Source organism: Variovorax sp. V15, from assembly GCF_041154425.1.
Lineage (GTDB): Bacteria > Pseudomonadota > Gammaproteobacteria > Burkholderiales > Burkholderiaceae_C > Variovorax > Variovorax guangxiensis.
In genome coordinates this window covers 5,474,466-5,927,068 of the sequence record NZ_AP028659.1, presented here as the reverse complement: position 1 = coordinate 5,927,068, position 452,603 = coordinate 5,474,466, and the positions used below count along the sequence as shown (strand labels likewise).

Genomic DNA, 452,603 nt, shown 5'->3' with positions numbered 1-452,603 from the left:
CAGCAGCGGCCAGGCGTACTGCGGCGTGGGCGGCATGGCCGCGCGCACGGTGCGCCGCGCGGCTTCGATCTCTTCTCGGGTGAATCTCATCGGGTCTCCTGGCTCTTTCTCTATTTCCTACTTGCGTTCGGTCAGCGCCACGCGCACGGCCAGCGCGGCGAGCACGCTGCCCATGATGTAGCGCTGCGCGCGCAGCCAGCCGGCGCTCTGCGACAGCACGGCGGTGATGCCCGCGGCGCCGACGATCATCACGGTGTTGACCGCCGCGCTGGCCGTCATCTGCGCGATGCCCAGCTGCATGCTCTGCAGCAGCACCGAGCCGCGCTCGGGGTGGATGAACTGCGGGAAGAACGAGAGATAGAACATCGCCACCTTCGGGTTCAGCAGGTTCGTGAGAAAGCCCATGCGAAACAGCTTGCCCGGTGGATCGGCCGGCAGCGCGCGTGCCTCGAAGGGCGCGCTGCCGCCCGGCTTCACCGCTTGCCATGCGAGCCACAGCAGGTAGGCCGCGCCCGCGATGCGGATCGCATCGAACGCGAGCGGCACCGCCAGCAGCAGCGCGGTGAGCCCGAGCGCCGCCGCGAACAGGTGCACCAGGAAGGCCAGCAGCACGCCGCCCAGCGAGATCAGCCCCGCGCGCCGGCCCTGCACCAGCGTGCGCGAGACGCAATAGATCATGTTCGGCCCCGGCGTGAGCGCCAGCAGCAGCGAGGCGAAGGCGAAGAGGGCGATCTCGGCGAGGCTCAGCATGTCAGAGTCCTTGTGATTCGAGGGTGACGCTGCCGCGCGGCGTGTCGAGCACGGCAACCAGGTTGGGCGCGCCGGCATCGATGTCGATGCCCGTCATGCCGATGGCCGCGAGCGCCGCGGCCAGCGCGGGGGCGCGCGGATGCTTGGCGCGCAGCGAGCGCAGCACGAGGCCCGACGCCGGCATGGCGTCGGTGGGATGCACGGCGCCCCACTGGATCAGCGTGGGCAGCGCGCCGTAGAACAGCCGCTGGCCGTCGTCGCGCACGGTGATCTGCCATTCGAGCCGGCCGGCGGGCGTATCGCGCGAGGCTTCGAGAAGCTGGCCGCGGTCGATGTGCGCGTGCTCCTCGCGCGCCAGCGCGCGTGTCGCCGCATGCGCGTCGGGCACGCGCGCGACGAAGTGGATCAGCCGCGGGCCATGCCGCGCGATGCTCGCCTGCAGCGTGGCATCGTCCATGTCGAACCAGCGGCGCGTCCTGGGCCGCGAGGGATGCTTGCCGGGCTCGATCGCGATGATCTCCGCATACGCCGCCGGAAAGGCATCGCCCGAGACGTTCAGCAGCCGGTTGTGCGTGCCCATCAGCGGATGCGAGCCGCCGGGCGCCGGCGTGACGCCGAGCGTGGCCTCGCACCACGCCACGCCCTCGGCGAGCGAGGCTGCGGCGATCACCAGGTGGTCGAGTTGCGCGTGCATGGCGGGCGGCCCGTTCAGAGCGTGACGCTGCCGTCCACGCAGGTCACGGCGTCGCCGCCGACCCAGATCCGGCCTTCGGCGTCGCGCTCGATGTGGACGCGGCCCGCGCGCCCCAGGCACTGGCCTTGGGCGGCAAGGTAGCGCTCGGGCATGTGGCCGTCGGCGATCAGCCATTCGGCCAGGCTCGCGTTGAGGCTGCCGGTGACCGGGTCTTCCTGCACGCCGATGGGCTCGGCGAAGGCGCGCACCTCGAGGTCGATCTTCGCGCCGTCCGCGTTCGGCACCGCAGGCCGGTTGCCGAAGGCACGCGCCTCGCGGTTGGAGCGGCCGATGAGCAGCGAGGTGTCGTGCGCCGCGGGCACGCCCGCCACGCCGGCCTTCACGCCCAGCTCCTTCAGCGCGCGGTGGTCGGGCTGCAGCGCCAGCACCGCGTCGGCGTCGTTGACCAGCAGGCCGAACCAGACGGGGCCGTTGTCCAGCACCTGCGCCGCCACCACCTGCTGCGCCTTCAGGCCCAGCGCGCCCGCCACCTTGGCCAGCAGCGCGGGGCTGGGCGCGCTGCGCCTGAGCGGCGGCGCGGCGAAGGCCAGGCGGCTGCCGTCGCGGCGCAGCGGCACCAGGCCGGCGCCGCACTGCTGCACCACCATGCCCGCCGCCTTGGGCTTGCCGCCGGCCTCCAGCCACGCATGGCAGCTGCCGATGGTCGGGTGGCCGGCGAAGGGCAGCTCGCCGCCGGGGGTGAAGATGCGCACGCGGTAATCGGCCGCCGGGTCGGTGGGCGGCAGCAGGAAGGTGGTTTCGGACAGGTTCGTCCACTGCGCGAAGCGCTGCATGGCGGTGTCGTCGAGGTCCTGGCCGTCGATCACCACCGCGAGCGGGTTGCCGTAGTAGGCGGTGGCGGTGAAGACGTCGACTTGCTTGAAGGGACGGGATTTCATCGGGTTCATTCGAGGGATAAATCGAGCACGCCGCGCGTGCCCGGGCGGGAAAGCAGTTCGGAGTACCAGCGCTCCACGTTCGGCCAGCTCGGCCGGCGGTATTCGGCGGCGGGCAGGCCGAACCAGCGGTGCGCCTCGCAGCCCACCGGGATGTCGGCCATGGTGAAGCGCTCGCCAGCCATGTAGGGCTGGCGCGCGAGATGCGCGTCGAGCATCGCGAAGAGCGCTTCGCTCGCGCGCACCGAGGCCTCGATGAGCGCCGGCTGGCGCTCCGAGGGCGGCGTGCGCACCCACTGGACGAAGGCGTCGCGGCTCGCGCGGTTGAGCGTGGTCTGCTGCCAGTCCATCCAGCGCTCGGCGTCGAAGCGCGCGGGCAACTCGGCCGGATAGAGGTTGCCGTGCGAGTGCTTCGCGCAGAGGTAGCGCACGATCACGTTCGATTCCCACAGCGTCACGCGCTCGGCGCCCTCGCCGTCGTCGATGGTGGGCACCATCGCGTTCGGATTGAGCGCGAGGTACTCGGGCGTCTGCACCACGCCGAACCTGCCGCCGGCCTCTGTGCGCTGGAAGTCGAGCCCGAGCTCCTGCGCGCACCACACCACCTTGCGGACATTGATCGAGCTGATGCGGCCCCAGATGTTGAGCATGTCTTTTCTTTCCTGGTTGTCGTTGCTTTACCCGCCGGTCAGCGCGGCGAAGGACGATCGAGAAAAAGCAGCCGCACCGCCAGCCCCAGCATCACGGCCGCCAGCAGGCTGTTCTGGATGCGCGCCGCGCCGGGGCGCTTTTGCAGCCAGCGTCCGATCTGGCCGCTGCACGCGCCCAGCAGCGTGTTGAAGGCCAGCGCCGCCGCCGACAGCAGCACGCCGAGCTGCAGCAGCTGCAGCGTCACGCTGCCGCGCGCCGGGTCGACGAACTGCGGCAGGAACACCATGAAGAACAGCAGCGCCTTCGGATTGACGAGGTTGTTCAGCAGCGCCATGCGCACGATGCGGCCGAAGCTGGCGGGCCTGGCCCGGGCGCCCATGCGAAGCCCGATGCCGCCGCTGCGCAGCGCCTGCACCGCGAGCCACACCAGGTAGAGCGCGCCCGCGTAGCGCAGCAGGTCGAACGAAGGCGGCCATGCCGCCACCAGCGCGGTGACGCCGGTGGCCGCCGAGAGCGTGTGCACCAGGTCGGCCGCCGAGATGCCCAGCGCCGCGGCGAAGCCGCCGCGGGGGCCGTGGGCCACGCCGTGCGAAAGCACGAAGGCCATGTTCGGGCCCGGCGACAGGAACAGCGCCAGCACCGCGAGCATGAAGAGCGAAAGTGTCGCGAGGCCGATCAACGCGGGCTCCTTCGGGCTCGGGTGCTGGCGCGGCCGGCCTCAGGCCGGCGTGGCGGCCAGCTTCCTGTCGCCCAGCAGCACCAGTTCCTCGCGCAGCGTCTGCGCGAGCGCGGCGATGGCGGTGTCGATCTCTTCCACGCTGGCCGTCACGAACGACAGGCGCAGCGTGCGCGGATCGCCTTCGCCGGCGTAGAAGGGCGCGCCGGGCACGAAGGCCACGTTGCGCTCCACCGCCTTGGGCAGCAGCTTCACGGTGTCCACGCCCTCGGGCAGGCGCGCCCACAGGAACATGCCGCCTTTGGGCGCGTTGAACTTCACGTCCAGGCCGGCCATCTCGCGCGTGAGCGCGGCCATCATCGCGTCGCGCTGGCGCTTGTAGAGGGCGCGGATGGTGGGCACGTGGGTGTCGAGGAACTTATCCTTCATCACCGCCGAGACCATGCGCTGCGTGAAGATGGGTGTGTGCAGGTCGACGGCCTGCTTGGCCTGCAGCAGCTTCGGGTAGATGGACTTGGGCGCCACCAGGAAGCCCAGGCGCAGGCCTGGGGCCAGCACCTTCGAGAACGAGCCCAGGTAGATCACGCCCTCTGGGTTGCGCGCGGCCAGCGGCAGCGGCGGGGCTTCGTCGAACCAGAGTTCGCCGTAGGGGTTGTCCTCCACGATGGGCAGGCCGGCGGCGGCAGCGGCTGCCGACACGGCGGCGCGGCGCTCCTCGGTCATGGTGCGGCCGGTGGGGTTCTGGAAGTTGGGCAGCAGGTAGATGAAGCGCGCGTCCTTGGCCTTGGCCACGAGGTCGTCGACGATCACGCCGTCGTCGTCGCTGGCCACGCCCACGGGGTGCGGCTCCATCGGGCCGAAGGCCTGCAGCGCGCCGAGGTAGGTGGGCGTTTCCACCAGCACCTTGCTGCCCGGATCGATCAGCACCTTGGCCACGAGGTCGAGGCCCTGCTGCGAGCCGGTGGTGATGAGCACCTGCGAGGCATCGACGTCCCACGGCAGCATGTCGGCCACCGCCTGGCGCAGCGGCGCGTAGCCTTCGCTCGCGGCGTACTGCAGCGCGGCCTGGCCGTCGTTGTGCAGCACCTCGGCGCAGGCGTCGGCAAAGGCCTGGATCGGGAAGGTCTTGGGCGAGGGCAGGCCGCCGGCCAGGCTGATGATGCCGGGGCGCTCGGTGACCTTGAGGATTTCACGCAGCACCGAGGGATTCATCTTGGCGGCGCGGGCGGCGAGTTTCCAGTTCATGGCTTTCTTCTTTCAGGCGGTGAGGTGAGATTCGGATGTTCGGGAGGGCGCAACGGCGCGGATCAGTCACGGTACACGACATGGGCCCGCTTGTCGTCCAGGCCGCGTGTGGGCGCCGGGGCAGGCGCCGCCGGCTGCGACAGCCGCTTGCCGATGACCACCGTGGCAACCACGGCGACCGCGAAGGCCAGCGTGACCACGTCCAGCGGCTCGCCCAGGATCGGGATCGACGCGAGGATCGACAGGAAAGGCTGCAGCAGCTGCGTCTGGCTCACGCGCAGCGCGCCGCCAAGGGCCAGGCCGCGGTACCAGGCGAAGAAGCCGATCCACATCGAGAAAGTGCCGACATAGACGAAGCCCAGCCAGGAGGCGGTGGCGATCGGCTGCGTGGGCCACAGCACCAGCGTGGCCGGCAGCGTGACGGGCAGCGCCATCACGCAGACCCAGCAGATCACCCGCTCGGCGCCCAGCGAGGGTGTGACCTGCGCGCCGTAGATGTAGCCCAGCGACGCAGCGATGACCGCGCCCACCAGCAGCAGGTCGGCCCATTCGAAGCCGAAGCCGTGTCCGCCCTGGCTCGCGCGCAGCACCGAGAACACCACCACCAGCAGGCTGCCCGCGATAGCGCAGAGCCAGAAGCCCAGCCGAGCGCGCTGATGCAGTACCCAGGCCGCGACGGCGGCCGTGACCAGCGGCAGCAGCGCCGTCACCACCGCCGCATGGCTGGCCGTGACCACGCGCAGCGCATAAGCCAGAAGCAGCGGGAACCCGATGGCGTTACCCAGCACCGCCATGCCCAGAGGCTTCCACTGATGCGGGGCCGGGCGCGGCGAGCGCGTCACCAGCAGGAAGACGGCCGACAGCACGCCCGCCAGCGCCGCGCGCCCGAGGGTGACGAACCACGGCGAGAGCTGCGGCGCCTCCTGCGGGCCGGTGGCCAGGCGCGTCATCGGCAGCGTGACGGCGAACATCGCAACGCCCAGCACGCCCAGCCACATGCCGAGCGTCTCGTCCTTGATGCTCCTCATACGCCCACCATCCACCAGGCGGTGAGCACCAGTACCAGGCCCATTGCACGGTTGAACCACAGCAGGCGCGAGCCCTTGGCCAGCCAGTCGCGCAGCATGGCGCCGACCAGCGCATACGCGAAGTTGCTGACGAAGGCATAGGCCAGCATCACTGGCGCCACGATCGCGAAGCGGTGCAGCGCGTCGGGCTGCCCGGCGATCCAGCCGGCCACCAGCGTGAGCGCCAGCAGCCAGGCCTTGATGTTCACGAACTGCAGCATCACGCCCTGGCCGAAGCCCACCGAGAGGCTCTTGCCATCGGCCTTGCCGAGCGTGGCGCTGCCGCTGAGCTTCCAAGCCAGCCACAGCAGGTAGCCGATGCCCAGCGCCTTGATGGCCAGCCGCAGCGAGGGCATTGCCACCACCAGCGCACCGATGCCGGCGGCGCACAGCGCCAGCAGCAGGGTCCAGCCGACCGGCACTGCGACCACGAAGCGCATGGCGCGCGGCAGGCCGCCATTGGCCGCCAGGGCGGTGGAAAGCGTGGTGTTGGGACCGGGCGAGAAGCTCATCGCCGTGGCCAGCACCAGCAGCGCGGTGAATTCTTGCCAGTTCATGACACACACTCTAAACTTGCGACCATTACAGTTACAGTACAGATGATCGAACAATCAGGCAATCTGTATTGGTCATCCCTTCGACACAGAAGCCAGGGAAACCGGCACAGCCCGGACGACGCATGCTCACACGCACCTCCACACAGTCGCTGACGGGGCAACTCGCCGACCGCCTGGCCGAGCGCATCCGCACGCGGCTGCTGCCGCCGGGCGCGCGGCTGCCCTCGGTGCGCGAGTGCGCGCGGCAGCAGGGCGTGAGCCCCTACACCGTGGTCGCGGCCTACGACCAGTTGCTGGCGCAGGGGTTGGTCGAGGCCCGGCGCCAGCGCGGCTTCTACGTTCGCGACTCGGCCCCGGCGCAGGACGCCCGCTCGGCCGACGCCAGCGGCGCGATGGGCGTGCCCGCGGCGATCGCGGTGCAGATGATGGCCTCGCGCGTGCCGGCCGACGCCAGTTCGCTGATCCGCAGCATGTTCCACCGCCCGAGCGACAAGCCGCAGCCGGGCATGGGCGTGTTTCCGCCCGACTGGATGGCCTCCACCTTCATGCCCACGGCCGTGCGGCGCATGACCAATACAGCCGCGCTGCAGGAGCTGTCGCTCCAGTACGGCGAGCCCGCCGGCGACATGAGCCTGCGGCGCAGCCTCTCGCAGAAGCTGGTGGGCATCAACGTGCCGGCCTCGCCCGACCAGATCGTGACCACCGTCGGCGCCACCCACGCGCTGGACATCGTGAGCCGCACCCTGCTGCGCCCGGGCGATCCGGTGATGGTCGAGGAGCCCGGCTGGGCGCTGGAGTTCGCGCGGCTGGAGGCGCTGGGCATGCGCATCCTGCCGGTGCCGCGCCGCGCCGACGGGCCCGACCTGGAAGTGATGGCGCAGTACTGCAAGCTGCACAGCCCCAAGCTCTTCGTCAGCGTGAGCGTGCTGCACAACCCCACCGGCTACAGCCTCACGCCGGGCAGCGCGCACCGCGTGCTCAAGCTGGCCAACGAGCACGGCTTCCACATCGTCGAGGACGACACCTACAGCCACCTCGCGCCAGAGCACGCCACGCGGCTGAGCGCGCTCGACGGGCTGCAGCGCACCATCTACGTCAGCGGCTTCGCGAAGATCCTGGCGCCCAACTGGCGCATCGGCTTCCTGGCCGCGCCGCCCGACCTGAAGGAGCGGCTGCTCGAGACCAAGCTGCTGGCCACGCTGACCTCGCCGACGCTCTTCGAGCGGGCCTTGTCGTGGTGCATCGACCAGGGGCAGCTGCGCCGGCACTCCGAGCGCGTGCGCATCCGGCTCGACGGGGCGCGGGGGAGGGCGGTGAAGCTGGCGATGGCGCACGGCTGCACCTTCGCCTCGGAGCCCGCGGGGCTCTTCGGCTGGGTCGACACCGGCGTGGACACCGACGCGCTCACGCAGCGCATGCTCGACCAGGGCTACCTGCTGGCGCCGGGGTCGCTCTTCCACGCGCGCCGGCCGCCGAGCACCATGATGCGGATCAACTTCGCGACCTCGCAGGACGCCGCCTTCTGGAAAGTCTTCAGCAAGGTCAGAAGCGAGCTCTGACGGACGCTAAAAGCCCGGAGGCTTGGAGTAAGCTGGCAGCACAAGAAAACCCATACCCGGCACCCCAGGAGACCTCCCGCATGAGCAACGCCAGCAAGCCCTTCGACTTCAGCCAGTTCGTTCCCGGATTCGATTTCCTGAAAAACCTCGCCGGCGGCGCGGCCTCGGGCAGCGGTTCGGTGCCGGGCATCCCGAGCCTGGCGAGCTGGGTGGCGCCCACGCTGAGCGTGGAGGAGGTCGACAAGCGCATCCAGGAGCTCAAGACGGTGCAGTACTGGCTGGAGCAGAACGGCCACGCGCTGAAGGCCACCATCCAGGCGCTGGAAGTGCAGAAGATGACGCTGTCGACCTTGCGCGGCATGAATGTGCGCATGGAAGACATCGCCAGCGCCTTCACCCGGCAGGCGACCGCGGCCGCGGCTGCCGTAACGCCCGCTCCCGCCAAGGCCGCGCCGGAGCCCGAACCCGAGGACATCGAGGACATCGAGGACGAGGAGGCGCCCGAGGAGGAAGTCGAAGAAGCGGCTCCCCCGCCCAAGAAGGCCAGCCGCAAGCCGGCCGCCTCCAGGGCGAAAGCCGCGGCCGCCGAGGGCGCTGGCGTGGTCGACCCGATGCAGTGGTGGGGCTCGCTCACCGAACAGTTCCAGCAGATCGCCAGCACGGCGCTGCAGGACGCGGCCCAGCTGAAGGTGCCGGCCATGGCCCAGCCGCTGGCCGACGCGGTCGGCTCGGTCATCGGCAAGCCGGCGGCGTCTCGCAAGACAGCCGCAGCTGCAAAGAAGACGATGGCCCCGGCCGCGAAGAAAAAGACGTCCACCGCCGCCCGGAAGCGAACCTCCAGTCGGCGCTGACGTCATACGACGTACACATTCCATTTGTTGAACAGAACGGGTTGGCACGCATCATGAAATTGTTTCCCTCCGGCCATGCCACCCATCCGCAATGGCGAATGGCGGCGGGCCTCGTGCTCGCCCAGCTGCGGGCGCAGATGGCGCTGCCCGACTACGCCTCCGCGCCCACGCTCGGGCTGCTCTACATCACCGACCACTACGCGAACGACGCGCAGGACATCCTCGATCACCTGAGCGCCGAACTGCCCGAGGTGACCGACTGGTCCGGCACGGTCGGCATCGGCGTGTCGGCCAACAACGCCGAGTACTTCGACGAACCCGGCATGACCCTGATGCTCTGCGCCCTGCCGAGCGACCAGTACCGCGTGTTCTCCGGCGTCGCGCCGCTGGGCAACTCGGAAATGAGCGGCTTCGAGGCGCACACGGCCCTGGTGCACGCCGACCCCGCCACGCCCGACCTCGCCGAGTTGATCGGGGAAATGGCCGGGCGCACCGACACCGGCTACCTGTTCGGTGGCCTTTCTTCGGGGCGCGGCGGCGCGCTGCAGTTCGCCATTGGCGGCAACGGCAACATCCGCGGGCATGGCGCCGCGGGCGGCGTGTTCTCGGGCGGGCTCTCGGGCGTGGTCTTCGGCGAGGGCGTGCGGCTGGTGTCGCGCGTCACCCAGGGCTGCCAGCCGCTGCGCTCGGGCGCGGTGCGCGAACGCGAGATCACCGAGGCCGACGGTAACCTGCTTCTGAAGCTCGACGGCGAACCCGCCCTCGACGTGCTGCTGGCCGACCTGCAGGTGTCGCTCGAACGCCCGCAGGAGGCCATCGACGCGGTGCGCAACACGCTGGTCGGCCTGGCCGACGCCGGAAGCGACGGCATCCGCCGCACCGGCGACCTGGGCGCCGACGTTCTGGTGCGCCACATCATCGGACTCGACCCCACGCGGCGCGGCATCGCCATCGCCGACACCGCGGAGGCCGGCATGCGCCTGACCTTCTGCCGACGCAACGCCCAGGCCGCGCGCGCCGACCTGATGCGCATCTGCGCGGAAATCCGCGAGGAACTGGAACCTGAAGAGCAGACGCTGGCCACTGCGCGCGCGGTAGCGGCAGGAGAGGCCGAAGCCGCGCCGCATCCGGCGCGCCGCATCGCCGGGGCCGTCTACGTGAGCTGCTCCGGCCGCGGCGGCCCGCACTTCGGTGCGCCAGGGGCGGAGCTGCAGATCGTGCGCCACGCGCTGGGCGATGTGCCGCTGGTGGGCTTCTTCGCCGCGGGGGAGATCGCGCGGCACCATCTGTATGGGTATACGGGGGTGTTGACGGTGTTCACTGCGCCCGACTGACCCGGCGCCCGACGCGAAAAAGCGACGGGCGAGTTTTCGGCGGGAGGATGCGTCGCTAGAATCCGCCCGCTTTCTTGAATCTCTGCTGCTGCAAGAAAGAGCCAGCTGCGCATCGCGTCTCCCGCGAGCGCGGCCGATCTTTTTCGCCTCGCCACGCAAAGTGCGACGAGGCAGGAAACCGACATGGTTTCCCGAATGGAACAGCAGCCATGAGCGATCCTCGTTTCTCGAGACTCCAGCGTGCCTTCTCGCGCGCCGGCATTGCCGTCGACTACCGCGACGGCGTCTATCACCTGCACCATGAGGCCTCGCAGGCCACGGTGCTCCTGCCGCCCAGCCTTCCGCTGGAAGAGAAGGCGGTGAACCAGTTGCTGGCATTCGCCAGCGTGCGCTCGCCCAACGGTGGGAAGGGCGTGTGCAAGGCCTGCGCGACGCCCGACTTCCACCCGGGCTCCGTCGCGCCCGTCGGCAGCGTCGTCGCGACCGATCCCGACTTCGTCATTCCGGCGGCGGTGGGCACAGACATCAACTGCGGCATGCGGCTGCTGACCACCGGGCTCACGCTCGACCAGGTGGCTCCGCACAAGACGCGGCTGGTCGAGCGGCTCACGCGCAGCCTGCTCGACAACGGCCGCGACGTGCCGGTGCACACGGCGGCGTTCAGGGCGCTGTTCGACGTGGGCCCCTCGGCCTTCCTGGAGGCGGTGCGCAGCGGCGGGCTGTGGTCGTCGTGCGACCGCGACCGGATGCAGGCCGAGCTCGATGCCTGCATCGGCCTCGCAAGCTTCGGCGGCAGTGCGCGGCACGCACCCGAGGCCTACACCGGCGGCCGCCACGAGGTGTTCCGCGACCCCTGCCTCGGCACACCGGGCAGCGGCAACCATTTCGTGGAGCTGCAGGTGGTCGACCATGTCCTGGACCGCCACGAGGCCTACCGTGCGGGCCTGAAGACGGGAGATGTGGTCGTGATGATCCACAGCGGCTCGCGCGACATCGGGTTCCATGTGGGTGGCCGCTGGATGGACCGTGCCCGCGACGAATGGCCCAAGGGCCTGCGCCATCCGAAGAGCGGTCTCTATGGCCTGGCGGGGCCGCTGGCCGACGAATACCTGGAGGCCATGGGCGTGGCGGCGCGCTACGCGTGGGCCAACCGGGTCGTGCTGGCCGAGCTGGTGCGGAAGGATTTCGCCGAACTGCTCGGCGCCGCGTCGTCGAAGCTGGTGGTGGACGTGCCGCACAACGTCGTGCTGCGGGAACACGGCATGAACATCCACCGCAAGGGAGCGACGCCGGCGAACGCGGGCGACTTGGCGCTCATTCCGGGCTCGATGGGCGACTACTCTTATCTGGCTTCCGGGCTCGGGCACGAGGACTGGCTCTGGTCGTGCAGCCACGGTGCCGGCCGACGGATGCGCCGGCAACAGGTGCGCGCGATGCGGCCAGCGCCCGCCGACCCCCAGGCCAGCTGGCAATGCGTGACCTTGCGCGAGGAGCGCCGGATCGAGGAGGCTCCGCAGGCCTACAAGCCGATCGGCGAGGTGATCGACGCACAGGAGCGCGCCGGGCTGATTCGATGCGCGGTGCGGCTCAGGCCCTGGATCACCTTCAAGGCGTGATCCGGGGCCTGCCGGCTCGTCAGCCCAGGGCGGGCTGCGGAACGCGCAGCTTGGGCGCAGGCATCCCCGTGAACGCGAAATCCACCTCCGGCTCCAGCCCGCTCACGATCCGCGCGATCGACTTGCCCGAGCCGCAGGCGTGCGTCCAGCCCAGGGTGCCGTGGCCGGTGTTCAGGAACAGGTTCGGCAGCTTCGTCTTGCCGATCAGCGGGACATTGCTCGGCGTGGCGGGGCGCAGGCCGGTCCAGAACTGGGCCTGGGTGGTGTCGCCGGCGCCGGGGAACAGTTCTTCGACGCGGCGCACGATGGCCTCGCAGCGCACGCGGTTCAGGTCGCGGTCGTAGCCGTTGAGCTCGGCGGTGCCGGCGATGCGCAAGCGGTCGCCCGAAGCCGAGGTGTAGCGTGAGAAGACGAGCTTGAATTCGTCATCCGTCAGCGAGACCTGATGGGCCTTGGAGGCGTCTTTGACGGGCAGCGTCACCGAGTAGCCCTTGGCCGGGTAGATCGGCAGCCGGATGCCGAGGGGCGCGGCGTAGAGCGGGCTCAGCGAGCCCATCGCCAGCACGAAGGCGTCGCCGCGGATGCGCTGGAAGCGGCCTTCGCTGTCGGTGGCCTCGACGTGGTCGATGCTGCCGCCGGCCTCGCGCAGCGCGGTGACGGTGTGGCTCATCAGGAACTTCACGCCCGCGGCGGCGGCCAGCCCCACGAGTTCGCGCGCGAAGCGGTTGGCGTCGCCGGATTCGTCCTCGGCCGTGTAGGTGGCGCCGGCCAGCTTGGGGCGGATGTGGGCGAGGGCAGGCTCGATCTTCACGGCCTCGTCGGCCGAGATGACGCGGCGCTCGCAGCCCAGGGTGCGCATCTGCTCGGCGGGCTCGAGAGCACCGTCGAACTCCTTCTGCGTCGTATAGAAGTGCAGGATGCCCTGGGTGCGCTGGTCGTAGCTGAGGCCGGTGTCGCGGCGCAACTGTTGCAACATCGAACGGCTGTATGTGCCCAGACGAACGATCTGTTCGATGTTGTGGCGGGTGCGCGCCGGCGTGCATTCGCGCAGGAACTGCAGGCCCCACAGCCACTGGCGCATGTCGGCGCGCATGCGAAAGAGCAGCGGGGCGTCTTCCTTGCCCAGCCATTGCAGCACCTTCAGCGGGGCGCTGGGGTTGGCCCAGGGCTCGGCATGGCTGACGGAGATCTGCCCGCCGTTGGCGAAGCTGGTTTCGGCGGCCGGGGTGGCCTGCCGGTCGATCACGGTCACTTCGTGGCCGAGTTGCTGGAGGTAGTAAGCCGAAGTCACGCCGAGCAGGCCGGCGCCGAGGACGATCACGCGCATTTCAAGTACCTTGAGGTCGCAGCGCTTGAATGGCGGGGGTGTGTACTATTTCATTAAATAGTAAGCAACTGGACGCCCGCCGTCCAAGTTGCCGCTCCCCCTGTCCTCGGTACCTGAGAGATTCATCCGTTGCGCCCTTGCAACGAATTTGCTCCTTCGGTGCGCCACGCATGGTGACGACTCTCCAGACGGCGTTTCGATGTGATGCAGTACTGAGCCCTTGCAGAAATCTTCAGGATTCCGCTGGGCTGACCTGAGCGTTTATGGGAGTTTGCGCCTTCGGTAAGGGCACCCTGACGAGTGACCCACTCTCCTGCAATCGGGTGCAATTGTAAACACGATGCACGAAAGCGTGACCATGCCCTTTGTTTCAGCGTTTTGACCCGATGGGATAATCCCTAGTTAACGTCGATCGCGTCAGGCGATCACCTTCAACACTCAGGGGACCCCATGATCTTGGTTACCGGCGGCGCTGGCTTCATTGGCGCCAACTTCGTACTCGACTGGATCGCGAACAGCGACGAGCCCGTCGTCAATCTCGACAAGCTCACCTACGCCGGCAACCTCGAGACCCTCGCGTCGCTCAAGGGCAACCCCAAGCACATCTTCGTGCAGGGCGACATCGGCGACAGCGCCCTGATCGACCGCCTGCTCGCCGAGCACAAGCCCCGCGCCGTGGTCAACTTCGCCGCCGAGTCGCACGTGGACCGCTCGATCCACGGCCCCGAGGACTTCGTGCAGACCAACGTGCTCGGCACCTTCCGGCTGCTCGAATCGGTGCGCGGTTTCTGGGGCGCGCTGCCGGCCGAGCAGAAGTCGGCCTTCCGCTTCCTGCACGTCTCGACCGACGAGGTCTACGGTTCGCTCTCCAAGACCGACCCGGCCTTCACCGAAGAAAACAAGTACGAACCCAACAGCCCCTATTCGGCCAGCAAGGCTGCCAGCGACCACCTCGTGCGCGCCTGGCACCACACCTACGGCCTGCCGGTGCTCACCACCAACTGCTCGAACAACTACGGCCCGTTCCACTTCCCCGAGAAGCTGATCCCGCTGATGATCGTCAACGCGCTGGCCGGCAAGAACCTGCCCGTGTACGGCGACGGCATGCAGGTGCGCGACTGGCTCTACGTGAAGGACCACTGCAGCGCCATCCGCCGCGTGCTCGAAGCCGGCAAGCTCGGCGAGACCTACAACGTGGGCGGCTGGAACGAGAAGCCCAACATCGAGATCGTCAACACAGTCTGCGCCCTGCTCGACGAACTGCGCCCCCGCGCCGACGGCAAACCGTACAAGGAACAGATCACCTACGTCACCGACCGCCCCGGTCACGACCGCCGCTACGCCATCGACGCGCGCAAGCTCGAGCGCGAACTCGGCTGGAAGCCTGCCGAAACCTTCGACACCGGCATCCGCAAGACCGTCGAGTGGTATCTCGCGAACAGCGAATGGGTGCGCAACGTGCAAAGCGGCGCGTACCGCGAATGGGTCGAGAAGCAGTACGACAACAACGCGAAGGCCGCGGCATGAAGCTGCTGCTGCTGGGCAAGGGCGGACAGGTCGGCTGGGAACTGCAGCGCAGCCTGGCGCCGCTCGGTGAACTGGTCGCGCTCGACTTCGACAGCACCGATTTCCACGCCGACTTCAGCCGGCCCGAGGAGCTCGCCGACACGGTGCTCAAGGTGCGCCCCGACGTGATCGTCAATGCCGCGGCGCATACCGCTGTCGACAAGGCCGAGAGCGAACCCGAGTTCGCGCGCAAGCTCAACGCCACGTCGCCCGGCATCGTGGCCGAGGCAGCGCAGAAGATCGGCGCGCTGATGGTCCACTACTCGACCGACTACGTCTTCGACGGCAGCGGCACCACGCCGTGGAAGGAAGGCGATGCGACCGGCCCGCTCAGCGTCTACGGCAGTACCAAGCTCGAAGGCGAACAACTGGTGGCCCGGCACTGTGCCAGGCACCTGATCTTCCGCACCAGCTGGGTGTACGCCGCGCGCGGCGGCAACTTCGCCAAGACCATGCTGCGCTTGGCGAAGGAGCGCGAGAAGCTGACTGTCATCGACGACCAGTTCGGTGCGCCCACCGGCGCGGAGCTATTGGCCGACGTCACGGCGCACGCCATCCGCGCGACGCTGCAGGATCCCTCCAAGGTCGGCCTCTATCACGCGATCGCCGGCGGCGAAACGACGTGGTACGGCTACGCGCGCTTCGTGCTCGAAATGGCGCAGCAGGCCGGCGTCGAACTCAAGGCCGGGCCCGACGCCGTCGAGCCCGTGCCGACCAGCGCATTCCCGACGCCCGCGAAGCGCCCGCACAACTCGCGCCTCGACACCAGCAAGCTGCAGACCACGTTCGGCCTGCGCCTGCCCCCATGGCAGGAAGGCGTCGCGCGCATGCTGCGCGAGATCCTTTGAAGAACCCCACGAGAAGAAAGAGCATGACCAAGACGACGCAACGCAAGGGCATCATCCTGGCCGGTGGTTCGGGCACGCGCCTGCATCCCGCGACCCTGGCGATCAGCAAGCAGCTGCTGCCGGTGTACGACAAGCCGATGATCTACTACCCGCTCAGCACGCTCATGCTCGGCGGCATGCGTGACATCCTGATCATCAGCACGCCGCAGGACACACCGCGTTTCCAGCAACTGCTGGGTGATGGCAGCCAGTGGGGCATCAACTTGCAGTATGCGGTGCAGCCCAGTCCGGACGGGCTGGCGCAGGCCTTCATCATCGGGGACAAATTCGTAGGAAATTCGTCGAGTGCGCTGGTGCTGGGCGACAACATCTTCTACGGCCACGACTTCGTGCACCTGCTGGCCGATGCGGATGCTAAGGCTTCCGGGGCTACCGTGTTCGCCTACCACGTGCAGGATCCAGAGCGCTACGGCGTCGTGGCGTTCGATGGCAATGGCAAGGCGAGCAGCATCGAAGAGAAGCCGCTGAAGCCGAAAAGCAGCTATGCGGTGACTGGGCTCTACTTCTATGACAACCAGGTGGTTGACATCGCCAAGTCCGTGAAGCCCAGCGCACGTGGCGAATTGGAGATTACGGCGGTGAATCAGTCGTACCTGGATCGCGATCAGCTCAATGTGCAAATCATGCAGCGGGGCTATGCGTGGCTGGACACGGGTACGCACGAGAGCTTGTTGGAAGCCGGGCAGTTCATCGCCACGCTAGAACATCGCCAAGGACTGAAGATCGCCTGCCCCGAAGAGATTGCATGGCGCCATGGCTTCATCGACAAGGAGCAGCTTGCGCGCTTGGCAGCGCCCCTGCAGAAGAACGCCTACGGCAAATATCTCAATCGGTTGCTCGTTGAAGACCGTTCATCCTGAGCCTCCGACTTCTAAACTTTCTATAAAACACGACATGCACTCTCCCACCCAAGACCTCACTGGACAAAAGTATCTTGTAACCGGCGCCGGCGGATTCATCGGAAGCCATCTCGTGGAGGCGCTGGTCCGAGCTGGTGCTGACGTAACTGCGATGGTTCGTTATGGGTCCGCCTCAAGCTGGGGCAATCTTGAATTTGTTTCGGACGATGTGAAGGGTGAATTTCGCGTTGTAGCGGGCAACATTGACGACGGTGACTTCGTGATGCATGCGATGCAGGGTATCGACGTCGTGTGCCATCTGGCAGCCCTCATTGCTATTCCGTACTCCTACGTAGCGCCACGCAGCTACGTGCGGACCAACGTCGAAGGTACGCTGAATGTCGTGGAGGCTGCGCGCCGGCTGTCGGTGCGCCGCGTGGTCCATACCAGCACCTCCGAGGTGTACGGTACGGCGATTCGTGTGCCGATCGACGAAGAACATCCACTGCAGGGCCAGTCGCCTTACTCGGCCTCCAAGATCGGTGCAGACAAGATCGCCGAGAGCTACTACCGCTCGTTCGATACCGGCGTAGTGACCTTGCGTCCGTTCAACACGTTCGGTCCGCGGCAGTCCGCACGAGCGTTCATTCCAACCATCATTTCCCAGGCTTTGACGCAGGATGTGATCAAGCTTGGCTCGCTGACACCCGAACGCGACATGACTTTCGTGACGGACACTGTCGCTGGTTTCGTCGCTGCCTCGGTGACACCTGGAATCGAAGGGCGGACGATCAACCTCGGTACGGGCTCGACCTTCACCATCGGCCATTTTGCCGAGCGCATCCTGAAGCTGATGGGCGTGGAGAAAGAGATCGTTGCCGACTCTGCGCGCATGCGTCCTGACAAGAGCGAGGTTCTCAAGCTCGTGTCCGATAACTCGCTGGCCGCCAAATTGATGGGATGGTCACCGCAGGTCGATCTGGACGAAGGATTGCGCCAGAGCATCGACTTCATTCGTCGCAACATTCACCTGTACCGTCCCACGGTCTACACCGTCTAAGGGAGCATTCATCATGAAAGCAGTCGTCATGGCCGGCGGCAAGGGCACTCGCCTTCAGCCGTTCACCGCCTCGTTTCCCAAGCCTCTCATGCCGCTGGGAGATATGCCGGTACTGGAGCTTTTGCTGAGACAGCTTCGCGGTGCAGGTGTCGAAGAGGTCATTCTCGCCGTCAACCACTTGCATCACTTAATCCGCGCATTTTGTGGTGACGGTTCCCGGTTCGGGCTGAAGATTGATTACAGCTTGGAAGATAGCCCGCTAGGTACGGCCGGGCCACTAGGGGCGCTGATTGACAAGGTCGGCGAAAACTTCATTGTCACTAATGGTGATCTGCTGACGACGTTCGACGTTAAGCAATTGATCGGCACTCATGCCGATCGCCAATCTGACGCGACCATCTGTGTATACGAGCGGGAGGTCAAAATCGACTTCGGGCTCATCCAGGTTGACGGGGAGATGAATCTCCAAGGCTACCTTGAAAAACCGATGAGCAAGCACTTGGTCAGCATGGGGCTATATATGCTGAATCGTGATGCCGTGAAACCATTCGTGAGCGAAGGCGTGCATCTCGACATGCCGGAACTGTTGCTCAAGTTGAATGGGGCTGGCAAGAAAGTGCGCTGCCATTTGCAGCCCGAAAGCTTTTGGCTAGACATTGGTCGTCCAGACGACTATTCGACGGCGCAGAAGCTTTTTGAGGAGCGTCGTGAGCTTTTCCTCCCAGACTGAGCAATGCGCGTACTTGTCACTGGAGCCAGTGGATTTGTAGGGCGGGCGGTAACAGATGTCCTGAACTCTCGTGGGTTCGATGCGATCGGAGTCAGCAGAATCGAGAGATCGGATCCTGGCAGGGCGGCGATGCGAGTGTTGTCGGATCCAGGCAATGTGGCAGAGGTTCGTGAACTGCTCTCGCATGCCCAGCCGCAGATCATCATGCATCTTGCCGGCGTTACTTCGGCGTCGTCGAATCGGGCGCTTTACGACGCCAACGTTGTTTTTGCTGCGAATCTGATGGATGCAGCGTTGACCATGACTCATCGGCCGCGCGTGCTTCTTGCAGGGAGTGCTGCCGAGTATGGCCCTGTTCCTACCGAGTTGCTTCCTGTTCGCGAGGACTTCGCCTGTCGCCCAAATACGCCATACGGCGCGAGCAAATTAGCGCAGACGAACCATGCTTTCATGGTCGCTGAGCGTGGGCTGTCGCTAGTTGTTGCGCGACTTTTCAACCCGATCGGGCCTGGCATGCCCAAGTCACTGGCGCTTGGGAGCTTCGCACAACAAATTGCACAAATGGATGCTCGCGGGGCTGTGCTCACCACCGGTGATCTTGACGTGGTGAGGGACTTTATGGATGTGCGGATTGCAGCTGAATTGCTCGTTGAACTCGCGCTGAACAGCACGTCGCACGCCGAAGTGGTGAATGTATGCACTGGCCATGGTCGGCGCCTGCTCGAGTTGACGCATAAGCTGATCGAGATATCGGGCGTACCCGTCAGGCTGCAGAGGGACGATGCTCGGCGCGGCAACAGCGATGTGCGTGCTTTTGTGGGCGACCCTTCTAAATTGAAATCGATGGGCTTAAATCCCGATGGTTCTGATATGGACGCTGTTCTAAAAGCGATCCTGCAGGACGCGCGCGATGAAATTCGCGCGACTTGAAATACTATTTTCGGCGCTCGACCTTTACTGCGACGGGGCTGCCTCCCTACGTTGTCCCAGGGACAAATATAAACATGATCTGCAACGCGTGTTCTGGTAAAGAGTTCAAACATTTCGCCATCCGAGGCGATGGCATGGAGATTCAGCAATGCGCCTTCTGTGGATTGGGAGTGGTTGCGCAATTGCCTGAGAGCACAGAAGAGTACTACGACGACAACTACTACATCGACGGTGGAAACAGCGGGTATGAGGACTACAGCTTCATGGCCGAGCATGGACTGGGTTGGGCGGCAGCGCTAGTGAAACTGTTGTGCTCGCGGGGCAAGATTCTGGATATTGGGTGCGCAGACGGATACCTACTCAATAAGTTCGATGCTGGAATTGAAAAATTCGGCATCGAAGTGAATGCCAAGGCGGCCAAGCAGGCTCAAGAGAAGGGCGTCAAGCTGTTGGGCAACAATTTGCTCGATCCACAACTAGTTGAAGGACATCGATTCGAGTTCGATGCAATTACCTCTATCGCAGTGTTTGAGCATTTGCTTGATTTTCGAGGAGGGATTCAAGCATCGATTGATATGCTGAAAGACGACGGATTCTTGCTTTTCGAAGTTCCGGTGATGTCGCCCGAGGGGAACAACGTCGCATGGATGCAGAGCTCGTTTGAGCATATCTACTACCCGACCGAGGATTCGATTCGTTTTATCGTTGAGACCCGACTCGGCTGCCACTTGGCTGGAGCGGAAGTTCCAATTAAAGACTACGCGTCGACTTATGTTGGCATTGTCACCAAGACCAAGCAGCAAGCAGCAAGGGTCAGCGCGATCTTCAATCGGATCATGGAGGCGGATTTCACAACCCCGGCGGTGGATCAACTGAGGGCTTCGGCGCATCTTCACGTATTGCACGCGGGTCAGGCGACCGAGGAATCAGTGCGTGCACTCGCGCGCCTCGACGCAAAAGATCTAACACCACCGCTGTTCGCGCGTGTCGCTCAACTCTGGTCGTTCGACCTTAGAAGAATCCAATCGGGCAATTGGCAGCCCGTTAGCTTTGGAGCTGCAACTCGCGAGGCTGCGAGGCTGAAAGCCGAGATGGAGCTCATTCTTTCGGATGCACGCCTCAATGCTGCTCAGGCTACTGAAGCAGTGAATTTCGAAATCCGACGAAATGCAACTCTTGTGAGTGAAGTCGGAGCGTTGCGCAGAAATTTATCTACGGAGGAAGCGAAGACCGCAGCGATGGAAACCCGTGCGTTGGCGATTGCGCAGCAGCTCGATGCTATCCAGCGTTCAACTGCGTGGCGTGTGACTGGGCCGCTGCGCCGTTGGGCGGGCCGGAATCCAAAGGCGGCGAGACGTGTTAAGCAACTAGCGAAGCTGCTGTGGTGGACCTTGCAAGGGACTATCTTTAGCCATGTTCGGGAGTTCAGGCGTCGCCGCGCCTTGTCAAATGGGAGGGTTGAGCTTGTCAAGAATCTTGACATCTCCAATCAAGCCGCGTCGGCAGTTCGTCTAAATCCAGTGGCGGGCGTGGTCGTCGGCGCAATGGAGCCGCCCGGCGGTTTGGCTTGGCCAGAGGATCGACCTCTCGTCACAATCGTGATTCCTTGCTTCAATTATGGTCATCTTGCAGGCGATGCTATACGGTCGGCCGAGGCACAGACTTTTACGTCGATCGAAATCATCGTCGTTGAAGGGGGCTCAAGTTCTGCCGAGTCCCGGCAACAGTTGTTGGAAGCGGTTAAAAAGGCTTCTTCCAAGGTGCGACTACTGTTCCAGGATCAGCCATACAGGGCGGGAGCTAATCGGAATTTTGGAATCAGTCATGCAAGGGGAAAGTACATCTGCTGCTTAGATGCAGACGACCGCATCGCTCCAACATACATCGAAAAAGCCGTCTTTATGCTGGAGCACTCGGGCTACGACGTAGTCTCGCCAGGGCTTCAATTTTTCGGTAACAAGTCAGAGGTTTGGACACCTCACGAACGACCAACGTTGGACATGCTCCTCGAAGGCAACAACGTGCTCACTTGCGCCGTGTATAGCAAGGATATGTGGAGCAAGGCGGGAGGCTATCGTGATTCAGACCCGGCAACCGGGCATATCCACGAAGATTGGCTTTTTTGGGTTCGACTCGCCGCGCTGGGAGCTCGCTTTGTAAGCATTCGCGAACCTCTTTTCTTGTATCGAAGCCACGGAAGCACCCTGAGTAATAGCCGTGAGGTGCTAGAGAACGAGGTTCAGAGAATATTGGTTCGCCGATTCAACGAAGATGTTCTGACAGAAGACGCCATTAATGCAGCACGTTTAAAAGGTGCATCCCCTCCAGTTCGATCACCGCAGTCATTTATTTATCGGCGCAATTTTCATATACAACGCACTGGTAGGCCAGCTCTCTTAATCGCAATGCCATTTATGGTTCTTGGCGGCGCAGAGCGTCTGCTGAGCGCTATAGTTTCGCATCTGGTTAAAAGTGGTTGGCGCGTAATTATCGTCACAACCGTTCCTGTCGGACAAACGCATGGCGACACAACGTCTTGGTTTGAGTCCGCAACTGCAGAAATATTTCACTTGCCGCGGTTTCTTGATCAAGAATACTGGAGAGATTTCCTTGATTATCTTCTGCAGTCAAGAAATATGGAGCTGCTATGGGTAGTCGGCAGTTCTTTCGCCTATGAATGCCTGCCCGCTCTAAGACTTCGGTATCCTCATCTTGCGATTGCTGATCTGCTTTTTAATACGGTAGGGCACACAGCGAATAATCGTCGATATTCCGACTGCATTGATCAAATTTTCGTCGAAAATGAGGAGGTCCGCGAATGGCTCATCGCGGCTGGTGAATCTCCGCAGCGCGTCGGCTTGGTGGAGAGCGGTGTTGATCTAAATCAATATGCTCCAAGCTCCAAGGATCAATCAATTCTGATTGACGATGAAATTTTGGCAGGAGTTGTGGTGGTTGGATTCTTTGGGCGTTGGTCTGAGGAAAAAGATCCTCTCGGATTTATTGAGATTGCCAAACGCCTTCCCAAGGAAGTGAACGTGATCTTTGTAATGACTGGCGCCGGCCATCTTGAATCTGAAATCAAAGCGGCTATAGCGTCAGCAAATTTCCCGCCAGGACGTTTTCTCTTAAAAGGAGCCGTCCCCGATATTAAGCCTTATCTGCAGGTGTGCGATATACTCTGTCTCCCATCAAGGCTTGATGGTCGCCCAAACATTATCATGGAAGCGCTGGCTAGTGGGACGGCGGTAATTGCCTCAAGGGTTGGTGCACTTCCAGAAATGATGGAGGAAGGCAAGCAAGGTTACCTATGCACGCCCGGTGCTTATGACGAATTTGCTCGAAGGATTGAGGAGTTTGCTTTAGATAGGGATGGGCTCAATCGATTTAAGCTGAATGCCAGGGAATTCGCTGAGCGTCGCTTCGATATTAATAAAATGCTTCTTCACTACGAAGAAAAACTCCGGGAAATGATTAAATTTCGCGTTCCGATGAAACTGCAGCGTGAAATCGATTAAATGACTTGTGTTTGATTTGAGTTTTCTGCGAAATCGAGGATTGCCTTATAAAAATGGAAGGGCTTGAATCCGCTTGAGGGCTTATGCTGGCATGACAGAGGAGCTTGGCAGTCCCATGCCGGAAAGATCTCAATATTATCGACAGCAAGGTGAATAGTCGGTCATAGGGCGTACAGGCTCAATCATCTCTAGGGCGTTTCGCGCCTGCGCTGATAGTTCCATTCTCAATGTAATGGTCGACTGTTGCGCATGAGGTCTGCATCCTCTGAATTAATGCTTTGCGGAATTAATAATGAATAAACGGTTTTTTTCTATAGAGGAAAATGGCGACGGGCATAATTTTCGCCTCATTTTAATAGTCCTCGCCGCGGCCTTTCTTTCTAAAGGCGTTGTTTTATTTCGAGGGTTTTCGATCGACGACTACGCTTTCGCGAATGGCGTGGGCGAGAAAGAGGTGAGTCTCTTTTTTTCCCAGGGGCGTTATTTAATGGCGTTGATATTTTGGGTGCTTGAGTCGCTTGGAGTTAACTCGAGCGATTTGTATTTTCCCTTGGGAATTCTGGTCCTAATTCTGCAATCCACTTTTGTGGTGTCGATTTTTAGATTTGTAGGGGTTGAACGTTTGCCTGCCGCAGGCTTAGTTGGCGCTCTTGTGGTGGCGCATCCATATTTGACTGAGATAATTACATTTCGCTTGGTATTGGCAAGTTATTGCGTTGCGTTAATTTTTTCTATATTGGCGCTAGAGGCTTTAATCCGCTGGCCATCTACTTGGAAGGGGTGGGCGGTTGCACTAGTGGCAACGTTAGGCATGGTATTTACTTATCAGGTGTTTCTCAATTATTTTGCTGTAGCCATCGTATTCGCGTTGCTTTTGTCTTTGATTTCTAATCAAGACGACGGTCATACTGTGAGCATTTCGAGAAGTGCTTCCCGAAGGGCTGTGGATCTAATTATTGTCGGCGTGGTTGCTGGAATTATTTTTCTCGCAACCACAGGTTTGGCGAGATATTATGGGGTAAATGGAGACGTCGATAGGGCGAAAATTATCGCGCTGACTGATGTTCCTGAAAGAGTGGGGCAGGTATATTCATCGCTGGCTAATATTTATTGGCTAAATGAGCCTGTGTACTCGGGTTGGTTAAAAATTCTAGTCGCAGCGATTGTTGTGTATTCGATTTTGACAATCCTTTGGAAGGTATTTTTGACCCGGAAAAATGGTAAGAGTTGGCTTTTTTCTATATCGATTTTAATTCTGCTCGCGCCTGTTTCGATTGGATTGATTGTCGCGTTTAAAAGTTGGTGGCCAGTGCCTCGAGTAGTTGCTCATGTTTCTGTGTTGTGTGGCTTGATTTTGCTTACTGCTGATTTTTGTTTTCAGAATCCTGGCCGCAAAGGCCTGAGAACCCTATCTGGCGTAGCCCGGTGCATCATCCTTGTTGGCTTTGTTTTTCTGAGTAACCAGATTTTGGTTGATCAACAACGACTCAATGACTGGGATAGATTGATGGCAAATCGAATCGTTTCTCGACTTGAAATGATTCCGAATTTTGGAGAGGTCAAGTACGTAAGTATTAGCGGCGGCTCGTGGGCTTTTCCAGAAAAATTGAGAACTATTCAGGGGGATCTGAATGTCTCTTCCTTTTTTCCGGAGCACTCGAAAGTGTCGTTGCTTTCAGAGATTTCAGGATATAAGTTTGAACACGCAGATGCTCGCGGCGCCGCTAAAGGTGCGGAATACTGTCGAGATAGGCGGCCTTGGCCGCACGCCGAGTCGCTGGCTGTTTTTGGTGATTTGGCTATCGTTTGCTTGAAAAAGATTTCTTGACGTGTAGGTTTCGCAGTTCGTGGCCAATCTGGCTGGAGTTTGAGTGCTAAATATATTTTCTAAGTTCTCGTAATTTTATACTGGCATCGGGTTTTGTCGTTGGATGCTTCTAAATAAAGCTTCGCGTGCTGCAGTGCATTGTGTGCTTTTTCGCAGCGTCAAGTGCTTGGCGTCCAAACCATAATATTGAAGGTGATCATGAAGGCTGTGATACTGGCTGGGGGTCTTGGAACCCGAATTTCTGAAGAAACAGGGCTAAAGCCAAAGCCGATGATCGAGATAGGCGGTAAACCTATTCTGTGGCATATCATGAAAATTTACGCTGCTCACGGCGTGAATGATTTTGTGATCTGCTGTGGCTATAAGGGTTACGTGATCAAGGAGTACTTTGCCAACTACTTCCTCCACATGTCCGACGTAACCTTCGATATGGTGGGCAACACTATGGAAGTTCATCAGCGTAAGGCGGAGCCTTGGCGCGTGACACTCATTGATACGGGCGAAGACACCATGACGGGCGGTCGACTCAGGCGCGTGGCGCCCTACGTGAAAGATGAAGAGTTGTTCTGCTTCACCTACGGTGATGGAGTGGCCGATCTGAACATCACCGAACTGATCGCGTTTCACAAAGCGCAGAAGGTCATGGCCACGCTCACAGCAACCTTCCCGCCTGGGCGCTTCGGCGCGCTAGACATGCAGGGCGACAAGGTGCGCAGCTTCCAGGAAAAGCCCAAGGGCGATGGCGCGATGATTAATGGCGGCTTCTTCGTGCTGTCGCCATCCGTCATTGACTACGTTACGGACGACACCTCCGTATGGGAGCGCGAACCACTTGAACGCTTGGCCTGTGAGGGTCAACTGGCCGCCTTCAAGCATGGCGGTTTTTGGCAGCCCATGGATACCTTGCGCGACAAGACCCATCTCGAAGAACTGTGGGCCGGCGGTCGAGCGCCCTGGAAGATCTGGGAATGACGCCATCTTTCTGGCGCGGCAAACGCGTTTTCCTTACGGGACATACTGGCTTCAAAGGCAGCTGGCTTGCGCTGTGGCTAAGGAAGCACGGCGCGATCGTTCGAGGCTACGCATTGGCTCCATCCACGGAGCCTAGCCTGCATTTGCTAGCAGCGGGGCACTCAGTAGCGGATTCGGTGATCGGTGATGTTCGCGACCTCGGTGTGTTGCGCGCCTCTATGCACGACTTTGCGCCCGAACTGGTATTCCACCTAGCGGCCCAGCCACTGGTGAGGCGCTCTTACGTTGACCCAGTGGAAACCTATTCCACCAATGTAATGGGCACGGTCCATCTGCTTGAAGCAGCACGCACCTGCGGAAGCGTCCGCGCGATTCTGGTCGTGACCAGCGACAAGTGCTACGAGAACCGCGAATGGCAATGGGGCTATCGCGAGAACGAGCCGATGGGAGGCTACGATCCCTACAGCAACAGCAAGGGGTGCTCCGAGCTTGTGACGGCCTCGTACCGTTCTTCGTTCTTCAACGAAAACAGCCACGCGGAGCACGGCGTGGCATTGGCCACTGCGCGCGCGGGCAACGTGATCGGCGGGGGGGACTGGTCGGAAGACCGGCTGGTGCCGGATCTGTTGCGCGCCTTTGCCGAAGGCCGCACCGCGGACATCCGCAACCCCCATGCTATCCGTCCATGGCAGCACGTGCTGGAGCCGCTTCAGGGCTACATGATGCTGGCCGAACGCTTGTTCATCGACGGGCCCGCATGGGCCGAGCCTTGGAACTTCGGCCCAGCGGACTCGGACGCACGTCCGGTCTCCTGGATTGCGGACCGGCTTGTCGACCTCTGGGGCGGCGACGCGCAATGGCGCAACGGTGCACAGGCGAGTCAGCCGCACGAAGCGAGTTGGCTGAAGCTCGACTGCTCCAAGGCTCGGCAGACGCTAGGCTGGATCCCGCGTTGGGACTTGCGCACGAGCCTCGGTGCTATCGTCGAATGGCAGCGGGCCTGGCTCGACGGCCGCGACATGGTGGACGTCACCCTTGAACAAATCGAAAAATACGAAAGCACCCCTACCCATGACTGAAATCTCCTTCAAAAAAAACGAGCTGCGCAAGAAAATCCTGGCGTTAGTCGGTGAGTACGGCGAGCTGGCCAGCGTGTCCACGCCCTTCGTGCCCGGTGAGACCATGATCCCGCCTTCGGGCAAGGTCGTCGGCGCGCCCGAAATGCAGCTGATGGTCGATGCATCCCTCGACGCATGGCTCACCACGGGCCGTTTCAACACGCTGTTCGAAAGCCGGTTGGCCGCCTTTCTCGGCGTAAAGCACCTGATGACGGTGAATTCCGGCTCCTCTGCCAACCTGGTCGCATTCTCGACGCTGACCTCCCCCAAACTCGGCGACCGTGCAATCAAGCCGGGCGACGAGGTGATCGGCGTGGCCGCGGGGTTCCCGACCACTGTGAACCCGATCCTGCAGTGCGGCGCGGTGCCGGTATTCGTCGACGTGCACATTCCCACCTACAACATCGATGCCGATCTGCTGGAGGCCGCGATCGGCCCGCGCACCAAGGCCATCATGCTGGCGCACACGCTGGGCAATCCGTACAACCTAAAGGTCGTGAAGGCTGCATGCGAGAGGCATGGTCTGTGGCTGGTCGAGGACTGTTGCGATGCGCTAGGTGCGCGCTACGAAGGCCAGCTTGTGGGCACATTCGGCGACATCGGCACGCTAAGCTTCTATCCGGCGCACCACATCACGATGGGCGAGGGCGGTGCGGTGTTTACCAACAACGACGAATTGCGCCTGATCGCCGAGTCGATCCGCGACTGGGGCCGAGACTGCTACTGCGCCCCAGGCAAAGACAACACCTGCAACAAGCGCTTCTGTTGGAAGCTTGGTGACCTCCCCGAGGGCTACGACCACAAGTACACGTACTCCCACCTGGGCTACAACCTCAAGATCACGGACATGCAGGCTGCGTGTGCTCTGGCGCAACTCGACCGGCTGGACGGCTTCGTGGCCGCACGCAAGAAGAACTTTGAGTATCTGACCGGGCGACTGCGCAGTTGCGAGGAGTTCCTCGAGTTGCCCGAAGCCACGCCGGGCTCTGAGCCGTCGTGGTTCGGTTTCCCAATAACCCTGCGCGAAGCTGCCAACACGCGGCGCGTGGACCTGTTGACCTATCTCGATCAGCAGAAGGTCGGCACGCGGCTACTGTTTGCTGGCAACCTGCTACGCCAGCCCTACATGATCGGCCGCAACTATCGGGTGGTGGGCGAGCTCAAGAATACCGATCGGATCATGAACGACACGTTCTGGATCGGTGTGTACCCTGGCCTGAACGAGCCCATGCTCGACCACGTCGTCGAGAGCATTGAGACCTATCTCGGTTTGCGTTTTGACTGACCTAGCCCGCCCCGTACCGGCAGCGGAACTCGATGAGGTTCTTCGGCTGACCGCACCTGCGGTATGGGAGGCCCTTCGCTGTCAGGCGGTGTTTCTAACAGGCGGCACCGGCTTCGTTGGCAAGTGGCTGCTCGAATGCCTCCTGCACGCCGACAAAGCGCTGAGCCTGGGTCTAGCGCTGACCGTGCTGACGCGTGAACCGGACAAATTCATTCGGACCAGCCCGCACCTGGCGAAAGCCGAATCGGTGACGCTACTGAAGGGCGACGTGGCCGATTTCGAGTTCCCTCGTGCGGCTTTCTCGTCGGTTATCCATGCGGCCTTGCCCGTCGCGTCGCCAGCCGCAGGGCGCGGCAACCTTGAACTGTTGTCCGAGACTGGAACGCGCCGAACCTGTGAGTTTGCGGTTGCATGCGGGGCTCGCCGTTTTTTGCATGTCAGTTCGGGGGCTGTATATGGTCAGCAGCTTGGCGTTCAGGCGTTAACGGAATCGCTGTCGTGGCAGGAGTTCGATGGCGCCAACGACTACACGCGGGCGAAGCGCCGGGCGGAAGCTGTCGTGGGGCAATCTTGGCCTTTCGATGCGGTCATCGCGCGCTGCTTCGCGTTCATTGGTCCATACCTGCACGCCTCGAGCGGCGTCGCGGCGGCGCAGTTCATCGCGCAGGCCGCGGACGGAAAGGGCGTCGTCGTACAAGGCACCGGCGAGGCGATCCGCACCTACCAATACGCAGGCGACATGGCGCGCTGGCTTCTGAGCTGTTTGGCGCTGGGTGCGTCCGGCCGTACCTACAACGTCGGCGGCGAGACCGAGGTGAGCATCGCCCAACTCGCGGCAGAAGTAACGCGGATCGCTCGCACGGGCATTCCCGTTGAAGTGGCGGGCCGGTCGACACCGGGCCTCGCTGGCCATCGCTATGTGCCCAGCCTGCGGCGAGCGGCTGAAGAACTTGGGCTGGCGAACGCCGTCAGCCTTGAGGAAGGTATTCGCCGAACCCTTGCCTGGCTGACAACGCCTAATACAACCCGATCCTTTCCAGCATGAGACATTCATTCGATCCTGCTTCCCTGCGCAAAACAGTGGTGGAGATGGCGTATGCGGGCAACGCCGTCCACCTAGGCTGCGCGTTTTCCATCATCGAGCTGCTGTCATGCCTGTACAGACGCCACTTGCGCTACGACGAGGCCGATGCCACAGACCCGATGCGCGACTACTTAGTGCTCAGTAAGGGGCATGGCGTCATGGCGCAGTACGCCTGTCTGCATGAGCTCGGCTGGATAGATCGTACGGATATTGATCAGTACTTCCATGACGGCTCGCGGTTGAAAGGCTTGTCCGATGCGCATGTGCCCGGTTGTGAGGTGACTTCTGGCACGCTCGGCCACGGTCTCTCGGTTGGCGTGGGGCTGGCGTTGGCTGCACAACGCCGCAAGACTGAGCAGAAGTGCTACGCCGTTATAGGCGATGGCGAAATCAACGAAGGACCGATCTGGGAGGCCATGCTATTCGCGGCGCACGCGAAGCTGGACAACCTCATGGTCATCGTTGACGCGAATGGTTTCCAAGCCATGGGTACCACTGACGAAGTGATGAAGCTCGGCGACCTGGGCGCCAAGTTAGCGGCTTTCGATTTCGACGTGCTCACCATTGATGGGCACGATATGGACGCTATCTCGGCTGCTATCGAGAACCTGGAAGGGCGCAAGAACGGACGGCCCAAGGCGTTGGTCGCCAAGACGGTCAAGGGCAAGGGCGTGTCTTACATGGAGAACGTCAATGCATGGCACTATTCCCGCCTAAACGCCGACCTGTATGCGCAGGCCCTGCGCGAACTCGAAGGTGCATCGGCATGAGGGCTGCTTTTTCCGCCGCCTTGGTCGAGGCCGCCACCAGGGACGAGCGCGTGGTGCTCTTGACTGGCGACCACGGTTACGCCCTGTTCGACGAATTCCGCAAGAGGTGCCCCGACCAGTACATCAATGCCGGCATCGCCGAGCAGAACATGGTCGGTGTGGCCGCCGGGCTGGCCAAGGCGGGCTTCCGGCCCATCGTCTATGGCTTGAGCGCGTTCGTGCCCGTGCGGGTTGTGGAACAGATCAAGATCGACGTTTGCTACGAGAAGCTACCGGTCATCTTCACAGGCGACGGCGCCGGGCTCGTGTACAGCACGCTGGGCACCAGCCACCAGAGCTTCGAGGACATCGCATGCCTGCGATCGGTCCCGTACATTGACATCATGTCGCCCTGCGACGCGCATGAACTCACGGCCTGCATGTCGACAGCGCTGACGCTTCAGAGCCCGGTCTACATGCGCATGGGCAAGGCTGACCTGGGTTCGGTGCACGCTAAGGCGCCTTCGCTGGCGCGCGGTGAACTGGCCTGCGTGCAAAGAGGCCAATCCCGGGTGCAGTTCATCGCGACCGGCTCTATGGTCAAGACCGCATGCACGTTGGGCGCCGAACTCGATGTGTCCGTGTGGAGCGCACCCTGGATCAAGCCGCTCGATGCCGGGCAACTCGGCGCCCTGGCCGCAAGTAGCAGTGCCTTTGTAACGCTGGAAGAGCATTCGGCGGCCGGCGGGCTCGGTGCTGCGGTGCTCGAGGCAATCTCGGAGGCCAATCCCGTTCCGGTGTTACGCATCGGCGTGGGCGAGCGCTTCTCGGAGACCTGTGGTTCACACGCCCACGCCATGCGCGAGCACGGGCTCGACCTAGCCTCGGTGCGCGCGCGCGTGGAGCCTTTCGTCGACAAGTGGACAATGTCCGACGCATGCTGAATTCGCAACTCCTGCGCTTCCTGCTCGTGGGCGGATTGAATACCGGCGTCGGCTATGCGCTGTTTGCGGTTTTCGTATGGATCGGGCTGCCGTATCCGGTGGCGATTGGGCTAGCGACCGTACTGGGCGTCGCCTTCAATTTCCAGAGCACTGGACGCCTAGTGTTCGGAGGCGCGCGTTTGTCGCAGCTCGGTCGCTTCGTCGGGGTCTACAGCTTTGTCTACCTGCTCAATGTGGGCTCAGTGGCGCTGCTATTGCGTGCCGGGCTCAATGTGTACATCGCGAATGCAGTAGTCCTCCTTCCCCTGGCGCTCATGGCCTTTGTGCTGCAGCGCCGCTTTGTCTTCGCAGCTTCATGAAACACATCACCGTCGTCACCCCCTGCTACAACGAAGAGGACAACGTCGAAGAGGTGTACCGGCAGGTGCGTGCCGTTTTCGAGACTATTGAGGGTATGACGTATGAGCATTTGTTCATCGACAACTTCTCGTCTGATCGGACGCCTGAGTTGCTGCGTTCAATGGCCGCGGCCGATCGCAACGTCAAGGTGATCTTGAATGCGCGAAACTTCGGGCACATCCGGTCGCCCTTCTATGGGCTGCTGCAAGCGCGTGGGGACGCTGCGATCCTGCTGGTTGCCGACCTGCAGGACCCTCCCGAACTCATGAAAGATCTAGTTGAGCATTGGCGCAATGGGGCCAAGCTTGTTGTAGGTGTCAAGCCGACCGCGGACGAATCGGGTCTGATGTTCGCTATCCGACGCGCCTACTATCGGACGGTGACGCGCATCGCCGATGTGAAGCTGATTCAGAACTTCACGGGGTTCGGTTTATACGACAGGATGGTGCTGGAGCAACTGCGTCGCATCGATGATCCTTATCCGTATCTACGTGGTTTGGTGTCGGAGGTAGGTTTCGAAGCCGTGCAGGTTCCTTACAACCAACCGCGCCGCAAGCGAGGTATCACCAAGAACAACTTTTATACGCTCTACGACATCGCGATGCTTGGGGTCACGTCGCATTCGCGAGTCCCGTTGCGCATCGCCACAATGGCCGGCTTCATACTGTCAGGTGTAAGCCTCTGTGTTTCCTTGTTGTATCTCTTGCTCAAGGTGCTGTTCTGGGCTGAGTTCTCTGCCGGCACAGCGCCAATCTTGATCGGCATGTTCTTCTTCGCTTCGGTGCAACTGTTTTTTATTGGGTTGCTTGGCGAGTATGTAGGGGCAATTCTCACGCACGTCATGAAGCGCCCGTTGGTGGTCGAGCGAGAACGCCTAAACTTTGATTGCTAGTGCAAAACGATAGTACGGATCGCACAGAGCTCTGTCCGGAGGCCCTCGTGTGCCATGCATAGCGGATGTGAGAAAATTCTCTAATGGCTACGCCCAGAGTAAAACGCCCTCAGGCTCCTTGGTCCATCGTGTTTGTGCTCCCAGAGATCAACTGCCATGAAAACATTCCCCACGCTCATCCCAGACGTCTTCGTCATCGAGCCAAAAGTGTTTGGTGATGCAAGAGGCTTTTTTTTAGAGAGTTTCAACCAAGAGGCGTTCTCCCAAGCTCTCGGTCTCTCTGTGGAATTTAAGCAAGACAATCATTCGCGCTCAACAAGGGGAGTCCTTCGTGGTCTTCATTACCAAGTCAAGCAGCCGCAGGGCAAGCTAGTCCGCGTGGTGCGCGGAGCCGTATTCGATGTCGCAGTCGATATTCGGCCGACATCGGCGACTTTTGGGAAATGGGTCGGGGTGGAATTGAGCGAAGACAATCATCGGCAACTCTGGGTTCCACCCGGCCTGGCGCACGGCTTCCTAGTGTTGAGCGAAACTGCAGACTTCCTCTATAAGACTACCGACTATTACGCACCCGCATACGAGCGAAGCATAGCGTGGGACGATCCAGCGATCGGGATTAAGTGGCCGCTCGTTGGCGTCTCTCCGGTCCTGTCCGCGAAGGATGCTGCAGCTCCATCACTTGCTGACAGCATAGCTGGGGTAATGCGTTGATTTTGGTCACTGGCGGGGCCGGATACATCGGCTCTCACACGTGCATCGAACTGGCTCGGGCCAACCATGAATTTATTGTGCTCGACAACTTCTCTAACAGCACTCCTGCCGTTATCGACCGGTTGGCGCAGATTATCGGACGGCCTGTGCGCTGGCACGAGGGGGACATTCGGGATGCGGCGGCGCTGGACAAGATCTTTGCGGAACTGTCGGTGTCCGCGGTGTTGCATTTCGCTGGTCTGAAGGCCGTAACTGAATCGATCGATCGTCCGATCGACTATTTCGATGTCAATGTTCATGGCTCTATTGCGCTCATGAAGGCAATGCAGCGTGCAGGTTGCAAGACGCTGGTTTTCTCTTCATCCGCAACGGTCTACGGGCCCGAGCAACCTATGCCGGTCGGTGAAGGCGCGCCGTGCTCGGTGAGTAATCCCTACGGACGTACCAAACTGGTCGTGGAGGATTTGCTATACGAGCTTGGCCGCGCAGACCCTGAGTGGCGAATTGCGACGTTGAGATACTTCAATCCGACGGGGGCGCATCCCAGTGGGCTGATCGGCGAAAGCCCCATCGGCACCCCAAGCAATCTGATGCCGCTCGTGTGCCAGGTCGCCGCGGGTTTGCGGCCATGTGTTCAGATCTTCGGTGACGACTATCCCAGCCCGGACGGCACGGGCGTGCGCGACTTCGTTCATGTCATGGACTTGGCCGAGGGGCACGTTGCGGCACTCGACTACCTCACAAGGAATCAGGCCAACATTCTTGTGAATCTCGGCACAGGTCAAGGGACGTCGGTGCTGGAGGTCATTCGCACATTCGAGCGCGTCAATGGCCAGCGGGTTCCGTTTGAAGTCGTAGCGCGCCGAGCAGCTGACATCGGCATCAGTTATGCCGACGCCAGCCTTGCGCGGGAATTGTTGGGTTGGGCGGCTAAGCGTGGTATCGATGACATGTGCCGCGACGCATGGCGATGGCAATGTGCAAATCGCGCGTGAACTGTGCGCTTTCGCCCGTGCAAACGTCGCGTCCGCATAGTTCGATTAATAGCAATCTCGGGATGGATGGATGGGAGGGTGGGTGGCTAATTCAAAACTCCAAGTAGCCAAATCCGCTGCGGAATGCGGCGTGACTTCAATAGCGGTGCTTAGGGGCTGAGGGTGAGTCGACTCGTTTTCGTCTCAAAAGAGCTGTCTCCGTTTACGTCGGGTACGGCCGGTTTGACACTAAGCGTTCTGCTTCGAGCGCTGAATCAAGCTGACAGCATGCGGGCAACGGTCATGATCGTCGATAAGACCATAGACGCGGGCTTGTTCCGGGAACAGTTCCCATACATCGAACTGGTCGAAGTTGACACCCGTCTTGATCAGAACCGCTTCGTCGACGCTCGCCAGCACCCCCCCGCCTCGGCGTACTCGAATACAGTTGCGCATTGGCGTTCAGCCTGCGTTTTCAGAGCGCTCGCGGAACTCAGCAAGATGGAATCTATTTCCTATATCGAGTTCCCCGATGCGGATGGCCTTGCTTTTTGCACGCTGCAGGAATGCAGACTTCAGGGCTTTCTGGCCGAAGCTACGGTGGCTGTGCGGCTTTATGGATCACATACAGCTCTCTTGCATGCGGAGCCTCGGCCGCTGTCAATTTCGGATCTGCACCTGAGCGACCTCGAGCGCAAGTGCCTGAGAGATTGTGATTGCATCATTGCTTCGTCGGCGGCGCTGAGTGAGGCCACCCGTGCGGCGTTCGATTTTCCGGAGCATGAATGGAGCCCGCGCGTTGTTTGTCATCAGCCGTTGGCGGCGCTCCTTCATGGCTCGTCAATACGCACAACAAGCGCGCACTCCGAGCAACGCCTGGTTTTCGGCTCCGAGTTCCAGCGATGTGGGCGTCCCGACCTTTTTGTGCGCGGTGCTATTGGCTTCTTGCAAAAAAGCCCGACTCACCTTGGCCCCTTGACGCTTGATGTTCGCGGTGTTGACATCGCATATCGCGAGCAGATCGAACGTCTGATCCCACGACGTTTCATGGAGCACTGTGAGTTTATCTATGATGCGGAATGGCCTGAACTCGACGCGCGTGTAGACGACGCCACAGTCGTATTCGCGGGGGCGTTCGAGTCTGCGGAGGGGCGCGCAGTGGTTGCGTCTTCGCGAGGAGCGCGGGTCATTTTGAATCGGGCGAACCCCGCGTTCGGCGAAGGCACATGCTGGATCGACGGTATCAACTGCCTGAAGTTCGACGGGACTGCTGGTGGTTTGGTCGAGGCGCTGGAGCGCAACTTCGATCTCGACCAAACTCTACGGCCTGTGGAGCTGTCGGAGGGCGCCTTGCCTTGGCTCTCGGCACCAAGGCACCGGGCACCATGGCTCCCGCTCGAGAAAGCGCCTCTGGTGTCGGTGGTGGTACCTCACTACAACCTCGGCGGCCACCTGCCGGCGACACTCGACAACTTGACGAAGCAAAACTATCGCAACATCGAAATCGTCGTGGTGGACGATGCCTCGACAGATGCGCAGAGCGAACTCGTCATTGAAGAACTGGCGCGCAATTCTGATCCTCGTATAAAGGTGGTTCGGTTGGCAGCCAATGTAGGGTTGGCTGCTGCGCGCAATGTAGGCGTGCGCCATTCAAGTGGCCGGTATGTGCTGACGCTGGATGCTGACGATCTCATTCATCCGCGCTTTCTCGAAGTTGGCGTGGCAGCACTTGAGAACAGCTCAGAGTTCGATATCGTCGTCACTCCAGCAGGGTACTTCTTGGACGATGAAGGTCCCCCTTCCCCTGGTGCGACCGCAAACTTCTGCGACTACGCCATGTTCTCCGGCGAAGCAGTCGTTGCTGGCTTGTTGGAAAACCGGTTCTCTACTGCGACGGCTCTTTTCAGAAGATCGACGATGGTTCGCTTCCCATACATAGAGAGCTTGAACTGCTATGAGGACTGGTCCGTCTTCATGAGGATGTGCGATGCCGGCTGTCGATTCATCGTCACTACAGATGTTTTCTTTTTTTACAGACGACGCCCGAACTCGATGGTTCACGCTCCACGTGATCTCGCTCGCCAGCGCATCGAATACAGTGATCTGCTGCGAACAAGCAGCTCCCGCGAGCTAAGGCAGAAGTCGCGATATCTCATGGTGGGTCTTGGTGCTGCTGTCGCCGGCAATCGGGCGGAAGTCGCTCCAGCAGTTGTGGAGGAGACGCCAAAGCCCGTGCCTACGGCTAGGGATGTCATTGGTGGACTTTTCGGGCCCGGAGGGCCATACGACGAAGAGGTGGTCTTTGCGAGCCTCAAAGCGTCCCGATGGCTTGAGCGAAGAGCGCCTTGGGTGATTCAGGGGGCAATGGCTGGTGCAAGATGGACCTGGCGCGTCTATCGAGCGGTGCGCAGTCTCGGTAAGTGAGAGTTGCAAGCGCCCAACGCCTCGGCAGGATAATGAACGATGGCGCTGCAAGTCCAACGGACGCTGCTATTGAAAACTACCCTACGAGATTGATGAAAAATGAGTGAGCGTGCACGCCGATTCTTTGCATTCTGGCGGGCGAACGGGACAGCTGCGATAGTTCGCCTGGTTCGCACTAAGCTGGCTGCAATGGTCGCAGGGGAGCCGGTGCTCAATGAGATCCGCCCACAGTCCAAACTGTCGGTAGACGTAACTGAACTTGTGCTGCGCAAGTTCCCCAACATTCAGCCACTACCAACTTACTTGACACCTCGCCCGAAGCTCGGCCGGGTGAGCTTGATCACCGATAGCATTGGCAAGGGCAGTCTCTTCGGAGGCGTAGGGACGGCCTTGATTTTTGCCGCTCAAGTAGCTAATCGAACAAGTTCGACGTTGCGAATTGTCGTTCGCACAGAAGCGCCCGTGCCGAAAAACGTCGCACAGGTACTCGATGCTTATGGCATCAAGCTCGACCACGAAGTTCAATTTTCTTTTGTTCCGGTTAGAAAATCCGATGGGCCCAGCGCCTCGGAGGCCCTTGCGAGCTTGGATATTTTCCCGGGCGAGTTGTTCATCACCACTTCGTGGTGGACTACCGCAGCGGCATTGCCAAGCGTTCCACGCGCCTCTATTTTTTACCTCCTCCAAGAGGACGAACGCATGTTTTATCCCTTTGGGGAAGAGCGAGCGCAATGCGAGCGTGTGTTGCGTACGCAAGACATACGATTCATCGTCAATACGCGCCTGCTATACGAGCATCTGATTGACTCGGGTCTGGATCATCTCCGCAAAAAAGGGCGATGGTTTGAACCGGCATTTCCGAGGTCGTTGTTTCACGAGCGAACACGTGAGCTGGCAGGGAAGAAGCGGTTCTTCTTCTATGCCCGGCCTAATAATCCGCGCAACCTTTTTCTTCTTGGGCTCGCGGTCATCGACCGTGCTGTCAATGAGGGAGTCCTTGATCTAGATCAATGGGAGGTGTTGCTTGTTGGCAAAGACATTCCCGGCGTAACGTTGGGCAACGGCAATAACCCGCAGCGCTGCGAAGAGCTGGACTGGCAAGCCTATGCGGACCTCGTCGGCACTATCGATCTTGGACTCTCCTTGATGTACACACCGCACCCAAGCTATCCCCCCTTGGACCTGGCTGCAAGTGGAGCGGTAGTCGTGACTAATAAGTTTGGCAACAAGAAAGAGCTATTCGACTACTCGCGAAACATCATCTGCGCGGATCTTGATGTTGAGTCGCTCGTTCAAGCTCTGCGCGAAGGCGTCGCCCTGGCAAATGACATGGAAACGCGTAGACGAAACTACTCGGCCAATACATTGGGTACCGATTGGTCCCGCGCTTTCAATGAGACGTTCGATCTTTTCACCTCCAACGTCTAATGTTAGCGCTTCAAGATATTCTTTCCTTCCCTTACGCGGATCCATGGCTCCAGCCTGTCTCTGCGCGGCTGTCGATGCTGTATCGGTGTGAATTGCGTATCGCATATTTCTACGAGGCGCCGAACAACAGCAGCTTTCGATACCGTGCTTACAACATGGCGCAAGTGTTGAATGAATCGATTGAGAGCAACGTATCGGCCAGCTACTTCTTTCTGTCTGACTCTGCGCGCTTTGACGAAATAGCCGATGCCGCGGATATTCTTGTTATATGCCGGTCCCGGTATTGCCATCAGGTTAGTGGCCTTATTACGAAGTTTCGCGCAAGGCGAAAGAGGGTGATGTTCGACATCGATGATTTGGTCTTCGATACGGACTACGCACATATGGTCGTGACAACCTTGGGTCTTGATGTCACGCAAAGTGGGTTGTGGGACGACTGGTTCGCAATGATCTCCCGCATGGGTCAGAACGGGCAGATCACGCTTGGGTATTTCAGCGGCACCCCTTCCCACCGTCTTGACTACGCCATCGTGGAGTCGGCCTTGGCCGATGTCCTCGCCGAGAGGTCGAACGTCGAAGTGATGGTTGTCGGCTACATCGATCACGGGCCCGCGATGCGCAAGTTCGGTCATCGAGTCACTCGCAAGCCATTCCATGACTACGTCAACCTGCAGCGTCTGCTCGGCACGGTGGAGTTCAACCTGATGCCGCTCCAATCCAATGCCTTCACAGACTGCAAGTCGGAGTTGAAATACTTCGAAGCAGCAAGCGTTGGAACCTTGAGCATCGCTTCACCCAGCTTCACCTACAGCCGGGCAATCAGCGATGGAGAAACTGGCTACCTGTCGAAGGCCCATGAATGGACTGAATCGATTCTTCGAGCGATCGACCAGAGTACCGAGGTCTACGCATCGATGGCCACGCGCGCTCGTGAGGATGCGTTGCGCAAGTTCGGCTGGCAGCACCAGCGCGACGCCATCCTCAACGCACTGCAGCTGACCTGAGCTTCTTCGGTCAGCGCTCCACGATGCGCCCGTGCTCCAGGTGAATCACCCGGTTGCATTCCTTGGCAATCAGCTCGGGCGAGTGAGATGCCAGCACCAGAATGCCGGACTTCGATACCACGTCCCGCATGCGCTGCTCGGCCTTTTCCGTGAAGGCCGCGTCGCCGACGGAGAGCCATTCGTCCATCAGCAGGATGTCGGCTTCGACGCTGGTCGAGATCGAGAATGCCAAGCGCATCATCATGCCGGTAGAGTAGGTGCGAACGGGCATGTTGACGTATTCGCCCAGGCCACTGAACTCGCAGATGTCGGGTGTGAGCCGATCGATCTCTTTCTTGCTCATGCCCATCACGAGTCCGCGAAGCATGATGTTCTCGACGCCGGTCGCGTCCATTTCGATGCCTAGCGCGGGGTCGATCAGGCTGGCCACCGTGCCCTGGCGGGTCAGCTCGCCCGAAGACGGTTCATAGACGCCCGCCAGCGTACGCAGCAGCGTGGACTTGCCTGCACCGTTGTGGCCGATCAGGCCGAGCCGGTCGCCGCTTTTCAATTCGATGTTCAGGCCGCTGAGCGCCTGCACCACGGTGACCCCGGTTTCCTTGCCGAAGCGTCCGCCGGTGACCGAAGCCGCGATGGTCTTCTTGAGGGACGCCGAGCCCGCGCCGTAGATCGGAAAGCTGACCGAAACGTTCTTGAGTGAAATGAATGCCATGGATCAGAGCCAGTAGACGACGCGGCGGCGGTATTTGACGAACAGCATGCTCGCCACGGAGAGGCACAGCACGGTCCAGAAGCCGATGCCGATCCAGCTGTGGAGATGGGCTTCGCCACCCATCAGTGGAGTGCGCAACAGGTCGAGCATCTGTGCGAAAGGATTCCACAGGACGTATTTGGCGCGACCAGGAAGGTTCTCGGGCAGCCAGAACACGGGGGTCAGGAACATCAGCATCTGCATGACGCTGGTGACGATCTGGGTCACGTCGCGATAGCGCGTGCAAATGAGGCCCAGCAGCAGGCCGAGTGCATGTGCGTTGACGACCAGGATCAGGAAGGCGGGGATGAACAGCAGGACCGACCACGACAGCGAGATGCCCGCCCAGAGCGCCACGGGTATGTAGAGCACGATCTGGTGGGCGAACTGGATCAGGTTGCGCGCCAGAGCCCGCCACACGAACAGGCTGATCGGAAAGTAGCCTTGCTTCAGGTAGTTGGACGACCCCACGAAGGCATTGCAGGCATCGGTGACTATGGTGGAGAACAGGCCCCAGAAGATCACGCCGAGCGCGAGGTGGGGAAAGAACCTGTCCAGCTGCGTGCCGAAGAGCGATGCGTACAGCGGCCCCATGCCGCCGATCATGACGCCCATGCTCAGCGTGAGCCAGATCGGGCCGAGCATGGAGCGCCTGTAGCGCAAGACGATGTCGAACCAGGCGAGGGTCCACCAGATGTCCGTGCGGCGTGTGCCTTCCCACCAGTCGGCCCACGCGCTGCGGTGAAGGTTGGAGTGAACTTGGCTCATGTGAATCGATGCGAGACTGCGGCGGAAGTGCGCTCAGTGGCGTCTTCGTCCGAACGACTCCGGGCTGCCACCGGCCAAGCGCGAGTGTCTTGCAGGGGCGCCCGGGGCGGCCTCATTTCTTGTCCTTTGTGTGATCCGTGAGATTTTACCGGGCGAGGTGAACGGGCTATGTCTCTGACGACGCGGAGACGCCGCCCCGGGTGGCAGAAGGGAAGCGAAGATAATTGCCCGCTGGCGCACTCCGGGCCTTGCTCCTCCTTCGAGCCGGCTGTACGGCTCCCATCCCGCAAAAAGGTTCCCTCCTTGCCGCCCTGCCGGCAAGTCGTCTATGAAATCTGTATCTCGGCTCCTCGACTTCTTCCTTACCGTGCTCTGGAGAACCCCCGGTGTGGGCGGGCGGCTCCAGCGTGCTTGGCGGATGTTCCGGAAGGCGGGCTGGCGGGGCATCAAGTGGGAGCTCGGGCGGCGCGTCACGGGGTTCAACGACTATCCGCGCTGGGTTCGTGAGCATGACACGCTGACCGCGGCGGAGAGTGCCCGGCTGGCTGAGCGTGTGGCCTCCATGGCCGACAAGCCGTTGATTTCCGTGCTCATGCCCTCGTACAACCCCAACCCGGCGTGGTTGCGGGAGGCGATCGAGTCGGTGCGGGCGCAGATCTATCCGAACTGGGAGCTGTGCATCGCAGACGATGCATCGCCCTCGCAGGAGGTGCGGGCCATCCTGAAGTCCTACGCGGACAGCGACCCACGCATCAAGGTCGTGTTCCGGCCCAAGAACGGGCATATCTCCGCCTCTTCGAACAGCGCGCTCGAACTGGTCTCGGGCACGTGGATCGCCCTGATGGACCATGACGACCTGCTGCCGGCGGATGCCCTGTTCTGGGTGGCCGACTGCATCGCCGGGCATCCCGATGTGCAGTTGATCTACTCCGACGAGGACAAGATCGACGAGTCCCTGACCCGCTCGGGCCCGTACTTCAAGTGCGACTGGAACCCCGATCTTTTCCGCTCGCAGAACATGTTCAGCCACCTGGGCGTGCTTTCGACGGATCTCGTTCGCGCCGTGGGCGGCTTCCGGCTGGGGCTGGAAGGTTCGCAGGACTGGGACCTTGTCATTCGATGCATGGAACGCATCGAGCCCAGGCAGGTGCGCCACATCCCGAGGGTGCTCTACCACTGGCGCGTGCATGCAGAGAGCACCGCGAAGTCGATGGACGCCAAGCCCTATGCCGTGGTGGCCGGCGAGCGCGCGCTCAACGAGCATTTCGAGCGTACGCAGACCCGCGCGCGGGCGGAGCACATCGGCTTCGGCTACCGGGTGCACTATGCGTTGCCGGATGCGCCGCCGTTGGTGTCGCTGGTCATCTCCACGCGAAATGCCGCGGCGTCCTTGCGCAGGTGCGTGGACTCGATCCTCGCGAAGACCTCCTACCCCCACTACGAGATCGTCGTGGCAGACAACGCCTCGGACGATACCGCAGCCCAGGCCTGCCTCGATACGCTGGCCAAGATGAAGAACGTGCGCGTGCTCAGGCATGCCCAGCGGCAAGGCGCGGCCGCGTTGTGCAATGCGGCGGTCGAGGGTGCAATGGGAGAGGTGGTCGCACTGATCGATGACCGCCTCGAAGTCCTGTCGCCCGAGTGGCTGGTCGAAATGGCCAGCCTGGCGTTGCAGCCCGGCGTCGGAGCGGTCGGTGCGCGCCTCATGGACCGCCGCCGGATACTGACTCACGCCGGCATCATCCTGGGCCTGGGGGTGGACGGCATAGCCGGGTGCTCGCATCGCGGAATGCCCGCGGGGCGTGAAGGCTATGGAGGCCGCGCCGCGCTGATTCAGTCGCTCTCGGCTGTCAGCTCGGCCTGCCTGGTTATCCGCAAGGATCGTTATCTTGCGGTGGGCGGCCTCGATGGAAACCATCTGAAAGAGGCGTTTGCCGATGTTGATTTCTGCCTGCGCCTGGCAGAGGCCGGCCTGCGCACCCTTTGGACGCCTTATGCAGAGCTGCTCGACCACAGGGACGCAGCCGCGCGTGCAAGAAAGGCTGGCGAACCAGCCAGTGCCCCCTATCTGGAGGACGTGGACTACATGAAGCGCCGATGGGGGGCTGTGCTGGAGAACGACCCGGCCTACAGCCCCAACCTCATGCTCGAGCGCGAGGACTTCAGCTACGCCTGGCCCCCTCGGCTGGCTCCGGTCTGATGCCCCTGCAAGTCTCCGTCGCCCTCTGCACCCGCAACGGCGCACGCTATCTCCCCGAGCAGCTGCGCAGCATCTGCGCTCAGGAGCCGCTGCCGCAAGAGATCGTCGTGTCCGACGACGGCTCCACCGACGACACGCTGGCGGTGGTGCGCGACATCCTCGCCCAGTGCGGCGTTGCCGACCGCATCGTGCTTCGCGTGTTCAGCAACTCCCCGCCGCTGGGCGTCACGCGCAATTTCGAGCAGGCGGTGCGCGCCTGCAGCCACGACCTCATCGCGCTGTGCGACCAGGACGACGTCTGGCACCCCGGGCGGCTGGCGCGCATGGTGGCGCAGTTCGAGGCGCGGCCCGATCTGCTGCTGCTGCATACCGACGCGCGCCTGGTCGACGGCGATCTGAAGCCGCTGGGCTCCACGCTCTTCCATGCGCTCGAGGTGCAGCCGGCCGAGTTGCAGGCCATTGCGGGCGGCGAGGCCTTTGGCGTGCTGCTGCGCCGCAATCTGGTGACCGGCGCGACGACGATGTTCCGCAGGAGCCTGCTCGATGCGGCGCTGCCGTTCTCGCCCGAGTGGGTGCACGACGAGTGGCTCGCCGCTATTGCCGCTGCCACGGGCCGCATGGACGTGCTGCCCGAGCCGACCATCGACTACCGTCAGCACGGCAACAACCAGATCGGCGCGCGTCGGCTGACGCTGTCCGAGAAGGTGGCGAAGGCTTTCGTGGAGCGGGGCGACAAGCATGTGGCGCGGCTGCGCCGGGCCGAGGCGCTGTTGCAGCGGCTGCAGCAGCTTGGTGACCGGGTACGGCCGGGCTGCCTGGATGCGCAGCGCGCCAAGGTTGCGCACCAGCGGTTCAGGGCCGAGTTGCCGGCGGCGCGTCCGCTGCGCGTGCTCCCGATCCTTCTGGAGGCCGCGCGCGGCCGCTATGAACGCTTCGGCCGTGGCAAGCAGGCCATCGTGCAGGACGTTTTCGAGCGCGGCTGACCGTCCCGGCTGAAGGGCCGGCTAGCGGCCCTGCAGTCGCAGGTATCGCCAGAACGAGGCCGACAGCCACACCTTCAGCAGGCTGGTCACGTGCCAGTACAGGTACTTCCTGCTGCGGTGGCTCTCGCGCTGCGCATCGTGCCGGGCGAGCAGGTTCTCGCCCACCTGCAGCTTCCAGCCCACCAGGCGGGTGCGGGCGCAGATGTCGAAGTCCTCGCCGTACATGAAGAACTTCTCGTCGAAGCCGCCGACCTGCCGGTAGGCCTTGCTGCGAAAGAGCATGAACAGGCCTGGAATCCATGCCGGCACCGTCGGTCCCACGTAGCCGGGCTTCTTTCTTCCGACGATTTCCAGCGGCGTAAGCAGCGCCCGGTGTGGTTCGGGCTCCGTCTTGCCGGGTTCCAGGATGCGCGGCGTCAGCAGGCCGGCGTCCGTCGCGGCCTGCGCGAGCAGTGGCGACAGCACGTCGTTGTCGAAGCGGATGTCGGGGTTCAGCACCAGGAACCACTCGGTGCCGCAGCGTTCGAAGGCCTGGTTGTGATTGGCCCCGAAGCCCTTGGGGCTCGCGTTCTCGATCCGCTCCACCGCGAAGCCCCAGGTTCGGCCCGCAAGCAGGTCGGCTTCGGGGATGTTCAATGTAAGCAAAACCTTGTCGATGACGGCGCGGCTGTGCCTGTCCAACTGCTCCAGCAGCGGCAGCACCAGCGCGAGCTGGCCGTGGCTCACGATCGAAATGGTGATGGGAGGGCGGGAGGAGGGGGGCGTGGACATGGTCTAATTTCGCCCGGGAATTCTAGGGTTCCCCAAACCCCACACATGATTGCTCTGATCGTCATCAGTTTCTTCGTCGCCGCCTTCTCGGTCCAGGTGTTCATGCGACGTGCGCGGCGGCATGCCCGCATCTACGGCGCCGACATGCCCCAGCGCTTCCACAAGGGCCACGTGCCGCGCCTGGGCGGCGCGGGCATCCTGATGGGTATGGGCGTGGCCTGGCTGGCCGCCGGCATCACCGGCACCGACCCGTTCAACGTCTCCTGGCCGGTCACGACCTCGATGCTCACGCTGGTGTGCATCCTGCCCGCGGTGCTCGGCGGCATCGTCGAGGACGTCACCCAGCGCGTGAAGGTGCGCTACCGGCTGGGGCTGACCATCGGCTCGGCGCTGCTGGTGTGCTGGCTGCTGGGGCTGGGCGTGGCGCGCACCGGCTTCGAGACGGTCGACGGCTGGCTGGCGATGGTTCCCTATGCCACCGTGCTCTTCGCGGCCCTGGCCATCGGCGGCCTGCCGCATGCCTTCAACATCATCGACGGCTACAACGGGCTCGCGGGCACGGTCGCCGTGCTGGTCTGTCTGGCAATCTCGCACGTGGCGCTGCAGGTCGGCGACCGGCAGCTGGCGGCCATGGTGGTCTGCCTGGTCGGCGCCACCTTCGGCTTCCTGGTGTGGAACTACCCGCGCGGCAAGATCTTCGCCGGCGACGGCGGTGCCTACGTCTGGGGCATGGTGATCGCCGTGGCCTGCGTGACGCTGGTGCAGCGCCATCGCGTGGTGTCGCCGTGGTTCCCGATGCTGTTGCTGATCTACCCGGTGTGGGAGACGCTGTTCTCCATCTACCGCAAGCTGGCGCGCGGGCAGTCGCCGGGCACGGCCGACGCGCTGCACTTCCACCAGCTGATCTTCCGCCGCATCGTGCGCGTGGCCTTCGCGGACGACGAGGCCCGCCAGCTGCTGGCGCGCAACAACCGCACCTCGCCCTACCTGTGGATGTTCGCGGCCCTGTCGGTGGTGCCGGCGGTGCTGTTCTGGAACAACACGATCGTGCTGATGTTCTTCTGCCTGCTGTTCGTGACGACCTATGTCGGGGCGTACCTGATGATCGTGCGCTTCAAGGTCCCGCGCTGGCTGCGGCCATGAACAGGCACACCCCCAGGCTTCGCGCACTTCGTGTCGCTGCGCCACCCCCCTTGCAGGGGGCAACACCGGTGGCCCGGCAAAGCCGGTTCCACGGTGTTTCCCGCGAAGCCAGTCAGTCGGCTGTCACCGGGATTGCGCGAGAATTTGAGCCTCACCTGATCGTCCACCGCTTCGGAGCCTGACCGCCCATGACCGACCCCGTCCTCAACATCCCCCCGCGCGACAAGGCCGAGATCCTGGCCCAGGCGCTGCCGTACATCCGCAAGTTCCACGGCAAGACCATCGTCATCAAGTACGGCGGCAACGCCATGACCGACCCGGCGCTGCAGGCCGACTTCGCTGAAGACGTGGTGCTGCTCAAGCTGGTGGGCATGAACCCGGTGGTGGTGCACGGCGGCGGCCCGCAGATCGAGGCGGCGCTCAACCGTCTGGGCAAGAAGGGCAGCTTCATCCAGGGCATGCGCGTGACCGACGCCGAGACCATGGAAGTCGTCGAGTGGGTGCTGGCCGGCGAGGTGCAGCAGGACATCGTCGGCCTGATCAACCAGGCCGGCGGCAAGGCCGTGGGCCTGACCGGCCGCGACGGCGGCCTGATCCGCGCGCAGAAGCTCAAGATGGCCGACCGCAACGATCCCAACCTGCACCACGACGTGGGCCAGGTCGGCGACATCGTCTCCATCGACCCCAGCGTGGTCAAGGCGCTGCAGGACGACGCCTTCATCCCGGTGGTCAGCCCCATCGGCTTCGGCGAGGAGAACGAGAGCTACAACATCAACGCCGACGTCGTCGCCGGCAAGCTCGCCACCGTGCTCAAGGCCGAGAAGCTCATGCTGCTGACCAACACGCCCGGCGTGCTCGACAAGGACGGCAAGCTGCTCACCAACCTGAGCGCCCGCGAGATCGACGACCTGTTCGCCGACGGCACCATCTCTGGCGGCATGCTGCCCAAGATCGAAGGCGCGCTCGACGCGGCCAAGAGCGGCGTGAACGCGGTGCACATCATCGACGGCCGCGTGCCGCACGCGATGCTGCTGGAGATCCTGACCGACCAGGCCTACGGGACGATGATCCGCGCCCGTTGAGCCCGGCGTGGGCGCGTGCTCACTGCGCTGTGCGAGAATCAATTGATTACATCTTTGCACGCGCTCCCATGCAGAACGAAGAGACGACCAGTGCTTCCGGCGTAGAGACTCCTGCGGAAACGACCACTCCCCCGGCGCGCAAGCGCCCCAAGCCGGGCGAGCGGCGCGTGCAGATCCTGCAGGCGCTCGCCTCCATGCTGGAGCAGCCGGGCGCAGAGCGGGTCACCACCGCCGCGCTGGCCGCACGGCTCGAAGTGAGCGAAGCTGCGCTCTATCGCCATTTCGCGAGCAAGGCCCAGATGTTCGAGGGCCTGATCGACTTCATCGAGCAGAGCGTCTTCACGCTCGTCAATCAGATCCTCGAGCGCGAGGGCGCCACCGGCGCCCAGCAGGCCGCGCGCATCCTCACGCTGCTCGTGCAGTTCGCCGAACGCAACCCCGGCATGACCCGCGTCATGGTGGGCGACGCGCTGGTCTACGAGAACGAGCGCCTGCAGCAGCGCATGAACCAGTTCTTCGACAAGATCGAATCCACGCTGCGCCAGGTGCTGCGCGGCGCCGCCGCGGCCGACGGCTCGGCCACGCCCAGCGTCGACGCCCAGGTGCGCGCCGCGGCGCTCACGGCCTTCGTGGTGGGGCAGCTGCAGCGCTTCGCGCGCTCGGGCTTCCGCCGCGCGCCGTCCGAGCACCTGGAAGCGACGATCGCGCTGATCGTCTGACGGGGTACCCTGCAGGGGCCCTGGCCGGCTCGCCTCGAGCTCTCGGGCGGAGTAGCATCGTCCAGCCCCTCGCCGCCAGCCCAGGTGGCGAGCCGATGGTTGCCCCGATTGCCTCGACGGAGGGCGCATGAGCCATGGCACGGTCGGTCCGATGGAGCCCCGCCTGTGGCGGGTGTGCGAGCATGCCTGACGCGGCGCGTGGCCCCCAAGGTCTGCGGACCATCCTCCTCACGACGGTGGCCATGCTCGCATTCGCGGCCAACTCCCTGCTGTGCAGGCTCGCGTTGCAACACAAGGGCATCGACCCCGCGAGCTTCGGCAGCGTCAGGCTCGTGGCGGGAGCGCTCATGCTGGGGCTCATCGTGCGCTTCAGGGCACAGCCGCAGGCCTCGCCGGCTCGCGTGGACTGGCTGGCGGCCGTCATGCTGTTCGGCTACGTCGCCTTCTTCTCCTTCGCCTACCTCAGCCTGCCGGCGGGCACGGGTGCGCTGATCCTGTTCGGCGCGGTCCAGCTGACGATGTTCGGCGTGGGCCTGCGTTCCGGCACCGAGCGCTTCGGGGTGCTCGCATGGCTCGGCTTCGCGATGGCGGCGGGCGGGCTCGTCTACCTGGTGCTGCCGGGCATTGCCGCGCCGCCGCTACTGGGCGCCGCGCTGATGGCGGTCGCTGGCGTGGCCTGGGGCGTGTATTCGCTGCGCGGCCGTGGGGTGGCCGATCCGCTGGCTGCCACCGCGCGCAACTTCACGCGTGCGGTGCCGCTCGCACTGGCGCTGAGCCTCGTGTTCGCGGCCAGCGCCCGCGCGGACGCGACCGGCCTCGTGCTCGCTGTCGCCTCCGGTGCGCTGACCTCAGGGCTCGGCTACGTGGTCTGGTACGCGGCCCTGAGCCGCCTCGGCGCCATGCGCGCGGCCACCGTGCAGCTGTCGGTGCCGCTGCTGGCGGCGTTCGGCGGCGTGCTGTTCCTGTCGGAGGCGATCACGCCGCGGCTGGCGGCGGCCTCCGTGGCAATCCTGGGCGGCATCGCGCTCGTGCTCGGCCAGAAGGCGCGAAGCGCCCGTCCTTAGGCTGGATGGCCGGCCAGGGGCTACGAGACCTGCACGCCCACCTTCGCGCCCGCCGCGACGATCTCCCCCCAGGTCGCATCGTCCACCCAGATCCCGTCCGTGCGCCGCGCCGATCGCGCCTTGCGCTCCGGCTCGCCCGCGATCTGCACTTCCTCGAAGCCCTGCCCGGGCGGGCTCTGCCGCAGCCAGGCGACGAACTCGCGGGCTTCCTCGTCGAAGGATTTCTGCGTGCCCAGCTTCGCCGGGTCGATCAGCACCGTGAGCATGCCGTTGAGCACCGTGCGTGCCGTGTCCGCCTGCCGATGCCAGGTGCCGCCGCCGGTGAGCGCGCCGCCGAGCAGCTCGCAGGCCACGGCCATGCCGTAGCCCTTGTGCTCGCCGAAGGTCATGAGCGCGCCGAAGAGGCCGTTGCCCTGCGGCACCACCACCACGCCGGGGTCGTTGGTGGGCGCGCCTTTCTCGTCGATGAGGTAGCCGTCGGGCACGCCCTCGCCCTTGTTGTGCGCCACGCGCATCTTGCCCTGCGCCACGCGGCTGGTCGCGTAGTCGAGCACGAAGGGCTCCGCGCCTGCGAGCGGAATGCCGATGCAGCACGGGTTGGTGCCGAAGCGCCCGTCGCCGCCGCCCCAGGGCGCGACCACCGGCCGCGAGAGCACGTTGACGAAGTGCATCGACACCAGCCCCTGCGCCGTCGCCATCTCCGCGAAGTGTCCGATGCGCCCCAGATGGTGCGCATGCGCCAGCGTGAAGATGCAGCTGCCGTGCTGCTTCGCCCGCGCGATGCCCAGTTCCATCGCCTGCACGCCGACGATCTGGCCGTAGCCGTGCTGGCCGTCCAGGCCCATCAGCGTGCCGATGTCGAGGTTCACGCGCACCGCGGCGTTCGGCTTCAGGCCGCCCTCGGCCACTGCGTCGACATATCGAGGCAGCATGCCCACGCCATGCGAGTCGTGCCCGCTTAGGTTGGCCAGCACCAGGTTGGCCGCCACCTGCCGGGCCTCGGCGGGCGAGCTGCCCGCGGCTTCGAGGATGCGGGCGACGGTGGCCTGCAGGTGGTCGGCCTTGAGCGTATGGGACATGGATCAGGCTCCTTTCGCGTTCAGCGTGATGGCGTAGAGCGACGTGGTCGCGCAGATGAAGAGGCGGTTGCGCTTCGGGCCGCCGAAGCAGACGTTGGCCACGCGCTCGGGCAGCAGGATCTTGCCCAGCAGCGTGCCGTCGGGGTGGTAGGCGTGCACGCCGTCGAGCGCGCTGGTCCAGATGCGGCCTTCGGTGTCGAGGCGGAAGCCGTCGAAGAGGCCGCTGGTGCACTCGGCAAAGACCTCGCCGCCGCTCAAGGCGCGGCCATCGGCTCCGAGCTTGAATTTTCGGATGTGCCGGGGACCGTCCGCCGCATGGCTGGCTCCCGTGTCGGCGATGTACAGCAGCGATTCGTCCGGCGAGAACGCCAGCCCGTTGGGCTTCACGAAGTCGTCGGCCATGAGTTCCACTTCGCCGCTTCGCGGATCGATGCGGTAGACATGGCAGGCGCCGATCTCGCTCTCGGCCTTCAGGCCTTCGTAGTCGGAGAGGATGCCGTAGCTCGGGTCGGTGAACCACACGGCGCCGTCCGAGTGCACCACCACGTCGTTGGGCGAATTGAGCCGCTTGCCCTTCCAGTGCGAGGCCAGCACGGTGACTGTGCCGTCGTGCTCGGTGCGCGTCACGCGCCGCGTGAGGTGCTCGCAGCTCACCAGCCGGCCCTGGCGGTCGACCGTGTTGCCGTTGGTGTTGTCCGATGGCTCGCGAAAGGTGCCCGCCGTGCCGTTGACTTCGTCGAAGCGCAGCATGCGGTTGTTCGGGATGTCCGACCACACCAGCGTGCGGTGCGCGGCGAACCACGCGGGGCCCTCGCACCAGCGCGCGCCGGTCCATAGGCGCTGCACGCGCTCCGGGCCCGGAATGCAGCCCTTGAAGCGCGGGTCCAATTGTTCGAAGCCGGTGCCTTCCAGGAAGCCGAAGGGGAGAGTCGCCATGCCGTTCCTCGTCGATGGGTTCAATTCACATCACCGCGCCGACCTGCCACGGCACGAACTCGTTCTGGCCGTAGCCGTGCTGCTCGCTCTTCGAGTGCGCGCCCGATGCGGTTGCCAGCACCAGCTCGAAGATGCGCTGGCCCATCTCCTGAATCGACGCGGTGCCGTCCACGATCTCGCCGCAGTTGATGTCCATGTCTTCCTCCTGGCGCTGCCACAGCGCCGAGTTGGTCGCGAGCTTGAGCGAAGGCGAGGGCGCGCAGCCGTAGGCCGAGCCGCGCCCGGTGGTGAAGCAGATCAGGTTGGCGCCGCCGGCGACCTGGCCGGTGGCGCTCACCGGGTCGTAGCCCGGCGTGTCCATGTAGACGAAGCCGTGTGCGGTGACGGGCTCGGCGTATTCGTACACCGCCTCGAGGTTGCTGGTGCCGCCCTTGGCGACCGCGCCCAGCGACTTCTCGAGGATGGTGGTGAGCCCGCCGGCCTTGTTGCCCGGCGAGGGGTTGTTGTTCATCTCGCCTTCGTTGATGGCGGTGTAGTGCTCCCACCACTTGATGCGGTCCACCAGCTTCTGGCCGACTTCGCGCTTCACCGCGCGGCGCGTGAGCAGATGCTCGGCGCCGTACACCTCGGGCGTTTCGCTGAGGATGGCCGTGCCGCCGTGCGCCACCAGCAGGTCGACCGCCGCGCCGAGCGCCGGGTTGGCGCTGATGCCCGAGTAGCCGTCGGAGCCGCCGCACTGCAGCCCGATCGTGATGTGCGCCGCGCTGCAGGGCTCGCGCTTCACCGCGTTGGCGCGCGGCAGCATTTCGTTGATGAGCGCCACGCCCTTCTCGACCGTCTTGCGCGTGCCGCCCGTGTCCTGGATGTTGAAGGTGCGGAAGTTCTCGCCCTCGGCCAGGTGGCCGGTCGCGAGCCAGGCGTTGATCTGGTTGGCCTCGCAGCCGAGGCCGACCACCAGCACGCCCGCGAAGTTCGGGTGCGTGGCATAGCCCGTGAGCGTGCGCTCCAGGATCTGCATGCCCATGCCCTGCGTGTCCATGCCGCAGCCGGTGCCGTGCGTGAGCGCGATCACGCCGTCCACGTTCGGAAAGGCCGCCAGCGCCTGCGGATTGGTCTTGCGAGAGAAGTGGTCGGCGATGGCGCGCGCGGCCGTGGCCGAGCAGTTCACGCTGGTCAGCACGCCGATGTAGTTGCGCGTGGCCACGCGGCCGTCGGCGCGCCTGATGCCCATGAAGGTGGCTTCGCGCTTGGTGGGGGCGGGCTTCACGTCGGCGCCGAAGGCGTAGTCGCGTTCGAAGTCGCCCTTGTCGGGGCCCATGTCGAGGTTCTGCGTGTGCACGTGCTCGCCGGCGGCGATGGGGCGGCTCGCGAAGCCGATGATCTGGTTGTAGCGGCGCACGGGCTCGCCCTGCGCGATGTCGCGCATCGCGATCTTGTGGCCCGGCGGAATCAGCCCGCGCACGGCCACGCCTTCGACGGCGGTGCCGCCGAGCAGCTGGGAGCGCGCGATGACGACGTCGTCGGCGGGATGGAGTCGGATGTAGGGAGTCATCGTGGTGTTCTTCCTCGGGTCCTCGGGGTTCAGGAAGCCTTGGTGCGGCGCCAGCTCGCGCTGAACCGCTGGTGGAACTTGTCCATGTGTTCGTGCATGGCGCTTCGAGCGGCGGCCGGGTCGCGCGCGGCGATGGCCTCGAGGATCAGCTCGTGCTCGCCGATGGCGACCTGCCACGACTCCATGGTCTCGAAGTAATCGATCATCCGGGCGAAGATCGGCCCGTGCCGCGACTCCCAGAAGCCTTGTACCGTCTCGGTCAGCACCACGTTGTCGCAGGCGTTGACGATGGCCAGGTGGAAGGCGCGGTCGCCCTCGTGCGGCACTTCGTTGCGCGCGGCCAGCTCGCGCATCATCCGGATCGCGCGGCGCATGGCGTCCACGTCCTTGCGCTTGCCTTGCAGGGCCGCGGTGGCGGCGGTCTCGCCCTCCACCATGCGGCGCGCGCGGATGATTTCGAGCGGTCCCCATTCGATGCCCGCAGCGCCATTGGGCGGCGCGGGCGTGCGGCTCGAGCGGTCGAGCACGTACACGCCCGAGCCGGTGCGCACCTCGACCCAGCCTTCCACCTCCAGCGCGATCAGCGCCTCGCGCACCGACGGCCGGCTCACGCCCAGCTGCCGGGCAAGGTCGCGCTCGGCGGGAATGCGCGCGCCCACCCCGAATTCGCCCTTGCCGATGAGCTCGCGCAACTGTTCGGCAATCTGGCGATAGAGGCGCTGGGGTTCGAGGGTCTGAAGCGGCACGGAGGAGGGCGGAAGGACGCGAAGGGCGAGGAAAAAAGCGGTTAAGGGTTGTCCTGAATTGGCCAAGTGGTCAGGCCAATTCAGAATACGCCAGATCGCCCGCACCATCATCGGGCCAAACCCGAGGACATGGCCGAGGAGACGACCCCATTGAACCAGCTCGACTTCAACGGCCGCCACGCGGTCGTCACCGGCGGCGCCACGGGCCTGGGCTTCGGCATCGCGCAGCGGCTGGTCGCCTCGGGCGGCAGCGTCACGTTGTGGGACCGCGATGAAGCCGCCGCTGCAAAGGCTGCCGAATCGCTCGGCGACAGGGCCTTCGCGCTGAAGGTCGACGTTTCGCAGCAGTCCTCGGTCGCCAGGGCGGTAGCCGACACGATGGCGCACGCGCCGCGCATCGACGCGCTGGTCAACAGCGCCGGCATCACCGGCCCCAACACCAAGCTGTGGGACTACCCGGTGGACGACTGGCGCCAGGTGATGGAAGTCAACATCAACGGCGTGTTCCTGTGCTGCCGCGAGGTGGTGGCGCAGATGCGCAGGCAGGGCGACCGGGGCCATGGCCGCATCGTCAACATCGCCTCGGTGGCCGGCAAGGACGGCAACCCCAACGCCAGCGCCTACAGCGCGAGCAAGGCGGCCGTCATCGGCCTGACCAAGTCGCTCGGCAAGGAACTGGCCGACACCGGCATCCGAGTGAACTGCGTGACGCCCGCGGCGGTGAAGACGGCCATCTTCGACCAGATGACGCCGGAGCACATCGCCTTCATGCTCTCGAAGATTCCCATGGGCCGCTTCGGCACCGTGGAAGAGGTGGCCGCGATGGTCGGCTGGCTCTGCACGGAAGATTGCTCGTTCTCCACCGGCGCGGTCTTCGACCTCTCCGGTGGCCGCTCCACCTACTGATCAATCAATGCACTGAAAGGAAAGCATGAAACTCGTCCGCTACGGCAACCCCGGCAAGGAAAAGCCCGGCCTCATCGATGACAACGGCCAGCTGCGCGACCTCAGCGCCGTCGTCAAGGACATCGGCCCCGACCAGCTCGGCGACGCCGCCCTCGCCAGGCTGCGCAAGCAGAAGGTCGACAAGCTGCCGCTGGTCAAGGGCAAGCCGCGCTTCGGCTGCCCGGTGGCGAACGTGGGCAAGTTCATCGCCATCGGCCTGAACTACGCGGACCACGCGGCCGAATCCGGCCTGCCGGTGCCCAAGGAGCCGGTGGTGTTCACCAAGGCCAACAGCTGCGTGCAGGGCCCGAACGACCCGGTGATGCTGCCCAAGGGCTCGGTCAAGACCGACTGGGAAGTCGAGCTCGGCGTAGTCATCGGCACCCGCGCGCGCTACGTGCCGCAGAAGAGCGCGCTCGACTACGTGGCCGGCTACTGCACCATCAACGACATCAGCGAGCGCGAATACCAGATCGAGCGCGGCGGCACCTGGGACAAGGGCAAGGGCTGCGACACCTTCGGGCCCATCGGCCCCTGGCTGGTGACGCGCGACGACGTGCCCAACCCGCAGAAACTGGCAATGTGGCTCGACCTGAACGGCAAGCGCGTGCAGACCGGCAACACGAAGACCATGATCTTCACCGTGGCGAAGATCGTGAGCTACGTGAGCCAGTTCATGACGCTGATGCCGGGCGACATCATCACCACCGGCACGCCCCCGGGCGTGGGCATGGGCATGAAGCCGCCGCTCTACCTGAAGAAGGGCGACGTGATGACGCTGGGCATCGAGGGCCTGGGCGACCAGCGCCAGGAAGTGGTTCCCTTCAAGCTCTGAGCCTGAAGCTTCTTTTTCCGGAAGGCGCCGCTGGCGCCTTTTTTTGTGGCTTCAAATGTCCCATTGACAGAACATTGAAACTGCAAAACCATCAACGGCATGTCGCAGATGCCTTTGCCGAAATACCACCAGATCTATCTGGTGCTGCGCGAGCAGCTGCACGAAGGCCGCTTTGCGGATGGCCTTCCCGGCGAACTGGCGCTGATGGGGCAGTTCAACGTAGCGCGCGTCACCGTGCGCCGCGCACTGGAACAATTGGCTTCCGAAGGGCTCATCGAACGCAATCCCGGGCGCCGCACGCGCGCGGTGCCGCCGGCCGGCGGCGAAGGCCCGGGCACCCGAAGCATGGAGCGCGCCAACCTGCGCGGCCTGCTCGAGAACCTCGTCACCATGGGCCTGCACACCTCGGTCAAGGTGATCGAGGTGGCCACCATCACGGCATCCACGCAGGTGGCCGAGGCGCTGGAGCTTCAGCTCGGCGATGCGGTGCAGAAGGCGGTGCGCGTGCGCTCCACCAAGGAGGGGCCGCTCTCGCACATCACGACCTACGTGCCCGACACCATCGCGCGCCGCTTCGGTCGGCGCGAGCTGTCGAAGAAGCCCATCCTGGTGCTGCTGGAGGAGTCGGGCGTGAAGGTGGGGCGCGCCCACCAGACCATCTCCGCCCGGCTGGCCGACAACGTGCTCGCCCAGCACCTCGACGTCTCCGTCGGCTCGGCCCTGCTCGCGGTGCGCCGCCTGATCTACGACGAGGACGAGCGGCCCGTGCAGTGGCTGCACGGCTTCTACCGCCCCGACCGCTACACCTACGAGATGCAGCTTTCCCGCGTGGGCAGCATCGACGCGAAGGTGTGGGTCAGCAAGGACGTGTCAGCCCAGTTCAACTGAAGAGAAAAAGGAAAGCCCCATGCAGAACCGCCGCAGTTTCGTGTCCCGCTCGGCCGCGCTGGCCACCGCCGTCGCCTTCCCGCTCGTGGCTGGCGCACAGCCCAAGACCGTCAAGGTGGGCGTGCTGCACCCGGTCACCGGGGCGCTGGCCTATTCGGGCCAGCAGTGCCGCCTGGGCGCGCTCATGGCCATCGAGGACATCAACGCCGGAGGCGGCATCAAGTCGCTCGGCGGCGCGAAGCTCGAGGCCCTGCTGGGCGACGCGCAGTCGCAGCCGCAGGCCGGCGCCGCCGAGGTCGAGAAGATGAACGAGGCCGGCGTGTCGGCCATCGTGGGCGCCTTCGCTTCCGCCATCTGCCTGGCCACCACGCAGGCCGCGGCCAAGTACAACCTGCCGCACGTGGTCGACGTGGGCGTGGCCGACCAGATCGTCGAGCGCGGGCTGAAGAACACCTTCCGCTTCGGGCCCGGGTACAAGAAGTCGACCGAGGTGGCCATGGCCAACCTGCTGGTGCTCAACAAGGCCGCCGGCAGCCCCGCCAAGACGGTGATGATCATCCACGAGGAGTCGCTGTTCGGCGCCGGCACCGCGCAGTTGCTCTCGCGCGAGCTGCCGGGCTACGGCTTCGAGGTGAAGGAGGTGGTGAAGCACGCCAACCCCACGCGCGACTTCAACAACATCGTGCTGCGCATGAAGTCGGTCAACCCCGACATCGTGATTCCCGCCAACTACTACAACGAATACGCGCTGCTGGTGCGCACCATGCAGCAGCAGAAGGTGGTGCCCAAGGCGATCTTCTCGGTGCTGGGCGGCGCCGCGTCGAGCTACAAGTTCGTGAAGGAGTTTCCGGACGCTGCCAACGGCATCATCGACTGCAACCACTGGTTCAATCCGAAGGACAAGCGCTCGCAGGAGCTGCGCAAGCGCGTGGAGGCCAAGGGCCAGTTCTTCAGCTACGAGGTGTTCATGACCTACACCGCGATGTGGCTGCTGGCCGATGCCATCGAGCGCGCGAAGTCCGCCGAGCGCGCGGCCATCATCGACGCGCTGGAGAAGAGCACCTTCTCCAACCACATCATGCCGTACGGCCCCACGCGGTTCGTCAACGGCCAGAACGAAGGCGCGCAGCCGCTCATGACGCAGGTGGTGAAGAACGACATCAAGGTCATCATCCCGCGCGACTACCGCGAGGTCGAGCCGGTCTTCCCGCTGAAGGCCTGAAGCCGGGCCGAGAAGAGGCACCACCCATGAAGCGCTTCGACGGATTCCGGGCATGCACGGAGTCCGGTGAAGCGGCACGCCCACGCAAGACGCACAGCCAGGAAAGCGGCCCAGCCCCCGACAGCCAATGCCAGACATCACCATCCTCTTCCCGTCGGTCCTGAACGGACTCACGACCGGCGCCGTGTACGCGCTGATCGCGGTGGGGCTCACGCTGATCTACGGCGTGCTGCACATCATCAACTTCGCCCACGGCGCGAGCCTGATGCTGGCGCTCTACGCGGTGTACTTCCTCAAGGAGCGCTGGGGCATCGACCCTTACCTGGCGCTGCCCATCGCCGTTGCTGGCATGTTCGCGCTCGGCTATGCGCTGCAGCGCGTGGTCATCAACCGTGCGGGCCATGGCAAGGACGAGAACATCCTGCTGGCCACGCTCGGCATCGCCATCGTGATGGAGAACCTGGCGCTGCTGTTCTTCAAGTCGGACACGCGCAGCATCGACACCGCCTACTCGCTGAGCACCGTGGCCATCGGGCCCGCGATGATCGCCGTGCCCAAGCTGGTCGCCTTCGCCGGTGCTCTGGCGGTGTCGGGCATCCTGTTCTGGATCATGGGCCGCACCGATCTGGGCCGCGCCATCCGCGCGGTGGCCAAGGAGGAGGAGGGCGCCAAGCTCATGGGGATCGACGTCGACCACGTCTACGCGATGAGCTTCGGCATCGGCCTCGCATGCCTGGGTGCCGCGGCCTGCTTCCTGCTGCCTGCGTACTACGTCAACCCGCAGGTGGGCAGCGGCTTCGTGCTCGTGGCCTTCACCATCGTGGTGCTGGGCGGCATGGGCAGCTTTGTGGGCGCGCTCGTCGGCGGCTTCCTGATCGGCGTGGTCGAGTCGCTCGGCGGGCTCTACCTGGGCGAATCGCTCGGGCAGATCGGGATCTTCGCGATCTTCATCGGCGTCGTGCTGTTCCGCCCGCAGGGCATGTTCGGAGCCAAGGCATGAGCGCGGGCGTGAAGCAACTTGCGGGCATCGCGCTCTTCGCGGCCGTCGTCGGCTGCGTGCCGTTCTTCACCCAGTCTGGCGTGATGCTCAACTTCGTGATGATGGCGCTGTACGCCACGCTGATCGCGCAGGCCTGGAACATTCTCGGCGGCTTCGGCGGGCAGTTCTCGTTCGGGCATGCGCTGTTCTTCGGTACGGGCGCGTACATCCAGGCCATCGCGCAGCTGCAGGGCGGCATCAACGCGTGGGTCGCGCTGCCGCTGGCCATCGCGGGCAGCGCGCTGGTGGGCCTGTTCGTCGGCGCGCTGACCTTCCGCTACGGCCTGAAGGGCTCGTACTTCGCGCTCGTCACGCTGGCCTTCGCGGAGGTGTTCCGCATCCTCGCGACCTCGGTCTCGTTCACCGGCGGCGGCGTGGGCCTGATGGTGCCGCTGCGCGAATCGGTGGCGAACATGCAGTTCGCCTCGCGTGCCGGCTACATGTGGGTGGTGCTGGCGATGGTGGTCGTGGCGCTGCTGGTGACCTGGTGGCTGCGCAACGGCCGCTTCGGCGCCTACCTGCAGGCCGTGCGCGACAACGAGGACGCCGCACGCGCCGTGGGCGTGAACCCGTTCCGCGTCAAGCTCGCGGCCATCGGCCTGTCGGCAGCCTTCATGGGCGCGGCCGGCGCCTTCTACGTGCAGGTGTTCCAGTACATCGACGCGGGCATCGCCTACGGCTCGGTCACCTCGGTGGAGGCGCTGGTCGCCGCCATCGTGGGCGGCATGGGCACGCTGTGGGGGCCGGTGCTGGGCGCGGTGGTGCTGCACCTGCTGTCGGACTTCACGCGCAACCTGTTCGGCGAGCTGCCGGGCATCAATATGGTCATCTACGGCACGGTGCTGGTGCTCATCGTGATCTTCCTGCCGCGCGGCGTGGCGGGCCTGGGGCTGTCGGTGCGGCAGCTGTGGAAGGCGAAGGGAGGCCGCGATGAATGAGCCCCTGTTGAAACTCGACAACATCTCGCGCTCCTTCGGCGGCCTGAAGGCCGTGCAGGGCGTGAGCCTGGCGGTGAAGGAAGGCAGCCTCACGGCGCTGATCGGCCCCAACGGCGCGGGCAAGACGACGCTGTTCGCGCTGATGTCGGGCTTCCTCAAGCCCGATACCGGCACCGTGCGCTTCGCGGGCCACGACATCACCGGCCGCGAGCCGCACCGCAACGCCGTGCTCGGCATGACGCGCACCTTCCAGATCGTGAAGCCCTTCGCCGCGCAGACCGTGCGCGAGAACATCGCCGTGGGCGCGCACCTGCACGAGCGCAGCCGCGCCCAGGCGCTGGCCAGCGCCGAGGCGGTGGCGCTGCGCGTGGGCCTGGCGCCGCAGCTCGACAAGCCGGCCTCCGACCTCACCGTGGCCGGCCGCAAGCGGCTCGAACTCGCCCGCGCGCTCGCCACGCGGCCCCGCCTGTTGCTGCTCGACGAAGTGCTCGCAGGCCTCAACCCCCAGGAGATCGCCGAGATGATGCCGGTGGTTCGCGGCATCGCCGACAGCGGCGTGACCGTGCTGATGATCGAACACGTCATGCAGGCCGTGATGAACCTGGCCGAGCACGTGTGGGTGCTGGCGCAGGGCCGGCTGATCGCCGAGGGCAACCCGGCGCAGGTGACCTCCGACGAGCGCGTGGTCGAGGCCTACCTGGGCCACGGCACGGCGGCGCGCCTGCGCAAGGCGGCCGCGGGAGCTGCCGCATGAACCCGCTGCTTGAAATCCGCGGATTGCGCGGCGGCTACGGCCGCGTCGAAGTGCTGCGCGGCGTCGACCTGCAGATGAATGCCGGCGAGATGGTCGCGCTGCTCGGCAGCAACGGCGCGGGCAAGTCCACGCTCAACAAGATGGTCTGCGGCCTCGTGCCCACGTGGAGCGGCAGCGTGCGCTTCGACGGGCGCGACCTCACGGGCGCGCACTACCGCGAGGTGGTGAAGGCCGGCCTCATCCAGGTGCCCGAGGGACGCAAGGTGTTCCCCAACCTCAGCGTGCTCGAGAACCTCGAACTCGGCTCCTTCACCCGCGCCCGCGAGCGGCGTGCGGCCAACCTCGAGAAGATGTTCCACATCTTCCCGCGCCTGCGCGAGCGCATCGACCAGCACGCCGGCACCATGAGCGGCGGCGAGCAGCAGATGCTGGCCATCGCGCGCGGGCTCATGGCCGAGCCGGTGCTGCTGATCCTCGACGAGCCTTCGCTCGGCCTCTCGCCGCTGCTGGTGGAGGAGATGTTCACGCTGATCCGCGAGTTGCGCGACGGCGGCCTCGCAGTGCTGCTGGTCGAGCAGAACGTGGGCCAGTCGCTGGAGATCGCAGACCGCGCCTACGTGCTGGAGAACGGCAGCGTGCGCTTCTCGGGCAAGCCCGACGAGCTGCTGCAAAGCGACGAACTGCGGCGCGCCTACCTGGGCCTGTGAAGCGCCGAAGAACAACGAGACAACAAGGAAACCCCATGATCCATCGCCGCGACATCCTCATCGCACCCGCCGCGCTGGCCTTCGCCGCCGCTGCCCGGGCGCAGCTCGGCAATGCGCCGGTGCGCATCCTCGTCGGCGCGCCGGCGGGCGGCTCGACCGATACGCTGGCCCGCTCGCTCGCCGTCAGCATGGGCCCTGCGCTGGGCCGCACCGTGATCGTCGAGAACAAGCCCGGCGCCGGCGGCAACATCGCCGCCGACGCCGTCGCCAAGGCCGCACCCGATGGCAACACGCTGCTGATGAGCTTCACCAGCCATGCCATCAACGCCACGCTGTATCCGTCGCTGCCCTTCGATCCGGTGAAGGACTTCACCGCGCTCACCTGCGTCGCGACCTCGCCGTCGATCCTGGTGGCCAACCCTTCGCTGCCGGCGAAGGACGTGAAGGAACTCGTCGCGCTCGCCAAGGCCAGGCCGGGCCAGCTCAACTTCGCGATCGGCGCGGTGGGCTCGTCGCTGCACATGGCGGGCGAGGCCTTCAAGATGCAGTCGGGCGTGGACATCGTGAACATCCCGTACAAGGGAACCGCGCCCGCGGTGCAGGACCTGCTGGCCGGCCAGGTGCAGCTGATGTTCGCGGCCGTGGGCAATGTCAAGGCGCACATCCAGGCCGGCAAGCTCAAGGCGCTGGGCGTCACCACGGCCAAACGACTGCCCGCGTTCCCCGACGTGCCGGCCATCGCCGAGGCCCTGCCGGGCTACGAATCGAGCGCATGGTTCGGCCTGTTCGGACCGGCGCGCCTGCCGGCGGACGTGGCGCGCAAGCTCAGCGATGCGGCTCGCCATGCGCTGCAGCAGCCCGACATGCTCAAGCGCCTGGACACCGAGGGCGCCATACCGGTCGGCAACTCGCCCGAGCAGTTCACGGCCTTCGTGCAGAGCGAGATCCCGCGCTGGGCCAAGGTGGTGAAGTTCTCCGGAGCCAAGCCCGAATGAGCACGCCCGCAGCAACCCGCGCACAGGTGGCCGCAACCCGGGCCGGGCAAGCCCGGCCGCAGACGCTCGCGCAGAAGCTCATCGCGCGCGCCAGCGGCCGCGAGCACGTGGCGGTGGGCGAGATCGTGACCTGCGGCGTCGACCTGGCCATGTTCCACGACTCCTCGGGTCCGCGCCGGCTCAAGCCCATGCTCGAGGAGCTGGGCGCGCGCATCTGGGACCCCTCGCGCATCGTGCTGGTGATGGACCACTACGTGCCCGAGCGCGACGACGACTCGCGCCGCATCGTGCGCATCGCACGCGAATGGGCGCGCGACCAGGCGCTGCCGCACGTGTACGACAGCCAGGGCATCTGCCACGTGGTGGTGCCGCAGCACGGGCACATCCGCCCCGGCATGCTGTGCGTGGGGGGCGACTCGCACTCGCCCACGGGCGGTGCCTTCGGCGCCTACATGTTCGGCGTGGGCAGCACCGAGATGCTGGGCGTGGTGGTCACCGGCGAGATCTGGCTGCGTGTGCCCGAGACCCTCCAGATGTGGTGGGACGGCGCGCTGCCCGCAGGCGTCACCGCCAAGGACATGATGCTGCACATGATCGGCCGCTTCGGCATGAACGGCGGGCGCTACCAGGCGGTGGAGTTCGCCGGGCCCGCGGTGGCTGCGCTGTCGATGCAGGAGCGCATGACGCTGTCGAACATGAGCGCGGAGCTCGGCGCGCAGGCCGGCCTGATCGCGCCGGACGACACCACCGCCGCCTTCCTCGCCGAGGCCGGCGCGCCGCCGGCCGACATGTTGGCGTGGTTCACCGACGACGGCGCCGAACTCACGCGCTACCGCTTCGACGCGGCTGCGCTCGAACCGCACGTGGCCGCGCCGCACAGCCCCGCCAACTCGCGCGGGGTGAGCCACTACGCCGGCACGCCGGTCGACGTGGCCTACATCGGCGCATGCACCGGCGCCAAGCTCGACGACCTGCGGGCGGCGGCGCAGGTGCTGCGCGGGCACAAGGTGGCGGCAGGCATCCGGCTGATCGTCGCGCCTGCGAGCATCCAGGACCAGGAGCGCGCGCGCGACGAGGGCGTGCTGCAGGTGCTGACGGATGCAGGCGCTGAACTCTTCCCGACCGCCTGTGGAGCCTGCTCGGGCTACGGCGACCCGATGGGCGACGACATCACCGTCATCTCGACCACGGCGCGCAACTTCAAGGGCCGCATGGGCTCGCCCACCGCGCAGGTGTACCTGGGCTCGCCCTACACCGTGGCGGCAGCTGCGCTGCGCGGCCGCGTGACCGATCCGCGGGAGGTGCTGGCATGAACGCCGCGAACACCACGGACGCCACGCACGCCACCCACCGCGTCTGGCGGCTCGGTGCCGACATCGACACTGACCTGCTCGCGCCGGGCCACGCCATGAAGCACGGCATCGACATCATCGCCAGGCACTGCCTCGAGGCCGTGCGCCCCGATTTCGCCGCCGGCGTGCAGCGCGGCGACGTGATCGTGGCCGGCCCCAACTTCGGCATCGGCTCCTCGCGGGAGCAGGCCGCCGCGGTGCTCGTCCACCTGGGCGTGAGGGCGGTGATCGCGCCGTCGTACAGCGGCCTGTACTTCCGCAACGCCTTCAACGTGGGCCTGCTGCTGCTGACCTGCGCGCAGGCCGAGACCCTGGCCGAGGGCGACCGTATAGCGCTCGACGCCACGCTGCCCGGAGTCATCGGACCGGACGGCAGGCCGCTGGCCTGCGAACCGGTGCCCGGGTTCCTCATGGACATGGTCCGCGCCGGCGGACTGCTGAACCAGCTGCGCCAGCGTACTGGCCGCCCCGCCTCGAAGAAAGCCACCGATGCCTGAGACTTCCTCCACCACAACCATCGACCCCGTCACGCTCGCCGTGCTGCGCGGCCGCCTCGAACAGGTGGCCGACGAGATGGACGCCACGCTCTACCGCAGCGCGTTCAATCCCATCATTGCCGAGGCGCACGACGCCTGCCACGGCCTGTACGACGCCGCCACCGGCGACACGCTGGTGCAGGGCAAGTCGGGCCTGCCGGTCTTCGTGGGCGCCATGGCCTTCGCCGTGCGCGCCACGGTCAAGGCGGCCGAGCCGCGCGGCGGCATGAAGGACGGCGACATCTGGATCAGCAACGACGCCTACGACGGCGGCACGCACGCCAACGACTTCAAGCTGGTGAAGCCCTTCTTCCGCAACGGCAGGCTCTACTGCCACATGGCCTCCGCCGCGCACTGGCACGATGTGGGCGGCGCGGTGCCGGGCAACTACAACCCCGCGGCCACCGAGTGCTGGCAGGAGGCGGTGCAGATACCGCCGGTGCGCATCGTGCGCAACGGCGTGCTCGACGCCGACGTGCTGGCCATCCTGCAGGCCAACACGCGCCTGCCCGACAGCCTGTGGGGCGACCTGAACGGCCAGCTCGCGGCGCTGGAGCTGGGCGCGAAGCGCCTGGACGGCCTGCTCGACGAGTACGGCGACGAGCTGGTGCTCGACGCGCTGGGCGAGCTGCGCGGCCGCGCGCTGCGCCTGATGCGCTCGCACATCGCCTCGCTGCCCGACGGCCGCTACAGCGTCGAGGACGTGCTGGACAACGACGGCATCGTCAACGAGCCGCTGACCATCGCGCTCGACATGACGGTGGCTGGCGACCGGCTCACGCTGGACTTCTCCCGCACCTCGGCGCAGTGCGCGGGCCCGGTGAACATCTCGCGCGCCACCGCGGTGGCCGCGTGCTACGTGGCGCTCAAGCACCTGTTTCCCGACGTGCCGGCCAATGCCGGCGTGCTCGACGCGGTGGATTTCGTCATTCCCGCGCGGCTGGTGATCAGCGCCGAGCGCCCGCGCCCGGTGGGTGGCTACACCGAGACCATCCTGCGCATGATCGACGTGATCTTCAGCGCCGCCGCGCAGGCCGACCCCGCGCGCGCCGTGGCCCAGGCCTACGGCACCATCAACGCGCTGTCGATCGCGGGCCACCGCAGCGACAAGGGCCGCGAAGGCCAGCGCTGGGTGATGTTCAGCTTCTTCGGCGGCGGGCACGGCGGCCATTCCGACGGCGACGGCCTCGCGCACGGCAACGCGCCCATCTCGACCGCGACGATCCCGCCGCTGGAGATCCTCGAGGCCGCGTACCCGGTGCGCTTCACCGAATGGTCGCTTCGCCCCGACTCCGGCGGCGACGGCCGGCATCGCGGCGGACTGGGCGCCGCGTACGAGATCGAGCTGCTCGAGAAGGACGCCGAGGTGTTCGTCTTCGGCGAGCGCGGCACCTCGCCGCCCAAGGGCATCGCGGGCGGAGGGGCGGGCGCGCTCAACGTGTTCCGCTACGAGAACGCCGGCCAATGGCACACGCCCCCCATGGTGTCGAAGATGCGCGGCATCGCGCTGGCGCGCGGCGAGCGCGTGCGCCTCGAAACCCCCGGCGGCGGCGGCTGGGGCCCTGCGGCCGAGCGCACCCCTGCGCAGCGCGAGGCCGACGTGGCCATGGGCTATGTGAGCGGCGACAACACGAAGAAAGCATCCGAATGACTTCTCCTGGCAATTCCCTCGTCGTCGGCGTCGACGTCGGCGGCACCTTCACCGACCTCTTCGTGCTCGACGAGGCCAACGGCAGCGCGCGCATCGTCAAGGTGCCTTCCACGCGCGGCGAGGAGGCGCGCGGCTTCATGAATGGTGTCGCGCGCGTGGCGGACTCGGCCGGCGCCATCGCCACCATCGTGCACGGCACCACGGTGGGCACCAATGCGCTGCTGGAGCGCAAGGTGGCGCGCACCGGCATCATCACCACGCGGGGCTTCCGCGACGTGCTCGAGATGCGCCGGCGCGATCGCCCGCAGACCTGGGGCCTGCGCGGCAGCTTCCTGCCGGTCGTGCCACGCGACCTGCGCCGCGAGGTGGACGAGCGCGTGCTGGCCGACAGCACGCTGCACACGGCGGTCGACCTGGAGCAGGTGCGCGCCGAGGCGCGCTCGCTGCTGGAGGCGGGCTGCGAGGCGGTGTGCGTGTTCTTCATCAACACCTATGCCAACCCCGAGAACGAGCGCCTCGCGGTGGCGGCGGTGCGCGAGCTGTGGCCCAACCCGCACGTCACTTCGGCCAGCGAGGTGCTGCCCGAGATCCGCGAGTTCGAGCGCTGCTCCACCGCCACGCTCAATGCGGCGCTGCAGCCGGTGGTGGGCAGCTACCTCGGCCGGCTGGAGAGCGACCTGCGCGCGCAGGGCTTCGGCGGCGAGCTGCTGGTGGTGCAGAGCAACGGCGGCGTGATGTCCCGCCAGACCGCGAGCGACCTGCCGGTGCGCACCGCGCTGTCGGGGCCGGCGGCCGGCGTCATCGCCTGCGCGGCCATCGCGCGCGCTGCCGGTTTCCCGAATGCGATCACCGGGGATATGGGGGGCACGTCCTTCGACGTCTCTCTGGTGGCCAACGGCGAGGCCGCGCTGGCCGCGCAGACCGCCATCGAGTTCGGCATGGTGATCCGCTCGCCGATGATCCAGATCGAGACCATCGGCGCCGGCGGCGGCTCCATCGCGTCGGTGGACGCGAGCGGCATGCTGCAGGTCGGCCCCGAGTCGGCGGGCAGCGTGCCGGGGCCCGCCTGCTACGGGCGCGGCAACACGCGGCCCACGGTGACCGATGCGAACGTGCTGCTCGGGCGCATCGCGGCGGACCGTCCGCTGGGCGGCGGCCTGCTGGCGGCGCTGGACGCGCAGAAGTCGCACCAGGCCATCGAGGAACACGTCGCGCGTCCGCTGGGGCTCGACGTGCATGCGGCCGCCGAAGCCATCCTCACCGTGACCAATGCGCGCATGGCCGGCGCGATCCGCCTGGTGTCGATCGAGCGCGGGCACGATCCGCGCCGCTTCGCGTACATGCCCTTCGGCGGCGGCGGCGCCCTGCACGTGTGCGCGATGATGCGCGAGGTGGGCGTGGCCACCGGCATCGTGCCGCGCTACCCCGGCGTGACCTCGGCGCTGGGCTGCGTGATCGCCGACATGCGCCACGACGCGGTGCAGACCATCAACAAGGCGCTGGCCGATCTGGACGTGGCCGACCTTCGCCAGCGCATCGACGAACTGGCCGCCAGCTGCCAGCAGCGGCTCGATTCGTCGGGCGTGCGCTTCGACGAGGTGCGCGAGGTGGTCGCGCTCGACATGCTCTACGCCGGCCAGACGCACACGCTGCCGGTGGTGCTGCCCGATGCCGGCCAGGCGCCGCTCACGGCCGGGTCGATCCGCTCGGCGTTCGAGGCCGCCTACACCGCAGCCTTCGGCCGCGTGCTCGACGGCATCGCGATCCGCGTGATGAACCTGCGCTATGCGCGCATCGGCGTGCGCCCCAAGTTCGACCTGAAGGTGCTGGCGCCCGAAGGCGAGGGCAGCACCGCGCCGGTGGGCACGCAGCGCGTTTTCCACCAGGGGCAGTGGCACGACGCGCTGCGCTACGCGCGGCTCGAACTGCCGGTGGCCGCACGCATCGACGGGCCGGCCATCCTCGAGCAGGCCGACACCACCGTGTGGCTGGAGCCCGGCTTCCATGCCGAGGTCGATGCATACGGCAACCTGCTGGTGAGGCCGTCATGAGCGTCGGCGCGAAGATCCTTCCGGCGAAGACGGCGCTGGTCGTCATCGACCTGCAGAACGACTTCCTCGACCCCAAGGGTGCCTACGCGCGCGGCGGCGACGCCAACCCGCCCGCGCTGCTGCTGCCGGAACGCGTGGCCGGCGTCGCGCGCGCGCTGAAGGCGGGCGGCGGACTGGTCGTGGCGAGCCAGTTCACGCTGTGGCCCGACGCGAAGGGCGAGCCGATGATCTCGCCGCACCTGAAGGCGCTGCGCCCGTACCTGGCCAGGGGCGACTTCGCGCCCGGCAGCTGGGGCCAGGCCAACGTCGATGCACTGGCGGGCCTTGTCGACGTCAACGTGAGCAAGGTGGCGTACTCGGCCTTCTTCAACACCCAGCTCGACTGGGTGCTGCGCCGCGCGGGCATCGACACCGTGGCGGTGTGCGGCATCGTCACCAACGGCGGCGTGGCCAGCACGGTGCGCGATGCGCACATGCGCGACTACCGCACCCTGGTGCTCGGCGACGGCTGCGCGGCCTTCGGCCAGGAGCGCCACGACACCTCGCTGGCCGACATGCGCAACGTGGCCGAAGTGACGGACTGCGTGCGTTTCATCGAGTCGCTGGCATGAACGAGCCTCGAAGAACGCTCCGGCGTGCCGCGAAGGTGGAAGCCGACGCGCACGTGCCGGTGGCCATCGTCGGCGGCGGAGCCTGCGGGCTCACCGCGGCGCTGATGCTGGCCGACGCGGGGGTGGACTGCGTGGTGCTCGAGCGCGACGCGCTGCCGAGCGGTTCGACCGCGCTCTCGTCGGGCTTCATTCCCGCGCCGGGCACGCGCACGCAGCGCGAGCACGGCGTGGCCGGCGACAGCGCCGAGCGCTTCGCGGCCGACATCCAGGCCAAGGCGCACGGCCGCGCTGCGCCTGCGCTGGTCGAGGCGTATGCCAGCGCCATCGGCCCCGCGCTCGATGCGCTTCAGGCGCGCCACGGCCTCGAGTGGATGCTGCTCGACGGCTTTCTCTATCCCGGGCACAGCGTGCACCGCATGCATTCGCTGCCGCAGAAGACCGGCGCCGCGCTCATGGCGGCGCTGCTGGCGGCAGTGGAGGCGGCGGGCATCCCCGTGCTGACGCAGGCCGTGGTCGACACGCTGGTGCTCGACGATCAAGACCGCGTGATCGGCATCGACTACCTGCGTCCCGACGGCCGGCGCGAAACGCTGGGCTGCGACGCGCTGCTGCTGGCATGCAATGGCTTCGGCGGCAACCCGCAGATGGTTCGCACGCTGCTGCCCGAGATGGGCGAGGCCGCCTTCGGCGGGCACGTGGGCAACGACGGCAGCGCGATCCTCTGGGGAACTGCGCTGGGCGCACGGCTGCGCGACCTGGGCGGCTACCAGGGCCACGGCTCGTGGGTCACGCCGCAGGGTGCGCTGATGTCTTGGGCCGTGATGATGGAAGGCGGCGTGCAGCTCAACTGCGAAGGCCGCCGCTTCCACGACGAGACCCAGGGCTACTCCGAGGCCGCGGTGCACGTGCTCGCGCAGTCGGGCGGCATCGCCTGGAACGTGTTCGACACGCCGCTGCTCGCGCTGGCGCGCGGCTTCCCCGATTTCTGCGAGGCCGAGGCCGCCGGCGCGCTGCGCCGCTGCGACTCGGTGGCCGCGCTGGCCGAATGCATCGGCTGCGAGGCCCCTGTGCTGCAGGCCACTCTCGACGCGATGCGCGACGCAGCCGCGCCCGATGGCCGCGTGTTCGCGCGCGGGCTCGAAGCGCCGTACTTCGCCGTCAAGGTGACCGGCGCGCTCTTCCACACCCAGGGCGGCCTCGACACCGCGCCCGACATGCGCGTGCTGCGCCAGGACGGCACGCCGCTGCCCAACCTGCTGGCCGCAGGTGGTGCGGCCGGCGGCGTGTCGGGGGACGCGGTGTGGGGCTATCTCTCCGGCAACGGCCTGCTGAGCGCCGTCGCCGGCGGCTACATCGCGGCGCGCACCGCCGCCGCACTCGTTGGACACAAGGAGGCGTCCGCATGACGACCCATGACTTCAAGACCCGGCTCGCGCGCAACGACATCGTGCTGGCGCCCGGCGTGTACGACGCGCTGAGCGCGCTGGTGGCCGAGCAGGCCGGCTTCGAGGCGCTCTACCTGTCGGGCGCCTCCATCGCCTACACCCGGCTGGGCCGCTCCGACATCGGCCTAACCACCTTCACCGAAGTGGCCGACACGCTGGCACACATCACCGAGCGGGTGGACCTGCCGGTGATCGTCGATGCCGACACCGGCTTCGGCAACGCGCTGAACACGCAGCGCACCGTGCGCGGCTTCGAGCGCGCAGGCGCGGCGATGGTGCAGATTGAGGACCAGACCTTTCCCAAGCGCTGCGGGCATTTCGACGGCAAGGCCGTGGTGCCCGAGCGCGAGATGGTCGGCAAGCTCAAGGCCGCGCTGGACGCGCGCGCTTCCAGCGACACGCTGATCCTCGCGCGCACCGACGCGGTGGCAGTCGAGGGGCTGGAGGCTGCGCTCGACCGCGCCGATGCGTACCTCGAATGCGGTGTGGACGCCCTGTTCATCGAGGCGCTGCGCTCACCCGAGCAGATGGACGCCGCCTGCAGCCGCTTCGCGCATCGCGTGCCGCTCTTGGCCAACATGGTCGAAGGCGGCAAGACGCCCATCCAGGACGCCGATGCGCTGCAGCGCCACGGCTTTCGCATCGCCATCTTCCCCGGCGGCACGGCGCGCGCGGTGGTGCACACGCTGCAGGGCTACTACGCGAGCCTGCACCGGCACCGCACCACGCAGCCATGGCGGGCGCAGATGCTGGACTTCGATGCGCTCAACGAAGTGATCGGCACGCCCGAGCTGATGCGCGAAGGCCGCAAGTACGAGTAGCCGGTAGCCGCCTCAGCGCAGCACGCGGATCAGCTCGTCGTACACCAGCCGCACGCGCGCCGGCACCGGTGCGCGCTGCGAGCGGTAGACGTGGATCGGCCAGGGCCCGGGTGCCTCGGCCTCCAGCACCTCCACGAGTTCGCCCGATTGCAGCAGGGGCTCGGCCAGCGGGGCCACGAGCTGGCCGAAGCCCAAGCCTGCGCGCACGGCCGCGCACTCGGCATCGACGTCGTCGGTGACGAAGGCCGGCGCCGCGACCGGCACCTGCCGCCCCTTGCTGAAGAACCACGACCACGGGCGGCCCGAGCTGCGGTCCATCAGCGCGGTGAGCGGAAAGCCGGGCAGCGCATCGAGGTTCTGCGGAATGCCGGTGCGCTCGATGAGCGCGGGCGCCGCCACCACGTAGAGACGCATCCTGCCGACCGTGCGGGCGACGAAGCGCGCATCGCGGATGGGGCCCGCGCGCACGCCGACGTCGATCTGCTCGTCGACCACGTCGGCATGGCTCTCCGACAGCCGCAGATCGAGCACCAGGCCGGGATGCGCGGCCAGCATCGGCGCGAGCGCCTGCGGGATCAGCCGGCGGCCGAAAACGTTGGGCGCGGTCACGCGCACCGTGCCCGCGTGCTGCGATAGCGCGCGCCGGTCGGTGCGGTGGAACAGCGCATCGACGCCGCCCACCGCGGCACGCGCACGCTGCGCGAGCTGCCGGCCGAAATCGGTGAGCTGCACGCCGCGCGTGCTGCGGTGGAAGAGCGGCTCGCCCAGTTCCTCCTCGAGCTCGCGCACCGCGCGCGTCACCACCTGCGGCGACACCGAAAGGCGCACGGCTGCCTCGCGGAAGTTGGAGGCGTCGGCAGCGGTGAAGAAGACGCGCAGCGCCTCGAGGCGATTGGACATGGAGTGTTCCTCGAATGGGAATTCTGAAGTCGCCAGAGTTTCATTTACTGGAATGCGTGGATTTTCCACACTGCATGCACTTCTTCAACGCTTCTTCAACACCTCCCGAAAGGAACTTCTCCATGACATCCGTTCAAGACAACATCAAGGGCAAGGTCGCCATCGTCACCGGCGCGAGCAGCGGGCTCGGCGAATCGACCGCGCGCCACCTGGCCGCGCGCGGCGCCAAGGTGGTGCTGGCGGCGCGCCGCACCGACCGGCTCGACAAGCTCGTCGCCGAAATCCGCGAAGCCGGCGGCGAGGCCATCGCAGTGGCCACCGACGTGGCCAAGCGCGCCGACCTCGAGAAGCTCGCTGAAGCCACCGTCGAGGCCTTCGGCCGCATCGACGTGCTGGTCAACAACGCGGGCGTGATGCCGCTGTCGCCCATCCACAAGCTCAAGGTCGACGAGTGGGACCGCACCATCGACGTCAACATCAAGGGCGTGCTCTACGGCATCGCCGCTGTGCTGCCGCGCATGCAGGCGCAGGGCAGCGGGCACATCGTCAACGTGGCGTCCATCGCGGGGCTGAAGGTGTTCACGCCCATCGGCACCGTCTACAGCGCCACCAAGCACGCGGTGCGCGCCATTTCCGAGGGCCTGCGCGTCGAAGTGGGCAACAGCGGCGTGCGCGTGACCATCGTGTCGCCCGGCGCGGTGGAGTCGGAGCTCAAGCACGGCAGCACCGACGCCGAGAGCGCCGCCGGCGTGAAGGCCTTTTACGAGGCCAACCAGATCCCGGCCGATTCGGTGGCGCGCGCCGTGGTCTACGCGGTGGAGCAGCCGGCCGACGTGGACATCAACGAGGTCGTGCTGCGACCCGTGTCGCAGGAGTTCTGAGCCGGCCTGAAAGCATGAGAGAGATGCGGGACGGACCCGATGGCGGTCCGATCCGCCTCGATTAACCTTCAACAACTGAAGGTCAATTCGCGGCCTCGGGTGGAAAGGCCTGCAAAATAGAACGACCGTTCGTTTTTTGCATGGAAATTCCACGATGACCGCAACAGCCGTTCCCGCCAAGCCCGCGCGCGCCGCCCAGAAAGGGCAGCAGACCAAGGCCGTCATCGTCGACGCGGCGCTGGCGCTGGCCGCGCAGATCGGCCTCGAAGGGCTGTCGATCGGCGCCGTGGCCGAAATCACCAAGATGAGCAAGTCGGGCGTCTTCGCCCACTTCGGCTCGCGCGAGGAGCTCCAGATCTCGGTGGTGCGCGAATACCACGCGCGCTTCGAGCAGGAAGTGTTCTTCCCCGCACTGAAGGCGCCGCGCGGCCTGCCGCGCCTGCGCGCCATGTTCGCCAACTGGATGAAGCGCACCTCGACCGAGATCGACTCGGGCTGCATCTACATCAGCGGCGCCTCCGAATTCGACGACCGCCCGGGCCCGGTGCGCGATGCGCTGGTCGAGTCGGTCAGCATCTGGCAGGCGGCCGTGCTGCGCGCCATCGTGCAGTCGCAGAGCGAAGGCCACCTGCGCGCCGACGCCGACGAGCGCCAGCTGGCGTTCGAGATCCACGGCCTGATCCTCGCGCTGCACTACGAGGCCCGCTTCCTGCAGGTGCCCGGCTCCATCGGCCGCGCCAACGTCGGCTTCGACAACATCCTCGCGCGCGCCGCCACGCCCGACGCGCCCAAGCCCGAAGCGGCCGCCGCACCCGCAGCCGCATCGCGCCGCCTCAAGACCGTGCGCTGACCCGCGCGCGCGGCCCGTTCCGTTTTCCCTTTTCTTTTTTCTATCTAGCTTCGACCAGGAGAGTTCCGGATGCCTACCTACAACCCCCCCGTACGCGACATGCAGTTCGTGCTGCACGAAGTGCTCAACGTCGCCGAGGAGCTCAAGGCGCTTCCGGCCCATGCCGAGACCGACGCCGACACCATCAACGCGGTGATCGAGGAAGCCGGCAAGTTCGCCGCCGAAGTGACCTTCCCGCTCAACATCAGCGGCGACGAGGAAGGCTGCACGCTCGACAAGACCACGCATGAAGTGAAGACCCCCAAGGGCTTCAAGGACGCCTACGCCAAGTACGTCGAAGGCGGCTGGCCCGCCCTGTCGTGCGACCCGGCCTTCGGCGGCCAGGGCCTGCCCTTCGTGGTGAACCAGTGCCTGTTCGAGATGCTCAACAGCGCCAACCAGGCCTGGACCATGTACCCCGGCCTCTCGCACGGCGCCTACGAGGCGCTCGCCGCCCACGGCACCGACGAGCAGAAGAAGACCTACCTGCCCAAGCTCACCAGCGGCGAATGGACCGGCACCATGTGCCTGACCGAGCCGCACTGCGGCACCGACCTGGGCCTGCTGCGCACCAAGGCCGAGCCGCAGCCCGACGGCACCTACCGCATCACCGGCAACAAGATCTTCATCTCGGCCGGCGAGCACGACATGACCAGCAACATCATCCACCTGGTGCTGGCACGCCTTCCCGACGCGCCCAAGGGCAGCAAGGGCATCAGCCTGTTCGTGGTGCCGAAGTTCAAGGTCAAGGCCGACGGCTCGCTGGGCGAGCGCAACCCGATCTTCTGCGCCGGCCTGGAGCACAAGATGGGCATCCACGGCAACGCCACCGCGCAGATCGTGATCGAAGGCGCCACCGGCACCCTGGTGGGCGAGCCCAACAAGGGCCTGGCCGCGATGTTCGTGATGATGAACGCCGCCCGTCTGGGCGTGGGCAACCAGTCGCTGGGCCTGACCGAAGTGGCCTACCAGAACGCGCTGGCCTACGCCAAGGACCGCATCCAGATGCGTTCGCTCTCGGGCGTGAAGGCCAAGGACAAGGAAGCCGACCCCATCATCGTGCACCCCGACGTGCGCAAGATGCTGCTCACGGCCAAGGCCTATGCCGAAGGCGGCCGCGCGCTGCAGATCTTCTGCACGCTGCTGCTCGACAAGGAACACAACCATCCCGACGAGAAGGTGCGCAAGGACTCCGGCGAGCTGGTCGCGCTGCTGACCCCCATCGTCAAGGCCTTCATCACCGACAACGGCCACATCTCCACCAACGCCTGCATGCAGGTGTTCGGCGGCCATGGCTTCATCAAGGAATGGGGCATGGAGCAGTTCGTGCGGGACAACCGCATCAACATGATCTACGAAGGCACCAACACCATCCAGTCGCTGGACCTGCTGGGCCGCAAGGTGCTGGGCAACAACGGCGCGTCGCTCAAGAAGTTCGGCAAGCTCGTCGCGAAGCTGGTGGAGGAAGAAGGCGTGAACGAGAAGATGGCCGAGTTCATCAACCCGATCGCCGGCCTGGGCGACCAGCTCACCAAGTTCACGACCGAGATCGGCTTCAAGGGTTTCCAGAACCCCGACGAAGTGGGCGCCGCCGCCGTCGACTACCTGCGCGTGGCCGGCCACTTCGTGTTCGGCTACCTGTTCGCCCGCATGGCGCAGGTCGCGCTGCGCGAGATCGCCGCCGGCAACACCGACCCCTTCTACGTCGGCAAGCTGCAGACCGCGCGTTTCTACTTCGCCAAGCTGTTCCCCGAGACCGCGACGCTGATGCGCACCGCGCGCGCCGGCAGCAAGGTGCTGATGGACACCGAAGCCGCACTGGCCTGAAGCCGAGAGTCCTTCCTCAACCGACACCCAACCTGGAGCCGCTCATGAAAGCAACGCTTGCAGCCGTCCTGTTCACCGTCACCGCCGCCTCCGCCATGGCGCAAGGCGCGGGCGTCACGCCGGTGGGCCTGTGGCGCAACGTCGACGACAAGACCGGCGAGGTCAAGGCCGAGATCCGCATCGCAGAAGCCAACGGTGCCCTGCTCGGGCGCATCGAGAAGTCGCTGAAGAAGGACGCCAAGCCCGACGCGGTCTGCGAGGAATGCAGCGACGACCGCAAGGGCAAGCCCATCGCGGGCCTGGAGATCATCCGCGGCGGCAAGAAGGCCGAGGGCAAGGACGTCTGGGAAGGCGGAAAGATCCTCGACCCCGAGAACGGCAAGGAATACCGCGCGAGCTTCACGCCTGTAGACGGCGGCAAGAAGCTGGAAGTGCGCGGCTATCTCGGCCCCTTCTGGCGCACCCAAACCTGGAACCGCGTGCAGTAAGCGGCGCACGGTTTCCCACAACACACACCAATCAACATGTCCCGATTTCAAGTGAAGAAGGTCGCCGTGCTCGGCGCCGGCGTGATGGGCGCGCAGATCGCGGCCCACCTCGTCAACGTGCGCGTGCCTGTCGTGCTGTTCGACCTGGCGGCCAAGGAAGGCCCGAAGAACGGCATCGTCACGCGCGCCGTCGACAACCTCAAGAAGCTCAAGCCCGCGCCGCTCGGCGACGTGGCCGACGCCGGCCTGATCGAGCAGGCCAACTACGACGACAACCTCGACAAGCTCGCCGAGTGCGACCTCGTCATCGAGGCCATCGCCGAGCGCATGGACTGGAAGCTCGATCTGTACAAGAAGATCGCGCCGCACGTCGCCAGGCACGCGATCCTGGCCTCCAACACCTCGGGCCTGTCGATCACCAGGCTCAGCGAGGCGCTGCCCGAGGCGCTGAAGCCGCGCTTCTGCGGCATCCACTTCTTCAACCCGCCGCGCTACATGTTCCTGGTGGAGCTGATCAACACGCCCACCACCGAGCCGCAGGTGCTCGACGACCTCGAAGCCTTCGTCACCAGCACGCTGGGCAAGGGCGTGGTGCGCGCGCACGACACGCCCAACTTCATCGCCAACCGCGTCGGCATCGCCGGCATGCTGGCAACGCTGAAGGAAGTCGAGAAGTTCGGCCTCACGCCCGACGTGGTGGACGACCTGACCGGCAAGAAGCTGGGCCGCGCGAGCTCGGGCACCTTCCGCACCGCCGACGTGGTGGGGCTGGACACCATGGCCCACGTCGTGAAGACGCTGCAGGACAACCTCAACGCCGAGACCGACCCGTTCTACGCCAACTTCGCGACGCCGCCCGTGCTCGCCAAGCTGCTCGAGCTGGGCAACCTGGGCCAGAAGACCAAGGCCGGCTTCTTCAAGAAGGCCGGCCGCGACATCCTGCGGTTCGACCTGAAGAGCGGCGAATACGTGCCCGCCGGCGCCAAGGCCGACGAGGTGTACGGCCGCATGCTCAAGAAGCCCGCGGGCGAGCGCCTGAAGCTGCTGCGCGAGAGCGAAGGACCGCAGGGCCAGTTCCTCTGGGCCATCCTGCGCGATGGCTTCCATTACGCGGCCGTGCACCTGGGCGACATCGCCGAGAGCGCGCGCGACATCGACTTCGCCATGCGCTGGGGCTTCGGCATGAAGCAGGGCCCCTTCGAGCTCTGGCAGGAGGCCGGCTGGGCGCAGGTCGCCAAGTGGGTGCAGGAAGACATCGACGCCGGCAAGGCGCTGAGCAGCGCACCGCTGCCCAGGTGGGTGTTCGAAGGCCCGGTGGCCGAGGCCGGCGGCGTGCACACGCCAGAGGGCTCGTGGAGCGCCTCGCAGAACAAGTTCGTGCCGCAGCGCCGCCTGCCGGTGCATGAGCGCCAGCTGTTCCCCGAGAGCGTGCTCGGCGCCAACGCGGCCGATGCCAGCACGGCGGGCACCACCATCAGCGACGAAGGCGACGTGCGCGTGTGGACGCTCGATGGCGAAGTGCTCATCGCCAGCATCCATTCGAAGATGCACGCCATCAGCCCCGACGTGGCCGAGGCGCTCGGCGCCGCGGTCGACCTGGCCGAGGCCGAGTACAAGGGCCTGGTGATCTGGTCGCCCGACGAGGTGTTCTCGGTCGGCGCCGACCTGCAGGCGATGCTGCCGGCCTTCGTGGTCGCGGGCATCGGCGCGGTCGAGGGCGCGGAAGAAGAGCTGCAGAACGTGATGCTCAAGATCCGCTACGCCAACGTGCCGGTGATCTCGGCCGTGCGCGGCATGGCGCTGGGCGGCGGCTGCGAGCTGGCCATCCACTCGGCCAAACGCGTTGCCGCGATGGAAAGCTACATCGGCCTCGTAGAAGTGGGCGTGGGCCTGATTCCCGGCGCGGGCGGCCTGACCTACATCGCCCGCCGCGCGGCCGAGAACGCCTCGGCCTCCACCGGCACCGACCTGCTGCCCTTCCTCACCGAAGGCTTCACCGCCGCCGCGATGGCGAAGGTGGGCACCGGCGCGCTCGACTCGAAGAAGCTGGGCTACCTGCTCGATAGCGACGTGATCGTGCCGAACAAGGACGAGTTGCTGTATGTGGCCCTGCAGCAGGCCAAGGCCATGGCCGACGCCGGCTACCGCCCGCCGCTGCGCCGCACCTTCCGCGTGGCCGGCCGCAGCGGCGCCGCCACCATCAAGGGCCAGCTCGTGAACATGCGCGACGGCGGCTTCATCAGCGCGCACGACTTCCACATCGCCAGCCTGATCGCCAACGTGGTCACCGGTGGAGACGTGGACGCGGGCTCGCTCGTGACCGAGGAATACCTGATGACGCTGGAGCGCAAGGCGTTCTGCTCGCTCATCGTGCATCCCAAGACGCAGGAGCGGATCATGGGGATGCTCAGCACCGGCAAGCCAGTGCGCAACTGACGCGAGCGATGCCCCTCTTTCTCCTTCCCCCTCTGGGGGAAGGCCGGGATGGGGGCAAGCAGCCTATGCAAAACCAAGCCACTCCCAACGCGCAACAGAACGCCCGCACCCTGCGGCGCGAGATGACCGACTCCGAACGCAAGCTCTGGAGCGGGCTGCGTGGCGAGCAACTGGGAGTGAAGTTCCGCAGGCAGCATCCGCTTGGCAACTACATCGCCGACTTCGCATGCCTCGGCCCTAAGCTGATCGTCGAACTCGACGGATCGCAACACCAGGCGCAGGCCGGCCATGACGCCCGACGTGACGCTTTCCTGCGTGCGCAGGGATTCGACGTGCTGCGTTTCGGATCGAACGATCCGTTTGTCAACTTTGAAGGGGTGCTGCAGGCGATTGCCAATCGACTTGGCGAATTGACGGCCGTCTGCCCCCATCCCAACCTTCCCCCAGAGGGGGAAGGAGCCAAATCCAGGAGCCTTCCATGAAGCAAGTACAAGACGCCTACATCGTCTCCGCCACCCGCACCCCCATCGGCAAGTCGCACCGGGGCTACTTCCGCAACTACCGCCCCGACGACCTGCTGGCCACCACGCTGCGCGCCGCCCTCGCGGCGGTGCCGAGCCTCGACCCGAAGGCCATCGAGGACATCATCTGCGGCTGCGCGATTCCCGAATCGCAGCAGGGCCTGAACGTCGCGCGCATCGGCGCGGTGCTGGCCGGCCTGCCGACCAGCGTGGGCGGCATCACCGTCAACCGCTTCTGCGCATCGGGCCTGTCGGCCGTGCAGATGGCCGCCGACCGCATCCGCGTGGGCGAGGCCGACGTGATGATCGCGGCCGGTGTCGAGAGCATGAGCATGGTGCCGATGATGGGCAACTCGCCCTCGCTGTCGCCTGCCATCTTCGAACGCGAAGGCGACGTGGGCATCGCCTACGGCATGGGCCTCACGGCCGAGAAGGTGGCGCAGCAGTGGAAGGTGAGCCGCGAGGCGCAGGACGAGTTCGCGCTCGCCTCGCACCAGAAGGCGCTGGCCGCGCAGCAGGCCGGCAAGTTCGCCGACGAGATCACGCCCATCGAGGTGACCGATCGCACGCCGAACCTGGAGACCGGCGAGTCCATCGCCAGGACCCGCACGGTCAATCTCGACGAAGGCGCGCGCCCCGACACCAGCCTCGAAGGCCTGGCCAAGCTGCGCACCGTGTTCGCCGCGCGCGGCACCGTGACGGCGGGCAACAGCTCGCAGACCTCGGACGGCGCCGGTGCGCTCATCCTGGCCAGCGAGAAGGCGGTGAAGCAGTTCGGCCTGACGCCGCTCGCGCGCTTCGTGAGCTTCGCCAGCAAGGGCGTGCCGCCGCACATCATGGGCATCGGCCCGATCGAGGCCATTCCCGCCGCGCTGCGCTATGCCGGCCTGAAGCACGAGGACATCGACTGGTTCGAGCTCAACGAAGCCTTCGCGGCGCAGTCGCTGGCGGTCATCAACACGCTGGGGCTCGATGCGTCGAAGGTCAATCCGATGGGCGGCGCGATCGCGCTGGGCCATCCGCTGGGCGCCACCGGTGCCATCCGCTCGGCCACCGTGGTGCACGCGCTGCGCCGCGAGAACCTGAAGTACGGCATGGTCACGATGTGCGTGGGTATGGGGCAGGGCGCAGCCGGCATCTTTGAGCGGGTCTGACCCGCAGCGCGCAAGGCACCGACACGAGTGCCGGTTCAACGAAGGAGACAGCTTCATGCAGACGCAGCAGCAGCTTCCGGTCGACGGCGGCGCCCAGCAACTGGCGGTGCGCCGCTACGAACCCGCCGGCACGCCGCGCGCGAGCGTGGTGATCGGCGGCGCGATGGGCGTGCGCCAGTCCTTCTACGAGCCCTTCGCGCAATGGCTCTCGCAGCAGGGCCTGCGCGTCTGGACCTTCGACTACCGGGGCTCGGGCGACTCGCGCGGCAACCTGCCGCTGCGCGAGGTCGATGCCGACCTGTTCGACTGGGCGCGCGACTACGAAGCGGTGATCGATGCCGCCAAGGCCGCGGCGCCCGGTGCGCCGCTCTACCTGCTGGGACACAGCCTCGGCGCGCAGCTGCCGGGCTTCCTGCAGCGGCCGGAGCAGGTCGATGGCCTCGTGAGCATCGCGGCCGGGAGCGGCTACTGGCGCGAGAACGCGCCGAAGCTCAAGCGCACCATCCTCTACTTCTGGTTCGTGCTGGTGCCGCTGGTCACGCGGCTGTTCGGCTATTTCCCGGGCCGCAAGCTCAGGAAGGTGGGCGATCTGCCGCGCGGCGTGATCCTGCAGTGGCGGCGTTGGTGCCTCAATCCGCGCTACAGCGTCGGCGCCGAGGGCGAACTCGCCGCGCGCAGCTACAACCGCGTGCGCTTTCCGGTGCTCGCGCTGTCGATGACCGACGACGAGCTCATGACGCTCGCTGGCACCAACAGCCTGTTGAGCTTCTATGCCGGCGCGCCGAGCGCCATCGAGCGCATCGCGCCGGCCGACGTGCAGGCGCGCCGCATCGGCCACTTCGGCTTCTTCCGCGAGCAGTTCAGCCAGAGCCTCTGGCCGAGCACGGTGGACAAGCTGCACAGGCTCGCTTCGCTTACTGCGGTGCAGCACGCCGACGTCCCGCACACGACTGCGTGACGCCGGCCACCGGAGGCACACTGCCGCCATGACGACGAGCACGCACCCCTTCGACAAGGCCCTGAAGATCCACCACAGCGACATCCGCGTGGGACACTTCACCGGCATGACCAGCCCCGACTACTGGAACATGGTCGGGCCCTTCGGCGGCACCACCGCGGCGCTCGCGCTGCAGTCTGTGATGCAGCATCCCGACGTGCTGGGCACGCCCATCGCGATCACGGTCAACTACGCGGCGGCGCTCGAAGCCGGCGCCTTCGACATCCAGGCCACGGCCGTGCGCACCAACCGCTCCACGCAGCACTGGACGGTGCAGATCACGCAGGCCGGCGCCAGCGGGGCGCCCAACATGACGACCACCGCCACGGTGGTGACCGCCGCGCGCCGCGAGACCTGGGGCGAGAGCGACATGCCCATGCCCGCGTCGCCCAGGCCCGAGACGGTCGAGCGCATGAGCATCGGCCCCTCGGGCGTGGCGTGGATCAAGCAGTACGAGATGCGCCCCTTCAGCGGCGGCATTCCCGCGAAGTGGGACGAGAGCCTGAGCCACAGCGAAACCCGCATCTGGCTGCGCGACGCCGAGCCCAGGCCGCTGGACTTCGCATCGCTGGCCGCGATGAGCGACATGTTCTATCCGCGCGTGTGGCTGCGCCGCGCGAAGCACGTGCCGGCGGGCACGGTGTCGATCACCACCTACTTCCATGCCGGGCCGCAGCAGCTCGCGGAAGTCGGCACCGGCTACCTGCTAGGCCGCGCCGCGGGCCAGCAGTTCTTCAACGGCTTCTTCGACCAGACGGCGCATCTGTGGAGCGAGAAGGGCGTGCTGCTCGCCACCTCGAACCAGATCGTCTACTACAAGGAATAGCGACATGGCCGCCCTGCAGAAAGCCGCACTCATCGTCGGCGCCGGCGACGCCACCGGCGGCGCCATCGCCCGCCGCTTCGCGCGCGAAGGTTTCGCCACCTGCGTCACGCGGCGCAGCCTCGACAAGCTGCAGCCGCTGGTCGCGCAGATCGAGGCCGACGGCGGCCGCGCGCACGCCTTCGCATGCGACGCGCGCAAGGAAGAGGAAGTGGTCGCGCTCGTCGAGCAGATCGAATCGACCATCGGGCCCATCGAGGTGATGGTGTTCAACATCGGCGCCAACGTGCCCGAGAGCATCCTCACCGAGACCGCGCGCAAGTACTTCAAGGTGTGGGAGATGGCCTGCTTCTCGGGCTTCCTCAACGGGCGCGAGGTGGCCAAACGCATGGTGGCGCGCGAGATGCCCAGGAGCGGCCATCGCGGCACGATCATCTTCACCGGCGCCACGGCCTCGCTGCGCGGCGGCGCCAACTTCGGCGCCTTCTCCGGCGCCAAGATGGCGCTGCGCGCGTTGGCCCAATCGATGGCGCGCGAGCTCGGGCCGCAGGGCATCCACGTGGCGCACGTGGTGGTCGACGGGGCCATCGACACCGAATTCATCCGCAGCAACTTCCCCGAGCGCTACGCGCTGAAGGAAAGCGACGGCATCCTGAACCCCGACCACATCGCCGACAGCTACTGGATGCTGCATTCGCAGCCGCGCGACGCCTGGACGCACGAGCTCGACCTGCGCCCGTGGTCCGAGAAGTTCTGAAGAATTCCAGGAAGGAGACAAGAGCAATGACGAAATCCGTCGACTTCTATTTCGACTTCGGCAGCCCTGCCGCCTACCTGGCCGCGACGCAGCTCCCACACGTGTGCGCCGACACCGGCGCGCAGCTGGTGTGGAAGCCCATGCTGCTCGGCGGCGTGTTCCTGGCCACCGGCAACCACTCGCCGGCCGAGATCAAGCCCAAGGGCCCGTACATGACGACGGACCTGAAGCGCTTCGCGAAGCGCTACGGCGTGCCCTTCGCGCACAACCCGCACTTCCCGATCAACACGCTGCTGCTGATGCGCGGCGCCACCGGCATCCAGATGAAGGAGCCCGAGCGCTTCGGCGCGTATGTGGACGCGGTCTACCACGCGATGTGGGTGGAGCCCCGGAACATGAACGACCCGGCGATCGTCGGCGCCGTCTTGCAGAATGCGGGCTTCGACGCGCCCGCGCTGCTCGCGCTGGCCGGTGCGCAGGAAACCAAGGACCGGCTCAAGGCCGTCACCCAGGAAGCCGTGGAGCGAGGCGTGTTCGGCGCGCCCACCATGTTCGTCGGCGACGAAATGTTCTGGGGCCAGGACCGGCTGGATTTCGTACGCGAAGCACTCGACGCCGCCTGAGGGCGGCACCACCCGTTTCATCCAAGGATCTTTCTATGAGCGACATCCTCGTCCACACCGAAGCCGGTGTGATGACCATCACCTTCAACCGCGTCGACAAGAAGAACTCGATCACCAGCGGCATGTACGCCGAACTGGCCGACGCGCTAGCCACGGCGGAAACCGATGCGGCCGTGCGCTGCGTGCTGATCCAGGGCGACCCGACGATCTTCAGCGCGGGCAACGACATCGGCGACTTCCTCAATGCACCGCCGGCCACGCAGGAATCGCCGGTGTTCCGCTTCCTTCGGGGCATCGCGACCTTTCCCAAGCCGCTCGTCGCTTCGGTGTGCGGTCCGGCCGTCGGCATCGGCACCACGATGCTGTTCCACTGCGACCTCGTCTACGCGGGCGACAACGCCGCCTTCTCGATGCCCTTCGTGAACCTCGGCCTGTGCCCCGAGGCGGCTTCGAGCCTGCTGGTGCCGCAGATGCTGGGCTACCACCGCGCCGCCGAGGCGCTGCTGCTGGGCGAACCCTTCATGGCCGAGGCTGCGCTCGAAGTGGGCCTGGTCAACCGCGTGGTGCCGCCGACCGAGGCGAACGCCATCGCCCAGGCGCAGGCCCGCAAGCTGGCGGCCAAGCCACTGAGCGCGCTGGTGGAAACCAAGCGCCTGCTGAAGAAGGGCCAGATGCCCGCCGTGCTGGAGCGCATGGGCGAGGAGGGCGCGAGCTTCGGGCGCATGCTGCGCGAACCGGCTGCGCGGGAGGCGTTCAGCGCCTTCATGGAAAAGCGCAAGCCGGATTTCAGCAAGTGCTGAAATCCGACGCCTCGCCAGAGGCGTAGCCACGCAAGTGGCGTGAGCAAGCTTTCGTCAAAAGCGCAAGCCGGATTTCTCCAAGGTCTGACAAGGGTCGGAAGCGCCTTCCGGGGCTTGCACGCTTACACTGTCCTGCGTGCAAGCCTCGGAGACAAGAACGCTCAAGACGCCCGTCCACCGGGCGAATGATGCTACTGAAAAAGTAGCATCCGGCATCTCGCGCAGGCGTACTTTAGGTTTGCTGGCCGGCACCCTGGCCGCCCCCTCGCTGGCCTTGGCGCGCATCCGGCCGCTGCGCATCGGCGTCATCGGTTCATGGTCCGGCCCCTACGCGGGCGGCGGCCGGCAGTTCGATGCCGGCATGTCCGTGTGGCTCGCGGCGCACAACCAGCACATCGCCGGAAGGCCGGTCGAACTGCTGCGGCGCGACGTGCCGGGCAGCGCCCCCGACCAAGCCCGCCGCCAGGCGCTCGACCTTGTGGAAAGCGAGCGCGTCGAGTTGCTCGCGGGCCTGGACTTCAGTTCCAACGCCTATGCCGTCGGCAACGTTGCCACGCAGGCCAGACTGCCGCTGATCGTGATGAACGCGGCGTCCTCGGGCATCACGGTGCGCTGCCCGTATGCGGTGCGCGTGTCATTCACCATCGGGCAGGTCACGATGCCTTTGGCCCGATGGGCGCTGCAGCAGGGGCTGCGCGACGTCTGCACCGTGGTGGCCGACTACGCCTCGGGCGTCGATGCCGAGAGCGCCTTCGTCTCGGGCTTCACCGCGGGCGGCGGCCGCATCGGCGCGATGCTGCGGGTGCCGCTGGCCACGCTGGACTACTCGGCCTACATGCTGCGGCTGCGCGAACTGAAGCCGCAGGCGGTGTTCTTCTTCCTGCCTTCGGGGCAGATGCCGGCCACCTTTCTCAAGTTCTGGCGCGACCGGGGCATGGCCGACACCGGCATCCGCCTGCTGGCCACGGGCGACGCCACCGACGACCACTACCTGGAAGGCATCGGCGAGCTGGCCGACGGCCTCGTCACCAGCCACCACTATTCCTTCGCCCACGACTCGCCGGCCAACCGGCGCTTCACCGGCGTCTTCGAGACCGAATACGGCAGCCATCTGCGGCCCGGCTATTTCGCGGTCGCGGCGCACGACGCGCTGGAGGCCATCGACGCCGCGATGGCCTCGCCGGCCGCACGCGGCAACGCGGGCGGAGAGCGGCTGGTGGATGCGTTCCGCGGGCTGAAGCTCGAAAGCCCGCGCGGGCCTGTCGAGATCGATGCCCACACCCGCGACATCGTGCAGACGGTGTACATCCGCCGTGTGGAGCGGCGCGACGGGCGGTGGGTCAACCGCGAGTTCGAACGTTTCGAGCGGGTGCGCGACCCTGGGGTTTGAGGTTTCGGGGGAGCGGACAGCCGAACGCAGAGGGCGCGAAGGTTCCGCAGAGATCGCAGAAGAAATCCAAAGAAATCTGGTTTTTCTTTCGCGTCCTTCGCGAAACCTTCGCGCCCTCTGCGTTCGGCTGTCCGGCTCCTTCAGCCGCGAATCAGGCGTCCGGTTTCTCGATCGGCCTCGGACGGCCGTTGTCGTCGATGGCCACGTAGGTGAAGGTGGCCTGCGTCACCTTGATGTACTCGCCCTGCGCGCGGAAGCGCTCGGCGAAGACTTCGACCATGACCGTGACCGACGTGCGCCCGATGCGCACCAGCTTCGAATAGAACGACAGGATGTCGCCCAGGCGCACCGGCTGCTTGAAGATGAACTCGTTGACCGCCACCGTGGCCTGCCGGCCCTTGGCGTAGCGCGCGGGGATGACGGAGCCGGCCAGGTCGCACTGGGCCATGACCCAGCCGCCGAAGATGTCGCCGTTGGCGTTGCAGTCCGCCGGCATCGGAATGACCTTGAGCACCAGCTCCATGTCCGTGGGCAGGCTCTTGAGGGTGGCGGCGGCCGTGGAGGCGGCACTGGAAGTATCTGACATGGGCACAATCTGGAACAAACAAGCAACCACGATTGTCCCCCATGCGCCGCAGCGGCGAAGCCCTTCCTTCCTCCCACGCCGCCGGCGGCCAGGCGCCGGCACCCGCAGGCGATCGCTCCGACTGGGCGACCCTGCGCCGGCTGTTCCCCTATCTCTGGCAGTACAAGTGGCGCGTGCTCGCCGCGCTGGCCTTCATGGTCGGCGCCAAGGTGGCCAACGTCGGCGTGCCGGTGCTGCTGAAGAACCTGGTCGACACGATGACGCCCAAGCCCGGTGCTCCGGACTTGGCCCAGGCGCTGCTCATCGTGCCCATCGGGCTGCTGCTGGCCTACGGGCTGCTGCGCTTCTCGACCTCGCTGTTCAGCGAACTGCGCGAGCTGATCTTCGCCAAGGCCACCGAGGGCACGGCCCGGCAGATCGCGCTGGAGGTGTTCCGCCACCTGCATTCGCTGAGCCTGCGCTTTCACCTGGAGCGCCAGACCGGCGGCATGACGCGCGACATCGAGCGCGGCACGCGCGGCGTGCATTCGCTGATCTCGATGTCGCTCTACAGCATCGTGCCCACCATCATCGAGCTGGTGCTGGTGCTCACCATCCTGGGCGTGAAGTTCGATGCCTTCTTCGTGTGGATCACGGTGGCGGCGCTGGTGCTGTACATCGTCTTCACCGTTACCGTGACCGAGTGGCGCACGAAGTTCCGCAAGACCATGAACGAGCTCGACTCGGTGGCGCAGAGCCGCGCGGTCGATTCGCTGCTGAACTACGAGACCGTCAAGTACTTCAACAACGAGGACTTCGAGGCCGGCCGCTACGACGCCAGCCTCGACCGCTACCGCAAGGCCGCCATCAAGAGCCAGCGCACGCTGAGCATGCTCAACACCGGCCAGCAGGCGCTCATCGCGATCAGCCTGGTGCTGATGCTGTGGCGCGCGACCTCGGGCGTGGTCGACGGGCGCATGACGCTGGGCGACCTGGTGATGGTCAACGCCTTCATGATCCAGCTCTACATTCCGCTCAATTTCCTGGGCGTGATCTATCGCGAGATCAAGCAGAGCCTGACCGACCTCGACAAGATGTTCGTGCTGATGGAAAAGGAGCGCGAGGTGCGCGACGCGCCCGGCGCGCAGCCGCTGGCCGGCGTGGATGCCACGGTGCGCTTCGAGGACGTGAGCTTCGCCTACGAGCCCGCGCGGCCCATCCTCAAGCACGTGAGCTTCGAGATCCCGGCCGGCAAGACGGTGGCTGTGGTCGGCCCCTCGGGCTCGGGGAAGTCGACGCTGGCGCGGCTGCTGTACCGCTTCTATGACGTGCAGCAAGGCCGCATCACCATCGGCGGCGAGGACATCCGCGAGGTCACGCAGTCGAGCGTGCGCAAGGCCATAGGCATCGTTCCGCAGGACACGGTGCTCTTCAACGACACCGTCGAATACAACATCGCGTACGGCCGCCCGGGCGCCACGCGTGAAGAGGTGGAAGCCGCCGCCCGCGCCGCGCGCATCCACGACTTCATCGTCGCCACGCCCAAGGGCTACGAAACGACGGTGGGCGAGCGCGGCCTGAAGCTCTCGGGCGGCGAGAAGCAGCGCGTGGCCATCGCCCGCACGCTGCTGAAGAACCCGCCGATCATGATCTTCGACGAGGCCACCTCGGCGCTCGACTCGGCCAACGAGCGCGCCATCCAGTCTGAACTCAAGAATGCCGCGCAGGGCAAGACCACACTGGTCATTGCGCACCGGCTGTCGACGGTGGTCGATGCGCACGAGATCCTGGTGCTCGAAAGCGGCGTGATCGTCGAGCGCGGCACGCATGCGCAGCTGCTCGCGAAGCAGGGGCGCTACGCGCAGATGTGGGCTTTGCAGAAGAGCGAAGCAGCACCGCTGATGTAGCGCGATCATCCGTTCCTTCTTTTTTATCGATTCCAGGAGTTCAGACGTGCCGAACAAGATCCCCCTGCTGGTGCTCAACAGCCTCTCGAGCGCCCACCAGGCCCAGATCGCCGAGGTCTACGACATGACCTACGCCTTCGACCCCGGGCAGCGCGCGGCTGCCATTGCCCAGCACGGCAGGAAGTTCCGTGCGGTGCTGACCATCGGCGTAATCGGCATCACGCCCGAGGAGATCGACGCGATGCCCGCGCTGGAGCTGGTCTGCTGCATGGGCGCGGGCTACGAAGGCGTGCCGCTCGAGGTGACGCGCGCCCGCGGCATCGCGACCGCCAACGGTGCCGGCACCAACGACGACTGCGTGGCCGACCATGCCTTCGGCCTCCTGATCGGCATCGTGCGTGAGTTCCGCAAGCTCGACCGGCTGTGCCGCGAAGGCGTGTGGCGCGAAGCGATCCCGCAGCCGCCGAACGTGTCGGGCAAGAAGCTGGGCATCCTGGGCATGGGCACCATCGGCCAGAAGATCGCCAAGCGCGCCGCGGCCTTCGACATGGAAGTGGGCTATCACAACCGCAAGCCGAAGGAGGGCGCGGCGCAGCGCTACTTCGACGACCTGAAGTCGCTCGCCGCATGGGCCGACTTCCTCGTGCTGGCCGCGCCGGGCGGCCCGGCGACGAAGCACCTGGTCAATGCCGAAGTGCTCGATGCGCTGGGGCCGCAGGGCTACCTGGTGAGCATCGGCCGCGGCAGCGTGGTCGACACCGAGGCGCTGGCCGCGGCGCTGCGCGAGAACCGCATCGCCGGTGCAGGCCTCGACGTGTACGAGAGCGAGCCGAAGCGGCCCGAGCCGCTGATCGGGCTGGACAACGTGCTGCTCACGCCGCACATGGCGGGCTGGTCGCCCGAGGCGACGCAGAAGTCGGTGGACCACTTCCTCGCGAATGCCGAAGGGCACTTCGCGGGGCGCGGCGTCGTCACGCCGATCTGATGCATCTGCTCCTTCCCCCGCCGGGGGAGGGAGTCAAGCCAATACCGAGGGGCGGCGCGCCGCCCAGCCGCATGCCTGGTCATACGCATGCCCGAGCCGCAGCACCTCGAGATCCGAATGGATCGGCCCCGCCAGCTGCAGTCCCATCGGCAGCCCGCCTTCGCCGAAACCCGCGCGCACGTTGAGCGTCGGAAGCCCTGCCAGCGTGAAGGGCGTGACGATTTCCATCCAGCGGTGATAGGTGTCGCTCTTCACGCCGGCCACTTCGGAAGGCCAGTGCAGCTCGGCGTCGAAGGGAAAGACCTGCGCCGTCGGCGCCAGCACGAAGTCGAAGCGCTCGAAGAGCTTGAGGAAGGCACGGTACACGTTCGAGCGGTACACCGAAGCCTGGTAGAGCGAGGCCGCGTCGAGGTGCCGGCTCTGCTCGATCTCCCATTGGGCCTCGGGCTTGAGCTGCGCGAACAGCTTCGGATCGCTCAGGTAGGCGCCCAGCTTGCCGCCCACCAGCAGCTGCCGCAGTCGCAGCCAGGCGCTCCAGTTGTGCTCGCGAGGCACGTCGAGCGTGCAGGGCTCGACCTCGCAGCCGATGTCGCGGAAGGTGCCGAGTGCCTTCTCGCCGAGCTCGCGGATGCCGGGCTCCAGCGGCAGTTCGGGCCAGATGCTGCCGAGCCAGCCGATGCGCAGGCCCTTGGCGTCGCCCTCCAGCCGCAGTTCGTCAGGCGAGGGCAGGGCGTGCGGCGACGACAGCGGCACGCGCGCGTCGAAGCCCGCCTGCACGGCCAGCAGCCGCGCCGCGTCTTCCACCGTGCGCGCCATCGGGCCTTCGCAGCCCAGCTGCTGGAAGAAGAGTTCCTCGTCGGGGTTGCCCGGCACGCGTCCGCGCGAGGGGCGCATGCCGATCACGTTGTTGAAGGCCGCCGGGTTGCGAAGCGACCCCATCATGTCGCTGCCGTCCGCCACGGGCAGGATGCCCAGGGCCAGCGCCACCGCGGCGCCGCCGCTGCTGCCGCCCGCGCTGCGCTCGGGCGCATAGGCGTTGCGTGTGATGCCGAACACCGGGTTGTAGGTGTGCGAGCCGAGCCCGAACTCGGGCGTGTTGGTCTTGCCGATGACGATGGCGCCGGCGGCCCTGGCGCGCGCCACGTGCAGGCTGTCTGCGCGGGCAGCGGAGCGCGGCGACAGCGGGGAGCCCATCGAAGTCGGCAGGCCGGCCGCATGGCTCAGGTCCTTCACCGCCAGCGGAAAGCCGTGCATCCAGCCGCGCCGTTCGCCACGTGCCAGCTCGGCGTCGCGCTCGTCCGCCTCGGCCAGCGACTGCTGCGGATCGCGCAGCGACACGATGGCGTTGAAGCGCGGGTTCAGCGCCTCGATGCGGGCCAGCGAGGCCTGCATCAGTTCCCGGCAGGACACCTCGCGCGCAGCGATGCGGCGGGAGAGTTCGGTGGCGCTGAGGTCGAGCAGGTCGGCTTGAGGCATGGCGGATGAGGGAAAAGGAGGGGGCGCCCAGTATGGCGCGGCGCTCGCATAATCGCCGCGTATGGAAACAAAGTGGCTCGAAGACTTCATCAGCCTTGCGGAAACCCGCAGCTTCAGCCGCTCGGCCCAGTTGAGGCACGTGACGCAGCCGGCGTTCTCCCGCCGCATCCAGGCGCTCGAAGGCTGGGCCGGCACCGACCTGGTGGACCGAAGCTCGTACCCGACCCGGCTCACGCCCGCGGGCCAGACGCTCTACAGCCAGGCCATCGAGATGCTGCAGTCGCTGCAGAGCACCCGCGCCATGCTGCGCGGCCACTCGGCCGCCGGGCAGGACGTGATCGAGATCGCGGTGCCGCACACGCTGGCCTTCACCTTCTTTCCCTCTTGGGTGACCAGCCTCAGGGAGCATTTCGGTCCCATCAAGAGCCGGCTGATCGCGCTCAACGTGCATGACGCGGTGCTGCGGCTCGTCGAAGGCAGCTGCGACCTGCTGATCGCCTACCACCACCCCTCGCAGCCGCTGCAGCTCGACGCCAACAAGTACGAGATGGTCAGCCTCGGCCAGGAAACCGTGGCTCCCTGGGTCAAGGCCGACGCCGAGGGCGCGCCGCGCTACCGCCTGCCGGGCCGCCCGGGCCAGCCGCTCCCGTACCTGGGCTATGCGCCCGGCGCCTACCTGGGCCGCGTGGTCGACCAGCTGCTGAAGGAATCGGGCACCGCCATCCACCTCGACCGGGTCTACGAGACCGACATGGCCGAGGGCCTGAAGGTGATGGCGCTCGAAGGACACGGCATCGCCTTCCTGCCGCAGAGCGCGGTGCGCAAGGAGATCAAGGCGCGCAAGCTGGTGAGCGCGCTGCCGCCGGAGATCGACAGTCTGGAGGCGACCATGGAGATCCGCGCGTATCGGGAACGCCCCGGCACGCCGGCTCCGCTCAAGGCCGGCGCCGGCCGCGCCGCGCTGAAGGCGGCCGACACCCTGCAGCCCAAGCGCACGGCCGATGCGCTGTGGTCCTATCTCGTCGGCACCCAGCCGCAGCGCTGACGGCAGGGCGGCTTCACCGGAATTTGTGCATCGCACAATCTATAAATGCCGCGCATAGGCCCTCCCGCAAAAGGCATTGGCGCACCGAATCCGGCGCCACTACAGTCGCGGCTGCTTTTCGCTGTCACGATCCCAACCCACGGCACGCGCCCTGCGCGTGCTTTTTTTTAAGCCGAGGAATCTCCCATGAGCTCCAATTTCAGGACGGAACACGATTTCCTCGGCGAGAAGCAGATCCCCGCCATCGCCTACTGGGGCGTGCATACGGCGCGAGCGGTCGAGAACTTCCCCATCTCCGGCACCCGCATCTCGGCCATGCCCGACCTGGTGCGCGCGCTGGCCTACGTGAAGAAGGCCGCCACCCGGGCCAACGCCGACCTCGGCGCCATCGACCGCGACCGCGCCGCGGCCATCATCCTGGCCTGCGACGACATCGTCGACGGCAAGCTGCTCGACGAGTTCGTGGTCGACGTGATCCAGGGCGGCGCCGGCACCTCGACCAACATGAACGCCAACGAGGTCATCTGCAACCTCGCGCTGGAGAAGCTGGGCCACGAGAAGGCGCGCTACGACGTGCTGCACCCCAACGACCACGTCAACGCCTCGCAGAGCACCAACGACGTGTACCCCACCGCGGTGCGCCTGGCGCTGTGGTTCGCCATCGGCCGGCTGCTCGAGTCGATGGCTTCGCTGCGCCGCGCCTTCGAGGCCAAGGCGCTGGAGTTCAAGGACATCCTCAAGATCGGCCGCACCCAGCTGCAAGACGCCGTGCCGATGACGCTGGGCCAGGAGTTCCTGACCTACGCCGTCATGATCGAGGAGGACGAGGCCCGCCTGCGCGAGGCGCGCGCCCTCATCGAGGAAATCAACCTCGGCGCCACCGCCATCGGCACCGGCATCAACGCGCCGCACGGCTACGCGAACCTGGCCTGCCAGTACCTCGCCGAGCAGACCGGCGTGCCGCTGAAGCAGGCCGCCAACCTGGTCGAGGCCACGCAGGACACGGGCGCGTTCGTGCAGCTGTCGGGCGTGCTCAAGCGCGTGGCGACCAAGCTCAGCAAGACCTGCAACGACCTGCGGCTGCTCTCCAGCGGCCCCCAGGCCGGCTTCGGCGAGATCCGGCTGCCGGCGCGGCAGGCGGGCTCCTCGATCATGCCGGGCAAGGTCAACCCGGTGATCCCGGAAGTCATGAACCAGGTGGCGTTCGAGGTCATCGGCAACGACATCACCGTGACGCTGGCATCCGAAGCCGGCCAACTGCAGCTCAACGCCTTCGAGCCGATCATGGGCTGGAGCCTCTTCAAGAGCATCCAGCACCTGGGCCGCGCGTGCACCACGCTGCAGCACAACTGCGTGGAAGGCATCGAGGCCAACCGCGAGTTCCTTGCGAAGCGGGTGCGCGAGTCGGTCACGCTGGTCACGGCGCTGAACCCGCTCATCGGCTACGAGAAGGCCGCGCTGATCGCCAAGACCGCCCTGGCCACGGGCGGTCCGATCGACCTGGTGGCCGAGTCGCTGGGCATCATGACCCGTGCCGAGATGGACGCGCTGCTGGTGCCGGAGAACCTGACGCAACCTGTAAGATTGGCCGCACCCGTTCCCCCCGCGGCCGTGCCGACAGGCACGGAGGCTGCTAATCCTCCCCCATCGGCGTCATGACGGGACACATGCACCAGACAAGCGCCCACCCCTGCACGGAACTGCACAGTTCGGTATGCCGTGCACCGGGGTGGTTACCGATGCGCCCAAGAACAGTGTGTGTCTAGAATTTCGCTGTGTTTCTTTCTGTCTAATTCCCAAGGAGTCTTCTGATGAAAAAGCAATTGCTCGCGCTGGCCGTGACGGCGTTCGTGGCAACCGGCGCGTTCGCGCAGGCCACCGATACCCTCGCCAAGATCAAGGAGCGCGGCGCGGTGAACCTGGGCGTGCGTGACTCTTCCGGCCTGGCCTACACCCTGGGCGGCGGCAAGTACGTCGGCTTCCACACCGAAATGGCCGAGAACATCATCAAGGACCTGAGCAAGGACCTCGGCAAGCCCCTGACCATCAACTACCAGGTGATCACGTCGCAGAACCGCGTGCCCCTGGTCCAGAACGGCACCATCGACTTCGAGTGCGGTTCCACCACCAACAACGCGTCCCGCCAGAAGGACGTCGATTTCGCCTACACCACCTACGTGGAAGAAATCCGTATCCTCACCAAGGCCAATTCCGGCATCAACGGCATCGCCGACCTGAAGGGCAAGGTCGTGGCCACCACCACCGGCACCACCTCGGTCCAGACGCTGCGCAAGAACAAGCGCGCCGAAGGCGTCGACTTCAAGGAAGTCATGGGCAAGGACCACGCCGACAGCTTCCTGCTGCTCGAATCGGGCCGCGCCGATGCCTTCGTGATGGACGGCTCCATCCTGGCCGCCAACGCCGCCAAGTCGAAGAACCCCAAGGACTTCAAGATCGTCGGCGAAGTGCTGTCGGTCGAACCCATCGCCTGCATGCTGCCCAAGGGCGACGCCAAGCTGAAGAAGGCCGTCGACGACAGCATCGTGCGCCAGATCAAGGACGGCTCGCTGGCCAAGCTGTACGACAAGTGGTTCATGCAGCCGATCCCCCCGAACAACGTCAACCTGAACATGCCGGCTTCGGAAGGCACCAAGGCCGCATGGGCCAACCCGAACGACAAGCCCATGGAAGCCTACGCCCCCAAGTAAGGCGTCGCGAGACCTGAAAAGCCAAGCCCGCGCGGCACCCTGCCGACGCGGGCTTTTCGATGCAATGGGCGCGGGCCCTGACCCGCGAAGGAGGATGGATGCTGAACCTGGACATGTCGGTCTTTTGCCAGGACACGCTCACCAATGAAGTGGTCGCAAGCTGCTTCGCACGCGGATCGGACCAGACCTATCTGCAATGGATGTTGACTGCATGGGGCTGGACCGTGAGCGTGGCGCTCACGGCCCTGTTCCTGGCGCTGGTCGTGGGCTCGATCATCGGCACGTTGCGCACGCTGCCCGACAGCCCCTGGCTGGTCCGGTTCGGCAACGCGTGGGTGGAGCTGTTCCGCAACGTCCCCCTGCTGGTCCAGGTGTTCATCTGGTACTTCGTGCTGCCCAAGATGATCCCGCCGATGCGCGACCTGCCGCCTTTCGTGCTGGTGGTCTGCGCGCTGGGCTTCTTCACCTCGGCGCGTATCGCCGAGCAATTGCGCTCGGGCATCCAGGCGCTGCCGCGCGGCCAGCGCTACGCGGGCATGGCCGTGGGCTTCACGACGCCGCAGTACTACCGCTTCGTGCTGCTGCCCATGGCGTACCGGATCATCATGCCGCCGCTGACCAGCGAATCAATGAACATCTTCAAGAATTCGTCGGTGGCCTTCGCGGTGTCGATTCCCGAGCTCACGCAGTTCTACCTGCAGGCCGGTGAAGAGACCTCGGCCCAGATCCCGATCTACATCGGCGTGATCGCTCTCTACGTCATCAGCGCCATGCTGATCAACCGCATCATGACCTTCATCGAGCGCAAGGTGCGCGTGCCGGGCTTCGTCGCCGCCGGCGGCACGGGGGGCCACTGACATGATGAATCTCGACTTTTCCTTCTACAACTGGAACCTCATCAGCACCTATGTGCTGAAAGGCTTCTACTTCAGCGTCGTCCTGACGGCCGTGGCCACGCTGGGCGGCATCTTCTTCGGCACCCTGCTGGCGCTCATGCGCCTGTCGGGCAAGAAGTGGCTGGACTTTCCCGCCGCGGCCTACGTCAACGGCATGCGCTCCGTGCCGCTGGTGATGGTGATCCTGGGCTTCTTCCTGCTGGTGCCCTTCGTGATCGGCCGCCCCATCGGGGCCGAAACCTCGGCCGTCATCACCTTCATCTGCTTCGAGGCGGCCTACTTCTCCGAGATCATGCGCGCCGGCATCCAGTCGATCCCGCGCGGGCAGGTCTTCGCCGGCATGGCCGTGGGCATGACCTACAGCCAGAACATGAAGCTGGTCATCTTGCCCCAGGCCTTCCGGAACATGCTGCCGGTGCTGCTCACGCAGACCATCATCCTGTTCCAGGACACCTCGCTGGTCTACGCCATCGGCGCCTACGACCTGCTCAAGGGCTTCGAGACCGCCGGCAAGAACTTCGGCCGTCCTGAAGAGGCCTACCTGCTGGCCGCCGTCGTTTACTTCGTCATGTGCTACGCCCTTTCCTGGCTGGTGAAACGCCTGCACAAGAAAATCGCCATCATCCGCTGACAGTTTGAGTGGCTAACCGGAGAAAGAAATGTCCGAAAAAATGATCGAAATCAAGAACGTATCGAAGTGGTACGGCCCGGTGCAGGTGCTCAACGACTGCTCCGTCAGCATCGCCAAGGGCGACGTGGTGGTGGTGTGCGGCCCGTCGGGTTCCGGCAAGTCCACGCTCATCAAGACCGTGAACGCGCTCGAGCCCTTCCAGAAGGGCGAGATCACCGTCAACGGCATCCCGCTGCACGACCCCAAGACCAACCTGCCCAAGCTGCGCTCCAAGGTCGGCATGGTGTTCCAGCACTTCGAGCTGTTCCCGCACCTGTCGGTGACCGAGAACCTCACCATCGCCCAGATCAAGGTGCTCGGCCGCTCGGCCGACGAGGCCAAGACCCGCGGCCTGAAGATGCTCGACCGCGTGGGCCTGATGGCGCACAAGGACAAGTTCCCGGGCCAGCTCTCCGGCGGCCAGCAGCAGCGCGTGGCCATCGCCCGTGCGCTGTCGATGGACCCCATCGTCATGCTGTTCGACGAGCCCACCTCGGCGCTCGACCCCGAGATGGTCGGCGAAGTGCTCGACGTGATGGTGAACCTCGCCAAGGAAGGCATGACCATGATGGTGGTCACGCACGAAATGGGCTTCGCCCGCAAGGTCGCCAGCCGCGTGATCTTCATCGACGTGGGCGGCCGCATCCTGGAAGACTGCTCGAAGGACGAGTTCTTCGGCCACCCGGAAAACCGCCAGCCGCGCACCAAGGACTTCCTCAACAAGATCCTGCAGCACTGATCGGCTGCCGCAAGGCCAGGAAGCAAAAGCCGCGCTGTCCTCGGGCAGCGCGGCTTTCTTGCTTTCGGCCAGGCTATGTCTTGTGGCTACGGGTTTTCCCTGATCTCGGCGCCTGTCGATTTTCATCAGGCTCATCCGACGTGCTATCGAGGGTCGTCCTCGATTTTCTTCAGGAGCAATCAATCATGGCTACCAACACCGTCCGTCTGCATCGCGTCCTTCGTACCTCGCCGGACAAGGTCTACCGCGCATTCGTCCAGCCCGGCGCCTTCGAGCGCTGGCTGCCGCCTTTCGGCTTCGTCGGCAAGGTCCACGCGATGGAGCCGGTGGTAGGCGGCGCCTGGCGCATGTCATTCATCAACTTCGGTACCGGCAACAGCCATTCGTTCGGCGGCAAGTACCTCGAACTCGTTCCGGGCAAGCGCATCGCCTACGACGCGGCCTTCGACGATCCGAACCTTCCGGGCACGATGAAGACCACCGTGGTCCTGACCGAGGTGTCCTGCGGCACCGACGTCTCGATCGTGCAGGAAGGCATTCCCGAAATGATCCCGACGGAGATGTGCTACCTGGGGTGGCAGGAGTCGCTGGTTTCGCTGGCTCAACTGGTGGAGCCGAACATTCCGGGCTGAAGGCTTCGCGCGAAGGCGAAGCGGTGATCTGAAGCAGGGGCCGTCAAGGCAACCGCGAAATCCTCTGCGTCAGCAGATCGAAGAACCCCTGGGCATCGCCTTCCGCGATCCAGTTCACATTGGCCGGCTTCTTCAGCCCGCCGTACCAGTCGACCACCGTCTGCCCGAAGCCCAGCCCCTCGCGGCTGTCGACTTCCACGTTCACCTTGCGGCCCCTGAAGAGCGAGGGCTGCAGCAGGTAGGCGACCACTGTCGCATCGTGCACCGGGCCGCCGGGCAGGCCGTAGTACTGCATGTCGTGCTGCACGTAGGCGTCGAGGATGTCGGCGACGGTCTTGCCGGCCTGGTTGCCCAGGCCGCGCAGCCTGGCGATGCGCTCGGGGCTCGTGAGCACCTTGTGCGTGAGGTCCAGCGGCAGCATGGTGATCGGCACGCCGCTCTTGAGCACGATCTCGGCCGCGTGCGGATCGGCGAACACGTTGAACTCCGCCGTGGGCGTGATGTTGCCGCCGTTGAAGTGCGCGCCGCCCATGAGCACCAGTTCGCGCAGGCCGCGCGTGATGTCGGGTGCCTGCGTGAGCGCCAGCGCGAGGTTGGTCTCGGGGCCGAGCATCGCGAGGGTCACGCTCTTCTCGGGCGCGGCGCGCAGCGTGCGGATCAGGTAGTCGACCGCGTTGCCCTCGGCCAGCGGCTGGCTGGGCTCGTGCACCTTCACGCCGGTGATGCCCTCGCTGCCGTGGATGTCGGCCGCGTAGATCGGCGTACGCAGCAGCGGGCGCGGCGCGCCGGCGTAGATGGCGATGTCGGGGCGCTTCGCCCACTCGCGCGCCAGGCGGGCGTTGCGCGAGGTCTTGGCAAGCGGCACGTTGCCGGCCACGGTGGTGAGCGCCTGGATCTTCAGCTGCTCGGGCGACGCCATGGCGAAGAGCAGCGCAATCACATCGTCGGCGCCGGGGTCGGTGTCGATGATGAGCGTGTGAGTAGTTGCCGGCGTGGCGTCTGTGGCGTGGGCCTTCGGGGCGATGAGGCTGGTGGTCAAGAGGGCGGCGAGTCCGAGAAGAAGAATCGGGAAGATCGTCGCCGCGAGGCGCGATGGCAATGACGACGGCGTTGCCGCTGCAGCAGCCCTGGAATGCATGAAGGAACCTCCTTGCAGGCGCTGAAGAAGAGTGCGCCTTTCAAGTCAGTCTGCCAGAGCAACACGCGCCGCGGACACCTGATCGCGCAAGCATTTTCGGCTGCTGCGCGAGCACCCGCAACGTTGCGTAGACCAAGGCTTTAGAGCCCGCGCGCAACCGAATCGGAAAGTGCGCAAAGCACGCGCAGAGGTTTCATCCGCGGCGGCCCGAAGCCGCGCACCGCCTGTTGCGAAAACGCCGCTTGTTCAGCCCTTGTTCGAACCAGGCCGCAGCCGCCGCGCGAAGAAAGCCAGTATCTCGTCGCGCGCAGCCAGCGTCGGCTGCCCGGCCTCGTCGATCAAGTGCGCCGTCACCACGCTGTGCGGGCTCGCCACCACCTGTGCGAAGAAGGGCGGCGTCCGGGTGTTGGCCGCGCTGTCGGGCAGCACGCGCGCGACGAAGCGTTCGCCCAGCGCTTGAGAGAAGGCCGCAAAGCGCTGCGCCCTGCAGTGCCTGTCGCCCTCGAAGCGGTAGGCCATCACGGTCAGGTCTTCGCGCTCCAGCCGTGCGCGCACTGCAACTAGCTCCTCGGGCGCCACATTCATCGCGCCGGGGTTGTCCATCGGCAGCGAGGGCTGGCACATCACCGGCGCGAGCATCGCGGGCTCCAGCATCATCGAGAGCGCGAAGTTGCCGGTGAAGCACATGCCGATCGCGCCGACACCGGGCCCGCCGCACTCGGCGTGCGCGAGCCGCGCTAGCGCGCGCAGCCACTGCGTGACCGGGCTCGACTCGTTGGCCGCGAAGGCGCGGAACTCGGCGCTCACGCAGGCGCGCTTGAACACCGCGATGCCTTCTTCCGCACCGGGCACGGCGCCGTCGCGGCCGAAGAGCGACGGCATGTAGACGCTGAACCCCGCATCGCGCACCCACCGCGCGAAGCGCGCCACGTGAGGGCTGATGCCGGGCATCTCGGTCATCACGATCACGGCCGGGCCCTGGCCCATGACGTAGACCTTCTTCTCGACGCCGTCGAGCGTGATCTGGCGCGCGGTGAAGTCGTCGAGCGGGTCGTCTTCGGTCAGGGGGCGTTGCTGTGACATGGAGTTCCTTTGCCGTTCAGGTCTTGCGAAAGCCGCGAAGCTTGTATTGGACGTTCGGCTTCACCAGAATGGCAGTGTCCAATTCGACTCCTTTGAGGCTTTATCGGCCAACCTCCAGATGCATGACTTCACCGTGCTGGTGCTTCCAGGCGCCTTCAACTCCAGCGTTGCGGCCACGATGGACATCCTCGGCGCGGCCGAAGCGATGGCCCCGCGCGCAGGCGTCGCGCCGCCTCGCTGGCGGCTGTGCTCGGTGCATGGCGGCCCAGTACAACTGCGCGCCGGCATGAGCCTCGACACCACGCGCCTGCCCGTGCGCCCGCGCGACGATCGCTCCACCTGGGTGGTGCCGGGGCTCGGCCTCAACACACCGGGCGAGATCCGCCGTTGCCTCGAAAGCGACGAAGCCGCCAAGGCCATCGCCGCCCTCGCGCGCCACGCCAAGTCGGGCGGCCAGGTCGCGGCCTCGTGCTCGGCCGTGTTCCTGCTCAATGCCGCAGGCCTGCTTCAGGGCCGGCGCGCAACCGTCTCATGGTGGTACGCCCCGCTGCTCGCACGCATGGCGCCCGGCTGCACCGTCGATGCCGACCGCATGGTCTGCTCCGACGGCCCCGTGGTCACCGCAGGCGCCGCCTTCGCGCAGACCGACCTGATGCTGCACCTGCTGCGCGAGCGCTGCGGCAGCGCGCTCACCGATCTGGTCTCGCGCATGCTGCTGATCGACGGCCGCCAGGCGCAGGCGCCGTTCATCGCGGCGGAGGTGCTGGCCAGCGGCAACGACCTGGTGGCGCGGCTTGCGGCGCGCGTCGAATCGGCATTGCCCGAGGCGCCTGCGGTGAGCGAACTGGCGCGCGAGTTCTGCATGTCGGAGCGCACGCTCTCGCGCCACATCCACAAGGCCACCGGCAAGAGCACCCAGGCGCTGGTGCAGAGCGTGAGGCTGCAGCGCGCCCGCGCGCTGCTCGAATCCAGCCGCATGACGGTCGAGCAGGTGGCGGGCGCGGTGGGCTATCAGGACGCCACGGCACTGCGGCGCCTGATGAAGAAGGTGGCCGGAGCGAACCCCAGCCGCTACCGCGCCTGAGCAGGCGCGGCGGCTATCGCTGCTCCCCGGATTACTTCTTGCGCGCAGCGATGGCCTGCTCGGCCTTCGCCACCAGGTCCGCGCCGATGGTCGACTTCCACTTGTCGTACACCGGCCGCGTCGCCTTCACGAACTCGGCGCGCTCGGCGGGCGTGAGGCTGGTCACGGTCACGCCCATGCCGGCGATGTCTTTCAGCACGGGCTTGTCGGCCTCCACCAGGCCCTTGCGCGCGATGGCGATCTCTTCCTTGCCCGCGTCGATGGCGGCCTGGCGCACGATGGCCTGGTCGGCCGGCGTCCACGAGGCCCAGATTTCCTTGTTGACCACGAACACCAGCGGGTCGGCCACATAGCCCCAGGTGGTCACGAACTTCTGGCCCACCGTCTGCATCTTGAGCACCGTGAACAGGAAGAGCGGGTTCTCCTGGCCGTCGACCGCGCCGCTGGCCAGCGCGGGCTGCGCGTCGGCCCAGCTCATCTGCGTGGGGTTGGCGCCCAGCGCGGTGAACATGTCGGAGTAGATGGGCGAGCCCACCACGCGGATCTTCATGCCCTTGATGTCGGCCGGCGACTTGATCGGCTTCTTCGAGTTGGTGATCTCGCGGAAGCCGTTCTCGCCCCAGGCCAGCGGCACCACACCGGCCTTGTCGAGCGTCTTGAACATCTCCTTGCCGACTTCGCCCTGCGTGAGCGCGTCGATGGCCGCGTAGTCGGGCATCAGGAAGGGCATGGAGAACAGGTTGAGCTGCTTGACCTGCGGCGACCAGTTGATGGTCGAGCCCACGGCCATGTCGATCACGCCCTGGCGCAGCGCGCTGAACTCGCGCGTCTGGTCGCCCTGGATGAGCGACACGCCCGGGTACAGCTTGATGTTGATGCGCCCCTGCGTGCGCTCCTTCACCAGGTCGGCCCAGATCTTGCCGGCCTGGCCCCACGGCGTGGGCGGGCCCAGCACCAGCGACATCTTGTACTCGGGCTTGTAGGCGGCCTGCGCCATGGCGCCGGACGAGAACATGCCGAGGGCGGTGGCTGCGGCTGCGAGGCCGAGCAGGGTGCGGCGGAATTTCATCTGATCTATCTCCTCGTTGTCAAAAAACGGACAGCGGAACAGCCGAACGCAGAAGTCGCAAAGGTCTCGCAGAAGTCGCAGAAGTTCTGAAAAATTTTGGTCTTCCTTCTGCGACCTTCGCGAAACTTTTGCGACTTCTGCGTTCGGCTGCCCGCATTTCAATACCCCAGCTTGCGCGGCAGCCACAAAGCGAGTTCGGGGAAGACGATGACCAGCACCATCACCACGAACATCGAGAACAGCATCCAGCCCACCCAGCGCACGGTTTCTTCCATGCGCACCTTCGCGATGCGGCACGACACCATGAGGTTGACCGCCAGCGGCGGCGTGAACTGGCCCAGCGCCACCTTCAGCGTGAGGATCACGCCGAACCACACCGGGTCCCACTTGTAGTACTGCACGATGGGCAGCAGCAGCGGCACGAAGATCAGGAAGATCGACACGCCGTCGAGGAACATGCCCACGGTGATGAGCAGCAATATCAGCAGCGCCAGGATGCCGTACTCGCCCAGCCCCGAGTTCACGATGGCGCGCGTCACCGGATCGATCACGCCCAGCGTCGAGAGCGAGTACGCGAAGATGCCCGCCAGCGACACCACCAGCAAGATCACCGCCGAGAGCTCGCCCGACTCGCGCAAGATGACGAACAGGTCGCGCACCTTGATCGTCCGGTGGATGCACATGCCCACGAAGAGGCCGTAGAACACCGCCACCACAGCCGCTTCGGTGGGCGTGAACCAGCCCGCGCGCATGCCGCCCAAGATGAGCACCGGCGCGGCCAGCCCCCAGGTCGCTTCGCGAAAGCTCTTCCAGAAGGGCGGGCGCGGCAGCGTGGCCTCGAGCGCGCCCATCTTGTGCTTGCGGGCGAGCCACACGGCCGGAATCATCAGCGCCAGGCCCGCCATCACGCCGGGCACCATGCCCGCCGCGAACAGCGCCGGCACCGAGGCGCCGGGCACCAGCACCGAGTAGACGATGAAGGCGACCGAAGGCGGAATCAGGATGTCGGTGGCCGCCGCAGCACCCACCACGCTGGCCGAGTAGGGCGCGGGGTAGCCCGCGCGCGACATGGCCGCGATCATCACCGCGCCCACCGCTGCCGCATTGGCCGGGCCCGAGCCCGAGATGCCGCCGAGGAACATCGCCACCGCAATCGCCACCAGCGGCAGCATGCCCGGGCCGCGCCCCACGATGGCAATCGCAAAGTTCACGAGGCGCAGCGCCACGCCCGAGCGGTCGAAGATGGAGCCGACCAGAACGAACATCGGAATGGCCAGCAGCGGATATTTGCCCAGGCCCGCATAGAAGTTCTGCGGCACGGCCAGCAGGCCGAACCACTGGGCGTCGCTGTTGGCCAGCGCGATGCAGGCGGCGCCCGCCAGGCCCAGCGCGGCGCCGATGGGCACGCCCACCAGCATCATCACGACGAAGGCGACGAAGAGCAGGGTGGCGATCACGATGCGTCGCCCTTGCTGTTGTTGTTGTCGTCGTCAGCGTCGCCGTGCGCCGTCTCGCGTCCACGCCGGATCATGAGGCCTATGGCCCGCAGCGCGATGGCGAAAGACACGATGGGCAGCCACATCGAATACCACCAGGCGGGCAGGCCGATGCCGGGCGTCGTCTCTTCGAAGCGGTAGTCGTCCCACACCATGCGGATGCTCAGCGCGCCGATGAGCGTGAAGAGCACCGCGATCATCAGCGCGCCGAACTGCGCGAGCCGCTTGCGCCGCGCCATCGAGCCGCTTTCGGAGAAGTACTCGATGCGGATATGCCGGTCGCGCGCCACGGCGGCCGAGCCGGCCACCAGCGCCAGCATGATCATCAGGAACACCGAGAACTCTTCCGTCCAGGCGAAGGAAGAATCGGTGAAGTAGCGAACGATGACGTTGGCAAAGGTGATGAGCGCCAGCGCGCCCATGATGATGACCGTGAGCCAGTCCTCGATGGCAAGGGGAACCTTGGTCGGTTCGTCTGCGGCTTCGATGTCGGGGAGAATGGGGCTGGCGGCGTCCAGCGTGGGGCCGGACTCGGTTGGAGTTGTCATCGCAGGATGGTCAGTGAGGCACGCACGAACGCCATGTCACCGGGCGGACGCCGGGACGCGTTCCGTACACCTCGACAGGGAAACTGTTACCGATGCTAGGGGGTCCATGACCATTCATGTATCGGGGGTTTCCTTAGCCGGTGGGCCTGCGGCTGGCTCTTGGAGCTGCTTCCGGGGCGTGTGCACAGGGCGCCGGGTACTCCCCTCCGCGAATGTCCCCCGGCCTTCGGCCTCCTCCTTTATTTCGCGGAGGGGAGTACCCGGCGCCTGTGCACGATGAGTGCGGCTGTGAGGTTGGTGGCTCGGCCGCTGTGGCGGATTGCAGATGGGTGTGCGGGGGGCGTACCGCTGAGCTTTCGTGAGAGACGGGGGCTGGATAAGCAGAAGTTCGAATGGCTGGTGTCGGTCGTGGTCGACTTTGATATGCCTGCGTTCGATGTTCGCCTCAGACCGTCAACGGTAGTTCACTAAAGGCCACCTTACACCCCGTGTCCGAGAGTGAGTTCAACGGGAGATCTTCAAAGAGCGCGTTGTTGGCGGTCGCAACAGCCCGCGCAGAGATTCAACACACCATGAAGCGCTCAGCCCGGCTCTGAGCCCTTGCCCCGGCTATCCGTAGTCTCATGCTTCGGTTATCGTTGCAAAAAGTAAACGCAACTGGGGGTGGAGAAATGCACATCGAGTTCGTCGAGATCGCGAATTTCAGGAAGCTATTGTCCGCGCGTGTGGACCTGTCGCCGAAGACGACGCTGTTTGTCGGCGCGAACAACAGCGGCAAGACTTCAGCCATGTTGGCTCTGCGGCGCTTCCTGACACCACGCCGTTGCCCGTTTGAGATACACGACTTCACGTTGTGTCACTTGCGGGCGCTAGTAGACATTGGCGAAGCATGGGTGCAGACGCACCAAGCGGGTGCCGTCGCAGACCTCTCCCTGGACCCTTGGGTGCACGCGCTTCCCGCTCTGGATCTATGGCTGCAGGTCAAGGAAGATGAGGTACACCGGGTCCGAGATTTGGTCCCATTCATGGAGTGGACTGGCGGACTGCTTGGAGTCCGGCTGCGCTACGAGCCGAAAGACGTCGATGCACTCTTTAAAGAGTTCATCATCAGTGTTATCGAAGCCAACGCCATGCGAGCAGAAGCTGCGGCGGCGGCAGCTGCAAAGGGCGCGGCCACCAAGCTGACCGTATGGCCGGAAACCCTGGTCGATTTCCTAACGAGGCGGCTAAGTTCGATGTTCGCGATTCGGGCGTATCCGCTGGATCCAGCGCTGCTGGCATCCCCTGAGAAGCTACGAGCCTTGCCACAGGTGCTCCCTGCATCGGCACAGCCAATCGACGGTGATCCTCTCAGCGGCCTCATCAAGGTGCATGACATTCCCGCTCAGCGCGGATTTGGTGAGATCCCGACTAGCGTCGAAGACGATGAATTACAGACCTCCGCCGGGGGAACGCGGCTATCGGAACAGCTCAGAAGCTACTACGCCAAGCATCTGGATCCCTCCAAGGGACCGGATCCCATGGACCTTGAGGCTCTTCAGGCTATGGAGGCGGCCGAGGATGCATTCGACTTGAAACTTGCGGAGAGCTTCAGTGAATGCTTCAACGAAGTAGCCAGCCTCGGTTACCCGGGGATTAGCGACCCGCGGCCGCGCGTATCCACGCGCTTGCGTGCGATCGATGGGCTGAACCACAGCGCGGCGGTCAATTTCGAGGTCGATGTGGTTTCGGATGCGGGCGCGGTCACACCCCTCTTGTTGTTACCGGAGGGGAGCAACGGACTGGGCTATCAGAACCTCATCTCGATGATCTTTCGGCTGATGAGCTTCCGCGATGCTTGGATGCGTGTCGGCAAAGCGTCCAAGGGTGTAGAGGCCGCGAGCATTGAACCGCTTCATCTGGTGCTTGTGGAGGAGCCCGAAGCGCACTTGCATGCGCAGGTGCAGCAGGTTTTTATTAAGAAGGCGTACGAGGTGCTGCGCAGGCGCCCAGAGCTGGGAGAAAACGATGCATTGCGCACGCAGTTGATCGTCAGCACGCACTCGAGTCACGTTGCGCACGAGACGCCCTTCGCGAGTCTGCGGTATTTCCGGAGGTTGCCGGCCGGCATGGTGGCCAAGGTGCCGGTATCAACCGTGGTCAACCTGTCGCAGGTTTTCGGGGAGGGTACGGAGACCGAACGCTTCGTCACCCGCTACTTGCGCGCGCAGCACGCCGACCTATTCTTCGCCGACGCAGCGATCCTCGTCGAGGGGCCGGCTGAGCGCATGCTCATACCCAACTTCATTCGAGCTCGCTTTAAGTTGCTGCATCAGAGCTATGTCACCTTGCTGGAGATTGGCGGTAGCCATGCCCATCGTCTGCGCCCGTTAATCGATCATCTTGGCCTGTTGACGCTGATCGTCACCGACCTAGATAGCCTGACCGGGACCGGTGGCTCGTCGGTTCAACCCGCTTTGGGTGCGGGCCAGAAAACCAACAACGCCACACTCAAAGGCTGGGTGCCAGTCCTGGACGATGTAGACGACCTCATGGGCGCGACGCCTGCAGTCAAAACGTTAACGGATGTTGGCGACACACTATTCGCCGTGCGCGCGGCGTACCAGACTCCCGTTGAGGTCACGATGCCGGGCGCTACCGCAAAGGAGATCGCCTATCCCTACACGTTTGAGGACGCGCTCGTGTTCGAAAACCTGGATTTTTTTGCGGCGTTTGCAGGACCAGGATTGAACGCCAAGTTTCGGAATGCCATAGCTACGGGTGGCGGTGCGACCGCGGTTGGTGCCAGCATGTACGCCGCGCTCAAAGACGGCAAGAAGGCGGAGTTCGCGCTCGATGTCTTGATGGCGGACAACTTCAACGATCTGAAGGTGCCGCGGTACATCGCAGAGGGTCTCGAATGGCTGCTGGAACAAATGAAGAAGAAGCAGGTGGAAATCTTGACGACAGTGCCGGCCACGACCGTGATAGCGCCAGCCGCGGCCGTTTCAGTAGCCGTGGCTGCAGTCGCAGGGGCGGGGGCGGGGGGCGTGCCATGACGACCGTTGACGATAAATTCGATGCTGAGGCCGACGCAACGATCATCGAGTGTCTCAATTTGGCTAAGCCTAGAAGCTTTTTCCTGTATGCAGGTGCTGGCTCGGGAAAGACTCGATCGTTAGTCAACGCCGTCCGGAAGACGATTGATGGCGAGCACGGCCGGCAGTTGACTTTGACCGGCAAAAAGATTGGCGTCATCACCTATACCAACGCAGCCTGCGACGAAATCAAGCAACGTCTCGAGTTCGATCCTCGGGTCGAGGTCATGACGATCCACGCCTTCTCATGGTCGCTTATCGAGGGCTTCAACGCAGATATCCGCCAGTGGGTCGCCAAGAACCTTGAAGAGGAGATTGCTGAGCTCGAGGAACAGCACAAGAAGGGGCGCCCCAATACAAAAGCGAGCGTCGAAAGGCTTCGATCCATGGAGAGCAAACGTCGCCGCCTAGCGCGTTTGGACTCCATCGTGAAGTTCATTTACAGCCCGACCAGCGACAACCGCACGCGTGACTCGTTAAATCATTCGGAGGTCATCGGCATGACGGCGGCCTTCCTGACAAACAAACCGGGGCTGCGGCGTATGTTGGTCAGTCGGTGTCCAGTCTTGCTCATCGACGAAAGCCAAGACACGAACAAGGCGCTCATGGATGCCTTTTTGCATCTGGAGGAAGAGTTCTATGGTCGCTTCAGCCTGGGACTGTTCGGCGACATGATGCAACGTATCTACACCGACGGAAAAGACCGGTTGGACAAGGCAATCCCGGCTAGGTGGGCTACGCCTCGAAAGCGGATGAACCACCGGTGCCCATCTCGCGTCATCGAGGTCATTAATAGCATCCGTCACGATGTAGATGGCGAGGAACAAGTACCCCGAAGCGATGCTGAGAAAGGGGTGGTTCGAGTCTTCATCGCGGCCCAGGGGGGCGTTGATCCCTTCACCGTCGAGACGACCGTGCGCCAGCGGATGGCCACGATTGCCGGTGATCCGGCCTGGCAGAGTTCTGACACGGTGAAGACGCTTGCTCTTGAGCATCTGATGTCTGCGCGGCGATTCGGGTTCGTGCAGTTCTTCGAACCGCTTTGGGGTATCGACAATCTAAGGACGAGTCTGCTCCAAGGCACTGGCGCTGGTCTTGGATTCTTCATTCGGGACGTGTTGCCATTAGTCAAGGCACTTCGCGCCAACGATCGCTTTGGAGCTACGGCGATCATCAAGGCTTCATCGCCGCTTCTAGATCGCGCAGCGCTTCAAGAGGCTGGATCGAATCAGCTTGCGCAGCTCGGCAAGGCCAAGGCGGCATGCGATGGGCTTCTCGCGCTGATCACAGAACAGCCAGAGGTCAACGCTCAGACGGTGCTCGAGCTTGTTGCACAAACGGGTCTGTTTGCCATTCCGGACACGCTGGCTCCGTTCGTTCCTGGTGACGCGGAAGCGATGGCTCAGGGCAACGCAGGGCAGAGCGATCAGGCGGATGACACCGAAGACCAAGAAGCTGAAGACACTAGCCCTGAGTTGAGCGCATGGAGCAAAGCGCTTGAAGCCCCACTCAGCCAGATCGAGCGATACGACTTGTACGTGCGAGGGCAGTCGCAGTTCGGGACGCACCAGGGTGTCAAGGGTCTGGAGTTCCCTCGCGTGTTGGTTGTGATCAACGATGATGAGGCGCGAGGCTTTCTTTTCGCATATGACAAGTTCTTCGGTGCCAAGGAAAAGTCAAAAACGGATCATGAAAACGAGGCCACTGGTCGAGAGACCAGTTCGGACCGTACCCGCCGCTTGTTCTACGTGACCTGCAGCCGAGCGGAGAAGAGCTTGGCTATCGTCTATTACTCGCCGGATCCGGGGCTGGCTCGCAACGCCATCCTTCAGTACGGATGGTTCGAACAAGATGAGGTTGAGCTGATCAACTAGATCGACGCAGCCGTCGCACAATTGATTTAGCGCTCGGTCAGTTCTTCTACTACGCCCAAGTCGGCGGCGTGAATCTCAGTGCAGATAGGCAGAGCGGTACGCCCGAGCGTGGTTGACTCATGTGACCTTGACGACTGAACCTAATCCTCTCCATCACGGAGGCTTCAGCCGTTGTACCCCAAAGAGCGCGCTCGCCAGGCGGGCCGCGAAACACGCAGCCCGCAGCCCAGCCCCTACCCGCCAGCCTCAGGCTCTCTACGCCGCGCCTTCTCACTCATCTGAAACAACTCTCCGGCCTTGCGAGCCATCTCCGCCGCAAGCCAAAGCAGATTGTTCAATTGCCGAGGCCCATCCCCGCTGCACCAATCGATCTCTTCCCCGTGGCAAACCCACAGTAGAGCTTCGAGTTGAGTAAGGGTGTTTTCAAGAAGATCCGCCGGGTCTTGTTGGGCGGTTTCTGCGGAAGCTACCGGCGTAGTTGGCCGGGCTATAGTCTTGGTAGCCATTTTTGTGCTGTCCTTTAGAGGGTAGTGCACGAACTTGGTTAGACGGCCGGGGTGTTACGAGCACCCTGGCCGTCGCCTTTTGATACCTCGCATCCGCATCGGCGCTTTCGCACCGACAACCTGCCGCGAGGCAAGCAGCCTTCAAACATCTGGGTGGTGGATTGGTGTGCGGGCCTTTCTGCTCCCCTTGGCGGGGCATCGAGTGACAGGGGCATTCACTCTAGAGAAGAAGCCGGCAAAGAAGCCGCTGCCACAGCACGAAGTCGCGCAGACTGCCAACTAATGCAACTTCCGCAACGCGCCGTGCGAAGACCCCATGAGGCCCCGCTGTGCCAGTCAACAACGGCAAAAGCGGCGCTAAACGCTCAGGCCGATGGGGTGCCTTGCGCAGTGAAATAAGGAGGAGGCCGAAGGCCGGGGGACATTCGCGGAGCAAGGTACCCCGTCGGCCTGAGCACCCCCGGATGCGAATGAGCGGAGGGCTTCAGTCCATCCAGCCCCGAGCCCGGTCCAGATGCTCGCGGCACTCGCGCACCATGCGTTCCAGCAGTTCCGCGCAAGTCGGAATGTCGTCGATCAGCCCGATGCACTGCCCGGCCGAGACCACGCCGCCGTGCACCTCGCCAGACTCCAGCGCCGCACGTCCGCGCGCGCCGGCCACCAGCGGGCGCACGTCCTCGAACTCGCAGCCGCCCGGCCGGTTCTCGGTGGCCACCACTTCTTCGGAAATGGCGTTGCGGAACACGCGCGCCGTGTTGTGCAGGGTGCGGAACATCAGCTTGGTGTCGCGCTCGGTCGCCTGCACCAGCGCCTGCTTGATGTTGTCGTGGATCGGCGCTTCCTTGGTCACGCAGAAGCGCGTGCCCATGTTGATGCCCTCGGCGCCCAGTGCCAGCGCTGCCGCCATGCCGCGCCCGTCGGCGATGCCGCCCGACGCGATGATCGGAATGCGCAGCTTGCGCGCCGCCACCGGCAGCAGCACCAGGCCGGGCACGTCGTCCTCGCCCGGATGGCCCGCGCACTCGAAGCCGTCCACCGACACCGCATCGACGCCGTTGCGCTCGGCCGAGAGCGCATGGCGCACCGAGGTGCACTTGTGGATGATCTTCACGTCGTGCTGCTTCAGCGCCGCGATGAAGTCCTTCGGGCTGTTGCCCGCGGTCTCGACGATCTTCACGCCGCTGTCGATGATGGCCTGCACGTACTCCGCATAGGGCGGCGGCTTCACGGCGGGCAGGATCGTGAGGTTCACGCCGAAGGGCTTGTCGGTCATCGTGCGCGTGCGCTCGATCTCGCGGCGCAGGTCGTCGGGCGTGGGCTGCGTGAGCGCGGTGACGATGCCGAGGCCCCCGGCGTTCGACACGGCCGACGCCAGCTCGGCGCGGCCCACCCATTGCATGCCGCCCTGGATGATCGGGTAACGGATGCCCAGCAGTTCGGTGATGCGGGTCTTCATCGTCGCGGCCTCTTACACGGCCTTCACCAGTTCCGGCACGGCCGTGAACAGGTCGGCCACCAGGCCGTAGTCGGCCACCGAGAAGATCGGTGCCTCTTCGTCCTTGTTGATCGCCACGATCACCTTGGAGTCCTTCATGCCGGCCAGATGCTGGATCGCGCCCGAGATGCCCGCTGCGATGTACAGCTGCGGCGCGACGATCTTGCCCGTCTGGCCCACCTGCCAGTCGTTCGGGGCGTAGCCCGCGTCGACGGCTGCGCGGCTGGCGCCCAAGCCGGCGTTGAGCTTGTCGGCCAGGGGTGCCATCACCTCGGTGAACTTCTCTGCGCTGCCCAGGGCACGGCCGCCGGAGACGATGATCTTGGCCGCCGTCAGTTCAGGGCGCTCGCTCTTCGTGACTTCACGGCCCACGAAGCTGCTCTTGCCGCTGTCGGCCACGCCTGCTGCCGATTCGACGGCTGCGCTGCCACCGGTAGCTGCTGCGGCGTCGAAGCCGGTCGTGCGAACGGTGATCACCTTGGTCGCGTCACTGCTCTGCACGGTGGCAATGGCGTTGCCCGCATAGATCGGACGCTCGAAGGTGTCGGCGCTCACCACGGCGGTGATGTCGCTGATCTGGGCCACGTCGAGCTTGGCGGCCACGCGCGGCGCGACGTTCTTGCCGTTGGCGGTCGAGGGGAAGAGGATGTGGCTGTAGCTGCCGGCAATGGCCAGCACTTGGGCTGCGACGTTCTCGGCGAGGTTTTCAGCAAGGCTCGGGCTGTCGGCCGCGATGACCTTCGAAACGCCTGCGATCTGTGCCGCTGCCTTGGCCGCTTCGGCTGCATTGGCGCCGGCCACGAGCACGTGGACGTCGCCGCCGCAGGCCAGTGCTGCGGTCACGGTGTTGAGGGTGGCCGGCTTGATGCTGGCGTGGTCGTGTTCGGCAATAACAAGTGCGGTCATGTTCAGATCACCTTCGCTTCGTTCTTCAGTTTGTCCACCAGCGTTGCAACATCAGGCACCTTGATGCCAGCGCCACGCTTCGGCGGCTCGGCGACCTTCAGGGTCTTCAGGCGCGGCTTCACGTCCACGCCCAGTTCTTCGGGCTTGACCGTGTCGAGCTGTTTCTTCTTGGCCTTCATGATGTTCGGCAGCGTCACGTAGCGCGGCTCGTTCAGGCGCAGGTCGGTGGTGATGACCGCAGGCAGCGTGAGCGCCACGGTCTCCAGGCCGCCGTCGACTTCGCGGGTCACGGTAGCCTTGTCACCTGCGACCTCGACCTTCGAGGCGAAAGTAGCCTGGGGAAGATCGGCCAGTGCAGCCAGCATCTGGCCCGTCTGGTTGGCGTCGTCGTCGATGGCCTGCTTGCCGAGGATGATCAGTTGGGGCTGTTCCTTGTCGACCAGCGCCTTCAGCAGCTTGGCCACGGCCAGGGGCTGCAGTTCTTCAGCGGTTTCCACCAGGATGCCGCGGTCGGCGCCGATGGCCATGGCAGTGCGCAGGGTCTCCTGGCTCTTGGCGTCGCCGCAGGAGACGGCGATGACTTCGGTGACCACGCCCTTTTCCTTCAGCCGCACGGCTTCTTCAACGGCGATCTCGTCGAAGGGGTTCATGCTCATCTTGACGTTGGCAATATCCACTCCGGTGCCGTCGCTCTTCACGCGCACCTTCACGTTGTAATCGACGACCCGTTTGACGGGCACCAGAACCTTCATGGCTGTTCCTTTGAATGACGAAGAAGAGAAGAGAAGAAGAAATGAATGGATGAGCGCAGGGCTTACTCGAGCTTGGCGCCCGACTGCTTGATCAGGCGCTCCCACACCGGGCGCTCTGCCTTCCATGCGGTGGCGAAGAGCTCGGGCGAGCTCTCCTTGATCTCGAAGCCCATGGCCGCGATGCGCTCGCGCACGTCGGGCTGCTGCGTGGCCTTGCGCACTTCGTCGGCGATGCGGTCGACGATGGGCTTGGGCGTCTTGGCGGGCGCGGCGATGGCGAGCCAGCCGGTCACGCGGTAGGCCTCGTCCTTCAGGCCCTGCTCGGCCAGCGTGGGCACGTTGGGCAGGGTGCTCATGCGGCGCTCGCCGCTCACGCCGATGGCGCGGACTTTGCCGGAATCGATGTGCGGCTTGGCCACCAGCGCGCTGGCGTAGGCCATCTGGATCTGGCCACCGATCAGGTCCTGCATCATCGGCGCCTCGCCCTTGTAGGCGACGTGGCTCATGTCCGACTGCGTGGCCAGGCTCATGTGCGCGCCGGCCAGATGCGGGTACGCGCCGATGCCGTAGGAGCCGTAGGCCACCTTGCCCTTGTTGGCGACGACGTACTTCAGAAGCTCCGGCCCGGTCTTGGCCGACACGCTCGGGTGCACCACCAGCACCAGCGGCGCCGCGGCGATCTGGTAGACCAGCGTGAGGTCGCGCGCGGTGTCGTAGGGCAGCTTCTCGTAGAGGAACTCGTTGGTCATGAGCGAATTGCTCAGGCCCAGCACGATGGTGTAGCCGTCTGGCGCAGACTTGGCGACCGCGTCGGTGCCGATGATGCCCGCCGCGCCGGGCTTGTTGTCGATGATTACGGGCTGGCCCATGCCGGCCGACATCTTCTGGCCGATCACGCGCGCGAGCACGTCGGTGGCGCCGCCCGCTGCGAAGGGCACGACCATGCGGATGGGCTTGCTGGGGTAGGGGGCCTGTGCCTGCGCGGCGGGCAGCGCGCACAGCGTGGCGGCGGAAGCGGCGGCGCACAGCAGGGCGCGGCGGTTCGGAAAGTGGAAGGTCGTCATGGCTTGTCTCTGTCTATCGTTTCTGAAAAAGATCACTGCGTTGCGATGCGCGTCTTGAAGGGCAGGGGCTCCAACGCCTTGTGCAGCCGCTCCTGCAGTGGCGCGGCCAGCGCGCCCGCCGCGGCGCCGTCGATCTGCACGCGCACGAGGCTCTCGCCCTCGGTCTTCACCACGGGCCGTGCGGCCTCGGGCACGCCCAGCTCGGCGCAGGCTTCGGCGACGGCGGCGTTCACCACCTGCAGCGCGGCCATCGCGCGCAGCTCGGGCTTGTAGATCTTCCCGACGTTGGTCATCGGCATGGTCGCGATCACCGACACCCACTTGGGCCGCGCCGGGGCCTCGTCCACGCGCGCGGAGGTGAAGGCCAGCAGCTCTTCTTCGGTCGCCGAGGCGCCGGGCACCAGCGTCGCGAAGATCACGGGCAGCTCGCCCGCGTAGGCATCGGGCGCGCCCACTGCGGCGCACAGCTGCACGGCGGGGTGGGCGCCCAGCGCGTCTTCAATCGTCTTGGGGTCGATGTTGTGGCCGCTGCGGATGATGAGGTCCTTCGAGCGGCCGGTGAGGTTGAGCCGCTCCTCGTCGTCGATCCAGCCCAGGTCGCCGGTGGCGAGCCAGCCGTCGGCGGTGAAGGCCTTGGCGTTGTCGGCCGGGTCCACGAAGCCCGAGAACACGTTGGGCGACTTGAAGAGCACCATGCCCTGCTGGCCGCGCGGCATCTCGCGGTCGGTCGCGTTGCCGTTCTCGTCGAGCGCCACCACGCGCATCTGCATGTACGGCAGCCGAAAGCCCACGCAGCCCGCGGGCCCGTTCACGCCGGGCGGCGTGATGGTCGAGATGCCGGCCATCTCCGTCATGCCCAGGCTCTCGTGCACGTGCAGGCCGAACAGGCGCTCGAAGCGCGCGGCCAGCTCGGGCGCGAGCACGGCGGCGCCGGTGCGGCAGTAGGTGATGGAGGAGATGTCCGCGCCGTCCAGCGGCACATTCGCCAGCGCCGCGAGCACGGTGGGCACGGCCGACAGCGAGGTCGGGCGGTACTTCGCCACCAGCTTCCAGTAGTTGGCCAGCACCTCCTTGTTGCGCAGCAGCGAGGGCGTGGGAATGATCACCTCCACGCCCGCCGACAGCGACGAGAGCGAGGCCGGCAGCACCCCCGCCACGTGGAAGAGCGGATAGCCGTTGATGGAGATGCCGTTCTCGTTCATGCCCGCGACCTGCACGCTGGCCCATGCGGTGAACACCTGCGCGCCGTGGCTGTGGCGCGCAAGCTTGGGTGCGCCGGTGGTGCCGCCGGTGTGGAAGTAGGCGGCGATGTCCGAAGGCGCGATGTCGCGGCCGCTCACGAGGCGGTCGTCGGGTTGCGCGGTGCGCAGCAGGTCGAACTCGGCCACGCCCTCGGGCAGTGTTCCGGCGGCTCCCGGCGCCTCGTCGTGCGGCGCCACGCGCAGCACGGTGGTGAGCGTGGGCACCTGGCCGCGCAGGCGCATCGCCTTCGACCACATGCCCGATTCGGCATCCGAGCCGTAGGCGATCAGCACCTTGGCGCGGCCGGCGGTCATCAGCGCGACCAGCTTCTCGTCGGTGAGCAGCGGATTCAGCGGCTGCACGATGCCGGCGGCCTCGCCGCCCCACAGCGCCAGGTGGTACTCCAGGCAGCCCGGCAGCAGCACGGCCACGGCGTGGTCCGGACCCACGCCCAGCGTGTGCAGCATGTTCGCGGTCTGGTGGATGCGCGCGAGCAGTTCGGCATACGACCAGCGGATCGGCTCGTCGGCCGGGTTGCCGGTGCGCAGGAAGGTCAGCGCGGTCTTCTCGCCGAAGGCATGGCCCGCGTTGCGGAAGATCTCGTAGGTGCTGCGCACCGTGAGCGCCTGCTCCAGCGGCGTTTCCTCGAGCTTGCGGATGTCGGCGAGGCTGCGAACGGGAAGGGCGGGGCGAAATGGCGCGCCGACCGGGGTGCTGTAGTTGTTCTCGTACTTCTGCGTCATGTCTTTGTCTCCTTGATGTCGTCGCCCTGCCGGCCCGGTTGTTCTACTGGTTCGTGATGTGGTTGTCGCGAATGACCTTGCCCCAGCGCTCGAAATCCTCGCGCATGCGCACGCCCGTCTGCTCCGGCGTGCGGTAGGCCGCGAAGGTGCCGACGCTCTGCAGCTTCTCCTGCACTTCCTTGTCGGCCAGTGCCTTCTTCAGCTCGGCGCTCATGCGCTCGACGATGTCCTTGGGCGTGCCGGCCGGTGCCAGCAGGCCGCCCCACGAGGTGGCGTCGAAGCCGGGGAAGCCCTGCTCGGCCACCGTCTTCACGTCGGGCAACAGGCTCACGCGCTGGCCCGAGCCGACCGCGATGGCGCGCAGCTTGCCGGCCTTGACGTGCGGCAGCACGCCCACGAGGTCAGAGAACATCGCGGGCACCTGGCCGCCGATGAGGTCGGTCACGGCCGGCGCGCTGCCGCGGTAGGGCACGTGCTGCATGTCGAACTTGCCGATGGTCTTGAGCTGCTCGGTCGTCAGGTGGCCGAAGCTGCCGGCGCCCGCGCTGGTGTAGTTGAGCTTGCCACCCTCGGCCTTGGCCTTGGCGATCAGGCCCTGCACGCCGGTCACGTCGGGCAGCGACTTCGGATTGACCACCAGCACGATCGGCAGGTCGTAAATGCTGCCCACGGGCGTGAAGTTCTTGAAGATGTCGTAGCCGGTGGGGCCGTAGAGGTGCGAGGCCAGAAGCGTGGGCGTGGCCAGCGTCACGAAGGTGTAGCCGTCGGCCGGCGCGCGCGCCGCGGTGGCCGCGCCCACGGTGCCCGAGGCGCCGCTGCGGTTGTCGATGACGATGCTCTGGCCGAGCGAGGCCGACATCTTCTGCGCCACGATGCGCGAGGCCACGTCGGTGGGGCCGCCGGGCGGGAAGGGCACGATCAGCGTGATCGGCTTGGCGGGCCAAGCCTGGGCGAAGGCTGCGCCGGAGACGAGGGGCAGGGCGAGTGCGAGGAGCGCGCGGCGCAGGGGACGGAAAGCGGGGGAGGCCATGGATTTCATTTCTTCAGGATTCGGTTCGTTCATTCATGCGTGTGTTCAGACGACGCCGCCGGCCTTCAGTGCGGCCAGCTTCTCGTCCGACAGCCCCAGCAGCGACTGCAGCACGTCGTGCGTGCCTTCGCCCAGCGTGGGCGGCGCGCTGCGCACCGGCAGGCGCTCGCCGTCGAAGCGGTAGGGCGGCGCGAGCACGTTGACCGTGCCGGCCACCGGATGCGGCTGCGTGGTCACGAGGCCGGCTTCGGTGGCGCGCTTGGAGTTCAGCGCTTCGAGCAGGCCCAGCACCTCGCCGCAGGGAATGCCGGCGGCGGTGAGCTTCGCGAGCAAGTCGGCGCGCTGGCGCTTCGCCAGCTCGGCATGCAGCTCGGGCAGCAGTACCGCGCGGTTGGCCGAGCGCAGGATGTTGGTCTTGAAGCGCTCGTCGGCCGCAAGGTCGGGCCGCTCGATCACCTCGGTGCAGAAGCGCGCGAACTGCGCGTTGTTGCCCACGGTGATGACCAGCGGCCCGTCTGCTGCGTCGAACACGCCGTACGGCACGATCGACGGATGCGAGTTGCCGTAGCGCGGCGGGTCTTCGCCCATGAGCAGCGCTTCGAGGCCGTAGTAGGCGGTGATCATCAGGCCGCAGTCGAAGAGCGCGATCTCCACGTGCCGGCCCTTGCCGGTCTTCTCGCGCTGGTAGAGCGCGGCAAGAATGGCCTGCGCCGAGTACATGCCGGTGAACAGGTCGACGGCGGCCACGCCGAACTTCAGCGGCGGCTGGTTCGCCTCGCCGTTCAGCGCCATCAGGCCGGCCTCGCCCTGCACCACGAGGTCGTAGCCGGGGCGTGCGGCCTCGGGGCCGGTGCGGTCGTAGCCCGAGATCGAGCAGTAGACGAGGCGCGGGTTCTCCTTGCTGAGCTGCTCGTAGCCCAGGCCCAGCTTGTCGATGCCGCCGAACTTGAAGTTCTGGATCACCACGTCGCACTGCTTCGCGAGATCGCGCGCGAGCTGCTGGCCCTCGGGCGTCTGCAGGTCGAGCGTGACGGAGCGCTTGTTGCGGTTCACGCTGTTGAAGTAGGCGGTCTCGGTCTTGCCTACGCGCAGGCCCCAGTCGCGCGTGTCGTCGCCGCGGCCCGGGTGCTCCACCTTGATGACTTCGGCGCCCATGTCGGCCAGCACCATGCCGCACCAGGGGCCCGCGAGGATGCGGGACAGATCGAGAACGCGCACGCCGGCAAGCGGCAGCGACGAGGAATTCGGCAGAGGCATGAGTTCAACTCCCTGGAAACGAGAAAGCCCCGCACCGCGTGCGAGGCAGGAAGGCGGAGTTCGCAGCCCGCGTCAGGACGCGCCCGGCTTCTGGCGGCGCAGCGCGGCGAAGTCGGCCTTGCGCTTGCCCAGGAAGGCGCCGATGCCTTCGGCCGCCTCGGCATCCGCCTGCGACTCGACCATGAACACGGCCTCGGCGTCGAGCTGCTGTTCCAGCGTGACGCGGTGCGCCTGACGGCACAGCGACTTGATGCGGGCGCTGGCGCGCTCGGGCCCGTTCGCCACCTTGGCCGCGAGCGCGATGGCCTCAGCCAGCGCGGCGCCCTTGTCGGTGAGGCGGTTGACCGCGCCCAGGGCGTGCAGGCGCTCAGCCGGCATGCGGTCGCCGGTGAGGCACATCTCGGTGAGCACCTGGCGCGAGACGAACTCCGAGAGGAAGGCCGTGGCGCCGCCGTCGGGCGTGAGGCCGACCTTGACGTAGGCGACGGTGAAGAAGGCGTCGCGCGCCGACACCAGCATGTCGCAGGCCAGCGCCATCGACAGGCCCGCGCCCGCGGCACCGCCCTCGACGGCTGCGATCACCGGCTTGCTGCAGTCGCGCAGCGCGCGGATCAGGTTGTTGAGGCCTTCGAGGATCTGGCGGCGCTCCGACGCCGGCAGCTCGCGCCGCTTGGCCAGCAGGTTGAGGTCGCCGCCGGAGCAGAAGAAGTCGCCCGCGCCGGTGAAGACGATGGCGCCCACCTCGGGGTCGTTCTGCGCGTCGGCCAGCGCGGCCGACAGCTCGGCGTACAGCGTCGGCGTGATCGCGTTGCGCGAGGCGGGGTTGCTGTTGGTGAGGATGCGCACCGCACCCTCCTGCGAGATCAGCACCGTCTTGTTGTCGCTCATGCTGCGACCTCCTTGCCGGATTCCTTGCCCAGGGCGATGTAGCGCTGCAGGTGATGGTCTTCGTCGCCGAGCTGGTGGTCGATCATCACCAGGCGCTTGGCGTAGTGGGGCAGCGGCAGCTCCCAGGTCATGCCGATGCCGCCGTGCATCTGGATGCTCTCTTGCGCCACCAGCGCGCCGATGCGGCCGATGCTGAACTTGGCAGCCGACAGCGCGCGCTCGCGCGTCAGGCGGTCGCCGGTGTCGATGGCTGCTGCCGCATTGATGACGGCGGAGCGGGCCTGTTCGATCTCCAGCAGCAGGTCGGCCATGCGGTGCTGCAGCGCCTGGAAGCTGCCGATCAGCGTGCCGAACTGCTTGCGCGTGCGCAGGTACTCTAGCGTGGCGGTCTTGGCGGCTTCCATCGCACCCAGCGCTTCTGCGCACAGCGCGAGCACGCCGCGGCCGATGGCGCGTTCCAGCGTGGCATGGCCCTGGCCTTCGGCGCCCAGCAGCGCGTCGGCGCCCAGCTTCACGCCGTCGAAGGAGAGTTCGGCGACCCGGCCGCCGTCGATGGCGGGGCAGCCGCGCACCGTGAGGCCGGCCGTCTTCGCGGGCACGAGGAAGAGCGAGATGCCCGCTTCGTCGTCCACGTTGCCCGAGGTGCGGGCCGAGACCAGGAACAGGTCCGCCTGCTCGCCCTGCGGCACCACGGCCTTGGCGCCGTGCAGCACCCAGCCGTCGCCAGCGCGCTCGGCCTTGGTCTGCACGCGCGTGCGTTCGTAGTGCGTGTCGGCTTCGTCGTGCGCGAAGGCCGCGACGACTGCGCCGTTGATGATCTCGCCGAGCTTTTCCTTCTGCGTGTCGCTGCCGGCGGCGCTGATCGCCTCGCCGACCATCACCGCGCCCAGCAGCGGCTCGACCACCAGGCCCCGGCCCAGTGCCTCGAAGACCACGGCGATGTCGAAGCCGCCACCGCCGAAGCCGCCATCGGCTTCGCTGAAGAGCGCGCCGATCACGCCCAGTTCGGCGAACTGCTGGAAGATTTCCTTGCTGAAGCCGTGCTCCGACTTCGCGATGCGGTCGCACGCGTCGAAGGCGTACTGCTCGCTGATGAAGCGGTTCAGGCTGTCGGCGAGCATGCGCCGGTCTTCGGTGTGTTCGAAGTTCATTGCATGTCTCCTTACAGGCCCAGGATCATCTTGCTGATGATGTTCTTCTGGATTTCGTTCGAGCCGCCGAAGATGGACAGCTTGCGGTTGTTGAAGTAGCGCGAGGCCGCGGCCGATGCGTAAGGTGGCCCGAAGGTCTCGCCGGTGTAGCCGTCCTTCAGCGCCTCGGCGATGAAGGGGCGGCCGTAGACGCCCATCGCGCGGCGTGCGAGCGACGAGATTTCCTGGCGGATCTCGGTGCCGCGGATCTTCAGCATCGAGCTTTCAGCGCCGGGCACGCCGCCGCCAGCCACCGCTGCGATCACGCGCAGGTTGGTGGTCTTCATGTTTTCCAGGTCGATCTCCACCCGTGCCATGCGCGCGGCGAAGGCAGGGTCTTCCGCCAGCGGCTTGCCGTTCTTGGTCTGCGTGGCGGCGATGCCCTTCAACTGTTCGAGCGCGGCCACCGAGAAGCCCACGCCCGCGATGTTGGTGCGCTCGTAGGTCAGCAGGTACTTGGCGCAGGTCCAGCCCTTGTTCTCCTCGCCCACGAGGTTCTCGGCGGGCACGCGCACGTCGGAGAAGAACACCTCGTTGACCTCGTGCTCGCCGTCGAGCGTGATGATGGGGCGCACTTCCACGCCGGGCGAGGTCATGTCGATCAGCAGGAAGCTGATGCCTTCCTGCTTCTTCGCCTCGCGGTTGGTGCGCACCAGGCAGAAGATCATGTTGGCGTGCTGGCCCAGCGTGGTCCAGGTCTTCTGGCCGTTCACGATGAAGTGGTCGCCCTGCGCGTCGATGCCGCGCACGGCCGAGGTCTTCACTGCAGCGAGGTCGGAGCCCGCGCCGGGTTCCGAATAGCCCTGGCACCACCAGTCGGCGCCATTGAGGATGCGTGGCAGCCAGTGCTTCTTCTGCGCCTCGTTGCCGTACTTGATGAGCACCGGGCCGAGCATGTTCACGCCGAAGGGCACGATGCGCGGCGCGAAGGCCAGCGCGCATTCGTTCTCGAAGATGAACTTCTCCACCGCCGTCCATCCCGGGCCGCCGTACTGCTCGGGCCAGTGGTTGGCGAGCCAGCCGCGCTCGTTGAGGATGGCGTGCCATTCCTGCATGTCGGCCTTCTCGAGGATCTTGCCGCTGCGCACTTTCTCGGACAGCCGCACCGGCAGCTTCGCGGCCAGGAAGGCGCGCACCTCGCTGCGGAAGGCTTCTTCTTCGGGGGTGAAGTTCAGGTCCATCGCTGGCTCCTCTTCAGTAGATTTCAAAGAGACCGGCCGCGCCCATGCCGCCGGCGATGCACATCGTGACTACGGCGTACTTCGCGCCGCGGCGCTTGCCTTCGATGAGCACGTGGCCCGCGAGGCGCGCGCCGGTCATGCCGAAGGGGTGGCCAATGGAGATCGCGCCGCCGTTCACGTTGAGCAGTTCCGAGGGAATGCCCAGCTTGTCCTGGCAGTAGATCGACTGCGAGGCGAAGGCTTCGTTGAGCTCCCACAGGCCGATGTCCTGCACCTTGAGGCCATGGCGCGCGAGCAGCTTGGGCACCGCGAACACCGGGCCGATGCCCATCTCGTCGGGCTCGCAGCCGGCCACCGCGAGGCCGCGGAAGGCGCCCAGCGGCTTGATGTTGGCGCGCTCGGCATCCTTGGCTTCCATCAGCACGCAGGCCGATGCGCCGTCCGACAGCTGCGAGGCGTTGCCGGCGGTGATGAACTTGTCCTCGCCCATCACGGGCTTGAGCTTGGCGAGCGCCTCGTAGGTGGTGCCGCGGCGGTTGCAGTTGTCTTCCGTCGCGGTCACTTCGCGGTAGCTGACTTCCTTCGTCTCCTTGTCGGTGACGGCCATGGTGGTGGTGCAGGCGACGATCTCGTCCTTGTAGCGGCCGGCGATCTGCGCTTCTTCGGTGCGGCGCTGGCTCTCGGCCGAGAAGCGGTCCTGCGCCTCGCGGCTGATGTTGTAGCGCTTGGCGACGATGTCGGCGGTCTCGATCATCGCCATGTACAGCTCGGGCTTGTGCTCGACGATCCATGGGTCCATGCCGCTGTCGCCGGCATCGGTGGCGCTGCGGGTGCGGATCTGCGAGATGCTTTCGACGCCGCCCGCGATCATGGCCGGCGCGCCGTCCACCACGATGCGGCCCGCGGCCATGGCGATGGCCTGCAGGCCCGAGGCGCAGAAGCGGTTGACGGTGGTGCCGGCGATGGAGATCGGCAGGCCCGCGCGGATGATGGCCTGGCGCGCGATGTTGCGGCCGGTGGTGCCTTCGGGGTAGCCGCAGCCGAGGATGGCGTCCTCGATCAGCGCGGGGTCGAGGCCCGAGCGCTCCACCGCCGCCTTCACGGCGAAGGCCGCCAGCGTGGGGCCGGGGGTGATGTTGAATTCGCCGCGGTGCGCCTTGGTCAGCGGGGTGCGGGCGGTGGAAACGATGACGGCTTCACGCATGGGGGTGTCTCCTTGGACGGCTGGCTCTGTCTGTGCCTGTGATTACTCGGATTGGTTGAGGCTTGCGAAGTCGGCGCCGCGCTCCACCAGCTGCACCAGCAGCGGCGAGGGCTTCCAGAAGACCGGGTCTTCCTTCGCGAACTCCTGGATGTCGGCCAGCACCTTGGGCAGGCCCACGGTGTCGGCGTACTTCATCGGGCCGCCGCGGTGGCGCGGGAAGCCGTAGCCGTAGAGGAAGGTCACGTCCACGTCGAGCGGGCGCAGCGCGATGCGCTGCAGCACGACGTTGGCGCCCTCGTTGATCATCGCGGCCATGTAGCGGCGCATGATTTCTTCCTCGGTGAAGGCGCACGGCTTGATGCCGGCGCGCTCGCGCTCGGCGTCGATGATGGCCAGCACCTCGGGGTCGGGCTGGCCGGTGCGGGCGCCCTCGGGGTAGAGGTAGTAGCCGCGCTGCGTCTTCTGGCCGAACCAGCCGCGCTCGCAGATGCGGTCGGCGATCTGCACGTAGCGCGCCTTCGGGTCGCGCGTGGCGGCCTTGCGCTTGCGCGTGGCCCAGCCGATGTCGCCGCCCGCGAGGTCCGACACCTGGAAGGGGCCCATCGGGTAGCCGAAGTTGCGCACCGCCTCGTCGATCTGGTAGGGCGATGCGCCGTCTTCCATCATGTGGTCGGCGGCCTGGCGGTACACGGCCAGGATGCGGTTGCCGATGAAGCCGTCGCACACGCCGGCGCGCACCGGCACCTTCTTGAGCTTCTTGGCGAGCTCGAAGCCGGTGGCGACCACGTCGGCGCTCACCTTGGCGGGCACCACGATCTCCAGCAGCTTCATGATGTTGGCGGGCGAGAAGAAGTGCAGGCCCACCACGTCCTGCGGGCGCGAGATGCTGGCGGCGATCTCGTCGATGTCGAGGTACGAGGTGTTGGTGGCCAGCACCGCGCCGCGCTTGCACACGCGGTCGAGTTCGGCGAACACCGCCTTCTTCACGGCCATGTCCTCGAACACGGCTTCCACCACGATGTCGACGTTGGCGAGCGCGTCGTAGCTGGTGGAGCCCGAGAAGCGCGCCATGACGTTGCCCTTGGCCTCGGGCGTCATGCGGCCCTTGGCGATGAGGCCGTCGTACACCTTCTCGACATTGGCGCGGCCGCGCGCGAGCTGCGTGTCGTCGCGCTCGATCATGGTCACGGGCATGCCCGCGTCGAGCATCGCCACCGCGATGCCTGCGCCCATGGTGCCGCCGCCGACGATGCCGGCCGACGCCAGCGCGCGCGGGCTGGCCGACTTGGTCTCGGGCGCCTTCAGCACTTCGCGTTCGGCGAAGAAGGCGTGGATCAGGCCGGCGCGCTGCGGGCTGTCGATGCACTGCAGGAACAGCTTGCGCTCCAGCGCCATGCCTTCGTCGAAGGGCAGCGTGAGCGCGGCCTCGACGGCTTCGACGATCTTCATCGGCGAGAACAGGCCGCGGCTCTTCTTGGCGGTGTCGGCGCGCGCGGCTTCGAGGGCGGCGCGGGCGGCTTCCTTGTCGGCCAGCGCGCCGGCGTCGCGGGTGCGGCGCACGGGGGCGTTGGCGGCGATCAGTTCATTCGCGTAGGCGAGGCCTTCGGCGCGCGCGTCGGCTTCGGTGGCGAGGCGGTCGACGAGGCCGAGCGACAGCGCTTCCTTCGCGCCCGCGTGGCGGCCGCTGAGCATGAGTTCGATGGCGGGCTTCACGCCGATGAGGCGCGGCGCGCGTTGCGTGCCGCCCGAGCCGGGCAGCAGGCCCAGCGCCACTTCGGGCAGGCCCAGCTTCGCGGTGGGCGAGGCGATGCGGTAGTGCGCCGACAGCGCCACTTCCAGCCCGCCGCCGAGCGCGGCGCCGTGGATCGCGGCGACCACCGGCTTCGTGCAGTTCTCGATCTTCAGGCAGGCCTCGGGCAGCGAGGGCGGCTGCGGCGTCTTGCCGAACTCGCGGATGTCGGCACCCGCGATGAAGTTGCGGCCCGCGCCGACGATCAGCACCGCCTTGGCCCCGCCGTCGGCCTCGGCCGCGTCGATGGCGGCCACGAGGCCGCGGCGCACGTCCACGCCCAGGGCGTTGACGGGCGGGTTGTCGATGGTCACCACGAACACGTCGCCTTGACGCTCGAAGGTGACGGGACCGGTGGACGTGGAGGGGCTGGGGGTGCTGTCGGTGGCCATGTGCTTGCTTGTCTCTCGCGTTGCGGACCAGGTGGGTCCGAGGCTCTGGGGTGAACCCGGCATTCTTGGCCTGAGCTGGCGCTTTGACAATTGCATAGCCGGTTGACAGACTGTCAAAGCATTTTTGACACAATCGGCCCATGGACCTCCAGTCGCTCACCCTGTTGGTGGAAATCCTCGACGCCGGCAACCTGAGCGCGGCCGCGCGGCGGCTCAAGATGACCCGCGCCAACGTCAGCTACCACCTGAACCAGCTCGAACGCTCGGTCGGTGCGCAGCTCGTGCGGCGCACCACCCGGCGCGCCGAGCCGACCGAGATCGGCCTGCGCCTGTACCAGCACGGCATCGCCATCCAGGCCGAGCTGCTGGCGGCGCGCGAATCCGTCACCACGCTGGGGCAGGGCCTGCAGGGCCGCGTGCGCCTGAGCGTGCCCAGCGGATACGGGCAGCTGGTCATGGCCGACTGGCTGATCGACTTCAAGCGCCAGTACCCCGGCATCGTGCTCGACGTGGTGTTCGAGAACCGCATCGAGGACCTGCTGCGCGACGAGGTCGACATCGCCATCCGCGTGATTCCCGAGCCCCCGCAGAACCTGGTGGCGCGCGCGATGGGGCCGGTGCGCTACGTGGCCTGCGCCTCGAGCGACTACGCGGTGAAGAACCCGCTGCCGGTGCAGCTCGACGCGCTGCAGGGCGCGCCGGTGGTCACGGCCGCCGTCATCGGCCGGCAGCTGCGCGTGTCGGCCTACCAGGGAGAGACACGCAGGGAGGTGATCCTGGAGCCCACGCTCATTTCAGAGAACTTCCTGTTCCTGCGCCAGGCCATCCTCGCCGGCCTGGGCATCGGCCTCGTGCCCGACTACGTGGTGCAGGAAGACGTGCGCCGCGGCGACGTGGTGACCACGCTCGACGACTGGCGCCTGTCCATCTTCGGCACCCAGATGTTCATGCTCTATATGCCGAACCGCCAGCACACGCGGGCGATCCGGACCTTCATCGATTTCGTGCTGGAGCGGGTGCGGGGGCCGGGCGATGGCGACCCGCCTGCCGCTTAGCCGGCGGCCGCCCTACCTGCTTACCTGCGGCGGTCGGCTTCCGTGCTCTCGTAGTACCGCGACTTGTCCTCGTACATCGCCCGGTCGGCCCGCTGCAACGCGGCTTCCAGCGGCTCGTCGCCGTGGCAGGTGGCCAGGCCGATGGCCAGGCTCAGCGCGTGGCCGCTCTGGCCGGCGTGGAACTGGTTGTTCATTTCCAGCAGCGTGAGGATGCGCTCGCGCATCGCCTCGGCGCCGCGCTCGTCGGTCATGGGCAGCAGCACCGCGAACTCGTCGCCGCCGATGCGCGCGGGCCAGGCGGGCAGGTCGACGGCCTTGTCGAGCACCTCGCCCATGCGGCGCAGCAGCGAGTCGCCGGCGGCGTGGCCCTCCTGGTCGTTGACCTGCTTGAGGCCGTTGAGGTCGATGGCCACGATCGACACCGGCCACGGGCCCTTGCGCGAGAGGCGGTTGAGCTCCTCGGTGTAGTAGGTGCGGTTGCACAGCTGCGTGAGCACGTCGTGCTTGCCGAGGTATTCGAGATACGCCTCGGCCTTCTTGCGCGCGGTGATGTCGACCAGCGAGACCAGCACCAGGTCCCAGGTGTCGAGCCGGTCGTCCTGCACCGCGAACTGCATGTGGATGTTGAGCACCTCGCCCGACAGCGAGTAGTTGAGCACTTCGCGGTGCTGCACGGTCTTGCCGTTCCACAGGTCCTGCAGCTGCTCGGCGAACGACTCGCGCATCTCGTCGCGGAAGATGCGCGGCAGGTTGCCCAGCAGCGTCTGCAGGTCGGGCGCGCCGAACATGCGCAGCGTCTCGTGGTTCACGTCGATGACGCGGATCTCCTGCATGCAGCGCGTGACGAAGTCGGGGTGCACCTTGATGAAGGTGGCGAAGTCGGTGATGCCGCGCGCGCGCAGCGTCTCCATGAGCGAGCGCACCGCGCTGAAGTCCTCCACCCACAGCGACACCGGCGAGCGGTCGAACAGGCTGCGCGCGTAGATGGCGCTCTCGTCGCGCAGGCGCTGCGCGGCCACGCGCTCGGTGACGTCGTCCAGCGCCACCAGCACGCGGCTCCAGCTGTCTTCGTAGCCGGGCAGCACGCGGGCGCGCACGCGCACGTCGAGCCGGCGTCCGTCGAGTGCGTAGTTGACGGTCTCGCTCTCGAAGCTGAGCTGGCCGCGCCAGAGCTGGTCGAGCTCGTGCACCACGGTGGACGACATGTCGCCGCGGAACACGCGGTCGAGCGCGCCCAGCAGGGTCTGCTCGCTGTCGGCGCCGAAGAGCTTCAGCGTGTGCTGGTTGACCCGCAGCACCTTCAGCAGCGCCATGCAGTCGCTGATCCGCTGCGGTTCGGCCTGCAGGTGCGCCACCAGGTCGGTGATGCCCTCGGCGCGCCAGCCGTCGAGCTTGCGCTTGAGGTCGCCGTAGTCCTCGATCCAGAGGGAGACCGGCGCCAGGTCGAACATGGCGTCGAGGTCGCCGGCGGCGGAAGGCGAAACCGGCGTGGAGCCGGAGGTGGCGGCGGGCAGGGCCATCGATGAAGCTTTCGTGGAAGCGGCTGCAGCCAATGCTGGCGGGCTGGCGCGAGGAGGTCTTAATTATTAACTGCGGCCAACCCGGCTCAGCGGCTGTAGAGGCCCACCACGCTCTGGCCGCCCAGCGCACGGCCCTTGAGCGCGGCCAGCAGCGCGTCGCGGCCCAGGCCGGCGGGCAGGCTGCCCGGCGCGAGCTCGGTGGCGATCACTGTCATGACGTAGTGGTGCGGCCGGTCGCCCGCCGGCGGGCACATGCCGCGGTAGGAGGGCGTGCCGGCCACGTTCGGGCCCATGGTGAAGTCGAAGTTCGAACCCGCGGCCCCTTCGCCCGCCTTGAGCTCGCCGCGCTCGGCCGCGATGTTGTAGGCCACCCAGTGCGACACGCCCAGGCCGGCCGCCCCGTCCGGGTCGAACACCAGCACCGCGACCGACTTGGTCTTGGCCGGCAGGTTGCTCCAGGCCACCGGCGGCGAGATGTTCTTGCCGCCGCAGTCGCCAACGCCCGCGTGCTCGGCCGGAATCGTGCCGCCGTCCGCGAAGGCGCTGGAGCTGACCTTCATGCCCGTGGAGCCCTTGCCCACCGGCGAGGACATGCCCGCGCAGCCCGCCAGCAGGCCGGCCAGCGCGAGCGCCGCGGCCGGCAGGGCCGCATGCGGGAGAGTGCGAAATCGGGTGTTGCAGTTGCGCATGTCGTTGCTCCTGGATGGTTGTTGTCTTGTCCTGGCTTGCTTTCAGCCGGCCGCGCCGGGCCAAACGCTGCCGTCGGCCTTCTCGTGCACGGCCACCGGCGTGAGCCGCGCGCCCCGGCACGGGCCGCCGACGCACTTGCCGGTGTCGGGCTCGAAGATGGCGCCGTGCCGCGCGCACATCAGGAAGCGGCCTGAACTCTCCAGCACCTGGCCCTCGAAGTCGAGCGGCCCGCCGGCATGCGGGCACTGGTTGAGGTAGGCGTGCACCGCGCCCTGCCAGCGCACCGCGAAGGCCGGTACGCCCTCGGGGGTGTTGAACCTGGCGGCCAGGCCGCGTTCGGCAAGGCTCGTGGCCAGCGGCAGGGCCGATGCGGCGGATGGATCAGGCTGTGGGGCGGTCGTGGCGGCTTCGGTCATCTGACCGCGAGCCTAGCCAAGGTTCAGGCGCTGCGCAACGCGCGGCGTGGCATTGTCTCGTCGGACGGGGCCGCGTCCAGCGGGCCGAGCCGGCGCATCTTGTCGTACAGCGTCTTGCGCGGCACGCCCAGGCGTTCGGCCGCGGCGGCGGCGCTGCCGTTGCAGGCCTCCAGCGCCTCGCGGATCAGGTAGCGCTCGAACTGCGCCATCTGCTCGTCGAGCGAGCGCGGCTCCTGCGCGAGGCTGCGGAAGCCCTCTTCGCCGTCCCACAGCCCGAGCACGAAGCGGTCGGCGATGTTGCGCAGCTCGCGCACGTTGCCGGGCCAGGCATGCGCCATCAGCGCCTGCAGGTGGCGCGGCGCGACGGCGGGCTGCTCGCGTCCGTGGCGCAGCGCCGCCTGCATCGCGAAGTGGGTGAACAGCAGCGGGATGTCCTCGCGCCGTTCGCGCAGCGGCGGCAGGTGCAGCACCACCACGCTGAGGCGGTAGTAGAGGTCGTCGCGGAACTTCTGCGCCTGCGCGGCCTGCAGCAGGTCGGCCTTGGTGGCGGCGACCACGCGGCTGTCCATCGGGCGCAGCTCGTTGGAGCCCAGCCGCTCGAACTGCCGCTCCTGCAGGGCGCGCAGCATCTTGACCTGCAGGTTCATCGGCATGGTCTCGATCTCGTCGAGGAACAGCGTGCCGCCGCGCGCATGCTCGATCTTGCCGATGCGCCTGCGCGCCGCGCCGGTGAAGGCGCCGGCCTCGTGGCCGAACATCTCGCTCTCGAACAGCGCCTCGGGCATGCCGCCGCAGTTGATGGCCGCGAAGTTGCCCTCGCGCCGGCGCCCGCAGTCGTGCAGGCAGCGCGCCACCAGCTCCTTGCCGGTGCCGGTCTCGCCGAGGATCAGCACGTCGGCGTCGGAGCTGGCCACGTCCAGCACCAGCCGGCGCAGCCGCTGCATGGCCGAGGAGCGCCCGATCAGCCGCGCCTCGATCGATTCGTAGCCGGCGAGCTTGCGGCGCAGCTGGTCGACCTCGAGACTCAGCGCGCGCTTCTCCAGCGCCCGCTGGACCACCTCGGTGAGCTGGTCGGGCGAGAAGGGTTTCTCCAGGAAGTCGTAGGCGCCCAGGCGCATGGCCTGCACCGCCATGGTGATGTCGCCGTGGCCGGTGACGAGGATGACGGGCAGCGTCGGGTCGATCTGCAGCGCGCGCGACAGCAGCGCCAGCCCGTCCATGCCGGGCAGCCTCACGTCGGTGACCAGCACGCCGGCAAAGCCCGGCACCACGCGCGGCAGCACCTGCTCGGCCGAGCCGAAGCCCGTCACGCGCAACCCCGCCAGCTGCAGCGCCTGCGTGCTGCCCAGCCGCACGGCCGGGTCGTCCTCGACGAAAAGAACCTCGAGTTCGTGTTCAGTCATGAAATGTTCCCTGCGTTGGGCGTGCCGCCATCGCGCAGCGTGACGACGAAGGCCGCGCCGCCGAGTTCGCTCTCGCCGGCGCGCAGCAGCCCGCCGAAGTCGCGCACGATGCCGGCCGAGATGGCCAGCCCCAGTCCCAGGCCCAGGCCCTGTTCCTTGGTGGTGAAGAAGGGCTCGAAGAGGCGCGGCATCACCTCGGGCGCGATGCCGGTGCCGTTGTCGTGCACCTCCAGCGCCACGCCCTCGGCGCTGCGGCGCGCCGCGATGCGCACGCGGCGCGGGCTGGCACCGGCGGCGGCTACCGCGTCGAAGGCGTTGACCAGCAGGTTCACCAGCACCTGCTCGAGCCGGTTGCCCTCGCAGCGCGCGAAGAGCCCGGGCTCGATGAACTGTTCGAGCTCGATGCGCTCCTGGCGGATGCGCTGGCCCAGCAGGAAGAGCGCATCGGCGATCACGTCGGCCAGCGCCACCGACTGCAGTTCCACCGCCGAGCGGCGCGCGAATTTCTTCAGCTGCGCGGTGATCTGGCCCATGCGGTCGGTCAGCTCGCAGATGGTGCGCAGGTTCAGGTCGACCTGCTCGGACTGCCCGCGCTCCAGGAACACCACCGCGTTGGCCGACAGCGTGCGCAGCGCGGCCAGCGGCTGGTTGAGTTCGTGCGTGATGCCGGCCGACATCTGGCCCAGCACGGCCATCTTGCCGGTCTGCACCAGGTCGTCGAGCGTGTTCTTCAGCATCTCCTCGGCGCGCTTGCGCTCGGCGATCTCGGTCTGCAGGTGCTGGTTGGCCTCGCTCAGCGCCTCGGTGCGCAGCTCGACCTTGTGCTCCAGCTCGTCGTAGGCGCCCTGCAGCGCCTCCCGCGCTGCCAGCCGCTGGTGCACGATGCGCCGGCGCTGCTGCAGGTACATCACCAGCAGCGTGAAAAACACCAGCGCGAACATCGTGGCCAGCGCGCTGGTGCGTGCGAGCGCGTGCGCCGGCTTCATGTCCGACAGCATGATGAGCTTCCAGTCGGTGCCGTCGACCGGGCGGCTGTCGAGCAGGTAGTCGGGGCCGAAGGGCGTGGCGCCGGGGCGCTGCGGCGCCTCCTCGTTCGCGCGCAGCTGCACCACGGTGCCTTCGCCGCCCGACAGCGGCCGGTGCTCGCGCATGTCGATGGGCGTGAGCGCGCCGGCCTCGGTGTACTGGCGCGTCTGCGCGAGCTGCCGGAGCGTCTCGCTCGACAGCGGGCGCAGCGCGCGGAATTTCCAGCCGGGGTTGGACGAGAGGAACACCACGCCGTTGCCGTCGATGGCGAACACGCGGTCGGCCGAATGCGACCAGGCCGCATCCAGCTTGTCGAGGTTGACCTTCACCGTCGCCACGCCCAGCCGGCGCGCGCCGTCGATGATGCCGAAGGAGAAGTAGTAGCCCGGCTCGCGGCTGACCGTGCCGATGCCGTAGAAGCGCCCCGGCACGCCGCGCAGCGCGTCCTGGAAGTAGGGGCGGTAGGAGAAGTTCATGTCCACGAAGCTGCCCGGCTGGTTCCAGTTGCTGGCGGCCAGCGTGAGGCCGGTCTCGTCCATCACGTAGATGGCCGAAGCCTGGGCGTGCGCGTTGACGGTCTCGAGGTAGACGTTGGCGTCCAGCTGCTGGCCGGCGTCGCGCGGCTTGCGCAGCAGGTCGAGCACGTCGGGGCTCAGCGACACCACCTGCGGCAGGTATTCGTAGCGGCTGAGCTCGCTGCGCAGGCTGGTGGCGTAGATGTCGAGCCGGTGCAGCGTGCCCTGCTGCAGCGAGCGGATGCCCGCGCGCTCGCCCAGCAGGTAGGCCAGCGCGCCGCCGGCCGCGATGAGGCACAGCCACACGCAGACGGCGGCCCACAGGCGCCAGCGCGCAAGGGCCGGCGCCCCGGCCGCGAGGGCGGGGGCGTCGCCGTGGAAGCGCGCCAGCACGGCCTTGTCGCGCAGGTCGTCGGGCGATCCGGCAAAGCCGGCCCGGTAAGGCGCGGAAAGCTTCAGCACGGCGCGGCCGGCCGATAGGAGCAGTGACGACACGGGAGCGGGAAGCGGGAGTCCGCCGTCGGGCAGCAAAGGGCCCTGATGGTATGCAGCACTCCCTGCCGCGCCGAGGCGGAATTACCCTCGCTGTCGCCCATGCGTCGCACCATGCGCGTGCCTCAGTCGGCGTACACGCCGGCAGCCTTGATGACCGGGCCGAAGCGCGCCACCTCCTGCTGCACGAACTTCCTGTGCTCGGCCGGCTCGACGCGCCGGTCGGCCACCACCACCGCGCCCAGGCCTTCCTCCTTCCTGATGAAGTCGGGGTCCTTCAGCGCGACCTTGAGCGCGTCGTTGAGCTTCTTGAGCACCGGCGCGGGCGTGCCCTTGGGCGCGTACAGGCCGTGCCAGATGGTCACCTGGAAGTTCTTCAACCCCGACTCGTCCAACGTGGGCAGGTCCTTCAGCGCGGGCGTGCCCAGCCGCTTGAGCGTGGTCACGCCGTAGGCCTTGACCTTCTTCGCCTCGATCTGCGAAGTGGTGTTGGTGGTCTGGTCGCACAGCAGGTCGATCTGCCCGCCGAGCAGGTCGGCGATGGCGGGGGCGGTGCCCTTGTAGGGCACGGTGGTCATCTCGGCCTTGAGCTCGCTTTGCAGCAGCAGCCCGCACAGGTGCGAGGCCGAGCCGATGCCCGCGTTGCCGAGGTTGGTCTTGCCCGGGTTCTTCGCGATCCATTCGCGCAGTTCCTTGAAGTTGCCGGCCTCCAGCTGGGGCTTGCCGATGACGGTCATGGGCACGTCGTTGATCATGCCCAGGTACTCGAAGTCGGTCTCGTAGTCGTAGGGCAGCTTGCGGTAGAGCACCGGCGTGGTGGCCATGCCCACGTGGGTGAGCAGCAGCGTGTAGCCGTCGGGCCGGGCGCGCGCCACCTTGGCGTTGCCGATGGTGCTGCCGGCACCGGCGGCGTTGTCGATCACGATGCTGGTGCCGTCCAGCGGCTTGCGCATGGCCTCGGCCAGGTCGCGCGCCACCCGGTCGGTGGGGCCGCCGGCCGCGAAGGGCACGACGATGGTGATGGGCTTGCCCGCGGGAAAGTCCTGCGCGTGCGCGCCGGTGGCTGCAGCGAGGCCGAGGGCCAGGCCCAGTGCGAGGTGGACGGCGGACACAGGGGTCTTCTTCATGGATGCTTTCAAGGTTCACTCCAGGGGAAAAGGCGGGCGGGCCTGCATGTGCGGTCGCGCGTGCAGGCCGCCCGCGGCTTGGCTTACAGGAAGCTCGACATCAGCTTCTTCGTGATGTCGAACAGCAGGTTCACGGGCGACGGCCCGAACGACAGCCAGGTGCCGGCGAGCGGCTGCTGGCCGACGCCGGGCTTGGTCCAGTCGCACACGCCGTCGGGGAAGGCGGCGCTCAGGCGCGCCCATTGCGTGGGGTTGAAGCTCACGCTGTAGTCCGACGGGTTCAGCGGCTTCAGCTGGCACTTGGCGATGTCGTCGGTGAGCGGGCCGCCCGCTGCCATGCGCGGCGTGGTGCCGGCTGGGTAGAAGGTGTTGCACGCGCCGGTGCCGAAGGCGGTCTGCTCCTCGGTGTACTTCAGGCCCGCGTTCCAGCAGGCGTCCTGCAGGTCGGCCGGGCGGTTGGCGGCGATCTTCTGTGCCTTGGTGCGCTCGGAGGTGTCGGCCTTCACCGCGGTGAGCCACTTCACCATCTCGTCGAAGGCGGCCGCGCTGCCGCCGCCCATGGTCCACATCACGTGGTTGTCGATGTTGCCGTTGGCGCGGCGCAGGCGCTCGCGCATCGAGAACGAGTGGATCTTGGTGTGGATGTCGCCGCCGGTGGCGCCGTCGTTGTAGTCGCGCAGGTCGATGATGGCGGTGGAGGCCAGCCCGCCCGCGCCGTTGACGATGCGGCCCGACTGGTAGGCCCGGCGCAGCGCGTCGATGTCGCCCACGGTGCGCGCGGCGGTGCGCTTCATGTCGCGGTCGACGCCGCCCACGCGCTCGTTCAGGTCGAGGAACTTCTCGATGCCGAGCTTGCCCTCGTTGAGCGCGTTCAGGCCGTACTGGATGCCCACGTTGTCGATAGGGCGCAGCGCGAAGCCCTCGGCCTCGGTCTTGCCGTAGACGTTCACCGTGTGGTCGAACACCGTCGCGCGCGCGCCCGTGGGGTTGGTCAGCGCGTTGTAGCGCTGCTCGGCGGGCACGCCCGCGGGGAACGAAACAGTGGGGTCCAGGCGACCCGCGCTGTTGCTCATGTTGGGGATGTTGCCGATCTGCAGGTAGCCCGAGATCGCCTGCTTCTCGGCCGTGGTGTAGGCCAGCGCGGCGGTGGCAGGGTCGTTGAAGTAGTTGTTGAGCACGCGCGAGTCGTGCAGCTTGAAGATGGTGGAGGAGGTGACGTCGGCGAACACCTGGCTCACCACCACGCCGTCGAAGAGGCCGGGGTAGTTGTCGCTGGTCTGGTGGCTCTGGTAGGAGCCGCCCGAGCCGCCGGTGCCGATGGTGTGGGCGGGTACGCCGAAGTTCTCGATGAAGCGCTCCTTCACCATCGCGATGGTTTCCGAGGAAAGCTGGTCGTTGCAGTTGGTGCCGAAGACGTTGAGCGTGGAGGTGGTCACGGCGAAGCCGCGGCTCTGGTAGGTCGGGTTGATGAGCGTGGCGAAGTCGTTGCCCTGCTGGAACCATCCGCCCTGGCAGCCGCCACCCAGCGGGTAGAGCAGCGTGCCGTTCCAGCCGGCCGGGCGCGAGGTGGGCGAGGGCGCGGGCTCGTTGAGCACGTCGTGCAGGATCGCCGACTGGTACAGCCCGCGGTTGATCGTGCCGCTTTCGAGCCGCACCACGTAGGGCACCTGCTTGCCGTTGACGGTGAGCCAGGCCATGTTGGCCGGGTAGGCGGTGATAGATTCCGGCACGAAGCGCACGTTGCTGCCGGCGGTGGTGCGGTAGTAGTAGTCGACGCGCGTCTCCACCGAGCACTTGCCGTCGTCCAGCGGCTTGAGCACCTGGCCGCCCATGCGGGTGAAGGTGGCGTAGCCGCACACGAAGGGCTCCTCATGCGGGCCGGAGATCACCGGGCCGGTGATCGGGTAGGCCGTCAGCTGCAGCTTCGCGCTGTAGCCGCCGTAGCTCGCGACCAGCTCGTTGGAGCCCAGCTTGAGCCCCGTGACCTTGCCCACCAGGCGGCCGCTGGCGGGGTCGCGCGAGAACGCCGCCGTCACGTCCCGCCCGTCGACCGACACCGCGAGGCCGCCGTCGGCCTTCTCGCGCAGCAGCTCCAGCTCGACCAGCGCGTCGTCGCCGGTCACCAGCTGCGGCGACGAGGACAACACGCCGATGCGCACCGTGGCATCGACCGGCGGCGGGTTGCCGGGGCCGGACGGGTCGGTGGGCGTGGCGCCGCCACCGCCTCCTCCGCCTCCGCCTCCGCCGGCCGCGGGTGGGATGAAGCTGAAGCCGCCTCCACCTCCGCCGCCGCCGCCGCCGCAGGCGGTGAGCGCCAGCACGGCCAGCAGCGTGCCGATACGCACGGGGGTCGGGCGAAGGCGGGTGCTCTTCTTCTGGGTTCTGATCATCTTCTCTGTCTCCGTTGTGGTTCTGGTTGAACAAGCGATGGGGGAAAAGCGGCTCCCCCCGGCCGGCACGGCCATGCGGCGGCGCGACCCGGCGCGGGCCGGATCGAAGCGCGACGCGCGGCGCGTCAGTGCGAGGTGGTGAGTGGGAGGCCGGCCGGCGGTGGCGGCGCGGCGGCGAGTGCGGGCAGGTCGGTCATTGGCGTGTCTCCATCCTCTGTCGGGTGTGCCGCATGGATAGCAACGCATGTGCCACGCAGGCCGTCAAACCCAAGTGACTGATTCCATTGGAGTTTTTTCGGAAGACCTGCGGTTTTCCCGCAAATCGGCGGCTGAAAAACCAGCCATCGCCGGCGCCGCGCGGCCGGAAAACCGCACGCCAGGGGCAGGACACAATCAGCTTAAAACTGTATATTCATACAGTATTCGACAGATCCCATGGACATCCAGCGCAAACTCGCCATCCTGGCCGACGCCGCCAAGTACGACGCCTCCTGCGCGTCGAGCGGCTCCCAGCCGCGCGACTCGCTCGGCGGGCGCGGCATCGGCTCCACCGAGGGCGCCGGCATCTGCCACAGCTATGCGCCCGACGGCCGCTGCATCTCGCTGCTGAAGGTGCTGCTGACCAACCACTGCCAGTACGACTGCCTCTATTGCGTGAATCGCGCATCGAGCAACGTGCCGCGGGCGCGCTTCCGCGTCGAGGAAGTGGTGCAGCTCACGCTCGACTTCTACCGGCGCAACTGCATCGAGGGCCTGTTCCTCTCCAGCGGCATCGTCAAGTCGCCCGACCACACGATGGAGCAGGTGGTCGAGGTCGCGCGCCAGCTGCGCGAGGAGCACGACTTCCGCGGCTACATCCACCTCAAGACCATTCCCGACGCCAGCGACGAACTGCTGGCGCGCGCCGGCCGCTATGCCGACCGGCTCAGCATCAACGTCGAGCTGCCCACCGCCGAGGGCCTGCGCGCGCTGGCGCCCGAGAAGGACGAGAGCGCCATCCGCCGCTCGATGGCGCGGCTGCGGCTTCGCATCGACGACACCCGCGAGGAGGCGCGCCGCGTGTTGCCGATCCGCGCGCTGCCCGGCGCCGCGCCGGCCGCCGCCAAGCCGCCGCCCTTCGCGCCCGCCGGCCAGAGCACGCAGATGATCGTGGGCGCCGATGCCACCGACGACCGGCACATCCTGGCCTCCAGCGCCACGCTCTACGGCGCCTACAAGCTGCGGCGCGTGTACTACTCGGCCTTCAGCCCCATTCCCGACGCGGCCCGCGCGCTGCCGCTGGCCGCGCCGCCGCTGATGCGCGAGCACCGGCTCTACCAGGCCGACTGGCTCATGCGCTTCTACGGCTTCGAGCACCAGGAGATCGTGGCCTCGCCCGACGGCCTGCTGCGGCTGGACGTCGACCCCAAGCTGGCCTGGGCGCTGGCGCATGCGGAGCGCTTCCCGGTCGACCTGAACCACGCCCCGCGCGAGATGCTGCTGCGCGTGCCCGGCCTCGGGGTGAAGGCCGTGGAGCGGCTGCTGCAGGCGCGGCGCGTTCGACGGGTGCGTGCCGACGACCTGCGGCGCCTGCACGTGCCGGCGCGCAAGGTGCTGCCCTTCGTGGTGGCGGACGGGCACCGGCCGGCGGCCAACGCGATGGCGATGTCCGGCTCTGCTGCCGCGGCGGCAGAGCCGGCGCAGGCGGCGCTGTTCTGAGGGCGGCAAGCCTGGCATCGGCATGCGCGTGTGTCTCGAAGACCCGGTCGATCTCGATGCCTTCCGCGGCCATGCGCGGCGGCTGCTGGCTGCCGGCGTGCCGCCGGAACAGGTCGAATGGAGCGAAGGTGGCAACGATCTGTTCGGCGAAGCGCCGGACCTGCCGCCCGCGCGGGTGCAACCAGCGGTAGCCCGGCAGGCCGTGCCCGCATCCTTCGTCGAACTGTGCGCCGACGTGATCCTGCACCGCGACGCGCAGCGCCTGGCCTTGCTCTACCGCCTGCTGTGGCGCCTGGTGCACGAGCCGGCGCTGCGCCACGACCCGCTGGACGCCGACATGATGCAGGCACAGCTCATGGCCCGCTCGGTGCGCCGCGACATCCACAAGATGCGCGCCTTCGTGCGCTTCACCCGCGTCGTGGACGCGCAGGGCGCCGAGCGCCACGTCGCGTGGTTCGAGCCCGAGCACCGCATCGTCGAGGCCAACGCGCCTTTCTTCGCGCGCCGCTTCGCGCAGATGCGCTGGGCCATCCTCACGCCGCGGCGGTGCGTGGAATGGGACGGGCAGGCGCTGTCGTTCCGCGAGGGCGCGGAACGCCGCCAGAAGCCCGCGCCCGACGAGGGCGAGCAGCTCTGGCTCACCTACTACGAGAACATCTTCAACCCCGCGCGGCTCAAGCTCGCGACGATGCGGCGCGAGATGCCGCGCCGCTACTGGCACAACCTGCCCGAGGCCGCGCTGATCCAGCCGCTGGCCGATGCGGCCGAGGCGCGCAGCCAGTCGATGATCGAAGCGCCGGCCACGCCCGCGCGCCGCATCCGCCCGCCGCTGCTGATGCATCCGCGCCCGGCCGAAGGCGCGGCGCCCGCCGACCTGGACGCGCTGCGCGCCGCGGCGCATGCCTGCCGCGCCTGCCCGATCGGCGCGCTCGCCACCCAGGCCGTGTGCGGCGAGGGCCCGGCCGGCGCGCATCACATGCTCGTCGGCGAACAGCCCGGCGACCAGGAGGACCTGGCGGGCCGGCCCTTCGTCGGGCCGGCGGGCCAGCTGCTCGACCGCGCGATGGCGCAGCTGGGCTGGGCGCGGGAGAGCGTCTACCTGGCCAACGCCGTCAAGCACTTCAAGTACGAGCTGCGCGGCAAGCGCCGCATCCACAAGACCGCCGGCCAGCGCGAAGCCGAGGCCTGCGCCCACTGGCTGGACAGCGAGATCGCACTCGTGCAGCCCAAGGCGCTGGTGGCCCTGGGCGCCACCGCCGCGCGCGCCCTGCTCGGGCGGCCGGTGGCGGTGCAGGCCGAGCGCGGCGCCTGGCTGCGCGAGCGCGGGGACGGCCGGCCCGTGCTCGTCACGCTGCATCCTTCGGCGCTGCTGCGGCTGCCGCCCGAGGAGCGTGCCGAGGCACAGGCGCGCTGGCTGGACGACCTCGCGCTGGCGATGGCGGCGCCCGCGTAGAAGAAAAGAAAAAAAGAAAATCCGCGCATCCCGCGAACCGTTTCGCGGGCTCGGCGCCTCTTCGTGTCCGAGGGTCTTCCTCAGCACTCAAGAAGGATCGAAGGAATCGCCATGCTCTACGCCAAGAACCTACCCGGCTGGGAACGCGCGCTGCGCATCGCTATGGGCCTCGCCGGCCTCGCTTTCGCCGCCATCGGCTGGAGTACCGCCGGCTTCGGGCTTGCCGTGGCCGTCGCCCTCATGGGCGCCATCCTGGCGCTGACGGGCCTGTTCGGCTTCTGCCCGATGTGCGCGATGGTCGGGCGCAAGCTCGACGGAAAAGGGCGCTGAACCGTGGCCTCCGGCACCGACCGCACCGGCCTGATCCACGCCGCGCAGACCGGCGACCCGGCCGCCATCGCCAGCCTGCTCGCGGTCTGCCAGGCCGACGCGCGCCGCTACGCCTGGCGGCACTGCCAGGCCAGCGACGTGGACGACGCTGTGCAGGAATCGCTGCTGGTCATCGCGCGCAAGGTCCGGGGGCTGAAGGCCGCGGCGGCGTTCTCGTCGTGGCTTTTCACCGTCATCCGGCGCGAATGCCTGAGGCTGCAGCGCGCGATGTTCCGCCACGACCCGCTGGACGACGATGGCGATGAGGTGGCCGAGCGGCAGCTGGCCAGTCGGGGCGACGCCGCGCTGCGGCTGGACCTGACCCATGCGCTCGAATCGCTGCCCGCGCACTATCTCGAAGTGGTGCTGCTGCGCGACTTCGAGGAGCTGACCATCGCGGAGATCGCCGAGCGCCTCGGCGAGCCGGCGGGCGCCGTCAAGAGCCGGCTGCACCGTGCCCGCTCGCTGGTGCGCGAGTACCTGCTGGCGTGATCGCGGCCCGGGAGGGCGCACACGAGCCTGACGGTGCCGAAAGGGCCGGTGCGACAATCCCCGGGCCATGACAGACACCCTCACGATCACCCGCCCCGACGACTGGCACCTGCACGTGCGCGACGGCGCCGCACTCGAAGCCGTCGTTCCCCACAGCGCCCGCCAGTTCGGCCGCGCGCTGATCATGCCGAACCTCCGCCCCCCAGTGACCACCGCCGCGCAGGCCGTGGCGTACCGCGACCGCATTCGCGCCGCAGTGCCCGAAGGCACGGGCTTCGAGCCGGTGATGTCGCTCTATCTCACCGACAAGCTGCCGCCCGAGGAGATCGCGCTGGCAGCCGAAGCCGGCGTGCGTGCGCTCAAGCTCTACCCGGCCGGCGCCACCACCAACAGCGATGCCGGCGTGACCGACATCCGCAAGACCTACAAGACGCTCGAAGCCATGCAGAAGCACGGCCTGCTGCTGCTGGTACACGGCGAGGTGACCGACCCGGCCATCGACCTGTTCGACCGCGAGGCCGTGTTCGTCGACCGCGTGATGATCCCGCTGCGCCGCGACTTCCCCGAACTCAAGGTGGTGTTCGAGCACCTCACCACCAAGGAAGGCGCCCACTACGTGCGCGACGCCGGCCGTTTCACGGCCGCCACCATCACGGCGCATCACCTGCTCTACAACCGCAACGCCATCTTCACCGGCGGCATCCGCCCGCACTACTACTGCCTGCCGGTGCTCAAGCGCGAGACGCACCGCGTGGCGCTGGTCGAGGCGGCCACCAGCGGCAGCGACCGTTTCTTCCTGGGCACCGACAGCGCGCCGCACCCGGCGCACCTGAAGGAGCACGCGCTGGGCTGCGCCGGCTGCTACACGGCGCTCACCGCCATCGAGCTCTACGCCGAGGCCTTCGACAACGCGGGCGCGCTCGACAAGCTCGAGGGCTTCGCGAGCTTCCACGGCCCCGACTTCTACGGCCTGCCGCGCCACACCGACACCATCACTCTCAAGCGCGAGAGCTGGACCGTGCCCGAGACCGTGCCCTACGGCGACGCCACGCTCAAGCCGCTGCGCGGCGGCGAGACCGTCGACTGGAAGCTCGCATGACGGTTCCCTCGCTGCGCGTGATGCTGCTGATCGACGCCGACAACGTGTCGGCCGAAGTCATCGAGCAGGCGGTGCAGCGCACCATGGACGAATACGGCGCCATCCACGTGCGCCGCGCCTACTGCAACGCCGAGATGGCGGTGAACCGTCAGGCGCTCTTCAAGCGCCTTTCGGTGCGGCCGATGGTGAATCTGTCGACCGGCAAGAACAGCACCGACATCGCGCTCGCGGTCGATGCCATCGACCTCGCCATCGCCGAGCGCCCCGATGTGGCGGTGCTGGTGTCTTCCGACTCTGACTTCGCGCCACTGGTGATCCGCCTGCGCGAGAAGGGCTGCCGCGTCTGCGGCATCGGGCAGCAGGGCAAGACCGGCGAGGAAACCATCGGCATCTACGACGCCTTCACCGACATCGCGCACAACGCCGTCGCCAAGCCGGCCGCGCGCACGGTGCCCGCGAAGAAGGCTGCAGCCGCTAAGACCACGCGCGCCAAGGCCGCGCCCGCCGCAAAGAAGACCGCGGCGAAGACGGCAGCGCGCAAGACGGCGAGGAGCACCAGCAAGCCCGAGCCCGAGCCGCCGCAGCAGCAGCCCCAACCCTCGGAGGCTGCCGAATTCATCCTGCAGGCCGCCCCGGCCCTGCGCAGCGGCAAGGACGTGCCGCTCAACGACGTCGCCAAGGCCCTGCGCACCGCGGGCCTGCTCGGCAAGAACAGCAGCTCGCTCAAGCTCTTCGAGAAGCTCACGGCCGAGTTCGCGCTGATGCAGCACCCGGACCGCATCCGCTGGACCGGCGCCCCCGCGCCTTGACCCTGCCGGCGATCGACTGGGCGCAGCCATGGCTCGCGCCCTATCGCGCCGATGGCGAGGCGGCAGCGCAGGCTGTCGCGCGCAACGACGGCTGCGTGGCGGCCGGCCTGCAGGACATCGGATCCACATCAGCGCCCGATTTCGTGAGGCAGTACGAGCTTCCCGCCGGGCAAGCGTACGAGGCCCACATCTTCCGGACCCGAACGGTGCCGACCCGCGACGACCTGCACGACTTTTTCAACGGCCTGGTCTGGCTCGCCTTTCCACGGACCAAGCGCCGCCTCAATGAACTGCAGGCCGGCGAGATCGCGCGCGACGGCGTCGGTGCCACGCGCGGTGCGCTGCGCGACGCGCTGACGCTGTTCGACGAGAACGGCGCGCTGCTGGATGCGCCGCCCGCGCTGTGGCGGGCGCTGGTCGCGCGTGATTGGCACACACTCTTCGTCAGCGGGCGCGGGCTGTGGAGCGAGGCACGGCTGGTGCTCTTCGGCCATGCGCTGCTCGAGAAGTTGGTGACGCCGCGAAAGCCCATCACCGCGCACGTCCTCCTGCCGGCGGATGGAGAAAACGGCCCGGCGGCGTTCGACGACGTCTCGGTGGCGGGCATGCTCGATGCGCAACGGCTCGGGCGCAAGCCCTTCGTGCCGCTGCCGGTGCTCGGCGTGCCCGGCTGGTGCGCCGGCAACGAGGCCGCACAGTTCTATGACGATCCGAAGGTGTTCAGGCCCTTGGCCGGTCGGGGAATACCGGGGGCCTAGAACTTTTGCTCCTATCATGGCTCCACCCGGCTGCCGCCGACCGGAGCTCCAAGAACACACACAACACCCAGGGCTTCCATGCCGCGAACCGCTTGAATGCGGCTTGAAGAGAGCCCCGGGGCCCTCATCTGGATGGCAGATTTCCCCACGGAGAATTCAACTTGAAACGTATCCTTCTGTTCGTCCTGACCAACGTGATGGTCGTCGCGGTGCTCGGCGTGGTCGCCAGCCTGCTCGGCGTCAATCGCTTCCTCACGGCCAACGGGCTCAACCTCACGGCGCTGCTCGGCTTCGCGCTGGTGATGGGTTTCGGCGGCGCGATCATCTCGCTGCTCATCAGCAAGCCCATGGCCAAGTGGACCACCGGGCTGCACATGATCGACAACCCCCAGACGCCGGACGAGGCCTGGATCGTCGGCACGGTGCGCAAGTTCGCCGACAAGGCCGGCATCGGCATGCCCGAGGTCGGCATCTTCGAAGGCGAGCCCAACGCCTTCGCGACGGGCGCGTTCAAGAACTCGTCGCTGGTGGCGGTGTCCACCGGCCTGCTGCAGAACATGACGCGCGAAGAGGTCGAGGCCGTCATCGGCCACGAGGTGGCGCACATCGCCAACGGCGACATGGTCACCATGACGCTGATCCAGGGCGTGATGAACACCTTCGTCGTGTTCCTGTCGCGCGTGATCGGCTATGCCGTCGACAGCTTCCTGCGCCGCGGCGACGACCGCTCCTCGGGCCCCGGCATCGGCTACTACGTGAGCACCATCGTGCTCGACATCGTGCTCGGCTTCGCCGCCGCGATGGTGGTGGCCTGGTTCTCGCGCCAGCGCGAGTTCCGCGCCGACGCCGGCGCCGCCGCGCTGATGGGCCAGAAGCAGCCGATGATCAACGCGCTCGCCCGACTGGGCGGCCTGCCGGCCGGTGAACTGCCGAAGGCGGTTGAAGCGATGGGCATCACGGGCAGCATCGGCAAGCTGTTTGCCACGCACCCGCCGATCGAGGAGCGCATTGCGGCGCTGCAGAACGCGCAGCGCTGAGCGGGACAGACGGGCCATCCGGCCCGCGGTTCGACAAGGAAAAAGCCGCCGGGCGGCTTTCTACGTCTTGTGCAGAAGTCCATCGGGCAGAGCCAGATCCCATTTCTCGCAGTGCAGGTTGCGGATCGGCCAGAAGCAGGTCCAGCGTCTGAGACTCTTTCACTGCCGCATCGATGAGGGCGCCCCTATACCCGACTCTGCTTCGATGACTTCGATGCCTGCGCCAGCAGCATTGGCCGAAAAGCCTCGGCGGCGAAGCAGGCGGGCATAACTAGGCGCTGCAGCGCCGCACGTTGCTGGCGACCGCGTCTGCGATGACGGCCACTGTCTCGCGTCGCACCGGGGCATCGCGCAAGGCGCTTTCCAGGTCTGCCGCCATCGAGCAGGTTTGGTTGATGACTTGCTGCACGTCGCGGGCGCGCAGGCCCAGCTTGGCCGCCAGGGCCAGCAGGTGGGGTCGGCCGGGCGCGAGCGCCTCGCCCATTACCGAGGTCTGGTGGTATCCGCCCGGGCCGGGGTTGAAGGTGAGGTCGTAGCCAGGCGCGAAGTCCCAGCGGTGTGCCTCGTTCATGCGCAGCGAGAAATTCTTCGCGTGGTCGTCCCGGTTGTTGAACACCACGTTGAACACGCACAGCCGGAAGGCGGCCATGACCTCGTGCGCGTTCTGGGTGAAGAAGCCGGTGGCGCGCAGCACGGTTTCGTAGTCCAGGCAGGGCACCCGGAAGTCGGCATGCAGGGCGCCGGCCAGGGAGTGGACGGGTACGCGCACGTGTCCCACGCGGTCGAACCGCTGGGTGCCGAAGGCGGCGAGGTTCGCGCCCAGGTCGAAATATTCGGTCGGCCCCATGACGATGCCGCATGCGCGCGCCATCTGCGCATAGACGTGCTCGATGGCGCAGACCTCGGGGTGTTCCGATTGGGCCGGGAACTTGACGAGCCAGGGCTCGCCTGCGGCATCGTCGGCGGTGCTCACGGCGCGCGTCGCGGCGTCGAACCGGACCAATGCCTTGGGACGGGCCCCGTGCGGTGAACCGCCGGCCTGGGCCAGCATGCGCAGCGCCGTCACGTCGTCGTCGGACACGTTCCGTGCCGCCTGCGCCAATTGCAGCAGGCTCCAGTCGGCCGTTGGCATGCCATCGTCCTGCGGCGGGATGAAGGAGAGCGCACCCATGGCGCGTGCGCCGATGAAGGCCAGCCGGTCGAGGGGCGAGACGCGCGCGGGGTCCCGCCCCGCCTTGCGAAACAGCCGGTCCATCAGCAGCATCCCCCAGCCGTCGGGCAGGCTGTCGTAGATGAGGCCCGGCAGGTAGCCCATCTCTTTTGGGAACGGGCCGTAGGCCGCGGGCCGCAGCTTCAGGTGGCGCGGCGACAGCTCGATGCCGTTGGCAAGCGCGTCGGCCGAATACTCGAAGATGATCTGGCGCCCGTCGTCGGCCAGGGTGCCCAGGGGCCAGTGCTGGCCCCAGCCTTCGTAGAGGACGGTGAGCTTCTTCATTGGCGGTCTTGTCGGCGGCCCTGCGGCAGGGGCTTGCGCGGATGGCGAACGCGCTGACGCTGCGCGGCCTGCGCCTGTTCCATGGCGGCGATGCTGGTGGTCGGCCGCAGGGTCAGCAGGTCGGCGAGTTCATCGACCAGGCCCAGCGCCTGTATGACGCGCACGAAGGTTTCCAGCGTCGTCATGCCGGTGGACTCCAGCGTCTTGATGGCGCTGCCCGAGACGCCGGCACGCTGGGCCAGCTCGGCCTGGGTCAGCGACTGCGCGATGCGTTGCGCGCGCAAGCGCTGTCCGAGGGTCTCCACGAGTTCCGGGACGGTGGCGAACGCGACATCGAGCATGAGGATGTCTTGCTATTTAAAGGATTGAATTGTAGCTCAAATGCTAAATTTATCCATTTAAAGGTCTGAAAAACATCCATTATGATTTGATGCGATGCCGGTGACTGCGCCTGTTCGACGCCAGCACCTGTTGTCGTTCACGGCCGTCCCAGATGATCCAGATGCCATGGCGCAAAAAACGCCGAATGACACGCTCAGGCTGGCTGCTGACTGCAGTGGGAAGACTCCCGGCCCACGGCCGATCCAGCGCTTGGACCGGCTCAGTCGGCCGCCGGGGTTTCGGGAGCCGCCGTGGGTTCCGCTGCTTCGAGCGCAGCCGCGGCCTGCGGCGCTTCCGGTACTTCCGGTGTTTGCGGCGCGGCGGCAGCCGCCGTCCGGTCGGCCCGCGCACGTTGCAGCGTGCGCGTGACCTCGCCCTGCGTCATGCCGTACATCTCCGCAAACTCCTTCTCGCTGCGCCCGCTGGCCTCGAAGGCGCGCAGCAGCGCCTCGCGCTTGGCGGCCTGTTCCGCGAGCAGGGCCAGGGCTTCGTCGAGCACGGCGTTGTTGTTCGCGTCGCGCGAGCGCACCAGCACGGCGTAGGCCTCGCGGTCGAGGCCCGAGGCTTCGACGGCGCGAGCCAGGCGCGCTACCAGTTGGGGGCGCAGGTCTTCGCCGGTGCGCTGCGAGCGTCGGCGGTGCAGCTCGAGGATCGCGTGGTGCACATGCTCGGGCGCGACCGGCTCGGCGACGTTGCCGTCGAGGTCATGGCGCGGATGGCCGGCTGCCACGCTTTCGAGATAGCGGGTGGAGCGCGCGTGCAGGCCCATCGCCACCTTCAGGTCTTCGGCCTTGAAGTCGTCGGGGTGGCGGGCGATCAGCTCTTCGTACACGCCGAGCTTCAGCGGCAGGAAGCGCGCGCCGAAGAGGTTCGGGTACAGCTCGAACAGGCGCTCGAGCGCCGGGTGCACCTTGCGCTGCGGGCGCGCGGGCTGCTGAGGCTGTTGTTGCTGCTTCTGTTGCGAAGGCTGCTGGCGGCCCTGCGCCTTCTGCGGCTTCTTGCGCTGCTGCTGATGCTGCGGGCGCTGCCTGCCGGCCTGCGTGGGGGCTCGATCGGCTTCGGGCGCAGTCGCCGCGCCGTCCGTGCCGGCGCGCAGGGCCTGCAGCTGCTGCGCCATGTCCATGCGTTCGCCACGGGGGCGGCGCGACTTGTTGTTCGGGTTGGCGGTGGTTGCTTCGGTCATTCTGGAAATCCGGCGCAAAGGCGCGAAGAAAGCAGGAAGGAATTCAGTGGTGGAATGCGATCGCGCATGCAGCGCGGCGCAGGGAATGGAGTGCTCGGTACATTGTCGTTTGCGTGGCCGTCGTCAGCCCATGGCGGCCGAGGCGCGCGCGGCCTGGCGGCCGATCAGCAGCCTGAAGGGCAGCAGCATCAGCACGCCGACGGCCAGCTTCACCGCGAGGTCGCCGAGCGCCCAGGTGAGCCATGGGCCCTCGGTGCCCGCGAAGGCGATGCCCCAGAACACGATGCTGTCGAGCACCGCCGCGATCACCGTGGCCACCAGCGGCGCGCGCCACCAGAGGCCGCGGCGCAGGCGGTCGAAGACGCCGATGTCGAGCAGCTGCGAAGCGATGAAGGCCAGCCCCGAGGCCGCCGCGATGCGCACCGGCGCCAGCAGCAGCGACACGCCCACCGCCACGGCGAAGCCCACCCACGCCACGCGCCGCGCCATGCCGGGGCCGAAGCGCCGGTTGACGAGGTCGCTCACGAGGTAGGCCACCGGGTAGGTGAATGCGCCCCAGGTCAGCCAGTCGTTGATGGCGAACTGCACGAGGATGTTGGAGGCGAGCACCACCGCCGCCATCGCCAGCGTGGCGACGATCAGGTGGCCCAGGGTGGGGCGTTCGAAGCGGATGGAAGACTGCTGCCGCATCAGACGCTCGCGGCGCGTTCGCGCTCCGACTCGGCCAGCAAGCTGCGCGCCACGGCCTCGGCCACCTTGATGCCGTCCACGCCGGCCGACAGGATGCCGCCCGCGTAGCTCGCGCCTTCGCCCGCGGGGTACAGGCCGCGCACGTTGAGGCTCTGGAAGTCGTCGCCGCGCGTGATCTTGATCGGCGACGAAGTGCGCGTCTCGACGCCGGTGAGTACCGCGTCGTGCGTGTCGAAGCCCTTGATCTTGCGGCCGAAGGCGGGGAAGGCCTCGCGCATCGCCTCGATGGCGTAGGCGGGCAGGGCCTTGTGCAGGTCGGTCGGCGTCACGCCCGGCTTGTACGAGGGGATCACGCTGCCGAGCGCGGTGGAAGGCTTGCCGGCGATGAAGTCGCCCACCAGCTGGCCGGGCGCGCGGTAGTCGCCGCCGCCGAGCACGAAGGCGTTGCTTTCCAGCTCGCGCTGCAGCGCGATGCCTGCGAGCGCATCGCCCGGGGAATTCAATTCCCATCCTGGGAAATCGCGCGGGTCGATGCCCACCACGATGCCCGCGTTGGCGTTGCGCTCGTTGCGCGAGTACTGGCTCATGCCGTTGGTGACCACGCGGCCCGGCTCGCTGGTGGCCGCAACCACGGTGCCGCCCGGGCACATGCAGAAGCTGTAGACCGAGCGGCCGTTGCTCGCGTGGTGCACCAGCTTGTAGTCGGCCGCGCCCAGCAGCGGATGGCCCGCGTGGCGGCCCCAGCGCGCGCGGTCGATGAGGCCCTGCGGGTGCTCCACGCGGAAGCCGATGGAAAAGGGCTTGGCCTCGATGTGCACGCCGCGCGCATGCAGCATCGCGAAGGTGTCGCGCGAGCTGTGGCCCAGCGCCATCACGACGTGGTCGGCGCGAAGCTCGCTGCTCTGGCCGGTGGCCTGGTCGAGCACGGTGAGGCCGCGAAGGTGGCCGCTTTCGATGCGCACGTCGGTCACGCGCCGCTCGAAGCGGATCTCGCCACCCAGCGCCACGATCTGCTCGCGGATGTTCTCGACCACCTTCACCAGCTTGAAGGTGCCGATGTGCGGGTGCGCGACGTAGAGGATCTCGGGCGGCGCGCCGGCCTTCACGAACTCTTCCATCACCTTGCGGCCGAGGAAGCGCGGGTCCTTGATCTGGCTGTAGAGCTTGCCGTCGGAGAAAGTGCCGGCGCCGCCTTCGCCGAACTGCACGTTCGACTCGGGGTTGAGCTCGCTCCTGCGCCACAGGCCCCATGTGTCGCGGGTGCGCTGGCGCACGGTCTTGCCGCGTTCGAGCACGATGGGGCGGAAGCCCATCTTCGCGAGCATCAGCGCCGCGAAGATGCCGCAGGGGCCGAAGCCGATCACCACGGGCCGCGTCGACAGGCCCGCGGGCGCGCTGGCCGGGGGCGTGTAGCGCATGTCGGGCGCCGGCTGGATGTGCGGATGGCCCGCGTGCCTGGCGAGCAGGGCGGCTTCGAGCTTCGCGTCCGACAGCTGCACGTCGCAGATGTAGACGGTGAGCAGCTCGGCCTTGCGGGCGTCGAAGCTGCGCTTGTAGACGGTGTGGGAAGCGATCGCTTCGAGTGGGACGCCGAGCGTCCTGGCGATCAGTTCGGCCAGCGCCTCGGGCGCGTGATCGAGCGGGAGTTTGAGTTCGGAGATTCTCAGCATGGCGTGGGGCTTGTGACTATCAAGCAGCCAGCAATTTTACTCGCCCCCAGGCTGCGCGACACTGCGTGTCGCTACGCCAACCCCCTACCGGGGGCAACACCGACGGCCCGGCAAAGCCGGTTCCGTGGTGTTTCGCGACAAGAACCTTCAGGCCGGCAGAAAGCCCTCTACGGACAGATAGCGCTCGCCCGTGTCGTAGTTGAAGCCCAGCACCACCGCGTCGGGCGCGAGCGACGGCAGCTTCTGCGCGATGGCCGCGAGCGTGGCGCCCGAGGAGATGCCCACCAGGATGCCTTCCTCGCGCGCGCAGCGGCGGGCCATTTCGCGCGCGGGCTCCGCGTCGACCTGCAGCACGCCGTCGAGCAGCGAGGTGTCGAGGTTCTTCGGGATGAAGCCCGCGCCGATGCCCTGGATGGGGTGCGGCGAAGGCTGGCCGCCCGAGATGACCGGCGATGCCACCGGCTCCACCGCGAACACCTGCAGCTTGGGCCACTTCTTCTTGAGCACCTTCGCCACGCCGGTGATGTGGCCGCCCGTGCCCACGCCGGTGATCAGCACGTCGATGCCGTCGGGAAAGTCGGCCGCGATTTCCTCGGCCGTGGTGCGCACGTGCACGTCGATGTTGGCGGGGTTGTTGAACTGCTGCGGCATCCATGCGCCGGGCGTGCCGGCCACGATCTCCTCCGCGCGGGCGATGGAGCCCTTCATGCCGTTGGCGCGCGGCGTGAGGTCGAAGGTGGCGCCGTAGGCCAGCATCAGGCGGCGGCGCTCCACCGACATGCTGTCTGGCATCACCAGGATCAGCTTGTAGCCCTTGACGGCCGCCACCATCGCCAGGCCGATGCCGGTGTTGCCCGAGGTCGGCTCGACGATGGTGCCGCCGGGCTTGAGCGCGCCGCTCTTCTCGGCGTCTTCCACCATCGCGAGCGCGATGCGGTCCTTGATCGAGCCGCCGGGGTTGGCGCGCTCGGACTTGATCCACACCTGCTGCTTCGCATTGCCGAACAGGCGGTTGATGCGGATGTGCGGCGTGTTGCCGATGGTCTGGAGGATGTTCTGGGCCTTCATGGATGCAATCTCCTTGGATCGATGCGTTTGTCGGACGGACAACGCGCATTGTGAGACCAGCCCGTGTGCCTTCGGCCCCGATCTCCCTGATCGGCCGCGGAGTGCCTTGGCAGAATGGCCGGATGAAACTGGTGTTCATCCATGGGCCGGTCGCTTCCGGCAAGCTGACGATCGCGCGGGCGCTGGGGCAGCTCAGCGGCTTCGCGGTCTTCCACAACCACCTGGTCGTCGACGCCGTCGCGGCGGTGTTTCCCTTCGGCTGCGAGAGCTTCGTGAAGCTGCGCGAGCAGATGTGGCTCGCCACCATGCGCGAGGCCGCGCGAACCGGGCGCTCGCTGATCTTCACCTTTGCGCCGGAGCCTTCGGTGGCTGCCGATTTTCCGCAGCGCGTGGTCGAGACCGTGGCGGCCGAGGGTGGCAGCACGATGTTCGTCCAGTTGAAGCTCTCGCGCGACGAGCAGGAGAAGCGCATCGATGCCGCGAGCCGGGCCGAATTCGGGAAGCTGCGCTCCCTCGAACTGCTGCGGCAGCTGCGCGACCAGTTCGAGGCCTGCGAGCGTGCGATGCCGCCCGGCGAGGTGGTCATCGACACCGCCGTGACGCAGCCGCAGGATGCGGCGCGCGAGATCGCCCGCGTGCTGGCGCTGTAGGCCCGGCGGCGCGCCGGGCGATAATCCACCCCGTGAAGCACGCCAGACCGCCGCTGGTGCAAGTGCCGAAAGGCCGCACTGGAGGAACGTCCGGACTGCACAGGACAGCGCAGGAGTTAACGACTCTCCACCGTGAGGTGAGGATCAGAGCAACAGAGACGAGCCGATTCAGTTCGGGTGAAACGGGCAATCTCTGCGCGCAGCAACACCAAGTAGGCCAGTATCGAGGTGGTTCCGCTGAGCTGGCGGGTAGGTGGCATCGAGCCGTCTGGTGACAGGCGGCCCAGAGTAATGGCGGTCACGCCGCGGGTTCCGCAAGGGGCTCGCGGTGCACAGAATCCGGCTTATCGGCGGGCTTCACACTTTTCTTTCCCCTCCCTTTCCGTTTTTTCACGTCCTTCGGCCCTGAAGGCGGGCGCGAGCCTTGCCGCCTGCAAGGATCGGTAGTTACCCGTATAATCGATAGCATGCTAATTAATAGGCGGCTATCGTGAACGACCAAGCCAACATCCAACCGACGCGCGAACAGGCACTGATGCGCCTCGGCACGTCGCTGGCGGTGCTGCAGCGCGGCTACCGCGCCGCGGCGGACAAGGCGGTGGCACATGTGGGCGTGTCGCAGACGCTGGCCTATCCGATCGTGATGCTCGGGCGCATGAACGGCGATGTGCGCCAGGGCGTGCTGGCCGAGGCGCTGGGCATCGAGGGCCCGTCGCTGGTGCGCTCGGTCGACCAACTGGTGGAAGCCGGCCTCGTCGAGCGCCGCGAAGACCCGGCCGACCGCCGCGCCAAGACCCTGCACCTCACCGAGGCCGGCAAGGCCGTCTGCGAACCCATCGAGGCGGCGCTGACGCTGATGCGGGTGTCGCTGTTCGACGGCGTGTCCGACGAGGACGTCGCCGCCTGCCTGCGCGTGTTCAGCGTGCTGGAGGAGCGCATGGGCGTGCGTGCCGTGCAGAGCCTGCCGCCGCTCGCGCCGACGCAGGAAGGGCGCAGGTAGCAGCAGATGGCCGCGTTCAGCCTGCCGCGCTTCAGCCGCGCGGAGATTCTCTTTTCCGGCAAGAGCTTCGCCGCGGCCATGCTGGCGATGTACCTCGCCAGCCGCGCTGGCCTGCCGCGTCCGTTCTGGGCGCTCATGACCACCTACGTCGTCGCTCATCCGCTGGCCGGCGCGGTGCGCTCCAAGGCGGTCTACCGTTTCCTCGGCACGCTCATCGGCAGCACCGCCACCGTGCTGCTGGTGCCGGCGCTGTCCAACGCGCCCGAGCTGCTCACGCTGGTGCTCGCGCTGTGGGTGGGGCTGTGCCTGTGCATTTCGCTCTTCGACCGCACGCCGCGCTCCTATGTGTTCATGCTCGCGGGCTACACGGCGGCGCTGATCGGCTTTCCGTCGGTGCAGACGCCGCTTGCGCTGTTCGACACCGCCGTGGCCCGCGTGGAGGAAATCGGCCTGGGCATCTTCTGCGCCACGCTCATCCACAGCCTCGTGCTGCCCGCGGGGCTCGCGCCGACCGTGCTGGGCCTGCTCGACCGCACGCTGCAGGACGCGCGCAAGTGGCTGGGCGACCTCTTCCAGCCCGCCGGCCGAAGCAGTGCCGAGCCACGGCGCCTCGACGACGACCGACGCCGCCTCGCCGGCGACATCACGCAGCTGCGCCTTCTCTCCACCCACGTTCCCTTCGACACCACTCACCTGCGCTGGACCGCCGGCGCCATCCGCGCGATGCAGGACCGCGTCGCCGCGCTCACGCCCGCGCTCTCCGCCGTCGAAGACCGCCTGCTGGCGCTGGAGCAGGCCGAAGGCGTCATCGCCCCCGACGTGGCCGCCGTGCTCGCGAAGGCCGCTCAGTGGTTGCGTGAAGAGGCCGACGCCCCTGGCGACGCCGCTGCCCGTGCCGCGCGCCTGCAGGAGTTGCGCCGCGCCATCGACGCCCTGGGCGCCACGCCGCCCGACGCCGATCCGCAGGCCCGCTGGGGCAGCGCGCTGCGCATCGGCCTCGCGGGCCGCCTCGAAGAGCTCGTCGACGGCTGGAACGCCTGCGCCCAGTTGCGCCAGGACATCGACGAGGGTCTGAAGGGCGCCGCGCCGCTGCGCCGCACGGCCGCGCTCGGCAGCCGCGTGCTGCACCGCGACTACGGCATGGCGCTGCTGTCGGCCCTGGCGGCAGTCATCGCCATCTGCCTGTGCGGCGCGTTCTGGATCGTCACCGGCTGGCCCATGGGCTCGGCCGCGACCATGATGGCCGCCGTCTTCTGCTGCTTCTTCGCGACGATGGACGACCCGGTGCCGGCGATCCACGGCTTCCTGAAGTGGACGCTGTGGTCCATTCCGATCTCGGCCGTCTATGTGCTGGTGCTCATGCCCACGGTGCAGGACTTCGGCATGCTGGTGGTCATCTGTGCGCCGCTCTTCCTGCTGCTGGGTTTCTATCTGCCGCGCCCCACGCACTTCATGCCCGCGATGGCGCTGATCTTCGGCGTGTGCGGCACGCTGGCGATGCACGACACCGCCAGCTCCGACCTGGTGAGCTTCATCAACAGCATGATCGGCCAGATCGTCGGCGTGGTCGTCGCCGCGCGCGTGACGCGTCTCGTGCGCTCGGTGGGCGCCGACTGGAGCGCGCGGCGCATCCAGCGCGCCACCTGGCGCGAGCTGGGCGACATGGCCGCCTCGTCGCATCCGCAGTACGCGCAGAGCGACGCCTACGCCGTGCGCATGCTCGACCGCATCGGCCTGCTCGCACCGCGCATCGCGCAGGCCGGCGGCACCGTTGAGGGCGTGGCCGCCAACGACGCGCTGCGCGACCTGCGCATGGGTGCCGACATCGCGGTGCTGCAGCGTGTGCGCGGCCAGCTGCCGCTGGCCACTTCGGCCGCGCTGCTGGGCGGCATCTCGCGCTTCTTCCGACAGCGCGCGGAGGGCCGCATGAATCCGCGACCACCGGGCCTGCTGCCGCAGATCGACGAGGCGCTCGGCGCCGTGCTCGATGCGCGCGACACCGCGTCGTCGTCTTCTTCAGCCTCGCGCTCGGCCGTCACCGCACTGGTGGGCCTGCGCCGCAATCTCTTTCCCGACGCGCCGCCCTCGCTCGCGGGCACGTCCCTCACTTCGCAAGGAGCTTCCGCATGATCGGCGAAGCCAGCTTCTACGGCCTGTACCTGCCCTGGATCATGGTGCTCGCGCTCGCGGCGCTGCTCGTGCTGTGGGGCGTGCGCCGCCTGCTCGCGGCCACCGGCGCCTATCGCTGGGTGTGGCACCCGGCCCTCTTCGACATGGCGCTCTACCTGCTGCTGCTCTACGCGCTCAGCCGCGCCAGCGCCTACCTCCAATGACAACAACGAGATTCCAATGAAAGCCGCCCGAACTTCCGACGACAGCAATCCGTGGGCCCAGCGCCTGGGCCGCGTTCTCTTCACCCTGGCCGTGGTCGCCGCCGCCGTGTGGGCCGGCCTGCGCCTGTGGGATCACTACGAACTCGCGCCGTGGACGCGCGACGGCCGCGTGCGCGCCAACGTCGTGCAGATTGCGCCCGACGTCTCGGGCCTGGTCACGGCAGTGCCCATCCACGACAACCAGCCGGTGGCCGCCGGCACGCTGCTCTTCGAGGTGGACCGTGCGCGCTACGACCTCGCCGTGCGCCAGGCGCAGGCCGCGCTCGCCGCGCAGCGCGCCGTGAGCGCGCAGGCCCAGCGCGAGAACGCGCGCAATGCCGGCCTCGACGAACTGGTGTCGAAGGAATCGCGCGAGCAGACTCGCTCGCGCGTCGAGCAGATGCAGGCCGCGGTCGCGCAGGCCGAAGTGGCACTCGACTCGGCACGCCTCAACCTGCAGCGCGCCCAGGTGCGCGCGCCGGCCGACGGCCTGGTCACCAACCTCGACCTGCGCCAGGGCAGCTATGCCGCGGCGGGCCGGCCGGTGCTCGCGCTGGTCGATGCGCAGTCGTTCTACGTCGAAGGCTATTTCGAAGAGACCAAGCTGCCGCGCATCCACCTCGGCGACCGCGTGCGCGTCACGCCCATGGGCGGCGGCGCGGTGCTCGAAGGCTCCGTCGAGAGCGTGGCCGCCGGCATTGCCGACCACGACCGCTCCACCAGCGCCAACCTGCTGCCCAGCGTGAATCCCACCTTCAACTGGGTGCGGCTCGCGCAGCGCATTCCGGTGCGCGTCAAGCTCGATCCGCTGCCGCAGGGCGCGCGCCTCGTCGCGGGCCAGACGGTCACGGTGCAGGTGCTGGAGAACAAGCCGGCGCAGAAGACGGCGGCAACGGCTTCCACGCCACAGAAGGGATGAACGACATGACCAGCTTCGCATTCCGCATCGCATCGCTGGCCGCCGCCGCCGCGCTCGCGGCCTGCGCGGCGGTCGGCCCCGACTACAGGCAGCCGCCCGAGGCGCTGGCCAGCCAGCCTGCCGCGGGCAAGCCCTTCGCCGAGGCGCCCGCCAACGCGGCGCCGCTGCCCGCCCACTGGTGGCGCCTGTACCACGACCCGCTGCTCGACAAGCTGGTCGAGCAGGCCCTCGCGCACAACACCGACCTGCGCCAGGCCGTGGCGAACCTCGAGCGTGAACGCGCCATCGAGGACGAGACCGCCGGCGCCAGGTACCCCACCATCGGCGTCAACGGCGGCCCCTCGTTCGGCCACGTCTCGGGCCTGTCGCTGCTGCAGAAGGGCTACGAGCCGCCGAGCACCTTCAACTACAGCGCGGGCGCGTCGCTCTCCTACCAGGTCGACCTGTTCGGCCAGATCCGCCGCGCCATCGAAGCGTCGCAAGCCAGCACGCAGGCCGCCGAAGCCGCGCTCGACCTGGTGCGCGTGACCGTGGCGGCCGGCACCGCGCGCGCGTACGCCGAAGCCTGCTCGACCGGCCTGCGGCTGCAGATCGCGCAGAAGTCCGTTTCGCTGCAGCAGGACGCCGTCAACGTCACCGACCGCCTGCAGCGCGCGGGCCGTGCCGGCGCCATCGACGCGAACCGCGCACGCGCGCAGCTGCAGCAGCTCAATGCCGCGCTGCCGCCGCTGAAGGCCGAGCGCCAGGGCGCGCTCTACCGTCTCGCCACGCTCACCGGCGCGCTGCCGCAGGACTTTCCGCGCGAGGTGGCCGACTGCACCGTGCCGCCGCGCGTGGCCGGCGTGCTGCCGGTGGGCGACGGCGCCGCGCTGCTGCGCCGCCGCCCCGACATCCGCCAGGCCGAACGCAGCTTGGCCGCATCGACCGCGCGCATCGGCGTGGCGACTGCGGAGCTCTATCCGAAGGTCACGCTGGGGCTCTCGGGCTCTTCCGCGGGCCATGCCGACGGTTTCGGGCGCAAGGACACCTTCGCATGGAGCCTCGGTCCGCTGATCTCGTGGACCATTCCGAACACCGGCGTCGCGCAGGCGCGCATCGCGCAGGCAGAAGCCGGCACGCGCGCCGCGCTCGCCAAGTTCGACGGCACCGTGCTCACCGCGCTGCGCGAGACCGAGACCGCGCTCGCCACCTACGCACGCGAGCTCGATCGCCGCGCCGCATTGCAGGCCTCGCGCGACGAGAGCGCCAAGGTCGCGGCGCAGGCGCGACAGCTCTACCAGAACGGCCGCACCGGCTACCTCGATTCGCTCGACGCCGAACGCTCGCTGGCCGCCAGCGAAGCCGCGCTCGCGGCCAGCGAGGCGCAACTGGCCGACGACCAGGTGGTGCTGTTCATGGCGCTGGGCGGCGGCTGGGAGCCTGACGAAGCCCATCTTGCGCAGGGCTCGACGCCGGCCAGCATCAAGCAATGACGCCGACATCCGCTCAGCCGCCGCGCCGCCCGCACGCGCCGCTGTGGCTGCTCGCTCTGGTCACCTTCAGCGGCACGCTGGCCATGCACATCTTCGTGCCCGCGCTGCCCATCGCCGCGAAGGGCCTGGGCGCCGGCATCGGGCAGATGCAGATGACGGTGAGCCTCTACATCCTCGGTCTCGCGCTGGGCCAGCTGGTGTACGGCCCGCTGGCCGACCGCTTCGGGCGGCGTCCGGTGCTGCTGGGCGGGCTGGGCATCTACTGCGTGGCGGGCCTTGCCGCGGCGCTCGCGCCCGAGGTGCATTCGCTCATTGCGGCGCGGCTCTTCCAGGCGGTGGGCGGCTGCTCGGGGCTCGTGCTGGGCCGCAGCATCGTGCGTGATACGGCCGAGCCGCAGGAGGCCACGCGCCGCCTCGCGCTGATGAACCTGATGGTCACCGTCGGACCCAGCCTCGCGCCGCTGATCGGCGGGGCGCTCGCCACCACGCTGGGCTGGCGCTCGATCTTCTATGCGCTCTTCGGCCTGGGCGTGGTCGGTTTTCTCTTCACCTGGCGCATGCTGCCCGAGACCGGCGCGCCCGGCGCCGCCGTGAACGCCCGCGAGCTCGGGCGCAACTACCGCAAGCTGCTGGCCTCGCCGGCCTTCCTGGGCTTCTCCATCGGCGGCGGCTGCGCCACCACGTCGATGTACGCCTTCATTGCATCGGCGCCCTTCATCTTCGTCGACCAGCTGCACCGGCCCGCGCACGAGGCGGGCATCTACCTCGCGATCCTGGTGTCGGGCGTGTGGCTCGGCAGCTTTCTCACCAGCCACCTGATCTCGCGGGTGCGCGTCGACCGCCTGATGACGCGCTCCAACGCGCTGAGCGTGGTGGCGGCCTTCGTGCTGCTCGGCGCGGCGCTCAGCGGCCATCTCTCGGTGCCACTGATCGTCGCGTGCATGTTCCTCTTCACCGTCGGCGTGGGCATGGCCTCGCCGCCGGCACTCACGCAGGCGATCAGCGTCAACCCGCAGGTCATCGGCTCGGCCTCGGGCCTCTACGGCTTCACGCAGATGGCCGTGGGCGCGCTGTGCACCGCGCTCGCGGGCATGGGGCACGCGAACCCGGCGCTGGCTTCGGCCATCGTGCTCGCGGGGGCGGGCATCGTGGCGCAGCTGTCGTTCGCGGTTGCGCTGCGCACGCAGAAGCGCGCGGCAGCAGCAGCGGCAACAAGCCTCAGCGCGTGAACAGCCACCCGCCCTTGGGCTGGCGCACCAGTTCGTGGCGCTTGACGGCGCGCTCTTCGCCGTCGTCACCCACGTAGACCACCTCGAAGCGCAGCAGCTTGGGCGAGACCATCTTCCAGTTCTGGATGCGCTTCACCGTCACGCAGGCGGTCTTGTCGTGGTACTGCATCTCGGCCATCGGGCCGCCCTGGAAGCCGGTGCCGTCGAACAGGCGCCCGGGCGCGGCGAAGGGGTTGAGCACCGCGCCGTTGCGCGCCGTGATGCAGCCCTCGGTGCGAACGAAGGACTCGATGGTCGGCGAGGCGCTGCGCACCACCTTGCCCACGGCCGGGCTCGGCGGCTTGCTGGCGATGGCCTCGCGTATACGCTCGACCTGCTGCTCGGTGATGGGCGCGAGGCCGTCCTTCGACACCACGGGCGGCGGCGGTGCCGGCGGCGAGGGCGGCGGCGCGGGCGTGAGGTAGGAGCACCCCGCCACGAGTGCCAGCGGCACGGTGCAGGCGAGGGCGGCGCCCGGTGTAGCGAACTTCATGACTCAGTCTCTCCCTGAGGGCGGCCTCTGGAGGCCGCGGGCTGAAAATTGCGGGCCGCGCGAATGCGGTGCATCGTCGTTGTCGTCCTCTGTCTTCTCTTCTCGACGGTTTTTCTTCTTTTTTTGTTCTTGCTGTTGTTGTCAGAAGCGTTCGTGGGGTGCAAGGTAGCGCCACTGGCCTGGCTGCAGCCCCGCCAGCGGCACGCGGCCGATGCGGATGCGCCGCATCGCCAGTATCCGCAGGTTCACCCCGTCGCAGATGTGGGCGATCTGCCCCGGCCGCGCGCCCTTGAGCGCGAAGCGCAGGCCTGTCTGCTCCTCGGCCTGCCGGCCGATGCTCACTCGCGCCGGCGAGCGTTCGAGCCGCGCGAGCACCTCGGGGCTCACCGGGCCGGCCACGTCCACCATCACTTCGTGTTCGAGGAAGGCGGCATCCTCGTGCAGCTTGCGCTCCACGCGCCATTCCTGCGTGAACGCCACCAGCCCGCTCGCGCCGGTCTCCAGCGGCGTCATGCAGCGCTGCGCCCTTGCATGCGCCGGCAGGAAGCGCAGGCCGGCGCGCTCAGGCTCGTGGTGGTTGGCGGCAACAAGCAGCTGGTGCGCGGCGTCGGTGGGCATGCCGGCAGGCTTGTACAGCAGCAATGTGACGGGCTCCACGGGCTGCGGCTTCACGCCGGCCTCGATCTCCACCCGCTGGTGCGGCAGCACGCGCGACTGCGGCAGCGTCTGCTGCACGCCGTCGACGCGCACCGCGCCGTTCTCTATCAGCAGTTCCGCCTCGCGGCGCGACACGCCCGCCTGCGCGGCCACGCGCTTGGCAAGGCGGATGCCTTCGCTGTCGACGGGCGAGGTAGTCGCCATGCCGCTCATCGATGCGCGGCCAGTTGCCGGATGTGCGCCACATGCGCAGCCAGCGAGCGCGCGGCCACCGGCCACATGCGTTCGGGCACGTCGTCGTAAGCCAGCGGCAGCCAGTCGTCGGGCGTGCCCTCGGGCAGCTTCTGCATGGCCGCCGCGATCTTGGCTTCGCGCTTGAGCCGGTGCGCCTTCAGCATGCCGATGGCGGTGCGGGCGAAGCCGATCACGTAGCCGTGCGCGGGCAGGATGAAGTCGATGCCGCCCGCCTCGCAGGTCTTGTCGAGCGTGTCCAGCGAATCGAGGTACGCGCCCATGTCTCCGTCGGGCGGATCGATCACCGTGGTGCTGCCATTGAGGATGTGGTCGCCCGAGAACAGCAGGCCGTCTTCCTCCAGCACCAGGCACAGGTGGTTGGCCGCGTGGCCGGGCGTGTGGATCACGCGCAGCGTGTGCGAGACGGCCTCGCCCGCTTCGGTGGTGCCCGAGAGCACCAGGCGCTCGCCGTCGGCCAGTTCGCGCTCGGGCGTGAAGCGCGCGGTGGAGCGTGCCGTCGGCTTCGAGGCCAGCCCGAGGATCGGCGGCTTGCTTGCGTTCTTGCACAGCGCCTGCAGCGGCGCCGCGCCCGGCGAGTGGTCGGCATGCGAGTGCGTGCAGACGATCATGCGGATGTCGCCATGCGTGGCGCGCCACAGGCGGCCGATGTGGTCGAAGTCGTTCGGGCCCGGGTCGATCACGATGTAGCCGGTGGCCGCGTCGCCCACGATGTAGCTGTTGGTGCCGGGGCCGGTCATGATGCTGGCGTTGGGCGCGGTCAGGCGCGTCACGTTCTTCAGCAGCGGCACCGGGGTTTCGCTTTGCCAGTCGAGCGCATGCGCGATCTGGCCGTCTGGGCACACCATCGCGAGTTCGCCGTAGGGCGATTCGTGCTCCATGTAGCGCGCGTCCTCGCCCTTGAGCAGGCCGGCGCGCGGGCAGCTGGTCCACAGCGGCACCTCGCCGGCGCAGGCGGCGAGCAGGCCGTCGACCGTGGCGTAGGTGGCCATGCGCTGCAGCGTGCGCACGGTCGGGAAGATCATGAAGAAGCTGCCGGCCTCGTGGCGCGCGAGCGCGTCGGCGGGGCGCACCCAGCAGGGCTCGAACTGCTCGCTCTCGTCGGCGGTGGGCACCTGGCCCTCGGGCATGCGCGCCACCAGGAAGGGCACGTCGAAGCGGCGCGGCAGGTCGCGGTCGGTCATCCAGTGCGCGAAGGTGAAGACGCGGTCGGAATCGAGCACCAGGCCGCGCGCGGCGCACTGGTCTGCGAAGGCTGTGCCGGCCGTGTTGCCGCGGTCCATCGAGGCGACCTCGTCTGCGCTCACCGGCTGGCCGTCGGCCTGGCGGTGCGCGAGCAGGATGCCCAGCTCCTCGAAGGCCTCGCGGATGGCCGCGATGGCCTGCGTGCGCTGTACACGGCTTTGCGTGGGGCGGCGCGTGGCGATGCGCTTGGCGGCTTCGTCGGCCTCGTCGATGTGGCCGCCGGGAAACACGTAGGCTCCGGGCGCGAAGCTGGCGGTGGCGGAACGGCGGGTCATGAGCACTTCGATGCCGGCGGCGCTGTCGCGCAGCAGCAGCACCGTGGCGGCCGGGCGCAGGGGCGCGGGCTCGCGGGGGGCGTGTAGTTGTTGGGTGGAGCGGACCATGGGTCGATTATCGGGAGCAGGCGCGATACCTGCATGTCGCGCATAAGCTCATATGGAATCGGGCATCAGCCGCGCGCCACAATGCGCGTGCACCGTCTGTATTGAAGACAAAAGACTGAACGACCGAAAGACTGCCATGGCTCATTCTCCATTCACCCGTCTTGCCAGATTCGCCCGACCCGCCCGTCGCACCGTGCTGCTGGCCGCCGCCTCGCTGGCGACAACCGCCGCCTTCGCCCAGCACGCGGCGCACGACTGGCCGCAGCAACCCGTCACGCTGATCATGGGATTCCCGGCCGGCTCGGGCGTGGACGTGGTGGCCCGCACCATCCAGGAGCCGCTGGCGAAGCAGTTGGGCAAGCCGGTCATCATCGACTACAAGTCGGGCGCCGCGGGCAACATTGCCAGCGACTACGTGGCGCATTCGAAGCCCGACGGCTACACGCTCTCCTTCGGCACCGCCGCCACGCACGGCAGCAACGCCGCGCTATACAAGAAGCTGCCCTTCGACGTGGAGGCCGACTTCGTGCCGGTGGCGCCGGTGCTCGACGTGTCGAACGTGCTCACCATCAATCCCGACGTGATCAACGTCAAGACCTTGAAGGAATTCGTCGAGCTGGTCAAGGCCAACCCCGGCAAGTACAACTATGCGTCTACAGGCAACGGCGCCGGCACGCACATGGCCTTTGCCGAGTTCAACTCGCGCCTGGGCCTGAACATGGTGCACGTGCCCTACAAGGGCGGCCCCGAGGCCATCACCTCGGTGGTGCGCGGCGAGACCTGCTGCATCATGAACCAGGTGCAGACCGTGCTGCCGCACTACAAGGCCGGCAAGGTGCGCCTGCTGGGCGTGACCACCGCGGCGGCCGTGCCCGCGGTGAAGGAGGTGCCCACCATCGCATCGAGCGGCCTGCCCGGCACCAAGGGCTTCGACAGCTCGATCTGGTTCGGCATCTTCGCGCCCAAGGGCACCGACCCGCAGATCGTCGACAAGCTCAACGCCGCGGTGAAGGCGGTGCTCGAGACCCCCGAGATCCGCGAGCGCTTCGAGAGCCAGGGCAACACCGTGCGCATCGAGTCGCCGGCACAGTTCAAGAAGACCGTGCACGACAACCGGGTGAAGTGGGCCGAGGTCGCGAAGGCGGCGAACATCAGCATCGACTGATGCTGGTGCTCAGAGCGTCTTCATCAGCGTGAGGATGAAGCGGGCCTTGTTCGGCGAGTAGGTCTGTCTGCCCAATGGACCGAAGCCCAGGTCGATGCCCGGATTGCTCACTGACAGATACGCGCTCTGCTTGTTGGCTCCCTGCACCGAGCCAGCGAGCGAGAGCCCATTGCCGAAGTCGTAGCTCGCGCCCAAGTTGTAGTCGACGTAGCTCTTGTAGCCCAGGCTGCGGATGTCGCTCGACATGTTCGTGTAGCCCACGGCCGCCTTCAGCGTGAGCTTGGGCGCGATCTCCTTGCTGTAGGCCAGGTTCAGGTAGCCGGTGTTGGTGCCCTTGAGGCCCGAGCCGGCCTTGTTGCCCGCATAGCCGAAGTAGTCCTTCGACACCGTGTGCGAGTACTTCAGCGTGAACGAGCCGATGGTCTCGTCGGTGTAGCCCGCGCTGCCATAGAGCTCGGTGGTGTTGCCCGAGGAGTTGCCCGGGTAGATGTACGTGAGCGCGCCCACGTCCATGTCGAAGGGGCCGGCCTTGAACTTGTAGCCGCCGTAGATGTCGCTTTCGATGCTGTTGCCCTTGAGCCAGTTGACGCTCGAATTCCAGTTGCCCAGGTAGAAGCCGCTGTCGCCGAAGGCGTAGTCGAAGCCGCCCTGGATGGCGGGCTTGAAGGCGCTGGTCTTGGCGTAGTCGTTCTTGCCGAGCATGTCCTGGTCCTGGCCGCGGAACTTGTAGTCGGTGGTGAGCGACACATTGCCGCTGAGCTGTGCGCTCGCGAGCACCGGCAGGGCGCCGAGGGTGGGAAGAACGAGCATCGGCAGTGCGATGCGCAGAAGGTTTTTCATCGAAGAAATCGCTGACGAATGGAGGAGCCGGCAGCGTAGGGGCGGCCATCTAAACGCCGCGTAAAAACTGCGCTCAGCGGCGCAAAAGTTTCGTCTCGGGCATCGTCATCGCGACCACGCCGGTCACCACGCAGGCCAGTCCTATCCATGCTGTGGGCGCCAGCGTCTCGCCGAGCAACACCACACCGATCGTCACGCCGATGGGTACGCGCAGGTAGGCCTGGGCGGCGGTGGACATCGGCCCCAGCGTCTTGATGAGCCGGAAGTAGATCGTGAAGGCCAGCGCCGTGGAAAGCAGTGCGAGCGCGAGCACTGCCCACATCGAAGCGGCCGACGGCGAGAGCGTCCAGGGCCGGTCGATGAGGATGCTCGCGGGCAGCAGCATTGCCGCGCCGCTCACGAGCGATCCAGCCGCCGGCACCATCGGGTCCAGCCCCTTGAACACGCGGCCGAACATCGCGGCGCAGCCGTAGCAGACGGCGGCGGCCACCAGGGCGAGCTGCGCGAGCAGCGAATGCCCGAGCCCGCCCAGCGCCTCGAAGCCCACGATGAGGCAGATGCCCGCCAAGCCCGCGCCCACGCCGAACAGGCGGCGCAGCGTGGGCCTGTCGGCGCCGCCAAGGCCCAGCCCCAGCAGGAAGATGAAGATCGGCGAGGTCGAGTTGAGGATGGTCGCCAGCCCCGCGTCGACGCTGCGTTCCGCCCATGCGATGAGCGTGAAGGGCAGCACGCTGTTCAGGCAGGCCTGCAGCACGAAGCGGCCCCACGTCGCGGGCTCCGTCGGCAGCCTCACGCCGCGCATGTGAAGCACCGCAAGCAGCAGCAGGCCGGCGACGAGCGTGCGCGCCGCGATCAGCGTGACCGGCGGGATCGTCGCCACGCCGATCTTGATGAAGGTGTACGAGGCGCCCCAGCAGGTGGCGAGCACCGCGAGCAGCACCCATTCGAAGGCGAGGTTGGCGCGGGGCGTGTCGATGGAGGAGGGTATGGATGCGTGCATGGTGCGCCGATCATTCCCTCACCGGCGCGGCCACACTTCGGCCGCGAGCGAAGCGTGGATGCCTCAGTGCTCGTGTGCGTGCGGTTTGCTGCCGCCGGTGTCGCCGCCATTCAGCAGCGTCGCCAGGTCGACTTCCTGCTCCGCTGCCGCCCCCGCGATCACCCGCTGTTCCAGCTCGTCGAGGTGCTCCAGCGCCACGGCCAGCGCCTTGTCGAGCGACTTGCCCGTGGCCAGCGCATCGATGATCTGCTCATGCTCGCGCGGCGCGCAGCTCGCGGCCTCTGCCGAGTCGTAGAGCGCCTTGTAGAGCTCGGTGTTCGAGATGAGCCGCTTGATGTACGACAGCAGCTCTTCGCTCTGCGCCATCTCCGCAAGCAGCAGGTGGAAGTCGCCGGCCAGCCTGACCGCGTCTTCGCGCCGGCCTTCCTTGAAGGCCTTCTGCTCCGCCTGCACGTGCTTGCGCAGCGCGGCCACCTGGTCGCGCGAAAGGTTGCCGAACAGCGTGGTCACCAGCCCCGCTTCCACGATGCGGCGTGCACGATAGATGCCGCGCATGTCGTCGATCGAGGGGTTGGGCACGAAGGCGCCGCGGTTGTGCTCCAGCACCAGCCGCTTTTCGGAGCCCAGCCGCGCCAGCGCCTTGCGCACCGCGCCGCGCGTGCAGCCCAGCGCTTCGGCCAGCGCGCGCTCGCGCAGCGGCGTGCCGGGGCGCAGCTTGCCGCTCAGCAAGGCCTTGGAGACGGCGCCGTAGACGCGTTCGTCCACGTTCGCGTCGTCGGCTTCCGTGAGTTCGGGGGAGGGGGCGGTCGCTGGGGATTTGCGGGCGGCGGAGGGCATAGGCAGCCGGATTATTGCCTGCGTCCGGCAGCCTCAGGGAAAGCCCCCGGATTGACTCGGCACCCCGCGCTCCGTACCATCCGCCTCCGTTTGGTTAACCAAATAAAACTGTATGGTTAACCAAAATTCGAGAAAATCCCAACCCGAGACAAGAATCGAGGCCTCCATGAAATCCGCCAAATGGCTTGCCGCACTGCCGGTCGCCGCCTTCTTCAGCGGGGGATGGCTGTCCTCCGTCGCCCCCACCTTCGTGCTCGGCATGCCCTTCCTGATGGTGTGGAACGTCAGCTGGCTGGTGCTGACCTCGCTGATCATGGTGGTCATCGACCGTGCCGAAGGCGACATCGACGCGCCTTCTTCCTCCACCGGAGGCGCGCGATGAACGCGGCACTCGGCGTCATCGCCCTGTTCGTCGTCGGCGCGCTGGCCCTCGCCGTGCTCGCGCGGCGCGGCCGCACCATGAGCCTGGAGCAATGGGCGCTCGGCGGGCGCGGGCTGGGCGCCATCATGGTGTTCCTGCTGATGGCGGGCGAATCGTTCTCCACCTTCACCTTCCTGGGCGCGAGCGGCTGGTCTTACAGCAAGGGAACGCCGGCCTTCTACATCCTGGCCTACGGCGGGCTGGCCTACCTGATGGCCTTCTGGATGCTGCCGGCCATCTGGCGCTACGCCACGGCGAACAAGCTGGTGTCGTTCTCGGACTTCTTCGCCCACAAGTACGACAGCCGCGCGCTGGGCGTGCTGGTGTCCATCGTGGCGCTCATGGGCATGGTCGCGCTGCTCACCATCCAGCTGCGCGGGCTCGGCATCATCGTGTCGGAGGCCTCGTACGGCTCCATCGCGCCGCAGGTGGCGATCTGGATCGGCACACTGGTCATGGTCAGCTACATCCTGTTCTCGGGCATCCACGGCTCGGCCAGCATCGCCATCGTGAAGGACATCCTCATCCTCGCGCTCGCCGTGTTCCTCGGCATCTACCTGCCGTGGCACTACTACGGCGGCGTCACGCCGATGTTCACCGCCATCCATGCGGCGAACCCCAGCTTCTTCGAATTCCCCAAAGAGGGCCTGAACCTCACCTGGTACAACTCGACCATCCTGCTGACCGCGCTGGGCTACTACCTGTACCCGTTCAACCTCACCTCGGTGTACGCCGCCAAGAGCGCGAGCGCGGTGCGCCGCAACACCATCCTGATGCCGCTGTACCAGGTGGTCATCGCCTTCCTGTTCCTGGTCGGCTTCGCGGCCATCCTGCAGGTGCCGGGGCTCAAGGGCTCCGACGTCGACCTGGCCCTTTTCGGCCTCGTGAAGCACACCTTCGACCCGTGGTTCGTCGGCGTGATCGGCGGCACCGGCGTGCTCACGGCTCTGGTGCCGGGCTCGATGATCTTGCTGACCGCCTCCACCGTGATCGGCAAGAACGTCTACAAGGAAGGCTTCGCGCCCCACGCCACCGACAGGCAGGTCTCGCGCGTCGCCCGCTGGGTGCTGCCGCTCTTCGCGCTGGTGGCGGTGTACTTCGTGCTGCGCGGCGGCACCACCATCGTGTCGGTGGCCATCTTCGCCTCGAGCCTGCTCACGCAGCTGCTGCCCTCGCTGCTCTTCAGCCTCATGAAGAAGCCCTTCGGCAACAGGCACGCGGCCTTCGCCGGCATCCTGGCCGGCGGCGCGGTGCTGGGCTTCATGATGACCACCGGCTCCAACCTGGGTACGCTGTTCCCGGCAGCGCCGGTCGTGTTCAAGTCGCTCAACACTGGGCTCGTGGCGCTGGCGACGAATGCGCTGGTGTTCGTCGTGGTGGCGCTGCTCACCCCGAACACGACCCGCCGCGCCATCGCCGCCCAGCCTGCCTGACAGCCATGGATAGAGAAACGGACCGCCCCACATGCCATCGCTCCTGATCCGCAACGTGCGCCCCATGGGCGCCTCCTCCGTCGACGTGCTGGTGCAGGACGACCGCATTGCCGCTATCGGCCCGGCGCTTGCCGCGCCGGCCGGCACTACCGTCGAGGAAGGCCACGGCGCCTTGCTGCTGCCCGGCCTCGTCGAAGGCCACACGCACCTCGACAAGACGATGTGGGGCATGGACTGGTACCGCAACGAAGTCGGCACGAACCTCATCGACAAGATCGAGAACGAGCGTGCCTTCCGCCACGCCAGTGGGCACGACGCAGCCGCTCAGTCTCTGGTGCTGGCCAAGGCATTCCTCGCGCTCGGCACCACGCGGCTGCGCACGCACGTCGACGTCGACACCCAGGCCGGCCTGCGCCACCTCGAAGGAACCATCCGCACGCGCGAGGCGCTGAGCAAGCAGCAGCAGATCCAGATCGTCGCCTTCCCGCAGTCGGGCCTGCTGGGCCGTCCGGGCACGGCCGAGTTGCTCGACCAGTCGCTGGCGATGGGCGCCGACGTGCTCGGCGGCCTCGACCCCTGCGCCATCGACGGCGATCCGGTGAAATCGCTCGACGTGCTCTTCGGCATCGCCCACAAGCACCAGCGCCCGGTCGACATCCACCTGCACGAGCCCGGCGCCATGGGGGCTTTCTCGCTCGACCTGATCCTGCAGCGCACCGAGGCGCTGGGCATGCAGGGCAAGGTCGCGATCAGCCATGGCTTCTGCCTTGGCGACGTGAGCGAGCGCGAGCGCGAGGCGCTGCTCGCGCGCATGGCCAAGCTCGGCGTGGTGCTCGTCACCAGCGCGCCGCCTTCGCGCACCGTGCCGCCGCTCATGGCCTGCAGGCAGGCCGGCGTGACCGTGCTCGGCGGCAACGACGGCATCCGCGACACCTGGTCGCCCTACGGCAACCCCGACATGCTCGAGCGCGCCATGATCATCGGCCTGCGCTACAACCTGCGCCGCGACGACGAGATCGAAGTGGCGCTCGACACCGTCACCCACTCGGGTGCACGCGGCTGCGGCTTCGAAGCCTATGGCCTTGAAGCGGGCTGCCGCGCCGACCTGGTGCTGGTCGATGCGCAGACCGTCGCGCACGCCGTCGTCTCGCGCCCCGTGCGCAAGCTGGTGGTGGCGGGTGGCTGCGTCGTGGCGCGCAACGGCGTGCTGCAGGCGGATGTGGCGTCTCTGTGAGGGCAGGGCGCAGTCGTGACGGAGGCATCGCCTTCGCGATCGTCATCGTGCTGGTCGCGCTGAACCTGCGCGCCTTTCTCACCTCGAGCAGCCCGCTGCTCGAACCCATCCGTATCGCGACCGGCATCGGCTTCCATGCGGTGGCGCTGCTCACTGTGCTGCCGATGTTCGCGATGGGCGGCACTTCGCTCTTCGGCGCGGCTGTCGGCCAGCGCATCGGCGCGCGCGGCGGCGTCGGGCTCGGGCTGGCGGCCATCGCCCTGGCTTGCGCGAGCCGGTACGTGACTGGCGGCGCGGCGGCACTGCTGTGGAGCGCCGCACTCGCCGGCGCAGGCGTGGGCCTGGTGCAGGCGCTGATGCCCGGCGTGGTGAAGCAGGCCTACCCGGCGCGCATTGGCGTGATGACGGGGCTGTACTCCGCCGCCATCATGGGTGGCGGCGGCCTCGGCGCCATGGCCAGCCCGTGGGTGGCGCACGCATTCGGCGGCGCCCAGCCCGACTGGCACGCGGGCCTGTCGATCTGGTCGCTGCTCGCCGTCTTCGCTCTGCTGTACTGGCTCAACATGCGGCGCATGGAATTCACAGCCGATGCGCCAAGGCAAGGCCTTTCGTGGTTGCGCTGCTTCGCGAGTCGTCGCGCATGGCTGCTGGCCGGGTGCTTCGGCCTCATCAACGGTGGCTATACCAGCCTCGTCGCATGGCTGCCGCACTTCTATGCACAGCAGGGCTGGACCGCGCAGCAGGGCGGCTCGGTGCTCGCGTTGATGACGGCCGCGCAGGTGGTTTCAGCACTCGCCATGCCAGCCATCGCACGAAGCCGCGGCCGTGACCTGCGGCCCTGGCTGGTGCTCACGCTCGCCGCGCAGCTCGCCGGCTTTTGCGCGCTGACCTTCGACGCACCCGCGCCGGCAGTCGCCATCGCCGTCGTGCTGGGCTTCGGCCTCGGCGGGGCGTTCTCGCTGTGCATAGTGCTCGCCCTCGACCACCTGCCCGACCCCGCACAGGCCGGCGCCCTCGCGGGCTTCATGCAGGGCGTGGGCTTCATGATCGCCGCGCTCGCGCCCTTCGTCGCCGGCTGGGTGCGCGAGCACACCGGCGGCTTCACGCTCGCGTGGGCCTACCTCGCAGCGGTGGCGGTGGCGCTGCTGCCGCTCATGCTGCGCTTCGATCCGCGCCGCTATGCCGCCTCCACGGCCGGTCTGTTCGATGTGCGCGGCGCGCTGCCCGGTGCTCCATCTCTTGCCGCGCTCGACGGCGCGGCCACCAGAAAGGTCTGAACACCATGTACCAGGAACAATTCATGCAACGGGCGATCGCCCTTTCTGCACAAGCGCTGAGCGAGCCTGGCACCGAGCCCTTCGGCGCGGTCGTCGTGAAGGACGGCGTGATAGTCGGCGAAGGCTTCAACCACTCCGTCGCGCATCACGACCCGACATCGCACGGCGAGGTCGAAGCGATCCGCGATGCTTGCCGCAAGCTCGGCACCGTCGACCTGCGCGGCTGCGAGCTCTACACCTCGTGCGAGCCCTGCGCGATGTGTGTGGCGGCGATGCACATCGCGGGTATCGCGAAGCTCTACTACGCGGCCTCGCTGGCACAGTCGGGCGAGGCCTTCGAGGGTGTGACGGTGGCGGCGCGGCATCCCATCGATGTGGATGCGCTGCGCGCCGAGGCTGGTGCGACGCTGGCGCAGCGAAGCCTGCCTGCGGAGCAGAAGATGGATCATGAGGCGGTGCGGATTCTTTCGGACTGGGCTGCGACGCGCAGGGCTTCCTGAGCCTCTTGGACCGATCGCTGCGCGGTCAGCGAGGAGTCTGCTGCGTATGGAGCGGATCGCCCAACTGGCAGGTGCATTCATGCGGCCAAGCCGGCAGGAAGTCGAGCTGCACCCCAAGAACTCGTGAGTCTTCGGTGGGGCCGTTCGAAAGAGACGCAGGGTCGGCAACGTAGCCGCTCTTGGGAAGGGTGATCCTGGCGCTGAAGCGCAGTTCTTCTCGAAGAACGCGAGCCACGTTGCGTGCCCGCTCCAAGCTCAGGCCCTTGGGGTCGTGGTCTCGCTCTTCCGGGTTTACAGACGCTCCGATATAGATCGCTTCGTGGTTGACGTACCGAGTTCGAAGCTCCTGCATCCAGGCGTCGAGCTTCAGGATCTGATCGGGGGATACCGTCGCCGAGTCGCGCTCGAAGTACACATAGAAAACCTTGATAGGGCTGCATGCGAGCGCGGCGACCGGGCTGAGCATTGCGAGGGCGAGAGTCAAAGCACCCAGAAATCGAAGATGCTTGTTCAAGATGTGCCTCAAGCGTCAATACGCTCCCATTGAATGACGAGGAGTTGTATGAGCTCGGGCGCGCTAACACAGTTGTCTATCGTCAATCGCTCAGAAATTTCTCACGAAAGGCTGGAATTACGACTTGGCGCGATCCTTGGCGGCCTTGGAGTTCGCCTTCCGGATTCACGACGATGTTGTTACTCACCACTTCGCCAGCCGCTCAATAGAGTGACCTCACGGCGCCATTCGAAGCGCGCCAAGAGGAGCTCGCAATGTTCATCACCAGAAGCAGCAGCGGCAGCAGTACGACGAAGCCGCCTTCCAACCGCGTCGCGCGTGCACTCGAAATCCATCGAAGCGTGATGGCGTGCAACGCGCACGTCGCACTCGCCCGCAACAGCACTCACGCACTCACAGCAGCCCTGATGCTGCCCTGCTACAAGGCCGAATTCCGCACCCTCGTGCTCCCAATGACCGCGAACGAAGAGCGCGAACTTAGGTACGCGCTCGACGCGCTTTGCGATCGCGCCGCATGAAGAAGAGAACCTTCGCGGCAATTTCAGCCGCTCCAGGTTTCATTCCGAAAGCTTGCGCGGCTTGCGGAATTACAGAGTTGGATTGAACGGGATTCCACTCGTAGCGGCAAACATCGCGAACGCCCAGACTCCGCTTCCCCGGCCGGGAAGTCATTTCATGGAAGTCATTTCTCTTGAAAGGAGTTGGCTATGGCGGAAACGCAGAAATTCACCATCCTCTCGTTCGTAGGCGGCGGCATACGAGGGCTGATGCCTGTATCGGTGCTCAATAAGCTGTACGCGAAGTACCCCCAGATCATCGACAACACCGACCTCATCGCGGGTTGTTCGACGGGTTCGATCATCACGAGCGAGCTGTTGGCGGGCAAGTCGCCTCAGGACATCATCGATCTCTTCACCTCCCAGAACGGGGAGATCGGGTTCTACCAAAAGATGAACACTGATCCGAAGCAGCCCGCGTATTCGATCGACGAGGTCTACGCCTCGCAGTTCGCGCTGCATGGCACCACGAAGGTCCAGGACATCGTCACGAAGAAGGTGCTCTTCGTCACCTTCAACGTCGGCGGGCTCGAGGTGCAGAACTCGGTGCAGACGGCCATACCGTGGCAGCCGGTCATGTACACGAACATGATCCCCGACCACGGCGACGTGGAGATCGCGAAGGCGGCCACTTCGAGCGGCGCGATGCCCGGGCAGCTGGGCTCGTTCGAAGGCAACGTCGACGGCTGCTTCTTCAACCACGACCCGACAGTCGCGGCGATCGCGCTCGCGGTGAAGGCGGGCCATGCGCTGGAAGACATCACGGCCATCACCTTCGGCACCGGCTACATGCCCGACTGGATCGCCAGCGACACCCACAACTGGGGCGCCGACCAGTGGATGAACGGCACTGCGAACCCCTTCAACAATTCGCCGCCGTTCCTCATGAACCAGGTGAAGTCGTCGCCGGTGCTCGACATGAGCCTGAACGGCACTTCGACCGAGCTCATGCCGATGCTCGCCAAGATGCTGCTGGGCGACCGCTACACCAACATCAACCCGACGCTGCCCTTCTTCGTTCCGGAGAACACGGTCTACCCGCAGGCCCTGCAGCTGCTGCAGGACAAGGGCGCCAACGCGGACACCGCGTATGCCGAAGCCCTGGTGCAGAAGTACTGGGTCGAACACGCGCTCGGCTGAGCACCATCTGCAAGCGGGCAAGAAAGCAAACGCATTCCAGGAAAGGAGAAACGACGATGTCGATCACCGCAAAAGGTGCTGCAGCGCCAGCATCCTCACCCGCGATTCCCATCGAGAAGCTGGACCTAGGTCCGTACAACATCCAGTACCTGCCCGACGGCCACTATGTGCTGGACGTGAGCGGCAACAACCCCGCCAAGGGCGCTGGCGTCATCGGCTACACGCTCAAGGTGCCGCAGGCCGGCAACCAGCAATGGCTGTTCGTTCCCTCGCCCGATGCGCCGGGCTGGTGGTACCTGCAGACGCTGATGGACACCAGGTTCGTCCTGACGCTGCAGCCCGGCTCCACGGTAGTCCCCACGCCCGTCGTGATGACGTCCGTCGACCTGGCCAATGCCGACAGGCAACTCTGGAGCCTGCTGTCCACCGAAGAGCCCGGCTACTGGTACATCCAGAGCAAGTTCGGTGCGAACAACTCGAACGCGCCGCTGGTCATCGGGCTCACCGACAACAAGGTGGAAGCCGGCGCCGTGGCCGGGCCCATCAGCTTCACCGGGTTCCGGGCACAGGCCTGGGGGTTCAGGCCCGTGGGCAACGCGGGCTGAAAGCAAGCAAGCGTGAAGGGAGCTCAGTCCCAGGCCGGCGACAGACCGGCCGGGTCCGTGAGGCGCTCATTGCGGTCGAGCGCCGCGATCTGCGCCATCTCGGCGTCAGTCAGCGTCAATTGCAACGCCTTCAGGTTGCCCTCGAGGTTCGCGCGCCTGGTGGACGACGGAATCACCGCATAGCCCAGCTGCATCGCCCACGCCAGCACCACCTGTGCGGCGGTGGCGTTGCGCGCCTTGGCAATCGCCTCGACCACCGGATCGCCCAGCACCTTGCCGTAGGCCAGCGTCATGTAAGACGTGATGTGGATGCCCGCGCTCTTCGCGAACTCCGCCACTTTGCGGTTCTGCAGGTAGGGGTGCAGCTCGATCTGGTTGGTGGCGATGTTCTGCGCGCCCACGGCCGCGATGGCTTCCTTCATCAAAGCGATGTTGAAGTTCGACACGCCGATGTGCCTGGTGAGCCCCTGCGCCTTGGCCTCGGCGAGCGCGCCCATGAACTCGGCCACCGGCACCGCGTTGCCGGGCGAGGGCCAGTGGATGAGCGTCAGGTCGACTTGGGTTGTGCGCAGCTTCGCGAGGCTTTCCTTCAGGCTGGGCACCAGCTTGTCTTTGGCGTAGTTGTCGGTCCAGATCTTGGTGGTGATGAAGAGGCTCTCGCGCGCCACGCCGCTTTCAGCGATCGCCTGGCCCACCTCGGCCTCGTTGCCGTAGATCTGCGCCGTGTCGATGGCGCGGTAGCCCACGTCGAGGCCGTTCTTCACCGAGTCGATGACCACCTGGCCCTTCAGGCGGAAGGTGCCGAGGCCGAAGGCGGGAATGGGGTTGTTGATGACGTTCGTGTTCATGGTTTTTCCTTGCGTGTTCGAAGAAAGAAAGAGGAAAGAAAGAAGTTCAGTGCCCGACCGGCACCGGCCCCGAGGCGCGCACCGGAATGCCTGCGCGGTGGTCGAGCGTTCCGCTCCATTGCGTGAGCGCCAGCGACACCAGCACCACCAGCGCGCCGATCCACGGCGTATGCATCAGCCCCAGGTGCGTCACGATCAGCCCACCGGCCCAGGCCGCGCCGGCAATGCCCAGGTTGAACGCCGCGATGTTCAGGCCCGAGGCCACGTCCACCGCCTGCGGCGTGAAGCGCTCGGCCTGCTTCACCACGTACACCTGCAGCCCCGGCACGTTGCCGAAAGCCACCGCACCCCACATCAGCACCGCCAGCAGGGCCAGCCACTTGTGCGGCGCCGCGAAGTTGAAGAGCAGCAGCACCGCGGCTAGCAGCGCGAAGATGATCTTCAGCGCCGGAATCGGGCCCTTGCGGTCGGCCAGCTTGCCGCCCCAGATGTTGCCCACCGCCACCGACACGCCGTACACCAGCATCACCCAGCCCACGGCACCGGCGCTGAAGCCAGACACTTCGGTGAGGATCGGCGCGAGGAACGTGAACGGAATGAACGAGCCGCCATAGCCGATGGCCGTCTTCGCATACACCAGCAGCAGGCGCGGCTCGGCCAGCACCTTGGCCTGCTGCGCCAGCGAGGCCGGCGGCGTGTGGCGGATGTTGCCGGGCACGAAGACCCAGCTGCCGATGAAGGCGATAACGCCCAGGGCAGACACCGCCAGGAAAGTCTCGCGCCAGCCGAAGTGCTGCCCGATGAACGTACCCAGCGGCACGCCCGTGACCAGCGCTACCGTGAGGCCCGTGAACATGATCGCGATGGCACTCGCCGCCTTTTCCTTCGGCACCAGGCCGGTGGCGATCGTCGAGCCGATGGAGAAGAACACCCCGTGCGCCAGCCCCGTGAGCACGCGGGCGGCAATCAGCGATTCATAGCTCGGCGCCTGCCACGCCAGCAGATTGCCGAGCGTGAACAGCGCCATCAGCCCGAGCAGCAGCGCCTTGCGCGGCAGCTTGCCCGTGAGCGCGGTGAGCACCGGCGCGCCGATGGCGACGCCCAGTGCATAGAGGCTGACCAGCAGGCCGGCGGAGGGGAGGCCGATGTGGAGGTCGGCAGCGACTGTGGGGATGAGGCCAACGATGACGAACTCGGTCGTTCCGATGGCGAAGGCGCTGAGGGTTAGCGCCAGTAGGGCGATGGGCATGAGGGCACTCCTGAGGGGATGTGGAGGAGTGTCTTGCGGTTACCTTTGCGGATAAATGGGGTTCTGGGAAGAAGATATTTGACGTCGAGTCAATGAGGGAGCGTCGGCTTTGCTGGCGCTCACCCGGATCGGGAGTGGCAAGGCACCGTCGGTCGGCTTGGAGTGCGTCGATATACTGCCTCGTCGCGCAAAAAAAGCGCGATCGGGTTTGGAAGCCCGTCGAAACTCTGCGACGAAAGCCGCAGGCATGAACTGCACCGCACAGGTCTGCGGCTTTTTCGTTCGCATGCCACCTTTTGGCGGCTCGAACGGGAGGGCGCGAGCCCTGCCGGTTTCTTGCAAGAGTTTCCCGGTCTTCCAACCCGTTCGAGCTGCCGCCCTCGTTTGGAAGCGGGTGCGGCGGTTGTAGCAAACCGAAATTCTTGGAGGCCTCTCATGGCTCAAGCTGCTCCCGCATCAGCGCAATCCTGCGCTTGTCCCGCATCCCCCAACCTCGACGACCTCGCCCTGCAAGCCTGCGACGACGCCGACAACCTCAACGACGTGATGCGCGCCTACGCCGCGCTCAGGAAGCTCGTCGACACGAGCGCCCTGAACGACAGCGAGGAGCTCACCCCCAGCCGCACCGAACTGAGCGCCTTGCTCGGTGTGCTCAACGACGCGCTGACGGCGCGCATCGACGCCATCAACCTCGCGGCCGGCGCGGTGCGCGAAGCACTGCAAGGGCGCAAGCCGGGCCTCGCGTGAGGTAGTCGGCAGCGAAGAGTCCGTTGTTCATTCGTGCAGCCGGTCTGGCCGGCTGATCGTCTCCGCTCGGACTGGGCGGTGAAGCTTGGACGTGCAAGGGCTCTTCGAAGTTGTTCCTCAGTGCTGCGCCGGCGGCCGCGGCCGCTAAGCGCCGTGGATCATCAGCATGACCCAGAAGGTCACCCACAGTGCGCCGGCTCCAATCAGATACATCCCCAGCAGAAAAGCAGCCAGATAGCCAATGCGTCGCCAGATTCGAGGGGTGCTCGGAACGAAGTGCCAATAGATCCAGGCCGCCCATACAAAAAGGATAGCGGCGGTGACCGGAACGATGTTCTCGAAGAGTGGCTGGAATTTGCGCTCGTCCAGCGCCCCAACAGCCACGAACATTGCCGGCATCGCGAGGAACCACGCCAGCACGTTGAAAAGAAGACGTGCCCAGACCTTGATCATCGAATTGCTTCTCCCTTTAAGAAATGCTCCGGCACTGGTGTGTCCCGGCTCGGAGCTTGATGCGGAGGCGTTGAGATCGAGAGCGCGCAGCCTGTGCTGCTTCAAATACGCAACGCTCACTGCTGCTGGGGCGATGCTGCGGGGCCTTCAATCCACTTGCAGCATGAGCGTGTCTTGGCGCAAGCTGGTTGAACCGTGGCTTGCAGCCTGTCCAGGCGCTCCAGCCGTCTTGTCGGCGGGCTTTCGAGTTCATCGACATGGGTTTCCACTTCGAAAGAAGTCCCGTCGCTGAGCGTCTTCAGAAGGCCGGCGATTTCGGCAAGGCGGAGATGTGCCTTTCTCGACGAATCGGCATCGCCCTTGATCGCGAACGCAAGGATGTCGGCGCGGTATATACCGTGTGTCGCTCGGCGTGTGTCCTTCTGCTCGATGAGCCAGTTTGTCAGAGAGATGACCTGTTCCGACCCGAGGCGCGTGCTGGTCGGCGGGAACTGCACTTCGCGTTCGAGCCCACCAAAAGAACATGCGATGGCCCCATTGAAGGCGACAGTGCAGACGAGGGCGACGCCCGCACACAACCATCTTCCGCGAGGCAGCGTGGACTCGAATTGCTCTTTCATCTTTGCGAGGCCGGTGGTTTGTAGAGAGGGTCCCCCTCTTGGCACGGGCATTCGTGCGGGCAGGCCGGAAGGAAATCGATATCGACGCGCTTCACCAGGTCGCTTCCCTCTGGGGCCGGGATAGCGGCGACATACCCTTTGGTGGGCAAGTCGACTTCGCGCACGTCGAATTGCAAGCCTTCCCTGAGGACTCTTGCGACGTTCCTGGCGCGTTTCACCCCTAGATTGCTCGCGTCGTGCTCGCCGAATGCCGCTTGCGTTGAAAGAAAAAGCGACTCGCGATTCGGATACTGCAATCGGAGCATCGCCGTCCAATTGGCGAGCTTGAGAACCTCCTTGGCCGGAACGGTCGCTGAGTTCCGCTCGAACACGACGCCGATGCTTCTGCTCGGGCTGCAAGCCCATGCGGCTGGCGCGAGCAGAAGAGCAAGAGATGCAAGAAGGTATCTCGGAAAAGTTGGCCAGCAGCCTTTCATTTCAACGCCTCGGCTCGACGCCGTGCTCGATGTGTCGGCAGGTCGGCCTGCACTCGCATCAACGCTCCAAACCATCGGGTTGGCCGGGATTGCAGCCCGGCAGTTTCGAGGTCTTCAGGTTCGGATATAGCTGTATGGCAGCGAAGTCGTTGACCACAAGGCCTGCATCTTTTCTCTCTCGGTAGCTATGCGCAAACTGCTCGACTTCGATGGGCACGGGAAAGAGACCTTTCAACGCCTGTGTCGTGTTGTCGGCTCGCATTCTTGCGAGGCGCATTGCATCCTCCGAGGTTCTGCTTGGCACCTTGACCGTCGCACCTGCTTCTACGCCGGCGCTCTCGTAGATTCCGTACATCGCGTCGGCACGACCGACCCACTCCGCCAACCGCTTGAGTTGGGCGCGATCGAGCTCAGCAGAGCCATCGGCAAAGGCCAAGGTGATCTGAATGATTCGCTGGCATGCAGCGACGTGGCTGCTGGCCGCGAGCAGAGTCAGTGTCAGCAGCCACCTAGCTCGCATAGAAAACCTCACTCCACACAACATAGCCGGCAATGCTGTCCGCGTTTGTCTTCATTCCTGCTGGGTCCGTTCTTGCTGCCGCACGTGATTGACTCAGGTGATAAAGCTTGTCGAAGCTGCTGAAAGTGTCGTCGAAGTGGGTTACTTCATGGATGAGCGTCGAGAGCTGCGAATCATGGGTCGCGGAAAGGTCTCGCAGATCGCAAAACGGGACATTGATTGCGATCGTCCGCGTTGCGAGGTCCGGCTTGCAGACCATCGCGACCGTCTCATTGTCGTAGGGGGGAACGATACAGCGGAGCCCTTTCCCTTCAGGTGTAAGGCGAATGAAGTTCTTGCAGTTCATCCCCCTCAGGACGGATTCGCACGAGGCCAAGCCTTTCTGCAGGTATTCGCGCATCGATTGGTCCGAAATACCAAACCACTCTTCCACCCTCGACATATCGTTCGCATTCCAGCGCGCCAACTCGGGAAGACGCTTCTCCGCAATGAGAAGAATGGCCTTGTCTCGCAATTCCAGCATCTTTTCGCAGAACTGCTTGTTGGTCATGTTCGGGCAGATGTTCTCAGTCTGTTCGGCTTCGCGCGGATGCTTCACGGCAGAGTCGACCACCTTTTTGCTAGCTGCGACGGTCTCGCGGTCCCCGGAAAACCATCCGCAAGAAGTAGTCAGGTTGGCGCTGAAAACTCTGTGCGCCATGCTCGAGCCGTCGTCGTAATCCACTGAATGTTGCAGCGAAGCCAGGAGTGGCTGCGGTACCGGGCAGTGGCACACCACCACATCCCCCTCCAGCGCTATCTCCGATATGAAATGCGGCCGCCGCGGCCCTCCCGCCTTGGCGATGATGCCCACACTGTTGCATCCTTCGCAGTAGGCCCTGCCACCGATCAGCGCGGGCCGATGCCCGAAGAAATCGACCATCGGGCCGTCGTAGGGCAGCACCCTCCCGCCTGCGGCCGGCGGATCGCCGGCCAATACAACTTTGCGCATCATCCTGAAACCTCCCTTGTCGAGTCGGGGAGTTGTAGAGCGATGCGCGTGTTGACACTGTGGACCAACGTCAACCGGCTACAAGTTCTTCACGCTGGCTGGAGTTTTCGGTTCTTTTGAAGAGAAACGCGGCACGCGTTGCGGGCGATCCGGGCCTTGTCTCAGCGCGCGGGTGTCTGGGTTTCCACTGGAGAGGTGTCAATCGCCTCCACGGGCAGCGGCCCGGTGAAGATCCGCTGGAGGCGCTGGCCCGTCCACAGGTAGTAGAACTTGCCCTGCAGGGGCTTCTCGTTGAAGCTGCCGGAGATGATCAGCAGCCGGCTGTCGAGCCGGAAATCCACGCGCTCATCGTCGTTGCCCATGGCGCCCGCGATCGCATCGACGCCGGGAAGGGTGTAGGCCTGGCCCGTGTTCTGATCGAGCACCGCGAAGTTGCGGCAATCGGTGCCGCATCCCCAGCTCGCCACCCGCAGATGGCCGGCGAAGTTTGGCGGCTCCTTGTAGGCGTTGTGGATCACGGTGGTGTAGCGCCGGGCCGTTCGGGTTGTCAGCCGCAGCGGCGGGTGCGGGCCTGCGCGGGGCTGATCTCGCGCGGTGATCGGGTAGTCGGTGAATTTCGGCGGGGCCTTGGGCGTGGCAGCCGTGGCGGCCGGGCACAGCAGTGCCAATGAGAGCGCGAAGGCAACCGCCAGTGCTTGTGGAAGCGCGAGCCGGCTGGCGCGCCGGGTTTCTCGAATCGTCGGGGTCATGGGGGCCTTTGCGAAATGCCGGCACGCAAGGAATGCGGCCCGAAAGAACCGCGTGCGGAGGCGTTCGATTCTCCACTTTGGGCGGCTGTCCCGAGCAAGCCACGTTCATGAGGTGGCCGACTTGCCTGGCTGCCCGATATCGCGATCTTTCATCTCCCCCAGCATCCATTCCCGAAACGCCACCACCCGCGCGTCCTCGCCGCTCTCCTGCGGATATACCAGGTAGTACGCATAAGGCTGCTCCATGCGCACGCCGATGTCGAACAGCCGCACGAGCCGCCCCTGCGCCAGGTCGCCCGCGATCAGGTCCAGGTCTGCCAGCCCCACGGCGCCGCCTTCGAGCACGGCCTGCACCACGAAGCTCGAATCGGTGAAGCCCACGAAGCGGCTGTCGTCGATGTCCTTGTCGTCCACGCCGGCCGCGGCCATCCACATGCGCCAGTCGGGCCAGGTCATGGTGTCGGTCTTCCAGTCGACATGGCAGAGCGTGAGGTCGTGGCGCAGCAGGTCGCGCGGCTCGTTCAAAGGCGGACCGTTCTCGATGAGCCTGGGGCTGCACACGGGCACGATGAGGGTATCGAAGAGCCGGTCGGCGTGCGCGCCTTCATAGCTGCCGGTGCCGAAGCGGATGGCAATGTCGATGTCGTCGGCCTCGAAGTCGCGCAGTTCGTCGGTGATGTCGAAGCTCAGCTCCAGCCCCGGGTTCGTGGCCCTGAACTTCGGCAGCCTCGGCAGCAGCCAGTTGGTGGCGAAGCGCGCGCTCAGCGACACGCGCAGTTGCGCCGCGCTGCGCGTGAGCTTGCGCGCGCGGCCCGCGGCGCGGTGCAGGTTGTCGAGCGCGTCGGCAGTCGCCTCGAACATCACGGCGCCAGCGGGCGTGAGCTGGATGCTGCGGCTGGTTCGCGTGAAGAGCACCACGCCGATCTGGTCTTCGATTTCCTTGATCTGGTAGCTCACGGCCGCGGGCGTGAGGCCCAGTTCGTCGGCCGCGCGCGTGAAGTTGCGGTGCCGCGCGGCCGCCTCGAAGGTGCGCAGGGCGCGCGTGCCGGGGAGCATGCGGTTCGTGCTGGTGGCGCTGTTGCTGGTCATGGTGATGGTGGTTTCGTGCCGATCGGCCGGTCGATCGATCTTCAAGCCTTGTTTGATGCTTCGTTGAGAACTACTCGTTTCCCAAGCCGCGAGCGGCACGGGAGGATCAGGCGAATCAACCGAATGAAGAAGCGAGTGAATGAACGATGTCTGCCAGCCTGAACAACCCAAGTGGCGCGAGCACTGCTGAAGGCGCTGCTGCCACCGCCGACAACCACGACCCCTTGCATTGGCCCGCGCGCATGTGGATCGCGCTGCTCATCTTCAGCGGCGTGATTCTGCTCGACGGGCTCGATATCTCGATGATCGCGGTGGCAATCCCCGAGATCCAGCAGGCCTTCGGCATCGGCGCTGCCACGGCGCAGTGGCTGGTCAGCGCGTACATCCTGGCCTTCGGCGGCTTTCTGCTGCTGGGCGGGCGCTGCGCCGACCTGTTCGGCCGCAGGCGCGTACTGGTGGCTGGGCTGGCGGTGTTCGCGCTGGTGTCGGTGGGCGGCGCCTTCGCCACCGACGCGGGGCTGCTGATCGTCTCGCGCTTTGTCAAAGGCATGGCCGCGGGCTTCACCGGGCCGGCTGCGATGTCTCTGCTGGCCACCACCTTTGCCGAAGGGCCGGCGCGCAACAAGGCATTCGGCATCTTCAACCTGTTCGAGGCCTCGGGCTACTCGTCGGGCCTGCTCATCGGCGGGCTGCTGGCTGCGCTGAACTGGCGCTACATCTTCGTGCTGCCCATTCCCGTCGCGCTGCTGCTGATGATCGCCGCGCTGCGCTGCCTGCCGCCCGACGCGCCGAGCGCCGGCAACAAGAGCCGGCCGAAGCTCGACATCGGCGGCGCCGTCACGCTGGTGGCGGGCATGCTGCTGCTGGTGTTCACCGTGGTGTCGGCGGAAGAGGCGGGCTGGGCTTCGGCGCGCACCATCGGCGGCTTCGTGGTGGCGCTGGCGTTGCTGGCTGCGTTCATCGTCATCGAGCGCATGGTGAAGGAGCCGCTGGTGCGGCTGGGCATCTTCCGCAACCGCGAACTGGTGGCGGCCAACATCAGCGCCGCGCTGCTTTACGGCGGCGCCATGGGCTTCCAGTTTCTCGTCGCGCTTTACTTGCAGAACATCCAGGGCTGGAAGCCATGGCAGATGGCACTCGTACTGCTGCCGGCCGGCCTGATGGTGGTGCTCGTCGGCCCGAAGATCGGCGCGCTCATCAGCCGCTTCGGCGTCAGGCGCGTGCTGCTGGTGGGGCTCTCGGCTTTCGTGCCGTGTTACTTGCTGATGCTGCGCATCGGCCCCGAGCCCGACCTGTGGGGCGTGCTGCTGCCCGCATCGGTGCTGTGGGGCGTGGGTTTCGCGCTGAGCATCTCGGCGCTGATGGTGGCGGGGACGAACGGCGTGGCCGATGAGGAGCAGGGACTGGCCGCGGGGCTGCTGAACAGTTCGCTGCAGATGGGTGGGGCTTGCGGGTTGGCGGTGCTGACTGCGGCGATTGCGCCTGGGACGGAGTTGGGAATGCTCTATTCGGGTGTGTGGGTGATTCTTGGATTTGCTGTGTTGACCTTGGTGGCGCAGGGGGTGAGGGCAGGTCGGCGGTAGCGGGTTGCTCGGCGCCGCAGCGCAGGCTCTGCGGCGCCTCTTATCGGCGTCACAGCCCGTAGACGGCGACGATGGTCAGGAAAGTCAGCCAAAGGCCTGCGGCACCCAGCAGAGTCATCATGGCGAAGAAAGCCACGAGGTATCCGATGCGGTGGGATAGGCCGGACGCAGATGGAACGAACTTCACATAGATGAAGACGGCCCACAGCAGCAGCGCAGAAACTCCCATCGCCACGACCGACTCCGACATCGCCAGGATTCGCTGCTCGTCCAGGTAGCGCATGCCGAGGCTGAGCAGGGGCATCGCCACGGTCCACGCCAGCATGTTCAGTGGTATCCACCAGCGTGCGCTCATCGGATCGCCTCGCCCTTGTAATAGTGGCCAGGCATGGGGTTCTCCCAACCTGGGGTCTGATATCCAGGCGCCGACACCATGGGCACTTGACCCATCACGCTCCGCAGCAGGCCTGCAACATAGGAGCTGCTGTTGTATTCGCCGGGACGCATGACGGAACCTCGAACGTTCTTTGGAATGGAGTATGGAGACACGTAGCTCCCTGTGATTGACCAGCGCTCCAACGACGCTGCTGCATGAACAGATGTTTCGACGCAACTTCGTTCTCGGCGGTCCGGCCACCGAAGAGTCGCGCTCGGCCCAAGAGGTGTACCCGCCAGCGATCGAAACCACTGTTGTCTATCGTCAATCGACCGTTCGTATTTCACGGCCCGGCTCGTATTCGATCCGGGCGCCTTACCCCCATGAAGAAAAGGTGAAATCCGGCGCGCTGCATCCGATCCGCCGCGCGGTACGTACAGCCTCCAGCAGCGAGGAGCTGCTGCTGTCCGCCCATCTACCGACAACCAGGAGAACCTTCATGCACACCACCCGTCTCGTCGCCGCGCTCGGCGTCGCCCCGGCCATTGCCTTGCTCGCCGCATGCGGCTCGATGCCCTCGGGCTCGATGGCCCCCGCCTTCAACCAGTCCACGCTCCCGCCGACCATCCAGGTCCCCGCCGGCAACAAGGTCGCCATGGAAACCGTGGGCAAGGGCGACATCACCTACGAGTGCCGCGACAAGGCGAACGCGCCCGGGCAGACCGAGTGGGTGTTCGTCGGTCCCGACGCCAAGCTGTGGGATCGCGGCGGCAAGCAGGTCGGCAAGTACTACGGCCCGCCGGCCACGTGGGAGTCGAACGACGGCTCCAAGCTCACGGCAACGCAGCTGGCGGTGGCGCCCTCGGGGCCGACGAGCCTGCCGTTCCAGCTGGTCAAGGCCAATCCGGCGGTCGGCAGCGGTGCGATGACGGGCGTGACCTACATCCAGCGCGTGGCGTTGCAAGGCGGCGTGGCACCGGCGGCGGTGCCTTGTACGCCGGCCACCAAGGGACAGAAGCAGGTCGTGAAGTACCAGGCGGACTACATCTTCTGGAAGGCGTCTTGAGGAGCCGAAGCGCGAAACCTGCCTTCCAGATTTCGCGTCGAAGAACTCGCTCATCGGCAAGGAAGGCGTTGACACTGTGGACCAGTGTCAATTGGTCAGAAATTTTTCACGTCAACTGCGGTTTTGCTCTTGGCGTAGCAAAGCGCATGCGATTGAGCAGTGCTTTCGGCAGGTGACGCACGCACGTCTCGCCTACAGTGCTGCCGATGAATCGCCGCACCGAGATTTCGACCGACTACGTCACATTCATCAGTGAGTTGAAAGCGCGCGTAGCCGCCGCGCGCCTGTCGGCTGCGCGTGCGGTGAACCGGGAGCTGATCGCGCTGTATTGGGATATCGGCAAGGCCATCGTCGAGCAGCAACGGACTCGGGGCTGGGGGCAGTCGGTGGTGGAGCAGATTGCCCGGGACTTGCGTGCATCGTTCCCGGGCTCCCAAGGCTTTTCCGCGCGGAACGTCTGGGACATGCGGCGGTTGTACGAGGAATACACGAGCCCGGAAATTCTGCGACAGCTTGTCGCAGAAAGCGGCAAGCGCCCGCCGAGACAGTCTGCTGCGGCGCAGTTTCCAGATTGGGCTGAAGAGCTTCTGCGACGGCTTGTCGCAGAAATTCCATGGGGCCATCACTTGCTGTTGCTGAGCAAGCTGGGAGTTGCGGCGCAGCGACTCTTCTACTTGCGGGCGATCGCCGCGTTGGGCTGGAGTCGCAACGTGCTGCTCAACCAGATCAAGGCTCAGGCGTACGAACGCTCGCTCGCCGACCGGAAGAGCCACAACTTCTCGCTTTCGCTGCCGGGCCACTTGGCGGAGCAGGCCGAAGAAGCATTGAAGAGCAGCTACAACCTCGAATTCCTGGGCATCAGGCGAGCTGTTAAAGAGCGCGAACTCGAGAGTCAACTGATCGACAAGTTGCGCGATTTCATTCTCGAATTGGGCTATGGCTTCTGCTTCATCGGACGCCAGCATCGACTGACCCTCGGACGCAACGAGTACTTCATCGACCTGCTTTTCTATCACCGCTTCCTGAAATCGCTCGTTGCCGTCGAACTGAAGATGGGCAGGTTCGAACCGGAATACGCAGGCAAGATGGACTTCTATCTGAACCTGCTCAATGAGAAGGAGCGTGCGCCGGACGATGCTCCTTCCATCGGGATCATCCTGTGTGCAGAAAAGGATGGCCTGGAGGTGGAGTTCGCGCTCAAGAGCAAGTCGAACCCGATCGGGGTGGCCGAATACCAATTGCAGGGCAAGTTGCCGACGGAGATGAAAGGCAAACTCCCCTCGCCACGGCAATTGCAGGACGTCGTCCGCGCCGTCAAGATCCGCTAGCAGCAGTCTTCCGCCTGTTTGCGACGGCGGCGGCAAGGCCGATGCCTCCCACCACCAAGCACAGCGCAAGGATCACCCCACGCGCGTGCACCGAATCCGCAAACGCCCCCACCACCAGCCCCGCCAGCGGCTGCGTCAGGTTGTTCAGCAGCACGATCACCCCGGTGGTCTTGCCGTAGTCGTGCGCCGGGATGATCCGCTGCCTGTGGATGCGGATGTAGATGCTGAACATCTTGTCGAACCCGACCACGAGTAAAAAGCCGGCCGCATAGCCCCAGTGGCTGGTGCTCGCGGCGGTGAGCAGGCCGCCGCCGAAGATCAGCGCATACGCGGTTACGCCCATGCGCTTGAGCGGAATCGATCCGCGGATGATCGCCAGCAGGATCGCGATGCTGGCCACGGCCCCCAGGGTCTGCAGCGTCGCGTAGTAGGTCGCCGAGCGCTGGTGCAGCCCGGTGACCATCGCGGCGGACGAGGCGAGGGTGGTGCCGAGCATCAGGTTCACGCCCGAGGTGAGCATGGTCAGCCGCAACAAACCCGGCAGCCGCAGCACGTGGCCGAGCGCGGTCGCGATGGGGCGCATGATGTGGCCCGGCTCGCCCTGCGGTTCGTGCAGCTGCATGGGGTTGCCGCGGCGCCAGTACGAAGTCGCGACGTCGGCCAGCAGGAAGAAGCCAGCCGCCGCGCCGACCACCGCCTGCCACGGCCACAGCGCGAACAGCGCCGCGGCCACCAGCGGGCCGAGCACGGTGCCGGTCTGCTCGGCGGTCTGGGCATACGCCAGCACCTTGTCGAAGCGGTTGCCGTTGGCGATCTGCGGCAGGATCACTTCGCGCGCCATCACGCCCTGGGTGGTGAGCACGCCGCACACCGCCGAGAGGCCCACCAGCCAGCCGATGCCGCCCATGGCCTCGTTGGCCAGCACGCCGAGCACGCAGACCAGCGCGCGAAGAATCTGGCTGCCGCGCAGCAGCTTGAGCGGCGACACCCTGTCGCACAGCGCGCCGCAGATCGGGAACGACAGGAACCGCGGCAGCGTCTCCGCCGCGAAGGCATAGCCCGACCACGCCACGTCCTGCGTCACCTGGAACACGACCAGCGGCACGAGGAACAGCAGGATCTGGTCGGCGAGCCTGGAGAGGAACAGCGAGAAGAGAAAGGCCGGGAACTTCATCGCTTCGCCGCTGCCTGTGCCGACCCCAAAGGGAGAAGGGGGAGAGTTGCAGCATCGGCGGGCATGCGCTGAAGATAATCGAAGCCATGATCGCGCTCGACTGCTACTACAGCCTCTCCTCCCCCTGGGCCTACCTCGGCGGCCCGCAACTCCAGGACATCGTGCGCCGCCACCACGTGCGGCTCGCGCTCAAGCCCTACGACTTCCAGGCCGTGGTGCCGCAGACCGGCGGCATCCCGCTGAAGACCCGGCCCGAACCGCGCCGCACGTACCACGCGCTCGAACTCGCGCGCTGGAGCGACTACCTCGGCATGCCGATGAACCTCGAGCCCGCGCACTACCCGAAGGGCGCGCCCACCGACCCGAACTGGAACAAGTACCCCGGCTGGATGGTGATCGCCGCCCAGCTGCAGGGCCTCGATGCCCAGCCGCTGTCGCACGCGCTGCTGCGCGCCCTGTGGGCCGAGGAGCGCGACACCTCCAGGGCCGAGGTGCGCATCTGCGTGGCCGAGGAGAACGGCTACGACGGCGCCTCGCTGCAGGCGATGGAGCAGTCGGCCGAAGTGCTGGCGGTTTACCGCGCCAACAGCGTCGAGGCGGTGGAGGCCGGCGTGTTCGGCGCGCCGACCTTCATCCTGAACGGCGAGCGCTTCTGGGGACAGGACCGGCTCGCGTTCCTCGACCGGGCACTGGACAAGCTGCGCGCTGCGGGCTGAGCGCACCCGCCTTCAGGCGCTGCCCTGATCGGCAAGGCACTGCCGGGCGGCTTCGCGCACGCGCTCGTCGGCGTCGTGCAGGCCGGCGTGCCGCACCTGCGCCTGCCACGGAAGTGCCGCACGTTTCCACGCCATGAGGCCGCGAACGGCTTGCCAGCGCACGTCGGCATCTTCGTCGTGTGCGAGGCGATCGGCCAGCGCCGGCAGGATGCGCTCGCCGGCTTCGGCGCCCAGTCCCCGTTCGTCCAGCAGGCTGGCCGCATGCCGGCGGACGAAGGCGTGCGGGGAAGCCAGGCCGCGCAGAGCCTCGTCGAGTTCCCCGGCGCGCAGCGTGCAGTAGCTGCTGCCGGGCTTGAGCTTGTCGTGCACGACGGCTACTTCGGCCGCGGAGCCCGAGAGCAAGGTTTCCAGTTGCCGGTAGTCGAGGGCCGCGGGCGTCGGGTCACGAAAGGACGAATACGGGGCGCAGAGCCCGCGGATGGCGACTGCCGCCCGCTCGGGCTCGCCGCGCCACTCGGCGAGCCGCCCGAAGAGCCATTCGCTGTCGCCCAGGTACGCCAGCGTCGCGGCGCACCAGGCGTGCGTGGGCTTGTCGCCGCGCGCGAGCAGCCTCTTGCGCAGCGCGTCCAGCACCTCGGGCGTTGCCAGCCCGATGCGCCCGAGCATCCTGGCAGCTTCGCTGCCGAACCTGCCGCGCGGCCGGGCCAGTTGCTCGACGAGTGCCGGCACGGCGGGTGCGCCGATGTCGATCAGCCATTGCTCCGCGTCCTCGGCATCGACCGGCTTGCCATCGAAGCGGCCGAGACGTCCGACAAGCCAGGCCACCCGCTCTTCGACAGGCAGGGACGCGACGCGCATGCGCTCCCGCTGCGCCACCGCTTCCTTCGGAAAAAGGGCCTGGAACTCGGCATCGCCGATGCAGCGGCGCGCCAGGTCGAGGCCGTTCTCGTCGTCGTGCAGGAAGAGCACGAAGTCCGGCGTGAGCTGGGGCGCATCGCCCAGCGCGGCCCGGACTTTCCGCGCGGCCGAGACGAGCATGTCGATGCATTCCCGCTCGGCGAGCAGCCAGCCTTCGCGGGTTTCGTTGCGGGTGAACTCGCAGGCAGCGTCGGCGGCCGCATCCAGGGCCGGGCTGGAGAACTGGATCTCGTCCCAGCGCCAGTCGGCCGGGTTCCACTCGGCCGACCAGAAGTCGCCGCTGCCCTCGTCCTCGCGGGCGCTCACGCTGTTGGCGGAGAGTGCAGGCAGATAGATCGGGCCGTCGAGTTCACGGTACATGCCGCTGAAGGCGACGGCATACAACCGCTCGCCGGGGTTCTGGTTCAGCAGTTCGCGCAGTGCACGCGTGGCGTCTTCGACGATCAGCGGCTCCAGCGCTTTCCAGTGGCTCATGCGGGCGTCTTTTCTTCCTTGAATCGCGCAATCCTAAGGTCGACCAAGTCTCAGCTCGACCGCGGCAGCAGCGCCGGTATCAGCTTGCGGTTCATCCGCTCGCGCCACCAGCGCAGCGCCTGCCCCTGCGCGCCGGTCTTCCAGGCCAGCCAGAAGGCCTCGGGCGCGCGCGGCTCCTCGGTGGGCAGTTCGACCAGCGTACCGCGCCTGAGCTCGTCGACGATGCACGCGCGCGGCAGGAAGCCGTGGCCGAGTCCTGCCACCTGGCAGGCGATCTTCGCGGGCATCGAGGGCACGGTGATGCGCGGCTGGCCGGCCAGCAGGCCGACGGTGCGCTCCGAGAGCGTGCGCGCGCTGTCGCCCACCACGATGGCGTTGCATTCCAGCAGGTCGCCGCGCTGCAGCGGCCGGCCCAGGCGGGTGAGCGGGTGCGAGGGCGCGACGCAGAAGGCGAAGTCGAGGCTGCCCACGGTCACGGCCTGGTAGCCGCCGCCGGCCGGGCCGTCGCCGGCGGCGATGACGATGTCGGCGCGGCCTTCGCGCAGTGCCTCCCAGCTGCCGGTGAGCGCCTCGCAGCCGATGCGCAGCCGCGTGCCGCAGCGCAGGTCTTCGAAGGCGCGGATGTCGTCGATGAGGGCCTGCGTGGGAATGAGCGAGTCGTGCACCAGGCGGATTTCCGACTCGTAGCCGGTGGCGATCTGGCGCATGCGCGATTCGAGGTCGCTCGCGGCGCCGAGCAGCCAGCGGCCTTCCTTGAGCATTTCCTCGCCGGCGGCGGTGAGGCTCACGCGCGGGCCGTTGCGCTCGAAGAGGAGCATGCCGAGCTGTTCCTCCAGCTTGCCCACGGCGTAGGAGATGGTGGAGGGCACCTTGTTGAGATGCGAGGCGGCCGCGGCGAAGGAGCCGTGGCGCGCGATGGCGTCGACGATCTCGATGGCTTCCAGGCTGAGTTTGAGCATGCGGTGGCCTGCGAGGGTGAAGAAAGGGTGGAAAAGCAATGTTCGAAAAATTCGATCATTGAAGATGAAAAGTTTCGTCGATGACGACCGCAATGGCCTCGATGATTCGTTCCATGCCAAGGAGATTTCTCTCCGGAAGCAATTGTGAATCAGATCGAATATTCAACCAACCCGCAGGAGTTTTTCACATGTCCATCAAAGCCACCCCCACCGCCGGTTCCAAGCTGCTGACCCCCAACGACCACACGCTGGTGATGATCGACTTCCAGTCGCAGATGGCCTTCGCCACGCACTCGATCGACGCCGTGAACCTGCGCAACAACGCCGCGCTGGTGGCGCAGGCGGCGGCCGGCTTCGGCGTGTCGACCATCCTCACGACGGTGGCCGAGAAGAGCTTCTCGGGCCCGATGTTCAGCGAGATCACCGATGCCTTCCCGGGCCAGAAGATGCTGGACCGCACCTCGATGAACACCTGGGAAGACGCCGCCGTGATCGAGCGCGTGAACCAGATCGGCAAGCCGCGCATCGTGCTGGCGGGCCTGTGGACCAGCGTGTGCATCGTCGGCCCGGCGCTGTCGGCACTCGACCAGGGCTTCGAGGTGTACGTGATCGCCGACGCCTGCGGCGACGTCTCCACCGAGGCGCACAACCGCGCGATGGAGCGCATGGTGCAGGCCGGCGCGCAGCCGATGACCTCGCTGCAATATCTGCTCGAGCTGCAGCGCGACTGGGCCCGTGGCGAGACCTACGAGCTGACCACCGGCATCGCGAAGAAGGTGGGCGGCGCCTACGGTATCGGCATCAACTACGCCAAGACCATGTTCGGCGCCCACGAGGGCTGATCGAGGCACGAATAAACCTACTGCGCGCCCCGATCTCGCACCTGCGGTCCTCGCCGTACCTGGGTACGGCTGCGGTCCTCGGCGCGACCTCGGAGCGCTCGCTACGGTTTCTTCGCGCCTCGTGCCGTGCTCTCGACAACCTTCCTCAAAGACAAGCTGATCATGAAGCCCTATGTCCTCTCGCTCGCGCTCGGCCTCCTGGTCGGCGTGATCTACGCCCTGTTCCAGGTGCGCTCGCCGGCGCCGCCGGTCATCGCCCTGGTGGGGCTTCTGGGAATCCTGCTCGGCGAGCAGATCCCGCCGCTCATCAAGAGCGTGATCAAGCCCGAGGCGGCGGCCACCTCGTGGCTGCATCACCAGGTCAAGCCGCATGTGTTCGGCGAACTGCCGAAGTGCGCCCAGCCCGCGGCGGCGAACACCGCCGAGGCCCCATCCTCCGGAAGGCGCGACGCATGAAGCCGTCCGCAGACCCCAGCCGACGGCGCCTCCTCGGAGCGCTCGGCGCCACCCTCGCAGCCCCCGGCCTCGCGGTCGCCTCTCTTTCCAGCAACATGACCAACACCGAAACCCCCGACCTGATCCTGCACAACGGCCGCTTCACCACGCTGGACCGCGCCAACCCGGTGGCCGAGGCCGTGGCCATCAAGGACGGCCGCTTCACCCGCGTCGGCCGCGCCGAAGAGGTGCTGCCGCTGGCCGGCGGCGCCACCCGCGTGATCGACCTGCAGGGCAGGCGCGTGCTGCCGGGGCTCATCGACAACCACCTGCACATCATCCGCGGCGGCCTGAACTACAACATGGAGCTGCGCTGGGACGGCGTGAGGAGCCTGGCCGACGCCATGAACATGCTCAAGCGCCAGGTGGCGATCACCCCCGCGCCGCAGTGGGTGCGCGTGGTGGGCGGCTTCACCGAGCACCAGTTCGCCGAGAAGCGCCTGCCGACCATCGAGGAGCTGAACGCCGTGGCGCCCGACACGCCGGTCTTCATCCTGCACCTGTACGACCGCGCGCTGCTCAACGGCGCCGCGCTGCGCGCCGTGGGCTACACGAAAGATACGCCCGCGCCGCCCGGCGGCGAGATCGTGCGCGACAGCGCCGGCAACCCCACCGGCCTGCTGCTGGCCAAGCCCAACGCCGCCATCCTCTACGCCACGCTGGCCAAGGGTCCGAAGCTGCCTTTCGACTACCAGCTCAACTCCACGCGCCACTTCATGCGCGAGCTCAACCGCCTGGGCGTGACCGGCGCCATCGACGCGGGCGGCGGCAACCAGAACTACCCCGACGACTACGAAGTCATCCGCAAGCTGGCCGACGACGGCCAGCTCACCATCCGCCTGGCCTACAACCTGTTCACGCAGAAGCCCAAGCAGGAGAAGGAAGACTTCCTGAACTGGACCGCCAACTCCAGATACAAGCAGGGCGACGACTACTTCCGCCACAACGGCGCGGGCGAGATGCTGGTGTTCTCGGCCGCCGACTTCGAGGACTTCCGCCAGCCGCGTCCCGAGATGGCGCCCGAGATGGAAGGCGACCTCGAAGGCGTGGTGCGCATCCTGGCGCAGAACCGCTGGCCCTGGCGCATGCATGCCACCTACGACGAAACCATCAGCCGCTCGCTCGACGTGTTCGAGAAGGTCAACAAGGACACCCCGCTGGCCGGCCTGAACTGGTTCTTCGACCATGCCGAGACCATTTCCGAGAAGTCGATGGACCGCATTGCCGCGCTGGGCGGCGGTGTGGCGGTGCAGCACCGCATGGCCTACCAGGGCGAGTATTTCGTGGAGCGCTACGGCGCCGCCGCTGCAGAAGCGACGCCGCCGGTCAAGCGCATGCTGGAGCGCGGCCTGAAGGTCTCGGCCGGCACCGACGCGACCCGCGTGGCCTCGTACAACCCGTGGGTGTCGCTGTCCTGGCTGGTCACGGGCAAGACGGTGGGCGGCCTGCAGATCACGCCGCAGCGCAACCTGCTCGACCGCGAACAGGCGCTGCGCATGTGGACCGAGAACGTAACCTGGTTCTCGAACGAGGAGGGCAGGAAGGGCCGCATCCAGGCCGGCCAGCTCGCCGACCTGGTGGTGCCTGACCGCGACTTCTTCGCCTGCCCCGAATCGGACATCGCCGACACCACCGCGCTGCTGACCATGGTGGGCGGCAAGGTGGTCTGGGGCGCCGGTCCCTTCGCCTCGCACGACGAGGGCTCGGTGCCACCCGCCATGCCCGACTGGTCGCCCGCGCGCACCTTCGGCGGCTATGCCGGCTGGGCCGACCAGAAGGAGGGCGCGCCGCTGCAGAAAGCGATGCGCAACGCCGCGATGTCCTGCGCCTGCGCCAACAACTGCAACGTGCACGGCCACAGCCACGCCACGGCCTGGAGCAGCAAGCTGCCCGTTGGTGACCTGAAGAGCTTCTGGGGCGCGCTCGGCTGCGCCTGCTGGGCGGTATGAGGAAGATGACGATGCGCTGGACAACCGCACCCCTGCTGCGCTGGATCGCCTTGCTGCTGCTGTGCGCCGCCTACCTGCAGGGCGGCCTGAACAAGGCGATGGACTTCGACGCGGCCCTTGCCGAAATGAACCACTTCGGCCTGTCGCCCGCGGGGCCGCTGGCCCTGGCGGTGATCGTGCTGGAGCTGGGCGCCTCGGCGCTCATCCTCACCGGCCGGCTGCGCTGGCTCGGCGCGCTGGCGCTCGGCGGATTCACGCTGATGGCGACCTTCGTGGCGCTGCGCTTCTGGCAGATGCCGGTGGGGCAGGAGCGCTTCATGGCGGCAAACTCCTTCTTCGAACACCTGGGCCTGGTCGGCGGCTTCCTGCTCGTCGCCTGGCACGACCTGAAGGAGCGTGCACATGTCTGAAACCTCGCAAGGCACGACAGCGCCCGCGGCGCAATCCGGCGCCTTCGCGCCGCTGCGCCAGCCGGTCTTCGCGGTGCTGTGGGCCGCCACGGTGCTCGGCAACATCGGCAGCTTCATGCGCGACGTGGCCAGCTCGTGGCTGGTGACCGACCTGTCGGCCAGCCCGACGGCGGTGGCGCTGATCCAGACGGCGGCGACGCTACCGGTCTTCCTGCTGGCGATTCCAGCGGGGGTGCTGTCGGACATCCTCGACCGGCGACGCTTCCTGATCTTCGTGCAACTGGTGCTCGCCGCGGTCAGCGGCACGCTGCTGGTGCTCTCGCACACCGGCGCGCTCACGGTGCAATACCTGATCGCGCTGACCTTCGTGGGCGGCATCGGCGCGGCGCTGATGGGGCCGACCTGGCAGTCGATCGTGCCGGAGCTGGTGCCGCGTTCCGACCTGAAGGGCGCCGTGGCGCTGAACTCGCTGGGCATCAACATCGCGCGTTCCATCGGGCCGGCGGCGGGCGGGCTCATCCTCGCGAGCTTCGGTGCGGCCGCCACCTACGGCGTGGACGTGCTGAGCTACGTCTTCGTGATCGCGGCGCTGCTGTGGTGGAAGCGCCCGCCGGCGGAAGACACGGCGCTGTCGGAGAACTTCCTCGGTGCCTTCCGCGCCGGCCTGCGCTACACCCGCGCCAGCAAGGAGCTGCACGTGGTGCTGCTGCGCGCGGCGGTGTTCTTCCTGTTCGCGAGCTCGGTGTGGGCGCTGCTGCCGCTGGTGGCGCGGCAGATGCTGGGCGGCTCGGCCGGCTTCTACGGCGTGCTGCTCGGCTCGGTGGGGGCCGGCGCCATCGGCGGCGCGCTGGTGATGCCCCGGCTGCGCGCCCGGCTCGACGCCGACGGAATGATGCTGCTGGCCTCGCTGCTCACCGCCGCGGTGATGGGCGCCCTGGTCTTCGCGCCGCCCAAGTGGCTGGCGGTGGCGCTGCTGCTGGTGCTGGGCCTGGGCTGGATCGTGGCGCTGACCACGCTCAACAGCGTGGCCCAGTCGATCCTGCCGAACTGGGTGCGCGGTCGCGGCCTGGCCGTGTACCTGACGGTGTTCAACGGCGCGATGGCCGCCGGCAGCCTTGGCTGGGGCCTGGTGGCGCAGCAGATCGGCGTGCCGATGACGCTGGTGGCCGGCGCCGTCGGGCTGGTGGTGGCGGGCCTCGTCTTCCATCGCGTGCGGCTGCCGGCCGGCGAGGCCGACCTGCAGGCCTCGCACCACTGGCCGGAACCCCTGCTGGCCGAGCCGGTGGCGCACGACCGCGGGCCGGTGATGATCCAGGTCGAGTACCGCATCCGCAAGGAGGACCGCGAGCCCTTCCTGCAGGCGATGAAGCGCCTGTCGCTCGAACGCCGCCGCGACGGCGCCTATGCCTGGGGCGTGCACGAGCACACGGCCGACCCGGAGCGGGTGATGGAGTGGTTCCTGGTCGAGTCCTGGGCGGAGCATCTGCGCCAGCATCACCGCGTGTCGCATGCCGACGCGGACCTGCAGAGCGAGGCGCTGCGCTTCCACATCGGGCCCGGCAAGCCGGAGGTGCACCACTTCCTGGCGCTGTAGGGCTGGAAGCGGCCGGGGCGGGGGCTTGGGCCCTCGGTCGCCAGGGGCGATGCCCGTGGCGATAATCCCGGGATGCGAATCCGCTTTACCAAGATGCAGGGAGCCGGCAACGATTTCGTCGTGCTGGACGAAACGCGCGGCACGCTGGGCCTCAGCGCCGCGCAATACCGCTTTCTGGCCGACCGCCATTTCGGCGTCGGCGCCGACCAGATCCTCACCGTGCGGCCCTCGCCGGGCGAAGGCATCGACTTCCAGTACGTGATCCACAACTCCGACGGCGGCGAGGTGGAGCAGTGCGGCAACGGTGCGCGCTGCTTCATGCGCTTCGTCAGCGAACACCACCTGACCGAGAAGAAGCAGGTGCGCGTTCAGACCCTCTCCGGCGTGATCGAACCCCGCATGGGCGCCGACGGCCGCGTCACGGTCGACATGGGCGCCCCCATCTTCGAACCCGCCCGCGTGCCCTTCGACCCCGCCGGGCTCGACCCGCAGGTCGAGGGCGGGTGGCACAAGTGGCATCTGGCCCTGGGCACCCACGCCGGCAGCGCTATCGTTTCCGTAGCCGTGCTCTCGATGGGCAACCCGCACGCGGTGCAGGTGGTCGACAACGTCGACATCGCCCCGGTGGCGGAGCAGGGCCCGCAGATCGAGCACCACCCGCGCTTTCCGCAACGGGTGAATGCCGGGTTCATGCAGGTGGTCGACCGATCCAGCATCAGGCTGCGGGTGTTCGAGCGCGGCGCCGGCGAAACGCTGGCCTGCGGCACCGGCGCCTGCGCGGCGGTGGTGGCGGGCATCCGCCTCGGGCTGCTGGATCGCCGCGTGGACGTGCAGACCCACGGCGGCGTTCTCACGATCGAGTGGCAGGGGGAGGGCCAGCCGGTGCTGATGACCGGACCAGCCGTCACGGTCTTCGAGGGAGACATCGAGGTGCCGGAGCTGCCATGACCCACTTCACGAGCAACAACAACGACGCCAACGCCATGAACCCGATCACCGAAGACGACATCGCCAACTACCTGGCGAACACGCCCGACTTCTTCGAGCGCCATGCCCAGCTGCTGGCGCAGGTGCAGCTCACCAGCCCGCACGGCAACCGCGCCGTGAGCCTGCAGGAGCGCCAGGCCGAGATGCTGCGCGAGAAGATCAAGGCGCTGGAGCATCGCCTGATGGACATGATGCGCCACGGCACCGAGAACGTCGTGATCGCCGACCGCCTGCAGCGCTGGACCACGGGCCTGCTGACCACGCGCGACCCGCGCAGCCTGCCGTACCGCATCGCGGTCGACCTGCAGTCGCTCTTCCTGGTGCCGCAGACGGCCATCAAGGTGTGGGATTGCGGCAGCGAATACCTCAACGAGGCCTACGCCCAGTGGGTGAGCGACGACGTGAAGGCGCTGGCCACCTCGCTGACCTCGCCCTACTGCGGGCTCAATTCGGGCTTCGAGGCCTCCAGCTGGCTGCCCGAGCCGCAGGCCGCGATGTCGATCGCGCTGATTCCGCTGCGCCCCGGCCCCGAGTCGCCGGCCTTCGGCCTGCTGGTGCTGGCCTCGCCCGACGCGCAGCGCTTCAACGCCGAGATGGGCACCGACTTCCTGGAGCGCATCGCTGAGCTGGCCTCGGGCGCGCTCTCGCGGCTGCGTCCTTGAAACGTCCGCGCTGGTTGCGGCGGCCCTGGCAGGTCGTGCTGGCCGGTGGGCTGGCGGCTATGGCCCTCGTGTACGCGGCCATCGGTGCATTCATCTGGCGGCATTCCGAGGACTTGCTCGCGAATCCGCCCCGGCGGCAGGCCGATGCAGCGCTGGTGCTCGGCAGCCGGGCGTACCTCGACGGCAAGCCGCACCCGTGCCTGACCGGCCGGGTCGACACGGCCCTGGCGCTGGCGAAGGCCGGGCTGGTCAGGCAACTGGCTTTCTCGGGCGGCGTGGATTCCGAGGACAGCCGCATCGAGGCCATCACGATGGGCGAACATGCGATCGCCTCGGGTTTCACCGGGCCGATGGTGCTGGAGCCCGCATCGACCTCCACGCGGCTGAACCTGTCGCTGTCGCGCCCGCTGCTGCTGGCGGCGGGGGTGCGCAGCGTGGTCATCGTGTCGGAGCCCTTTCATCTGTGGCGCGTCGAGCGTCTCGTGAACATGAGCGGCTTCGACAGAAGCTTCGACGTGCAGTACGCCGCGGCGCCCACTTCCTGCTGGCAGGCGCTCGGGCCCTTCTCCAAGGGCGCGTTGCGCGAGCCGGCGGCCATCATCAACAATGCCGCCCATGGCTACCTCTTCTGAGCCGGTCGCATCCGTTCCGCCAACTCCCACGGACTGGATCGAGAGATACCTGGAGCACGTGCGCGTCGAACGCCAGCTCGCGGCGCGCACGGTCGAGCTCTACGCCTTCCACCTGCAGTCCCTGCGCGAGCACGCCGCCGAGGCCAAGCTGCCGCTGGACCGGGTGCAGACCGCCCACATCCGCCGCTGGATGGCGCAGCTGCACAGCGCCGGGCGCGAGCCGCGCGGCATCGCGCTGGTGCTGTCGTGCTGGCGCAGCTTCTATCGCTGGCTGGGGCATGAGGGGCTGATCGGCTTCAACCCGGTGCAGGACGTGCACGCGCCCAAGGCCGGCCGGCCGCTGCCCAAGGCGCTGGGCGTGGACGACGCGGTGCGGCTCGCCGAGCTGTACGACCCCGAGGCCGACCCATGGACCGAGGCGCGCGACGGCGCCATCGTCGAAGTGCTCTATGGCTGCGGCCTGCGCGTGAGCGAGCTCACGGGGCTCGATGCGCAGGCCAGCGGCACGGCGCGCGGCTGGGTCGACCTGGACGCGATGGAGGCCAGCGTGCTCGGCAAGGGCAGCAAGCGCCGCATCGTGCCCATGGGCAGCAAGGCGGCCGAGGCGCTGCGCGACTGGCTCGCGGTGCGCGGCGATTGCCCCGGGCTGACCACGGCCCGGCTGCGCGATCCGCAGGCGGCGGCCGCGCTCTTCATCAGCGCCAAGGGCATGCGGATGTCGTCGCAGGCGGTGTGGAAGCTGCTGCGCGAGCGCAGCCTCAAGGCCGGCCTCGCGGCGCCGGTGCATCCGCACATGCTGCGCCACTCCTTCGCGAGCCACGTGCTGCAGTCCAGCAGCGACCTGCGCGCGGTGCAGGAGCTGCTGGGCCACGCCAACATCGCGACCACGCAGGTCTACACGCGGCTGGATTTCCAGCACCTGGCCAAGGTGTACGACGCGGCGCATCCGCGGGCGAAGGCCAAGCCCGAGAACAACAAGTAAGCAAACGGAAAAAATGAAAACCCTTCGCCTCAAACCCGGCAAGGAGCGCTCGCTGCAGCGTCGTCATCCCTGGGTGTTCGAATCCGCCATCGCGCGCGGCGGCGCCGATTCCGGCGAGACGGTGCGCGTCGAGTCGCACGACGGCGCTTTTCTCGCGTGGGCTGCGTTCAGCCCCGCTTCCAAGATCCGCGCGCGGGCCTGGAGCTTCACCGAGACGCAGCGCATCGACGCCGCCTTCCTCGCCTCGCTGTGCGCACGAGCCGTGGCCGCGCGGGGCCTGTTCGATCTGCAGAGCGACGGCGTGCGGCTGGTGCATGGCGAGGCCGACGGCCTGCCGGGGCTGATCGTCGACCGCTACGGCGACACGCTGGTGGCGCAGTTCCTTTCGGCCGGCGTGGAGCGCTGGAAGGGCGTGCTGGCCGATGCGCTGCTGAAGGCCACGGGCCTTTCGAAGCTCTACGAACGCTCCGACGCCAGCGGCCGCGAGCGCGAGGGGCTGAAGCCGGTCACGGGCTGGCTGCGCGGCGAAGGGCCAACCGAGAGGCCGACCGAGATCGTCATTCGCGAGCACGGCTGGAAGCTCTCCCTGGACATCGCCACCGGCCACAAGACCGGCTTCTACCTCGACCAGCGCGACAGCCGCCAGCGTTTTGCCGAGCTGGCGCAGCACCGTCGATTCAGGCGCGTGCTGAACTGCTTCTGCTACACGGGCGGGTTCACCGTCGCGGCGCTGGCGGGGCTCAAGGCCGCGGGCGCGCTCGAGGGCGCGCAGCTGGTGTCGGTCGATTCCTCGCTGCCGGCGCTGGAGCGCGCGCGGGGCCATCTGGCGCTCAACGGCTTCGATGCCGCCGGAGGGCAGGGCATCGAGGCCGAGTTCCTCGACGCCAACGTCAACACCGTGCTGCGCGAGTTCATCGACCAGGGCCGCACCTTCGACGCCATCGTGCTCGATCCGCCCAAGTTCGCGCCCACGGTGGCGCATGCCGAGCGGGCCTCGCGTGCCTACAAGGACATCAACCGGCTGGCGCTCAAGATCCTGGAGCCGGGCGGGGTGCTGCTGACCTTCTCGTGCTCGGGCGGCATCAGCGCCGACCTGTTCCACAAGATCGTGGCCTCGGCGGGGCTCGACGCGGGCGTGGACGGCTACATCGCCGAGCGGCTGGGCGCGGCGCCGGACCACCCGATGACCATCGAATTCCCTGAAGGCGAGTACCTGAAGGGGCTGGTGGTGGTCAGGAAGCCCGCCTGAAGCAGGCTTGACCCTGCCGCCAACGCAACTCAGTGGCATTGGCTAAACTGCCGGGCCGCGCCTTCCACGGCCCCCATTTCCCGTTTTCCGCATCCGGAGCACTTTCCCCATGGCCCTCATTCCAGCGACCATCCTCACCGGCTTTCTCGGCTCGGGCAAGACCACGCTGCTCAAACGCATCCTGACCGAGGCCCATGGCCAGAAGATCGCGGTCATCGAGAACGAGTTCGGCGAGGAGAACATCGACAGCGACATCCTCGTGACCGAGTCGAAGGAGCAGATCGTGCAGATGAGCAACGGCTGCGTGTGCTGCACCATCCGCGAAGACCTGCGCGAGGCGCTGCAGCTGCTGGCCGCCAAGAAGCGCCAGGGCCTGCTCGACTTCGACCGCGTGGTGATCGAGACCACCGGCCTGGCCGACCCCGGCCCCGTGGCCCAGACCTTCTTCATGGACGACGAGATCGCGGAGAGCTACCTGCTCGACTCGATCCTCACGCTGGTCGACGCCAAGCACGCGCCGCAGCAGCTCAACGACCGCCAGGAAGCGCGCCGGCAGGTGGGCTTCGCCGACCAGATCTTCATCAGCAAGAGCGACCTGGTCTCCGCCGAGGAGACCGACGCGCTGATCCACCGCCTGAAGCACATGAATCCGCGCGCGCCGCAGCAGAAGGCGCATTTCGGCGAGGTGCCGCTCAAGGACATCTTCGACCTGCGCGGCTTCAACCTGAACGCCAAGCTCGACATCGACCCCGACTTCCTCAAGGAAGACGACCACGACCATCACGACCATGACCACGCGCATGGCGAGCACTGCGACCATCCCTCGCACAAGCATGAAGGCCATGGCCACCATCACCACGTGGACGACGACGTCAAGAGCTTCGTCTACAAGGCCGATCGTCCGTTCGATCCGGCCAAGCTGGAAGACTTCCTGGGCGCGATCGTCAACATCTACGGCCCGCGCATGCTGCGCTACAAGGGCGTGCTGAACATGAAGGGCACCGAGCGCAAGGTGATCTTCCAGGGCGTGCACCAGCTGATGGGCAGCGACCTGGGCCCGGAATGGGGCAAGGACGAGGCGCGCCAGAGCCGCATGGTGTTCATCGGCATCGAGCTGCCGCGCGAGATCCTGGAACAGGGCCTGGAGCAATGCCTGGTCTGACCTGAAGAGCCGCCGAAGGCTTCCTGAAGCAAACAAAAACGGCGCTGGCCCGCGAGGCCAGCGCCGTTTTCCGTTGGGGCAGGGCGGCTTACTTGCCTGAGCCGTTCATGCCGGGCGCTCCGCCCAGCGGCTGGCCGTTGACCTTCAGGTTGCCCTCGCTGAACTCGACCTGGGTGGTGACGTCGTCACCGTCGCGCTTCACGAAGCCGCTCTGCTCGCCCTGTTCGACCAGGCCGGCCACCATTTCGGGCGGCGGCGTCTGGCCGCTCTCGGCACCAGTCTCGGCCAGCTTCTCCAGCCACTTCATGGGCAGCCGCGCGTGGGCCTTGAGCACGCCGCGCTTCATCATCAGCGCCGTGCCCGGCAGTTGCAGGTCTTCGTCGGTCACGCCGGCCATGCCGGCCGAGTAGCCGAGTTCGGCGCGCTTGCCGTCGATTTCGACCACGAGCTTGTCGATGCCGGCCTCGGGCGCGTACTTGGCCATGGCCTTGAGGTCGGGCGTGAGCTGCTCGGCCAGCGCCTGCATGGCCGCCTGGGACGCCTTGCTGCCGCCCTTGCCGCAGCCGCTGGCGGCGCTGGACTGCATCCAGGCATCGGCCAGCTTCCTGTAGCCGGCGCCGTGGATGCGGCGGGCGCCGCTGGTCAGCTCGAACTTGTCGATCTTCGTCTCGCCGATCTTGCCGGTGCCCTTGAGGGTGCCGGTGGAGGCGTAGAGGCCGTCCTTCATGGTCGCGTCGCCCACGAGGTCGATGTTCTGCAGCACGACTGCCGGCAGCGCCTTCGGCGGCTCCGAGCCGTCCTCTGCCGCTTTCTTCCTGACGGCGAACTCCAGCGTGTCGAGCCGGCCCTCGGTCTTGCCGGTGGCCAGGAACCAGCCGGCGCTGCTGTCCATGTCGGCCTTGGCGGTGAGCTTGCCCATCTTCATGGTCACGCCGCGGCGCAATTCGTTGAAGTCCAGGCCGGGCATGCTCAGGTCGTAGTGCGCCTGGGTGCGTGCGGCGTTCACCTGCACGCGGGCCTGCAGGCCCTGCCAGTCGAGGCGGCCCTTGCCGTCCTCGGCCAGCTTGACGGGCGCGACCGTCAGGTCGCTCGTGAAGCCGCCATCGAAGCCGACCTTGGTGCGGGCCGACACGGGCTTGGCCTCTCCGAAGAATTTCTTCGCCTCGGCCTGCGCCTTGTCGTCGAGCACCAGTTCGCTGTCGATGACGGCGGCCGCCAGCGTGCCGCCGGCCAGCGGGCCGTGGTGGATGGTGTCGCGGATGGTCAGGCGCAGCTGCTTCGGCGGCTTGATGGCGGGGGTATCGTCTTCCTCGCCGTCTTCCTTTTCCTCTTCGTCCTGGCCAGCGGTGGGCTGGCTGGCGGCCGGCGCGGCCGCGTCGGCCGCGCAGCCGATTTCCAGCGTGACGGTGCTGACGGCGCCCAGGAAGCCGCGTTCGTACTTGCGCTCGGTCACGCGCACCAGCGCGGTCTGCTTGGGCAGCTCGTCCAGCGCGGTGTCGTAGCGCGACTTGATCTGCGACCCGGCCCACCAGGTGCTGCCGCCGTAGGCGGCGGCGATGGCCGCGGCCAGGACTCCCAAAACTGCTTTCTTGTTCAAGGCTTGTTGCTTTCTTGTGTCTGTCTTGCGATTGATCGGAATGATCGGATAGGCCCCCTGCGCCATATGGACAAGGGCCGGGGCCCGCGCGCCGCCCCCTCCGGCGGCGCCGGGCGATGCTAACGGAGTCGGACGACGCGCCGGAACATGTCCCGCGGCTTCGAGTTCTCTATACAATCGCGCGCCTGTTTCGCAAGCCACGTCCTGCTCCCAAGGACAAGATGTGACTTCCGGCACGGGGCGCCGTACGTTTCTGGCGGGCTTTCGGGGGTATAACCCCGGGGTTCGCCACTTGGCGGGCACCCCGACAACGGGAGCCTGCGCGGCCTGGAGGCTGCAGGAGGCTCCCATGGGAGGAGACACCCAGTGAAAGCGCGTTCCAGTTCGTCAAAGGAGCCAGTCACCGTGAAGAAACCCGCCGCCAAGGCCACGCCAGCAACCAAGCCCGCCGCCAAGAAGGCGCCGGCTGCGAAGCAGGCTGTACCCGCGGCCAGGAAGGTTTCCGGTCCCGCGACCAAGGAGAAGAGCGCACCGTCCAAGAAGCCCGCAGCACCACCGGCCAAGGCCGCGAGCGCTGCGACCAAGAAGTCCGCCAAGCCTGCAACTGCCGCCACGAAGACCGCGGACGCCGGCTCATCGTCATCCAAACCCGTCGGCCGTCCTGCGGCTGTTTCCTCTGTCCCCCCGATCCCCATGAAAAAAACGGCTGCCGCCTCCACTTCCGCCCCGGCGACACCCTCGATGCCCGCTCAAACAGCCACGCCCGCTCCCGCCGCGCGTGGTGGCCGCGTGTCCCGGCTGTCGCAACTGACCGTCCCCTCGATGCCGCAATCGGTGGCGTCGACGGCCGCCAAGTCCACCTTCTCCCAAAGCCATTCCAACGCGCTGGTGCCTCCGCCGCCCCTCGCCATCAAGAAAGACCCGAAACTGGCCAACAACTGGAAAACCAAGTCGCCCGCGGAACTGAGCGATGCCGAAGTCATCGCCATGCCCGACGACGAGTACATGAACGAGAAGCAGATGGCGTTCTTCCGCCTGAAGCTCGAAGAACTCAAGCGCGGCATCCTCGAGAACGCCGGCGAGACCACCGAGCACCTGCGTGAAGACACGGTAGTCGTGCCCGACCCGGCCGACCGCGCCACCATCGAGGAAGAACATGCCCTCGAGCTGCGCACCCGCGACCGTGAGCGCAAGCTGCTCAAGAAGATCGAGCAGTCGATCCAGCGCATCGACGCCGGCGACTATGGCTACTGCGACGAGACCGGCGAGCCCATCGGCGTCGGCCGCCTGCTGGCCCGCCCGACCGCGACGCTTTCGCTCGAGGCGCAGCAGCGCCGCGAACTCAAGCAGAAGATGTTCGGGGACTGAAGCCAGCACAAGGTAGATAAAAGCCAGCGTCTTCGATAGCCTCCGCCGAATGCCAAAGGAAGATTCGGGCCGCCTTCTTTCAAAGGTGGCCAAGTTTGTCCGCAATCCCCTGAAGGATTGGTCGGAGCTGGACGCGCCTTCCTCCGCCAGTTCGGCCTCCGATTCCTCGCTGCCCGCGCAGACCTACAGCCGGGAGATGCTCAAGGAGATGATCGAGCGGCGCCAGCGCAACGATTTCGTTCGCCGGCGCGAGTTCGACATGCTGCGCAAGCTGCGCCAGCGCGAGGCCGCGGCGCACGCCTTCGAGGCGACGGTCACGCCGTCTTCGTTCAACGTCAACAGTTCCTCCGAGAGATCGGAGGGCCGCGCGCTCACGCTCAAGAAGATCGACGAGATCGAGCAGCAGATGTCGCAGCAGTGGTGGAAGGGGCGCGGGCCGAACGGCGAGGTGCTGGTCAATCCGCCGCCCGAAGCCGGCGCCGAGACCCTGCCGCCGGTGGACACCGACGAACTGCTGTCGGAGCCGGCTCCGCCGTCCCTGGCGGTGGAGGCGGCACAGGTCGCCGGCGAGGCCGGCGCAGCGCCGGCCGTCGCGGCCAGCGTGCCGCTGCTGTCGTCGCGCCTGGCGCACGACGGCGCGCTCGAGGAAGCGGTAATCCGTTTCGCCCACGGCGACGACACCGGCGCCGAAGCGATCCTGCTGCAGGCGCTGGCTTCGCCCCCCGACAGCGTGTCGCCGGTCGAAAGCGCGACCGACGCAGCCTCCGAGCGCGACGACAACCGCTGGCGGGCTCTCTTCGACCTGTACCGCGCGACCGGCGACGCCGCCAAGTTCGCTGCCGCCCGCATGCGCTATGCGCAGCGCATGCGGCGCATGGGACCCGACTGGGTCTCGCTGGAAGAGCTGGCGCGCAGCGTCAAGGCCGTCACGGCGAGCGAAGAGGCTGCCGGCATCGCCGAAAGCGGCGCTCCCGCCGACTGGACCTGCCCCACGCGCCTCGCGCGCGAAGGCCTCATGGACCTCACCCGCGCGCTGTCGAAGGCGGGCTCGGTGTGGACGCTTGACTGGCGTGGCCTGCATGCCATCGAACCCGAGGCCGCCGCGCCGCTGCGCGTGCTCTTCACCCACTGGGCCGATTCGCCGGTGCAACTGCGTTTCATGGGCTCGTCGCAGCTGCTGGCCGTGCTGTCCGAGGCCGCGCCCAACAACGAGCGCGGCACCGACGACGTCTGGTGGCAACTGCACCTCGCGGCGCTGCGCATGATGCACCTGCCCGATGACTTCGAGCTGGTGGCGCTCAACTACTGCATCACCTACGAGGTGTCGCCGCCCGCCTGGGCAGACCCGAAGGGCGAGTGCACCACGCTGGCCGCGCCGCCTGCCAGCCGGCCCAGCTCGGTGTGGTCGCTGCTGTCGGTCGGCGGCGATTCGGAGAGTTTTCCTTCCACCGACAGCGGTTTTGCCGCGCTGGCGGGCGACCTGCGGGGCGAGTCGCTGTCGAACTGGCAGCGGCTGGACCACGACCTGCGCCACACCACGGCGCCGGTCATCTCGTGCGCGGCGCTGCTGCGCATGGACCTCGCCGCCGCAGGCACGCTGCTGAGCTGGGTGCGCACGCGCGACGCCAACGGCGAGCGCGTGCAGTTCGTCGACGTGCACCGGCTGGTTGCCGCGCTGTTCAATCTGGTAGGCATCGCCGATCACGCCACGGTGGCCGTTAGGAAAAACTGAAACCCGCACCGCCTTGCGGCGGTTGCATTGCCGCCGCGCACCCCCAGATGGCTGCGATGGAACAGTTTCACGGCACCACCATCGTGAGCGTGCGCCGCAAGACCCCCCAGGGCGACCAGGTCGCCATCGGCGGGGACGGGCAGGTCACTCTCGGCAACATCGTCATCAAGGGCTCGGCGCGCAAGGTGCGCCGGCTGTATCACGGCAAGGTGCTTGCCGGCTTCGCGGGCGCCACGGCGGACGCCTTCACGCTCTTCGAGCGTTTCGAGGCCAAGCTCGAGAAGCATCAGGGGCACCTGACCCGCGCCGCGGTCGAGCTCACCAAGGACTGGCGCACCGACCGCGTGCTGCGCAAGCTCGAAGCCATGCTCGCGGTGGCCGACGCCACCACCTCCCTCATCATCACCGGCAATGGCGACGTGCTGGAGCCCGAGGACGGCGTTATCGCCATCGGCTCGGGCGGCGCGTACGCCCAGTCGGCGGCCAAGGCGCTGATCGAGAACACCGAGCTTTCGGCCGAGCAGATCGTGCGCAAATCGCTGGCGATCGCCGGAGAAATCTGCATTTACACGAACATGAACCATACGGTGGAAGCGCTCTGACCATGTCCATGACCCCCCAGGAGATCGTCTCCGAGCTCGACAACCACATCGTCGGCCAGCCGGCAGCCAAGCGCGCCGTGGCCATCGCCCTGCGCAACCGCTGGCGCCGCCAGCAGGTCGACGACAAGCTGCGCCACGAGATCACGCCGAAGAACATCCTCATGATCGGCCCCACGGGCGTGGGCAAGACCGAGATCGCCCGCCGCCTCGCGCGACTGGCCGACGCGCCCTTCATCAAGGTCGAGGCCACCAAGTTCACCGAGGTGGGCTACGTGGGCAAGGACGTCGATTCGATCATCCGCGACCTCGCCGAGATCGCCGTCAAGCAGACGCGCGAGGCGGAGAGCGTGAAGGTTCGCGCGCGCGCCGAGGACGCAGCCGAAGAGCGCATCCTCGACGTGCTGCTGCCGCAAGCGCGCAGCGCCGACGGCACCTCCACCGCGACCGACACCAGCAACGCCACCCGGCAGGCCTTCCGCAAGAAGCTGCGCGAGCACCAGCTCGACGACAAGGAGATCGAACTCGACCTCGCCGAAACCCGCGCGCCGCTGGAGATCATGGGCCCGGCCGGCATGGAGGAAATGACCGAGCAGCTGCGCGGCATGTTCGGCCAGATCGGCGGCGGCAAGCGCAAGATGCGCAAGCTCAAGATCGCCGAGGCGCTGCGCCTGCTCACCGACGAGGAGGCCGCCAAGCTGGTCAACGAGGACGAGATCCGCACGCAGGCGATCGCCAACGCAGAGCAGAACGGCATCGTCTTCATCGACGAGATCGACAAGGTCGCCACCCGCAGCGAAGCCCAGGGCTCCGACGTGTCGCGCCAGGGCGTGCAGCGCGACCTGCTGCCGCTGGTGGAGGGCACGGCCGTCAGCACCAAGTACGGCGTGGTGCGCACCGACCACATGCTGTTCATCGCGAGCGGCGCCTTCCACCTGAGCAAGCCCAGCGACCTCATTCCCGAGCTGCAGGGGCGCTTTCCGATCCGCGTGGAGCTGCAGTCGCTCTCGGTGGCGGACTTCGAGAGCATCCTCACGCAGACGCGCGCCTCGCTGGTGAAGCAGTACCAGGCGCTGCTCGCCACCGAGGGCGTGACGCTCGAATTCACGCCCGAGGGCGTGAACCGGCTGGCCACCATCGCCTTCGAGGTGAACGAGCGCACGGAGAACATCGGCGCGCGCCGTCTGTCGACCGTGATGGAGCGCCTGCTGGATGAGGTAAGCTTCGACGCGACCCGCCTCGAAGGGCAATCGATCCGCATCGATGCCGCCTATGTCGACCAGCGCCTTGCGGCACTAAGTCACGACGAAGACCTTTCGCGCTTCATCCTCTGAAGCCGCTTCCCTCTCCCCCTGTAACGGGGGAATCCTTCACGCATCACTTTCACTGCGTGAGCTAAGTACTTCATTTTCAACGAAATTCGCCGATTCCAAGGATTTGGAATCGGCGCTAAGTCGTTGATTCCATTACAAAAAATAGCCCAAACGGCCAGTTGCTTCCGAAGTGTTTCCTGCTACAGTGCAAAAAAGTGCAGTTAAGTGGGAAAAAGTGCGGGTAGTGCCCCTTTCGGGTGCCGCAGCACTCCCAACACAGGGGTTTCGTGGTCGTGTTTCAAGGCGCTTCATCGCTCAGTCTGGATGCCAAGGGGCGGCTCTCCGTGCCGACCCGGCATCGTGACGTCCTGAGCGCGACGGCAGGCGGCCAGCTCACGATCACCAAGCATCCGCACGGATGCCTGATGGTGTTCCCCCGTCCCGAATGGGAAAAATTCCGCGAGCGCATCGCCGCGCTGCCGATGTCGGCGCAGTGGTGGAAGCGCGTCTTCCTGGGCAACGCCATGGACGTCGAGATGGACGGCACCGGCCGCATCCTCGTGTCGCCCGAGCTGCGCGCGGCGACCGGCATCACGCGCGAGACGCTGCTGCTGGGCATGGGCAACCACTTCGAACTCTGGGACAAGGCCACCTACGAGGCCAAGGAGGCCGAGGCTACCCAGGGCGAGATGCCGGACGTATTCCAGGACTTCGCGTTCTGAGGGGCCCCGTGAACACGCCCTGGACCCACACGACCGTCTTGCTCGGCGAGGCGGTGGAAGCTCTTCTATCCGGCAGCGCCGCAGCTGCCGGCACCTACGTGGACGCCACCTTCGGAAGAGGAGGGCACGCGCGCGCGATCCTCGCGCGGCTGGCGCCGGAGGGCAGGCTCATCGCATTCGACAAGGATGCGGAAGCAGTGGCCGAAGCAGCGCGCATCTCGGATGCGCGTTTTTCCATCCGCCACCAGGGATTCCGCTCGATCGGCGAGCTACCCGACGCGAGCGTCGCCGGCCTGCTCATGGACCTGGGCGTGAGCTCGCCGCAGATCGACAACCCGGTGCGCGGTTTCAGTTTCCGTTTCGATGGCCCGCTCGACATGCGCATGGACACCACGCGCGGCGAGAGCGTGGCCGAGTGGCTGGCAACGGCCGAACTACAGCAGATTGCAGAGGTGATCCGTGACTATGGCGAAGAACGGTTTGCTGTTCAGATTGCAAAGGCGATTGTTGCTCGCCGACAAGAACGGGGCCCAGTTTCAACCACCACCGAACTGGCCGAGCTCGTGGCTGGCACGGTCAAAACCCGCGAGCCGGGCCAGAACCCTGCAACGCGCACATTTCAGGCTTTTCGGATTTTCATCAACGCCGAGCTTGAAGAGCTGCAACAGGCGCTAGAAGCCAGCCTGTCCATCCTGAAGCCCGGGGGGCGGCTGGCGGTCATCAGCTTCCACTCGCTGGAAGACCGCATCGTCAAGCAGTTCATAGCGAAGCACTCCAAGGAGGTCTACGACCGCCGCGCGCCGTTTGCCGCGCCCAAGGTCATGAAGCTGCGCGCGCTGGAGCGCATCAAGCCCTCGGAGGCCGAGGTGAGCGGGAACCCGCGGGCGCGCAGTGCCATTCTTCGCGTGGCAGAACGCACGGAGGCCGCATGAGCGCCGCCCGGCTGTCCGAAGGCGCTCGCCCCCTCGCTCGCGAGGGAGTTGGCGGAGCCACGCAGTGGTGCAGCCTGGGGGAGGTTCACTAGCCATGGCCCGGATCAACCTTCTCCTGCTGATGGCCGTCATTGCGACGGCTTTGTACCTTGTGCACACCCAGTATCTGTCGCGCCAGCTCTATACCGAGCTCGACCGCGTGCAGCAGGATGCCCGCCGCCTCGAGACCGAGCGCGACCGCCTGCAGGTCGAGAAGCGCGCGCAGGCCACGCCGCTGCGCGTGGAGAAGCTCGCCAAGGAGCAGCTGCAGATGCGCACCACCTCCCCGGCGATCACGCAGTACGTGCGCCCTGACGGCTCCGTGATTCCCGCCGTCGCACCGGTGGCGCCGACGCCCCCCACCACAGGCAAGCCGGCCGCCAAACCTGCGGCCAGGCCGGCCGCAACCGCAGCGAGGGCCGCGCGATGACCCGGGGCAACCGCAGCGTCCGCTACACCACCAGCCCCCTGCTTGCGAGCAAGACGCCGGTGTGGCGCAGCAAGCTCATCGTCGCCGGCATCGCCTTCGGCTTCCTGGTGCTGGCCGGCCGGGCTGCCTACGTGCAGGTCATCGGCAACAGCTTCTTCCAGCGGCAGGGCGAGGTGCGCTTCGCGCGCACGCTGGAGCTGCCGGCCAACCGCGGCCGCATCCTCGACCGCAACGGGCTCATCCTCGCATCGAGCGTGGTCGCGCCCAGCATCTGGGCCATCCCGGAGGACATCGAGCGCGACGACCCCGAGGTGCGCGCCAAGCTCAAGCAGGTGGCCAAGCTGCTGGAGATGCCGCAGAAGGACTTCGACAAGAAGCTGGAAGACGAGGACAAGACCTTCGTCTGGATCAAGCGCCAGGTCGACGAGCCCATCGCCAAGCAGATCGCCGCGATGAACCTCAAGGGCATCTACCAGCGCAAGGAATACAAGCGCCAGTACCCCGAGGGCGAGGCCGCCGCGCACGTGGTGGGCTTCACCAACGTGGAAGACAACGGCCAGGAAGGCATCGAGCTGGCCTTCAACAAGGACCTGGCCGGCAAGGCCGGGTCGCGCCGCGTCATCAAGGACCGCCTGGGCCGCGTGGTCGAGGGCGTGGGCGAGACCGTGCCGCCGCTGGACGGCAAGGACATCCAGCTCAGCGTCGACAGCAAGGTGCAGTTCTTCGCCTACCAGAAGCTGCGCGACGCCGTGACCGCGCGCAAGGCCAAGGCCGGCAGCGTGGTGGTGCTCGATTCCGTCACCGGCGAGGTGCTGGCGCTGGCCAACTACCCGAGCTACGTGCCCGACAAGCGCCAGAACCTCACCGGCGAGCAGCTGCGCAACCGCGCGATCACCGACACCTTCGAGCCCGGCTCGACCATGAAGCCGATCACCGTGGGCATGGCGCTGGAAGCCGGCCGCGTGAAGCCCTCGACCTTGATCGAAACCGGCCCCGGCCGCTACCAGATCGGCGGCTTCACCATCAGCGACACGCACAACTACGGCACGCTGACAGTCGAGGGCGTGATCCAGAAGTCGAGCAACGTCGGTGCGCTCAAGATCGCCCAGAAGATGACCCCGCACGAGATGTGGGACACCTACACGGCGCTGGGCTACGGCCAGAAGCCGCAGATCCAGTTCCCCGGCGCCGTCACCGGCCGGCTGCGGCCCTGGAAGACCTGGAAGCCGGTCGAGCAGGCCACCATGGCCTATGGCTACGGCCTGTCGGCGTCGCTGTTCCAGATGGCGCATTCGTACACCGCGTTCGCACACGACGGCTCGCTCATTCCGGTGACCATTCTGAAGAACTCCGAGCCGCCGGCCGGCGTGCGGGTGTTCTCGCCGTCCAACGCACTGGCGGTTCGCAAGATGCTGCAGATGGCTGCCGGCCCCGGCGGCACGGGCACGCGCGCGCAGACGGTGGGCTATTCGGTCGGCGGCAAGTCGGGCACGGCCCACAAGCAGGTCGGCAAGGGCTACGCCAGCAACAAGTACCGCGCATGGTTCACCGGCATGGCGCCCATCGAGAAGCCGCGCATCATCGTCGCGGTGATGATCGACGAGCCGAGCGACGGCCAGTATTTCGGCGGCCTCGCGGCCGCTCCCGTGTTCAGCGAGGTCGTGCAGCAGACGCTGCGCATGATGAACGTACCGCCCGACCTGGCGGTCAAACCGCTTGTGATGACGCAGGGCGTCGACGAGAGCTTCTGAACATGCTGACCTTCACTTCCCCCCAACTGGTCGCCGCATGGCTGAAGGAGCGCGCGCCGAACGCCGCGCTGCACGCCGACAGCCGCGCCGTGGGCGCGGGCGACGTCTTCATCGCCTGGCCGGGCGCCGCCACCGACGGCCGCAAGCACGTGGCGGCCGCGCTGGCGCAGGGCGCCGCCGTCTGCCTGGTGGAGCACGAGGGCGTCGAGCCCTTCGGCTTCGACCAGGACGAATACCGCGAGCGCATCGTGAGCTACCCCGGCCTGAAGGCCGCCACCGGCCCGATCGCCTCGGCCTTCTACGACAACCCCTCGGCCCTGCTCGAAGTGCTGGCCGTGACGGGCACCAACGGCAAGACCTCCACCGCATGGTGGCTGGCCGAGTCGCTCTCCACGCTGCGCGCGGCGGGCGGAGTGCGAGTGATGAAGCCCGACGGCACCATGCAGCGCGACGCGCCGTCGCCCTGCGCCGTGATGGGCACGCTGGGCATCGGCGTGCCGCCCGAGCTGACCTACACCGGCCTGACCACGCCCGACCCGGTGATGATGCAGCGCGAGCTGCGCGCGCTGGTCACGAACGGCTTCGGCGCCTGCGCCATCGAGGCCTCGTCCATCGGCATCGCCGAGCGCCGCCTCGACGGCGCGCAGATCGCCGTGGCCGTGTTCACCAACTTCACGCAGGACCACCTCGACTACCACGGCAGCATGGACGCCTACTGGCAGGCCAAGGCCGAGCTGTTCCGCTGGCCCGGCCTGCGCGCCGCGGTGATCAACATCGACGACACGCACGGCGCCAGCCTGTGCGCGAACCTGATCGACGCCGGCATCGGTGCGCTCGACGTCTGGACCGTCTCGGCCGCCGGCAAGCCGGCCCGCCTCATGGCGCGCGACATCGGCTACGACGCGCAGGGCCTGCAGTTCTCGGTGGCCGAGCACGGCACGGCTGCCGTGGAGCGCCTGTCGACGGGGCTCATCGGCCAGTACAACGTGTCCAACTTGCTGGGCGTGCTCGGCACGCTGCGCGCGCTGGGCCTCACGCTCGCCCAGGCCGTGGCCGCATGCGCCAACCTCACCAGCGTGCCCGGACGCATGGACCGCGCCGGCACCGGCGAAGGCGCCCCGCTGGCCGTGGTCGACTACGCCCACACGCCCGATGCGCTCGACAAGGCGCTGATCGGCCTGCGCCCGCTCGCAAAGCAGCGCGGCGGCGCACTGTGGTGCCTGTTCGGCTGCGGCGGCGACCGCGACCCGATCAAGCGCCCGATGATGGCCGCCGTCGCCGAGCGCCAGGCCGACCGCGTGATCGTCACCAGCGACAACCCCCGCAGCGAAAAGCCCGACGCGATCATCAGCCAGGTGCTGCGCGGCTTCTCGCGCCCCGACGCGGCGCAGGTGCAGCCCGACCGGGCGGCAGCCATCGCCGACGCCATCGCGCAGGCTGCGTCGCAAGATGTGGTGCTGATCGCCGGCAAGGGCCACGAGGCCTGGCAGGAAATCGCCGGCCAGCGCATCGAGTTCTCGGACAAGGCCCATGCGCTGCAGGCGCTGGCGAAGAGGGGTGCCTCGGCATGAGCGGCATCACGACACCCCTGGACATCACCCTGGCCCGGATCCAGCAATGGATTCCGGGTGCTCGCCTCGTGGGCGACGGCTCCATCGTCATCGCCCGCGTGCACACCGACACGCGCACGCTCGCGCCCGGCGACCTGTTCGTCGCGCTCAAGGGCGAGCGCTTCGACGCCAACGATTTCCTGGCCGATGCGAAGAAGCAGGGCGCCGTGGCCGCCATCGCGCACCACGGGCTGGAGGCCGCGGGTCTCGCCGGCCTCGAGGTGCCCGACTCGCTGGTCGGGCTGGGCGCGCTCGGAGCGGGCTGGCGCGCGCAGTTCGACCTGCCGCTGATCGCGGTGACGGGCAGCAACGGCAAGACCACGGTCACGCAGATGATCGCGGCCGTGCTCTTCGCCTTCCGGGCCGAGCGCTCGCTCGCCACGGCCGGCAACTTCAACAACGAGATCGGCGTGCCGCTCACGCTGCTGCGCCTGCGCGCGCAGCACCAGCGCGCGGTGCTCGAGCTGGGCATGAACCACCCAGGCGAGATCGCGCGGCTGGCGGCCATCTCGCGCCCGACCATCGCGCTGGTCAACAACGCGCAGCGCGAACACCAGGAATTCATGGCCACCGTCGAGGCGGTGGCCATCGAGAACGCCGCCGTGTTCGCCGTGCTTCCGGAAGACGGCACGGCCGTCTTTCCCTACGGCGACGAGTTCACCTCGCTGTGGACCGACATGGCGCACGACGGCGGTTCGCGCCGCTGCCTGACCTTCGGCGAGCACGAGGATGCCGACATCTCGCTGCAGCACGCCGAATGGAAGCAGGGCGCCTGGGCCGTGAGCATCCGCACGCCGGTGGGCGCCTTCGACGCGCGGCTGCACATCGCGGGCCGGCACAACGTCGTCAACGCGCTCGCCGCCACGGCCTGCGCGCTCGCGGCGGGTGTGTCGCTGGAAATCATCGGCGCCGGCCTCTCGGCCTTCGAGCCGGTCAAGGGCCGCTCGCGCGCCAGCGAAGTCGCGCTGCCCGGTGGCCATGCGATCACGCTGGTCGACGACAGCTACAACGCCAACCCCGATTCGGTGATCGCCGCCATCGACGTGCTCGCCGCCCTTCCGGGCCCGCGCTTGCTCGTGCTGGGCGACATGGGCGAGGTGGGCGACCGCTCGCCCGAGTTCCACGCCGAGGTCGGCGAGCATGCCCGCGAGCGCGGCATCGAGTCCGTCTACACGCTGGGCGACGCGACGTCGCACACCGTCGCGGCCTTCGCCGGTGCCGACGGACACCATTTCAAGGAGTTCGACGCGCTGAGCGCGGCCGTGCTCGCACGCCTGCCGCAGGTCGGCAGCGTGCTCGTGAAAGGATCGCGCTTCATGAAGATGGAGCGCGTGGTGCAGGTCGTCGAGGCGCAGGCACAACTACAACAACCACAACAACAAAAGGAGGCCGGTCATGACGCATGAGCCGCGCGAAACCACATGCTGCTGACCCTCGCTCAATGGCTGCAGACGCTGTCGCCCGAGTTCGGGTTCCTGCGCATCTTCCAGTACCTCACCTTCCGCGCGCTGATGGCCGCGCTGACGGCGCTCGTGGTCGGCCTGGTGGCCGGGCCCTACGTGATCCGCCGCCTCACGGCGCTCAAGATCGGCCAGCCGGTGCGCGGCTACGGCATGGAAACGCACCTCACCAAGAGCGGCACGCCCACCATGGGCGGCGTGCTGGTGCTGTTCGCCATCGCCTTCGCCACGCTGCTGTGGTTCGACATCTCCAACAGGTTCGTGTGGATCGTGTTGTGGGTCACCATGGGCTTCGGCGCCATCGGCTGGGTGGACGACTGGCGCAAGGTGGTGCGCAAGGACCCGGAGGGCATGCGTTCGCGCGAGAAGTATTTCTGGCAGTCGGTGGTGGGGCTGATCGCGGCCTTCTATCTGCTCTTCAGCATCTCGGAAAGCTCCAACTGGCGCGTGGTGCAGCTGTTCTTCGCATGGGTGCAGTCGGGCTTCGACCTCGACTTCCCGCCCAAGATCAACCTGCTGGTGCCCTTCTTCAAGGAAGTGAGCTATCCGCTGGGCGGCATCGGCTTCGTGATCCTCACCTACCTGGTGATCGTGGGCGCGAGCAATGCCGTGAACCTGACCGATGGCCTGGACGGCCTGGCGATCATGCCGGTGGTGATGGTGGGCTCGGCGCTGGGCGTTTTCGCCTACGTCACGGGCAGCGCGGTGTATTCCAAGTACCTGCTCTTCCCCAACATTCCCGGTTCGGGCGAGCTGCTGGTGTTCTGCTCGGCCATGGCCGGCGCGGGGCTCGCGTTCCTGTGGTTCAACACGCACCCGGCGCAGGTGTTCATGGGCGACGTGGGCGCGCTGGCGCTGGGCGGCGCGCTGGGCACCATCGCGGTCATCGTGCGCCAGGAGATCGTGTTCTTCATCATGGGCGGCATCTTCGTGGTCGAGGCGATCTCGGTGATGGCGCAAGTCACCTACTTCAAGTACACGAAGAAGCGCTTCGGCGAAGGCCGCCGCGTGCTCAAGATGGCGCCGCTGCACCACCACTTCGAGAAGAGCGGCTGGCGCGAGACGCAGGTCGTCGTGCGCTTCTGGATCATCACGATGCTGCTGTGCCTCGTGGGCCTTTCGACGCTGAAGCTGCGCTGAGAGAGAAAAGAAGAAGACAACCATGCGGCACCTGAAAGACCTCCCCGTCCTCATCCTCGGCCTCGGCGCGTCCGGGCTGGCGATGGCGCGCTGGTGCGCGCGCCACGGCGCGGTCGTGACCGTGGCCGACACGCGCGAGGCGCCGGCATTGCTTCCGACGCTGCGCGAGGAGTTGCCAGGCGTGAACTTCGTCGGCGGGCCGTTTTCGGCCGCGCTGGTCGAAGGCACGCCGATCCGCGCCGTGTACCGTTCGCCGGGCCTTTCGCCGGCGACCATCGCGCCGGTGGCCGATGCGGCGCGTGCCGTGGGCCTGCCGGTCGGTGGCGAGCTGGATCTGTTCGCGCGTGCGCTGCAGGACCTGCGGACGGTGGAAGTGCCGGTGGTCGAGGCCGAACCGGAGGCGGAAGTCACCGCCGCAACGGAAGCCGAGCCGGTTGTCGAAGCTCCCGCCGAGCCTGAAGCACAGGCCGAGCTGGCGCTGGAAGAGCCTGCGCCCGCCGAGGCCGCAGCTCCGGTCGAGTCTGCAGAAGCACCCGCGCCAGTAGAAACATCGGAAACCGCTGAAGCCCAGCCCGAGCCGGCCGCCCCCGCGATGGCCGAAGCGATGCCGCGCGATCCGTCGATCAGCGTTGCCGTGCCGCCGCCGCAGGAAGGCGAAGTGGCCGTGCCGGCCGAAACCGTTGCGGAGCAAGCATCCGAAGCCGCGCCTGAAACGGCGCCGGAATCCACCGAAGCAACCAGCGCTGAAGCAGCGCCGGAAGCCCCGGCTGCCGAAGCAGCTCCCGAATCACCCGAAGGCCCGGCAGCGGAGCCTGCTCCCGCACCCGCGCCCGCGCCCGCCACCGTTTCTCGCCTGCCCACCACCGGCAAGCCCTACGTCCCGACCGCCGCCAAGGAAGCCGCGGAGTTCGTCGCGCGCATCGCCGAGCTCTCCGCCACCAACCCGGCGTCGGCCGCGGTAGAAGAAGAGCCGTCGCCTCAGCTCGAACTGGCGCCGCCCGTCGAGCCTGAAGCGCCCAAGGGCTACACGCCCGCGGTGCTCGCCATCACCGGCACCAACGGCAAGACGACCGTCACCTCGCTCACCGGCCAACTGGTCGAGCGCGCGGGCAAGACGGTGGCCGTGGCCGGCAACATCGGCCCGACGCTGCTCGACACGCTCTCGGCGCACATGGACGCCGAGACGCTGCCCGACGTGTGGGTGCTGGAGTTGTCCAGCTTCCAGCTCGACGGCGTGCAGGGCTTCGAGCCCACCGCCGCGACGGTGCTCAACCTCACGCAGGACCATCTGGACTGGCACGGCGACATGGCCGCGTACGGCGCGGCCAAGGCGCGCATCTTCGGCGCGCACGGGCTCATGATCCTCAACCGCGACGATGCCGGCGTGATGGCGATGCTGCCCGCGCCCGTCAAGGTCAAGCTGCAGCGTCCGCAGATCCGCACGCATGTCACCTTCGGCTCCGCGATGCCGCAGCGCCCGGGCGACTACGGCATCGAGCGCGTGAACGGCATGGCTTGGCTGGTGCGCGCGCTGGAAGCCGACGAAACGCAGAAGCGCAAGCGTGGTGCCGTGGTCGAGGAAGAGATCTTCCTGCAGCGGCTGATGCCCGCCGACGCGCTGCGCATCCGCGGCCGCCACAACGCCATGAACGCGCTCGCGGCCCTGGCGCTGGCCAGTGCCGCCGGCTGCCCGCTGAACGCCATGCTCTACGGCCTGCGCGAATACCAGGGCGAGCCGCATCGCGTCGAGCCCATCACCGTCATCGACGAGGTCGAGTACTTCGACGACAGCAAGGGCACCAACGTGGGTGCCACCGCCGCCGCGCTGACCGGCCTGGGCGAGGAGCGCCGCGTGGTCGTCATTCTTGGTGGCGAAGGCAAGGGGCAGGACTTCGAGCCGCTGGCCGCGCCCGTTCGCCAGTACGCGCGCGCCGTGGTGCTCATCGGCCGCGACGCGCCGCTGATCGAAGCCGCGCTGGCATCGACCGGCGTCTCGCTGCTGCACGCCGCCTCGATGGACGAGGCGGTGAAGCTCGCGTCCGCGCGCGCCAACCCCGGCGACGCCGTGCTGCTGTCACCTGCCTGTGCGAGCTTCGACATGTTCAAGGACTACGCGCACCGCGCCGAGGTGTTCCGCGAGGCCGTGCAGGCCTACGAGGACAGTCCGCGCGGCCTGGGCGACTCGACGACGGAGGAACAGGTTTGAACTCTGCCGCATCAGGCGCCACGCCCAACGCACGCACCAGCCGCTTCGGCGGCTGGTTCAGGCGCGCGCGCAGCGGGATCGACTCGCTGCCTGTGCACCTGCCCGTGCGGCTGGGCGGCGCCGGCATCGCGCAGACCAAGGCCACGCCGATGCGCGTGCTGGGCTTCGACCAGGCGCTGGTCTGGGTCACGGTGGCGCTGCTGACCTGGGGCCTGATCATGGTGTATTCGGCCTCCATCGCGCTGCCCGACAACCCGCGCTTCGCGCGCGCGGGCTACAGCGCCTCGTATTTCCTCACGCGGCACGCGGCCTCGGTGGTGTTCGCCTTCATCGCCGCGCTGCTGACCTTCCAGATCCCGATGAAGACCTGGGAGCGCGCCGCGCCCTGGCTCTTCGTGGCCTCGCTGCTGCTGCTGGTGGCTGTGCTCATTCCGCACATCGGCATCAACGTGAACGGCGCGCGCCGCTGGCTGCCGATGGGCTTCATGCGCTTCCAGCCGTCGGAACTGGCCAAGCTCGCGATGGTGCTCTACGCCGCCAGCTACATGGTGCGCAAGATGGAGATCAAGGAGCGCTTCTTCCGCGCCGTGCTGCCCATGGGCGTGGCGGTGGTGGTGGTCGGCATGCTGGTGATGGCCGAGCCCGACATGGGCGCCTTCATGGTGATCGCCGTGATCGCCATGGGCATCCTGTTCCTGGGCGGCGTGAACGCGCGCATGTTCTTCCTGATCGCCGCGCTGGTGGTGGTGGCCTTCGGCACCATCGTCGCGAGCAGCCCGTGGCGCCGCGAGCGCATCTTCGCGTACCTCGATCCGTGGAGCGAGGAGCACGCGCTGGGCAAGGGCTACCAGCTGTCGCACTCGCTGATCGCCATCGGGCGCGGCGAGATCTTCGGCGTCGGCCTCGGCGGCAGCGTCGAGAAGCTGCACTGGCTGCCCGAGGCGCACACCGACTTCCTGCTGGCCGTGATCGGCGAGGAGTTCGGCCTCGTCGGCGTGCTGCTGATCATCGGCCTGTTCCTCTGGCTCACCCGCCGCATCATGCACATCGGCCGCCAGGCCATCGCACTCGACCGCGTGTTCTCGGGCCTCGTGGCCCAGGGCGTGGGCGTGTGGCTGGGCTTCCAGACCTTCATCAACATGGGCGTGAACCTCGGCGCGCTGCCGACCAAGGGCCTGACGCTGCCGCTGATGAGCTTCGGCGGCTCGGCCATTCTGATGAACCTGGTGGCGCTGGCGATCGTTCTGCGCATCGATTACGAAAACCGTGTCCTCATGCGCGGAGGCCGCGTATGAGGACATGGTTTCACCAGAATCGGGTCAGCGCGCAGCGCTGCGGCGCGCATGCGCCGCTGATGCGCGGAGGTCGCGTATGACCGGCCGCACCGCGCTCGTCATGGCCGGCGGCACCGGCGGCCACATCTTCCCCGGCCTCGCGGTGGCCGAGGCCCTGCGCGAGCGCGGCTGGAAGGTGCACTGGCTGGGCGCCCCCGGCAGCATGGAAGAAAAGCTGGTGCCGCCGCGCGGCTTCGCCTTCGAACCCGTGCAGTTCGGCGGCGTGCGCGGCAAGGGCCCGCTCACGCTGTTCCTGCTGCCGCTGAAGCTGCTGCGCGCCTTCTGGCAGAGCCTGGGCGTAGTGCGCCGCGTGAAGCCCGACGTGCTGGTGGGCTTGGGCGGCTACATCACCTTCCCTGGCGGGATGATGGGCGTGCTGGTCGGCAAGCCGCTGGTGCTGCACGAGCAGAACTCGGTCGCGGGCCTCGCCAACAAGGTGCTGGCGGGCGTGGCAGACCGCGTGTTCACCGCCTTTCCCAACGTGCTGAAGAAGGCGCAGTGGGTGGGCAACCCGCTGCGCTCGGCCTTCACCTCCAAGCCCGAACCGGCCGAGCGCTTCGTGGGCCGCACCGGGCCGCTCAAGCTGCTGGTGGTGGGCGGAAGCCTCGGCGCGCGCGGCCTCAATACCGTGGTGCCGCAGGCACTCGCGCGCATCGCGCCGGCCGAGCGCCCGCAGGTGCTGCACCAGAGCGGCGCCAAGCAGATCGACGAGCTGCGCGCCAACTACGAGGCCGCGGGCGTCGAAGGAGAGCTGACGCCCTTCATCGAAGACACGGCGCAGGCCTATGCGGACGCCGACATGATCGTCGCGCGCGCCGGTGCCAGCACCGTCACAGAAATCGCGGCCGTCGGCGCAGCAGCGCTGTTCGTGCCTTTCCCCTCGGCGGTCGACGACCACCAGACCACCAACGCGCGCTTCCTCGTGGACGCGGGCGGCGGCTGGCTGGTGCAGCAGGCCGACCTCACTCCTGAATTGCTGGCTGACTTGCTACAGAAAACCGGGCGCGATGCGCTGATAGAGAAGGCCGAGAAGGCCAAGACCATGCAGAAGACCGAAGCCGTCGAGGCGGTCGTCCGCGCCTGCGAGGAGCTTGCCAAATGAAGCACGCGATTCGTCACATCCATTTCGTGGGCATCGGCGGCTCCGGCATGAGCGGCATCGCCGAAGTGCTGCTGAACCTGGGCTACAGGATCACCGGCTCCGATCTGGCCGACAGCGCCACGCTGCGCCGGCTCGCGGGCCTGGGCATCGGCACCTTCGTGGGCCACGCGGCCGCGCACATCGAGGGTGCGGATGCGGTCGTCACGTCGACGGCGGTGCAGCCGGACAACCCCGAGGTGCTGGCTGCGCGCGAGAAGCGCATTCCGGTGGTGCCGCGCGCGCTGATGCTGGCCGAGCTGATGCGCCTGAAGCAGGGCATCGCCATTGCCGGCACGCACGGCAAGACCACCACCACCAGCCTGGTGGCGAGCGTGCTCGCGGCCGCCGGGCTCGACCCGACCTTCGTGATCGGCGGGCGCCTCAACAGCGCCGGCGCCAACGCGCAGCTCGGCTCCGGCGACTACATCGTGGTGGAGGCCGACGAGTCGGATGCCTCGTTCCTGAACCTGCTGCCGGTGATGGCGGTGGTCACGAACATCGACGCCGACCACATGGAGACCTACGGGCACGACTTCGCGAAGCTCAAGAAGGCTTTCGTCGACTTCCTGCACCGCATGCCGTTCTATGGCGTGGCCATTCTGTGCACCGACGATCCGGCGGTGCGCGAGATTGTGGCCGACGTGACCTGCCCGGTCACCAGCTACGGCTTCGGCGAGGACGCCCAGGTGCGCGCCATCGACGTGCGCGCCGTTGGCGGCCAGATGCATTTCACCGCGCAGCGCCGCAACGGAGTGACGCTGCCCGACCTGCCCATCGTGCTGAACCTGCCGGGCGAGCACAACGTGCGCAATGCGCTGTCGGTGATCGCGGTGGCGGTGGAACTCGGTATTCCCGACGAAGCCGTGCAGCGCGGGCTTGCAGGCTTCAAGGGCGTGGGCCGCCGTTTCCAGAGCTACGGCGACGTGGCTGTGCAGGGCGGGGATGCTGCCGGCACCTTCACGGTGATCGACGACTACGGCCATCACCCCGTGGAGATGGCCGCCACCATCGCGGCCGCGCGCGGCGCATTCCCGGGCCGCCGGCTGGTGCTGGCCTTCCAGCCGCACCGCTACACCCGCACGCGCGACTGCTTCGAGGACTTCGTGAAGGTCATTGGCACGGCCGACGCGGTGCTGCTCGGCGAGGTCTATGCCGCCGGCGAGGCGCCCATCGTGGCGGCCGACGGCCGCACGCTGGCGCGCGCGCTGCGCGTGGCGGGCAAGGTCGAGCCGGTCTTCGTCGACGACATCGCCGCGATGCCGCGCGCCATTCTCGACAACGCCCGCCCGGGCGACGTGGTGCTCTCGATGGGCGCGGGCTCCATCGGCGCGGTGCCGGCCAAGGTGGTCGAGCTCGGCGCGGCCGGTGCCGCGACCGGCGCCTCTGCCCCTTCAACATCCGAGCGCGGTTCGCGCAAAGGGAGGGCCTCATGAGCCTCCAGGACCCCAAACTCTTCGGCAAGGTCGCCGTGCTCTTCGGCGGCAGTTCCGCCGAGCGCGAGATCTCCCTGATGTCGGGCACCGGCGTGCTCGAGGCGCTGCGCTCGCGCGGCGTGGACGCGCATGCCTTCGACCCGTCGCAGCGCGACCTGTCGGAGCTCAGGAGCGAAGGCTTCGCGCGCTGCTTCGTCGCGCTGCACGGCCGCCACGGCGAGGACGGCACCGTGCAGGGCGCGCTCGAGCTGCTCGGCATTCCCTATACCGGCTCTGGCGTGATGGCCTCCAGCGTGGCGATGGACAAGGTCATGACCAAGCGCATCTGGCAGGCCGACGGCCTGCCTACGCCCAAGTACGTGCGCCTGGCCTTCGACCAGCAAAGCCGCGAGCAGGTCAGGGCGGTGCCCGACGTGCTCGGCCTGCCGCTGATCGTGAAGCCGCCGCGCGAAGGCTCGTCCATCGGCGTGACCAAGGTGCAAGGTTATTCAGAGATGCAGGACGCGGTGGCGCTGTCGGCCAGGTACGACGCCGACGTGCTGTGCGAGGAATTCATCGAGGGCGAGGAAGTGACCTGCGCCGTGCTCGGCCACGGTCTCGACGCGCGCGCGCTGCCGGTGGTGCGCATCGCCGCGCCCGAGGGTGCCTATGACTACCAGAACAAGTACTTCACCGACGATGTGAAGTACCAGTGCCCGAGCGGCCTGCCCGAGGCCGAGGAGCACGAGATCCAGCGCATCACGCTGGCCGCCTACCGCACGCTCGGCTGCCGCGGCTGGGGCCGCGCCGACGTGATGATCCGCGCGAGCGACCGCAAGCCCTTCCTGCTGGAGATGAACACCTCGCCCGGCATGACCAGCCATTCGCTGGTGCCGATGTCCGCGCGCGCCGCGGGCATCGCGTACGAGGAGCTGTGCCTGCGGGTGCTGGCTTCCGCGACGCTGGACGCGACGGGAGGCTCGCTATAGCCATGGCCGACAGCATTCCAGCGCCCTTCGACGTCAAGCTCATGAACATCGTCGCCAACCTTGCGTTCGCGGCGGTGGCGCTCATGCTGCTTGCCGCGGGCGCGTGGTGGGTGCTGCGCCAGCCTTTCTTCCCGATCGCCGGCATCAAGGTGGACGGCGAGGTCACGCACAACAACGCGGTCACGCTGCGCGCCAACGTGGCGCCGCAGCTGTCGGGCAACTTCTTCACCATCGACCTGGCCCGCGCGCGCGCGGCCTTCGAGTCGGTGCCGTGGGTGCGCAGCGCGGTGGTGCGCCGCGAGTTCCCGAACAAGCTGCGCGTGACGCTGACCGAGCAGGTGCCGGTGGCCAACTGGGGCGACGAGGCGGGCTCGAAACTGATCAACGGCTTCGGCGACGTGTTCGAGGCCAACGTGGCCGAGGTGGACGACAACCTGCCGCGCCTGGACGGCCCGATCGAGCAGGCCGGCCAGGTGCTGGGCATGTACCGCGTGCTGCAGCCGCAGTTCCAGCCGTACGACCTGGGGATCGACGAGCTCACGCTGTCGAGCCGCGGCAGCTGGAAGGTGGTGCTCGACAGCGGCGCCGAGATCGAGCTCGGCCGCGGCCAGAGCGAAGAGGTGACGGCCCGCCTGCAGCGCTTCCTGAAGACCGTGACCCAGGTCGCGGGCCAGTACCGCCGCACCATGGCCGACGTCGAAGGCGCGGACCTGCGCCACAACGACGCGTATGCCCTGCGGCTGCGCGGCGTCACCACGGTCTCGCCCGAGGCCCCAAGAAAAATCAAGTAGCGAATACCGAGGAATCGAGGACATATCCCAATGCCCAAAGAATACAAAGACCTGGTCGTAGGACTCGACATCGGCACCGCCAAGGTGATGGTGGTCGTGGCCGAGGTGCTGCCCGGCGGCGAGCTCAAGCTGGCCGGCCTGGGCATCGCGCCGAGCAATGGCCTCAAGCGCGGCGTGGTGGTGAACATCGACGCCACCGTGCAGAGCATCCAGCAGGCGCTGAAAGAGGCCGAGCTGATGGCCGACTGCAAGATCAGCCGCGTCTACACCGGCATCACCGGCAGCCACATCCGCGGCATCAACTCCAGCGGCATGGTGGCGGTGAAGGACAAGGAAGTGACGCCCGCCGACGTGGCCCGCGTGGTGGAGACGGCACGCGCCATCAACATCTCCAGCGACCAGCGCCTGCTGCTTGTGGAACCGCAGGAGTTCGTGATCGACGGCCAAGACGTGAAGGAGCCGATCGGCATGAGCGGCATGCGCCTGGAGGCCAAGGTGCACATCGTGACCGGCGCGCAGAGCGCGGCCGAGAACATCATCAAGTGCGTGCGCCGCTGCGGCCTGGAAGTCGACCAGCTGATGCTGAACCCGCTGGCCTCCAGCCAGGCGGTGCTGACGGAAGACGAGCGCGAGCTGGGCGTGGTGCTGGTGGACATCGGCGCGGGCACGACGGACGTGGCGATCTTCACCAACGGTGCGATCCGCCACACGGCGGTGATCCCGATCGCGGGCGACCTCATCACCAGCGACATCGCGATGGCGCTGCGCACTCCGACGAAGGACGCGGAAGACATCAAGGTCGAGAACGGCTTCGCCAAGCAATTGCTGGCCGACCCCGAGACGCAGGTGGAAGTGCCGGGCCTGGGCGACCGCGGCCCGCGCATGCTGAGCAAGCAGGCGCTGGCCGGGGTGATCGAGCCGCGCATCGAGGAGATCTTCTCGCTGGTGCAGCAGGTGGTGCGCGAGTCGGGCTACGAAGAGGTGCTCTCGTCGGGCGTGGTGCTCACGGGCGGCAGCGCGGTGATGCCGGGCATGGTGGAGCTCGGCGAGGACATCTTTCTCAAGCCCGTGCGCCGCGGCATCCCGAAGTACTCGAGCGCGCTGTCGGACATGGTCGCGCAGCCCCGCGCCGCGACGGTGATGGGCCTGCTGGAGGAAGCACGCTTCGCGCGCATGCGCGGCTTCAAGGTCGCGCAGAAGAATGGGTCGGTAAAGACTGCATTCGGACGTTTCAAGGACTTCATCGTGGGGAATTTCTAGCCATGATCAAGTCTCCACTCTGGCTCGCGCGTGGCAGCCCTCCCATGCATTTCAACGAGCGATGGCGACGAACAGGTCCACCATCGCGACGGTCTCATCGTTGATCCCGTCAGTACACAAGAAATATTCACAGACACATAACGGCAACTGCAAGATTCAAGGAGTTAAAAATGACCATCGAAATGATCGAAGTCGAAGAGTTCAACCAGGGCACGCAGATCAAGGTGATCGGTGTCGGCGGTGGCGGCGGCAATGCGGTCGCCCACATGATGGAGCGTGGCGTGCAGGGCGTTCAGTTCGTCTGCGCGAACACCGACGCGCAGGCCCTGCAGCGCAGCAACGCACACAAGATCATCCAGCTGGGCACCAGCGGCCTGGGCGCCGGCAGCAAGCCCGAGAAGGGCCGTGACGCGGCCGAGGCAGCGGTGGACGACATCCGCGCCGCCATCGACGGCGCGCACATGCTGTTCATCACGGCCGGCATGGGCGGCGGCACCGGCACCGGCGCCGCTCCCGTGATCGCGCGCGTGGCGAAGGAAATGGGCATCCTCACCGTGGGCGTGGTGACCAAGCCCTTCGACTGGGAAGGCGGGCGCCGCATGACCAATGCCGACGCCGGCCTGGCCGAGCTCGAGGCCAACGTCGACTCGCTGATCGTCGTGCTCAACGAGAAGCTGCTCGACGTGCTGGGCGAGGACGTCACGCAGGACGAAGCCTTCGCTCAGGCCAACGACGTGCTGAAGAACGCCGTGGGCGGCATCTCGGAAATCATCAACGAGTACGGCGGCGTGAACGTCGACTTCGAAGACGTGCGCACCGTGATGGGCGAGCCCGGCAAGGCCATGATGGGCACCGCTGCCGCAGCCGGTCCCGACCGCGCGCGCATCGCAGCCGAGCAGGCCGTGGCCTGCCCGCTGCTCGAAGGCATCGACCTCTCGGGCGCAAAGGGCGTGCTGGTGCTGGTGACGGCATCGAAGAGCTCGCTGAAGCTGAACGAGTCGAAGCTGGCGATGAACACCATCCGCGCCTACGCCTCGCCGGACGCGCACGTGATCTACGGCGCTGCCTACGACGACAGCCTGGGCGACGAGATGCGCGTGACCGTGGTGGCCACCGGCCTGTCGCGTCCCGACGCTCGCCGTCAGCAGCCGACGCTGGAAGTCATCCGCACCGGCACCGACAACATCCCGTTCACCGTGCCGACGCTCGGTGGCGTGGGTCACGCCGGCGGCACGGGCGGCAGCCAGCCCAACTACGACGGCATGGCCGTTCCCAGCGTGTGGCGCACCAACCGCACGATGGCCGCCGCGAAGGTGGACGCGCTGTCCTCGGGCGGCATGGACGACTTCGAGATTCCCGCGTTCCTGCGCCGCCAAGCTGACTGAACCTGGCTCGTCCCCCAGGCTGCGGGCACTTCGTGTCGCTTCGCCAACCCCCTACCGGGGGGCAACACCTGAGGACCGGCAGAGCCGGTTCCTCTGTGTTTTGCGAAGGGACCAGCTCGACGCAGAGGGCACGAGAGGGCGTAAGGGGCACGGGGACGACCCGAAAGGGACGTCCGCTGGCTCTAGGCGCTGCGCTCGCCTCGTGCCCTTTGCGTCCATTTCGGGCCAATTCGAAGGAATTGCATAGAACCCATGTCTATCGGTGCCATAGCGAGGGGCATAGGCCGCCACGCCCGTCGCGCGCCTAAAATCCCGGCCGTGCTGCAACAACGAACCCTCAAGTCCATCAGCCGCGCCGTGGGCGTGGGGCTTCACAGCGGCCAGCGCGTGGAGCTGACGCTGCGGCCGGCACCGGCCGACACGGGCATCGTGTTCCGCCGCGTCGACCTGCCCGAGCCGGCCGAGATCCGCATGACGGCCGAGTCGGTCACCGACACGCGCCTGGCGTCCACGGTCTCCACCGGCGGCGCGAAAGTGCAGACCGTCGAGCACATCATGTCGGCCTGCGCGGGCCTGGGCATCGACAACCTCTACATCGACATCACGGCCGACGAAGTGCCGATCCTCGACGGATCGGCTTCCTCGTTCGTGTTCCTGCTGCAAAGCGCGGGCATCGCGCTGCAGAAGGCGCCGCGCCGCTTCATCCGGGTGACCCGCAAGGTCGAGGTGCGCGAAGGCGAGGGCGCCAACGAGAAGTGGGCGAGCCTGGAGCCCTATCACGGCTACAAGCTGAGCTTCGAGATCGACTTCGACCACCGCGTCGTCAATTCCACCGGCCAGCGCGTGGAGTTCGACCTGGGCACCGGCTCCTACAGCCGCGACATCGCGCGCGCCCGCACCTTCGGCTTCACGAAGGAAGTCGAGTACATGCGCAGCAAGGGCCTCGCGCTCGGCGGCGGCCTCGACAACGCCATCGTGATGGACGACACCAAGGTGCTGAACGAAGGCGGACTGCGCTACGACGACGAGTTCGTGAAGCACAAGATCCTCGACGCGATGGGCGACCTGTACATCATCGGCAAGCCGCTCCTGGCCGCGTATACCGCCTTCCGCTCGGGCCATGCGCTCAACAACAAGCTGCTGCGCGAGCTGCTCTCGCACAGCGACGCCTACGAGGTCGTGACCTTCGAGGACGAGAAGCGCGCCCCGCGCGGTTTCGGCGAAGTCGCGCGGGCCTGGTAGGCCGCTCGTTCCTCTCACATGCTTCTGTTCCGCTGGGCCATCCTGCTGCTTCTGCTGGTGGCTGGCGTGTGCTTCGCGTTCTACGCGGGTACGGGGCAGGTCAAGTACCGGCGCATCGGCTGGATCGTGCTGAAGTGGACGTTGCTGGCGGCATTCGGCTTCTTCGCCGTGCTGATCGCGGAGCGGGTGGCGTAGAGCCGGCTATCCCGATAGCAGGCTTTCAGCCCGCTGCCAGCGCCTGCAATGCCTGCACCTGCCGCGCGAGCAGCGGCCCCTTGCGGTGCGCAGGCACCAGCAGCATCACCGTATCCCCCAGCGCTTTCGGCCGCCCCCAGGGCGCATGCAGCTTGCCTTGAGCCAGCAGCGGTGCGACGAGTCGCTCGCGGCCCATCAGCACGCCTTCGCCGTCCAGAGCTGCCTGCAGCGCGAGGCTGTAGAGCGAGAAATCCGGCCCTGCAGCCAGCGCCTCGGCTTCGGCAGCCTTGATGCCGGGCCGCACGGCCTGCAGCCAGCGCTGCCAGTCGTCGCGCCAGACGGTGTCGTGCAGTCCGCCGCTGCGCTGCAGCAGCTCTGTCAGATCTTCGAGTGCGCGTGGACGGCCGCTGGGCAGGGGCTCGCGCAGGCGCGGACTGCACACGGGCAGCAGTCGGTCGCGCACCAGTGGGATCGCCTGCGCGCCTGCCGCAATCTCGATACGTTCGCCGGCGCGCGCATAGAACAGCCCCAGATCGAAGGGTTCGCGGCGGAAGTTCGGTGGCTGCTCGAGTGCCGTCACCGAAACCTGCACGCCGGGCAGCTCCGCCTTCAGCCGCGACAGGCGCGGTGATAGCCACAGCTGCGCAACTGCCGGCAGCGCAGCCACCTGCAGCGTGCTGCGGCGCGCGGCGGTCTGGGTTTCGTGGCGCAGTGCCTGCACGGCCAGGCCGAGCTGGTCGACGGCCGCGCTGAGGGCCGGCAGGGCGCGCCGCCCGTGCGCGCTGAGGCGGATGCCCTGGCTGTGCCGCTCGAAGAGCGCGCCGCCGGCCCATGTCTCCAGCGCCTTGATCTGCTGCGCGATGGCCGCCGGCGTGACGAAGAGTTCTTCTGCCGCGCGCGCGAAGCTGCTGTGGCGCGCCGCCGACTCGAAGGCGCGCACCGCGGTGTGCGGCGGCAGGCGTGGGCGGGGTGGTGCGAGCGGCATGGGCAGATCCTTCAGGCCAAGTTTTTCTACGGCTCGGGGCCAGATTATCCGGTTTGCCCCGTCGGCGAGGGCAGGCGACGATGCGGCCATCCCCCTTTCATAGCGAGATCCGCCACATGCCTGCCGCCGCCCTGCAACGCCGCCCCTGGGTTCCCGCCGCCAGCGAGGACCACGTGCTTTCCATCGCCGCGGACGCCGCCTCGCGCGATGCCGCAGGCGTGGCCGCCGAGATCGAACGGCTGGTGGCCGACAACCACCGCATCCACGACGTGGATGGCCTGAACCTCAACCCCGCCACCAACGTGATGAACCCGGCCGCCGAGGCGCTTCTGTCGCGCGGACTGGGCTCGCGCCCCTCGCTCGGCTATCCGGGCGACAAGTACGAGATGGGCCTGGAGGCCATCGAGCGCATCGAGGTGGTCGCCGCCGAGCTGGCGGCCGAGGTGTTCGGTGCGAAGTTCGCAGAGGTGCGCGTGAGCTCGGGCGCCCTGTCGAATCTCTACGTGTTCATGGCGACCTGCCAGCCCGGCGACACCATCGTCGTGCCCCCGCCCAGCATCGGCGGGCACGTCACGCACCATGCGGCAGGCGCCGCAGGGCTCTATGGCCTGAAGCCGGTTTCCGCGCCGGTGGATGCCGACGGCTACACGGTCGACCTCGCCGCGCTCGCGAAGCTGGTGGGCGAGACAAAGCCCAAGCTCGTCACCATCGGCGGCAGCCTCAACCTGTTTCCGCATCCGGTGCCCGCGATCCGCGAGATCGTCGACAGCGTGGGCGCGAAGCTGCTCTTCGACGCGGCGCATCTCTCGGGCATGGTGGCCGGCAAGGCGTGGCCGCAGCCGCTGGAGCAGGGTGCGCATGCGATCACCATGAGCACCTACAAGAGCCTGGGCGGACCGGCGGGCGGGCTGATCGTGTCGAACGACGCGGCGCTGATGGAGCGAATCGACGCCATCGCCTATCCCGGCCTCACGGCCAATTCGGATGCGGGCCGCACGGCGGCATTGGCCCGTGGCCTGCTCGACTGGAAGGTGCACGGCATCGCCTATGCGGCTGCGATGCGGGAGACCGCGCAGGCACTGGCGCGCGAACTCGATGTGCGGGGGCTGCCGGTGTTCGCGAAGGCGCGCGGCTTCACGCAGTCGCACCAGTTCGCGCTGGAGGCCGCGCGATGGGGCGGCGGCCAGCGAGCGGCGAAGAAGCTCGCGAAGGGCGGCCTGCTGGCCTGCGGCATCGGCCTGCCGATCGCACCCGTGGAAGGCGACATCAACGGCCTGCGCCTCGGCGTGCCCGAGATCGTGCGGCTGGGCTTCACGCCCGGCGATATGCCCCAGCTCGCTGACTGGATCGCACGAGCCCTCGATGGCGATGCAGCATCGGTTGCAGCCGAAGTGCGCGAGCGCCGCAAGCGCCTCGGCGAGCTGCGCTACATCGTGCGCTGACGCAGGCAGCCGCTTCGGCTCAGCGCGAACGCCCCTGCCGGTAGGTGCCGGCAGGCAGCGCCGCGGAACTCTTCGATGCCTCGGCCGCTTCGGCCAGCCGTGCCATCGAACGTCCCACCTGCGCATGCGTGATGGCGATGCCCAGCGCGTCCGCCGCGTCGGCGCCCGGCAGGCCCGGCAGGTCGAGCAGGCGACGCACCATCTCCTGCACCTGCGCCTTGGCGGCCTGGCCGTGGCCGGCCACCGCCTTCTTCATCTGCAGCGCGGTGTACTCGGCCACCGAGAGATTGTTGGTGACCAGCGCGGTCACGCAGGCGCCGCGCGCCTGCCCCAGCAGCAGCGTGGACTGCGGGTTGACGTTGACGAAGATGATTTCCACCGCCGACGCGTCGGGCTGGTAGCGCGCGGTGATCTCCGCGATGCCGTCGAACAGCACCTTCAGGCGCGCCGGCAGGTTGTTGCCGGTGCCCAGGTGCCGGGTGCTGATGGTGCCGCTGGCCACGTAGCGCAGCGCATGGCCGTCCGCGTCGACCACGCCGAAGCCGGTGGTCTGCAATCCGGGGTCGATGCCGAGAATGCGCATGAAAGGAAACGTAAAGGCCTAAGCCTGGGAAAAGATTGTCAAAAGAGTTGCGAGGAGGGGGCCGAAAGCCGGCTGATCGTGGGCAGAATGCGCCCCGGTCCGTACCGTCCGCCCCGCCCCGCGCGGGGCGCGCCATTCAAGGAAGCGAATGTGAATGTAGTCGAGTCCTCCGCGCAGCAGCAACTGGACGAGGTGCAAGCCTTGATCGCGCGCCTGCAGATGCACCCCGCCGAACGCGCGGCCGCCAGCTTCCGGCGCATCGAGCTGCTGGACGACCTGGGCCGCCGCAAGGAAGCGGTGGCCGCCAGCGTCAGGCTGCTCGACGAGTTCGCGGCGAAGCCCGAGGTCGGCGTGGTCGTGCCCTGCTGCCAGGCCTTGCGCCTGCTGGCCCACATGCTGCGCCAGCTGCACCGCCCCGCCGATGCGCTCGCCACGCTCGACCGATTGATTGCGGCGCACGGCCAGCGCCCCGAACCCGAGATTCGCGAGCACATCGCCCACGCGCTCTACCAGCGCACCTGGTGGATCGACGAGCCCGCCGCGCGCTGCGAAGCCTGCGATGCCATGAGCGAGCTGCTCGACAGCCAGCCCGACGCCGCCTTCGACACCTGGCGCGTGGAGGCCCGGCTGCTCAAGGCCGAGGTCGAGCATCACCGCGGCCTGCCGCAGGATGCACTGGCCACGCTGGAGGCCGTCATCGAACGCTTCGACGGCAGCACCGACCCCGGCGTGGTGCTGCGCGTGGCGCGTGCGCGCCTGGCCTCGGTGCTGAACCTGCGCGAGCTGGGGCAGCACGCACAGGCGCAGGTCATGTGCCTCGCGGTGGCCGACCAGATCGAGGCCGGCCTGGCCCATGCGGCGCCCGAGCTGCGCATCGAGGGCGTGCGCGCGCTGACGCTCTTCTTCGACGGCTTCGGCATCGACGAGCATGCGAACCGCGCCGAACTGGTCGGCTGGCTGCTCGAGCGCTACGGCCACGATGCCTCGCCGCAGGTGCGGCGCATGGCGGTGCGCCGTGCCTACGACTGGTCGGTGGGCCTGCGCGAGTCGGACGACGGCGAGGCCGCGCTGGCCGCCTGCGAGCGGCTGCTTGCCACCTTCGGCGCGGACACCGATCCGGTGGTGCATCGCACCGTGGCGAGCGCGCAGCTCAACAAGGGATTCGTGCTGCTCGAACGGCTGGGCCGGGCCGATGAAGCGCTCGCCGCATACCAGCAGCTCGCGAGGCAACTGCAAGGTACGCCCGCGTCCGAGCTGCAGGACACGCTGGCCAAAGCCCTCGCCGGCCGGGAAGCCTGCCTCAAGCGGCTGCGCAAGGCCGAGGCCGGAGCTCATTTGCCGGAACTGCCGGCGGAGCTGCGCGACGAAGTGCGCGACAAGGTCCGGCAGGGCCGCAAGCACGGTGATGCCGGCGAATTGCAGGAGGCCGTTGCGCTGTTCGACCAGGTGCTGTCCGCGCACACCGCGTCGCCGCATCCGGAGCTGCGGCGGCAGTGCGCGCGGGCGCTGGTGCACAAGGCCTTCTGCCTGATCGCCCTCGAACGCTTCCACGAAGTGGTCGCGGCCGCCGATGCGATCGACGTGTACTACGGCGCCGACCCTTCGACCGAGATGCAGGAGACCGTTGCGCAGGGTCTGCAATACAAGAGCACCGCGCTGGACCGGCTCGGCCTGCACGACGACGAGATGCGCGTGCACGACGAGATCGTCGCGCGCTGGGGCAACTCCGAGCTGCCCGACCTGCGCGGGCGCGTGGTGGGCGCGCTGTTCCGCAAGGGCGCGACGCTGCGCCAGGCCCGCCAGCTCGAGGCCGCGGTGGCCTGCTACGACGAGGCCATCGCGCGTACCAGCAGCGCGAGGGAGGGCACGCTGCAGCTCTGGGCCGCCAAGTCGATGATCAACAAGGCCAAGGCGCTCGACAAGCTGGGCGACCCTGCCGGGCAGATCAAGGCCTATCGCACTCTCATAGCCCGCTTCGGCGATTCGGGCGACGCCGCGCTGCGCGAGCGTGTCGTCAATGCCTGCGAATGGCTCGCCGAGGCCGAAGGCCGCCAGGGGCGCGTGGAGGCGCAGCGCGCGGCCCTAGAAGCCGCGCTGGGGCGCTTCGGCACCGCACTATCGGCCGAGCAGCGCACGCGTCTCACGCGCGAGCTGCAGGCGCTGAAGGCGAAGGCACTGGGCCGCAAGGCGAAGGAAGTTTTCGGCCGCGTGGTGCGGCGCAGGGCCTGAGGCCGCCACCCAACCCGATCCGTCTCAGGCTTTTTTCCAGGAATACCGCGGAACCGGCTTTGCCGGGCCGCAGGTATTGCCCCCTGCAAGGGGGTTGGCGAAGCGACACGAAGTGCGCGCAGCCTGGGGGTTAGCCAAGTTCATGCGTTGAAGTACCAGCGGATGGAGTGGAAGAAGATGGGGGCGGCGAAGCACAGCGCGTCGACACGATCCAGCAGCCCGTTGGCGCCCGTCACGCCCGCATCCTTGCGGCCCCAGTTGGGGATGCCCCGGTCGCGCTTGAGCGCCTTCATCACCAGGTGCCCCATCGAGCCCGAGATGCAGGCGATGACCGACACCGCCAGCGCCTGCCCGAACCTGAAGGGCGTGATGAACGAGAACAGCGCGCCCACCAGGCTCGCCACCGCGATGCCGATGGCCCAGCTGGTCCAGTTGAAGCTGCGGCTCACGTTCGGCGCGAAGGGCGCGCGCTGCATGCGCCGCGAGATCAGGTGCTGCACCAGCACCGAGGTCTGCACCACGAACACCAGGAAGAACACGAGGAACGCGCTCTTGCCCTCGTAGCCCGGAAAGCTCAGCAGCAGCAGCGCCGGCACGTGGCTCATGCCGTAGACGCAGACCATGATGCCCCACTGCAGCTTGGCGTTGCGCTCCAGGAACTGGCTCGGGTCGTTGGCCAGCGCGCTGGTCACCGGGATCGCGAGGAACACGTACACCGGGATGAACACGGTGAAGAGGTCGAAGCGCGCGGTGGCCACCAGCCAGAACTGGATCGGCAGCACCACGAAGAAGGCGAGGATCAGGCTGCGGTGGTCGCCGCGCCGCGTGGGCGAGAGCGTGATGAACTCGCGCAGCGCGAAGAAGGAGATGAGCGCGAACAGCACCGTGGCCACCGTCTCGCCGAGCGCCCAGCCGATCCAGAAGACCAGCACCATGAACCAGGTGGTGCCCAGCAGCTTGCGGAAGTGCGCCAGCTCGGCCTGCCAGGCGGCGTCGTGCACGGGGTTGCGCTTTTCCCTGAAGCTCAGGAAGAAGGCGGTGGCGCTCACGACCGCGAGCACGCCGAAGATGATGAGAAAGAGCGCCGCGACCTGCTGGGTCGGGCTGAGGCTGCGCAGGAACTGGTTCATGTCGTCGTCGTCAGACGTCGCGCAGGGCGATCACGGCGGCGCGCGCCCGGTCGAGGAAAGGGCGGCGCTCCTCGCCTTCCTCCACGCGCACCGGCGCGCCGAAGGTGACAGAGCACAGGATGGGCACCGGCACGATCTCGCCCTTGGGCATGACGCGCTGCACGTTGTCGATCCATGCGGGCACCAGTACCACTTCGGGGAACATGGTGGCCAGCGTGTAGAGCCCCGACTTGAACTTCTGCGGTTCGCCGGTGTGGCCGCGCGTGCCCTCGGGGAAGATGATGATCGAGTCGCCGCTGCGAAGGGCTTCGACCAGCGGGGCCAGCGGATCGGAGGCAGGGGCCGCCGGCGTGGGCGCGGGTTCGGGCGCCGCGGGCGGGGGTGGTTCGGGAGACGGCGCAGGCGGCGGGGCAGGGGGCACGGGCAGGTCCAGCTGGCCTTGTGCGCCGGATGCTGCTTCGACGGGCGGTGCCGGCGGGGTCAGGGGCAGCAGCGGCTCCATCGAGGGCTCGATGCGATCTTCCAGTGGCCGGGCGGCAGGCGCCGGCGGCGCAACCTCGGGAGCGGCAGGAGTCGCCGGCGCTGCAGGAACTGCCGCAGGCGCTGCCGCGGCCTGCCGCTCCACGTACACCGCGTTGAACACTTCAGTCGTGATCCAGCGCTTGACCGGTGTGTTGGCCCAATAGTCGCGCGCCGCGATGGGCCGCGTGATGCTGCGCAATTCTTCCGGCAGCGCCGCCCAGATCATCACCAGGTCGGCATGGCTCTGGTGGTTGGCGAAATAGATGCGCTGCTCGGCCTTGGGCGGACAGCCGTACCAGCGCGCCTGCGCGCCCGTGAGCAAGCGGACGATCCCAAGAAGCAGCCAACCCGTGAGCTTTGCCAGCATATGGGCGCGATGATACGGGCCATGCGATGGCGTTTCGATCCTCTTTCCCTGGCGTGGGCGGTGGCCCTGTTTCTTGTGTTGCTGCTGCTGGCCACCGTGGGTGCGCGCTGGGGCTGGCTGCGCAGCTTCTTCGGCGACGTGCTTGCCGTGGCGTGGGTGTATTTCGTGTTCAAGACCGCGATCGGCGCGCGCGTGCTGCCGCTGGCGCTGGCCGCGCTGGGCGTGGGCCTCGCGGTCGAACTCGGGCAGTACCTCGCGGCGACGTGGCACCTGCACATTCCGAACCGCGCGCTGCGCATCGTGCTCGGCAGCACGGCGGACTGGTGGGACGTGCTGGCCTACACCATCGGCTTCGCCGGCGTGCTGGCCATCGAGGGCCTGCGCGGCGGGTTCCTCAGGGCAGCTCGGCCGCGGGCATCCGCGCCATGACGGTGGAGGCGCGCCCGCTCAGGTAGGGCGAGCCCGGGCGCCGTTCGAAGAACTTGGGGCTGGGCAGCATCACCGCGAGGCGCGCGGCCTCGTTGGCACTCAGGCGCGAGGCCGGCTTGCGGAAGTAGTACTGCGACGCCGCCTCGGCGCCGAATACGCCTTCGCCCCACTCGACGTTGTTGAGGTAGATCTCCAGGATGCGCCGCTTGTCCAGCAGCACCTCGAGCAGCGTGGCCAGCACCAGCTCCTGGCCCTTGCGCAGCATGGTGCGCTCGCCCGACAGCAGCAGGTTCTTCGCGAGCTGCTGCGTGATGGTCGAACCGCCGCGCAGCTGCACCGGCCGCACCGGCTTGCCGCGCGCTGCCGCACGGGCTGCGCGCTTGGCGGCCAGCTCTTCCGCCTTGGCGTTGCGCTGGCGCGCGCGCTCGATGGCTTCCCATTCCACGCCGTTGTGGTCGACGAAGCCGGCGTCTTCGCTGGCGATGACCGCGCGCTTGAGCGTGTCGTTGATCTGCCAGTAGGGCACCCACTCCTGCCGCCAGCCGCCGCCGCGGCCTTCATGAACGGCGATCTGGAAAGCTTCGGAGCGCTGGAACGCAGTGCTCTGCGGATCGATCACTGCCATCGCCGCGATGCGCGCCACGAAGAAGAGCTGCAGGGCCAGGCCCGCCACCGCGAGGCAGGCGATCAGTCGCAGCACGGCCTTCATTTATTTCAGCTCGGCCCGGATCTCGGCCAGCACCTGTGCCGAAGGCGGCCGGACGCCGCGCCAGATCTCGAAGGACTCGGCCGCCTGCTCGACCAGCATGCCGAGCCCGTCGCGCGCCACTGCGCCGTGCGCCTCGGCCCAGGCCATGAAGCCTGCTGCGGCCGGGCCGTACATCATGTCGACCGCGAGCCCGCCTTCGCGCAGCACGCTGGCCTTCACCGGCACCGCGTCGCCCGCGAGGCTGGAGGCGGTGGCGTTGACCACCACGTCGAAGGCGCCCGGCACTTCGTCGAGCGCCCAGGCTTCGAGCGATGCGCCGTGGCGCAGCGCGATGGCCGCATGGCGGCGCACCAACTCGACGGCCTTGTCCACGGTGCGGTTCGCGACCACGACGCGCGACGCGCCCGCATCGAGCAGCGGCCCCAGCACGCCGGCAGCGGCGCCGCCCGCGCCGATCAGCAGCAGCGCCTTGCCCTGCAGCGGCACGCCCGCGTTGCGCACGATGTCGTTGACCAGGCCGATGCCGTCGGTGTTGTCCGCACGAATGCCGCCATCGGCCTCGAAGCACAGCGTGTTGACCGCCTGCGCGAGAAGGGCGCGCTCGCTGGTGTGCTGCGCGAGCGCCGCGGCCTCGAACTTGAATGGCACGGTGATGTTGCAGCCGAGCGCGGCGTCGCCGCGCTCGGCGGCTTCGCGGCGGAAGGCTGCGATGCCTTCGGCGAAGGCACCGAGCGGAATGAGCCGCCGGCCGTATTCCAGCTGCTGGCCGCACAGCTGCGCAAAGCGCGCGTGGATGCGGGGCGAGCGGCTGTGCTCGACGGGGTTGCCCATGACGCAGTACAGGTCCATGGTGTCTGCCTTTTCTGGTTGCGCCTGCCGTTGCGGTGCGGCTGTTTTCCGGATTCCGGTTACTGCGAGGAGAGTTCGACCGAGCCGTCGTGCGAGAAGCGGAAGTGCGGGCGGATCACGATCTGGTCCGCGTGCTCCTTGCGCATCGCGTCGGTGAAGGTGCCGAAGTTGCCCACGCTCGCGACGATGGCCTGGGCCCGCTTGTCGAGCACGGCCTGGCCCGAGCTTTCGTCGATCACGGTCGAGAGCAGCCGGCCGTCGAAGTTGACGGTGATGGTCATGGTGAGCTCGCCGTAGAGCTTCTTGCCGGCCAGCGTCGGGAAGTTGGCCGTTCCCTGCGCTTCCACCCGGCGGCGCAGCGAATCGACGTAGGTGGCGAAGGCGGCCTCGCGCGTGAAGGGGCTGAGGTAGCGCTTCTTGGGACGCGCGTTCTCCTCGTTCACGCGGCGCTCGATCTCGGCCAGCAGGTTGATCATCTGGCGGCGCTTTTCCTCCTGCGCCTTGGCCTCGGCCGGATCGCCGGCATTGCGCGGATCGGGCGCGGGCATCGCGGCCAGGTCGCGCTTGAGCTGGGTGAGCATCTGCATCTGCTCGGCCTGCATGGCGTCTACCTTGCGCTGCGCGTCCTCGAACGAGTCGCCCACGGTGGTGAAGCTCGACGGCGGCAGCGGGCTGGTGGCGCGGCCCTTGTCGAGGTCGCCGCCGCCCGCGAGCGAGGTCTGCGCGCGCAGCCGCGCGGCGGGGTCGGGCCGGTCGTTGGTCTTGGTGTTGACCAGGATCACCTCCAGCGGCGTGTCGCTGAAGACCTTGTTGAAGGATTCGGGATCGACGAATCGCACCGTGAGCAGCGCGGCGTGCACAACGACCGACACGCCCAGTGCGATCTGCAGCGTGCTGAGGTCCTTGAAGTTCATTCTCTAGACTCCTCCAGGGGCCGCATTTCTCCGGACGATCCGCCGGGGTTCATGCAGGCGTGTTTTCTTCGGGTCCTGCCTCGCTGTCGTTCAGGTCGACGGCGATGGCGATCGGGCCCGCAACCACTTCTTCTTCGCCGTCGTCGCCTTCCTCCTCGGCGGATGCGCCGGCCTTCGGCGCGTCGAGGCGCTCGAGCACCGTGCCGCTCACGTCGAGGGCGATCTCGTCGATCTCGCCGAGCTTCACGCGCAGGCGCGCGCCGCGCTCCTGCTGCCCGGCCACGGGGAACACCAGCGGCAGGGTGTCGGCACGCACGAGCGCGCCGTTGGGCATGTCCTTGATGACGGTGGCCTCCAGCTCGGTGATGCCCTGCTGCTGCAGGTACTTCAGCGTCCAGAAGCGCTCCATGCCGCCCTGGTAGGCGTTGTACGCGGTGTAGGCCGCGTCGAAGCCCGAGAGAATCGAGAACAGGTCTGCGTCCTTCGGCTTGAAGGGCGCGGCCAGCGCGGCGGTCTTGCCGTGGCGTGCGGCGGCGATGATCTGCCACTGGTTCACCAGGTCGGTGTAGCGGCGCAGCGGCGAGGTGCTCCAGGCGTAGCTCTTCACGCCCAGGCCTGCGTGCGGCAGCGCGCGCGTGCCCATGCGCACCTTGATGCCGGGCGCGAGGCTGGCCTGGCTGCGGTAGAGACCCGGCACGCCGAGCTCGCCGAGCCAGCCGCCCCAGCTGCTGTTGGCCAGGATCATGGCTTCGGACACGATCAGGTCGAGCGGTGCGCCGCGCTGGCGCGTGCTGATCTGTACCTGCTCGCCGCCGGTGGGCTCGGCGCCGTCGTTGCCGACGAGGCGGAAGTTGTAGTCGGGCCGGTTGAAGCTCTCGGGCTTGCCGCGCACCACCTCGCGCTGCGCCTTCAGCTGCTTCGCCAGGCGGAACAGGAACGACAGGGGCGCGCGCATGCGGGCCGCGGCGTCGGGTGTGCTGTCGGCATTGAAGGCGGCGTCTTCCAGCCACTGCTGCGTGACGACGGTGTCGAGCTGGTCGTGGCGCAGGTTGGCCACGATCGGCACGCGCTCCAGTTTCGTCTCGGTGCCCTGCAGCTCCAGCGTGGCTTCGTCGAAGCGCGCGTAGAGCGACACGGCCGGGCGGTCGCCGCCTTCGAGCAGCGTGTAGGTGTCGACCACCTCGTCGGGCAGCATCGTGATCTTGTAGCCCGGCATGTAGACCGTGGACATGCGCGCACGCGCCACGTTGTCGATCGGGCTGCCGGGCGTCAGCGCGAGCGCCGGCGCGGCGATGTGGATGCCGACCGTGACGGTGCCGCTGCCCAGGCCCTGCACGGAGAGCGCGTCGTCGATTTCGGTGGTCTGCGAATCGTCGATGGAGAAGGCCTGCACGCCCTCTGCCAGCGGCAGGTCGTCGGCGATGGCGGGCGCCGCGAGCGCGGGGAAGCCGGTGCCCTTGGGGAAGTTCTCGAACAGGAAGCGGCGCCAGTGGAACTGGTAGGGCGAGTCGATGGCGCCGGCGCGTTCAAGCAGGTCGAGCGGCGGACGCTGCGTGGCGCGCGCGGCCTCGACCACGGCCTTGTATTCGGGGGCGTTCTTGTCGGGGCGGAAAAGGATCTTGTAGAGCTGTTCGCGCACGGGAGCCGGGCACACGCCCTCGGCGAGCTGCGCCGCCCACTCGGCGATCTGCGCCTGGATGGCCTTCTTCTTCTCGATGGCGGCCAGCGCCTGCTGCACGATCTCGGCCGGCGCCTTCTTGAAGCGGCCCTTGCCGGCGCGGCGGAAGTAATGCGGCGCCTCGAAGAGCGCGAACAGGGCGGCGGCCTGCTGGGCGAGCGAGGGCTTCTCGCTGAAATACTCGGCGGCCAGCTCGGCGAAGCCGAATTCGCCCTCGGGCGCGAACTCCCAGGCGAGGTCGAGGTCCATGCCGGCGGCGAGCGCGCGCCCTTCGGCGATCAGGTCGGCGGGCGACGGCTTCTCGAAACGAAGGACGATGTTGGCGCCCTTGACCTTGACGCGCTTGCCGGTGTCGAGCTCGACCTGCGCCGATGCTTCGGCCTCCGACAGCACGCGGCCGCCGAGGTACTTGCCGGCTTCTTCAAACAATACAAACATCCGTCGATTGTCCCACGCGGAGTCAGGCTCACCCCCAGGCTTGCCCACTTCGTGTGGCCTCCCGCCCCTTCCGGGGGCGACACCTGCAGCCCGGCGAAGCCGGTTCTGCGGTGTCCCGGAAATTCAAACGGGGTTGATGAAGGCCATCACGTCGTCCAGGTGGGCCTTTTCGAAGTCGGACAGGGCATGGTCGCCGCCTTCGAGCAGCTTGATGTTGCTGTCGGGGTAGCGCGCCGACATCTCGTGCCAGTCGAGCGCCTCGTCGCCCTTGGCGATGATGGCGAACACGCGCTCGGGCCGGGTGAGCGGGCCGACCTCCATGGCGCGCAGCTCGTGGATGTATTCGGGACGGAAATAGAAATGCTCGGCCGGGTCGTGCCAGGCGGTCTGGTCGCCGATGTAGAGCATGAGGTCGCGCGCGGGGTGCACGGCCGGGTTCAGCAGCACCGCGCGGCAGCGCGTCATGCCGGCCACATAGGTGGCGTAGTAGCCGCCCAGCGACGAGCCCACCACGGCCATCGACTTGCGCGGCCAGTGCGCGATGCCCTTCATCACCATGTCGATGGCATCGTGCGGCGACGGCGGCAGCTGCGGACACCACCATTGCAGGTTCGGATGCCGCCGCGCGACGCGATCCGCGACGATCCGGGCCTTGGTCGAACGAGGCGAAGAGCGGAAGCCGTGCAGGTAGAGCAGGTGGGTTGTTTGCGGATCCATGCGAGGAAAGGAAGGGCGGTGCGGCGGTGGTGCCTCGCTTGCCGGGAACGGGTAATTCTGCATGAGGTCTGTTCTCGCGAGGCCGCTTCCGACATACAAAAACCGGCTGGTTGGGTTCGTCGGCAAGGCCGCAGCCTGCCGGGGCCCGGGGCGCACCGGCGTTCCGCATGCTCCTGCGCCTGGGGGCATGCCGCGCATCTGGAATTCGAAAGTACTCAGGCTGAGTTCGCTGCGGTGCAAATCGCCTACATTCCGGTTACTTCGCTCGCCCGGGCTGCAGGAATGTGCCCGGAAAAAAGCGGCCAGAGTTTCAAGCAAAGCCTGTTGGCGCACATATCCCATGAACGAGGGATGTGCGCATGGATGCCCCATGCTCGCCGAGGCTTATGCTCGGAGGAATGAACATTGAGGCTCAGGACGACGCGTCGCTACGCCGCTGGGGCGTGCTCGTGGTCGAGGACGACAGTCGCGCGCGCGCCTTTTTCGAGGCGAGCGTGCAGCGCAGCCCGCGCCTTTTCTGGCTCGGCAGCGCGGGTACCGTGCAGGAGGCGCTGGGCTGGCTCTCGCGCACGACCACCATTCCCGACGTGTTGCTGGTCGACCTCGGCATGCCCGACGGCACCGGGCTCGACGTGATCCGCGAGGCGGTCTCGCGTTTTCCGGGCTGCGAACCGCTGGTGGTGTCCGTCTTCGGCGACGAGGAAAACGTTCTCGCGAGCATCGAGGCCGGCGCCGTGGGCTACATCCACAAGGACGCCGCGCCCGAGGACATCGCCCAGACCATCGTGGAGATGAAGGCCGGCGCCTCGCCGATCTCGCCCATGATTGCGCGGCGCGTGCTCGCCAAGTACCGCAGCCTGCAGACTGCGGCGCCTTCCGGCACCACGCCGGGCTCGGCGCCCGAGGCCGCCGCCGAGGAAGCCGACCGCGGCCTGCTCTCGGCGCGCGAGCACGAGGTGCTGACGCTGATCGCTCGCGGTTTCTCCTATGCCGAGATCGCCCGGCTCAAGGGCCTGAGCGTGCACACGGTGCAGACCCACATCAAGAACCTCTACGGAAAGCTCGCGGTGCATTCCAAGAGCGAGGCCGTCTTCGAAGCGACGCGTCTCGGCCTGTTGTCTCATCCGGGCTGAGCGCAGATGCGGCCGAACCGGGTGTCGCTGGTGATGTCGTGGCTGGCGATGCTCCTGATGGGCCTCGCCGGCCTTTTCGGCGCCTGCGGCGTTTCCGCCGCGTCCGCCGCCGAGGCGCCGATCGAACTGCGCCAGGGTACCGTGACGACCACGGTCGACGGCGTCACGCGCACCGAGCCGGTCGAGCTTTCCTACCACTGGGACCGGCAGCACAACGGACGCCCCGGCACGGCCAGCTTCGACCTGCCGTTCACGCTCGAGGCCGAGCCCGAGACGCCGTGGGGCATCTTCATTCCGCGCGTGGGCAACGTCTTCGAGGTGCAGCTCAACGACGCGCTGCTGCAGACCTACGGCGACATGAAGCGCAACAACGACGCCGACTACGCCAAGGCGCCCATCTACGTGCCCGTGCCCGGCAAGCTGCTGCGCAAGGGCGACAACCTGCTGCAGATCCGGCTGCATGCCGACACCGCCCGCCTCGCGGGGCTGTCGCAGGTGGTCGTCGGGCCGGCCGCGTCGGTTCGCAACGAACTCTTCGAGAGCGCCAACGCTTGGCGCTTCACCGGCTCGGTGCTGCTGATGGCCTTCAGCCTGATCGTGGGCGGCATCGCGCTGGCGCTGTGGCTGACGCAGCTCGACGTCGATGCAAACGGCATGCCGCGACGCGTGGCCATCTATTTCTGGGCCGCGCTGGCGGAGTTCTTCTGGGCGGTGCGCATGGCCGACGGGCTGGTCGCCGAGCCGCCGCTGTCCTGGGGGCCGTGGGGCGTGCTGATGGCGGCCTGCTACGCCGGCTGGGCGGCCGCCTCCATGATGTTCGTCTACCACCTCGCGGGCTGGGCGAACGAGCGGCGCCACCGCTGGGTGCGCTGGCCGGTGGCCGGCGTGGTGGTCGGCACGGTGCTGTTCAGCGCGCTCTCGCTGCAGCGGGACGAGCCGGCCTGGTTCACCGCCTGGCTCGCCGTGGAGCTCGTGTTCGTCGCCGCCTTCGTCGGCGCCTTCGCCCTCGCCACGCTGCGCCACCCGAACGACGACCGCCTGCTGATGGCCGGCGCCGCGCTGGTCACGGTGGCATTCGCCGCGCGCGACTGGCTGGTGGTCCGCCTGAGCGACGCCTACGGCGAGACCACCTGGGTGCGCTATTCGTCGGTGTTCTTCGGCGCGGTGCTGCTCCTGATCGTGCTGCGGCGCTTCCGTGCGGCGGCCGTGCAGGCGCGCGGCTCGGTCGCGGCCCTGGCCGAGCGGGTGGCGCAGCGCGAGCGCGAACTGGCGGCCACCTATGCCGAGCTCGAGGCCGCGGCGCAGGTGCAGGCGCGCACCCACGAGCGCGAGCGCATCCTGCGCGAGATGCACGACGGCGTGGGCTCGCACATCAGCTCGGCCATCCGCCAGCTGCAGTCGGGCCAGAGCAGCTCGGGCGACCTGCTGCGCACCCTGCGCGACTCGCTGGACCAGCTCAAGCTGCAGATCGATTCCATCCACCTGCCGCCGGGCGACGTGGGCGCGCTGCTCGCGGCGGCACGCTACCGGCTGGAGCCCAGGCTGGCGTCCTCGGGCATCGAGTTCGAGTGGGCGGTGGACGAGGTGGAGCCGGTGGAGGGGCTGGACGCGCACGGCATGCGGCAGTTGCAGTTCCTGCTGTTCGAGTCGATCTCCAACGTGCTGCGCCACGCCGAGGCCACCGTGCTGCGCTTCGAGGCCGGCATGAAGGACAAGACGGTGCAGCTGCGGGTGATCGACAACGGCAAGGGCTTCGACACCACCAGGGTCATGCCGCGTTCGCTGGCGGAGCGCTCCGGGGCCATCGGGGCCCGGCTGACGGTCGAAAGCCGACCGGGGCGCACGGTCGTTCAGCTCGAATTCGATTGAGGGGGCCGGTGGGGCTGGGATAATCCGCCCTCATGTCCGCCGTGTTCAATCAGCCCTCCCTGGCGCGTCGAATTGCGCCCATCTTCCAGGGCTTCGACGGCTTTCTGGCCTTCGCCGTGCTGCTGCTCGCCTTCGCCGGGCTGCTCACCATGTATTCATCGGGCTACGACCACGGAACCCGTTTCGTCGACCATGGCCGCAACATGCTGCTGGCCGGCTTCATCATGTTCGTGGTGGCGCAGGTGCCGCCGCAGCGGCTGATGCTGGCGGCCGTGCCGCTCTACACGATGGGCGTGGCGCTGCTGGTGGCGGTGGCGCTCTTCGGCATCACCAAGAAGGGCGCCCAGCGCTGGATCAACGTGGGCGTGGTGATCCAGCCCAGCGAAATCCTGAAGATCGCCATGCCGCTGATGCTGGCCTGGTGGTTCCAGCGGCGCGAGGGCCAGCTCAGGCCGCTCGACTTCGTGGTGGCGACGATGCTGCTGGCGGTGCCGGTGGGGCTCATCATGAAACAGCCCGACCTGGGCACCTCGCTGCTGGTGCTGGCGGCGGGGCTGTCGGTGATCTTCTTCGCGGGGCTGCCCTGGAAGCTGATCGTGCCGCCGGTGGTGATCGGCGCGGTGGCCATCACGCTGATCGTGGGCTTCGAGTCGCGGCTGTGCGCCGACGGCGTCGACTGGCGCGTGCTGCACGACTACCAGAAGCAGCGCGTGTGCACGCTGCTCGACCCCAGCAAGGACCCGCTGGGCAAGGGCTTCCACATCATCCAGGGCATGATCGCCATCGGCTCGGGCGGCGTGGGCGGCAAGGGCTTCATGCAGGGCACGCAGACGCACCTCGAATTCATTCCCGAGCGCACCACCGACTTCATCTTCGCCGCCTATTCCGAGGAATTCGGGCTCATGGGCAACCTGGCGCTGATCTCGGCCTTCATCCTGCTGATCTTCCGGGGGCTGGTGATCGCGGCCAACGCGGGGACGCTGTTCTCGCGCCTGCTGGCCGGGGCGGTGACGATGATCTTCTTCACCTACGCCTTCGTGAACATGGGCATGGTCAGCGGCATCCTGCCGGTCGTGGGCGTGCCGCTGCCCTTCATCAGCTATGGCGGCACCGCGATGGTGACGCTGGGGCTGGGGCTGGGCATCCTGATGTCCATCGCCCGGGCGAGGAGGCTCGCCCAGAACTGAGCGCGGACGGGGGGCGAGCCATAGAATCCTGAAATGATCTCTCGCGAACCCACCATCGAGCGCCTTGCCACGGCGCAACAGCTCCTTCTCACGCCGTTCGGCCTCGACGAATCGCACCTGAGCAAGGCCCTGGCCGAGATCACCGCGCACCGGGTGGACGACGCCGACCTGTACTTCCAGTACACCCGCAGCGAGGGCTGGAGCCTCGAGGAAGGCATCGTCAAGACCGGCAGCTTCAGCATCGACCAGGGCGTCGGCGTGCGAGCGGTCAGCGGCGAGAAGACCGCCTTCGCCTACTCCGACGACATTTCCGAGGCCTCCCTGCTCGATGCTGCGCGCACGGTGCGCTCCATCTCTTCCGCGGGCCGCGCCGGCAAGGTGAAGACGGCGCCCCGCAAGATCGCCTCCAGCCGCTCGCTCTACCAGGGCATCGACCCCATCGCCACGCTCGACAGCACAGCCAAGGTGAAGCTGCTCGAGAAGGTCGAGAAGCTCGCCCGCTCGCGCGACCCGCGCGTGGCGCAGGTGATGGCGGGGCTGGCCAGCGAGTACGACGTGGTGCTCGTTGCCCGCGCCGACGGCACGCTGGCCGCCGACGTGCGGCCGCTGGTGCGCCTGTCGGTCACCGTGATCGCCGAGCAGAACGGCCGCCGCGAGATCGGCTCCGGCGGCGGTGGCGGGCGCTTCGGCCTGGCGTATTTCTCCGACGAGCAGATCGCCGAGTACGTCGACCATGCCGTGAAGGCGGCGCTGACCAACCTCGACGCGCGCCCGGCCCCGGCCGGCGAAATGACGGTGGTGCTGGGCTCCGGCTGGCCCGGCATCCTGCTGCACGAAGCCATCGGCCACGGGCTGGAGGGCGACTTCAACCGCAAGGGATCGAGCGCGTTCTCGGGCCGCATCGGCCAGCGCGTGGCGGCCAAGGGCGTGACGGTGCTCGACGACGGCACCATCGCCGACCGCCGCGGCTCGCTCAACGTCGACGACGAGGGCAACGCCAGCCAGCGCAACGTGCTGATCGAGGACGGCATCCTCAAGGGCTACATCCAGGACGCGCTCAACGCGCGCCTCATGAAGGTCAAGCCCACCGGCAACGGCCGCCGCGAAAGCTATGCCCACGTGCCGATGCCGCGCATGACCAACACCTACATGCTCGGCGGCGACAAGGAACCCGACGAAATCGTCGCGAGCATCAAGAAGGGCCTGTACGCCACCAATTTCGGCGGCGGGCAGGTCGACATCACCAGCGGCAAGTTCGTGTTCTCGGCCAGCGAGGCCTACTGGGTCGAGAACGGCAAGATCCAGTACCCGGTGAAGGGCGCGACCATCGTGGGCAACGGCCCCGATGCGCTCACCCGCGTGACCATGATCGGCAACGACATGGCGCTCGACTCCGGCGTGGGCACCTGCGGCAAGGAAGGCCAGAGTGTGCCCGTGGGCGTCGGCCAGCCCACCCTGCGCATCGACGGCCTGACTGTAGGTGGAACGGCTTAGGACTTTCGGCACTTGTGGACTGTTTCCTCCCGTTGCTAAGCTGCGCTCCTTTTTTTGCGAAGAACGCATTCAAGGAGCATTTCGATGGGGAACAGGATCAATTCGCCCGCCGTTCTGTGGGCCGTGACCGCCGTGGTGGCGGTGGCCTCCGCCGGTTGCGCATCCCGCGGCAGTTCTGGTAGCCAGCCCGCGGCGGCGCCCGCACCCGCGGCTGCGGCTGCGGCACCTGCCGCGCGCGGCGGAGCCAAGGCCGGCATGGACGCCCAGGGCAACGTGATCGACTCCTCCAAGGTCGAGGCCGGCAGCGGCCGCACCGTCAAGGGCCTGAACGGCTACGAAGGCGAGATCACCGGCAACCCGGCGCGTAACAGCAAGTTCGCGCGCCTGCAGATCGGCATGAGCGCGCGGCAGGTCACCGACATCGCCGGCCAGCCCACCGATCAGGGCGCATATGTAACCGGCAAGGCCTTCATTCCCTTCTATTTCGGCAGCGACCGCCATCGTTTCGAGATGACCTACAAGGGCCAGGGCCGCCTGATCTTCGCGGGCGGCGGCATGGGTGACTATTCCTCCGGCAACCTGATCTGGATCATCCACAACCCCAACGAATCGGGCTACCGGTAAACAACAGCGAGCCCGGTCCCTTGACCGGGTTTCGCTTTTCCGTGCTACATTGCCACCCCATGTCCGCTGTCCGCGCTTACTTTTTTGCCTACTTTTGGTTCCCGGTTTCCGGCGGACGAGAGGCGAGCGCGTAAAAAGCACACACGAATACCCTCCCAGAACCGCCGGTGGCCTCAAGCCCCGGCGGTTTTTTCTTGTCCCCTCGATTCCAACTCCAGCAGCACACAAGGAAGAAGCACCATGAGCACGAACAACTCCCCCGCCAGCGACAGCTGGTATGCGCGCGTCGAAAAAACCAGCAAGACCGACGACGAACGCATCAAGGACATCAACGTGCTCCCCCCTCCAGAACACCTCATCCGCTTCTTCCCCATCCGCGGCACCGCGGTCGAGACGCTGATCGAGGACACCCGCGGACGCATCCACAACATCATGGCCGGCAAGGACGACCGGCTGCTGGTGATCATGGGCCCGTGCTCGATCCACGACCCGGCCGCCGCGCTCGAATACGCCCGCCGCCTGAAGGCCGAGCGTGAGAAATACGCCGGCACGCTGGAGATCGTGATGCGCGTGTACTTCGAGAAGCCGCGCACCACGGTCGGCTGGAAGGGACTGATCAACGACCCGTACCTGGACGAGAGCTTCCGCATCGACGAAGGCCTGCGCATCGCCCGCCAGCTGCTGATCGACATCAACCGCATGGGCCTGCCGGCGGGCAGCGAGTTCCTCGACGTGATCTCGCCGCAGTACATCGGCGACCTGATTTCCTGGGGCGCCATCGGCGCGCGCACCACCGAAAGCCAGGTGCACCGCGAACTCGCCTCGGGCCTGTCGGCGCCCATCGGCTTCAAGAACGGCACGGACGGCAACATCCGCATCGCCACCGACGCCATCCAGGCGGCGGCGCGCGGCCATCACTTCCTGTCGGTGCACAAGAACGGCCAGGTCGCGATCGTGCAGACCAACGGCAACCGCGACTGCCACGTGATCCTTCGCGGCGGCAAGGCGCCCAACTACGACGCCGCCAGCGTCGAGGCCGCCTGCAAGGACCTGGAAGCCGCCAAGCTGCCGCCCACGCTGATGGTCGACTGCAGCCACGCCAACAGCTCCAAGCAGCACCAGAAGCAGATCGACGTGGCCAAGGACATCGCCGCTCAGATCGCTGACGGCTCCAAGCGCGTCTTCGGCGTGATGGTCGAAAGCCACCTGCAGCCGGGCGCCCAGAAGTTCACGCCGGGCAAGGACCAGCTCTCGGGCCTCGAATACGGCAAGAGCATCACCGACGCCTGCCTGGGCTGGGAAGACTCGGTGCAGGTGCTGGACACGCTCTCGCAAGCGGTCAAGCGCCGCCGGGGGTGAGCGGGCCCTAGAGCAATCCGGCCAGGTCGGGCCAGTGGTGCCGCATCGACGCAGCCTCGTCGCTGTCGGACGGCACCAGGGAGAAATCGGCGAAGTCGAAGCCTGGCCCGACCATGCAGGCGACCAGCGTGTAGTCGCCCGAGCTGTGGCTCTGGATCGGCTGCGCCGCCTGCCACTGGCCGGCGGGCACCACGTGCTGGGGGCGAGTGCCATGGATGTCGACCGGGCCCAGCCGCGTGTGCGCCGGCGCGGTCCGCATCGCGGCGTCGCAGGTCCACAGCGCGAGCGGCACGCCTTCGAGGTGCACCCAGACTTCGTCGGACAGCACCCGGTGCCAGCGCGAATGCTGGCCCGCCTCGAGCAGGTAATAGATGCTGGTCAGCGCGCTGCGCGGCGGGCGGCCATCGGCCGGCGTGACGCTCGATGTGGAGCGGAACACCTCGGCGTACCAGCCCCCTTCGGGGTGCGACTGCAGCTTCAGCGTCTCGATCAATTCGCGGGCACGGGCGGCGGGCATGGCGGTCATGATGCGGCCGCCGCGCGCAGGGCGGCAAGCAGTTTGTCGTGCACGCCGCCGAAGCCGCCGTTGCTCATGCAGACGATGTGATCGCCCGGCCGGGCCGCGGCGACGATCTGCTTCACCAGCGGCTCGATGGCCCCCGCGACCTGCGCGCGATCGCCCATCGGCGCGAGCGCGGCGGCCACGTCCCAGTCGAGGCCGGCCGTGTGGCAGAACGACAGGTCGGCCGATTCCAGGCTCCACGGCAACTGCGCCGCCATGACGCCCAGCTTCATCGTGTTGCTGCGTGGTTCGAAGGCAGCGAGGATGCGCTCACTTTTGCGGCCAGCGTCGTCCAACTTCTTGCGCAGGCCGTCGAGCGTGGTGCGGATCGCGGTGGGGTGGTGGGCGAAGTCGTCGTAGACCGTGATCGCGCCGCCGTTGCCTTCGACCGTGCCGCGCAGTTCCATGCGCCGGCGCACGTTGCGGAAGCTGCCGAGCGCCCGGGCCGCGTCGGCCGGCGCCACGCCCACATGCTCGGCCGCGGCAATGGCGGCCAGCGCATTCATCTGGTTGTGCAGTCCGGAAAGCTCCCATTCGACCCGGCCGACCGCCTCGCCGCGCAGCAGCACCTCGAAGGCGTCGTGGGTGCCGCGTGCCTGCCACTCGCCGCCCGCGCCGAAGCGCGCGAGTTCGCTCCAGCAGCCCTGGGCCAGCACGCGCTGCAGGCTTTCCTCGGTGGCGTTCACCACCAGCCGGCCGGTGCCGGGCACGGTGCGCACGAGGTGGTGGAACTGGCGTTCGATGGCGGCAAGGTCGTCGAAGATGTCCGCGTGGTCGAACTCCAGGTTGTTCAGCACCGCGGTGCGCGGCCGGTAGTGCACGAACTTGCTGCGTTTGTCGAAGAAGGCCGTGTCGTACTCGTCGGCCTCGATGACGAAGGCAGGGCCGTCGCCCAGCCGGGCCGAGACGCCGAAGTCCAGCGGCACGCCGCCCACCAGGAAGCCGGGGGACTTGCCGCCCTTTTCAAGGATCCAGGCAAGCATCGAGGTGGTGGTTGTCTTGCCGTGGGTGCCAGCCACCGCCAGCACATGGCGGCCCAGCAGAACGTGTTCGGCCAGCCACTGCGGGCCGCTGGTGTAGGGCTTGCCGGCGTCGAGGATGGCTTCCATCAGCGGGAACTTGGGGCTCCCGTCGGCCAGCCGCGCGCGGGAGACCACGTTGCCGACCACGAACATGTCAGGGGCCAGCGAGAGCTGGTCGGCACCGAAGCCCTCGATCAGGTCGATGCCTAGGGCGCGCAACTGGTCGCTCATCGGGGGGTACACGCCGGCGTCACAGCCCGTGACCCGGTGGCCGGCTTCGCGGGCGAGGGCGGCCACTCCGCCCATGAAGGTGCCGCAGATACCCAGGATATGAATGTGCATCGGTCGATTCTAGGTAAGCGGTGTGCAGGCCCTTCGGCGGGGGCGCCCGTTTGTCCCGTGCCGCGTACTGATGTTCATGTGAGGGGCGCCTACTGCGGGCAAAATGCCCCGATGGACACGTCCAAGCGTGAAATCGCCGCCGCAGCAGCCCGCCTCGTCGTGGAGGAGGGGCTCGAATACGGCCCGGCCAAGCGGCGGGCCTTGCGCGACCTAGGGCTTTCGACGCGCACCGCGCTGCCGAACAACGACGAGGTCGAAGCCGAGGTGCGCGAGTACATCGAGCTCTTCTGCGCCGACACGCAGCCACAGGAATTGCACGCATTGCGCCTGCTCGCGCTCGAATGGATGGAGCGCATGGCTGTCTTCCGCCCTCATGTGGGCGGCGCCGTCTGGCACGGAACGGCCACGCGGCTGTCAGACATTTATATTCAGTTGTTCTGCGATGATCCCAAATCGGCGGAGATAGCCCTGATCGATCACCACGTGGACTACGAACCGCGCATGGTGACCGGCTTCCACGGCGAGCAGGTCGAGGCCCTGAGCGTGCATGCGCCGAGCCGCACGCTCGGCGAGGAAATCGGCGTGCACCTGCTGGTGTACGACCTCGACGACCTGCGCGGCGCCCTGAAGCCCGATGCCCAGGGGCGCGTGCCGCGCGGCGACCTGCCCGCATTGCGCCGACTGATTGAACGAGAAAAGGACAAGTGAATGACTTCTTCGCCCACCCGACGCGGCATGCTCTATGCCGGCGTGGCGGCCGCGGCCGCGGCGGCCGGGTTCGGTGGCGCCTGGTGGAAGGAGCGCAGTGCAGGGGGCGGTGCGGGCGGCAAGGAGATGCTCGACGCAGCCTTCTGGGCCCAGAGCTTCGAGCGTCCGGAGGGCGGTGACCTCGTCCTGTCGAGCCTGCGGGGCAAGCCGCTGCTGCTGAACTTCTGGGCGACATGGTGCCCGCCCTGCGTCGAGGAAATGCCGATGATCGACGCCTTCTTTCGTCAAAATGGCGCGAATGGATGGCAAGTGATCGGATTGGCCATCGATCAGCCGAGCGCCGTGCGCAAGTTCCTGCAGCGCACGCCGGTCACCTATCCCACGGGCCTGGCCGGCCTGCAGGGCACCGAACTGGTCAAGAACCTGGGCAACACGGGCGGCGGACTGCCTTTCACGCTGGTCCTGAACGCGAACGGCTCCGTGGCCGCCCGTAAAATGGGCAAGCTCGAAGCGACCGACCTGGAGACTTGGCGGCGTGAACTGGTTCATGGTTAGAATCAGTTCCTTACGCTGGCGTTAGACGCCGAACGCCGAAAATCACCGATTTTCGAACAAGTTATATCCTGAAGACCGGCACAGCCGGCACTGGAGTCCCATGGATCTGCGCAAACTCAAGACACTGATCGATCTGGTGTCCGAATCGAATATTTCCGAACTGGAAATCACGGAAACCGAAGGCAAGGTTCGCATCGTCAAGGGCGGCGGCGCCGCTCCGGTGCAGTATGTGCAAACCCTGGCCGCGCCTCAGGCCGCTGCGGCCGCGCCGGCCGCGGCCGTCAGCGCCCCGGCGGCTCCCGCCGCGGCCGCTGCGCCCACCACCGAGGCCGCGCCGTCCGGCCATGCGGTGAAATCGCCGATGGTCGGCACTTTCTACCGTTCGTCGAGCCCGGGCGCCCCGGCATTCGTCGAGGTCGGCAGCAAGGTCAACGAGGGCGACACCCTCTGCATCATCGAGGCGATGAAGATCCTCAACGAAATCGAGGCCGACAAGTCCGGCACCATCACCCAGATCCTCGGCGAAAACGGCCAGGCGGTCGAATACGGACAGCCGCTGTTCATCATCGAGTAAGCATGTTCAAGAAGATTCTGGTTGCGAACCGGGGGGCTCGCGCCTCGGCGCGGACGGGCGAAGGCCGTCAAATTGCCATGGCACGCGCAGCGTGCGGGCGATGCAGCCGCGGGGGTGCACATGTTTAAGAAGATCCTGGTTGCGAATCGCGGCGAAATCGCCCTCCGGATCCAGCGCGCCTGCAGCGAGCTCGGCATCAAGGCCGTGATGGTCTATTCCGAGGCCGACCGCGACGCCAAGTACATCAAGCTCGCCGAAGAGGCTGTCTGCATCGGGCCGGCTCCCTCGGCGCAGAGCTACCTCAACATGCCGGCGATCATCTCGGCGGCCGAGGTGACCGACGCCGAGGCGATCCACCCCGGCTACGGCTTCCTGAGCGAGAACGCGAACTTCGCCGAGCGCGTGGAGCAAAGCGGCTTCCAGTTCATCGGCCCCACGCCCGACAACATCCGCACCATGGGCGACAAGGTGTCGGCCAAGCAGGCGATGATCAAGGCCGGCGTGCCCTGCGTGCCCGGCTCCGAAGGCGAGCTCTCGGACGACGCTGCCACCAACAAGCGCATCGCGCGAGCCATCGGCTACCCGGTCATCATCAAGGCCGCCGGCGGCGGCGGTGGCCGCGGCATGCGCGTGGTGCACACCGAGGCGGCGCTGGTCAACGCGATCCAGATGACGAAGGCGGAAGCCCAGGCGGCCTTCAACAATCCGGCCGTGTACATGGAGAAGTTTCTCCAGAACCCGCGCCACATCGAGATCCAGGTGCTGGCCGACAAGCACAAGAACGCCGTCTACCTCGGCGAGCGCGACTGCTCCATGCAGCGCCGCCACCAGAAGGTGATCGAGGAGTCGCCCGCGCCCGGCATCCCGCGCAAGCTGATCGAGAAGATCGGAGAGCGCTGCGCCGCGGCCTGCAAGAAGATCGGCTACCGCGGCGCCGGCACCTTTGAGTTCCTCTATGAGAACGGCGAGTTCTACTTCATCGAGATGAACACGCGCGTGCAGGTGGAGCACCCGGTGACCGAGTTCACCACCGGCATCGACATCGTCAAGACGCAGATCATGGTCGCGGCGGGTGAGCGCCTGCCGTTCACGCAGCGCCAGATCCAGATGAACGGCCACGCCATCGAGTGCCGCATCAACGCGGAAGACGCCTGGAAGTTCATTCCCTCGCCGGGCCGCATCACCATGTGGCACCCGCCGGGCGGCCCGGGCGTGCGCGTCGACTCGCATGCGTACACCAACTACTTCGTGCCGCCGAACTACGACTCGATGATCGGCAAGATCATCGTCTACGGCGACACGCGCGAGCAGGCGATGGCGCGCATGCGCACGGCGCTGAACGAGACGGTGATCGAAGGCATCCAGACCAACATCCCGCTGCACCGCGAGCTGATGGTCGACGCCAAGTTCATGAGCGGCGGTACCAACATCCACTATTTGGAAGAGTGGCTGGCCGCACACAAGCGCTGAGCCTGGAACATCGCGATGTTTGAACTTCGCCTCATGGCGCCGGAAGACCGGGTCGAGACGCTGTGCGAAGCGCTCGATGCGCTCGACGCATTGAGCGTGTCGGTGGAAGACGCCGACGCGCAGACCGATGCGGAGCAGGCGCTGTTCGGCGAGCCTGGCATGCCGCCGCCCAAGGAGGGCTGGCAGCGTTCGCGCGTGATCGCGCTCTTTCCCGACGAGGCGCAGGCCAAGGACGCCGCTTCGGTGCTCGCGCTGCAGGACTTCTTTGACGAAGGCTGCGAGGTGCTCGGCATCGCGACGGTGCCCGAGCAGGACTGGGTGCGCCTGACGCAATCGCAGTTCGCGCCCGTCGAAGTCACGCCCGAGTTCTGGATCGTGCCGACCTGGCATGAGCCGCCCGAGCAGGCGAAGCAGGTGATCAGGCTCGATCCGGGCCTGGCCTTCGGCACCGGTACGCATCCCACCACCCGCATGTGCCTGCGCTGGATCGCGACGCGAGGCGAGGGGGCCCTGGCCGGCAGGCGCGTGCTCGACTACGGCTGCGGGTCCGGCATCCTGGCGATCGGCGCCGCGAAGTTCGGCTCCACCGACATCGATGCCGTCGACATCGACGAAGCAGCGGTCTCCTCGACCGTGCTCAACGCCGAAGCCAACGGCGTGAAGCTCAAGGCCGGCCTGCCCGACGCCGCCAAGGGCGAATACGACATCGTGCTGGCCAACATCCTGGCCACGCCGCTCAAGCTGCTCGCGCCGCTGCTGCGCGGCCATGTGAAGTCGGGCGGCTCGCTCGTCATGGCCGGCATCCTCGAACGCCAGGCCGACGAACTGAAGGAAGCCTACGCACCGTACGCGGTGCTCGAAGTCAGCGACAGCGAGGACGGCTGGATCCTCATGACGGCCCGCTGCTGAGTTGCTGCGGCGCACGCGGCCGGTTTCTTGCGTGGCCTTGAGCCCCTCGCGCGGCGAGGGCCCAACCCTACAATCGCCCGGTCATGAGTCTCGTCACGCGCTGCCCTGCCTGCACCACCACCTTCAAGGTGGTGCGCGACCAGCTTCGCATCTCGGATGGCTGGGTGCGCTGCGGCCGTTGCAGCAACGTGTTCGACGCGACGCTCGACCTGCACGAGACATCCGAAGGGACCGGCGGGACAGCGGTCGCGCCTGGTGGGTCGCCGGCGGTGCAGGGCAGTGGCTTCATGCCGGGGCTGGTCGAGCAGCCTGCTGCGGAGCCGGCGCCTTCGCCCGAGCCTCCCGCGCCTTCGCCTGCACCGGAACCCTTGCCCCCGGCCGAGCCCGGACTCGAGGAGCCGGAGCAACCCCTGTCGTCATCCGCCGAGGATGCGGACTTCTTTGACGACGAGCCCGAGCATCAGCGCCAGCGCAAGGATTGGCTCACGGACGAGGAGCACCTGCTTCCGCCGGATGCCCTGGTGCTCGACCCCACGCCGAAGACCGTGTCGCCGCTGGTGCAGTCGCCGCCTCCTGCCCCGGCGTCGCCGCTGCCCGCGTTCTCGCTGACCCTGCCCGAGCACGGCCTCGCCGCCGACGAGCCGTGGTCCGACCTCGACGCCACGCAGCCCGCCTGGAAGCCACCGCCGAGCACGCTGCCGCCGTTTCCGAACATCGACCTGAATCTCGCGTCTCCGCCGCCCGCGCCGCCACCACCGGCGCCGCCGCTGCCGGTTACGCCGCGCATCGTCAAGACGCGCACGCTCATCCAGCGTGCGAGCGATGACGACGCCGCCGACGACGGTGGTGCCGCGGACGAACGCGAGCAACTGGAGAAGGAACACGACCAGGTCCAGATGCAGAAGGCGCTGCGCCGGGCTCGTGCAAAGTCGGCCAAGATCGCAAGCGCCAAGGCGCGCGAGGAGCGTGCGGCCGCGAAGGCATCGCCGGCCCTGGTGGTGCGGGAAGAGACCGAAAGCGGAGCCGACGAGCCCGATCCGGTGCTCTCGCCGATCTTCGAGCCGCCGCCGGGGCATCCCTTCGCGGAGGACGACGAGCCGCTGGAAAAGGCACCGGGCTTCTGGCAGCGCAGGGGTGTGCGGGTGCTGCTGGTCCTGCTGGCGGTTCTTGCGGCGCTGTTGCTGGTTCTGCAGATCGTTCGCCATGAACGGGACGGCATCGTCGCGCGCCAGCCCAACCTGCGGCCCGCGCTTGCGGCGCTGTGCCAGTACACCGGCTGCGAGCTCGGCGCGCTGCGCCAGATCGGCGACATCGTGATCGAAGGCGCGGCCTTCGCGCGCGAGAAGAGCGGCGGCAACGACTACCGCCTGAGCTTCACCCTGCGCAACGGCGCCACGGTGCCGCTCGCGATGCCGGCCGTCGAGCTCTCGCTGCTCGACACGCAGGAGCGCGCCGTGGTGCGCCGCGTGCTGATGCCGGCGGACTACGGCGCTCCGGCCGTGTTGCAGGCGCGCGCGGATCGCGCGGCCTCGCTGCCCCTGACCTTGTCCGCTTCGGAAGCGGCGGCGCTGCCGCCCGTCGCGGGCTATCGCGTCGAGGCTTTCTATCCCTGAGCGGGGCGCGTGCGCGCGTGTGTCCTTCTCGCTTTCATCCATCACTCAACACACCAACGGCTAACCATGGCAGCAGTGATTTGCGGTTCCCTCGCATTCGACACCATCATGACTTTCGAGGGCCGGTTCGCCGACCAGATCCTTCCTGATCAGTTGCACATCCTCAATGTGTCGTTCCTGGTGCCGACGCTACGCCGCGACTTCGGCGGCTGCGCGGGCAACATCGCCTACAGCCTCAATGCGCTGGGCGGCACGGCGCTGCCTATGGCCACGCTGGGCAGCGACGGCGCCACGTACCTCGAGCGCATGCGCTCGCTGGGCATCAGCACGGAGTTCGTGCGCCAGCTCGATGACACCTTCACCGCGCAGGCGATGATCATGAGCGACGTCGACAACAACCAGATCACCGCCTTCCACCCCGGCGCGATGCAGCAGGCGCACGTCACCAAGGTGGCTGCGCGCGAGGACATCAAGCTCGGCATCATCGCCCCCGATGGCCGCGACGCGATGCTGCAGCACGCTGAGCAGTTCGCCGCAGCGGGCATCCCGTTCGTGTTCGATCCGGGCCAGGGCCTGCCGATGTTCGACGGCGAGGCGCTGCGCCATTTCGTCGATCTGGCGAGCTGGGTGGTGGTGAACGATTACGAAGGAAAGATGCTGTCGCAGCGCACCGGCTGGAGCCTTGCGGAGATCTCCAGGCGCGTGCGCGGCCTCGTGGTCACGCTGGCGGCCGAGGGCTGCGAGATCTGGACCGATGGCGAGCGCGAGCACGTGCCGGGCGTGGTGGCCACCGAGGTGGTCGAGCCCACGGGTTGCGGCGACGCATGGCGTGGCGCGCTGCTCTTCGGTCTGGAAAAGGGCTGGCCGCTCGCACAGTGCGCGGCGCTGGGCAACAAGGTCGGCGCGATCAAGATTGCGCAGCGTGGCCCGCAGAACTACGAGATCGATCGCAAGGCGCTGGGCGTCTGATCTTCTCTTTGAGAGAGCGCCTGGAAGGGCGATAGGGGCGATAAAAAAAGCCCGGCACCGTGAGGTGCCGGGCTTTTTGCCTTCAAGGCCGCTGAGAAACTCAGGGCTTGCTGGCCGTGGGGAACGGCCAGGCTGCCTGGGGGTTCAGCGTCGTTTGCGCCGCAGGGGCAGGCGCTACGGCGGCAGCCTTGGCAGGAGCAGCGGCCTTGGGAGCCTTCTTCGCAGCAGGCTTCTTGGCAGCAGGCTTTTTCGCGGCTTTCTTGGCCGCAGCCTTTTTGGCAGGGGCCTTCTTGGCAGCAGCCTTCTTCGCAGGCGCCTTCTTGGCAGCGGCCTTCTTCGCAGGCGCCTTCTTCGCTACGGCCTTCTTGGCAGGAGCCTTCTTCGCTACGGCCTTCTTGGCAGGAGCCTTCTTGGCAGCGGCCTTCTTCGCCGGTGCTGCCTTCTTCGCTGCTACCTTCTTTGCCGGAGCCTTCTTGGCCGCGACCTTCTTGGCCGGTGCCTTCTTGGCGGCTACCTTTTTGGCAGGAGCCTTCTTGGCGGCGACGGCCTTCTTAGCCGGAGCCTTCTTTGCAGCGGCTTTCTTAGCCGGAGCTTTCTTTGCAGTTGCCATTTCTATTTCTCCTTGATCAAGTTGAAAAAATCAACCTATTGAAGCACTCCACGCACGTTGGGTAACGTGAAGCGATTCATGGTGTTGGAATCTTTGCTCCAGCACCATGAACACCTGAGCCCTCGTCCATGCCGCGCTCTTCGGCGCGATCGGTGGCAAGGGCAATTCTTGAATTCATTAATTCTTTTCGAAAGATTCAATCCCAGGAGAGCGCACCACCCGACTGGTATTCGATCACGCGGGTTTCGAAGAAATTGCGCTCTTTCTTCAGGTCAATCATTTCGCTCATCCACGGGAACGGATTTTCTTCGTTCGGGAAGAGCGTTTCGAGGCCGATCTGCTGTGCACGCCGGTTGGCGATGTAGCGCAGGTAGCCCTTGAACATGGAGGCGTTCATGCCGAGCACGCCACGGGGCATGGTGTCTTCGGCGTATCTGTATTCGAGCTCGACGGCGCGCAGGAAGAGCGCCTTGATCTCCGCCTTGAACTCCGCCGTCCAGAGGCCGGGGTTCTCGAGCTTGAGCTGGTTGATCAGGTCGATGCCGAAATTGCAGTGCATCGACTCGTCGCGCAGGATGTACTGGTACTGCTCGGCGGCGCCGGTCATCTTGTTCTGGCGGCCCAGCGCGAGGATCTGCGTGAAGCCGACGTAGAAGAAGAGGCCTTCCATCAGGCAGGCGAACACGATGAGCGACTTCAGCAGCTTCTGGTCGGCCTCGGGCGTGCCGGTGTGGAAGTTGGGGTCGCTGATGGCGTCGATGAACGGGATCAGGAACTGGTCCTTCTCGCGGATCGACGGCACTTCGTTGTAGGCGTTGAAGATCTCGCTCTCGTCCAGGCCGAGCGACTCTACGATGTACTGGTACGCGTGCGTGTGGATCGCTTCCTCGAAAGCCTGGCGCAGCAGGAACTGGCGGCATTCGGGCGCCGTGATGTGGCGGTAGGTGCCCAGCACGATGTTGTTGGCGGCCAGCGAGTCGGCGGTCACGAAGAAGCCGAGGTTGCGCTTGACGATGCGGCGCTCGTCCTCGCTCAGGCCGTTCGGATCTTTCCAGAGCGCGATGTCGCGCGTCATGTTCACTTCCTGCGGCATCCAGTGGTTGGCGCAGGTGGCGAGGTACTTCTCCCACGCCCACTTGTACTTGAACGGCACCAGCTGGTTGACGTCGGTCTGGCCGTTGATGATGCGCTTGTCCGAAGCCTTGACGCGCTGGGTGGATTGGGCGGCGATTGCGGGCGTTGCTGCTGCAGGAGCGGCGGTGGCAACCGGGCGCACCTGCGCGCCGTCATCGAGCGTGCTGAAGGTGCGGAGGGCGGGTTGCGCAATCGAAGACGAAGCCGGAGCGTCCACCGAACGGCCTGCGGGCAATCCGCCGGTCGATGCGTTGTGGTGCTGCAAACCTTGTTGCATATCCTTTGGTAAGGAGGGCTTGACTTCTTCGTCCCAGGTCAACATAGAAAAATCCAATGCTCAAATTATCGGAGTAACGATGTGAGTTGCAAAGTGCTCGTTCACATCGCACGCCATTTATGTGGTTGTTATGTTGCTCGCATGCATCGCGCGATGTCAGTCAATGCCTTGATTGATTGAACGTCGCGCGATTTCGCGAGCACCTCACTGAGTTGTTGTCGCGAGCACCGAAGCGTTTATTGGCACGCTTCGCAGGTCGGATCGTCCACGCCGCAGAACGCGATGTCGGTGGCGGGAATCGCGCTCATCTGCGCCTTTGCCGCAGCAGCAGCGGCTTCGAGCGCGCTCATGCCGGAGGAAGAAGTCGCTTCGCCGTTGCCCGACGACACCGCGTTGAGGCGGCCCGACTGCACCGTCGACTTCTCTGCGTGCGTCGCGCTCTGCGTGCGCAGGTAGTACGTGGTCTTCAGGCCGCGCAGCCATGCGAGCTTGTAGGTGTCGTCGAGCTTCTTGCCCGATGCGCCGGCCATGTAGATGTTCAGCGACTGCGCCTGGTCGATCCACTTCTGGCGACGCGCGGCGGCTTCCACCAGCCACGTGGTCTCGATCTCGAACGCGGTGGCGTAGAGCGCCTTCACGTCCTGCGGCACGCGGTCGATGGGGCGCAGCGAACCGTCGAAGTGCTTCAGGTCCATCACCATCACGTCGTCCCACAGGCCCAGGCGCTTGAGGTCGCGCACCAGGTAGTGGTTGATCACGGTGAATTCGCCCGACAGGTTCGACTTGACCGAGAGGTTGCCGAAGCAGGGCTCGATCGAGGCGTCCACGCCGATGATGTTCGAGATGGTCGCGGTCGGAGCAATCGCCACGCAGTTCGAGTTGCGCATGCCGTCGGCCTTGATCTTCGAGCGCAGCGCGTCCCAGTCGAGGGTGGCCGAGCGGTCGACCTCGACGTAGCCGCCGCGCTGCTTCTCGAGCAGGTCGAGCGAGTCGATCGGCAGCACGCCCTTGTCCCACAGCGAGCCCTTGTAGCTCGAGTACTTGCCGCGTTCCTTGGCCAGCTCGGTCGAGGCCCAGTAGGCGTGGTAGCAGATGGCTTCCATCGACTCGTCGGCGAACTGCACGGCTTCCTGCGAAGCGTAGGGAATGCGCAGTTCGTACAGCGCGTCCTGGAAGCCCATCAGGCCCAGGCCGACCGGACGGTGGCGCAGGTTCGAGTCGCGCGCCTTCTTCACGGCGTAGTAGTTGATGTCGATCACGTTGTCGAGCATGCGCATCGCGGTCGACACGGTCTTCTTCAGCTTCTCCTGGTCGACCTTGCCGTCCTTCAGGTGCTGCAGCAGGTTCACCGAACCCAGGTTGCACACGGCGGTTTCGGTGTCGCTGGTGTTCAGCGTGATCTCGGTGCACAGGTTGGACGAGTGCACGACGCCGGCGTGCTGCTGCGGCGAGCGCACGTTGCAGGCATCCTTGAACGTGATCCAGGGGTGGCCGGTCTCGAACAGCATCGTGAGCATCTTGCGCCACAGATCGGTGGCCTGGATGGTGCGGCTCGGCTTGATCTCGCCGCGGGCAGCCTTCTCTTCGTAGGCGACGTAGGCCTTCTCGAACTCGGCGCCGAACAGGTCGTGCAGGTCGGGCACGTTGGAGGGCGAGAACAGCGTCCAGGTGCCCTTTTCCATCACGCGGCGCATGAACAGGTCAGGGATCCAGTTGGCTGTGTTCATGTCGTGCGTGCGGCGGCGGTCGTCGCCGGTGTTCTTGCGCAGCTCCAGGAACTCCTCGATGTCGAGGTGCCAGGTTTCGAGGTAGGTGCAGACGGCGCCCTTGCGCTTGCCGCCCTGGTTCACGGCCACGGCCGTGTCGTTCACCACCTTCAGGAAGGGCACCACGCCCTGCGATTCGCCGTTCGTGCCCTTGATGTGGCTGCCGAGCGCGCGAACGCGGGTCCAGTCGTTGCCCAGGCCGCCGGCGAACTTCGACAGCAGCGCGTTTTCCTTGATCGACTCATAGATGCCGTCCAGGTCGTCGGGCACCGTGGTCAGGTAGCAGCTCGACAGCTGCGAGCGCAGCGTGCCGGCGTTGAACAGCGTGGGCGTGCTCGACATGAAGTCGAACGAAGACAGCACCTCGTAGAACTCGATGGCGCGCGCTTCGCGGTCGATCTCGTTGAGCGACAGGCCCATGGCCACGCGCATGAAGAAGGCCTGCGGCAGCTCGATGCGGGTCTTGCGCACGTGCAGGAAGTAGCGGTCGTACAGGGTCTGCAGGCCGAGGTAGTCGAACTGGTTGTCGCGCTCGGGTTTCAGGGCCGCGCCCAGGCGGGGCAGGTCGTACTGCAGCAGCTTCTCGTCGAGCAGGTCGTTGTCCACGCCCTTCTTGATGAACTGCGGGAAGTAGTCGGCGTAGGCGGATGCGCGTTCGGCGGGCAGCACTTCGCGGCCGATGATCTCCTTGAAGATCGTGTGCAGCAGCAGGCGTGCGGTGGCGAAGGTGTAGTCGGGGTCTTTTTCGATCAGCGTACGGGCCGCCAGGATCGAGGCCTTGTAGACCTCGTCGAGCGGCACGCCGTCGTACAGGTTGCGCATCGTCTCGGCGACGATGGGAGCGGCCGTGATGCTGTCGCCCAGGCCTTCGCAGGCCGACTCGATCAGGCTCTTGAGCTCGTTCAGGTCGAGCGCGACCAGCTCGCCCTTGTCCAGCACGTGCAGCGCGGGAGCGGCCGGCACTTCCTGCTCGCCCTGCTTCGAGCGCTCCTGCGTGCGGCGCTCGCGGTACAGCACGTAGGCGCGGGCGATCTCATGGTGGCCGCCGCGCATCAGGCCGAGCTCGACCTGGTCCTGCACGTCCTCGATGTGGAAGGTGCCGCCGCCCGGACGGGAACGCACCAGCGCGCGGATCACGCCCTGCGTGAGCGTGTCGACCGTCTCGCGCACGCTGGCCGATGCCGCGCCCTGCGTGCCGTGCACGGCCAGGAAGGCCTTCATCATCGCGATGGCGATCTTGTTCGGCTCGAAGGGAACGACGGCGCCGTTGCGGCGGATGATCTGGTAGTGGGCCAGGTTCTGGCCGGCGGGGGAGCCAGCAGTGTCTCGCTGCTGCTGCGACGGCGTGGAGGGGATGGCACGCGGGGTCGATTGGGGGTTCAGGGCTGTTTGCATTCGCTTCCTCTCAGTTGGCAATTCTTGTTGGATGGCGGCACCTGGCCCGGCGCCGCACCGGTGTACGGTACCGGACGGGGGACACTATATCTAGGGTGCACGGGGCGTACAACCCACTAGATGTAGCGTTTTCCAATGGATACAAGGATTGCCGGTATTACTTCCGCAATAGAACACCTGCAAAGATGCCCCATGAATACTGGCCTATGGTCCTGCAACCCGCATGGGCCGTGGCTTGCAGGCCGATTTGGGCCTGCAGGGCGCATGGTTGCTGCATCGCGCGTTTGAAAGATTCTCTTTGCTGCGGCGCATGAGCGTCGCATCGCAAGCCGCCGCGCGATTGAAAAAATTAGCGCCGGATCACCTGCTCGGGAAACATCTGTGGATTCCAGCCGAGCTGTTCGCGCAGCAGGCGCCAGTCGAAGCCGGCGCCCGGGTCCTGCTTGCGCCCCGGCGCGACGTGCTCGTGGCCGGCGATGTGCCCGACCGGAAAATGCTGCGCGATGGCGGCGCACAGGCTCGCGAGCGTCTCGTATTGAGGCTCCTCGAAGGGCTGGCCTTCCAGGCCCTCCAGCTCGATGCCGATGGAGTAGTCGTTGCAGTTTTCGCGGCCGCGCCAGGACGACACGCCCGCATGCCAGGCGCGGTCGTCGCAGCTCACGAACTGCCAGAGTTCGCCGTTGCGCCGCACGTAGAAATGCGACGAAACCTCCAGCCCGCGTAGGGCCTGGAAGTAGGGGTGCGCGTTCCAGTCGAGCCGGTTGGTGAAAAGCCTCTGCACCTCGTCGCCGCCGTACTCGCCGGGCGGCAGGCTGATCGAGTGCAGCACGATGAGGTCGATCTGCGCGCCCCGCGGCCGGGGCCCGAAGTTGGGAGAGGGCAGGGCTTTCGCGAAGCGGTACCAGCCGGCCCGCCAGAGTGCGTCGCCAGACGCCGGGGGGGCTTCTTCAGTCGTCGGCATGGCTGCTGTTCGCACCATCGTCGCCGTTGGGCGTGGTGATGCCCAGTCGCGCGATGCGGTAGCGGATCTGGCGCAGGCTCATGCCCAGCCGGGCGGCGGCGGCAGTGCGGTTGAAGCCGCTCTCGTGCAGCGCGCGCACGAGAATCTCGCGCTCCTGCTGGTCGAGGTAGGCCTGCAGGTCGGAGGGCAGCGGCGGCGGCGCGGCCCTGGGCGGTGCCACCACGGGCGCACTCGGCGCCGGTGCCGGCACGGCAAGCGCATCGGCACCGACGGGCGACAGCGGGGCTGGCGCGGAGGACGCGGCAGCTTCGGCCGCGGCCGTGAAGCCGCCCATCAGATCCAGATGCAGCTCGTCGCCGTCGTTCAGCGCCACCGCGCGGTGCAGCAGGTTCTCGAGCTCGCGCACGTTGCCGTTCAGCGGATGCTGCGCGAGGCGGCGCAGCAGTTCGTCAGACAGGTGCGGCACCGGCAGCCCGCCGTCTTGTGCGATGCGCGAAAGCAGCGCGTTGCACAGCGCGGGCAGGTCCTCGCGGCGGTCGCGCAATGCGGGCACCGCGATCTCGATCACGTTGAGGCGGTAGAAGAGGTCTTGCCGGAAGCGGCCTGCCTGCACTTCGGAGTGCAGGTCCTTGTGGGTGGCGCTGACGATGCGCACGTCGACGGCTTCTTCCTGCGTCGAGCCGATCGAGCGCACGCTGCGCTCCTGGATCGCGCGCAACAGCTTCGACTGCATCGCCAGCGGCAGGTCGCCGATTTCGTCGAGGAACAGCGTGCCGCCGCGCGCGGCCTGGAAGTAGCCGTCGCGATCCTGCGAGGATCCGGTGTACGAGCCCTTCTTCGCCCCGAAGAACTCGGCCTCGAGCAGGTTCTCGGGAATCGCGCCGCAGTTCACCGCGACGAAGGGCCCTTCGCTGCGCTGGCTGCAGGCATGCACCGCGCGCGCGACCAGTTCCTTGCCGGTGCCCGATTCGCCGCGCACCAGCACCGGCGCCATGCCCCGCGCCACCTTGGCGATGCGTGACTTGACCAGCCGCATCGGCTCCGATTCGCCCACCAGCCGGTCGAGCGCGGCGATGCCGGTGCCGGACGTGGGCGCCGCCTCTGCTTCGGCCCTGTTGCTTCCAGCGGGCGTCGCCTGCACAGGCTTGGCCAGCGGCTGCGGCGTCGTCCGCGCCTGCACGGCGGAAGCCACCACCGCGCGGAACTGCTTGAGGTCGACCGGCTTCGTGAGGTAGTCGAAGGCGCCGGCCTTCAGCGCCTCCACCGCGTTCTCGGCGGAGCCGTAGGCGGTCATCACCACGCAGCGCTCGCTGCGCTGATTCTTCTGGATGCGGTGGATGATTTCCATGCCCTGCCCGTCGGGCAGCCGCATGTCGGTGATCACCGCGTCGAAGCGCGCGGCCTCCAGGTGCTGCCAGGCTTCCGACACGCTGCCCGCCGCCTCGACGCGATAGCCCTCGCGCAGCAGCGTCAGCTCGTACAGCGTGCGCAGATCGGGCTCGTCGTCGATGACCAGGATCTGCGCCGGCCGCTGGGTGGAAGAAGAGGGGGAGTTGCTCACGGGCGCTATTGTGTCAGCCGGTTTTCGCTGGGGGCGAAGCTGACGAAGAATTCGTTGCCCTCGGGCCCGCCCGGCACCAGCGCGCGGCGCTCGTAGCCGATGGTGGCGCCGTGCCGCCGGCACAGTTCGCGGCACAGGAAAAGGCCCAGTCCGCTGGAGCGGCTTTCCGAAGAGAAGAACGGCTCGAACAGGTGCCGCTGCACCGCCGGTTCGAGCGGTGCGCCGTCGCTCCACACCATCAGGCTCGGGCGGCTGGTGCCGCTGCGCTGCAGCGCGGTCAGCACCTGGATCGAGCCCTCGCGCGTGCCGGCGTAGCGCGAGGCGTTGTCCAGCAGGTTCACGATCAGCCGGCGCAGGTGCTCGGCATCGAAGCGCACCTCGCTGGCGGGCGCGTCGAACGACATGAGCACGCCCTTGCGCTGCGTCTGGCGCACCCATTCCTCGGCCAGCACCTGCACCGCAGGGTCGAGCACCAGCTGCTCGCCGAGCGAGAGCACGCGCTGCTGGCGCGCGCGGGAAACGTCGAGCACGTCGTCCACGATGCGCGCCAGGCGCTGCGCGTTGTGCTGCACCATGCTCGTCAGCTTGCGGTGCGCGGGGTCGGTCAGGTCTTCGTTGAGCAGCGCGCTGGCCTGCGTGATGGCGGCCAGCGGGTTGCGGATCTCGTGCGCCACGGCGGCCGACATGCGGCCCATGGCCGCCAGCTTCTCGGTGCGGATGCGGGCCTCGAGCTCGCGCAGGTCCTGCAGGAACATCACGCACAGGCTGTCGGCGCGCTTCTCGCTCGCGGGCGTGAGGCGAGTGCGCACGCGCACCTCGCGCGCCGCGCCGCGCGCCTGCGCCACCGGAATTTCCTCCGTCTGCGGCGCCCGGCGCGCGAAGGTCTGGCGGGCCAGCGCGGCGAGTGCGTGCCAGGCCGGCTGCGCATGCAGCGGGAAGGGCAGCGTCAGCCTGGCCAGGCCCTGGCCGAGGATGGCGTCGGCCGCGGGGTTGGCCGCATGCACCAGGCCCTCGGCGTCGATCACCAGCACGCCTTCGCTCAGCGTCTCGATCACCAGGTCGTTGACCTGCGCCTGCATCTGCGCGCTGCTGCGGTTGCGCTGCGCCACCGCTTCCTCGCGCGCCAGCCGGCGGGCCATCTCGTGCGCGAGCAGCGCCACCACGAAGAATCCGGTGCCGGTGAGCGCCGCCTGCACGAAGCGCGGCGACGAATCGGCTGACTGCTGCAGCCAGTGCCAGCCCGCGTCGGCCAGCAGCAGCAGCGTGACGGTGGCAGTGGTGCCCAGGCTCACGATCATGGTGCCCAGCACCGCGCTCATGAGCACCGGCAGCGCGAACAGCGGCGTGTAGTTGACGTTGCCGCCCTGCAGCACCTGCAAGGCGGCGAAGGCCGCCAGGTCGATGCCGATGGTCATCAGCCACGACGCGGCGAAGCCCCGGATCGGCGGCTGGAAGCGCGAGTAGCGCATGCCCAGCCATGTCGCGGCCAGGTACAGCGCCGAGACGGCGATGGCCGCCGTCTGCATGGTCTGGCCGATCGCGAACGCCACGCCCTGCAGCAGCACCAGCACCAGCGCGACGAAGCAGCGCGCGCCCATGAAGCCGCGCCAGAGGCGGCCCAGCGCCGAGCTCTCGGCCGGGCCCTGGTCGAGCACGTCCCAGTCGGTGACCGGCTCGCCGCGCGACCACAGGGGCGTGCTCATTGCTGCGTGGCGGCTTCGCGGTGCGCGGTGCTGCAGTAGACCGCGCCGCCGGGGCCGGCGATGGCATCGGTCTCCGGCAGGTGCAGGCCGCAATGGGCGCAGCGCACCATGGCCTGCGGCTGGCTGGCGGCCGTGCGCTGCTGTTGCCGTGCCTTGGCCGCGCGCTCGCGCATGGCGTCGTGCATTTCTTCGCGCCGGTTCTTGCGCCAGAGCCAGATCGCGACCCAGAGCACCGCGAGGACGAGGAGGTATTTCATTTCAGGCGGGGGGGCGCGCGAGAACCACTTCGAGCACGAAGCGCGAGCCGACGTAGGCCAGCAGCAGCAGCGCCGAGCCGGCATAGAGCACGCGGCGCGCGGTCCGTCCGCGCCAGCCGAAGCGGGCGCGGCCGATCAGCAGGATCGCGAAGCTGATCCAGGCGAGCACCGAGAAGATGGTCTTGTGGTCCCATTTCCAGGCACGGCCGGCGGCGCCGTACAGCTGCTCGCTGAACAGCAGGCCCGCCAGCAGCGTGGCCGACAGCAGCACGAAGCCGGCGGTGACGAAGCGGAAGGTGAGCCGCTCGAGCGTGAGCAGCGGCACGCCGCCTTGCGGCTCCACGGCCGCGGCCAGGCGGATCTGCTTCTCTGCGCGGGTGATGAGCCAGGCGTGCACCACGGCGGCGCCGAAAAGGCCGTACGAGGCGATGCCCAGCGCCAGGTGCAGCGGCAGCCATGGCGAGGCCGTCACGTGCAGCGGCGTGCCGGGAAACAGGATGGCCAGCAGCACCGCGGCCGCGCCCAGCCAGGCGAGCGCGCGACGCACCTTCAGTTGCGGATACATGCGGCTTTCGACCGCGTAGACAGTGAGCACCAGCCAGGCCGTGACCGACAGCGCGGGCGCGAAACCGAAGCGCGGTTCGCTGCCGACGAGACCATGGGCGAGAGCGGCGGCGTGCAGCAGCCATGCGATCCCGAGCGTCCATTGGGTCGATTGGCGGCTGAATCTGGCGCCGGCGGCGGCGACAAAACCGTAGGCAACCGCGGTGGCGATGCCCAGAGCCACGCCGAGCGGGGAGGGGATCGCTAAAATCATCGGCCGGAGTTTAGCGTCTCGCTATTGCGTTCCCGGCGCCCGGCTTCAAGTTCTTTCCCGTCTCCCAGGCTTCTCATCCGGCCCGCGCCGCAGCGGGCAGCAAGGCATCTCCCTCATGGCCACCGCCCTCACAGAAAAGTTCTCCCGCCTCGTCAAGACGATGAGCGGCCAGGCCCGCATCACCGAAAGCAACGTGCAGGACATGCTGCGCGAGGTGCGCATGGCGCTGCTGGAAGCCGACGTGGCCCTGCCCGTCGTGCGCGATTTCGTCGCCCGCGTGAAGGAGAAGGCGCTCGGCCAGGAAGTGCTGGGCTCGCTCAAGCCGGGCCAGGCGCTGGTGGGCATCGTCAACCGCGAGCTCGCCGCCACCATGGGCGAGGGCGTTTCCGACATCAACCTCGCGGCCCAGCCGCCGGCGGTGATCCTGATGGCCGGCCTGCAGGGCGCCGGCAAGACCACCACCACCGCCAAGCTGGCCAAGCACCTGATCGAGAAGCGCAAGAAGAAGGTGCTCACCGTGTCGGGCGACGTGTATCGCCCCGCCGCCATCGAGCAGCTCAAGACCGTCACCAGGCAGGCCGGCGCCGAGTGGTTCCCGAGCACGCCCGACCAGAAGCCGCTGGACATCGCGCGCGCCGCGCTCGACCACGCCAGGCGCCACTATTTCGACGTACTGCTGGTCGACACGGCCGGCCGCCTGGCCATCGACGAAGTGCTGATGGCCGAAATCAAGCAGCTGCACGCGGCGCTCGACCCGGTCGAAACCCTATTCGTGGTCGACGCCATGCAGGGCCAGGACGCGGTCAACACCGCCAAGGCCTTCAAGGAAGCGCTGCCGCTCACCGGCATCATCCTGACCAAGACCGACGGCGATTCACGCGGCGGCGCGGCGCTGTCGGTGCGGCAGGTGACGGGCGTGCCGATCAAGTTCGCGGGCGTGAGCGAGAAGATCGACGGCCTGGAGGTGTTCGACGCCGAACGCCACGCGGGCCGCATCCTGGGCATGGGCGACATCGTGGCGCTGGTCGAGCAGGTCACGGCCGGTGTAGACGTGGCGGCGGCGCAGAAGCTCGCCGCCAAGGTCAAGAGCGGCGCGGGCTTCGACCTCAACGACTTCCTCGGCCAGCTGCAGCAGATGAAGCAGATGGGCGGCCTCTCCAGCCTGATGGACAAGCTGCCCACGCAGATGGCCGCCAAGGCCAGCGAGGCCGACCTGAGCCGCGCCGAGCGCGACATCCGCCGCAAGGAAGGCATCATCAACAGCATGACTCCGCTGGAGCGGCGCAAGCCCGAGCTGCTGAAGGCCACGCGCAAGCGCCGCATCGCGGCCGGTGCCGGCGTGCAGGTCCAGGAAGTGAACCGCCTGCTCAACGAGTTCGAGCAGATGCAGGGAATGATGAAGAAGATGAAGGGCGGCGGCCTCATGAAGATGATGAAGCGCATGGGCGGCATGAAGGGCCTGGGCGGAATGGGCGGCCCCGGCGGGCCGAAGCTGCCGTTCTGAGCGGACGCCGCACGCACACATATATATAAGAAGGCCCGCCGGGGTGACCGGCGGGCCTTCTGCTTTTCAGGTCCGCGCTTGCTTCAGGCCTGCACTTCGTAGACCGTTTCGTGCGCCTCCACCGGCGCCGGCAGCTCCCAGCGGTGCAGCATGCGCTCGATGCCCGCGTTCGACAGCGTGGTGTCGCGCTCGCGGTTGCGGCGCATCAGCTCCGCGTGCGGCGCTTCCAGGTACACCAGCTCGATGTGCGCGTGGTAGGCCCACAGCAGGTCGAGCGTCTTGGTGCGCATCTGCTGGCTCAGGTGCGTGGCGTTCCAGACGAAGCGTTCCTGCCTGCGCAGCAGCGCCTTCGCCTGGTCGACCGCGTGGTGCGCGGCGAGGCCGTCGTTCTCGCCGTGCTTCAGGCCGAGTTCGGCGCGGGCATCGTCGAAGGACACCACCGGCCAGCCCTTTCGATGCAGCGCGACCCAGTGGTTCTTGCCGCTGGCGGGCAGTCCGCACATCACCGTCACCTGCGATCCGGCGTTCTGGAACAGCGGGTAGTCGGGGCTGGTGTCGGCGCCGCGGAAGTAGGCCAGGCGCGTGTGGGCGTCGGCCATCTTCCGAGGGCCTTCCCAGCAGCCTTCCTCCTGCGCCAGCTGCTCGAAGAGCGCGATGTCGGCCATGCTGTCCGCGCGCTTCTCGTAGTGGCGCCCGAGCATGTCGCAGCGCGCCACGCAGCACAGGTCGGGCAGGCTCAGCTCCCACGAGAGCTTGTGCACCAGCCACTCCGGCCGCACGCCCTTGCGCGAGGCGAAGGCGTGGAACGGCACCTGGTGCACCGCGATGATCCGGCACACCGCCTCGCGCAGCGCGAAGGGCACGCGGGCCTTCCACATCAGCACGCGCACGTCGACCGAGCCCCGGCGCGAGTGGCCCGGCTGGCCGATGCGGCCGCTGGCCTCGTCGATCACCGTGGTGTCGGGCTTGGCGATGTCGTGCAGCATGCAGGCCATGAACAGCACGAAGCGGCGGTCGGCATCGGCGCGGCGGTAGTGCCCGTCCTGCATCAGGGCGTCGAGCACCATGCGCGTGTGGATGCCGACGTTGCCTTCGGCGTGGTAGTACGGGTCCTGCGGCGTCTCCTCGAGGCGCAGCAGCGCCGGCAGCAGGTCGCAGCATTGCGCCCAGTCGGTGTCCTTGCCGGGCTCGGGCACCAGGGCGCGCAAGTCGTCGAAGTTCATCGCTTTCTCCCCGTGGTCGTCAGTTCGGCCGGATCGCGCAAGGTGCGCAGGCCCAGGTCCTGCCAGGTCAGCTGCGGCGTCGGCTCGTAGAGGTCCACGCCCGGCGCGAGCTGGTTGGGCAGTACCGGCCGTCGGCTGTGGTGCGAGCCCGAGTCGAGGATGGTCTGGACGAAATCCGGGCGCACCCACTTGTAGCGGCCCGTCACCTGGTCGTTGGACTCGGTCTTGAGGTACAGGCCCTCGGCGAGATCGGACAGGTCGGTCTGCTGCCGAACCAGATCGAGCGGCTGGCCTTCCTGTGCCACCGCAGCTTCGAAGGCGGGCCTCCAGCTTGCGCTGCGTGCCAGCGAGGGCCGCACGAGCGCCTGCAATGCCTTCGCGCTGCGTGGCATTTCGCCTTCGTAGAGCACGGGCACCGGCAGCACCGGGCTGCCTTCGAGCAGCGCATGCCGCGCCGGCGTCGACAGGAAGCACTGCGACTGCCGGTCGTAGATGTCGAACTCCAGGAAGAAGGCCGGCAGCCGGTCGTACCAGCAACTGTGCTTGGCGAAGCACCATTCGCCGTACATCACATGGCGGTCTTCGAGCCGCTCCAGCAGCGCCGCTTCATGCGCGGCGGCCCAGTGCTTGAACAGGTTGAACTGCCGTTCGCCGGCGCCGCCCGCGAGGTAGTGGCCGCGCGACTGCAGAAGCAGTTCGCCTGCGGAAGTGAACGACACGGCGGCATTGGCGCCATCGAGCTTTTCCTCGATGACGACATGCATGCCTTGCAGTTCCGACAGCGGCGCCTGGCCGTCGTCGCTGTCGCCGGCCTGCAGCCGGGAGCCTTCCAGGTGCGCAGTACGCGGGTACTTGAGCAGCGGGATCGATGAAAGAGAAGAAGAGAGGGGAAACACGTTTGTTCTCCGGTTGGAACCAGGAAGAACCGACAACGTGCGGGAGCGAAGCTGGAAAGCTGGAAGAAGCGGATTGCGGTCAGCGGAAAGCGCAGCTTGGCGCCCGACATGACCGGCAATGAAGCGGCGTTGTCGGCGTCAGAGGGTGATGACGGCGAGACGGGGCACTTGGCGCTCCTGTGGATCGAAGGGATCCGTGGGTGGATGAAAAAAGAGTCGGCGATTCTAGCGATATGCGCGCCATGAAAAAAGCCGGCGCAGTGGCCGGCTTCCTTCGGGGGCGATTGCTTCAGCGCATCAGGCCGTCGCGAGAGCTGCCGGACGCGCCAGGCGCAGCGCGTGCATCCATGCACGGCGCAGCACGGCCGGCGAGCGCGATTCCTCGGGAATCAGCAGGTAGCCGCGGTCGCGCAGCGTGGTGCCCAGGGCGATCTGGCTGGTCAGCACGGTCAGCGGGATCGCCAGCAGCAGCGGCAGGCCGACGGGCATGAGCCAGACCAGAGCGCTCGGGTCGATCATGGCGACGCCTGCGGCCAGCATTGCGATCACCAGCGTCATGGGCGCCAGCTGCGAGGCGGCGACCTTCCACGGCACGGCGGCGGCTTCACGCGGGGGCGACTTCCAGTCGAGCTTGATGCCGGTGAGGGCGACCAGCACGAAGAGCGAATGAGCCAGCATGCGCACCGGTGCCTGCACGATCGCCAGGCCGGCTTCCATCACCGAGCTCTTCACCAGGCCCCACAGGCCACCGTACTGGCGCTGCTCGCCGCGCATCAGCACGGCGGCGATGCCCAGCACGCGCGGCAGGAACAGCAGGCACAGGGTCCAGACCCACAGGCCGGCCAGTTCGGCGGGCAGCACGCTCCAGCTGGAGACCAGGCTCGAGCCGCTCAGCCACAGGGCCGTGCCCAGCGTCAGGAACGCGAGCCACAGCGGGGCCGAGACGTAAGCCATGGTGCCGGTCACGAACATCGCGCGGTGCACGGAGTGGATGCCGGGTTCGGCCATCAGGCGGGCGTTCTGCAGGTTGCCCTGGCACCAGCGGCGGTCGCGCTGGAGTTCGGCCAGCAGGTCCGGCGGTTGCTGTTCGTAGCTGCCGACCAGGTCGGACACCAGCCACACGTGGTAGCCGGCGCGGCGCATCAGGGCGGCTTCGACGAAGTCGTGCGACATGATGCCGCCCGACATGCCGCCGGTGCCCTTGATCGGGGCCAGCGCGCAGTGCTTCATGAAGGGCTCGACGCGGATGATCGCGTTGTGGCCCCAGTAGTGCGACTCGCCCAGCTGCCAGAACTGCATGCCCAGCGTGAACAGGCGGCCGGTGACGCGCGAAGCGAACTGCTGAGCGCGGGCGTGCAGCGTGACGTGGCCGATGGCCTGCGTCGCGGTCTGGATGATGCCGGCGGTGGGGTTGGCTTCCATCAGCTTGACCATCGAGGTCAGGCAGTCGCCGCTCATCACCGAGTCGGCGTCGAGCACGACCATGTAGCGGTAGTCCTTGCCCCAGCGGCGGCAGAAGTCGGCCACGTTGCCGGCCTTGCGGTGCGTGCGGCGGGTGCGCAGGCGGTAGTAGACCTCGACCTGCGGCTGGTTGGGGCTCTCGGCCAGTGCGGCGCGCAAGTCTTCCCAGGCGGCGCGCTCGGCGGCGGCGGTCTCGGGGTTGTAGCTGTCGGACAGCACGAACACGTCGAACTGCTTGGCGTGGCCGGTGGCCGCGACCGATTCGCAGGTGGCGCGCAGGCCGGCGAACACGGTGGCCACGTCCTCGTTGCAGATCGGCATGATGATCGCGGTGCGCGCCTCGGGGTTCATCGGGTGGTGGGCCACCTGCTTCGCCGAGAGGGAGTGCTTGTCGCCGCGCACGGAGACGTAGAAGCCCATGAGGGCCGTCACGAAGCCGGTCACGACCCAGCCCGAGAGCAGGCCGTACAGGCCGATCTGGCCGTATTCGAGCCAGAGGTTGTCGTAGTCGGGCTGCACGCTGGCGAACAGCGAGGACGCAATCACGGTGCTCAGCAGCGTGAGCATCATGAAGGCGAGGCGGCGGCGGGCGGCTGCGCGCTGCCAGGGCTGCTTCGTTTCGTTGGCGGGGTGAGCGCCGGCTTCGGCGTCACGGCCCGCGCCGAGCTTGACCAGCGCTGCCGTGCCGAGGCTGTTCCAGAAACCGCGCCAGGGGCGCGGCGTCATCGAGCCGCGGTTGATCGGAGGTGCTGTGACCGAGTTGGGGTGGCGTTCCTCGCGGACCGGGCTGCGGCGCGAGAAATCGGTGTCGGCCAGCACGTTCAGTTGGGAGAAGTCGTTCGGCTTCATGTGATTTACCAACGTTGCTTGTCGATGGAGGAAGGGGTGTCGCCAATGGCCGGAAGGCGCTTGAAGACACAGTCGGAAGAGGCGCCGCCGGCGCTTGCGAGCGCGGCCAGCGAATGCCCCGCGGCGCGGGGCCGCGAGGAGGAAAACTGCTTTTGACGCAGGCCGTCGCGCTGCTGGCGCAGTGCGAAAGATGGGCTGGTAAGTGCTGTCATGCCGGTACAGGGGCAAACCCTGTGCCAGCCTGGAAAAACGCTTTCAGATCAATGACTTAGCAGAGATTCAATACGTTTTCCGTGCTGGAATGCCTCCGAAGGGCCTCCAAACCCCCGATTTTGTCGCTGAATCCCGACAAGCCTGGGTTGCCGGTGGGCATTGCCCAATGAAATCAACGACTTAGCGGCGTCGCTACTCGGCGACAGGGTCCCCGCCGCCAGCGACAGCGTCCGCCTTGAAGTGGCCCGGGGTGAGCTCGTGCTTCTGCAGCAGCCGGTAGAACTCTGTGCGATTCCGGTCGGCCAGGCGGGCCGCGTCGGCCACGTTGCCGTCCGTCAGTTTCAGCAGGCCGACGAGGTAGTCGCGCTCGAAACGCTGCTTGGCCTCGGCGTAGGTCTGCACTTCGACCGTCGGCACGCGCAGCGCCCGCTGCACCAGCGCCAGCGGAATGAGCGGCGAGCTCGACAGCGCGCAGACCTGCTCCACCACGTTGTAGAGCTGTCGCACGTTGCCCGGCCAGGCGGCCATGGTCAGCGCCTTCAGCGCCTCGGGCGCGAAGCCCGAGAGCCGCTTGCCGTACTTGGTCGACAGTCGCTGCAGGAAGTGGTTGGCCAAGAGCGGGATGTCTTCGCGGCGCGCCGACAGCGGCGGCAGTGTCAGCGTAACCACGTTCAGGCGGTAATAGAGGTCTTCGCGGAACTGCCCGGCCTCCATCGCGGCGTCGAGGTCGCGGTGGGTGGCAGAGACGATGCGCACGTCGACCTGGATCGACTGGCTCGCGCCCAGCGGCCGAACAGCGCGCTCCTGCAGCACGCGCAGCAGCTTGACCTGCAGCGCGGGCGGCATGTCCCCGATTTCGTCCAGCAGCAGCGTGCCGCCGTCGGCCTGCTGGAACAGGCCCTTGTGATTGGCGTGGGCGTCGGTGAAGGCGCCCTTCATGTGGCCGAAGAGCTCCGATTCGAGCAGCGCCTCGGGAATGGCGCCGCAGTTGACCGCCACGAAAGGCTTGTCGGCGCGCGCGCTGGCCTTGTGGATGGCGCGCGCCAGCATTTCCTTGCCGGCGCCGGAGTCGCCGCGCAGCAGCACCGAGGCGTCGGACTTGGCGACCATGCGCGCCTCGGCCAGCAGTTCGGCCATGCGGTTGCTGCGGCTCACGATCTCGGAGCGCCAGCTGTCGTCGCCGGCCTTGCTCGGCGTGGCGGCGGGGGCGCCGAGCGCCAGCGCCTGCGCGATCTTCTCGAGCAGCTCGCGCCCGTCGTAGGGCTTGGTCAGGTAGGTGAAGACGCCGCGCGCCGTGGCTTCCACGGCGTCGGGAATGGTGCCGTGCGCGGTCAGCAGAATCACCGGCAGCGAGGGATGGCGCTTGCGGATCTCGTCGAAGAGCTGCAGGCCGTCGCGCCCGGGCAGGCGCACGTCGCTCAGCACCAGCTGCGGGTGCTCGATCTCGAGCTGCGTGAGCGCAGTCTCGGCCGAAGTGACGGCCGTGACCTGGTAGCCCGCCGAGCTCAGCCGCATCGAGAGCAGCCGCAGCATGTCCGGGTCGTCATCGACCACGAGGAGGCGGGCGCCGGTGGTACTCATTGATTGGGTTTGCCTGCGTTGGGCGGCGCGGCGGGCACGGCCGACGCCGGGTTGCTGTTGGGCCGCGCGAAGCTGCGCTCGATGGCGCGCAGGGCTTCGATGCGGTCGTTGAGCTGGTCGATGCGGCGCTGGCTGTCGCGCAGCTGCTGCACCTGCTTGTCGCGGTCGTCCTCCACGCGGCGCTGCTCGACATAGCGGGCAGCGAGTGCGCGCGCCAGCGGCTGCAGCGCCTGCGCTTCGGGCGCGGGGTTGGAGATCACCCGCTGCAGCAGGCCCAGCGCGCGCGCCAGGTCGGCCGGCACGCGGGTCTGCGAGAGCAGCAGCGCCACCTGCATCTGCGCGGTGGGCGAGTCGCCGGGGTCGCCCACGCGGGCGATCTCGGCGCTCAGGTCGGCGCCGTTGAGCGGGCGAACCTTGTCGGCGTACGACAGCATCGAGGACACCGGACCCTGCAGCATCGTCGTGAAGAGCGAGGCGGCGGGCTGCGTGGCCGGCGCCTTGGGTTCGGCCTCCACCGGCATCACGCGCGGCACGACCGGCGGCGGCGGCAGCGCATCGGCCTCCGCGGGCGGCTTGGGCTGCGAGGCGCAGGCGGCCAGCAGCAGGACGAAAGGCACGGTCATCGCCCCGGCGAAGGAGGAACGGCGGACGAACGGAAAAGACATGGGTCGAAGAAGGACGCGAGGCGTTCGGACGGTTTTTCTGGAAAGGGGATGCCGGGGTGGTCAGGCCGTGCGCGGCAGCTCGATGCGGAAGTGGGCACCGGGACCGCCGGGCTGCAGTGTGATGCGGCCCCCGTGGGCTGCAATGTACTCCTGCACGATGGAAAGTCCGATGCCCGTGCCCTTCACCGTGTGCTCGGGCTGGCGCTCGCCGCGGAAGAAGGGTTCGAAGATCCGGTCGCGGTCGCCCTCGGCGATGCCCGGCCCGGCGTCGTTCACGTCGATGTGCACCGCTTCCGGTGTCTGCGACACGGTCAGCGTGATGACACCTCCCGTTACCGAAAAGCGGATGGCGTTGCTCAACAGGTTGGCGATGGCGGTGCCCAGCTTGGCGCGGTCGACCGTGACGGTGACCGCTTCACCCTCGGCGCGCACCCGCAGGCCGTGCGACTGCCACTGCAGGCGCTGGCCCTCGATCTGCTCCTCGATCAGCGGCAGCAGCTCGGTGCGTTCGCGGCGCAGTTCGCGTGCCTCGAAGGCGGCGGCGTTGAAGCGCAGCAGCGCCTCGATCTGGCCCTGCAGCGCCACGGTGTTCTGGTTGAGGATCTGCGCCACCTCCAGCTGCGCCGGGTTCAGCGGGCCGGTCACGCCGTCTTCCAGCAGCGACACGCCCTCGCGCAGCGCGGCCAGCGGCGTCTTCAGCTCGTGCGACACGTGGCGCAGGAAGCGGGCCTTGTCGGCGTCGAGCTCGGTCAGGCGCAGGCGCAGCCATTCGAGCTGCTGCGACACGCGACGCACGTCGGCCGGGCCGCGGATGTCGATCGGCTCGTCGAGCCGGTTCTGGCCGAGTCCGACGATGGCGTGCTCCAGCCGCTTGAACGGCCGCGCCAGCCAGATGCCGAATGCCAGCGCCAGCGAGACCGCGAGCACGCTCGCGGCCACCACCTCGCGCATCAGCCGGCGGCGCGCGTTCTCGATGCGCCTGGCCAGTGCGTCGTTCTGCGTCTCGATGAGGAACTGCGCCTGCTGGGCGATGTTGGTGTTGAGCGCGTCGAGCTCGCGGAACTGCATCGCCATCGTGCTCTCGCGGGCCAGGGCGCTGTCGGCGCTGCCGCTCATCAGGCCCTCGATCACGCCCAGCTGGGTGCGCCACATCTCGATGCCGGCGGGCGGCAGGCCGTTCTTCTCCAGGCGCTCGAGCACCTGGTGCGCCTCGCGCGCGGCGTCGTCGAAGCGGCGGCGCAGCACCGCGTCGTTCAGCACCAGCGACTGGCGCCCGGCGCGCTCCATCGCCGCGCTGCGCTCGGCCAGCGACTGCGAGGCGCCCGACAGGCGCAGCGCGCGCGCGGCCGCGTCGCGGCTCTGGGTCATGAGCGCGTCGTACTGCAGCACCGAGCGAATCGCCACGCCCACCAGCAGGGCGGTGATCAGCAGGAAGGCGAAGAGCAGGAGCTGCTGGAACGAGCCCCGCATGGATGGACGCTTCGCCATCAGTGCTGGGCGAGCGCCATCGGCGATTCGTTGGTGACGACCTCGCCGCGCAGCGTGTAGGCCAGCGAGCGGGTGATGCGCAGGTCGGCCATCTGGCCCACCAGCCGCGCATCGCCCTCGAAGTTGACGACGCGGTTGCAGGCGGTGCGGCCCATGAGCTCGGTTGCGTCCTTGCGCGAGGCGCCTTCCACCAGCACGCGCTGCGTGGTGCCGACAAGCGCCTGGCCGAAGCGCTTCACGTTGGCGTCGATCACGCCCTGCAGCTTCTGCAGGCGCGCGAGCTTCACCTCGTGCGGCGTGTCGTCGCGCAGCGCGGCCGCCGGCGTGCCGGGGCGCGGGCTGAAGATGAAGCTGAAGCTGGCGTCGAACTGGCAGTCGTCGATCAGCTTCATCATCTTGTTGAAGTCGTCCTCGGTCTCGCCGGGGAAGCCGACGATGAAGTCGCTGCTGAGCGCGAGCTCCGGGCGGATGGCGCGCAGCTTGCGCACCGTGCTCTTGTATTCCATGGCGGTGTAGCCGCGCTTCATCGCCATCAGGATGCGGTCGCTGCCGTGCTGCACCGGCAGGTGCAGGTGGCTCACGAGCTGCGGCACCTTCGCGTAGGCCTCGATGAGGCGCGGCGTGAACTCGTTCGGATGGCTGGTGGTGTAGCGGATGCGCTCGATGCCGGGGATCTCGGCCACGTACTCGATGAGCAGCGCGAAGTCGGCGATCTCGGCCGTATCGCCCATCTTCCCGCGGTAGGCATTCACGTTCTGGCCCAGCAGCGTGATCTCGCGCACGCCCTGGTCGGCCAGGCCGGCGATCTCGACCAGCACGTCGTCGAGCGGGCGGTTCACTTCCTCGCCGCGGGTGTAGGGCACCACGCAGTAGCTGCAGTACTTGGAGCAGCCTTCCATGATCGACACGAAGGCGGTCGCGCCCTCGACGCGCGCGGGCGGCAGGTGGTCGAACTTCTCGATCTCGGGGAAGCTGATGTCCACCTGCGGGCGGTCCAGGCGCTCGCGGTCGCTCAGCATCTCGGGCAGGCGGTGCAGGGTCTGCGGGCCGAACACGATGTCGACGTAAGGGGCGCGCGCGATGATGGCCTCGCCCTCCTGGCTGGCCACGCAGCCGCCAACGCCGATCTTCACGCCCTTGGCCTTCAGGTGCTTCACGCGGCCGAGGTCGGAGAACACCTTCTCCTGCGCCTTCTCGCGCACCGAGCAGGTGTTGAACAGGATGAGGTCGGCCTCGTCCACGTTCTGGGTGGGCTCGTAGCCCTGCGCGGCGTTGAGCACGTCGGCCATCTTGTCCGAGTCGTACTCGTTCATCTGGCAGCCGAAGGTCTTGATGAATACTTTTTTCATGGGGAGCTCTCTCTCGTGGCCTCCCTGCTTGAAGGGGAAGGCACGGCGGCCGGCGCGCGGGACCCGCCGCGCCGGCCGTCTTCTTGCTTGCTTACTGCGTGTTGAGGGTGTCGTTCGAGGTGAACGGCCAGATGTTCAGGAACGGCTTGTCCAGCGATTCACGGCTGGCGGTGGCTTCGTCGGGCGTGAGGATCCACACCTCGCGCAGCAGCCCGGCGGCGTCGCGCGTGTAGTTGACGAGGTACTTCTGGCCGACGATGGCGCCGGGCATCACCAGCATGTTCTGGCCACTGCGGATGCGCGCGCCGGCGCCCAGGCGGTCGGGCCTGCCGTCGAGCTCGACGTCGGGCGCGTTGGTCACCATGAACTTGCCGCGCAGGGTGCCGATGGGGAAGGTGCGGCCGCCCACGAGCGACTCGTTCTGGGTCTGTGGGCGGTGGACTTCGTCCTGTGCGCTGGCGGCGATCGGGAAAAGGCCTGCAGCCGCAATGGCTGCTGTGCAAAGCGCTATGGAAGTGAGAGCATTCGTGGATTGTTTCTTGCAGCGGTTCATGGGGTTTATCCAGAGGCTGTGGACCGGCGATTTTAGCGATGGGCCCCTGTCGGCCCGGGCCGGCCGCAGCGAGTAGTGCGACTTTCGGTTGACCTGCTTTACATTTCTTTACGGGACCCATGATCACCAGGAGTCGGCCGCTGATCCAATAGCCGTGTCAGCCCAAAGTGCACAAGAACCCATGAAGAAAAATGTCGCCGTCGCCCTTGCGGGCGTGTTGATCGTAGCCGTCGCGGGTGGGTGGTGGAGCATGTCCGCAGACAAGTCCGCTGCGAAGAACGCCAAGGCCCCGGCCGCTGGCGGCGCACCGGCGGGCGGTGGCGCTGCGGCGCTCGTGACGCTGGCCACGGCGAAGAAGCAGGACGTGCCCGTGACCGTGCAGGTCAACGGCAGCGTGGTGTCCCTCAACAGCGTCGACCTGCGCCCGCAGGTGACCAACACGGTGAGCGCGGTGCATGTGAAGGAAGGCCAGTTCGTCAAGGCCGGCCAGCTGCTCTTCTCGCTCGACGACCGCAACGACCAGGCCAACCTCGCGCGCGCGAAGGCGCAGCAGAAGAAGGACGAGGCCACGCTGGCCGACCTGGAGCGGCAGTACAAACGCAGCCAGGAACTGGTGGCGCAGAACTTCATCGCCAAGAGCGCGGCCGACGCCACGCTCTCGCAGCTCGAGGCGCAGCGCGCCGCCGTGGCCGCCGACCGCGCGGCCGTGCAGTCGGCGCAGGTGGCGCTGGGCTATGCCACGCTGCGCGCGCCCATCGCGGGGCGCATCGGCGCGGTCAACATCTACCCGGGCACGCTGGTGCAGCCGACGCTGTCGCTGGTCACGGTCACCCAGCTCGACCCGATCGCCGTGAGCTTCCCCGTGCCCGAAGGCAACCTGCAGGACCTGCTGGAGGCCGCGCGCTCGCGCTCCAAGGTCGAGGCCGTCGTCACCGGCCGCAGGGAGCCGCTGACCGGCACGCTCGATTTCGTCGACAACACCGTCGATCCGCAGATCGGCACCGTGCGCGCCAAGGCCGTGTTCGCCAATGCCGACCAGAGCCTGTGGCCGGGGCAGTTCGTGGGCACGCGCATCACGGTGCGCACGCTCAACGGCGTCACCGTGGTGCCGGCCGCGGCGCTGATGATGCTGTCCGACGGTGCATCGCTGTACGTGGTCGACCAGGCCAAGACCGCCACGCGCCGCAAGGTGAAGGCGCTGCACACCTTCGGCACGCAGGTGGCGGTGAGCGGCATCGAGCCCGGCGAGCAGGTGGTGATCGAGGGCAGCCAGAACGTGCGCCCGGGTGGCAAGGTGCGCGTGGATGCGAAGGCGCCAGGCACGGCCCCAGGTGCTCCGGTGAACGGCACCACGGGCGTCACGCCCGGCAGCGCCGCATCTACCGACGGCACCGACATCAAGCCGCCGCGCCAGGAACGCGCATGAACATCTCGGAGCTCTGCATCCGCCGTCCGGCGATGACGGTGCTGCTGTCCGCCGCCGTGGTCGTCATCGGCATCTTCGCGTACTTCAGCATCCCCGTTGCCGCGCTGCCCAGCTACAACACGCCGGTCATCAACGTCAACGCGCAGTTGCCCGGGGCCAGTCCGGACACCATGGCCTCATCGGTCGCGCTGCCGCTCGAAAAGCAGTTCTCGACCATCCCCGGCCTGCAGACCATCAGCTCGGTGAACACGCAGGGCGTGACCTCGCTCACGCTCGAATTCGTCAGCAGCCGCGACATCGACGCCGCCGCCGTCGACGTGCAGGCCGCGCTGCTGCGCGCCCAGCGCCAGCTGCCGCAGGAGCTGACGCAGCTGCCCTCCTACCGCAAGGTGAACCCGGCCGACGCGCCGGTGCTCTTCATCGCGCTGATCTCGCCGTCGATGAATCCGTCGGAGCTCAACGACTACGCCGAAAACCTGATCTCGCCCACGCTCTCGACCATCGACGGCGTGGCGCAGGTGGGCGTGTACGGCCGCAAGGCCTTCGCGGTGCGCATCAAGGCCAACGCCGACCTGCTCAACGCGCGCAACATCACGCTCGACGAGCTCGCGAAGGCGGTGAACTCGGCCAACGCCAACACGCCGGTGGGCGTGCTCGACGGCCCGCGCCAGACGCTCACCATCCAGGCCAACCGCCAGCTCATGAAGGCGGCCGACTTCGCCAAGCTCATCGTCGGCCAGCGCAACGGCTCTCCGGTGCGGCTGGACGAGGTGGCCACCATCGAGGACAGCTTCGAGTCGGTGAAGACCGCCAGCAGCTTCAACGGGCAGGACTCCATCTCGCTGGCCGTGCAGCGCCAGCCAAACGCCAACACCGTGCAGGTGGTGGATGCGGTGCGCGCGCTCATCCCGCGCTTCAAGGCGGAGCTGCCGCAGTCGGTCGAGATCCAGATGGTGAACGACCGCTCCATCTCCATCCGCGAGGCGGTGCACGACGTGCAGCTCACGCTGCTGGGCACCATCGCGCTGGTGGTGCTGGTGATCTTCCTGTTCCTGCACCGGCTGGTGGCCACGCTGATCCCGGCCGCGACCATCCCCATTTCGCTGATCGGCGCGGTGGCGCTGCTCTATGCCTTCGGCTACAGCCTGGACAACATCTCGCTGCTGGGCATCACGCTTGCGGTGGGCCTGGTGGTGGACGACGCCATCGTGGTGCTCGAGAACATCATGCGCTACGTCGAAAAGGGCATGGATCCGTTCGCGGCGGCGCTGCGCGGCGCGCGCGAGGTGGGCTTCACCATCGTGTCCATCTCCATCTCGCTGGTGGCCGTGTTCATCCCGATCTTCTTCATGCCGGGCGTGATCGGCCTGCTGTTCCATGAATTCGCCGTGGTGGTGGCGCTGGCGGTGCTGGTGTCGGCGGTGGTGTCGCTCACGCTGGTGCCGATGCTCGCGAGCCGCCTGCTCAGGCAGGTCCCGCGCAAGGAAGGCGCGATGGACCACGAGGAAGAACACCCCGAGCCCGGCACCGCCATCGGCCGTGCCTTCGAGCGCGGCTACCGCAAGGTGCACGCGACCTACATGAGCACGCTGGACTGGACGCTGGGTCACCGCAAGGTGATGCTGCTGATGGCGGCGCTGACCTTCGTCGTCACCGGCTGGCTGTTCGCGACCATCCCGAAGGGCTTCTTCCCCGAGGAGGACATCGGCCAGATCCAGATCACCACCGAGGCGGCCGAAGACATCTCCTTCACCGCCATGAAGGCGCTGCAGGACCGCGTGGCCGCCGCGCTCAAGGACGACCCCAGCGTCGACTACGTGAGCTCCTTCGTCGGCGTGGGCGGGCCCACCGCCACGCAGAACTCCGGCCGCCTGTTCGCCGTGCTCAAGCCGCGCGGCGAGCGTCCGCAGATGTCGAAGGTGCTCGAGTCGCTGCGCCAGCGCTTCCGCGAAATCCCGGGCATCGCCGTCTACATGCAGCCGGTGCAGAACCTGCGCCTGGGCGGACGGCAGAGCAAGGCGCGCTTCCAGTACACGCTGCAGAGCGTCAATGCGGGCGAGATGGTGCCGTGGGCCACGCGGCTCATGGAACGCATGCGCGCCGATGCCGCCTTCCGCGACGTCACCAGCGACTCGCAGAACCGCGGCCTGCAGGCCACCCTCGACATCGACCGCGACAAGGCCGGCGTGCTCGGCGTGGCCGTGGGCGACCTGCGCACCGCGCTCTACAACGCGTACGGCGACCGCCAGATCGGCAGCATCTACGGTGCGAGCAACACCTACCAGGTGATCCTCTCGGCCGCCGACGACGACCGCCAGTTCGAGGAAGACGTCTCGCGCCTGTCGGTGCGCAGCACCACCGGCAAGCTGGTGCCGCTGTCGGCCTTCTCGACCGTCAAGCGCACCGTGGGGCCGACCGCGGTCAACCACCAGGGCCAGCTGCAGGCGGTCACGGTGTCGTTCAACCTCGCGCCCGACGTGCCGCTGGGCAACGCGACCGCGAAGATCGACCAGTTCAAGAGCGAGCTGAAGATGCCGCAGTCGATCATCACCACCTACGGCGGCGACGCGGCGGTGTTCCAGAGTTCGCAGTCGAGCCAGGCCGTGCTGCTGGTGCTGGCGGTGCTGGTTATCTACGTGCTGCTGGGCGTGCTCTACGAGAGCTACATCCACCCGATCACCATCCTCGCGGGCCTGCCTTCGGCCGCGGTGGGCGCGCTGATCTCGCTGAAGATCTTCGGCTTCGACCTCACGCTGATCGCCACCATCGGCATCCTGCTCTTGATCGGCATCGTGAAGAAGAACGCGATCATGATGATCGACTTCGCCCTGGAGGCCCAGCGCACCGAGGGCATGAAGCCGGTGGACGCGATCCGCGAGGCCTGCCGCCTGCGCTTTCGCCCGATCCTGATGACCACGCTGGCCGCGCTCATGGGCGCGCTGCCGCTCGCACTGGGCCTGGGCGCCGGCGCCGAACTGCGCCAGCCGCTGGGCGTGGCGGTGGTGGGCGGCCTGATCTTCTCGCAGGTGATCACGCTGTACATCACGCCCGCGATCTACCTCGCGCTGGACCGCTACAGCGGCACCGGGCCGATGGTGGACCTGCCGGGTGAAGCGCAGGCGGAGGCAGCCCACGCACAGCACTCGCACGCCTGAAAGCGGGAACGCGGGAGCGGGCAGCCGATCGCAGAAGGAAGACAAAAGCTACGCAAAAGTCGCAAAGGAAACCAGGAAACCTTTCAGGTTTTCTTTCGCGCCCTTCGCGAAACCTTCGCGTCCTCTGCGTCCTCCGCGTTCGGCAGTCCGATCCCGCTCCCGCCCTCAGGTAGTCGTTTCGTCCAGAGCACCGTCCGTGAGGTGCGTCGTATCGCTCCACCCCACGAGGCTGAACCCCTCGCTCGTCCACAGCATGCGGTTGATGGCCGCGTTGCCGAGCAGCCATGTGCGCGGCGCCTGCAGTTCCTGGCGGGTGGCTGCGCGGTAGAGCACGTCCATCACGCCGCCGTGCGCGACCAGCACCACCAATTCGCCCGGATGGCGCGCCGCCAGTTCGGCGGCCACGCCGGTCACGCGGTCACGGAAGGTGAGCAGGCTCTCGCCGCCCTCGGGTTCGAATTCGGGATCGCGCTCGCGCCAGAGCTTTGCTTCCACGGGCAGCGTGGCTTCGATCTCGGCGAAGCTCATGCCCTCGAATTTTCCGAAGGCGCGCTCGCGCAGCCGGGGCTCGGGCTGCACGGCCAGGCCATGAGGTTCGGCGATGGCCTGGGCGGTCTGCCAGGCGCGCGAGAGGTCGCTGGCATAGACGACGCCGATGGGCTCGTCGGCCAGCGCCGCGCCCGCGCGCCGTGCCTGCCACACGCCGGTGGCGTTGAGCCCGATGTCGAGCTGGCCCTGGATACGGGTGTCGACGTTCCAGGCGGTCTCGCCATGGCGAACTGCGATCAGGCGGGTGGGTTCTTCCATCCGGGGAATTCTAGAAGGCGCTACTTTTTGGCCTGCTGCCCGGTCTGCAGCTCGATGTTGACCCGGCGCTCGCCCTGCGGCGGATTCGGGAAGCCCTGAAGCGCCGCCTGGAACATCACCGGCAGGATCGCCGCGCTCGACGTGTAGGGGCCATCGTTGCGGGCGCGGGTCTCGTAGACCACGCGGTTGGTGGCCGCCTCGCGCAGCACGATGCTCACCTCGCGCTCGTACCAGGGGTTGGCCGGCGGCGCGAACACCGGGCCGCCATACCAGCCGCCGCCGTACCAGCGACGGCCGTAGTAGCCATAGCCGCCGTAACCGTAGCCCCAGGGGCCGTTGTAGAGCCACGGGTCGGCCCAGGGCGAGAGTCCGGCCGTCACCCGCGCGCCGATCTGCGCGGTGTACCGGGCCTTGGCGTCGTCGCGGCGCAGGCCGACCTGGTCGAGCGCCGCGCCGGCCATGGCTTCGAGCGATTCCTGCCGCGCGCCGTCGGCCTGCTGCGAAGGCAGGCGGTCGAAGCGGTAGGTGGCGCCGGGCGCCACGGCGCCGATGGAGGAGAAGCTCTTCACGTCGCTGTCGACCACCCAGGAGGTGGCGCAGCCCGTCAGGCTGGCGGCGAGAAGAAGAGCCGGGATCGCGGATTTCATGAGGGTCTCCGGGCACTGGTGCCCCAAATTCCCCTGGGTTGCCCGTTCAGCCCTGGGCAATGCGCAGGGCGGCAGGTGCCTGGGAGAGCAAGTCGAAGGAAGGCGGGTCGAAGGCCTTGTCGCCCTCGTCGTCCGCCACGCCGGTCGCCTTCAGACCCTTGAAGTCGTGCCGCGTTCCGTCGAGCAGGTGCGAAGGCACCACGTTCTGCAGCGCGGTGAACATGTTCTCCACGCGGCCGGGATACTTCCTGTCCCACTCGCGCAGCATTTCTCCCACCTGCTTGCGCTGCAGGTTCTCCTGGCTGCCGCACAGCGTGCACGGAATGATCGGGAACTCGCGGTGCTGGGCCCAGCGGATGGTGTCCTTCTCGGACACATACGCCAGCGGGCGGATCACGACATGTTTGCCGTCGTCGCTCACCAGCTTCGGCGGCATGCTCTTCAACTTGCCGGCGAAGAACATGTTGAGGAAGAAAGTCTGCAGCATGTCGTCGCGGTGGTGGCCCAGCGCGACCTTGGTGGCGCCCAGCTCGTCGGCCACGCGGTAAAGAATGCCGCGGCGCAGCCGGCTGCACAGGCCGCAGGTGGTCTTGCCCTCGGGAATCACGCGCTTGACGATGCTGTAGGTGTCCTGGTTCTCGATATGGAAGTCCACGCCCAGATCGCTCAGGTACCTGGGCAGCACCTCCTCGGGAAAGCCGGGCTGCTTCTGGTCGAGGTTGACCGCGACGATGTCGAAGTGGATGGGCGCGCGCGCCTTCAGCTTGAGCAGGATGTCGAGCAGCGCGTAGCTGTCCTTGCCCCCCGAGACGCACACCATGACCTTGTCGCCCTCCTCGATCATGTTGTAGTCGACGATCGCCTGCCCGACCTGGCGGCACAGGCGCTTCTCGAGCTTGTGCGTCTCGCGCTCGATCTTCATGGAGTTGGCGGGAGAGGGAGCGGTGGCGTCGGCGGTGGCGGGCGCCTCGTCGATCCAGACGGCGTTCATGGGCAGGCTGCTTCGGGGAGTCGGGGGAAGGGGGTGATTGTCCCCGATCCCCATTTCACCCGCCATCCGGCCCGTTTCCGGCCTTCCCGGCTTTTCCGGTTCCAGGCAGCGGCGACTCCGGAAAGGCCTGCCGCATCGCCTCCACGAAGAGCCGCAGCCTCGCCGGATAGAAGCGCGCGTACGGGTACACGATGTAGACCGGCGCCGACACCCCGTGCCATCGGGGCGCCAGGTGCACCAGCCGGCCCGCTTCCAGCTCCTCGGCCAGCATCCAGGCCGACGACACGCCGACGCCCGCGCCCAGCACGGCCGCGCTGCGCAGGGCGTAGAGGCTGTCGGTGATCATGCGCGGGCGTATGGGCACGCGGTACACCTCGCCCGTGCCTTCGTGCGTGAACACGACTTCGGTCCGGTAGAAATTGCGCGCCGCCAGCCAGGGCAGGGCCTCGAGCTCGGCGGGATGCGCCGGCACCGGCGTGCCGCCCCCGAAGAGCGACGGCGCTCCGACCGCGATGCGCGGCACGTCGAAGAGGCGGATCGCCACGGCGTTGGGGTCCGTCACCTCGCCGACGCGGATCGCGCAGTCCACGCCCTCGGCGATGAAGTCGGGCGTTTCGTCATGCGGGCTGTCGTGCAGCAGCCATTCGACCGTCACCTGCGGATGGCGCTTCAGGTAGGCGGCCAGCGGCCCGACCAGCAGTTGCTGCCCGAAGGCATGCGGCGCCACCACGCGCAGCCGGCCCTCGGGCTGGTCGCCGACGCCCCGCAGCTCGGCCTCGAAGGCGCCCCAGCTCAGGATCAGTTCCTTGGCGCGGTCGAAGCAGCGCTCGCCGTCTTCCGTGAGCTTCATCGCATGGGTGGATCGCTGCAGCAGCCGCACGCCCAGCGAGCGTTCGAGGGCCTGCAGGCGGCGGCTCACTGTGGGCTGGGTGGTGCCCATCTGGGCCGCGGCGGCTGACAGGCTGCCGGCCTCGACGATGCGAACGAAGGTCTGCATCAGCTCGATGCGGTCGGCCGGGGGAGGGGGCGGGAGAAGTTTGGCCATGCGTTGAGCGTATATCAATTGTTCGGCCCGCAGGGCTACCTTCATAGGAGGATGGCCCGCAAACTCCAGCCCTTGCTTCTCGAAACCAAGGGTTTACACCATGTCTTCCATTCAGAATGCGCATGAAAAGCTGCCGGGATCGCTGATCCTGCTGCTGGCTGCCAGCGCCGGCTTCGGCGTCGCGGCGCTCTACTACAGCCAGCCCATGCTCGGCATACTCGGCCCCGACATCGGCGCCTCCGCCCGCTCCGTGGGCTTCGTGCCCACGCTCACGCAGCTCGGCTATGCGCTGGGCATCCTGCTGCTTGCGCCCCTGGGCGATCGCTTCGACCGGCGCCGCATCATCCTCGCCAAGGCTTCGGTGCTGGTGCTCGCGCTGCTGGGCGCGGCGTTCTCGCCCTCGGTCGCGCCGCTGCTGGTGGCGAGCCTGGTCATCGGCCTGGCGGCAACGCTGGCGCAGGACGTTGTGCCGGCCGCTGCCACGCTGGCGCCCGAGGCGCATCGCGGCCGGATCGTCGGCACGGTGATGACCGGGCTGCTGCTGGGCATCCTGCTGTCGCGCGTGCTCGCCGGCTTCGTGGCCGAGCACTTCGGCTGGCGCGCCATGTTCGTCGTGGCGGCCGTGAGCATCGCGCTGATCGGCGCTGCCGCCGCACGCGGGCTGCCGCGCCTGCGCCCGACCACTCACCTGGGCTACGGCGCGCTGCTGGGTTCGCTGGCCGGTCTGTGGAAGCGCCATGGCGCGCTGCGCCGCGCGACTTTCGCGCAGGCCCTGCTGTCGGTGGGCTTCAGCGCCTTCTGGTCGACGCTGGCCGTGATGCTGCATGGCGCGCCGTTCCACCTGGGCAGTGCGGCCGCCGGTGCCTTCGGCCTGGCCGGTGCTGCGGGTGCGTTGGCCGCGCCGATCGCGGGGCGCCTTGCCGACCGCCGCGGTCCCGAGCTGGTGATCCGCATGGGCGCCGCGCTGGTCGCCGTGTCGTTCGCCGCGATGCTGTTCGCACCGCTGCTGGCGACGCCCGCCGCGCGGCTGGGGCTGATCGTGGTCGCCGCCATCGGCTTCGACTTCGGGCTGCAGGCCGCGCTGATCGCGCACCAGACGGTGGTCTACGGCATCGACCCCGGCGCGCGCAGCCGGCTCAATGCGGTGTTCTTCACGGGTGTGTTCGTCGGCATGGCCACGGGCTCCGCGCTGGGTGCCCTGGTGCTTGCGCAGTGGGGATGGCCGGGCGTGGCGGCGATGGCCTCGGTGTCGGCGCTCGGGGCGCTGGGGGTGCGCATGTGGCCTGTCGCCTCGAAGAAGACAGCCGTTGCCTGCGGCTCGGCCGCCTGAAAGAAATGCAGGAGGTCCGGCTAGCTCACCACTCGCCGGCTTCCATGCGGATCGCCACCTCGCAGTCGTCGAAGATCTCCAGCTTGGCGATCTTCACGCGCACGCCCAGCACTCCGGGCAGCTGCAGCAGCCGTTGCGCCAGCTTGCCGATCAGGCTCTCCAGCAGGTTGACGTGCTCGGCGGTGCACTCGTCGATGATGATGCGGCGCACCTTGCGGTAGTCGAGCACGTGGAAGATGTCGTCGTCCTGCGGCAGCAGCGGCTGGGGGCCGAGATTGAGTTCGGCGTCGACCAGGATCGGCTGGGGCGCCGTTTTTTCCTGCTCGAGGATGCCCAGGTTGGCGTCGAAGCGCAGGCCCTGGAGGGTGAGTGTCTGGTGGCCGTGCGAGGGAGTGGACATGGTGGATGGGCTCACATGAGCGAGAAATCGCGCTCGAATTTCATCAGATGCTGGCCACCGTCCACCAGCAGCGTGGTGCCGGTGATCGAGCGGTTCTCCAGCGCGAACTTCACCGTGGCGGCAACGTCCTCGGGCGTGGACGAGCGGCCCAGCGGCGACAGCTTGTGCAGCTGGGCGAACTTGTCGTCGTCCAGCATGTGGCTCGCCAGCGTGAGGCCGGGCGCCACGCCCACCACGCGCACGCGCGGCGCCAGGGCCAGCGCCAGCATCGGCGTCGCGGCCTCGAGCGCAGCCTTGGACAGCGTGTAGCTCAGGAAGTCGGGGTTCGGGTTCCAGAGCTTCTGGTCGAGCAAGTGGACCACCGCGCCTTGCGCGTTGCGCGCCGCCACATGCTCGTGCAGCGCCTGCGCCAGCAGGATGGCCGCGCCGGTGTTGCTGCGCGCATGGCGCTCCATGAGCGCGTAGCCGAAGGTGGCGGCCTCGTCGTGCTCGAAGAGGGCCGCGCTGTGCACGACGGCATCGACGCTGCGAAAGCGCGCCACCACGCGGGGCAGCAGCGCGCGCGTGGCCTGCTCGTCGTCCAGGTCGGCCGAGAACAGGGCCGAGTCGCCCGAGAGCGCGGCGCAGTCGGCGACGGTCTGCTCGGCCTCGGCGCGCGAGTTCCGGTAGTGCACCGCCACCTGCCAGCCGCCCGCGGCCAGTGCGAGCGCGATCTCGCGGCCGAGCCGGCGGCCCGCGCCCGTGACGAGGACCGTGCGGGGGGAGTTGGATGCGGGGGAGGCGGGGCTCATGCGGGGAGAGGGAGAATGGCGCTGTGACGACAAAGACGACCCCCAGCAGTTTACCTACCGCCCTCGACCATCTCATCGCGCGCTCCGTCGAGCGCGCGGGGGGGTGGATAGGCTTCGACCGCTTCATGGCCCTCGCGCTTTATGCGCCCGGCCTCGGCTACTACGCCAACACACTGGCCAAGTTCGGGCACATGCCTTCTTCGGGTAGCGACTTCGTGACTGCGCCCGAGCTCACGCCCATGTTCGGCCAGGCCCTGGCCGCGCAGGTGGCCGAGGCGCTGGAGAAGACCGGGACCGATACGGTCTGGGAATTCGGTGCGGGCTCCGGGGCGTTGGCTGTGCAGCTGTTGCATGCGCTCGATGGGATGGGGCGTGGTGATGTGCGCTATCGGATCGTCGATCTGTCGGGGACCTTGAGGGAGCGGCAGCAGCAGGCGCTGGCGGGGCATGCGGGGCGTGTGGAGTGGCTCAACGAACTGCCTGAATCGATGCAGGGGGTTGTCGTTGGCAATGAGGTGCTCGATGCGATGCCGGTGCAGTTGCTGGCGCGTGCCGGCGGGCAATGGTTCGAGCGGGGCGTTGTGCGGAACGCTTCGGACGATGGATGGGCGTGGGCCGACCGTGCGACTGAACTGCGGCCGCCGGTGGAGGTGCCTGGAGAGCATGACTACCTCACGGAGATTCATCCGCAGGCCAAGGCGTTTGTTGCGACGCTGGCGGATCGGTTGAAGAAGGGGGCGGCTTTTCTTATCGACTATGGGTTTCCCGAGGCGGAGTACTACCACCCGCAGAGGCATATGGGGACTGTGATGTGTCATCGGGGGCACAAGGCTGATGGGGATCCGCTGTCTGATGTTGGCTACAAGGACATCACTGCACACGTCGACTTCACTGGGGTTGCTCTTGCTGGACAGGATGCTGGGCTTGCTGTGCTTGGCTATACGAGTCAGGCGCGGTTTCTTTTGAATTGCGGGTTGCTTGGGGTGATGGAGCAAGGGACTGTTGCTGAGCGGGGGATGGCGGCTCGGCTCATCCATGAGCATGAGATGGGGGAGTTGTTCAAGGTTGTGGCGTTTGCTGTTGGGGAAGCTTGGGACGCGATGGGGTTCAGGGAGGGGGATCGCAGTCATACGCTTTGAGTGACTGCGTTTGCTTTGCTTCCCGAGGCCGGGACTCGCCCCGGCCCCGGGAAGCAACCCCTCACCACGCCAAAAACAAAGTCATAAGCTAGCAACAAAGAGTTCGTTGCCGATCCAAACCCCGCCCCCTACATTCCCGGCATGACTGCCGCCCCTGCCAGCGAGGTAAGCCCCCCTTCGCAGCACTTCGAAGTGCGCCCTTTCAATGCCCCGGTCGGCGCCGAGGTAGTAGGCCTCGACATCTCGAAGCCCATCAACACCGAAGACTTCACCCGCCTCCACAAGGCCCACCTCGACCACCACGTCCTGGTCTTCCGCAACCAGCAGATCACCCCGCAAGAGCACATCGATTTCAGCCACCGCTTCGGCCCGCTCGAAATCCACGTCCTCCACCAGTTCCAGCTCAAGAACCACCCCGAGATCCTCATCGTCTCCAACATCAAGGAGAACGGCGAGCCCATCGGCCTCGGCGACGCGGGCGTCTACTGGCACTCCGACATCTCGTACAAGCCCAAGCCCAGCCTCGGCTCGCTGCTGCACGCCCAGGAACTGCCGAGCGAAGGCGGCGACACGCTCTTCGCCGACCAGCATCTCGCATGGGAGTCGCTGAGCTCCGAGCTCCAGCAGCGCATCCTGCCGCTGAAGGCCGAGCACAGCTACCTCGCCAAGTACGAGGAGCTGCGCGCGAAGAACCCATGGCGGCCGAAGCTCTCGCAGGCGCAGATCGACCAGGTCGCGCCCGCGGTGCAGCCGGTGGTTCGTACTCACCCGGAGACGGGCCGCAAGGCGCTCTTCGTCAGCGAGCATTTCACGACGCGCATCGTCGGGCTGCCCCAGGAAGAGAGCGACGCGCTGCTGGCCGAGCTGTTCGCACACAGCGTGAAGCCCGAGTTCGTGTATCGCCACCAGTGGGCGCCGCATGACCTGGTGTTCTGGGACAACCGCTCGCTGATGCACCTGGCAGCGGGCACGCCCGACCACCTGCGCCGGCGTCTGAACCGCACCACGATCATCGGCGACACGCCTTTCTGATTTTTCTTTCCTAGCCACCGCTTCCAATGAACCGTTTCACCCGCAAAGCCGCGGCGCTCGTCGCCGGCCTCGGCCTTCTCGCCGGCAGCCTTGCCGCGCATGCGGAAGGCCAGATCCGCATCGCCGAGCAGTTCGGCATCGTCTACCTGCTGCTCAACGTGGCGCAGGAGCAGAAGCTCATCGAGAAACATGCGAAGGCCGCGGGCATCGACGCCAAGGTCGAGTGGGTCAAGCTCTCGGGCGGCTCGGCGGTGAACGACGCGCTGCTGTCGGGCAACATCGAGATCGCGGGTGCCGGCGTGGGGCCGCTGCTCACGCTGTGGGACCGCACCAAGGGCAAGCAGAATGTGAAGGGCGTGGCCTCGCTGGGCAACTTCCCGTACTACCTGGTGAGCAACAACCCGAACGTGAAGTCGATTGCCGACTTCACCGACAAGGACCGCATCGCACTGCCCGCGGTGGGCGTCTCGGTGCAGTCGCGCGTGCTGCAGTTCGCCTCGGCCAAGCTCTGGGGCGACAAGGAGTTCAACAGGCTCGACAGGATCAGCGTGGCGGTGCCGCATCCCGATGCGGCGGCGGCGATCATCAAGGGCGGCACGGAGATCACGGCGCACTTCGGCAATCCGCCGTTCCAGGAGCAGGAGCTCGCGGGCAACCCGAATGCGCGCATCGTGCTCAACTCGTACCAGGTGCTGGGCGGGCCATCGTCGGCGACGGTGCTGTACGCGACGGAGAAGTTCCGCAGCGAGAACCCGAAGACCTACAAGGCCTTCGTCGACGCGCTCGACGAGGCGGCGAAGTTCGTCACGGCCAACCCCGAGAAGGCCGCCGACATCTACCTGAAGGTGAGCAACGCGAAGCTCGACCGCGAACTGCTGCTGAAGATCATCAGGAACCCCGAGGTGCAGTTCAAGACCACGCCGCAGAACACCTACCCGCTGGCGGAGTTCATGCACCGCGTGGGCGCGATCAGGAACAAGCCGGCTTCGGTGAAGGACTACTTCTTCGACGACGCGCAGAACGTGTCGGGTAACTGAGTGAATACAGCGGCTGTTCTGGATTCGCGGATCGACTCCCTCTCCCATCGGGAGAGGGCGGGGGTGAGGGGGGAGCCTGTGGCATCGTCGCCAGCCCTCACCCCGACCTTCTCCCGCGAGCGGGAGAGGGAGCAAGACAGCGCGCCGCTGCTGCAGGTCGAGAACGTGAGCCTCGAATACCGCACCCCCGAGCGCGTCGTGCGTGCCACGCACCGCGTGAGCTTCGACGTCCATGCCGCCGACCGCTTCGTGCTGCTCGGCCCCTCGGGCTGCGGCAAGTCCACGCTGCTGAAGGCGGTGGCCGGGTTCATTCCGCCGGTCGAGGGCGAGATCCGCCTCGACGGAAGGCGCGTGGCGCAACCAGGCCCCGACCGCATCGTCGTGTTCCAGGAGTTCGACCAGCTGCCGCCGTGGAAGACGGTGAAGCAGAACGTGATGTTCCCGCTGCTGGCCTCGCGCACGCTCGGCAGAAAGGAGGCGGCCGAACGCGCGCTGCACTACCTCGACAAGGTCGGCCTCTCGAAGTTCGCCGATGTGCATCCGCACCAGCTCTCCGGCGGCATGAAGCAGCGCGTGGCGATCGCCCGCGCGCTGGCGATGCAGCCGCGCGTGCTGCTGATGGACGAGCCTTTCGCTGCGCTCGACGCGCTCACCCGCCGCAGGATGCAGCAGGAGCTGCTCGAGCTGTGGGAGGAGGTGCGTTTCACGCTGCTGTTCGTCACCCACTCGATCGAGGAGGCGCTGGTGGTGGGCAATCGCATCGCGCTGCTGTCGCCGCATCCGGGGCGCATGCGCGCCGAGATCAACAGCCACGCCTTCACGCTCGACAGCCTGGGCGGCGCCGAATTCCAGGGCACGGCGCAGCGCATCCACGACATGCTGTTCGAAGAGGAGGCTGCCGTATGAGCGCCGTCGTCCCGCCGGTCCGCCCCGAGTACGAGCGCACGCTGGAGCCCTTCACCGATGTGCCGGTGGAGCGTTCGCTGCCGCTGGGTGAGCGCATCTGGTCACAGGCCTGGCTGCGCAAGGGGCTGATCCTCGCCGTCATTGCCGTGCTGTGGGAGCTGGCGGCGCGGTGGCAGAACAACGACCTGCTGCTGCCCACCTTCACTGCCACCGCGGCGGCGCTGTTCGACGGCCTCGCCAGCGGCGAGCTGATCGAGAAGGTGCGCATCTCGCTGGCCGTGCTGCTGCAGGGCTACGTCGCCGGCGTGCTGCTAGCCTTCGCACTCACCACGCTGGCGGTGTCGACGCGCCTCGGCCGCGACCTGCTGGACACTCTCACCTCCATGTTCAACCCGCTGCCCGCCATCGCGCTGCTGCCGCTGGCGCTGCTGTGGTTCGGGCTCGGGCGCGGCAGCCTCGTGTTCGTGCTGATCCATTCGGTGCTGTGGCCGCTGGCGCTCAACACCTACGCGGGCTTCCAGGGCGTGCCCGACACGCTGCGCATGGCCGGGCGCAACTACGGTCTCAGGGGGCTGCGCTACGTGCTGCAGATCCTGGTGCCGGCGGCGCTGCCGTCGATCCTGTCGGGGCTGAAGATCGGCTGGGCCTTCGCCTGGCGCACGCTGATCGCGGCGGAGTTGGTGTTCGGGGCTTCTTCGGGCAAGGGCGGGCTGGGGTGGTACATCTTCCAGAACCGCAACGAGCTCTACACCGACCGCGTGTTCGCGGGGCTCGCGCTGGTGGTGCTGATCGGCCTGCTGGTCGAGAGCCTGGGCTTCAGGACGCTGGAGCGGCTGACGGTGCGCCGCTGGGGGCAGCAGCGCTAGGGTGCCCGGCTAGCCGCCGGGCTTCTTCGCGCCTGTCGCCTGCCGCAGCGCGCGCAGTTCGCTGTTGAGGAACTCGTTGGCGTCGCGCACCGTGCCGTTGGTGAGCTTCACCCTGTAGGCCTGTCCGGTCATCTCCGAGCGCGAGGCGCAGCGCTCGATGAAGTCTTCGGCCGTGACCAGCTCCTTTTTGAAGTAGTCGTACTTCGCCTGCATGTGCTTGGCGGCGTCGGAGGCGTTGTACTCGCTGCCGTTGCGCAGGAAGATCATCGAGCTCATCTTCGAGACCCGCTGTATCAGCGTGTCGATCAGCTTGTCTTCGGTGTCGGAGGGGGTGGCGTGGGCCAGAAAGGCCGAGGCGCCGAGCACGAGGGCGAGCAGGGCCGGGCGCAGGTGGGTGAAAGAAGCCATTTGTCGTAGTTCGTGGCAATTTCCGGGCCATGCTAGGGCTGGCGGGCCCGCTGTGTCAAACAGGGGCCGGCTCGGGTCTAATTGCAGGTTTTGGCAAGCGTTTCCAACTCTTTCATGAGCTCCTCCTCTTCCGACCTCTCGCCGATCGCCGAAGCGCTGGCCGATGCCGCCGCCGCCAAGTCGATGCACTACTTCCGCACGCCGCTGGACATCATCACCAAGGCGGACGAAAGCCCCGTCACGCTGGCCGACCGCGCCGCCGAGACGGCCATGCGCGAGATCCTCGCCGCGCGCGCCCCGGCGGACGGCATCTACGGCGAAGAGCACGGCCCCGAGCGGCTCGATGCCGGGCGCATCTGGGTGCTCGACCCCATCGACGGCACGCGCAGCTTCATCACCGGCTCGCCGCTGTGGGGCACGCTGATCGGCGTGCTGCAGGGCGGGCGCGTGGCGCTGGGCATGATCGACATGCCGGTGCTCAAGGAGCGCTGGATCGGCGTGGCGGGCCAGGGCGCGACGCGCGACGGCCAGCCGGTGCGCGTGAGCGGCTGCACCGAAGTGGCCAAGGCCCGCATCGTCACCACCTCGCCCGACATCTTCGCGCCGGCCGACTGGAGCGCCTTCGATCGCCTGAGCCGCCAGTGCGCGATGCGCCGCTTCGGCGGCGACTGCTACGGCTACGCCCAGCTGGCGGGCGGCACCATCGACCTCGTGGTCGAGACCGGCCTGCAGCCCTACGACTACCTCGGCCCGGCCGGGCTGATCGAGGCGGCCGGCGGCGTGGTCACCGACTGGCTGGGGCAGCCACTGGGCCTGAAGTCCGACGGACGGGTGATCGCGGCCGCAACGCCCGAACTCCACCGGCAAGCGATGGCCATTCTCTCGGCCTAGACTGTTGCCCATGCTTCGCTGGCTGATCGTCGTCGTCCTCGCGCTGGTGCTCATGAGCGGCCTGACCGCCTGGCTGCGCCGCTTCGGCTTCGGACGGCTGCCGGGCGACTTCGAGTTCCGCGCCTTCGGCCGCGAGTGGCAGCTGCCCATCGCCAGCACCATCGTGCTCAGCATGATCGCGGCGCTGGTGGCGCGCTTTCTGTAGACAGAGCACAGAACCAGACAAGGAAAAGACGAACCGCAATGAGAGCCTGCGTAGACATCGGCGGCACCAAGGTAGCCGTGAGCCTTTCCGCCTCGAGCGACGCGCCGCTGATCGGCCGCCGCAGCGAGCCTACGGCCAAGACCGGCGACAACGACGCGGTGGCGGTGCAGATCATGCGGATGATCGACGAGGTCTGCGCGCAGCAGGGTGTCGATCCGGCTTCCATCGACCGGGTGGGCGTGTCGTCGACGGGGCCCTTCGAGTTGCGCGACGGGCTGGTCGAACTCGCCACGCCCAATATCTGCGGCGGCATCGCGGGGCCATCGCGCGGCCTGCCCAATTCATGGATGACCGCGATCATCGAAGCCCCGCTGGTTCAGCGCTTCGGCAGCGTTCGTGTCGAGAACGACGCCGTGGCCGCCCTTGAGGCCGAACGCCATTGGGGCGCGCTCCAGGGCCTGGACAACTGCGCCTATGCCACCTGGAGCACCGGCGTGGGCGTGGGCCTGTGCGTCGACGGCAAGGCCTTGCGTGGCAAGAACGGCAATGCCGGGCACGCGGGACACAGTTTCGTGGTCGACGATGCCACCGGGGCGCTGTGCGGTTGCGGCAACTACGGCGACGTCGAGGCGCTGGTTGGCGGAAATTCGATCGGCCACCGTTTCGGACAGTCCGCCGCCGACCTGTTTTCCGCCGCATCCGCCGGCGAACCCAAGGCGCTGGAGACGGCGGAGGCGTTGTGCCGTGTGTTCGGCCGGATGCTCTACAACATGGTCATCATCCTCGACCTGCAGCGCATCAGCCTGGGTGGAAGCGTGTTCTGGCATCACCGCGACTTCGTGCTGCCGAGGCTGCAGGCGCAGATCGACGGCAGGCTGCTCCCTCTCACGCGCGGGGTGATGCTTGTACCCGCCGGCCTGGGCGACAAGGTCGGCGACTACGCGGCGCTCGCGCTGCTCGACTGACCCGGGCACCCGGCGAACCATGACCCCCTTGCCTCGCCGCCGCTCGTTCGCCTACCTGCTGTGGCTGGTGGGCGGCTTCATCGGCGCGCACCGCTTCTATCTGGGCAGCTACCTGGGCGGGGCGGGGCAGTTGGCGTTTCTGGTGTACGGAATCGCCGGCCTGCCGGGCGGCCGCTTCTGCCTGATGGTGCTGCTGCCGTGGATGCTGTTCGACCTGTGGTGGATCCATCGGCGCATGAGTCAGCTGCAGGCGCAGCGCCCGGCCGAGGAGGAAGAAGAGGAAACCCCGCCCGCCGCCGCGCGCCACGCCTCCCGCCGCCCCGCGCCGAGGGACCCCGCCAAGGATTACGACCTTGCCGCCCTCGCCGAAGCCAACAAGCTGCAGGAGCGCTTCGTGGCCGCCGCCGAGGCCGGCGACTGGACGCAGGCCGTCGCCATCGGCGAGCAGATCGTCGCCGCCACGCGCCGCGTGTTCAAGGGCCCGCACCAGAACCTCGCCATGACCCTGTGCATGCTTGGCCAGGCCTGCTACCAGATCGACGCCTTCGACAAGGCGCGCGCCAGCCTCGAGGAAAGCCTGTCCATCGGACGCAAGCTCGGCATGCCCGCGGAGGACATGGACGTCGCCCGCAAGGCGCTGGACCTGACGCTGGTCGGCATCGAGCAGCGCAAGGCGCGCGGCGCGACCACCGACGAGCAGGGCGCACTGCTGAACCTGTTGGACGACCGCGAGGCCCGCTACCGCGACGCGCTCGCGCAGGGCGACCTGAAGAGCGCCGAAAGGCTCTGCGCGGAGGCCATCGCCACCAGCCGCCGCCTGCACGGCGGCGCGCACCGCAGCGTGGTGCTGCATCTGTCCAGCCATGCCGAGCTGTGCCGGCGGCTGCGCTGGAACGAGAAGGCCCAGGCCTCGGCCGACGAGGCCCTCGCCGTGGCCGCGCAGCTCGGGCTGGACGACAGCTGGCGGCGCGGTCCGACCAACACGCTGGCGCTGCTGCATGCCGCGGCCGGACGTGCCGACGAGGCCGAGGCGCTCTACAAGAAGACTATCGCCATGGCGGTGGCCGAGGCCGGAGGCGGCTCCAGCGACGGCGTGGTACGCGCCTTCAACAACCTCGCGTTCCTCTATGCCGAGTCGGGCCAGGACGCGAAGGCCGAGCTCTGCTACGCACGCGCCCTGGTGCACCTCGACAAGCTCCCGCCGGGCGAGGGCGACGCCGAGCTGCATTCGGACATGCTCAACAACTTCGCGAGCCTCTTCATGGCGCGCCGCGACTTCGTGCGCGCGCGGGAGCTGTTCGAGCGCTCGCTCGACATCCAGCAGCGCAGCTGCCGCGGCATCTCGTCGTCGGCCGCCAATGCGCACAACGACCTGGGCCTGATCGCGCAGGAAGAGGGCGAGCTGCGCCAGGCGCTTGCGCACTTCAAGCGCACGCTGCTGCTCAACCAGATCTGCGCGCCCGACCATTTCAGGAACATCGACAACGCGCAGCGCAACATCGACAGCGTGAGCATCGCGCTCGCGGCGGTGGCGCGCGCCGCCCGCATGGAGCCCAGCACTTGAGCATCGGCGCCGCCTTCTATGCCCTCGACCGCTACCGGCTGCGCGCGCTGGTGATCGATCCGTCCACCGTCTCCGCCTTCCTGAATTCGCCCGCGGCGAAGGGCGGCCCGCGCGACAGCCAGACGGTGGAGCAGGCCTGGGACGTGGTGCGCACGCTGATGCCCGAGGCGGTCGACGGCGAGGAGCTCGACGGCACCGACGGCCTGGGCTGCATCTACCTCACGGCCGCCCACGTGGAGCGCGCGGCGGCACGGCTCGCGCAGTGCGACGTGGCGGCGCTGGTGGGCCGATTCACTGCCGAGCCGGCGAAGTTCGGCGAGCTGTACTGGGCCAAGGCCTGGCAGGAAGGCGCTCAGGATCTCGCGGGCTTCATGGACGGCGTGAAGCGCTTCTTCGCCGAAGCGGCCGCAAGGCGCGACGCCGTCGTTTTCTATATCGTCTGAATCGCGCCGAAGCGCCGGCGGCTAGCGTGGCGGAGGCACCGCCGAGACGATCTCGCCCAGCCGCCGCAGCCCCGCGTCCACCGCCTTCGAAAACGGCCAGCCGCAGTTGATGCGCAGGTAGTTGTCGAAGCGCCCGGAGTTCGAGAACTGCGCGCCCGGCGCCACCAGCATCTGTTCGCGCAGCGCGGCGTCGAACACGTTCACCGACGAGCGCTGCTGCGGCAGCTCCACCCACAGCTGCAGCCCGCCGCGCGGCAGGTTCAGCCGCGTGCCGGCCGGGAAATAGCGGGCGATGGCGTCGGCCGTCTGGTCGCGCTGCATGTGCAGCCGCTCGCGCAGGCGGCGCAGGTGGCGGTCGTAGCGCCCGCCCGCGATGAACTCGCCGGCGGCGATCTGCGCCAGCGCCTCGTTGTTGCGGGTCTGCGCGTACTTGAGCATCTCCACCTGCGCATGCCAGCGCCCGGCGGTGATCCAGCCCAGCCGCAGCCCCGGCGCCAGCACCTTGTGCAGCGAGGCGCAATAGATCACGTTGCCGGTGCGGTCCCACGACTTCAGCGCCCGCAGCGGCGCGTCGGTCTCCACCAGGTCGCTGTAGGTGTCGTCCTCGACCAGCGCGATGCCGTGGCTCTCGCACAGGTGCGCGAGCCGCTGCTTGTGGCCGTCGGGCATCACGCTGCCGATGGGGTTCTGCAGGTGCGGCACCACCACCACGGCCTTGATGTCGTCGTAGGTGTGGATGGCCAGGTCCAGCGCTTCCAGCGAGATGCCGGTCTGCGGGCTGGTCGGGATCTCCAGCGCGCGCAGGCCCAGGCTCTCGAGCACCTGCAGCAGGCCGTAGAAGGTGGGCGACTCCACCGCCACCGTGTCGCCGGGCTTCGCGACGGCGCGCAGCGCGAGGTTCAGCGCCTCGATGCAGCCGTTGGTGACCAGCACCTCGTCGGGCGCCACCGTCATGCCTATGCGCAGGCTGCGCTGCGCCACGGCCTCGCGGAACTGCTCGTGGCCCTTCTGCGACGAGGCGGTGGTCAGCAGTTCGGGCCGCTGGCGCAGGGCGCGCGTCATCGAGTTGCGCAGGGCCTCCGCGGGATACAGCTCGGGCGCTGCGCGGGCGATCGCGAAGTTGAGCTTCACGCCCGTATGCCGCCCGCGCGCCATGAAGTTGGCCATGCGCGCGCGCATGCTCACGAACTGCGCCGGGTCGGGCGGCACGTCGGCCACCGGTTCTTCCATCGGCGCGATGGCCAGCCGCTGCGGCCGGCGCACGAAATACCCGGAGCGGTCGCGCGCCTCGACCCAGCCGTCGCTTTCCATGGCGCGGCAGACCTGCAGCGCAGTGGACAGGCTGATGTCGTGCAGCCGCATCAGGCTGCGCAGCGATGGCAGCTTGTCGCCCTGCTTGAGCGAGCCGGTGTGGATCGCATCCACGTAGTGCGCGGAAAGCTGGCGGTAGAGCGGTAGCGAGTCCATGGATCGATGTTCCCCGCATCGGGCATCCGAAAACAGATGCAGTTGCCTGGGAAAACGACCATAACAGATGCGTTTCCAGCCATGCTGTTCCGGTCGCAATAGCCATGGCGTGTGCCTGTTTTCCGGGCAGCAGGATTCCTACGATGAAGCCTCGTCCAACCCACCTATGCCGACGTAGCCGCCATGATCACCACACTCTCCCAAGCGCCCGATTCCATCGTCCTCGAACCCGGACAGTCCCTGCGCACCTCGGTCGAGGCCGGCGCCTGGCTCCAGCTGGCCGAAGGCAGCGCGCGCGTGGTGTCGCCGCCGGGCTGGTTCGGCGAGACCGTGTTCATGACCGAGACGCTGCTCGAGGAAGGCGACATGCACCGCCTGCCGCACGGCGGGTGGATCGAGGTGTCGGCGCTGACGCCGGTGCACCTGCGGGTGCATGCGCCCATGGCCGCGAGGGCGGGCGCCCCTGCCCAGCCGCGGCCGGTGATGCGCCTGGTGCGGCTGCTGACCGGCTGGTGAGCGACCGGCCAGGGAGTCAGCGCTCGCTGGCCGCCTCGCGCAGCGCATCCAGGAAGCTGCGCCGCCACCAGTGGATGTCCTGCTCGCGGATGCGCGACAGCAGCTTCTGGTGCCGTTCGCGCCGCTCCTCCAGCGGCATCTGCAGCGCCTGCTGCACCGTCTCGGCGGTGCCGTGGGTGTCGTAGGGATTCACCAGCAGCGCTTCCTTCAGCTGCTCGGCGGCGCCGGCGAAGCGCGATAGCACCAGCACGCCCGGGTCGGCCGGGTCCTGCGCGGCGATGTATTCCTTGGCGACGAGGTTCATGCCGTCGCGCAGCGGCGTCACCAGCCCCACGGCCGCAGCGCGGCACAGCCCCGGCACGCGCTTGCGCGCCACCATGCGGTGGATGTAGCGCACCGGCATCCAGTCGAGTTCGCCGTAGTCGCCGTTGATGGCGCCGCACAGCGATTCGAGCTCGCGCCGGATGTCGGCGTACGCGTCGACCGTCTCGCGCGTGGGCGAGGCGATCTGGATCAGCGTGGCGCTGCGCCGGTTCTCGGGGTAGTTCGCCAGCAGTTCGCGGAACGCGCGCACCCGCTGCGGGATGCCCTTCGAGTAGTCGAGCCGGTCGATGCCCATGAGCAGCCGGCGCTGCGAGTATTCGCGCTTCATGGTCTCGTACATGTCGCGCGACTCCTTCGCATGCGTGAGCGCCGCGAACTCGTCCACGTCGATGCCGATGGGAAAGGCGGCACTGCGCACCGTCTGCCCGTAGGCGCGGTACATGTCGTTGCCCAGGTACTCGCCGGCGGCCTCGTTGCGCACGTAGTGCTCGAAGTGCTGCACGTCCTGCTGCGCCTGGAAGCCGATCAGGTCGTACGAGAACAGCGAGCGCATCAGCCACGCATGCTGCGGAATGGCCGCGATGATGATCTGCGGCGGCAGCGGAATGTGCAGGAAGAAGCCGATGCGCTGCTTGCAGCCCATGGCGCGCAGCTCTGCCGCCAACGGTATCAGGTGGTAGTCGTGCACCCAGATGATGTCGTCGTCTTTCAGCAGCGGCAGCAGCTTGCGCGCGAAGAGCTGGTTCACCCGCCGGTAGCCGGCGACGAAGCCGGCGTCGAAGTGGGCCAGGTCGAGCCGGTTGTGGAACACCGGCCAGAGCACGTCGTTGCTGTAGCCGAGGTAGTAGCTGTCGTGGTCCTCGCGGCTCAGGTCGAGGGTGGCCAGCGTGACCTTGCCGGCCTGCTGGCGGTGCAGCTCGCCCTCGCCGGTCGGGCCGCCTTCGATGATCTGGCCGCTCCAGCCGAACCACAGGCCGCCGCTTTGCTGCAGGCTCTCGCCCAGCGCCACGGCGAGGCCGCCGGCGGCGGGCTTGCGCGGGTCGGCCACGCGGTTGGAGATGACGACGAGGCGGCTCATATTGCGGAGTCCCAGGGGGCGGACAGCCGAACCGCTGCGTTGATGATGCCGACCATCGAGTAGGTCTGCGGAAAATTGCCCCACATCTCGCCCGTGACCGGGTGCGTGTCTTCCGACAGCAGCCCCAGCGGGTTTCGCGCCGCGAGCATGGTCTCGAAGATCTGGCGGGCCTCGGCCTTGCGGCCGATCTTGGCAAGCGCGTCGATGCGCCAGAAGGTGCAGATGTTGAAGGCGGTCTCGGGCTTGCCGAAGTCGTCGGCGGCCTCGTAGCGGCGCATGTAGGGACCGTCGCACAGCGTCTTCTCCATGGCGTCGACGGTGGAGATGAAGCGCGGATCGCGCGCGTCGATCAGGCCCACTTCCACCATCAGAAGGATGCTCGCGTCGAGTTCGTGCCCGCCGAAGCTCTCGGCGAAGGCCTGGCGCTCCTCGCACCACGACTTGGCAAGGATCTCCTCCTTCATGCGCGCGGCATGGCCGTGCCAGTAGGCGGCGCGCTCGGCCAGCCCCAGCGTGCGTGCGATCTTGGAGAGCCGGTCGCAGGCGGCCCAGCTCATCAGCGCCGAGCTGGTGTGCACGCGCGCGCGGGTGCGCAGCTCCCACATGCCGGCGTCGGGCGTGCCGTAGACGGCCACCGCGCGCTCGCCCACCGCCTCGAGGTGCGGAAACTCCGCCAGCCCCGCGCGGCTGAGCAGCCGGTGGTCGTGGAAGGCCTGCGCCGCGCCGAGCACGATGTTGCCGTACACGTCGTGCTGGAAGTGCTCCTGCGCCTGGTTGCCCACGCGCACCGGGCCCATGCCGCGGTAGCCCGGCAGCTGGTCGACAAAGGATTCGGGCAGCTCGCGCTCCAGCCCGATGCCGTACAGCGGCTGGATGTGCTCGCCGTGCGAGCCGATCACCACGTTGCCGAGCCAGCGAAGGTAGTCCTCCATGGTGCCGACTTCGCTCAGCGAATTGAGCGCGCGCACCACGAAGAAGGCATCGCGCAGCCAGCAGTAGCGGTAGTCCCAGTTGCGCTGGCTGCCCGGCGCCTCGGGAATGCTGGTGGTCATGGCCGCGACGATGGCGCCCGTGTCCTCGTACAGCGAGAGCTTCAGCGTGATGGCCGCGCGGATCACCGCGTCCTGGTATTCGAAAGGAATGGCCAGGCGCTTGCTCCAGACGCGCCAGTACGAAATGGTCTCCTGCTCGAAGCGGCGCGCGGTGTCGGCGATGCCGTCCATCAGCGTCTCATCCACGCCGAACATGAAGTTGTATTCGCGCGAGATCACGAAGGGCTGGCGCGAGAGGATGTGCGAGATCGACGCGTCGGTGTTCAGCCGCAGCGTCACGTCGGGCCCGACGTAGCGGATGTGGTTGCTGCCGCGCGTGACCTCCACCGGCGCCGAGGCGCCCCATTGGAACCTCGGATCGAGCGAGACCCGGATGCGCGGCGCGCCGGCAATGGGCCGCACGCGGCGCACGAGCATGAGCGGGCGGAAGTAGCGCGAGCGGCTGTAGAAGCGCGGCGCGAAGTCGGTGATCTCGATACCCTGGCCGGCGCTGTCGAAGAGCTGCGTGCGCAGCACGGCCGTGTTCGGCTCGTACCACTGCTTCGATTCCGCGAAGTCCTCGATGTCGATGCTCCATGCGCCCGCATCCTCGCCGGGGTGCAGCAGGGCGTTGAACACCGGGTCGCCGTCGAAGCGCGGCAGGCAGCACCACACGGCGCGGCCGCGCGAGTCGATGAGCGCGCTGTAGGCGCAGTTGCCGATGACGCCCACGTTGAGCGAAGGTTCGGCCGGTGGAGCGAAGCCGCGCTTGCCCGGGGCGGCGGCCGCCCTCGCGTCGACCGGCGCGCGGTCGTCGGGGCCGGCCGCGCCCGCCAGCGCCTGGCCGGCGCGTTCCTCGGGCGCCGCCGGCAGTTGTTGTTCGCTCATCGGGGGCTCCTCGGTGATTCTTCGGGTTGGCTAGCGGTTTCTTTCGGTGGCCGTGCGGCGAGCAGGTCGCGTGCCTGCACCAGCCATTCATACACGGCCAGCGGCGATTCCAGGCGGTGCTGCGCCAGGCTCGGGCCGGAGCCGACCTTCACGGCCACGCCGCCGCGCGGCTGCACCACGGCGAAGCCGCTCTCGTCGGTGGTGTCGTCGCCGAGGAAGACGGGCACGCGGCCGGCGAAGGGCGCCTCGGCCATGAAGGCGTCGATGGCGATGCCCTTGTTGACGCCCGCGGGCTTCACCTCGAACACGAACTTGCCGTGCATCAGCTCCAGCATCGGATCGTGCGCGATGGCGCGCGACATCGCGTCGCGGCACACGGCCTCCAGCTGCGGCGCGAGCCGGTAGTGCAGGGCGATGGCGGCGTGCTTGCGCTCCACCAGCAGGCCTTCGTGCACGCGCGCGAGCTCGTTGGCGATGTCGAGGATGGGTACAAGGTCGGGCGCGCGCTGCTCCTGCATGCGGCCCTGGGCATCGCGGCGCTGCACGCCGTGCTCGCCGGCCGCGGGCAGCCGCAGCGGGGCGAGGAAGCGGTCGATGGAGTCGATCTGGCGGCCCGACACCACGGCGAGCGCGCCGCCGAGCTGGTCGCGCAGGTCGTCCAGCAGGGGCACGAGGGCCGGTGGAATCTCGATGGCTTCAGGCGTGGGCGCAAGCCCGACCAGCGTACCGTCGAAGTCGAGAAAGAGGGCTGCGTCCCGGCCCAACGGAGGAGGCAACTGCGTGTTGCTGGAGGACTTTGGCATCGGGAAAAACCTTAACACGCGTCGCGCGCCGCGCATGTCGGCCAAAGCCCAATGTGCCTGGATCCGCCCCGGCGCGGGGGCCGGTCAGTGCGCGAGAGGCCCCGGCGCCAGTTCGGCCAGCGCGCGCAGCAGCGTCGCCGGGTTCACCGGCTTGAACAGCACCGGGATGCCCGAGGCGCGCACGCGCTGAAGCCGGTCGGGCGAGGTCTCGCCCGTCACCAGCAGCAGCGGCGCCTGCAGCCCGAAGCGGCGCTGCAGGCGCATGCCCGCGTCGAGGCCGTTCTCGCCGTCGCAGAGGCGGTAGTCGCACATGAGAAGAGAGAAGGGCCGCTCGTGCGCGTCGGGCCGGCCCAGCAATTCGGCGGCCTCGGCCTCGCTGGAGACGGCGTCGAGCGCGAGGCCGTGGGCCCGGAAGAGGCCGGTCATGGCTTCGCGGATCTCGGCCTCGTCGTCGATCAGCAGGATGCGGCCGTGCACCGCCGGCGCCGCGTGATCGCCTCGCACCCCCGTGGTGCGCACGGGCGCGGCCAGCCCGGCGTCGGGCATCGCCACCGCCTCGGCGGCCGGGAGCTCCAGCCGGAAGCGGCTGCCGCGGCCCGTCTGCGACTTCAGCCGCACCGGGTGCTGCAGCAGCCGCGAGAGGCGCTGCACGATCGACAGGCCGATGCCCAGCCCCTGCGCGCGGTCGCGGCCCGGGTTGTGCACCTGGTAGTACTCCTCGAACACGCGCTCCTGCTGCTCGGGAGCGATGCCGATGCCGGTGTCGAACACCTCGATCCACACCACGCCGCCGCGCGCGCGGGCCCGCACGGCGACGCCGCCGCGCGTCGTGTACTTCAGCGCGTTGTCGACGAGGTTGGAGAGCATTCGGTAGAGCAACTGAGCATCGCTGTGTACCCAAAGGCCGCTGGCGCGCACGCGCAGCTGCAGCTGGCGCTGCTCGGCCCGCGCCGCGAACATGTGGTTGAGCGAGCGGAAGAGCGCATCGAGCGAGACGGGCGCGATGGCTGGCGTGACCACGCCCGCGTCGAGCCGCGACACGTCAAGCATGGTGTCCAGCGAACTGCCCAGCGCATTCACCGCGCGCATCAGCTGCTGCGCGTTGCGCCCGCCGTGGTGCTCGCGCAGCTCGTTCTCCAGCGCGGCGCCGAAGAGGGCGATGGCATGCAGCGGCTGGCGCAGGTCGTGGCTCGCGGTGGCCAGGAAGCGCGTCTTCTCGGCGCTCGCGCGCTCGGCCGCGGCGATCTGGGTGCCGAGCTGGCCGGCCAGCGCCTCGTTCTCGAAGCGCAGCACCAGCGAGTCGGTCAGCAGCTTGTGCTGCTGCCCGCCCACGCGCAGCGTGAAGAGCAGGTAGCCCAGGCTGAAGAGCGCGAGGAAGAAATGCATCGCGTCGCCCTGCCAGGCCAGCGCGACGATCAGGCTCAGCATCATCGGCAGCGTGTAGCCGTACAGCGCGGGCTTGAGCGGCCACAGCAGCTGCATGGCCCGCGCGCAGCTGCCGATGATGACCACCGTGATGACCGAGGTCACCGGCAGGTCGCCGGGCGAGATGAAGAGCAGCGGCGCGCTGGCCATGGCCGCGCCCACCACGGTGACGGTGCGCGAATGCCGGCGCGCCCAGCGCCTGGTGTCGGCCAGCGGCACATCGGGGTGCCAGCGCGGCATCAGGAAGAGGAAGACGCCCAGCGAGAGATGCACCGCCATCCACACCAGGACCCAGGCGCGCGGCTGGTGCAGGTACATGGCCGCGCCCAGCGCCGCGCCCAGGCCGAAGTGCACGAACACCGACGCGTTGTAGGCCGCGTAAACCGAGGCCACGTGCTCGCGCAGCACGCGCAGGCCCAGTTCGTCCGGCTCGGGCGGGCGCGGGAAATCGGCGGATTCATGTGACGGCTTCGGCGCGGTGGCATTCACACGGCCGATGCTATCGGCCGGGTTCGCGCACGGAAGTGTCGTAAGTCATGCCCCGGAGGGCCGGCTCCGGTCGACCTCAGGCCTGGCCCGGCGACGCCGCGACGGCTTCGACGCGGGCCCGGTGGATGGCCTCGCCGATCTTCGGCCCCGTGGCGCCGGACTGCTGGGCGGCTCTGGCCACCACGTCGGTGACCACGGCCGACGCCGTCGCCAGCACTGCGAGCAGCCGCTGGCGCTGCGGCCAGGGCGTATCGCTTTCGTCGACGCCACTGCCCGCACGGCTGCGCGCCGCGCACTCGCAGGCCAGCAGGGCCTCGGCGAAGCGCGCGGGCTTGCGGAAGGCGTCGCAGCGCTCCAGCAGGCGGACCAGCCCGGCGGCGTCGAGCGCGCCGCTCTTGTCGATGTGCGAATGCTCGCGTGCCACCACCTCCGCCAGCTCGCGGAATTCCACCGGCACGCGCCAGCGCTCGCACACCGCCTGCAGCGAGGCCACGCTGTCCTCGCCGCCGCCGAAGCCACCGGCCAGGCAGGCGAAGCGCACGGCCAGCGATGTCTTCAGCCGGGCGGCGGTGTCCACCATCCGCATCGGCAGCGGGTCGCTGGCGTCGACCTCGGGCAGCAGCAGGGCCAGCGCGCCGCATTCGCGCAGCACCTCGAACATGCGCGAGGGGCGCGTTTCCATGAGGCCGCGCGAGAGCTCCTGCCACACGCGCTCGGCCACCAGCGCATCGGCCTCGCCGGCCGCGACCATCTCTCGCATCAGCGCCATGGTTTCGGGGGCGACGCCGAAGTCGTCGAAGCGGGCGGCGAAGCGCGCCACGCGCAGGATGCGCACCGGATCTTCGCGGAAGGCGTCGGTCACGTGGCGCAGCACCTTGTCGCGCAGGTCGCGCTGGCCATGGAAGGGGTCGGCCAGCGTTTCCGGCGTGGGGTCGAAGCGGCCATCGGCGCTCACCAGTTCGGCGGGCAGCGCGATGGCGTTGACGGTCAGGTCGCGGCGGGCCAGGTCCTGCTCGAGCGTGACGTCGGGCGCGGCATGCACGGTGAAGCCGCGGTAGCCCGGCGCACTCTTGCGCTCGGTGCGGGCGAGCGCGTATTCCTCGCGCGTGTCGGGGTGCAGGAACACCGGGAAGTCGCGCCCCACGGGCAGGTAGCCGCGCTTGACCATCTCCTGCGGCGTAGCGCCCACCACCAGCCAGTCGTGGTCGGACACCGGGCGCTGCAGCAGGCGGTCGCGCAGTGCGCCACCGACGAGAAAGATTTTCATGGCCGCAGTTTAGGGATACTCCCCTCTGTCAGAAATAGAACGGTCGTTCGATAATTCGCGATGCAGACCGGGCAATCGTTCGTCATTCGGGCGATCTTCAGCGGCGGTCACAGCCGACGCCCGCATCCGCAGAGGGATATTCAACCAAAAGGATTCACATCATGAAGAAAAGAATGATTGCACTGGCAGCTCTGGGCGCCCTGGCGTCCGGCGGCGCCATGGCGCAACAGGCCGGCGACTGGGTCGTCGGCGCAGGGTGGTTCCATCTGTCACCGCAGGATTCGAGCAAGCCGCTGACCGTGACCTCGCCCGTGCAGAGCGTCCTGGCCGGTTCCGGCGCCAGCGTGAGCGATTCCGACACCCTGGGCCTCAACGCCACCTACTTCATCGACAGCCACTGGGCGGTGGAAGGCGTGTTCGGCGTGCCGCCCAAGTTCAAGCTCAACGGCACCGGCACCCTCGGGCGCGTGGGCCAGCTCGGCGAGGCCCGCCAGTGGAGCCCGACGATCCTGGGCAAGTATTTCTTCAACGAAGGCAACGACGCCTTCCGTCCGTTCGTGGGCCTGGGCGCCACCTATGTCTGGTACAGCGACGTCAAGCTGACCCCGAACCTGCAGAGCGCGCTGGCCTCGCAGTTCCACCAGTCGCCCTTCGCGGTCAACACCACGGCCAAGCTGGACAGCAAGTTCGCACCGGTGATCAACGTGGGCGCCGCCTACCAGTTCGACAAGCACTGGGGCATCTCCTTCTCGGTCTCCTACATCCCGCTGAAGACCAAGGCCAAGCTGACGACGACCTCGATCTACGGCCTGCCGGTTGCCACCAGCGAAGCCAGCCTGAAGCTGAACCCGATCGTCACCTACGTGGCGGCAACCTACAGGTTCTGATCCGGGCTCGCCCTTGCAGCGTTTGAAGCCCTATCGCCCCGTGCGGTAGGGCTCTTCGAACTGCAGGAAATCCTTCTCCGCCAGGCCTGCGTCGATCCAGGCCTTCACGCCCGGCAACGCCTGCACGCGCTCGATGTAGGCCGTGATGTGCGTCGGCACCGGCAGGCCATAGGTCCTGATGCGCGTGCCCACCGGCGCGAAGTAGGCGTCGGCGATGCCGAACTCGCGGCCGAACAGCATCGGGCCGCCGTGGGTGTCGAGCAGGCCGCTCCACATCTGCACGATGCGCGCGAGGTCGCTGGCGACTTCGGGCACTTCCTTCATCAGCCGCGCGCCCACTTCGGGCAGCGAGGCTTCGAGGTTCATGCCGCAATGGTTGCGCAGTCCGCCGAAGCCGGAATGCATCTCGGCGCAGACGCTGCGCGCGCGTGCGCGGTCGGCCTTGGCCTGGGGCCAGAGATGCTTCTCGGGAAAGGTCTCGGCGAGGTATTCGGCGATGGCGAGCGTGTCCCAGATGACGAGGCCGCCGTCTTCCACCAGCACCGGCACCTTGGCGACCGGGTTCAGCGCGCCGATGGTGTGCTTGAACTGCGAATCGGCCTCGAAGGAGTCGAAGCGCACCGCGACTTCCTCGAATTCGATGCCGGCCTGCTTCATCAGTACCCAGGGCCGCATGGACCACGACGAGTAATTCTTGTTGCCGACATAGAGCTTGCGCATGAGGGATCTCCGGTCCGTTGCGGGGGTGAAACAAAGCCTTCGATGCTAGCCGCGCGCCCGACTGCGATTGATGCCGAACGCGGCGCGAATTGATGCAGCTGCGCGCGTTCAGTGCCGGCCGCCGTCCTTGCCGCTCTCGTCCTGCTTCCTGGGCCCCGACACGCGCTCGATCAGGTCCACCAGGCGAGGCACCAGAGCCAGCACAGCGAGCGCCAGCAGCGCGCTGAGCACGGCCGTCAGCTCGCGGCCGAGCCCGCAGGCCATGCCGATGGCGGCCGTCATCCACAGGCCCGCGGCGGTGGTCAGGCCCTGCACGTGGCTCTCGTCCTTGCCCTGCTTGAGGATGGTGCCGGCGCACAGGAAGCCCACGCCCGCCACCAGCCCCTGGATCACGCGGCTCATGTCGGCCGGCACGATGCCGGTCTGCTGCGGCACGAGCACGAACATCGCCGAGCCGATCGCCACCAGCATGTGGGTGCGCACGCCGGCCGCCTTGCCCTGCTGCTCGCGCTCGAAGCCGAGCACGAAGCCCAGCGCGCCCGCCAGCGTCAGGCGCAGCACGATGCGCGTGAGCTGCGCGACGTCGCCCACGTCCGAGAACTCGGACGCGAGGGTATCGAGGACCTCGTCGCGCCAGCTCATTTCAGGCCGCCGGGCTCAGGGCAGGTCCTTGTTCGGCTCGGGCTCGGAGGCATCGCGCGGGCCGACGCGGCCCAGGCGCTCCTTCAGCGACTGCGGCCGGCCGCTGATGATGGCGGCGTAGTTGGTGGTGTTGGCCAGCACCTTCTTCACGTAGTCGCGCGTCTCGTTGAAGGGCACGTTCTCGGCCCAGATGGCGGCGTCGAGTACCGGCCCGTTGCGCCAGCTGCGCGGTCGGCCGGGGCCGGCGTTGTAGGCGGCCGCCGCCAGCGCCATGGAACCGTCGAAGTCGTCGAGCGCAAGCTTCAGGTAGTTGGTGCCGATGGTGATGTTGGTCTCGCGGTCGTTGATCTGGCCGGGCGAGAAGTCGGTCATGCCGATCTTGCGGGCCGTCCAGCGCGCGGTGGCGGGCATGACCTGCATCAGGCCCGAGGCGCCGACGCCGGAGCGCGCGTCCATGATGAAGCGGCTTTCCTGGCGGATCAGGCCGTAGACGTAGGCCGGATCGAGGCCGATGTCCTGGCTCTTGCGCAGCACCGTGTCGTGGAAGGGCATCGGGAAGCGCTGTTCTACGTCGACCACGCCCTTGGTGCGCTCGCTGGTGTTGATGCAGCGGTCCCACACCTCGCGCTGGCAGGCGAAATCGGCCGCGGCCAGCAGCGCGCGGTCGTCCATGCCGCCCTTGTCGTGCAGGTTGGTGGCGTAGTTCCACTCGCGCGTGCCCTCGGGGCGCAGGCCGATGGCGATGGCGTAGAGGCCGCGCGCCAGCGCGGGGTTGCTGCGCGCGGCGGCTTTCTCTTCGGGGGTGAGCGGGGCGGGGCGCGTGGGCACCACGGTGCGCTGGCCCAGTTCCTCCAGCGCCAGCATCTCGTAGAAGCCGCGCGAGCCGGCGATGCTCTGGTAGAGCTCGCGGGCCTGGGCGCGGCGTTCGTCGCCGCCGGCACTGGCCAGGCCGCGCGCCTTCCAGTAGACCCAGGTGGGGTCGAGCTGGGCGGTCTCGCTCATCGCGTTGATGGCGGGCACCACCTCCTTCCACTGGCCGGCGCGCAGCGCGGCGCGCACGCGCCAGCCGAGCATGTCGTCGGAGAGGTCGCCGTTCTTGGTGACGTTGGCGAAATAGCTGCCGGCCTGCGGCCACAGCTTGATGGCGGCGGCGCGGCCGATGGTGCCCCAGAGCCAGTTGCGCTCCTCGGCCGAGAGCATCGGGCCCCACTTGCTGTCGAGTTGCGAGGCGGCCAGCTCGGGGTCGGCCATGGCGACCTTGATGAGCGCGAGCACCACCAGCTCCTTGCGCGACTTGGCGGCCACGAAGGCGCGGCCGGTCAGGAACTTGGCCGAGCTCGCGTTGAGCTCCTCGAAGAGCGGCAGCGCGTCGGGCGCGGCGATGGCGACGGCGGCGCGCGCGGCCTGCGGGCGGTTGGCCTCCATGGCCAGGCGGGCCTTCTTCCAGACGTCGTTGGTCGACAGCAGCCGGGCGGCGGTCATGCGGTCGGCGGCGGTGAGGCAGCCGTCGTCCAGGTCTTTCTGGGCGAACCAGTTGCGGCGCACCTCGTCGGCCTGCGCCTGCGTGGCAGTGCCGCTGCGCAGCGTGTCGACGAGGATCGCGTAGCAGCGCACCTGCGCGTCGTCGCCCATGCGGAAGCCGTCGAGCGAGGCGGAGAAGTTGTCCCAGTCGCGGCGCTGGCCGGTCAGCAGCAGCCAGTCGTTGCGCAGGCGGTCTTCCTGGTAGGTGCCGGGGTAGCGGGCGTAGAAGTCCTGCACTTCGTTGGGTGCGGCTTCCTGTAGACGGGCCTTCAGTTCCCAGTAGGCGGCCCAGGGTTCGAGCGCATGGCCGCGGGCCTGCGGCAGCAGGGCAGTCAGCCGGGCCTTGTCGCCGCGCTGGAAGGCCTGCTTCATCTGGATCAGGACGTCGTCATTGGTGTTGCTCTGGGCCGCGGCGGGCTGCTGCGAGAGCAGTGCGGCGAAGGCGATGACCGCGGAAAAAACCAGCGCGGGAGCCGCATTGCGCGGATGGCTGCGCTTGGATGCCAAAATGCTTGGGAACTGCATCGGGGGATTATGGACAAGTCAAAGGGTGCCGACACCTCGGCAACGGCGAGTTTTCTTAAGGAACAGTTGAGAAAGGTACTCATCGAGCAACGCCTTGCGATGCCCGACCGGTTGACGCGCGCCGACCTGCTGCAGCGCGTGATGCGGATCTGGCTCGTGGGCCGGCCCGACACAGTGATCGGTGCCTACTGGCCGATCAAGGGCGAGTTCGATCCGCTGCCCGCACTGCACCGCTGGAAGGAAGACGGCGAGCTGATGGAAGAGCCGCAGCGCCGCCGCATCGGACTGCCGGTGATCGACAAAGTTCACAAGACCCTGACCTTCCACGCCTGGTACCCGGGCTGCCAGATGGAAGAGGACGCCTACGGCATCCCCAAGCCCAAGGACACCGAGCTGATCGTGCCCACGCTGCTGTTCGTGCCCTGCGTGGGCTACAGCGCCGGCGGCTACCGGCTGGGCTACGGCGGCGGCTTCTACGACCGCACGCTGGCCGCGCTGGAACCCCGGCCCTTCACGGTGGGGCTGGGCTTCACCAACGGCTTCGTCCCGGACTTCGAGCCCGAGGCGCACGACCTGCCTTTGGATGCCATCCTCAACGACAACGGCGTCGTCTGGCCGGTGGCCTGACTCTCCCCCAGGCTTCGCGCACTTCGTGTCGCTTCGCCAACCCCCTCGCCGGGGGCAACACCTGCGGCCCGGCAAAGCCGGTTCCGCGGTGTTCCTGGAAAAGGCCGCCGGGCCGCTCTTCCTCTTCTTCTTGAATCTCAGTTGAGGTCGTCTACGGTATCCGGGTCGGGCACTTCGCCGATGGTTTCGCGCGTGGTCACGGCCTGCAGCTGCAGCCAGTCGCAGAAGGCCTTGATCTCGGGGCGCTGCATGCTGCGCGGGCCGGCGATCATCCAGTAGGACATCGGCGAATCCATGCGGTGCTGCGGCAGCACCTCGACCAAGTCGCCGTTGGCCAGGCTTTCGGCGATCAGCGAGCTGCGCGCCAGCGTCACGCCCTGGCCGGTGAGGGCGGCCTGCACCATCTGGTAGGCGTAGTTGAAGTAGAGCCAGCGCTTGGGCTGGGCGCGCTCCAGCCCGTTCACCTCGAACCAGCGGCGCCAGGTCAGCCATTCCAGGTGCGTGCGGTGGGCGTCGCCGGCCTCGATGAGCGTGAACCGGGTCATGTCTTCCGGCGTCTTGATGGGCGGGCTGCTCTTGAGCAGCCAGGGGCTGGCCACGGGCGTGAGCGTTTCGCCGAACAGGCGCACGGCGCCGGAGGGCATGGAATCGCGCGGGCCGTAGCGCAGGGCGATGTCCACGTCGGCCACGTCGAGGTCGACCGCCACGTCGCTGGCGTCGATGCGGATGTCGATCTCGGGGTTGTCGCGCTGGAAGGCCTCCAGCCGCGGGATCAGCCACATCGAGGCGAACGAGGCGAAGGTGGTCAGCGACACGCTCTGGCGCCCCGCGCTCTGGCGGATCTGGCGCACGGCCGTGTCGATGCGCGGCAGCGACTGCTGCACCGCCAGCAGCAGCAGGGCGCCGGCGCTGGTGAGCTCCACCGCGCGCGTGTGGCGCAGGAACAGCGCCACGCCCACTTCCTCTTCCAGCGACTGGATCTGGCGGCTCACGGCCGACTGGGTCAGCGCCATTTCCTCGGCGGCCGCCCGGAAGTTCAGGTGGCGGGCCACCGCCTCGAAGGCGCGCAGATGCCCGGCGGAGATCGGGCGGGAGCGCAGATGGGTCTGGGAATGTTGCATGGGTGTGAATCCGGGTCGTCTCGCGGCCAGTCAATTGATGCGAAACCAGCATCAGTAGGCTAACTCGTTTTCATTGGACCGCCAACGCCGCACAAACGATCATTCATTCCCGAACTGCGCAATTGCCTCTTTCTGTCAAGCGCCTCGGCAAAGCCCCAAGGAGTTACACCATGTCCACCGCCGTCTGCACCACCGAATCGCTCTCGTCCCTCTCCGTCCCGGCTCGCGCCGCCACCGTCCCGCCGGCAGTGCGCCGCGGCGCATGGCAGATCGCTCCCGGCGAGGCGATGAGCCTGAAGGCGCGGGCGGCGAGCGTCCTGCGCGTGAAGCAGGGCCGCGTGTGGATCACGCCCGACGCCACGCTCGCCAACCCCAGCGAAGACCTGGTGCTCGCCCCCGGCGAGTCGCTGATGGTGGCCGCGGGCCAGCGCATCGTGATGGAGGCGTGGGATGGCTATGGCGCCACCTACAGCTGGGACAACGCCTGATCGTTCCAGTCCTCCAGGTGCTTGAAAAGGCGGCTTCGGCCGCCTTTTCCTTTTTTGGCGGCCGCTCAGCCGTTGATGTCGAAGCTGGGCACCAGCGCCAGGAAGTGCCTCAGCGCCGCTTCCCCGGTCAGCGCATGCACGCCCGCCATCAGGTCGGGGCCCTCGCATTCCGCCAGCCCCATGCCGAAGCCGCTGTAGCGGCGAACCTCCAGCGGGGCCCGGTGGACCACCCTGACGTCCACGTGGCGCGGATCCTTCTCGATCCGTTGCATCAGCGCGCTGACGGCATCGGCCGGGCCCTCCAGGTGCTGGCAGAAGCGCATTCCGTCGAACACCAGGAGGCCCGTGATGCCGTGCAGCGCGTTCTGGGTGCGGGCCCGGGAAACGATCTGGCCCACGGTCTGCGGGGGCAGGCTATGCGTGAGCATGCTGCAGTAGAAGATTTCGTGAAGTGGGAGCGTTGCTTCGTCGGTCATGCGTTCGGAGTCGGAGGGGCGCGCAGAGTGTAGGTGGCCGGGGGAAGCCCTGGGCATGTCAAAAGACACAGGCCGGGCGCCTATAGTGCGGTGTGAAATTCGAGGACTACCCAGCTGCCGCCGCCCCGCCCGTCGGCGCGAATTCGTGCGACCGATGCGCGTTGCGCCGCCTGGACGCCTTCCTGCCGTGCTCGCAGGAGGAATTGAAGACCATCCAGTCCTTCCGCGTGGGCGCCCGCCGCGTGGAGGCCGGCGGCGCGATCATCGAGGAGCACCGGCGCAGCGCGCAGCTGTTCACCCTCTATGCGGGGTGGGCTTTCCGCTACAAGACGCTGAGCGACGGCCGGCGGCAGATCCTGAGCTTTCTGCTTCCCGGCGATTTCCTGGGCCTGCAGGACGAGTTCGCCGACGGCCAGACCCATGGTGTCGAGGCGGTCTCCGACGTCACGCTGTGCGCCTTCTCGCGCGACCGGCTGTGGGAGCTGTTCCATGCCCAGCCCAAGCTTGGCTACGACATCACCTGGCTGGCCGCGCGCGAAGAGAAGATGGTCGACGACAACCTCGTCACCGCCGGCCGGCGCAATGCCGGCGAACGGGTGGCGATGCTGCTGATGCACCTGTACCGCCGGGCGCAGCGCGTAGGCATGGAGCGCGACGGCTGGGTCGAGTTTCCGTTCAACCAGCAGCACATCGCCGACGCGCTGGGGCTTTCGCTGGTGCACACCAACAAGACGCTGCGGCGGCTGCAGCGCCTGGGGCTGTACAAGATCGACGCCGGCTGGCTGCGCATCATGGAGCCGCATGCGCTCGAAGCGCTGGGCGACTATTTCGAGCGGCCGATACGGCCGACACCGCTGTTGTGAGCTCCGCCCTCCGGAGCCAGCGTCTTCAGCGCGCCGCCACCAGCTGGCGCAGATCGTCCTGGTAGGCCTGCAGCCGGCGCACCGCCTGCGCGCGCTGGCTGGCGCTGGTGCCGTTGTGCATGGCCGCGGTGTTGCGGCAGCCCTCTTGCAGCAGGGCCCGCTGCTGGTCGCGCCAGGGGCCGGGCGGCGGCTCGGCGATGCGCTGGATGTAGTCGTGCAACGCGGCCTGCGCCTCGGCCGGCGGGGTCTTGTTGGCGAGGAAGCCGCGCAGCAGCCTCAGCGCCTCCTGCTGTCGCTTGCGGCGCTCGGCGTCCGCCGGCTTCGGATCGAACACCGACTGCGCGACCTGCTGCTTCAGCAGGTCGCGCTGCTCGTTCGTGAGCCGGCCGTAGAAATCCTCGGTGCGCTCCAGGAACTGGTCGTAGCGCTTCTCGTGCACCTGCGCGGGCGTGCGGTCGAGCCAGTCCTTGCGGTATTCGGCGTTGTTCTTGGCGTACTTGCGCTCCAGCTGCTGCAGCTGGGCCTCGCTCAGGCTCAGAGCCAGCTCGGTGCCGGCGGGTTCGGCGCGCTCGGTCACGGCCAGCAGGCGTTCGCGGATGCGGTCGGACATGGCACAGACCTGTTCGGGCGTCACCTCGCCCGGGGCCATCGTCTCGGCCTCCTTGAGCAGCGATGCGATGCGCGGCAGCTCGTTCTGCCGGTGCCAGGCCAGCAGCCGGGCGAGCTCGTCGCGCACCTTCGGGGTCTGGGCACCGTCGAAATCGAGGTAGCCGTCGAGCCACCAATAGCTCACCGTGGGCAGGTTGTTGTAGGCCAGCTGGATGGCGCTGCAGGCGCCCAGGGCGGTGGCCACGAGCAGCGCGCCGATAATTCGGCTCATTGCCGAGCAAGTCGCGCAACGAATCCTGGAAAAGAAACGCATGAATCAGCCTCCGCAACAGAACAACGACCACGGACCGATCGACGTCGTCATCATGGCCGCCGGCAAGGGTACCCGCATGAAGAGCAGGCTGCCCAAGGTCCTGCACCGGCTGGGCGGCCGCGCCCTGCTGGCGCACGTGGCGGGCACCGCCGCGCGCATCGGGGCGCGCGACGTGGTGGTGGTCACCGGCCACGGCGCCGACCAGGTCGAGGCCTCGATGGCCGGCGGCATCGGCGATGCCAGCCTGCGCTTCGCGCGCCAGGAGCCGCAGCTGGGCACCGGCCACGCGGTGCAGCAGGCCGCGCCGCTGCTGGCGGACGACGGCACGGTGGTGGTGCTCTCGGGCGACGTGCCGCTCATCGGCGAAGAAACCCTGCGTGCCCTCGTCGCGGCCAGTGCCGGCGGCAAGCTGGCGCTGCTGACCATCGAGTTCGACGACCCCGCGGGCTATGGCCGGGTCATCCGCGCGGCCGGCAGCGGCGGGCTTCAGGGCGAGGTGCAGGCCGTGGTCGAGCACAAGGACGCCACCGAGGCCCAGCGCGCGGTGCGCGAAATCTACAGCGGCGTGATGGCCGTGCCCGCGCGCCTGCTCAAGGGCTGGCTCGGCCGGCTGGACAACCGCAATGCCCAGGGCGAGTACTACCTGACCGACGTGGTGAAGCTGGCGGCTGCCGACGGCGTGCCCGTGGTCGCGCACATCACCACCGACGCGCTGCAGGTCGCCGGCATCAACAGCCCCGCCCAGCTCGCCGCACTGGAGCGCGCATGGCAACTGCGCCAGGCGAACGCGCTGATGGAGCAGGGCGTGCGCCTGGCAGACCCCGCGCGCTTCGACCTGCGCGGCACGCTCGAATGCGCGGGCGACGTGGAGATCGACGTCAACTGCGTCTTCGAGGGCGCGGTGACGCTGGGCGAGGGCGTGCGCATCGGTGCGAACTGCGTGATCGCCAATGCGCGCATCGAGGCCGGCGCGGTGATCCATCCCTTCACCCACATCGAGGGCGAGAAGGCCGGCGTCACCGTCGGCGCGGGCGCGCTCGTCGGCCCCTTCGCGCGGCTGCGGCCCGGCGCGCAGCTGGGCGCCGAGGTGCACATCGGCAACTTCGTCGAAGTGAAGAACTCCACGCTGGCCGCCGGCGCCAAGGCCAACCACCTGGCCTACCTGGGCGACGCCACCGTGGGCGAGCGCGTGAACTACGGCGCGGGCAGCATCACCGCCAACTACGACGGCGCCAACAAGCACCGCACCGTGATCGGCGACGACGTGCACGTGGGCAGCAACTGCGTGCTGGTGGCGCCCATCACCATCGGCGCGGGCGGCACCATCGGCGGCGGCTCGACCATCAACAAGTCGACCGAGCCGGGCGCGCTGACCGTGGCGCGCAGCAAGGCGGTGAGCTTCCCGAACTGGAAGCGTCCCCAGAAGAAGCCGAAGGCCTGACGACGGCCTTCAGGCCCCCGATGCCAGCGGCATCCGGGGCTCGAACTTCGCGCGCTTCAGGCCGAAGAAGGCCTTGACGTTGCGCACGTTCGCATCGGCCGTGAACAGGCGCTGCGTGAGCGCGCCGTAGTCCGGCATGTCGCGCGCCGCCACCACCAGGATGAAGTCCGGACCGGGCGATACGCGCCAGCACTGCTGGACCGCGTCGTCGGCGATCACGCGCGTCTCGAAGGCGTCGAGCGAGGCGGCATCCTGCCGGTCGAGCGAGATCTCGATCACCGCCTGCAGGCCGTGGCCCAGCACCGCGGCGAGCCGGTCGGGCGACAGCAGCGCCACCTGGCGCTCGATGAGGCCGACGTCGCGCAGCCGCTGCACGCGGCGCAGGCAGGTGGGCGGGGAGATGCCCACGTCGGCGGCCAGGCGCTGGTTGGTCCGGGAGGCGTCGCGCTGCAGGGCGTCGAGCAGGCGGAGGTCGGTTGAATCGAGGGAAATTGATTCCATATTCAATGAAATTATGGAATAAAACTCCAATCATCCGAAATGGAGAAATAAAAGTGCGAAATCAATCGAATTTCGAATGCATATTTCTTCCATGCCTTCCTACCATCGAGCCTCTTCTCCATTCAAAGGCAGCTCACCATGTGCGGCATCGTCGGGGCAGCGTCCCATCGCAACATCGTTCCGGTCCTCGTGCAGGGCCTCCAGCGGCTCGAGTACCGCGGCTATGACTCCTGCGGCGTCGCGGTGCATGCCGGCGGCCTGACGCGGGCGCGCACCACCTCGCGCGTGGCCGACCTCGTGGCGCAGGTGCGCGACGACAAGGTCGAGGGCCTCACCGGCATCGCCCACACGCGCTGGGCCACGCACGGCGCGCCGGCGGTGCACAACGCGCATCCGCACTTCAGCCACGGCCCGGGCGCCGACGCGCAGGCCGCGCGGCCGGGCCGCATCGCGCTGGTGCACAACGGCATCATCGAAAACCATGAGAGCCTGCGCGCCGCGCTCGAGGCCAAGGGCTACGCCTTCGAGAGCCAGACCGACACCGAGGTCATCGCCCACCTGGTCGACAGCCTCTACGACGGCGACCTGTTCGAGGCCGTGAAGGCCGCCGTGCTGCAGCTGCACGGCGCCTACGCCATCGCCGTGATCTGCCGCGACGAGCCGCAGCGCGTGGTCGGCGCGCGCGCGGGTTCGCCGCTGATCCTGGGCGCGGGCAAGGACGGCGCCGAGAACTTCCTGGCCAGCGACGCAATGGCCCTTGCCGGCGTGACCGACCAGATCGTCTACCTGGAAGAGGGCGACGTGGTCGACCTGCAGCCCGGCAAGTACTGGATCGTCGACAGGAACCACAAGCCCGTCACTCGCCAGGTGCGCACCGTGCTCGCCCACAGCGGCGCGGCCGAACTGGGCCCGTACCGCCACTACATGCAGAAGGAAATCTTCGAGCAGCCGCGCGCCATCGGCGACACGCTCGAAGGCGTGGAAGGCATCGTGCCCGAGCTGTTCGACGGCATCGGCCAAGACGGTGCGACCGGAGCGAGCGCGCACCGCGTGTTCCAGGACATCGACAAGATCCTCATCCTCGCCTGCGGCACCAGCTACTACAGCGGCTGCACCACCAAGTACTGGCTCGAAGGCATCGCGAAGATCTCCACGCAGGTCGAGATCGCGAGCGAATACCGCTACCGCGAATCGGTGCCCGACCCGAAGACGCTGGTCGTCACCATCAGCCAGTCGGGCGAAACGGCCGATACGCTGGCAGCGCTCAAGCACGCACGCTCGCTGGGCATGGAGCAGACGCTGACCATCTGCAACGTCGCCACCAGCGCGATGGTGCGCGAGTGCAAGCTGGCGTACATCACGCGCGCCGGCGTGGAGATCGGCGTGGCCTCGACCAAGGCCTTCACCACGCAACTGGCGGGGCTCTTCCTGCTCACGCTGGCCATCGCGCAGGCCAAGGGCCGGCTGAGCGATGCCGAGGAGGCGCGCTACCTGAAGGAAATGCGCCACCTGCCCGTCGCGCTGCAGTCGGTGCTCGCGCTGGAGCCGCAGATCATCGGCTGGGCCGAAGACTTCGCGCGCAAGGACAACGCGCTCTTCCTCGGCCGCGGACTGCACTACCCGATCGCGCTGGAAGGCGCGCTCAAGCTCAAGGAAGTGACCTACATCCACGCCGAGGCCTACGCCGCCGGCGAACTCAAGCACGGCCCGCTCGCGCTGGTGACCAGCGAGATGCCCGTGGTGGCCGTGGCCCCCAACGACGCGCTGCTCGAGAAGCTCAAGAGCAACCTGCAGGAAGTGCGCGCCCGCGGCGGCGTGCTCTATGTGCTGGCCGACGGCGACACGAAGATCAGGAGCGGCGAAGGCCTGCACGTGATCCGCATGCCCGAGCACTACGGCGCGCTCTCGCCGATCCTGCACGTGGTGCCGCTGCAGCTGCTGGCGTATCACACGGCCTGCGCGCGGGGGACCGACGTGGACAAGCCGCGCAATCTTGCGAAGAGTGTGACGGTGGAGTGAGGCTGGGGGGCTGGTGGAAGGGCGTTGAACGCAGCTGGCGCTGACCGCTCCTCGAGAAATGACGCGGTCTGCGTAGTCACTCGGTGAAAACGACCGGCGCCGCACCGATGGCGCCAAAGCGCGGGCCCGAAGCCGTTCGAACGCCCCTCAGCCCAGCCAGCCGCGGATGCGCCGCCCCAGCACTTCCCGGCTGATGCCGTAGCGATCGTGCAGGGTTGGCAACGCACCCGCATCGAGGAAGGCGTCGGGCAGGCCGGCGAGTTCGAAGCGGGCGGGCTGCACACGATGCCGCAGCAGCGCCGACGCCACAGCCTCGCCGAGGCCACCGACCACCGAATGGTTCTCGGCGACGACCACGAGACGCGGCGCCGCGCCGACGGCGGCGACGATGGCGGCTTCATCGAGGGGCTTGATGGTCGGGCAGTGCAGCACGGCCACACCGACGCGGTCGGCGGCCAGGTCCTGCGCCACTTCCAGCGCACGCATGGTGAGGATGCCGCTGGAGATGACCAGCACGTCTGCGCCCTCGCGCAGCATCCTGGCCTTGCCGAGCTCGAAGCGATAGCCCTCGATCTCGTCCAGAACCAGCGGCACCTGGCCGCGCAGCAGGCGCATGTAGACCGGCCCGGGGTGCTGTGCGATCTGCGGCACGGCCTGCTCGATGTCCAGGGCGTCGCACGGGTCCACGATGGTCAGGCCGGGCACGCCGCGCATCATGGCGATGTCTTCGGTGGCCTGGTGGCTGGGCCCGTAGCCGGTGGTGAGGCCCGGCAGCGCGCAGCAGATCTTGACGTTGAGGTTTTCCTCGGCGATCACCTGGTGGATGAAGTCGTAGGCGCGCCGGGTGCCGAAGACGGCATAGGTGGTCGCGAAGGGCACGAGCCCCTCCTTGGCCAGCCCGCCGGCGGCTCCCATGAGCAGCTGCTCGGCCATGCCCATCTGGAAGAAGCGCTCGGGATAGGCCTGGGCGAAAAGATGCAGGTCCGTGTATTTGGCGAGGTCGGCCGTCAGGCCCACGACCTCGGGCCGATCGGCGGCGTAATCCACCAGGGCCTTGCCGAAGGGGGCCGCCTTGACACGCTGGCCTTCGGAGGCGATGGAGGCGATCATGGCCGACGTCGTCAGCCGGGGCTTTGCTTTCTCTGCGATGGCTTGGCTCATGCCAGGGCTCCTTCGGTGGATGGTTCGGGGCGGCTCGCGTCGAGGATGGCCAGCGCCTGCTGCCATTCGGGCGGGTCGACGCGGATGAAGTGGTTCTTTTCGCGCTGCTCCAGAAAAGGCACGCCCTTGCCCATCAGCGTGTCGAACAGGATCACGCGCGGCTTGGCATCGCGCAGGCCGCGGGCTGCGTCGAAGGCGCTCAGCACGGCCGGCAGGTCGTTGCCGTCCACACGCTGGACGTGCCAGCCGAACGCCGCCCATTTGTCGGCCAGGGGTTCGAAGCCCAGTACCTTGCTCGAAGGGCCGTCGGCCTGCTGATTGTTGATGTCGACCAGGCAGACCAGGTTGTCCAGCCGGTGATGAGCGGCGGCCATGGCGGCCTCCCAGGTCGACCCTTCGTCGAGCTCGCCGTCGGACATCGAGTTGTAGACGAAGGCCGGGTTCTTCTTCTGCTTGAGGCCCAGCGCCATGCCGACGGCAATGACCAGTCCCTGGCCCAGCGAGCCGCCGGAGATCTCCATGCCGGGCGTGTACGCGGCCATGCCGGACATGGGCAGGCGGCTGTCGTCGCCACCGTAGGTCTCGAGTTCGCTCTCGTCGATCACGCCGGCCTCGATGAGCGCCGCATAGTGGGCAATCGCGTAGTGACCATGCGAGAGCAGGAAGCGGTCGCGGCCTTCCCATTCGGGCTCGCGGGGACGCAGGGTGAGGGCGTGGCGGTAAGCCACGGCCAGCACGTCGGCCCAGCCCAGGGCCTGGCCGATGTAGCCCTGTCCCTGCACTTCGCCCATGCGCAGGGCGTAACGGCGGATGCGCCAGGCAGCCTGTGCCAGCGCTTGCGTGGCCGTTGAAGGCAACGCCGCGGAATCGGTCATGAATTTCTCCTAGAAGACACGGGGGATGGGGGATCTGGGTCACTTCAGGATGAAGGCCGGGAAATACGAGACGAGGGCCAGGACGCCAAAGGCGACGAGGTAGAACGGGCCCAGTTCGCGCACGGTCTGCCCGACCTTGACCTTGGCCAGCGCGCTGGTGATGAACAGCGTGGTGCCCACCGGCGGCGTGTACAGGCCGATGGCGAGGTTGACGACCATCATGATCCCGAGCTGGGTCATGTCCATGCCGATGGAATTCGCCAGCGGAACGAACACCGGCGTCAGCAGCAGGATGGCCGCAGGCAGGTCGATGAACATGCCGAGGAAGAGCATGAGCAGGTTCATCAGCAGGATCACGAGCACCTTCGCATGCACGTTCTGCTGCACCCACTGCGCGATGCCCTGGGGCATCTGGTCGAAGGTGAGCAGCCAGCCGATGGCGGCGGAGGCCATGATCACCAGCAGCACCACGCCGGTTGCCAAGCCTGCGTGCACCACCGCGTCGTTCAGGCGCTTCCAGCCCAGGTCGCGATAGATCACCGCCGACACGACGCCCGCATACAGGGTCGACAGAACGGCCACCTCGGTCGGCGTCGCGATGCCGAAGCGCAGGAAGATGATGATGAGCACGGGCAACAGCACCGCGGGCGAGGCGTAAGCCAGATGCCTGCGGAATGCGATGCCGTCGAAGGGTGCGGTCTCGCGCGGGAAGTTGCGGCGCCGGCCCACCCACCAGCACATGAACATGAAGCCGCCGCACATCAGCAGGCCGGGCAGCACGCCGGCGACGAACAGGTCGGCGATCGACGCGTTGGCGGTCAACGCGAAGAGGATCATCGGGATCGACGGCGGGATCAGGATGTCGATGGTGGCGGCCGCCGCCAGCGTGGCCGCCGAGAAGGCCGCAGGGTACCCCAGGCGCTTGTGCCAGGGGATCATGAGCGAGCCGATGGCCGAGGCATCCGCCACCGCCGAGCCCGACACGCCGCCGAACAGCGTGGAGGACAAAACGCCGACCTGGGCGGGGCCGCCGTGGAAGCGCCCCAGCAGCGTGGACAGCACGCCGACCAGCGCTTCGCCCAGCTTGCCGCCCATCATGAGGCTGCCGGTGAGCATGAAGAAGGGGATGGCGATCAGCGGGAAGCTCTGCACCTGCGCGACCATCTGCTGCACCAGCAGGTCGAGAGGCACCTTGTCCGAACTGGCCGCCGCGGCCATGGCTGCCACGAGCAGCGCATGAGCGATGGGCATGGCCGCCACGGCGGCCACCATGAACACGAGAAGAATCAGGGCACTCATGTCGGGTCCTTGTCGTGTTGCGCTCTACCAGTGGGCGGCCGGGACGACCGGCTCCGCGTCGGCTGAAGGCGGCAGCGGCGTGCTGCGCCACGTCTTGACGCCCGATTGCAGGGCCAGCGCCGCGAGCAGGGCCATGCCCCCCATCACGCAGCCATAGGTGACCGAGCCCGGCACTTGCAGGATCGGCGACTTCTCGTCGTGCACGATTTCCAGCATGCGGAAGGTGGCGACCGACAGCGTGCCGTACATCGCCGCCACGACGAGCCAGGCGAACGTGGCAACCACACGGCGTGCGCCAGCAGGCAGCGCGTCCATCAAGAACGTGGTGGCGATGTGCGCGCCCTGCTGCGCGGCGATGACGACGCCGGCCATGACGAGCCAGGGAAACAGCAGCTCGGGCACCTCGTTGGCCCACTCCAGGCTGGAGCCGGTGGCATAGCGCAGCACCGTGTTGACCACGAGGATCAGGAAGATGACGGAGGTCGACAGCCAGAGCACCGCGCGGCAGATGCCGGCGATGACGCCATCGATCCAGCCGTTAGGGGCGTGAACCATGGGGATCTCCTTGGCGTGGCTATCGGTCAGAGCGCCTGGGCGGCCGCAACGACCTTCTTGACGTAGGCACCGATGGGGCCGCTTGCCCACTTGGTGACGACTTCCGCCGTGGCCTTGGCAAAGGGTGCCGGCGCAGGGGTGGTCACCTGTACGCCCTTGGCCTTGAGGTCGGCCAGCAGCTTCTCGTCGGCGTCCTGCGACAGCTTGCGCTGCAGCGCGGTGGCTTCGGTCGAGGCCTCCTGCACGATCCTGCGGTCTGCTTCCGACAGCTTGTCCCAACTGCGCTTGCTCATCAGGAATGGCGTCATCTGGAACTGGTGATTCGTCATGGCCAGGTGCTTCTGCACTTCGTAGAGCTTGCTGGCGTGGAAATTCACGAGCGGGTTCTCCTGCCCATCGACCACTCCCTGCTGCAGGGCCACGTACAGCTCGGCGAACTTGATCTGCTGAGCCTCGGCGCCGAGCGCCTTCATGATGTCGACCAGGGTCGCATCCGGCGGCACGCGCATCTTCAGGCCCTTGAGGTCCTCGGGGCCGTTGATCGGGCGCTTGCTGTTGGTCATCTGCCGGATGCCGTTGTCCCAGGTACCCAGCAGCACCATGCCTTTTTCGGCCGAACGGTCGGCCAGTTCCTTGCCGAGCGGGCCGTCGAGCACCTTGAAGGCAGCCGCCGGGCTGGCGAACAGGAAGGGCATGCCGTAAGCGGCATACTCGGGCACCGCATTGGCCACCGCACCCTGCGAGTTCGCGCTGATGTCGAGAGCACCGGTGCGCAGTGCGGTGACCATGGCAGCGTCGTCGCCCAACTGGCCGGAAGGCGCGACCTGCACCTCGATGCGGCCGCCCGACCTGGCCTTGACGACCTCGGCGAACTTCACGGCCGCTTCATGCCGCGGATTGCCGATCGCGGCGCCGTGGCCGAGCGTGAGCTTGACTGTCTGTGCGGCGGCGCCCGCAGCGCAGAGCAGGCCGAGGGAGGTGGCAAGCACGCTGCGGATGAAATGTTGGCGGTTCATGCGATGTCTCCTGGATTTTGTTGATGGAGTGAGGTGTCGGTCAGTGAATCAGCATGCCGCCGTTCACATCGAGGGTGATGCCCGTGCAGTAGGCGGCCAGGTCGCTGGCCAGGAAGACGCAGGCTCCGGCTACGTCCTTGGCCTGGCCCAGACGGGCCAAGGGAATGGTGTCCTCGATTTCCTTCTTGCGGTCCGGGCTCAGCTTGCCCTGCGTGATGTCGGTCTCGATCAAGCCGGGGGTGATGCAGTTGACGCGGATGCCTTCGATGCCGAACTCACGCGCCATCGCACGCGCCAGGCCGAGCACGCCCGCCTTGGCGGCCGAGTAGTGCGGCCCCCCGAAGATGCCGCCGCCGCGCTGCGCCGACACGGACGAGATGCAGACGATCGAACCGCCCTGTGCGCCGCGCATGGCGGGCAGCACTGCTTGCGACATGTAGAGCGTGCCGCGCAGGCTGACGTCCAGGATCCGGTCATAGTCGGCCCCCGTGATGTCCAGGGTCTTCACCGGCTGGGTGATACCGGCATTGTTGATGAGGACATCGATGCGCCCGAAGGCCGCGACCGTTGCGGCTGCCGCTGCGATGCAGGCGTTCTTGTCGGTCACGTCGCCGACCACACCGAGGTGGCCTTCGCCCAGGCGAGCCGCAGCCGCCTGCGGTTCCGCCCGTTCGAGGTCCATGATGACCACGCGCGCGCCCTGCGCGGCCATCTCTCGCGCAGTGGCGAAGCCCAGTCCGTTGATGCCGGCACCGCCGGTGATCAGCGCGACCTTGTCCTTGAGCAGCATGTCTTCGATCTCCTGAGTTCTGAGTAAGGGGTCCGCAGCGGCCATAGCTGGCGCGCCTCTAGGGACGGAGCGAATGGTCGATCGGGCTGAAGATGAAGACAAGCGATATCTCGTCAGGCTAGGATGAAGGATGTTCATCTGAGCGCGGGGGAAACCCGATGTCGTCGATCCCAGCCATTGCCAACCTCCTCGCATTCGAGAGCGTCGCGCGACGACGCAGCTTTGCGCTCGCCGCCGCGGAACTGCACCTGACGCCTTCTGCGGTCAGCCACCAGATCGCACGCCTCGAGTCGGACCTTGGCGTGCGCCTGTTTGAGCGCAGCGCGCATGGGGTGCGCCTGAGCTATGCGGGGACTCGCTACCTCGATCGCGTAGGCGGCGCGTTGTCGGCCATCTCCACGGCCACCGAAGACCTGCGCGAAGGAGTCGGCAACAGCCTGTACGTCCATTGCGCGCCCAGCATCGCTAGCCTGTGGCTCATGCCGCGCCTGCGCCGCTTCGCACAGGCGCACCCCGACATCTCGCTGAACCTGTCGGCCGCCCACACGCAGAGCGACTTCGCGCTGGGCCAGGCCGACATCGACATCCGCTATGGCGTGCCGCAATGGGGCAACCTGGTGGTCGAGCCGCTGTTCGAGGAACGCATCGTGCCGCTCGCGAGCCCGGCATTCGTCCGCGAGCGTCGCCTGTCCAGGATCGATCAACTCCTGGACATGCCCTTGATCCAAAGCAACGTCAGCATCGTCCAATGGTCGGACTGGCTGCAGGCGTTTTCAGACAAGCGCGCCCCGGAGCGCTACGCCTTGCGTTTCGACCGCGCCCAAATGTCGCTGGACGCGGCAACGCAAGGGCTGGGTATCGCGCTGGAGAGCGACGTCAATGCCGCAGGTCACCTCGCCGAGCGCAAGCTCAAGCCGGTGTTCGGCCTGGACAAGGCGATCAGGGTCAAGGCACATTTTCTGGTCTATCCCCAGCGCCATGCCGGGCGTCCGGCGGTGGAGGCGTTTCTGGCGTGGGTGCATTCCGAAGCCGCGAGGCAGCGGGTGCGGCGCGCCTGAGTGGCGAGGCCGCGCCCGCAGCAACGCTCGCCTCCGCCTGCAAGGCCTCGAGGCCGCCGGCGACCGGTCCGAGATGCGCAACCTGTGATGCGATTGACAGGAGGCGCCTCGGAAGCCAGCTGCAGGTTGGTGCGCTTCAGCTACATCGTCATCAAGTCGCAGTTCATCAAGACGCACTGTCCGATCGATCGGCTTTTCCCCCACGAGCGGTGACCGGCGCTCTTCGGCGTCTTCGACCTTCCATGCCTGGGGAACGTCTGATCAGGTCGTAAATTGGTCATCATTGGCAATGAACGGCACTACCGCAGCAGTCGCGCCGGCACCAGTCCCAGCGCGCGCAGCTTCGGTTCCTCATAGACCGAGTCCTCGGCCGGATAGCGCAGACCTGGAACCTGCGCCGCCTTGGCGCTGGCCCAGACGACGCTTTCGCCCGCAGGCAGGGTGTCGATCCGAACGGAGTAGACCGGGTCGTCGAAGGCCGTCCTGGCGGCGGTGAAAGTCCACCCTCGCGCCCGGAACGCCGCAATCAATTCGCCGAGAGCGGCGGCGTTGATCCTGCTCGTGTGCAGCAGCATCACATGGGCAGGGCTGCGGCCGAGGACCTGCCGGGCCAGGGCGTCGTAGTAGGCCGCGCGGTCCAGCAGGTGCTCGATGTACGCGGCCTTCACTCGATCGGCCTTGCCGGCATTTCCTTCGTCCAGCCAGGCCGCATAGACCTGGTTGTAGTACCAGTCGCTCGCGTCGATCGAAACCGGTGCCGCCCTGTAGCCTGCGGCCTGCATCCAGAGGCGCATGCCGTCCCGCTTGGCAAGCGTGTCGCCTTCCTTGAGATACGGAAAGCGCAGCATCTTCGTCCAGCCAGGAAGCCGGCTCAGCACGGCTTCGGCCTCCTTGACATCGCCGATGAAGTCCGCAAGCGGCACTTGAGGCGATCCAAGGCTGCGGTGCCGGGAGGTGTGGTTGCCTACCGCGTGGCCCGCGCGCGCCCAGTCCCGGATGAGGTCCAGTCCTTGGGCCAGGCCGGTGCGCACGAGTGCTGGAAACACCATGGACGTGATGCCCGCATCGCGGAGCGTTTCCAGGATCTGCCGGTTCCACGACGCGGCCGCGGGCTCTTTCGAAGGGTCGAGGCCGTCGTCGAACGTCAGCGCCAAGGTCTGGGCAATGACGCAGGACGAACCGAGAAGGAGGAGAAGCGCGGCAAGCGCGCGGCGCAATGCGGTCATGTCGATGCCCGCCTCAATGGTCGACGGTTGGCAGAAGCCGAAGCAGTTCGTCGCGCGCACGCAGGCCCGCGTTGGGCCTGAGCGCCTGCTCATCCTGGATCAGGCGTGCGAACACCACCCTTCGCCCGCCCTTGGTGGCCCAGCCCACGTACCAGCCATAAGCGCGGCTCGCGTCATAGCGGTTGTCGGCGCCTGGCGACCCGGTGCCCGTCTTGCCATGCACGGCCCAGCCGTCGACCGTGGCGCCGTAGCTTGCGATGAGTGCGGTCATGTCGAAGGCATGCGCACTCACCGGCAGCTGGCGGCGCACGATCTTGCGCATGAACGCAAGCTGTTCCTCGGGGGAGATGCGCAGGGAACTCATCACCCAGACGCCGTTCTGCCCAGGGTCATCGACCGGCACGGCAGAGACATCTGCATTGCCATACCGAAAAGCCTTCACATATTGCGCGAAGCGCTCCTGCCCGACCCGCTTCACAACCTGCTGCGAGTACCAGAAGACGGAGTCCCTGATCCATGTGGCCGGCGTGATGTCGCGCCGCCAGGCATCGCCGCCCAATCCGGATACCCCGCCTGATAAGGCAAGGCCGGCTGTGCAGCGTCCTTCAGCACAACCGCGTCGTAGCCCATGAGGCTGATGGCGAGCTTGAAAGTCGAGGCGGGCGTCACGCGCTCGGAACAGGCGGGGCCGCGCTGCAGAAGCACCTTGCCGGAATCGGCATCGGCATCGGCATCGGCATCGGCGATCAGCGTGCACAGCTCGTGCGCGGTCGCGAAGGGCGCCGAAAAAAGAACGGCCGCTGCTGTCGCGGCGACCTGGAGGACGCGGTTGCGCATGTTGTCTGTTTTTTCTGCGGGGAAGAATGGGAGCCCGGTGCCGGGGGCGTGCTTCTGGAGCATCCCGCGGTACCCGGGGATCGAAGATGCCGGCGTGGTATTCGCGCGTGGTGCAGGGCCCTCGGCCAGCGCGCCGAGTTTATCGTTCCGTGCCATGAAGGCTTGTCGCCGGAGTGCGAAAAGGTGCATCACCAATTCGAGGGATGTCTCCTCTCATGCGCCGTCGCAAGATGAGGCGTGCCTGGAGAATCCGCCGCCGCGGTACTTCATGAAAAAAAGAGCAGGGCGGCGCTGTCCTGGCGCTGCCAATGTCCGATGAAACAGGTCGAAGACTTCCGGAGGGATCCATGGCTGCAAGCCTTCTCATGCGTCTGACGCGGTGCGCTCGCCTCGTCGGATTGCTTGGCGCCCAGGTTCTCGTGGCGCTTGCACTGGGGGCCTGTGCGACAGCGCCAGCCCCGCTGGGCATTCCGACGGCTGTCCCTCGGATCGAGGACGCAAAGAAAGGACATCCGGTAAAGGTAGCGGTGTTCTACGGGACGAATCGCGTCCCGGTTGCAAGGCCGGTCTACTTCGACGACAACGAGGCGGCGGAAGTCCAGTATGGGTATGCCCTGGTCAGCCTGCCATGGATCCATGAAAAAGGTGAGGTCGAGACGCCGACAGTCTTCGACTGGGACCGGAGCAACCCGGACAGGTTCATGCTTCTCCTCGACGCGGTGCCCCTGAGGCCCGATGAGTTCATCGCTCAGGTGAATCGATCATTTGCCGCCGATCCGCGAAGGAACATCGGCTTCGTGTTCGTGCACGGCTTCAACGTTCCCTTCCGCGATGCCGCGCTGAGGACGGCGCAACTCGCCGTGGACATGCAGCTGCCCGCGGTGCCGGCCTTTTTCAGCTGGCCGTCGAATGGCGAGTCGCCCGTCGAGGGAACCGCCAACTACCTGCGGGACTTCACCAAGGCCATCAGCTCCATTCCCGCGCTCGAGGAGTTCCTCGTCCAGTTCGGGGAGAAGACCCGCGCCGAGGAGATCTACGTTCTTGCGCACAGCATGGGTTCCTGGACGACGACCCATGCGCTGATGTCGCTCGCCCTGAATCGCCCGAAGCTGGCCGCCAAGGTGAAGCTGGTCACGCTGGCGGCTCCCGACATCGACGCCAGGGTCTTCACGGTGCAGATCGCGCCGGCGATGGTCAAGGCCGGCTACGCCGTGAACCTCTATGCATCGGACAACGACAAGGCGCTGAACGCTTCCAGGGTCGTCTGGGGAAGGCCTCGCGCGGGCATCGCGGGCGCAGCGCTGACGCTCTCGCCTGGCGTCGAGACCATCGATGCGAGCGACATCGACACCGACGTTCTCGGGCATTCGAAATATGGAGACTCGCCGGCCCTTCTGGAGGACATGGCTCTTTTCTACGGCGGTGCGCGTGCCGGTCAACGGCCCGGATTGATTCCGAGAAAACGAGGCGCCGAAACGTACTGGCAGATCCAGGCTCCGCCGCATTGAGGGCCCTTGCCTAGGTGGCGCGCTCCACGATGAACTCCACGAACGCCCGCACCCGAGAGGGCAGCAGCCGCGCATGCGGATAGATCAGGCTCACCGGCCGTGAGCGCCCGGCGTAGGGCTGCAGCACCTCGACCAGCTCGCCGCGCGCCAGGTCTTTCTCGACGACGAAGCCGTAGGTCTGGAACAGCCCCGCGCCGGCCCGGGCCAGCGTGACGCCCGCAAGCACGTCTTCGGCGCAGCTGTAGTTGCCGGTGGAGAGGATTTCCTTCTCGCGCCCGTTGTCCGTGAACAGCCACGGAATCTGCCGCCCGCTGCTGGGCAGGTCGAACTGGATGCACTCGTGCCGCGCGAGGTCGTCCAGCGTCAGCGGCTGCCCCGCGCGGCGCAGGTAGGCCGGGCTCGCAACCACCACGAGCTTCGCGTCTTCCAGGTGGCGCGCCACCATCGTCGAATCGGGCTGGGCGCGAAAGCGGATCGCGACGTCGAAGTTCTCCTCGTGCAGGTCGATGTTGCGGTTGCTGATGTGCGCCTCGACCTTGATCAGCGGATAGCGCGCGCGGAACTCGGGCAACAGCGGCAGCAGGCGGTGGTGCCCATAGGTGGTGGGCGCGCTGATGCGCAGCGTGCCCGAAGGCTGCACCTGCTCGCCGGTGAGCTTGTGCTCGGCCTCCGCCAGCTGGTGCAGGGCGGCGCGGCACTGCTCGAAGTACTCCCGCCCGCCTTCGGTGAGCCGGATGCTGCGCGTGGAGCGCACGAAGAGGCGCACGCCCAGGCGCTTCTCCAGCCGCGCGATGGAGCGGCTCACCGCCGCCGGCGTAACGCCCGCCGCGTTGGCGGCCGCGGTGAAGCTGCCGGCCTCGGCCGCCAGGCAGAACAGCTCGATGCTGCCCAGGAGCACGTCGTCGAATTGGCGCTGCATATTGATTACATGGAGTATCAAGACAAGTGTAGTCGCGTGTGTTTATTGCTCTTCGAGTCATCAATAAAGTTCAGTCCAACCGGTGGCGAAACCTGAAATCCGCACCGGCCCTTCCGAACTTTTTTCTGAAACCGAACCTGATCGAGGACCACCATGGGCAAGTCTGAAAACACCGTCGTCATCACCGGCGCCACCAGCGGCATCGGCCTGGGCCTGGCCGAGGCCTTCCTGCGCGAGGGCTACAACGTCGTGGGCACCGGCCGCACCGAGCAGCGCCTGCAGGCCGCGGCCGAAGGCCTGAACGCAGGCGGCCGTTTCCTGGGCGTCGCGGGCGACGTCGGCCCGCCGGAGTCGGCGCGCGAGCTGTTCGCACAGGCCATCGCGCGCTACGGCCACGTCGACGTGCTGGTGAACAACGCGGGCATCTTCACCGCCAAGCCCTTCGTACAGTTCACGCCGCAGGAGATCGAGGAGAACATCGCGACCAACCTGAAGGGCGTGCTCTACGCCTCGCAGGAGGCGGCGAAGCACATGAGCGAACGGCGCAGCGGCAGGATCATCAACATCACCGCCGCGATCGCGATGCAGCCGCACAGCGGCGTGCCCGCGCTGCTGGCGGTTGCGCTCAAGGGCGGCGTCAACGAGGCCACGCGCGCGCTGGCGCTCGAACTCGCGCCCTACGGCGTGACGGTCAATGCGGTGGCGCCGGGCGTGGTCGACACGCCCATGCACAGCGCCGACAACCACGCGGCGCTCGCCGGACTGCACCCGCTGGGCCGCATCGGCACCACGCGCGACATCGACGAAGCCGTGCTCTACCTCGCCCGCGCCGGCTTCGTGACCGGCACCGTGCTGCCGGTGGACGGCGGCTTCAGCGCCGGGCGCTGAGCGCGGCCAGGAAAAAGGAGATACGGCCATGCCATTCGTCAGCATCCGCATCACCCGCGAGGGCAACACCGCCGAGCAGAAGGCGCAGGTCATCCGCGAGGTCACCGAGACGCTCGAGCGCGTGCTGCACAAGCCGCCGGAGTGGACGCACATCGTCATCGAGGAGGTCGACACCGACAACTGGGGCTTCGGCGGTCACACGACCACCGCCGTTCGCCAGGGGCTGGTTCCGATGCCAGGCTCGCAGCCGAAGAACAGCGGCTAGAGCCTCCACCGGACAAGGCGAAATTCATAGGTCTTGGCTATGAATTCAATGCACTCAATTTGGTTGATGGATCGGTCACCCGAACCTAGACTGGCCCGGCTCCACACCTCCGAGCCACCCCGCAACCAAAGGAGAACCCCTTGTCCGATGAAGCCAAATGCCCGTTCCCGGGTCATGCAACCACCGGCACCGCACGCCGCGCCGCGACGAACACAGACTGGTGGCCCAACCAGCTCAACCTGAAGCTGCTGCACCAGCACTCCGCCAAGGCCAACCCCATGGGCGAGGCCTTCGACTACGCGAAGGAGTTCAAGACCCTCGACCTCGACGCCGTCGTCAAGGACCTCCACGCACTGATGACCGACTCGCAGGACTGGTGGCCCGCCGACTACGGCCACTACGGGCCGCTGTTCATCCGCATGGCCTGGCACTCGGCCGGCACGTACCGCACCTTCGACGGCCGCGGCGGCGGCGGCGCGGGCGCGCAGCGCTTCGCGCCGCTGAACAGCTGGCCCGACAACGGCAACCTCGACAAGGCGCGCCGCCTGCTGTGGCCGATCAAGCAGAAGTACGGCCGCAAGCTCTCGTGGGCCGACCTGATGATCCTCACCGGCAACGTCGCGCTGGAGTCCATGGGCTTCAAGACCTTCGGCTTCGCCGGCGGCCGCCCCGACATCTGGGAGCCGGAAGACGACGTCAACTGGGGCGCCGAGAACAAGTGGCTGGGCGACGAGCGCTACAGCGGCGAGCGCGATCTCGCCAACCCGCTGGCCGCCGTGCAGATGGGCCTGATCTACGTCAACCCCGAAGGCCCCAACGGCAACCCCGATCCGCTGAAGTCGGCCCGCGACATCCGCGAGACCTTCGCGCGCATGGCGATGAACGACGAGGAAACCGTGGCGCTCACCGCCGGCGGCCACACCTTCGGCAAGGCCCACGGCGCCGGCGACCCTGCCAAAGTGGGCGCCGAGCCGGAAGGCGCAGACATCGAGGAACTGGGCCTGGGCTGGAAGAACAGCTTCGAGAGCGGCATCGGCGTGCACGCCACCACCAGCGGCATCGAAGGCGCCTGGACCCCCACGCCCACCAAGTGGGACAACAGCTACTTCGAGACGCTGTTCGGCTACGAATGGGAGCTCACCAGGAGCCCGGCCGGCGCGCACCAGTGGAAGCCCAAGGGCGACACCGGCAACGGCACCGTGCCCGACGCGCACGACCCGTCGCGCCGCCACGCCCCGATGATGACCACGGCCGACATGGCCATGCGCATGGACCCGGCCTACGAGAAGATCTCGCGCCGCTACATGGCCAATCCGCAGGAGTTCGCCGACGCCTTCGCCCGCGCCTGGTTCAAGCTCACGCACCGCGACATGGGCCCGCGCGCCCGCTACCTCGGCAAGCTGGTGCCGAAGGAAGAGCTGATCTGGCAGGACCCGATCCCCGCCGTCGACCACCAGCTGGTCGACGACAAGGACGTCGCCGCGCTCAAGGCCAAGGTGCTGGCCTCGGGCCTGGGCATCGGCCAGTTGGTGCGCACCGCCTGGGCGTCGGCCTCGACCTTCCGCGGCAGCGACAAGCGCGGCGGCGCCAACGGCGCACGCATCCGCCTCGCGCCGCAGAAGGACTGGGAAGTGAACCAGCCGGCCGAGCTGTCGAAGGTGCTGTCGGTGCTCGAAGGCATCCAGAAGGAGTTCAACGGCGCGCAGGCCGGCGGCAAGAAGAAGATCTCGCTGGCCGACCTGATCGTGCTGGCCGGCAACGCGGCGGTCGAGGCCGCCGCGAAGAAGGCCGGCCAGGACGTGACCGTGCCCTTCTCGCCAGGCCGCATGGACGCTTCGCAGGAGCAGACCGACGTCGAATCCTTCGCTCCGCTGGAGCCGCTGGCCGACGGCTTCCGCAACTACCTGCGCAAGGGCGCCAACCCCGCGGCCACCGCCGACCTGCTGCTCGACAAGGCGCAGCTGCTGCGCCTGAGCGCGCCCGAGATGACGGTGCTCGTCGGCGGCCTGCGCGTGCTGAACGCCAACTACGGGCAGTCGCCAAACGGCGTCTTCACCAAGCGGCCGGAGACGCTGAGCAACGACTTCTTCGTGAACCTGCTCGACATGCGCACCGGCTGGAAGAAGTCGGCCGCCGACGCCAACGTGCTCGAAGGACGCGACCGCACCAGCGGCGAGGCGAAGTGGACCGCCACCACCGCCGACCTGGTGTTCGGCTCGAACTCGCAGCTTCGCGCCCTCTCGGAGGTCTACGGCTCCAGCGACGCGCAGCAGGTGTTCGTGCGCGACTTCGTGGCCGCATGGGCGAAGGTGATGGACCTCGATCGCTTCGACCTCCGGTGATCGTTCGCGGACGGCGGCCGGCTCCGGCCGCCGCCGAGTACGGCAGCGCCTGAACCCCCGGCCCGAAGCAGGCCGGGGCTCATCGGCAGAAAAAGAATGACAGCAGGAGACAACCATGCTCGTCGTGAAGAGGAAAGAAGAGAAGGCGCCCGCTGCATCGATGGAGTACTTCCAGCCCGAGCAGTGGCTGCATCTGCTCGAGCAGATGGACATCATCCTGGCGACCGTGCAGGGCGACGACTCCAACCCTATCCTGCGCCGTTTCGGCCCGCGCAGGCGCAACGCCATCGTGCGCCGCCTGATGCTGGAGCGCAGCCGCCTCGTCAAGGAGATGGAAGCCTTCGGCCAGGAAGCGCTGCTGAACTTCGCGCGGAACAACTCGCTGGCCGGCGCGCCGCCATCGCGCCGCCACCTGGACGTCGAGTTCAGGCTGCTCGGCGAGGCCTTCGACCAATGCTCGAAGGACCTCTCGCCCGACAAGCAGGCCGCGCTGAGAAAGTGGCTGCTCGCGCGCTCGCACATGCACCAGGAGCATGCCCGGTTCCTGCAGACTTACTGACGGGCAGGGCGCGGTGAAGGCTGGTACCGTTGCCGGCAACGCATCCACCATCAGGAGCCTTGCATGAAACCCCAGCCCATCGAGTACGCGGGCGCTTCGGAGGAAGTGCGCGCCGTCTTCGACGACATCAAGACCACGCGCAACGTGCCCGACGTCAACAACTTCTGGAAGTACCTCGCCAACGACCCTGCCACGCTCCGGCGCACCTGGAGCAGCCTGAAGGAGGTGATGGCGCCCGGCGCGCTCGACCCGGTGGTGAAGGAGATGGTCTACCTCGCCGTGAGCGTCACCAACGGCTGCGGCTACTGCACCGCGAGCCACCACGCCGGCGCGGAGAAGGCCGGCATGACGCCCGCGATGTTCGCTGAGCTCATGGCCGTGGTCGGCATGGCCAACGAGACCAACCGGCTCGTCAACGGCTACCGCGTGCCGATCGACCCCGCGTTCGACAAATAGCTGGCCGGCCGGGAGCGCTCAGCCGATCGTCATCAGGCTCGCGTTGCCGCCCGCCGCCGCGGTGTTGGTGCTGATCGCGCGCTCCACCACCAGGCTTTCGAGCGGAATGCGCGCCTCGCCCGGCGCGAAGCCGCGCACGCCGACGATGGGGCCCGGCCGCGCGGCGATGCGCCGCATCACTTCCGAGAGCCCCTGCGCATCGCCTTGATGCAGCGCGGCGTCGAACGCCACCGTGTCCGACGACCAGTCGCTCGCGATGGCCACGTTCTGCTGCACCTCGGCCGGCAGCGATGCGCGCAGGCTTTGCGCCGCCGCATCTGCGGGCCAGATCGCGCCACTGCCCACCGCGAGCACGGCGGCGAGCTGCGTCAGCCGGTCTTCTTCCGCATCGGCCAGGCACAGCACCGCCTCGCGCGGCTCCAGCCTGTAGACGTTGCGCTCGCCGGTAGGCCCGGCCAGCGTGCGCGAGCTGCCCGAGCGCGACTGCGCCGCGAAGAGCGCGCACTGCGCCGACAGCGCGGGCCGGCCGGTCGCATCGGCCCAGCGGGCCAGCGCCGACAGCGCCGGATGCGAAGCCGGCGCGGCGCCTGCCACCGCGCGCGCCATCGCGTCGTCAGGCCGCGCCGACAGCATGCGCAGCATGTACAGCGGCCCGCCCGCCTTCGGCCCCGTGCCCGACAGGCCCTCGCCGCCGAAGGGCTGCACGCCCACCACCGCGCCCACGATGTTGCGGTTCACGTAGACGTTGCCTGCCTTCGCGTTCTCCACGACCTGCGCGATGGTCTCGTCGATGCGCGTGTGCACGCCCAGCGTCAGTCCGTAGCCGGTGCCGTTGATCTGCCCGACCAGCGCGCCGAGGTCGCGGCGGCGAAAGCGCACGAGGTGCAGCACCGGGCCGAACACTTCGCGCTGCAGCTCGGAGATGCCGTCGAGCTCGATCAGCGTGGGTGTCACGTAGGTGCCGTGGCGGGTGTCGTCGCCATGCTCGCGGGCCTGGCGGAACACGGCATGGCCGCGCGCGCGCATCGCCTCGACGTGGCGTTCGATGCCGTCGCGCGCCTCGGCGTCGATCACCGGACCCACGTCCACCGAGAGGCGGGCCGGGTTGCCGATGGCGGCCTCGGCCATCGCGCCCTTGAGCATCGCGACCACGCGGTCAGCCGTTTCTTCCTGCACGCAGAGCACGCGCAGCGCGGAGCAGCGCTGGCCGGCGCTGTCGAAGGCGGATGACATCACGTCGGCCACCACCTGCTCCACCAGCGCGGAGGAGTCGACGATCATCGCGTTCTGCCCGCCGGTCTCGGCAATGAGCGGTACCGGCGCGCCGTGCGCGCCCAGGCGCTGCGACAGCGTCTTCTGCAGGATGCGAGCGACCTCGGTGGAGCCGGTGAACATCACGCCCTGCACGCGCGCATCGGCCACCAGCGCGGCGCCGACCGTCTCGCCACGGCCGGGCAGCAGCTGCACCGCCGCGCGGGGAATGCCGGCTTCCCACAGCACGCGCACCGCCTCTGCCGCGACCAGCGGCGTCTGCTCGGCCGGCTTGGCCAGCACCGGGTTGCCGGCCGCGAGCGCGGCCGCCACCTGGCCGGTGAAGATCGCCAGCGGAAAGTTCCACGGGCTGATGCAGGCCATGGGACCTAGCGCGCGGTGCGTGTCGTTGGAGAAATCGCTGCGCGCCTGCGCCGCGTAGTAGCGCAGGAAGTCCACCGCCTCGCGCACCTCCGCGATGGCGTTGGCGTACGTCTTTCCGGCCTCGCGCGTCAGCAGGCCGAGCAGGCGCGGCATGCCCTGTTCGAGGCTCTCGGCCGCACGTTCGAGCAGCGCTGCGCGATCGGCGGGTGGCATGGCGGCCCATGCCGGCGCGAGGGCATGGGCCTGCGCGATGGCCGATTCGACATCGGCGAGCGTGGCTTCCTGGACCTGCCCGACGATGTCGCGATGGTCGGCGGGGTTCAGCACGTTCGCCGTCTCGCCGTTGGGCGCGGCCTCGGCCAGCATCGGCGCCGCACGCCAGTGGTCGGACGCGCTTTCGCCCAGCACTTTGCCCAGCACGCGCAGGCTGTCGTCGCTCGCGAGATCGAGGCCGCGCGAGTTGGCGCGCTGCGTTCCGTACAAGGCCGCCGGCAGCGGGATGGCCGGATGCGGCAGGCCCGTCATGCCTTCCTGCACCGCCATGTGCTCCACCGTCGCGACCGGGTCTTCCACCAGCACGTCGAGCGGAATCGTCGGGTCCGCGATGCGGTTCACGAAGGAGGTGTTCGCGCCGTTCTCCAGCAGCCGGCGCACCAGGTACGCCAGCAGTGTCTCGTGCGTGCCCACCGGCGCGTAGATGCGGCAGGGCCGCGCGAGCGGTCCCACCACCTGCTCGTACAGCGGCTCGCCCATGCCGTGCAGGCACTGGAACTCGTACTGCCCCGGCTCGTAGCGCGACGGATCCGCCATCGTGTAGATGGCCGCCAGCGTGTGCGCGTTGTGCGTGGCGAACTGCGGGTACACCGCCTCGGGCGCGTCGAGCAGCTTGCGCGCGCAGGCGAGGTACGACACGTCTGTGTAGGCCTTGCGCGTGTAGACCGGGTAGCCGTCGAGGCCGTCGAGCTGCGCGCGCTTGATCTCGCTGTCCCAGTAGGCGCCCTTCACCAGCCGCACCATCAGCCGGTGGCCGCTGCGCCGCGCGAGGTCGATCACGAAGTCGATCACGAAGGGGCAGCGCTTCTGGTAGGCCTGCACCACGAAGCCGATGCCGTTCCAGCCTGCGAGCCGGGGCTCGAAGCACAGGCGCTCCAGCAGGTCGAGCGAGAGCTCCAGCCGGTCGGCTTCCTCCGCGTCGATGTTCAGGCCGATGTCGTGCTGCCGCGCCAGCAGCGCGAGTTCGCGCAGCACCGGGTACAGCTCGGCCATCACGCGCGAATGCTGCGCGCGGCTGTAGCGCGGGTGCAGCGCCGAGAGCTTGATGGAAATGCCCGGCCCCTCGTACACGCCGCGCCGCGCCGACGCCTTGCCGATGGCGTGGATGGCCTCTTCGTACGCGGTGCGGTAGCGCTTCGCGTCCTCCATGGTCAGTGCCGCCTCGCCGAGCATGTCGTACGAATAGCGAAAGCCCTGCGCCTCCAGCTCGCGCGCATTGCCGAGCGCCTGCGCGATGGTCTCCCCGGTGACGAACTGCTCGCCCATCATCCGCATCGCCATGTCCACGCCCTTGCGGATCAGCGGCTCGCCGCCCTTGCCGATGAGGCGCGTGAGCACCGTCGACAGGCTGCTCTCGCTGTGCGTGGCCACCAGCTTGCCGGTGAGCAGCAGGCCCCAGGTCGCGGCGTTGACGAACACCGAGGGGCTGCGGCCCGCGTGCGACTGCCACTGGCCGTGCGCGATCTTGTCGCGTATGAGCGCGTCGCGCGTGCCCGCATCGGGAATGCGCAGCAGCGCCTCGGCCAGGCACATCAGCGCCACGCCTTCCTGCGACGACAGCGCGTATTCCTGCAGCAGGCCCTGCACGAGGCCGGCGCGGCCGCTCGCGCTCCTGCGGTCGCGCAGCTGCCGGGCGATGCGCATGGCGAGCGCCTGTGCCTCCTCCGCCTGATCGTCTGGCAACCGGGCCTGCGCGAGCAACGGCGGCAGTGCCTGCGGCTCGGGGCGGCGGCAGGCCGTGGTGATGCGGGCGCGCAGCGGCGAAGGCGCGGATGGCAGTCCGTCGGCGAACGCCTGGAAAGAGGAGGGCAGGGGGTCTGGGTTCATGGCGGTCCGTGGTGGGATTTGTTGGATGATCCGCGCCCCGTTGCCGAATTTGTGTTCGAAGAGCGGCGCTTCGGTAGAGCAAATCGCTATGTAAAGCAGCGGGCAAGTCAGCTTCGCCGGATGTGGCGGGCAGAGAATCCGCTTCCATTCCGTTCCGTCCCGGGAGTCGCACGAACATGCCCAGCTACAGATGGTTCCTTTCCTTGGCCCTCGCCGCCGCGTACATCGCGTCATGGCCGGCTCATGCGGCAACGGCCGATGCCTCTGCCTGCATGAACTCGGCGGCCGCGGACTGCTTGCGCAGCTTCACGCCGCCAGGGGCCGGCGGCGCGCTTCACTTCTACTCGTCGCTCGACCCCGACGCAGCGGCGACCGCCGGGCCGACCAGAGCGCTGATCGCCATGCACGGCCATTCGCGCGACGCCAACAAGACATTCGAGGCCGCGCTGCGCACCCTGCGCAACGCCGATGCGCTCGGCGACACGCTGGTGATCGCGCCGCTCTTCCAGGTCGCGGCCGACAAGGCGGTGGCCGGCCGCTGCAACACCGTGGGCGTGCCGGTCGCACAGCCCGGCGACCTGCTGTGGACCTGCGGCTCCTGGCTCGAAGGCGCGCGCTCGGCATCGGGCAATCGCGTCGGGTCCTTCGCGGTGATGGATGCGCTGGTCGCCGACATCGCGCGGCGCTGGCCCAGCCTGCGCACCATCACCGTCGCGGGCTTCTCGGCCGGCGGGCAGTTCGTGCAGCGCTACATCGCCTTCACACAGCACGACGGCAAACCGGCGATGCGCTACGTGGTCGCCGACCCGAGCACCTGGCTCTACTTCGACCCGGTGCGCCCGCAGTTCTCGGCCGACGGTGCTTCCGTGACCGGCTTCTCCGTGCCCGACGCAGTCGCATGCCCGCAGATGAACCGCTGGAAGTACGGCACCGACGACCTGCCCACATGGCTGGGCCGCACCGCCGCGCAGGCGCGCCAGCAGTACGCGCAGGCCGATATCAGCTACCTGGAAGGCGCGCTCGACAGCAACGACGCCAAGGGCACCGCCTACCGCGTGCTCGACAAGTCCTGTGCGGCGCTCGCCCAAGGCTCGTTCCGCATGCAGCGCGGCCTGGCCTATGCGGAGTACGACCGCAAGCTGCTCGCGCCCGACAAGCGCCGCGAGGTCGTGGTGGTGCCGGGATGCGCCCACGACGTGGCCTGCGAGTTTCCCTCCGAGGCCGCGCGCGCCGCGCTGGTCGGGCCGTCGCGCTGACCGGAGGAATCTGCTGGCTGGCTTGACGCGATTTCCTTTATGGTGGATATTTCATCCAATATGAAGGAAGAAAATGAATCGGCCGAGACGGAAATCCACTCCGGCCTCAACGACCGCATCGCCCAGCGCGTGCGCGACCTGCGCGCGGCGCGTGGCTTCTCGCTCGACGCGCTCGCCACGCACTGCGGCGTGAGCCGCTCGATGATCTCGCTCATCGAACGCGGCGAGAGCAGCCCCACCGCGGTGGTCCTGGAAAAACTTGCGACCGGCCTCGGCGTATCGCTGGCCTCGCTGTTCGAGGCGCCGGCCCCGGCTGCCGATCCGGTCTCGCGGCTGGCCGACCAGATGCAGTGGCGCGATCCGCACTCCGGCTACCTGCGCAGGAACGTGTCGCCCGGCGGCGTCGCGTCGCCGATCCAGATCGTCGAGGTGGAGTTTCCGCCCGGCGCCCGCGTGGCTTACGAAACCTCGGCGCGCGAGCCGCTCATCCACCAGCAGGTGTGGGTGCTCGACGGCGTCATCGAACTCACCGTGGGCGACGAGCTGCACCGGCTCGCCACCGGCGACTGCCTGGCGATGGTGCTCGACCGCCCCACCAGCTTTCACAACCCCTCGCGCAAGAACACGCGCTATGCCGTCGTGATCGCGACCGCCCCTTCTTCCTGGAGATGAACATGACGACCGTTTCCGCCGGGAGCACCCCGGCCGTCCGCCTGCTGGACACCGTTTCCGAAGCGCAGCTGCGCGGCCTTGCCGCCGTGCTGGCCGATTGCGTCGAGGGCGGCGCATCGGTGAGCTTCATGCAGCCGCTGACCGCGCAGCGCGCGCAGGCCTTCTGGCGTCGGGTGGCCGATGGCGTGGCGAGTGGCGAACGCGCGCTGCTGGTGGCGGAGGACGAGGAGGGCATCCTCGGCACGGTGCAGGTGGTGCTGGCGCAGCCCGAGAACCAGCCGCACCGCGGCGAGGTGGCGAAGATGCTCGTGCATCGGCGCGCTCGCCGCCGGGGCATCGGCGCGCTGCTGATGAAGGCGGCCGAACGGGTGGCACGCGAACGCGGCAAGACGCTCCTGGTGCTCGACACATCGAGTGCCGACGCCGAGCGGCTCTACGAGCGCTCGGGCTGGGTGCGTGTCGGGTCGATTCCGGGCTTCGCGCTGCTGCCGCAGGGCGAACCTTGCGACACCACCTTCTTCTATCGCGAGCTGAAGTGAAGGTCGGCGCGACGAGGGGCCGCTTCGCAACCGTCGCGGTCTAACGCGCGCCGAAGGCCGCGTTCTCGAACAGATCCTTGAACTCGCGCGGCTGCGAGCGCCAGTACTGGTGAGGCGCCTTCACCCGCGCGCCCAGCTCGGCAGCCGCATGCCAGGGCCAGCGCGGGTCGTAGAGGATCGCGCGCGCCAGCGACACCGCATCGGCCTGGCCGTTGGCGATGATGGCCTCCGCATGCGCGGGTTCGGTGATGAGCCCCACCGCGATGGTCGGCAGCCCGACCTCGGCCTTGATGCGTTCGGCGAACGGCACCTGGTAGCCCGCGCCCAGCGTGATCGCCTGCTGCGGCGACACACCGCCGCTGGACACGTGGATGGCCGCGCAGCCGCGCTCCTGCAGCGCACGCGAGAAGGCGACGGTGCTGTCGAGGTCCCATCCGCCGGGCACCCAGTCGCTGGCCGACACGCGCACCCACACCGGCCGGTCGGCGGGGAACACCTCGCGCACTGCATCGAAGACTTCGAGCGGGAAGCGCAGGCGGTTCTCCAGGCTGCCGCCGTATTCGTCCTCGCGATGATTGGAGATGGGCGAGAGGAACTGGTGCAGCAGGTAGCCATGTGCCGCATGCAGCTCGATGCCGTCGATGCCAAGCCGCGTGGCGCGGCGCGCGGCGGCCACGAAGGCGTCGCGCACGCGCGCCAGCCCGGCCGCGTCGAGCGCGATCGGCGTGTCTTCGCCGGGTGCATGCGGCACGGCCGAAGGAGCCCAGGCCTTCCAGCCGCCGGGTTCGCCGGGGCGGATCTGCTTGCCGCCCTCCCACGGTGCGCGGCTCGAAGCCTTGCGCCCCGCGTGGCCGAGCTGGATGGCGATCTTGATCGGCGAGTGCGCGCGCACCGCATGGAGCACCTTCGCCAGGCCTTCCTCGTTGGCATCGGAGTAGAGCCCGAGGTCGCCGGGCGAAATGCGGCCGTCGGCCTCCACCGCCGTCGCTTCGATGATGAGCAGCCCCGCGCCGGAGAGCGCCAGGTGGCCCAGATGGATCAGGTGCCAGTCGCCCGGCGTGCCTTCGGTGGCGGAGTACTGGCACATCGGCGCGATGACGATGCGGTTGTCGATCCGCAGGGGGCCGAGCTGAAGGGGCTCGAAGAGATGGCTTCGGGGGCTGTCGCTGTCGCTGGTGCTCATGAGGGTGTGGCTCCACAGGTCCGGTAATTCTGCTGTGGAGGCGCGATCGTTGCAGCCGCCGTGGCGGAAGCCTTGCGGCTCGATGCGGTATGGATCAGGAGCGCCGCGATCACCATCGCCATGCCGGCGACCTCGCTCGTGGTGGGCAGCCGGCCCATGCCCGCGCTCATCAGCAGCGCGGAAACCGGAACGAAGTTGAGGAACGCCGTGCCCGTGACGGCGCCGAGCGCGCGCACGCCGTAGTTGAAAGCCAGCACCGAGATGGCCGAAGGCACCACGCCCACGAAGAGCAGCGCATGCCACGACAGGCGCAGCCCTTCCACGCTCGGCACCGCGGACCAGCCCAGCACCGAGGCGCCGACCGCCGCCGCCAGCAGCACGGGCCACGAGGCCAGCACCGTGAGCGCGGTGTACTCGATCACGTCGAGTTCCGGAAGGCGCGCAGCCCCGCGCGTGTACCAGACCCAGCCCAGCGTGCCGACGAAGGCGATCGCGTCGCCCATCAGCGTGCTCGCCCCGCCAGGGGAGCCCGCGCCGCCGGCCAGCAGCCCCGAGACGGTCGCCACGCCCAGCAGCGCCAGTGCGCTGGTCAGCAGGGTGGTGCGCGTGGGGCGCACGCCGTCGAGCAGCCAGCGCACGATCTGCGTGGTCATGGGTGTGGTGGCGATGATGACCGCGCCGTGCGAGGGCACCGAATGCGCCAGCCCCACCAGCAGCATGACGCTGAACACGCCGAAGCCCGCCGCGCCGCGAAGCGCCAGCGGCCCCGCATGCCGGCGCAGCTTGCGCCACGGGGCGGCGCCGCGCGGCAGTATCAGCAGCACGAAGAGCAGCGCCGACAGCGTGTAGCGGATCAGCGTGAACCACACCGGTTCGACATGGTGGAGCACGCCCTTGCTCACGAGGAACAGGGAGCCCCACCCGGAGGTGGCGAGCAGCAGCGCGGCGGTGCCGGCGATGCGTTGGCGACGGGACATGGGAAACCAGCCTTTTCTTTGCGATGGATCGATGCCCCAAGAATCGGGGCTGCGGTCCGCCATTGCCATTCGCATCTTTGGACAGGGGGCTCCAAAAAAGCGAACGGACGCATCGGGCGCCGGCGCTCACAATCGGCGGCCATGGAGCTCTACCAACTGAAGACCTTCGTCGCCATCGCCCGCGAGGGCAGCCTGACCCGTGCCGCCGAACGCGTGTTCACCAGCGCGCCGGCAGTCAGCGCCCAGCTCAGGGCGCTGGAAGACGAGCTCGGCGTGAAGCTGTTCGAGCGCACGCCGCGCGGCATGTCGCTCACCGAGGCCGGCGTGCGCCTGCTCGACGAGGCCGAGCGCACGCTGGCATCGGCCATGCGCATGCGCTCGGCGGCCGACCAGCTGCGCGGGGCGGCGCAGGGCGTGGTTCGCTTCGGCACGGTGGTCGATCCGGTCGCGCTGCGGCTGGGCGAGGTGCTGGTGACGCTGGCGCAGCGGCATCCGCAGGTGGCGCTGCAGCTGAGGCAGGGGTTGTCGTACCAGACGCTCTCGGCCGTGCAGCGCGGCGATCTCGACTGCGCCTACGTGCTCAGCGACGCGGAGCACATCGAGGGACTGGAGTTGCACCGCCTCGGCGCGGTCGACCTGGTCGTGGTGCTGCCGGCGTCGGTGGCCGAGGCGCATCCCGGCCTGTCGCTCGACGAGCTCACGAACCTGCCGTGGGTCGGCACGCCACCCTCGTGCGTCCTGCGCGTGCATCTCGAGAAGCTCTTCGCTGGCGCAGGCCGCGAATACCGCCAGGGCCGCACGGCCGATGACGAAAGCGCCATCCGCAGCATGGTCGCAAGCGGCATGGGCGCGGGGCTGATCCGGCTCGACCAGGCGCAGCAGGGCGAGCGCAACGGCGAGCTCGCGATCTGGAGCGGGTGGCGCTCGCACACCTGGCTGTGCTGGGTGGCGCCGGGCGGTGACCGGCGGGCAGTCGCGGTCGAGGCGGTGAAGGAGGCCGTGATGGAGGCCTGGGCCTGAGGCTGCGCCTCGTGCGGGGGCCGGCACGAGTGGGCATTGCCGCGGAGTTGCTGAGACAGTTGCTGAGACTCCAGGCGGCAGCGCATGGTCAGCCAGCGGTCAGGCCGCGCGCAAATTCCATGGATTGACGGGATGGCGGCCAGTGTCGCGGCCTGTCATGATTCGCGGCTGCATGAATCACGAGCCGAAGAATCCACTCGCAGATCTGTTGAACCGTGCCAGGCAGGCCCTGGCGGACCCGGCGGGCATGCTGCCTCCGGCGGCGCCGGTCACCGCCGAGGCGGGTTGCGTGGTCTTCTTCGCCATCGGCGAGGCCAGCAGCCGGGCCCGCGTGGCCTCGGGCCGGGGCTCGGACATCGAGGCCGCCTGGCGCGCCGCCGCCGATGCCGTCGCCGCGCAAGCCAGGCGCGGCGCGCAGCCTCCGCAGCGCCTTCGCGCGGAGATCGTCGACAAGGTCGTGCCGATGAGCTGGGGCGAGCTGAAGGCCAGGCTCGCGAAGACCAAGCGCAACTACTTCAACGAGGGAATCGCCTTCGACGCGCGCTTCGAGTTCGCCCTGCTCGCGCAGGAGATGCACGGCAGCGCCGTGCTCTACAACGGCGACGTGGACCATGCCGAGCCCAACACCGGCAACCTGCGGCTGCACACCAAGCGGCGCTTCGGCCGCGAGCTCGACTTTCCTTCCGACGACGCCGCGCCGGTGTGGTGCTTCACCACGCGGGCCGTGTACGTCGATGCCAAGGGCGCGTGGCCCGTCACCGCCGAGGGGCAGGCCGCGGGCTTTCGCGAACTGAGCGACTGGAACGCGCAGCAGGTTCATGCGCTGATCGATGACGCGGGCAACTACCTCGCCGCGCAGGTCAAGCCCACGGGCGAGTTCCACTACGGCTGGTTCCCCTGCTTCGACCGCACCATCCCCACCTACAACACGCTGCGCCATGCGAGCTCGACCTACGCGATGCTGGAGGCCTGGGAGCTCACGCGCAACGACACGCTGAAGGCGGCCATCGACCGCTCGCTGGCCTTCCTCGCCGGCACGCTGATCCGTCCGGCCAACCTGCCCGACGGCACGCGCGCGGCCTACCTGCTGGACATTGGCAGCGAGATCAAGCTTGGCGGCAATGCCGTGTGCCTGCTCGCGCTGGTCAAGTACACCGAGCTCACCGGCGACGAGCAATACCTGCCGCTGCTGGAGCAGCTCGCGCTGGGCATCCGCCACATGCAGGACCCGGAGACCGGCAGCTTCGTGCACGTGCTCAATGCTCCCGCGCTCGACGTGAAGGACAAGTTCCGCGTCATCTACTACGACGGAGAGGCCGCCTTCGGGCTGATGCGCCTGTACGGCCTCACACGCGACGCGCGCTGGCTCGCGGTGGTGGAGAAGGCCTTCGAGCACTTCATCGCCGCCGAGCACTGGCGCGCGCACGACCACTGGCTGAGCTACTGCGTCAACGAGCTCACGCGCTACAGGCCCGAACTGCGCTACTACCGCTTCGGCCTGCAGAACGTGGCCGGGTACCTCGACTTCGTGCTGGAGCGCATCACCACCTTCCCAACGCTGCTCGAACTGATGATGGCCGCGCGCGACATGGTGCTGCGGCTGGAGGCCGACCCCGAGCTGCGCCCACTGCTGGCCGGGCTCGACCGCGACAGGTTCGACCGTGCGCTCGAATACCGCGCGCGCTACCTCGCCAACGGCCATTTCTGGCCCGAGCTGGCGATGTTCTTCCGCAACCCGGCGCGCATCGCGGGCTCGTTCTTCATCAAGCACCACAGCTTCCGCGTGCGCATCGACGACGTGGAGCACTATCTCTCGGGCTACGTGGCCTACCACCGCATGCTGAAGGCTGGCGAGGCCGCGGCAGCGGCCGACGCTGGAGACAACAACGCCACCGGCACTGTCGCATGGGGCGGCGACGTGAACCTCTCGCGCCGCCAGCACTACCGGCTGAAGGATCTCGGCGGCGCGCACAGGATGCTCGGCGACATCGCCGCGCTGCGCGAAGCCGACCTGGGCATCGTGAACCTCGAATGCGTGGTCGCCACCGTCGGCGAGCAGGGCGTGGACAAGGGCGAGGCCGGCCCGTACTACTACCGCGCCCGCCCCGAGATGCTCGCGGTGCTGACCGAGGCCGGCATCGGCATGGTCGCCACCGCCAACAACCACAGCGGCGACTACGGCCCCGAGGCGCTGATGGAACAGCAGGCCCTGCTGCAGGCCGCGGGCATCGCCCACGCCGGCACCGGCCGCACGCTGGAGGCCGCGTTGCGCCCGGCCTTTCGCCGCGCGGGCGGCGTGCGCGTGGCGCTGTTCTCGCTCGACGCCACGCAGCCGAGCTTCGCCGCCACAGCCGCCAGTGCGGGCGCCGCCTGGCTGCCGCTCGAAGACCCCGCCGCATGGACCGCCACGCTCGCGCCGCGCATCGAGGCCGCGCGCCGCGAGGCCGACGTGGTGCTGGTTGCGGTGCACTGGGGCGCCAACCTCGAGACCGAGCCCACGCAGGCCGAGATCGCCGTCGGCCATGCCATCGTCGATGCGGGCGCGGACGCGGTGCTGGGCACTTCGGCGCACGTGCTGCAGGGCATCGAGACGTACAAGGGCAGGCCCATCCTGCACGACGCCGGCGACCTGCTGTTCGACTCGGTGCGCAACGACCTCGGGGATTCCGGCGTCTTCACGCTGAAGCTGAGCCCGCGCGGCGTGGAGGAGGTGGTGTTCACGCCCGTGGGCGTGGGCTTCGGCTTCTCGCGCCAGCTCGAAGGCGATGAAGCGCGGGCATCGAGCGAACGCTTCACCGCGCAATGCAGCGCGCTCGGCACGCGGATGAGCCCGCTGCCGGGAGGCCGCTGCGCGGTGCGCCTGTCGCCGCCCGCGCGGCCCGCGTTCCATGCGGACCCGTCCGGCGCCGGCGTCCAGGACTTCCGGCCCGCTCGCGCCATTGCGGCCCTGCCGGCGCCGCGGCCTGAGTGGCTGGTGGACGAGGTGCCCAGGGAGGCGCGCATCGCGCCGCTGCAATTCGGCCCGCTGCGCCTCGTGGGGCTGCGCTGCGTGCCCAGGCAGATCGTCGGCCGGCGCATGCTGTGGATCGAGTCTTTCTGGAGCATCGACGCTCCCGTCGCCGCCGACCTGCGCCTGCACTTCCGCGCCTTGCCGATGCGCAGCAAGCGCATGCCGCCATGGGGCGAGGGCATGGACCACGACCCCTGCGACTGGATGTGGCCCACCAGCCGCTGGGAGCCCGGGCGCATATACCGCGACCGCTACGGACTGCGTCCGCCGCGCGCCGGCCTGCTCGAAAGCGACGTGCTGCAGATCGAGGTGGCCGTGCGCGGCGAGTGGCCCGAGCTGCCGCCCGCGCGGCGCCTCACGCTGTGGTGCGGCCTGCGCGTGCCGGATCTGCCCGTGCCGCTGCCTCAGCGCCCCGCGCCCGTGCTCTGGGCCGACCGGCCCGGCGCCGGCCCGAGCCCCGCGCCCGTGTGGACCGCCGACGAACTGCAGCGCGCCACCGGCGGGCGCTGGCTGGTCGAGCCGCCACCGGGCTGGTACGCCAACTCGGTGGTGCGAGGACCGGTGCACATGGGCGTGCTACCGCAGCCCTCGCTCTTCGTCGCTTCCGACTACCGCACGCTGGCTGTGCACGAGAGCTACAGCAAGCCCAGCTCCGACAACTGGGACCGCCACCTGGAGCTGCCCCGCCTGCAGATGGCGTTGGCCGGGGCCGTGGTCGCGCACACGGTGGAAGGGCTCGATGCGGCCTTCCCGCTGCTGCAGGCCGACGACCCCATCCGCGCGATGCTCGCCATGGGCGAGGCTGCGCGGGAGCGTTTCAAGGGCCTGGTGGTGGGCGTGACCGGCACCGTGGGCAAGTCGTCCACCATCGCGATGCTGCGCGACCTGCTGCCCGAGCGAGCGCGCGTGCACACCACCGTCTACAACTACAACTCGCGCGTCGGCGTGCCCGCCACGCTCGCGAACCTCGGGCCGGACACCGACGTGTGCATCCTCGAGATGGCGCAGAGCGGCCTGTGGATGGACCGGGGCCCCATCTCGCTGATGGCCCGGCCGCACGTGGCCATCCTCACCGAGGTAGGGCTGTCGCAGACCCGGCAGGCTCCGACGCTGGAGCTCACGGCCGCCTACAAGTCGCGCATCTTCCTCGGGCTGGAGCCGGGCGGCGTGGCGATCGTGCCCGACCACATTCCCTGCCTGCGCCAGGTGGTGGACATGGCCGCGCTCACGGCCGGTGCGATCTGGGTGGTGGGCAGCGGGCCCGACGCCAATGTGCGGCTGATCGAGACCCGCCCCGAACCCGGCGGCGGCTGCCGCGTGCGCGTCGCCGCGCCGGGAGGCACCTTCGAATACCTCTTTCCGGTCGAGAGCGCGGGGCTGGTGCGCAATTCGCTGCTCGCGTTCGCGGCGCTGCTGGCCATGGGCTTCGACGGCGAGGCCGCCTGCGCGCGCATGCCGCAGGTGCGGCTGCCGGCATCGGTGATGCAGGTGCGTGCACTGCGTACGCAGGCCGGCGTGCAGGCCACGCTGATCGACGACAGCTGGAACGCCGAGGTCATGTCGATGCGCAACGCCATGGAGTTCGTGCGCAACTGGCAGCGCGCCGACAGCGGCCCGGGCGTGCTGCGCAAGATCGGCGTGCTGGGGCGCATCGTCAACCTCGACAAGGACGCCGAGGCCATGCACCGCAGCCTGGCCGCGCCGCTGCTGGCCTCGGGCATCGAGCACCTGGTGACGCACGGCAACGAGATGCGCTGGCTGCGCGAGGAAGTGCCCCCCGAGCTGCTCGGGCCGCACTTCGACGACGCCGCGCAGCTCGCGGGCTACCTCGGCGGCTTCCTGCGAGACGGCGACCTCGTGCTGGTGAAGGGCGACCGCGACCGGTCGGATTTCGGCAGCATCCCGGGGCTGCTGCAACGGCTATGAAGCTGCTGCACACGCTTCGAAGACTGCGCTTCGTGCTGCTGCTCGTGGCGCTGGCGCAGACCGCCTGCGCGCAGCGCACCGGGCCCGACGTGCCCAGAGTCTTCGCCGCCGGCGCCGACGAGGTGCTGTACTGGAACCAGCCCGCCGACCGCGCCCGCTGCCCCGACCGCAACGGCTTCCTGTGGGTGCAGGCGGCCGAGGGGCCGTCGTGCATCCGCTACTTCGCGAGCGACGACATCGACGGCGCGCGCATCGCCATCGTGCAGTTCTCTGGCGACCGCGACGGCGTGATGGACCAGGCGCCCACGCGCATCCCCGGGAACACCGAGGAGCTGCGCACGCTCGACGCGCAGCGCAGCCGCGACCGCGCGGGCGTGCCGTGGATCTTCGTGGCGCGGCCCGGCACGTACGGCTCCTCGGGCGACCACCGCAAGCGCCGCCAACTCGTGGAGTTCCACGCGCTCGATGCCGCGCTAGACGCGCTCATGCAGCGCCACCGGCTGCAGCGCATCGTGATCGTCGGCCACAGCGGCGGCGCCACGGCCGGCGCCGCGCTGCTCACGCTGGGGCGCACGCGCGTCGCCTGCGCGGTGCTCACATCCGGTGCCTACGACCTGCTGGAGCGCGCGCGCATGCTGGGCCGCTCGAAGGACGGCCGCACCGACACCACCGGCAGCACGCAGTTCTACGACCCGCTCGACCACGTGAACGGCATCGTGCGCGACCCGGCGCGGCGCATCGTGCTCATCGGCAATCGCGAGGACAGGAACACGCCCTATGCGCTGCAGGAGCGCTTCGCCGATGCGGTAGCCAAGGCTGGCCACCGCATCGAGCTGCGCACCCACGCGGCCGAGCCGCCCGACTTTCACGACCTCAAGGACCGCATCGCGCTGCACACCGCGTCGCAGTGCGCACGCGAGGCACTCTTTCCCTGATCACCACACACATGAGCAATCGAGAACAGAAAAGCAGCGTCGCATCGCGCGAGTACGGGCGCATGCCCGACGGCCGCGTGGTCACCGAGTACACCCTCGACAACGGACTCGGGCTGAGCCTGAGTGCCATCAACGTCGGGGGCATCGTCACCGCGCTGCGCGTGCCCGACCGGCACGGGCGCAGCGGCAACGTGGTGCTGGGCCTGCCCTCGCTGGCCGACTACCTGGGGCCGCATCCGCACCTCGGAACCATCGTCGGGCGCTACGCGAACCGCATCGCGGGCGGGCGTTTCACGCTCGATGGCAAGGCGTACCAGCTGGGCCTGAACAACGGCCCCAATTCATTGCACGGCGGCGCGACGGGCTTCGGCAAGCGCTACTGGGAGATCGTGCCGGTTCCGGCGGAGCAGGCGGGAAGCGACGCCATCGCCATCGAGCTGAGCTACACCAGCGCCGACGGCGAAGAGGGCTACCCCGGCGAAGTGCGGCTCACGCTGCGCTACACGCTGAGCACCAGCGCGAACACCTGGCGCATCGACTACAGCGCCATCGCCGACAAGCCCACCGTGCTCAACCTGAGCCACCACGATTACTTCAACCTCGCGGGTAGCGGCTCGGTGATGGACCACCGGCTGATGCTCGCCGCGAGCCGCTACTGCCCGGTCGACGCGACGCTGATTCCGCTGGGCACAGCCGACGTGACGGGAACTCCCTTCGACTTCCGCACCGCGACCCCCATTGGCGAGCGCATCCGCGAAGGCCACGAGCAGCTGATGAGGGCCCATGGCTATGACCACAACTGGGTGCTCGACCGCGCCAATGCCGGGCAAGGCCTCGCGCTCGCGGCCCGGCTGGAGCACGAGGCTTCCGGCCGCGTGATGGAAGTGCACACCAGCGAGCCCGGCGTGCAGTTCTATTCGGGCAACTTCCTCGACGGCAGCCTCTTCGGCAGCGCGGGCGCCAGCCTGCGACAGGGAGACGGTCTGTGCCTGGAGACGCAGCATTTCCCCGATTCGCCGAACCGGCCGGAATTTCCGTCGACGGTACTGCGGCCCGGGGAGCGCTTCCACAGCGCGACGGAGCATCGGTTCTCACTGATGGGTTGATGCCGCTCCCGCGATCGCACATGCAATCGCAGGTCAATAGAGGCTGTAGTGGTAGTCGTAGCTGCGAAACCGCAGCTGCGGCTTTCGAGGCTCGTCGAAATGGAGCTGCAGCAGATTGCGCGGGTGGGCCGTGTCGACCAGCAGCTGTTCTTCGCTTTCGGGCGACGCGGCCTGCGAAAGAGCGAGGCGCTTGAACACGTGGGTCAAGGCCGCTTCGGCCGTCTGGGGCTGGTAGTCGTCGTCCAGCAGCAGCGCGGGCTCGGCGATGTGCTCCTGGTGCAGCCAGTACCAGACACCTTCGTTCGGCGTCGCGGGCTGCGCGCCGGGGTTGCCCTGGTCTCCGGCGCTGTTGGGCGGCTCGCCGGCGACCACGCCTTGCGGGTCCCAAGCGAGGGTACCCAGGCCGTCGCCGATCTCCGCGAATACGGCCACGCTGCGGCGGTAGCGCGCCAGGACCGAAGGCGGCAGCAGCGCGCCGAGGCCGCCGTTGCCGTCGCCGTATCCGCCAAGCCCGAGCAGCAGGCCCTCGGCCGTCTGCAGGCGATGGGGCTGCAGGAAGTACGAGTTGTCGATCCGGATGTCGGCTTCGGCAAGCAGCACGCGCAGCGGGGAAGGCAGTGTGGTGCCGAGGCGGGCTTCGGCTTCGATCAGCGCGGCCTCGGCCTCGGCGTTAGTGCCGGCGGGCGGACGGGCGTTGCCGACCTCTACCAGCCCGGAGAGTTCGGCGAAGGCGCGGATGCGCTCGACCAGCGGCCTGGCGGTGTCGTAGAGAGGGTGGGAGATGCGGGCCATGTCGAGCACCGACCAGCGCCGCCTGAACGACGTGGCCTTGCCCTGGGCATCGACGTGCGATCCGCGCAGCTCGAGCCGACTCAAGTTCTCCGGCAGATCGAACACCACCGAAGGCCGTTTCTTCAGCCCTGGCAGCGTGGCCGTGTGCTCCAGCCTCGCGATGGCCTTGCCATCCGCCAGCACGTCGGCATTCACCTGCTCGCCGACCTGGAGCCATGGATGGATGCCTGCACGCCCCTTCGCCGCGTGCAGAAGCGGTGCGTCTCTCGCGAAGACTTTGGAAAGGAGATTGCCGATGTAAGAAGAAAGAAGCGCTGCCATGTTCGATGTGTGGATATCGCCGCCCGGGAGTCGATGCGCGGGTGCCGCGCAGCAGGACGCCGAGTATCGTTTCACGAAACTCCCGCACGCACTTCACCTCGACTTCACCGCGCGTGGGCACACTGCGTCCCGACAGCGGTTCGGCGCTGGTAGAGGCAAAAAAAGAGGGGGAGGGAAACCGCTCAGGGACCGCCTCGATGCCAGCCGCTGTCGCCATTCAACCGGCGTGTTCAAGGCCCTGCGGCCTTGAACACCGCCACCACCCCAAGCTCCAAAGCTCCCGCCGTCAGGCCTTCGACGACAGGCGCCGCCGCGCCTTGACCGCGGACGCCAGCCCTTCGAGCACCGGCACCGTCTGCGCGAAGCCGATGCAGGCATCGGTGATCGACACGCCGTGCTTGAGCGGCACGCCGGGCTTCAGGTCCTGCCGTCCCTCTTCCAGGTGGCTTTCGATCATGATGCCCGTGATGCGCCGTTCGCCGCCCGCGATCTGCGCCGCCACGTCTTCGGCCACCACGATCTGGCGCTGGTGCTGCTTGCTGCTGTTGCCGTGCGAGACGTCGATCATCACCTGCGGGCGCAGGCCGTTGGCCAGCAGCGCCTCGCAGCTGGCGGCGACGTCGGCGGCCGAGTAGTTGGGCGCCTTGCCGCCGCGCAGGATCACGTGGCAGTCGTCGTTGCCGCGGGTCTCGAAGATCGCGGACATGCCCATCTTGGTCATGCCCATGAAAGCGTGCGGGGCGCGCGCGGCGAGGATGGCGTCGGCCGCGACCTTCACGCTGCCGTCGGTGCCGTTCTTGAAGCCCACGGGGCAGCTCAGGCCCGAGGCCAGCTGACGGTGGCTCTGGCTTTCGGTGGTGCGCGCGCCGATGGCGCCCCAGGCGATCAGGTCGGCGATGAACTGCGGGCTCAGCAGGTCGAGGAACTCGGTGCCGGTCGGCAGGCCCAGCGTGGTCAGCTCCAGCAGCAGGCGGCGCGCGCGCTCCAGCCCTTCGTTGATCGCGAAGCTGCCGTCCAGGTGCGGGTCGTTGATGTAGCCCTTCCAGCCGACGGTGGTGCGCGGCTTCTCGAAGTAGGCGCGCATCACGATGATCAGGTCGTCCTGCAGCGAGTCTGCGACCTTCTTCAGGCGCTGCGCGTACTCGATGGCCTGGTCGTGGTCATGGATGGAGCAGGGGCCGACCACCACCACCAGCCGGTCGTCGCGATCGTGCAGCACGTCGGCGATCTCCGTACGGCTGCGCTCGACCAGCGCCAGCGTGTTGTCGCGCACCGGCACGCGCTCCTGCAGCAGCGCGGGCGTGATGAGCGGACGGACCGCGCCGATGCGCACGTCGTCGATGCGGGTGGTGTCGAGCGTGCTGTCGCGGGAGCCGATTTCGGCGTCGTGGAGGGGGTCGTCGAGGCGGGGCATGGTCGTTGATGCAGTTTCCGGTGGATGCCTCGATTGTCCCCTCGTCGCGACGCCGGCCTTGCGGGGGGCTGCTCAGCCCGCGAACAGGGCGGCCGGCACGCCCGGGCTGTCGATGCGGGCCCTGAAGAGCCCGCCTGCCAGCGGCTCGGCCGCCTCCTGCTCGGGCGTGAGGCCGTTGCGGGCGGTCGTGATGTAGAGCGTGCGCATGTCGGCGTCGCCGAAGGCGCAGTCGGTGACGTGGCTCGCGGGTATGGCGATGCGGCACAGCTCGGCCGCGCTCACCGGATCGTGGCAGGTGACGCAGGAGCCGCCCCAGTGCGCGATCCACAGGCGCCCGGCCGCGTCGGTGGTCATGCCGTCGGGCAGTCCGTCGGGTTTGGGAAAGCGATGCCACACGCGGCGGTTCGACACGGTGCCCGCTTCCATGTCGAAGTCGTAGGCGTACAGGTTGTTCAGCACCGTGTTGTTGAAGTACATGGTGCGGCCGTCGCCCGACCAGGTCGGGCCGTTGGTCACCTCGAAGCCGTCGTCGTGCTTGGTGCAGCGGCCGCCGGCGTCGTAGCGGTAGAGCGCGCCGGTGGGCGCCTTGCAGTCGAAGTCCATGCTGCCGGCCCAGAATCGGCCGCGCGCGTCGCACTTGCCGTCGTTGAAGCGGTTGCCGGTGCGTTCGGGCTCGGGCTGGTGCAGGTACTGCGGTTTGGCTTCGTCGCCGGGCGCGGTGGTGTCGAAGAGCGCGAAGCCGCGGCGCAGCGTGATGAAGAGGCCGGGTGCCGATGCGCGCTCGGCGATGGCGGTGATCTCCTCGTCGAAGTTCCAGGTGCGCTGCGCGCCGGTGGCCGGGTCGTAGCGGAAGAGGCGCGGCGTGAGGATGTCGATCCAGTACAGCGCCTGCTCGCGCTGCGACCACATGGTGCCTTCGCCGAGGTTGGCGCCTGCCGGCCAGATGCACTCGGCCTGGCCGATGACGGAAGGAGAGGGAACGGGGCTGCTTGTCTCTTTGCTCATTGGTCTTTCTTCTTTCCTGTTCGTGTCTGTCTTCTTGACGCGGCGGATCGTATCAAGGCATATTGATAACCGAAATCGAAAATCACGACATCAATTGATATTCATATTGCAATGTCATGAGATGCCCACCCCGGAGACTTTTCTTGAATTCCCCCCAGTTTTCCATTCATCCCAGCCTCAAGGGCCGCACCGTGTTCGTCACCGGCGGCGGCAGCGGCATCGGCGCGGCCATCGTCGCCGCGTTCGCCGAACAGGGCGCGCGCGTGGCCTTCGTCGACATCGCCGAAAGTGCCAGCGCGGCGCTCGCGCGGCAGATCGAAGAGGCGGGCCATGCCGCGCCGTGGTGGCGCGCCTGCGACGTGCGCGACATCGCCGCGCTGCAGAAAGCCATTGCCGATGCGGCGGCCGAGCTCGGCGACTTCGCGGTGCTGGTCAACAACGTGGCGAGCGACGACCGCCACACGCTCGAATCGGTCACGCCCGACTACTACGACAACCGCATGGCCATCAACGAGCGGCCCGCGCTCTTCGCGATCCAGTCGGTCGTTCCGGGCATGAAGCGCCTGGGCTTCGGCTCGGTGGTCAACCTCGGCTCCACCGGCTGGCAGACCAAGGGCTCGGGCTATCCCTGCTACGCGATCGCGAAGTCGTCGGTGAACGGTCTCACGCGCGGCCTGGCGGTGGATCTGGGCCGCGACCGCATCCGCATCAACACCGTCTCGCCCGGCTGGGTGATGACCGAGCGGCAAGTGAAGCTGTGGCTCGACGAGGAGGGCGAGCAGTCGCTCAAGCGCAACCAGTGCCTGCCCGACAAGCTGATGCCGGAAGACATCGCGCGCATGGTGCTGTTCCTGGCATCGGACGACGCGAAGATGTGCACGGCCCAGGAGTTCACGGTCGACGCCGGTTGGACCTGAATCCAACAGCCGAACGCAGAAGAAATACAAAAACTACGCAGAAGTCGCAGAAGAGACCGAAACCATTTTTTGGGTTTCCTTCTGCGACCTCTGCGAAACCTTCGCGCCCTCTGCGTCCGGCTGCCCGATCCCGTATTTCCTCAGTCGATCTCCATCTCCAGCTTGCGCCCGTAGACGCTGACGCTCGCCGTTTTCAGCGCCTTCATCATCACCTTCGCCGCCGGTGACGGCAGCCGGTCGGTGCGCGTGATGATGCCGAAGGCGTCCATGTGGCAGGGCATGTCCAGCGGCAGCAGCGACACGATGCCGTGCGAGGCGTAGTAACGCGCCACGTCGGTCGCGAGCACCGCCACCATGTCGCTCTGCTGCAGCATGCGCGTGATGAAGAGCAGGGCCGAGCTCTCGATGGTGTTGGTCGGCGGCGCAAGGCCTTCCTCCTGGAACATCAGCTCGAAGCGGTGGCGCAGCACGCTGCCTGCGGGCGGCACGATCCAGCCGGCGCCCACCACGTCGCGCAGCGTGAGGCCGCTCACGCCCAGCAGCGGATGGCCGGGTCGTACCAGCGCGCACACGGGTTCCTCGCTCAGCGCCTCGTAGCGCAGCTGCGACTTGTCGTGCTCGGCGAAAAGGCGCGCCACCAGCATGTCGAGCTTGCCTTGCTCCAGCCGCTCGATCAGCACCGGGCTGGTCTCGATCTCCAGCGACACGCGCAGGTCGGGGTGTTCGCGCTTCACCATCGCCACCGCAGGCGGCATCAGCGTGAGGCCGGGCGCGGTGATGGCGCCCACGCTCACCTGGCCGAAGCGGCCGGCCTTCAGCGCGGTGAGCTCGTCGTGCGCCTGGTTCAGGCTCGCGAGCGCGACGCGGGCGTGGCGGATCATGGTCTCGCCGTACCAGGTCGGGCGCATGCCGCGCGGCAGGCGCTCGAACAGCGGCACCTCCAGCACGTCTTCCAGGTCCTTCAGCAGCTTGGAGGCGGCCGGCTGCGTCATGTTGAGCACCTGCGCCGCGCGGTGGATGTTGCCCTCCTCGGACAGCGCCACGAGCAGCAGCAGCTGCCGGGTCTTGAGGCGGGCGCGGATGAACCAGTGGTTGTAGTTGGTCATGTCTCCGGGCTTTAAACAAAGGACTGATCGGGTTTTCCAGAATCCGGCGATCGATATCCATTTTGCTTAAAAAACGATTGGATTGATATCAAATCTGTTTCTAGACTCCGGGCATTCCAAGAACAACAGAGACAAGGTCCAGGCCCCGGTGATCCACGGCGAGCTCCATCAGAACGTGCGGCAGTACATCAACGGCCGCTGGGAAACCAGCGCGACCACCGGTGTGAGCGCCAATCCTTCGGACACCAGCGAAGTGGTGGCCGAGTACGCACGTGCCGATCGCCGCCAGGCCGAGGCGGCCATCCGCGCCGCCACGGAAGCCTTTCCGCACTGGAGCCACAGCACGCCGCAGCGGCGCGCAGACGTGCTCGACCGCATCGGCACCGAGCTGCTCGCGCGCAAGGACGACCTGGGCATGCTGCTGGCGCGCGAGGAGGGCAAGACCCTGGTCGAGGCGGTGGCCGAAGTGGCTCGGGCCGGCCAGATATTCAAGTTCTTCGCGGGCGAGGCACTGCGCGGCGGTGGCGGCGAGAACGTGGCCTCGGTGCGCGCGGGCGTGCAGGTCGACGTCACGCGCGAGCCGGTGGGCGTGGTGGGGCTCATCACGCCGTGGAACTCGCCCTTCGTGGTGCCTGCATGGAAGATCGCGCCCGCGCTGGCCCATGGCAACAGCGTGGTGTTCAAGCCGGCCGAGCTGGTGTCGGGCTGCGGCTGGGCGCTGGCGGAGATCATCAGCCGCGCCGCATTGCCGGCGGGTGCCTTCAACCTCGTGATGGGCAGCGGCCGCGAAGCGGGGCAGGCGCTGGTCGACAGCCCGCTGGTCGATGCGCTGAGCTTCACGGGTTCGATGGCCAACGGCGAGCGCATCCTGCAGGCGGCCGCCACGCGGCGTGCCAAGGTGCAGCTGGAGACCGGCGGCAAGAACGCGCTGGTGGTGCTGGCCGATGCCGACCTCGACCGCGCGGTCGATTGCGCGGTGCAGGGCGCGTATTTCTCCGCCGGGCAGCGCTGCACCGCGTCGAGCCGGCTCATCGTCGAGTCGGCGGTGCACGACGCCTTCGTGGCGAAGCTGCGCCAGCGCCTGAAGACGCTGAAGATCGGCCACGCGCTGGAGCGCGGCGTGGACATCGGCCCGGTGGCCGACGAAGACCGCCTCGCGCAGGACCTCGCCTGGGTCGACACCGCACGCGAGGAGGGCGCCGAGCACGTCTGGGGCGGCGAGGCGCTGGAGCGCGCCACCGCCGGCCACTACATGAGCCCCGCGCTCTTCCTGGCGAAGCCCTCGCACCGCATCGCGCGCGAGGAGATCTTCGGCCCGCTGGCCTGCGTGCTGCGCGCCGACGACTACGACGAGGCGCTCGCGCTGTGCAACGACACGCCCTTCGGCCTGTGCGCGGGCATCTGCACCAATTCGCTGAAGCACGCGATGCATTTCAGGCGCCATGCCGTGGTCGGCATGACGATGGTCAATCTGCCGACCGCGGGGGTGGACTTTCACGTGCCCTTCGGCGGCCGCAAGGGGTCGGGCTACGGGCCGCGCGAACAAGGGCGCCACGCCGCGGAGTTCTACACGACGGTGAAGACCGGCTACATGCTGGCCTGAGCCGGACGGGGTTCTTTTCAGTTTCGTTTTTCATCACCCACGCCAACCGGCATTCCTCGAATCATCAAGAAGGAGACATCCCATGACCATGAATCGCCGCACCCTCAATACCGCCCTGGCCGCCGCCGCGCTCGGCGGGCTTCTGCCCGCTTCCGTGCTCGCGCAGAAGAAGCTCGTGCTCGGCTTCGCACAGGTGGGTGCCGAGAGCGAATGGCGTACCGCCAACACCGAGTCGATCAAGTCCTCGGCCAAGGAGGCGGGCATCGAGCTCAAGTTCTCCGACGCGCAGCAGAAGCAGGAAAACCAGATCAAGGCCATCCGCTCGTACATCGCGCAGAAGGTGGACGTGATCGCCTTCTCGCCGGTGGTCGAGTCGGGCTGGGAGACCGTTCTGCGCGAAGCCAAGGCCGCGAAGATCCCGGTGGTGCTGACCGACCGTTCCGTCAACACCAAGGACGACTCGCTCTACGTGACCTTCATGGGCTCCGACTTCACCGAGGAAGGCCGCAAGGCCGGCCGCTGGCTGGTGGAGAAGATGAAGGACCAGAAGGGCGACGTGAACATCGTCGAGCTGCAGGGCACCGTGGGCTCGGCACCGGCCATCGACCGCAAGAAGGGCTTCGAGGAAATCATCAAGGCCGACCCGAAGTTCAAGATCATCCGCTCGCAGACCGGCGATTTCACGCGCGCCAAGGGCAAGGAAGTGATGGAAGCCTTCCTGAAGGCCGAGGGCAAGAAGATCAATGTGCTGTACGCGCACAACGACGACATGGCCATCGGCGCGATCCAGGCCATCGAGGAAGCCGGCCTGAAGCCCGCGAAGGACATCGTGATCATCTCCATCGACGGCGTGAAGGGCGCGTTCGAAGCCATGATCGCCGGCAAGCTCAACGTGTCGGTCGAGTGCAGCCCGCTGCTCGGGCCCCAGCTCATGCAGGCCGTGAAGGACATCAAGGACGGCAAGACGCTGCCCAAGCGCATCGTGACCGTCGAGAGCATCTTCCCGATGGAAGTCGCGGCAAAAGAGTTCCCCAATCGGAAATATTGAGTACTCCCCAGGCTTCGCGCACTTCGTGTCGCTTCGCCAACCCCCTCGACGGGGGCAACACCTGCGGCCGGGCAAAGCCGGTTCCGCGGTGTTCCCCCAAAGGCCATTCCCATTGAAAGACGGATTTACTAGCACCATGAAACGCAACTTCCTCAAGGCATCGCTGGCCGGCATCGCACTGGCCATCGTCGGCTTCGCTCCGCTGGCCAACGCGCAGGACAAGGGCCTGATCGCCATTTCCATGCCCACCAAGTCGTCGGCGCGCTGGATCGCCGACGGCGCCAACATGGTCAAGTACTTCAAGGACAAGGGCTACAAGACCGACCTGCAGTACGCCGAAGACGACATCCCCAACCAGCTCGCGCAGATCGAGAACATGGTGACCAAGGGCTCGAAGGTGCTGGTCATCGCGGCCATCGACGGCACCACGCTGTCGGACGTGCTGCAGAAGGCGGCCGACAAGGGCGTGAAGGTCATCGCCTACGACCGGCTCATCAAGGGCTCGAAGAACGTCGACTACTACGCCACCTTCGACAACTTCCAGGTCGGCGTGCTGCAGGCGCAGTCGATCGAGGCGGCGCTGGGCCTGAAGAGCGGCAAGGGCCCGTTCAACATCGAGCTCTTCGGCGGCTCGCCCGACGACAACAACGCCTTCTTCTTCTACAACGGCGCGATGTCGGTGCTCGACCCCTACATCAAGAGCGGCAAGCTGGTGGTGCGCAGCAAGCAGATGGGCATGGACAAGGTCGGCACGCTGCGCTGGGACGGCGCGGTGGCGCAGGCGCGCATGGACAACCTGCTGTCGGCCTTCTACACCAAGGACCGCGTCGATGCGGTGCTGTCGCCGTACGACGGCCTTTCCATCGGCATCCTCTCGTCGCTCAAGGGCGTGGGCTACGGCTCGGCCTCGCAGCCGATGCCGGTGGTGTCGGGGCAGGACGCGGAAATCCCCTCGGTGAAGTCGATCCTGCGCAAGGAGCAGACCTCGACCGTGTTCAAGGACACGCGCGAGCTGGCCAAGGTGACGGTCGCCATGGTGGACGCGATGCTTTCGGGCAAGACGCCCGAGGTGAACGACACCAAGACCTACAACAACGGCATCAAGGTCGTGCCTTCGTACCTGCTCAAGCCCGTGAGCGTGGATGCGTCGAACTGGAAGCAGGTGCTGGTGGACAGCGGCTACTACAAGGAAAGCCAGATCAAGTGAGCATGCAGGGCAGCAGCGACGGTGCCGGCGCCATCCTCGAGATGCGCGGCATCACCAAGACGTTCCCCGGCGTGAAGGCGCTGAGCAACGTCAACCTCAGCGTGCGCGCCGGGGAGATCCACGCGGTGGTCGGCGAGAACGGCGCGGGCAAGTCGACGCTCATGAAGGTGCTGAGCGGCGTCTACCCGTGCGACTCGTACACCGGCGAGATCTTCTTCGAGGGCGAGGAGCGCCGCTTCAGGGGCATCGCCGACAGCGAGAAGCTCGGCATCATCATCATCCACCAGGAGCTGGCGCTGGTGCCGCTGCTGTCCATCGCCGAGAACATCTTCCTCGGCAACGAGATCGCCAGCGGCGCGGGCGTGATCGACTGGTTCGCCGCCTATGCGAAGACGCGCGAGCTGCTTGCCAAGGTAGGCCTGAAGGAGCCGCCCACCACGCTGGTGACCGACCTGGGCGTGGGCAAGCAGCAGCTCGTCGAGATCGCCAAGGCGCTGGCCAAGGAGGTGAAGCTGCTGATCCTCGACGAGCCCACCGCCAGCCTCAACGAGAACGACAGCGACGCGCTGCTGATGCTGCTGCTGGAGCTCAAGCGCCAGGGCATCGCGTCGATCCTCATCTCGCACAAGCTCAACGAGATCGCCAAGGTGGCCGACTCGATCACCGTGCTGCGCGACGGTGCCACCGTGGAGACCATGGACTGCCGCGGCCAGCCCATCAGCGAGGACCGCATCATCCGCGGCATGGTCGGGCGCGACATGGCGCACCGCTATCCGCAGCGCGACCCGAAGATCGGCAGCACCGTGTTCGAGGTGCGCGACTGGCGCGTGCACCACGCGCTGCACGCCGACCGCGAGCAGATCAAGGGCGTGAGCCTGAACGTGCGCCAGGGCGAGATCGTCGGCATCGCGGGCCTCATGGGCGCGGGCCGCACCGAGCTGGCCATGAGCATCTTCGGCCGCTCCTACGGCCAGCGCACCAGCGGCTCGGTGTTCATGCACGGCAAGCCGGTGGACGTGAGCACGGTGCGCAAGGCCATCGACCAGGGCATCGCCTACGTCACCGAAGACCGCAAGGGGCTCGGGCTGGTGCTTGAGGAAGACATCCGCAAGAACATCAGCCTCGCGAACCTGGATGCGATTGCCGACAAGTCGGTGATCGACCATGGGCGCGAGTTCAAGGTGGCCAACGAGTACCGCAAGGCGCTCAACATCCGCTGCTCGGGCATCGAGCAGCTGGTGGTCAACCTTTCAGGCGGCAACCAGCAGAAGGTGGTGTTGAGCAAATGGCTCTTCACGAAGCCCGAGCTGCTGATCCTCGACGAGCCCACGCGCGGCATCGACGTGGGTGCCAAGTACGAGATCTACACCATCATCGACAGGCTTGCCAGCGAGGGCAAGGGCATTCTCATGATTTCTTCCGAACTGCCGGAGCTGCTCGGCATGTGCGACCGCATCTACGTGATGAACGAGGGGCGATTCGTCGCCGAGTTTCCGGCTTCAGAAGCCTCTCAGGAGCGCATCATGCATGCCATCGTGAGTTCGGGGAGTTCCGTCCATGTCGCATCCTGAAGTCAACGTGGCGAAGCCGGCGGTGCCGGTACAGGAGGGCGCGGCCGCGAAGCTGCACGCCGGCTTCCTGAAGAACAACCTGCGCGAATACGGCATGCTGATCTCGCTGGTCGCGATCATGGTGCTGTTCCAGGTGCTGACCGACGGCACGCTGCTGCGGCCGCTGAACCTGACGAACCTGCTGCTGCAGAACAGCTACGTGGTCATCATGGCGCTGGGCATGCTGCTGGTGATCGTGGCGGGGCACATCGACCTGTCGGTGGGCTCGGTGTGCGGCTTCATCGGCGCGCTGGCGGCGGTGCTGATGGTGGAGTACGACTGGCACTTCGTGCCGACGGCGCTGGTGAGCATCCTCGCGGGCGCGGTCATCGGCGCTGCGCAGGGCTGGTTCGTGGCCTTCCGCAAGATCCCGTCCTTCATCGTCACGCTCGCGGGCATGCTGGTGTTCAAGGGGCTGACGCTGGCGCTGCTGGCGGGGCAGTCGGTGGGGCCGTTTCCTGTGGAGTTCCAGCGGCTGAGCTCGGGCTTCATTCCCGATCCGCTGGGCGGCGACGCCTTCCGCACCACCTCGCTGATCGTGGGTGCGCTGGCCGCCGTGGCGCTGGTGTTCTTCAAGATGCGCGGGCGCGCCAAGCTGGCGGCGCACGGCATGGAGCAGGAGCCCTACGCCTTCTTCCTGGTGAAGAACCTGTTCTTCGCGGCCATCATCCTGTTCTTCAGCTACCTGCTGTCGACCTACAAGGGCCTGCCCAACGTGCTGATCGTGATGGCGGTGCTGATCGTGGTGTACGACTTCGTCACCAACCGCACCACCGTCGGCCGGCGCATCTACGCGCTGGGCGGCAACGAGAAGGCGGCTCGGCTGTCGGGCGTGAAGACTCAGCGGCTGGCCTTCCTCACCTTCGTGAACATGGGCGCGCTGGCGGCGCTGGCCGGCCTCGTGTTCGCGGCGCGGCTCAACACGGCCACGCCCAAGGCCGGCCTGGGCTTCGAGCTCGACGTGATCGCGGCCTGCTTCATCGGCGGCGCTTCGGCCTCGGGCGGCGTGGGCAAGGTGATGGGCGCGGTGATCGGCGCCTTCATCATGGGCGTGATGAACAACGGCATGTCGATCCTCGGCATCGGCATCGACTACCAGCAGGTCATCAAGGGACTGGTGCTGCTGGCGGCGGTGTTCATCGACGTCTACAACAAGAACAAGTGACGGGCAGCACATGGCAGACGCAAGCGCCACCAGCCCCGTTCTCCAGCTCCGGGGCATCCACAAGCAATTCGGTGGCATCCCGGTGCTGCGCGACGTGCGGCTCGACCTGTATCCGGGCGAGATCCACGCGCTCATGGGGCAGAACGGCGCTGGCAAGTCGACGCTGATCAAGGTGCTCACGGGCGTGCTGCCGTCCAGCGGCGGCGAGATGCTGCTCGAGGGCAAACCGATCCGTGCGCATTCGCCGCTGGAGGCGCAGAAGCTCGGCATCAGCACCGTCTACCAGGAAGTGAACCTGTGCCCGAACCTCTCGGTGGCTGAGAACGTGTTCGCCGGGCGCTATCCGCGCAAGGGCGCGGCGCAGGGCTTTCGCATCGACTGGGCCGCGGTGAACCGGCGCGCCGAGGAACTGCTGGCGCGCATCGGGCTCGACATCGACGTGACCCGGCTGCTGTCGAGCTACTCGGTGGCTGTGCAGCAGATGGTGGCCATCGCACGGGCACTGGGCGTGTCGTCGAAGGTGCTGATCCTCGACGAGCCCACCTCCAGCCTCGACGACGACGAGGTCGAGAAGCTCTTCGACGTGCTGCGGCGGCTGCGCGCCGAGGGGCTCGCCATCGTCTTCGTGACGCACTTCCTCAACCAGATGTACGCGGTGTCGGACCGCATCACGGTGCTGCGCAACGGCGCATGGATCGGCGAGTGGAAGGCGGCCGACCTCGGGCCGCAGGCGCTGATCGCGGCGATGCTCGGACGTGAGCTCGCGGCGCAGTCGGCACGGCCGGCCGCGCTGCCTTCGTTCGACGAGGCCGCGCCTGCGCTGCTGCAGATCGAGGGGCTCGGGCAGGCGGGCCAGCTGCAGGCGACCGACCTGCGCGTGCGCGCGGGCGAGGTCGTCGGCATCGCGGGCCTGCTCGGCGCCGGCCGCACCGAACTCGCGCGGCTGCTGTTCGGGCTGGAGACGCCGGACCGCGGCGTGCTCAAGGTCGACGGCCGCAGCGTGAGCTTCTCGAATCCGGCCGACGCGATCCGCGAAGGGCTGGCGCTGTGCCCGGAGGAGCGCAAGACCGACGGTATCGTCGCCGAGCTGTCGGTGCGCGAGAACATTGCGCTGGCGCTGCAGGCCAGGCTGGGCACGAGGCGCTTTCTCTCGCATGCCGAGCAGACGGCGATGGCGGAGAAGTTCGTCGCGTCGCTCGGCATCAAGACGGCGAGCGTCGAGACGCCGATCGGGCTGCTTTCGGGCGGCAACCAGCAGAAGGCCGTGATCGCGCGCTGGCTCGCGACCGAACCGCGCCTGCTGATCCTCGACGAGCCCACGCGCGGCATCGACGTGGCGGCCAAGCAGGAGATCATGGAAGAGATCCTGCGGCTCGCGAAGGCGGGCATGGCGGTGATCTTCATCTCCTCGGAGATGAGCGAGGTGGTGCGCGTGGCGCATCGCATCGTGGTGCTGCGCGACAGGAAGAAGGTGGGCGAGTTGCCGGGCGGCTCGACCGAGGACGAGGTGTACGAAATGATTGCGGCGACGTGATGGCGACCCTGTTTTCGTGTTGTCCCCTCTCCCGCTTGCGGGAGAGGGCTAGGGTGAGGGCATCGGCTTTCGAAAAGCAAGGTGCTCCGGTTCAGGCCACACCCTCACCCCAACCCTCTCCCGCAAGCGGGAGAGGGGGCAAGACCGCCTCGGTGGAGCAACTGTCATGACCAACGCCGAAAACAATCGCTTGGCGGCTGCGATGCGCCATCGCCTCGCCTGGCCCATCGTCACGCTGCTGCTCCTGCTCGCAGTGAACACCGCCTTCAACGCCAGCTTCCTGCACCTCGAATGGCGCGACGGCCATCTCTACGGCAGCCTCGTCGACATTCTCAACCGCGCGGCGCCGCTGGTGCTGGTGTCGCTCGGCATGACGCTGGTGATCGCCACCCGTGGCATCGACATCTCGGTGGGCGCCGTGGTGGCCATCGCAGCTGCGCTCGCGGCCTGGATGATCGGCGGCTCGGTGTCCAGCGACACGAGCCGCTTTCCGATGCCGCTCGCGATCCTCGCGGCCATCGGCATCGCGCTGGTGTGCGGGCTGTGGAACGGCCTGCTGGTAGCCAAGGTGGGCATGCAGCCGATCATCGCGACGCTGATCCTGATGGTGGCGGGGCGCGGCATCGCGCAGCTGATCGCCGACGGGCAGATCATCACCATCTACTACAAGCCCTTCTTCTTCCTCGGCAGCGGCTACCTGCTGGGGCTGCCGTTCTCGCTGTTCATCGTGGCGGCGGTGTTCGCGCTGCTGTACCTGGCGATCACGCGCACGGCGCTGGGGCTCTTCATCCAGGCGGTGGGCATCAACCCGACGGCGGCACGCGTGGCGGGCGTGCAGGCGCGGCGGCTGATCGTGGGCGCGTATGCGTTCTGCGGCGCCTGCGCGGGCGTGGCGGGGCTTCTCATCAGCTCCAACGTGAAGAGCGCGGACGGCAACAACGCGGGCCAGCTCATCGAGCTCGACGCGATCCTCGCGGTGACGCTGGGCGGCACCGCGCTCACGGGTGGGCGCTTCAGCCTCGTGGGCAGCGTGATCGGCGCGCTCATCATCCAGACGCTTACCTACGCGATCTACTCACTGGGCGTGCCGCCCGAGATCAACCTCGTGGTGAAGGCGGGCGTGGTGTTCGTGGTGATGCTGCTGCAGTCGCCGGAGTTCAGGTCGCAGGTGCGCACGCTGGTGCAGCGGCCGGTGCATGAAGGAGGACGGGCATGAGCGCGGTGATCGAGGCTGCACCCTCACCTCAACCCTCTCCCGCGCGCGGGAGAGGGGGCAAGAGGGGGCTCAATCCCAAGTACCTGCCATTGGCGGCGACCGTCTCGCTGTTCGTGCTGGTGGCGACGCTGGGCTCGGTCTTCTACGACGGCTTCTTCTCGGCCCAGGTTTTCCTCAACCTGCTGATCGACAACGCCTTCCTCATCGTCGTGGCGGTGGGCATGACCTTCGTGATCCTCTCGGGCGGCATCGACCTGTCGGTGGGCTCGGTGATCGCGCTCACCACCATGGTGTCGGCCTCGCTGGTGGAGAAGCACGGCTGGAGCCCCGGCATCGTGATTCCGCTGGTGCTCGCGATGGGCACGGCGTTCGGCGCCTTCATGGGGGTGCTCATCGAGCGCTTCAGGCTGCAGCCCTTCATCGTCACGCTCGCGGGCATGTTCCTGGCGCGCGGGCTTTGCTACCTCATCAGCATCGATTCGATCAGCATCACCAACGAGTTCTACTCCGAGGTCTCGCAGATCCGCATTCCAGTGTGGGGCGAGGCCTCGGTGTCGATCAGCGCGGTGATCGCCATCGCGGTGCTGCTGGCGGCGATCTTTCTCGCGCACTGCACTCCGTTCGGGCGCGCGGTGTACGCCATCGGCGGCAGCGAGCAGTCGGCGGTGCTCATGGGCCTGCCGGTGCGCCGCACGCTCATCGGCGTGTACACGCTCTCGGGCTTCTGCTCGGCGCTGGCGGGCGTGATCTTCACCTTCTACATGCTCTCGGGCTACGGCCTGCATGCGGTCGGGCTGGAGCTCGACGCCATCGCGGCGGTGGTGATCGGCGGCACGCTGCTCACCGGCGGCGTGGGCTACGTGGCGGGCACGCTCTTCGGCGTGCTGATGCTGGGCATCATCCAGACGCTCATTTCCTTCGACGGCACGCTGAGCTCGTGGTGGACGCGCATCGTCGTCGGAGCGCTGCTGTTCGTGTTCTGCCTGCTGCAGCGCTTCTTCACGTCGCGCACGCCACGGCGCTGACCTTCTTTTTTTCTCCCTTTTCTCTCCCTCAGGACAACTCGCATGCCGGACACCCCTCCGAAGAAACTGCGCTCGACCGAATGGTTCGGCTCGGCCGACAAGAACGGCTTCATGTATCGAAGCTGGATGAAGAACCAGGGCATTCCGGACCACGAATTCGACGGCCGGCCGATCATCGGCATCTGCAACACATGGTCGGAGCTCACGCCCTGCAACGCGCACTTCCGCAAGATCGCCGAGCACGTGAAGCGCGGCATCTCGGAGGCGGGCGGCTTTCCGGTGGAGTTCCCGGTGTTCTCCAACGGCGAATCGAACCTGCGGCCCACCGCGATGCTCACGCGCAACCTCGCGAGCATGGACGTGGAAGAAGCCATCCGCGGCAACCCGGTCGATGCGGTGGTGCTGCTCACGGGCTGCGACAAGACCACGCCCGCGCTGCTGATGGGCGCCGCGAGTTGCGACATTCCCGCCATCGTGGTCACGGGCGGGCCGATGCTCAACGGCAAGCTCGAGGGAAAGAACATCGGCTCCGGCACGGCCGTGTGGCAGCTGCACGAATCGCTGAAGGCGGGCGAGATCAACCTGCACCAGTTCCTCTCGGCCGAAGGCGGCATGTCGCGCTCGGCCGGCACCTGCAACACCATGGGCACGGCCTCGACCATGGCCTGCATGGCCGAGGCGCTGGGCACTTCGCTGCCGCACAACGCGGCGATTCCGGCGGTGGATGCGCGCCGCTACGTGCTCGCGCAGATGTCGGGCATGCGCGTGGTCGAAATGGCGAAGGAGGGGCTCACGCTGTCGAAGATCCTCACGCGCGAGGCTTTCGAGAACGCGATCCGCGTGAACGCGGCTATCGGCGGGTCGACCAACGCGGTGATCCACCTGAAGGCCATTGCCGGGCGCATGGGCGTCGAGCTGGAGCTGGAAGACTGGACGCGCATCGGAAGCAACACGCCGACCATCGTCGACCTGATGCCCTCGGGGCGCTTCCTGATGGAGGAGTTCTATTACGCGGGCGGCCTGCCCGCGGTGCTGCGCCGGCTCGGCGAAGCCAACCTTCTGCCGCACCCCGGTGCACTGACGGTGAACGGCCAGTCGCTCTGGGACAACGTGCGCGACGCGCCCAGCCTCGACGACGAGGTGATCCGCCCGATCGACAAGCCGCTGATCGCCGATGGCGGTATCCGCATCCTGCGCGGCAATCTCTCGCCGCGCGGCGCGGTGCTCAAGCCCTCGGCCGCGTCGCCGGAGCTGCTGAAGCACCGCGGCCGTGCCGTGGTGTTCGAGAACCTGGAGCACTACAAGGAGCGCATCGTCGACGAAGACCTGGACATCGACGCGAGCTGCGTGATGGTTCTGAAGAACTGCGGTCCCAAGGGCTACCCGGGCATGGCCGAGGTCGGCAACATGGGGCTGCCGCCGAAGCTGCTGCGCCAGGGGGTGAAGGACATGGTGCGCATCTCGGACGCGCGCATGAGCGGCACGGCCTACGGCACCGTGGTGCTGCACGTCGCGCCCGAGGCGGCCGACGGCGGGCCGCTGGCTGCCGTGCGCGATGGCGACTGGATCGAGCTCGACTGCGATGCAGGGCGCCTGCACCTGGACATCAGCGACGAGGAGCTGGCCGCGCGGCTGGCTTCGCTGTCGGCTTCGGACGCGCAGCCGATGAGCACGCGCGGCGGCGGTTACCAGAAGCTCTACGTCAACCATGTGCTGCAGGCCGACGAGGGCTGCGACTTCGATTTTCTCGTCGGCTGCAGAGGCGCCGCCGTTCCCCGCCACTCACACTGATCCATCACCATGACCCCCAGATACCGCGGCATCTTCCCGGTGGTGCCCACCACCTTCACCGAACAGGGCGCACTCGACATCGAAAGCCAGAAGCGCTGCGTCGACTTCATGATCGACGCGGGCTCGGACGGGCTCTGCATCCTCGCGAACTTCTCGGAGCAGTTCGTGCTGTCCGACGAGGAGCGCGAGGTGCTGACCCGAACCATCCTCGAACACGTGAAGGGCCGCGTGCCCGTGATCGTGACCACCACGCATTACAGCACCAAGGTCTGCGCCGAGCGCAGCCGCCGTGCGCAGGACATGGGCGCCGCGATGCTGATGGTGATGCCGCCGTATCACGGCGCGACCTTCCGCGTGCCCGAGCCGCAGATCTACGAGTTCTACGCGCGGCTGTCGGACGCGGTGGGCATCCCGATCATGATCCAGGACGCGCCGGCCAGCGGCACGGTGCTGTCGGCGCCGTTCCTCGCGCGCATGGCGAAGGAGATCGAGCAGGTGGCGTACTTCAAGATCGAGACGCCCGGCGCCGCATCGAAGCTGCGGGAGCTGATCCGCCTGGGCGGCGACGCCATCGAGGGACCGTGGGATGGCGAGGAGGCCATCACGCTGATGCCTGACCTCGATGCCGGTGCGACCGGATCGATGACGGGGGGCGGCTATCCGGACGGCATCCGCCCGATCATCGAGGCGCACCGCTCGGGCGACCGCGACAAGGCCTTCGCGCTCTACCAGCAGTGGCTGCCGCTCATCAACTACGAGAACCGCCAGGCAGGGCTGCTGGCCTGCAAGTCATTGATGAAGGAGGGCGGTGTGATCGCCTGCGAGGCGCCCCGCCACCCCCTGCCGGCCATGCACCCCGACACGCGTGCCGGCCTGATCGAGACCGCAAGGCGACTCGATCCGATGGTGCTGCGTTGGGGGAAGTGAAGAGAAAAGAGAAGAGGGGTGGGAAGGAAGCCGGGGCCGCTCAGGCCTTGGCTTCGGGTGCGTTCTTCCTGGGTTCGCTGCTCTTTTCGAGTTCGCTGACCTGCAGCGACAGATCGAACAGCTTGGACTTGCTGGCGTAGTAGCGGTCGAGGCGCCACTCCTTCAGGATGTCCATGGCGAGCTGGAAGCTCTTGTAGTCGAGTTCGTAGAGGGTGATGAGTTCGAAGCTTCGTTCGGACTCCAGAGCCAGCACGAGCTGGGCCAGGATCTTGGCCGAATCGTTGGCCGGGTCCGTTTCGATGAATCGGCGAGCGACCTTGATGGCATTCATGAAAAAGAGTTCCTCGGTAGGCAGGGACCGGGAACTATAGCTAGCACGCCGCGGCGTTTTGTGACAGAAATATGACATTAGGGGCATCGCCTTCCCGGGGGAAATGGCGATGCCCCTGTGTGGAAAGACTGCTAGATCAACGGATGGGCGCCGGCATGGGCCGGGGCATCGGCATCGGTTGCGGCATGGGCTGCGGCATCGGCTGGGGTGCCATGGCCGGCGGGGGCACCGGAACCATGGTGGTGGTGACCGACTCGCGGATCACGCCGCCGCCCATCACGCTGCCGTCGACGTTGGCCGTGGTGTTGCCGCTGCTGCCGAGCACGCGGGCTTCACAGGCCGGGCGGTCGGCAGGCTGCTGCAGGCCGCAGCGGGCGAGCGCATTGGCGCGGTAGTCGGGGGCGCTGGTCAGGCCGCCGCGTGCCGCGGCCTGGCGCGCGGCGCCGGCTTCGCGGATGCAGGCGGCACGATCCTGCTGGTTGTGGCCGCAGACGGCCAGTTCCTGCTGGTAGGTGCTGGACGATTCACCGCGCTGCGGCGGTGCGGCCGAAGCGGCTGCGGAAACCGTGAGTGCCCCGGCGGCGAACATGGCGAAGAGCATCGAACGCGGGTTGCTTTTCATGGATGACTCCTTGAGGTGAGCTGGATAACCAGGAGAGATTGGACCGCCCGTATCTGGGCGGGTTCATTCGATTCAGCGCGCCGGCACTGTCTGCGGCGGCAGGGGCGTCACGGTCTCGCGGATCACGCCGCCGCCCATCACGCTGCCTTCGGTGGTGGTGCGCGGACCGCCCTTGATGCGCGCCTCGCAGGCCGGTTGCTCGGCCGCAGGCAGTTCGCTGCAGCGGGCCAGCGAATTGACCTGCTCCCGCGCGGGGCTGGGACTGGTCAGGCCGCCGCGGGCCGCTTCCTGGCGCGCGGCTCCGGCTTCGCGCAGGCAGGCGGCACGGTCTTGCTGGACGCCGTCACAGGTGGCGCGCTCCTTCTGCAGGCGGGCGTCGCTGCCCGGCGCCTGCGCGCTGGCCGTCTGCGCGCCGAAGACGATGAAGCCACCGGCGGCGAAGGCGGCCGTGGCGGAAAGAACGGAACGAAGGGTTTTTCTCATGCGGGCTCCTCTGTGAAGGCACGCCCTCCAGGAGGTGCGTGACTGGAGCCCCAGTGTGCTGTGGGAGGCAGTCGGCAGTCTGTGGGACAGCCGCACGCCGCCAACCGGGCCGGACGCGCCCCAGCGTGTGGGACATGTCCGGCAAGCGCGGCTTCAGCCTGCTGCGATCCGTTGGGCCAGGTGAGCGAGCGCTTCCTCGACCTGGTCGACCAGGATCAGCGAGAGATCGCCCGGCTGCAGGCGCGCCAGCGCGGCGTCGATGGCCACGAACTCGCCGCGGATCTCGTCGATGTAGCGCGTGCGGGCCGCGCCCTGCAAGCCCTGGCGCAGCAGCGCCATGACTTCGCCGTCGGCACGGCCGCGCTGCGCCGCGTCCTGGTAGAGGATCACGTCGTCGAAGGCCTGGCCGAGGATGGCCGTCTGGTCGCGGATGTCGGAGTCGCGCCGGTCGCCCGCGCCGCTGATGACCACCGAGCGCTTCTTCGCCGGCATGGTGTCCACGGCCGACACCAGCGCGCGCATGGCGTCGGTGTTGTGGCCGTAGTCGGCGATCACGGTCGCGCCGCGGTAGTCCATGACGTTGAAGCGCCCGGGCACGCCGGCCGCATCGTTCATGAAGCTCGCGAGGCCGCTGCGGATGGTGTCCCAGTCGAGGCCCACGCCCCAGGCCGCGGCCACGGCGGCCATCACGTTGTCGACCTGGAAGCCGATGCTGCCGCCGCGCGTGATGGGTACGTCGCGCAGCGGAATGCGTTCGCGCCACGAGCCTTCGGCGGCCACCAGCGTGTCCTGGTCGACGTACACCGTGCGCTTGCCCTGCGCGCGGTGCGTGGCCATCACAGGATGCATGCGGTCGGCGGTGAAGAAGATCACGTTGCCGGGGCAGCCTGCCGCCATGGCGGCGACGTTGACGTCGGCCGCGTTGAGCACCGCGTAGCCGTCGGGCGCCACGTTGCGCACGATCACGCGCTTGAGCACCGCCAGGTCTTCCACGGTGGTGATGTAGTTCAGGCCCAGATGGTCGCCGCTGCCGATGTTGGTGACCACCGCCACCTGGCAGCGGTCGAAGCCGAGGCCCTCGCGCAGGATGCCGCCGCGCGCCACTTCGAACACTGCCGCGTCGACGTCGGGGTGCATCAGCACGTTGCGCGCGCTCTTGGGGCCGCTGCAGTCGCCGCTGTCGGTCTGGCGGCCGTCGACGTACACGCCGTCGGTGTTGGTCATGCCGGTGCGCAGGCCGCTCGATGCGAGCAGGTGGTTGATCAGGCGCGCGGTGGTGGTCTTGCCGTTGGTGCCCGTGACGGCCACCACGGGAACGCGGCCGTCGTCGCCGTGGGCGAAGAGGGTGTCCATGACCGCCTCGCCGACCGCGCGGCCGCGGCCGAACGACGGCGAGATGTGCATGCGCAGTCCGGGCGCGGCATTTACCTCCACCACGCCGCCGTGCTGCTCCTCGAGCGGGCGCAGCACGTTCTCGCAGACCATGTCGACGCCGCAGATGTGCAGGCCGACCATCTGCGCCGCGTCGATGGCGCGCGCCGCGACTTCGGGGTGCACGGTGTCGGTCACGTCGGTGGCGGTGCCGCCGGTGGACAGGTTGGCGTTGTTGCGCAGCACCACGCGCTGGCCGCGCGCGGGCACGCTGTCGGGCGTGAGGCCCTGCGATTCGAGCCGGCCGATGGCGATGTCGTCCAGGCGGATCTTGGTGAGCGAGGTGGCGTGGCCCTCGCCGCGGCGCGGGTCGAGGTTCACGGTGTCGACCAGTTGGCGCACGGTGGAGCTGCCGTCGCCGATGACCTGCGGCGGATCGCGGCGCGCGGCGGCCACGAGGCGGTCGCCCACCACCAGCAGGCGGAAGTCGAAGCCGGGCAGGAACTTCTCGACCATCACCTCGCCGTAGACGGCGGCCGACTCGTAGGCCGCGAACAGTTCCTCGCGCGAGTTGATGTTGACCGTGACGCCCTTGCCCTGGTTGCCGTCCTGCGGCTTCACCACGACCGGCAGGCCGATCTCGTTGGCGGCGGCCCAGCCGTCTTCCGCGCTGCTCACGGGGCGGCCCAGCGGCACCGGCACGCCGGCGGCGTTGAGCAGCTGCTTCGTCAGTTCCTTGTCCTGCGCGATCGACTCGGCCACGCCGCTGGTGCTGTCGACTTCGGCGGCCTGGATGCGGCGCTGCTTGGAACCCCAGCCGAACTGCACCAGGCTGCCGCGCGTGAGGCGGCGGTACGGAATGCCGCGCGCCACGGCCGCATCGACGATGGAGCCGGTGCTCGGGCCCAGGCGCTCAGACTCGTCGAGGTCGCGCAGTTCGGCGATGGCGGCTTCGGCGTCGAAGGGCGTGTCGTTCTGGGCGGCGACGATCAGCTCCTCGGCCAGCTCGGCGGCGCGGCGGCCCACGGCCTCCTCGCTGTACTGGAACACGACCTGGTAGACGCCTTCTTCCACGGTGGGGGAGGTGTGGCCGAAGTTGACCGCGCAGCCGGCCTGCGCCTGCAGCGCGACCGCGGCGTTCTCCAGCACGTGGGCCAGCGCCAGCGGCTGGCCCAGCACCATCGGGTGCAGCTCGCCGATGGTCGGGAAGCGCGCGCGCAGGCGGTCTTCGAAACCGCTCAGCTTGCTGATGGCGTTCTCGTCGCCCTGGCAGGCCACGACCGCCTCGATGGCGGTATGGCGGCTCCAGAGATTGGGCCCGCGAAGGGCTCGGGTGCGGGTGACTTTCATGGGGCTGCGGGAGCTACGGTACTGTCTGCCGGGGCCGGGGGCCTCAGGCAAATTGGGGTTGGAGAGGCTGGGTCTGCGAGAGCTGCAGCGAGGCCAGCGCGGCCTGCAGGTCGGCCTCGAAGGCTTCGACCCCGGCGCCGATCAGGTTCAGCGGAATGCCCATGGCCCAGGCCGCGGCCACGGCGGCCAGCAGGCTTTCGAGGCTCACGCCGGCATGCGTGGCGCGCCACACGGTCAGGCGGCCGAGGCCCGGCAGGAACGATTCGCTGCTGCCGTTGGCCAGCACCACGCGGTCCTGCCGCACGAGCACGGCCTTGCCGCCGGCGGTCTGGTGCGCCGTGAGCGCGGGAGCCTGCGCGTCGGCCGAATAGAGGATGACGGCGCCGTCGCACAGCGGCGCGAGACCGGCGACGCGCGGGTCGGCGGCGTTCAGCACGGCCGTGCCTTCGGGCAGCACCACGTCGACCTGCGTGCGCAGCACCTTGACCATCTGGTCGCTCTCGGTGATGTCGTAGTCGGCCAGCGCTTCGCAGCCTTCGAGGTCGGTGACGATGCCGACTTCGCAGCGGTCGTACGGGAGACCGTCGCGCAGGATGGTCTCGGCGCCGTTCTCGATCACCACGGCCTGCACGGCGCGGTTCACCAGCAGGCGGTGGCCCGCTTCCCAGTTGGCGCTGTCGCGTGCGTCGACGCGGCGGCGCTCGAGGAACAGCCCGTCGCGGCAGGCCAGGCCGGTGTGGCGGCCGCCCAGGTTGATGAGCCATGCCACCAGGCGTGCCAGCACGGCGGTGTCGCGCGAGCCGGCCACGCCGACCACGGGAATGCGCCCGGGCGCGTCGTTGGGAAACAGGTGGTCGCAGATCGCGCGGCCCACCGGGCGCGGCGAGCCGACGGCCGGCTTCAGGTGCATCAGCAGGCCGGGGCCGGCGTTGACTTCGACGATCGCGCCACCCTGCGGGCCGAGCGGCCTGGAAATGTCCTGCGCCACGAGGTCGATGCCGGCGATGTCCAGGCCCACCACGCGGGCGGCCAGCACGGCGGCGTGGGCCACCTCGGGATGCACCAGGTCGGTGCAATCGTTGGCCATGTTGCCGTTGCGCTGGATCGTGACCACGCGGCCGGCGGCGGGCACGGCGTCGGCGCTCAGGTCCTGGCGCTTGAGCTCGAGCTGCAGCTTGGCATCGGTGTCGATCAGGATCACGTCGAGCGGGAACTCTTCCTCGGCGCCGCGGCGCGGGTCGCTGTTGAGCTGCTTTTCGATGAGCTCGCGCACGCTGGCCTGGCCGTCGCCGGTCACGGTGATGATCTCGCCGCGCGCGGCCGCCACCACCTCGCCGCCCACCACCAGCAGGCGGTGCTCGTGGCCGCGGATGAAGCGCTCGACCATCACGTCGCTGCCTTCGGGCTCGGCGACCGCGAAGGCAGCCATGACTTCCTCGCGGGTCGTCAGCTCGAGCGACACGCCGCGGCCGTGGTTGGCATCCGATGGCTTCACGACGACGGGCAGGCCGATGTCCTCGGCGGCTTCCCAGGCTTCCTCGGCGTCGGCGACCACCTGGCCTTCGGGCACCGGCACGCCGCAGCTCGCGAGCAGGGACTTGGTCAGTTCCTTGTCGCTGGCGATGGATTCGCCGATGGCGCTGGTGTAGTCGGTTTCGGCGGTCCAGATGCGCTGCTGGTTGGCGCCGTAGCCCAGCTGCACCAGGTTGCCACTGTTCAGCCGCATGTGCGGAATGCCGCGGTCGGTGGCGGCAGCCACGATGGCGGCGGTGCTGGGGCCGAGGTAGCAGTCTTCCACCTTGGCCTTGACCGCGTCGACGGCCTTCTGCACGTCGGCGGCGGTGAACGGGTCGTTGTTGATGGCCGCCATCAGCAGGCGGTGGCCCTCGGCCAGCGCCACGCGGGCGACCTGCTCGTCACGGGCGCGGAACACCATGCGGTAGACGCCATGCTCCGAGGTGCTGCGGGTCTGGCCGAAGCCGGTCGGCATGCCGGCCAGGTTCAGCAGCTCGATGACGACGTGCTCCAGCACATGGCCCGACCAGGTGCCTTCGGTCAGGCGCTGGATGAAGCCGCCGCGCTCGCCGACGCCGCAGTGGTGCTCGATGAGCGCCGGCAGCAGGGTGGTCAGGCGGTCGGTGAAACCGTCGATCTTGTTGGAGGGGAAATCTTCGAGCTGGCCCAGGTCGAGCCAGACTTCGAGTACGGGACGGTAGGTCCAGAGATTGGGGCCGCGCAAATAATTGATGCGCAGCAGTTGGATGTCGTCGAAACGGGTCATGCAAACGTTCGATGTGCTTTGGCCGAGCACCACGGCGCCTTCAAGCGCACCCATGGCTATCGGTCAGAATCGGCGCCCGACCTGGGGCGCCATGACGCGGTCCAAGAGGCCCGCGACGGGCAAGAGTCAAAGAAACACAATGCAACATCACGATCCAGTCGGCACCCGGGAGGGCGAAACAGAAGCGGCATCAGCGCAAGCACTGAAAAACCGCCTCGCAGTCGCGGAAAACGTTCTGGTAACACTGACGGTTGACCTCGACGACCAACTTCGCTTCGCTTCCGGCCTAGTCGCCCTGACTGACCGGAAGCTGATTTCGCTCGATCCCGATGGGACTTGGCGTGAGTGGCCGCTAACCGATGCGGCCTTGGAAATGCGCGTTTCCGACCACGCAGGCGTCGGCACCCTCGACCTGGCGGGTCCCGCCGGACGGCTCGCACGGTGGCGCTACACCCTGGCCGGACAGGTCGCCGCACTGCGGCTGATGAAGCTGTTCGGCCAGCGCATGGCGGGCGGTGTCGCCAAGGAGACACCCGAGGCCGTGGAGACTGCCGACGGCGAGGATTCCGCCGACGCCGAACTCCAGACCCCGCCCTCCACCTGGGTGCTGCTGCGCCTCGGCCGCTTCGCCAAGCCCTACCGCAAGCAGCTGATCGCGGGGTTCTTCCTGACCCTGTTCTCCACCGCCGCGACGCTGGTGCCGCCCTACCTGACCATTCCGCTGATGGACGACATCCTGATTCCGTTCCAGAACGGGCAGAAGATCGATTCCATGCGCGTGGGCCTGTACCTGGGCGGCCTGCTGATCGCGGCGCTGGTCGGCTGGGGGCTGGGCTGGGCGCGCACCTACCTGCTGGCGCTGGTGTCCGAGCGCATCGGCGCCGACCTGCGCACCACCACCTACGAGCACCTGCTGACCCTGCCGCTGGACTATTTCGGCGGCAAGCGCACCGGCGACCTGATGGCGCGCATCGGCTCCGAAACCGACCGCATCAACGTCTTCCTGTCGCTGCACGCGCTCGATTTCGCCAACGACGTGCTGATGATCGTGATGACCGCGGTCATCCTGATCTCCATCAACCCGCTGCTGGCGGTGGTCACGCTGGTGCCGCTGCCCTTCATCGCCTGGATGATCCACGTCGTGCGCGACCGCCTGCGCACCGGCTTCGAGAAGATCGACCGCGTCTGGTCCGAAGTGACCAACGTGCTGGCCGACACCATTCCCGGCATCCGCGTGGTGAAGGCCTTCGCGCAGGAGCGCCGCGAGGCCGAGCGCTTCCGCGTCGCCAACGCCTACAACCTGCAGGTCAACGACAAGCTCAACCGCACCTGGTCGCTGTTCACGCCGACCGTGTCGCTGCTCACCGAAATCGGCCTGCTCGTGGTCTGGGCCTTCGGCATCTGGCAGGTGGCGCGCGGAAGCATCACGGTGGGTGTGCTCACCGCCTTCATCGCGTACATCGGGCGCTTCTATACCCGGCTCGACTCCATGAGCCGCATCGTCTCGGTCACGCAGAAGGCCGCGGCGGGCGCCAAGCGCATCTTCGACATCCTCGACCACGTGAGCAACGTGCCCGAGCCGGCCAATCCGGTGAAGGTGGAGCGGGTGCAGGGCCGCATCGACATGAGTGGACTGGGCTTCCGCTACGGCTCGCGCGCGGTCATCCACGACCTCGACCTGACCATCGAGCCCGGCGAGATGATCGGCCTCGTGGGCCACAGCGGCTCGGGCAAGAGCACGCTGGTCAACCTGATCTGCCGCTTCTACGACGTGACCGACGGCGCCATCAAGGTCGACGGCACCGACATCCGCCGCTTCGCCGTGGCCGACTACCGCCGGCACGTGGGGCTGGTGCTGCAGGAGCCGTTCCTGTTCTTCGGCACCATCGCGCAGAACATCGCCTACGGCAAGCCCGACGCCACGCGCGAGGAAATCGTGGCCGCCGCGCGGGCCGCGCATGCGCACGACTTCATCCTGCGCCTGCCGCACGGCTACGACTCGCTGGTGGGCGAGCGCGGGCAGGGCCTGTCGGGCGGCGAGCGCCAGCGCATCAGCATCGCGCGCGCGCTGCTGATCGACCCGCGCATCCTGATCCTCGACGAGGCCACCTCGGCCGTGGACACCGAGACCGAGAAGGAAATCCAGAAGGCGCTCGACAACCTCGTGCAGGGCCGCACCACCATCGCCATCGCGCACCGCCTGTCGACGCTGCGCAAGGCAGACCGCCTCGTGGTCATGGACCGCGGCGAGGTCGTCGAAGTCGGCCCGCACGACGCCCTGATGGCGAAGCAGGGCGCCTACTGGCGGCTCTACCAGGCGCAGCTGCGCCAGGGCGATGACGACGCGAGCGAAGGCGCTGCCGACGAGCGCGCCAGCGCGCAGGCGCCGCTGGCTATCAGCCACGCGGCTCATCCGGCGGGGGACGCATGACCGACCACAACACGCCATCTTTCGAACTCGAACGCGATGCCTTCGGCCGCCTCGTGCTGACCGATGCCCAGGGCGAGCGCCACGTCGGCATCGTGCCCGTGCGGGCCTTTCCGCTGAGCGCGCCCGGCCACGGCATCTCGCTGGTCGGCAGCGAAGGGCGCGAGCTGGTCTGGATCGACAGCGTCGAGCAGCTGCCGGCGCAGGCCAAGGCGCTGCTCGAGGAAGACCTCGCGGTGCGCGACTTCGCGCCCACGCTGCTGAAGCTGCACGGCGTGTCGAGCTTCGGCGTTCCCAGCACCTGGACCATCAGCACCGACCGCGGCGAGACCAGCTTCGTGCTCAAGGCCGAGGAAGACATCCGCCGGCTCGAAGGCGGCGCGCTGCTGATCGCGAGCGCGCACGGCGTGCAGTTCCGCATTCCGGATGTGAAGACGCTGGACCGGGCCTCGCGCAAGCTGCTGGAGCGCTTCCTCTAGCCCAAAAGAAAAGAGGCCCGTAGGCCTCTTTGCGTGGAGCAGTGGGGAAGCCGGTCAATCCAGCAGGTCGGAATATTCGCCGCGCTCGTAGGAGTCGGCGGTCTTCCACGGCAGCGTCTTCGGCGCCGGGATGGACGAGGCCGTCATCACGTTGAGCGAGGTGCCGTGCTCGTTGCGCTGCTCGATCCTGCGCGCGTAGCGGCCGACTGTGTCCCACTCGATGCGCAGCGTGCTCTCGCCCTGCTGCAGCTCGTAGCGCTGCACGCCCTTGCCAGCGGTGCCCAGCGACTTCATGCGCGGCAGGCTGGCGGGGTCGACGAGCCAGTAGGCGTTCGCCCACGAGCCGCCGTAGCCCACGTTGCCGTAGTTGGCCTTGTCGACCTCGATCAGCTTGCGCTGCTGGCGCAGCACCATGTTCACCAGCACCTTGCCGGCCGGATCGCGGCTCAGCCACAGCGGCGCGGCCGTGTTGTCGGCGTGCGAGTGGCCGATGTGCACCTTGGCTTCGCTGGCCTCGTGGTCGTGGTCGGCGCGAAGCGCGGGCGGCAGCTCGCGCTCGATCCACACCGTGCCGGCGCGGCGGAACATCAGGTCGGCGTAGCGGCTCTCGCGCTGCACGCCGTCCTTGCCGATCGTCATCACATGGTGCTGGATGCGCAGGTTCTGATCGGGCGCCTCGGCATCGCCGGCGGCGCTGGCCGCCAGTGGAAGTGCCGCGAGGGCCGCTGCCGCCAGCAGCGTTTTCAGTGCCACGGATGCGCTCACAGGCCCGCCGCTTCCTTGACCTTGTTGAACACCTTGATGTTCTCCACGGTGCCCTTGAAGATCTTCGAGCCCGCACCGCCCGCGAACAGCATCACGTCGCCGCCGCCGTGGGTTTCGGCGCCGGGCGTGCCGAGGTTGATGCCGACTTCCTGCAGGAAGTTGTCGTCCGTCGTGTCCATCGCGGTCTGGTCGTCGCGCGAGGCCGCACGCACCGGAGCGATCCACGGCTTGTTGCCGTCTTCGGGGTTGACCTGGCTGGAGCCCGTCGCGTTGGGCCGGCCGCCGTTGCCGAACACCAGCGTGGTGTACGGGTTGCCGTCGGCGGCCTTCGCGAGCTTGCCATCGGCGTAGCTGTTGACCTTTCCCAGGATCGGGTTGCCGATCTTCGGATAGCCGTTGAAGGCGATCGCGTGGTCATGGTCGGCCGTGACCACCACCAGCGTGTTCTTCAGGCCGGGGTCCTTCTTGTTCATGAAGTCGAGCGCGGTCTGGATGGCGGTGTCGAAGGCCAGCGTGTCTTCGAGCGCGCGCTTGGCGTTGGTGCCGTGCAGCGCATGGTCGATGCGGCCGCCTTCCACCATCAGGAAGAAGCCCTTGTCGTTCTTGCTGAGCACGCCGAGCGCCTTCTCGGTCATCTCCGACAGGCTGGGCTGGTCGAGGCTCTGCTTCACGCGGTCGAGCTCGTAGGCCATCTCGCTCTGGGAGAACAGGCCCAGCAGCTTGCCGGTGGCGGCCGTGTCGACGGCCTTGAGCTTGGTGCCGGTGTCGACGTAGGTGTATCCCTTGGCCTTCATCGCGGCCACCAGGTCGACGCCGTCGGTGCGCTTGCTGCTGGGGTTGGTCGCCACCGGCAGGTAGTTGCGCTGGCCGCCACCCATCAGCACATCGACGCCGTCGAGCAGCTTGGGGTTGTAGTTGGCGTGGCCCGGAACGCTCTGCTCGGCGATGCTGTTGTAGCCGTTGCGGTTGCAGATGTGCGAGTAGGTGGTGGCCGGCGTGGCGTGGCCCACGCGCGTGGTCGACACCGCGCCCACCGAGCGGCCTTTGGCCTTGGCGAGTTCGAGCAGCGTGTCCACGGCCTTGCCGTTGGTGGGCGGGCAGGTGGTGTCCTCGCCGCTGATGTACTGCTTGCCGATGCCGTCGACGGCGGTGGTGTCGCTGGACATCGAGATGACTTCGTTGCGCATCTTCACGCCGGTCATGTAGGCGGCCATCGAGGGCGCGCTGTCGGTGGTCTGGCCGTCGAGCGAGAAGGTCTTCACGCGCGCGGCGTAGGGCAGCGACTGCATGACGAGGTTGGCGCGCTCGGGACTCACCAGCGAGCCGGGCTGGGCGGCCAGCTGCTTCTCGCCCTTGTAGATGCGCGCGGCGGTCACGGTGACGGGGCCCATGCCGTCGCCGAGGAAGAAGATGACGTTCCTGGCTTCGCCGGCGGCGTGCGCGGTGCCGGCCAGGGTGCCGGCGGCGGCGCAGACGAGGGCGGCGGCCAGGCGGGTGTTGCGGGTGATGCGGTTCATGGTCGTCGTGTTCATGGTTGTGTTCGTCGATGAGCGCTCGCTGCCCTTCACAGGCCGACCGCCTTCTTGATGAGGCCGAACACGTCGGTGTTGGTGATCACGCCGGCGAAGTTGTCGGCGCCCAGGCCCTGCGCGCCGAGGAACACGTCGGCGCCGCCATGGGTTTCGGAATCGCTGGCCGCATCCATCGGCACCACGGCTTCCTGCCTGTAGTCCTTGCTTTCCAGCTCGGCGTCGGAGATCGGGCCGCGGGTGGCGAGGCGGCGCGGGCCGTTGCCGAAGCCGATGATGGTGTAGGGGTTGCCGTCGACGTCCTTGCTGGTCTTGCTGGTGTCGACGTAGTCCTTCACGAGGCCCAGCACGCCAGGCTTGCCTGCCTCGGTCTTGCCGGTGCGCGCGGCGTAGCCGTTGAGCTGCAGCGTGTGGTCGTGGTCGGCCGTGACCACCACCAGCGTGTTCTTCAGGCCGGGGTCGACGGCCTGCATTTTGTCGAGCGCGAGCTTGATGGCGTCGTCGAAGGCACCCGTGTCCTGCAGGGCGCGACGTGCGTTGGTGGCGTGCAGCGCATGGTCGATGCGTCCGCCTTCCACCATCAGGAAGAAACCCTTCTTGCGCGCGGCCAGCGCGTCGATGGCCTTGCCGGTCATCTCGGCCAGGCTCGGCTCCTTGGTGGCGTCGCGGTCGAGGTCGTACGCCATGTGGCTCTTGGTGAAGAGGCCGGCGATCTTGGTGGCGCCGTCGGCCGGCAGCTTGTCGAACTCGCTCTTGTTCGCGGCGAAGCTGTACTTCGCGGCCTTCAGTTCGGCGATGAGGTTGCGCTTGTCGTTGCGCTTGCCGCCGTCTTCCTTGGCGGTGAAGTAGTCGGTGCCGCCGCCGAAGAACACGTCGACGCCGTCGCCCAGCTTGCCGTTGTAGCCGGCGCCGCCCGGCACCAGCGCGGCGGCGATGGTGTTCTCGGCGTCGCGGTGGCACACGTGCGAGTACGTGGCGGCGGGCGTGGCGTGCGTGATGCGGGTGGTCGTGACCACGCCGGTGGCGTAGCCCTTGGCCTTGCTCTGCTCGAGCAGCGTTTCGACGGCCTGGCCGTTGCCCGAGGGGCAGGTGCTGTCGAAGTTGACGTGATAGGCCTTGCCCGAGGCGTCGGTGGCCTTGGTCTCGGCGCTCATCGAGATGACTTCGTTGTTCATCTTCACGCCGGTCATGTAGGCCGACATCGAAGGAGCGCTGTCGGTGACCTGGGCGTCGTTCGAATAGGTGTGGACGAAGGCCGTCTCGGGCAGCGTGTCCATCGTGAGGTCGCCGTCTTCGCCGACCTTGTAGATGCGCGCGGCGGTCATGGTGGTGATGCCCATGCCGTCGCCCAGGAAGAACAGGACGTTCTTCGGTGCCTGCGCCGCGGGCGGAGGCGGCGTGGTGTTCGACGGTGGGATGAACGGCAGCACGATGCCGTTGTTGTTGCTGCTGCCGCCGCAGGCGGACAGCAGGAGAGAGACGCCCAGCAGTGCTGGGGCGATGAGGCGTTGGGTCATGATTCCCTCGGTTGGTTGTTGGACCGGCGCACCGGGCGTGCGCCATTTCTGGCGATGAAATCTAAAGACGTCAGATGACCCGGCCGTGACGAGTTGAAAGCCGAATGAAAGTTCGCCGATCGCTCGGAAATAAATGCCGAGGCTGTCTTCGGCGTTTCATGCGCATCGTCTGGCCGATGCGGTGAATTCCGGCAGCTGCGCGAAGCTGACGGAAAATCGCGTCTTTGGATTGCGGCGGCACGTACCGCCGCCGACGGATATGCCCCTGCACACCACCGCCCTCGTCCTGTTCTCCGGCGGCCAGGATTCGACCACCTGCCTCGCCGATGCGCTCTCGAAGTACGAGCGCGTCGAAACCCTGGGCTTCGACTACGGGCAGCGCCACCGCGTCGAGCTCGACGTGCGCGGCACCATCCTCGCGAAGATGCGCGAGCGCTTTCCCGACTGGGCGCCGCGCCTGGGCGAAGACCATGTGCTCACCCTCGCGGCCCTGGCGCAATTGGGCGGCTCCTCGCTCACGGAAGAAGTCGCCTTCGCCATGCAGGCCGACGGTCTGCCCAACACCTTCGTGCCCGGGCGCAACCTGCTGTTTCTCACGCTCGCCGGCGCGCTGGCCTACCGGCGCGGGCTGCAGGTGATCGTCACCGGCGTCTGCGAGACCGACTTCTCGGGCTACCCCGACTGCCGCGACGACACCATGAAGGCGATGCAGCTCGCGCTCTCGCTCGGGCTGGAGCGCCGCCTGGTCATCGAGACGCCGCTCATGTGGATCGACAAGGCCGAGACCTGGCAACTGGCGCACCGCCTGGGCGGCAGGCCGCTGGTCGACCTGATCGTCGAGGAGACGCACACCTGCTACCTGGGCGATCGCGTGCACCGCCAGGACTGGGGCTACGGCTGCGGCGAATGCCCCGCCTGCGAGCTGCGCAGGAAGGGCTGGGAGCGCTACGTGGCCGCCGCCGTGCCGGCCGACGAGGGCACGACCTCCACGCGATAGCGGGCGGCCGCTCCGTCTGCCTCGGGTACCAGCGTCCAACGCTGGCTGTGGAACTCGCCCACGGCAGCACGATGGGCCACGGACACCATCGCGCCACCGCTCGCGCGCACCATCTCGGACAGCCGTTGGTAGAGCGTGCGCTCCGCCGGCGCGTCGAGCGCGCTGCTGATCTCGTCGGCGAAGACCCAGCGTGGCTTCTTCAGCAGCACGCGCGCGATGGCCAGCCGCTGCTGTTCGCCGCCGGAGAGCTTCTGGCTCCAGGCGTCGCTGTCGTCCAGTCGATCTGCGAATTGGGGCAGCAGCGCATCGCGCAGCGCCTCGCGCAGTTGCGCGTCGCTGTACCTGGCTGCGTCGTCCGGATAGGCCAGCGCAACGCGCAGGGGCCCGTCGGGCATGTAGGGGCGCTGGGGCACGAACATCGCATCGGACGGCACCTGCACGCGTCCCCGCGCGAACGGCCAGATGCCGGCGAAAGCGCGGAACAGGGTCGACTTGCCGCTGCCGGACGGCCCTTGCACGAGGACGCTGTCGCCGGCCTTCGCCGAGAGCGCCGCGTTCACGAGCAGCGGCGTGCCGTTCGGCAGGCTGAGCGAGAGTCCGTCGGTTTGAAGTTCGGGCGCTTCGCTGCGCTCCAGGGGGTGTTCCTGCGCGGCGCGTGCCCGGATCGCATCGTCGAAGCTCGTGAGACGGTCGGTGGTTGCGCGCCATACGGCCACGCTGTCGTAGTTGTCGACGAACCAGCTCAGCGAATCCTGCACCTTGCCGAAGGCGGACGAAATCTGCATCAGCTGGCCGAGTTGGATCGCGCCGCTGAAGAAGCGCGGCGCCGCGACCACGAAGGGAAAGATCACCGCAGCCTGGCCGAAGAAGGCGGTGAAGGTCACGAGATTCTTCTGCTGCTTGATGAGCTGCAGGTAGTTGCGAAGCACGGCGCCGAAGCGCAGGTCAAGCTGGCCGTGCTCCACCTTCTCGCCGCGGTCGAGAGCAATGGCCTCGCTGTACTCGCGCACGCGCACGAGGTGGTGGCGGAAGTCGGCCTCGAAGCGCTGCTGGCGGAAGTTCAGCCCGATCAGTGGCCGACCGATGTAGTGGGTGATGATGGTGCCGACCACGCAGTAGGCCAGCGCAAGCCAGACCATCGCGCCCGCGACCTGGTAGGTGGTGCCGCTGAGCGAGAACTCGGTGGTTCCCGAGAGGCCCCAGAGAATGCCGACGAAGCTCACCAGCGTGACCACGGCGTTCAGCAGGCCCATCGACAGGGTCATGGTGGCGCTGGTGAACAGCTGCATGTCCTCCTGGATGCGCTGGTCGGGGTTGTCGGGCGTCGTGCCTTCCTTGCCGGCGTAGCGTGCCAGTTCCATCTCGTAGAAGGTGCGGTTCGCCATCCAGCGACCGAGATAGTTGCGCGTGATCCATGCGCGCCAGCGCAGCTGCAGCAGCTGCGTCACGTAGAACTTGAGCACCTGCAGCGCGATGTTGAAGAAGGCCAGCACGAGGAACACCCGGATCTCGCGCCAGAACACCGTCACATCCTTGTTCTGGAGGCCGTCGTAGAAGCGGCCATACCACTGATTGAAAAGCACCAGCGCATACACATAGGCCAGGTTGAGTGCCACGATGGCGGCGAACATGCTTCGCGCCCGCCATTTCTCCTCCGACTGGAAATAAGGCGCCGCAAGCCTGAAAACACGGCGCAGCACCTGGATGAACGAGCCAGCGCGAGCTGTGACTGATAGAGACATTCGGTTTCCTCGCAGGCGCTCGCGCGCCGGTCATGGTGAGGAGACCATCGTAGACAAATGTTTCTTAAACCGGCCTGAAACCGGCGTCGGCCCTCGAAAAGAGTTCGTCAGCGCAAAAGCACGCGTGCGGCCGTCGTCAGGAAATGGGCCAGCGGTGGTGTCTGCAGGCCCTTGACCTTCGCTTCCTCGTCCCATTGCCGCAGCCGAACCGCGTCACCGGCCCACTGATGGGTGGCGAAGCGCTGAGCGGCTTCGGCGTCCATCACGCCGCCCTGCAGGGCAAGGCTGCGCACGGAATCGGGAGAAAGCCTGGAGAAATAGTCGGGTTGGGTGGCGCAGAGGTAGCGCTTGGCGTCCACGTGCAGCCGGATCGGCTCGCGCACCTCGGCGTCGAAGGCGCCGCGAAGCAGGGGCAGGGCGATGTACTGGTGCCGGTCGTCGATGCCCAGCTGGGTGGGAGAGTGCGAAAGCGTCTGGTGCTCGGCGATCAGCAGGTGGCCCAGGTCGTGAAGCAGCGCGGCCGTGACCAGCGAATCGCTCGCGCCGGCCTGCTCGGCGAGCCAGGCGCATTGCAGCGCATGCTCCAGCTGCGACACAGGCTCGCCCGCGTACGCGATTCCGCCGCGTTCGGCGAACAGGCGGGCGATCTCGGCGAGGTCGAGTGTCATGGGAGTGGAGCGCAGCTGGCGACGCGAAAACACAGGGCAATAAGTCCGCGAGTCTGCCGCGCCACGGTGACATGCGGATGACGAAGCTGTTGCAGGGCCGCCCGGAGTCGCCAATTTAGCGTGATTTTGGGGATTTGGGTTTTTTTGAGGCATCTGACAAATCACTGTCACATGCCGCTGCCAGCATCGCCCCCATTCGTCGCCCGGTGGAATTTGCGTACTTTCGCTTGCCCGTTCGCGGTTCCGCCCGGCCTCCCTTCTTGTCTCCAACTTCTCCACTTCTCCACTTCTTTCTCCCGAGGAACCACCCCATGCTGCATCGTTCCATCCGCTGGGCTGCCCTGCCGGCCGCTCTGCTCTCGCTGGCCTTCGCCGCCTCGGCCCAGGGCCGTACCGAGCTGCTGGTCTACACCGCGCTCGAGGCCGACCAGGTCCAGGCCTACAAGGCCGCCTTCGAAAAGGAGAACCCGAGCATCGAGCTGAAGTTCGTGCGCGACTCCACCGGCATCGTCACCGCCAAGCTGCTCGCCGAAGAGGCCAACCCGCAGGCCGACGTGGTCTGGGGCCTTGCCGCCACCTCGCTGATGCTGCTCGACAAGGAAGGCATGCTCCAGCCCTACGCGCCCAAGGGCCTGGACGCCGTCAAGTCCAACATGCGCGATCCGGCCAACCCGCCCAAGTGGGTCGGCATGGACGTGTGGTCCTCGGCCATCTGCTTCAACACCGCCGAAGCGCAGAAGAAGAACCTGCCCAAGCCCACCAGCTGGGCCGACCTGACCAACCCGGTCTACAAGGGCCAGATCACCATGCCCAACCCGGCCGCCTCTGGCACGGGCTACCTGATGGTGTCGGGCTGGATCCAGATGATGGGTGAAGAAAAAGCGTGGAAGTACATGGACGCGCTGCACCGGAACATCGGCATCTACAGCCAGTCGGGCAGCAAGCCCTGCCGCCAGGCCGGTGCCGGCGAGTTCGCGCTGGGCATGTCCTTCGAATACCGCGCCAACAAGACCAAGCGCGACGGCGCACCCATCGACATCGTGCTGCCCAAGGAAGGCCTGGGCTGGGACATGGAAGCCACCGGCATCATCAAGACCAGCAAGAAGCAGGAAGCCGCCAAGGCGCTGGCCGACTGGGCCGTGACGAAGCAGGCCAACGAGCTCTACGCCAAGAACTTCGCCGTGCTCGCGCTGCCGGGCATCCAGGAGAAGCTCGAATTCGTGCCGGGCGACGTCGAGAAGCTGCTGGCCAAGAACGACTTCAACTGGGCCGCCGCCAACCGCGAGCGCATCCTGACGGAGTGGTCGAAGCGCTACGAATCGAAGTCGGAAAAGAAGCCGATGTGACTTGAATACGGACAGCCGAACGCAGAAGGAAGACAAAAGAGCGCAAAGGTCGCAGAAGGAAGCCCATTGGCTGGCTATTCCCTTTTGAAGACTTCTGCGACCTTCGCGAAACCTTCGCGTCCTCTGCGTTCTGTACCCGCATTCCACCCCGTTCGACATTGATATGAGCTTCCTTTCCCTGCGCGGCATCCAGAAATCCTTCGGCGCGACCCGCGTGCTCGACGGCATCGACCTCGACATCGAGCCCGGCGAGTTCGTGTGCCTGCTCGGCCCTTCGGGTTGCGGCAAGACCACGCTGCTGCGCATCGTCTGCGGCATCGAGCGTGCCGACAGCGGCCAGATCCTGCTCGGCGGCCAGGACATCGCGGGCCTGCCGCCCGCGGCGCGCGGCTTCGGCGTGGTGTTCCAGTCGTACGCGCTGTTTCCCAACCTGACGGCCGCGCAGAACATCGCCTACGGCCTGCATCCCACGGGCGCGCTGGCCCGCGAGATGGCCAAGCGCTCGCGCGAGATGCTCGACCTGGTCGGGCTGGCCGCGCATGCCGACAGGTACCCGGTGCAGCTCTCCGGCGGCCAGCAGCAGCGCATCGCGCTGGCGCGCGCGCTCGCGCCCAACCCGCGCCTGCTGCTGCTCGACGAGCCGCTCTCCGCGCTCGACGCGCAGGTGCGCGCCACGCTGCGCAGCGAAATCCGCGCGCTGCAGAAGCGCCTGGGCATCGTGACCATCATGGTCACGCACGACCAGGAAGAAGCCCTCTCGATGGCCGACCGGGTGGTGCTCATGCACAACGGCCGCATCGAGCAGGCCGGCACGCCCGACGAGCTCTATCGCCAACCGCGCACCCGCTTCGTGGCCGGCTTCGTGGGCCGCATGAACATGCTGCCCGCCACCGTGCTGGCCGACGGCAAGGTGCGTGTGCGCGACAGCGAACTGCTGTGCGCGCCCGGCAACCTCAGCATCGGTTCGCAGGCGACCGTGGGCATCCGTCCCGAACACGTGGTGGTCAAGCGCTTCGGCACCGAGCTCGGCGCCAACAGCTTCGCTGCGCGCCTGCTCGACACCGAGTTCTTCGGCAACCGCACCTCCGCCCGCCTGGCCTGCGAGCCGCTGGGCATCGAGATCGAGGCCGAACTGCCCGCCGACGCCCGCAGCGGCGGCGACGAGCCGCTGGTGCCCAGCAGCATGGTGCACATCCAGCTGCCATTGAACGCGCTGTCCGTCCTGGCGCATTGAGCATGAGCAGTTCTCCCGACGCCATCGCCGTCGCGCCGGTGATGGCGACGCGCCGCAGCGCGTTCGACCGCGAGCGCTGGCTGGCCGGTGCTGCCGTGCTGCTGGTCGTGCTGCTGCTGGTGGTGATCGTCGCGCTGCCGGTCGGTGCGCTGGTCGGCCAGAGCTTCTTCGACCGCGAGGGCGCCTTCGTCGGCCTCGCCAATTTCGCGCGCTACTTCGAGAACCCGGCGCTGGTGCAGTCGGCATTCAACAGCGTGGGGCTCGCGGCGATCAGCGCGGTGATCTGCACCGGCATCGCCTACGTCTATGCCTACGGGCTGACGCTGTCGTGCATGCCGGCCAAGGGCGTGCTGCGCGCCGTGGCGCTGATGCCGCTGCTCGCGCCTTCGCTGCTGCCCGCGATCAGCCTCGTCTACCTGTTCGGCAACCAGGGCCTGTTCAAGGGGCTGCTGGGCGACCTCTCCATCTACGGCCCGCTGGGCATCGTGCTCGGCTCGGTGTTCTGGACGCTCCCGCACGCGCTGCTGATCCTCACCACCGCCATGGCCACCTCCGACGGCCGGCTCTACGAGGCCGCGCAGACGCTGGGCGCCTCGCGCTGGCGAATCTTCCGCACGGTGACGCTGCCTTCGTCGCGCTACGGCCTGATCGTGGCCGCGATGGTGGTGTTCGTATTGGTCGTCACCGACTTCGGCGTGCCGAAGGTGGTGGGCGGCCAGACGGGCGTGCTCGCCACCGACATCTACAAGCAGGTGGTCGGCCAGCAGAACTTCCAGATGGGCGCGGTGGTCGGCCTGGTGCTGCTGATTCCCGCGGTGCTGTCCTTCCTCGTCGAGCGGCATGTGCGCGGCAAGCAGGCCGCGGCGCTGTCGGCGCGCGCCACGCCCTACCAGCCGGAGCCCGTGAAGTCGCGCGACCGTGCGTTGCTGGCCTTCTGCGTGCTCACGGCACTCGCCATCCTCGTGATGATCGGCATGGCGGTGTTCGCGTCGCTCGCCACCTACTGGCCGTACAACCTCGTGCCGTCGTTCAGGAACTACGACTTCAGCAACATGGACGGCGGCGGCTGGGGCAGCTACTTCAACTCGCTGCGCATGGCCGTCTGCGCGGCGGTGGCGGGCGCGCTCATCACCTTCGTGTCGGCCTACTTCGTCGAGAAGCCGCGCCACTTCGGCCTGCTGCGCGAGCTGCTCAACCTGCTGGCCAACCTTCCGCTCGCGGTGCCGGGGCTGGTGCTGGGCGTGGGCTACATCTTCTTCTTCATCTCGCCGTCGAACCCGCTGCGTGCCATCTACGGCAGCATGACCATCCTCGTGGTCTGCACGGTGGCGCATTTCTTCTCGGTGGCGCACCTCACCTCGCTCACCGCGCTGCGCCAGCTCGACCGCGAATACGAGCTGGTGTCGGAGTCGATGGGCGTGCCGTTCTGGCGCACGCTGTGGCGCGTGCACCTGCCGGTGGCGCTGCCCACCGTGCTCAACGTGGGCGGCTATTTCTTCGTGAACGCGATGACCACCGTTTCGGCCGTCGTGTTCCTCTATTCGCCGCAAACCACGCTCGCCGCCATCGCCGTGCTCAACATGGACGACGCCGGCGACGTGGCGCCTGCCGCCGCCATGGCCTCGCTGATCATGCTCACCGCCGCCATCGGCCGGGGCCTGTTCGCGCTGGCGGGGCAATGGGCACTCAAGCGCACCCAGACCTGGAGACATCGTTGACAAGCGCAACCCCGCAAGCAAAGAACCCCGGCAGCTTCGACCTCATCGTGGTCGGCGCCGGCATCGTCGGACTGGCCCATGCCTACACCGCCGTGCAGCGCGGCCTCAAGGTCTGCGTGATCGAGCGCGACGCGGCCGCCATCGGCGCGTCGATCCGCAACTTCGGCTTCATCACCATCACCGGCCAGGCGCCGGGCGACATGTGGCGCCGCGCCATGCATGCGCGAGGCGTGTGGAACGAGGTCGCACCGCAGGCCGGCATCGATGTCGTGCACCGCAACCTCTGGCTCGCGGCCTATCGCCCCGAGGCGCACGACGTGCTCGAAGCCTTCATGCGCACCCCGATGGGCAAGGGCTGCGAACTGCTCGAAGCCGCCGACGCGCAGGCCAGGGCGCCTGCGCTGAGTCTTGCCGATGCGCGCTCGGTGCTCTTCAGCCCGCACGAGCTGCGCGTTGAGTCGCGCACCGCCATCGGCCTGCTCACGAAGTGGCTGGCCGAGGCGCACGGCGTGACCTTCCGCTTCGGCGAAGCCGTGCACGAGGTGGAAACCCCGCGCGTGCGCACCTCGCGCGGCACGCTGCACGCCGAGCGCGTGGTGGTCTGCACCAACACCGACCTGCACGGCCTCTTCGCCGAACGCATCGCCGAGCAGAAGCTCACGCTGTGCCGGCTGCAGATGCTGCGCGTGAAGCCGGAGGCGGGTTTCCGCCTGCCGGGTTCGGTGATGATGGACCTCAGCCTCGTGCGCTACGAGGGCTACAGCACGCTGTCCGAAGCCGCCGCGCTGCGCGAGCGCCTGCAGCAGGAAGAGGCCGCGTCGCTCGCGCACGGCATCCACCTGATCGTGGTGCAGAGCGCCGACGGCTCGCTGGTGGTCGGCGACTCGCACCACTACGCCGACGCGCCGGAGCCCTTTGCGATGGAAGAGGTCGACCAGCTCATCCTGCGCCACCTGCGCAGCACGCTGAACCTCGAGGCCGCGCAGATCACCGAGCGCTGGACCGGCGTGTACCCGTCGTCGAAGACCACGCCCTGCGTGATCGACGCGCCCGACGACGCCACGCGGCTGGTGCTGGTCACCAGTGGCAGCGGCGCGAGCACGGGCTTCGGCATCGCGCACGACGTCTTCAACGCCTGGTGAGACCGGCAAAAAGGCCATCACCGTTCGCTATCCTTCTTCCAGAGACACACACACCCGCCGCCATGAACGCCCACAACCACTCCCAACTCAAGGCCGTCGTCTTCGACTGGGCCGGCACCATCCTCGACTTCGGCTCCTGCGCGCCCATGGGCGCCTTCGTGAAGCTGTTCGAGCAGTTCGGCGTCGACATCACCATCGCCGAGGCGCGCGGCCCGATGGGCATGGCCAAGTGGGACCACATCAAGGCGCTGGGCACGCTGCCGCGCATCGCCGCGCAATGGGAAGCGAAGCACGGCCACGCCTTCAGCGACGCAGATGTCGACAGGCTCTATGAAGTGTTCACGCCGATGAACGCGGCCAGCGCACGCGACCATGCCGATTTCATTCCCGGCGCGCTCGAAGCCGTGAAGGCGGCGCGCGACCGGGGCCTGAAGATCGGCTCCACCACGGGCTACAACCGCCCGATCATGGAGGTGGTCGTGCCCATCGCCGCGGCCGGCGGCTACTCGCCCGACAACCTCGTATGCGCCGGCGACCTCGCAGAGGGCCGCCCGTCGCCGCTCATGATGTACCGCTGCTTCGCCGACCTCGGCGTGTGGCCGCCGCACACCGTGGTGAAGGTCGACGACACCGGCGTCGGCTTGCAGGAAGGCCTCAACGCCGGCACCTGGGCCGTGGGCCTCGCGGTCAGCGGCAACGCCAACGGCCTCACGCTGGCCGAATGGCAGGCGCTCGACGAAGCGCAGCAGCAGGAGCGCCGCGCCCGCGCCACTGCCGACCTCGAAGCTGCCGGCGCGCACTACGTGATCGACAGCGTGGCCGACCTGCCGCAGGTACTGGAAGACATCGAGCGCCGCCTGCAGCGCGGCGAGCGGCCAGCAGCCGCCGCGGCCACTGCCGCCTGAGCGCTGGAGAGAAAGCGGCAGCGTCCGACTTGACGCGCCGCGGCGCGGGCCTAGCATGGCCCGCATGCGAAGCACAGCCTTTGTCCTTCTCTTCTGCCTCGGCCTGCTGACGGCCGCGTGCGACGAAAAGCCGACGAAGCCGGGCGTGCCCACGCCGAAGGCTTTGGCGAGCCTTGTCGCTCCGGCGGCCGACGCGCACTGAGGCAAAGCCGCGTCCGAGGTGGCTCACTGCGCCACTTGGTTCCGCGCGTGTCTCGGGTTTTCGCACCGCGGGGTATCCTCGCCGCGGAGAGAAAAATGAAGACAAGCGAGACAACCATCCATCAGCCCGACTCCCGCTACGCCATGGTCCGCCTGGGCCTCACGCTGCTGATCATGACCGTCGGCAGCAGCGGCATGTACGTGGTGTCGGTGATGCTGCCTGCCGTGCAGGCCGAGTTCGGCATCGCGCGCGCCGACGCCTCTCTGCCCTACACGCTGCTGATGCTGGGCTTCGGCTTCGGCGGCGTGCTGATGGGCAAGCTGGCCGACCGCATCGGCGTGATGAAGCCGCTGCTGATCGGCGCGGTCTTCCTGGGGGCGGGCTACGTCGCCACGGGCTTCTCCGGTGGCATCGTCAGCTTCACGATAGCGCAGGCGCTGCTGGTCGGCCTGCTCGGCAGCTCGGTGGCCTTCGCGCCGCTGGTGGCCGACACCTCGCTGTGGTTCGTCAAGCGGCGCGGCATCGCGGTGGCGGTGTGCGCCAGCGGCAATTACCTGGCGGGCGCGGTGTGGCCGCCGATCGCGCAGCACTTCGTGGAAACCGTGGGCTGGCGCCAGACCTACATCGGCATGGGCATCTTCTGCGGCGTGACGATGGCGCTGCTGGCGCTGTTCTTCCGCGCGCGGCCGCCCGCGCTGGCCGAGGTGGCTCCGGCAGGCGCCGCTTCGGGTGCGGCAGCGCCCGTGCGCGACATGACCCGCCCCTTCGGCCTGAGCATGGGCGCGGCGCAGAGCCTGCTGTGCATTGCCGGCGTGGCCTGCTGCGTGGCGATGGCGATGCCGCAGGTGCACATCGTGGCCTACTGCGGCGACCTGGGCTACGGCCCGGCGCAGGGCGCGATCATGCTGTCGCTGATGCTGGGCTTCGGCATCGTGAGCCGGCTGGTGTCGGGCGCCATCTGCGACCGCATCGGCGGGCTGCGCACGCTGCTGCTGGGCGGCGTGCTGCAGTGCGTGGCGCTGCTGCTGTTCCTGCCGTTCGACGGGCTGGTGCCGCTCTACGTGATCTCGGCGCTCTTCGGCCTCTTCCAGGGAGGCATCGTGCCGTCGTACGCGATCATCGTGCGCGAGCACTTTCCGCCGAAGGAAGCGGGTGGGCGTGTGGGCACGGTGCTGATGTTCACGCTCTTCGGCATGGCGCTGGGCGGATGGATGTCGGGCAAGGTGTTCGACCTCACCGGCAGCTACCACGCGGCCTTCATCAACGGCATCGGCTGGAACCTGGTGAACGTGAGCATCGCGAGCTTCCTGCTGTTCAGGACGCTTCGGCGATCAGGCGGCCGAGTGTTCGCATTGCCTGCTCGCTGACCGTGTCCCACGGGTGGCCGTAGTTGAGCCGCAGGCAGTTGGCGAAGGCGCGCGTGGCCGAGAAGATCGGCCCCGGCGCGACGCTGATGCCGAGTTCCAGCGCCTTGCGGTGTATTTCCAGCGCGTTCGCACCCGCCGGTAGTTCTACCCAGAGGAAGTACCCGCCCAGCGGCCGCGTCGCGCGCGTGCCTTCCGGAAAGTAGTGCCCCACGGCCTGCGCGAAGGTGGCCTGCTGCATCGCCAGCGTCTGGCGCAGCTTGCGCAGGTGCCTGTCGAGCCCGCCTTTCTCCAGGTAGCCCGCGAGCGCCAGTTGCGCCGGTGCCGAGGTGCTCAGCGTGCTCGAAAGCTTCTGCCGTGCGACCTTGCGTGCGAAGCGTCCGGCCGAGGTCCAGCCGATGCGATAGCCAGGCGCCAGGCATTTCGAGAACGAAGAGCAGTGCAGCACCAGCCCCTGCGTGTCGAAGGCCTTGGCCGGCGGTGGGCGGCGTTCGCCGAAGTACAGCTCGGCGTACACATCGTCCTCGATCAGGGGCAGCCCGTGCCGCGTGAGCAGTTCCACCAGCGCCTTCTTCTTCGCATCGGGCATCAGGCTGCCCAGCGGGTTCTGGAAGGTGGTCATGAGCCAGCAGGCGGCCGGCTTGTGTGCCGCGATGGCCTGCTCCAGCGCCTCCAGGTCGATGCCGTCGCCCGGATGCGTCGGCACCTCGACGGCGCGCAGGCCCATGCGTTCCAGCGCCTGCAATGCCGCGTAGAAGGTGGGCGATTCGACGATCACCGCATCGCCCGGCCGCGTCACCGCCGAGAGGCAGAGGTTGAGCGCCTCGAGCGCGCCGTTGGTGATGACGATCTCGTCGGCCGGCACCTGCATGCCGTCGGCCAGGTAGCGCAGCGCGATCTGCCGGCGCAGCGCCGCGCTGCCGGGCGTGAGGTCATCCACCGTGCTCCACGGGTCGAGCGACCTGGCACTGGCGGCCATGAACTGCCCCAGCCGCGCCAGCGGAAACAGCAGCGGGCTCGGAAAGGCCGAGCCGAAGGGCACGACCTTGCGCGACATGCTGGCCTCGAGGATGTCGAACACCTGGTCGCTCACGTCCAGCGACTTCGGCCCGCCGGCGGGGCGCGAGGTGAGGGTGGATTCGGGCGGTGCGTCTCGCAGCCCGCCGCCGGCGACGTAGTAGCCCGAGCGGTCGCGCGCCCGCACCAGGCCGCGCGCTTCCAGCAGGTAGTAGGCCTGGAACACGGTGGAGGCGCTCACGCCGCGGCTGGCGCCGGTGTGGCGCACCGAGGGCAGGCGGTCGCCGGTCTTCAGGGTGCCGCTGCGGATCGAGGCCTCGATGTCGGCGGCCAAGGCTTCATATCGCTTCATCGCTGGGTGTGATTCGTTCGGATGCACTTTATCTGCACCGGTCAATTGGTGCGGATCTGCATCTGTTTTTTTCGGCCGGTCTGGTCCACACTCGACCTCATGTCGAATCTCTTGCGCGCATTGCGCGCCGTTCTCTGGAGCTTCATCGGGCTGGGCGGCCGCCGTGCCGACGCCGAGCGGCGCACCTCGCAGGTCGGCATCCTGCCGTTGATCGGCGTCGCGGTGGTGATGGTGCTGCTGCTGATCGCGGGGCTCATCACGCTGGCGCATTTCGCCGCCGGCACATGAGGCGAGCGCTCAAGCTCCTCGGGCTCGGCCTGCTTCTTGCCGTGCAGGCCATGGCGAACGCCGCCACGCCGGCCACCGTGCCCGACACCATCGAGCAGCGCGTGGCCGCCTGCATCGCCTGCCACGGCCGCGAGGGCGCGACCACCAACGCCGGCTACTTTCCGCGCCTGGCGGGCAAGCCGGCCGGTTACCTGTTCAACCAGCTCGTGAGTTTTCGCGATGGGCGCCGCTTCAACACCGACATGGCGTACATGGTGCAGCACCTGTCGGACGCCTACCTGCGCGAGATGGCCGAATACTTCGCCGGGCTGCAGCTGCCTTACCCGCCCGTTTCCCCCGTGAGCGATGCGACGCCCGAGCAGTTGCAGCGCGGCCGCCAACTCGTGCGCGAGGGCGATGCGGCGCGCGGCATTCCGGCCTGCGTGCAGTGCCACGGCGCGGCGCTCACGGGCGTGCAGCCGGCCATTCCGGGGCTGCTGGGGCTCCCGCGGCTGTACGTGTCGTCGCAGCTCGGCGCCTGGCTCACCAACGAGCGGCATGCGATGGCGCCCGACTGCATGGCCGATATCGGCCGGCGCATGAGCACCGCCGACATCAACGCCGTCGCGAGCTGGCTCGCCGTGCAGCCGATGCCCGTCGACACGAAGCCCGCCGCCTCGCTGCCCGCACCGCTGCCGGTGAAGTGCGGCGGCATGCCCGCGAAGTGAGGGAGCAGCGCCCATGAAACTGCGACACCTCGCCTGGCTGCTGCTTGCGCTCGTCGTGCTCGGCGCCGTGGCCGCCGGCACCATCGTGGCGATGAACTTGCGCGGCGAAGACCCGCTGCCCACGCAGGCCGAAGCCTTCCAGTCCACGCCGCAACTCGTCGAGCGCGGGCGCTACCTCGCGCTGGCCGGCAACTGCGCCGGCTGCCACACCACGCGCGGCGGCGAGCCCTATGCGGGCGGGATGCCCATCGAGACACCCTTCGGCACCGTCTATTCGAGCAACCTCACGCCCGACGACAAGGCCGGTATCGGCAGCTGGAGCAGCGCGCACTTCTGGCGCGCGATGCACAACGGCCGCAGCAAGGACGGCAGGCTGCTGTACCCCGCGTTCCCGTACCCGAGCTTCACGCAGGTGACGCGCGAGGATTCGGACGCCATCTACGCCTACCTGCGCAGCGTGCCGCCCTCGGCGGTACCCAACCGCGAGCACCGGCTGCGCTTTCCGTACGACACGCAGGCGGCGCTCGCCGTGTGGCGCGCGCTCTCGTTCAAGCCCGAGCCCTTCGTTGCCAATGCAGGCAAGCCCGCTGAATGGAACCGGGGCGCCTACCTCGTCAACGGCCTGGGCCATTGCATCGCCTGCCATGGCAGCCGCAATTCGCTGGGCGCAACGGAGACGAAGCTGGGGCTCTCGGGCGGCCTGATCGCCGTCGAGAACTGGTACGCGCCTTCGCTCACCGATCCGCACGAGGCGGGCGTGGCCGACTGGTCCGCAGCCGACGTGGTGGCACTGCTCAAGAACGGCGTGGCGCCGCGCGGCTCGGTGATGGGGCCGATGGCCGACGTGGTGTTCCGCAGCACGCAGTACCTGAGCGACGCCGACCTCACCGCCATGGCCAGCTACCTCAAGGACCTGCCCGATGCGCCCAAGGCCGAAGCCCCGGCCGCCGCCACGGCCAAGGCCCCGATCCGCCGCGACGCCGGCACCATGGCGCGCGGCGCGAAGATCTACGACCAGCGCTGCGCCTACTGCCACGGCGACCAGGGCCAGGGTGCGGCGGGCGCCTATCCGCCGCTGGCGGGCAACCGCGCAGTGAACATGGCGCGGCCCACCAACCTGATCCAGGTGATCGCGCACGGTGGCTTCCTGCCCTCGACGGCCGGCAACCCGCGCCCGTACGGCATGCCGCCCTTCGGCCAGACGCTGGATGCGGCCGAGGTCGCGGCGGTGCTCACCTACGTGCGCGGCTCGTGGGGCAACGACAGCCCACCGGTCACGCAGCTCGACACCATGCGGCGCTGATCGATCGACCGATCGATCAGATGTTCGTGCTGGAGGGAATCCGGCTCGGCAGCAGATATTCGTAAGGCCGCGCGCGCGTCGTGTTGCGCTGGCCGATGGTCGCTTCGATGCCCGCAAGCGCATTGCGGAAGCGCTCCAGCGGCCCGCCTTGCCCGACGATGGCCGGGTCCAGAAGCACCGGCAGGTGCGGAAAGACGTTGTCCTTGTATTCGCCCAGCGGCCGGTAGTACACGCCGCCGAGGATGTGGAACAGCAGGATCTGCTCCTGCGCCGCCAGCCGCGAGGGCAGCATCTGCGACCAGCTCGCCTCGTTCTGGCCAGCGCCGCTCGTCGGCGCCGGCATCCCTTCGGCTCCCGCGCTGAAGGGCGCATAGGTCATCACCGAATACTGCGGGAAGTTCACCGCCGCATGCTGCGCGCTGGCGTTGAAGATGATGGCGGTGAGCACGTCGATCAGCTGCGCGCGCGTGGTGATCGCGCGGAAGCCGTGCACCTTGCCGCTTGTCGCCAGCTCGGAGGCCCAGGCCTTGAGCTCGTAGTCGCCGGTCACGTCGGCGTCGCTCAGGTAGTAGGTGGCCACGTAGTCGCCCACCCACTGCGCGATCGCGTTCCACACCAGCAGCGCGTCGTCGCGGTAGGGGTAGTCGGGCAGTGCCGCTGCGTCGTCCACGCCGCGCGTGCGCAGGTCGTTGGGCAGCATCATGCGGTCGTAGAAGTCGTAGGCCAGCCGGTCGCGTCCGCACTGCTGCTGCAGCGTCTCGATGGGTGCGGCGAGGATCACGTCGCCCGTGGTCAGCGGCGCCATGATGATCAGCGTCGCCGCCTCGTTGATGAACATCGCGCCTTCCAGGTGTGGCGACAGCAGCCGGCTCAGCGGATGCGCTGTCGCGAGCTGGCGCTGCGTGGCCATCGCGAAGGCTTCCGACATCAGGTGCGTGCGGCCCAGGTGCACGAACATCTCGTGGTAGTTGAAGTCGGCCACCTGCACCACGGTCTTGGCCGACTGCCAGGCCCAGTAGGCCTCGGCGTTGGCGGTGTCGTCCACGCGCAGGAAGATGGCGCTCGCGGCCGGGTCCTGCCCGCACTGGATGGCGACCGGCACCAGCGAACGGCCGGTCTTCGGCCGCGCGAACAGTGCGATGGGCGCCTGGATGTAGCCGGTGCCCGTGAGCGGCTTGACCTGCGCTCCGGCCGGCGCCATGTCTGCGAGGCCTTCGTAATCGAGGATATAGAGCCGACTCGACGAGGCAGCCTCGGCAAGGCTGTCGCCCGCGCCCATCACCTGCTGATACTGCGCATTGCCGAGCGGGAACTTGGCCGGCAGCGCGGTCGCGCGCTGGATCAGCATCGGGTTGGGCCCGGCTACGCGCATGGCGGCGAACAGGTCGTTGTCGTGCAGCAGCTGCGCGATGGCGGGCTTCTCGATGGTGACGAACAGCGCGTCGTACTGCGCCACAGTCTTCGGTCCGTTCAGCGCGCCCAGCGGGCCTTGCGAGAGCAGGTCCTGGTGGATCTGCTTGAGCTGCGTGGCGATGTCGCCCGCCGTGCCGGTGAGCGTGCCGAGCAGCGTCAGCACCGCGGCCGGCAAGGTGGCCAGTCCGCTGTTGGCGGCCAGCAGCTGGTCGAAGCTGGCCTGCAGGCTCGCAAGCCGCGTGCGCAGGTTGTCCAGCGACTGCAGGCTGCCCGAGGCCAGCGCGCTGGTGGCGAACGAGGCCGCGAAGTTGGTGACGGCCTCCAGCGCCTTTGCAATCGTCTTGAGCTGGTGTTCGAGTGCCGGCAGTTCGGTGGCCGGCACCACCGCGCCCATCGGCACGCCAGCCAGGTTGATGTGCGATTCGGTCCAGAGATAGGTCGCCTGCCGACCCACCAGCTCCAGCCGCCGCAGCGTGGCGCTGATCGGGTCGATCTTCTGCGGCAGCGTGGGCTTCGGCACCGGCAGGGCCGCCGATGCCGTGGATGTCTTGCCGGCCAGCAGGCCCAGGCCGCCCGCCGAGGCGGACCATTTGAGGATGTCTCTGCGCTTCATCGGGGAGTCCCTGTTGTTGTTAATCTCGGGAGGCCGACGGAAGGCTCGGCCACCAAATCGAACGCTCGTTCTATTTGGTGGGCGGATTCTGCGGAGGGGCTTGGGCGTTGGCAATCAGGGTTGCTGCCTACTCCGAGGTGCGTTCCCTGCAACGCGTGGTCAGGGCGTCGTCAGGCCGTGTGCGGGTGCCGTGCGGCTTCATACAGCGTGCGCGCCAGGTCGCGATGTCTGGCCAGCAGCGGCGCCAGTTCGAGCCCGGTGAATGCACCGCCGCGGATCCGCACCGCGCCGCCGATCACGCTCAGCGACACCGATGCCGGCGTGCAGAACACGAGCGCTGCCACCGGGTCGTGCCCCGCGCCAGCATGCGCGACGCCGCGCATGTCGAAGGCCACGATGTCGGCCGACATGCCGGGCGCGATGGCGCCGATGTCGTCGCGGCCCAGCACCTGGGCGCCGCCGAGCGTGGCGATCTCGAGCGCCTCGCGCGCCGTCATCGCCGCCGGGCCGTAGCCCACGCGCTGCAGCAGCATCGCCTGGCGCGCCTCGCCCAGCATGTGCGCGCCGTCGTTCGACGCGCTGCCGTCCACGCCCAGCCCCACCGGCACCCCAGCGCGGCGCATCGCACCGATGGGCGCGATGCCCGAGGCCAGGCGCATGTTGGAGCACGGGCAGTGCGCCACGCCCGTGCCGGTGCGGCCGAAGAGCGCGATGCCGGCCTCGTCGAGCTTCACGCAGTGCGCGTGCCACACGTCGCGGCCGACCCAGCCCAGGTCTTCGGCGTACTCGGCCGGCGTCATGCCGAACTTCTCGCGCGAGTACGCGACGTCGTTGTCGTTCTCGGCCAGGTGCGTGTGCAGCGATACGCCGCGCTCGCGCGCCAGTTCGGCCGACAGGCGCATCAGGTCGCGCGACACCGAGAAAGGTGAGCAGGGCGCGAGCACGATGCGGCGCATCGAGTGGCGCGAGGCATCGTGCCAGCGGCCGATGAGCCGCTCGCTGTCGCGCAGGATCGCTTCCTCGGTCTCGACCACCTCGTCTGGCGGCAGTCCGCCGGCGCTGCGGCCCACGCTCATGCTGCCGCGCGCCGCGTGGAAGCGCATGCCCATCGCGTCGGCCGCCTCGATCGAATCGTCGAGCCGCGAGCCGTTGGGGAACAGGTAGAGATGGTCGCTGGTGGTGGTGCAGCCCGAGAGCATCAGCTCGGCCATCGCCGTCTGCGTGGACACCCGGATCATCTCGGGCGTGATGCGCGCCCACAGCAGGTACAGGCTGGTGAGCCAGCCGAAGAGCTCGGCGTCCTGCGCCTCGGGCACCGCGCGCGTGAGGCTCTGGTACATGTGGTGGTGCGTGTTGACCAGGCCGGGCATCACCACGTGGCCACGCATGTCGATGGCCTCGGCCTTGCCGTCGCGCAGGGCTTCAAGGTAGGCGATGGGCAGCTCGGCCGTGGGGCCGGCCCAGGCTATCGCGGGGCCGTCGCACACCACGGCGCCATCGGCGATCTCGCGCCGGGTGGCGTCCATGGTGACGAGAGTGTCGGCATGTCGGAGGATCAGCATGCCGGCATTCTTGCCCTCGGGCCGGGCGCGAGGCAAGCGCGCCGCGAGGCCGCCCCTCAGGACTCGTTGCTGATCCCGCTGCTCACATGCCCCGCCGGCACGTGCCGCGAGGCCGCATCCACATGCCCCGTCTGGTCGTCGAAGAAGAAGTCGGGCTCGAACTCGCGCAGGAATTCGCCCTTGGGCAGGCCGCCGAGGAACATGGCTTCGTCGACGCGGATGTTCCACTTCATCAGCGTGCGGATTGCGCGCTCGTGCGCCGGGGCGCTGCGCGCGGTGACCAGCGCGGTGCGGATGCGCATCTGCGCATTGCCGGCCATCTGCAGGCGGTGCAGCGCGCTCAGCAGCGGCTTGAAGGGCCCTTCGGGCAGGGGCAGGTCGGCCTTGCTGAGTTCGTGGGCCTGGAAGGCGTCGAGGCCTTCCTTCTGGTACACGCGCTCGGCCTCGTCGGAGAACAGCACGGCGTCGCCATCGAAGGCGATGCGCACTTCGTTCGGCCAGGCGTCGCTCGCCTTTACCGATTCGACCAGCACGCGCGCGGCCGGAAAGCCGGCATTGAGTGCCTCGCGCACGTCCTGCTCGTTGACCGAGAGGAACAGGTGCGCGCGCAGCGGGCGCAGGTAGCCGAAGGGCGGGCGGCCCTGGGTGAAAACGCCGCGCTGCAGCTTGATGTCGGCCGCCGCGCTCGACCTGAAGATGCGCATGCCCGAGACCGGATCGTTGCGCGAGAGGATCACCACCTCCACGCGCTGCACGCCGTCGTCGTTGAAGCGCAGCAGCTTGCGGATGAGCGAATAGGCAATGCCGGGCGCGGCCGGCACGTCGATGCGGTCGAGCTGCAGCTTCATGTAGCCCTCGTTGTCGCCGGCCTCGAAGACCTTGTTTTCTTCTTCGAGGTTGAACAGGGCGCGCGAGGAGATCGCGACCACGAGCTTGTCTTCGAGGGTTACGGGCATGTTGCGTGCGTCCTGCGCTGCGGGCCGGCCGTCGTCACTTGACGAATTGATTCAGCTGGATGATCGGCAGCATCACAGCCAGCACGATCAGCATCACCACCCCGCCCATCGCCACGATCAGCAGCGGCTCCAGGATGGTGGCGAGGTGCATCGCGCGGCGCTGCACTTCGGCGCCGAGCTGGTTGGCGGCGCGCTGCAGCATCAGCGGCAGGGTGCCGGTCTGTTCGCCGAGGCGGGCGAACATCGACACCAGGCCCGGAAAGCGTTTCTTCTGCGCCAGCGCGGAGGCCAGCGGCGCGCCTTCGCGCACCAGCACCAGCGCGTCGAGCGCGTCGGCGCGCATCGCCCGGTTGCTCAAAGTCTCGGAAGCTGCCTGCAGCGCGCGCAGGATCGGCACGCCGGCCGTGGCCAGCATGGCGAGCGTGCTCGCGAAGCGCGCCGCGTTGTAGCCGCGCGCGAGCTTGCCCACCAGCGGCAGCTTCAGCCAGGCCGAATCGAACTTCAGGCGCAGCGCTTCCTGCGCCAGCGCGAGCCGCGTGCCGATGGCGGCGAGCACCACGCCCGCCAGCATCCACCAGCCGTAGTTGCGCACGCCGGAGCTCAGCGAGAGCATCACCGTGGTGAGGAACGGCAGCGAGCGCTTGGTGCCCGCGAACACCTGGGCCACCTGCGGCACCACGTAGCTCACGAGGAAGATCACGATCACGATCGCCACCAGCGTGACGATGGCCGGGTACAGCGCCGCGCCGATCAGCTTCTGCTGCAGCGCCTGGCGCTCCTCGAGGTCGTCGGCGAGGCGGTCGAGCACGAGGCCGAGGTTGCCGCTCTGCTCGCCGGCGCCGATCACGGCCGTGTAGATGGGCGAGAACTCGCGCGGATGCGCCGACAGCGCCCGCGCGAACGGCGAGCCCGCGTTGACCTCGGCGCGCAGCGACGCGACAAGATTGCGCTGCTGGTCGGACTCGGCCTCGTCGGTCAGCGCCGTGAGCGCGCGTTCCAGCGGCAGGCCCGACGAGACGAGGCCGGCGAGCTGCCGCGTCCACACGGCGAGCCCGGTGGAGTTGAACACGCGCTTGCCGCCGCCCAGCCAGCGCCCGAGTCCGCTGCGCTGGCCACCACCGCCGGCATGCTCGCTGCCAACCGGCTTGACCGATAGCGGAATGAGCGCCTGAGCCCGCAGCAGGCTGCGCGCGCTGCGGGCGGTGTCGGCCTCGAGAACGCCTTCGCGCGACTGGCCGCTGGCGTCGATGGCTTCGAATGCGTAGGCGGGCATCTCTTCTCTTCTTGCTCGCTACTCGCGCGTGACGCGCAGCAACTCGGCGCGCGAGGTGATGCCGGCCTGCACCAGCCGCTCGCCGTCCTCGCGCATCGAGCGCAGGCCGCCGCGTTCGCCGGCCTCGAAGAGCTGGCTCTCGGCCGCCTTGCCGTGGATGAGCGCCTGCACTTCGTCGTCCGCCACCAGCAGCTCGAAGATGCCGGTACGGCCCTGGTAGCCGGTCTGGCCGCAGGCTTCGCAGCCCGCGCCGCCGCACGAGGTACAGACCTTGCGCACGAGGCGCTGGGCGAGCACGCCCAGCAGCGACGAGCTCAGCAGGAAGGGCTCCACGCCCATGTCGGTGAGGCGCGTGACGGCGCTGACCGAGTCGTTGGTGTGCAGCGTGGCCAGCACGAGGTGGCCGGTCAGCGAGGCCTGGATGGCGATCTGCGCGGTTTCGAAGTCGCGGATTTCGCCGATCATGATCACGTCCGGGTCCTGCCGAAGGATGGCGCGCAGGGCCTTGGCGAAGGTGAGTTCGATCTTCGCGTTGATCTGCGTCTGGCCCACGCCCGGCAGCTCGTACTCGATGGGGTCTTCCACCGTCATGATGTTGCTGCGGGTGGCGTCGAGCCGGGCCAGCGCTGCGTACAGCGTGGTGGTCTTGCCCGAGCCCGTGGGGCCGGTCACGAGGATGATGCCGTGCGGCTGCGCGATGAGCTTCTCGAAGCGCTCCAGCGTGTCGCCCTGCATGCCCACCGATTCGAGCGTGAGCTTCGATTCGCTCTTGTCCAGCAGGCGCAGCACCGCGCGCTCGCCGTGCGCGCTGGGCAGCGTCGACACCCGCACGTCGACCGCGCGCGTGCCGATGCGCAGCGAGATGCGCCCGTCCTGCGGCAGCCGCTTCTCGGAGATGTCGAGGTCGGCCATGATCTTCAGGCGCGAGATCAGCGCCGCGTGCAGCGCGCGGTTGGGCTGCACCACCTCGCGCAGCGTGCCGTCGATACGAAAGCGCACGGAAGACGTGCGCTCGTAGGGCTCGATGTGGATGTCGCTGGCGCCGTCGCGCGCGGCCTGCGTGAGCAGGGCGTTCAGCATGCGGATGATGGGCGCGTCGCCGGCGCTTTCCAGCAGGTCTTCCACCGCCGGCAGCTCCTGCATCATGCGCGAGAGGTCGGCGTCGCTCTGCACCTCGCTGACCACCGCGGCGGCGCTCGATTCGCCCTGCGCATAGGCCGCGCTGATGCGCTGCGCCAGCGGACCGTCGGCCAGCACCTCGAATGCCTGCACGCCGTATTTGCGCGAGACCTCGCCGACCGCGCTGCGCGCCGGGGTGCTCGACATCCACAGCGTGTAGCGGCCGTCGTCGGTCTCCTCCAGCAGCAATTGCTGGCTGCGTGCGAAGGCGTAGGGCAGGGGATAGCGGTTGGACATCGGAAACAGTATCAGGGCAGTTCCCGCGCGCTCACCGGGTCGCCGGTGGGGGGCAGTGCGCCACGCAGGGGGCTGGGCGCCAGTTTGCGGCTGTCCGCGGCAGGTTGCGATGGCGGGATCAGCTGGGTGCCTTCGAGGCGCGAGCCGCCGCGCGCGGCGGTGGAGGCCGAGGGCGCCGGAGCCGCCGAAGTCGGGGCCAGAGCACGCGAGGGGGGCGCCAGTTCGGGCAGGATGTTCGAGCCGCTCACGCCGCGCAGCATCACGTTGGAAGTGTCGGGCTGCGTGCGCTGCTGCATGCCGCGGATCTCGTCGTAGCGGTCGTACGCGAAGGCTTCGGTGGCGCTGGCATCGCGCATCACCGCCGGGCGCAGGAACATCATGAGGTTGATCTTCTCGCGCGTGCGGGCCTGGCTCTTGAACAGGTTGCCGAGCACGGGAATGTCGCCTGCGAGCGGCACCTTCTCGACCGTGTTGCCGTAGCTGTCGGACAACAGGCCGCCGAGCATCACGAGGCCGCCGTCTTCCACCAGCACGCTCGATTCGATGGAGCGCTTGTTGGTGGTGGGGCCATTCTGGTTGTTGACGGTGTTTCCGTCGACCGTGGAGGTCTCCTGGAAGATCGTCAGTTTCACCGTGCCGTTCTCGTTGATGGTCGGGCGCACGCGCAGCGTGAGGCCCACGTCCTTGCGCTCGACGGTGGTGAACGGGTTGACGCCGACCGAGCCCGAGGTGCTGGCGTACTGGCCGGTCACGAAGGGCACGTTCTGGCCGATGACGATCTTGGCTTCCTCGTTGTCCAGCGTCAGCAGGTTGGGCTTGGACAGCACGTTGGCGTCCTTGTCGCTGTCGAAGAAGCTGGCGATCGCGCCCAGGATGTACTGGCCGCCGACCTTGCCGGCGATGCCGAGGTTCGCGCCCGGCGTGATCGCGCCGGCCAGGCCTGCGGCGTTGCGCGTGGCCAGGGCCTGGGTCAGCGTCAGCAGGTTGGCTCCGGCCACCGAGGAGTTGGTGCCGATCACCGCGTTGTTGCCCAGCGCGCTCTGCCACTGCACGCCGAACTTCGCGGCGGCCGTGTCGCTCACCTCGACGATCAGCGCCTCGATCATGACCTGTGCTCGCCGTCCGTCCAGCCTGTCGATCACCGCGCGCATCTGCCTGTACTGAGGCTCGGGCGCGGTGATGATCAGCGAGTTGGTCGACGGGTCGGCCTGGATCTGGCCGCCGGTGGACGGCTGGTTGGCGTTGTTGAGCGGCGCGCTGGCGGCCGCAGATGCCCCCGACTGGCTGCTGTTGTTCAGGTTGACCTGCATGGCCTGCGGCGCGCTCTGCTGCGGCACGGCGCTGGCCGTGGCGCCCGGCGTGCCCGGCGTGGTGTTCAACTGGTTGGCGGCCATCGCCGCGCGCAGCGTGGCCGCGAGGCGCACCGCGTCGGCGTTCTTCAGGTACACCACGTAGATGTTGCCGGCCGCGCCGTTGCTGCCCTCGACGGCGGGGCGGTCGAGCTTGTCCACCAGCGTGCGGATCAGCGCCACGCGGGCCGGGTTGGCCGCGCGGATGATCAGCGAGTTGCTGCGCGGATCGGCCATGAGCGTGGTGCGGAACGACGCGTCGGCCGCGCCGGGAGCCGCCGGCGCACCCGGTGCGCCCGAGCCGCCGCCGTCCACCAGCCGCTGCACCAGCGGCACCATGTCGGTGGCCACCGAGTGCTTGAGCTGGATGATCTCGATGTCGGAGGCGTTCGGCACGTCCAGCGACGCGATGATGCGCGCCAGGCGGCGCATGTTGTCGGCGTAGTCGGTGATCACGAGCGAGTTGTTGCCCGGGTTCACGTTGATGGTGTTGTTCGGCGGAATCAGCGGGCGCAGCACCGGCAGCAGGTTGTTCGGCGACTCGTAGTTGAGCCTGAAGATCTGCGTGACGATCTGGTTGCTGCCGCTGGACGCCGTGGCGCTGATGGAGGTGTTGACGGTGCTGCTCTGCAGCTTGGCGTCGGCCTCGGGCACCACCTTGTAGAGGCCGTCGGCTTCCACCACCGCGAAGCCCTGCAGGCGCAGCGCCGAGGCGAACTGGTTGAAGGCCGCGGCCGGCTGGATCGCGCGGTCGGTGACCAGGTTCATCGTGCCCTTCACGCGCGGGTCGACCACCACGTCGCGGCCGGTGACCACGGCCATGGTGCGGGCCACGGCCTCGATGTCGGCGTTGGAGAAGTTCAGCGTGATCGGCTCGCCGCGGCGCGGCGCGTCGCCGGTCTGCGCGAACGCGGCGGGCGCGGCCTGCAGGAACGTGGCGGCGATCAGCACGCGCACGGCGAGCGCGACGGTGCCGGTCGAAAACAGTGGCTTCATCATGAGGATCAACCCAGGGTGATGATCGAACGCGCGTTGTCGCGCCGTCCGATGATGTTCAACAAATTGGAAAGAGCGTCTTCGCGGCCGGGCGCGGCACTGGCTTCGCCGTTGAAGCGAAAGGAAGTGCCGGTCCAGCTGCCGCTGCCGTTGAGCTCGAGGCTGCCCTCGCGCGTGCTCAGCAGCAGCGTGGGGCGGCTGCCGCCTTCGAGCGTGAGCCGGTAGCTGCCCATCGGCCGCAGCGTCGACAGGCTGGAGGAAACATCGGTGGCGTCGAGCGTCGCCTGGCCGGCGATGCGCAGCGCGGGGCCGTCCCACTGCATCGAGAAGGCCTTGGTGTTCAGGTCGAGCGCGCCTTCGAGCTTGAGCGTGTTCCACGGCGCGCCCAGCCCCATGAGCAGGGTGGCGGGCCAGCGCGAGCGGCTGTCCTGCCAGGCGAGCTGCATGCCGCCGGCGCGCGGACTGGCCTTGAGTTCGATCGGCTGCGCGGCGCAGCACGGCAGATCGAGGCTGGCGGCGATGCCGTTCCAGCTCGGGCGCATGCGCCAGTGCAGCAGGCCAGGCAGCGACACCGCCTGCATGCCGCCCGCGCCGCTGGCGAGGACCACGGCGGCCGTGCCGTTCCATACGGTGCCACGCGGGTTGGTCAGCACGAGGCGGCCCTGGCTCCAGCTCGACAGCGCCGCCGACAGCCAGCGGGCCGGCGCGAACAGCACCACCGCCAGCAGCACGCCGGTGACGGCGCCGAGCAGGGCCCAGCGCCAGCCGCGGCGGGGTCGGGGTTCGGGGATCGGAGGGCGGCTCAGCATGCGGGTCGTCTGCCGTTCTTTCTCAGCGCGCCGCGGGCAGCGCCATGACGACAGTGCCGTCCCAGCGGACCTGCGGTGTCCTGGGCGCGTCCTTGGCGGCGGGCGAAGATGGCGGCGGCGTCGAGGCCGGCGCGCGGGTCAGGTGGACTTCGCGCGGCACCGCATGCGCATTGCCGCGGGCCTGGCCGAGCCACTGGGCGACGGTGGCGGCGGGCGCCGCGCGCAGCGAGACGGTGGCGGCGCCGTCACCTCCCGATGCCATGAGCTGCGCGTTGCTCGTGCCCAGGCTCTCGCGCACGGAGGTTTCGAGCGCGCGCATCGCGTCGTCGCGGTTCAGGCGGGGCTGCGACTGCAGGGCCTTGGCGCGGGCCTGCAGGGTGGCCATCTGCTGCAGCTGCGCATCGAGCTGAGCGTGTTCGGCCGGCGCCGCGGACAGTGTGCGCAGCGCGGGAGCGAGCGCGATCCACCAGAGCAGGGCCAGCGCCACGAGGGCCGCGGCGGCATAGACCATGCGGCGCTCGCGCACTTCCAGGGTGGCCCAGCGGGCCTTGAGCTGTTCGCTGAAGTTCATCGGTTGGCCTCGGCCTGTACCAGCAGGAGGTCGCCTTCGGTGCGCACGTTGTAGCCGCGTGGCGCCATCGCATTGGTGATCTGCGAGACCTCCGACGGCTGCAGCCCGAGGCCGCGCAGGCGCAGCTGGCCGGCGCTGTAATCGACGGCGCTCGGTACCTTGCCGGGCGGCAGGACGCCGGCAAGAGCACCGACCATGGGTTCGAAGTCGCTGTTCGCCACGTCGCCCACGGCCTGCTGCAGCGATGCGACCTCGCGTTGCATCTGCACCGGCGCGTCGACCACGATCTTCACGGAGGGAAAGGTCTGCGTCAGCATCGCCTTGGCGGCCTGGCGCTTCGATTCGAGCGCGTTGCGCTCCTTCCAGGCCCAGGCGTTCAGGCCGATCAGCTGGGTCAGCAGCAGCGCGACCACGCCCCAGCGCGCGGCGCGCCATTCGGGCGCATAGCGCAATGTTTGAATCACCGAGGCGAACTTCTTGCCGGCACGCGCGCGGCCGGTGACCGCGAGGTCGAACTGAGCGAGCTCCCAGGGCGTGCGCGCGGCCTGCAGCCAGCGCTGCGGCGACTGCACGATGGGCACGCGGCGCTGCAGCAGCGATTCGGCGGCCTCGGCCACGGCGGGTTCGGTGGAGATGACGGCGGTGTCCAGCGGCAGGCCGTCCGACAGCGCCAGCCCCGCGCCGGCCAGCGGCAGCGAGACCACGCCGTCGGCGTCGCACACCGTGAGCCGCGGCGCCTCGGGTTCGCCGGTGACCAGCAGCAGCGGCGGACCGTCGGCCGGCTGCGGCGTGAATTCGGGAACGATGCGCACCACGCGCCGGCCGGCCGCTTCGAGCCCGTGCACGATGCTGCGCAGCCAGATGCGGTTGCAGGCCGCGACCCAAACGGGCGCGCCGGCCTTGGCGTCGGGCTCGAGCGCGAAGTGCAGGGCCTCGGGCTCGTCGAGCAGGTGTTCTTCGAGAAGGCCGTCGAGCACGGCGCGCAGCTTCGAGGCGCTGCCCATGCTGCCCTTGGGCAGCGTGATGCGGTGCCAGGAGAGCGCGGCGGAAGGAATGCCGAGCATGACCTCCGGGCTCGAGGGCAGCAGCGCCAGCAACGCCCGGCCCTGGTTGCGCAATGCAATGCCGTCGTCGCCTGCCTGGGCCCAGTCGTACTCGCCCGCGGCATCGGCCGGAGGGAGGGGGGCAATGAGCAGCAGGGGAGTCATGTGGATCTTGGAAAAGCCGGTGATTGTAGGTGCGCGTCCGACACGATGGCGCTCTGTTTTTCATAGCGTATCACGCTGATGTGACGCGCTCTGGAAGGCTTTTTGGCTACAAATAATGCATCGAAATCAGGGTTTGACCGGAGTGAGCGTTGCGCCGGCGCCGCGCGTGCGCCAGATCGTCGTCACCGTGACACCGCTTCGCTGTAGCAACGAGCGTTCCTCCACGTAGGTGCGATCGAGCCGCAGCTTGCCGTAGACCTCGAAGAACTGTGTGCCCACGCCGTGCTGGGCCGCGTTGAAGGGCGCGCTGCCGCTGGGCAGGGCGGCGTTGGCGGCGGCGATGTCCTTGAAGAAGGCGCGCGAGCGGCGGTCCACCAGCTGGCGCGCGCTGGCGATGTTGAGCGACTCCATGCTGGCGCTGATCGCCTCGGCGCTCGCGGTATTGAGGTTGAGCGTGGTCTTCACCGGCAGGATCGTCACGTAGGGCTCGAGCGCCGCGGCCGTCGAGGCCGACAGACCCAGCCACACCAGCTGCGAGACCTGCTGCGGCATGAGCGGCGCGGCGCTGGAATCGACACCGCTGCTGCTGCCGTCGGTCGCAGTGCCCGTGGCAAGCGCGGCAGCGAGGCCAGTGGTCATCAGGCTGAGCTCCGACACGGGCAGGCCCAGCAGGTTGAACAGCCGCGTGAAGGTGGCGACGGCCGCCGGCACCGGCTTGCCGTTGTCGACCAGCGAAAGCACATTGAGCTTGGACTGCGCATCGACGATGCGGCCCGAGAGAAAGGCGTCGGGCAGTCCTTCGAGGTTGTCGCTCGCCACGTTCTTCTCGGCCGAGAGGAAACTGGTGAGCCGCGCCTCTTCCAGCGGCACGGCCCAGGGCTCGCCCAGGTGGTCGGGGCCGCCGGCGCGGCCGTCTTCGCCGAGGATGAGGCGCGACCAGTCGAGCGCGCCGATCAGCACCCAGGCCGCCTGCACGCGCGCCCGCTCGGCGCCTTCGACCTCGGCCGAGCGCCATTGCTGCCACAGCGCCGCGGCGGCGAAGGTCGCCACCAGCATCACGGTCAGCATCGCGGCGAGCAGGGCGGCGCCGCGCTGGCGCGATCGCTTGCTGCCGTCGTTGGTCCTTGCGGGCGTCTGCGTCATGAGGTTTTCGGCGCTCCGACGGTCGGCTTGACCCAGTCGCGCGTGAGCGTGCCCGAGAGGCCTTCGCCGGGCGGCAGCGTGATGACGAGGCGTACGCCGTCCGGCATGGCGACGACGGGGCCCGAGGGGTTGTTGGGGTTGGGCTGGGTGACGGGCAGCTGGCTGGCCGGCACCCAGCTGTTGTCGCGGAAGAAGAAGATCTGCCAGCTGTTGGCCGGCACCAGCGCCACGTCGCTGTAGCCGCCGTTCGAGCCGGCGCCGCCGTCCTGCGCCCAGGCGGCCGCCAGGTTCCAGGCCTGCTGCCATTCGCCGCGCGTGGTGAAGGGCAGCGATTGCCAGCGCCGCCAGCGCACGCCGTCGGGGCCGGACTTCAGCGTCCACGCCACCACCTGCACCGACAGCGCGGTGTCGTTGCTGCCGCGGCGCGTGAGCCGCAGCACCCGGCCGTCCCAGTCGATGGGGCGGGTCTGGGCGAGCGTGGTCACGGCGTCGAGGTCGGCTCCCCATTGCGCCAGCGTGGCCTGCAGCGTGAGCACGGCGTCGGCGCGCTGCTGGTTCTGGGTGGTGGCGCGCGACATGCTGTCGAGCCCGCGCCAGCTCACCAGCGAGAGCAGTGCCATCACCGCGATGGCGACAAGCAGCTCGATCAGCGTGAAGCCGCGCGCGGTGCGAGCGCCAGGGTGTCGCTGCATCGCTCAGTACCTCCCCACCACGGTGGAGATGCGCAGGATGGGCGAGTCGGCCTGGTCGCGCACCTGCACGTCGACGCGCCGGAAGTTCGGGTTCAGCGTAGGGATGGTCGAGGTGGTCACGTTGAACGAGATGCCGGCCTGCAGGCAGATCGACCCCGAGTCGCCCACCGCCGGCATCTGGCGCGAGAGGCGGGCCTTGGCCAGCTCGTTCTCGGCGCACAGGTCGGCCAGCACGAGGTCGGACTGGCGCTGCGCATTGCGTGTGAGCGACATGGTGGCCTGCGAGCCCGCGGCCAGCGCGATCGCGACGATGCCGAGTGCGATCAGCACCTCGATCAGCGTGAAGCCGCCGATGCGGGAGCGCGAAGCAAGCGGGCGCCGCGTATTTCTCATTGAACCGCCGAGACGGTGAAGGGGCGCACCCCGTCGGTTGACACGCGCAGCGCGCGCGCGGGCGGGCCGGCGGAATAGAGCATGACCTGCTGCGCCGCGATGATCGGGTCGGGCCCGAGCTGCAGTGCCGGAATCAGCGTGCCGTTGGCGAGCGACACCTGGGCGGTGATGCCGTCGGCGGCCCAGCCGTCGGGCAGCGAGCCAGGCAGCAGGCCGTCGAACCTGAAACTGCCTTCCACCGGCCGCCAACGCACCACGATGCCGCTGGCGCGCGACTGGGCGCGAGCCGATTCGAGCAGGGCGGCCAGGCGGTCGGCTTCTCGGTCGAGGTTGGCGGCGTTGGTGTCGCGGATGGCGAAGCTCACGGCGGCGGTGGCGATCGCGATGATGGCGATCACCACGATCAGCTCCAGCAGCGTGAAGCCGCCTGGCCGTTGGAGGCGGCGTGAATGGGGAGTGCGGAGCGGCGCGTCCGAGCCGCCGCTGCTACTGCCAGCTGCCGATGTCGGCATTCTTGCCCTCGCCGCCGCTCTGGCCGTCGGCGCCGAACGAGAGCACGTCGATCTCGCCCTTGATGCCCGGGTTCAGGTACTGGTAGGGGTGGCCCCAGGGATCGTTGGGCAGCTTCTCGACGTAGGGCTTCCAGTTGGGGGCGGCCGGACCGGTGGTCGGGCGGGTGAGCAGCGCCTGCAGGCCCTGCTCGGCGGTGGGATAGCGCTGGTTGTCCAGGCGGTAGAGCTTGAGCGCCTGCATCAGGTTGTTGATGTCGGTCCGGGCGGCAGTCACGCGGGCGTCGTCGGCGCGCTCGATCACGTTCGGGACGATGAGTGCCGCCAGCACGCCGATGATGACCAGCACGACCATCAGTTCGATCAGCGTGAAGCCGCGTTGGGCGGTACGGGTGGCGGCACGAAGGAATTTGTTCATAGCTTGGGCAGACATGATTCGGAAGGCGCGCTGCATGATAATCCGCGGCCATGACAAGTCCTTACTCCGCCGCCCGCTGGCATGCCCCACTTGCAACGACGGGGCTTTGGGCGCTGGCGGCCGGTGCCGCGGTGTTCTGGGCGCTGCGGCTGGCGTCGCCGACCGATGCCGTCGCCGCTGCCGCGACCATGCCCCGGCCCTCGGTGGCGGCGGACTCCGACTCGGTGGCGCGTCTGCTGGGCGTGCTGCCCGAGTCCCGCACGGCGCCTGTGGCCCCGGAAGCCGCCAGCCGCTTCGCGTTGTCCGGTGTGGTGGCCGATCCTTCTAGGCAGGGAGCGGCGCTGATTTCCATCGATGGCAAGCCGCCGCGGCCGTTCCGCGTCGGCTCGACGGTCGGCGAGAGCTACGTGCTGCAGTCGGTCGGTCTGCGCTCGGCGACGATCGGATTGCGTGCCGATGGCCCGGCGGCATTCACGCTGCAGCTGCCGGTGCGTGCGCCGATCAGCGTTTCCACTCCCGCGCTGGCGGCGGCACCGATGGTGGCTGTGCCGCCCCCGGCCATGCCCGCCGTGGCGGCTCCGCCGCAGATGCATCAGCAGCAGATGCAGCCTCCTCCGCCGCCGCCGGGAGGCTCGCTGCTTCAGCAACAGCAGCAACCGGCCGCCATGGCAGCGCCACCGCAGCAGCAACAGGCGGCTGCCCAGTAACTTTTTTCAGAATTTCGGTTCGATGAAGCGAAGCCGGCCTTGCGCCGACTTCTGCTTTTTCAGGCCTGGAGGAAGAGCCGGTAGGCCGGATTGGCGGTTTCCTCGACGTAGGGATAGCCCAGGGTCTTGAGAAAGGCGTCGAACTCGGCGGATTCGCCGGCCGGCACCTGCAGGCCGACGAGGATGCGGCCGTAGTCCGCGCCCTGGTTGCGGTAGTGGAACAGGCTGATGTTCCAGCTCGGCTGCATCAGGCTCAGGAACTTGAGCAGAGCGCCCGGCCGCTCGGGGAACACGAAGCGCAGCAGGCGCTCGTCGTGCGCAAGGCCGGTGCGTCCACCCACCAGATGCCGCAGATGCTCCTTGGCGAGTTCGTCGTGCGTGAGGTCGAGCGCGTCGAATCCGTGCGCGGCGAAGGTCCGTGCGATGACGGCCGATTCGCCCCGCGTCGAGGTCGTGAGGCCGACGAACACATGCGCCTTGGCTGCATCGCTTATGCGGTAGTTGAACTCCGTCACGTTGCGCAGCGCGCCGCCGCCGGTGCCCGGAGCTTCCGAATCGCTGGCGGGCATCTCGCCGATCAGTTCGCAGAAGCGGCGGAAGCTGCCGCGCTCTTCGGGCATGGTGACGGCAAACAGGGCTTCACGTTCTTCGCCGACCTCGGCGCGTTCGGCTACGAAACGCAGCCGGTCGAAGTTCATGTTCGCGCCGCACAGGATCGCCGCATAGGTTTCGCCATGGCGGCCATGCTGCGCGACGTATTCCTTGATGGCAGCGACCGCCAGCGCACCCGCGGGCTCGACGATGCTGCGCGTGTCCACGAAGATGTCCTTGATGGCGGCGCACACGGCATCGGTGTCGACGGCGATGTAGTCGTCGACCAGGTCGCTGGCGATGCGGAAGGTTTCCTCGCCGACGAGCTTGACGGCCGTGCCGTCCGAGAACAGGCCGACATCGGGAAGGTTCACGCGCTGGTGGGCCGCGACCGATTGCATCATCGCGTCGGAGTCGTTCATCTGCACGCCGATCACCTTGACCTCGGGGCGCACCGCCTTGATGTAGTTGGCCACGCCGGAGATCAGGCCGCCGCCGCCGATCGCAACGAACACCGCATCCAGCGGGCCCTGGTGCTGCCGCAGTATTTCCATGGCGATGGTGCCCTGGCCCGCGATGACGTCCGGGTCGTCGAAGGGATGCACGAAGGTCAGGTTTTGCTTTGTCTGCAAATCGAGTGCGTGCAGATAAGCATCCGAATAGCTGTCGCCATGCAGCACGATTTCTCCGCCGAAACCGCGCACCGCATCGATTTTGAGTTTCGGAGTGGTCACCGGCATCACGATCACCGCTCGCGTGCCGAGCTTGCGGGCACCCAATGCAACGCCTTGTGCGTGATTGCCGGCCGATGCGCAAATCACGCCGCTTGCCAATTGGGCTGCGCTCAGATGAGCCATCTTGTTATAGGCGCCGCGCAGCTTGAAGCTGAAAACCGGTTGCTGGTCTTCGCGCTTCAATAGAACTGTGTTGCCGAGTCGCTCGCTCAGCGCGCGCGCTTTCTCCAGCGCGGACTCGACAGCAACGTCGTAGACCCGGGCATTGAGAATTTTTCTGAGATAGTCGGCGGGCGTCAGCGTTGTTTTAAGAGGTGCGTCTTGCACGATTTTTTTCCAAGGGAGTTTTCATTTGCTAACTGCCGATGATAAGAGGCATCGAGATTGCATGCGAGATATGGCATGGACACAAATGTCATAAACCTCCTCCACAAGGCGCCAGCTGCAAATGATTCGGGATTTTTTGGACGCACCTATCCCGCGATCCATATGGCCGCCGATCAAATTACAAATGAGCAAAATCTGTTATCAATTTCTGTCAGCGACCTTTCGAAGAGGCTGATGCAGGCGGAAGCCGCGCGCGTTCAGAGAAAGGAAATCGGGCGTGCCACGTGGCAAGTGATGGGCAACAGATTGCGTGCGCACATCGTTCCGTTGCTGGGTGATGTGCCGGCGCAGTCGTTTGCAACGGCTGACGCGCAACGCCTGATCGATCACCTCGGCGAACAGGGTTTCACCAGCACGACCATTGCCCAGTACCTGGTGCTGCTGCGCAAGGTCGTGATGCATGGCGTCCACATCGGCGCGCTTCGCGATGCGCCTGCATTCCCGAAGGTCAAGGTGCGCAGCCAGCCGCGTGGCAGCTTCAGCGTTGCGGAGTACCGCGCGATCATCAGGACTGCGCGCAGCTTGCGCGGGCACTCGCACCCGGTGCTCGATCAACTGGCGGCGGGAGAGCGTTTCTGGATAGCGCGCGAACTGCTCGTGATGCCGGACGAACTGCCTTGGCTGGTCCGCTGGATGGTGAACACCTTCGTGCGTCCGAGCGACATCAAGTTCATGAAGCACAAGCACATCGAAGTCGTGCGCGGCAAGCACGTCTATCTGCGGATGAACCTGCCGGAGACCAAGCGGCACAGCCAGCCCATCGTGAGCCTGTGCCCTGCCGTGCGGGTTTACGAATGCCTGCTCGGCTATCGAGCGGAGCGTGGATATGGTGGCGCGGAAGACTACGTCTTCATGCCGCAACTGAAGAACCGCGAGCACGCCCTGGCGGTGCTCAACTTCTTCTTCCACTGGGTGCTCGAAAAGGCGGGGCTCGAGAAGGGGCCACTGGGCCAGTCGAGGACCTTGTACTGCCTGCGCCATACCGCCATCACGTTGCGGCTTCTGTACGGGCAAGGAATCGACATGCTGACATTGGCGCGCAATGCGCGCACGAGCGTCAATATGGTCGAGCGTTTCTACGCGTCGGTGCTGAGCGGAGAAATGAATGTGGGGTTGCTGCAGAGCCGGCGTAGCCGGGCAACCTGAAACGGGACGGGGGAAACGACAAAAAGCCGCCCGGCGCGAGCCGGGCGACTTGAGGCTTGGTTGCCGCTTCGAACTGGCAGGAGCCAGCATCGGGGTCAGGCAAAGAACTTGAAAGTTCGACGGTCAGAACGCGTGGCGAATGCCGAAGTCGTAGCCCGTCGACGTCTTCGGCTTGAACACGTTTTCGGAGGCCTGGTAGAAGCCAGGGCCGCCTACCGTCAGCGATGCGCCGTTCTTGTTGCTGACACGAGCGATGGTCGCGTACAGAGCCGTTCGCTTCGACAGGTTGTGCACGTAGCCCAGCGCGAGCTTGTTCGCCTTCGGATCGCGATTGTTCAAGCCGAACGGATTGAACGGCTGGTTGTAGTCGTACTTGACGGCCGAATAAGACGCACGGATGAGTCCTGCGCCGACGGGGACGGTCACACCGAGCAGGTAGCCGTTCAGATCCACGTCGGGGCGGGCTCCGATGATGGGCGTGATTGCATAGTCGCGCGAATTCTTGGCACGCGACAGTTCGCCGAACAGCTTGACAGGACCGAAGTCGTAGGAAGCACCCAGGTTGAACGTCTTCACGTAGTCCGTGGTACCTGCGTAGTACTGATCGGCGACCGTGCTGCTGCCGTATGCCACTGCGACGTCCAGCGGGCCATTCGCATAGCCGAAGCGACCACCGACGTAGCGCCCGGCGCGGCTCTTGGAGGTGCTGCTGTCCTTGGGTGTGAACCCGCCGTTGCTGTACTTGTCGTTCTCGTGGAAAGCGTACATCACCTGGCCATAGAAGCCGCCCAGGTTGGGCGGCAGGAAGTAGCCGATGGAGTTGCTGGCACGGGCATAGTTCTGGTTGCCCCCGAAGCCGCCGGTGTCCTTGGCGCCATAGGTCTCGGCGTTGTAGCCGTTGGCCGTGAATATCAGGTTGGCGCCCACACCGTTGGTGCCGAAGGGGTCGAAGACGGTGTCGTTCCAGAACGTCGGGGTGTAGTCTCGACCGATGCGCAGTTCACCAAACCCGCCCGACAGGCTCACGGTCGAGCGACGAGCAAACGTCGAAATGCCGGTAGCGCCGTCGTCAGCAGTGATGGGAGCTTCGAGCCAGAAGCTGGCGGCCAGACCGCCGCCCAGATCTTCAGTGCCGCGGAAGCCAAGGCGGCTCGAGTTGTACCCAGAATTGAACACCCCCGTACGGCTGACCTTGACGCTGCCCCGGTTCGTGTAAGTGGCTGCCCCGAAGCTGTTGGGCAGAACGGTAGGCTTCAGATCACGCGAACTCGACGAGTAGCCGCTGATCGACGCGTCGACCACACCAAACAGCGTGACGGACGACTGAGCCGAGGCAACACCGGCAACAGCCAGGGCAGCCAGAGCAACTGCCCTTTTCGAGTGAAAGCTAGAGTGGTGACAGGGCGGACAAGGCCGTTCGGGCAAGAAAAAAGCCCCGAGCTTTGCAGCTCGGGGCTAAATCCACCAATTGGAAGGGTGGAGGAGACAACTGGGTGCGCATACGTTTGCGCAATGAAATAAAGTATATCGACTGTTTGTTGCGTTGCAACAAGCGAGTGATGCTTTTCCCACACACAAATGGATGTTGGCGTGCATTTTGCCCTGCATCCCAGACCTGGAAACCCGAAAACCATGGAATGCACAGTAAGTTGGACCGGCGATGCCGGCACGCGATCGGCCATGGGCTTCGTTGCCGAGACGGGCAGCGGCCACATCCTGATGATGGACGGCGCCCCCGATGCCGCGAAGCCCGAGAATGGCGGCCAGAACCTGGCGGCGCGGCCGATGGAGACCGTTCTGGCCGGTACCGGTGGGTGCACCGCCTATGACGTGGTGCTGATCCTGAAGCGCGGACGGCACCGTGTAGAACGCTGCAGCGTCAAGCTGACCAGCGAGCGCGCCGAGAAAGATCCCAAGGTCTTCACCAAGATCCATATGCATTTCACCGTGGCGGGCAAGGGAATCCCGGCCTCCGCCGTGGAACGCGCGATTGCCCTGAGCCACGACACCTATTGCTCCGCCAGCATCATGCTGGCGAAGACGGCCGAGATCACCACCAGTTTCGACCTGATCGAAACCTGAGCCGCTCAGCCTAGATGCGGTGTGCCAGCGTGGTCATCACGCGGGAGGCGGCACGCATCATCGCCTTGGCTGGCGCCGGCAACTCCGCCGCGCCGGCGTCGACGGCCTGCGACGCATGGCGGGCTTCGTCGACTTTCATCTGCTCGACCACTGCCCTCGAGGCGCTGTCTCCAGATGGCAGGCGGTCGAGGTGGCTGTCCAGGTGGGCCTCCACCTGGCGTTCGGTTTCCGCGACGAATCCCAGGCTCAGCGGATCTCCCAGTCGGCCCGCGACCAGGCCGAGGCCGAAAGCACCCGCATACCAGAGCGGATTCAGGATCGATGGGCGGGCGCCCAGTTCATCCAGCCGTTGCCGGGTCCATGCTAGGTGGTCGGTTTCTTCGTGCGCCGCCTCGATGAAGCGAGCGCGCAGCGCCGGATCGCGTGCCACAGCCGCCTGGGCCGTGTAAAGCGCCTGGGCGCAGACTTCGCCGACGTGGTTCACGCGCATCAGGGCCCCGGCTTCCCGACGCTCTGCTTCGCTCAATTCGCCCGTCGCCTGGGAGGGTGCTGGAATCGCCCGGGTAGCGTGGGGGCGGGCAAAAAGCGTGCGCAACGCCGAATCTGCCGCGGTCAGAACTGAGTCGATCATGAGCGTCATGGGGCTATTTGAACCCACATGGGAAATGCCCCGCCACCGGTGCACGATTTTTCACAATATGGTGTATCTCAGGGCATAAGTCCTTTGTTGCAGGCGTGCAACGAAACGCGCGGGCCATCCAAGATTTCGGGCGATTTGTTTTGCCCTGCCGCAGCGGCTCTGGTGCAATAGCATCAACTTCCCAAAAGGAGGTTGGCCCGGGGTCCGGTGGGAGCACAAAAGTGCCAGTCACGGTGAGCCCTTCGCACCGGAGCCCTATGTTTAACCTTGGAGAAACTTGCAATGAAAAAATCTCTAGTTGCTCTGGCTGCCCTGGCTGTTGCCGGTGTTGCCTCGGCTCAGTCGTCCGTCACGCTGTTTGGTGTGGTCGACGCGTCGATCAGCGGCTACTCGAACACCGCGCGCGACGAACGCGCGACCGTTTTCCCCAACGCTTTCGGCATTCCCGTCTACCTGAACCAAGGTTCGGTCAAGACCAGCCGTCGCGTGCTGGCTAACTCGGGTTACAACTCGAGCCGCATCGGCTTCCGTGGTACGGAAGACCTGGGTGGTGGCCTGGCAGCCAGCTTCTGGCTCGAAGCTCCGATCTCCAATGACGACGGCCAACAAGGTATCGCGACGTTCGCTCGTCGCTCGACCGTGAGCCTGTCGGGCGGTTTCGGTGAAATCCGTCTGGGCCGTGACTACACCCCGACGTTCTGGAACGACACCGTGTTCGACCCGTTCGGCACCAACGGCGTTGGTACCAACCTGATCTCGACGGCTAACGATCAGTTCGGCGGCTTCGGCACCCCCGCAGCTTCGACCGCTCCGTTCACCAACGTCGGCTCGAGCAACTACGTCCGCGCCAGCAACACGATCGGCTACTTCCTGCCGCCGAACCTGGGTGGCTTCTATGGCCAAGTCCAGTACGGCTTTGCCGAGAAGACCAAGTACAGCTCGGGCATCTTCACGCCTGACGTTGCTAACAGCCAGCGCCAAGGCCGTTACATCGGCGGCCGCTTCGGCTACGCAAACGGTCCTCTGGACGTTGCACTGGCTTACGGCAGCAGCACGGTTGGCGACCAGTACTACGTTGGCACGACCACCAAGGTCAACACCCTGAACCTGGGCGCTTCGTATGACTTCGGTCCCGTGAAGCTGTTCGGTGAACTGTCGAAGGCCAAGAACAAGATCGACTACGAAGTGACGCCTCTCCTGGGCGGCCGTCCCGACATCGATCTGACCGGCTACCTGCTCGGCGTGACCGTGCCGGTCGGCGCTGGCCTGATCCGCGCTTCGTGGTCGCACGTCAAGTACGACACGAACCAGCCGTTCAACCCGTTCGTGGTCAACAATGCCGATCCGAAGGCTAACAAGATCGCTCTGGGCTACGTGCACAACCTGTCGAAGCGCACGGCTCTGTACGCAACGATCGCTCGCGTCAGCAACAAGAACGGTGCTGGCCTGACGGTTGGCGGCCCTGGCTTCTACAACAACGCAGCTGGCGCCTTCACCCCGAAGAGCTCCACCGGCTACGACTTCGGTATCCGTCACGCTTTCTAATCTGACGCTGGCGCAAGCCAGCTTCGGTTAAAAAGTCAGAAGCCACTCGGCGCAAGCCGAGTGGCTTTTTTTCGTCTGCCCCCGGCGTGAAGCCCCGGGGAAATCACGATGCGCACCCCCGGGGAACCACCGTGCGGGCACGCACCTTGCACTGCTAGCATGCCCGTTCACTTTGCTTGCTGAATGATCGCCTTTGTACTGCGCCGCCTGATCCAGGCCGTGATCGTGATGATCGCGGTCGCGTTCATCGCCTTCCTTCTTTTTCAATACGTCGGCGACCCTGTCGTGTTCCTTCTGGGCCAGGACGCCAAGCCCGAGCAGATCCGCGAGCTGCGCGCCGCATTGGGGCTAGACCAACCCTTCTTCGTGCAGTTCTGGCACTTTCTCGTGAACGCGGCGCAGGGCGAGTTCGGCCTGAGCCTGCGCCAGGGCGCGAAGGTGTCGCGCCTGATCGGCGAGCGCTTCCCGGCCACGCTCGAGCTTGCGCTCGTGGCGGCGGTGCTGGCGCTCTTCATCGGCATCCCGATGGGCGTGTACACCGCGCTGCGCCGCGGCACCTTCATGAGCCAGGTGTTCATGACCGTCTCGCTGCTAGGCGTGTCGCTGCCCACCTTCCTCATCGGCATCCTGCTGATCCTGGTCTTCGCTGTCACGCTGGGCTGGTTCCCGAGCTTCGGCCGCGGCGAGACAGTGAAGTTCGGCTGGTGGACCAGCGGGCTCTTCAGCGCCGATGGCTGGCAGCACATCGTGCTGCCGGCGGTGACGCTGGCGATCTTCCAGCTGACGCTGATCATGCGGCTGGTGCGCGCCGAGATGCTGGAGGTGCTGCGCACCGACTACATCAAGTTCGCGCGCGCACGGGGCCTTTCGAACCGCGCCATCCATTTCGGCCATGCGCTCAAGAACACGCTGGTGCCGGTGATGACCATCACCGGCCTGCAGCTCGGCGGCCTCATCGCCTTCGCGATCATCACCGAGTCGGTGTTCCAGTGGCCCGGCATGGGCCTGCTCTTCATCCAGGCCGTGACCTTCGCCGACATCCCGGTGATGGCCGCCTACCTGTGCCTCATCGCACTGATCTTCGTGGTGATCAACCTCGTGGTCGACATGCTGTATTTCGTGGTCGATCCGCGCCTGCGCGTGGGCAAGGCGGGAGGACACTGACATGGCCGCAGCAGCCACGCCCATGGTCCCGCGCCTGAAGGCCTCCGGCCGTGCCTTCGCGCACATCGCGAACTTCTACCCCGAGATCGAGGCTTTCCGCCGCGACCTCCATGCCCACCCCGAACTCGGTTTCGAGGAGGTCTACACCTCCGGGCGCGTGCGCGAAGCGCTACGCGCCTGCGGCGTCGACGAGATCCACGAGGGCATCGGCAAGACCGGCGTGGTCGGCGTGATCCGCGGCCGCTCGACGGCCAGCGGCCGCATGATCGGCCTGCGCGCCGACATGGACGCGCTGCCGATGCGCGAGGACAACGACTTCGGCTGGCGCTCCGCCTGCGAAGGCCTGATGCACGGCTGCGGCCACGACGGCCACACCGCAATGCTGGTCGGCGCCGCGCGCTACCTCGCCGAGACGCGCGACTTCGACGGCACCGCGGTGCTGATCTTCCAGCCCGGCGAGGAAGGCTTCGCCGGCGCGCGCGTGATGATCGAGGACGGCCTCTTCGACCGCTTCCCGGTCGACGCCGTCTACGCCATGCACAACTGGCCCGCGATGCCGGCCGGCACCGTCGGCATCAACCGCGGCGCGATGATGGCCGCGGCCGACCGCATCACCATCGAGATCAAGGGCAAGGGCGGCCACGGCGCGCACGCCTACCAGACCATCGACCCGGTGATCGTCGCGGCGCACATCATCACGGCGGCGCAAACGATCGTGTCGCGCAACGTGCGCCCGATCGACGCGGCCGTCATCAGCATCTGCGCGATGCAGGCCGGCGACCTCGGCGCGATGAGCGTGGTGCCCGGCGAGGCCACGCTGGTGGGCACCGTGCGCACCTTCAGCTCGCGCGTGCAGGCGCAGGTCGAGCAGCGCCTGAACGAGCTGTGCGCTGCCATCGCCTCCGGCTTCGGCGCCACCGCCAGCGTCAGGTACGAGCGCATCTACCCGGCCACCATCAACACCTCGCCGGAGGCGATGTTCGCCGCCGACGTGGCCGAGTCGCTGGTCGGCGCGCGCAACGTCGAGCGCAGCATGGAGCCCAGCATGGGCGCGGAAGATTTCTCCTTCATGCTGCAGAAGAAGGCCGGCGCCTACCTGCGCATCGGCCAGGACGTGCGCGACGGCGCCTACCTGCACAACAGCCGCTACGACTTCAATGACGAGATCCTGCCGCTCGGCGCCGCGCTGCATGCCGGCCTGATCGAGCAGGGCATGCCGCTCGCCGCTACCCGCGGCGCGCAGCCAGGGAAAGCAGCCGCCACCGCGGCGACGTGATTTGTTCGATTCCAACCCGAGGAGTGTTCCCATGAGTTTCATCAAGAAGAATGTGGCCGCGGCCGCCGTTTTGTGCGCCTTGAGCGCCGTCAGCATGGTCGCCGGCGCGCAGACCATCCGCATCGCGAACCAGGGGGATGCGCTATCGCTGGACCCGCACTCGCTGAACGAATCGCTGCAGCTGAGCGTCACCGCCAACGTCTATGAAACCCTCGTGGGTCGCAACAAGGACCTGACCCTCGCCCCGCTGCTGGCCACCAGCTGGAAGCAGACCTCGCCCAACGTCTGGCGCTTCGAACTGCGCAAGGGCGTTGTCTTCCACGACGGCACGCCGTTCACCGCCGATGACGTGGTCTTCAGCTTCGCGCGCGCCCAGGGCGACGGCTCCGACATGCGCGCCACGCTCAGCGACATCAAGGCGGTGCGCAAGGTCGGCGACCTCGCCGTCGAGATCGAGACCAACGGTCCCTTCCCCATCCTGCCCGACGTGATCTCGTTGACGATGATCATGAGCAAGAAATGGTGCGAGGAGAACCAGGCCACCAAGCCGGTCGACCGCCGCAAGGGCATCGAGAACACGGCTTCGTTCAAGGCCAACGGCACCGGGCCGTTCCGCGTGCGCGAGCGCCAGCCGAACGTGCGCACCGTGTTCACGCGCAACGGCACCTACTGGGGCAAGATCGAAGGCAACGCGCAGGAGATCGTCTTCACGCCCATCGCCAACCCCGCCACCCGCGTGGCCGCGCTGGTCTCCGGTGAAGTCGACGTGATGGAGCCGGTGCCGGTGCAGGACATCGCCCGCATCAACGCCGCGCCCAACGCCCGCGTGATCACCGGCCCCGAGCTGCGCACCATCTTCCTGGGCATGGACCAGAAGCGCGACGAGCTGCAGTACTCGAACATCAAGGGCAAGAACCCGTTCAAGGACAAGCGCGTCCGCCAGGCCTTCTACCAGGCCATCGACATCGCCGGCATCCAGCGCACCGTGATGCGCGGCGCCTCGCGCCCGACCGCGCTGCTGGTGGGCCCCGGCATCAACGGCTGGAGCGCCGAGCAGGACAAGCGCCTGCCCTACGACGTCGATGCCGCCAAGAAGCTGCTGACCGAAGCCGGCTACCCCAACGGCTTCGAGGTGTCGCTGAACTGCCCGAACGACCGCTACGTCAACGACGGCCAAGTCTGCCAGAGCGTGGCCTCCAACCTGGCGAAGATCGGCGTCAAGGTCAACCTCGTGGCCGAAACCAAGGGCACCTACTTCCCGAAGGTGCTGCGCCGCGACACCAGCTTCTACATGCTGGGCTGGACCCCGACCACCTATGACGCGCACAACGCGCTGAGCTCGCTCACCGCCTGCCCCGACGACAAGGGCACGGGCCAGTTCAACCTGGGCGCGTACTGCAACCCCAAGCTCGACGAGCTGACCAAGAAGATCCAGTCGGAAACCGACAAGACCAAGCGCAACGAGATGATCAAGGAGGCGTTCAAGATCCACGCCGACGACGTCGGCCACCTGCCGCTGCATCAGCAGTCGCTGGCCTGGGGCGTGAGCAAGAAGGTCGAGCTGGTGCAGCTGGCTGACAACTTCATGTACTTCAAGTGGATGAGCATCAAGCCCTGATGCCGCCGGCCGCCGGCTGATCGATCGGACAAGGCGGCCTGTCCATGGGCCCGCTTCTTGCGGGCCCATTCCTTTTTGCTTCACGATGAAAATTAACCCCCACGCTTCCCTTGCTGCGCAAGGTCCGCTGCCCCCCGAGGGGGCCGCTTTTCATCTTGGGGCGGCCCGGCGATGAAGAAGACACTCGCTCGTTGGCTCGACAGCGATGTCGGCTACAGCTTCCGCACATCGCCCGTGGCCATGGCCGCGGCGCTGATCGCGCTGGTCTGCGTGTTCTGCGCGGTGTTCGCCGGCTGGGTCTCGCCTCACAACCCCTTCGACCTCGCCACCCTCGAGCTGGGCGACGCGCGGCTACCGCCCGCATGGAGCGCCGAAGGCTCTTCCAAATACCTGCTTGGCACCGACGATCAGGGCCGGGACATCCTCTCGGCCGTGATCTACGGCGCGCGCATCTCGCTGATCGTCGGCCTCGTGTCGGTGGTGCTGTCGGTGGCCGTCGGCGTGGTGCTGGGCCTGCTCGCCGGCTTCTTCGGCGGCTGGCTCGACTCCTTCCTCATGCGCGTGTGCGACGTGATGCTGTCGTTCCCGCCGATCCTGGTCGCGCTGCTGATCGCTGGCGTCGGGCGCGCGCTCTTTCCGGGGGCGCACGAGTCGCTGGCCTTCGGGGTGCTGATCATCTCCATCTCGCTGACCGGCTGGGTGCAATACGCGCGCACGGTGCGCGGCTCCACGCTGGTGGAGCGCAACAAGGAATACGTGCAGGCGGCGCGCGTGACCGGCGTGGCGCCGCTGCGCATCATGTTGCGCCATGTGCTGCCCAACGTGCTGGGGCCGGTGACGGTGCTCGCCACGATCCAGGTGGCGACGGCGATCATCACCGAGGCCACGCTGTCCTTCCTGGGCGTGGGCGTGCCGCCGACCTCGCCCTCGCTGGGCACGCTCATCAGCATCGGCAACCAGTACCTGTTCTCGGGCGAGTGGTGGATCACGGTGTTTCCGGGCCTGATGCTGGTGCTGATCGCGCTCAGCGTGAACCTGCTGGGCGACTGGCTGCGCGACGCGCTCAATCCCAGGCTCAGATGATCACCCCCAGTCTTCGCGCACTTCGTGTCGCTTCGCCAACCCCCTTGCAGGGGGCAACACCTGCGGCCCGGCAAAGCCGGTTCCGCGGTGTTCCTGATATGTCACCCCGTGGAGTTCGGTGGAAGGTAGCGTCATGAGCCTGTTGCAAGTCAAAGACCTCGTCGTCGAATTCCCCCATCGCCGCGGCACGCTGCGCGCGCTGGACCGCATTTCCTTCGACATCGCGCCCGGTGAAATCCTCGGCGTGGTGGGCGAATCGGGCGCCGGCAAGTCGCTCACGGGCGCGGCCATCATCGGCCTGCTGGAGCCGCCGGGGCGCGTGGCCGGCGGCGAGATCGTGCTGGAGGGCCAGCGCATCGACAACCTCGGCTTCGAGGCGATGCGGCCCATTCGCGGCCGAAAGATCGGCGCGATCTTCCAGGACCCGCTGACCTCGCTGAACCCGCTCTACACCGTGGGCCGCCAGCTGGTGGAAACCATCCGCGCGCACTTGCCGGTGACCGAGGCCGAGGCACGCAAGCGCGCCATCGGCCTGCTGCAGGACACCGGCATCCCGGCGGCCGAGCAGCGCATCGACCACTTCCCGCACCAGTTCTCCGGCGGCATGCGCCAGCGCGTGGTGATCGCGCTCGCGCTCGCGGCCGAGCCCAAGCTCATCGTGGCCGACGAGCCGACCACCGCGCTCGACGTGTCGATCCAGGCGCAGATCATCCAACTGCTCAAGCAGGTCTGCAAGGAACGTGGCGCGGCGGTGATGCTGATCACGCACGACATGGGCGTGATCGCCGAGACCTGCGATCGCGTGGCCGTGATGTATGCCGGGCGGATCGCCGAGATCGGTCCGGTGCACGAAGTCATCCACCAGCCCGCGCACCCCTACACCTCGGGCCTGATGGGCTCGATTCCCGACATGACCAGCGACCGCGAGCGCCTCAACCAGATCGACGGCGCGATGCCGCGGCTCAATGCCATCCCGGCCGGCTGCGCCTACAACCCGCGCTGCCCGCGCACCTTCGCGCGCTGCCTGGTGGAGCGGCCCGAGCTCATGCATGCCGGCGCCACTCGCGCCGCCTGCTGGCTGCACGACGCCGCCGATCCGCATGCAGGCCAGGCCGAGATCGCCGCGAGGCACCACGACGCGATGGCGGCGGGCGAACGCGCCACGCCCGAAGCGGCCGAGACCATCGTGGAGGTAACCAGATGAGCGCTGCCGTGAACGAGCCGCTCGTCGTCGCCCACGACCTCGCGCGCACCTTCGACGTCTCGCCGCCCTGGCTCAACCGCGTGCTCGAACGCAAGCCGCGCGTGCTGCTGCACGCGGTGGACGGCGTGAGCTTTTCCATCGAGCGCGGCAAGACGCTGGCGCTGGTGGGCGAGTCAGGCTGCGGCAAGAGCACCGTGGCGCGCCTGCTGGTGGGGCTTTATGCGCCCACGCGCGGCGGGCTGAAGTTCGACGGGCAGGACGCGCACGCCGCCTTCAAGACCGCCGAAGGCCGCAAGCTGCGCCGGCGCATCCAGATGATCTTCCAGGACCCGTATGCGAGCCTCAACCCGCGCTGGATCGTGGAAGACATCATCGGCGAGCCGCTGCGCGAGCACGACATCCTCAGCGACAAGGCCGCGCTGCGCGAGCGCGTGGGCGAGCTGCTGAAGTCGGTCGGCCTCTCGCCGCTGGACATGAGCAAGTACCCGCACCAGTTCTCCGGCGGCCAGCGCCAGCGCATCTCCATCGCGCGCGCGCTCGCCACGCAGCCCGAGTTCCTGGTGTGCGACGAGCCCACTTCCGCGCTCGACGTGAGCGTGCAGGCGCAGGTGCTCAACATCATGAAGGACCTGCAGCGCGAGCAGGGCCTGACCTACCTCTTCATCTCGCACAACCTCGCCGTGGTGCGCCACGTGGCCGACCAGGTCGGCGTGATGTACCTGGGCCGGCTGGTCGAGGTGGCGGACAAGCAGGACCTGTTCTCGGCACCGCGCCATCCGTACACGCGCATGCTGCTGGACGCCATCCCGCAGATGAAGCAGACCGGCCGCGCCCGCACCCCGGTGCAGGGCGAGGTCCCGAACCCGCTGAACCCGCCCGCGGGCTGTGCCTTTCATCCGCGCTGCCCGCATGCGAATGCGCGCTGCTCGGCGGAGCGGCCGAAGCTCTCGAGCATCGGGGGCGTGCAGGTGGCCTGCCACGCGGTGGAAGAAGGGCGGCTGTGAGCGGGGCCGCCGTGATCGGCTGGCCTGAACACTTTCCGTATCGCCCGCACCTGCGTTTCTGCTCGCTGGGCAACGAGAACGTCGCGGAGGTCATGCAGAGCTTCCGCCTCGCCTGCGAGCGGCTCGGCTACACCACCAGCGTCGAGACAACGCCTAGCGTCGACAACGCCGACATCAACCTGTTCTTCTTCGCGATGGGGCTTTCGCTGCCATCCGACGAGGAACTGCCGCCCAACGCCATCGTCGTCAACTTCGAGCCTGCGCTGCCCCAGTTGCTGGAGCGCATGCCCGGCTACCGGCGCCTGCTCGAGCGCGCCTACGTGTGGGAATACAGCCTGGAGAACATGGCGCATCACCAGGCGCTGGGTATCCTCAGGTCCGACTACGTGCCGCTGAGCTTCGAGCCCCTGGCGACGCCGCTGGTGCCGGAGGCCCAAGTGCTGGACGACGCGCAGCAGGACATCGACGTCATCTTCTTCGGCGAAACCACGCCCCGGCGCCTGCAGGTGCTGGAAGCGCTGAAGTCCGCCGGGCTGCGCGTGGCCCATCCCTTCGGCACGCCATGGACGCCCGCGCAGCGCGATGCCCTGCTGCCGCGCGCCAAGGTCGGCCTGAACATGCGCAAGGACGACAGCACGGCCACAGCCGAGCTGCCGCGCCTGTCGATCCTGCTTCGCCATCGCAAGGCGGTGGTGTCCGAGCTGTATCCGCATTCGGAGATTCCTGCCGTGCTCAGGAGTGCGGTCGAAGGATGTGCGAAGGAAGAACTCGTCGTTCGGGTGCGCGCGCTGGTGGCCGATGCCCCGCGGCGGCGCGAGCTGGAAAGGGCTGGTCCGCGGGCGCTGGAAAGCCTGCCACCGCAGCACACGATTCTGGCTGGCACGATGCGCCGTTACCTCGCTGCCACGTCACAGCGGCTGGCGAGCCGCCGGGCGGTGGCGGCGACCGACCACGTCTCTAGGGGTTCCGTCCTGATGGTCACCCGCGACGATGCGGCCCATGTGGCGGACGCGCTCGATTCGATCGCAGCACAGACACTGGCTCCTCATCGCATCGTCGTGGTCGACGATGCTTCGTCTGACGGCACGGTGGCCGTGATTCGCGAGCGGATGAACTCCGATCCGCGCCTCGCAGGGCTTCGGCTGCTGCAGGCCCCCGAGCCGATGGGCCGGGCGGCGGCCGCGCAATGGGGCCTGTCGCAGGCAGAGGGCGACTGGCTCGCCCTCTGGTCTCCCGACGTGCGCGCGGAAGCGAACCGGTTGCAGGTGCAAGCCGCGTTCCTTCAGGGCTCGCCGGCCGTTGGCGCAATGGGGGCCTGGCAATCCTCCGGGGATGCCGGAATCCGGCGCCTGCCGGAGATGCACGGGCATATCCTGGCTGGCCTGCTGGCGCATATGCCATGCGAGCAGCCCTTGCAGATGGGCAGCCTGATGTTCTCGCTGCTCCGCATCAGGCAGCTTGGCCTGGGCTTCGATGCCACCTTCGGCCGCTTCGCATGGATGGGCCTGCTGATTGCGCTCGTCGCCGACGATGCCCTGCTGGCCAACCTGGACGTCGTGCTGGGGCGGGAACGGGGCATCGCGCCGGAAGCCCCGACCGAAGCCGACGTCGTCGCGCTCTTCCACGTCCGTGAACGGCTGCTGCCGCTGATCTTTCCGGGCCTCCCATCGGCCGATGCCCGCAGGCTCGCACGCCTCTACGGCCAGCATTGGGCGCCCGACGCATCCGACGCCACGGCCCTGCTGCGTGAGATGGCGTCGGCCTGCGAGCGGCATGAGGACGTCCACGTCGTGACCGCGCTGCGCCGCGAATGCCTGCGAGTGCTCGATGTGTACGCCGCGAACGGGCGCCTCCCGCCGGGCTATGTCGACGAACTGATGCGCGAACCGCTGCTGCGCGATTTCCTGGCGCCGCTGGGAGAGCGGCTGCTGTCGTTCGCGCCCGCGGAGAGCCTTTTGGTTTCATGAATAAAAGTGTGCGCAAAGGCACTGCCTCGCGCGCGAAACGGTTGCAGAGTCCGGCCATGCCACTGACGACGACGCTTTCAACTTCCGGATCGGGCCGCCGCGGCTTCCTGATGGGCACCGCGCTCGGTGCGACCGCGGTGCTGGCTTCGCTGGCCTGCAGCGTGCAGGCCGCGGGCACGGCCGGGCGCCGCATGCCGGTGATTTTCATAGGCCACGGCTCGCCGATGAACGCCATCACCGACAACGCCTTCACGCGCCGGCTGGCGGCGTGGGGCAGGGAGCTGCCGCGGCCGTCGGCGATCCTCAGCGTGTCGGCGCACTGGCTCAGCCGGGGCGCCACCGGGGTCGGCGTGCAGGAGCGGCCGAAGACGATCCACGACTTCGGTGGTTTTCCCCAGGCACTGTTCGACATCGAGTACCCCGCACCAGGTCATCCAGGGCTCGCCCGCGAGACCGTCGGGGTGGTGAAGCAGGCGCCGGTCATCGCCACCGACCAGTGGGGCCTGGACCACGGCACGTGGACGGTGCTGAACTACCTCTACCCCAAGGCCGACATTCCGGTGTTCCAGCTGAGCATCGACTACGACAAGCCTGCCGCCTTCCACTACGCAGTGGGGCGCGACCTGGCCGCGTTGCGCAACAAGGGCGTGCTGGTGATGGGCAGCGGCAACGTGGTTCACAACCTGCGCGCCACCGACCGTGGCACGCCGGACGGCCTGCGCGCGAGCCGGCCGTGGGCGCAGTCTTTCGACGATGCGGTGAAGTCGGCGCTCGCGGGCCGGGACGATCGGGCGCTGGTCGACTACGCGAAGCTGGAAGGCGCATCGACCGCGGTGGCGACGCCCGATCACTACTACCCGTTCCTCTACGCGCTGGGCGCCGCCGGAAGCAGCGAGCGCGCGAAGACGGTCTACGAGGGGTTCCAGTCGGGCACGCTCAGCATGCGTTGCCTGCAGTTCGGCTGAGCTTTGGCCCGGCTGGGGGCAGCGCTTACTGCTCCTCGCCCCACGAGAAGCCGTCGCGCGCGATCATCGCGCTCGATGCGCTCGGCCCCCAGGTGCCGGCCGCATAGGGACGCGGGCCGCCGTCCGACTCCCAGCTGTCGAGCAGCGGCTCGACCCAGCGCCATGCTTCTTCCTGCTCGTCGCTGCGCACGAACAGGTTCAGCCGGCCGTCGATCACGTCCAGCAGCAGGCGCTCGTAGGCGCCCACGCGCTCGGAGCCGAAGCGCTTGTCGAAGTCGAGGTCGAGCTGCACGGGCGCCAACTGCGCGGCCGTGCTCTGGTTGCCGTTGGTGCGCTGGCGGTTGTCCTGGGCCTGCGCGAGCATGTGCAGCTCCAGCCCGTCCTTGGGCTGCAGGTTGATCACCAGCTTGTTGACGTTGCCGGCCGGCGCGCGGTAGATGGCGTGCGGCGTGGGCCTGAAGTTGACCTCGATGCGCGCGTCGCGCGAGGCCAGGCGCTTGCCGGTGCGGATGTAGAAGGGCACGCCGGCCCAGCGCCAGTTGGCGATCTCGGTGCGCAGCGCCACGAAGGTCTCGGTGCGGCTGTCGGGGCTCACGCCCGGCTCGTCGCGGTAGCCCTGCACCCGCTCGCCGTAGGCCGTGCCGGCCGTGTACTGGCCGCGCACCGTGTGCAGGCCCAGGGTTTCGGGTGTCCAGGGCTTGAGTGCGCGCAGAACCTTGAGTTTTTCGTCGCGGATGGCGTCGGCGTGCGAGTTGATCGGCGGCTCCATGCCGATCGCGCACAGCAGCTGCAGCGCGTGGTTCTGCACCATGTCGCGCAGCGCGCCGGTCTGGTCGTAGAAGGCGCCGCGCTTTTCCACGCCCAGGTCTTCGGCGATGGTGATCTGGATGTTGGCGATGTGCTCGCGGCGCCAGATGGGCTCGAACAGCGCATTGCCGAAGCGCATCGCGAACAGGTTCTGCACCGAGGGCTTGCCGAGGTAGTGGTCGATGCGAAAGACCTGCTTCTCCTCGAGCACCTTGCCCACGGCGGAGTTGATGGCGCGGTTGGAGGCCAGGTCGTGGCCCAGCGGCTTCTCGAGCACGATGCGGGTGCGCGGGCCGTTCAGGCCGGCCGCGGCGATCTGCTCGACCACCTGGGTGAAGAGCGCCGGGGCGGTGGCCACGTACATCACGACCGTCTTGGCGTCGCGCTGCTTGAGCAGGTCGGCCAGGCGGGCGTAGTCGTCGGGCTTGGAGAGGTCCATGCGCAGGTAGTGCAGCATGGAGGCGAACTTCTTGAACTCCTCGGGCGAGGGCCGCTTGGCGCCTTCGACGGCGCTGAAGCGCGACTGGATCAGCTCCCGGTACTGGTCGTCCGACAGGTCGTCCCGCGCCACGCCGACGATGCGCCCGTCGGGTGGCAGGCTGCCGTGGCGGAATGCCTGGAACAGCGCGGGCATGAGCTTGCGCCACGCGAGATCGCCAGTACCGCCGAACAGAACGAGATCGAAGCTCATGAGAAAACTTTCCTTCCTTGTCTGAATGCCTGGCCAGGCCGCCCCGGTCGCGACTCCTCGTCGCAAAGGCGACTGCGCCACCCGCGATGGTACTTGTACGGATTCGCGAAGCCTGTACTAAAGCTACGCTGCCCGATGGCCGCGAGGCCTTTTTTTATTGCTCAGAGGAAGAGAGACCAGATGAACAAGAACAAGTTTCTTGCCGCGGCAGCGCTGCTGGGCCTGTCGGCCACGGCTTCGGCCCAGACCGTCAACGTGATCTGCTCGGTCCAGGCCGAATGGTGCAGCGTGATCTCGACGGTCTACGCCCGCACCACCGGCGTGCGCATCAACATGGCGCTCAAGGGCTCGGGCGAGGCCCTGGCCCAGCTGATCGCCGAGAAGGACAACCCCAAGACCGACGTCTGGTTCGGCGGCACTGGCGACCCGCACCTGCAGGCGGCCGAGCAGGGGCTCACCCTCGAATACAAGTCGCCCACGCTGCCGCAGCTGCACCCGTGGGCGCAGCAGCAGGCCAAGCAGTCGGGCTACAAGACGGTGGGCATCTACTCGGGCCCCCTGGGCTTCGGCTACAACCCCGAGCTGCTGGCCAAGAAGAAGCTGCCCGTGCCCAAGACCTGGGCCGACCTGCTCAAGCCCGAGTACAAGGGCGACATCCAGGTGGCCAACCCGGCTTCCAGCGGCACGGCCTACACCATGATCGCCACGCTGGTGCAACTCATGGGCGAGGACAAGGCCTTCGACTACCTGAAGGCCCTGCACAAGAACGTCGGCCAGTACACCCGCTCGGGCACCGGCCCGATCAAGGCGGTGGCGCGCGGCGAGACGGCCGTGTCGATCAGCTTCGTGCACGACGGCCCGGGCGAGAAGATGCAGGGTTTCCCGGTCGAGACCATCACGCCCAGCGACGGCACCGGCGCCGAGATCGGCTCCATGAGCATCGTCAAGGGCGCGCGCAACCTCGACGCCGCCAAGAAGTTCTACGAATGGGCGCTCACGCCCGCCGCGCAGGAACTGGGCGCCGCCAACAAGCAGTTCCAGCTGCCGAGCAACGTGAACGCCAAGCTCGATCCGCGCATTCCCGACTTCAAGAAGATCAAGTTCATCAACTACGACTACGCCAAGTACGGCGCCAGCGCCGAGCGCCGCCGCCTGATCGCGCGCTGGGAGAAGGAAGTCAACTCGCTGCCGCGCTAAGTGAAAGCGGGTGCTATCGACGCGGGCGCGCCGGCCAATCCGGCATCGCTCGCCGCGGCCCGGCGCTCGCAGCGCTGGGTTCGGGCGTGGATCGCTCTGGGCTTCGCGGCCTACCTGCTGCTGCCCTGGTATGCGATCCAGGATTCGACCTGGTACGAGGCCGTTCCGCAGGTCTTCGGCCAGGGGGAGGGCGCCAACGGGCTGATGCAGGCCGCCACGCAGGGCCGCGTCTGGCTCTTCGTGGGCCTGGCCGGCCTGCTGCTGTGCGCCGTGGGCGCGTGGCTTCCGGCCGGCAGGACGCAGGGGCGCTGGCTGCTGGCCGGCGGCCTGATCGGCGCGCTGGGGCTCGCCGCTACCGGCTTCACCATCGGCGCGCGCGGCTGGAGCGTGGCCGTGCTCAACGCGCAGTTCGGCGAGCTGGCGGTCAGCCAGTTCGGCATCGGCGCGGGCGGCTTCGTGGCGCTCACGGCGCTGGTGCTGCTGGCGGCCTTCGGCATCGCGCGGCTGGGGCTCTTCAAGGGCGACCTGTTCGTGTCCGCCGCGGTGGTCGGCTGCGGCGTGCTGATGGCGCTGTTCATCGCATACCCGGTGAGCAAGGCGCTGTCGGGCGCTTTCTTCGATGAAGACGGGCAGTGGTCGGCCGCCGCCTTCTTCGCTCGCGTGTTCACCGAGCGCATCTGGGGGCTGGGCTGCCTTGCGGGCGGCGTGCGTTGTGGCGTGGCCTGGAACACGCTGGTGCTTGCGCTGCTCACGGCCGCCGGAACCACCTTCCTCGGCACGCTGATGGCGCTGATGGCCGAGCGCGGCAGCAAGCGCGGGCAGGGCGCGCTGCGGGTGCTGGCGCTGCTGCCGATCATCACGCCGCCCTTCGTTGTGGGGCTGGGTTTGATCCTGCTCTTCGGCCGCGCGGGCATCGTCAACCAGGTGCTGGAGAGCGCCTTCGGCATCGAGCCCACGCGCTGGTTCTACGGCATGCCGGGCGTGCTGGTGGCGCAGCTCTTCGCCTTCACGCCCATCGCCTTCATGATCATGCGCGGCGTGGTGCAGGGCATCGCGCCCAGCCTGGAGGAGGCCGCGCAGATGCTGCGCGCCGACCGCCGCCGGGCCTTCTTCACCATCACGCTGCCGCTGCTGAAGCCCGGGCTGGCCAACGCCTTCCTGGTGGGCTTCATCGAGAGCATCGCCGACTTCGGCAACCCGGTGGTGGTGGGCGGGCAGTTCTCGGTGCTGTCGACCGACATCTTCTTCGCCATCGTCGGCGCGCAGTACGACCAGGGCCGCGCGGCCTCGCTGGCCTGGGTGCTCACGCTCTTCGCGCTCGGCGTTTTCGCGCTGCAGCGCGGCCTTCTGGGCAAGCAGAACTACACCACCGTCAGCGGCAAGGGCGATGCCGGCATTCCGATGGCGCTGCCCGACGGCGTGCGCCGCACCATCCTTTGCATCGCCGGACCGTGGATCGCGTTCACCGCCGTGGTCTACCTGTTCGCCTTCGCCGGCGGCTTCGTGCAGACCTGGGGGCGCGACTACACCTTCACGCTGAACCACTTCAAGACGGCGTTCTCGCTCGAATGGGGGCAGTTCGGGCTGGTGTGGGCGGGTACCGCATGGAACTCGCTGCTCACCACGCTCAAGCTGGCGGGCATCTCGGCGCCCATCACCGCGGCGCTGGGCCTGCTCATCGCCTGGCTGCTGGCGCGCAACGAGTTCAGGGGGCAGGGCCTCTTCGAGTTCGGCGCGCTGCTGGCCTTCGCGATTCCGGGCACGGTGCTGGGCGTGAGCTACATCCTGGCCTTCAATGTGCCGCCCTTCGAGCTCACCGGCACCGGGCTGATCATCGTGCTGTGCTTCATGTTCCGGAACCTGCCGGTGGGCGTGCGCGCCGGTACGGCGGCCTTCAAGCAGCTCGACCGCTCGCTGGACGAGGCCTCGCTGATGCTGCGCGCATCGACCTCGCAGACGCTCTTCCGGGTGGTGCTGCCGCTGCTGAAGCCGGCGCTGGTGGCCGCGCTGGTCTACAGCTTCGTGCGCGCGATGACGACGGTGAGTGCCGTGATCTTCCTGGTCACGGCCGAGAACGAGCTCGCCACCACCTACATCATCGGCCGCGTGGGCAACGGCGACTACGGCATCGCGCTGGCGTACTGCACGGTGCTGATGATCCTGATGTCGCTGGCCATCGCGCTGGTGCAGTGGGTGGTCGGCGAGCGCAGGCTGGGACGGCGCGGCACCGCGCCGGTGTTGACCCAGTGAATACGGGCAGCCGAACGCAGAGGTCGCAGAAGTTGCGCAGAAGTCGCGAAAGGAACATCCAGAAATTTCCTTTGGTTTTCTTTTGCGACTTCTGCGCAATCTTCGCGACTTCTGCGTTCTGAAATTTGGGGTTCTGACTTCATGAGCAACGGCATCGAATTCCGCAACGTCACCAAGCGCTACGGCGCAGACAAGAACGCGCCGCTGGCCGTCAAGGGCATCAGCTTCGAGGTGCCCGAGGGCACGCTCACCACCATCCTCGGCCCCTCGGGCTGCGGCAAGACGACCACGCTGCGCATGATCGCGGGGCTCGAGTCGCCCACCTCGGGGTCGATCCTGATGGGCGGGCGCGACGTCACCACGCTGGGGCCGGCCGAGCGCAACGTGAGCATGATGTTCCAGAGCTACGCGCTCTTCCCGCACATGAACGTGATCGAGAACGTGGCCTACGGGCTGCGCATGAGCGGCGTGAAGAAGGAGGAGGCCGCGGCGCGGGCGCGCGAAGCGCTGCGCGGCGTGGGGCTGGTCGGCTTCGACGAGCGGCTGCCCAGCGAGCTTTCGGGCGGCCAGCAGCAGCGGGTGGCGCTGGCGCGCGCGCTGGTGCTGGAGCCGGCGGTGCTGCTGTTCGACGAGCCGCTGTCGAACCTCGACGCCCGGCTGCGCCGCGAGATGCGCGAGGAGATCCGCGCGCTGCAGCAGCGGCTGAAGCTGACTGTGGCCTACGTCACGCACGACCAGAGCGAGGCGCTGGCGGTGAGCGACCAGATCATCGTGATGGACCACGGCGTGATCGCCCAGCGCGGTACGCCCGAGCAGCTCTACGGCCGGCCCGAGAGCGAGTTCGTCGCCGGTTTCATGGGCGAGGCGATGGTGTTCCCGGCGGTGGCCGAGGCCGACGGCAGCGTGGCGCTAGGCCCCCTGCGCCTGCAGCCGCGCTATGCGGTGGCGCCCGGCACGGTGAAGGTGGCGGTGCGGCCGGAGGCGTGGCAGATCGGTGCTCCGGGTGGCTTGCCGGCCACGCTTCGCAAGGCCGCCTACCTCGGCAGTTTCTACGAATACGGCTTCGACACCACCCTGGGGCCGGTCTTCGTGGTGTCGACCGACCTGTCCAGCCCGCTGGCGGCCGGCGCGCAGACCACCCTGTCCCTGGGAGCCCATGGCGTGAGCGTGGTGCCCGGCGCATGAAACAATGGGGCCATGAACGTGGTTTTCGACCTGGGCGCCGTGCTGTTCGCATGGGAGCCCACCCGGCTGGTACAGGCCCATCTCGCTCCACACGCACCCACTGAAGCCGCCGCGGCGGCCATGGGCCGCGCGCTCTTCCATCACGACGATTGGACCAGCTTCGACTGCGGCACCCGCACGCTGGCCGATTCCATCGCCCGCATGTCGGCCCGGCTGGCGCTGCCGCCGGAACCGCTTTTCGCCATGCTCGACGGGCTGGGCGAGCGGCTGGAGCCGATCGGCGTCACCGTCGAGATGCTCGAACAGCTGATCGCCCACCGCGACGCCGGTCAGCCGCTGCGGCTGTACTACCTGTCGAACATGCCCTCGCCTTATGCCCGTGCCATCGAGCGCCGGCATGCCTTCATGGGGCGCTTCGACGGCGGCGTGTTCTCGGGGGACGTGAAATTCCTCAAGCCAGAGCGCGAGATCTACGAGGTTCTGGCGACGCGCCATGCGCTCGATCCGGCGCAGACCGTGTTCATCGACGACTCGGCCGCCAACGTCGAGGCGGCGCGCGCCTTCGGCTGGCACGCCATCCACTGCACCTCGCCGGCCATGCTGCCCTCGCAGCTGCAGCGCTACCTGCCGGTCAGCGTCACATTGCCGGTGTCGAACCCCAGGCTGCGGGCGTAGTCCAGCTCGGCCTGCAGCACCGCGTCTTCCAGGCGCGGTGCGCGCGAGAGCACCCAGAGGTACTTGCGGTCGGGCGTGCCGACCAGAGACACCTGGTAGTCGCGGTCCAGCTTCAGGATCCAGTAGTCGCCCCAGACCATCGGCAGCCATCCCAGCCAGGCCGGGGCGAAGCGCACTTCGAGGCGGCCCGCGCCGGGCTGTCCTGCCACCGGCACCACGCGGGCCGTGCCGACGGCCTCGTCGAAATTCCCGTCGTCCCGCAGGCAGCGGTTGCGCACCTGCACCGTGCCATCGGGCTGGGGCGTGTATTCGGCGCTCACCGGGCCCGCGCATTGCTTCTGGAAGCGGTTCGGCAGGCGGGCCTGTTCGTGCCAGATGCCGGCATAGCGCTGCAGGTCGACGGGTGCCACCACCTGCAGCGGCGCGCGCATCAGCGGGGCGCCGTCCGCGGGGCCCGCGGGCTGGGCACGCGCCGTGCGTGCGGCACTCAGCGCGAACCACGTTGCCACCCCGCCCACGACGAAGGCCGTGGCCATCGCGCCGATCGCATGGCTGGTGCGGCGGTCGTCGAAGGGCCTGACGTTGGCGGGAGGTCGGCGAGTGGTCATGAGGGCTCCTGAAGGGAAAGACTTTGCGTCTGCTGAAACGAAACTGCTGAAGACATTCGCAGTACGGCAAAGCCTAGCCGCGCGGCGGGCGCCGGGCCGTCAGCCACGGACCACAGGCGCTGTAGGGCGCCAAGGGGAGAGCCAGGGGACACCAGCGGGGGCGGAAACCGCAGAAGAAACCGACAACCCCACTCGGCTCAGGCCGATGGAGCCGCGCGGAAACCCGTGCTACGGTGCGCATGAAAACATCGGCCGACGCGCAACTGCGTGCAGGTCTTGTCACAACCGGCACAGGATAATGATTTCATGAACCAACTCGATGCACTCCGCCAGTGGACCACCGTTGTCGCCGACACCGGTGACTTCAAACAGCTCAGCATTTCCAAGCCGCAGGACGCGACCACCAATCCGTCGCTGATCCTCAAGGCCGTGCAGAAGCCCGAGTACCGGCCTCTGCTCGACGAGACCGTGAAGAAGCACGCAGGCAAGCCGCTCGACGAAGTCATCGACCGCTTGCTGGTGCGCTTCGGCACCGAGATCCTCTCCATCATCCCGGGCCGCGTCTCCACCGAGGTCGATGCCCGCCTGTCCTTCGACACGGCCGCGACCGTCGCGCGCGGCGAGCGCATCGTGGCGCTGTACAAGGCCGAAGGCATCGACACCGAAAAGCGCCTGCTCATCAAGGTGGCCTCCACCTGGGAAGGCATCGAGGCCGCGCGCCAGCTTGAGCGCAAGGGCATCCGCACCAACCTGACGCTGCTGTTCTCCTTCGCGCAGGCCGTGGCCTGCGGCGCGGCGGGCGTGCAACTGATCTCGCCCTTCGTGGGCCGCATCTACGACTGGTACAAGAAGTCGGCCGGCGCCAACTGGAACGAGGCGGAGAGCGCCGGTGCCAACGACCCCGGCGTGAAGTCGGTGCGCCAGATCTATGCCTACTACAAGCAGCACGGCATCAAGACCGAAGTGATGGGCGCGAGCTTCCGCAACGTGGGGCAGATCAAGGCCCTGGCCGGCTGCGACCTGCTGACCATCAGCCCCGAGCTGCTGGCGGAGCTGGCCGCGAGCAACGAGCCGCTGCAGCATGCGCTCGACCCCAAGGCCACCGGCGCCGACATCGCCAAGGTCAGCTACGACGAGGCGAGCTTCCGCTTCGCGCTCAATGAAGACGCCATGGCCACCGAGAAGCTGGCCGAAGGCATCCGCGCCTTCGCGGCCGACGCCGTGAAGCTCGAGAAGCTCATGCAGGAAAGCGGCAAGTAAAGATGGCCATGACCCTTCGCTGCGACCGCGCGCCGTCCTGGACGCAACTGCAGGCCGGCTTCGACACCGCGGGTCGCCAGTTCGACCTGCGTCATGCCTTCGTGGAAGACGCCGGCCGCTTCGAGCGCTTCAGCCAGGAGGCACCCTTCGTGTTCGCCGACCTGTCGAAGAACCTGATCGACGCGCGCACCGAGGAACTGCTCTTCAAGCTGGCGCGCGAATGCGGCCTGGAAGCGCATCGCGACGCCATGTTCGCCGGCGAGCACATCAATAACACCGAAGACCGCGCCGTGCTGCACACGCTGCTGCGCGCGCCGGCCGACGCGCCCACGGGTCCGAAGACGGCCAGCGAGCTGCGCGAAGTGCATGCCACGCTCGACGCGATGCTGGCTTATGCAGAGAAGGTGCGCGCCGACCACACGATCACCGACGTGGTCAACATCGGCATCGGGGGCTCCGATCTCGGCCCGCAGATGGCGGTGCTGGCGCTGGCCGAATTCGCCGCGCCGGGCAAGCGCTTCCACTTCGTCTCGAACGTCGATGGCCACGAACTGGCCGGCGTGCTGCAGGGCCTGGCGCCCGAGCACACGCTGTTCCTCATCGCCTCGAAGACCTTCACCACCGCCGAGACGATGACCAACGCGCAATCGGCCAGGCGCTGGTACGAGCAGTCGGGCGGCACCGACATCGCAGGCCACTTCGCCGCGCTCACCACCAACGTGGAAGCGGCGAAGAAGTTCGGCATCGACACCACCTTCGGCTTCTGGGACTGGGTCGGCGGGCGCTATTCGCTGTGGTCGGCCATCGGCCTGCCGATCGCGCTGGCGATCGGTGCCGAGGGCTTCCGCCGGCTGCTGGCAGGCGCGCATGCGATGGACGAGCACTTCCGCACCGCGCCGCTGGAGCGCAACCTGCCGGTGCGCCTCGGGCTGCTCGATGTCTGGTATCGCAACTTCCACAAGTTCACGAGCCGCAGCATCGCGCCGTACCACAGCGCGTTGAAGCGCGTGCCGGCCTACCTGCAGCAGCTCGAGATGGAAAGCAACGGCAAGCAGGTCGACGCAGGCGGCAAGCCGCTGGCCTTCGGCACCTCGCCGGTGCTGTGGGGCGAGCCCGGCACCAACGGCCAGCACGCCTATTTCCAGATGCTGCACCAGGGCACCGACGTGACGCCGCTCGAGTTCGTGGCGGTGCGCGATGCCTCCCACGACCTCGAAGGCCATCACCCCAAGCTGCTGGCCAATGCGCTCGCGCAGGCGCAGGCGCTGATGGTGGGCAAGCTCGACGAGGGCGGCCACAGGAACTTCCCCGGCAACCGGCCGAGCAGCTTCTTCGTGTTCGAGAAGCTCACGCCCGAGGCGCTGGGTGCGTTCCTCGCGATGTACGAGCACCGCGTGTTCACCAGCGGCGCGCTGTGGGGCATCAACAGCTTCGACCAGTGGGGCGTGGAGCTCGGCAAGGTGCTCGCCAAGGACATCGAGCCGCGCCTCGCATCGGGCGACATCACGGGGCTCGATGCCTCCACCGCGGGGCTGCTGAAGCGGCTCGGAAGCTGATCGAGGGCCGCGGGAAAAGCGATTTCGGAGCCTTTTGTTTTAAGCCAGGCTATGGCTTCCGGCTGTATTTGCCGTTGAAAGACGCATCGATATGATGGCCCCGGGAAATTTCCCTGGGACCAATCACAAAAGAGGAGTCGAACAATGGATTTTCAAACAGCGGTCAAGACCTGCTTCAACAAGTACGCCGATTTCAACGGCCGTGCATCGCGTTCCGAGTACTGGTGGTTCGTGCTGGCCGAGGTGATCGTTCTGATCGTCGCCAGCCTCATCCACCAGTACGTCTACGGCATCGCGGCCCTGGCCTTCCTGCTGCCCGCGCTGGCAGTGGGCGCCCGCCGCCTGCATGACATCGGCAAGAGCGGCTGGCTCCAGCTCCTGATGATCATCCCGATCGTCAACCTCGTGCTGATCTACTTCTACGTCCAGCCTTCGCAGCCCGCGTCCAACAACTACGGCGAAGCGCCGGTTGTCTCTGCCTGAGTCTTCCGGGTTTTCAATGCAAGAGGGCCGCGCAAGCGGCCCTTTTCTTTTTGCCTCGCTTCGTGCGATGCGTCAGGCCGCCACCGCCTGTGCCTGCTCGCGCACGGGCGCGCCGCTGGCCATGCGCACGCACAGGTCGAATGCCTGCTGCAGCCCCTCGATCTTCGCGATGCCCTTGCCCGCGATGTCGAATGCGCTGCCGCTGGCCGAGGTGGCCACCGGCACCGGCAGGCCACCGTGCAGCGTCACGCCCTGCTCGAATCCCATGAGCTTCATCGCGATCTGGCCCTGGTCGTGGTACATCGACACCACAGCATCCACGTCGCCGCGCCGCGCACCGATGAACACCGTGTCGGGCGAGAAGGGGCCGCGCGCATCGAGGCCCTCGGCGCGCAGCCGCTCGATGGCGGGCGCGATGATCTCGATCTCCTCCACGCCGATGGAGCCGCCGTCGCCCGCGTGCGGGTTGAGCCCGGTCACCGCGATGCGCGGATGCGCCACGCCCGCGCGCCGCAAGGCGCTGGCGATGATCTTCACCGCGTCGCTCACGCCCTGCATCGTGATGTGGCTGGCCACGTCCTTCAGCGGAATGTGCGAGGTCACGCGCGATGTCCACAGCGAGCCGGTGAGGTTGAACTCGCAGACGAAGCCTTCCACCGCGAAGCGCTCCTGCATGTAGCGCAGCTCGTCCTCGTGCACCAGGCCGCCCAGGCGCAGCGAATGCTTGTTGAGCGGCGCGAAGAGGATGCCTTCGGCCTGCTCGCGCCGAACCGCCAGCGTGGCCAGCTCCAGCGCCTCGAACGAGGCCAGGCCCGAGCGTTCGTTCGATTCGCCGAGCACCGGCTCGTGGCCCTCCATCCAGTCCATGGCGAGGAGCGTGGGGCGCCCGTCCTCGAAGCGCACGGCATCGAGGCTGTCGACCCGCAGCGGGTTCAGCTTTTCGCCCGCGATGCGCTCGCCGGACGCGAGCACGACCGGGTCGGCGATCAGCAGCACGCGCGCGGCGTCGAGATTGCGCTGCCGCGCGAGCAGCTTCACCGCCATCTCGGGGCCGATGCCGCTTGGGTCGCCGAGCAGCACGGCGATGCGCGGCTTGGCGGAACTCGTGCCTGAAGTCTTGGGGGAGGGGAGGGACATGGTGTCGGTCGGATACGGTTGAAGGGCAGGGAGAAAAGAGAAGGAATCAAGAGAAGGAACCGGCCGCCTCATTCGGCCTTGATGTTGGCGTCGCGCACGAGCTGGCCGTAGTGGTCGAACTCCTGCCGGTTCATCGCCGCGAAGGGTTCGCCGGTCAGGCCACCGGGCTCGCCGCCCAGCGCCTTGATGCGCGTCTGCACGTCGGCCAGCTTCAAGGTGCGCGAGAGCTCGGCGCTCAGCCGCTCCACCGCGGGGCGCGGCGTGCCGGCCGTGACGTAGAGGCCATACCAGGTGGACACGTCGGCGCCCTTGATGCCCTGTTCGGCCAGCGTGGGCACGTCGGGCAGCTCGGGCGAGCGCTGCGGCGCGCTCACCGCCAGCGCGCGGAACTTGCCGGCCTTGATCTGGCCCATGGCCGAGGAGGTGCTGTCGAACATCATGTCGACCTCGCCCGCGATGATGTCGACGTGCGCCTGCGAGCTGCCCTTGTAGGGCACGTGGATCGACTTCATGCCCGTGGCCAGGTTGAAGGCCTCGCCGCCCACGTGCTGCGTGCTGCCGATGCCGGAAGAGGCGTACTTGAAGCCGCCGGGCTTCGCGGCCATGGCCGCCACCAGGTCCTTCACCGACCTGTAGGGTGAATTGGCGGACACGACCAGCACGTTGGGCATCACGGCCACCAGGCCCACAGGCTGCAGGTCTTTCAGCGGGTCGTACTTGAGCTTGAGGATGTGCGGTGCCACCGCCTGTGCCGTGTTGGTGGCCAGCAGCAGCGTGGCGCCATCTGCCGGCGCTCGGGCCGTGAGCTCGCCCGCGATGGTGTTGGAGGCGCCCGGCCGGTTCTCGACCACCACGGGCTGCTTCAGCGCGGGCGAGAACTTGTCGGCCAGCACGCGCGCCAGGATGTCGGTGCCGCCGCCGGGGGAGGCGCCGACCATGATGCGCATCGGCTTGTCGGGATAGGCCGGCTGCTGTGCGCCGGCTGGCGCCGCCGTGAGCAGCATGGTGGCCGCCAACCCTGCCGCGCGAGCGAGAAAAGAGGGCTTCATCGGGTCTGTCTCCTGCTTGTAGTGGGGCTAGCGTACGGAGCATCGTCCGCGCGATCCAATCGAAAAAGCCTGCGGATCCATATACTTTTGTGCATGACCCAAGGCCCCTCCGACGCCTCGCTGATGCTCCTCGTGCGGCCGCGCCAGCTGCTGCTGCTGGCCCGGCTCGACACCCATCGCCACCTCGGCCGGGCGGCCGAAGCCATGAACATCAGCCAGCCGGCGGCCACCAAGCTGCTGCAGCAGCTGGAGGATTCGCTCGGCGAAAAGCTCTTCGAGCGCCTGGCGCGCGGCATGGAGCCCACGCCCTACGGCGAGATCCTGATCCGCTACGCCCGCCGCGTGCTCAGCGACTTCGGCACCGCCCGCGAGGAGATGCTGGCCCTGCGCTCGGGCCTCAGCGGCGCACTGCGCGTGGGCAGCGTGCCGGGCGCGGTGCCGCAGCTGCTGGCGCCGGCGCTGGTGGAATACCACCGCCGGCACCCGCAGGTGGCGGTGTCGGTGGTGGTCGAGACCAGCGACGTGATCCAGGCGCAGTTGGAGCAGGGTGATGTCGATTTCGTGCTGGGCCGCCTCACCGACGGCCACGACGAGGCGAAGTACGCGAGCGTGCCGCTCCTGGGCGAGTCGCAGGTGGTGGTGGTGCGCGCGGCCCACCCGGTGTTCGAGCGCGGCACCGTCACGCTGGCCGAGATGGCGGGCTGGTCGTGGGTGCTGCAGCCGCCGGGCTCGCCGCAGCGCGGGCGCTTCGAGGCGGCGATGCGCGAGGCGGGCATACGGGAGCGGCTGGACATCATCGAAACGGCATCGCCCATTGCCATCACCGCCTTGCTGGAGAACTCCGACATGGCGGCCGTGATGCCCGCCTCGCAGGCCGGCCACTACGCCCGTCTCGGCGTGCTGCGCGTGGTGCCGGTGGAACTGCCGGTGCGTGTGCCGCCGATCTGCCTGATCACCCGCACCGACCGGGCGCTGTCGCCCGCGGCGGCGCAGCTGCGGCGCCAGCTGCTGGGCGGCGCCTGAAGCCTTTGTGCTGCTGTTTTCCATGCTGTATTGCGTTAACTAGGGAATTCACTAGCCAACTGGTGCATGAAAGTACTGGTGATGGCGGCGGCAGTACCAAAACCGAAGGCGTGCTTCTCCAGAATTCGCGGCACGGCGACCCGACAGGAACAGGGCGTCGCTCACCTCTAGGAGACAAACATGAAGCGTTTTCTGAAAGCGGGCCTCGTCCTCGCACTGATCGGTACGGGCGTCGTCTCGCAGGCCGCCACCGAGCTCGTGATCGCGACCGTGAACAACGGCCACATGATCGAGATGCAGAAGCTCACCCCCTTCTTCGAGAAGGCCAACCCCGACATCAAGCTCAAGTGGGTGACGCTGGAGGAAGGCACGCTGCGCCAGCGCGTGACCACCGACATCGCCACCAAGGGCGGCCAGTTCGACGTGATGACCATCGGCCTGTACGAGACGCCGATCTGGTCGAAGAAGGGCTGGCTCAAGCCCATCGCCACCGACGCCGCCTACGACGTGGACGACTTGCTGCCCGCCATCCGCGACGGCCTGTCGAACGAGGGCAAGCTCTATGCAGCGCCCTTCTACGGCGAGAGCTCCATGCTCATGTACCGCAAGGACCTGGCCGACAAGGTGGGCGTGAAGTTCCCCGAGCAGCCCACCTGGGCGCAGGTGAAGGAGTTCGCCGACAAGGCCAACGACCCGAAGGCGGGCGTCTACGGCATGTGCCTGCGCGGCAAGCCGGGCTGGGGCGACAACATGGCCTTCCTGACCACGCTGGTCAACACCAACGGCGGCCAGTGGTTCGACATGCAGTGGAAGCCGCAGATCGACACCAAGCCCTGGAAGGACGCGATCACCTTCTACGTCGACCTGATGAAGAAGGACGGCCCTCCGGGCGCCTCGGCCAACAGTTTCAACGAGAACCTCGCGCTCTTCAACGAAGGCAAGTGCGCGGCCTGGGTGGACGCGACCATCGCGGCCTCTTTCATCAGCGACCCGAAGCAGTCGAAGGTGGCCGACAAGGTGGCCTTCGCGCAGGCGCCCACCGCCGCCACGCCCAAGGGCGCCAACTGGCTGTGGTCGTGGAACCTCGCCATCCCGGCCAGCTCGACCAAGGACGAGGCGGCACAGAAGTTCATCAAGTGGGCCACGTCGAAGGACTACATCGCCCTCGTGGCCAAGGAAACCGGCTGGGCCTCGGTGCCGACCGGCACGCGCAAGTCGACGTATGCGAACCCCGAGTTCCAGAAGGTCGCCAAGTTCGCGGCGGCCGAGAAGAAGGCGATCGACAGCGCGAACCTGACGGACAGCACGCTGCCGAAGTCGCCATACGTGGGCGTGCAGTACGCGGCCATTCCCGAGTTCCAGGCGATCGGCGTGGCGGTGGGGCAGCAGATGAGTGCGGCGCTGTCGGGCAAGGTCACTGTGGACCAGGCGCTGAAGACTTCGCAGACGGCGGCGGAACGTGAGATGAAGAAAGCGGGCTACTACAAGTAAGCCGCTTTCTTACCCTCTCCCCTCGGGGAGAGGGCAGGGTGAGGGGGGCGGCGTGCCCACCGCATGTGTCGCATGCCCTCACCCCAACCCTCTCCCGCAAGCGGGAGAGGGGGCAACAGCCCCCAGAGAGGAACACACAATGAAAAGACTCCTGCCACGCGCCCTCATGGCGCCCGCCGTGCTCACGCTCTTCCTCTGGATGATCGTGCCGCTGGTGATGACGTTGTACTTCTCGTTCGTGAACTACAACCTCATGCAGCCCGGCGAGCGCACCTTCGCGGGCATCGAGAACTTTCACTACTTCATCACCGACCCCGACTTCTGGCCGGCCACGTGGAACACGCTGCTGCTGATCGGCAGCGTGATCGTCATCACGGTGGTGCTGGGCGTGCTGCTCGCGCTGCTGGTGAACGAGCCCTTCCCGGGGCGCGGCATCGTGCGGGTGCTGCTGATCTCGCCCTTCTTCGTCATGCCCGCTGTCAACGCGCTGCTGTGGAAGCACATGATGATGAACCCCATCTACGGCATCCTGGCCGACGTGTGGCGCGCCTTCGGCGCCGAGCCTGTCGACTGGCTCACCGACGTGCCGCTGCTGTCGGTGATCATCATGGTGGCCTGGCAGTGGCTGCCCTTTGCCTGCCTGATCTTCATCACCTCGCTGCAGTCGCTCGACCGCGAGCAGATGGAGGCCGCGCGCATGGACGGCGCGAGCGCCATCCAGCGCTTCTTCTATCTCACCATTCCCCACCTCGCGCGTCCGATGGCGGTGGTGATCATGATCGAGATGATCTTCCTGCTCAGCGTGTTCGCCGAGATCGCCATCACCACCAACGGCGGCCCGGGCAACGAGAGCACGAACATGACCTACATGATCTTCAAGCAGTCGCTCATGAACTTCGACGTGGGCGTGGCCTCGGCGGGCGCGCTGTTCGCGGTGGTGCTGGCCAACATCGTGGCCGTGTTCCTCATCCGCATCATCGGCAAGAACCTCGATTGAGGGAGCGCACACCATGCAACAGACACAAGCTCCCAGCAACTTCCTGCCGCAACTGCTGCGCACCGTCGGTGCGTGGGCCGTCGCGCTGCTGCTGTTCTTCCCGCTCGGCTGGCTTTTCCTCACGGCCTTCAAGACGGAGCTGCAGGCGATCCATGTACCGCCGCTCTTCATCTTCGAGCCCACGCTCGACAACTTCGGCGAGGTGCAGCGCCGCAGCGACTACCTGCTGTATGCGCGCAACTCGCTCATCACGAGTCTCGGCTCGACCATCCTGGGCCTGCTGATCGCGGCGCCAGCCGCGTACTCGATGGCCTTCTTCCGCACGAAGAAGACGCGCGACATCCTGATGTGGATGCTCTCCACCAAGATGATGCCGGCCGTGGGCGCGCTGGTGCCGATCTACGTGATCGCGCAGACCGCGGGCCTCTTGGATTCGCTCACCGCGCTGACCATCGTGTTCACGCTGTCGAACCTGCCGATCATGGTGTGGATGCTCTACAGCGCCTTCAAGGACATCCCGCCCGAGATCCTGGAGGCCGCGCGCATGGACGGCGCCAGCCTCTGGACCGAGTTCCGCCACGTGGTGATGCCGCTGTCGGTGGGCGGGCTCGCATCCACCGGCCTGCTGTGCCTGGTGCTGAGCTGGAACGAGGCCTTCTGGGCGCTCAACCTCAGCTCGGCCAAGGCCGGCACGCTGGCCACGCTCATCGCCTCCTACTCCAGCCCCGAGGGCCTGTTCTGGGCCAAGCTGTCGGCCGCCTCGCTGATGGCCATCGCGCCCATCGTGGTGTTCGGCTGGTTCAGCCAGAAGCAACTGGTGCAAGGCCTCACCTTCGGCGCCGTGAAATGAACACCCCCAGTCTTCGCGCACTGCGTGCCGCTTCGCCAACCCCCTCGAGGGGGCGCCGCGCGCTTTCGAACAACGTCGGCGCATCGCTCGCCTGCTGGCAAAACATCAAGGAGTCGTGAATGGCCTACCTCGAACTCAAGAACATCAAGAAGAGCTTTGGTGAAGTCAACATCATCAAGGGCGTCGACCTGCAGATCCAGAAGGGCGAGTTCATCGTCTTCGTCGGGCCCTCGGGCTGCGGCAAGTCGACGCTGCTGCGGCTGATCGCGGGGCTGGAGCCGATCACCAGCGGCAACCTGCTGCTGGACGGCAAGGACATCACCTGGGCACCCTCGGGCAAGCGCGACCTCGCGATGGTGTTCCAGAGCTACGCGCTCTATCCGCACATGAGCGTGTACGACAACATGTCCTTCGCGCTCAAGCTGGCGGGCGTCTCCAAGAGCGAGATCAAGACCAAGGTGGAGTACGCGGCGAAGACGCTGAACCTCACGCAGTACCTCGACCGCACGCCCAAGGACCTCTCCGGCGGGCAGCGCCAGCGCGTGGCCATCGGCCGCGCCATCGTGCGGGCGCCGAAGGTGTTTCTGTTCGACGAGCCGCTGTCGAACCTCGACGCCGCACTGCGCGGCAACACGCGCGTGGAGATCCACAAGCTGCACCGCGCGCTGGGCGCGACCACCATCTACGTGACGCACGACCAGGTCGAGGCCATGACGCTGGCCGACCGCGTGGTGGTGCTGAAGGACGGGCTCATCGAGCAGGTCGGCACGCCGCTGGAGCTGTACGACCGCCCGGCCAACCAGTTCGTGGCGCAGTTCATCGGCATGCCGTCGATGAACATGGTGGCGGCGAACGCCATTCCTTCCTTTTCCGCCGCGACCGGCGGCAGGCTGCCCGCCGACGGCTTCCTGGGCGTGCGCCCCGAGGGGCTGCGCGTGCATCCGAAGCAGGGCGCGCCGGTGACCGACGTGCTCGGCCGCGTCGAGCTGGTCGAGGCGCTGGGTGCCGACACGCTGATCCACGTCGACGTGGCCGGCGTGCCGCTGATCGCGCGGCAGAACGACCGCACGCCGCTGCAGGCCGGCGACGACGTGGCCGTGGAGCTCGATCCGTCGGTGCTGCATCTCTTCAACCGCGAGGGCCGCTCGGTCGCCGCGTGACCTGACCCATCTACTCCTGTCCACCGTCTTTTCAACGGACCTTCTCGTGACCATTGCGCAAACTCCACCGGCTCTCTCCGAGTTCACGGTGCTCCATCTCGGCCTGGGCTCGTTCCACCGTGCCCACCAGGCCGTGTACCTGCAGCGGCTGATCGACGCGGGCGACACCCGCTGGTCGCTCTCGGGCGCCAACATCCGGCCGGACATGGCCGAGGTCGTCGCCGCGCTGCAGACGCAGGGCGGGCGCTACACGCTCGAGACCGTCTCGCCCGCGGGCGAGTACCGCTATGAAGAGATCTCCGCGATCCGCGAGGTGCTGCCCTGGGAGCGTTCGCTGGCGGGCGTGATCGCCCGCGGCGCGGCGCCCTCGACGCGCATCGTGTCCTTCACCGTGACCGAGGCCGGCTACTACCTCGATGACAAGGGCAAGCTCGATCTCTCCTTCAGCGACCTCGCGGCCGACGTGGAGCGCGCACGGCGCGGCGAGACGGGTGGCGACGGCGTGACCATCTACGGCGCCGTCTGCGCCATCCTGCGCGCGCGCAAGGCCGCGAACGCGGGCCCGCTGACGCTGCTGAACTGCGACAACCTGCGCCACAACGGCGACCGCTTCCGCGCCGGCCTGCTGGAGTTCATCGGCCTGGCGGGCGATGCCGACCTGCTGGCCTGGGTGAACGCGAACACCCGCTGCCCCAACGCCATGGTCGACCGCATCACGCCGCGCCCGCCGCCCGAGTTGCGCGCGCGCGTGAAGGCCGCCACCGGACGCGACGACGCAGCCGCCATCACCGGCGAGAGCTTCATCCAGTGGGTGATCGAAGACGACTTCGTGGCCGGCCGCCCCGACTGGGGCCGCGTGGGCGTGGAGCTGGTCGAGTCGGTGCAGCCGTATGAAGAAGCCAAGATCCGCATCCTCAACGCCACTCACAGCTGCGTGGCCTGGGCGGGCACGCTGATCGGGCTGGGCTTCATCCACGAAGGCACGCACGATGCGGCCATCCGCAAGATGGCCTTCAATTACGTCACGGACGACGTCGTTCCCTGCCTGAGCCCCAGCCCCATCGACCTTGCGGCCTACCGCGACGTGGTGCTCGACCGCTTCGGCAACCCGGCCATCCGCGACACCAACCAGCGCGTGGCGGCGGACGGCTTCTCGAAGATCCCCGGTTTCATCGCGCCGACGGTGCGCGAGCGCCTAGCGGCCGGCCAGCCCATCGAGAGCGTGGCGATGCTGCCCGCGCTGTTCCTGGCCTTCCTGCAGCGCTGGCACAAGGGCGCGCTGCCCTACGCCTACCAGGACCAGGGCATGGACGAGGCCGTGGCGCACGCGATCTGCGACGCTGCCGACCCTGTGGTCGCGCTGTGTTCCGACGCGGGGCTGTGGGGCAACATCGCGGGCGATGCGCGGCTGATCGATGCCGTGCGCCGCGCGGGAGAACGCGCCGCGCGCTTCGTGCAGGCCGCGGGGCACAAGCCATGAGCGGCAGGCTGCAGGGCAGGCACGTGCTGCTGACCGGCGCGGGCGGCGGCATCGGCCTGGCCGTGGCCGCGGCCTGCATCGCCGAAGGTGCGCGCTGCACGGTGATCGACCGCGCGCCCGCCGCACCCGAGGCCGTGCGCGCGCTGCAGCAGGGCCACCCCGACAGCCTGGCCTACATCGCGGCCGACGTGACCGACACGCAGGCCATCGCGCACATGCTGGCCGAGGCGCAGGTGGCCTTCGGGCCGGTCCACACGCTGTTCAACAACGCGGCGGTGTTCGACCTCGCGCCGCTGCTCGACAGCGACGAGGCCTCGTTCGACCGGCTTTTCGCCGTCAACGTGAAGGGCATGTTCTTCGTGATGCAGGCGGTGCTGCGCCATATGGTGGAGGCCGGCACGCAGGGCGCCTCGGTCATCAACATGGCCTCGCAGGCCGGGCGCCGCGGCGAGGCGCTGGTGTCGCACTACTGCGCGACCAAGGCGGCCGTCATCAGCTACACCCAGAGCGCCGCGCTGGCCATGGCGCCGCACGGCATCCGCGTCAACGGCATCGCTCCCGGTGTGGTCGACACGCCGATGTGGGACCATGTGGACAGCCTGTTCGCCAAGGCCGAAGGACTGCAGCCCGGAGAGAAGAAGCGGCAGGTCGGCCTGGCGGTGCCGCTCGGACGCATGGGCGTGCCGGACGACATCGCGGGGGCGGCGGTGTTCCTCGCCAGCGACGAGGCGCGCTACATCACGGCGCAAACCCTCAATGTCGACGGCGGCAACGTCATGAGCTGAAGACCCGATGAACCAAGACTTCCACCTGTACCTCGACAGCGCCGACATGGTCGAGCTGCAGGCCTGCCTGCCGCACCCCGTGGTGCACGGCGTGACGACCAATCCCACGCTGCTCAAGCGCGCCGGCATCGGCCGCGCCGGCGTGCCCGGCCTGCTGCGCCGCTGCATCGAGCTGGGCGCGCGGCAGGTGCAGGCCCAGGTGTATTCGCAGGACGCCGACGGCATGCTGGAGGACGCGCGGGCGCTGCTCGCGCACTTCGCGCCGGGCCAGCTGGTGGTGAAGATCCCGGCCACACGCCAGGGCTTCGCGGCCGGCGCGCGGCTCATCGAACAGGGCGTGCCCGTCACCTGGACTGCGGTTTACGCGCCCGAGCAGGCCCACTTCGCGGCGCAGCTGGGCGCCGCCTATGCCGCGCCCTACCTCGGCCGCCTGGAAGACTCCGGCGCCGACGGGCTGGGGCTGATCGCGCAGATGCAGGCGCTGGTCGCGCAGCGGCCCGCGTCGGGCACGCGGCTGCTGGTGGCGAGCATCCGCTCGCGCGAGGCCTATCTTTCTCTGCTGCGGATCGGCGTGGGCGCCATCACCATTCCGCCGCGCCTGTTTTCCGCATTGCTCGACCATCCCGCCACGCTGGCCGCGGAAAGCGGCTTCCTCGCCGACGCGCGCGACCTGCCGGCCTGACCGCGCCAGAATCCAGACACCATGCGCATTGCACTCACGGGCGAAGCCCTCATCGATTTCACCGCCAGCGAGGCTGGCACCCTGGCGTTCCTCGGGCACGAGGGCGGTTCGCCGCTCAACACGGCCGTGGCCTGCGCGCGGCTCGGGCAACCGACGGGCTTTCTCACGCAGCTTTCGACCGACCTGTTCGGCGAGCGGCTGATGGGCTTCCTGCAGCGCAACGGCGTAGACACCAGCTTCATCCTGCGCAGCGGCGCGCCTTCGACGCTGGCCTTCGTCGAGCGCACGCCACAAACCAACCGCTATGCCTTCTATACGCAAGGCAGCGCCGACGCCACCTGGGCGCCCGAGCCGCTGCCGCAGCTGCCGGCGGAGTGCCGCTTTCTGCACTTCGGCTCGATCTCGCTGCTGCAGGACCCGGCCGCCACGCGCATCGCCGACCTGGTCGCGGCGAACCGCGGACAGCGCGTGATCGTGTTCGACCCGAACGTGCGGCCCAGCCTCATCACCGACATGGCTACCTATCGCGAGCGCGTGAACGGCTGGTTCGGCATGGCCGACCTGGTCAAGCTCAGCGACGAGGACGCCGCGCTGCTCGCGCCCGGCCAGCCGGTCGATGCGCTGGCCGCCGAGTGCCTGAAGGCCGGCACTCGCGCCGTGATCGTCACGCGCGGCGGCGACGGCGCGACGCTCTGGCGCACCGGCCATGCGCCGCTGAGCGTGGCGGCGCCGCGCGTGACCGTGGTCGACACCATCGGCGCGGGCGACACCTTCACGGCAGGGCTGTCGGTGGCGCTGCTCTCGCACGGCATCGAGCAGCCCGGGCAGCTCGACGCGCTGACTGACGAGGACTGGAAGGGCGTGATGGGCTTCGCCGCCACCGCCGCCGCCCTCAACTGCACCCGCGAGGGTGCCGATCCACCGACGCTGGAGGCGGTTCACGCCGCGCTGGCGAAGGCACAAAATACCGCTGTTGCTGCTGCTTCCCGGCCCTGAGCCGGGCTGCCATCATGACGACGTCCACCCGCAAGCGCTCGATTCCCCGCCAGCGCCAGCCCGAACTGGAGCGCGACTTCGCGCGCTCCCCCTCGCTGGGCTACGAGGCCCCCGAAGAAACCGGCGTGGTGCGCTGCCTCGCGCACGGCTTCCCGAGCCCGCTGGTGCGCTGGCACTTCCATGAAGAGTACGAGCTGCACCTGATCACCGAGACATCGGGCAAGGCCTTCATCGGCGACTGGATCGGGCCTTTCCAGCCGGGGCATCTGGTGCTGTGCGGGCCGAGGCTGCCGCACAACTGGATCTCGCTGGACGTGCCCGAAGGCGGCGCGGCGGGGCGCGACCGCGTGATTCAGTTCCGCCACGAGCCCATCGAGCACGCGGCGGCGCAGATTCCCGAGCTGCGCGAGGTGATGCAGCTGCTGGAGCGGGCGCGCCACGGCATCGAGTTCTTCGGCATGTCGCAGCAGGCGCAGTCGCACTGGGACCGCATCAAGGCCGCGCGCGGCGTGCGCCGCCTGGGCCTGTTCCTCGACTTCATGGCCGACCTGGCGCAGTGCACCGATTACCGGCTGCTGTCGAGCGTGCAGATGCAGGGTGCGCAGGGCGCCGACGGCGACGCGCAGGTCGACCAGATCAACGGCATCGTCAACCGCATCACCAACAACATGGCCGAGCCGATCTCGATGTCCGACGTGGCGGCCGAATTGGGCATGAGCGAGAGCCGCTTCAGCCGCTTCTTCCGGCGTTCCACCGGCAACAGCTTCACCGACTTCGTCAACCGCGTGCGCATC

The 452,603-nt window shown here is 67.5% G+C and carries 403 protein-coding genes, 1 other RNA gene, 2 pseudogenes and 1 riboswitch (2 of these 407 cut by a window edge); of the genes and pseudogenes, 240 read left to right on the top strand and 166 right to left on the bottom strand.

What is annotated here, in order from left to right:
• The 9 genes from ACAM57_RS28160 to ACAM57_RS28120 all read right to left on the bottom strand — a co-directional run.
• Positions 1-90, bottom strand: the 5' end (the start) of a protein-coding gene (locus tag ACAM57_RS28160; RefSeq protein WP_369659732.1) for a threonine dehydratase. It extends 873 nt beyond the left edge of the window; only the first 90 of its 963 coding nucleotides appear in the window; it begins with the start codon at positions 88-90; its stop codon lies off the left edge, out of view.
• A gap of 27 nt (positions 91-117) precedes the next feature.
• The gene (locus tag ACAM57_RS28155) at positions 118-750 is read right to left on the bottom strand and encodes a LysE family translocator (protein WP_369659731.1); all 633 of its coding nucleotides are present in this window, start codon (positions 748-750) and stop codon (positions 118-120) included.
• Between the two features lies 1 nt (position 751).
• A complete protein-coding gene (locus ACAM57_RS28150; RefSeq protein ID WP_369659730.1) occupies positions 752-1,444 on the bottom strand; it encodes a VOC family protein in 693 nt (230 codons plus the stop codon).
• A 14-nt stretch (positions 1,445-1,458) separates the two neighbouring features.
• Positions 1,459-2,382 (bottom strand): PhzF family phenazine biosynthesis protein, encoded by a 924-nt coding sequence (locus ACAM57_RS28145; protein WP_369659729.1) that lies wholly within the window; start codon positions 2,380-2,382, stop codon positions 1,459-1,461.
• Between the two features lie 5 nt (positions 2,383-2,387).
• Positions 2,388-3,029, bottom strand: coding sequence for a glutathione S-transferase family protein (locus ACAM57_RS28140; protein ID WP_369659728.1), 642 nt, complete (start codon positions 3,027-3,029; stop codon positions 2,388-2,390).
• A 38-nt stretch (positions 3,030-3,067) separates the two neighbouring features.
• The gene (locus ACAM57_RS28135) at positions 3,068-3,709 is read right to left on the bottom strand and encodes a LysE family translocator (RefSeq protein WP_369659727.1); all 642 of its coding nucleotides are present in this window, start codon (positions 3,707-3,709) and stop codon (positions 3,068-3,070) included.
• A 39-nt stretch (positions 3,710-3,748) separates the two neighbouring features.
• Positions 3,749-4,951 carry a PLP-dependent aminotransferase family protein gene (locus ACAM57_RS28130; RefSeq protein ID WP_369659726.1) on the bottom strand — a complete coding sequence of 401 codons (1,203 nt, stop codon included), beginning with the start codon at positions 4,949-4,951 and terminating at the stop codon, positions 3,749-3,751.
• 62 nt (positions 4,952-5,013) lie between these two features.
• Complete coding sequence (locus ACAM57_RS28125) at positions 5,014-5,979, bottom strand: DMT family transporter (protein ID WP_369659725.1); 966 nt, start codon at positions 5,977-5,979, stop codon at positions 5,014-5,016.
• Positions 5,976-6,575, bottom strand: coding sequence for a LysE family translocator (locus ACAM57_RS28120; protein ID WP_184634439.1), 600 nt, complete (start codon positions 6,573-6,575; stop codon positions 5,976-5,978). The genes ACAM57_RS28125 and ACAM57_RS28120 overlap by 4 nt, the downstream gene beginning before the upstream one ends.
• 122 nt (positions 6,576-6,697) lie before the next feature.
• Here ACAM57_RS28120 and ACAM57_RS28115 point away from each other — a divergent pair, with 122 nt between their 5' ends.
• From ACAM57_RS28115 to ACAM57_RS28100, 4 genes are all read left to right on the top strand, one after another.
• Complete coding sequence (locus ACAM57_RS28115; protein ID WP_369659724.1) at positions 6,698-8,134, top strand: PLP-dependent aminotransferase family protein; 1,437 nt, start codon at positions 6,698-6,700, stop codon at positions 8,132-8,134.
• A gap of 80 nt (positions 8,135-8,214) precedes the next feature.
• Positions 8,215-8,985, top strand: coding sequence for a PhaM family polyhydroxyalkanoate granule multifunctional regulatory protein (locus tag ACAM57_RS28110; RefSeq protein WP_369659723.1), 771 nt, complete (start codon positions 8,215-8,217; stop codon positions 8,983-8,985).
• 53 nt (positions 8,986-9,038) lie between these two features.
• Positions 9,039-10,319 carry an FIST C-terminal domain-containing protein gene (locus ACAM57_RS28105; protein WP_126021577.1) on the top strand — a complete coding sequence of 427 codons (1,281 nt, stop codon included), beginning with the start codon at positions 9,039-9,041 and terminating at the stop codon, positions 10,317-10,319.
• A gap of 209 nt (positions 10,320-10,528) precedes the next feature.
• Positions 10,529-11,935, top strand: a complete 1,407-nt coding sequence (locus ACAM57_RS28100; RefSeq protein ID WP_126021576.1) for an RtcB family protein — start codon at positions 10,529-10,531, stop codon at positions 11,933-11,935.
• A 19-nt stretch (positions 11,936-11,954) separates the two neighbouring features.
• On the opposite strand, the gene ACAM57_RS28095 is transcribed toward ACAM57_RS28100, so the two are convergent.
• Positions 11,955-13,262, bottom strand: a complete 1,308-nt coding sequence (locus ACAM57_RS28095; RefSeq protein ID WP_369659722.1) for a D-amino acid dehydrogenase — start codon at positions 13,260-13,262, stop codon at positions 11,955-11,957.
• Between the two features lie 90 nt (positions 13,263-13,352).
• A riboswitch (glycine riboswitch) is annotated at positions 13,353-13,460 on the bottom strand.
• Positions 13,461-13,712: 252 nt separating this feature from the next.
• On the opposite strand from ACAM57_RS28095, the gene rfbB reads away from it, so the two are divergent.
• From rfbB to ACAM57_RS27990, 21 genes are all read left to right on the top strand, one after another.
• The gene (gene rfbB, locus ACAM57_RS28090; RefSeq protein WP_184634446.1) at positions 13,713-14,789 is read left to right on the top strand and encodes a dTDP-glucose 4,6-dehydratase; all 1,077 of its coding nucleotides are present in this window, start codon (positions 13,713-13,715) and stop codon (positions 14,787-14,789) included.
• On the top strand, positions 14,786-15,676 hold the full coding sequence (gene rfbD, locus ACAM57_RS28085; protein ID WP_369659721.1) for a dTDP-4-dehydrorhamnose reductase: 891 nt from the start codon (positions 14,786-14,788) through the stop codon (positions 15,674-15,676). The genes rfbB and rfbD overlap by 4 nt, the downstream gene beginning before the upstream one ends.
• A 23-nt stretch (positions 15,677-15,699) precedes the next feature.
• Positions 15,700-16,596: a glucose-1-phosphate thymidylyltransferase RfbA gene (gene rfbA, locus ACAM57_RS28080; RefSeq protein WP_184634450.1), complete on the top strand. Its 897-nt coding sequence runs from the start codon at positions 15,700-15,702 to the stop codon at positions 16,594-16,596.
• Between the two features lie 34 nt (positions 16,597-16,630).
• Positions 16,631-17,635, top strand: a complete 1,005-nt coding sequence (locus ACAM57_RS28075; protein ID WP_184634452.1) for a GDP-mannose 4,6-dehydratase — start codon at positions 16,631-16,633, stop codon at positions 17,633-17,635.
• 13 nt (positions 17,636-17,648) lie between these two features.
• The gene (locus tag ACAM57_RS28070; RefSeq protein ID WP_369659720.1) at positions 17,649-18,365 is read left to right on the top strand and encodes a sugar phosphate nucleotidyltransferase; all 717 of its coding nucleotides are present in this window, start codon (positions 17,649-17,651) and stop codon (positions 18,363-18,365) included.
• 3 nt (positions 18,366-18,368) lie between these two features.
• On the top strand, positions 18,369-19,295 hold the full coding sequence (locus ACAM57_RS28065) for an NAD(P)-dependent oxidoreductase (protein ID WP_184634456.1): 927 nt from the start codon (positions 18,369-18,371) through the stop codon (positions 19,293-19,295).
• Positions 19,296-19,369: 74 nt separating this feature from the next.
• Positions 19,370-22,813 carry a glycosyltransferase gene (locus ACAM57_RS28060; protein WP_369659719.1) on the top strand — a complete coding sequence of 1,148 codons (3,444 nt, stop codon included), beginning with the start codon at positions 19,370-19,372 and terminating at the stop codon, positions 22,811-22,813.
• A gap of 292 nt (positions 22,814-23,105) precedes the next feature.
• Positions 23,106-24,641, top strand: coding sequence for a glucosyltransferase domain-containing protein (locus ACAM57_RS28055; RefSeq protein WP_184634460.1), 1,536 nt, complete (start codon positions 23,106-23,108; stop codon positions 24,639-24,641).
• Between the two features lie 198 nt (positions 24,642-24,839).
• Positions 24,840-25,613 carry a glucose-1-phosphate cytidylyltransferase gene (rfbF, locus tag ACAM57_RS28050; protein WP_184634462.1) on the top strand — a complete coding sequence of 258 codons (774 nt, stop codon included), beginning with the start codon at positions 24,840-24,842 and terminating at the stop codon, positions 25,611-25,613.
• Entirely contained in the window at positions 25,610-26,692 is a 1,083-nt protein-coding gene (gene rfbG / locus ACAM57_RS28045; RefSeq protein ID WP_184634464.1) for a CDP-glucose 4,6-dehydratase, read from the top strand. The genes rfbF and rfbG overlap by 4 nt, the downstream gene beginning before the upstream one ends.
• Complete coding sequence (rfbH, locus tag ACAM57_RS28040; RefSeq protein ID WP_184634466.1) at positions 26,685-28,016, top strand: lipopolysaccharide biosynthesis protein RfbH; 1,332 nt, start codon at positions 26,685-26,687, stop codon at positions 28,014-28,016. Before rfbG ends, rfbH begins: the two co-directional genes overlap by 8 nt.
• The gene (locus ACAM57_RS28035; protein ID WP_184634468.1) at positions 28,009-29,061 is read left to right on the top strand and encodes an NAD(P)-dependent oxidoreductase; all 1,053 of its coding nucleotides are present in this window, start codon (positions 28,009-28,011) and stop codon (positions 29,059-29,061) included. Before rfbH ends, ACAM57_RS28035 begins: the two co-directional genes overlap by 8 nt.
• Complete coding sequence (locus ACAM57_RS28030; RefSeq protein WP_184634470.1) at positions 29,058-29,870, top strand: transketolase; 813 nt, start codon at positions 29,058-29,060, stop codon at positions 29,868-29,870. The genes ACAM57_RS28035 and ACAM57_RS28030 overlap by 4 nt, the downstream gene beginning before the upstream one ends.
• Positions 29,867-30,793: a transketolase family protein gene (locus ACAM57_RS28025; protein ID WP_184634471.1), complete on the top strand. Its 927-nt coding sequence runs from the start codon at positions 29,867-29,869 to the stop codon at positions 30,791-30,793. The genes ACAM57_RS28030 and ACAM57_RS28025 overlap by 4 nt, the downstream gene beginning before the upstream one ends.
• A complete protein-coding gene (locus tag ACAM57_RS28020) occupies positions 30,787-31,152 on the top strand; it encodes a GtrA family protein (RefSeq protein WP_184634474.1) in 366 nt (121 codons plus the stop codon). Before ACAM57_RS28025 ends, ACAM57_RS28020 begins: the two co-directional genes overlap by 7 nt.
• Positions 31,149-32,084 (top strand): glycosyltransferase family 2 protein, encoded by a 936-nt coding sequence (locus tag ACAM57_RS28015; RefSeq protein WP_184634476.1) that lies wholly within the window; start codon positions 31,149-31,151, stop codon positions 32,082-32,084. Before ACAM57_RS28020 ends, ACAM57_RS28015 begins: the two co-directional genes overlap by 4 nt.
• 156 nt (positions 32,085-32,240) lie before the next feature.
• A complete protein-coding gene (rfbC, locus tag ACAM57_RS28010; RefSeq protein WP_184634478.1) occupies positions 32,241-32,795 on the top strand; it encodes a dTDP-4-dehydrorhamnose 3,5-epimerase in 555 nt (184 codons plus the stop codon).
• Positions 32,792-33,790 (top strand): UDP-glucose 4-epimerase GalE, encoded by a 999-nt coding sequence (gene galE, locus ACAM57_RS28005; RefSeq protein WP_369659718.1) that lies wholly within the window; start codon positions 32,792-32,794, stop codon positions 33,788-33,790. The genes rfbC and galE overlap by 4 nt, the downstream gene beginning before the upstream one ends.
• Before the next feature lie 267 nt (positions 33,791-34,057).
• Positions 34,058-36,193 carry a glycosyltransferase family 2 protein gene (locus ACAM57_RS28000; protein ID WP_369659717.1) on the top strand — a complete coding sequence of 712 codons (2,136 nt, stop codon included), beginning with the start codon at positions 34,058-34,060 and terminating at the stop codon, positions 36,191-36,193.
• 99 nt (positions 36,194-36,292) lie between these two features.
• Positions 36,293-37,621, top strand: a complete 1,329-nt coding sequence (locus ACAM57_RS27995; RefSeq protein ID WP_184634484.1) for a hypothetical protein — start codon at positions 36,293-36,295, stop codon at positions 37,619-37,621.
• On the top strand, positions 37,621-38,625 hold the full coding sequence (locus tag ACAM57_RS27990) for a glycosyltransferase (protein WP_369659716.1): 1,005 nt from the start codon (positions 37,621-37,623) through the stop codon (positions 38,623-38,625). The genes ACAM57_RS27995 and ACAM57_RS27990 overlap by 1 nt, the downstream gene beginning before the upstream one ends.
• Positions 38,626-38,635: 10 nt before the next feature.
• Here the strand turns inward: ACAM57_RS27990 and ACAM57_RS27985 are convergent, their stop codons facing one another.
• Both ACAM57_RS27985 and ACAM57_RS27980 read right to left on the bottom strand, forming a co-directional pair.
• Positions 38,636-39,337 (bottom strand): ABC transporter ATP-binding protein, encoded by a 702-nt coding sequence (locus ACAM57_RS27985; RefSeq protein WP_184634486.1) that lies wholly within the window; start codon positions 39,335-39,337, stop codon positions 38,636-38,638.
• Positions 39,338-39,340: 3 nt separating this feature from the next.
• Entirely contained in the window at positions 39,341-40,144 is an 804-nt protein-coding gene (locus tag ACAM57_RS27980; RefSeq protein ID WP_369659715.1) for an ABC transporter permease, read from the bottom strand.
• Between the two features lie 328 nt (positions 40,145-40,472).
• Between ACAM57_RS27980 and ACAM57_RS27975 the strand changes: the two genes are divergently transcribed.
• Together ACAM57_RS27975 and ACAM57_RS27970 are read left to right on the top strand one after the other, a co-directional pair.
• Positions 40,473-42,344: a glycosyltransferase gene (locus tag ACAM57_RS27975; RefSeq protein WP_369659714.1), complete on the top strand. Its 1,872-nt coding sequence runs from the start codon at positions 40,473-40,475 to the stop codon at positions 42,342-42,344.
• On the top strand, positions 42,344-43,327 hold the full coding sequence (locus ACAM57_RS27970; RefSeq protein WP_369659713.1) for a glycosyltransferase family 2 protein: 984 nt from the start codon (positions 42,344-42,346) through the stop codon (positions 43,325-43,327). Before ACAM57_RS27975 ends, ACAM57_RS27970 begins: the two co-directional genes overlap by 1 nt.
• Positions 43,328-43,348: 21 nt before the next feature.
• Here ACAM57_RS27970 and ACAM57_RS27965 read toward each other — a convergent pair whose 3' ends face one another.
• The gene (locus tag ACAM57_RS27965) at positions 43,349-44,098 is read right to left on the bottom strand and encodes a glycosyltransferase family 2 protein (protein WP_369659712.1); all 750 of its coding nucleotides are present in this window, start codon (positions 44,096-44,098) and stop codon (positions 43,349-43,351) included.
• 45 nt (positions 44,099-44,143) lie between these two features.
• Between ACAM57_RS27965 and ACAM57_RS27960 the strand changes: the two genes are divergently transcribed.
• From ACAM57_RS27960 to ACAM57_RS27945, 4 genes are all read left to right on the top strand, one after another.
• On the top strand, positions 44,144-45,241 hold the full coding sequence (locus ACAM57_RS27960; protein WP_126021562.1) for a glycosyltransferase family 4 protein: 1,098 nt from the start codon (positions 44,144-44,146) through the stop codon (positions 45,239-45,241).
• 188 nt (positions 45,242-45,429) lie between these two features.
• The gene (gene argB, locus ACAM57_RS27955) at positions 45,430-46,323 is read left to right on the top strand and encodes an acetylglutamate kinase (RefSeq protein WP_093207312.1); all 894 of its coding nucleotides are present in this window, start codon (positions 45,430-45,432) and stop codon (positions 46,321-46,323) included.
• Between the two features lie 68 nt (positions 46,324-46,391).
• Positions 46,392-47,042 carry a nucleoid occlusion factor SlmA gene (gene slmA, locus ACAM57_RS27950; protein WP_126021561.1) on the top strand — a complete coding sequence of 217 codons (651 nt, stop codon included), beginning with the start codon at positions 46,392-46,394 and terminating at the stop codon, positions 47,040-47,042.
• Between the two features lie 182 nt (positions 47,043-47,224).
• The gene (locus ACAM57_RS27945) at positions 47,225-48,106 is read left to right on the top strand and encodes a DMT family transporter (protein WP_369659711.1); all 882 of its coding nucleotides are present in this window, start codon (positions 47,225-47,227) and stop codon (positions 48,104-48,106) included.
• 20 nt (positions 48,107-48,126) lie between these two features.
• On the opposite strand, the gene ACAM57_RS27940 is transcribed toward ACAM57_RS27945, so the two are convergent.
• From ACAM57_RS27940 to ACAM57_RS27925, 4 genes are read right to left on the bottom strand one after another with little or no spacing between them, the layout of a single operon-like run.
• Positions 48,127-49,185, bottom strand: a complete 1,059-nt coding sequence (locus tag ACAM57_RS27940; RefSeq protein ID WP_369659710.1) for a malate/lactate/ureidoglycolate dehydrogenase — start codon at positions 49,183-49,185, stop codon at positions 48,127-48,129.
• A 3-nt stretch (positions 49,186-49,188) separates the two neighbouring features.
• On the bottom strand, positions 49,189-50,121 hold the full coding sequence (locus ACAM57_RS27935) for an SMP-30/gluconolactonase/LRE family protein (RefSeq protein WP_369659709.1): 933 nt from the start codon (positions 50,119-50,121) through the stop codon (positions 49,189-49,191).
• A gap of 25 nt (positions 50,122-50,146) precedes the next feature.
• Complete coding sequence (locus ACAM57_RS27930) at positions 50,147-51,673, bottom strand: UxaA family hydrolase (RefSeq protein ID WP_369659708.1); 1,527 nt, start codon at positions 51,671-51,673, stop codon at positions 50,147-50,149.
• A gap of 29 nt (positions 51,674-51,702) precedes the next feature.
• Positions 51,703-52,419: a FadR/GntR family transcriptional regulator gene (locus ACAM57_RS27925; protein WP_369659707.1), complete on the bottom strand. Its 717-nt coding sequence runs from the start codon at positions 52,417-52,419 to the stop codon at positions 51,703-51,705.
• A 150-nt stretch (positions 52,420-52,569) separates the two neighbouring features.
• On the opposite strand from ACAM57_RS27925, the gene ACAM57_RS27920 reads away from it, so the two are divergent.
• From ACAM57_RS27920 to ACAM57_RS27845, 16 genes are all read left to right on the top strand, one after another.
• Entirely contained in the window at positions 52,570-53,325 is a 756-nt protein-coding gene (locus tag ACAM57_RS27920; RefSeq protein ID WP_369659706.1) for an SDR family NAD(P)-dependent oxidoreductase, read from the top strand.
• A gap of 25 nt (positions 53,326-53,350) precedes the next feature.
• Entirely contained in the window at positions 53,351-54,199 is an 849-nt protein-coding gene (locus ACAM57_RS27915) for a fumarylacetoacetate hydrolase family protein (RefSeq protein WP_369659705.1), read from the top strand.
• A gap of 108 nt (positions 54,200-54,307) precedes the next feature.
• Complete coding sequence (locus ACAM57_RS27910; RefSeq protein WP_369659704.1) at positions 54,308-55,087, top strand: GntR family transcriptional regulator; 780 nt, start codon at positions 54,308-54,310, stop codon at positions 55,085-55,087.
• Between the two features lie 19 nt (positions 55,088-55,106).
• Positions 55,107-56,309 carry an ABC transporter substrate-binding protein gene (locus tag ACAM57_RS27905; RefSeq protein ID WP_369659703.1) on the top strand — a complete coding sequence of 401 codons (1,203 nt, stop codon included), beginning with the start codon at positions 55,107-55,109 and terminating at the stop codon, positions 56,307-56,309.
• Positions 56,310-56,436: 127 nt separating this feature from the next.
• Positions 56,437-57,309, top strand: coding sequence for a branched-chain amino acid ABC transporter permease (locus tag ACAM57_RS27900; RefSeq protein ID WP_369659702.1), 873 nt, complete (start codon positions 56,437-56,439; stop codon positions 57,307-57,309).
• Positions 57,306-58,286 carry a branched-chain amino acid ABC transporter permease gene (locus ACAM57_RS27895; RefSeq protein ID WP_369659701.1) on the top strand — a complete coding sequence of 327 codons (981 nt, stop codon included), beginning with the start codon at positions 57,306-57,308 and terminating at the stop codon, positions 58,284-58,286. Before ACAM57_RS27900 ends, ACAM57_RS27895 begins: the two co-directional genes overlap by 4 nt.
• Positions 58,279-59,040: an ABC transporter ATP-binding protein gene (locus tag ACAM57_RS27890; RefSeq protein WP_369659700.1), complete on the top strand. Its 762-nt coding sequence runs from the start codon at positions 58,279-58,281 to the stop codon at positions 59,038-59,040. Before ACAM57_RS27895 ends, ACAM57_RS27890 begins: the two co-directional genes overlap by 8 nt.
• Positions 59,037-59,747, top strand: coding sequence for an ABC transporter ATP-binding protein (locus ACAM57_RS27885; protein ID WP_369659699.1), 711 nt, complete (start codon positions 59,037-59,039; stop codon positions 59,745-59,747). Before ACAM57_RS27890 ends, ACAM57_RS27885 begins: the two co-directional genes overlap by 4 nt.
• A gap of 38 nt (positions 59,748-59,785) precedes the next feature.
• Entirely contained in the window at positions 59,786-60,742 is a 957-nt protein-coding gene (locus ACAM57_RS27880; RefSeq protein WP_369662486.1) for a tripartite tricarboxylate transporter substrate binding protein, read from the top strand.
• Positions 60,739-62,055, top strand: coding sequence for a 3-isopropylmalate dehydratase large subunit (locus ACAM57_RS27875; protein ID WP_369659698.1), 1,317 nt, complete (start codon positions 60,739-60,741; stop codon positions 62,053-62,055). Before ACAM57_RS27880 ends, ACAM57_RS27875 begins: the two co-directional genes overlap by 4 nt.
• A complete protein-coding gene (locus tag ACAM57_RS27870) occupies positions 62,052-62,591 on the top strand; it encodes a 3-isopropylmalate dehydratase (protein WP_369659697.1) in 540 nt (179 codons plus the stop codon). The genes ACAM57_RS27875 and ACAM57_RS27870 overlap by 4 nt, the downstream gene beginning before the upstream one ends.
• Positions 62,584-64,281: a hydantoinase B/oxoprolinase family protein gene (locus tag ACAM57_RS27865; RefSeq protein WP_369659696.1), complete on the top strand. Its 1,698-nt coding sequence runs from the start codon at positions 62,584-62,586 to the stop codon at positions 64,279-64,281. Before ACAM57_RS27870 ends, ACAM57_RS27865 begins: the two co-directional genes overlap by 8 nt.
• Positions 64,278-66,332: a hydantoinase/oxoprolinase family protein gene (locus tag ACAM57_RS27860; protein ID WP_369659695.1), complete on the top strand. Its 2,055-nt coding sequence runs from the start codon at positions 64,278-64,280 to the stop codon at positions 66,330-66,332. The genes ACAM57_RS27865 and ACAM57_RS27860 overlap by 4 nt, the downstream gene beginning before the upstream one ends.
• On the top strand, positions 66,329-66,943 hold the full coding sequence (locus tag ACAM57_RS27855) for a cysteine hydrolase family protein (RefSeq protein ID WP_369659694.1): 615 nt from the start codon (positions 66,329-66,331) through the stop codon (positions 66,941-66,943). Before ACAM57_RS27860 ends, ACAM57_RS27855 begins: the two co-directional genes overlap by 4 nt.
• On the top strand, positions 66,940-68,349 hold the full coding sequence (locus ACAM57_RS27850; RefSeq protein WP_369659693.1) for an FAD-dependent oxidoreductase: 1,410 nt from the start codon (positions 66,940-66,942) through the stop codon (positions 68,347-68,349). Before ACAM57_RS27855 ends, ACAM57_RS27850 begins: the two co-directional genes overlap by 4 nt.
• Positions 68,346-69,209: an oxaloacetate decarboxylase gene (locus ACAM57_RS27845; protein ID WP_369659692.1), complete on the top strand. Its 864-nt coding sequence runs from the start codon at positions 68,346-68,348 to the stop codon at positions 69,207-69,209. Before ACAM57_RS27850 ends, ACAM57_RS27845 begins: the two co-directional genes overlap by 4 nt.
• A gap of 12 nt (positions 69,210-69,221) precedes the next feature.
• On the opposite strand, the gene ACAM57_RS27840 is transcribed toward ACAM57_RS27845, so the two are convergent.
• Positions 69,222-70,109 carry a LysR family transcriptional regulator gene (locus ACAM57_RS27840; protein WP_369659691.1) on the bottom strand — a complete coding sequence of 296 codons (888 nt, stop codon included), beginning with the start codon at positions 70,107-70,109 and terminating at the stop codon, positions 69,222-69,224.
• 122 nt (positions 70,110-70,231) lie between these two features.
• Between ACAM57_RS27840 and ACAM57_RS27835 the strand changes: the two genes are divergently transcribed.
• From ACAM57_RS27835 to ACAM57_RS27775, 13 genes are all read left to right on the top strand, one after another.
• A complete protein-coding gene (locus tag ACAM57_RS27835; RefSeq protein ID WP_369659690.1) occupies positions 70,232-70,990 on the top strand; it encodes an SDR family oxidoreductase in 759 nt (252 codons plus the stop codon).
• 154 nt (positions 70,991-71,144) lie between these two features.
• Complete coding sequence (locus tag ACAM57_RS27830; protein ID WP_184634516.1) at positions 71,145-71,840, top strand: TetR/AcrR family transcriptional regulator; 696 nt, start codon at positions 71,145-71,147, stop codon at positions 71,838-71,840.
• A 69-nt stretch (positions 71,841-71,909) separates the two neighbouring features.
• The gene (locus ACAM57_RS27825; RefSeq protein WP_184634518.1) at positions 71,910-73,706 is read left to right on the top strand and encodes an acyl-CoA dehydrogenase C-terminal domain-containing protein; all 1,797 of its coding nucleotides are present in this window, start codon (positions 71,910-71,912) and stop codon (positions 73,704-73,706) included.
• A 44-nt stretch (positions 73,707-73,750) separates the two neighbouring features.
• Positions 73,751-74,194 carry a DUF2147 domain-containing protein gene (locus ACAM57_RS27820; RefSeq protein ID WP_369659689.1) on the top strand — a complete coding sequence of 148 codons (444 nt, stop codon included), beginning with the start codon at positions 73,751-73,753 and terminating at the stop codon, positions 74,192-74,194.
• A gap of 36 nt (positions 74,195-74,230) precedes the next feature.
• Positions 74,231-76,630 carry a 3-hydroxyacyl-CoA dehydrogenase/enoyl-CoA hydratase family protein gene (locus ACAM57_RS27815; RefSeq protein WP_369659688.1) on the top strand — a complete coding sequence of 800 codons (2,400 nt, stop codon included), beginning with the start codon at positions 74,231-74,233 and terminating at the stop codon, positions 76,628-76,630.
• A gap of 65 nt (positions 76,631-76,695) precedes the next feature.
• The gene (locus ACAM57_RS27810) at positions 76,696-77,112 is read left to right on the top strand and encodes an endonuclease domain-containing protein (RefSeq protein WP_369659687.1); all 417 of its coding nucleotides are present in this window, start codon (positions 76,696-76,698) and stop codon (positions 77,110-77,112) included.
• Positions 77,109-78,305, top strand: a complete 1,197-nt coding sequence (locus ACAM57_RS27805; RefSeq protein ID WP_126021535.1) for an acetyl-CoA C-acyltransferase — start codon at positions 77,109-77,111, stop codon at positions 78,303-78,305. Before ACAM57_RS27810 ends, ACAM57_RS27805 begins: the two co-directional genes overlap by 4 nt.
• Before the next feature lie 55 nt (positions 78,306-78,360).
• Positions 78,361-79,263, top strand: coding sequence for an alpha/beta fold hydrolase (locus tag ACAM57_RS27800; protein ID WP_369659686.1), 903 nt, complete (start codon positions 78,361-78,363; stop codon positions 79,261-79,263).
• Positions 79,264-79,291: 28 nt separating this feature from the next.
• The gene (locus tag ACAM57_RS27795; protein ID WP_369659685.1) at positions 79,292-80,128 is read left to right on the top strand and encodes an acyl-CoA thioesterase; all 837 of its coding nucleotides are present in this window, start codon (positions 79,292-79,294) and stop codon (positions 80,126-80,128) included.
• Positions 80,129-80,132: 4 nt separating this feature from the next.
• Complete coding sequence (locus ACAM57_RS27790; protein ID WP_369659684.1) at positions 80,133-80,882, top strand: SDR family oxidoreductase; 750 nt, start codon at positions 80,133-80,135, stop codon at positions 80,880-80,882.
• 26 nt (positions 80,883-80,908) lie between these two features.
• The gene (locus ACAM57_RS27785; RefSeq protein WP_369659683.1) at positions 80,909-81,505 is read left to right on the top strand and encodes a 2-hydroxychromene-2-carboxylate isomerase; all 597 of its coding nucleotides are present in this window, start codon (positions 80,909-80,911) and stop codon (positions 81,503-81,505) included.
• Positions 81,506-81,540: 35 nt separating this feature from the next.
• Positions 81,541-82,305 carry an enoyl-CoA hydratase gene (locus ACAM57_RS27780; protein ID WP_369659682.1) on the top strand — a complete coding sequence of 255 codons (765 nt, stop codon included), beginning with the start codon at positions 81,541-81,543 and terminating at the stop codon, positions 82,303-82,305.
• A gap of 238 nt (positions 82,306-82,543) precedes the next feature.
• Complete coding sequence (locus tag ACAM57_RS27775) at positions 82,544-83,695, top strand: ABC transporter substrate-binding protein (protein WP_369659681.1); 1,152 nt, start codon at positions 82,544-82,546, stop codon at positions 83,693-83,695.
• Between the two features lie 151 nt (positions 83,696-83,846).
• Here the strand turns inward: ACAM57_RS27775 and ACAM57_RS27770 are convergent, their stop codons facing one another.
• On the bottom strand, positions 83,847-84,281 hold the full coding sequence (locus ACAM57_RS27770) for an acyl-CoA thioesterase (RefSeq protein ID WP_126021529.1): 435 nt from the start codon (positions 84,279-84,281) through the stop codon (positions 83,847-83,849).
• A 41-nt stretch (positions 84,282-84,322) separates the two neighbouring features.
• Here ACAM57_RS27770 and ACAM57_RS27765 point away from each other — a divergent pair, with 41 nt between their 5' ends.
• A complete protein-coding gene (locus tag ACAM57_RS27765) occupies positions 84,323-86,167 on the top strand; it encodes an ABC transporter ATP-binding protein/permease (protein ID WP_369659680.1) in 1,845 nt (614 codons plus the stop codon).
• 46 nt (positions 86,168-86,213) lie between these two features.
• Positions 86,214-87,152 (top strand): 2-hydroxyacid dehydrogenase, encoded by a 939-nt coding sequence (locus ACAM57_RS27760; RefSeq protein ID WP_369659679.1) that lies wholly within the window; start codon positions 86,214-86,216, stop codon positions 87,150-87,152.
• Between the two features lie 33 nt (positions 87,153-87,185).
• Here the strand turns inward: ACAM57_RS27760 and ACAM57_RS27755 are convergent, their stop codons facing one another.
• Complete coding sequence (locus ACAM57_RS27755) at positions 87,186-88,628, bottom strand: amidase (RefSeq protein WP_369659678.1); 1,443 nt, start codon at positions 88,626-88,628, stop codon at positions 87,186-87,188.
• 61 nt (positions 88,629-88,689) lie between these two features.
• Here ACAM57_RS27755 and ACAM57_RS27750 point away from each other — a divergent pair, with 61 nt between their 5' ends.
• The 7 genes from ACAM57_RS27750 to ACAM57_RS27720 all read left to right on the top strand — a co-directional run bounded on the left by ACAM57_RS27750 (position 88,690) and on the right by ACAM57_RS27720 (position 95,318).
• A complete protein-coding gene (locus ACAM57_RS27750) occupies positions 88,690-89,673 on the top strand; it encodes a LysR substrate-binding domain-containing protein (RefSeq protein WP_126021525.1) in 984 nt (327 codons plus the stop codon).
• 186 nt (positions 89,674-89,859) lie between these two features.
• Positions 89,860-91,332, top strand: coding sequence for an aspartate ammonia-lyase (locus ACAM57_RS27745; protein ID WP_369659677.1), 1,473 nt, complete (start codon positions 89,860-89,862; stop codon positions 91,330-91,332).
• Between the two features lie 152 nt (positions 91,333-91,484).
• Positions 91,485-92,381, top strand: a complete 897-nt coding sequence (locus ACAM57_RS27740) for a transporter substrate-binding domain-containing protein (protein WP_369659676.1) — start codon at positions 91,485-91,487, stop codon at positions 92,379-92,381.
• Positions 92,382-92,482: 101 nt separating this feature from the next.
• Positions 92,483-93,238 (top strand): amino acid ABC transporter permease, encoded by a 756-nt coding sequence (locus tag ACAM57_RS27735; RefSeq protein ID WP_126021711.1) that lies wholly within the window; start codon positions 92,483-92,485, stop codon positions 93,236-93,238.
• 1 nt (position 93,239) lies between these two features.
• Positions 93,240-93,908: an amino acid ABC transporter permease gene (locus tag ACAM57_RS27730; protein WP_184634543.1), complete on the top strand. Its 669-nt coding sequence runs from the start codon at positions 93,240-93,242 to the stop codon at positions 93,906-93,908.
• Between the two features lie 40 nt (positions 93,909-93,948).
• A complete protein-coding gene (locus ACAM57_RS27725) occupies positions 93,949-94,686 on the top strand; it encodes an amino acid ABC transporter ATP-binding protein (protein WP_126021710.1) in 738 nt (245 codons plus the stop codon).
• Positions 94,687-94,871: 185 nt separating this feature from the next.
• Positions 94,872-95,318, top strand: coding sequence for an SRPBCC family protein (locus ACAM57_RS27720; protein ID WP_369659675.1), 447 nt, complete (start codon positions 94,872-94,874; stop codon positions 95,316-95,318).
• Positions 95,319-95,361: 43 nt separating this feature from the next.
• Here the strand turns inward: ACAM57_RS27720 and ACAM57_RS27715 are convergent, their stop codons facing one another.
• The gene (locus ACAM57_RS27715) at positions 95,362-96,456 is read right to left on the bottom strand and encodes a nucleoside hydrolase (RefSeq protein ID WP_369659674.1); all 1,095 of its coding nucleotides are present in this window, start codon (positions 96,454-96,456) and stop codon (positions 95,362-95,364) included.
• Positions 96,457-96,702: 246 nt separating this feature from the next.
• The gene (locus ACAM57_RS27710) at positions 96,703-97,539 is read right to left on the bottom strand and encodes a dienelactone hydrolase family protein (protein WP_369659673.1); all 837 of its coding nucleotides are present in this window, start codon (positions 97,537-97,539) and stop codon (positions 96,703-96,705) included.
• A gap of 118 nt (positions 97,540-97,657) precedes the next feature.
• On the opposite strand from ACAM57_RS27710, the gene ACAM57_RS27705 reads away from it, so the two are divergent.
• Entirely contained in the window at positions 97,658-98,623 is a 966-nt protein-coding gene (locus ACAM57_RS27705) for a GlxA family transcriptional regulator (protein WP_369659672.1), read from the top strand.
• A gap of 31 nt (positions 98,624-98,654) precedes the next feature.
• On the opposite strand, the gene ACAM57_RS27700 is transcribed toward ACAM57_RS27705, so the two are convergent.
• From ACAM57_RS27700 to ACAM57_RS27690, 3 genes are all read right to left on the bottom strand, one after another.
• On the bottom strand, positions 98,655-99,692 hold the full coding sequence (locus ACAM57_RS27700) for a DctP family TRAP transporter solute-binding subunit (protein ID WP_126021518.1): 1,038 nt from the start codon (positions 99,690-99,692) through the stop codon (positions 98,655-98,657).
• A 158-nt stretch (positions 99,693-99,850) separates the two neighbouring features.
• Entirely contained in the window at positions 99,851-101,149 is a 1,299-nt protein-coding gene (locus ACAM57_RS27695; RefSeq protein WP_126021517.1) for a TRAP transporter large permease, read from the bottom strand.
• Entirely contained in the window at positions 101,146-101,736 is a 591-nt protein-coding gene (locus ACAM57_RS27690) for a TRAP transporter small permease (RefSeq protein WP_369659671.1), read from the bottom strand. Before ACAM57_RS27690 ends, ACAM57_RS27695 begins: the two co-directional genes overlap by 4 nt.
• 671 nt (positions 101,737-102,407) lie before the next feature.
• On the opposite strand from ACAM57_RS27690, the gene ACAM57_RS27685 reads away from it, so the two are divergent.
• A complete protein-coding gene (locus tag ACAM57_RS27685; protein ID WP_369659670.1) occupies positions 102,408-104,774 on the top strand; it encodes an AAA family ATPase in 2,367 nt (788 codons plus the stop codon).
• The gene (locus tag ACAM57_RS27680) at positions 104,771-106,687 is read left to right on the top strand and encodes a UvrD-helicase domain-containing protein (RefSeq protein WP_369659669.1); all 1,917 of its coding nucleotides are present in this window, start codon (positions 104,771-104,773) and stop codon (positions 106,685-106,687) included. The genes ACAM57_RS27685 and ACAM57_RS27680 overlap by 4 nt, the downstream gene beginning before the upstream one ends.
• 990 nt (positions 106,688-107,677) lie before the next feature.
• Here ACAM57_RS27680 and ACAM57_RS27675 read toward each other — a convergent pair.
• The 12 genes from ACAM57_RS27675 to ACAM57_RS27620 all read right to left on the bottom strand — a co-directional run bounded on the left by ACAM57_RS27675 (position 107,678) and on the right by ACAM57_RS27620 (position 122,326).
• Entirely contained in the window at positions 107,678-108,649 is a 972-nt protein-coding gene (locus tag ACAM57_RS27675; protein WP_369659668.1) for an NAD(P)H-dependent flavin oxidoreductase, read from the bottom strand.
• 12 nt (positions 108,650-108,661) lie between these two features.
• Positions 108,662-109,594: an electron transfer flavoprotein subunit alpha/FixB family protein gene (locus ACAM57_RS27670; RefSeq protein ID WP_369659667.1), complete on the bottom strand. Its 933-nt coding sequence runs from the start codon at positions 109,592-109,594 to the stop codon at positions 108,662-108,664.
• 2 nt (positions 109,595-109,596) lie between these two features.
• Positions 109,597-110,346 (bottom strand): electron transfer flavoprotein subunit beta/FixA family protein, encoded by a 750-nt coding sequence (locus ACAM57_RS27665; RefSeq protein ID WP_369659666.1) that lies wholly within the window; start codon positions 110,344-110,346, stop codon positions 109,597-109,599.
• A 62-nt stretch (positions 110,347-110,408) separates the two neighbouring features.
• The gene (locus ACAM57_RS27660) at positions 110,409-111,410 is read right to left on the bottom strand and encodes a Bug family tripartite tricarboxylate transporter substrate binding protein (RefSeq protein ID WP_369659665.1); all 1,002 of its coding nucleotides are present in this window, start codon (positions 111,408-111,410) and stop codon (positions 110,409-110,411) included.
• Between the two features lie 32 nt (positions 111,411-111,442).
• Positions 111,443-113,395: an acyl-CoA synthetase gene (locus ACAM57_RS27655; RefSeq protein WP_369659664.1), complete on the bottom strand. Its 1,953-nt coding sequence runs from the start codon at positions 113,393-113,395 to the stop codon at positions 111,443-111,445.
• A gap of 43 nt (positions 113,396-113,438) precedes the next feature.
• Positions 113,439-114,425 (bottom strand): Bug family tripartite tricarboxylate transporter substrate binding protein, encoded by a 987-nt coding sequence (locus ACAM57_RS27650; RefSeq protein WP_369659663.1) that lies wholly within the window; start codon positions 114,423-114,425, stop codon positions 113,439-113,441.
• A gap of 45 nt (positions 114,426-114,470) precedes the next feature.
• Positions 114,471-115,682 carry a CaiB/BaiF CoA transferase family protein gene (locus tag ACAM57_RS27645; protein WP_369659662.1) on the bottom strand — a complete coding sequence of 404 codons (1,212 nt, stop codon included), beginning with the start codon at positions 115,680-115,682 and terminating at the stop codon, positions 114,471-114,473.
• A 72-nt stretch (positions 115,683-115,754) separates the two neighbouring features.
• Positions 115,755-116,570 carry an oxepin-CoA hydrolase, alternative type gene (locus ACAM57_RS27640; RefSeq protein WP_369659661.1) on the bottom strand — a complete coding sequence of 272 codons (816 nt, stop codon included), beginning with the start codon at positions 116,568-116,570 and terminating at the stop codon, positions 115,755-115,757.
• Entirely contained in the window at positions 116,567-117,721 is a 1,155-nt protein-coding gene (locus ACAM57_RS27635; protein WP_369659660.1) for an acyl-CoA dehydrogenase family protein, read from the bottom strand. Before ACAM57_RS27635 ends, ACAM57_RS27640 begins: the two co-directional genes overlap by 4 nt.
• Before the next feature lie 11 nt (positions 117,722-117,732).
• Positions 117,733-118,941 (bottom strand): acyl-CoA dehydrogenase family protein, encoded by a 1,209-nt coding sequence (locus ACAM57_RS27630; RefSeq protein WP_369659659.1) that lies wholly within the window; start codon positions 118,939-118,941, stop codon positions 117,733-117,735.
• Positions 118,942-118,954: 13 nt separating this feature from the next.
• Positions 118,955-120,145 carry an acetyl-CoA C-acyltransferase gene (locus ACAM57_RS27625; RefSeq protein WP_369659658.1) on the bottom strand — a complete coding sequence of 397 codons (1,191 nt, stop codon included), beginning with the start codon at positions 120,143-120,145 and terminating at the stop codon, positions 118,955-118,957.
• Positions 120,146-120,187: 42 nt separating this feature from the next.
• On the bottom strand, positions 120,188-122,326 hold the full coding sequence (locus ACAM57_RS27620) for a 3-hydroxyacyl-CoA dehydrogenase NAD-binding domain-containing protein (RefSeq protein ID WP_369659657.1): 2,139 nt from the start codon (positions 122,324-122,326) through the stop codon (positions 120,188-120,190).
• 140 nt (positions 122,327-122,466) lie between these two features.
• On the opposite strand from ACAM57_RS27620, the gene ACAM57_RS27615 reads away from it, so the two are divergent.
• Complete coding sequence (locus ACAM57_RS27615) at positions 122,467-123,381, top strand: LysR family transcriptional regulator (protein ID WP_369659656.1); 915 nt, start codon at positions 122,467-122,469, stop codon at positions 123,379-123,381.
• Positions 123,382-123,401: 20 nt separating this feature from the next.
• Here the strand turns inward: ACAM57_RS27615 and ACAM57_RS27610 are convergent, their stop codons facing one another.
• From ACAM57_RS27610 to ACAM57_RS27580, 7 genes are all read right to left on the bottom strand, one after another.
• On the bottom strand, positions 123,402-124,901 hold the full coding sequence (locus tag ACAM57_RS27610) for a diguanylate cyclase (protein WP_369659655.1): 1,500 nt from the start codon (positions 124,899-124,901) through the stop codon (positions 123,402-123,404).
• A gap of 86 nt (positions 124,902-124,987) precedes the next feature.
• The gene (locus tag ACAM57_RS27605) at positions 124,988-125,590 is read right to left on the bottom strand and encodes a YbhB/YbcL family Raf kinase inhibitor-like protein (protein ID WP_126021495.1); all 603 of its coding nucleotides are present in this window, start codon (positions 125,588-125,590) and stop codon (positions 124,988-124,990) included.
• A gap of 42 nt (positions 125,591-125,632) precedes the next feature.
• Complete coding sequence (locus ACAM57_RS27600; protein WP_369659654.1) at positions 125,633-126,007, bottom strand: Rieske (2Fe-2S) protein; 375 nt, start codon at positions 126,005-126,007, stop codon at positions 125,633-125,635.
• A gap of 23 nt (positions 126,008-126,030) precedes the next feature.
• Complete coding sequence (locus tag ACAM57_RS27595; protein WP_369659653.1) at positions 126,031-127,410, bottom strand: sigma-54-dependent transcriptional regulator; 1,380 nt, start codon at positions 127,408-127,410, stop codon at positions 126,031-126,033.
• Positions 127,407-129,446 carry an ATP-binding protein gene (locus ACAM57_RS27590; RefSeq protein WP_369659652.1) on the bottom strand — a complete coding sequence of 680 codons (2,040 nt, stop codon included), beginning with the start codon at positions 129,444-129,446 and terminating at the stop codon, positions 127,407-127,409. The genes ACAM57_RS27595 and ACAM57_RS27590 overlap by 4 nt, the downstream gene beginning before the upstream one ends.
• A 122-nt stretch (positions 129,447-129,568) precedes the next feature.
• Positions 129,569-130,570 carry a tripartite tricarboxylate transporter substrate-binding protein gene (locus ACAM57_RS27585; protein ID WP_369659651.1) on the bottom strand — a complete coding sequence of 334 codons (1,002 nt, stop codon included), beginning with the start codon at positions 130,568-130,570 and terminating at the stop codon, positions 129,569-129,571.
• A gap of 83 nt (positions 130,571-130,653) precedes the next feature.
• Positions 130,654-132,960: a DUF6351 family protein gene (locus tag ACAM57_RS27580; protein WP_369659650.1), complete on the bottom strand. Its 2,307-nt coding sequence runs from the start codon at positions 132,958-132,960 to the stop codon at positions 130,654-130,656.
• A gap of 435 nt (positions 132,961-133,395) precedes the next feature.
• Here ACAM57_RS27580 and ACAM57_RS27575 point away from each other — a divergent pair, with 435 nt between their 5' ends.
• The 8 genes from ACAM57_RS27575 to htpX all read left to right on the top strand — a co-directional run bounded on the left by ACAM57_RS27575 (position 133,396) and on the right by htpX (position 140,675).
• A complete protein-coding gene (locus tag ACAM57_RS27575; RefSeq protein ID WP_184634607.1) occupies positions 133,396-134,658 on the top strand; it encodes a putative DNA modification/repair radical SAM protein in 1,263 nt (420 codons plus the stop codon).
• Positions 134,659-134,680: 22 nt separating this feature from the next.
• Positions 134,681-136,111, top strand: a complete 1,431-nt coding sequence (locus tag ACAM57_RS27570) for a UdgX family uracil-DNA binding protein (protein ID WP_369659649.1) — start codon at positions 134,681-134,683, stop codon at positions 136,109-136,111.
• Between the two features lie 111 nt (positions 136,112-136,222).
• Positions 136,223-136,441, top strand: coding sequence for a DUF2892 domain-containing protein (locus ACAM57_RS27565; protein WP_369659648.1), 219 nt, complete (start codon positions 136,223-136,225; stop codon positions 136,439-136,441).
• Positions 136,442-136,444: 3 nt separating this feature from the next.
• A complete protein-coding gene (locus ACAM57_RS27560) occupies positions 136,445-136,972 on the top strand; it encodes an RNA polymerase sigma factor (protein WP_369659647.1) in 528 nt (175 codons plus the stop codon).
• 67 nt (positions 136,973-137,039) lie between these two features.
• Entirely contained in the window at positions 137,040-138,071 is a 1,032-nt protein-coding gene (gene pyrC, locus ACAM57_RS27555) for a dihydroorotase (RefSeq protein WP_369659646.1), read from the top strand.
• The gene (locus ACAM57_RS27550) at positions 138,068-138,880 is read left to right on the top strand and encodes an NYN domain-containing protein (RefSeq protein WP_369659645.1); all 813 of its coding nucleotides are present in this window, start codon (positions 138,068-138,070) and stop codon (positions 138,878-138,880) included. Before pyrC ends, ACAM57_RS27550 begins: the two co-directional genes overlap by 4 nt.
• Positions 138,877-139,638, top strand: a complete 762-nt coding sequence (locus tag ACAM57_RS27545) for a DUF3025 domain-containing protein (RefSeq protein WP_369659644.1) — start codon at positions 138,877-138,879, stop codon at positions 139,636-139,638. Before ACAM57_RS27550 ends, ACAM57_RS27545 begins: the two co-directional genes overlap by 4 nt.
• 161 nt (positions 139,639-139,799) lie before the next feature.
• A complete protein-coding gene (gene htpX, locus ACAM57_RS27540; protein ID WP_019658374.1) occupies positions 139,800-140,675 on the top strand; it encodes a protease HtpX in 876 nt (291 codons plus the stop codon).
• A gap of 271 nt (positions 140,676-140,946) precedes the next feature.
• On the opposite strand, the gene ACAM57_RS27535 is transcribed toward htpX, so the two are convergent.
• The 6 genes from ACAM57_RS27535 to cysK all read right to left on the bottom strand — a co-directional run bounded on the left by ACAM57_RS27535 (position 140,947) and on the right by cysK (position 147,162).
• A complete protein-coding gene (locus ACAM57_RS27535; RefSeq protein WP_369659643.1) occupies positions 140,947-142,170 on the bottom strand; it encodes a type II toxin-antitoxin system HipA family toxin in 1,224 nt (407 codons plus the stop codon).
• Positions 142,167-142,511, bottom strand: coding sequence for a helix-turn-helix domain-containing protein (locus ACAM57_RS27530; RefSeq protein ID WP_369659642.1), 345 nt, complete (start codon positions 142,509-142,511; stop codon positions 142,167-142,169). The genes ACAM57_RS27535 and ACAM57_RS27530 overlap by 4 nt, the downstream gene beginning before the upstream one ends.
• Positions 142,512-142,771: 260 nt before the next feature.
• Positions 142,772-143,734 (bottom strand): ProQ/FINO family protein, encoded by a 963-nt coding sequence (locus ACAM57_RS27525; protein WP_369659641.1) that lies wholly within the window; start codon positions 143,732-143,734, stop codon positions 142,772-142,774.
• 123 nt (positions 143,735-143,857) lie between these two features.
• Positions 143,858-144,355, bottom strand: coding sequence for a VUT family protein (locus ACAM57_RS27520; protein WP_240650598.1), 498 nt, complete (start codon positions 144,353-144,355; stop codon positions 143,858-143,860).
• Positions 144,356-144,423: 68 nt separating this feature from the next.
• Positions 144,424-146,094: an NAD(P)/FAD-dependent oxidoreductase gene (locus ACAM57_RS27515; RefSeq protein ID WP_369659640.1), complete on the bottom strand. Its 1,671-nt coding sequence runs from the start codon at positions 146,092-146,094 to the stop codon at positions 144,424-144,426.
• 147 nt (positions 146,095-146,241) lie between these two features.
• Positions 146,242-147,162, bottom strand: coding sequence for a cysteine synthase A (cysK, locus tag ACAM57_RS27510; RefSeq protein ID WP_019658370.1), 921 nt, complete (start codon positions 147,160-147,162; stop codon positions 146,242-146,244).
• A 122-nt stretch (positions 147,163-147,284) separates the two neighbouring features.
• On the opposite strand from cysK, the gene ACAM57_RS27505 reads away from it, so the two are divergent.
• The 8 genes from ACAM57_RS27505 to ACAM57_RS27470 all read left to right on the top strand — a co-directional run bounded on the left by ACAM57_RS27505 (position 147,285) and on the right by ACAM57_RS27470 (position 154,804).
• The gene (locus tag ACAM57_RS27505; RefSeq protein WP_184634630.1) at positions 147,285-147,812 is read left to right on the top strand and encodes a shikimate kinase; all 528 of its coding nucleotides are present in this window, start codon (positions 147,285-147,287) and stop codon (positions 147,810-147,812) included.
• A 34-nt stretch (positions 147,813-147,846) separates the two neighbouring features.
• An RNA gene (rnpB, locus tag ACAM57_RS27500) (RNase P RNA component class A) lies at positions 147,847-148,175 on the top strand.
• Between the two features lie 172 nt (positions 148,176-148,347).
• Positions 148,348-148,812: a MarR family winged helix-turn-helix transcriptional regulator gene (locus ACAM57_RS27495; RefSeq protein WP_126021706.1), complete on the top strand. Its 465-nt coding sequence runs from the start codon at positions 148,348-148,350 to the stop codon at positions 148,810-148,812.
• 6 nt (positions 148,813-148,818) lie between these two features.
• Positions 148,819-150,942 (top strand): FUSC family protein, encoded by a 2,124-nt coding sequence (locus ACAM57_RS27490; protein ID WP_369659639.1) that lies wholly within the window; start codon positions 148,819-148,821, stop codon positions 150,940-150,942.
• A complete protein-coding gene (locus ACAM57_RS27485; RefSeq protein ID WP_019658367.1) occupies positions 150,939-151,145 on the top strand; it encodes a DUF1656 domain-containing protein in 207 nt (68 codons plus the stop codon). Before ACAM57_RS27490 ends, ACAM57_RS27485 begins: the two co-directional genes overlap by 4 nt.
• 16 nt (positions 151,146-151,161) lie before the next feature.
• Entirely contained in the window at positions 151,162-152,103 is a 942-nt protein-coding gene (locus ACAM57_RS27480) for an efflux RND transporter periplasmic adaptor subunit (RefSeq protein ID WP_369659638.1), read from the top strand.
• Positions 152,100-153,575, top strand: coding sequence for an efflux transporter outer membrane subunit (locus tag ACAM57_RS27475; RefSeq protein WP_369659637.1), 1,476 nt, complete (start codon positions 152,100-152,102; stop codon positions 153,573-153,575). Before ACAM57_RS27480 ends, ACAM57_RS27475 begins: the two co-directional genes overlap by 4 nt.
• Positions 153,572-154,804: a multidrug effflux MFS transporter gene (locus ACAM57_RS27470; RefSeq protein WP_369659636.1), complete on the top strand. Its 1,233-nt coding sequence runs from the start codon at positions 153,572-153,574 to the stop codon at positions 154,802-154,804. The genes ACAM57_RS27475 and ACAM57_RS27470 overlap by 4 nt, the downstream gene beginning before the upstream one ends.
• Here the strand turns inward: ACAM57_RS27470 and ACAM57_RS27465 are convergent.
• The 3 genes from ACAM57_RS27465 to ACAM57_RS27455 form a co-directional block, all read right to left on the bottom strand.
• Positions 154,794-155,336: a hypothetical protein gene (locus ACAM57_RS27465; protein ID WP_184634640.1), complete on the bottom strand. Its 543-nt coding sequence runs from the start codon at positions 155,334-155,336 to the stop codon at positions 154,794-154,796. The two genes, ACAM57_RS27470 and ACAM57_RS27465, sit on opposite strands and share 11 nt — an antisense overlap.
• A gap of 141 nt (positions 155,337-155,477) precedes the next feature.
• A complete protein-coding gene (locus ACAM57_RS27460; protein ID WP_369659635.1) occupies positions 155,478-156,197 on the bottom strand; it encodes an RNA pseudouridine synthase in 720 nt (239 codons plus the stop codon).
• A 5-nt stretch (positions 156,198-156,202) separates the two neighbouring features.
• Positions 156,203-157,873, bottom strand: a complete 1,671-nt coding sequence (locus ACAM57_RS27455; protein WP_369659634.1) for an MBL fold metallo-hydrolase — start codon at positions 157,871-157,873, stop codon at positions 156,203-156,205.
• A gap of 136 nt (positions 157,874-158,009) precedes the next feature.
• On the opposite strand from ACAM57_RS27455, the gene ACAM57_RS27450 reads away from it, so the two are divergent.
• Positions 158,010-159,038, top strand: coding sequence for a Bug family tripartite tricarboxylate transporter substrate binding protein (locus tag ACAM57_RS27450; RefSeq protein ID WP_369659633.1), 1,029 nt, complete (start codon positions 158,010-158,012; stop codon positions 159,036-159,038).
• A 9-nt stretch (positions 159,039-159,047) separates the two neighbouring features.
• Here the strand turns inward: ACAM57_RS27450 and ACAM57_RS27445 are convergent, their stop codons facing one another.
• The 3 genes from ACAM57_RS27445 to ACAM57_RS27435 all read right to left on the bottom strand — a co-directional run bounded on the left by ACAM57_RS27445 (position 159,048) and on the right by ACAM57_RS27435 (position 161,715).
• A complete protein-coding gene (locus tag ACAM57_RS27445) occupies positions 159,048-159,878 on the bottom strand; it encodes a TorF family putative porin (RefSeq protein WP_369659632.1) in 831 nt (276 codons plus the stop codon).
• A 73-nt stretch (positions 159,879-159,951) separates the two neighbouring features.
• Entirely contained in the window at positions 159,952-160,878 is a 927-nt protein-coding gene (locus ACAM57_RS27440; RefSeq protein ID WP_369659631.1) for a DMT family transporter, read from the bottom strand.
• A gap of 63 nt (positions 160,879-160,941) precedes the next feature.
• A complete protein-coding gene (locus ACAM57_RS27435) occupies positions 160,942-161,715 on the bottom strand; it encodes a GntR family transcriptional regulator (RefSeq protein ID WP_369659630.1) in 774 nt (257 codons plus the stop codon).
• A gap of 166 nt (positions 161,716-161,881) precedes the next feature.
• Between ACAM57_RS27435 and ACAM57_RS27430 the strand changes: the two genes are divergently transcribed.
• The 5 genes from ACAM57_RS27430 to ACAM57_RS27410 are packed head-to-tail and all read left to right on the top strand — an operon-like array spanning position 161,882 to position 166,580.
• Positions 161,882-162,097, top strand: a complete 216-nt coding sequence (locus tag ACAM57_RS27430) for a DUF3311 domain-containing protein (RefSeq protein ID WP_007832390.1) — start codon at positions 161,882-161,884, stop codon at positions 162,095-162,097.
• A complete protein-coding gene (locus ACAM57_RS27425; protein ID WP_369659629.1) occupies positions 162,094-163,569 on the top strand; it encodes a sodium:solute symporter in 1,476 nt (491 codons plus the stop codon). Before ACAM57_RS27430 ends, ACAM57_RS27425 begins: the two co-directional genes overlap by 4 nt.
• Positions 163,570-163,600: 31 nt before the next feature.
• Positions 163,601-164,803 (top strand): amidohydrolase family protein, encoded by a 1,203-nt coding sequence (locus tag ACAM57_RS27420; protein WP_369659628.1) that lies wholly within the window; start codon positions 163,601-163,603, stop codon positions 164,801-164,803.
• Entirely contained in the window at positions 164,800-166,080 is a 1,281-nt protein-coding gene (locus tag ACAM57_RS27415) for a cyanate transporter (RefSeq protein WP_369659627.1), read from the top strand. Before ACAM57_RS27420 ends, ACAM57_RS27415 begins: the two co-directional genes overlap by 4 nt.
• Positions 166,081-166,103: 23 nt before the next feature.
• Positions 166,104-166,580 (top strand): nucleoside deaminase, encoded by a 477-nt coding sequence (locus ACAM57_RS27410; protein WP_369659626.1) that lies wholly within the window; start codon positions 166,104-166,106, stop codon positions 166,578-166,580.
• Between the two features lie 25 nt (positions 166,581-166,605).
• Here ACAM57_RS27410 and ACAM57_RS27405 read toward each other — a convergent pair whose 3' ends face one another.
• Entirely contained in the window at positions 166,606-167,094 is a 489-nt protein-coding gene (locus ACAM57_RS27405) for a hypothetical protein (RefSeq protein ID WP_369659625.1), read from the bottom strand.
• Positions 167,095-167,348: 254 nt separating this feature from the next.
• Between ACAM57_RS27405 and ACAM57_RS27400 the strand changes: the two genes are divergently transcribed.
• The 3 genes from ACAM57_RS27400 (at position 167,349) to ACAM57_RS27390 (ending at position 169,396) form a co-directional block, all read left to right on the top strand.
• The gene (locus tag ACAM57_RS27400; protein ID WP_369659624.1) at positions 167,349-167,612 is read left to right on the top strand and encodes a hypothetical protein; all 264 of its coding nucleotides are present in this window, start codon (positions 167,349-167,351) and stop codon (positions 167,610-167,612) included.
• Between the two features lie 189 nt (positions 167,613-167,801).
• Positions 167,802-168,791, top strand: a complete 990-nt coding sequence (locus tag ACAM57_RS27395; protein WP_126021456.1) for a patatin-like phospholipase family protein — start codon at positions 167,802-167,804, stop codon at positions 168,789-168,791.
• A gap of 56 nt (positions 168,792-168,847) precedes the next feature.
• Positions 168,848-169,396 carry an RICIN domain-containing protein gene (locus ACAM57_RS27390; protein ID WP_369659623.1) on the top strand — a complete coding sequence of 183 codons (549 nt, stop codon included), beginning with the start codon at positions 168,848-168,850 and terminating at the stop codon, positions 169,394-169,396.
• A gap of 23 nt (positions 169,397-169,419) precedes the next feature.
• On the opposite strand, the gene dkgB is transcribed toward ACAM57_RS27390, so the two are convergent.
• Both dkgB and ACAM57_RS27380 read right to left on the bottom strand, forming a co-directional pair.
• On the bottom strand, positions 169,420-170,244 hold the full coding sequence (gene dkgB, locus ACAM57_RS27385; RefSeq protein WP_369659622.1) for a 2,5-didehydrogluconate reductase DkgB: 825 nt from the start codon (positions 170,242-170,244) through the stop codon (positions 169,420-169,422).
• Positions 170,245-170,290: 46 nt separating this feature from the next.
• Complete coding sequence (locus ACAM57_RS27380) at positions 170,291-171,493, bottom strand: MFS transporter (RefSeq protein WP_369659621.1); 1,203 nt, start codon at positions 171,491-171,493, stop codon at positions 170,291-170,293.
• 435 nt (positions 171,494-171,928) lie between these two features.
• Between ACAM57_RS27380 and ACAM57_RS27375 the strand changes: the two genes are divergently transcribed.
• Entirely contained in the window at positions 171,929-172,240 is a 312-nt protein-coding gene (locus ACAM57_RS27375) for a hypothetical protein (protein WP_184634686.1), read from the top strand.
• 144 nt (positions 172,241-172,384) lie between these two features.
• On the opposite strand, the gene ACAM57_RS27370 is transcribed toward ACAM57_RS27375, so the two are convergent.
• The 7 genes from ACAM57_RS27370 to ACAM57_RS27340 all read right to left on the bottom strand — a co-directional run bounded on the left by ACAM57_RS27370 (position 172,385) and on the right by ACAM57_RS27340 (position 177,138).
• On the bottom strand, positions 172,385-172,693 hold the full coding sequence (locus ACAM57_RS27370; RefSeq protein WP_369659620.1) for a hypothetical protein: 309 nt from the start codon (positions 172,691-172,693) through the stop codon (positions 172,385-172,387).
• Between the two features lie 116 nt (positions 172,694-172,809).
• Positions 172,810-173,313 (bottom strand): hypothetical protein, encoded by a 504-nt coding sequence (locus ACAM57_RS27365; RefSeq protein WP_369659619.1) that lies wholly within the window; start codon positions 173,311-173,313, stop codon positions 172,810-172,812.
• Positions 173,310-173,684, bottom strand: a complete 375-nt coding sequence (locus ACAM57_RS27360) for a hypothetical protein (protein WP_369659618.1) — start codon at positions 173,682-173,684, stop codon at positions 173,310-173,312. Before ACAM57_RS27360 ends, ACAM57_RS27365 begins: the two co-directional genes overlap by 4 nt.
• Before the next feature lie 163 nt (positions 173,685-173,847).
• A complete protein-coding gene (locus ACAM57_RS27355; protein ID WP_369659617.1) occupies positions 173,848-174,225 on the bottom strand; it encodes a hypothetical protein in 378 nt (125 codons plus the stop codon).
• 73 nt (positions 174,226-174,298) lie between these two features.
• Positions 174,299-175,303 carry a M35 family metallo-endopeptidase gene (locus tag ACAM57_RS27350; protein ID WP_369659616.1) on the bottom strand — a complete coding sequence of 335 codons (1,005 nt, stop codon included), beginning with the start codon at positions 175,301-175,303 and terminating at the stop codon, positions 174,299-174,301.
• Between the two features lie 158 nt (positions 175,304-175,461).
• A complete protein-coding gene (locus ACAM57_RS27345; RefSeq protein WP_369659615.1) occupies positions 175,462-176,049 on the bottom strand; it encodes a hypothetical protein in 588 nt (195 codons plus the stop codon).
• Positions 176,050-176,154: 105 nt separating this feature from the next.
• Positions 176,155-177,138 (bottom strand): LysR substrate-binding domain-containing protein, encoded by a 984-nt coding sequence (locus ACAM57_RS27340; protein ID WP_369659614.1) that lies wholly within the window; start codon positions 177,136-177,138, stop codon positions 176,155-176,157.
• A 146-nt stretch (positions 177,139-177,284) separates the two neighbouring features.
• Between ACAM57_RS27340 and ACAM57_RS27335 the strand changes: the two genes are divergently transcribed.
• Positions 177,285-178,721, top strand: a complete 1,437-nt coding sequence (locus tag ACAM57_RS27335) for an MFS transporter (RefSeq protein WP_369659613.1) — start codon at positions 177,285-177,287, stop codon at positions 178,719-178,721.
• A 49-nt stretch (positions 178,722-178,770) separates the two neighbouring features.
• On the opposite strand, the gene ACAM57_RS27330 is transcribed toward ACAM57_RS27335, so the two are convergent.
• A complete protein-coding gene (locus tag ACAM57_RS27330) occupies positions 178,771-179,076 on the bottom strand; it encodes a hypothetical protein (protein WP_369659612.1) in 306 nt (101 codons plus the stop codon).
• A gap of 520 nt (positions 179,077-179,596) precedes the next feature.
• Here ACAM57_RS27330 and ACAM57_RS27325 point away from each other — a divergent pair.
• Together ACAM57_RS27325 and ACAM57_RS27320 are read left to right on the top strand one after the other, a co-directional pair.
• The gene (locus ACAM57_RS27325; protein WP_369659611.1) at positions 179,597-180,163 is read left to right on the top strand and encodes a DUF3455 domain-containing protein; all 567 of its coding nucleotides are present in this window, start codon (positions 179,597-179,599) and stop codon (positions 180,161-180,163) included.
• Between the two features lie 206 nt (positions 180,164-180,369).
• Positions 180,370-181,491 (top strand): YhcG family protein, encoded by a 1,122-nt coding sequence (locus tag ACAM57_RS27320; RefSeq protein ID WP_369659610.1) that lies wholly within the window; start codon positions 180,370-180,372, stop codon positions 181,489-181,491.
• Here the strand turns inward: ACAM57_RS27320 and ACAM57_RS27315 are convergent.
• Positions 181,478-182,665, bottom strand: coding sequence for an MFS transporter (locus ACAM57_RS27315; RefSeq protein WP_369659609.1), 1,188 nt, complete (start codon positions 182,663-182,665; stop codon positions 181,478-181,480). The genes ACAM57_RS27320 and ACAM57_RS27315 overlap by 14 nt on opposite strands.
• Before the next feature lie 86 nt (positions 182,666-182,751).
• Here ACAM57_RS27315 and ACAM57_RS27310 point away from each other — a divergent pair, with 86 nt between their 5' ends.
• Complete coding sequence (locus ACAM57_RS27310) at positions 182,752-183,381, top strand: 2-hydroxychromene-2-carboxylate isomerase (RefSeq protein WP_369659608.1); 630 nt, start codon at positions 182,752-182,754, stop codon at positions 183,379-183,381.
• 12 nt (positions 183,382-183,393) lie between these two features.
• Here the strand turns inward: ACAM57_RS27310 and ACAM57_RS27305 are convergent, their stop codons facing one another.
• On the bottom strand, positions 183,394-184,773 hold the full coding sequence (locus tag ACAM57_RS27305) for a DUF4303 domain-containing protein (RefSeq protein ID WP_369659607.1): 1,380 nt from the start codon (positions 184,771-184,773) through the stop codon (positions 183,394-183,396).
• Positions 184,774-184,823: 50 nt separating this feature from the next.
• Positions 184,824-185,732 (bottom strand): LysR family transcriptional regulator, encoded by a 909-nt coding sequence (locus ACAM57_RS27300; RefSeq protein WP_369659606.1) that lies wholly within the window; start codon positions 185,730-185,732, stop codon positions 184,824-184,826.
• A gap of 188 nt (positions 185,733-185,920) precedes the next feature.
• On the opposite strand from ACAM57_RS27300, the gene ACAM57_RS27295 reads away from it, so the two are divergent.
• The 11 genes from ACAM57_RS27295 (at position 185,921) to ACAM57_RS27245 (ending at position 196,696) form a co-directional block, all read left to right on the top strand.
• Positions 185,921-186,574: a hydrolase gene (locus tag ACAM57_RS27295; RefSeq protein WP_369659605.1), complete on the top strand. Its 654-nt coding sequence runs from the start codon at positions 185,921-185,923 to the stop codon at positions 186,572-186,574.
• Positions 186,575-186,736: 162 nt separating this feature from the next.
• Positions 186,737-187,030 carry a DUF1427 family protein gene (locus ACAM57_RS27290; protein ID WP_184634705.1) on the top strand — a complete coding sequence of 98 codons (294 nt, stop codon included), beginning with the start codon at positions 186,737-186,739 and terminating at the stop codon, positions 187,028-187,030.
• 95 nt (positions 187,031-187,125) lie between these two features.
• Entirely contained in the window at positions 187,126-189,018 is a 1,893-nt protein-coding gene (locus ACAM57_RS27285; RefSeq protein ID WP_369662485.1) for an amidohydrolase, read from the top strand.
• A gap of 11 nt (positions 189,019-189,029) precedes the next feature.
• Entirely contained in the window at positions 189,030-189,428 is a 399-nt protein-coding gene (locus ACAM57_RS27280) for a DoxX family protein (protein ID WP_126021431.1), read from the top strand.
• On the top strand, positions 189,421-191,022 hold the full coding sequence (locus ACAM57_RS27275; RefSeq protein ID WP_369659604.1) for an MFS transporter: 1,602 nt from the start codon (positions 189,421-189,423) through the stop codon (positions 191,020-191,022). Before ACAM57_RS27280 ends, ACAM57_RS27275 begins: the two co-directional genes overlap by 8 nt.
• 72 nt (positions 191,023-191,094) lie before the next feature.
• Complete coding sequence (gene dapF / locus ACAM57_RS27270) at positions 191,095-191,970, top strand: diaminopimelate epimerase (protein ID WP_369659603.1); 876 nt, start codon at positions 191,095-191,097, stop codon at positions 191,968-191,970.
• Positions 191,967-192,671 carry a DUF484 family protein gene (locus ACAM57_RS27265; RefSeq protein ID WP_184634711.1) on the top strand — a complete coding sequence of 235 codons (705 nt, stop codon included), beginning with the start codon at positions 191,967-191,969 and terminating at the stop codon, positions 192,669-192,671. The genes dapF and ACAM57_RS27265 overlap by 4 nt, the downstream gene beginning before the upstream one ends.
• Positions 192,668-193,303: a YdcF family protein gene (locus tag ACAM57_RS27260; protein ID WP_184634713.1), complete on the top strand. Its 636-nt coding sequence runs from the start codon at positions 192,668-192,670 to the stop codon at positions 193,301-193,303. The genes ACAM57_RS27265 and ACAM57_RS27260 overlap by 4 nt, the downstream gene beginning before the upstream one ends.
• A complete protein-coding gene (locus tag ACAM57_RS27255; RefSeq protein WP_369659602.1) occupies positions 193,287-194,285 on the top strand; it encodes a tyrosine recombinase XerC in 999 nt (332 codons plus the stop codon). Before ACAM57_RS27260 ends, ACAM57_RS27255 begins: the two co-directional genes overlap by 17 nt.
• Before the next feature lie 13 nt (positions 194,286-194,298).
• Positions 194,299-195,534 carry a class I SAM-dependent rRNA methyltransferase gene (locus ACAM57_RS27250; RefSeq protein ID WP_369659601.1) on the top strand — a complete coding sequence of 412 codons (1,236 nt, stop codon included), beginning with the start codon at positions 194,299-194,301 and terminating at the stop codon, positions 195,532-195,534.
• Between the two features lie 109 nt (positions 195,535-195,643).
• On the top strand, positions 195,644-196,696 hold the full coding sequence (locus ACAM57_RS27245; protein WP_126021422.1) for a GTP-binding protein: 1,053 nt from the start codon (positions 195,644-195,646) through the stop codon (positions 196,694-196,696).
• Between the two features lie 88 nt (positions 196,697-196,784).
• Here the strand turns inward: ACAM57_RS27245 and ACAM57_RS27240 are convergent, their stop codons facing one another.
• Positions 196,785-198,293, bottom strand: coding sequence for a YdgA family protein (locus ACAM57_RS27240; protein WP_369659600.1), 1,509 nt, complete (start codon positions 198,291-198,293; stop codon positions 196,785-196,787).
• Positions 198,294-198,698: 405 nt separating this feature from the next.
• On the opposite strand from ACAM57_RS27240, the gene dksA reads away from it, so the two are divergent.
• The 21 genes from dksA (at position 198,699) to ACAM57_RS27135 (ending at position 223,344) form a co-directional block, all read left to right on the top strand.
• On the top strand, positions 198,699-199,661 hold the full coding sequence (gene dksA / locus ACAM57_RS27235) for an RNA polymerase-binding protein DksA (protein ID WP_240650570.1): 963 nt from the start codon (positions 198,699-198,701) through the stop codon (positions 199,659-199,661).
• A 49-nt stretch (positions 199,662-199,710) separates the two neighbouring features.
• Positions 199,711-201,393, top strand: a complete 1,683-nt coding sequence (locus tag ACAM57_RS27230; protein WP_126021420.1) for an STAS domain-containing protein — start codon at positions 199,711-199,713, stop codon at positions 201,391-201,393.
• A 56-nt stretch (positions 201,394-201,449) separates the two neighbouring features.
• Complete coding sequence (gene hslV / locus ACAM57_RS27225) at positions 201,450-201,995, top strand: ATP-dependent protease subunit HslV (RefSeq protein WP_019656748.1); 546 nt, start codon at positions 201,450-201,452, stop codon at positions 201,993-201,995.
• A 2-nt stretch (positions 201,996-201,997) separates the two neighbouring features.
• Positions 201,998-203,326, top strand: coding sequence for an ATP-dependent protease ATPase subunit HslU (gene hslU / locus ACAM57_RS27220; RefSeq protein WP_126021419.1), 1,329 nt, complete (start codon positions 201,998-202,000; stop codon positions 203,324-203,326).
• A 272-nt stretch (positions 203,327-203,598) separates the two neighbouring features.
• Positions 203,599-204,027 carry a division/cell wall cluster transcriptional repressor MraZ gene (gene mraZ, locus ACAM57_RS27215; RefSeq protein ID WP_081270207.1) on the top strand — a complete coding sequence of 143 codons (429 nt, stop codon included), beginning with the start codon at positions 203,599-203,601 and terminating at the stop codon, positions 204,025-204,027.
• A gap of 8 nt (positions 204,028-204,035) precedes the next feature.
• A complete protein-coding gene (rsmH, locus tag ACAM57_RS27210; protein ID WP_369659599.1) occupies positions 204,036-204,959 on the top strand; it encodes a 16S rRNA (cytosine(1402)-N(4))-methyltransferase RsmH in 924 nt (307 codons plus the stop codon).
• Between the two features lie 94 nt (positions 204,960-205,053).
• Positions 205,054-205,428 (top strand): cell division protein FtsL, encoded by a 375-nt coding sequence (gene ftsL / locus ACAM57_RS27205; RefSeq protein ID WP_369659598.1) that lies wholly within the window; start codon positions 205,054-205,056, stop codon positions 205,426-205,428.
• The gene (locus ACAM57_RS27200; protein WP_126021416.1) at positions 205,425-207,179 is read left to right on the top strand and encodes a penicillin-binding protein 2; all 1,755 of its coding nucleotides are present in this window, start codon (positions 205,425-205,427) and stop codon (positions 207,177-207,179) included. The genes ftsL and ACAM57_RS27200 overlap by 4 nt, the downstream gene beginning before the upstream one ends.
• Positions 207,180-207,181: 2 nt before the next feature.
• Positions 207,182-208,750: a UDP-N-acetylmuramoyl-L-alanyl-D-glutamate--2,6-diaminopimelate ligase gene (locus ACAM57_RS27195; protein ID WP_369659597.1), complete on the top strand. Its 1,569-nt coding sequence runs from the start codon at positions 207,182-207,184 to the stop codon at positions 208,748-208,750.
• Complete coding sequence (gene murF / locus ACAM57_RS27190) at positions 208,747-210,195, top strand: UDP-N-acetylmuramoyl-tripeptide--D-alanyl-D-alanine ligase (protein WP_369659596.1); 1,449 nt, start codon at positions 208,747-208,749, stop codon at positions 210,193-210,195. Before ACAM57_RS27195 ends, murF begins: the two co-directional genes overlap by 4 nt.
• Before the next feature lie 15 nt (positions 210,196-210,210).
• Positions 210,211-211,389 carry a phospho-N-acetylmuramoyl-pentapeptide-transferase gene (gene mraY, locus ACAM57_RS27185; protein ID WP_093299737.1) on the top strand — a complete coding sequence of 393 codons (1,179 nt, stop codon included), beginning with the start codon at positions 210,211-210,213 and terminating at the stop codon, positions 211,387-211,389.
• 22 nt (positions 211,390-211,411) lie between these two features.
• Positions 211,412-213,595 carry a UDP-N-acetylmuramoyl-L-alanine--D-glutamate ligase gene (gene murD, locus ACAM57_RS27180; RefSeq protein ID WP_369659595.1) on the top strand — a complete coding sequence of 728 codons (2,184 nt, stop codon included), beginning with the start codon at positions 211,412-211,414 and terminating at the stop codon, positions 213,593-213,595.
• A 92-nt stretch (positions 213,596-213,687) separates the two neighbouring features.
• Entirely contained in the window at positions 213,688-214,890 is a 1,203-nt protein-coding gene (gene ftsW, locus ACAM57_RS27175) for a putative lipid II flippase FtsW (protein WP_240650594.1), read from the top strand.
• Between the two features lie 76 nt (positions 214,891-214,966).
• A complete protein-coding gene (gene murG / locus ACAM57_RS27170; RefSeq protein ID WP_369659594.1) occupies positions 214,967-216,031 on the top strand; it encodes an undecaprenyldiphospho-muramoylpentapeptide beta-N-acetylglucosaminyltransferase in 1,065 nt (354 codons plus the stop codon).
• Entirely contained in the window at positions 216,028-217,503 is a 1,476-nt protein-coding gene (gene murC, locus ACAM57_RS27165; protein ID WP_369659593.1) for a UDP-N-acetylmuramate--L-alanine ligase, read from the top strand. The genes murG and murC overlap by 4 nt, the downstream gene beginning before the upstream one ends.
• Positions 217,500-218,471 (top strand): D-alanine--D-alanine ligase, encoded by a 972-nt coding sequence (locus tag ACAM57_RS27160; protein ID WP_184634739.1) that lies wholly within the window; start codon positions 217,500-217,502, stop codon positions 218,469-218,471. Before murC ends, ACAM57_RS27160 begins: the two co-directional genes overlap by 4 nt.
• 2 nt (positions 218,472-218,473) lie before the next feature.
• Positions 218,474-219,262: a cell division protein FtsQ/DivIB gene (locus ACAM57_RS27155; RefSeq protein WP_126021409.1), complete on the top strand. Its 789-nt coding sequence runs from the start codon at positions 218,474-218,476 to the stop codon at positions 219,260-219,262.
• Between the two features lie 30 nt (positions 219,263-219,292).
• Entirely contained in the window at positions 219,293-220,522 is a 1,230-nt protein-coding gene (gene ftsA, locus ACAM57_RS27150; protein WP_093196937.1) for a cell division protein FtsA, read from the top strand.
• A gap of 170 nt (positions 220,523-220,692) precedes the next feature.
• Positions 220,693-221,907: a cell division protein FtsZ gene (gene ftsZ, locus ACAM57_RS27145; protein WP_126021408.1), complete on the top strand. Its 1,215-nt coding sequence runs from the start codon at positions 220,693-220,695 to the stop codon at positions 221,905-221,907.
• Positions 221,908-222,225: 318 nt separating this feature from the next.
• Complete coding sequence (gene lpxC / locus ACAM57_RS27140; protein ID WP_165909589.1) at positions 222,226-223,149, top strand: UDP-3-O-acyl-N-acetylglucosamine deacetylase; 924 nt, start codon at positions 222,226-222,228, stop codon at positions 223,147-223,149.
• An 18-nt stretch (positions 223,150-223,167) separates the two neighbouring features.
• Positions 223,168-223,344 carry a hypothetical protein gene (locus ACAM57_RS27135; protein WP_019656766.1) on the top strand — a complete coding sequence of 59 codons (177 nt, stop codon included), beginning with the start codon at positions 223,168-223,170 and terminating at the stop codon, positions 223,342-223,344.
• Positions 223,345-223,369: 25 nt separating this feature from the next.
• Here ACAM57_RS27135 and ACAM57_RS27130 read toward each other — a convergent pair whose 3' ends face one another.
• Positions 223,370-224,329, bottom strand: coding sequence for a LysR substrate-binding domain-containing protein (locus ACAM57_RS27130; protein WP_369659592.1), 960 nt, complete (start codon positions 224,327-224,329; stop codon positions 223,370-223,372).
• Positions 224,330-224,445: 116 nt separating this feature from the next.
• Between ACAM57_RS27130 and glyA the strand changes: the two genes are divergently transcribed.
• Entirely contained in the window at positions 224,446-225,771 is a 1,326-nt protein-coding gene (gene glyA / locus ACAM57_RS27125) for a serine hydroxymethyltransferase (RefSeq protein WP_369659591.1), read from the top strand.
• A gap of 19 nt (positions 225,772-225,790) precedes the next feature.
• On the opposite strand, the gene ruvC is transcribed toward glyA, so the two are convergent.
• Positions 225,791-226,354, bottom strand: a complete 564-nt coding sequence (gene ruvC / locus ACAM57_RS27120) for a crossover junction endodeoxyribonuclease RuvC (RefSeq protein WP_126021404.1) — start codon at positions 226,352-226,354, stop codon at positions 225,791-225,793.
• A 150-nt stretch (positions 226,355-226,504) separates the two neighbouring features.
• Between ruvC and ACAM57_RS27115 the strand changes: the two genes are divergently transcribed.
• Positions 226,505-228,583, top strand: coding sequence for a tol-pal system YbgF family protein (locus tag ACAM57_RS27115; protein ID WP_369659590.1), 2,079 nt, complete (start codon positions 226,505-226,507; stop codon positions 228,581-228,583).
• Between the two features lie 140 nt (positions 228,584-228,723).
• On the opposite strand, the gene ACAM57_RS27110 is transcribed toward ACAM57_RS27115, so the two are convergent.
• Together ACAM57_RS27110 and ACAM57_RS27105 are read right to left on the bottom strand one after the other, a co-directional pair.
• Entirely contained in the window at positions 228,724-229,713 is a 990-nt protein-coding gene (locus ACAM57_RS27110; protein ID WP_369659589.1) for a phosphatidate cytidylyltransferase, read from the bottom strand.
• A gap of 10 nt (positions 229,714-229,723) precedes the next feature.
• The gene (locus ACAM57_RS27105; RefSeq protein WP_369659588.1) at positions 229,724-230,602 is read right to left on the bottom strand and encodes a lysophospholipid acyltransferase family protein; all 879 of its coding nucleotides are present in this window, start codon (positions 230,600-230,602) and stop codon (positions 229,724-229,726) included.
• A 9-nt stretch (positions 230,603-230,611) separates the two neighbouring features.
• On the opposite strand from ACAM57_RS27105, the gene ACAM57_RS27100 reads away from it, so the two are divergent.
• Positions 230,612-231,031, top strand: a complete 420-nt coding sequence (locus ACAM57_RS27100) for a DUF2809 domain-containing protein (protein ID WP_369659587.1) — start codon at positions 230,612-230,614, stop codon at positions 231,029-231,031.
• Here ACAM57_RS27100 and mtgA read toward each other — a convergent pair.
• From mtgA to ACAM57_RS27075, 5 genes are all read right to left on the bottom strand, one after another.
• On the bottom strand, positions 230,997-231,740 hold the full coding sequence (gene mtgA, locus ACAM57_RS27095) for a monofunctional biosynthetic peptidoglycan transglycosylase (RefSeq protein ID WP_369659586.1): 744 nt from the start codon (positions 231,738-231,740) through the stop codon (positions 230,997-230,999). The genes ACAM57_RS27100 and mtgA overlap by 35 nt on opposite strands.
• On the bottom strand, positions 231,741-232,589 hold the full coding sequence (gene aroE / locus ACAM57_RS27090; protein ID WP_184634749.1) for a shikimate dehydrogenase: 849 nt from the start codon (positions 232,587-232,589) through the stop codon (positions 231,741-231,743).
• 59 nt (positions 232,590-232,648) lie between these two features.
• Positions 232,649-233,503, bottom strand: a complete 855-nt coding sequence (locus ACAM57_RS27085) for an energy transducer TonB (protein ID WP_184634750.1) — start codon at positions 233,501-233,503, stop codon at positions 232,649-232,651.
• A gap of 49 nt (positions 233,504-233,552) precedes the next feature.
• Complete coding sequence (locus ACAM57_RS27080) at positions 233,553-235,619, bottom strand: ribonuclease catalytic domain-containing protein (RefSeq protein WP_369659585.1); 2,067 nt, start codon at positions 235,617-235,619, stop codon at positions 233,553-233,555.
• Positions 235,620-235,742: 123 nt separating this feature from the next.
• Positions 235,743-236,336: a YqiA/YcfP family alpha/beta fold hydrolase gene (locus ACAM57_RS27075; protein WP_184634753.1), complete on the bottom strand. Its 594-nt coding sequence runs from the start codon at positions 236,334-236,336 to the stop codon at positions 235,743-235,745.
• A gap of 386 nt (positions 236,337-236,722) precedes the next feature.
• Between ACAM57_RS27075 and ACAM57_RS27070 the strand changes: the two genes are divergently transcribed.
• The 6 genes from ACAM57_RS27070 (at position 236,723) to ACAM57_RS27045 (ending at position 244,002) form a co-directional block, all read left to right on the top strand.
• Positions 236,723-237,469, top strand: a complete 747-nt coding sequence (locus ACAM57_RS27070) for a response regulator transcription factor (RefSeq protein WP_126021702.1) — start codon at positions 236,723-236,725, stop codon at positions 237,467-237,469.
• A 6-nt stretch (positions 237,470-237,475) separates the two neighbouring features.
• Positions 237,476-239,338, top strand: a complete 1,863-nt coding sequence (locus ACAM57_RS27065) for a sensor histidine kinase (protein WP_369659584.1) — start codon at positions 237,476-237,478, stop codon at positions 239,336-239,338.
• Between the two features lie 32 nt (positions 239,339-239,370).
• Complete coding sequence (gene rodA, locus ACAM57_RS27060) at positions 239,371-240,525, top strand: rod shape-determining protein RodA (RefSeq protein WP_126021393.1); 1,155 nt, start codon at positions 239,371-239,373, stop codon at positions 240,523-240,525.
• A 33-nt stretch (positions 240,526-240,558) separates the two neighbouring features.
• Positions 240,559-242,019 (top strand): metalloprotease TldD, encoded by a 1,461-nt coding sequence (gene tldD / locus ACAM57_RS27055; RefSeq protein ID WP_184634756.1) that lies wholly within the window; start codon positions 240,559-240,561, stop codon positions 242,017-242,019.
• Between the two features lie 84 nt (positions 242,020-242,103).
• On the top strand, positions 242,104-242,643 hold the full coding sequence (locus tag ACAM57_RS27050) for a hypothetical protein (protein WP_184634758.1): 540 nt from the start codon (positions 242,104-242,106) through the stop codon (positions 242,641-242,643).
• A 240-nt stretch (positions 242,644-242,883) separates the two neighbouring features.
• The gene (locus ACAM57_RS27045; protein WP_126021390.1) at positions 242,884-244,002 is read left to right on the top strand and encodes a 3-deoxy-7-phosphoheptulonate synthase; all 1,119 of its coding nucleotides are present in this window, start codon (positions 242,884-242,886) and stop codon (positions 244,000-244,002) included.
• Between the two features lie 7 nt (positions 244,003-244,009).
• Here the strand turns inward: ACAM57_RS27045 and ACAM57_RS27040 are convergent, their stop codons facing one another.
• Together ACAM57_RS27040 and mpl are read right to left on the bottom strand one after the other, a co-directional pair.
• On the bottom strand, positions 244,010-244,519 hold the full coding sequence (locus tag ACAM57_RS27040; protein WP_369662484.1) for a cupin domain-containing protein: 510 nt from the start codon (positions 244,517-244,519) through the stop codon (positions 244,010-244,012).
• A gap of 5 nt (positions 244,520-244,524) precedes the next feature.
• A complete protein-coding gene (gene mpl / locus ACAM57_RS27035) occupies positions 244,525-245,928 on the bottom strand; it encodes a UDP-N-acetylmuramate:L-alanyl-gamma-D-glutamyl-meso-diaminopimelate ligase (protein WP_184634761.1) in 1,404 nt (467 codons plus the stop codon).
• Between the two features lie 111 nt (positions 245,929-246,039).
• On the opposite strand from mpl, the gene ACAM57_RS27030 reads away from it, so the two are divergent.
• The 7 genes from ACAM57_RS27030 to ACAM57_RS27000 all read left to right on the top strand — a co-directional run bounded on the left by ACAM57_RS27030 (position 246,040) and on the right by ACAM57_RS27000 (position 252,726).
• On the top strand, positions 246,040-246,636 hold the full coding sequence (locus tag ACAM57_RS27030) for a hypothetical protein (RefSeq protein WP_369659583.1): 597 nt from the start codon (positions 246,040-246,042) through the stop codon (positions 246,634-246,636).
• Positions 246,637-247,191, top strand: a complete 555-nt coding sequence (locus ACAM57_RS27025; protein WP_369659582.1) for a TlpA family protein disulfide reductase — start codon at positions 246,637-246,639, stop codon at positions 247,189-247,191.
• Between the two features lie 100 nt (positions 247,192-247,291).
• On the top strand, positions 247,292-247,765 hold the full coding sequence (gene accB / locus ACAM57_RS27020; RefSeq protein WP_369659581.1) for an acetyl-CoA carboxylase biotin carboxyl carrier protein: 474 nt from the start codon (positions 247,292-247,294) through the stop codon (positions 247,763-247,765).
• Between the two features lie 120 nt (positions 247,766-247,885).
• Positions 247,886-249,235 carry an acetyl-CoA carboxylase biotin carboxylase subunit gene (accC, locus tag ACAM57_RS27015; protein ID WP_184634765.1) on the top strand — a complete coding sequence of 450 codons (1,350 nt, stop codon included), beginning with the start codon at positions 247,886-247,888 and terminating at the stop codon, positions 249,233-249,235.
• A gap of 15 nt (positions 249,236-249,250) precedes the next feature.
• A complete protein-coding gene (prmA, locus tag ACAM57_RS27010) occupies positions 249,251-250,144 on the top strand; it encodes a 50S ribosomal protein L11 methyltransferase (RefSeq protein ID WP_369659580.1) in 894 nt (297 codons plus the stop codon).
• An 83-nt stretch (positions 250,145-250,227) separates the two neighbouring features.
• Positions 250,228-251,757 (top strand): zinc-ribbon and DUF3426 domain-containing protein, encoded by a 1,530-nt coding sequence (locus ACAM57_RS27005; RefSeq protein ID WP_369659579.1) that lies wholly within the window; start codon positions 250,228-250,230, stop codon positions 251,755-251,757.
• 66 nt (positions 251,758-251,823) lie between these two features.
• Positions 251,824-252,726 (top strand): carbohydrate kinase family protein, encoded by a 903-nt coding sequence (locus tag ACAM57_RS27000; protein WP_126021381.1) that lies wholly within the window; start codon positions 251,824-251,826, stop codon positions 252,724-252,726.
• Between the two features lie 100 nt (positions 252,727-252,826).
• On the opposite strand, the gene ACAM57_RS26995 is transcribed toward ACAM57_RS27000, so the two are convergent.
• From ACAM57_RS26995 to ACAM57_RS26960, 8 genes are all read right to left on the bottom strand, one after another.
• Complete coding sequence (locus ACAM57_RS26995) at positions 252,827-253,336, bottom strand: histone H1-like DNA-binding protein (RefSeq protein ID WP_369659578.1); 510 nt, start codon at positions 253,334-253,336, stop codon at positions 252,827-252,829.
• Between the two features lie 196 nt (positions 253,337-253,532).
• On the bottom strand, positions 253,533-254,792 hold the full coding sequence (locus tag ACAM57_RS26990) for a ribonucleotide-diphosphate reductase subunit beta (protein ID WP_369659577.1): 1,260 nt from the start codon (positions 254,790-254,792) through the stop codon (positions 253,533-253,535).
• Positions 254,793-254,983: 191 nt separating this feature from the next.
• Positions 254,984-257,908 carry a ribonucleoside-diphosphate reductase subunit alpha gene (locus tag ACAM57_RS26985; protein ID WP_184634770.1) on the bottom strand — a complete coding sequence of 975 codons (2,925 nt, stop codon included), beginning with the start codon at positions 257,906-257,908 and terminating at the stop codon, positions 254,984-254,986.
• 349 nt (positions 257,909-258,257) lie between these two features.
• Positions 258,258-258,869 (bottom strand): 1,6-anhydro-N-acetylmuramyl-L-alanine amidase AmpD, encoded by a 612-nt coding sequence (gene ampD / locus ACAM57_RS26980; RefSeq protein ID WP_369659576.1) that lies wholly within the window; start codon positions 258,867-258,869, stop codon positions 258,258-258,260.
• A complete protein-coding gene (locus ACAM57_RS26975; protein WP_184634774.1) occupies positions 258,856-260,430 on the bottom strand; it encodes a sigma-54 dependent transcriptional regulator in 1,575 nt (524 codons plus the stop codon). The genes ampD and ACAM57_RS26975 overlap by 14 nt, the downstream gene beginning before the upstream one ends.
• Positions 260,431-260,435: 5 nt before the next feature.
• Positions 260,436-262,133: a nitrogen regulation protein NR(II) gene (locus tag ACAM57_RS26970; protein ID WP_369659575.1), complete on the bottom strand. Its 1,698-nt coding sequence runs from the start codon at positions 262,131-262,133 to the stop codon at positions 260,436-260,438.
• Entirely contained in the window at positions 262,130-262,390 is a 261-nt protein-coding gene (locus ACAM57_RS26965) for a PP0621 family protein (RefSeq protein WP_369659574.1), read from the bottom strand. The genes ACAM57_RS26970 and ACAM57_RS26965 overlap by 4 nt, the downstream gene beginning before the upstream one ends.
• 1 nt (position 262,391) lies before the next feature.
• Positions 262,392-263,207: an inner membrane protein YpjD gene (locus ACAM57_RS26960; protein WP_369659573.1), complete on the bottom strand. Its 816-nt coding sequence runs from the start codon at positions 263,205-263,207 to the stop codon at positions 262,392-262,394.
• A gap of 115 nt (positions 263,208-263,322) precedes the next feature.
• Between ACAM57_RS26960 and ffh the strand changes: the two genes are divergently transcribed.
• The gene (ffh, locus tag ACAM57_RS26955; RefSeq protein ID WP_184634780.1) at positions 263,323-264,711 is read left to right on the top strand and encodes a signal recognition particle protein; all 1,389 of its coding nucleotides are present in this window, start codon (positions 263,323-263,325) and stop codon (positions 264,709-264,711) included.
• An 83-nt stretch (positions 264,712-264,794) separates the two neighbouring features.
• On the opposite strand, the gene ACAM57_RS26950 is transcribed toward ffh, so the two are convergent.
• The 8 genes from ACAM57_RS26950 to ACAM57_RS26915 form a co-directional block, all read right to left on the bottom strand.
• The gene (locus ACAM57_RS26950; protein WP_369659572.1) at positions 264,795-265,934 is read right to left on the bottom strand and encodes an AAA family ATPase; all 1,140 of its coding nucleotides are present in this window, start codon (positions 265,932-265,934) and stop codon (positions 264,795-264,797) included.
• Positions 265,931-266,830 carry an RNA ligase family protein gene (locus tag ACAM57_RS26945; RefSeq protein WP_369659571.1) on the bottom strand — a complete coding sequence of 300 codons (900 nt, stop codon included), beginning with the start codon at positions 266,828-266,830 and terminating at the stop codon, positions 265,931-265,933. Before ACAM57_RS26945 ends, ACAM57_RS26950 begins: the two co-directional genes overlap by 4 nt.
• A 297-nt stretch (positions 266,831-267,127) precedes the next feature.
• Positions 267,128-269,140 carry a glucans biosynthesis glucosyltransferase MdoH gene (gene mdoH / locus ACAM57_RS26940; RefSeq protein WP_369659570.1) on the bottom strand — a complete coding sequence of 671 codons (2,013 nt, stop codon included), beginning with the start codon at positions 269,138-269,140 and terminating at the stop codon, positions 267,128-267,130.
• A 405-nt stretch (positions 269,141-269,545) separates the two neighbouring features.
• Positions 269,546-270,934: a sigma 54-interacting transcriptional regulator gene (locus tag ACAM57_RS26935; RefSeq protein ID WP_019656806.1), complete on the bottom strand. Its 1,389-nt coding sequence runs from the start codon at positions 270,932-270,934 to the stop codon at positions 269,546-269,548.
• Complete coding sequence (locus ACAM57_RS26930) at positions 270,931-271,599, bottom strand: hypothetical protein (RefSeq protein WP_126021368.1); 669 nt, start codon at positions 271,597-271,599, stop codon at positions 270,931-270,933. The genes ACAM57_RS26935 and ACAM57_RS26930 overlap by 4 nt, the downstream gene beginning before the upstream one ends.
• A 60-nt stretch (positions 271,600-271,659) precedes the next feature.
• Positions 271,660-273,087, bottom strand: a complete 1,428-nt coding sequence (locus tag ACAM57_RS26925) for a sensor histidine kinase KdpD (protein WP_019656808.1) — start codon at positions 273,085-273,087, stop codon at positions 271,660-271,662.
• Complete coding sequence (gene miaB / locus ACAM57_RS26920; RefSeq protein WP_369659569.1) at positions 273,087-274,436, bottom strand: tRNA (N6-isopentenyl adenosine(37)-C2)-methylthiotransferase MiaB; 1,350 nt, start codon at positions 274,434-274,436, stop codon at positions 273,087-273,089. Before miaB ends, ACAM57_RS26925 begins: the two co-directional genes overlap by 1 nt.
• Positions 274,437-274,527: 91 nt before the next feature.
• A complete protein-coding gene (locus ACAM57_RS26915) occupies positions 274,528-274,989 on the bottom strand; it encodes a hypothetical protein (RefSeq protein WP_369659568.1) in 462 nt (153 codons plus the stop codon).
• Between the two features lie 250 nt (positions 274,990-275,239).
• On the opposite strand from ACAM57_RS26915, the gene ACAM57_RS26910 reads away from it, so the two are divergent.
• Entirely contained in the window at positions 275,240-276,415 is a 1,176-nt protein-coding gene (locus ACAM57_RS26910; RefSeq protein ID WP_126021701.1) for an efflux RND transporter periplasmic adaptor subunit, read from the top strand.
• Positions 276,412-279,570 carry an efflux RND transporter permease subunit gene (locus ACAM57_RS26905; protein ID WP_369659567.1) on the top strand — a complete coding sequence of 1,053 codons (3,159 nt, stop codon included), beginning with the start codon at positions 276,412-276,414 and terminating at the stop codon, positions 279,568-279,570. Before ACAM57_RS26910 ends, ACAM57_RS26905 begins: the two co-directional genes overlap by 4 nt.
• Positions 279,571-279,735: 165 nt before the next feature.
• On the opposite strand, the gene ACAM57_RS26900 is transcribed toward ACAM57_RS26905, so the two are convergent.
• Genes ACAM57_RS26900 through ACAM57_RS26885 form a run of 4 tightly spaced genes read right to left on the bottom strand, consistent with a single transcriptional unit; the run spans position 279,736 to position 283,060 of the window.
• Positions 279,736-280,377, bottom strand: coding sequence for a histidine phosphatase family protein (locus tag ACAM57_RS26900; protein WP_369659566.1), 642 nt, complete (start codon positions 280,375-280,377; stop codon positions 279,736-279,738).
• Between the two features lie 20 nt (positions 280,378-280,397).
• The gene (locus ACAM57_RS26895; protein WP_369659565.1) at positions 280,398-281,024 is read right to left on the bottom strand and encodes a DUF4136 domain-containing protein; all 627 of its coding nucleotides are present in this window, start codon (positions 281,022-281,024) and stop codon (positions 280,398-280,400) included.
• Between the two features lie 46 nt (positions 281,025-281,070).
• A complete protein-coding gene (ttcA, locus tag ACAM57_RS26890; protein WP_369659564.1) occupies positions 281,071-282,015 on the bottom strand; it encodes a tRNA 2-thiocytidine(32) synthetase TtcA in 945 nt (314 codons plus the stop codon).
• 55 nt (positions 282,016-282,070) lie between these two features.
• Entirely contained in the window at positions 282,071-283,060 is a 990-nt protein-coding gene (locus ACAM57_RS26885; RefSeq protein ID WP_369659563.1) for a LysR family transcriptional regulator, read from the bottom strand.
• Positions 283,061-283,160: 100 nt separating this feature from the next.
• Here ACAM57_RS26885 and ACAM57_RS26880 point away from each other — a divergent pair, with 100 nt between their 5' ends.
• Positions 283,161-284,390, top strand: coding sequence for an MFS transporter (locus ACAM57_RS26880; protein WP_369659562.1), 1,230 nt, complete (start codon positions 283,161-283,163; stop codon positions 284,388-284,390).
• Positions 284,391-284,415: 25 nt separating this feature from the next.
• Here ACAM57_RS26880 and ACAM57_RS26875 read toward each other — a convergent pair whose 3' ends face one another.
• Both ACAM57_RS26875 and ACAM57_RS26870 read right to left on the bottom strand, forming a co-directional pair.
• Positions 284,416-284,790, bottom strand: a complete 375-nt coding sequence (locus ACAM57_RS26875; protein WP_126021358.1) for a dihydroneopterin aldolase — start codon at positions 284,788-284,790, stop codon at positions 284,416-284,418.
• An 11-nt stretch (positions 284,791-284,801) separates the two neighbouring features.
• Positions 284,802-285,581, bottom strand: coding sequence for an SDR family oxidoreductase (locus tag ACAM57_RS26870; protein ID WP_369659561.1), 780 nt, complete (start codon positions 285,579-285,581; stop codon positions 284,802-284,804).
• Positions 285,582-285,604: 23 nt separating this feature from the next.
• On the opposite strand from ACAM57_RS26870, the gene ACAM57_RS26865 reads away from it, so the two are divergent.
• From ACAM57_RS26865 to ACAM57_RS26845, 5 genes are all read left to right on the top strand, one after another.
• Entirely contained in the window at positions 285,605-286,720 is a 1,116-nt protein-coding gene (locus tag ACAM57_RS26865; RefSeq protein ID WP_369659560.1) for a class I SAM-dependent methyltransferase, read from the top strand.
• 141 nt (positions 286,721-286,861) lie between these two features.
• Positions 286,862-287,752 (top strand): TauD/TfdA dioxygenase family protein, encoded by an 891-nt coding sequence (locus ACAM57_RS26860; RefSeq protein WP_369659559.1) that lies wholly within the window; start codon positions 286,862-286,864, stop codon positions 287,750-287,752.
• Positions 287,753-287,778: 26 nt separating this feature from the next.
• Positions 287,779-288,789 carry an ABC transporter substrate-binding protein gene (locus tag ACAM57_RS26855; protein WP_369659558.1) on the top strand — a complete coding sequence of 337 codons (1,011 nt, stop codon included), beginning with the start codon at positions 287,779-287,781 and terminating at the stop codon, positions 288,787-288,789.
• Positions 288,790-288,936: 147 nt separating this feature from the next.
• Positions 288,937-289,695: an ABC transporter ATP-binding protein gene (locus ACAM57_RS26850; RefSeq protein ID WP_369662483.1), complete on the top strand. Its 759-nt coding sequence runs from the start codon at positions 288,937-288,939 to the stop codon at positions 289,693-289,695.
• Positions 289,692-290,561, top strand: coding sequence for an ABC transporter permease (locus ACAM57_RS26845; RefSeq protein WP_369659557.1), 870 nt, complete (start codon positions 289,692-289,694; stop codon positions 290,559-290,561). Before ACAM57_RS26850 ends, ACAM57_RS26845 begins: the two co-directional genes overlap by 4 nt.
• 9 nt (positions 290,562-290,570) lie before the next feature.
• On the opposite strand, the gene ACAM57_RS26840 is transcribed toward ACAM57_RS26845, so the two are convergent.
• Entirely contained in the window at positions 290,571-290,969 is a 399-nt protein-coding gene (locus ACAM57_RS26840; protein ID WP_184634812.1) for a DUF5329 family protein, read from the bottom strand.
• Between the two features lie 114 nt (positions 290,970-291,083).
• On the opposite strand from ACAM57_RS26840, the gene hisN reads away from it, so the two are divergent.
• From hisN to ACAM57_RS26815, 5 genes are read left to right on the top strand one after another with little or no spacing between them, the layout of a single operon-like run.
• The gene (hisN, locus tag ACAM57_RS26835) at positions 291,084-291,860 is read left to right on the top strand and encodes a histidinol-phosphatase (RefSeq protein ID WP_369659556.1); all 777 of its coding nucleotides are present in this window, start codon (positions 291,084-291,086) and stop codon (positions 291,858-291,860) included.
• Positions 291,861-291,870: 10 nt separating this feature from the next.
• On the top strand, positions 291,871-292,065 hold the full coding sequence (locus ACAM57_RS26830) for a DUF2905 domain-containing protein (RefSeq protein ID WP_184634816.1): 195 nt from the start codon (positions 291,871-291,873) through the stop codon (positions 292,063-292,065).
• 38 nt (positions 292,066-292,103) lie between these two features.
• Positions 292,104-293,030, top strand: coding sequence for an ROK family protein (locus ACAM57_RS26825; protein ID WP_126021348.1), 927 nt, complete (start codon positions 292,104-292,106; stop codon positions 293,028-293,030).
• Between the two features lie 19 nt (positions 293,031-293,049).
• Positions 293,050-294,594, top strand: a complete 1,545-nt coding sequence (locus tag ACAM57_RS26820; protein ID WP_184634820.1) for a tetratricopeptide repeat protein — start codon at positions 293,050-293,052, stop codon at positions 294,592-294,594.
• Entirely contained in the window at positions 294,591-295,037 is a 447-nt protein-coding gene (locus ACAM57_RS26815) for a DUF1877 family protein (protein ID WP_126021346.1), read from the top strand. Before ACAM57_RS26820 ends, ACAM57_RS26815 begins: the two co-directional genes overlap by 4 nt.
• Before the next feature lie 21 nt (positions 295,038-295,058).
• On the opposite strand, the gene ACAM57_RS26810 is transcribed toward ACAM57_RS26815, so the two are convergent.
• Entirely contained in the window at positions 295,059-296,504 is a 1,446-nt protein-coding gene (locus tag ACAM57_RS26810) for a PLP-dependent aminotransferase family protein (RefSeq protein WP_369659555.1), read from the bottom strand.
• A gap of 183 nt (positions 296,505-296,687) precedes the next feature.
• On the opposite strand from ACAM57_RS26810, the gene ACAM57_RS26805 reads away from it, so the two are divergent.
• Entirely contained in the window at positions 296,688-297,020 is a 333-nt protein-coding gene (locus ACAM57_RS26805) for a hypothetical protein (protein ID WP_369659554.1), read from the top strand.
• Between the two features lie 16 nt (positions 297,021-297,036).
• On the opposite strand, the gene otsA is transcribed toward ACAM57_RS26805, so the two are convergent.
• From otsA to ACAM57_RS26780, 5 genes are all read right to left on the bottom strand, one after another.
• Positions 297,037-298,422: an alpha,alpha-trehalose-phosphate synthase (UDP-forming) gene (gene otsA / locus ACAM57_RS26800; RefSeq protein WP_369659553.1), complete on the bottom strand. Its 1,386-nt coding sequence runs from the start codon at positions 298,420-298,422 to the stop codon at positions 297,037-297,039.
• A complete protein-coding gene (locus ACAM57_RS26795) occupies positions 298,419-300,341 on the bottom strand; it encodes a glycoside hydrolase family 15 protein (protein ID WP_369659552.1) in 1,923 nt (640 codons plus the stop codon). The genes otsA and ACAM57_RS26795 overlap by 4 nt, the downstream gene beginning before the upstream one ends.
• Complete coding sequence (gene otsB / locus ACAM57_RS26790; RefSeq protein WP_184634830.1) at positions 300,338-301,144, bottom strand: trehalose-phosphatase; 807 nt, start codon at positions 301,142-301,144, stop codon at positions 300,338-300,340. Before otsB ends, ACAM57_RS26795 begins: the two co-directional genes overlap by 4 nt.
• 84 nt (positions 301,145-301,228) lie before the next feature.
• Complete coding sequence (locus ACAM57_RS26785; RefSeq protein ID WP_369659551.1) at positions 301,229-303,058, bottom strand: hybrid sensor histidine kinase/response regulator; 1,830 nt, start codon at positions 303,056-303,058, stop codon at positions 301,229-301,231.
• Positions 303,059-303,134: 76 nt separating this feature from the next.
• Positions 303,135-304,325, bottom strand: coding sequence for a multifunctional CCA addition/repair protein (locus tag ACAM57_RS26780; RefSeq protein WP_369659550.1), 1,191 nt, complete (start codon positions 304,323-304,325; stop codon positions 303,135-303,137).
• A gap of 161 nt (positions 304,326-304,486) precedes the next feature.
• On the opposite strand from ACAM57_RS26780, the gene ACAM57_RS26775 reads away from it, so the two are divergent.
• A complete protein-coding gene (locus ACAM57_RS26775) occupies positions 304,487-305,212 on the top strand; it encodes an OmpW family protein (RefSeq protein ID WP_126021338.1) in 726 nt (241 codons plus the stop codon).
• A 30-nt stretch (positions 305,213-305,242) separates the two neighbouring features.
• Here ACAM57_RS26775 and ACAM57_RS26770 read toward each other — a convergent pair whose 3' ends face one another.
• The 3 genes from ACAM57_RS26770 to ACAM57_RS26760 form a co-directional block, all read right to left on the bottom strand.
• Entirely contained in the window at positions 305,243-305,932 is a 690-nt protein-coding gene (locus ACAM57_RS26770; protein WP_126021337.1) for a glutathione S-transferase family protein, read from the bottom strand.
• A 108-nt stretch (positions 305,933-306,040) separates the two neighbouring features.
• Positions 306,041-306,574 carry an MgtC/SapB family protein gene (locus ACAM57_RS26765; protein WP_184634836.1) on the bottom strand — a complete coding sequence of 178 codons (534 nt, stop codon included), beginning with the start codon at positions 306,572-306,574 and terminating at the stop codon, positions 306,041-306,043.
• A 15-nt stretch (positions 306,575-306,589) separates the two neighbouring features.
• The gene (locus ACAM57_RS26760; RefSeq protein ID WP_369659549.1) at positions 306,590-308,620 is read right to left on the bottom strand and encodes a transglycosylase SLT domain-containing protein; all 2,031 of its coding nucleotides are present in this window, start codon (positions 308,618-308,620) and stop codon (positions 306,590-306,592) included.
• A gap of 9 nt (positions 308,621-308,629) precedes the next feature.
• On the opposite strand from ACAM57_RS26760, the gene ACAM57_RS26755 reads away from it, so the two are divergent.
• Positions 308,630-309,247, top strand: coding sequence for a 5-formyltetrahydrofolate cyclo-ligase (locus tag ACAM57_RS26755; RefSeq protein WP_369659548.1), 618 nt, complete (start codon positions 308,630-308,632; stop codon positions 309,245-309,247).
• A 137-nt stretch (positions 309,248-309,384) separates the two neighbouring features.
• Here ACAM57_RS26755 and ACAM57_RS26750 read toward each other — a convergent pair whose 3' ends face one another.
• Positions 309,385-310,368: a LysR substrate-binding domain-containing protein gene (locus ACAM57_RS26750; RefSeq protein WP_369659547.1), complete on the bottom strand. Its 984-nt coding sequence runs from the start codon at positions 310,366-310,368 to the stop codon at positions 309,385-309,387.
• Positions 310,369-310,538: 170 nt separating this feature from the next.
• Between ACAM57_RS26750 and ACAM57_RS26745 the strand changes: the two genes are divergently transcribed.
• Positions 310,539-310,856, top strand: a complete 318-nt coding sequence (locus ACAM57_RS26745; RefSeq protein WP_184634843.1) for a DUF2917 domain-containing protein — start codon at positions 310,539-310,541, stop codon at positions 310,854-310,856.
• A 65-nt stretch (positions 310,857-310,921) separates the two neighbouring features.
• Here ACAM57_RS26745 and ACAM57_RS26740 read toward each other — a convergent pair whose 3' ends face one another.
• Positions 310,922-311,332, bottom strand: a complete 411-nt coding sequence (locus ACAM57_RS26740; RefSeq protein WP_126021331.1) for a BLUF domain-containing protein — start codon at positions 311,330-311,332, stop codon at positions 310,922-310,924.
• Between the two features lie 203 nt (positions 311,333-311,535).
• On the opposite strand from ACAM57_RS26740, the gene ACAM57_RS26735 reads away from it, so the two are divergent.
• Positions 311,536-312,195: a Crp/Fnr family transcriptional regulator gene (locus ACAM57_RS26735; protein ID WP_260319177.1), complete on the top strand. Its 660-nt coding sequence runs from the start codon at positions 311,536-311,538 to the stop codon at positions 312,193-312,195.
• A 25-nt stretch (positions 312,196-312,220) separates the two neighbouring features.
• On the opposite strand, the gene ACAM57_RS26730 is transcribed toward ACAM57_RS26735, so the two are convergent.
• Positions 312,221-313,075: a DUF6279 family lipoprotein gene (locus ACAM57_RS26730; protein ID WP_369659546.1), complete on the bottom strand. Its 855-nt coding sequence runs from the start codon at positions 313,073-313,075 to the stop codon at positions 312,221-312,223.
• A 40-nt stretch (positions 313,076-313,115) separates the two neighbouring features.
• Here ACAM57_RS26730 and glmU point away from each other — a divergent pair, with 40 nt between their 5' ends.
• Entirely contained in the window at positions 313,116-314,558 is a 1,443-nt protein-coding gene (glmU, locus tag ACAM57_RS26725; protein WP_369659545.1) for a bifunctional UDP-N-acetylglucosamine diphosphorylase/glucosamine-1-phosphate N-acetyltransferase GlmU, read from the top strand.
• A gap of 9 nt (positions 314,559-314,567) precedes the next feature.
• Here glmU and ACAM57_RS26720 read toward each other — a convergent pair whose 3' ends face one another.
• Positions 314,568-315,059 carry an Lrp/AsnC family transcriptional regulator gene (locus ACAM57_RS26720; RefSeq protein ID WP_369659544.1) on the bottom strand — a complete coding sequence of 164 codons (492 nt, stop codon included), beginning with the start codon at positions 315,057-315,059 and terminating at the stop codon, positions 314,568-314,570.
• A 138-nt stretch (positions 315,060-315,197) separates the two neighbouring features.
• Here ACAM57_RS26720 and glmS point away from each other — a divergent pair, with 138 nt between their 5' ends.
• On the top strand, positions 315,198-317,078 hold the full coding sequence (gene glmS, locus ACAM57_RS26715; protein ID WP_369659543.1) for a glutamine--fructose-6-phosphate transaminase (isomerizing): 1,881 nt from the start codon (positions 315,198-315,200) through the stop codon (positions 317,076-317,078).
• Positions 317,079-317,225: 147 nt separating this feature from the next.
• Here glmS and ACAM57_RS26710 read toward each other — a convergent pair whose 3' ends face one another.
• Genes ACAM57_RS26710 through ACAM57_RS26685 form a run of 6 tightly spaced genes read right to left on the bottom strand, consistent with a single transcriptional unit; the run spans position 317,226 to position 322,774 of the window.
• On the bottom strand, positions 317,226-318,239 hold the full coding sequence (locus ACAM57_RS26710; protein WP_369659542.1) for a transketolase family protein: 1,014 nt from the start codon (positions 318,237-318,239) through the stop codon (positions 317,226-317,228).
• Positions 318,236-319,114 (bottom strand): transketolase, encoded by an 879-nt coding sequence (locus ACAM57_RS26705; protein WP_369659541.1) that lies wholly within the window; start codon positions 319,112-319,114, stop codon positions 318,236-318,238. The genes ACAM57_RS26710 and ACAM57_RS26705 overlap by 4 nt, the downstream gene beginning before the upstream one ends.
• Before the next feature lie 39 nt (positions 319,115-319,153).
• A complete protein-coding gene (locus tag ACAM57_RS26700) occupies positions 319,154-320,413 on the bottom strand; it encodes a TRAP transporter large permease (RefSeq protein ID WP_369659540.1) in 1,260 nt (419 codons plus the stop codon).
• Positions 320,414-320,437: 24 nt separating this feature from the next.
• Positions 320,438-320,968: a TRAP transporter small permease gene (locus ACAM57_RS26695; protein WP_126021323.1), complete on the bottom strand. Its 531-nt coding sequence runs from the start codon at positions 320,966-320,968 to the stop codon at positions 320,438-320,440.
• Positions 320,969-320,994: 26 nt separating this feature from the next.
• A complete protein-coding gene (locus tag ACAM57_RS26690) occupies positions 320,995-321,984 on the bottom strand; it encodes a TRAP transporter substrate-binding protein (RefSeq protein WP_369659539.1) in 990 nt (329 codons plus the stop codon).
• 40 nt (positions 321,985-322,024) lie between these two features.
• A complete protein-coding gene (locus tag ACAM57_RS26685) occupies positions 322,025-322,774 on the bottom strand; it encodes an SDR family NAD(P)-dependent oxidoreductase (RefSeq protein WP_369659538.1) in 750 nt (249 codons plus the stop codon).
• 158 nt (positions 322,775-322,932) lie between these two features.
• On the opposite strand from ACAM57_RS26685, the gene ACAM57_RS26680 reads away from it, so the two are divergent.
• Both ACAM57_RS26680 and ACAM57_RS26675 read left to right on the top strand, forming a co-directional pair.
• Entirely contained in the window at positions 322,933-323,832 is a 900-nt protein-coding gene (locus ACAM57_RS26680; RefSeq protein WP_369659537.1) for a LysR substrate-binding domain-containing protein, read from the top strand.
• 135 nt (positions 323,833-323,967) lie between these two features.
• Positions 323,968-324,045: pseudogene (locus tag ACAM57_RS26675) on the top strand (Lrp/AsnC family transcriptional regulator); the annotation flags it as partial.
• Positions 324,046-324,131: 86 nt separating this feature from the next.
• On the opposite strand, the gene ACAM57_RS26670 reads toward ACAM57_RS26675, so the two are convergent.
• Both ACAM57_RS26670 and blaOXA read right to left on the bottom strand, forming a co-directional pair.
• The gene (locus tag ACAM57_RS26670; protein ID WP_369659536.1) at positions 324,132-325,118 is read right to left on the bottom strand and encodes a polysaccharide deacetylase family protein; all 987 of its coding nucleotides are present in this window, start codon (positions 325,116-325,118) and stop codon (positions 324,132-324,134) included.
• Positions 325,072-325,895 (bottom strand): annotated as a pseudogene (gene blaOXA, locus ACAM57_RS26665) (class D beta-lactamase). The gene ACAM57_RS26670 and the pseudogene blaOXA overlap by 47 nt, the downstream one beginning before the upstream one ends.
• Before the next feature lie 347 nt (positions 325,896-326,242).
• Between blaOXA and ACAM57_RS26660 the strand changes: the two are divergent.
• Positions 326,243-327,403, top strand: a complete 1,161-nt coding sequence (locus tag ACAM57_RS26660; protein WP_369659535.1) for an alpha/beta hydrolase — start codon at positions 326,243-326,245, stop codon at positions 327,401-327,403.
• 10 nt (positions 327,404-327,413) lie between these two features.
• Here the strand turns inward: ACAM57_RS26660 and ACAM57_RS26655 are convergent, their stop codons facing one another.
• On the bottom strand, positions 327,414-328,322 hold the full coding sequence (locus tag ACAM57_RS26655) for a LysR family transcriptional regulator (RefSeq protein ID WP_369659534.1): 909 nt from the start codon (positions 328,320-328,322) through the stop codon (positions 327,414-327,416).
• A 153-nt stretch (positions 328,323-328,475) separates the two neighbouring features.
• Here ACAM57_RS26655 and ACAM57_RS26650 point away from each other — a divergent pair, with 153 nt between their 5' ends.
• From ACAM57_RS26650 to ACAM57_RS26630, 5 genes are all read left to right on the top strand, one after another.
• A complete protein-coding gene (locus ACAM57_RS26650) occupies positions 328,476-329,210 on the top strand; it encodes an SDR family NAD(P)-dependent oxidoreductase (RefSeq protein WP_369659533.1) in 735 nt (244 codons plus the stop codon).
• A gap of 28 nt (positions 329,211-329,238) precedes the next feature.
• Positions 329,239-329,475, top strand: coding sequence for a 4-oxalocrotonate tautomerase family protein (locus ACAM57_RS26645; RefSeq protein ID WP_126021297.1), 237 nt, complete (start codon positions 329,239-329,241; stop codon positions 329,473-329,475).
• Positions 329,476-329,615: 140 nt separating this feature from the next.
• On the top strand, positions 329,616-331,817 hold the full coding sequence (katG, locus tag ACAM57_RS26640; protein WP_369659532.1) for a catalase/peroxidase HPI: 2,202 nt from the start codon (positions 329,616-329,618) through the stop codon (positions 331,815-331,817).
• A 115-nt stretch (positions 331,818-331,932) separates the two neighbouring features.
• A complete protein-coding gene (locus tag ACAM57_RS26635) occupies positions 331,933-332,376 on the top strand; it encodes a hypothetical protein (RefSeq protein WP_369659531.1) in 444 nt (147 codons plus the stop codon).
• Between the two features lie 63 nt (positions 332,377-332,439).
• The gene (locus tag ACAM57_RS26630) at positions 332,440-332,832 is read left to right on the top strand and encodes a carboxymuconolactone decarboxylase family protein (RefSeq protein WP_369659530.1); all 393 of its coding nucleotides are present in this window, start codon (positions 332,440-332,442) and stop codon (positions 332,830-332,832) included.
• An 18-nt stretch (positions 332,833-332,850) separates the two neighbouring features.
• On the opposite strand, the gene putA is transcribed toward ACAM57_RS26630, so the two are convergent.
• Entirely contained in the window at positions 332,851-336,567 is a 3,717-nt protein-coding gene (gene putA / locus ACAM57_RS26625) for a trifunctional transcriptional regulator/proline dehydrogenase/L-glutamate gamma-semialdehyde dehydrogenase (RefSeq protein WP_369659529.1), read from the bottom strand.
• 176 nt (positions 336,568-336,743) lie between these two features.
• On the opposite strand from putA, the gene ACAM57_RS26620 reads away from it, so the two are divergent.
• From ACAM57_RS26620 to ACAM57_RS26610, 3 genes are read left to right on the top strand one after another with little or no spacing between them, the layout of a single operon-like run.
• Positions 336,744-337,823, top strand: coding sequence for a hypothetical protein (locus tag ACAM57_RS26620; RefSeq protein WP_369659528.1), 1,080 nt, complete (start codon positions 336,744-336,746; stop codon positions 337,821-337,823).
• Between the two features lie 60 nt (positions 337,824-337,883).
• Entirely contained in the window at positions 337,884-338,495 is a 612-nt protein-coding gene (locus ACAM57_RS26615; protein ID WP_369659527.1) for a helix-turn-helix domain-containing protein, read from the top strand.
• A 2-nt stretch (positions 338,496-338,497) separates the two neighbouring features.
• Positions 338,498-339,034 (top strand): GNAT family N-acetyltransferase, encoded by a 537-nt coding sequence (locus ACAM57_RS26610; protein ID WP_184634910.1) that lies wholly within the window; start codon positions 338,498-338,500, stop codon positions 339,032-339,034.
• A 40-nt stretch (positions 339,035-339,074) separates the two neighbouring features.
• Here the strand turns inward: ACAM57_RS26610 and ACAM57_RS26605 are convergent, their stop codons facing one another.
• Both ACAM57_RS26605 and ACAM57_RS26600 read right to left on the bottom strand, forming a co-directional pair.
• A complete protein-coding gene (locus ACAM57_RS26605) occupies positions 339,075-340,217 on the bottom strand; it encodes an NADH:flavin oxidoreductase/NADH oxidase (protein WP_369659526.1) in 1,143 nt (380 codons plus the stop codon).
• Positions 340,214-341,194: a DMT family transporter gene (locus tag ACAM57_RS26600; RefSeq protein WP_369659525.1), complete on the bottom strand. Its 981-nt coding sequence runs from the start codon at positions 341,192-341,194 to the stop codon at positions 340,214-340,216. The genes ACAM57_RS26605 and ACAM57_RS26600 overlap by 4 nt, the downstream gene beginning before the upstream one ends.
• 141 nt (positions 341,195-341,335) lie before the next feature.
• On the opposite strand from ACAM57_RS26600, the gene ACAM57_RS26595 reads away from it, so the two are divergent.
• The 4 genes from ACAM57_RS26595 (at position 341,336) to ACAM57_RS26580 (ending at position 349,191) form a co-directional block, all read left to right on the top strand.
• Positions 341,336-342,214, top strand: coding sequence for a LysR family transcriptional regulator (locus ACAM57_RS26595; RefSeq protein ID WP_184634916.1), 879 nt, complete (start codon positions 341,336-341,338; stop codon positions 342,212-342,214).
• A 157-nt stretch (positions 342,215-342,371) separates the two neighbouring features.
• Positions 342,372-347,150, top strand: a complete 4,779-nt coding sequence (locus ACAM57_RS26590; protein ID WP_369659524.1) for a CapA family protein — start codon at positions 342,372-342,374, stop codon at positions 347,148-347,150.
• Positions 347,147-348,085: an alpha/beta hydrolase family protein gene (locus ACAM57_RS26585; RefSeq protein WP_369659523.1), complete on the top strand. Its 939-nt coding sequence runs from the start codon at positions 347,147-347,149 to the stop codon at positions 348,083-348,085. Before ACAM57_RS26590 ends, ACAM57_RS26585 begins: the two co-directional genes overlap by 4 nt.
• Positions 348,086-348,096: 11 nt before the next feature.
• Entirely contained in the window at positions 348,097-349,191 is a 1,095-nt protein-coding gene (locus ACAM57_RS26580) for an aldose epimerase family protein (RefSeq protein ID WP_369659522.1), read from the top strand.
• A gap of 33 nt (positions 349,192-349,224) precedes the next feature.
• On the opposite strand, the gene ACAM57_RS26575 is transcribed toward ACAM57_RS26580, so the two are convergent.
• The 3 genes from ACAM57_RS26575 to ACAM57_RS26565 all read right to left on the bottom strand — a co-directional run bounded on the left by ACAM57_RS26575 (position 349,225) and on the right by ACAM57_RS26565 (position 352,723).
• Positions 349,225-350,304: a hypothetical protein gene (locus tag ACAM57_RS26575; protein ID WP_369659521.1), complete on the bottom strand. Its 1,080-nt coding sequence runs from the start codon at positions 350,302-350,304 to the stop codon at positions 349,225-349,227.
• 286 nt (positions 350,305-350,590) lie between these two features.
• Positions 350,591-351,718: a 3-deoxy-7-phosphoheptulonate synthase gene (locus ACAM57_RS26570; RefSeq protein WP_369659520.1), complete on the bottom strand. Its 1,128-nt coding sequence runs from the start codon at positions 351,716-351,718 to the stop codon at positions 350,591-350,593.
• Positions 351,719-351,790: 72 nt separating this feature from the next.
• The gene (locus tag ACAM57_RS26565; RefSeq protein ID WP_369659519.1) at positions 351,791-352,723 is read right to left on the bottom strand and encodes an SMP-30/gluconolactonase/LRE family protein; all 933 of its coding nucleotides are present in this window, start codon (positions 352,721-352,723) and stop codon (positions 351,791-351,793) included.
• A 143-nt stretch (positions 352,724-352,866) separates the two neighbouring features.
• On the opposite strand from ACAM57_RS26565, the gene ACAM57_RS26560 reads away from it, so the two are divergent.
• On the top strand, positions 352,867-353,640 hold the full coding sequence (locus ACAM57_RS26560) for an SDR family NAD(P)-dependent oxidoreductase (protein ID WP_369659518.1): 774 nt from the start codon (positions 352,867-352,869) through the stop codon (positions 353,638-353,640).
• 140 nt (positions 353,641-353,780) lie between these two features.
• Here the strand turns inward: ACAM57_RS26560 and ACAM57_RS26555 are convergent, their stop codons facing one another.
• Complete coding sequence (locus ACAM57_RS26555; RefSeq protein WP_369659517.1) at positions 353,781-354,746, bottom strand: LysR family transcriptional regulator; 966 nt, start codon at positions 354,744-354,746, stop codon at positions 353,781-353,783.
• A gap of 148 nt (positions 354,747-354,894) precedes the next feature.
• On the opposite strand from ACAM57_RS26555, the gene ACAM57_RS26550 reads away from it, so the two are divergent.
• The 10 genes from ACAM57_RS26550 (at position 354,895) to ACAM57_RS26505 (ending at position 367,872) form a co-directional block, all read left to right on the top strand.
• Positions 354,895-356,349, top strand: coding sequence for an aldehyde dehydrogenase family protein (locus ACAM57_RS26550; RefSeq protein ID WP_369659516.1), 1,455 nt, complete (start codon positions 354,895-354,897; stop codon positions 356,347-356,349).
• A gap of 82 nt (positions 356,350-356,431) precedes the next feature.
• Positions 356,432-357,397 carry an ABC transporter substrate-binding protein gene (locus tag ACAM57_RS26545; RefSeq protein WP_126025643.1) on the top strand — a complete coding sequence of 322 codons (966 nt, stop codon included), beginning with the start codon at positions 356,432-356,434 and terminating at the stop codon, positions 357,395-357,397.
• A 136-nt stretch (positions 357,398-357,533) separates the two neighbouring features.
• Positions 357,534-358,604 carry a multiple monosaccharide ABC transporter substrate-binding protein gene (chvE, locus tag ACAM57_RS26540; protein ID WP_184634931.1) on the top strand — a complete coding sequence of 357 codons (1,071 nt, stop codon included), beginning with the start codon at positions 357,534-357,536 and terminating at the stop codon, positions 358,602-358,604.
• A gap of 2 nt (positions 358,605-358,606) precedes the next feature.
• Entirely contained in the window at positions 358,607-360,175 is a 1,569-nt protein-coding gene (mmsA, locus tag ACAM57_RS26535; RefSeq protein WP_369662482.1) for a multiple monosaccharide ABC transporter ATP-binding protein, read from the top strand.
• Positions 360,162-361,379 carry a multiple monosaccharide ABC transporter permease gene (gene mmsB / locus ACAM57_RS26530; protein ID WP_369659515.1) on the top strand — a complete coding sequence of 406 codons (1,218 nt, stop codon included), beginning with the start codon at positions 360,162-360,164 and terminating at the stop codon, positions 361,377-361,379. The genes mmsA and mmsB overlap by 14 nt, the downstream gene beginning before the upstream one ends.
• Positions 361,380-361,389: 10 nt before the next feature.
• On the top strand, positions 361,390-362,913 hold the full coding sequence (locus tag ACAM57_RS26525) for a sugar ABC transporter ATP-binding protein (protein WP_369659514.1): 1,524 nt from the start codon (positions 361,390-361,392) through the stop codon (positions 362,911-362,913).
• A gap of 166 nt (positions 362,914-363,079) precedes the next feature.
• On the top strand, positions 363,080-364,129 hold the full coding sequence (locus tag ACAM57_RS26520) for an ABC transporter permease (protein WP_369659513.1): 1,050 nt from the start codon (positions 363,080-363,082) through the stop codon (positions 364,127-364,129).
• Positions 364,126-365,154: a galactofuranose ABC transporter, permease protein YjfF gene (yjfF, locus tag ACAM57_RS26515; RefSeq protein WP_369659512.1), complete on the top strand. Its 1,029-nt coding sequence runs from the start codon at positions 364,126-364,128 to the stop codon at positions 365,152-365,154. Before ACAM57_RS26520 ends, yjfF begins: the two co-directional genes overlap by 4 nt.
• Before the next feature lie 42 nt (positions 365,155-365,196).
• Positions 365,197-366,945 (top strand): IlvD/Edd family dehydratase, encoded by a 1,749-nt coding sequence (locus ACAM57_RS26510; RefSeq protein WP_369659511.1) that lies wholly within the window; start codon positions 365,197-365,199, stop codon positions 366,943-366,945.
• A 9-nt stretch (positions 366,946-366,954) separates the two neighbouring features.
• Positions 366,955-367,872, top strand: coding sequence for a dihydrodipicolinate synthase family protein (locus ACAM57_RS26505; protein ID WP_369659510.1), 918 nt, complete (start codon positions 366,955-366,957; stop codon positions 367,870-367,872).
• Positions 367,873-367,912: 40 nt separating this feature from the next.
• On the opposite strand, the gene ACAM57_RS26500 is transcribed toward ACAM57_RS26505, so the two are convergent.
• The 5 genes from ACAM57_RS26500 to cphA (ACAM57_RS26480) form a co-directional block, all read right to left on the bottom strand.
• Positions 367,913-368,203 (bottom strand): hypothetical protein, encoded by a 291-nt coding sequence (locus ACAM57_RS26500; protein ID WP_126025651.1) that lies wholly within the window; start codon positions 368,201-368,203, stop codon positions 367,913-367,915.
• A gap of 136 nt (positions 368,204-368,339) precedes the next feature.
• Positions 368,340-368,825, bottom strand: a complete 486-nt coding sequence (locus ACAM57_RS26495) for a hypothetical protein (protein ID WP_369659509.1) — start codon at positions 368,823-368,825, stop codon at positions 368,340-368,342.
• A 72-nt stretch (positions 368,826-368,897) separates the two neighbouring features.
• Positions 368,898-369,308 carry a hypothetical protein gene (locus ACAM57_RS26490; RefSeq protein ID WP_369659508.1) on the bottom strand — a complete coding sequence of 137 codons (411 nt, stop codon included), beginning with the start codon at positions 369,306-369,308 and terminating at the stop codon, positions 368,898-368,900.
• Between the two features lie 153 nt (positions 369,309-369,461).
• Complete coding sequence (gene cphA / locus ACAM57_RS26485; RefSeq protein ID WP_126025654.1) at positions 369,462-372,029, bottom strand: cyanophycin synthetase; 2,568 nt, start codon at positions 372,027-372,029, stop codon at positions 369,462-369,464.
• Positions 372,030-372,072: 43 nt separating this feature from the next.
• Positions 372,073-374,310: a cyanophycin synthetase gene (cphA, locus tag ACAM57_RS26480; protein ID WP_369659507.1), complete on the bottom strand. Its 2,238-nt coding sequence runs from the start codon at positions 374,308-374,310 to the stop codon at positions 372,073-372,075.
• A gap of 139 nt (positions 374,311-374,449) precedes the next feature.
• Between cphA (ACAM57_RS26480) and ACAM57_RS26475 the strand changes: the two genes are divergently transcribed.
• Positions 374,450-376,741, top strand: a complete 2,292-nt coding sequence (locus ACAM57_RS26475) for an ABC transporter ATP-binding protein (protein ID WP_369659506.1) — start codon at positions 374,450-374,452, stop codon at positions 376,739-376,741.
• Positions 376,738-377,217: a DUF1854 domain-containing protein gene (locus ACAM57_RS26470; RefSeq protein WP_369659505.1), complete on the top strand. Its 480-nt coding sequence runs from the start codon at positions 376,738-376,740 to the stop codon at positions 377,215-377,217. Before ACAM57_RS26475 ends, ACAM57_RS26470 begins: the two co-directional genes overlap by 4 nt.
• A 54-nt stretch (positions 377,218-377,271) precedes the next feature.
• On the opposite strand, the gene ACAM57_RS26465 is transcribed toward ACAM57_RS26470, so the two are convergent.
• From ACAM57_RS26465 to ACAM57_RS26455, 3 genes are read right to left on the bottom strand one after another with little or no spacing between them, the layout of a single operon-like run.
• Positions 377,272-377,982: a hypothetical protein gene (locus ACAM57_RS26465; protein WP_369659504.1), complete on the bottom strand. Its 711-nt coding sequence runs from the start codon at positions 377,980-377,982 to the stop codon at positions 377,272-377,274.
• On the bottom strand, positions 377,979-379,514 hold the full coding sequence (locus ACAM57_RS26460) for an alkaline phosphatase (RefSeq protein ID WP_369659503.1): 1,536 nt from the start codon (positions 379,512-379,514) through the stop codon (positions 377,979-377,981). Before ACAM57_RS26460 ends, ACAM57_RS26465 begins: the two co-directional genes overlap by 4 nt.
• A 32-nt stretch (positions 379,515-379,546) precedes the next feature.
• Positions 379,547-381,028, bottom strand: a complete 1,482-nt coding sequence (locus ACAM57_RS26455; RefSeq protein ID WP_369659502.1) for an alkaline phosphatase — start codon at positions 381,026-381,028, stop codon at positions 379,547-379,549.
• A 259-nt stretch (positions 381,029-381,287) separates the two neighbouring features.
• Between ACAM57_RS26455 and queC the strand changes: the two genes are divergently transcribed.
• Complete coding sequence (queC, locus tag ACAM57_RS26450; protein ID WP_369659501.1) at positions 381,288-382,025, top strand: 7-cyano-7-deazaguanine synthase QueC; 738 nt, start codon at positions 381,288-381,290, stop codon at positions 382,023-382,025.
• Here the strand turns inward: queC and ACAM57_RS26445 are convergent.
• Together ACAM57_RS26445 and ACAM57_RS26440 are read right to left on the bottom strand one after the other, a co-directional pair.
• A complete protein-coding gene (locus ACAM57_RS26445) occupies positions 381,974-383,767 on the bottom strand; it encodes an ABC transporter ATP-binding protein/permease (RefSeq protein ID WP_126025659.1) in 1,794 nt (597 codons plus the stop codon). The genes queC and ACAM57_RS26445 overlap by 52 nt on opposite strands.
• A gap of 107 nt (positions 383,768-383,874) precedes the next feature.
• Positions 383,875-384,435, bottom strand: a complete 561-nt coding sequence (locus ACAM57_RS26440) for a phosphonate degradation HD-domain oxygenase (protein ID WP_369659500.1) — start codon at positions 384,433-384,435, stop codon at positions 383,875-383,877.
• Positions 384,436-384,746: 311 nt separating this feature from the next.
• On the opposite strand from ACAM57_RS26440, the gene ACAM57_RS26435 reads away from it, so the two are divergent.
• From ACAM57_RS26435 to ACAM57_RS26405, 7 genes are all read left to right on the top strand, one after another.
• Positions 384,747-385,781, top strand: a complete 1,035-nt coding sequence (locus tag ACAM57_RS26435) for a putative 2-aminoethylphosphonate ABC transporter substrate-binding protein (protein ID WP_369659499.1) — start codon at positions 384,747-384,749, stop codon at positions 385,779-385,781.
• Positions 385,782-385,944: 163 nt separating this feature from the next.
• Positions 385,945-387,015, top strand: a complete 1,071-nt coding sequence (locus ACAM57_RS26430; protein ID WP_369659498.1) for an ABC transporter ATP-binding protein — start codon at positions 385,945-385,947, stop codon at positions 387,013-387,015.
• Positions 387,016-387,017: 2 nt separating this feature from the next.
• Positions 387,018-388,733, top strand: coding sequence for a putative 2-aminoethylphosphonate ABC transporter permease subunit (locus tag ACAM57_RS26425; protein ID WP_369659497.1), 1,716 nt, complete (start codon positions 387,018-387,020; stop codon positions 388,731-388,733).
• Positions 388,730-389,875 carry a TIGR03364 family FAD-dependent oxidoreductase gene (locus ACAM57_RS26420; protein WP_369659496.1) on the top strand — a complete coding sequence of 382 codons (1,146 nt, stop codon included), beginning with the start codon at positions 388,730-388,732 and terminating at the stop codon, positions 389,873-389,875. Before ACAM57_RS26425 ends, ACAM57_RS26420 begins: the two co-directional genes overlap by 4 nt.
• A 62-nt stretch (positions 389,876-389,937) precedes the next feature.
• Positions 389,938-390,780, top strand: coding sequence for a phosphonoacetaldehyde hydrolase (gene phnX / locus ACAM57_RS26415; protein WP_369659495.1), 843 nt, complete (start codon positions 389,938-389,940; stop codon positions 390,778-390,780).
• Between the two features lie 64 nt (positions 390,781-390,844).
• Positions 390,845-390,982, top strand: coding sequence for a hypothetical protein (locus ACAM57_RS26410; RefSeq protein WP_369659494.1), 138 nt, complete (start codon positions 390,845-390,847; stop codon positions 390,980-390,982).
• A gap of 95 nt (positions 390,983-391,077) precedes the next feature.
• A complete protein-coding gene (locus ACAM57_RS26405; RefSeq protein WP_369659493.1) occupies positions 391,078-392,349 on the top strand; it encodes an MFS transporter in 1,272 nt (423 codons plus the stop codon).
• On the opposite strand, the gene ACAM57_RS26400 is transcribed toward ACAM57_RS26405, so the two are convergent.
• Complete coding sequence (locus ACAM57_RS26400) at positions 392,297-393,715, bottom strand: PLP-dependent aminotransferase family protein (protein ID WP_369659492.1); 1,419 nt, start codon at positions 393,713-393,715, stop codon at positions 392,297-392,299. The genes ACAM57_RS26405 and ACAM57_RS26400 overlap by 53 nt on opposite strands.
• Before the next feature lie 99 nt (positions 393,716-393,814).
• Between ACAM57_RS26400 and ACAM57_RS26395 the strand changes: the two genes are divergently transcribed.
• The 3 genes from ACAM57_RS26395 to ACAM57_RS26385 are packed head-to-tail and all read left to right on the top strand — an operon-like array spanning position 393,815 to position 396,013.
• Positions 393,815-394,003, top strand: coding sequence for a DUF2970 domain-containing protein (locus tag ACAM57_RS26395; RefSeq protein ID WP_184634972.1), 189 nt, complete (start codon positions 393,815-393,817; stop codon positions 394,001-394,003).
• Complete coding sequence (locus ACAM57_RS26390; protein ID WP_369659491.1) at positions 394,000-394,710, top strand: cytochrome c; 711 nt, start codon at positions 394,000-394,002, stop codon at positions 394,708-394,710. Before ACAM57_RS26395 ends, ACAM57_RS26390 begins: the two co-directional genes overlap by 4 nt.
• 13 nt (positions 394,711-394,723) lie before the next feature.
• Complete coding sequence (locus ACAM57_RS26385) at positions 394,724-396,013, top strand: cytochrome c (RefSeq protein ID WP_369659490.1); 1,290 nt, start codon at positions 394,724-394,726, stop codon at positions 396,011-396,013.
• A gap of 16 nt (positions 396,014-396,029) precedes the next feature.
• On the opposite strand, the gene ACAM57_RS26380 is transcribed toward ACAM57_RS26385, so the two are convergent.
• From ACAM57_RS26380 to gspG, 14 genes are all read right to left on the bottom strand, one after another.
• A complete protein-coding gene (locus ACAM57_RS26380; RefSeq protein ID WP_369659489.1) occupies positions 396,030-398,039 on the bottom strand; it encodes a lipoxygenase family protein in 2,010 nt (669 codons plus the stop codon).
• 170 nt (positions 398,040-398,209) lie between these two features.
• Positions 398,210-399,601, bottom strand: a complete 1,392-nt coding sequence (locus ACAM57_RS26375; RefSeq protein ID WP_126025671.1) for an 8-oxoguanine deaminase — start codon at positions 399,599-399,601, stop codon at positions 398,210-398,212.
• A 56-nt stretch (positions 399,602-399,657) separates the two neighbouring features.
• Entirely contained in the window at positions 399,658-400,557 is a 900-nt protein-coding gene (locus ACAM57_RS26370) for a 5'-nucleotidase (RefSeq protein ID WP_369659488.1), read from the bottom strand.
• A gap of 34 nt (positions 400,558-400,591) precedes the next feature.
• Complete coding sequence (gene gspF / locus ACAM57_RS26365) at positions 400,592-401,830, bottom strand: type II secretion system inner membrane protein GspF (protein ID WP_126025673.1); 1,239 nt, start codon at positions 401,828-401,830, stop codon at positions 400,592-400,594.
• A gap of 18 nt (positions 401,831-401,848) precedes the next feature.
• Positions 401,849-403,246: a GspE/PulE family protein gene (locus ACAM57_RS26360; RefSeq protein ID WP_126025674.1), complete on the bottom strand. Its 1,398-nt coding sequence runs from the start codon at positions 403,244-403,246 to the stop codon at positions 401,849-401,851.
• Positions 403,247-403,257: 11 nt separating this feature from the next.
• Entirely contained in the window at positions 403,258-405,594 is a 2,337-nt protein-coding gene (gene gspD, locus ACAM57_RS26355; RefSeq protein ID WP_126025675.1) for a type II secretion system secretin GspD, read from the bottom strand.
• Positions 405,595-405,599: 5 nt separating this feature from the next.
• Positions 405,600-406,400, bottom strand: a complete 801-nt coding sequence (gene gspN / locus ACAM57_RS26350) for a type II secretion system protein N (RefSeq protein WP_126025676.1) — start codon at positions 406,398-406,400, stop codon at positions 405,600-405,602.
• A gap of 22 nt (positions 406,401-406,422) precedes the next feature.
• Entirely contained in the window at positions 406,423-406,971 is a 549-nt protein-coding gene (gene gspM / locus ACAM57_RS26345) for a type II secretion system protein GspM (protein ID WP_126025677.1), read from the bottom strand.
• A complete protein-coding gene (gene gspL, locus ACAM57_RS26340) occupies positions 406,968-408,179 on the bottom strand; it encodes a type II secretion system protein GspL (RefSeq protein ID WP_126025678.1) in 1,212 nt (403 codons plus the stop codon). The genes gspM and gspL overlap by 4 nt, the downstream gene beginning before the upstream one ends.
• Before the next feature lie 126 nt (positions 408,180-408,305).
• The gene (gene gspK, locus ACAM57_RS26335; RefSeq protein ID WP_184634985.1) at positions 408,306-409,322 is read right to left on the bottom strand and encodes a type II secretion system minor pseudopilin GspK; all 1,017 of its coding nucleotides are present in this window, start codon (positions 409,320-409,322) and stop codon (positions 408,306-408,308) included.
• Entirely contained in the window at positions 409,319-410,014 is a 696-nt protein-coding gene (locus tag ACAM57_RS26330) for a type II secretion system protein J (RefSeq protein ID WP_369659487.1), read from the bottom strand. Before ACAM57_RS26330 ends, gspK begins: the two co-directional genes overlap by 4 nt.
• A gap of 3 nt (positions 410,015-410,017) precedes the next feature.
• On the bottom strand, positions 410,018-410,407 hold the full coding sequence (gene gspI, locus ACAM57_RS26325; protein WP_126025681.1) for a type II secretion system minor pseudopilin GspI: 390 nt from the start codon (positions 410,405-410,407) through the stop codon (positions 410,018-410,020).
• Positions 410,404-410,919 (bottom strand): prepilin-type N-terminal cleavage/methylation domain-containing protein, encoded by a 516-nt coding sequence (locus ACAM57_RS26320; RefSeq protein ID WP_369659486.1) that lies wholly within the window; start codon positions 410,917-410,919, stop codon positions 410,404-410,406. The genes gspI and ACAM57_RS26320 overlap by 4 nt, the downstream gene beginning before the upstream one ends.
• Positions 410,894-411,334, bottom strand: coding sequence for a type II secretion system major pseudopilin GspG (gspG, locus tag ACAM57_RS26315; protein WP_184634988.1), 441 nt, complete (start codon positions 411,332-411,334; stop codon positions 410,894-410,896). The genes ACAM57_RS26320 and gspG overlap by 26 nt, the downstream gene beginning before the upstream one ends.
• Positions 411,335-411,384: 50 nt before the next feature.
• Here gspG and ACAM57_RS26310 point away from each other — a divergent pair, with 50 nt between their 5' ends.
• Positions 411,385-412,041, top strand: a complete 657-nt coding sequence (locus ACAM57_RS26310) for a hypothetical protein (RefSeq protein WP_369659485.1) — start codon at positions 411,385-411,387, stop codon at positions 412,039-412,041.
• 59 nt (positions 412,042-412,100) lie between these two features.
• Here the strand turns inward: ACAM57_RS26310 and ilvA are convergent, their stop codons facing one another.
• Positions 412,101-413,693 carry a threonine ammonia-lyase, biosynthetic gene (gene ilvA / locus ACAM57_RS26305; RefSeq protein ID WP_369659484.1) on the bottom strand — a complete coding sequence of 531 codons (1,593 nt, stop codon included), beginning with the start codon at positions 413,691-413,693 and terminating at the stop codon, positions 412,101-412,103.
• Between the two features lie 75 nt (positions 413,694-413,768).
• Here ilvA and ACAM57_RS26300 point away from each other — a divergent pair, with 75 nt between their 5' ends.
• Complete coding sequence (locus tag ACAM57_RS26300) at positions 413,769-414,899, top strand: hypothetical protein (RefSeq protein WP_369659483.1); 1,131 nt, start codon at positions 413,769-413,771, stop codon at positions 414,897-414,899.
• 123 nt (positions 414,900-415,022) lie between these two features.
• On the opposite strand, the gene ACAM57_RS26295 is transcribed toward ACAM57_RS26300, so the two are convergent.
• Entirely contained in the window at positions 415,023-416,261 is a 1,239-nt protein-coding gene (locus tag ACAM57_RS26295; RefSeq protein WP_369662481.1) for a porin, read from the bottom strand.
• 270 nt (positions 416,262-416,531) lie between these two features.
• On the opposite strand from ACAM57_RS26295, the gene ACAM57_RS26290 reads away from it, so the two are divergent.
• Positions 416,532-416,981 (top strand): OsmC family protein, encoded by a 450-nt coding sequence (locus tag ACAM57_RS26290; protein ID WP_369662480.1) that lies wholly within the window; start codon positions 416,532-416,534, stop codon positions 416,979-416,981.
• Between the two features lie 10 nt (positions 416,982-416,991).
• Here ACAM57_RS26290 and coq7 read toward each other — a convergent pair whose 3' ends face one another.
• Positions 416,992-417,621, bottom strand: coding sequence for a 2-polyprenyl-3-methyl-6-methoxy-1,4-benzoquinone monooxygenase (gene coq7, locus ACAM57_RS26285; RefSeq protein WP_126025688.1), 630 nt, complete (start codon positions 417,619-417,621; stop codon positions 416,992-416,994).
• 282 nt (positions 417,622-417,903) lie between these two features.
• On the opposite strand from coq7, the gene ACAM57_RS26280 reads away from it, so the two are divergent.
• The 9 genes from ACAM57_RS26280 to ygiD all read left to right on the top strand — a co-directional run bounded on the left by ACAM57_RS26280 (position 417,904) and on the right by ygiD (position 429,447).
• Positions 417,904-419,166 carry a porin gene (locus tag ACAM57_RS26280; protein WP_369659482.1) on the top strand — a complete coding sequence of 421 codons (1,263 nt, stop codon included), beginning with the start codon at positions 417,904-417,906 and terminating at the stop codon, positions 419,164-419,166.
• Between the two features lie 183 nt (positions 419,167-419,349).
• Positions 419,350-420,330, top strand: coding sequence for an ABC transporter permease (locus ACAM57_RS26275; protein ID WP_184634997.1), 981 nt, complete (start codon positions 419,350-419,352; stop codon positions 420,328-420,330).
• 1 nt (position 420,331) lies between these two features.
• Entirely contained in the window at positions 420,332-421,606 is a 1,275-nt protein-coding gene (locus ACAM57_RS26270; protein WP_369659481.1) for a M20 aminoacylase family protein, read from the top strand.
• A gap of 31 nt (positions 421,607-421,637) precedes the next feature.
• Positions 421,638-423,224, top strand: a complete 1,587-nt coding sequence (locus ACAM57_RS26265) for an ABC transporter substrate-binding protein (protein WP_369659480.1) — start codon at positions 421,638-421,640, stop codon at positions 423,222-423,224.
• 171 nt (positions 423,225-423,395) lie between these two features.
• Positions 423,396-424,307, top strand: a complete 912-nt coding sequence (locus ACAM57_RS26260) for an ABC transporter permease (RefSeq protein ID WP_126025693.1) — start codon at positions 423,396-423,398, stop codon at positions 424,305-424,307.
• A 133-nt stretch (positions 424,308-424,440) separates the two neighbouring features.
• Positions 424,441-425,511, top strand: a complete 1,071-nt coding sequence (locus ACAM57_RS26255) for an ABC transporter ATP-binding protein (protein ID WP_126025694.1) — start codon at positions 424,441-424,443, stop codon at positions 425,509-425,511.
• Entirely contained in the window at positions 425,508-426,515 is a 1,008-nt protein-coding gene (locus ACAM57_RS26250; protein ID WP_369659479.1) for an ABC transporter ATP-binding protein, read from the top strand. The genes ACAM57_RS26255 and ACAM57_RS26250 overlap by 4 nt, the downstream gene beginning before the upstream one ends.
• The gene (locus ACAM57_RS26245) at positions 426,512-428,482 is read left to right on the top strand and encodes a glycosyltransferase family 2 protein (RefSeq protein WP_369659478.1); all 1,971 of its coding nucleotides are present in this window, start codon (positions 426,512-426,514) and stop codon (positions 428,480-428,482) included. The genes ACAM57_RS26250 and ACAM57_RS26245 overlap by 4 nt, the downstream gene beginning before the upstream one ends.
• 56 nt (positions 428,483-428,538) lie before the next feature.
• Positions 428,539-429,447: a 4,5-DOPA dioxygenase extradiol gene (gene ygiD, locus ACAM57_RS26240; RefSeq protein ID WP_369659477.1), complete on the top strand. Its 909-nt coding sequence runs from the start codon at positions 428,539-428,541 to the stop codon at positions 429,445-429,447.
• Between the two features lie 25 nt (positions 429,448-429,472).
• Here ygiD and zwf read toward each other — a convergent pair whose 3' ends face one another.
• Positions 429,473-430,945 carry a glucose-6-phosphate dehydrogenase gene (zwf, locus tag ACAM57_RS26235; protein ID WP_126025697.1) on the bottom strand — a complete coding sequence of 491 codons (1,473 nt, stop codon included), beginning with the start codon at positions 430,943-430,945 and terminating at the stop codon, positions 429,473-429,475.
• Positions 430,946-431,125: 180 nt separating this feature from the next.
• Between zwf and ACAM57_RS26230 the strand changes: the two genes are divergently transcribed.
• The 4 genes from ACAM57_RS26230 (at position 431,126) to ACAM57_RS26215 (ending at position 436,252) form a co-directional block, all read left to right on the top strand.
• Positions 431,126-432,142, top strand: coding sequence for an ABC transporter substrate-binding protein (locus ACAM57_RS26230; protein WP_126025698.1), 1,017 nt, complete (start codon positions 431,126-431,128; stop codon positions 432,140-432,142).
• Entirely contained in the window at positions 432,143-434,392 is a 2,250-nt protein-coding gene (locus tag ACAM57_RS26225; protein ID WP_369659476.1) for an ABC transporter permease, read from the top strand.
• Positions 434,393-434,533: 141 nt separating this feature from the next.
• Positions 434,534-435,577, top strand: coding sequence for an ABC transporter ATP-binding protein (locus tag ACAM57_RS26220; RefSeq protein WP_369659475.1), 1,044 nt, complete (start codon positions 434,534-434,536; stop codon positions 435,575-435,577).
• 12 nt (positions 435,578-435,589) lie between these two features.
• The gene (locus ACAM57_RS26215) at positions 435,590-436,252 is read left to right on the top strand and encodes an HAD family phosphatase (protein ID WP_126025701.1); all 663 of its coding nucleotides are present in this window, start codon (positions 435,590-435,592) and stop codon (positions 436,250-436,252) included.
• Here ACAM57_RS26215 and ACAM57_RS26210 read toward each other — a convergent pair.
• Positions 436,198-436,860, bottom strand: coding sequence for a lipocalin family protein (locus tag ACAM57_RS26210; protein ID WP_369659474.1), 663 nt, complete (start codon positions 436,858-436,860; stop codon positions 436,198-436,200). The two genes, ACAM57_RS26215 and ACAM57_RS26210, sit on opposite strands and share 55 nt — an antisense overlap.
• A gap of 306 nt (positions 436,861-437,166) precedes the next feature.
• On the opposite strand from ACAM57_RS26210, the gene tal reads away from it, so the two are divergent.
• From tal to ACAM57_RS26195, 3 genes are all read left to right on the top strand, one after another.
• Positions 437,167-438,120, top strand: a complete 954-nt coding sequence (gene tal, locus ACAM57_RS26205; protein WP_184635013.1) for a transaldolase — start codon at positions 437,167-437,169, stop codon at positions 438,118-438,120.
• Positions 438,121-438,122: 2 nt separating this feature from the next.
• A complete protein-coding gene (pgi, locus tag ACAM57_RS26200; protein ID WP_184635015.1) occupies positions 438,123-439,676 on the top strand; it encodes a glucose-6-phosphate isomerase in 1,554 nt (517 codons plus the stop codon).
• A 144-nt stretch (positions 439,677-439,820) separates the two neighbouring features.
• A complete protein-coding gene (locus ACAM57_RS26195) occupies positions 439,821-440,159 on the top strand; it encodes a DUF805 domain-containing protein (RefSeq protein ID WP_126025705.1) in 339 nt (112 codons plus the stop codon).
• Positions 440,160-440,231: 72 nt separating this feature from the next.
• Here the strand turns inward: ACAM57_RS26195 and ACAM57_RS26190 are convergent, their stop codons facing one another.
• Positions 440,232-441,296 carry a PdxA family protein gene (locus ACAM57_RS26190; RefSeq protein ID WP_369659473.1) on the bottom strand — a complete coding sequence of 355 codons (1,065 nt, stop codon included), beginning with the start codon at positions 441,294-441,296 and terminating at the stop codon, positions 440,232-440,234.
• Between the two features lie 68 nt (positions 441,297-441,364).
• Positions 441,365-442,345 carry a tripartite tricarboxylate transporter substrate binding protein gene (locus ACAM57_RS26185; protein WP_184635019.1) on the bottom strand — a complete coding sequence of 327 codons (981 nt, stop codon included), beginning with the start codon at positions 442,343-442,345 and terminating at the stop codon, positions 441,365-441,367.
• A 93-nt stretch (positions 442,346-442,438) separates the two neighbouring features.
• On the opposite strand from ACAM57_RS26185, the gene ACAM57_RS26180 reads away from it, so the two are divergent.
• The 10 genes from ACAM57_RS26180 to ACAM57_RS26135 all read left to right on the top strand — a co-directional run.
• Positions 442,439-443,368, top strand: a complete 930-nt coding sequence (locus ACAM57_RS26180; RefSeq protein WP_369659472.1) for a LysR family transcriptional regulator — start codon at positions 442,439-442,441, stop codon at positions 443,366-443,368.
• Between the two features lie 180 nt (positions 443,369-443,548).
• Entirely contained in the window at positions 443,549-444,859 is a 1,311-nt protein-coding gene (locus tag ACAM57_RS26175) for a sugar ABC transporter substrate-binding protein (RefSeq protein ID WP_019654469.1), read from the top strand.
• Between the two features lie 139 nt (positions 444,860-444,998).
• Entirely contained in the window at positions 444,999-445,856 is an 858-nt protein-coding gene (locus tag ACAM57_RS26170; RefSeq protein WP_184635025.1) for a carbohydrate ABC transporter permease, read from the top strand.
• A gap of 13 nt (positions 445,857-445,869) precedes the next feature.
• A complete protein-coding gene (locus ACAM57_RS26165; protein ID WP_126022946.1) occupies positions 445,870-446,706 on the top strand; it encodes a carbohydrate ABC transporter permease in 837 nt (278 codons plus the stop codon).
• A gap of 119 nt (positions 446,707-446,825) precedes the next feature.
• Positions 446,826-447,866, top strand: a complete 1,041-nt coding sequence (locus tag ACAM57_RS26160; protein ID WP_369659471.1) for an ABC transporter ATP-binding protein — start codon at positions 446,826-446,828, stop codon at positions 447,864-447,866.
• Positions 447,867-447,954: 88 nt separating this feature from the next.
• Positions 447,955-449,346 carry a D-arabinitol 4-dehydrogenase gene (gene dalD, locus ACAM57_RS26155; protein WP_369662479.1) on the top strand — a complete coding sequence of 464 codons (1,392 nt, stop codon included), beginning with the start codon at positions 447,955-447,957 and terminating at the stop codon, positions 449,344-449,346.
• The gene (locus tag ACAM57_RS26150; protein ID WP_126022948.1) at positions 449,343-450,131 is read left to right on the top strand and encodes an L-iditol 2-dehydrogenase; all 789 of its coding nucleotides are present in this window, start codon (positions 449,343-449,345) and stop codon (positions 450,129-450,131) included. Before dalD ends, ACAM57_RS26150 begins: the two co-directional genes overlap by 4 nt.
• A 7-nt stretch (positions 450,132-450,138) precedes the next feature.
• Positions 450,139-450,813, top strand: a complete 675-nt coding sequence (locus ACAM57_RS26145) for a transaldolase family protein (protein WP_369659470.1) — start codon at positions 450,139-450,141, stop codon at positions 450,811-450,813.
• Positions 450,814-450,834: 21 nt separating this feature from the next.
• Positions 450,835-451,809: a carbohydrate kinase gene (locus ACAM57_RS26140; RefSeq protein WP_369659469.1), complete on the top strand. Its 975-nt coding sequence runs from the start codon at positions 450,835-450,837 to the stop codon at positions 451,807-451,809.
• 14 nt (positions 451,810-451,823) lie between these two features.
• A protein-coding gene (locus ACAM57_RS26135; RefSeq protein WP_184635034.1) for an AraC family transcriptional regulator crosses the window boundary here: on the top strand, positions 451,824-452,603 show its 5' portion. Its footprint extends 165 nt past the window's final position; the window shows 780 of its 945 coding nt (coding positions 1-780); its start codon is at positions 451,824-451,826; the stop codon falls past the right edge of the window.

Excerpts from the sequence above, each read along its gene's own strand:
- ACAM57_RS28155 (WP_369659731.1), bottom strand. The coding sequence starts at position 750 with ATGCTGAGCCTCGCCGAGATCGCCCTCTTCGCCTTCGCCTCGCTGCTG.
- ACAM57_RS28150 (WP_369659730.1), bottom strand. The coding sequence starts at position 1,444 with ATGCACGCGCAACTCGACCACCTGGTGATCGCCGCAGCCTCGCTCGCC.
- ACAM57_RS28145 (WP_369659729.1), bottom strand. The coding sequence starts at position 2,382 with ATGAAATCCCGTCCCTTCAAGCAAGTCGACGTCTTCACCGCCACCGCC.
- ACAM57_RS28140 (WP_369659728.1), bottom strand. The coding sequence starts at position 3,029 with ATGCTCAACATCTGGGGCCGCATCAGCTCGATCAATGTCCGCAAGGTG.
- ACAM57_RS28130 (WP_369659726.1), bottom strand. The coding sequence starts at position 4,951 with ATGAACTGGAAACTCGCCGCCCGCGCCGCCAAGATGAATCCCTCGGTG.
- ACAM57_RS28125 (WP_369659725.1), bottom strand. The coding sequence starts at position 5,979 with ATGAGGAGCATCAAGGACGAGACGCTCGGCATGTGGCTGGGCGTGCTG.
- ACAM57_RS28120 (WP_184634439.1), bottom strand. The coding sequence starts at position 6,575 with ATGAACTGGCAAGAATTCACCGCGCTGCTGGTGCTGGCCACGGCGATG.
- ACAM57_RS28115 (WP_369659724.1), top strand. The coding sequence starts at position 6,698 with ATGCTCACACGCACCTCCACACAGTCGCTGACGGGGCAACTCGCCGAC.
- ACAM57_RS28110 (WP_369659723.1), top strand. The coding sequence starts at position 8,215 with ATGAGCAACGCCAGCAAGCCCTTCGACTTCAGCCAGTTCGTTCCCGGA.
- ACAM57_RS28105 (WP_126021577.1), top strand. The coding sequence starts at position 9,039 with ATGAAATTGTTTCCCTCCGGCCATGCCACCCATCCGCAATGGCGAATG.
- ACAM57_RS28100 (WP_126021576.1), top strand. The coding sequence starts at position 10,529 with ATGAGCGATCCTCGTTTCTCGAGACTCCAGCGTGCCTTCTCGCGCGCC.
- ACAM57_RS28095 (WP_369659722.1), bottom strand. The coding sequence starts at position 13,262 with ATGCGCGTGATCGTCCTCGGCGCCGGCCTGCTCGGCGTGACTTCGGCT.
- rfbB (WP_184634446.1), top strand. The coding sequence starts at position 13,713 with ATGATCTTGGTTACCGGCGGCGCTGGCTTCATTGGCGCCAACTTCGTA.
- rfbD (WP_369659721.1), top strand. The coding sequence starts at position 14,786 with ATGAAGCTGCTGCTGCTGGGCAAGGGCGGACAGGTCGGCTGGGAACTG.
- rfbA (WP_184634450.1), top strand. The coding sequence starts at position 15,700 with ATGACCAAGACGACGCAACGCAAGGGCATCATCCTGGCCGGTGGTTCG.
- ACAM57_RS28075 (WP_184634452.1), top strand. The coding sequence starts at position 16,631 with ATGCACTCTCCCACCCAAGACCTCACTGGACAAAAGTATCTTGTAACC.
- ACAM57_RS28070 (WP_369659720.1), top strand. The coding sequence starts at position 17,649 with ATGAAAGCAGTCGTCATGGCCGGCGGCAAGGGCACTCGCCTTCAGCCG.
- ACAM57_RS28065 (WP_184634456.1), top strand. The coding sequence starts at position 18,369 with ATGCGCGTACTTGTCACTGGAGCCAGTGGATTTGTAGGGCGGGCGGTA.
- ACAM57_RS28060 (WP_369659719.1), top strand. The coding sequence starts at position 19,370 with ATGATCTGCAACGCGTGTTCTGGTAAAGAGTTCAAACATTTCGCCATC.
- ACAM57_RS28055 (WP_184634460.1), top strand. The coding sequence starts at position 23,106 with ATGAATAAACGGTTTTTTTCTATAGAGGAAAATGGCGACGGGCATAAT.
- rfbF (WP_184634462.1), top strand. The coding sequence starts at position 24,840 with ATGAAGGCTGTGATACTGGCTGGGGGTCTTGGAACCCGAATTTCTGAA.
- rfbG (WP_184634464.1), top strand. The coding sequence starts at position 25,610 with ATGACGCCATCTTTCTGGCGCGGCAAACGCGTTTTCCTTACGGGACAT.
- rfbH (WP_184634466.1), top strand. The coding sequence starts at position 26,685 with ATGACTGAAATCTCCTTCAAAAAAAACGAGCTGCGCAAGAAAATCCTG.
- ACAM57_RS28030 (WP_184634470.1), top strand. The coding sequence starts at position 29,058 with ATGAGACATTCATTCGATCCTGCTTCCCTGCGCAAAACAGTGGTGGAG.
- ACAM57_RS28025 (WP_184634471.1), top strand. The coding sequence starts at position 29,867 with ATGAGGGCTGCTTTTTCCGCCGCCTTGGTCGAGGCCGCCACCAGGGAC.
- ACAM57_RS28020 (WP_184634474.1), top strand. The coding sequence starts at position 30,787 with ATGCTGAATTCGCAACTCCTGCGCTTCCTGCTCGTGGGCGGATTGAAT.
- ACAM57_RS28015 (WP_184634476.1), top strand. The coding sequence starts at position 31,149 with ATGAAACACATCACCGTCGTCACCCCCTGCTACAACGAAGAGGACAAC.
- rfbC (WP_184634478.1), top strand. The coding sequence starts at position 32,241 with ATGAAAACATTCCCCACGCTCATCCCAGACGTCTTCGTCATCGAGCCA.
- ACAM57_RS28000 (WP_369659717.1), top strand. The coding sequence starts at position 34,058 with ATGCGGGCAACGGTCATGATCGTCGATAAGACCATAGACGCGGGCTTG.
- ACAM57_RS27995 (WP_184634484.1), top strand. The coding sequence starts at position 36,293 with ATGAGTGAGCGTGCACGCCGATTCTTTGCATTCTGGCGGGCGAACGGG.
- ACAM57_RS27990 (WP_369659716.1), top strand. The coding sequence starts at position 37,621 with ATGTTAGCGCTTCAAGATATTCTTTCCTTCCCTTACGCGGATCCATGG.
- ACAM57_RS27985 (WP_184634486.1), bottom strand. The coding sequence starts at position 39,337 with ATGGCATTCATTTCACTCAAGAACGTTTCGGTCAGCTTTCCGATCTAC.
- ACAM57_RS27980 (WP_369659715.1), bottom strand. The coding sequence starts at position 40,144 with ATGAGCCAAGTTCACTCCAACCTTCACCGCAGCGCGTGGGCCGACTGG.
- ACAM57_RS27975 (WP_369659714.1), top strand. The coding sequence starts at position 40,473 with ATGAAATCTGTATCTCGGCTCCTCGACTTCTTCCTTACCGTGCTCTGG.
- ACAM57_RS27970 (WP_369659713.1), top strand. The coding sequence starts at position 42,344 with ATGCCCCTGCAAGTCTCCGTCGCCCTCTGCACCCGCAACGGCGCACGC.
- ACAM57_RS27965 (WP_369659712.1), bottom strand. The coding sequence starts at position 44,098 with ATGTCCACGCCCCCCTCCTCCCGCCCTCCCATCACCATTTCGATCGTG.
- ACAM57_RS27960 (WP_126021562.1), top strand. The coding sequence starts at position 44,144 with ATGATTGCTCTGATCGTCATCAGTTTCTTCGTCGCCGCCTTCTCGGTC.
- argB (WP_093207312.1), top strand. The coding sequence starts at position 45,430 with ATGACCGACCCCGTCCTCAACATCCCCCCGCGCGACAAGGCCGAGATC.
- slmA (WP_126021561.1), top strand. The coding sequence starts at position 46,392 with ATGCAGAACGAAGAGACGACCAGTGCTTCCGGCGTAGAGACTCCTGCG.
- ACAM57_RS27945 (WP_369659711.1), top strand. The coding sequence starts at position 47,225 with ATGCCTGACGCGGCGCGTGGCCCCCAAGGTCTGCGGACCATCCTCCTC.
- ACAM57_RS27940 (WP_369659710.1), bottom strand. The coding sequence starts at position 49,185 with ATGTCCCATACGCTCAAGGCCGACCACCTGCAGGCCACCGTCGCCCGC.
- ACAM57_RS27935 (WP_369659709.1), bottom strand. The coding sequence starts at position 50,121 with ATGGCGACTCTCCCCTTCGGCTTCCTGGAAGGCACCGGCTTCGAACAA.
- ACAM57_RS27930 (WP_369659708.1), bottom strand. The coding sequence starts at position 51,673 with ATGACTCCCTACATCCGACTCCATCCCGCCGACGACGTCGTCATCGCG.
- ACAM57_RS27915 (WP_369659705.1), top strand. The coding sequence starts at position 53,351 with ATGAAACTCGTCCGCTACGGCAACCCCGGCAAGGAAAAGCCCGGCCTC.
- ACAM57_RS27910 (WP_369659704.1), top strand. The coding sequence starts at position 54,308 with ATGCCTTTGCCGAAATACCACCAGATCTATCTGGTGCTGCGCGAGCAG.
- ACAM57_RS27905 (WP_369659703.1), top strand. The coding sequence starts at position 55,107 with ATGCAGAACCGCCGCAGTTTCGTGTCCCGCTCGGCCGCGCTGGCCACC.
- ACAM57_RS27900 (WP_369659702.1), top strand. The coding sequence starts at position 56,437 with ATGCCAGACATCACCATCCTCTTCCCGTCGGTCCTGAACGGACTCACG.
- ACAM57_RS27895 (WP_369659701.1), top strand. The coding sequence starts at position 57,306 with ATGAGCGCGGGCGTGAAGCAACTTGCGGGCATCGCGCTCTTCGCGGCC.
- ACAM57_RS27890 (WP_369659700.1), top strand. The coding sequence starts at position 58,279 with ATGAATGAGCCCCTGTTGAAACTCGACAACATCTCGCGCTCCTTCGGC.
- ACAM57_RS27885 (WP_369659699.1), top strand. The coding sequence starts at position 59,037 with ATGAACCCGCTGCTTGAAATCCGCGGATTGCGCGGCGGCTACGGCCGC.
- ACAM57_RS27875 (WP_369659698.1), top strand. The coding sequence starts at position 60,739 with ATGAGCACGCCCGCAGCAACCCGCGCACAGGTGGCCGCAACCCGGGCC.
- ACAM57_RS27870 (WP_369659697.1), top strand. The coding sequence starts at position 62,052 with ATGAACGCCGCGAACACCACGGACGCCACGCACGCCACCCACCGCGTC.
- ACAM57_RS27865 (WP_369659696.1), top strand. The coding sequence starts at position 62,584 with ATGCCTGAGACTTCCTCCACCACAACCATCGACCCCGTCACGCTCGCC.
- ACAM57_RS27860 (WP_369659695.1), top strand. The coding sequence starts at position 64,278 with ATGACTTCTCCTGGCAATTCCCTCGTCGTCGGCGTCGACGTCGGCGGC.
- ACAM57_RS27855 (WP_369659694.1), top strand. The coding sequence starts at position 66,329 with ATGAGCGTCGGCGCGAAGATCCTTCCGGCGAAGACGGCGCTGGTCGTC.
- ACAM57_RS27850 (WP_369659693.1), top strand. The coding sequence starts at position 66,940 with ATGAACGAGCCTCGAAGAACGCTCCGGCGTGCCGCGAAGGTGGAAGCC.
- ACAM57_RS27845 (WP_369659692.1), top strand. The coding sequence starts at position 68,346 with ATGACGACCCATGACTTCAAGACCCGGCTCGCGCGCAACGACATCGTG.
- ACAM57_RS27840 (WP_369659691.1), bottom strand. The coding sequence starts at position 70,109 with ATGTCCAATCGCCTCGAGGCGCTGCGCGTCTTCTTCACCGCTGCCGAC.
- ACAM57_RS27835 (WP_369659690.1), top strand. The coding sequence starts at position 70,232 with ATGACATCCGTTCAAGACAACATCAAGGGCAAGGTCGCCATCGTCACC.
- ACAM57_RS27830 (WP_184634516.1), top strand. The coding sequence starts at position 71,145 with ATGACCGCAACAGCCGTTCCCGCCAAGCCCGCGCGCGCCGCCCAGAAA.
- ACAM57_RS27825 (WP_184634518.1), top strand. The coding sequence starts at position 71,910 with ATGCCTACCTACAACCCCCCCGTACGCGACATGCAGTTCGTGCTGCAC.
- ACAM57_RS27820 (WP_369659689.1), top strand. The coding sequence starts at position 73,751 with ATGAAAGCAACGCTTGCAGCCGTCCTGTTCACCGTCACCGCCGCCTCC.
- ACAM57_RS27815 (WP_369659688.1), top strand. The coding sequence starts at position 74,231 with ATGTCCCGATTTCAAGTGAAGAAGGTCGCCGTGCTCGGCGCCGGCGTG.
- ACAM57_RS27810 (WP_369659687.1), top strand. The coding sequence starts at position 76,696 with ATGCAAAACCAAGCCACTCCCAACGCGCAACAGAACGCCCGCACCCTG.
- ACAM57_RS27805 (WP_126021535.1), top strand. The coding sequence starts at position 77,109 with ATGAAGCAAGTACAAGACGCCTACATCGTCTCCGCCACCCGCACCCCC.
- ACAM57_RS27800 (WP_369659686.1), top strand. The coding sequence starts at position 78,361 with ATGCAGACGCAGCAGCAGCTTCCGGTCGACGGCGGCGCCCAGCAACTG.
- ACAM57_RS27795 (WP_369659685.1), top strand. The coding sequence starts at position 79,292 with ATGACGACGAGCACGCACCCCTTCGACAAGGCCCTGAAGATCCACCAC.
- ACAM57_RS27790 (WP_369659684.1), top strand. The coding sequence starts at position 80,133 with ATGGCCGCCCTGCAGAAAGCCGCACTCATCGTCGGCGCCGGCGACGCC.
- ACAM57_RS27785 (WP_369659683.1), top strand. The coding sequence starts at position 80,909 with ATGACGAAATCCGTCGACTTCTATTTCGACTTCGGCAGCCCTGCCGCC.
- ACAM57_RS27780 (WP_369659682.1), top strand. The coding sequence starts at position 81,541 with ATGAGCGACATCCTCGTCCACACCGAAGCCGGTGTGATGACCATCACC.
- ACAM57_RS27770 (WP_126021529.1), bottom strand. The coding sequence starts at position 84,281 with ATGTCAGATACTTCCAGTGCCGCCTCCACGGCCGCCGCCACCCTCAAG.
- ACAM57_RS27765 (WP_369659680.1), top strand. The coding sequence starts at position 84,323 with ATGCGCCGCAGCGGCGAAGCCCTTCCTTCCTCCCACGCCGCCGGCGGC.
- ACAM57_RS27755 (WP_369659678.1), bottom strand. The coding sequence starts at position 88,628 with ATGCCTCAAGCCGACCTGCTCGACCTCAGCGCCACCGAACTCTCCCGC.
- ACAM57_RS27750 (WP_126021525.1), top strand. The coding sequence starts at position 88,690 with ATGGAAACAAAGTGGCTCGAAGACTTCATCAGCCTTGCGGAAACCCGC.
- ACAM57_RS27745 (WP_369659677.1), top strand. The coding sequence starts at position 89,860 with ATGAGCTCCAATTTCAGGACGGAACACGATTTCCTCGGCGAGAAGCAG.
- ACAM57_RS27740 (WP_369659676.1), top strand. The coding sequence starts at position 91,485 with ATGAAAAAGCAATTGCTCGCGCTGGCCGTGACGGCGTTCGTGGCAACC.
- ACAM57_RS27730 (WP_184634543.1), top strand. The coding sequence starts at position 93,240 with ATGATGAATCTCGACTTTTCCTTCTACAACTGGAACCTCATCAGCACC.
- ACAM57_RS27725 (WP_126021710.1), top strand. The coding sequence starts at position 93,949 with ATGATCGAAATCAAGAACGTATCGAAGTGGTACGGCCCGGTGCAGGTG.
- ACAM57_RS27720 (WP_369659675.1), top strand. The coding sequence starts at position 94,872 with ATGGCTACCAACACCGTCCGTCTGCATCGCGTCCTTCGTACCTCGCCG.
- ACAM57_RS27715 (WP_369659674.1), bottom strand. The coding sequence starts at position 96,456 with ATGCATTCCAGGGCTGCTGCAGCGGCAACGCCGTCGTCATTGCCATCG.
- ACAM57_RS27710 (WP_369659673.1), bottom strand. The coding sequence starts at position 97,539 with ATGTCACAGCAACGCCCCCTGACCGAAGACGACCCGCTCGACGACTTC.
- ACAM57_RS27705 (WP_369659672.1), top strand. The coding sequence starts at position 97,658 with ATGCATGACTTCACCGTGCTGGTGCTTCCAGGCGCCTTCAACTCCAGC.
- ACAM57_RS27700 (WP_126021518.1), bottom strand. The coding sequence starts at position 99,692 with ATGAAATTCCGCCGCACCCTGCTCGGCCTCGCAGCCGCAGCCACCGCC.
- ACAM57_RS27690 (WP_369659671.1), bottom strand. The coding sequence starts at position 101,736 with ATGACAACTCCAACCGAGTCCGGCCCCACGCTGGACGCCGCCAGCCCC.
- ACAM57_RS27685 (WP_369659670.1), top strand. The coding sequence starts at position 102,408 with ATGCACATCGAGTTCGTCGAGATCGCGAATTTCAGGAAGCTATTGTCC.
- ACAM57_RS27680 (WP_369659669.1), top strand. The coding sequence starts at position 104,771 with ATGACGACCGTTGACGATAAATTCGATGCTGAGGCCGACGCAACGATC.
- ACAM57_RS27675 (WP_369659668.1), bottom strand. The coding sequence starts at position 108,649 with ATGAAGACCCGCATCACCGAACTGCTGGGCATCCGTTACCCGATCATC.
- ACAM57_RS27670 (WP_369659667.1), bottom strand. The coding sequence starts at position 109,594 with ATGACCGCACTTGTTATTGCCGAACACGACCACGCCAGCATCAAGCCG.
- ACAM57_RS27665 (WP_369659666.1), bottom strand. The coding sequence starts at position 110,346 with ATGAAGGTTCTGGTGCCCGTCAAACGGGTCGTCGATTACAACGTGAAG.
- ACAM57_RS27660 (WP_369659665.1), bottom strand. The coding sequence starts at position 111,410 with ATGACGACCTTCCACTTTCCGAACCGCCGCGCCCTGCTGTGCGCCGCC.
- ACAM57_RS27655 (WP_369659664.1), bottom strand. The coding sequence starts at position 113,395 with ATGACGCAGAAGTACGAGAACAACTACAGCACCCCGGTCGGCGCGCCA.
- ACAM57_RS27650 (WP_369659663.1), bottom strand. The coding sequence starts at position 114,425 with ATGGCCTCCCCCGCTTTCCGTCCCCTGCGCCGCGCGCTCCTCGCACTC.
- ACAM57_RS27645 (WP_369659662.1), bottom strand. The coding sequence starts at position 115,682 with ATGCCTCTGCCGAATTCCTCGTCGCTGCCGCTTGCCGGCGTGCGCGTT.
- ACAM57_RS27640 (WP_369659661.1), bottom strand. The coding sequence starts at position 116,570 with ATGAGCGACAACAAGACGGTGCTGATCTCGCAGGAGGGTGCGGTGCGC.
- ACAM57_RS27635 (WP_369659660.1), bottom strand. The coding sequence starts at position 117,721 with ATGAACTTCGAACACACCGAAGACCGGCGCATGCTCGCCGACAGCCTG.
- ACAM57_RS27630 (WP_369659659.1), bottom strand. The coding sequence starts at position 118,941 with ATGGACCTGAACTTCACCCCCGAAGAAGAAGCCTTCCGCAGCGAGGTG.
- ACAM57_RS27625 (WP_369659658.1), bottom strand. The coding sequence starts at position 120,145 with ATGCGTGAAGCCGTCATCGTTTCCACCGCCCGCACCCCGCTGACCAAG.
- ACAM57_RS27620 (WP_369659657.1), bottom strand. The coding sequence starts at position 122,326 with ATGGCCACCGACAGCACCCCCAGCCCCTCCACGTCCACCGGTCCCGTC.
- ACAM57_RS27615 (WP_369659656.1), top strand. The coding sequence starts at position 122,467 with ATGGACCTCCAGTCGCTCACCCTGTTGGTGGAAATCCTCGACGCCGGC.
- ACAM57_RS27610 (WP_369659655.1), bottom strand. The coding sequence starts at position 124,901 with ATGGCCCTGCCCGCCGCCACCTCCGGCTCCACGCCGGTTTCGCCTTCC.
- ACAM57_RS27605 (WP_126021495.1), bottom strand. The coding sequence starts at position 125,590 with ATGCGCAACTGCAACACCCGATTTCGCACTCTCCCGCATGCGGCCCTG.
- ACAM57_RS27600 (WP_369659654.1), bottom strand. The coding sequence starts at position 126,007 with ATGACCGAAGCCGCCACGACCGCCCCACAGCCTGATCCATCCGCCGCA.
- ACAM57_RS27595 (WP_369659653.1), bottom strand. The coding sequence starts at position 127,410 with ATGACTGAACACGAACTCGAGGTTCTTTTCGTCGAGGACGACCCGGCC.
- ACAM57_RS27585 (WP_369659651.1), bottom strand. The coding sequence starts at position 130,570 with ATGAAGAAGACCCCTGTGTCCGCCGTCCACCTCGCACTGGGCCTGGCC.
- ACAM57_RS27580 (WP_369659650.1), bottom strand. The coding sequence starts at position 132,960 with ATGATCAGAACCCAGAAGAAGAGCACCCGCCTTCGCCCGACCCCCGTG.
- ACAM57_RS27575 (WP_184634607.1), top strand. The coding sequence starts at position 133,396 with ATGGACATCCAGCGCAAACTCGCCATCCTGGCCGACGCCGCCAAGTAC.
- ACAM57_RS27570 (WP_369659649.1), top strand. The coding sequence starts at position 134,681 with ATGCGCGTGTGTCTCGAAGACCCGGTCGATCTCGATGCCTTCCGCGGC.
- ACAM57_RS27565 (WP_369659648.1), top strand. The coding sequence starts at position 136,223 with ATGCTCTACGCCAAGAACCTACCCGGCTGGGAACGCGCGCTGCGCATC.
- pyrC (WP_369659646.1), top strand. The coding sequence starts at position 137,040 with ATGACAGACACCCTCACGATCACCCGCCCCGACGACTGGCACCTGCAC.
- ACAM57_RS27550 (WP_369659645.1), top strand. The coding sequence starts at position 138,068 with ATGACGGTTCCCTCGCTGCGCGTGATGCTGCTGATCGACGCCGACAAC.
- ACAM57_RS27535 (WP_369659643.1), bottom strand. The coding sequence starts at position 142,170 with ATGAAGAAGCTCACCGTCCTCTACGAAGGCTGGGGCCAGCACTGGCCC.
- ACAM57_RS27530 (WP_369659642.1), bottom strand. The coding sequence starts at position 142,511 with ATGCTCGATGTCGCGTTCGCCACCGTCCCGGAACTCGTGGAGACCCTC.
- ACAM57_RS27525 (WP_369659641.1), bottom strand. The coding sequence starts at position 143,734 with ATGACCGAAGCAACCACCGCCAACCCGAACAACAAGTCGCGCCGCCCC.
- ACAM57_RS27520 (WP_240650598.1), bottom strand. The coding sequence starts at position 144,355 with ATGGCGGCGGTGGTGCTCGCCTCCAACATCCTCGTGCAGTTCGCCATC.
- ACAM57_RS27515 (WP_369659640.1), bottom strand. The coding sequence starts at position 146,094 with ATGCTGAGAATCTCCGAACTCAAACTCCCGCTCGATCACGCGCCCGAG.
- cysK (WP_019658370.1), bottom strand. The coding sequence starts at position 147,162 with ATGAAGGCCCAGAACATCCTCCAGACCATCGGCAACACGCCGCACATC.
- ACAM57_RS27505 (WP_184634630.1), top strand. The coding sequence starts at position 147,285 with ATGAAACTGGTGTTCATCCATGGGCCGGTCGCTTCCGGCAAGCTGACG.
- ACAM57_RS27495 (WP_126021706.1), top strand. The coding sequence starts at position 148,348 with ATGCGCCTCGGCACGTCGCTGGCGGTGCTGCAGCGCGGCTACCGCGCC.
- ACAM57_RS27490 (WP_369659639.1), top strand. The coding sequence starts at position 148,819 with ATGGCCGCGTTCAGCCTGCCGCGCTTCAGCCGCGCGGAGATTCTCTTT.
- ACAM57_RS27485 (WP_019658367.1), top strand. The coding sequence starts at position 150,939 with ATGATCGGCGAAGCCAGCTTCTACGGCCTGTACCTGCCCTGGATCATG.
- ACAM57_RS27480 (WP_369659638.1), top strand. The coding sequence starts at position 151,162 with ATGAAAGCCGCCCGAACTTCCGACGACAGCAATCCGTGGGCCCAGCGC.
- ACAM57_RS27475 (WP_369659637.1), top strand. The coding sequence starts at position 152,100 with ATGAACGACATGACCAGCTTCGCATTCCGCATCGCATCGCTGGCCGCC.
- ACAM57_RS27470 (WP_369659636.1), top strand. The coding sequence starts at position 153,572 with ATGACGCCGACATCCGCTCAGCCGCCGCGCCGCCCGCACGCGCCGCTG.
- ACAM57_RS27465 (WP_184634640.1), bottom strand. The coding sequence starts at position 155,336 with ATGAAGTTCGCTACACCGGGCGCCGCCCTCGCCTGCACCGTGCCGCTG.
- ACAM57_RS27460 (WP_369659635.1), bottom strand. The coding sequence starts at position 156,197 with ATGGCGACTACCTCGCCCGTCGACAGCGAAGGCATCCGCCTTGCCAAG.
- ACAM57_RS27455 (WP_369659634.1), bottom strand. The coding sequence starts at position 157,873 with ATGGTCCGCTCCACCCAACAACTACACGCCCCCCGCGAGCCCGCGCCC.
- ACAM57_RS27450 (WP_369659633.1), top strand. The coding sequence starts at position 158,010 with ATGGCTCATTCTCCATTCACCCGTCTTGCCAGATTCGCCCGACCCGCC.
- ACAM57_RS27445 (WP_369659632.1), bottom strand. The coding sequence starts at position 159,878 with ATGAAAAACCTTCTGCGCATCGCACTGCCGATGCTCGTTCTTCCCACC.
- ACAM57_RS27440 (WP_369659631.1), bottom strand. The coding sequence starts at position 160,878 with ATGCACGCATCCATACCCTCCTCCATCGACACGCCCCGCGCCAACCTC.
- ACAM57_RS27435 (WP_369659630.1), bottom strand. The coding sequence starts at position 161,715 with ATGCCCTCCGCCGCCCGCAAATCCCCAGCGACCGCCCCCTCCCCCGAA.
- ACAM57_RS27430 (WP_007832390.1), top strand. The coding sequence starts at position 161,882 with ATGAAATCCGCCAAATGGCTTGCCGCACTGCCGGTCGCCGCCTTCTTC.
- ACAM57_RS27425 (WP_369659629.1), top strand. The coding sequence starts at position 162,094 with ATGAACGCGGCACTCGGCGTCATCGCCCTGTTCGTCGTCGGCGCGCTG.
- ACAM57_RS27420 (WP_369659628.1), top strand. The coding sequence starts at position 163,601 with ATGCCATCGCTCCTGATCCGCAACGTGCGCCCCATGGGCGCCTCCTCC.
- ACAM57_RS27410 (WP_369659626.1), top strand. The coding sequence starts at position 166,104 with ATGCAACGGGCGATCGCCCTTTCTGCACAAGCGCTGAGCGAGCCTGGC.
- ACAM57_RS27400 (WP_369659624.1), top strand. The coding sequence starts at position 167,349 with ATGTTCATCACCAGAAGCAGCAGCGGCAGCAGTACGACGAAGCCGCCT.
- ACAM57_RS27395 (WP_126021456.1), top strand. The coding sequence starts at position 167,802 with ATGGCGGAAACGCAGAAATTCACCATCCTCTCGTTCGTAGGCGGCGGC.
- ACAM57_RS27390 (WP_369659623.1), top strand. The coding sequence starts at position 168,848 with ATGTCGATCACCGCAAAAGGTGCTGCAGCGCCAGCATCCTCACCCGCG.
- dkgB (WP_369659622.1), bottom strand. The coding sequence starts at position 170,244 with ATGAACACGAACGTCATCAACAACCCCATTCCCGCCTTCGGCCTCGGC.
- ACAM57_RS27380 (WP_369659621.1), bottom strand. The coding sequence starts at position 171,493 with ATGCCCATCGCCCTACTGGCGCTAACCCTCAGCGCCTTCGCCATCGGA.
- ACAM57_RS27375 (WP_184634686.1), top strand. The coding sequence starts at position 171,929 with ATGGCTCAAGCTGCTCCCGCATCAGCGCAATCCTGCGCTTGTCCCGCA.
- ACAM57_RS27370 (WP_369659620.1), bottom strand. The coding sequence starts at position 172,693 with ATGATCAAGGTCTGGGCACGTCTTCTTTTCAACGTGCTGGCGTGGTTC.
- ACAM57_RS27365 (WP_369659619.1), bottom strand. The coding sequence starts at position 173,313 with ATGAAAGAGCAATTCGAGTCCACGCTGCCTCGCGGAAGATGGTTGTGT.
- ACAM57_RS27350 (WP_369659616.1), bottom strand. The coding sequence starts at position 175,303 with ATGATGCGCAAAGTTGTATTGGCCGGCGATCCGCCGGCCGCAGGCGGG.
- ACAM57_RS27345 (WP_369659615.1), bottom strand. The coding sequence starts at position 176,049 with ATGACCCCGACGATTCGAGAAACCCGGCGCGCCAGCCGGCTCGCGCTT.
- ACAM57_RS27340 (WP_369659614.1), bottom strand. The coding sequence starts at position 177,138 with ATGACCAGCAACAGCGCCACCAGCACGAACCGCATGCTCCCCGGCACG.
- ACAM57_RS27335 (WP_369659613.1), top strand. The coding sequence starts at position 177,285 with ATGTCTGCCAGCCTGAACAACCCAAGTGGCGCGAGCACTGCTGAAGGC.
- ACAM57_RS27330 (WP_369659612.1), bottom strand. The coding sequence starts at position 179,076 with ATGAGCGCACGCTGGTGGATACCACTGAACATGCTGGCGTGGACCGTG.
- ACAM57_RS27325 (WP_369659611.1), top strand. The coding sequence starts at position 179,597 with ATGCACACCACCCGTCTCGTCGCCGCGCTCGGCGTCGCCCCGGCCATT.
- ACAM57_RS27320 (WP_369659610.1), top strand. The coding sequence starts at position 180,370 with ATGAATCGCCGCACCGAGATTTCGACCGACTACGTCACATTCATCAGT.
- ACAM57_RS27315 (WP_369659609.1), bottom strand. The coding sequence starts at position 182,665 with ATGAAGTTCCCGGCCTTTCTCTTCTCGCTGTTCCTCTCCAGGCTCGCC.
- ACAM57_RS27310 (WP_369659608.1), top strand. The coding sequence starts at position 182,752 with ATGATCGCGCTCGACTGCTACTACAGCCTCTCCTCCCCCTGGGCCTAC.
- ACAM57_RS27305 (WP_369659607.1), bottom strand. The coding sequence starts at position 184,773 with ATGAGCCACTGGAAAGCGCTGGAGCCGCTGATCGTCGAAGACGCCACG.
- ACAM57_RS27300 (WP_369659606.1), bottom strand. The coding sequence starts at position 185,732 with ATGCTCAAACTCAGCCTGGAAGCCATCGAGATCGTCGACGCCATCGCG.
- ACAM57_RS27295 (WP_369659605.1), top strand. The coding sequence starts at position 185,921 with ATGTCCATCAAAGCCACCCCCACCGCCGGTTCCAAGCTGCTGACCCCC.
- ACAM57_RS27290 (WP_184634705.1), top strand. The coding sequence starts at position 186,737 with ATGAAGCCCTATGTCCTCTCGCTCGCGCTCGGCCTCCTGGTCGGCGTG.
- ACAM57_RS27285 (WP_369662485.1), top strand. The coding sequence starts at position 187,126 with ATGACCAACACCGAAACCCCCGACCTGATCCTGCACAACGGCCGCTTC.
- ACAM57_RS27280 (WP_126021431.1), top strand. The coding sequence starts at position 189,030 with ATGCGCTGGACAACCGCACCCCTGCTGCGCTGGATCGCCTTGCTGCTG.
- ACAM57_RS27275 (WP_369659604.1), top strand. The coding sequence starts at position 189,421 with ATGTCTGAAACCTCGCAAGGCACGACAGCGCCCGCGGCGCAATCCGGC.
- dapF (WP_369659603.1), top strand. The coding sequence starts at position 191,095 with ATGCGAATCCGCTTTACCAAGATGCAGGGAGCCGGCAACGATTTCGTC.
- ACAM57_RS27265 (WP_184634711.1), top strand. The coding sequence starts at position 191,967 with ATGACCCACTTCACGAGCAACAACAACGACGCCAACGCCATGAACCCG.
- ACAM57_RS27255 (WP_369659602.1), top strand. The coding sequence starts at position 193,287 with ATGGCTACCTCTTCTGAGCCGGTCGCATCCGTTCCGCCAACTCCCACG.
- ACAM57_RS27250 (WP_369659601.1), top strand. The coding sequence starts at position 194,299 with ATGAAAACCCTTCGCCTCAAACCCGGCAAGGAGCGCTCGCTGCAGCGT.
- ACAM57_RS27245 (WP_126021422.1), top strand. The coding sequence starts at position 195,644 with ATGGCCCTCATTCCAGCGACCATCCTCACCGGCTTTCTCGGCTCGGGC.
- ACAM57_RS27230 (WP_126021420.1), top strand. The coding sequence starts at position 199,711 with ATGCCAAAGGAAGATTCGGGCCGCCTTCTTTCAAAGGTGGCCAAGTTT.
- hslV (WP_019656748.1), top strand. The coding sequence starts at position 201,450 with ATGGAACAGTTTCACGGCACCACCATCGTGAGCGTGCGCCGCAAGACC.
- hslU (WP_126021419.1), top strand. The coding sequence starts at position 201,998 with ATGTCCATGACCCCCCAGGAGATCGTCTCCGAGCTCGACAACCACATC.
- ftsL (WP_369659598.1), top strand. The coding sequence starts at position 205,054 with ATGGCCCGGATCAACCTTCTCCTGCTGATGGCCGTCATTGCGACGGCT.
- ACAM57_RS27200 (WP_126021416.1), top strand. The coding sequence starts at position 205,425 with ATGACCCGGGGCAACCGCAGCGTCCGCTACACCACCAGCCCCCTGCTT.
- ACAM57_RS27195 (WP_369659597.1), top strand. The coding sequence starts at position 207,182 with ATGCTGACCTTCACTTCCCCCCAACTGGTCGCCGCATGGCTGAAGGAG.
- murF (WP_369659596.1), top strand. The coding sequence starts at position 208,747 with ATGAGCGGCATCACGACACCCCTGGACATCACCCTGGCCCGGATCCAG.
- mraY (WP_093299737.1), top strand. The coding sequence starts at position 210,211 with ATGCTGCTGACCCTCGCTCAATGGCTGCAGACGCTGTCGCCCGAGTTC.
- murD (WP_369659595.1), top strand. The coding sequence starts at position 211,412 with ATGCGGCACCTGAAAGACCTCCCCGTCCTCATCCTCGGCCTCGGCGCG.
- murG (WP_369659594.1), top strand. The coding sequence starts at position 214,967 with ATGACCGGCCGCACCGCGCTCGTCATGGCCGGCGGCACCGGCGGCCAC.
- murC (WP_369659593.1), top strand. The coding sequence starts at position 216,028 with ATGAAGCACGCGATTCGTCACATCCATTTCGTGGGCATCGGCGGCTCC.
- ACAM57_RS27160 (WP_184634739.1), top strand. The coding sequence starts at position 217,500 with ATGAGCCTCCAGGACCCCAAACTCTTCGGCAAGGTCGCCGTGCTCTTC.
- ACAM57_RS27155 (WP_126021409.1), top strand. The coding sequence starts at position 218,474 with ATGGCCGACAGCATTCCAGCGCCCTTCGACGTCAAGCTCATGAACATC.
- ftsA (WP_093196937.1), top strand. The coding sequence starts at position 219,293 with ATGCCCAAAGAATACAAAGACCTGGTCGTAGGACTCGACATCGGCACC.
- ftsZ (WP_126021408.1), top strand. The coding sequence starts at position 220,693 with ATGACCATCGAAATGATCGAAGTCGAAGAGTTCAACCAGGGCACGCAG.
- ACAM57_RS27135 (WP_019656766.1), top strand. The coding sequence starts at position 223,168 with ATGCTTCTGTTCCGCTGGGCCATCCTGCTGCTTCTGCTGGTGGCTGGC.
- ACAM57_RS27130 (WP_369659592.1), bottom strand. The coding sequence starts at position 224,329 with ATGCCGCTCGCACCACCCCGCCCACGCCTGCCGCCGCACACCGCGGTG.
- glyA (WP_369659591.1), top strand. The coding sequence starts at position 224,446 with ATGCCTGCCGCCGCCCTGCAACGCCGCCCCTGGGTTCCCGCCGCCAGC.
- ruvC (WP_126021404.1), bottom strand. The coding sequence starts at position 226,354 with ATGCGCATTCTCGGCATCGACCCCGGATTGCAGACCACCGGCTTCGGC.
- ACAM57_RS27110 (WP_369659589.1), bottom strand. The coding sequence starts at position 229,713 with ATGAACCAGTTCCTGCGCAGCCTCAGCCCGACCCAGCAGGTCGCGGCG.
- ACAM57_RS27105 (WP_369659588.1), bottom strand. The coding sequence starts at position 230,602 with ATGCTGGCAAAGCTCACGGGTTGGCTGCTTCTTGGGATCGTCCGCTTG.
- ACAM57_RS27100 (WP_369659587.1), top strand. The coding sequence starts at position 230,612 with ATGATACGGGCCATGCGATGGCGTTTCGATCCTCTTTCCCTGGCGTGG.
- mtgA (WP_369659586.1), bottom strand. The coding sequence starts at position 231,740 with ATGAAGGCCGTGCTGCGACTGATCGCCTGCCTCGCGGTGGCGGGCCTG.
- aroE (WP_184634749.1), bottom strand. The coding sequence starts at position 232,589 with ATGGACCTGTACTGCGTCATGGGCAACCCCGTCGAGCACAGCCGCTCG.
- ACAM57_RS27085 (WP_184634750.1), bottom strand. The coding sequence starts at position 233,503 with ATGAACTTCAAGGACCTCAGCACGCTGCAGATCGCACTGGGCGTGTCG.
- ACAM57_RS27080 (WP_369659585.1), bottom strand. The coding sequence starts at position 235,619 with ATGTTTGTATTGTTTGAAGAAGCCGGCAAGTACCTCGGCGGCCGCGTG.
- ACAM57_RS27075 (WP_184634753.1), bottom strand. The coding sequence starts at position 236,336 with ATGGATCCGCAAACAACCCACCTGCTCTACCTGCACGGCTTCCGCTCT.
- ACAM57_RS27070 (WP_126021702.1), top strand. The coding sequence starts at position 236,723 with ATGCTCGGAGGAATGAACATTGAGGCTCAGGACGACGCGTCGCTACGC.
- ACAM57_RS27065 (WP_369659584.1), top strand. The coding sequence starts at position 237,476 with ATGCGGCCGAACCGGGTGTCGCTGGTGATGTCGTGGCTGGCGATGCTC.
- rodA (WP_126021393.1), top strand. The coding sequence starts at position 239,371 with ATGTCCGCCGTGTTCAATCAGCCCTCCCTGGCGCGTCGAATTGCGCCC.
- tldD (WP_184634756.1), top strand. The coding sequence starts at position 240,559 with ATGATCTCTCGCGAACCCACCATCGAGCGCCTTGCCACGGCGCAACAG.
- ACAM57_RS27050 (WP_184634758.1), top strand. The coding sequence starts at position 242,104 with ATGGGGAACAGGATCAATTCGCCCGCCGTTCTGTGGGCCGTGACCGCC.
- ACAM57_RS27045 (WP_126021390.1), top strand. The coding sequence starts at position 242,884 with ATGAGCACGAACAACTCCCCCGCCAGCGACAGCTGGTATGCGCGCGTC.
- ACAM57_RS27040 (WP_369662484.1), bottom strand. The coding sequence starts at position 244,519 with ATGCCCGCCGCCCGTGCCCGCGAATTGATCGAGACGCTGAAGCTGCAG.
- mpl (WP_184634761.1), bottom strand. The coding sequence starts at position 245,928 with ATGCACATTCATATCCTGGGTATCTGCGGCACCTTCATGGGCGGAGTG.
- ACAM57_RS27030 (WP_369659583.1), top strand. The coding sequence starts at position 246,040 with ATGGACACGTCCAAGCGTGAAATCGCCGCCGCAGCAGCCCGCCTCGTC.
- ACAM57_RS27025 (WP_369659582.1), top strand. The coding sequence starts at position 246,637 with ATGACTTCTTCGCCCACCCGACGCGGCATGCTCTATGCCGGCGTGGCG.
- accB (WP_369659581.1), top strand. The coding sequence starts at position 247,292 with ATGGATCTGCGCAAACTCAAGACACTGATCGATCTGGTGTCCGAATCG.
- accC (WP_184634765.1), top strand. The coding sequence starts at position 247,886 with ATGTTTAAGAAGATCCTGGTTGCGAATCGCGGCGAAATCGCCCTCCGG.
- prmA (WP_369659580.1), top strand. The coding sequence starts at position 249,251 with ATGTTTGAACTTCGCCTCATGGCGCCGGAAGACCGGGTCGAGACGCTG.
- ACAM57_RS27005 (WP_369659579.1), top strand. The coding sequence starts at position 250,228 with ATGAGTCTCGTCACGCGCTGCCCTGCCTGCACCACCACCTTCAAGGTG.
- ACAM57_RS27000 (WP_126021381.1), top strand. The coding sequence starts at position 251,824 with ATGGCAGCAGTGATTTGCGGTTCCCTCGCATTCGACACCATCATGACT.
- ACAM57_RS26995 (WP_369659578.1), bottom strand. The coding sequence starts at position 253,336 with ATGGCAACTGCAAAGAAAGCTCCGGCTAAGAAAGCCGCTGCAAAGAAG.
- ACAM57_RS26990 (WP_369659577.1), bottom strand. The coding sequence starts at position 254,792 with ATGTTGACCTGGGACGAAGAAGTCAAGCCCTCCTTACCAAAGGATATG.
- ACAM57_RS26985 (WP_184634770.1), bottom strand. The coding sequence starts at position 257,908 with ATGCAAACAGCCCTGAACCCCCAATCGACCCCGCGTGCCATCCCCTCC.
- ampD (WP_369659576.1), bottom strand. The coding sequence starts at position 258,869 with ATGCCGACGACTGAAGAAGCCCCCCCGGCGTCTGGCGACGCACTCTGG.
- ACAM57_RS26970 (WP_369659575.1), bottom strand. The coding sequence starts at position 262,133 with ATGAGCACGCCCCTGTGGTCGCGCGGCGAGCCGGTCACCGACTGGGAC.
- ACAM57_RS26965 (WP_369659574.1), bottom strand. The coding sequence starts at position 262,390 with ATGAAATACCTCCTCGTCCTCGCGGTGCTCTGGGTCGCGATCTGGCTC.
- ACAM57_RS26960 (WP_369659573.1), bottom strand. The coding sequence starts at position 263,207 with ATGATTTTAGCGATCCCCTCCCCGCTCGGCGTGGCTCTGGGCATCGCC.
- ffh (WP_184634780.1), top strand. The coding sequence starts at position 263,323 with ATGGCCACCGCCCTCACAGAAAAGTTCTCCCGCCTCGTCAAGACGATG.
- ACAM57_RS26950 (WP_369659572.1), bottom strand. The coding sequence starts at position 265,934 with ATGAACTTCGACGACTTGCGCGCCCTGGTGCCCGAGCCCGGCAAGGAC.
- mdoH (WP_369659570.1), bottom strand. The coding sequence starts at position 269,140 with ATGAAGCCGAACGACTTCTCCCAACTGAACGTGCTGGCCGACACCGAT.
- ACAM57_RS26935 (WP_019656806.1), bottom strand. The coding sequence starts at position 270,934 with ATGAGTACCACCGGCGCCCGCCTCCTCGTGGTCGATGACGACCCGGAC.
- ACAM57_RS26930 (WP_126021368.1), bottom strand. The coding sequence starts at position 271,599 with ATGTCTTTTCCGTTCGTCCGCCGTTCCTCCTTCGCCGGGGCGATGACC.
- ACAM57_RS26925 (WP_019656808.1), bottom strand. The coding sequence starts at position 273,087 with ATGGCGAAGCGTCCATCCATGCGGGGCTCGTTCCAGCAGCTCCTGCTC.
- miaB (WP_369659569.1), bottom strand. The coding sequence starts at position 274,436 with ATGAAAAAAGTATTCATCAAGACCTTCGGCTGCCAGATGAACGAGTAC.
- ACAM57_RS26915 (WP_369659568.1), bottom strand. The coding sequence starts at position 274,989 with ATGAACCGCTGCAAGAAACAATCCACGAATGCTCTCACTTCCATAGCG.
- ACAM57_RS26910 (WP_126021701.1), top strand. The coding sequence starts at position 275,240 with ATGTCCGCAGACAAGTCCGCTGCGAAGAACGCCAAGGCCCCGGCCGCT.
- ACAM57_RS26905 (WP_369659567.1), top strand. The coding sequence starts at position 276,412 with ATGAACATCTCGGAGCTCTGCATCCGCCGTCCGGCGATGACGGTGCTG.
- ACAM57_RS26900 (WP_369659566.1), bottom strand. The coding sequence starts at position 280,377 with ATGGAAGAACCCACCCGCCTGATCGCAGTTCGCCATGGCGAGACCGCC.
- ACAM57_RS26895 (WP_369659565.1), bottom strand. The coding sequence starts at position 281,024 with ATGAAATCCGCGATCCCGGCTCTTCTTCTCGCCGCCAGCCTGACGGGC.
- ttcA (WP_369659564.1), bottom strand. The coding sequence starts at position 282,015 with ATGAACGCCGTCTGGATCGACGAGGCGCCCGCCACCGCCGACGCCACC.
- ACAM57_RS26885 (WP_369659563.1), bottom strand. The coding sequence starts at position 283,060 with ATGGCCAAACTTCTCCCGCCCCCTCCCCCGGCCGACCGCATCGAGCTG.
- ACAM57_RS26880 (WP_369659562.1), top strand. The coding sequence starts at position 283,161 with ATGTCTTCCATTCAGAATGCGCATGAAAAGCTGCCGGGATCGCTGATC.
- ACAM57_RS26875 (WP_126021358.1), bottom strand. The coding sequence starts at position 284,790 with ATGTCCACTCCCTCGCACGGCCACCAGACACTCACCCTCCAGGGCCTG.
- ACAM57_RS26870 (WP_369659561.1), bottom strand. The coding sequence starts at position 285,581 with ATGAGCCCCGCCTCCCCCGCATCCAACTCCCCCCGCACGGTCCTCGTC.
- ACAM57_RS26860 (WP_369659559.1), top strand. The coding sequence starts at position 286,862 with ATGACTGCCGCCCCTGCCAGCGAGGTAAGCCCCCCTTCGCAGCACTTC.
- ACAM57_RS26855 (WP_369659558.1), top strand. The coding sequence starts at position 287,779 with ATGAACCGTTTCACCCGCAAAGCCGCGGCGCTCGTCGCCGGCCTCGGC.
- ACAM57_RS26845 (WP_369659557.1), top strand. The coding sequence starts at position 289,692 with ATGAGCGCCGTCGTCCCGCCGGTCCGCCCCGAGTACGAGCGCACGCTG.
- ACAM57_RS26840 (WP_184634812.1), bottom strand. The coding sequence starts at position 290,969 with ATGGCTTCTTTCACCCACCTGCGCCCGGCCCTGCTCGCCCTCGTGCTC.
- hisN (WP_369659556.1), top strand. The coding sequence starts at position 291,084 with ATGAGCTCCTCCTCTTCCGACCTCTCGCCGATCGCCGAAGCGCTGGCC.
- ACAM57_RS26830 (WP_184634816.1), top strand. The coding sequence starts at position 291,871 with ATGCTTCGCTGGCTGATCGTCGTCGTCCTCGCGCTGGTGCTCATGAGC.
- ACAM57_RS26825 (WP_126021348.1), top strand. The coding sequence starts at position 292,104 with ATGAGAGCCTGCGTAGACATCGGCGGCACCAAGGTAGCCGTGAGCCTT.
- ACAM57_RS26820 (WP_184634820.1), top strand. The coding sequence starts at position 293,050 with ATGACCCCCTTGCCTCGCCGCCGCTCGTTCGCCTACCTGCTGTGGCTG.
- ACAM57_RS26810 (WP_369659555.1), bottom strand. The coding sequence starts at position 296,504 with ATGGACTCGCTACCGCTCTACCGCCAGCTTTCCGCGCACTACGTGGAT.
- ACAM57_RS26805 (WP_369659554.1), top strand. The coding sequence starts at position 296,688 with ATGATCACCACACTCTCCCAAGCGCCCGATTCCATCGTCCTCGAACCC.
- otsA (WP_369659553.1), bottom strand. The coding sequence starts at position 298,422 with ATGAGCCGCCTCGTCGTCATCTCCAACCGCGTGGCCGACCCGCGCAAG.
- ACAM57_RS26795 (WP_369659552.1), bottom strand. The coding sequence starts at position 300,341 with ATGAGCGAACAACAACTGCCGGCGGCGCCCGAGGAACGCGCCGGCCAG.
- otsB (WP_184634830.1), bottom strand. The coding sequence starts at position 301,144 with ATGCCAAAGTCCTCCAGCAACACGCAGTTGCCTCCTCCGTTGGGCCGG.
- ACAM57_RS26780 (WP_369659550.1), bottom strand. The coding sequence starts at position 304,325 with ATGAAAATCTTTCTCGTCGGTGGCGCACTGCGCGACCGCCTGCTGCAG.
- ACAM57_RS26775 (WP_126021338.1), top strand. The coding sequence starts at position 304,487 with ATGAAGAAAAGAATGATTGCACTGGCAGCTCTGGGCGCCCTGGCGTCC.
- ACAM57_RS26770 (WP_126021337.1), bottom strand. The coding sequence starts at position 305,932 with ATGCGCAAGCTCTATGTCGGCAACAAGAATTACTCGTCGTGGTCCATG.
- ACAM57_RS26765 (WP_184634836.1), bottom strand. The coding sequence starts at position 306,574 with ATGAGCTGGCGCGACGAGGTCCTCGATACCCTCGCGTCCGAGTTCTCG.
- ACAM57_RS26760 (WP_369659549.1), bottom strand. The coding sequence starts at position 308,620 with ATGCAGTTCCCAAGCATTTTGGCATCCAAGCGCAGCCATCCGCGCAAT.
- ACAM57_RS26755 (WP_369659548.1), top strand. The coding sequence starts at position 308,630 with ATGGACAAGTCAAAGGGTGCCGACACCTCGGCAACGGCGAGTTTTCTT.
- ACAM57_RS26750 (WP_369659547.1), bottom strand. The coding sequence starts at position 310,368 with ATGCAACATTCCCAGACCCATCTGCGCTCCCGCCCGATCTCCGCCGGG.
- ACAM57_RS26745 (WP_184634843.1), top strand. The coding sequence starts at position 310,539 with ATGTCCACCGCCGTCTGCACCACCGAATCGCTCTCGTCCCTCTCCGTC.
- ACAM57_RS26740 (WP_126021331.1), bottom strand. The coding sequence starts at position 311,332 with ATGACCGACGAAGCAACGCTCCCACTTCACGAAATCTTCTACTGCAGC.
- ACAM57_RS26730 (WP_369659546.1), bottom strand. The coding sequence starts at position 313,075 with ATGAGCCGAATTATCGGCGCGCTGCTCGTGGCCACCGCCCTGGGCGCC.
- glmU (WP_369659545.1), top strand. The coding sequence starts at position 313,116 with ATGAATCAGCCTCCGCAACAGAACAACGACCACGGACCGATCGACGTC.
- ACAM57_RS26720 (WP_369659544.1), bottom strand. The coding sequence starts at position 315,059 with ATGGAATCAATTTCCCTCGATTCAACCGACCTCCGCCTGCTCGACGCC.
- glmS (WP_369659543.1), top strand. The coding sequence starts at position 315,198 with ATGTGCGGCATCGTCGGGGCAGCGTCCCATCGCAACATCGTTCCGGTC.
- ACAM57_RS26710 (WP_369659542.1), bottom strand. The coding sequence starts at position 318,239 with ATGAGCCAAGCCATCGCAGAGAAAGCAAAGCCCCGGCTGACGACGTCG.
- ACAM57_RS26705 (WP_369659541.1), bottom strand. The coding sequence starts at position 319,114 with ATGACCGATTCCGCGGCGTTGCCTTCAACGGCCACGCAAGCGCTGGCA.
- ACAM57_RS26700 (WP_369659540.1), bottom strand. The coding sequence starts at position 320,413 with ATGAGTGCCCTGATTCTTCTCGTGTTCATGGTGGCCGCCGTGGCGGCC.
- ACAM57_RS26695 (WP_126021323.1), bottom strand. The coding sequence starts at position 320,968 with ATGGTTCACGCCCCTAACGGCTGGATCGATGGCGTCATCGCCGGCATC.
- ACAM57_RS26690 (WP_369659539.1), bottom strand. The coding sequence starts at position 321,984 with ATGAACCGCCAACATTTCATCCGCAGCGTGCTTGCCACCTCCCTCGGC.
- ACAM57_RS26685 (WP_369659538.1), bottom strand. The coding sequence starts at position 322,774 with ATGCTGCTCAAGGACAAGGTCGCGCTGATCACCGGCGGTGCCGGCATC.
- ACAM57_RS26680 (WP_369659537.1), top strand. The coding sequence starts at position 322,933 with ATGTCGTCGATCCCAGCCATTGCCAACCTCCTCGCATTCGAGAGCGTC.
- ACAM57_RS26660 (WP_369659535.1), top strand. The coding sequence starts at position 326,243 with ATGGCTGCAAGCCTTCTCATGCGTCTGACGCGGTGCGCTCGCCTCGTC.
- ACAM57_RS26655 (WP_369659534.1), bottom strand. The coding sequence starts at position 328,322 with ATGCAGCGCCAATTCGACGACGTGCTCCTGGGCAGCATCGAGCTGTTC.
- ACAM57_RS26650 (WP_369659533.1), top strand. The coding sequence starts at position 328,476 with ATGGGCAAGTCTGAAAACACCGTCGTCATCACCGGCGCCACCAGCGGC.
- ACAM57_RS26645 (WP_126021297.1), top strand. The coding sequence starts at position 329,239 with ATGCCATTCGTCAGCATCCGCATCACCCGCGAGGGCAACACCGCCGAG.
- ACAM57_RS26635 (WP_369659531.1), top strand. The coding sequence starts at position 331,933 with ATGCTCGTCGTGAAGAGGAAAGAAGAGAAGGCGCCCGCTGCATCGATG.
- ACAM57_RS26630 (WP_369659530.1), top strand. The coding sequence starts at position 332,440 with ATGAAACCCCAGCCCATCGAGTACGCGGGCGCTTCGGAGGAAGTGCGC.
- putA (WP_369659529.1), bottom strand. The coding sequence starts at position 336,567 with ATGAACCCAGACCCCCTGCCCTCCTCTTTCCAGGCGTTCGCCGACGGA.
- ACAM57_RS26620 (WP_369659528.1), top strand. The coding sequence starts at position 336,744 with ATGCCCAGCTACAGATGGTTCCTTTCCTTGGCCCTCGCCGCCGCGTAC.
- ACAM57_RS26615 (WP_369659527.1), top strand. The coding sequence starts at position 337,884 with ATGAAGGAAGAAAATGAATCGGCCGAGACGGAAATCCACTCCGGCCTC.
- ACAM57_RS26610 (WP_184634910.1), top strand. The coding sequence starts at position 338,498 with ATGACGACCGTTTCCGCCGGGAGCACCCCGGCCGTCCGCCTGCTGGAC.
- ACAM57_RS26605 (WP_369659526.1), bottom strand. The coding sequence starts at position 340,217 with ATGAGCACCAGCGACAGCGACAGCCCCCGAAGCCATCTCTTCGAGCCC.
- ACAM57_RS26600 (WP_369659525.1), bottom strand. The coding sequence starts at position 341,194 with ATGTCCCGTCGCCAACGCATCGCCGGCACCGCCGCGCTGCTGCTCGCC.
- ACAM57_RS26595 (WP_184634916.1), top strand. The coding sequence starts at position 341,336 with ATGGAGCTCTACCAACTGAAGACCTTCGTCGCCATCGCCCGCGAGGGC.
- ACAM57_RS26590 (WP_369659524.1), top strand. The coding sequence starts at position 342,372 with ATGATTCGCGGCTGCATGAATCACGAGCCGAAGAATCCACTCGCAGAT.
- ACAM57_RS26585 (WP_369659523.1), top strand. The coding sequence starts at position 347,147 with ATGAAGCTGCTGCACACGCTTCGAAGACTGCGCTTCGTGCTGCTGCTC.
- ACAM57_RS26580 (WP_369659522.1), top strand. The coding sequence starts at position 348,097 with ATGAGCAATCGAGAACAGAAAAGCAGCGTCGCATCGCGCGAGTACGGG.
- ACAM57_RS26575 (WP_369659521.1), bottom strand. The coding sequence starts at position 350,304 with ATGGCAGCGCTTCTTTCTTCTTACATCGGCAATCTCCTTTCCAAAGTC.
- ACAM57_RS26570 (WP_369659520.1), bottom strand. The coding sequence starts at position 351,718 with ATGCCCCGCCTCGACGACCCCCTCCACGACGCCGAAATCGGCTCCCGC.
- ACAM57_RS26565 (WP_369659519.1), bottom strand. The coding sequence starts at position 352,723 with ATGAGCAAAGAGACAAGCAGCCCCGTTCCCTCTCCTTCCGTCATCGGC.
- ACAM57_RS26555 (WP_369659517.1), bottom strand. The coding sequence starts at position 354,746 with ATGACCAACTACAACCACTGGTTCATCCGCGCCCGCCTCAAGACCCGG.
- ACAM57_RS26545 (WP_126025643.1), top strand. The coding sequence starts at position 356,432 with ATGACCATGAATCGCCGCACCCTCAATACCGCCCTGGCCGCCGCCGCG.
- chvE (WP_184634931.1), top strand. The coding sequence starts at position 357,534 with ATGAAACGCAACTTCCTCAAGGCATCGCTGGCCGGCATCGCACTGGCC.
- mmsA (WP_369662482.1), top strand. The coding sequence starts at position 358,607 with ATGCAGGGCAGCAGCGACGGTGCCGGCGCCATCCTCGAGATGCGCGGC.
- mmsB (WP_369659515.1), top strand. The coding sequence starts at position 360,162 with ATGTCGCATCCTGAAGTCAACGTGGCGAAGCCGGCGGTGCCGGTACAG.
- ACAM57_RS26525 (WP_369659514.1), top strand. The coding sequence starts at position 361,390 with ATGGCAGACGCAAGCGCCACCAGCCCCGTTCTCCAGCTCCGGGGCATC.
- ACAM57_RS26520 (WP_369659513.1), top strand. The coding sequence starts at position 363,080 with ATGACCAACGCCGAAAACAATCGCTTGGCGGCTGCGATGCGCCATCGC.
- yjfF (WP_369659512.1), top strand. The coding sequence starts at position 364,126 with ATGAGCGCGGTGATCGAGGCTGCACCCTCACCTCAACCCTCTCCCGCG.
- ACAM57_RS26510 (WP_369659511.1), top strand. The coding sequence starts at position 365,197 with ATGCCGGACACCCCTCCGAAGAAACTGCGCTCGACCGAATGGTTCGGC.
- ACAM57_RS26505 (WP_369659510.1), top strand. The coding sequence starts at position 366,955 with ATGACCCCCAGATACCGCGGCATCTTCCCGGTGGTGCCCACCACCTTC.
- ACAM57_RS26500 (WP_126025651.1), bottom strand. The coding sequence starts at position 368,203 with ATGAATGCCATCAAGGTCGCTCGCCGATTCATCGAAACGGACCCGGCC.
- ACAM57_RS26495 (WP_369659509.1), bottom strand. The coding sequence starts at position 368,825 with ATGAAAAGCAACCCGCGTTCGATGCTCTTCGCCATGTTCGCCGCCGGG.
- ACAM57_RS26490 (WP_369659508.1), bottom strand. The coding sequence starts at position 369,308 with ATGAGAAAAACCCTTCGTTCCGTTCTTTCCGCCACGGCCGCCTTCGCC.
- cphA (WP_126025654.1), bottom strand. The coding sequence starts at position 372,029 with ATGAAAGTCACCCGCACCCGAGCCCTTCGCGGGCCCAATCTCTGGAGC.
- cphA (WP_369659507.1), bottom strand. The coding sequence starts at position 374,310 with ATGACCCGTTTCGACGACATCCAACTGCTGCGCATCAATTATTTGCGC.
- ACAM57_RS26475 (WP_369659506.1), top strand. The coding sequence starts at position 374,450 with ATGCAACATCACGATCCAGTCGGCACCCGGGAGGGCGAAACAGAAGCG.
- ACAM57_RS26470 (WP_369659505.1), top strand. The coding sequence starts at position 376,738 with ATGACCGACCACAACACGCCATCTTTCGAACTCGAACGCGATGCCTTC.
- ACAM57_RS26460 (WP_369659503.1), bottom strand. The coding sequence starts at position 379,514 with ATGAACACGACGACCATGAACCGCATCACCCGCAACACCCGCCTGGCC.
- ACAM57_RS26455 (WP_369659502.1), bottom strand. The coding sequence starts at position 381,028 with ATGACCCAACGCCTCATCGCCCCAGCACTGCTGGGCGTCTCTCTCCTG.
- queC (WP_369659501.1), top strand. The coding sequence starts at position 381,288 with ATGCCCCTGCACACCACCGCCCTCGTCCTGTTCTCCGGCGGCCAGGAT.
- ACAM57_RS26445 (WP_126025659.1), bottom strand. The coding sequence starts at position 383,767 with ATGTCTCTATCAGTCACAGCTCGCGCTGGCTCGTTCATCCAGGTGCTG.
- ACAM57_RS26440 (WP_369659500.1), bottom strand. The coding sequence starts at position 384,435 with ATGACACTCGACCTCGCCGAGATCGCCCGCCTGTTCGCCGAACGCGGC.
- ACAM57_RS26435 (WP_369659499.1), top strand. The coding sequence starts at position 384,747 with ATGCTGCATCGTTCCATCCGCTGGGCTGCCCTGCCGGCCGCTCTGCTC.
- ACAM57_RS26430 (WP_369659498.1), top strand. The coding sequence starts at position 385,945 with ATGAGCTTCCTTTCCCTGCGCGGCATCCAGAAATCCTTCGGCGCGACC.
- ACAM57_RS26425 (WP_369659497.1), top strand. The coding sequence starts at position 387,018 with ATGAGCAGTTCTCCCGACGCCATCGCCGTCGCGCCGGTGATGGCGACG.
- phnX (WP_369659495.1), top strand. The coding sequence starts at position 389,938 with ATGAACGCCCACAACCACTCCCAACTCAAGGCCGTCGTCTTCGACTGG.
- ACAM57_RS26410 (WP_369659494.1), top strand. The coding sequence starts at position 390,845 with ATGCGAAGCACAGCCTTTGTCCTTCTCTTCTGCCTCGGCCTGCTGACG.
- ACAM57_RS26405 (WP_369659493.1), top strand. The coding sequence starts at position 391,078 with ATGAAGACAAGCGAGACAACCATCCATCAGCCCGACTCCCGCTACGCC.
- ACAM57_RS26400 (WP_369659492.1), bottom strand. The coding sequence starts at position 393,715 with ATGAAGCGATATGAAGCCTTGGCCGCCGACATCGAGGCCTCGATCCGC.
- ACAM57_RS26395 (WP_184634972.1), top strand. The coding sequence starts at position 393,815 with ATGTCGAATCTCTTGCGCGCATTGCGCGCCGTTCTCTGGAGCTTCATC.
- ACAM57_RS26390 (WP_369659491.1), top strand. The coding sequence starts at position 394,000 with ATGAGGCGAGCGCTCAAGCTCCTCGGGCTCGGCCTGCTTCTTGCCGTG.
- ACAM57_RS26385 (WP_369659490.1), top strand. The coding sequence starts at position 394,724 with ATGAAACTGCGACACCTCGCCTGGCTGCTGCTTGCGCTCGTCGTGCTC.
- ACAM57_RS26380 (WP_369659489.1), bottom strand. The coding sequence starts at position 398,039 with ATGAAGCGCAGAGACATCCTCAAATGGTCCGCCTCGGCGGGCGGCCTG.
- ACAM57_RS26375 (WP_126025671.1), bottom strand. The coding sequence starts at position 399,601 with ATGCTGATCCTCCGACATGCCGACACTCTCGTCACCATGGACGCCACC.
- ACAM57_RS26370 (WP_369659488.1), bottom strand. The coding sequence starts at position 400,557 with ATGCCCGTAACCCTCGAAGACAAGCTCGTGGTCGCGATCTCCTCGCGC.
- gspF (WP_126025673.1), bottom strand. The coding sequence starts at position 401,830 with ATGCCCGCCTACGCATTCGAAGCCATCGACGCCAGCGGCCAGTCGCGC.
- ACAM57_RS26360 (WP_126025674.1), bottom strand. The coding sequence starts at position 403,246 with ATGTCCAACCGCTATCCCCTGCCCTACGCCTTCGCACGCAGCCAGCAA.
- gspD (WP_126025675.1), bottom strand. The coding sequence starts at position 405,594 with ATGATGAAGCCACTGTTTTCGACCGGCACCGTCGCGCTCGCCGTGCGC.
- gspN (WP_126025676.1), bottom strand. The coding sequence starts at position 406,400 with ATGCTGAGCCGCCCTCCGATCCCCGAACCCCGACCCCGCCGCGGCTGG.
- gspM (WP_126025677.1), bottom strand. The coding sequence starts at position 406,971 with ATGAACTTCAGCGAACAGCTCAAGGCCCGCTGGGCCACCCTGGAAGTG.
- gspL (WP_126025678.1), bottom strand. The coding sequence starts at position 408,179 with ATGACTCCCCTGCTGCTCATTGCCCCCCTCCCTCCGGCCGATGCCGCG.
- gspK (WP_184634985.1), bottom strand. The coding sequence starts at position 409,322 with ATGACGCAGACGCCCGCAAGGACCAACGACGGCAGCAAGCGATCGCGC.
- ACAM57_RS26330 (WP_369659487.1), bottom strand. The coding sequence starts at position 410,014 with ATGCAGCGACACCCTGGCGCTCGCACCGCGCGCGGCTTCACGCTGATC.
- gspI (WP_126025681.1), bottom strand. The coding sequence starts at position 410,407 with ATGAGAAATACGCGGCGCCCGCTTGCTTCGCGCTCCCGCATCGGCGGC.
- ACAM57_RS26320 (WP_369659486.1), bottom strand. The coding sequence starts at position 410,919 with ATGCCGACATCGGCAGCTGGCAGTAGCAGCGGCGGCTCGGACGCGCCG.
- gspG (WP_184634988.1), bottom strand. The coding sequence starts at position 411,334 with ATGAACAAATTCCTTCGTGCCGCCACCCGTACCGCCCAACGCGGCTTC.
- ACAM57_RS26310 (WP_369659485.1), top strand. The coding sequence starts at position 411,385 with ATGACAAGTCCTTACTCCGCCGCCCGCTGGCATGCCCCACTTGCAACG.
- ACAM57_RS26300 (WP_369659483.1), top strand. The coding sequence starts at position 413,769 with ATGGACACAAATGTCATAAACCTCCTCCACAAGGCGCCAGCTGCAAAT.
- ACAM57_RS26290 (WP_369662480.1), top strand. The coding sequence starts at position 416,532 with ATGGAATGCACAGTAAGTTGGACCGGCGATGCCGGCACGCGATCGGCC.
- coq7 (WP_126025688.1), bottom strand. The coding sequence starts at position 417,621 with ATGACGCTCATGATCGACTCAGTTCTGACCGCGGCAGATTCGGCGTTG.
- ACAM57_RS26280 (WP_369659482.1), top strand. The coding sequence starts at position 417,904 with ATGAAAAAATCTCTAGTTGCTCTGGCTGCCCTGGCTGTTGCCGGTGTT.
- ACAM57_RS26275 (WP_184634997.1), top strand. The coding sequence starts at position 419,350 with ATGATCGCCTTTGTACTGCGCCGCCTGATCCAGGCCGTGATCGTGATG.
- ACAM57_RS26270 (WP_369659481.1), top strand. The coding sequence starts at position 420,332 with ATGGCCGCAGCAGCCACGCCCATGGTCCCGCGCCTGAAGGCCTCCGGC.
- ACAM57_RS26265 (WP_369659480.1), top strand. The coding sequence starts at position 421,638 with ATGAGTTTCATCAAGAAGAATGTGGCCGCGGCCGCCGTTTTGTGCGCC.
- ACAM57_RS26260 (WP_126025693.1), top strand. The coding sequence starts at position 423,396 with ATGAAGAAGACACTCGCTCGTTGGCTCGACAGCGATGTCGGCTACAGC.
- ACAM57_RS26255 (WP_126025694.1), top strand. The coding sequence starts at position 424,441 with ATGAGCCTGTTGCAAGTCAAAGACCTCGTCGTCGAATTCCCCCATCGC.
- ACAM57_RS26250 (WP_369659479.1), top strand. The coding sequence starts at position 425,508 with ATGAGCGCTGCCGTGAACGAGCCGCTCGTCGTCGCCCACGACCTCGCG.
- ygiD (WP_369659477.1), top strand. The coding sequence starts at position 428,539 with ATGCCACTGACGACGACGCTTTCAACTTCCGGATCGGGCCGCCGCGGC.
- zwf (WP_126025697.1), bottom strand. The coding sequence starts at position 430,945 with ATGAGCTTCGATCTCGTTCTGTTCGGCGGTACTGGCGATCTCGCGTGG.
- ACAM57_RS26230 (WP_126025698.1), top strand. The coding sequence starts at position 431,126 with ATGAACAAGAACAAGTTTCTTGCCGCGGCAGCGCTGCTGGGCCTGTCG.
- ACAM57_RS26220 (WP_369659475.1), top strand. The coding sequence starts at position 434,534 with ATGAGCAACGGCATCGAATTCCGCAACGTCACCAAGCGCTACGGCGCA.
- ACAM57_RS26215 (WP_126025701.1), top strand. The coding sequence starts at position 435,590 with ATGAACGTGGTTTTCGACCTGGGCGCCGTGCTGTTCGCATGGGAGCCC.
- ACAM57_RS26210 (WP_369659474.1), bottom strand. The coding sequence starts at position 436,860 with ATGACCACTCGCCGACCTCCCGCCAACGTCAGGCCCTTCGACGACCGC.
- tal (WP_184635013.1), top strand. The coding sequence starts at position 437,167 with ATGAACCAACTCGATGCACTCCGCCAGTGGACCACCGTTGTCGCCGAC.
- pgi (WP_184635015.1), top strand. The coding sequence starts at position 438,123 with ATGGCCATGACCCTTCGCTGCGACCGCGCGCCGTCCTGGACGCAACTG.
- ACAM57_RS26195 (WP_126025705.1), top strand. The coding sequence starts at position 439,821 with ATGGATTTTCAAACAGCGGTCAAGACCTGCTTCAACAAGTACGCCGAT.
- ACAM57_RS26190 (WP_369659473.1), bottom strand. The coding sequence starts at position 441,296 with ATGTCCCTCCCCTCCCCCAAGACTTCAGGCACGAGTTCCGCCAAGCCG.
- ACAM57_RS26185 (WP_184635019.1), bottom strand. The coding sequence starts at position 442,345 with ATGAAGCCCTCTTTTCTCGCTCGCGCGGCAGGGTTGGCGGCCACCATG.
- ACAM57_RS26180 (WP_369659472.1), top strand. The coding sequence starts at position 442,439 with ATGACCCAAGGCCCCTCCGACGCCTCGCTGATGCTCCTCGTGCGGCCG.
- ACAM57_RS26175 (WP_019654469.1), top strand. The coding sequence starts at position 443,549 with ATGAAGCGTTTTCTGAAAGCGGGCCTCGTCCTCGCACTGATCGGTACG.
- ACAM57_RS26170 (WP_184635025.1), top strand. The coding sequence starts at position 444,999 with ATGAAAAGACTCCTGCCACGCGCCCTCATGGCGCCCGCCGTGCTCACG.
- ACAM57_RS26165 (WP_126022946.1), top strand. The coding sequence starts at position 445,870 with ATGCAACAGACACAAGCTCCCAGCAACTTCCTGCCGCAACTGCTGCGC.
- ACAM57_RS26160 (WP_369659471.1), top strand. The coding sequence starts at position 446,826 with ATGGCCTACCTCGAACTCAAGAACATCAAGAAGAGCTTTGGTGAAGTC.
- ACAM57_RS26150 (WP_126022948.1), top strand. The coding sequence starts at position 449,343 with ATGAGCGGCAGGCTGCAGGGCAGGCACGTGCTGCTGACCGGCGCGGGC.
- ACAM57_RS26145 (WP_369659470.1), top strand. The coding sequence starts at position 450,139 with ATGAACCAAGACTTCCACCTGTACCTCGACAGCGCCGACATGGTCGAG.
- ACAM57_RS26140 (WP_369659469.1), top strand. The coding sequence starts at position 450,835 with ATGCGCATTGCACTCACGGGCGAAGCCCTCATCGATTTCACCGCCAGC.